The following is a 461,373-nucleotide window of genomic DNA, read 5'->3' as shown; positions in this document are numbered from 1 at the left end:
TGCCAAAGCCTTCTTGTAGTTAATGCCAGTTAATTGAAGGGTGATTACCTGCATCAGTAGCCCGCGGGCCTGCCGGCGGTAATCACACCCGATGTCAGCCTTTGAGCAACGCGTCGAGTTTGCCCGCGCGCTCCAGCGCATATAGTTCGTCGCTGCCGCCAACGTGAGTGCTGCCGATCCAGATCTGCGGCACCGACGTACGGCCAGCTTTCTTGGTCATTTCAGCGCGAACGCCCGGTTTGCCATCAACCTGTATTTCTTTGAAGTCTACGCCTTTACTGCTCAGCAATTGCTTGGCGCGCATGCAGAACGGGCAGTAGTCACTCGAATATATTACGACTTCAGACATATCACTTCACCACGGGAAGGTTATCACCACGCCAGCTAGCAATGCCGCCGGCAAGCTTGGCGGCAGTGAAGCCAGCCTTCATCAGCTCACGTGCAGAGGTGCCAGCATGCTGACCCATTGCATCGACCACGATAACGGTCTTGTCTTTGAACTTCTCAAGCTCGGCGATGCGCGACGTCAACTTTTCGTACGGGATGTGTACAGAACCAACAATATGACCTGCCGAGAAGTCTTTCTGATTACGGATATCCACAACCACACCCTGCTCGCTGTTAAGCAATGCAGTCAACTCGCGGCTGCTCAGGCTTTTGCCGCCTTTGCGCATTTCAGTAAACAGCAGCAACACCAGCAGTACGACGAAAATGCCACTCAGAATAAAGTGGTTTGTAACGAATTCGATTAGATGGGCAAGCATCAGAATATTCCAGGGCGATAAGTCGGAAGGAGCAGACCATTCCTGGCGTGCTCTCCCTCTGAGAACCGTGCGTGCAGCTCTAACCACAACCGGTTCAAGCCCACAAAAGCCAATCTTCCAGACTGGCAACACACGAAATTGCGCGTGACTTTACCACTATCAGTCACGATGAGGCAGCCCTACATGTTACTGGCTGTAGGCCTTTGCCTGGCGATTCAAGCCGCGCGACCTGATCGACTGGCACCGCGGCAGACCGCCAGCTTGCGCGTGCTTGAGCCACCCAATCAGCACACGTACCGACGAAAGCGCGCTGACCGCTGCCTTCTATACAAACAATCAACACACTTGCATCGAAGCAAACACCCCGCCCCCAGCGGCCCTATGTCGCGCAAAACGTCTGTGGCGGTGACGTAGACGCTCGCAGGGCTTAAAATGGCTGATCTTTCGCACAAAACGCAGAGTGAGCCAGCTTTATGAGCGCCACGCCAACCCCTTTGGTCCTGATTATCCTTGATGGCTTCGGCCATAGTGACAACCCGGAATTCAACGCTATCTACGCCGCAAACACCCCGGTTTACGATCACCTGCTGGCCACTCAGCCACACGGTTTGATCTCGGGCAGCGGCATGGATGTTGGCCTGCCAGATGGCCAGATGGGCAACTCGGAAGTCGGCCATATGAACCTCGGCGCCGGCCGCGTGGTGTATCAGGATTTCACCCGCGTGACCAAAGCCATTCAAGACGGCGACTTTTTCAACAACGCCGCGATTACCAGCGCGGTCGACAAGGCCGTTGGCGCTGGCAAAGCCGTGCACATCCTCGGCCTGCTCTCGGATGGCGGTGTACACAGCCATCAGGACCACATCGCGGCAATGATCGAACTGGCCGCTCAGCGTGGCGCAGAGAAAATCTACCTGCACGCCTTCCTTGATGGTCGCGATACACCGCCGAAAAGCGCTGAAGCGCCAATCGAGTTCATTGAAAACACCTTCGCCCGCGTTGGCAAAGGCCGTTTCGCCAGCCTGATCGGCCGCTACTTTGCGATGGACCGCGACAATCGCTGGGACCGCGTAGAGCAAGCCTATCAACTGATCGCCACCGGCCAGGGTCTGTTCAACGCCGAGTCCGCGCAAGCCGGCCTCGCCGCCGCCTACGCCCGCGAAGAGAACGACGAATTCGTCAAAGCCACCACCATCGGCGACGCTGTACGCGTTGAAGATGGCGACGCGGTGGTGTTCATGAACTTCCGCGCCGACCGTGCCCGCGAATTGACCCGCACCTTTGTCGAGCCGGACTTCAGCGAGTTCGAGCGTAGCTACGTGCCCAAGCTGGCTGACTTCGTGATGCTGACCCAGTACTCCGCCAGCATCAAAACCCCAAGCGCATTCAAGCCGGATGCCCTGAGCAACGTGCTCGGCGAATACCTGGCCAAGCAGGGCAAGACCCAGCTGCGCATTGCCGAGACAGAGAAGTACGCGCACGTAACCTTCTTCTTCTCCGGTGGCCGCGAGGAGCCGTTTGCAGGCGAGGAACGCATTCTGATCCCGTCGCCAAACGTTGCGACCTACGACCTGCAGCCGCAGATGAGCGCACCCGAAGTCACCGACAAGATTGTCGATGCGATTGAAAATCAGCGCTACGACGTGATTGTCGTCAACTACGCCAACGGCGACATGGTTGGCCACACCGGCGTGTTCTCGGCCGCCGTCGCCGCCGTTGAATGCCTCGACAGCTGTGTGGGTCGCATCGTGGCAGCCCTCGACAAAGTCGGCGGCGAAGCACTGATTACTGCCGACCACGGCAACGTCGAACAGATGGAAGACGTCTGCACCGGCCAGGCACATACCGCTCATACCTGCGAGCCGGTGCCTTTCATTTATGTCGGCAAGCGTAACGTTGGCCTGCGTGAAGGCGGCGTGCTAGCTGATGTGGCGCCGACCATGTTGACGTTGATGGGCCTCGAAGTGCCTGCCGAAATGACCGGCACCAGCATCGTCAGCCTGAAATAAGGCCTGCATCACAGCGCAAACCTGCCAGCCCGCACGGCTGGCAGACAAGCATGCAGCGGGTCGCCGATTTTTTAGGCATACTAGGTCGCGTGCGTTGTGTGGCTGGTCGTGCATTATCAAGCCGCCCCGATTACAGCTGGAGCAGGCCATTGGCGTTTGCTTCCGGCTGGTTTGGCCAGGTTTGAGTTGCCCACACCCGCGCTGAGTTATCCACAGTCCGACCCTTTATCCAGGTGCCGCCCGCCCCATGTATCGCGCTCTCATCTTCGTGCTTATGACCTGCCTGGTGTCTCCGGTATTTGCCGATGACAAAGCAGCCGCCGAACAACAGCTCAAAGCGGCGCAGAAGGATGTTGCCGAACTAAAAAAACTGCTGGATAACCTGCAGAAAGAAAAGTCCGGCGTGCAGAAGTCGCTGAAGCAGACTGAAACCGAGATGGGCCAGTTGGAGAAACAGGTCAACGACCTGCAAAAAGAACTGGAAAGCGGTGAAGAAGAAGCCAAACGGTTGGATGCAGAGAAAAAAAAACTCGAAGAAGCGCGCCTCGAACAGCAACGACTGATCGGCATTCAAGCCCGCGCGGCTTACCAGAGCGGCCGGCAGGAATACCTCAAGCTGCTGCTCAACCAGCAAAACCCGGAAAAATTCTCGCGCACCATGACGTATTACGACTACGTCAGTGAGGCGCGCATGGAACAGCTCAGCGCCTTCAACGAGACGCTCGAGCAACTGCGTAACGTTGAACAAGACATCATCGCCCAGCAAAACAAACTGCTGGAGCAGAAAAACGCACTGGACGACCGCACGGCCAAACTTGCCAAGGTGCGGGAAGAGCGAAAACTGGCACTGGCCAAGCTCGACAAGCAATATTCAGATCGTGACCGCAAGCTAAAATCCCGCCAGAAAGACCAGCAGCAACTCACCAACGTAATCAAAACCATCGAAGCCACCCTCGCCCGCCAGGCCCGCGAAGCCGAACTGGCGCGCCAACGGGCACTCGCCGAAGCTCGCAAACAACAACGCGAGCAGCAAAGCGCTACCCCAAACCGCCCAGCCAGCGGCCCGATTGTTACTTCTGGCGCGGTATACGGCGGCCCGTTCGCCAAGGCCAAGGGCAAATTGCCATGGCCGGTTAACGGGCGAATCGTCGCAAGCTTTGGCACCGCACGCGGCGAAGACACCCGCACCAAGTGGGACGGCGTACTCATCGGCGCGCAAGCCGGCAGCCAGGTTCATGCCGTACACGGTGGCCGCGTGGTGTTTGCCGACTGGTTACGCGGCGCCGGCCTGCTGGTGATTCTGGACCACGGCAACGGTTATCTGACGCTTTATGGCCATAATCAGAGCCTGTTGAAAGATGCCGGCGATATCGTCAAAGCCGGTGAGGCCATCGCGACTGTCGGCACCAGCGGCGGGCAGAGCACCCCGGCCCTGTACTTCGCCATTCGCCAGCAAGGCCGCCCCAGCAACCCGACGCAATGGTGTCGCTCGCAGGGTTGAACAACAACTTTCATGTGCACCGGCAACCACTTAATTAAAGGCAGATGCCAGTGCAGCGTTAAAACGTGATTTACTTACTGAACTTAAACATTTTGTAAACGGTCGTTACGCTAATGCGTTACACCGCCCGTTTTGCGCCACAAGATATGCGCCACCTCATCGTGTAGGAGTTTGTACGCTATGCCGCAATTGTTCCGCGCCACATCGCTCGCCCTGGCAGCAACACTGCTGGGCGGAGCCTCGTTGTTGCACGCTGCAGAGCCCACTGAGACTGTAGCCAGCAGCAAGGCGCCGCTGCCGCTCGATGAGCTGCGCACTTTTGCCGAGGTGATGGACCGGATCAAGACCGCCTACGTCGAACCGGTGAGCGACAAGACCCTGCTGGAAAACGCCATCAAAGGCATGCTCAGCAACCTCGACCCGCACTCGGCCTACCTTGAGCCAGATGACTTCGCTGAACTTCAGGAAAGCACCAGCGGTGAGTTTGGCGGCCTGGGGATTGAAGTCGGCATGGAAGACGGCTTCGTCAAAGTGATATCGCCCATCGACGACACCCCGGCCTCGGCGGCGGGCATCCAGCCGGGCGACCTGATCATCAAAATCGACGACCAGCCGACCAAAGGCCTGTCGATGATGGAAGCCGTCGACAAGATGCGCGGCAAAGCAGGCAGCAAGATCAAGCTGACCCTGGTACGCGATGGCGGCAAACCATTCGACGTGACCCTGACTCGCGCAGCGATCAAGGTCAAAAGCGTCAAGAGCGAACTGCTGGACGACGGCTACGGCTACCTGCGCATCACCCAGTTCCAGGTTAAAACCGGCGAAGAAGTCGGCAAGGCACTGGCCAAACTGCGCAAGGAAAACGCCAAGAAGCTCAGCGGTATCGTTCTCGACCTGCGCAACAACCCAGGCGGCGTTCTGCAGGCAGCGGTTGAAGTGACTGACCACTTCCTCAAGAAGGGCCTTATCGTCTACACCAAGGGCCGCATTCCCAATTCAGAACTGCGCTTCTCCGCCGACCCGGCCGACGCCAGCGAAGGCGTGCCATTGGTGGTACTTATCAACGGCGGCAGCGCCTCGGCTTCCGAGATCGTCGCCGGCGCCCTGCAAGACCACAAACGCGGCGTGCTGATGGGCACCGACAGCTTCGGTAAAGGCTCGGTCCAAACCGTATTGCCGCTGACCAACGACCGCGCCCTGAAACTCACCACGGCGTTGTACTACACGCCTAATGGCCGCTCGATTCAGGCGCAGGGCATCGTGCCAGACATCGAAGTCACCCGCGCCAAGGTCACCAAGCTACAAGCAGACTCCATCTACAAAGAAGCCGATCTGCAAGGCCACCTCGGTAACGGCAACGGCGGCAAAGACAAGCCAACCGGCAGCCAGGCCGCCAGCAAGAGCAAGCTGCAAGACGACGATTACCAACTGAGCCAGGCCCTGAACCTGCTCAAAGGCCTGAACGTAACCCGCAGCAACTAAGTGCCGATGACGGATTGCGTTGCTTCGCGCCGCTATCCATCCTCCGGATTTGTGCGGCGGCATATGTGGAGGATGGAATCCCCGTAGGGGCTTCCGTCATGACAATCCTGGATATGTATGCGGTTGAGCCATTGATCCGATGCGCGCCATTGACGGATTACGCAACGACGGATTGCGTTGCTGCGCTCCGCTATCCATCCTCCGATTTCGTGTACGGCGGATAACCTACGTGGAGGATGGAATCCCCAAAGGGGCTTCCGTCATGGCGATTTCGGATATGTACCCGGTTGGGCCATTGATCCGGTGTGCGTCGTGACGAATTACGCAATGACGGATTGCGTTGCTTCGCGCCGCTATCCATCCTCCGCCGTGTTCATCCTTCAATCGTATGCATCCGCCGGCCTATCCATTTTCCGGTTCATTGGCATTTCGGTGGCTGTGCTAACGGGCTCTTTTATCCCGACTATGCTTTGGCCGATGCAAGGGAGGGGCAAGGATGCCGAACTATCGACGTATTTATGTGCCTGGGGCGACTTGGTTCTTCACCGTGAACCTGTTGCATCGCGAAGACAACGACCTGTTAATCCAACATATCGGCTTGCTACGCGACGCGGTGCGGCGGGTTAAGACCCTGCACCCGTTCCAAATCGATGCGTGGGTCGTTCTTCCGGAGCATATCCATTGCGTATTAACGCTACCGGCTGGCGATAGCAATTATTCGCTTCGCTGGCGCCTGATCAAGTCCACTTTTAGCCAATCATTACCGCGCGGGGAATCACGCTCGAACGTGCGCATTCTTCGCGGTGAACGCGGCATTTGGCAACGTAGATTCTGGGAACGTTTGATTCGTGACGAGAAGGACTTCCGTGAGCACGTGGATTACGTACACGGAAATCCGCTCACTCATGGTTGGGTCTGCCGGGTGAAAGACTGGCCGTATTCCACCTTTCACCGGGATGTGCGCAACGGGATATATCCCATCGACTGGGGTGGTCCGGAATAATTGAGGTTGTGTGTCAATACGGATCGCGCAATGACGGATTGCGTTGCTTTGCGCCGCTATCCATCCTCCGGTCTTGTGTATGGCGGGCGGGCATGTTTGGAGGATGGAATCCCCGTAGGGGCTTCCGTCATGGCGGTTTCGGATATGGGCGCGGTTCGGCGCGCCCCTTGAAAAACGTCGGGGTACGGCTACAGGTAACTGTTGGTCATGTCGTCGACGAAGCCTTCTTTGCGCAGTTCATCGAGGGCTTTTTGCAGGCGTTCGACTACTTCGTCCGGGGTGTCTTTGTTGAGGGCGAGGTACAGTTCGGCTTCGTTGAAGCGCAGCACGGTGTTGAGGCCGGTAACGCCTTCCTGCTTGGCCAGGTAACGGCCGACCGGATCGGTGGTAGCCCACAGGTCGATCTTGCCGTCCATCAGCTTGGCGATGTTCTGCTGATCGCGCAGCGCGTTGATGGGCGACATGCCCTGCGACTCAAGATGCTGGCTCACGGCATCGTTTTTATAGGCGCCAATGGTGTATTGCGCGGCATCTTTCAGGGTGGCAACGCTGATGGTGTTGCCCGGCGCCGAGAGCAGAACCCAGCCGGTTTTAGCCAGCGGGCCGACCCATTTGAACAGCGGCTCGCGCTCTGGGGTGAAGGTCGTTGAGAACAGTGCGTAGTTGGGCTTTTCCAGCGTCAGCCGATACAGGCGATCCCACGGGAAGCGCAGAGTCAGCGAATATTTGATACCGGCACGCTTGAACATTTCCCGCACGATGTCGGCGCTGATGCCGTCAATGCCATCATCACGAGCGAAGTTCTTGTCATCGACAGCCATGTTGAATGGCGGAAAGTTTTCCGTCAGCAACACCACCTTGTAGTCTTCCGGCAGTTCTGCGCGTGCAGCGCACGCCGCCATGGCCAAGCCGAACAGCAAACCGATTTTCAGGGTTTTCAGCATTCGATGATTCGCTCTGTTGTGATTATTGTTAACGGCTGCGCCCGGCATCGGGCCGAGCGCAAAACCGAGCTTAGGTAAATGAAGGCTTACAGGTAGTTGTTGAGAATATCGTCAACAAATCCCTCTTTGCGCAGCGCATCCAGTTCGGATTGCAACTTCTGCACCACTTCATCCGGCACTTCATTGTTGAGCGCCAGATACAGCTGCGCAGTGTCGAAGCGCAAAACGGTCTTCAAGCCAGTGATACCGGCTTGCTTGGCCAGATAGCGGCCAGCCGGATCGCCCGTCGCCCACAAGTCGATCTCGCCGGACATTAGCTTTTGCGCGTTGGCCTGATCACGCAGCACGGTGATCGGTTGCAGACCCTTTTCGGTCAGATGCTGAGCAATCGCGTCACCTTTGTAGGCACCCACCTTGTAGTTTTTCGCCTCGTCGAGGTTTTTCAGGGTGATGGTGCTGTCGCTCCTGCCGAGCAATACCCAGTCATCCGGCCCGATCGGCCCGACCCATTTAAACTGGTCTTCACGCTCGGGCAGGCGCGCCGTAACAAACACGCCATAGTCGGGCTTGGTCATGGCCAGGTTGTAGATCCGGTCCCACGGGAAGCGCAGTGTCAGGTTGTATTTGATGCCTGCACGCTTGAACACTTCACGGACGATGTCCACGGCGATGCCATCGATATTGTCTTCTTGGGCGAAGTTTTTACCGTTGATGGCCATGTTGTATGGCGGGAAATTTTCGGTGAGCAATACCATGCGGTATTCAGGGTCGATTTCAGCACGCGCCATTGTTGAAATCATCACGAGCGCACAGGCACTCATCCAGCAGAAACGCTTCCACATAAGACAGCTCGCAACCTAGGTTTAGTCAATAAAACGAGGGGCCAGCTTAGCTGTGTTTGCCTGCGCGCAAAGGCAAAACTTGATCAAGTGAGACGCAGATCACACCCTGTCGGGAACTTTTGCGCGACCGCTCTATCTCGGCGCATGACTGCAATAAATGGGCAATTTTTGTGCTTGATACGCACAAAAAAGACGCTCAAAAGAGCGCCTTTTCGCGTTACGTGTAGCGGATCAGCGCACGACAATGCCGCGGCTGGCGAGGTAGGCCTTGGCTTCCGGTACGGTGTATTCGCCGAAGTGGAAAATACTTGCTGCCAGCACGGCCGAAGCCTTGCCTTGCAAGATGCCATCAGCGAGATGATCAAGGTTGCCAACGCCGCCGGAGGCGATCACCGGAATACCCACAGTTTCACTGATTGCGCGGGTAACGCCGAGGTCGAAACCGTTCTTCATGCCATCCTGATCCATGCTGGTCAGGAGGATTTCACCGGCGCCAAGGTCTTCCATTTTCTTCGCCCAGAGCACTGCGTCCAAACCAGTTGGTTTGCGCCCGCCGTGGGTGAAGATTTCCCAGCGCGGTACTTCGCCCGGCGCCGAAACGCACTTGGCATCGATGGCCACGACGATGCACTGCGAGCCGAAACGCTGCGCCGCTTCGCCGACGAATTCGGGATTGAATACCGCAGCAGTGTTGATCGAAACCTTGTCTGCACCGGCATTGAGCAGGTTGCGGATGTCTTGCACGGTGCGCACGCCGCCGCCAACTGTCAGCGGGATAAACACCTGGCTGGCCATACGCTCAACGGTATGCAGCGTGGTGTCACGGCCATCAACGCTGGCGGTGATGTCGAGAAAGGTAATTTCGTCAGCGCCCTGCTCGTCATAACGACGGGCGATTTCTACCGGATCACCGGCGTCGCGAATATTCTCGAATTTGACACCCTTGACCACGCGACCGTTGTCGACGTCGAGGCAAGGAATAATACGTTTAGCCAGGGTCATATCGCCGTCCTGTGTAGTGCGGGCAACGCTTGGGTCAGCCCGCCTTGCGCACGTTCAATCAGCCTTTGTAGCTGTCGCAGAAAGCCTGAGCTTCGGCCACATCCAGCGTGCCTTCGTAGATTGCACGGCCGGTGATTGCGCCGATGATTCCCGGCGCCTTGGCGTCGAGCAGGGTTTTGATGTCGCCCAGATTATGGATACCGCCAGAGGCGATTACCGGAATGCTGGTCGCCGCTGCCAGCGCCGCTGTGAACGGTACGTTGCAGCCCTGCATCATGCCGTCTTTGGCGATGTCGGTGTATACGATTGCCGAAACGCCATCCGCCTCAAAGCGCTTGGCCAGGTCGATGACCTGCACGGTGCTGACTTCTGCCCAACCATCGGTGGCGACAAAACCATCTTTGGCATCCAGACCCACAATCACTTTGCCCGGAAATGCCTTGCACGCTTCGGCAACGAACTCAGGCTCTTTAACCGCCTTGGTGCCAATGATCACGTAGCTGACGCCCGCTTTGACGTAATGCTCGATGGTTTCCAGCGAGCGAATGCCGCCGCCGATCTGGATCGGCAAATGCGGATAGCGCTTGGCAATCGCCGTGACCACTTCACCGTTGACCGGCTGGCCTTCGAATGCGCCGTTCAGGTCAACCAGATGCAAGCGGCGGCAACCACCCTCCACCCACTTGGCAGCCATGCTCACCGGATCATCGGAGAACACTGTGGAGTCTTCCATGCGGCCTTGACGCAGGCGCACGCAGGCGCCGTCTTTCAGATCGATAGCGGGAATAATCAGCATCGGTTGAACCTGTTCAAGTCTTATAAAATTTAAAGGTCAGCTCTTTTCGAGCGCCCACAAGTCGCTTTCGATGCTGACAAACCGGTCACTGAGAACGGCCTGCACATCGGCAATCGCCTTGTCGTAATAAAGCGGGGCAATTTCCCGGCTGAACATCTCGAGCACTTCATGCACTTCAAACGAGCCCAGCTCAAGCTCGAAACGCTGTTCGAGAAAACGCTTGAGCGCCTCGACAGCGACTTGTTCCTGAGCCGGCTCAAGTTTGAGTTGCGCAGTGATCTTGCTCCGGGCCATTACCAGCGGCCATCCCAGGCGGCGAAGTTCTGCAGCAACTGCAGGCCATGGGTATGGCTCTTCTCCGGATGGAACTGCACGGCAAAGCGCGAACCTTCGGCCAGCGCGGCGGCAAAATCCTTGCCGTAATGTCCGCGACCGACGACCTGCTTGGGGTTGCCGGCTTCGATGTAATAGCTGTGCACGAAGTAGAAGCGCGCCATGTCCGGAATGTTGTGCCACAGCGGGTGTTTGATCGTTTGCGCGACCTCGTTCCAGCCCATGTGCGGCACTTTCAGTGCTTCGCCGTCTTCGACCTGATCCTTGCCGAAGAAGCGAACTTGCCCTGGAAACATGCCAATGCAGTCAACGCCGGCGTTTTCTTCGCTGCTCTCCATAAGCGCCTGCATACCCACGCAGATACCCAGAAACGGACGATCCTGGCTCACTTCACGGACCAGCGTGTCGAAGCCCAGCCGGCGAATTTCAGCCATGCAGTCGCGAATAGCGCCAACACCCGGGAAAACCACGCGGTCTGCTTCGCGAATTACTTTCTCGTCACTGGTGACCAGCACCCGGCCAGCACCAACGTGCTCCAGCGCTTTGGACACCGAGTGCAAGTTGCCCATGCCGTAATCGATTACCGCGACTGTTTGCATCAGAGCACGCCCTTGGTCGAAGGCATCTGGCCCGCCATACGCGGGTCCAGCTCAGTGGCCATGCGCAATGCGCGGCCAAATGCCTTGTACACGGTTTCGATCTGGTGGTGGGTGTTGGTGCCACGCAGGTTATCGATGTGCAGGCTTACCAGCGCATGGTTGACGAAGCCCTGGAAGAACTCCTGGAACAAGTCCACGTCAAAACCGCCGACTACAGCGCGGGTAAACGGCACGTGCATTTGCAGGCCGGGACGTCCGGAGAAGTCGATAACTACGCGCGACAGCGCCTCATCCAGCGGGACGTAAGAGTGGCCATAACGGACCATGCCCTTCTTGTCGCCGACAGCCTTGCTGAAGGCCTGACCGAGGGTAATACCGACGTCTTCGACGGTGTGGTGATCATCGATATGCAGATCGCCCTTACACTCGATATCCAGGTCAATCAGACCGTGGCGTGCGATTTGATCGAGCATGTGCTCAAGAAACGGTACGCCAATGTCAAAACGGGCCTTACCGGTGCCGTCCAGGTTGATTGAAACCTTGATTTGGGTCTCAAGGGTGTTGCGCTCGACGCATGCCGTACGTTCGGCCATCACCTGCTCCACGAAATCATTGTGCAAAATGGGCAGGCATTATAGGCCCAATCGGGGTAAACCTTGAAGCAAGCGCCGATCAGAAGAACAATTCTGCCGAATAACTGCAATTGAGTAACCGGATGGACAGCATCGACACCCTCGTAATTGGCGGCGGCGCAGTGGGCCTGGCCTGCGCTGCACGCCTGGCCAACCCGCAACAGAGCCTGTTGATTGTGGAGGCCGAAAGCCTGATTGGCAGCCACACTTCCAGCCGTAACAGCGAGGTGATTCACGCCGGTATTTACTACGCGCCCGGCTCGCTCAAGGCGCAACTCTGCCTTGAAGGCCGTGAGCGTCTTTACAGTTGGTGCGCACAGCATCAGGTTGCGCACCGCAAAATCGGCAAATTACTGGTTGCGGTAACTGCCAATGAAATCAGCCGCCTCGACGCGCTGGCCAGCAATGCCATTGCATCGGGTGTCGAGCCGCTGCAAGAGATCAGTCGCGCGCAATTGCAGCAGCTCGAACCGGCGGTGAGCGCAGTGGCGGCGCTCTACTCACCGCACACCGGCATCATCGACAGCCACGAATTTATCCATTCGCTGCTCGGTGCTGCCGAACGCCAGGGCGCGCAACTGGTGCTCAACACCCGCGTGACCCAACTGCAGCGCACCCCGGATGGCTGGATTGTCAGTGGGATAAGTGCCGGCGAGCCATTCCAGATCAAAGCCCAGCAGGTCATCAATGCCGCCGGACTTTTTGCCCAGCAACTGGCGCAGCAAACCAGCGAGTTGCCCGGCGCGACCATTCCCAGGCTGCATCTGTGTCAGGGCCGCTATTTCAGTTACAGCGGCCGCTCGCCATTCAATCATCTGATCTACCCGATGCCGGAAGCTAACAACGCCGGGCTCGGCGTGCACGCCACTCTGGACATGGGCGGCCAGTTACGTTTCGGCCCTGACACTGAATACATCGAGCGCATTGACTACAACGTTGATGCACAGCTGCGCGACGCCTTTGCCGCCGCCATTAACCGCTACTTCCCCGCGCTCGACAGCGCCCGGCTCAGCCCGGCATACAGCGGCATCCGCCCTAAACTGAGTGGTGCAGGGGAACCGCCGGCCGACTTCATCATCCAAACATCAGCCATACATGGGCTGGAAGGCCTGATAAACCTGTACGGGATCGAATCGCCGGGGCTGACTGCCAGCCTGGCAATTGCCGATCGCGTGGCGCTTTATGCTAAATAGTCATCACATGGGCGCTATACTTCTTCGCTCTAAATAAAAGCCAATGCATACAAGGAATCGTCCATGAAATCGCTCGGCAAAATCCTGGGCCTGTTTTTCCTCGGACTGTTGCTGATCATCGTGGCGGCGGGTTTTATCCTGACGCACCTGTTCGATCCCAACGACTACAAAGACGAAATCCGCGATCTGGCACGCGAAAAAGCCAATATCGAGCTGACGCTAAACGGCGATATCGGCTGGAGCCTGTTCCCGTGGCTTGGCCTTGAGCTGACCGATGCGACTGTCGCCAGCGCTTCGACACCCGATCAGCCGTTCGCCGATTTGCGCCTGCTTGGCCTTTCCGTGCGGGTATTGCCGCTGCTGAGCAAGCAGATCCAGATGAGCGACATCCGCATCGACGGCCTCAACCTGAATCTGCAGCGTGACGAAAAAGGCCACGGCAACTGGGAAGACATCGGTCATCCGCAAAAAACCGCCGCTGCCGATGGCGAACCTGCAGCGCCAGCAGAACCTGAAAAAACCGCAGAGACGCCCGCCAAACGCTCCGAACCCATGAAGTTGGATATCGACAGCCTGATTGTTAACGGCGCCCGCGTGGAATACAGCGATGCGCAGAAAGGCCAGCAATTCAGCGCCGAGAGCATTCAGCTCACAACTGGCGCCATCAGCGAAGGGCAGGCTGTGCCTATCAAGCTGAGTGCATTCTTTGGCACCAACAAGCCGTTGATTCGTGCGCGCACCGAGCTGCAAGGCGACCTGCGCATTGACCGAAACAGCAAACGCTACCAATTGGAAAACGCCAGAATTTCAGGTGAAGCGTCCGGCGAGCCGCTCAACGGGCAAACCCTCACCTATTCCATGCAAGGCCAGATTCTGGTCGACCTGACCAAGCAAGTAGCCGAGTGGAGCAATCTCAAACTATCGGCCAACCAGCTGCGCGCACTCGGTGAAATCAAAGTCACCGAGCTTGACCAGAAAGCGCCCAAGCTGACCGGCGGGCTGTCGATTGCCGAGATCAATCTGCGCGAGTTCCTGAGCGGTATCGGCCACCAGCTTCCGCCGATGAACGACGATAAAACCCTGCGCAAGTTCGAACTGGTTACCCGCCTCAGTGGCAGCCCGGACAGCGTCCAGCTAGACGATCTCAAAGTACAACTCGACGACAGCAAGTTCACCGGCAACCTCGCCATTGCCAGCGTTACCAAGCAAGCGCTGCGCGCGCAGCTCAAGGGCGACCAGCTCGATCTCGACCGTTACCTGCTGGCGCCGGACGAGAAAACCAAAAGCAGCACCGTTGCGCGTAACGCCGAGGTCAAGGAAAGCATCGCCAAAGCGGGCAAGAACGGCACCAGCGATCTGCCCAACGCACCCACTCAGCAAGCCTGGAGCAATACTCCGGTGTTGCCGATTGAGCGCCTGCGCAAGCTCGATATGCAGGTGGATCTGAACATGGACAGCCTGACCGTTAAGCAACAAGCGATCAGCAACTTGGCAGTCAAAGCGAAAAGCGCCAACGGCCTGCTGACCCTTGAGAATGCCAGCGGCAACCTCGGTAGCGGCAGCTTCAGCGCCAATGCCAGAGTCGATGTACGCAAGGCCATTCCGCAACTGACTCTGCACAAGCAGATCAAGCGCATTCAGATAGAACCCTTTCTGAAAACGCCTGAACATGCCGCTCCGGTGAAAGGGCTTCTCGACCTGCAAGCCGATTTGACCACCACCGGCAACAGCCAGCGCGAGTGGGTGGCCGGGCTCAACGGGACCTCGAAATTCACCCTCAACGACGGCATGCTGGTTGATGCCAACGTTGAGCAACAGCTGTGCATCGGTATTGCCACACTGAACCGCAAAAACATTACCCGCGACTTCCCGAACAAGAGCACGCCGTTCGAGAAACTCCAGGGCAGCCTGACCTTCACCAACGGCGTGGCCAGCAACCCTGATCTGGCCGTGAGTATTCCCGGCCTCAGCGTTACCGGCCACGGTGATCTCGACCTGCGGGTTATGGGCCTCGACTACCGCGCCGGCATCACCCTCAAGGGCGACCAGCGCGAGATGCCAGACCCGGCGTGCCAGGTAAATGAACGTTACGTCGGCATCGAATGGCCACTGCGTTGCCGCGGCCCGCTAGAGCTGGGCGCCAAGGCTTGCCGCCTGGACAAAGCCGGCATGGGCAAGATAGCCGCGCAATTGGCAGGCGAGAAACTGACCGAGAAACTCGAAGAGAAGCTTGGCGACAAAGTCAGTCCAGACCTCAAGGACGCGCTCAAAGGTCTGTTCAAACGATGAGTCCCACGCAATTCTCCCAAGCTGTACTCGATTGGTACGACAGCCACGGCCGCAAAGATCTGCCCTGGCAGCAGGCAATCACGCCTTATCGGGTTTGGGTTTCCGAGATCATGCTGCAACAAACCCAAGTGAGCACCGTGCTTGGCTACTTCGACCGGTTCATGAGCGCCCTGCCGACCGTGCAGGCGCTGGCGGCCGCACCTGAAGATGAAGTGCTGCACCTGTGGACGGGCCTCGGGTATTACACCCGTGCGCGCAATTTGCAGAAAACCGCGCAGATCATCGTCAGTCAGCACGGCGGGGAGTTTCCACGCAGCGTCGAAGCGCTTACCGAGCTGCCCGGCATTGGTCGCTCGACTGCCGGCGCGATTGCCAGCCTGAGCATGGAGATCCGCGCACCAATCCTCGACGGCAACGTCAAACGCGTGCTAGCCCGCTACGTGGCGCAGGAAGGCTATCCGGGCGACCCCAAAGTGGCCAAACAACTCTGGGATGTTGCCGAACGTTTTACGCCCGAGCGCCGCGTGAACAACTACACGCAGGCGATGATGGATCTGGGTGCGACGCTGTGCACGCGCAGCAAACCCAGCTGCTTGCTGTGCCCGCTAAAGAGTGACTGTCAGGCGCATCTGCTGGGTCTGGAGATTCGTTACCCAATCCCCAAGCCGCGCAAGGAGCTGCCGCAAAAGCGCGCTCTGATGCCGATACTGGCCAACCGCGAACACGCCATTCTGCTTTACCGCAGACCGGCAAGCGGGCTTTGGGGCGGGCTTTGGAGCCTGCCAGAGCTTAACGACCTGCAAGCACTCGAGCCATTTGCCAACCAACACGCCCTTGAACTCGGCGAACGCAAGCCGTTGGCCGAGTTGATTCATACTTTCAGCCACTTCCAGTTAACGATCGAGCCGTGGCTGGTCGACGTCACCGCCGCCCCCACCAACGTGGCCGAGGCCGACTGGCTCTGGTATAACCTCGCCACACCACCGCGCCTCGGACTCGCCGCTCCAGTCAAAAAACTGTTGAAGCGCGCAGCCGATGCACTGAATGCAGGAGAATTGTCATGACCCGCACCGTAATGTGCCGCAAACACAAACAAGAGCTGCCAGGCCTTGATCGCCCACCATATCCGGGCCCAAAAGGTGAAGACCTGTATAACAACGTCTCCAAGCAAGCCTGGGATGAGTGGCAAAAACACCAGACTTTGCTGATCAACGAGCGTCGTCTGAACATGATGAACGCCGAAGACCGCAAATTCCTCCAGGCCGAGATGGATAAATTCCTTTCCGGCGAAGAGTACGCACAAGCCGAAGGTTACGTGCCGCCAAGCGAGTGAAACCCGGCAAAGGGCAAAAGCGATTATTTTTTGATCACTTTTGCCCCGATTCATCGTAAGAGCCCGTTTTCTTTAAATATTTTTCACAAACACGCTTGACATGCATCCGCCAAATCCGTCTAATACGCCCCGTTGCCCAGATAGCTCAGTCGGTAGAGCAGGGGATTGAAAATCCCCGTGTCGGCGGTTCGATTCCGTCTCTGGGCACCACTAATTCATTTCAGGTGGTGACAGCATCATCTGAAATACGAAAACCCGCCTAGTGCGGGTTTTTTATTGCCTGCGATAAAGACCCGCCCTTCTCACGAGCAAACCTAAGCCGACACTGCCTCTCTTGCTGCCGGCACGCGGCCTTACCCGCGCCGAGCACATCTCACTTCAATCACGGCCAAGCAGACAGTTTCTGAACCTGCAGCCGCACATCTTTTTCCTGCCCATAGCGCAACGTCCCAATTTAGAGCCCTGCCTGTATACAGCCTGGCCAACCCTGCTCTGGTCAAAAGCTTGCAGCATGCAACAGCAGGTGGGTTTCGAATCCATCGCCAAAGTGCTCTAGATCAAGCCTTACAGCACAGCGATTCGCCAAAATAGGTAGGCACTGAGGCTACAATAGCGGCTCAATCATCTATCAGGGACGATAAATGAAACACATCCAATTGCCCTTCAAAAATCCCGAGCAGTCAGATCCGCTCGTTCGTCAGCCATCCCCAAATGATCCTCTTCCTTCGTGGCGCGACGGCGCGACCAAGCAAGCCATCATTGCGTTTGTCGAGTCTGTTACCGACAGCACCTCGAAAGATTACGTGCCGGTGAGCGAACGCATTGCGACACTCGATAACGACGGCACGCTGTGGAGTGAAAAGCCGCTCTATTTTCAGGTGCTATTCGCCTTTGATGAGGTCAAGCGCAGGGCCTCGGACCATCCGGACTGGAAAGACCGACATGGATTCAAAGAACTGCTCGAAGGCGGTATAGACGCAGTAAAGGAAAACGATCACGAAGGCATCATGGCGATAGTTGAGGCGACCCACACCGGAATCAGCACCGACCAATTTACCGCCAACGTAAGAGCCTGGCTGGCCACAGCGCGCCACCCCGGCACTCATCGTCCGTATACCGAAATGGTTTTCCAGCCGATGCTGGAGTTGCTCAACTATCTGCGCGCCAATGACTTCCAGACCTACATCGTCTCTGGCGGCGAGGTCACCTTCATGCGCGCCTGGAGCGAAGATGTTTACGGCATTGGGCCTGAGCAGGTAATCGGCACCACGTTTATCAACCGCTATCACGACAACAACGGCGAGCCCGAAATCGTGCGCACCGTTATCATGGCGCACCACAACGACGGCCCGGGCAAGCCTGTGGGCATCGAGTCGATCATCGGCCGGCGGCCAATCATGGCAATAGGCAACGGCGATGGCGACTTAGAAATGCTGCAGTGGACCGCTGCCGGCGAAGGCCCGAGGTTTATGGGCGTGATCCACCATACAGACGCCAAGCGCGAATGGGCTTACGACCGCAAAGCGCTGATCGGCAAGCTGGATGAAACTCTTGATGAAGCCATTGCCAACAACTGGACGGTGGTTGATATGCAGCGCGACTGGGCGCGAATTTATCCCGAAAACAGCGATAAATAGCCGCAACAGGTGAACGCCAAGCTCTCAAGACAGGGACTTGGCGCACCTTGTTTCAGCCGCAACAACCTCTACTGGGTCACCCGACTTGTACGATGGCTGGCCAGTGGCGGACTGACTCGGCATAATCGCCTCCATTGAGTGACAGTCTCAACTTGCTGCATCTTTGCGGCTGATCGCAACCGAACTCGACAGCCTGAATCAAAAAACCGCTTTTTGTGCCTGCGCGACAGGCAACTGCGGTGATGCGACACACGACCCACTTCAAGCTTTTAAACCGCTCCCGCAGGCTTGGCCGTAATCGAAGCGCTATGCTAATTTGGCTGCGCCAGGATGGCTATATGATGGCTGGAGAGCACTCAGAGAATAAGAGGAATACCCATGGCTGAGGCTTCGCCTGCGCTAGAAATTCGCGATTTGCATAAACGCTATGGCGATCTTGAAGTACTTAAAGGTATCTCGCTGACCGCCCGTGATGGCGATGTCATCTCGATTCTCGGCTCGTCCGGCTCCGGAAAGTCGACCTTCCTGCGCTGCATCAATCTGCTTGAGAACCCGCACAAGGGTCAGATCATCGTCGCCGGTGAAGAGCTCAAGCTCAAAGCTGCCAAAAATGGTGAACTGGTTGCCGCAGATGGCAAGCAGATCAACCGCATGCGCAGCGAAATCGGCTTCGTGTTTCAGAACTTCAACCTTTGGCCACACATGAGCGTGCTCGATAACATCATCGAAGCGCCGCGCCGCGTGCTGGGTCAGAGCAAAGCCGAAGCCACTGAAATCGCGGAAGCATTACTGGCCAAGGTCGGTATTGCCGACAAACGTCACGTTTACCCCAACCAGCTTTCGGGTGGCCAGCAACAGCGCGCAGCGATTGCACGCACGCTGGCCATGCAACCCAAGGTCATCCTCTTTGACGAACCCACCTCGGCGCTAGACCCCGAGATGGTACAAGAAGTGCTTAACGTAATTCGTGCACTGGCCGAAGAGGGTCGCACCATGCTGCTCGTGACGCACGAAATGGGCTTCGCCCGCCAAGTGTCGAGTGAAGTGGTATTTTTGCATCAAGGCTTGGTTGAAGAACAAGGCTCGCCCGAGCAGGTTTTCGAGAACCCAAGCTCAGCACGCTGCAAACAATTCATGTCAGGCAATCGCTAACCAAGGAGCTGTATCGAATGCAAAACTACAAAAAAATTCTGCTAGCCGCTGCTGCAACACTGGCTTTCGGCACTAGCGCAGTCGCCGCCGACAAACTGAAAATTGGTACCGAGGGCGCATACCCTCCGTTCAACCTGATTGACGCAAGTGGCCAGGTGGGTGGCTTCGACGTCGAGATTGGCCAAGCACTTTGCGCCAAGATGAAGGTTGAGTGCGAAGTCGTTACTTCCGACTGGGACGGTATTATTCCGGCCTTGAACGCCAAGAAGTTCGACTTCCTGATCGCCTCCATGTCGATCACCGAAGAGCGCAAGCAAGCGGTCGACTTCACGGATCCGTACTACACCAACAAACTGCAGTTCATCGCGCCGAAGAGCAGCGATTTCAAAGCTGACAAAGACAGCCTGAAAGGCAAGGTCATTGGCGCTCAGCGTGCAACCATCGCCGGCACCTGGCTGGAAGACAACATGAAAGACGTTGTCGACATCAAGTTGTATGACACTCAGGAAAACGCCTACCTCGACCTGTCGTCTGGCCGTCTCGATGGCGTGCTGGCAGACACCTTCGTAAACTGGGAATGGCTCAAGAGCGACGCCGGCAAAAGCTTCGAATTCAAGGGTGACCCTGTATTCGATAACGACAAAATCGGTATCGCTGTGCGTAAAGGCGACGAGCTTCGCGTGAAACTCAACGCCGCCCTGAAAGAAATCGTTGCCGACGGCACTTACAAGCAGATCAACGACAAGTACTTCCCGTTCAGCATTTACTAAGCTGCCGGCACTGCGCCGCCCTCACCGGCGGCGCAGGCTACTGAGCCCACATGAACTTCGATCTCTATGGATTCGGCCCTGCCCTGGCAGCCGGCACCCTGATGACCATCAAGCTGGCGCTAAGCGCGCTATGCCTCGGTCTGGTGTTGGGCATGCTTGGTGCACTGGCTAAAACTTCTCCGTACAAGCCGCTGCAATGGCTTGGCGGCACTTATTCGACCATCGTGCGCGGCATCCCGGAATTGCTCTGGGTACTGCTGATCTACTTCGGCACCGTCAACCTGATGCGCACCCTGGCAGACTTTCTGCACATGGAAAGCCTGGAACTCAGCCCGTTCGCTGCCGGCACAATCGCCCTCGGCATCTGCTTCGGCGCATACGCAACGGAAGTATTTCGCGGGGCCATTCTGGCAATCCCCAAGGGCCACCGCGAAGCGGGTCAGGCACTGGGCATGTCCAAGCCACGCATTTTCTGGCGCCTGATTCTGCCGCAAATGTGGCGTATCGCCCTGCCCGGCCTTGGCAACCTGTTCATGATTTTGATGAAGGACACCGCGCTGGTTTCAGTGATCGGCCTGGAAGAAATCATGCGTCGCTCGCAAATCGCAGTGACCTCAAGCAAGCAAGCCTTCACCTTCTACATGGTCGCCGCCTTGATTTATCTCAGCCTCACCGTCATCGCCATGACCGGCATGTACCTGCTTGAAAAACGCGCAAGCCGTGGTTTTGTCAGGAGCAGCCAATGAACTGGGAAGTCATCATCAAGTGGCTGCCACGCCTTTCCGAAGGCGCAGTGCTTACATTAGAGCTGGTCGCCTTCGCGGTAATCGCCGGTCTCATTCTGGCCATTCCGATGGGCATCGCCCGCTCATCGCGGCATTGGTATATCCGCAGCCTGCCTTACGGCTACATCTTCTTCTTCCGTGGCACACCGCTGCTGGTTCAGCTGTTTCTGGTGTATTACGGCCTTGCGCAGTTCGAGTCCGTGCGCCAAGGGCCGCTCTGGCCTTACCTGCGTGACCCGTACTGGTGCGCCGTTCTCACCATGACGCTGCACACAGCCGCCTATATCGCCGAAATCCTGCGTGGCGCGATTCAGTCTGTTCCGCCAGGCGAGGTTGAGGCTGCACGCGCATTAGGCATGTCACGGTTCCAGACCATGGTGCACATTCTGCTGCCCCGTGCTGCACGCATCGGCCTGCCCGCTTACAGCAACGAAGTGATTCTGATGCTCAAGGCCAGCGCACTGGCGAGCACCATCACCTTACTTGAGCTCACCGGCATGGCGCGCACAATCATCGCCCGCACCTACTTGCCAGTGGAGATTTTCTTCGCCGCCGGGATGTTCTATCTGGTGATCGCCTTCGTTCTGGTTCGCGGCTTCAAGCTGCTGGAACGCTGGCTGCGCGTAGACGCCTGCCAAGGCCGTTAACAGTTGGGCCGGCAACGGCCCGACTGCATTTCCCTATGACAACCCCCGTCTCTCTTGCCCAGCGTTTTGCCGCACTCGACACCCTGCTCATAAAGCACCAGCACCTGTGGCGACCGCGCCCGTTTACCCAACTGCAGCTTGAGTGGGAACACGATCACCCTGAACTGGCCAACTGGCTGCGCGCACGAACGCTGGAACAGGCCGAGCTTGCCCACAACCAACCAGAGTTGCTCGACGCACCCGCCCCGTTCGGCGAGATCGCCAAGAGTGCGCAAACGCTTTGTTATGTTGATGGCGTATCAGTCGCGCCACACACACAGCTGAACGCGCGGCAAACGGCGGGTATTCCGGGGCGCAAGTTGCAGCAGATCGAGGCGTTCGCCCACAGCCTGCAGTTTGCCCAACCTGTCAGTCATTGGCTCGACTGGTGTGCTGGCAAGGGCCATCTTGGACGGGTACTGGCGCAAGACTCACAGCTACTGACCTGCCTTGAATACGATGCAGAACTGGTCGCAAGCGGGCAAAAGATCAGCGATCACTTAAAACGTCAGGCCCGGCATATCCAGCAAGACGTGCTCGCCGAGGATTGCCAACAACAGCTGCAACCCAGCCACACACCCGTGGCCCTGCATGCCTGCGGCGACCTGCATGTGCACCTTATGCAACTCGCCAGCAAGGCAGGTTGCCAGCAATTGGCGATTGCGCCCTGCTGCTACAACCGCACCCGCGATGAGCATTACCAGCCGTTATCCACGGCTGCAAAAGCCTCCAGCCTGCAACTATCCCGCGACGATCTCGGCCTGCCTGCCAGCGAAACCGTAACCGCTGGCGCCCGCGTGCGCAGACAACGCGACAACTCGATGGCACGACGCCTGGCATTTGATCAATTGCAGCGCCGGTTACGCGGCATCAATGAATACCTGCCCACGCCTTCTTTGCCAGCAGCCTGGCTGGATAAACCGTTCACCGACTACTGCAAAGACCTCGCCGCACTCAAAGACCTGCCCGCACCGCCCGCCGACGAAGACTGGGATGCACTGCAATCCCTCGGCTGGCAACGCCTTGCCGAAGTCCGCAATCTGGAACTGGTACGCGACCTGTTCCGCCGCCCGCTGGAAATGTGGCTGGTACTTGATCGCGCCCTGTATTTACAGGAGCACGGCTACAGCGTGACGCTAAAACGCTTCTGCCCACATGAAGTAACCCCAAGAAACCTGCTGTTACAGGCAGAACGCCTTTAACTTATCCACAAAAGCTGTGGATAAGTCAGTTGATAGTTTTTCGAAAAGGCGTCTAACACAGGCTGTACAGCCCGACAATGCGACTCAAGGTCTTTTTTAATAATTTAAAAATACTAATAAAAACAGACACTTATGAAATACCGAGGCGAGCATCACAAAAAATCTGCTGCTGCGGGCAAAATTTATCTCAGTTGTGCATAAAGAAATCCGGGCTCATTACATTTTTTATAAAATAGTTGCCAAAAGGGCCTTTACTCATCGCAACTTATCTATATAATGCGCCCCACAAATGCCGGTATAGCTCAGTTGGTAGAGCAACTGACTTGTAATCAGTAGGTCCCGAGTTCGACTCTTGGTGCCGGCACCATACAAGGTTCCAGAGAAGGCTTTCAAAATCTCTGGAACTCTCGAAAAACCCGCCTTTTGGCGGGTTTTTCGTTTTGGCGATCCATCGGCTTCCGTCAGAAACTGGAGGATTCCAACCGTTTTAAGGGTAGAGTCTGGGATACAGGTCACTTCGATAAAAGGGAGTACCCTTATGTCGCGCACCACAGCTCCGCTCTCCGACGCAGCTTGCCGCTTGGCAAAACCTACAGACCGCGCCTACGAGCTTTTTAACGGCGATGGCCTATACCTCCTAGTCCAACCCAGTGGCCGCAAAGGCTGGCGGCTCCGTTACGTCAAACCTGACGGACGGGAAGGACTGACCTCGTTCTGCAACTACCCCGTCATCGGCCTCGCCGATGCGCGCCGCAAGCGCTTGGAGGTCAAGCGAATGCTGGCGGATGGCATTGATCCCATAAAGACCAAGCACCAAGCCAAGGCGGAAGCCGTGATCAAAGGCAGAACCTTTAAAAGCGTTGCTCTAGACTGGCATACGGAAATGTCAGCCAACTGGGCACCAGGGCCACTCCAAGAGTGTGATGAGCCGCCTCAAAACCCACGTATTCCCGCTGATTGGCGCACGCGCCATTGTTGATCTCGACATCCATGACCTTATGCAGTCCTTGAAAGCGATCAAAAAGCGCGGAACGATCGACGTTGCTTTAAGGGTACAAAACTACCTGCAGAGTATCATGCGCGAGGCAAAGCGCCTCCGGCTTATCACCATAAACCTTGCTTACGATCTCGAAGGCTCGATCAAAGCCCCGCGGGTGGTATATCGCCCCGCTCTACCCTTATCGCGACTGCCGGAACTACAGGAGCGAATCGACACCTATAAAGGCCGCGCACTTACCCGGCTGACGGTCATGCTCTCGCTGCATGAGTTCGCCAACCAGATGGGGGGCGAATGTAACTCGGATGAAGGTGAAGCGGATCACTGATTGAGTCCACCCGCCCTTAGATCCCTGAGGCAATCCCGCTATGGGAGGATGCCTAAGACCTCAGGGGTCAAGATCTGAAGCCCAATCCCCGACAACAGACTTGTACCCAGCAAGAAGAGAGCTACTTTCATCAGCAAGCGAATACCACCGCCGCCTCCTTTATGACGCAACAAGTAACTGGCAACAATTTTCCGGTAAGCATCACCGTGGCTAAACGCATAGGCGATCGCTACCGCGAAGACAAACCATGCAGCGCGCTCAGGATGAGGCATTGTGATTATGGTCAACGCCAAACCGACACAAACAAAACCAATGCTATTCACTTTCTTGAAATAGCTCTTGGCGATGGCTTCATCTTCATCGTCCAGAAAGAAACTCGGTCTCATTGATATGCTCCTTTTGAGATCACAGTGCCTATCACCATGTCATCCAGTCACAGATTAAGAACTCTCCTTGACCGCTTCCCCCCGAAGCAGGCGCATTTCTCCCGCAAATCGACAGGAGCATGTCACTCCACACGAATTCGCGAACCAGACCGGAGCTAACGTCACTCGCCTAAAAGTAAAACGTGGCGCAACCGAGTAAGCGTTCGGTCTTCATATATCAGTGATCCGCTTGTCCACGCGGGTCCACTGCGGCAACTCATCCCCTCTCATAGCCGCACTGCAGCGACCTATCCGCTTGGCCATTTCACTGCGCCAACCTGCGCCCGTCTCTTTCTTCCGGAAAGAGACGGGCGCTTCTACCACTGCTGCAGCCCTGATCGCACATGGCTTTGCGGCAATCCCCTCGTGTCAATCGGCGTGACATACGCGGATGTCACCAGCAACAGCGCTGCAGATGATGGTGCCGCAGACCAGGGAAAGGACTGCACCAGACTGACAGTCAGGCATGCCCCGGTCATCGCATTGCTGCTTTCACCCGGCTCAGGATCTCGCGGCACTGGTCTCGTCAGCCAATGCAGCCTCCACCCGCCCACCGGTAACGATGCTCAGGGGGCCAGATCATGAGATGCCCTTGCTCCCGGACGTAAGGTGTCGCCAGTCCCGCGTTCGAGGACATCCCACAGGTCGCAGGGGCCTTGATCCCTGATAACACTCAGCATTCTTGGCGGGATGACGTGGGGCGAGGACTGGATAGCTGAGAATGTGGTAACCGACATGGCATTGGTGGGTAGACGCGATGGTCGTAATTTCGGCCACGGCAGGCAATTGAGCTACGCAGGGCCGCAGGCGCTGAAAGACATGTTCGGCGGCGGTCATTACGGCACGATCAAGGCGCACTGTGATCGGTGGCAGGAATTCGTCAAATGGTGCCGTTCCGAACAGGGGCCCGGTATCAATGATGCGCGGCAGATTGGTCGGGAGATGTTGGCGGATTAAGCAGCGTACCTGCGCGACCTAGTTGAGCGCGGTGATCTTGCTGTCAGCACCGCACAAAACCGGCTATCCAGTGTTAACAGGACCATGGCGGCGCTTCGCGGTGATCAGCACGTGAAGTTGCCGAGTCCGAGCAAGGCTTTGGACATGCAGCGCACCGGGGTTCGTCATTCAGTTCCACAAGGCCAGGATCGCGAGCAGGTTAAGCAGATCGTCGATGCGCTTTGCAGCCGTGACCAGAGACGGGCAGCAGTGATCGTTATGTTGGCGCGAGCCACCGGCATGCGCTTGCGAGAGGCCATCTTGGCTGACCTGCCGCGACTAAGCCGTGAGGCTAACGGCCTAGGCAGGATTAACATTCAGGATGGCACCAAAGGCGGCCGCGCCGGTGCCTCGGCGCCACGTTGGATTACAGTGGATGATCATGTTCGAGCCGCGCTTAGATTTGCACAGCAGATTTCGCCTGCGGGAAGTCGCAACCTGATTGCTCCGAGCGAAAGCTACCTGAGCATCCTGCAGGAAATCGACCGTCCTGCCCGCGACACCCTGCATGTACACAACCTCAAAGGCTTTCATGAACTCCGAGCGGCGTTCGCGTGTGAACGCTATGAGTGGATCACCCATCACCGCGGATCTATTAACGGTGGTCAATGCTGCCAGTTAGATCAACGTCTTGACCATCAAGCCCGACGGCAAATCAGTTATGAATTGGGGCACGGTCGGATCGACGTGGTCGCGGCCTACATTGGTGGGCTGGCATGAGTAAGCAATTCGATATGGAGTTGTTCTTGGCTGGAGTGCTAACCGGCGCGCACGTAACCCGAAAACGCCATGTGCGACAGGCAAAAATCATCCAGGCTGAAATTGCAGAGCGCTGGCAGCGAGAAACGCCATGGGCCTGGCAAAAAAGCATGTGGCTTGCATGAGCCACCGCAGTGATGCAACACGGTACTACTACCTGCTAACGGTCCGCCTGCTCGCTCGACGTCTAGATACGTCATGGGTTTTCAATCCCTGAGTGAGACCTGATCCTAATGGGACCATAGACACACCACCAAAGTTTACGTAGCCTCGGGCTAGGTCTTATCGCTACTTCCCCATTACTCATTGTCGCGTCTAGAACGTACTACTCAATGGGATCAAGGGATTATGCGTAGACAAGGAACGTTATGCGACACAGGTGGCGAAAAACATCACCTTATATGGTCGCCTTATAATTAGGCCTTTGAAACCAGAATGACAATCATAAACACCCACGACGGCTCGCAAATCTTGGCCTCATTTTTAGATAGCCAAGTAAATTTACTTGTAGAAAATGTAAGCCTCATAAGCCAGAGTAGTCAGTCGCGAATTTCAGACCTTTTTGCAATCTACTCTGCAATCATCGAAGACGCGATTTCAATAAGATTGCTGTGTGAGAATGGCCGTACTAACCAAGCCTACATTATCTCAAGAGCACTAATAGAACGGGTTACGAATTTCTGCTTTCTTCAGCTATGCACAGACGCGGAGTTTTCAGATTATCTTGATTACTCCTTGAACAAAGCTGGCCGAAGCCTAGATCAATCCATTGAAGTTAATGGGAAAGTTAAAGCACGCATTGCGCTCAACGGAGGAGACTTTGACCTCCCAGACGAAATCCGCGTAGCAATTGCAAAATTCACCAGTGAACGCGGAAGAGAAAAAACACGCTGGACAAATATTTCCGTCCCTGAAAGAGCTGCTTTGATCGAAGCAAAGCTAGGCAGTACTGGGTTATTCATGAGTCTACTGGCAATTTATGCCAATGCGTCAGAAGCGCTGCACGGAACCATTTACGGAGCCGTGTTTCACCTAGGAGCCTATGAGGCCAAGCCACCCCATGATCAAGAGAGCTTGGATTGCCACTTTCATCAAACGCTCTCGACCTTGTACTTAATGGCGGGAGCCAGTATAGACACGCTGTTCGGCCTTTTAGCATCACTCGGCAATGAATCCATCGATGCAGCAGCTCATACATCTAAAAATTCGTTCAAGGAGGCTGCAATTGCAACAGGGCTTGCGGTAGTCAAGGAGAATTAATATGCTTTTAGCATCAACCATATTTACTGCCAGCCTAACAACTCGCTCAAATCGTTCGCATCGCTCACTGGAACAGGCTAAAGCCCGTCCGTTAACCAAAGGTTACGCTGCACAAGGAAGCGCAACAAATTGAACCTAGAAGAAAAGCTTGAGAGCATAACCCCTCGAAGTTTACTCAAATGGATAGTTTGGATATTGGGGATCGCAACAGGCTTCTTCGGCTTTGTACTTACCTTATATCTCATGGAGTTCAACAACGGGTTCAGCAATGAAAATTCAGACTGGGGAACATTTGGAGATTTCCTCGGCGGCACATTAAATCCCATATTTGGCTTTTTAAGCCTGATTGCGCTTTTACTAACAATCGTATTACAAAGCAAAGAGCTTGAATCAACCAGAATAGAGCTTGAGCGATCCGCCTCTGCGCAAGAAAAAACCGAAGCAGCACTAAACAAACAATCTGACACACAATCAAAACAGCAGTTTGAAAATACCTTTTTCTCGTTGCTCGACCAACACAACAAAGCTCTCGAAAAAATATCCACACCAACTACAAAGTATACAAACGATCGATCAGACTTAGATATTGTTAGACTTGCCGTATTTTCGGAGAATCACTCCGATCTACAAGACGCGAAAAATGCGCTAGAAAAATATAATGGTATTTGCGGCCACTATTTTAGAGTCCTGTACCAAGTTCTGAAATTTATAGCCACAAACGTACCTGACGGAAGTATTGGCTCAGAATTTAGCCAAGAAACACTAGCCAATAGCAAGCTTGCACCAAGTGAGAAAATGTACAGCAACATCGTAAGGTCGTTTCTAAGCTATGACGCAACCCAACTACTAGCCATTAACTGCTTCTGCGCAGACAGCTCCAACACCTACTGGAACTTTAAGTTACTTATAGAGCGCTACTCATTTCTTGAGCATATGCCATTCAAAATCAAAGAAAGCGATCACGTGCTACTAGTTTCCACAAAGAATTTTTATGAAAAAAATGCATTCGGGCGAACCCAGTTCAAAACTAGTTCGGAAAAATTATAACTAGTTGCTCTCTGGCCCCGTAAAAGCTACGCTTTTGTTCGCCTGCTAGCTGAATTTTTAGGATCCAGGAGGTATCACAGTTAGGCAATGAGCGCTTCGTAAGGTGGCAAGGGCAAACTATTAGCCAACTCTCTACCGCCCTCTCTTGTTTTCTGGACTGTCAGTGGGGGGCCTAGGCTTTCTCTTTTCTCTTCTGCGTGATGCTTCATTCAAACCCACAGGGATATTGGCTTTACTATTTCTACTCGCCTTCCTATCGCTGCTTGTTGCATCTATTTCTGGCTCCGCAGCCGTGGTAACACGTCTGTTTGACTTCCGTCTTACCGCTCAAAATTGCGCAACACGAATAGTGAACCGTTAACACTATTTGGCACAGACTCCTCAGGATATGGCAAAGCCACATGGATACTATTCTGGGTCTTCTTAATGTTCTTCTCTATTGGTATATTACTAAGCAGCGTAGTAGTAGGAACCTTTTATTTCGCTGGTATGTTCTGCGCCATTGGCTCCTAACAACTCGCCAAACTCCCGCTAATTTATCCGATCGGATAGCCAGAAGTACGCTTTTGTCTACTCGTTAGCTTAATTATTATGCACAAAGGTGAACCTGTGCCACTCAGCCAAGAAGCGCATCAATTTCTGATAAATGAAATGTGCGTAGACATCCAAGATCTGACAGAGAAGATCGACAGTTTAGGTTGCGACAGTCATGTAGGCGATATTTACAGAATGATCGAGAGCTTCTTCATCTCTTTAAATAAAGAGGGTGCCGAAGAAGAGATTCAGAGAAATTTCTTAAATTACGAGCACCTCTTTGAAAATGAACATGCTTACGCAATCATCGATCCAATTCGACATGCATTTGCTGGATTTGCGTGCGACGGGCTTTACCAGCTCTTTACTAGACAAGAGAACGAAGCATGGTACCCAAGAGTACTTTTAACCAAAGAGCTAAAGCCTAACGACATCGCAACCCTTGCGGAAACTGTTGAAATCTACCGAGGTTGCGGCATAAAAGAACACATAATCCAAAAATATGGCCAGTCTTGGTCTACCTCTAAAAATGTAGCTGAGCAATTTGCATATGTGCACTACCAAAACCAACCATGGTTTAACATCCAAGACCGCGCAGTACTGCAGTCCACAATCTCCAAGACAGCTATTTTTTACTCGAAGCAAGAATGTGAGTTTGAAATTGTGGTAAACGTGAACTTACTAGGCGAAGTTCAAGCATGCCCATAACGATTCGCTCAACTATCGCTTGTTTCATTCGCTGCACATCAAAGAACTACGCTCTTGCCTGACCGATAGCAGCCTTTAAGCAACGGTAGCTGGGTCGTTTGCTGTTGCTTAGCATAGCTGGAGAGGCGCTCGTTTTTTACTCAAGCACGACATCCTGCCATGCCTCAAGGGCAATAGATCTTAGCTTGGCTTTGCCTGCGTATATGATCGAATGAATGCTAAAGGATAGTTTTAGAGATAGAGAACTTCAGCTCAAAAAAATAAATCATTATAAAAAATGTACTTATGTATACCTTCGACTCCTGGTGCCGCACCATACAAAAAAAAAGCCCACAGCGATGTGGGCCTTTTTTGTTGCCTGCGATTTATCACTGCCTGCTGCCAGTCAGGGTTGCTTGCTGTTCACGATGCCTGCCATGCTCGGCCACAATGCATTTTCAAATCCCAGAGGCGATATGAGCACGCAACAGGTAGTTATCGAAGACTGGAATGGCGACGGCGGTATCCGCATTCCGGATGCGGCACTTCAGGAATTGGGCGTTGATGTGGGCGATTCGTTGTATCTGATTGAAGAATTCGTTGGCACAACTCGTTGCCTGGTTCTTAGCAAAACACCGCGCATCCCTGATCGTATGGATGAATTGGTTGAGGCGTGGGACAAGGGGCAATAAGGCCTTGTGAGCCTGATATCAGCTAAAACGCTTAGGCACATCTGCAGACAGGCATCATCAAGCCGGCCGATACGCGTCAACTAAGCTCGCCATATCATCAGCGAGCGCTGCAATCTGAGCATTCGCTACTTTTCGCTCGGCGAATACCCGCAAACCGATGATTTGCGCTTGCAGGAGTCGCGCAAGCCTTGCGCAATCGACATCGGCGCGCAGCTCGCCAGCATCCTTTGCCCGCTCCAGCGCTTTACCAATACGTTGCTCGATTTGCGTCAGCACCGCATCCACTTTGTCGTGCAAGGCGGCGTCTTCAGGGTTTATTTCGAGCAGGGTTTTCACCAGCATGCATGCCTGCGCCGGCGGCTGCGTCTCGGTGTTGCAGGCCTGTGCGAACGAGCGCAAATAACACTTCAACCCTTCCAGCACTGCGGGGGCGGCGTCCAGCGTTTGCTGGAAGGTGTCGGCTGTGCGCGCGACATAGGCATCCAGCGCTTCGGCGAACAGGCCGCTCTTGCTGCCAAACGTGGCGTACAAGCTACCTGGCCGCATATCCAGCGCCAGCTCGATGTGCTTCATCGACGAGGCGTAATAGCCCCGCGACCAGAACAGTTCTACCGCCCGATCCAGAGCAACTTGACGATCAAAACGAGCAATACGCGGCATGGCTGTCTCTGCATAAAGGCTGTTGGGCAGCATCATTGATAATTGAGCGATCACTCAATTATAGCTTGATAGCGGTGAACTCCTCAATTAAGGTGAAGTCATATTTGAACGATCACTCAAAAAGGATCAGCACATGTCTACTTTCAAATTGCATGACCAAAACACAGCTCCTGAAGCCTCTAAACCTTTGCTGGAAAACTCGCAGAAAGCCTTTGGCATGGTTCCCGGCTTGCACGCGGTAATGGCCGAGTCGCCCGGCCTGCTGGAGGGTTATCAGGTTCTGCACAACCTGTTCCTCAACAGTAGCTTTACTGCAGAGGAGCAAACTGTTGTCTGGCAGAGCATCAACGTCGAGCACAATTGCCACTATTGCGTTCCGGCGCATACCGGCATCGCCAAGGCGATGAAGGTGTCTGACGAAATAAGCAATGCGTTGCGCGATGAAACGCCGCTACCAACGCCTAAGCTGGAAGCACTGCGCGACTTCACGCTGGCCATGGTTCGCCAGCGTGGTGAGCTGCAAACATCGCAGATTGAAGACTTCTACGCGGCAGGCTTCAGCCAGCAAAACGTATTGGAAGTGATTTTGGCGCTCAGCCAGAAGGTGATGAGCAACTACACCAACCACGTTGCCCAAACCCCAATTGATGCCGCTTTCAAAAGCTTCGCCTGGGAAAAGAAATAACCGCTACCGACAGTGTTAATCAATGATTGAAGCGCAGGAGCAACAGATGAGCGAGCCAACAGCCGCACCGATTATCGTGTTCGACGTAAACGAAACCCTGCTCGATATAGACACACTCGCGCCACTGTTCGAGCGGGTGTTTGGCGACGCAACGGTGTTACGCGAATGGTTCGCCCAGCTGATTCTCTACTCACAAACGCTGACCCTCAGCGGCCGTTACTGCCCGTTTGGCGAGCTCGGCGTTGGCACGCTGCACATGCTTGGCACCCAGCACGGCAAAACCATTAACGATGCCGACATTGCCGAACTGAAACAGCGCATGGGCAACATGCCCGCCCACGCCGATGCTTTACCTGCGCTGAAGATGCTGCGTGATGCGGGTTTTCGCCTGGTGACACTCACAAATTCGGCGAGCAGCGCATCGCCCACAGCACTTGAGCGAGCTGGGCTGGCGGAGTTCTTTGAGCAGACCTTCAGCGTCGAGTCGGTTAAAAAGTTTAAGCCCGCGCCCGAAACCTATGCCCATGTTGCGGATCAACTGCAGGTACCTGCTGCCAGTTTGACGCTGGTAGCCTGTCATTTATGGGACACCATCGGCGCGCAGTCTGCGGGCTGGCAGGGTGCGTTTATCACGCGGCTGCATAACACCCTGCTGCCGGCAGCCGAAGTACCAACGCCTAATTTTGTCGCGGCGGATTTAACCGAGCTTGCGAGCCAGTTGATTGACCGACTACGCGCTTGAATAGCGGACTAATCTGCGTTGTTTCAGCGTCACGACAATCAACTGCAACGCCCGGTTTATCTCGCTCTGCGCGATTAACGTATTGAAACTCTAACCTGTTAAAAATAGGTATCTGCAATGGACGATCAAACAACCTATACACCGCCCGCAGTCTGGAAGTGGGACAAACAGAACGGCGGTGCATTCTCCAGCATCAACCGGCCGATCTCCGGCCCCACGCACGACAAGGACCTGCCGATTGGCAAGCACCCGCTGCAACTCTATTCACTGGCTACGCCCAACGGCGTGAAAGTCACGGTGATGCTTGAAGAGTTGTTGGCACTGGGCCACAGCGGCGCCGAATACGACGCGTGGCTGATCAAGATTTCCGACGGCGATCAATTCTCCAGCGGCTTTGTCGAGGTCAATCCGAACTCGAAGATTCCGGCGATGATGGATCACAGCACAACGCCGCCGACCCGTCTTTTCGAGTCGGGCTCGATTCTGCTGTACCTGGCCGAGAAGTTTGATGCGCTGCTGTCGAAAGACCCCAAAGCCCGCGCTGAAACCATTAACTGGCTGTTCTGGCAGATGGGCAGCGCGCCGTATCTTGGCGGCGGTTTCGGTCATTTCTACGCGTACGCGCCGAGCAAAATCGAATACGCCATCGACCGTTTCACCATGGAGGTCAAACGCGAACTGGATGTACTCGACCGCCGCCTGGCCGACAATACTTACCTGGCGGGCGACGAATACAGCATTGCTGATGTCGCCATCTGGCCATGGTACGGCGTTCTAGCGCTTGGCGGTCTGTACGATGCCGCCACATTCCTCGATGTGAAAAGCTACAAGAACGTGCAGCGTTGGGCCAAGGCCATTGCCGAACGCCCCGCTGTGAAACGCGGCCGCATGGTTAACCGTACGTGGGGCGAGGCCAGCGAGCAGCTGCTGGAGCGCCACGCAGCCAGCGACTTCGACAACATTGGCGGATAACACTGGTAAATGACGGCGACCGTAAAGCGGGCGCCGTCACTCCATCACCCGCCTCCTGCCAAATTCCCCGCCCCTGTTCAGCCCTCTTCCTGCGCGCGCACGTCGCCATTGCGCTAAAAAATGCTCCCCGCGTACGCCTGCGCATTGACGCTCGATTTTACGACGCCCTAAAAAAACTGCTATAGACTCAAATTCTGAAAACCGACGCGGCCAATGCCAGCGGCTAACCTCGCTACAGCTGGGCTGGCGAGTGCGGCGTAATGGATTAATCGACAGAGAAGGGAGTCATATGAAAGCACTCAAACTGTTAGTGATTGGATTGGCATTGGCCTCTGGCTTCAGCCACGCCGATGAGAAAACCGGTGTCGGCAAGAACGGCGTAGCGCTCGCCTCAAGCCCGGCATTCACGGCTGAAGGCGGCGAGAAAGTGACGATGGAGAATGTCGTCCGCGCTGAAACCGCCAAATATTTCGCCGAAGAAACCATCAAGACCGGCCCCAACAAATTCCGCCATGAGCGCCAGGGTATCCAACTGGATAATCAAACCATCATTCGCTCAAATTTTGACCTGATCTATTCCTATGCAGTGTTCGACGCCTCCAAAGGACTGAGCGTGACCGTGCCGCCCTACGACCTGTATCAGTCCGTACAGATTTTCGACGGTAACTCGATCACGTTGGGCGTGGTTTATCCGGGCGAAACGATGAAAATCAGCCCGGACCAACTGACTGTTGGCGACCACGTGTACTTGTTTATGCGCACTCAACCGCCCTCACTCGACGAAGCCGGCATGAACAAGCTGCACGAGCGCCAAGACTCAGTCGTGGTCGAGGCTGGCTCGGCGGAACCGTACGTGCCCGAGGTTAAGTACGACCTGGCGTCGTTCAACACGCTGCGCGATGACTTGATCAAACGCGCACCGAAAGAAACCGTGATCTGGAAAGGCTTCGTCGAAAGCCTCGACGCCATTGAGTCGCCGTATTACCAGATGACCAACCTGGCCGGCTGGGCTGGCTTGCCGGCGACTCAGGCGCACTACTTCGTGGTATTGCCGGGCGACAAGGCAGCGGCTGATGGCAAGCCTTCGAGCATGACATTCAAGGCGCCAGATTTGCAGTACGACCGCAAAGGCTACTGGTCGTTGACTGTTTATGATGCCGACGGCTGGGTGGTCAGCAAACCGTTCAAGATCAGCTCGCTCGAAGCCGAACCCAATGCAGACGGCAGCTACACCCTGAACTTCAATGGTCCGGAAGGGACGCCGAACAATCTGCAGGTTCCGAAGAACTGGAATGCCTTGTTCCGTGCTTACCTGCCCAAGTCGCGCGACAGCATTCTCGCCTTCGAGAAAGACCTGACCGACAACCACAAACCCACAGCCGCAAAACCCTGAAAACAGTCGCCTCACGACAAATCAAGGCCCGCATTGACGCGGGTCTTGTATTTGGTCCGGCTGAAAATGCTAGCCTGAGCGTACCGATCACTGGCACTGGAAGCTTATGCGCGCGCACACAGAGCCCCTTAATTTCTGCAAATCTGCCCGGTTGCCAGCGCACTGGCTGGCCATGCTGTTTGCCCTGCTCACCGGCGGACTGGCAGGTTGCAGCTCATTGCCCAGTTTGACCACGCGGCCTGAGTCAATGGCTTTGGGCCAGGACGAAGCGCAAAACACCCGTCTGGGCAAGGCATTGCAACCACTTGTCAGCAGCCATCCGGGGGAGTCCGGGATTTACCCGCTGGACAATCCGCGTGACGCCTTCGCCGCACGCGTGCTGCTGGCAAACGCCGCCGAGCGCACGCTGGATGTGCAGTATTACATTTGGCGTGGCGACACCACCGGCACCTTGCTGATGCAGGCGCTGCTTGATGCCGCCGAGCGGGGTGTGCGCGTACGCCTGCTGCTGGACGATAACGGCACCAGCGGCATCGACCGCGAACTTGCCGCCCTCGACAGCCATGCCAACATCGAAGTGCGCCTGTTCAACCCGTTTCGCACCCGTTCGGCGAAGTGGACCGGATTTATCACCGACTTCAAGCGCTCCAACCGGCGCATGCACAATAAATCATTCACCGCCGATAACCGGGCCAGCATCATTGGCGGGCGCAACGTTGGTGATGCCTACTTTGGCGCAACCGACGGCGTTCTGTTTGCGGACCTGGATGTCATCTCGGTCGGGCCAGTGGTGAGCGATGTGTCCAGCAGCTTTGACCGCTACTGGGCCAGCGAGTCGGCCTATGCGGTGAACGACTTTCTGCCCAAGGCTGACGCGGCCGAGCGCGAAGCTATTGGCGCAGCGGCCACTTCCATCGAACACAATTCCAAGGCCAATGCCTACGTAACAGCCCTGAAAAACCTGCCCTTTATCAGCAAACTGCTCGATGGTGAACTGGAGTTGATTTGGGCCAGTACCCGCATGGTCAGTGACGATCCAGCCAAAGGATTAGGCAAGGCTGCGCCCGATGGATTGCTCATCAACAGAATCAGCAACATTCTGGTCGCCCCCACTCATCACGTAGAGTTGGTATCTCCTTACTTTGTCCCGACCAAAGTTGGGGTCGACGCGTTTAGCGAGCTGAGCCAAAGCGGGGTCAAAGTGCGCGTGCTAACTAACGCCTTCGAGGCCACCGATGTGCCCGCGGTGCATGCGGGCTACGCGAAATCGCGCAAAGACTTGCTCAACGCCGGCATCGAGATTTACGAAGTACGCAGGCTCGCTCCGACCAGCAAGCAGGCCAAAGGCCGCAACTCATTCGGCAGCAACGGCTCCAGCCTTCACGCAAAAACTTTCGCCGTGGACGGCTCGCGGGTATTTGTTGGCTCTTTCAACTTCGACCCACGCTCGGCCAACCTCAACACCGAACTCGGTTTCGTCATCGACAGCCCACATCTGGCGCAACGCATGCAAGTAGCTTTCGACCGTGACCTGCGCCAGTTCGCCTATCAGCTTAAGCTCGATGAGCAAGGCAATATCATCTGGCTCGAACAAGACGCCGATCGGCAAATTATCCACACCAAAGAGCCAGGCAGCAGCGTGTGGTCACGCAGCATGGTGGGTTTCCTGTCGATTCTGCCTATCGACTGGATGCTTTGAGGGCACGGCGCTCAGGCTGAAAATACGCTGCAAAAAGCCGGACACGAGCACACGCACAAGCGCTTTTCCGGCGCGCTGTGCATAATGCGCCTATGAGCCAAGCCCCGATCAAAACCACTGTTCCCCGTCGTCTTCGCTGGCGCAGCCTGCTGCTGCTCGGGGTATTGCTGGCACCGCTGTTATGGCCGCTGCAGGTCTCGATCGAGCGCTATTACGGCGCGCAGCTCAATGACCAGAAGCGCCAGATTCTCGATTTATACGTGGCCAACCTCCTCGGCACCCTGAGCCGCTACGAAGTGCTGCCGCCGATTTTTGGCCAGTTGCCGAGCCTGCGCCAATTGCTCAAAGGGCAAACCAATATTGCCCTGCAAGATCAGGTGAACCGGCAACTGGCGAGCTTGCGCAAGCAAACCGGCGCCGATGTGATCTACCTCATGGCGCCAAACGGTCAAACCCTCGCGGCCTCCAACTGGAACGACGAGGACTCATTTGTCGGCCGTAACTTCTCTTATCGCCCTTACTTTCGCGAAGCCTTGCAAGGCCGCCACGGGCGCTTCTTCGGGCTGGGCACAACGTCGCGCAAGCGCGGTTACTTCTTCGCCGATGCGGTGCGCGATGGCGACAACATACTCGGCGTGGTCGTGGTCAAAGTCGATCTCGATCACACCGAAACCCTGTGGGGCGATCGCCCTGAACGCTTGCTGGTGACCGATAACTACGGCGTGGTGATACTCACCTCGCATCCTGACTGGCGCTTTCGCTCGACGCGCCCGCTGGATAACGCCGAACGTGCGGTGATTGCCGACACCCAACCCTATCGCATTCAGTCACCTTCGCCCCTGCACCTCAATGAAAAAGCCTGGCTCAAGCAAAGCACGCATCTGGAAGATATCGACTGGACGGTGAGCATTCTGGCACCACGGCGCATGCTCGATGGCCCGGTGCGCACGGCAGTTGCGGTTGGCGGCGCATCGCTGATGATGCTGATATTGCTGCTCGGTCTGCTCATGCAGCGCCGGCGCCATTATCTCGAGCGCATCGCGCTCGACACACACGCCCGCCAAGTGCTGGAGCAACGCGTGCTGGAACGCACGCTCGACCTCGAACAACTCAACAGTCGCCTGCGCCAGGAAGTCCTGGAGCGCGAGCAAGCGCAACAGGAGTTGGTGCGCGCGCAGGACGAACTGGTACAGGCAAGCAAACTGACAGCGCTTGGCACCATGTCGGCCAGCATCAGCCACGAACTCAATCAGCCGCTCGCCGCCATTCGCAGCTATGCCGACAACGCCGGCGTATTGCTCGATCACCAACGCACCGACGATGCCCGCGCCAATCTCAAGCTCATCAGCCAACTCACCGAGCGCATGGCCTCAATCATCGCCCACCTGCGCGCTTTTGCCCGCCGCGATCGCCACGCACCGGAAACCGTCGCACTGCAATCCGCTCTGGACGATGCATTGGCATTGCTGGCCAAACGCCGCCGTGCGCTGGATGTCGAGCTGATCCGCGACCTGCCCGAAGCCACCTTGTGGGTGCAAGCCGGGGAAACCCGCCTGCGCCAAGTGCTCAGCAACCTGCTGGCCAATGCCCTTGATGCGCTCAGCGAGGTGCCGCCGCCACGGCGTTTGTGGTTGAGCAGCGTGGTCACTGCAGACGGCATTGAACTGCACATCCGCGACAACGCCACTGGCTTCTCGGCCGAGGCGCTGCAACGCGCCCGGGAGCCATTTTTCACCACCAAGACCAGCGCGCAGGGGCTCGGATTGGGACTGGCGATTTGCGACAGCCTGATGCGCGCATTCGGCGGCGAACTCAGCTTCGACAATCATCCGCAAGGCGGCGCTTTGTTGATCCTGCGCATGAAGGCCGGTGATAACAGCATGAGCCGGGTGAGTGATGACTTGGCCAATGAGACATGAAGCGTCGCGGCCGAGCTGGTTCGTAGCTTGCATACTGGCAGCAGTGCAACCTTGAACACCGTGCTAAACCGCCCCTATTTTTGTGCAGTCGCTTGCAAAGGAACCCTCACATGACCCGCCTCGACGCTAACACTCAGGTGCTGTTGATTGATGATGATCCACACCTGCGTCAGGCCCTGAGCCAAACCCTTGATCTGGCCGGATTGAAGGTCGTCACGCTCGCCGATGCGCGGGGTGTTGCCGAGCTGATTCAGCCGGACTGGCAAGGCGTGGTGGTCAGTGATATTCGCATGCCGGGCATTGATGGCCTGCAACTTCTGGCGCAACTGCATGAACAAGACCCGCAATTGCCTGTGCTGTTGATTACCGGCCACGGTGATGTGCCGTTGGCGGTGCAAGCCATGCGCAGCGGCGCCTATGACTTTCTTGAAAAGCCATTCGCCAGCGACGACTTGCTTGAGTCGGTGCGCCGCGCATTGGCGCTACGCCAGCTGGTTCTGGAGAACCGCAGCCTGCGCTTGGAGTTGGCGGACCGCAAGCAACTCGCTGCGCGCCTGGTTGGGCAATCGCCTGGCATGCAACGCTTGCGTGAGCAGATCGGCGCGGTGGCCGGGATCAATACCGATGTGCTGATTCTCGGTGAAACCGGCGCTGGCAAAGAGGTCGTGGCGCGTGCCCTGCACGATTTATCCAACCGCCGCGCTGGCCCGTTTGTGGCGATTAACGCGGGCGCACTGGCTGAGTCTGTGGTCGAGAGTGAGCTGTTTGGCCACGAAGCCGGCGCCTTTACCGGCGCGCAGAAACGCCGGATAGGCAAGTTCGAATTTGCCGCTGGCGGCACCCTGTTTCTCGATGAAATCGAAAGCATGAGCCTCGATGTGCAGGTCAAGTTACTGCGCCTGCTGCAGGAACGTGTGGTTGAGCGCTTGGGCGGCAACCAATTGATTCCTCTGGATATCCGCATCATCGCCGCGACCAAGGAAGACCTGCGCCAAGCGGCGGACCAGGGCCGCTTCCGCGCTGACCTGTATTACCGGCTGAACGTCGCGCCGCTGCGGATTCCACCACTGCGTGAGCGCGCCGACGATATTCTGCTGCTGTTCCAGCACTTCACCGAGACCGCCAGCACGCGCCACGGTCTGGCTGTGCGCGAACTCACTGCCGCGCAGCGCGCACAACTGCTGCGCCATCCCTGGCCCGGCAATGTGCGTGAACTGCACAACGCCGCTGAACGCTTTGCCTTGGGCCTTGATTTAGGGCTGGAAGCCGGCGCCGATGCATCGAACGCCACGGCTGAGTTCAGCGGCACACTCAGCGAGCAGGTCGAAGCTTTCGAGAAATCCCTGATCGCCAGTGAGCTTGCACGCTCGCACAGCTCATTGCGCAGCGTGGCCGAGGCGCTTGGCGTGCCCCGCAAAACCCTGCACGACAAACTGCGCAAACACGGCCTGAGTGGCGGAAGCTCGCCAGACGAAGCGGAGTAGTTGGCGGATTTCCGCCACATGTCCCGACCAAGTCTCTTCCTGTAACCGGCATTCGGTTTTTTTCGAGCGGCCTAAACCGCCGTGTCACGCATAACAGCGCTCATTTTATGGCGCTTGGCACAGGCTGGCATGCCGGTTGCTCTAGTGAAGTCCTGGCCCACAACGCAGTAAATTCGGTCTATTGCAGCCTTTGCCCGTCATTTTTTGACAGGCCGCCTAGACTTGCAGTTGTTGCCCAGTAATACGCGCTACCGCGATAACCACAAAAAGAGGAAGCATCGCATGTTCAAACTTTCTGCCAAGGCGCTCGCGTGCGCCCTGTCACTGAGCATCGCTGGTATGGCTCAAGCAGCCGACCCGATCGTCATCAAATTCTCCCACGTAGTGGCCGATAACACCCCGAAAGGCCAAGGTGCCAACCTGTTCAAGAAGCTCGCTGAAGAGCGTCTGCCGGGTAAAGTGAAGGTTGAGGTTTATCCGAACTCTTCGCTGTTTGGCGACGGCAAGGAAATGGAAGCGCTGCTGCTGGGCGACGTTCAGCTGATCGCGCCATCACTGGCCAAGTTTGAGCAATACACCAAGAAACTGCAGATTTTCGACCTGCCGTTCCTGTTCAACGATATCAGCGCAGTCGACAAGTTCCAGCAGAGCCCAGAAGGTCAGGAACTGCTGACTTCGATGGAGTCGAAGAACATCACCGGTCTCGGCTACTGGCACAACGGCATGAAGCAGTTGTCTGCCAACAAAGCCCTGTACGAGCCTAAAGACGCTCGCGGCCTGAAGTTCCGCGTACAGGCTTCTGCCGTACTCGAAGAGCAGTTCAAAGCCGTTCGCGCCAACCCGCGCAAAATGAGCTTCGCCGAGGTTTACCAAGGCCTGCAGACTGGCGTGGTTAACGGTGCGGAAAACCCGTACTCGAACATCTACAGCCAGAAGTTCAACGAAGTTCAGAAGTACATCACCGAGTCCAACCACGGTGTACTAGACTACATGCTGATCACCAACACCAAGTTCTGGAACGGCCTGCCGGATGATGTCCGCACTGAACTGGACAAGATCATCGTGGAAGTTACTGCTGAAGTGAACAAGCAGGCTGATGCCCTGAACGCCGGTGACAAGCAGCGCATCATCGACGCTAAAACCAGCGAAATCATCACCCTCACGCCAGAGCAGCGTGCTGAGTGGCGCGATGCCATGAAGCCGGTCTGGAAGAAGTTTGAAGGTGATATCGGTGCCGACCTGATCAAAGCAGCTGAGGCTGCCAACCAGTAAGGTGAGTTTGCCGTAAGGCACGACTCCCGGCAGCGGCCACGCCCGCTGCCGGCCATTACGGCTGGCCAGCTCCATGCCGGTTCTGGCCAGCAGTTCATACCTCTGGAGAATTTATCGATGAACGCCCTGCGGCGAGCCTGGGACCACTTCGAGGAAGGTTTTATTGCCTTTCTGTTGGGTGCCATGACTCTGGTTACCTTTACCTATGTAATCCTCAACAACCTGTACACCTTCTTCTACAGTTGGGCTGACAACTGGGAAGGCGCCAGCGAGTCCTTGCTGTGGATTGGCGACCATATCCTCGACATGGCTCAGTCCATGACCTGGAGTATTGCCCTGACCAAGGCGCTATTTGCCTGGTTGATCTTTTTCGGTCTGGCTTACGGTGTGCGCACCGCGGGCCATATCGGTGTTGATGCGCTGGTAAAACTGGCTTCACGCCCCGTACAACGCATCATCGGTCTTATCGCCTGCATCGCCTGCCTGACCTACGCCGGCATGATTGCAATTGGCAGCTTTGACTGGGTGAAAACCCTGTTCATCGCGGGCATCGGCGCAGAAGACCTCGGCCATTACGGCATCGCCCAATGGCATATCGCGGCCATCGTACCGTTTGGCTACGCGATGGTATTTATCCGCTTCTTTGAAATCTTCGTGCGAATTCTGCGTAACGAGCAGACTGGCCTCGGCTTGGCTGACGAAGCCGCCGATGCGCTGAAACTGAAAGAACACGAGGCGCAAAAATAATGACCATTCTGTTCCTCTTTGCCGCGCTGTTCGCGCTGATGTTCATCGGCGTGCCGATTGCGGTTTCGCTGGGCCTCGCCGGCTCGGTGACGATTATGTTGTTCAGCCCGGACTCGGTCCGCTCGCTGGCCATCAAGCTGTTTGAAACCTCCGAGCACTACACGCTGCTGGCGATTCCGTTCTTCCTGCTTTCCGGCGCGTTCATGACCACCGGCGGCGTGGCCAAGCGCCTGATCGACTTTGCCAACGCCTGCGTCGGTCATATCCGTGGCGGCCTGGCAATCTCGGCCGTTATGGCGTGCATGCTGTTTGCGGCGCTGTCTGGTTCATCGCCTGCCACCGTTGCCGCAGTCGGCTCGATTGCGATTGCCGGTATGGTGCGCTCGGGTTATCCACAGGCGTTCGGCGCCGGTATCGTGTGTAACGCCGGTACGCTGGGCATTCTGATTCCGCCGTCGATCGTGATGGTGGTCTACGCCGCTGCAACCGAGCAATCGGTCGGCAAGCTGTTCATGGCCGGTGTAATTCCAGGCCTGCTGCTGGGCTTGTCATTGATGGTCGCGATCTACATCGTCGCGCGCAAAATGAACCTACCGGCGCAGCCACGTGCCACCTTCCGCGAGTTTTTGAGTGCCGCGCGCAAAGCCATCTGGGGCTTGCTGCTGATGGTCATCATTCTCGGCGGTATCTACTCGGGCATGTTCACGCCAACTGAAGCCGCTGCGGTAGCCGCAGTCTACGCAGGCTTTGTGGCGCTGTTCGTGTACAAGGATCTGTCGATCCGCGAGTGCCCGAAAGTGCTGCTCGACTCCGGCAAGCTGACCATCATGCTGATGTTCATCATTGCCAACGCCATGCTGTTTGCGCACGTACTGACCACCGAGCAAATCCCGCAGACAATTACCGCATGGGTAATCGAAGCCGGCCTGCAACCGTGGCAATTCCTGCTGGTGGTGAACATCGTGCTGTTGGTCGCCGGTGCGTTCATGGAGCCTTCGGCGATCATCCTGATCCTGGCGCCGATCCTGTTCCCGATTGCCGTGCAACTGGGCATCGACCCGATCCATCTGGGCATCATCATGGTGGTGAACATGGAGATCGGATTGATAACCCCGCCGGTGGGCCTGAACCTGTTCGTGACCTCGGCAGTGACCGGTATGCCACTGACTCAGGTCATCCGCGCCGCCTGGCCCTGGCTGATGCTGTTGCTCGGCTTCCTGATGGTGATCACCTACATCCCGGCTGTTTCAATGGCGCTGCCGAACTGGCTGGGCATGAACTGACCGCTTGACAGCGCATGCTAATGCCCTGCTGGAAACCAACGGCAGGGCATTAGCTGAAAAAAGCAGAAAAGGATGCAGCTGTAAGAATTAGATTCAAATTTTAAGCCCCTGATTCATCTAAGAAAAACCCAAGCCCGGCCTCTGCGTCGGGCTTTTTCATGCCCGCAACTTGCGATTAGTCCTACAGCTTCTATCGTTTTCAACTCAGAAAACAAAAAAACAAACCACTGACCAAAGAACTAGTTGTTTAGTTGATTTGAACTGACTTAAGTCAACACGCTGTCATTAATCAGAGCGCCTAATAGTTGCAAGAAACATTTTGTCGCAGGGAGAACGATTATGTCAGAACCCACCCAAAAACTTCGCCTCGGCGCACTGATTGCGCTGGTTGTAGGCTCAATGATCGGGGGAGGAATCTTCTCTCTCCCGCAAAACATGGCGGCCAGTGCCGGCGCCGGTGCCGTTTTAATCGGCTGGGGCATTACCGCTGTCGGGATGCTAGCCCTGGCCTTTGTATTCCAGACGCTGGCTAACCGAAAGCCAGAACTCGATGCCGGGGTTTATGCCTACGCCAAAGCCGGCTTTGGCGACTACATGGGTTTCTCATCCGCCTGGGGTTACTGGATCAGTGCCTGGCTGGGAAACGTCAGTTACTTCGTTTTACTGTTCAGCACCCTCGGCTACTTCTTCCCGGTGTTCGGTGAAGGCAACACGGTTGCGGCGATCGTCGGCGCATCAGTGGTGCTCTGGGCCGTACACTTTTTGGTGCTTCGCGGCATCAAGGAAGCGGCTTTCATCAACTTGATCACTACCGTGGCCAAGGTCGTCCCGCTGATCATGTTTGTGGTGATCACCGCCGTAGCCTTCAAGATGGATATTTTCACATCCGACTTCTGGGGCCGTGGCAACACCGATCTGGGCACTGTGATGGATCAGGTGCGCAACATGATGCTGGTCACCGTGTGGGTGTTCATCGGTATTGAGGGCGCCAGCATTTATTCGGCCCGTGCCGAGAAGCGCTCAGATGTCGGTAAGGCCACCGTTATTGGCTTCATCGGTACATTGTTGCTGCTGGTGATGGTCAACGTACTGTCGATGGGCATCATGAGCCAGCCAGAACTGGCTGAGCTGAAAAACCCTTCAATGGCGTATGTGCTTGAGCACGTAGTAGGCCACTGGGGCGCCATCCTGATCAGTGTTGGTCTGGTGATTTCTCTGCTCGGTGCTCTGCTTTCCTGGGTGCTGTTGTGCGCTGAGATCATGCACGCTGCGGCGAGCGATCACACCATGCCCAACTTCCTCAAGAAGATGAGCTCCAAAGGTGTGCCAACCAATGCGCTGTGGCTGACCAACATCCTGGTCCAGGCGTTCCTGATAATCACCCTGTTTGCCGCCAGCACTTATACCAGCCTGCTGTACCTGGCAACTTCGATGATCCTTATCCCTTACTTCTGGTCGGCCGCCTACGCCGTGTTGATCGGGGTTAAAGGTGAAACCTACGAGCAAGATCCCGGCGCCCGCAAGAAGGATCTGATCATCGGCGGAATCGCGTTGATCTACGCCATCTGGTTGCTGTATGCCGGCGGCTTCAAATACATCCTGTTGTCTGCACTGCTGTATGCACCCGGTGCGCTGCTGTTCGCCAAAGCCAAGCGCGAACAGAACCTGCAAGTCTTTACCGCAATTGAAAAGGTCATTGTCGTTGCCACCGTATTTGGCGCTGCCTTTGCCGCTTACGGCCTCTACGACGGCTTCCTGACCCTTTAATAGCCTTTATAGCAAGGAGAAAAGACATGTCCAAAGTCAAATTAGGCGTTCACTCCGAAGTTGGTAAATTACACAAAGTGATGGTCTGCTCACCCGGTTTGGCGCACTTGCGCCTCACCCCAAACAACTGCGATGAGCTGCTTTTTGATGATGTGATCTGGGTAAGCCAGGCCAAGCGTGACCACTTCGACTTCGTCACCAAAATGCGTGAGCGCAACATCGAAGTGCTGGAAATGCACAACCTGCTGACCGAGACACTGAAGATCCCAGCCGCGATGGACTGGATTCTCGAACGCAAACTGACCGCCAACCAGATTGGCACCGGCCTGACCGATGAAGTTTCCAGCTGGATGCGCAGCCTTGATCCACGCGCACTGGCTGAGCATCTGATCGGCGGCGTATCAGTGACCGACCTGATCAACGCACTCGGCGCCAGCAAAGAACTGACCATGCTGGGCGATTTCATCGGCGAGTCGAGCTTCATCCTGCCGCCACTGCCCAACACCCAGTTCACCCGTGACACCACTTGCTGGATTTACGGCGGCGTTACGCTCAACCCAATGTATTGGCCAGCGCGCCGTCAGGAAACTCTGCTGACCAGCGCCATCTACAAGTTCCATCCAGACTTCACCAACGCGGAATTTGAAGTGTGGTACGGCGATCCAGATCTGGATCACGGTATGGCCACTCTCGAAGGCGGCGACGTCATGCCAATCGGCAACGGCGTAGTACTGGTCGGCATGGGTGAGCGCAGCTCGCGTCAGGCCATCGGCCAACTCGCACAGAACCTGTTCGCCAAAGGCGCTGCCGAGAAAGTAATCGTGGCCGGCTTGCCTAAATCACGCGCAGCCATGCACCTCGATACCGTGTTCAGCTTCTGCGACCGTGACCTTGTCACTATCTTCCCGGAAGTGGTTTCACAGATTGTGCCCTTCACCCTGCGCCCAGATGAAAGCAGCCCAACCGGCATGAACATCCGCCGCGAAGAGAAATCCTTCCTCGACGTGGTTGCCGACTCGCTGAACCTGAAGAAACTGCGCGTCGTACAAACCGGCGGCGACAGCTATGAAGCTGAACGCGAGCAGTGGGACGACGGCAATAACGTGGTCTGCCTCGAACCTGGCGTGGTGGTTGGCTACGACCGCAACACCTACACCAACACTCTTTTGCGCAAAGCCGGTGTTGAAGTTGTCACCATCAGCGCCAGTGAACTCGGCCGCGGCCGTGGCGGTGGCCACTGCATGACCTGCCCGATCCTGCGCGATCCGGTCGACTATTAAAAAGCAATGTTAGGCGCTTACGAGGCGCAACTCGCCAAACCAGCCACAAGCTGTACTGGTAGGCCTGAAATTCTTGAATTCATGGAGATTTAATCATGGCTTTTAACATGCACAACCGTAACCTGCTCAGCCTTGTTCATCACACTGAGCGTGAACTTCGCTATCTGCTCGACCTGTCTCGCGACCTTAAGCGTGCCAAATACACCGGCACCGAGCAGCAGCACCTGCAGCGTAAAAACATCGCGCTGATTTTTGAAAAGACCTCCACTCGCACACGCTGTGCGTTTGAAGTGGCCGCCTACGATCAAGGCGCAAATGTCACCTATATCGACCCGAACTCCTCGCAGATCGGTCACAAAGAAACCATGAAAGACACGGCGCGCGTTTTGGGCCGTATGTATGACGCCATCGAGTATCGCGGCTACAGTCAGGACATCGTAGAAGACCTGGCCCAGTACGCAGGCGTACCGGTATTCAACGGCCTCACCGATGAGTATCACCCAACCCAGATGCTGGCAGACGTGCTGACCATGCGCGAGAACTGTGACAAGCCTCTGCACGACATCAGCTATGCCTACCTGGGCGACGCCCGCAACAACATGGGTAACTCGCTGCTGCTGGTTGGCGCCAAGCTGGGGATGGATGTTCGCATCGCCGCGCCTAAAGAGCTGATGCCAGACCCTGAGTTTGTTGCGCAGTGCGAAGAGTTCGCCAAAGCCAGTGGCGCACGCATCACCCTCACCGAAGACCCGAAAGAAGCTGTCAAGGGCGTTGATTTCATCCACACCGACGTTTGGGTGTCGATGGGCGAGCCAGTTGAGGCTTGGGGCGAGCGCATCAAGCTGCTGCTGCCTTATCAGGTCAACAGCGACATGATGAAGGCCACCGGAACTCCACGGACCAAGTTCATGCACTGCTTGCCTGCGTTCCACAACACCGATACCAAAGTCGGCAAGCAGGTTGCCGAAAAGTATCCGCATCTGGCAGGCGGCATCGAAGTGACTGAAGAAGTTTTCGAGTCCCCTGCGTGCATCGCGTTTGAGCAAGCAGAAAACCGCATGCACACCATCAAAGCCATTCTGGTTTCAACTCTCGGCGACGTCTAAGCGCCCGCCTACAACGCCGTGCGTCCTGCACGGCGTTGTTGCTTCACTGAATCCCTTTTTGGAGGTATTAGCATGCGTATCGTCGTCGCTCTGGGCGGGAACGCCCTGCTCCGTCGTGGTGAACCCATGACGGCTGACAACCAACGTGAAAACATCCGTATCGCTACCGAACAAATCGCCAAAGTTGCCCCCGGCAATGAGCTGGTGATTGCCCACGGTAACGGCCCGCAAGTCGGCCTGCTGGCACTCCAAGGCGCTGCTTACAAAGCCACCAGCCCTTACCCGCTAGACGTGCTGGGCGCCGAAACAGAAGGCATGATCGGCTACATGATCGAACAGGAGCTGGGCAACCTGCTGCCGTTCGAAGTGCCATTCGCCACCCTGCTTACCCAAGTTGAAGTAGACCCGGAAGACCCGGCGTTCAAGAACCCGACCAAGCCAATAGGCCCGGTTTATTCGAAGGAAGAAGCCGAGGCGCTGGCGGCCGAAAAAGGCTGGAGCATTGCCCCCGATGGCGACAAGTTCCGCCGGGTTGTACCCAGCCCACGGCCTAAGCAGATTTTCGAAATCCGCCCGGCCAAATGGCTGCTCGAAAAAGGCGCAGTGGTGATCTGTGCAGGTGGCGGTGGCATTCCCACCATGTACGGTGAAGACGGCAAGCTACAAGGCGTTGAAGCGGTAATCGACAAAGACCTGTGCTCGGCATTGCTCGCCGAACAACTTGAAGCCGATTTGCTGGTCATCGCCACAGACGTGGAAGCAGCCTTTATTGACTGGGGCAAGCCCACGCAAAAAGCCATTGCCGAAGCCAGCCCGGATGAACTCGACAAGCTCGGCTTTGCTGCCGGCTCTATGGGGCCGAAAGTGTTGGCTGCCAGCGAGTTTGCCCGCAACACTGGCAAGACCGCAGTTATTGGTTCGCTGGCGCAGATTGACGCCATCGTTCAGGGCGTTGGTGGCACCCGGGTCAGCACCGATAGCAAGGAAGTGCGTTATCACTAAGCGCTCGGCATGAAGCCGGGTTCTAGTGTCAACCAACCAGCGCTGCGCGGCCTTCACCGCTCAGCGCTGGTTGCGTTTCAGGCCAGCGCTTTGGCCTGCTCGCGCAAGACGAATTTCTGCACCTTGCCGGTCGAGGTTTTCGGCAGTTCGCAGAACACTACTTTGCCAGGCACTTTGAAGCGCGCCATGTGATGCTGGCAAAACTTGATGACCGACTCCTCGGTCGACTCAGTGCCGGGCTTGAGCGTCACGAACGCACACGGCGTTTCACCCCAGCGCTCGCTGTGCATGGCCACCACGGCGGCTTCAAGAATGTACGGATGGCGATAGAGCACATCCTCGATCTCGATGGACGAGATATTTTCCCCGCCGGAAATGATGATGTCTTTCGAGCGGTCCTTGATCTCGACATAGCCATCGGCATGCCACACGGCCAGATCACCTGAATGAAACCAGCCACCGGCAAACGCTTCAGCCGTTGCGGTCGGGTTTTTCAGATAACCTTTCATCACCACGTTGCCGCGCATGAATATCTCGCCAATGGTTTCGCCATCACGCGGCACCGGCTGCAACGTTTGCGGGTCGGCGACCATCAACTCATCAAGCAATGGCGCACGCACGCCTTGGCGCGACTTGTAACGCGCACGCTGCTCGGGCGCTTCGCTGTCCCACTCATCCTGCCACTCGCACACCACACTCGGCCCGTAGGTTTCGGTAAGGCCGTAAACGTGGGTGACCTGAAAGCCTTGCGACTCCATCGCCTCGATCACCGCAGCCGGTGGCGGCGCTCCGGCGGTCATGACTTTCACCGGACGGGTTTTCAGCGCTTTAAGCTCAGGCGATGCGTTGGCCAGCATGTTCATGACAATCGGCGCACCACAAAAATGATCGACTGCATGCTCCGCCAGCGCCGGGAAAATCGCCTCGGCGCGCACGTGACGCAGGCACACATTGGTTCCCACATAGGCTGCCAGCGCCCAAGGGAAACACCAGCCGTTGCAGTGGAACATCGGCAGCGTCCACAAATACACCGGGAAGCGCGTCATGTCCCAGCACATGGCATTGGACAACGCATTGAGGTGCGCGCCACGGTGGTGATAAACCACGCCTTTGGGATTGCCGGTGGTGCCCGAGGTGTAATTCAGCGCGATGGCTTGCCATTCATCCGCCGGCAGCTGCCATGCATAGTCCGCATCGCCTTCGGCCAGAAAAGCTTCATAGTCGAGTTCGCCGATCAGCTGGCCTTCATCGTACTCAACATCGTCGATGCCAATAATCAGCGGGCGGTTGGGCATGTGACTGGTTGCCCGTTGAGCGACCTCGGCAAACTCCTTATCCACCATCAACACCTTGGCTTCGCCGTGCTGGAGAATAAAGCCGATGGCTTCGGCATCAAGGCGGGTGTTGATCGCGTTGATCACCGCGCCGCACATCGGCACACCAAAATGCGCTTCAAACATCGCAATACCATTGGGTGCGATCACCGCCACGGTATCGCCGAGGCCAATGCCGCGCTTGGCCAATGCTGAAGCCAGACGAACGCTGCGGGCGTATGTTTCGCCCCAGGTTTGCCGCTGGCGGCCATTAATCAGTGCAACTCGCTGTGGATAAATACTTGCCGCACGCTCCAGAAAACTCAGCGGGCTGAGTGCCTGAAAGTTCGCAGCTTCTCGCGGCATGCCGTATTCGTAAGGGTTGATGGCGTTCATTTTTATTCTCCTGCGCACCATTACGCTGAACTTATGGTCATAACCCTATCAGTTGCATGGCTTTATTTGATCCTCTACCTTGGTCGAAACAGTGACTTCCAAGTCATACTTCGCGTCAGCATAGGCATCCGAACGGTTAAACCGGCGTGAGTCTGTGTTAGTTACAGTCTTGCAGCTGCACCCCAGACGAGCTGAATCGCTTCATCTGCGCTCGCCTGGTGTACTTATTTGAGGAGTTACCGCGTGATGTCTCGCTTACCCGTTATTGTTGGTTTTGGTGGTTATAACGCAGCCGGCCGCAGTTCTTTTCACCACGGTTTCCGGCGTACGGTAATCGAGTCGCTCGACCTGGCCAGCCGTCAGGCCACCCTTGCAGGCCTCGCAGTGCTGATGAAACTGGTGCGCGTGGTAGACGGCCAGTATCAGACCCATGAAGGCACTGAACTGACATTGGCCGAGATCGATGAGCAATTCGCTCAAGTGATTCTGGCCTCGACACTGGTTCGCCGCATCGACAAGAAATACCTCGATGTTGATGCAGCCCACTGGCAAAAAAACATCACCATCGATGCCACCGCCGGCAACCCGCTGAGCTTCATCACCCTGCGCAAACAGTTGCCAGACCCGCTGCCCTCGGACTGGACAGTGGAAGACCTGAGCGCCAGCGAAGTGCGGGTTACTCTGTACGACAGCTGCGACTTCAAGATCGACAGCTACCGCGCTTTACCGGTGAAATCGGCCGGGCAATTGCCTACAGGTTTCGAGCCGAGTGAACTCTACAACGCCCGCTTCCACCCGCGCGGCCTGGCCATGACAGTCGTCGGCGCCACCGATGCGCTGCGCTCGACTGGCATCGACTGGCAAACCATCCTCAAGCACGTCGCGCCGGATGAAGTGGCGGTGTTCTCTGGCAGCATCATGAGCCAGCTGGACGAAAACGGTTACGGCGGCCTCATGCAATCTCGCCTCAAGGGCGGGCGCGTAACGGCCAAGCAGTTGCCGCTGGGCTTTAACAGCATGCCCACCGACTTCATCAACGCCTACGTGCTGGGCAGTGTCGGCACCACCGGCAGTATTACCGGCGCGTGCGCAACCTTCCTGTATAACCTGCAAAAAGGCATCGAGCACATTCAGTCTGGCAAGGCGCGCGTGGTGCTCGTGGGTAACAGCGAGGCGCCGATCACTCAGGAATGCATCGAAGGTTATGGCGCCATGGGCGCACTGGCGACCGAGGAAGGCTTGCGCCAGATTGAAGGCACCGACGACGTCAACTTCCAGCGCGCCAGTCGCCCGTTCGGCCATAACTGCGGTTTCACGCTGGCCGAGTCCTGCCAGTACGTGATGCTGATGGACGACGAGCTGGCCATGGAGCTGGGCGCAGACATTCACGGCGCTGTGCCGGATGTGTTTATCAACGCCGACGGCTTCAAGAAATCGATTTCGGCGCCTGGCCCGGGTAATTATCTGACCATGGCCAAGGCCGTAGCCAGCGCCACGCAGATCCTCGGCGCAGAAGCCGTGCGCACGCGCAGCTTCGTCCACGCCCACGGCTCCAGCACGCCGGCCAACCGCACCACCGAATCCGACCTGCTCAACCGGATCGCCGCCACCTTCGGTATCGAAAGCTGGCCAATCACCGCCGCCAAGGCATTCGTCGGCCACTCACTGGCAACCGCCAGTGGCGATCAGGTTATCTCGGCCCTCGGCACCTTCAAGTACGGCCTGCTGCCCGGCATCAAAACCATCGATAAAGTGGCCGATGATGTGCACCAGCAACACCTGAGCATTGCCATCAAAGACCGCCAGCTGGGCGAGCAGGCGATGGATGTGTGCTTCGTCAATTCCAAGGGCTTTGGCGGCAACAACGCCAGCGGCGTGATCCTCGCGCCACACGTTGCCGAACGCATGCTGCGCAAGCGCTACGGCGAAGCGGCATGGGGCAATTACGTTGAACGCCGCGAGCAGACCCGGCGCAATGCCGAAACCTATGAGCGCAATGCCCTGCTCGGCCAACTCGACATCATCTACAACTTCGGCAATGACATGATCGATGACAGCCACATCGAACTGGGCACCGAACAAATCAGCATCCCTGGTTTCAGCCAGCCGCTGGTGTTCAAGAAAGATGATCGCTACAAAGACATGCTCGACTGAGTGAAACGGGGCGGCCAGCCAACCTGCCGCCCCGCTCCCCTAAACACCGTCCCCTCGCCGCGCACGGCAATTCCAACCGATTGGTTGGTCACCGGGCTGTGCACGCTTTTATCCACAGGTTGGCTGGGCGCCAAGGCCCGTTGATCACGACTCATTGCCCGCGCACCTTGGAATCTGCAAATAAAACCCCACTATTTAACTCAGGCATGTTTTCCCGCGGCGCGGCACCCAAGTGTCGAACGCTTAGCGCAACCGAATAGGCAGGGCTCATGAGTGAATTAGCAAAGACCAAGATTTCAATCCTCGACCTCGCGCCGATTCGTGACGACGGCGGTCCGCAGCAGGCCCTGCAAAACTCACTGGCGCTGGCTCAACATGCCGAGCGGCTGGGTTACGAGCGATTCTGGGTGGCTGAACACCACAACATGGATGGCATCGCCAGTTCGGCCACGGCGGTACTGCTCGGGTATCTGGCGGCAGGCACTTCGACCATTCGCCTCGGTTCTGGCGGGGTGATGCTGCCCAACCATGCGCCGCTGGTGATCGCCGAACAATTCGGCACGCTCGCCACCTTATATCCAGGGCGCATTGAACTTGGCCTGGGCCGTGCGCCAGGCGCTGACCAGTACACCGCGCATGCACTGCGTCGTGAGCGTTCCGGCAGCGCCGATGATTTCCCGGCTGATGTCGAAGAGTTGCAAGGGTATCTCGGCCCACGCACGCGCAATCAGCGCGTCGTCGCCATGCCGGGCGCAGACACCAACGTGCCGATCTGGCTGCTCGGTTCGAGCCTGTTCAGTGCGCAACTGGCCGGCATGAAGGGTTTGCCTTACGCGTTCGCCTCGCACTTCGCCCCGCGCATGATGCACGAGGCGATCCGGGTTTATCGCAACCACTTCAAACCCTCCGCCACCCTCGACAAGCCTTACGTAATGCTCGGCGTGCCGCTGGTTGCCGCCGATACCGATGAGCAGGCAGATTATTTGGTGACCTCGGTTTATCAGCGCATTCTGGCGCTGATTCGCGGCCAGAGCCTGGTCCAGCGCCCGCCCGTCGACAGCATGGAAGGCCTGTGGCTGCCGCACGAACGCGCCGCTGTAGGAGATTTTCTGGGCATGGCAGTGGTTGGCGGTCCGGAGAAAGTGCGCGCCCGCCTTGATGTGCTGCTGGAGCAGACCGATGCTGACGAGCTGATATTTACCGGCGACCTGTACAACTTCGACGATCGCCTGCGCTCATTCGAAATTCTCGCGCAGCTACGCTAGGGTCTTTAAAGGCCTCGCCTTGTGCGAGGCCAGCCATTCGACGTGACCCAACCCAGTCAGGAGTCTGAGCATGGCAACCCTTTACCATCAGTTGATGATCAACGCGCCCGCCGCCAAGGTTTTCCAAGCCCTCTCAACCATAGAGGGTATTGGCAGTTGGTGGGACACGCCCAAAGCCGGCGAACACGAACAGCTGGCCGCATGGTTATTCGAGCCGGGCGCAGGCCACGACGTGCTGATAATGGCCGTCGATGAGTCTGTACCGAACAGCCGCATACTGTGGCGCTGCGTTAGCGAGCATGAACAATCGAGCCCGGCATCGGCCTGGTTTGGCACCGGAATTGTCTTTGAGCTGGCGGCCAACGCCGACAAAACCATGCTGGAGTTTCGCCACGCCGGCTGGGACGAATCGAATCGCTACCTCGGCTTCTGCAATTTCCAGTGGGCGATGTCACTCAAGGCGCTCAAGGACTACTGCGAACGCAGGTGAAACCCGGCCATGGAAAATACCCCCGGGCGTTGAGTGCGGCTAGAACGTCCCGCAACGCAGAACTTCGCCTCGGGCCAGCTCATTACGCTGCTCGTCATAAAGAAATGCCTGCGCGCTGCGCATGAGTGAACGCGCCTCCAGCCGGTAATGCTGGCCGGCGGCAAAGCTGTCGTAGCGCACACGAATTTCGCAGGTCACCTGAGTCGGCTCCGACATGTAACCACCGCCGCCATTGACCTCGAACTGAAAGCGCGAGATCAACTCATGGGCGCCGGGGCTGACCTCGAAATAGCGGCCATCGTCCCAGCGTTTACCGTCCAGCTTATCCGCCATCAAAAGCTCCCCGGCCACGGCAAAAGGCTCAACCCAGGCCTTGCCGGGATCAGGTGCGGGTAACGGTGAAGAACAACCGGCCAGAACCAGCAGGCCGGCGGCAATGGATATGCGGCGCATGGTCACGCCTCCTGAATAGAGAATCTCACTCAAGCATAGCTGGCTGCGCCCGGGTTATCCGCAACGACCTTCCTTGGCGCGGGCAAGCTCTTGGTTATGTTCATCATAAAGTTTGGCCCAGGCGCGGAATCCGGTATTTCCGGCTTCCAGACGGTAGCGCTCTCCCTTGGCAAAGTCGGCGTAGACCAATTTCACCTCGCAGCGCCGGCTCAAGGCGGAACTGCTGGAGCCAACATTGCTGCCATCGACCTTGAACAATACGCGCGCAACCAGTTCATGGCGGCCAGGCGTTACCTGAAAATATTCCCAGTCATCGACCGGCTTATCGTCGACTTTATAAGCAAACAGGCGATTATCGCGATTGGTGCTCAAATCGACCCAGGCCTGCTCGGAATCATAGGCCCACATATGGGCACAGCCACTCAGCAACAACACACCCGCAACCAGTAACGGACCACGCATACAGAGACTCCAGAGCAAAGTGCGTCAGGCTGGCGAAATCACCTGCGATTGCAGTAGTGTCGCGCCATGCCCAAATTCATATCACCCCTACTCGACCGCCTCTCACTGCGCTGGGTTCCCCTGCTCGGGGCTTTGGCGCTGAGCGGTTGCAGCAGCGTCGACTATTACGGCCAGCTTCTCGGCGGCCAGTACGCCTTGCTCAGCAGCCGCGAGCCGGTTGCCGAAATCGTCGCCAACCCGGCACAAAATCCGCAGTTACGTAAGCGCCTGGCCCTCTCACAGCAGGCCCGCGACTTCGCCAGCAGCGCACTGGCATTGCCGGACAACAACAGTTATCGCCTGTATGCCGATATAAAGCGGCCGTTTGTGGTGTGGAATGTATTCGCAACGCCCGAGTTCTCGCTGGAGCCCGAGCTGTATTGTTTCCCCATTGCCGGCTGCGTGGCGTATCGCGGTTTCTATGACCAGAATCGCGCCCGCGGCGCCAAAGCCCTGCTGCAACTGCAGGGGCTCGACACTTACATGGGCGGTGTCGAGGCCTACTCGACGCTGGGCTGGTTCGATGACCCGATTCTCAACACCATGCTGCGCTGGAGAGATCAGCGGCTGGTGGCGGTTATCTTCCATGAATTAACCCATCAAAAACTCTATGTGCCGGGCGACACTGCGTTCAATGAATCCTTCGCCACATTCGTCGAGCAACAAGGCTGGCGGCAGTGGCATCAAGCTCATCCGGATTCAGCTGCGCAGGCGCCCAATCAGCAAGTGTTAAAACAGCGCGCCGAATTTACCGAGTTGGTGCTGGCCAGCCGAGAACGCCTGAAAACGCTCTACGCCAGCGGCCAGACACCCGAACAGATGCGCACTGGGAAGCAGGCCGAGTTCGAGCAATTACGCCGCAACTACCGCGCGCTACGCGACAGCCAATGGGGCGGCACAGGCGCTTACGACAGCTGGATTGAAGCGCCGATGAACAACGCCAAACTGCTGCCCTTCGGCCTCTACGACCATTGGGTTACAGCCTTTGCCGTGTTGTTCGAGCAAGCCAATGGCGACTGGACCAAGTTCTACGCGCAAGCTGCAAAAATAGGCGCCCTGAACCCGGATGAACGCAAGGCGCGACTTGAGCAATTGCAACAAGCCGCAGCGCCGCAAAGCGCACATGACACCAAACATTGAGGGCCATAGGACTGCCGAGCGGATAGCTTCCGGCTTTATTTCGCGTCTTTATCGCTAAAAATTATTAAAGCCTGTGCATTTTTGCAGAGTGGGTGTGTTGTATTGCTAATTGCCCCCACCCTGACTTCTGCCTACTCTCGAACTGCTGACGCTGTCGACAACACAAGAATGACAGCCTGCCTCTAGCCCTGAGCTCAAACTCTCTCGAACATGTAGGAGTCGCACATGGTAGTGCCAATAATAACAATCAGCTTCACTCGCACACCGTATGACCTGCCCGCGCAGCAAAGCGCTGCCTATCCCTGGCTGCAATCGATCCCTATCAAAAGATAACAATCGGCCTCACATCTGATCGGCACTAACGCCCGGCTCGGGTTTTAACGCGCCGCATCACACAAAGCCTCAAACAAAACCTTATTTCAGCGGCACTTCCATGCGGCGTGGCTCTCTTTTGCTGCCATAAACCACTTCGCCCTGAATAAAGCGCAGCGCCGCCAAACAATAAATATAAAAACACAAGGAACAGCTAATGCTTACGCTAAGTTACATCGGCTTGATCGCTGGTTTAGGACTGCTGGTACTGCTCACCATGCGCGGTATCAACATCATCATCGCCGCACTGGTCTGCGCTGTTCTGGTGGCGCTCTCGAGCCAGATGAACCTGAGCGAAGCGATGCTGGTTTACTACATGAATGCGTTCACCAAGTTCTTTGCCACTTGGTTTCCAGCTATTTTGCTCGGTGCAATATTTGGCCGTTTGATGGATGACAGCGGCGCAGCTCTGGCGATTGCCCAGAAAGCCAAAAACACCCTCGGCGAATCACGTGCAATCCTCGCAGTAGTCGCAGCAGGGGCGATTTTGACCTACGGTGGCGTAAGTGTATTCGTTGTCGGCTTTACGCTTTACCCAATTGCCTTTGAGTTATTTCGCAGCGCCAATATTCCCCACAGAATGATCCCCGCAGCCATCATTTTTGGCTCCATCTCTTTCACGATGGTCTCCCCCGGATCACCTGAAATCCAGAATCTGATCCCCACAACCTACTTCGGAACTACTGCAACAGCAGGAGGGCTGATTGGCGTGATGATGGGGCTGCTGATCATGGTCGCTGGCGGTTTTGCCATGCGCTTTATGGTTCGCCGGGCACAAGCGGCCGGCGAAGGGTTTGACTTGCCTGCGGGGCATCCACAACAGGCAGACCAGCGGATTACGACTATCGGCTTTTTCAGTGCGCTGATCCCGTTAATCATCCTGGTGGGCGGGTTCAACTTGCTCTCTGAATTTATCCCGGTGATCGACTCACTGTTGCTGGCGATTTTGATGAGCCTGCTGGTTGGCTACCTACTCTATCGCCGATCAGTCCCGAGCCTGTCGAATATGCTCACGGTCGGCACTGAAAACGCCTTGGTTGCGATCGCCAACACCTGCGCTGTGGTTGGGTTCGGTGCAGTCGCCTCGAAGTCTCCGGCCTTTCAGAGCGTAGTTGCAGTGCTCACTGACATGCCGGGTATGGAGTACGCGGGGCTCGCGATTGCTGTAACTGTGATTGCCGGTATCACCGGCTCTGCATCGGGCGGTCTGGGCATTGCGCTACCCATTCTGGCACCCATCTACCAAGGCATGGGCTTGGACAATGGCGCAATGCACCGTATCTCCGCGCTGGCCTCTGGCGGTCTCGACTCGCTGCCACACAATGGCTACGTGGTGACGACAATTCGCGCAATTTGCCGCGAGACTCATGATCGCGCCTACCCAGCGGTATTTGTCGTGAGCGTACTCTTACCTCTACCGGTGTTGGCGCTGGCAGTGGTTCTCTACACCCTGTTCACCTGACATCAACCCACCAATGGCGGCAACCACTGTCGTCATTGGCATTTCACAGCTGCCTGCAAAACAAACCCCTGTGGATAAAACTAGTGGCTAATCGCCGTGTCCAAACAATATCAATCGATGTTTGCGAGGCAATTACCATGAAACGCGCGATGCAAAAATGCAGCGCTGTAATTCTCCTGACCCTGCTCAGCAGCGCAGCGCTGGCCGCAGGCGTGGCCAGCTACACGCTGGAAATCGTGCCTAACGATGAGGTCAGCGATGAGACGATGGTGGTGGGGAGCTGCGATGGCGGCACCCAGAAAATCATCTATCAGCGTAACGACTGACCAGCCGTCATCAGGCTAACCAGCAAACGCCTGGTGCAGCTGCATGACAGACTCAAAATGATAGTTCGGGGCTTGCGCCTCAAGCTCTTCACGGCTGCCGAATCCGTAGCCAACCGCCGCCACATCAAGGCCATTGCGCTGCCCGCCGATAAGGTCGTGCTTGCGGTCGCCAATCATCAGCGAACGTTCGGGCGCAATGCCTTCACACGCCAACAGATGGGCAATCAACTCGACCTTGTTGGTGCGGGTGCCGTCCAGCTCGCTGCCGTAGATCACCTTGAAGTGACGAGAGAAACCGAAGTGCTCGGCGATCTTGCTGGCAAACACTGTTGGTTTGCTGGTCGCGATGTACAGGGTTCGCTGCTGCGCCTCAAGCATATGCAAAAGCTCGCTGATACCGGCAAACACCTGATTCTCATAGAGCCCGACATCGGCAAACCGCTCCCGATAGAAGTTCACCGCCTGCCAGCCACGGGCCTCGTCCATCGCGTAGGTCTGCATAAAGCACTGCAGCAGCGGCGGGCCGATGAAGTGCTCAAGCGCCTGTAACTCTGGCTCATCAATTCCCAGTCGCGACAAGGCGAACTGCACCGAACGGGTGATGCCCTCACGCGGGTCGGTGAGTGTGCCATCGAGGTCAAACAGAATGTTCTGGTAATGCATAAGCCGCCCGCGCAAAGCCGAGAGTATGAAGTGGCGCCACCTTACAAAAAAGCGCGCGCCGATCAAACCGCCAACGCACATCTGGACCATAACCATTCAACTATCTGGCCGTTGTGCATGGCGCATCTGGTGGTCATTGTCAGACTGCAAAGTACAGCGCCCGATAGATTTCGCCGCTGCCAATGACAATAAAAACCAAGAGAGGCCGAGCATGTCGAAAGAGGTTAAGCCGACCGAACGTGGCATTCACGCGTTATATGCCGAAGATCCGTTGAAAGCAGAGAAGCTATTGTGGGACCGCGAACCTGAGTCTGATCGCCGCGGATTTCTCAAACGCAGCAGCTTGCTGGCGATGGCCTCCGCCTTGGGAGCAAGTATTCCTTTCGCCCGTTACTTGCCGCTGGGCATGATCCCCGCCGGGCTGGCACATGCTGAGGAGCCGTTCAGCATTGAGGGCAAAGATGGCCTCAAGGTGCTTAACGACCGACCGCTGAACGCCGAAACACCGGCCCACTTATTGGATGATGCAATCACCCCGGCACGGCATATGTTTGTCCGCAACAACGGTATTGTGCCGGCACCCAAAGAGCTGGATGCCGCCAACTGGACGCTGGAAATTGCTGGCGAGTCCTGCGTTACGCCGACCACCTTCTCAATTGCCGATTTACAGTCGCGCTTCAAGCACTACACCTATCAACTGGTGATTGAGTGCGGCGGCAACGGCCGCAGCGAGTTTGTGCCTGCTGCCAGCGGCAACCAATGGACAGTGGGCGCTGTCGGCTGCCCAACCTTCACCGGCGTGCGTTTGCGTGACGTGCTCGAAGCCTGCGGGATCAAGAAGGATGCGGTGTATATCGGCTATTACGGCGCCGATTTACACCCCAGTGGCGACCCGAGCAAACATGCCATATCGCGCGGCGTGCCCATGTCCAAGGCGTTGGAGGATGAAACCCTGATTGCCTGGGCCATGAACGATCAGGCGATTCCTTATCTCAACGGTCAGCCATTGCGACTGGTCTGCGGCGGCTGGCCTGCCTCGACATCGGGCAAGTGGCTGAAAAAGATTGTGGTGCGCAACAAGGTTCACGATGGCAACAAAATGGCAGCGCCGTCTTACAGCGTGCCGAAGTATCCGGTGGCGCCCGGCAGCGAAGTGCCACCTGAAGACATGCAGATTATTCACTCGATGCCGGTGAAGTCGCTGATCACCTTCCCCAAATCCGGAATCAGCCAGCCACTCGATAAAACGTTGCAAGTACGTGGTCACGCATGGGCGGGCGACCTTGAAGTGAGTGAAATGCATGTATCCACAGACTTCGGCGTAACCTGGCAAAAGGCCAAACTCGAAGCACCGGCGAATCGTCTGGCGTGGCAGCACTGGAGCGCCGACCTGAGCTTTGCCGAAAAGGGCTATTACGAAGTGTGGGCGCGGGCAGTCGACAGTGAGGGCAAATCGCAACCGATGCTGGTCCCCGGCTGGAACCCCAAGGGCTATTTGAATAACGCCTGCCATCGCATCGCGGTGCAAATTGTTTAGGAGAACCCATGGCCCACTCAATTACCTTAGGCCTGGTCATGCTCGGGTTGTTATCGGCACCCGTTCATGCAGCCGAAACCGATCCGGCAAGCGGCCTGATCATCGCTGAGGGCTGGGAAACCGTGCGCAATAACTGCACGGCGTGTCACTCGGCCAAACTGGTTACGCAGAACAGTGGCAGCCGCCAACATTGGCTCTCGCTGATTCGCTGGATGCAGGACAAACAAGGGCTTTGGCCCTTTGACCCGAAAACCGAGACGGTGATTCTCGACTACTTGAGTAGCGAGTATGGTGCCAAGGCCGAAACCCGGCGACCGGCGCTGCTGGCCGAGCAACTGCCGGATAATCCTCTGCGCAAACCCGCCGCTAAACCGGCGCAGTAAAGCCATGTGCCCGGCCCGCAGTGCGGGCCGGTTACGTATCAGTGCGAGTAGCCTTCCATCAGGTGCTGGTCTTTCAGGCGCACGTAATTGTCGGCGGTGTAGCGGAAGTAGCTGAGTTCCTTTTCGGTAAGCGCGCGGGCTTGTTTGGCCGGGCTACCGACATACAGATAACCACTTTGCAGGCGCTTGCCGGGCGGCACCAGGCTGCCGGCGCCGAGCACGACCTCATCCTCGATCACCACGCCGTCCATGACGATGCTGCCCATGCCGATCAGAATCCGGTTGCCAATGCTGCAACCGTGCAGCGTGACCTTGTGGCCCACCGTGACATCGTCGCCAATATTCAGCGGATAACCGGCCGGATTGAACGGCCCGGCATGGGTAATGTGCAGCACGCTGCCATCCTGAATACTGCTGCGCTGACCAATGCGAATGCTGTGCATGTCGCCGCGAATGACCACCAGCGGCCAGACCGAGCTGTCGTCACCGATCTCGACGTCGCCCAACACCACAGAAGTCGGGTCAACGAACACCCGCTCGCCAAGTTGCGGAGTGAATTGCTGAAAAGAACGAATGGACACGATAGTTTCCTCTTGGCTGCGATTCGTCTGAATTCTAATTATTATGGCTGCCATGTGGGTTGTTAATTCGCCATCGCGACCCAATTAACCTGTTATTACGGCTGAACTGCTGTGGATAAGTTCGCTCTTATCACGCTCGACAACCCCCAGCTCAGCCAAGCCATTCTCTGAACGCAAGGTGCCTGCCTGTGACCGCTAGCAATCCGCTACTCCAGAACTTCGATCTGCCGCCTTATTCAGCCATTCGCCCTGAGCACGTAGAGCCGGCGATTGATGCCATTCTTGCTGACAACCGCGCCGCGATGGCCAAGTTGCTTGACGAACAGGCGAGCACGCCGACGTGGGCAGGGCTGGTGTTGCCACTTGATGAGATGAATGAACGCCTGGGTCGTGCATGGAGCCCGGTGAGCCACTTGAATGCGGTGTGCAATAACGCCGAACTGCGTGGCGCTTATGAGGCATGCCTGCCGAAGCTGTCGGAATACTGGACCGAAATCGGCCAGAACCAGACGCTGTTCAAGGCTTATCAAGCGCTCGCCAACAGCCCGGAAGCGGCCGGCTACGACGTAGCCCAGAACACTATTTTGCAACACGCCCTGCGTGACTTCCGCTTGTCGGGTATCGACCTGCCAGAAGCCCAGCAGCAGCGTTACGGCGCCATCCAGATGAAACTCTCGGAGCTGGCCAGCCGTTTCTCCAACCAACTGCTGGACGCAACACAGGCCTGGAGCAAGCACATCACCGACGAGGCTGATCTTGCCGGCCTCACCGAGTCGGCAAAAATGCAGATGGCTCAGGCCGCACAAGCCAAAGGCCTTGAAGGCTGGCTGGTGACGCTGGAATTCCCAAGCTACTTCGCGGTGATCACCTATGCCGATGATCGCGCCCTGCGTGAAGAAATTTACGCCGCCTACTGTACCCGCGCCTCGGACCAAGGCCCGAACGCTGGCCAGAACGACAATACGCCGGTCATGGCCGAGATTCTCGAACTGCGCCAAGAACTGGCCAAGCTGCTCGGCTACGCCAACTTCTCCGAGTTGAGCCTTGCCAGCAAGATGGCCGAGAGCAACGAGCAGGTGCTCAACTTCCTGCGTGATCTGGCCGTGCGCAGCAAGCCGTTTGCCGCCCAGGACCTGGCTGAACTGCAAGCCTTTGCTGCCGAGCAGGGCTGTAACGACCTGCAGAGCTGGGACGTTGGCTACTACGGCGAAAAGCTGCGCGAGCAGCGTTACAGCATCTCGCAAGAAACCCTGCGCGCCTACTTCCCGGTCGACAAAGTACTCAGCGGCCTGTTCGCCATTGTCGAGAAGCTTTACGGCATCCAGATCAAGGAGCTGAGCGGCTTCGACAGCTGGCATGCGGATGTGCGTCTGTTCGAGATCAGCGAGAACGGCCAGCCGGTCGGACGCTTCTTCTTCGACCTTTACGCCCGCGCCAACAAGCGCGGCGGTGCCTGGATGGATGGTGCACGTGACAAGCGTCGCGCTGCCGATGGCACGCTGATCAGCCCGGTGGCGAATCTGGTGTGCAACTTCACTCCGGCGGTTGGCGGCAAGCCTGCGCTGCTGACCCACGATGAAGTCACCACGCTGTTCCACGAATTCGGTCACGGCCTACATCACCTGCTCACCCGCGTTGAACACGCCGGTGCCTCTGGCATCAACGGCGTGGCGTGGGATGCGGTCGAATTGCCAAGCCAGTTCATGGAAAACTGGTGCTGGGAGCCGGAAGGTCTGGCGCTGATTTCGTCCCATTACGACTCGGGCGAAGCCTTGCCTGAAGACTTGCTCGACAAGATGCTGGCGGCGAAAAACTTCCAGTCCGGCCTGATGATGGTGCGTCAGCTGGAGTTCTCGTTGTTCGACTTCGAACTGCATGCCACCCATGGCGATGGCCGCAGCGTGATGCAGGTGCTGGACAGCATCCGCGATGAAGTTTCAGTACTGCGTCCGCCCCAGTACAACCGCTTCCCCAACAGCTTTGCGCACATCTTCGCCGGCGGCTACGCAGCGGGTTACTACAGCTACAAGTGGGCTGAAGTGTTGTCTGCCGATGCCTTCTCGCGGTTCGAGGAAGAAGGCGTATTCAACAGTGAAACCGGCCGTGCATTCCGTGAAGCGATTCTGGCACGCGGTGGCTCGCAGGAGCCGATGGTGCTGTTCGTTGATTTCCGTGGCCGCGAGCCAAGCATCGACGCACTGCTGCGCCATCTGGGCCTGACTCAGGAGGCAGCATGAGCGACGCACCGCGTCAGGTGACGCCCAAGCGCTTTATCGCCGGCGCCGTATGCCCGGCGTGTAGCGCGCAGGACACGGTAAAAATGTGGGACGAAGACGGCGTGCCGCATCGCGAATGCGTGAGCTGCGGTTACATCGACACGCTCAACGCACAGGGCCAGTCGGTGCCGAAAGAACTCGGTACCCGGGTCAATAAGGCCGCGACCAAACCGGCGCAGCCGAAAGGCCAGACAGTGCAGTTCTTCCCCAACCCGAAACTGAAAAAGCCTGCCGAGTAATGTGGCATTTAACCTGTGGCGATTTGGCGGCCGAAAGCATCAAGCCCCTGCTTGATGAGCAAGCGGCCAAAACGCTGCGGGTTATGCGCGACGATCTGGCCGTTGGCCCGCTGCACGATGTGGATGCAGCACCTTGTGCTGCGCGGGCAGCTTTCTGGCAGAAGGTGTGGCCGCAAAGCGTGCAACCGCAACCCGATTTTTGCAGCACTTTAAGCGAAGATGCCAAGTGGCTGGCTGCGCTGAATCAGCAAACGCAAGCTGTGACCGTCTGGCATGGCGACAGCTGTTCAGAGCAACTGCTTCTGGCCCGCGTTGCTGCGGCGTTGGAACACTCTCAAGCTACGCTTTTCGAGGTGGCCTGTGGCAGCAGTGATAGCCGGGTGGCCACGCGCAAAGCCGTTTCGATGCGCGCGCCACAGGAGCTGGTCGCGCTGTATCAGCCGAAGCGCATTGCGGCCGATCGCCAACAGCAACTTGCTGCGCAGTGGCGCGCTGTACTCGCGGACTCATCCGGGGTCAGACGCTGGCAGCACGGCCAGTTCAGCGGCGAAGATTACACCGCGACAGACCAGCGTTTGCTGCACTTTGCCCAAGCACAGTGGCTGCCTTTAACGCGTGTCATGGCATGCGTAATGGCCGAGTGCGACGGCTTCTTTGCCACCGACTTTTTCCTCTGGTGGCGGGTGCGCGAACTCGCCGCGAACGGGCAACTGTTGCTTGCCTCGCCGCCAGAGCAAAACCTTGCTGAGCAACAGGTAAAGCGCGCATAACAGTCCCAATCGTGGCGGACGCTAACGAAAGAACTCGCCTGGCGTTGCACCGAAATGCTGGCGAAATGCGGCGATAAAAGCCGAAATCGAATCGTAACCACAGGCCAATGCCACATCAGTTACGCGCGCGCCCTGCTCCAGTGGCGTCAATGCGCCCAGCAGGCGTAAGCGCTGGCGCCATGCACGAAACGTAAGGCCGGTGTCCTGCACAAACAAACGGCTAAGGGTGCGCTCCGAGACGCCGAGAAGCTGGCTCCAGTCGGCCAGTGTGGCGTGCTGCTCGGGATTATCTTGCAGGCTCAGACACAGCTGTTGCAGCCGTGAATCGTGCGGCATTGGCAGCACCAGATCGACTTCCCGCGCCACCCGCAACTGATCCAGCAACACTTGCGCAAGCCGTCCGCCCTCGCCTGCCTCGTCGTATTCCGCTGGCAGTTCGCTGAATGCGCTGATCAGTTCGCGCAGTAACGGGCTCACCGCCAGCACCCGACAGCTATCCGCCGCCCAGCCAGTCACCGAGCAGTCGATATACAGGCTGCGCATTTCGGTGCGCGAGGAACTCGACACCTGATGCACCAGCCCGGCGGGCACCCAAACGGCACGCTGCGGCGGGGCGACATAACGGGCGTTTTCAGTTTGCACCTCAAGCACCCCGGCAATCGCATAAGACAATTGCACCCACGGATGACTGTGCCGAAATGTCAGTGCCCGGTTCGGCAACGACTCGACGCGGCCATAAAGCGGGCGCGGCAAGGCTTGCAGCTCGGGGAGCGAGCGGTGCACGGCGCTGTTTTGTCTGTTTGGCGACATTCGCTGGCTCTTTGGCGTTAGCCGGAAATTTGTCAACAGAGTAGTGTCTGTCTCAACCTGCCTGCAAGTACGAGATTTGAACATGTCACTCAAGCGTTTCCTGCCCGATAACTTCACCTGCGCACTGGTTGCAGTGGTTGCCATCGCCAGCCTGTTTCCCGCCAGCGGCCAAACTGCGGTGGCCTTCGGTTGGATCACCAACCTTGCCATCGGCCTGCTGTTTTTCCTGCACGGCGCCAAGCTCTCACGCCAGGCGATCATTGCCGGTGCCGGCCACTGGCGTCTGCATTTGCTGGTGTTCGCCTGCACCTTCATCCTGTTCCCATTGCTGGGGCTGGCGCTGAAACCCTTGCTGTCGCCGATGGTCGGCGATGAGTTGTATCTGGGCATGCTCTATCTCTGTGCCCTGCCCGCCACCGTGCAGTCGGCTATCGCCTTCACCTCACTGGCGCGCGGCAACATTCCAGCGGCTATTTGCAGCGCGGCGGCCTCCAGCTTGTTTGGCATTTTCCTGACGCCGATTCTGGTCGCACTGCTGCTGAACGTGCACGGTGAAGCCGGTTCTACGCTCGATGCGATTGGCAAGATCACCCTGCAATTACTCGTGCCCTTTGTCGCCGGCCAGATCGCCCGTCGCTGGATTGGCGAGTGGGTCGGCCGCAACAAGAACTGGCTGAAATTCGTCGATCAAAGCTCGATTCTGCTGGTGGTCTATACCGCCTTCAGCGCCGCAGTTATCGAAGGGCTGTGGCATCAAGTGCCGCTGCAAACACTTATCGGTCTGGTTGTGGCTTGCTGCATCCTGCTGGCGTTGGCGCTGCTGGCGACACACCTGCTGGGCAAGTGGCTGGGCTTCAATATTGAAGACCGTATTACCATTCTTTTCTGCGGTTCGAAGAAGAGCCTCGCCACCGGCGTGCCGATGGCTCAGGTGCTATTTGCCAGCAGCACCATCGGCCTGCTGATTCTGCCGCTGATGCTGTTCCACCAAATTCAATTGATGGTCTGCGCGGTCATCGCCCAGCGTTATGCGCAGCGCCCCGAAGGCATCAACATCACTGCAACCGACCAGCCAACCGGCTCCAAAGGCTGACACACAGGTCGACGCCCATCGTTAGAGAGGAGCCAGGGCAGGCGCGTTTGCTCAAGCTGAACGCAATCTTTATGCATCCGTTATGCGACCCATAACCGCTCGGCTGGCAGGCTGAAAATCGCCTTGCCAGTCGCCTGGTTCTGCGGTTGTCTGGCTGGGTGCAGCGCAGAACCACAAGGAGGTTTGCCATGCAATTTGGAATCAAGGGACAACCGGCTCCCGAACTGCGAATAACCGATTGGGTGGATCGACACGGCCAGCCCCTAGCGCCTTTCCGGCTCAGCGAGCATGCCGGCAAAGTGCGTGTTATCTACTGTTTCCAAGCATGGTGCCCGGGCTGCCACAGCCACGGTTTCCCGACTCTACAGAGCCTGATTACTGAATTCAAAGACCAACCTGTGGTGTTTGCCGTGGTGCAGAGCGTGTTCGAAGGGCACCGCGAAAACGGCCCCGAGAAACGCGCGGAAAACGCCGAGCTTTATCAGCTCGACCTGCCCTTCGGTCAGGACGACGGATTACCGCGTCCCACAATCATGAGTGACTACCGCACTGGGGGCACGCCGTGGTTTATCGTGATTGACCGCAATGGCGTGGTTGTCGCCAACAACTATCGCCCGGAAAATCTCGCCGCAACCATCAGCGCCGCACTCGACAGCACACCGGCCGAACCATCGCCAAGCCGGATCACGGTCAGCCACAATCCGGCGCATCAGCGCTTCGAGGTCGACTTTGGCGACGGCGCCAGCGGCCAGCTGATTTATCGCAAAGAGGGCCAAACCCTGTACCTGACGCACACCGAAGTCCCCGCCAATCGTCGTGGCGAGGGTTTGGGCGCGATTTTGATGGAGCACTGCCTGGAAGCTATCGAGAAGCTTGGCTACAAGGTGGTGCCGGTGTGCTCGTACACCCGCGTCTATCTGATCCGGGCTAAGCGATGGGCGCATCTGCTGGCGAAAGGTTAAACCGACAAACAGTTGTAAAGGCCTCGATTTTATACTGTATATTTAGCCAGTAAAATTCGAGGCTATTTTATGAACGCTCCCCTGCCACCCCGCGGGCGCGGCACTGCCAGCAACCCTGCCAACCGCTACGCACCGACGCAGATAATCGCCAGTGATGACGGCTGGTTTCAGGAAGTACCGCCTACGCAGGCGACCGAAGTGCGCCTCGAAACAGCCAAATCGATCATCACCCGCAATCAGTCGCCCGATTTACCGTTTGATCGCTCGATCAATCCGTACCGAGGCTGTGAGCACGGCTGCATCTACTGCTACGCAAGGCCCAGCCATGCGTACTGGGATCTGTCACCCGGCATCGATTTCGAGACCCGGCTCATAGCCAAACACAATGCCCCGGCCATGCTTGAACAGCAGTTGAGCAAGCCCGGTTACGTGTGCGCGCCGATTAACCTTGGCTCCAATACCGACCCGTATCAGCCTATCGAGCGCCAGCAACAATTGACCCGGCGCACCCTTGAAGTGCTGCTCAATTATCGTCATCCGCTGACCATCATCACCAAGGGCTCGCTGATCTTGCGCGACCTCGACCTGCTCACCGAGTTGGCCAAGCAGCGTTTGGTGGCGGTGATGATCAGCCTGACCACGCTGGACGATGAGCTTAAGCGTATCCTGGAGCCGCGCGCCGCTTCGCCATCCGCAAGGCTACGGGCGATTCGGGTGCTGCGCGAAAATCGTATTCCGGTGGGCGTGTTGTGTTCACCCATGATCCCGATGATCAACGACATGGAGCTTGAGCATCTGGTTGAGGCGGCTGCACAAGCGGGCGCGCAAAGTGCGTCTTACATGTTTTTGCGCTTGCCGCGTGAAGTGGCGCCACTGTTCGAGGAGTGGCTGCACGCGCATTATCCGCAGCGCGCCGAGCATGTCTTGAGTCTGGTGCGCCAAAGCCGTGGCGGCGAGCTTTACGACAGTCGCTTTGGCAAGCGTTTCAGCGGCGAAGGCGCATTTGCCGAGCTGCTCTCGCAACGCTTTAAGGTGGCGCTCAAACGCAATGGTCTGGCGCAGCGCGAGCGCTTCAATCTCGATTGCTCGGCGTTCTGTCCGCCCGGCGGTCAGCTGTCGCTGCTGTAGCCCTGCGCTTTGCCGAACAGGCCGGAACGGTAATAAACTTGGAGTTTATTACACGCAACTGTGACCCGAACTCCTTGTAATGTGTCCAGTCTTAACTGGGCTTGCCAGTAGCACGCTGTACTGGCGCCCGCCGATTTCAGCAGGTTGATAGAGGTTTGCAGCATGGGTAAATTTAATCCGTCTAATGCTCAGCACGCCGCAAGCGCCGAAGTTGCGCTGCAGCACATCACTGATGGCGTTCAGCGCTTTCGTGAGAATGTATTCCCTGAGCAACAAGCACTGTTCAAGAAACTCGCGCACCAGCAAACCCCGCACGCGATGTTTATCACATGCGCTGACTCGCGCATTGTTCCCGAACTGATTACTCAGAGCGATCCGGGCGACCTGTTCGTCACCCGTAACGTCGGTAACGTTGTGCCGCCTTACGGCCAGATGATGGGCGGCGTTTCGACCGCCATCGAATACGCGGTAATGGCGCTGGGCGTACACCACATCATCATCTGCGGCCACTCCGACTGCGGTGCGATGAAAGCAGTTCTTGACCCGCAAACCCTCGAACGCATGCCGACCGTCAAGGCCTGGCTGCGCCATGCCGAGGTGGCCAAGACCGTGGTAGCGGAAAACTGCGGCTGCGCGGATCACAGCACATTGGGCACGCTGACCGAAGAGAACGTCATCGCTCAGCTCGACCATCTGCGCACGCATCCGTCGGTCGCCGCGCGACTGGCCAGCGGGCAGTTGTTCATTCATGGCTGGATGTACGACATTGAAACCGGCGAAATTCGCGGCTACGACGCGGAGAGCGGCAACTTCAAGAAGATCGGTGACGGTCCTCTGCCGATGGCCACACCCCGCGCGCGTTATCTCAATTCGCAGTCTTCAGACAGCTGATTGAATATCCGCCTGCTGTAGCTCCAGCTCAACCCCGAGCTGGCGCGACAAGCATGGCCAGCGCTTCCAGGCAGCCTCGACCGTCGGGTCGTTGAGGCGCTCACGGTAAGCATGCACCGAGGCCTGATCAAAGGTTTCGCTGTCGAGCAAACCGTCCAGCGCCTGCTGCACTGCCTCATCCAACTGGTTGGCAAACGTCTCGCCAATCAGTTGATGAGCAATAAGATTGGCCACCGTGGTATCCAGCGGAATCAAGGGCTGGCCAAGGTGGGCGATATAGCGGTCGTTAACTTCCTCCACCAACCTGTGCGCCAGATAAGCCTCATCCAACAGGCAATCGAGCCCCTCATGCCCGGCCATGACTGGCGGCGGGTGCAGAAAGAACTCTTCGGCAACTTTCAGTACCGGTTTGATCTGCAACTCGATACCCGCTTCACGCGCCACCTGATTGGCTGCGTCGAGCATGTCGGGCACCTGCTCGATGTAAGCGTGCACAAACCGGCCAAGCACACCTGCGGTATCGGCTCCGGTAAGCCGGATAGCCGGATGCAGGGCATCAATGCTGGCAGACAATTGATCGGCGAGACGCGGCTGTTGCGCCTCCTGTTGCTGGGCGCGCTGAATCAGCGTGCGCAAAGCGGCAATATTCATGACTACTCCATAACCAGGACATGAACGACTACATTAGCTGGAGAATCTCCAGCGCTAAGATTTGATTGTCATAATTTATTAACGCTTATGCGACAGCGCTATATCTCGGTGCACAAAAAAACTTTCTCGCCCCAGACCCGCACTGCCTCTAAGACACGCTCGACAACGCCACGGAGTTTTTCGGTTTGGCATTGCGGGCCGACAAGTGGCGTCTATACTCGAATTCGAAAGGCAGTATCTGATGGAACCGGACGGGCTTTAGGCACGGATAGGTTTCGACAGTTGTCGCCAGTTCCTTGGCAGTCGATCCCTTAGCCGCAGGCTTCGCCGGCGGGATAACAAGAACCATAAGGGGAACCCGCAATGTCGCGACATCCACACGTTTGGATGGGTATCCTGCTGTGGTTGGTTTTCGGCACCGCTCAGGCCAGTTGGACCACCAACATGACCCCTGGCGCGACCGAAGTCAGCCGCTCGGTATTCGACCTGCACATGACCATTTTCTGGATCTGCGTCGTCATCGGCGTTGTGGTCTTTGGTGCCATGATCTGGTCGATGATTATCCATCGTCGCTCCACCGGCCAGGAGCCTGCACACTTCCATGAAAGCACCACTGTCGAGATTCTCTGGACGGTCGTGCCCCTGCTGATTCTGGTAGTCATGGCGGTGCCTGCAACCAAGACCCTGATCAATATCTATGACAGCTCGGAGTCGGATCTCGACATCCAGGTCACGGGTTATCAGTGGAAATGGCACTACAAGTATCTGGGCCAGGATGTTGAGTTCTTCAGCAACCTGACCACGCCGCAAGCCCAAATCAATAATCAGGAAGCCAAAGGCGAGAATTACCTGCGCGAGGTCGACAACCCGTTGGTGATTCCGGTGGACGCCAAAGTGCGCTTTTTGATCACGTCAGCAGACGTCATACATGCGTGGTGGGTGCCGGCGATGGCGGTGAAGAAAGACGCCATCCCCGGCTTCATCAACGAATCCTGGACACGCATGGACACGCCCGGCACCTATCGCGGCCAATGCGCCGAGCTGTGCGGCAAGGACCACGGCTTCATGCCGATTGTGGTCGAGGTCAAATCCAAGCCGGACTTCGAAGCCTGGCTGGCCAAGCGTAAGGAAGAAGCGCTGGCCGAGAAGGAACTGACCAGCAAGGAGTGGACGCTGGAAGAACTCAGCGCCCGCGGCGAAAAAGCCTATGCCACCAACTGCGCCTCATGCCATCAGGCCAACGGCGAAGGTTTACCGCCAATGTTCCCGGCGTTGAAAGGCTCATCAGTCGCAACCGGCCCGGCAGAGGAGCATATCCACACAGTGGTCGAGGGCCGTCCTGGCACTGCAATGGCCGCGTTCGGCAAGCAACTGTCGGAAGTCGATATCGCTGCAATCATCACTTACGAGCGCAATGCCTGGGGTAACAAAGTGGGCGACATGGTTACGCCTAAAGACATCCTCGATTTCAAAAAGGCTAAGGAGTAAGGGACATGAGTGCAGTGATCGATCACGGTCATGCCGGACATGACCATCACCACGGCCCGGCCAAGGGGCTGATGCGTTGGGTGTTGACCACCAACCACAAAGACATCGGCACCATGTACCTGTGGTTCAGCTTCGCCATGTTCCTTCTCGGCGGCAGCTTTGCCATGGTTATCCGCGCCGAACTGTTCCAGCCGGGCTTGCAGATTGTCCAGCCGGAATTCTTCAACCAGATGACCACCATGCACGGCCTGGTAATGGTGTTCGGTGCGGTAATGCCCGCGTTTGTCGGCCTGGCCAACTGGATGATTCCGCTGATGGTCGGCGCGCCGGACATGGCCCTGCCACGCATGAACAACTTCAGCTTCTGGTTGCTGCCCGCGGCGTTTGCGCTGTTGGTCAGCACCTTGTTCATGGAAGGCGGCGGACCAAACTTTGGCTGGACGTTCTACGCCCCGCTCTCAACCACTTACGCGCCCGCCAGCGTGACCTTTTTCATTTTCGCCATTCACCTGATGGGCTTCAGCTCGATCATGGGCGCGATCAACGTGATCGCCACCATCCTCAACCTGCGCGCCCCCGGCATGACGCTGATGAAAATGCCGTTGTTTGTCTGGACCTGGCTGATTACCGCCTTCCTGCTGATCGCAGTAATGCCGGTCTTGGCGGGCGTGGTGACCATGATGCTGATGGACATCCACTTCGGCACCAGCTTCTTCAGTGCGGCCGGCGGTGGTGATCCGGTGCTGTTCCAGCATGTGTTCTGGTTCTTCGGTCACCCCGAGGTGTACATCATGATCCTGCCTGCCTTCGGCGCAGTCAGCTCGATCATCCCGACCTTCGCCCGTAAACCGCTGTTCGGTTACACCTCGATGGTTTACGCGACCGCCTCGATTGCCCTGCTGTCGTTTCTGGTCTGGGCGCACCACATGTTCACCGTGGGCATTCCGCTCACCGGCGAGCTGTTCTTCATGTACGCGACCATGTTGATTGCTGTGCCTACCGGGGTGAAGGTATTCAACTGGGCCAGCACCATGTGGCAGGGTTCGATGACCTTCGAGGCGCCGATGCTGTTCTCGGTGGCCTTCGTGATTCTGTTCACCATCGGCGGGTTTTCCGGGCTGATGCTGGCCATCGCGCCGGCAGACTTCCAGTATCACGACACCTACTTTGTGGTTGCGCACTTCCACTATGTACTGGTGCCAGGCGCCATCTTCGGCATCTTCGCTTCGGCGTATTACTGGCTGCCAAAGTGGACCGGGCACATGTACGACGAAACCCTCGCCAAGCTGCATTTCTGGATGAGTTTCATCGGCATGAACATGGCGTTCTTCCCGATGCACTTTGTCGGGCTGGCAGGCATGCCGCGGCGTATTCCCGACTACAACATGATGTTCGCCAACTTCAACATGATCTCCAGCATTGGCGCATTCGCGTTCGGGGCCACGCAGCTGCTGTTCCTGTTCATCGTCATCAAGTGCATCCGTGGCGGCAAGCCAGCACCGGCAAAACCGTGGGACGGTGCCGATGGCCTAGAGTGGACTGTGCCTTCACCGGCGCCGTACCACACCTTCTCCACTCCGCCTGAAGTGAAGTAGCCATGTCGACCTCGACAGACATCTCACGCCTGATCAAACGCCTGGTCGTTGTGGTGGTGCTGATGTTCGCCTTCGGTTTTGCCCTGGTGCCGATTTACGACGTGATGTGCAAAGCGTTCGGCATCAATGGCAAACCCGATGGCACGGCCTACGAAGGCACACAGGTAATTGATGACAGCCGCGAAGTGCGGGTGCAGTTTCTGGCCACCAACAATGCCGACATGAGCTGGGATTTCTATCCGGAAGGTGACGAAATCACGGTCAATCCCGGCGGCGTCAACCAGATGCTGTTTGTCGCCCACAACCCGACCGACAAGCCCATGACGGCGCAGGCGATTCCCAGTATCGCGCCCTCCGAGGCTGCCGCTTACTTTCACAAGACCGAGTGTTTTTGCTTTAGCCAACAAGTGCTGCAACCCGGCGAAAGAGTCGAGATGCCAGTGCGTTTCATTGTTGATCGCGACATGCCCAAGGATGTGCGTCACCTGACGCTGTCCTACACCCTGTTTGATGTGACTGCGCGTAAACCACCTGTCGCACAGGTGAGCCAATAAGGAGAACAAAGATGGCCGGGGCAAAAACTCATGACCCGTATTACGTTCCCGCTCAAAGCAAATGGCCAATAATCGCCACTGTCGGCATGTTCGTCACCGTTTTCGGGGTCGGCACTTGGTTCAACGACATGAAGGCTGGGCATGAATCATCCCACGGCCCGCTGATTTTCTTTTGCGGCGGGTTGGTGCTGGCCTACATGCTGTTCGGCTGGTTCGGCGCGGTCATCAAAGAGAGCCGGGGCGGCTTGTACAGCCCTCAGATGGACCGTTCCTTCCGCTGGGGCATGAGCTGGTTCATCTTCTCCGAGGTGATGTTCTTTGCTGCCTTCTTTGGCGCCCTGTTCTATGTCCGGCATTTCGCCGGGCCGTGGCTGGGCGGCGAAGGCGACAAGGGCGTTGCCAACATGCTCTGGCCCGGTTTTGAATTTTCCTGGCCACTGCTGAATACGCCAGACCCGCAAAAATACCCGGCGCCGGAAGGCACCATCAGCCCTTGGGGCTTACCGCTGCTGAACACCATTTTGCTGGTGTCTTCCAGCGTGACCCTGACGCTGGCGCACCATGCCATGCGCAAAAACCATCGCACGCCGCTGAAGGTCTGGCTGGCGCTCACCATCATCCTGGGCCTGGCGTTTCTCGGCTTTCAGGCCGAGGAATATATCCACGCCTATAACGAACTGGGCCTGACACTCGGCTCAGGCATCTACGGCGCGACATTCTTCATGCTCACCGGCTTTCACGGGGCGCACGTAACGCTGGGTGTGCTGATGCTGTCGATCATGTTTATCCGCATCCTCAAAGGACACTTCAATGCCGACCAGCACTTCGGTTTCGAGGCCGCCAGTTGGTATTGGCACTTTGTGGATGTGGTGTGGATCGGCCTGTTCGTATTCGTCTACGTGTTGTGAGTCTGCCGGCGGGCTGCTTGCGGCCCGCTTTACCACGTGACATGCGAGGCCAGTTGGCCCGTGTAAAAACCCCAGGCAATCAGTGCCACAGTCAGAACCGCCAGAGAGACCCGAACAGTAAGCGCGTTAACCACCCGTGAGGTGCGGCCTTCGTCCTTGACCAGAAAGAACAGGCCGCTGAACAGACTGACCAGCGTGGCCAGTAACAGCAAAACGATCGCGGCTTTGAGCATTCATGGACTCCTTGGTGAGCAGTGAAGTGATAAGGGGAAATGATGCAATGCAGCTTCAGTATAGTCCGCCAGCAACAGCCAGCCGCGAGCGCGCCATGAGCCGCTTTCGCCCCGGCTGGCTGCCAACCTGCGTGGTCTTGCTGCTGATGCCGGTACTCATCGGGCTGGGCTTCTGGCAGCTCCAGCGCGCGCAGGAAAAACGCGAAATCATGGCGGCCAATGCCCTGCGGGAAATGGCCGCGCCCATCAGCCTGGTGCAAGCGCAAGCGCTGGCAAAACCGGCTTACACCCGGGTAAAGCTGGTCGGCCGTTTCGACGCGCAACACAGCCTGTATCTGGATAACAGCATTCGCGACGGGCATGTCGGCCTCGAAGTGCTGCAACCCTTTTTCGATCAGGCCAGCGGCCTTTGGGTGCTGCTCAATCGCGGTTGGCTGGCGTGGCCGGATCGTCGCGTGCAGCCGACTGTGAATACGCCGCAAGGCCCGCAAAGTGTTATCGCCGAAGTCTATGTACCGCTCGGTGGCGGGCTCAATCTGGCCAACAGCGAGGCGGACGCAGGCTGGCCGCAGTTAATCAGCAAAGTCATGCCAACAGACGTTTGGCAGCGCCTGCAGCGCGACGGCTACGCCTACGAAATGCGCCTCGAAAGTGGCGCCGGTGCTCTGCACACAGGCTGGCCAGTAGTCGCCATGTCGCCTGACACCCATACCGGTTATGCCGTGCAGTGGTTTGCCATGTCGGCGGCGCTGCTCGGCTTGTTTATTTACCTTGGTTTGCACAATGCGCGGGAGACTCGCCATGAACCCAGCAATCACCTTGCCTGAAGTGTCGCCGCAACGTCGCTGGCGCGGCCGTTTGCAGCTAATCCTGATTCTGACCATTGTGATTGGCCCGATGATTCTGGCCACGGCCATGTATCAGTGGCGCTTCTGGGTGCCCGATGCGCGCAATTATCACGGTGAACTGCTGGGCACCGGAACCGGCGTTGCCGATCTGGGCGTTGTCGGCGATCAGGACAAGCGCTGGCAGTTACTGGTCACCGCGCCCGACAGTTGCAATACCGATTGCAAGCAACTGGTGTATCTGGCCCGGCAGATCAATATCGGCCTGAACCGCGAAGCCACCCGCGCCACTCACGCCATTGCGCTGTCCCAGCCGTTGCAGGCCGACTATGACGCGCTGCTCAAGCGCGAATTCCCGCAGCTGTCGCGCTACACCCTCGAGCCGCAAGCCTATGCCGCCACTGTCAGCAAAACGGCCGGCAAGCTCGATGCGCCGCAACTGTGGATCGTCGACCCACACGGCAATCTGGTGCTGCGTTACGCCAACGGCACCAGCGGCAAGGCGATTTTGAAAGACCTGATTCTGCTGCTGAAGATTTCACGCATCGGTTAAAGGCAACGCTGAATACCTGACAAGAGGCGCCCTCGCGCTCAACAGTAAGGCGATAACCATGACCAAACCGGCTTATCGAATTGCCCTGCTCGCCACCCTTCTGGCATTGCTTGTCGTGATGCTCGGCGCCTACACGCGCCTCAGCCATGCCGGCCTCGGTTGCCCGGACTGGCCTGGCTGCTACGGATTTATCGGCGTGCCGATGAGCGAGCACAAGCAAGCGTTGGCCGAAACACGCTTCCCTGCTGCACCGGTTGAGGTCGCCAAGGGTTGGGCCGAGATGATTCACCGCTATTTTGCCGGCAGTCTGGGCCTGGTCATTCTGGGCTTGGCGATCCATGCGCTGCGCAATCGACACCTGCCTGACCAGCCACTGAAACTGCCGGTGTTTTTGCTCGGGCTGGTTATTGTGCAAGCCGCATTTGGTATGTGGACGGTCACGCTAAAGTTGTGGCCGCAAGTGGTAACCGCACATTTGCTCGGCGGTTTCTCGACGCTTTCCCTGTTGTTTTTGCTGACGCTGCGTCTCTCGGGAAAATTTGCCGTGTTGCCGGACATCAGCCAACGCACGCGGCGTCTGGCAATGCTCGGATTGGCGCTGGTAATCGGCCAGATAGCACTGGGCGGCTGGGTCAGCAGCAATTACGCCGCGGTGGCCTGCGTCGATCTGCCAACCTGTCACGGCCAATGGTGGCCGAACATGGACTTTGCCAACGGCTTTCACCTGACCCAGCACATCGGTCCCAATTATCTGGGCGGCCAACTCGACAGCGACGCCCGCACCGCCATCCACATGACCCATCGCATCGGCGCCGTGCTGGTGACGCTCACCCTGCTGACTCTTGCATGGCAATTGCGCGCGCAGGGTTTGCCAAAGCTTTCGTTACTGCTGGTTCTGGCTCTGCTGACTCAGGTCAGTCTGGGCATCAGCAATGTCCTGCTGCACCTGCCACTTGCCGTGGCGGTGGCGCACAACGCCTGCGGCGCGGGCTTGTTGCTGTGCCTGGTACTGATCAACTATCGGCTGCGCCCGGTTGCTCTGCCAGCGAGTTCACCCGCAAAACGCATAGCATCGCTGCCGATCAAGTCGCTGCGTACGGAATAACAATAACGACGAGGAGAGACCCAATGGCTACTCTACTGCGCGAACACACAGCCCGAGCCACTTGGCGCGACTACCTGGAGCTGACCAAGCCACGGGTGGTCGTGTTGATGCTGATCACTTCGCTGGTCGGCATGTTTCTCGCCACGCGCGCCGGTGTGCCGTGGCAGGTGCTGATTTTCGGCAACCTCGGCATCGGCTTGTGCGCAGGCGGCGCGGCGGCGGTGAATCACGTGGTCGACCGGCGAATCGACTCGGTCATGGCGCGCACCCATAAACGACCACTGGCGGAAGGCCGGGTCTCGCCGACAGCGGCGATTAGTTTTGCATTGCTGCTTTCGGTGGCGGGTTTGAGCGTGTTGCTGGCCTTCACCAATGAACTGGCCGCCTGGCTGACACTGGCATCACTGCTCGGTTATGCGGTTCTTTATACCGGCTTTCTCAAGCGGGCCACGCCGCAGAATATCGTGATCGGCGGCCTTGCTGGCGCCGCCCCACCGCTGCTCGGTTGGGTGGCAGTCACCGGCCATGTAGGTGCCGAGCCGTTGCTGCTGGTGTTGATTATCTTTGCCTGGACGCCACCGCATTTCTGGGCGCTGGCGATTCACCGCAAGGCCGAATACGCCAAGGCCAATATTCCGATGCTGCCGGTCACGCATGGCGAGCACTACACCAAGATCCACATCATCCTGTACACCTGCATCATGTTCGCCGTGACGCTGCTGCCTTTTGTTATCCACATGAGCGGCCTGCTGTATCTGGCCTGCGCTGTCGTTTTGGGCGGGCGCTTTATGTTCTGGGCTGTGGTGTTGTACCGTGACTCCCGGCCGCATGCCGCGATCAACACTTTCAAGTACAGTATCTGGTACTTGTTCCTGCTGTTTATCGCGCTGCTGCTCGACCACTATCTGCTGATCAACCTATAGAAAATTGGTGCTATGACCCGTACTCAGAAAACTGTATTTGTGCTCTTCGCCATTGTTGCTCTGGTACTGGGCCTCACCGTTAACAAGGTTCTCAACAGCAAGGGGCAGGCTGATCCGACCAAACTGCTCGATGCGGGAATTGTGCTGCTGCCGCAAAGCCGCAACCTGCCCGACCTTGAACTGACTGACCAGAATGGCCAGCCGTTCAAAGTCAGCCAGTTCAAGGATCAGTGGAGCCTGCTGTTCTTTGGCTACACCTTCTGCCCGGATATCTGCCCGGCCACGCTCGCCGAGCTGCGTCAGATTCGCGGCCAGCTGCCGGCCGAGACGCGTGACAAGTTGCGCATCGTCATGATCAGCGTCGACCCGAACCGCGATACCCCGGAGCAGCTAAAAAAGTACCTGAACTACTTCGATCCGCAGTTCATGGGCCTGACTGCGCCTGAGCCGGTCATCCAGAAACTCGCCAACGCGGTAAGCATCCCGTTCATTCCTGCCGACACCAGCAAGCCCAACTACACCGTCGATCACAGCGGTAATCTGGTAATCATTGGCCCAGACGGCACCCAGCGCGGCTTTATCCGCGCACCGCTGAACAATCAGAAGCTGGTTGAGCAATTACCCGAACTGGTTGCCGAGTAAGCCCAAAAGGCCGTTGAAAAACGGCCTTTTTACAGCGAGCGCGCCATCGCGATCAGCTCATCGCGCCACTGGGCGGCGGCAGGCAGCGCCAGAAACGAAGGGTTGAGCAGCGACTCACGCGCTTCATAGCGCAGCACCTCGCCATTCAGGCGCAGCACTTCACCGCCCGCGCCTTCGAGTACGCCTTGAGCGGCGGCTGTGTCCCACTGCGAAGTTGGCGCCAGCCGCGGATAGAAATCGGCTGTGCCTTGGGCCAACTGACAAAATTTCAGCGAACTGCCCACGCTCACGCAATCCAAATTACCAAAGCGCTGTGCCAACCCTTCGAGCAATTGTTCCTGCTCCGGGCTGGAATGACGGCGACTGGCAACCACGGTGAATGCTGCAACGGGCTGATTACGCACATTAATCGGACGCTCACGGCCATCGGCCTCGGTGAGCTTTGCACCCAGACCTGCACCGCCGGAATAACAGCGCCCGCTGACCGGCAGACCCACCACGCCAAACACCACGCGACCTTCTTCGATCAGCGCGACGTTAACGGTGAATTCGTCGCTGCCACTGATGAATTCCTTGGTGCCATCCAGCGGATCGACCAGCCACCAGCGCTGCCAACTGGCACGCTCACTCAGGGCGATGTCGGCATCTTCTTCAGACAACACGGCAATGCCCGGGTCCAGCGCCTTAAGCCCGTCCATCAGCACGTGGTGCGCGGCCAAGTCTGCGGCAGTCACTGGCGAGGCGTCGGCCTTTTCAGTCACGGCAACGTCCTCGCGCCAGAACGGCAAAATGGCTTTTCCCGCCTCGCGCACTAATTTCTCAACCGCCGGTATCAATGCATGGCTCATGCGCCGAACTCCCCGCGCTGGGTCAGAATATCGCGCGCCAGATACAGCGCCGCCAATGCCCGGCCTTCGCTGAACAGCGGGTTTTCAATCAGCGTTGAGAGTTGCTTGAGGCTGGTTTTCTCAACCCGCATTGGCTCCGGCTCATCGCCCGGCAAGCGCTCCTCATAAAGATCCTGCGCCAGCACCACGTGAATCTTCTGGCTCATATAGCCAGGCGAAAGGCTCAACTCGGCGAGCAATTGCAGCTTGTGCGCCCCGAAACCGGCCTCTTCTTTAAGCTCGCGATTGGCCGCCACCAAAACATCTTCACCCGGCTCGACCAGCCCTTTAGGCAAGGACATCTGATAATCGTCGGTGCCGCCGCAATATTCCTCAACCAGCAAGGCATGCTCGCTGTCGATCATCGCCACCACCATGACCGCGCCGTAACCCGAACCTTTACCGACCAGGCGTTCATAGGTGCGCTCAACGCCGTTACTGAAACGCAGCTGCAACTCTTCAACCCTGAACAAGCGGCTGCTGGCGACAATCTCGCGGGCGAGTACGGTGGGCTTCTGCGGCATGAGTGCGACTCCTTCGGGTGACCTGACGGGTTATCATACCGTGCCTTTGCACGATTCCCCGCTGCAGTTTAGCGGTGTGAGCAACCACTGGGGCAAATCGACCACGGGGCAAAGTTGTCGCAGCGCTCAGGCAAGTAGTTATCCACAGGGGCCAGCAAGTCGTCTTGCGCCGGGTGCTTATGCCTTTAAGCTATCCGGGTTTAATCCACACAGGCTAGGTAAGGCTGAACATGACACACCTGAACTGGAACACGATAGACACTGTTCTGCTGGACATGGACGGCACCCTGCTCGACCTGCATTTCGATAACCACTTCTGGCTCGAACACCTGCCGCAACGCTACGCCGAGCATCACGGTATCAGCCGCGCGCTGGCCGATGCCGAACTGATGCCGCTGTTTCGCGAGCACGCCGGCCAGCTCAACTGGTATTGCACCGATTTCTGGAGCCGCGAATTGCGCTTGTCGATCCCCGACCTCAAGCGTGAAGTTGCCGAACTGATTGCATTGCGCCCGGACGCAGATACCTTTCTGGGGGCGATCCGCAGCGCGGGCAAGCGGGTGATTCTGATCACCAATGCCCACCGCGACTCGTTGTCGCTGAAAATGGAACGCATTGAGCTGGCGCCCTACTTCGAGCGCATGATCAGCTCTCACGACTATGGATTTGCCAAGGAAAACCAGCAGTTCTGGTTTGCCCTGCAAGCCGAGGTCAACTTCGATCCGGCTCGCAGTCTGTTTATTGATGACAGCCTGGCCGTACTGCGCAGCGCCCGCACCTATGGCATCGGCCACTTGCTGGCCGTGCGCGAACCCGACAGCAAGGCGGGGCCGAAAGACACCGAAGAGTTTGCCGCCGTAGACGATTACCGGGAATTGCTCACCGGCCTGTGAGGCAGGCGCGAGCAGCAACTCAGCTAACCATCAGCCGACAGCCCCGCGCGGCGATCAGCCAGCGCGGAGCCTTGTGGATTACTCGGATGGAATACGCAGCACCTGCCCCGGATAAATCTTGTCCGGATGGCTGAGCATCGGCTTGTTAGCCTCGAAAATCTTCATGTAGGCATTAGCATTGCCCAGTTCGGCCTTGGCGATCGCGCTCAGCGTGTCGCCCTTCTTGACGGTAACGAAACGCGCTTCTGGCGCCGGCGTGGCCACGGTGATGTTGTCTTCTACTTCTGAAACGCCTTCGACGTTACCCAGCGCCAGCAGGATCTTCTCCTTCTCCTCCTGAGTCGCGACCTCGCCGCTGGCGGTCACCTTCTCGCCCTCGACGGACAGTTGAATGGCAGGATTGCCCAAACCGACCTTGGCGACGTGCGCTTGCAGTGATTCAGCCGCTTGAGCTTCCGAGCCAACCACTGACTCCCAGAGTTTTACGCCTGCCTCTTTCACGAAACTGAAAATACTCATCGCGATTCCTCTATGTCCTTGGGAAAATTCCGAGTAGCAATTACTCGGAACTCAAAGACTAGACGGTATACGGCGGCCTGCGGCTCCACTCGTCAAACTTTGCTGCATATCTTCTTGCTGATGCCGCTCTCCAGTACCTGCGGCCCCGCTCGGTCGCGATGCAGGCTAGAATCGGGGCGCCCCGGAGGAGCCGCGCATGGACATCAAACAACTCAAATTCCTTATTGCTCTGGATGAGACACGCCACTTTGGCCAGGCGGCGGCACGCTGCCACATCAGCCAGCCGACGCTGTCGATGCGCCTGCGCAACCTTGAGCAAGAGCTGGGTTTACAGTTGGTGCGCCGTGGCCAGCGTTTTGAAGGCTTCAGCGAAGAAGGCGAGCGGATTCTGGCCTGGGCGCGCAGCTTGATGGCCGCACACGATGGCCTGTACGCCGAAGCCGCCGCCTGCCGTGGCCAACTGGTCGGCACCCTGCGGCTTGGCATGGTGCCGTTGGCCGGTTTCGATCCGATGAGCCTGGTGGCCTTTTTCGGCAAAAAACATCCGGGCCTGCATTTTCAGTTGTTCTCGCTTAGCAGCGAGCAGATTCTCGAACGCCTCGGGCGTAACCAGATTGATCTGGGCTTGTCTTATCTCGACCGGCTGGACCGCGAGCATTACGACAGCCTGGAGCTGGCCGACACGCGCATGGGCTTGCTGCACGACAGCCGTCACTTTGCGTTCAGCAACGCGCAATTGAGCTGGGAAAACCTGATCGACCTGCCGCTGGGGTTGCTGTCGAGCGGCATGCATTTTCGCCAGTCTATAGACCACAACTTCCGCTCACGCGGCTTGCTGCCCAAGCCGAAACTGGAAACCGATGCGGTGCATCAGCTCCTGCAAGCGGTGAGTGCCGGCCTGTGTTGCGCCATCATGCCGCTGCGCAGTGGTCTCGCTGACTTTACCGAGCACCTGACACTCACGCCAATTGAAGACGCCCACACACTTGCGCCACTGGGTTTGATCATGCGTCGCAATGCGCCGCGCTCGGCACTGGCTGAAGCCTGCTTCGATGAGACCCGCAGTTTCCAGCCCGATGCCGTGGAGTAACGCAATCATAGACGGCATCTATCAATGGATCAGCCATAGCGATTAGACGCTGCCCCTTGATGCCACCTAAGCTAATGAGACATTAAGTCGCAGGCCTTACTGCTCATGTCTCGTAGCGCGCAGCTCAAAAGCTTTTTTCAGCCCATTCCGCAGCCCCAACCGGCAGCTGAGTACAGCTACGTCGAACTCGATTCGACAGGCCTTGCGGCGCGCGCACAGCTAGCAGAAGAAGTGGCAATCGCCATCAGTTATAACGGCATAAACCATGCCGTCATGATGGTTTCGCCCTCTTCAGCCGAGGATTTCATACGCGGCTTGAGCCTCAGCAACGGCGTGATCAACCGCGTCGATGAGATCTACGATATTCACCTCGAATACAGCGCCGCGTCGATCAGCGCCAATGTCAGCATCAGCAACCGCGCATTCTGGGCACTCAAACAACAGCGTCGCCAATTAGCCGGCACCAGTGGCTGCGGCCTTTGCGGTGTGGCCGCACTGGAGCAAGCCCTGCCCTCGCTGACGCCACTGCCGCCAAGCGCACTGCCGCCTGCCGCGCACCTTCACAATTTGCGTCCGCGCATCGCCACCGCGCAAAAAATGGCCCGACACAGTGGCGCGCTTCACGCCGCGTTATGGGTAAACGCGCAAGGAGAGGTGAATCTGTGCCGCGAAGACATTGGCCGCCATAACGCGCTCGACAAACTGGTCGGCGCCGCACTCGACGAAGGCCAAAATCTGGCGCAGGGATTTGTGGTGGTCACCAGCCGTTGCAGCCTTGAGCTGATTCACAAAGCAGTACGCAGTGGCATCGCCACGCTGGTCAGTTTGTCTGCGCCCACCGCCCTCACCGTGGAATGGGCGCGCCAGTACAACCTCAATCTGATCCATTTACCTCATCACAACGCGCCCCGGGTGTTCAGCCCGGCGCCGCGCCAAAGCGAGCCTTGCCAATGAGCCTGCAATCGGTAAACCCCCGGTATAAACCTTATAAAGGCGCCGCCGCCGGTTGGGGTGCATTGCGCAGCGTCACGCGCTTCTGGCTGGACAGCAAACAGCCTTTCAAGAACCTGCGCGCCCTGCTCAAGACCAATCAGAACGGCGGCTTCGATTGCCCCGGCTGCGCATGGGGCGACTCGCCGGAAGATGGCCACATCAAATTCTGCGAAAACGGCGCCAAGGCAGTGAACTGGGAAGCCACCAGCCGCCGGGTCGACAGTGCATTTTTTACCCGCTATAGCGTCAGCCAACTGCGTGAGCAGAGTGACTACTGGCTGGAATATCAGGGCCGCCTGACCGAACCGATGCGTTACGACGCTGCACAGGATCGCTACGTACCGGTGAGCTGGGATGACGCCTTTGCCCTGATTGCAGAACATTTACGCGCACTCGAAAACCCTAATCAGGCCGAGTTCTACACCTCGGGCCGGGCCAGCAACGAGGCGGCCTACCTGTATCAATTATTCGTGCGCGCCTTCGGCAGCAACAACTTCCCCGACTGCTCGAACATGTGCCACGAGGCCAGTGGCGTGAGCCTGGGTCAGAGCATTGGCATCGGCAAGGGCACGGTTACCTTCGCGGACTTTGATCATGCCGATGCAATTTTTGTCCTCGGGCAAAATCCGGGCACCAACCACCCGCGCATGCTCGAACCCCTGCGTGAGGCCGTAAAGCGCGGCGCACAAGTGGTGTGTTTCAACCCACTGAAAGAACGCGGGCTTGAGCGTTTTCAGCATCCGCAGCATCCAATCGAAATGCTCACCAACGGCAGCGAGGCGTTGAACACGGCATTCTTCCGCCCGGCTCTGGGCGGCGATATGGCGGCGATTCGGGCCATGGCCAAGTTTCTTCTGCAGTGGCAACGCGAGGCCAAAGCCAGCGGCCAGCCAGACATTTTCGATTACGCCTTTATCGATGAGCACACCGATGGCGTGGATGATTACCTGCGCCTGCTGGATGAAACTTCCTGGGACTCGCTGGTCGAGCAGTCTGGCTTGAGCCTTGAGCACCTGGAACAGGCGGCAAGCCTTTATCGCCAGGCCGAACGCGTGATCATGTGCTGGGCCATGGGCATTACCCAGCACCATCACTCGGTGGCGACCATTCAGGAAATCGTCAACCTGCAGTTGCTGCGCGGCAATCTCGGGCGTAAAGGCGCCGGTTTATGCCCGGTGCGCGGCCACAGCAATGTGCAGGGTGACCGCACCATGGGCATTAACGACCGGCCATCGCAGGAGTTTCTTGATCGCCTGCAGCAGCGTTTCCAGTTTGCCGTGCCACGGGACAGCGGCCACAACACCGTCGAGGCGATCAACGCCATGCTCGCGGGCGAGGCCAAAGTGTTTATCGGTCTGGGCGGCAACTTCGCCCAAGCCACACCCGACAGCCCGCTCAGCCACAAGGCGTTGGCCAATTGCGATTTGACTGTGCAGATCAGCACCAAGCTTAACCGCAGCCACCTGACTACCGGCAAAGACGCGCTGATTCTGCCGTGCCTTGGGCGCACCGACATCGACATGCAAGCCAACGGCCCGCAAGCGGTGACGGTTGAAGACTCGTTCAGCATGATCCACGCATCATTCGGGCAGTTGCAGCCAATCTCGGCAGAGATGCGCTCGGAGCCAGCGATTCTGGCGGGCATCGCGCACGCCACATTAGGTGATCATCCGGTGAACTGGCTGGAATTGATTGCCGACTACGACCGGATTCGCGAGCTGATCGCCGACACCATTCCGGGCTTTAGCGACTTCAATACCCGGGTCAAACATCCAGGCGGTTTTTATCTGGGTAACTCGGCGGCCGAACGGCGCTGGCTAACCCCGACCGGCAAGGCCAATTTCAAGGCAAACCCGTTACTGGCAGATCTGTTGCCGGCGCAGGTGCGCAACAGCGGCCAGAGCGCGGACTTGATCTTGCAAACTCTGCGCTCGCACGACCAGTACAACACCACCATTTATGGCCTGGATGACCGCTATCGCGGGGTTAAGGGGCAACGCAAAGTATTGTTTGCCAATGCAGCAGATATCGTCCGCCTCGGTTACAAGCCAGGCCAGGTTGTGGATATCTGTTCATTGTGGGATGACGACGTGGCGCGCAAGGTGCAAGGTTTCACCTTGCTGGCATTTGATATTCCGGCGGGTCAGGCCGCGGCGTATTACCCCGAAGCAAACCCGCTGGTGCCGCTGCAAAGTTATGGTGCTGGCAGCTTTACCCCAACCTCAAAATTCATCGCCATCAAGCTCGAGCGAGCGGCAGCAAACCAGCGCATTATCTGAGGTTAAAAGCGCATAAAACGGCCTGAAAACAGGCGAACTCAAATGCCCTAAACAGGTTTAAGACTGCCCGTTTTCACAAAAGTTCTTGTTTAAAAACAGATAGTTAAATTATGTGCGCAAACCCGACTATTCGTCGGGTTTTGCTTGCCTGACACAGCACACAAACATGAGGATCGGCGCGTGATATCCACTTGAGCGAGCTGATATGAAGTACTCATCAATTCTGTTACTGACCCTCGGCCTTAGTGCTGGACAAGCCTTTGCAGGCAACACCGAAGCAGGTGTTGGCGGTGCATTGGGTGGTGTTCTCGGCGCCGTTGTAGGCCAGCAGGTGGGGGGCAATACTGGCGCTACCATCGGTGCCGGTGTCGGCGGCGCAGCAGGCGGCATGGTTGGCGCAGATCGCCGCAGTCGCACAGAAGCGGCCATCGGTGGCGCTCTGGGTGGCGCGGGTGGTAACGCGATCGGCCGCAGTGTCGGCGGCACCAACGGCGGCCTGATCGGCGCAGCGCTGGGTGGCGGCGCAGGCGCAGCACTGGGTAATAACTACGGCGACGATGGCCATCGTGATGACCGCCGAGGCTATCGCGATGACCGTCATTACTACCGTGACGACCGTCATTATCACAAGCACCACAAACACAAAGGCAAGCACAAGGGCTGGCATCACGGCCACCGCCACTGATGTGCTGCGCGCTGCTGATTGACGCGGCGCAGTTGTAAGGTCATCCGACGATGATTGAATTATCTGCCTTAACCGGCGTCGAACCTATGACTGAACAATTAATCTGCATTGCTGCACGAGCACGATGCAGCCCCTGACAACTGAGGTATGACGATGCGAACTTTATTAACAGCTTTGCTTATGAGTGCGGCGGTGAGCCCTCTGGCATTTGCCGGCGATAATGGCAGCGTTGCAGTCGGCAGCGGTGTGGGTGGTGCATTGGGCAACGTGATCGGCTCGCAAGTCGGTGGCAGCACCGGCGCGACCATTGGCTCCGGCGTCGGTGGCGCAGTCGGTGGTGCAGCAACCGCACGTGACGGCAACAAGACCGAAGCAGCCCTCGGCGGTGGCTTGGGTGCTGCGGGCGGCTCAGCGATTGGTAATTCGCTGGGCGGCAGCACAGGGTCGCTGATTGGCGCAGGCGTTGGCGGAGCCGCCGGCGGCGCGTTGGCCAACGACATTGCCGACGACAACCGCCATGACGACAACCGCGGCCACAAGAAAAACAAGCACAAGAAACACAAACATCATTGATGCCTTGTGCTTGATGCTGGCCGGACGATTGTGATGACGGAAGCCGCGCCATGGATTCCATCCACCGGCATCTTTCATCATCACCTGTAAACACGATCGATCCCGGAGGATGGTTAACCCATCGGGTAAACCGTCATGGCTATTGCACGGCCAAAACCTGATCGCACCCGACCGAACGATTGCCATGACGGAAGCCGCGTTGCGGATTCCATCCTCCGCAGGTTTCATCACCTGTAAATGCGATCGATCACGGAGGATGGTTAACCCAACGGGTAAACCGTCATGGCCATTGCGCGGCCAAAACCCGATCGCATCCGACCGGATGATTGCAATGACGGAAGCCGCGTTGCGGATTCCATCCTCCGCAGGTTTCATCACCTGTAAATACAATCGATCCCGGAGGATGGTTAACCCAACGGGTAAACCGTCATGGCCATTGCGCGGCCAAAACCCGATCGCATCCGACCGGACGATTGCAATGACGGAAGCCGCGTTGCGGATTCCATCCTCCGCAGGTTTCATCACCTGTGAATGCAATCGATCACGGAGGATGGTTAACCCAACGGGTAAACCGTCATGGCCGTTGCACGATCAAAACCTGATCGCACCCGATCGAACGATTGCCATGACGGAAGCCGCGTTGCGGATTCCATCCTCCGCAGGTTTCATCATCACCTGTAAATGCAATCGATTCCGGAGGATGGTTAACCCAACGGGTAAACCGTCATGGCCATTGCCGGATCAAAACCTGATTGCGTCCGACCGGACGATTGCAATGACGGAAGCCGCGTTGCGGATTCCATCCGCAGGTTTCATCACCTGTAAACACGATCGATCACGGAGGATGGTTAACCCAACGGGTAAACCGTCATGGCCATTGCGCGGCCAAAACCCGATCGCATCCGACCGTACGATTGCAATGACGGAAGCCGCGTTGCGGATTCCATCCTCCGCAGGTTTCATCACCTGTAAATGCGATTGGTCATGGTCTAAACCAATATCGCCTCAAGGGCTGCCCTCAACTCTGCCGGGATTGGCACCGGGCGATTGCTTTCGCGGTCCACGAACACGTGAATAAAGCGCCCCGCTGCGCAGGCTTGTTCTTCGCCTTCCTTGAATACCGCCAACTCGTACTGCACTGAGCTGTTGCCCAGCTTGCCCACGCGCATGCCCAACTCGATGCGCTCGGGAAAGGCGATGGACGCGAAGTAATCGCAGCTTGAACTGACCACGAACCCGACTACATCCCCGCCATGAATATCCAAGCCGCCCTCTTCGATCAGGTAGCTGTTCACGGCGCTGTCGAAGTAGCTGTAATAGGTCACGTTATTCACATGGCCGTAGATGTCGTTGTCGTGCCAACGCGTGGTTATCGCCTGAAAACGTTTGTAGTCATCACGTAAATGTTGCGTCTGGCTCATGAACTGTTTCCGTGGTTATGAAGGGCGAGAAACTCGGCTCAATAAGCCGACTGGTAAATGGCCAGCGCGTGTTGTTCGGTCATCTCGCGCGGGTTATTCACCAGCAAACGCTGCTGCAACATCGCATCGGCTGCCAAGCGCGGGAGCATGTCTTGCGGCACTCCGGCTTCGCGCAGCCGCGTCGGCAGGCCGCAACGCTCGTTCAAATCTGCCAACTCCAGAATGAACTGCTCGGTCTGGTCCATCGCGCTGGCCGAACGCAGCCGGTCGCCGAGCACCAGCGGCGCCAGCTCTGCATACAAGGACGCAGCAGAGGCGGCGTTGAAGCCGAGAACATGCGGCAGCACCAGCGCGTTACTCAGGCCATGCGGGATGTGAAAGTGGCCGCCCAGCGGGTACGCCAGCGCATGCACCGCGGCCACAGGCGCATTAGCGAAGGCCTGACCGGCCAGGTTAGCGCCGAGCAACATGGCCTGGCGGGCGGCGAGATTGCTGCCGTTATGCACCACTTCATCGAGATTGGCCGCGAGCAAACGCAAGGCTTCACGCGCCAGCATGTCTGACAGCGGGTTCTTTTTCAGCTTACTGGTGTACGCCTCAATCGCGTGAACCATGGCATCAATGCCCGTCGCAGCGGTGATCGCCGGCGGCAGGCCGAGGGTCAGCTCAGCGTCGAGTAGCGCAATATCCGGGAGCAGCAGCGCCGAAACCACGCCCATCTTGGTGGTTTCACCGGTGGTAATAATGGCCACCGTGGTGACTTCCGAGCCGGTGCCGGCAGTGGTTGGCACCTGAATCAGCGGCAGACGCTGGCCTTTGGCGTTATCGACCCCAAAAATATCATCCAGCCGCTGGGTGCTCTGCGGATGGGCAAGTAATGCCACCAGTTTGGCAACATCCATCGAGCTGCCGCCACCAAAGCCGACCACTAATTGCGCATCAAGCGCTCTGGCCTGAGTGATCGCTTGCTCGACAATAGCTTGCGGCGGATCGGCGACGACCTGATCAAACACTTCAACCGCGACACCAGCCGCGCCGAATCCGGGCAGGATACTGTCGAGCAAGCCGAGTTTGGTGATGCCCGGATCGGTGACGATAAACACCCGGCCGACATTACGCTCCTTGCACAGCGCCGCCAGATTACGCGCAGCCCCCGATTCACAGATAATCCGGGCACTGGTGACAAAGTTGAATGGCTGCATGGCTCAGGCCTCTTTTTTATTGGCTATAGGCAACAGACTAGCGTGTTCAGCAGATGAGCACCCCACGCGGCGCGGCAATTGCGCCAACGCGGGGGCAAAGATCAGAACTTTTGGTGCTGCACGTCGGCGAATTTTTTCTGCGCCGCCGCCAGTTGGCTAATCAGCCGGGCGGGCTTCCAGTGATCGCCCAGACAGGCTTGCAAGCTCTGCAAACGCTGCTCGATTTCGGCCACGCCCTGCTCATCAGCCCAACTCATGGGGCCGCCGCGCTCGGCCGGGAAGCCATAACCATTAAGGTAGACCAAGTCGATGTCGCGGCTGTTGGCGGCGATGTCTTCCTCAAGGATTTTCGCGCCTTCATTTACCAGCGCCAGCAGGCAGCGCTCGAGAATTTCCTCGGCACCGATCTCGCGACGCTCGAAACCCAGAGACTCGGAAACCTCCTGCACCAGTGCATCGACCTCGGGATCATGCTCGGCCTGACGGCTGCCTTCGGCGTAGCGGTAGTAACCCATGCGTGCCTTCTGGCCAAACCGACCGAGTTCACACAGACGATTATCAACCTGCACCGCCGGATCATCCTGGCCCTTGCCAGCGAGTTCGCGTGCCCGCCACTCCAGATCAATACCGACCACGTCGTACATCCGAAACGGGCCCATGGCGAAGCCGAAACCCTGCAACGCCGCATCGATCTGATGCGGCCAGGCGCCCTCAAGCAACATCATCCGCGCCTCGCGGACATAAGTGTGGAGCATTCGGTTGCCGATAAAACCATGGCAATTGCCTGCCACCACACTGACTTTGCCAATGCGCTGTCCCAACGCGAGGGTGGCTTCCAGCACCGCCGGCGAGGTTTTCGCACCCCGCACGATTTCGAGTAGTTTCATGATGTGCGCAGGGCTGAAGAAATGCAGGCCCAACACCGATTCCGGGCGGCTGGTGGCGCCAGCGATGGCGTCGATATCCAGTGCCGAAGTATTGCTGGCCAGAATAGCGCCCGGCTTTAGCGTGGCGTCCAGCGTGCGGAAGATCTGCTGTTTGAGCTCGAGGTTTTCGTAGACCGCCTCGATCACCAGATCCACATCCGCCAGTGCCGCATACTCGCTGACCGGCGTGACGCAAGCCAGGCGCTCAGCGGACTGTTCGGCACTGATGCGTTCCAGCTTGACGTTGTGCGCGTTGGTTTGAGCAACCACGGCGAGCGCCTGCTCAAGCATCTGCGGATTATTGTCCAGCCACAGGACCTTGATGCCGGCGTTGGCCAAACTCATGACGATGCCCCGCCCCATGGTTCCGGCACCAATCACAGCGGCTTGCTGCACGTTATACGCATTGCTCATACACAGGCCTCATCTTCAGCGAGAGTGATTCGAGATCCTCCAACCATAAGCAAGACGCCGGACTTTTAGAAATTTAGTCGTGTGATGAGCCGCATTCAGCGGATGAATAAGCTCACGCAAGGCTTATAAAAATAAACCAACTGCCCGCCGCAGGCCGAGCTAGGCTGAAGTAAGACTCAACGGGTGGTAGGAATTTGTGCATGAAACCATTGAAAAATCTTTATCTGTATTTCCAGGATGGTCAGCGCCTGGCGCTTCGTTTCCCGCAACAAAGTGACGATCCGGTGGTAATCGCCCGCAGCCTGCGCAAACAACTGGAAACCCCGATGCTGAGTATTGAGGTCGATGGTGACTTGCTGATGATTCCACGCGAAAGCATCAAATATCTGCAGATATCCCCTGCTCCGCTTTCCCTGCCAGACCCGGTAATCAGAGGGGCCGAGGTGATTCAGTAGGCGCGATACAGCTATTGATAGGTTTTGCCCATATGCTGCAGCCAGCCGTCTTCATGGCGACCCCGAGGGTCGCGGTGCGTCCAGTGGATGACGCCGCCCTTATCGTTCCATTCGTATTCACCGGCAAAACCGACCGTATCGCCCTCGCGCAAACCGCTGACGCGCGGAGCCAGATCGATATTATGGGCGACCAGCACCACCGGCCCATTGCTGCCCACACGCATCAGAAAGCGCTGATGCTGCGAGCCCCGCGTGTCATCCTTGAGCACCTTGATCACCACTCCCTGGCCTTGCACCTGAACATCGCTGCGCTGATCGGCGTATGCCTGTGCAACAGCAGACTCGCCACCCGTAGGCGCGCTGCTCAGGCCGGGAATTTGTAGGCCTTGCTCTTGAGCAACAACAAAAGCCAGAGCGGCGACCGCAATCAGGTAAATAATTTTTTTCATAACGGCAGGGGCGCTTCCATGGCGGCTGGAGTGGGCACAAGCCCGGTTAAATATAGCCACAGTTTAACCCGGGCACGCTCAAACCAAACCAGCCATAATTTTCGGCTAGCTATTCCTATGCGGCATTAGGGAGGTAAGCTGTCTGTATGGCGACTAACCCGTACATCACGCTGCGCAACACCGATGGCACTGACGCCACACCAGACGTCAGCGAAACACTGTGTGTGGGCGGCGACTGGACGCTGGCCAATTACGCCGATCTTGAAGCGCAGGTGGACACCTTCAAGCATCAGCTCAAGGACGATGCACCGGTAGACTTGGGCGCACTTAGCGAGCTCGACACCGCCGGCGCGGCGGTGCTGGTCGAGTTGCTCGGCGAAAAACGTCTGGATGCACTGGAACAGGAATCGCCGAATCTGGCGCCGGAACGGCGTAGCCTCCTGCAAAACGTCGGCAAAGCCATCACCGAGTCACGCCGGACACCACCGCCGCCGCCACCCAACTCGCTGAAAGAGTTCTTGTCGCATATCGGTGTTGCCGTCGAAGACTTCGGCAACAAGGCCGTGCAGCTCATTGGTTTTTTTGGCCTGACGTTGTCGACAATGATCCATGTTTTGCTCCGGCCCAAGCGCTGGCGCATGACCTCACTGACCGCCAACATTGAGCAAATCGGCCTCAACGCGGTACCGATTGTGGCTCTGCTCACCTTTCTGGTGGGTGCGGTCGTGGCGTTTCTGGGCGCCACGATTCTCTCCGACTTCGGCGCCAGCATTTACACGGTGAATCTGGTGGCCTTCTCGTTTTTGCGCGAGTTTGGTGTGCTGCTGACGGCGATTCTGATTGCGGGGCGAACGGCCAGCGCCTTCACCGCACAAATTGGTTCGATGAAGGCCAACGAAGAGATCGACGCCCTGCGCACGCTGGGGCTCAGCCCAATCGAACTGCTGGTATTACCGCGGGTTTATGCACTGCTGATCACGCTACCGATTCTGACCTTTATTGCCATGATCTGCGGCATCGTCGGCGGCGCCGTGGTCTGCTCGCTGGCGCTGAATATCTCGGTGACCACTTACGTCACCATGCTGCATGAAAATATCGAGGTCCGGCACTTCTTCGTCGGCATGGTCAAAGCCCCGGTGTTTGCCATGCTGATTGCGGTCATCGGCTGTCTGGAAGGTTTCAAGGTTACCGGCAGCGCGCAATCTGTCGGTGAGCGCACCACCTCAAGCGTGGTCCAGTCGATTTTCGTGGTGATCCTTTTGGATGCAATATTTGCCCTGTTTTGCGTAGAGATGGGCTGGTAATGACTGAAGCCATCATTGAAGTCCGCGACCTGTGTAATCGCTTCGGCACGCAAACCGTGCACGAAGGCTTGCAGCTCGACCTGTATAAAGGTGAAGTGCTCGGTGTCGTTGGCGGCTCGGGCACCGGTAAGTCGGTATTGCTGCGCTCGATAGTCGGCCTGCGCGAGCCAACGGCCGGAAATATCCACGTATTTGGCAAAGAATTGCTGAGCCTTGACGCCACTGAGCGCTCTGCAATCGAGCGCCGCTTTGGGGTGCTGTATCAGCGCGGCGCATTGTTTTCATCGCTCACGGTGACCGAAAACATTGCCCTGCCATTAATCGAACACACCAAACTGAGCCGCGCCTCGGCTGAAAAGTTGGCGCGGGTCAAAATCGCGCTAGTCGGCCTGCCGTGTATAACCGGTGAGAAGTACCCGTCTGAATTGTCTGGCGGCATGGTTAAACGTGTGGCGCTGGCCCGTGCACTGGCTCTGGAACCGGACATACTGTTTCTTGATGAACCCACTGCCGGACTCGACCCGATTGGCGCCGCTGCGTTCGATCAACTGATTCTGACGCTGCGCAACGCACTGGGTTTGAGTGTGTTTCTGGTCACTCACGACCTCGACACGCTCTACACCATCTGCGATCGCGTTGCCGTGTTATCGCAAAAACGCGTTCTGGTGGCTGACAGCCTGGAGGTTGTCGCCGCTACCGACGATGCCTGGATACGCGAATACTTTCACGGCCCACGCGGACGCGCAGCCGAACAAGCCGCCAGCAAAGCATTTGGGAGCCTATAAATGGAACCGCGAGCCCACCACGTACTCATCGGGTTTTTTACGCTTGTCACCGTCGGTGCTGCCCTGATCTTCGCCTTGTGGCTGAGCAAGAGTTCAGCCGATCAGGAATATCACGAGTATGAAGTGATCTTCAAAGAGGCAGTTACCGGGCTGAGTAAAGGTAGCTCGGTGCAGTACAGCGGCATCAACGTTGGCGACGTGCTCAAGCTGAGCCTCGACCCGAAAGACCCACGCAAGGTACGCGCCCTGATTCGCGTTGCCAGCGACACCCCGGTTAAAGAGAACACCCGCGCCAAGCTCTCACTGACCGGCGTTACCGGCACTGCGGTGATACAGCTCAATGGCGGTACGCCGAGCAGCCCGTTACTGATTGGCAAAGGCGGCGACATCCCGACGATTGAGGCAGACCGTTCGCCACTGGCCAGTTTGCTGGCCAACGGCGAGGATGTGGTTTTCAACATCAATCATCTGATTACGCAGGCCAATCATTTATTCTCGGACGACAACATCGAGCGCGTCGGCAAGACCCTCGACAATATTGCCCAAGCCACCACTTCGATCTCGGACCAACGCGACCAGCTCAACATCACGCTCAAACACATTGGCGATGCCAGCGCCGAAGCTGTAAACCTGATGCGCACCACCAATCAGCTGATGGATGAACAAGGCCGCGAAGTGTTCGGCAACGTCGAGCGCATCACCGCATCGCTCGAAGAGAGCAGCGATACCATCGCCGCCATGCTTCAAACCAATCAGCAGGCGCTTAACAACGGCATGCAGGGCGTCAGCCAGCTAGGCCCGGCCATCAGCGAATTACGTGAAACCCTCAGTGTGCTGCGCTCGTTCTCCCGCAAACTGGAAGAAGATCCGAGCGGCTATTTGCTGCGCAGTGAATCCATCAAGGAATTTCAGCCATGACTCGCACGCCCGCCTTTATCGCCCTGCTGCTGACCACATTGCTCAGCGGTTGCTCGATCCTGCCCAAAAGCGAACCACTCAATGTCTATCGCCTGCCAGCGGCCCCGTTCGAGCGCTATACCGGCACCGGACAAACGGCCTGGACACTGCAAGTGGATCGTCCGCAAAGCTCGCAGACGCTCGACAGCACGCGCATTGCGGTACTGCCGCAGGGCAATGAAATAAGCGCCTATAAAGGCGCGCGCTGGAGCGACCGCGCACCGCAGTTGCTGCGCGACCGGATCATTGCCGGGATGCTTGATGATGGCCGCATACGTGCGGTGAGCAGCGATGACAACCGCCTGCAAACCGACCTGCAACTGAGCAGCGATTTGCGCGCATTTCAGAGCGAATATCACGCTGGCAAACCGCAAGCACATGTCGTTCTGGATGTGCGCCTGGTGCGTCGTGACAGCCAGACCATTCTCGAGCAAAAACGCTTTGAGGTGCGTGAAGATGCAGCAGACACCTCGGTTCCAGCGGTTGTCAGCGCGTTCGGTAAAGCCTCAGACCAGTTAACGCGGGAAGTCATGGCATGGAGCCTCAAGCAGGGCCAGAGCAAGGCATTGCGCCCATAGACTAATGCGCACTACCCGCTCTGTTGCACATGCCCAATCCATCTAACGCATGCCACGTTGATGGAGTACATTTGAGTCATGGAATTGTTCAAGGAGAAGGGTATGCAGTTATCTGGTTTTAGTGGTCGGTTACAAGAATCGATTCAGATCACCCACTAGGCGCAGCAGGCGGATTCTGTCCTTCAGGTTCTGGTCCACCGGAACATTTTTTCCTCACCGCCGTTGTGCATGCTTGATCGAGTTGCAAAATGTAAGTCGACCATCAACTGCGTTGAACCCATTGAGGTATTCGGGTTTAAGGCTGATCAGCTCCTTGCAGCGTTCGAGCCACACACAACCTACTGGCGGATGCCAGAAGCGCTACACGTGGAGGCTGGAAACTGTACAAGGATTTAGCGGCAGGCTTGAAGCGAGTAAAGCGATTCGTTCAACCAGTACAATGTGAAACTTATAGCCGTGAAGAGCGGCCCCAGCTTCATCCGGTTCAGCCGGTGTTACACAGCAAGTCAAAAAGGTGCCTACGTTACCGGTGTAGTTTGAACGGTTAATTCCTGGAATAGCTACGAGTTACACCACCGTCTAACACGCACAAAAAAACCGCCTACGGGCGGTTTTTCCGTTTCCGCGGCGGCATAAATGCATCGCTAGCGCCTGTCCACTCACGTTGAAACATGCCCGCTGCCTTGCCTGCGCAAATGTGCAGGCAGACGCCGTGTTGATTCGATCAATGCACCACTGAAACAGCGCCCACGAAAAAGCCGCCCGAAGGCGGCTTTTTCACAACCACTGGCGCTTAGAGTTGCGGGCCAGCGTTGCGGATGGCGTCAGAGACGTCGAACTTCTTGAAGTTCTCGACGAACTGCTTGGCCAGACCTTTTGCAGCCTCATCGTAAGCATTCTGGTCAGCCCAGGTGTTACGCGGGTTCAGCAGGTTGGTTTCAACGCCCGGTACTTCTTTCGGCACGCTCAGGTTGATAACCGGCAGGGACTCGGTTTCAACGCCAACCAGAGCACCGCTCTGGATAGCTGCAATAACACCACGGGTAGTCGGGATGTTGAAGCGCTTGCCAACGCCGTAGCCACCGCCAGTCCAGCCAGTGTTAACCAGGTAGACCTTGGAGCCGAAGCCGCGGATACGCTTGATCAGCAGTTCTGCGTATTCGCCAGCAGGACGCGGGAAGAACGGCGCACCGAAGCAAGTCGAGAAGGTCGACTTGATGCCGCCGCCAGAACCCATTTCAGTCGAACCAACCAGTGCGGTGTAGCCCGACAGGAAGTGGTAAGCCGCTTGCTCTTCGTTGAGGATCGAGACTGGCGGCAGAACGCCGGTCAGGTCGCAAGTCAGGAAGATAACTGCATTCGGCTCGCCGCCAAGGTTCTTCTCGGAACGCTTTTCAACGTGGGTCAGCGGGTAAGCTGCACGGCTGTTCTGAGTCAGGCTGTCGTCGGCGTAATCCGGCTGGCGGTTTTCGTCGAGCACGACGTTTTCGAGAACGGCGCCAAACTGGATAGCTTTCCAGATAACCGGCTCGTTCTTGGCCGACAGGTCGATGCACTTGGCGTAGCAGCCGCCTTCGATGTTGAAGACGATGCCTTCACCCCAGCCGTGCTCGTCGTCACCGATCAGGTAACGGCTTTCGTCAGCCGACAGCGTGGTTTTACCCGTGCCAGAAAGGCCGAAGAACAGAGTTACGTCGCCTTCTTCGCCGATGTTCGCCGCGCAGTGCATCGGCAGAACGTCTGCGTCCGGCAGCAGGAAGTTCTGCACCGAGAACATGGCTTTCTTCATTTCACCGGCGTAACGCATGCCAGCGATCAGAACTTTCTTGGCGGCGAAGTTAATGATCACGCAACCATCGGAGTTGGTGCCATCACGCTCAGGCACGCACTCGAAGTTGGCCACGTTGAGCACTTGCCACTCTTCGCGACCCGCCGGGTTGTACTGCTCAGGATTGATGAACAGGCAACGACCGAACAGGTTCTGCCAGGCGGTCTGCGTGGTCATTTTAACGGCCAGGTAATGCGCGTCGGAGGAGCCTACATGAACGTGCGAAACGAAGCTGTCCTGAGCATCGGAGAACGCTTGAACGCGGTCCCACAGAGCGTCGAACTTGTCAGCCGGGAATGGGCGGTTGATCGCGCCCCAGGCGATTTTCGATTCGCTGCCTGGCTCTTGCACGATGAAACGGTCAACCGGTGAACGGCCTGTGCGATGACCAGTGCGGACAACCAGTGAGCCGTTCGCGGCCAGCTCACCTTCACCGCGACGGAGAGCTTCTTCGACCAGTTGGGCGGCGCTGATGTCGGTATACACAGCGTTATTGGCTTGCGTCATGTGGGTCCCCATCGGCCAGTAGACCGAGTCTTACGAACGTTTTGTAGTAGCTTAACGAGCACTACTACACATAAAAAGGTGCCGAATTATGCCAGAAACATATGTCAGAAGTGCAGCCTCTGATCGATGGATTCTGGCGATTAACGACCGTTTTATCGGTTTTTGCTGCTAATAAGGCCACCAACACTGCAATTGGCGGCGGCTTTACCTAGCAGCTCCACCTAGCCAAACACCTTAATGATGCGTGGCTGAAGGCGCCTGACTACCGCCACCGGCAAACAGCTGCTGCACGTCGGCGGCATCGAAACCATAGCGCTGGTTACAGAACTGGCAGTCGATCACGACCTCACCGCCATGCTCCTGCAAAAGCTTCTCGGCATCTTCCTGGCCCAGGCTGATCAGGGCATTCGCCGAGCGCTCACGCGAGCAGCTGCAACGAAATACCAGCGCGCGCGGATCAAACAGGCGCAGGGCATCTTCATGGTAGAGCCGGTGCAGCAGCGTCTCGTTATCCAACCCCAGCAGCTCTTCGGTCTTCAGGGTGCTGGCCAATGTGATGACATGCTCCCAGCTGGCCTGACGCTCTTCTTCGTCAGGAATACGATCGGCTGGCAACTGCTGCAGCAGCAGGCCGCGCGCGCGAGTGCCATCGGCACACAGCCAGAAACGCGTCGGTAATTGCTCGGAGGTTGCAAAGTAGTTGGTCAGGCAGTCGGCGAGGGTCTGACCGTCCAAATCGACAATGCCCTGATAACGCTGGCCATTGGTTGGATCAATCGTCATGGCCAGCACGCCATCAGGCATCAGCTCTGGCAAACCCGCATCCGCCGCGATCTGCTCTTCATGATAGCGCGCGATGCCACGAAGTTCGCCGGCACTTGAGCACTCAACCATCAGCAACGGCAGCGCACCACTCGAGCGCGCTTGCAGAATCAGCAGGCCATCAAACTTGAGCGTGCCGATCAGCAGTGAGGCAGCCGCCATCATTTCGCCCAGAAGCTGAGCGACGGGCTGGGGGTAAGCGTGCTTAGCGAGCACATGCTGGTAGCTGTCATTCAAGCTGACCAGTTCTCCGCGAACATCGGAGTCATCAAACAGAAAGCGTTGGGTAAAGTCAGACATGCCTAATTCACTGGGGTAACCGGGCCAGCGATTTTAGGCGCAAATGCCTGTCTGACCAAGCGCCTCTTATCTATCGGCCCGTTATATAAACGCCTATCGGTGTCTAGTTGCCGGTTTTTAAAGGATTTTCCGCTGGTCGATCAATCGTCCTGATGGGTGCGGAATTGATGAATTTGCCGGCGTTGCTTCTTGGTCGGACGCCCATCGGTCTGCATGCCAAGTGCCCCGGCCTTGCGCTGGGCCACGGCCAATTCGCGCTTGGCCACACTCTCAGCGGTTTCCTGATACAGGGTTTGCGCCTCTGGTGCGCCGCGGCGAACACCCGAGAGCAGCAGAACCTGCACGGTGCGTTCATCGTCACCGCTGCGGATGACCAATTCATCGCCCACTTTCGGCTCTTTGCTGGGTTTGCAACGCTCACCCCGGCAATGCACCTTGCCACCTTCGATAGCCGCTTTGGCCAGCGCACGGGTTTTGAAGAAGCGCGCAGCCCATATCCATTTATCCAAACGTACTTTGCTGTCGTCTTTCTCGCTCATTGCCTACTCTTGAGTGGTTGAATCTGATTTATAGCGCGTGCCGTTGCCACTCCGGGCAGCGGTCCCGGCTGAAACTGCACAGATACTTATGCAGTTGTCATGAACCGCCCTTAGAATGCCGCAAAATTACCCCAGGCCAGACCCTTTTGAAGACATTTGACCAGCTCAGCGTGATCGGATTACGCGAATGGATCAACCTGCCAGAGCTTGGCATGGTTGGTCTGCGCGCGAAAATCGATACCGGCGCGAGCACCTCGACCTTGCATGCCAGCGATATTCAGCCGTTTCAACGTGACGGAGCGCAGTGGATACGCTTTACTGCGCACTTGGGCACGCTGGTACAAAGCCGCCACCGCTGCGAGGCGCCAGTGGTTTCGGTCAAGCGTATCAAGAGTTCCAACGGTCAGGCGCAAAGCCGGTATGTGATTCGCACGAATCTTGTACTCGGCGACCGTCAGTGGCCGGTAGAATTCACCCTGGCTTGCCGCAAAACCATGCGCTATCGCGTGCTGCTCGGCTCTAAAGCGCTGATTGCCGGCCAACTTGTAGTAAACCCCGCACTGACTTACGTGCAAAACAAACCTTCGCTTCCCTCGCCCTCTGGTGCTCAATGAAAATCGCTGTGCTGTCGCGCAATCCGCGCCTGTATTCAACTCGTCGCCTGGTAGAAGCGGGCACCGAGCGCGGTCACGAGATGGTGGTCATCGACACCTTGCGTGCTTACATGAACATCGCCAGCCACAAGCCGCAAATCCACTACCGGGGTCGTCCGCTGGAAGGCTTTGATGCGGTGATCCCGCGGATTGGCGCTTCGGTGACATTCTACGGCTGCGCGGTTTTGCGCCAATTTGAAATGATGGGCGTGTTCCCGCTCAACGAGTCGGTCGCCATCGCCCGCTCGCGCGATAAATTGCGCTCGCTGCAACTGCTGTCACGCCGTGGCATCGGCCTGCCGGTGACCGGCTTTGCCCACTCACCGGATGACATTCCCGACCTGATCCAGATGGTCAATGGCGCGCCGCTGGTGATCAAAGTGCTTGAGGGCACTCAGGGCATCGGCGTGGTGCTGTGCGAAACGGAGAAGGCTGCCGAATCCGTGATCGAAGCATTCATGAGCCTCAAGCAGGACATCATGGTGCAGGAATACATCAAGGAAGCCGGTGGCGCAGACATTCGCTGCTTCGTCGTCGGCGAGAAAGTGATTGCCGCCATGAAACGTCAGGCCAAGCCGGGCGAATTCCGCTCAAACCTGCACCGCGGCGGCTCTGCCAGCCTGATCAAGATCACCCCGGAAGAACGCATGACCGCCATTCGTGCGGCCAAGGTCATGGGCCTGCATGTGGCGGGTGTCGACCTGTTGCGCTCCAACCACGGCCCACTGGTGATGGAAGTCAACTCGTCGCCCGGCCTTGAGGGCATCGAAACCACTACCAACAAGGATGTCGCGAGCATCATCATCCAGTACCTGGAAAAGAACGGCGGCCCCAACCTCACCCGCACACGCGGCAAGGGTTAACGAGCATAAGTTGTGCGGTGGATGGATGAATTGGGGCGACACCATGTCGCGAAGGCTTGCGATACCCCCTGGAGGATGGATAAACCGCAGGTTAATCCGTCATGACGGCGTCATTGGCTCACACGATTTGGCCGTTGATTTGTAAACGGCGTATATCGTTCGCGATGGGTATTTGGCGTTGCGCATATTGTTATGACGGATTGCCCCGGCGGGGCTATCCATCCTCCGGCGTAATTCGACCCGATACCGTGGAGGATGGATAAACCGCAGGTTAATCCGTCATGACGGCATCATTGATACACAGGTTTGGCCGTTGATTGGTAAAAGGCATAAAGCGTTCGCGGGGGATATTTGGCGTTGCGTAGATCGCTATGACGGATTGCCCCGACGGGGCTATCCATCCTCCACATCCTCCGAATCCCCGGACGTAATCCGACTCGATAACGTACGGCCTGATTAAACCGCGTTACGCGGCAACAACAGGCCCAGCGGTAAGCAAACTCGGGCTTCCAGGCCGCCGCCGGAGCGATTGCGTAATTCGATACTGCCGCCGTGCAAGGCGGCGATGCGGGTTACGATCGCCAGCCCAAGCCCTGCGCCTTTGCCTCCACGCGCGCGGTCGCCACGGGTGAAGGGGTTGGTGATGCTGGCAAGCTCGGTCGGGTCGATGCCGACGCCACGATCAAGCACGCTGAGCACGATATACGGCGAATGGCTGTCACCTGTGACGTAGGCAGCCACCTCGACCGCATCCCCGCCGTAACGCAGCCCGTTCTCGATCAGGTTCACCAGCAATCGCTTTATCGACACGCGGCGCAGCAATACTTGCGGAACAGGCTCGAGGCACAGACGAACAACTTCTTGCTTCTGGTTATACGGCGCCACTACCTCGCGCACCAAATCCGGCAGGTCGATCTCTTCTTGCGGCTCATCACGGCCATCACGGATAAACGCCAGGAACTGATCGAGAATGTCGTCCATGTCCTCTATATCGCGGACCATGTCGTCGGTCAGTTCGGCATCATCGTTGAGCAATTCCAGGGCCAGACGCAGGCGCGTCAGCGGTGTGCGCAGGTCATGGGAGACACCGGCCAACATCAGTTCGCGTTCGCGGGCGGCCTGCTCGACATCTTCGGCCATCTGGTTGAATGCGCGATAGACTTCGGTCATCTCATTCGGCGTATCGCTTATCGGCAAGCGCACGCTGCGCCCTTCACCGATCTGCCGAGCAGCAAATACCAGGCGTTTTAATGGCGCATTAAGTTGGCGCACAAAAATCCAGGCCGCTGCGGTCGAAAGCAGACCAATACCCAGAAACCAGCCCAGCACGCTCCAGATCTGCTGACTGCGCAGCGGATGCGGATACAGCGGTACGCGAATCCAGTCCTCACCGAGTGTCGGGGCATGCACCCACAGCGCTGGCGGGCTCTTGGCGCGCACACGCACCTCGGTTTCCGGGCCTAGCTCGGTCTGCATCTGCCGTTGGAATATCTCACTGTAGGGCCAGTGTTCTTCGCTGGAGGGCACTGTCGAGCGTGGCACCCGCTTGAGGTCGGCGGCCTTGGCAATTATCTCGCGGTCTTCGGGGCGTGCGGCCCAATACGCGCGCAGGGTCAGTGCTGCACCGTGGCTGTACTGGCGGTCTACCAGCATGTCCTCGTGCATCATCAGATAAACCAGCGTCAGTGCTTTGGAAAACAGCACAACAACCAGCACCAGCAAAAGGGTGCGGCTAAAGAAGCTTTGAGGGAACCAGGCCGGCGTTTTCATTAATAACTACAGTATTGATCAGGCAGGTTGGGGCCGTGCGTGGCTCGGCAAGCTCATGGGCGCGCCCAAAGACGCGCCCCACCTACATTAGGTTTATTTGTTGCCGTCGGGCACAAACACATAGCCCACACCCCAGACGGTCTGGATGTAGCGCGGCTTGGAAGGGTCCGGCTCGATCAGGCGACGCAGACGCGAAATCTGTACGTCAATCGAACGCTCAAGTGCATCCCACTCACGGCCACGCGCCAGATTCATCAGCTTGTCACGCGTCAGCGGCTCACGTGCGTGCTGCACCAGTGCCTTGAGTACAGCAAATTCACCGGTGGTGAGCATGTGCACCTCACCGCCCTTCTTCAGTTCGCGCGTGGCCAGCGACAATTCGTACTCGCCAAAACTCACGCTTTGTTCTTCGCTGCCAGGCGCGCCGGGCACGACGGGTGCCTGACGACGCAATACAGCTTTGATCCGCGCCATCAATTCACGCGGGTTGAAGGGCTTGGCCAGATAATCATCTGCGCCGATCTCAAGCCCCTGAATACGGCTGGCTTCATCGCCTTTGGCGGTGAGCATGATGATCGGTACCTGGTTATTCGACTCTCGCAGCCGGCGGCAGGCAGACAAACCATCCTCACCCGGCAACATCAGGTCGAGCACGACCAGACTAAACAGTTCACGCGCGAGCAAGCGATCCATTTGCTCAACATTCTCGACAGCACGAACGCGAAAGCCCTGCTCTTCAAAGAAACGCTCAAGCAAGCGACGCAGACGTGCATCGTCATCGACTATAAGAATCTTCTCGCCTTCCACAGGGAGTGCATTGCTGCTCATTAAGTAGCTCCTCGGTATTGATTCCACAGAGGCTCAGGGCACTTTGTGGGCTCGAATCGGTCATTATGGCCTAGCCGCGGCCCCTAACCTATTAGGCATTGTTAGCAGATTTTTCCTCGAACGGTTCCCAGTGGGCTGCATGACGGTGTTTATAATGCCCGGCTTATGTGTCTGGCCCGTAGAAAGCGTGGCCGGTTTTTCGTTTTAGTGTGGGTAGATTTTTAATATGGATAGCATCAACAACCGCATCGCCGAAGAACTGGGCGTGCGCCCGCAGCAGGTTGCCGCAACTGTCGCCCTGTTGGATGAAGGCTCTACCGTGCCGTTCATCGCACGTTACCGTAAAGAAGTCACCGGCAACCTTGATGATACCCAACTGCGCCAACTTGAAGAGCGCCTGCGCTACATGCGCGAACTCGACGACCGCCGCGCCAGCATCCTTGCGAGCATTGAAGAGCAAGGCAAGCTGACCCCGGAACTGGCCCGCGAAATTAATCTCGCCGACACCAAGACCCGCCTCGAAGACCTTTACCTGCCGTACAAGCAAAAGCGCCGCACCAAGGGCCAGATCGCTCTGGAAGCAGGCCTTGGTGAACTGGCAGACGCTTTGTTCAACGACCCGACATTGGCCCCTGAAACCGAAGCTGCACGTTTTATCGACAGCGAAAAGGGCTTCGCCGACACCAAGGCTGTGCTCGAAGGTGCCAAGTACATTCTCATGGAGCGCTTTGCCGAAGACGCCACTCTGCTCAGCAGCCTGCGCAGCTTCATGACCGATCACGCAACGCTCAGCGCCCGCGTTGTCGCGGGTAAAGAAGCCGAAGGCGCCAAGTTCCGTGACTACTTCGAACACGACGAGAAATTCAAAGGCGCACCGTCGCACCGCGCACTGGCGATTTTCCGTGGCCGCAACGAAGGCATTCTCAGCTGCAGCCTCAAGGTTGGCGAAGAAGCGCTCGGCACCATGCACCCTTGCGAAGTAATGATTGCTGAACGTTTCGGCATCTCCAATCAGGGCCGCGCCGCCGACAAATGGCTGGCCGAAGTGGTGCGCTGGACCTGGAAGGTCAAACTTTACACCCACCTCGAAACCGATCTGTTCAGCGAGTTGCGTGAAAAAGCCGAAGACGAAGCTATTTCGGTATTCGCCCGCAACCTCAACGACCTGCTGCTTGCCGCACCGGCTGGCCCACGCGCCACACTCGGTCTCGATCCGGGCCTGCGCACCGGCTGCAAAGTGGCCGTGGTCGATGCCACCGGCAAAGTGCTCGACACCGCCACCGTGTACCCGCACGCCCCGAAAAACCAGTGGGATCAGACCATCGCTGTGCTGGCCGCCCTGTGCGCCAAGCACTCGGTTGACCTCATCGCCATCGGCAACGGCACTGCCAGCCGCGAGACCGACAAACTGGCTATCGAGCTGATCAAGAAATACCCAGCCCTGAAGATGACCAAAATCATGGTCTCCGAAGCCGGCGCCTCGGTGTACTCGGCCTCGGAACTGGCCGCCAAGGAATTCCCGGACCTCGATGTATCGCTGCGCGGCGCGGTGTCTATCGCACGTCGCCTGCAAGATCCGCTGGCAGAACTGGTGAAGATCGACCCGAAATCAATCGGTGTCGGCCAATACCAGCACGACGTTTCACAACTGAAACTGGCGCGCAGCCTCGACGCTGTAGTTGAGGATTGCGTAAACGCCGTTGGGGTCGACGTGAACACTGCATCCAGCGCCCTGCTCGCGCGTATTTCCGGCCTGAACAGCACACTGGCGCAAAACATCGTTACTCACCGTGATGCCAACGGCGCCTTCAAGACCCGCGACGAGCTGAAGAAGGTTTCGCGTCTGGGCGAGAAAACCTTCGAGCAAGCCGCAGGCTTCCTGCGCGTGATGAACGGTGACAATCCGCTGGATGCCTCGGCCGTTCACCCCGAGACTTATCCACTGGTTAAACGTATTGCGCAGGACACTCAGCGCGATATTCGCTCGCTGATTGGCGATGCCAGCTTCCTTAAGCGCCTCGATCCCAAGCAGTTCACCGACGAGAAATTCGGCCTGCTGACCATCAGTGACATCCTCCAAGAGCTTGAAAAGCCCGGTCGTGACCCGCGTCCGGAGTTCAAGACGGCCGAATTCCAGGAAGGCGTTGAAACCCTCAAGGATCTGGAACTGGGGATGATTCTTGAGGGCGTGGTCACCAACGTGACCAACTTCGGCGCGTTTGTGGATATCGGCGTGCATCAGGACGGTCTGGTGCATATCTCCGCACTGTCCGAGAAGTTCATCAAGGACCCGCACGAAGCGGTCAAAGCCGGTGAAGTGGTCAAGGTCAAAGTGATGGAAGTGGATATCCCGCGTAACCGCATTGCCCTGACCATGCGCATGAGCGACACGCCCGGCGAGAAAGTTGAAGGCCCACGCGGTGGCGGCAACCGTGGCAATGGCCAACGCCCTGCCGCGGCCAAGACGCACCAACCCGCAGCGGCGCCGAGCAACAACGCCATGGCTTCGTTGTTCGCCAATGCCAAGCAGTTGAAAAAGAAATGAGCCTGGATGCCGCGTTTGCCGCGAGCGCTTACAGCCGGCATCTGGGAATCGAGCCGCTGCACATCGAAAATGGCGAGGCGCGCGTGCGTCTCGCCCTCACCGACGAGCTGCGCAACCGCCATCAGAAACTTCACGGTGGCGCGTTGTTCTCGCTGGTCGACATAGCCATGGGGCTGGCGTGCTCCAGCTCGCATGGCTTCGATAACCAAAGCGTCACCATTGAATGCAAGATCAATTACATTCGCGCCGTGGCCGAAGGTGAGGTGATCTGCACCGCCAAGGTACTGCACGCCGGACGCCGGACTTTGGTCGTGGAGGCCGATGTAATGCAAGGCGAAAATCTTGTCGCCAAGGCACAAGGGACTTTCGCCTGCGTATAAGTTTGCTGAGCTAAACTCGGTTAAAACACGCTGGAACCGAAACAAATAACGCGACCCACAAGGCGTCAAAGCCAGTAACGCCGCAGGTGTCGCATATGCTTTCCAACCAAATGGCCATTGACGGCTACTCGCCCCTTGCAGACCCTGATGTCCACCCCCATATAGGGGCGAACGATGCGTGAAGGAATTTTACCTTGAGCGAACAGCTAACCAGCCGCATGGCACTGCTTGGCCAGCCAGCCAACCTTTCACTGCTTACTCAGTGCCTGCATGGCATCGAGCGCGAATGCTTGCGAGTAGACAGCGATGGCCAGTTGGCCCTGACGCCGCATCCGCGCGCGCTGGGCTCGGCGCTAACCAATGCACAGATCACCACCGACTATTCAGAGTCGTTGCTGGAGTTCATCACTCCGGCGCTGGCCGATCCGGCGCAAACTTTGGAAAACCTCGAGCTGACCCACCGTTTCGTCTACAGCAAACTGGCGGACGAATACCTGTGGAGCCCGTCGATGCCCTGCGCGTTGCCGGACGAGGAGCAGATTCCAATCGCCCGCTACGGCGACTCCAATATCGGCAAGCTCAAGTATGTGTATCGCAACGGTCTGGCCCTGCGTTATGGCAAGACCATGCAATGCATTGCCGGCATTCACTACAACTTCTCGTTGCCCGATGCGCTGTGGAAGTTGCTGCAGGCTGAAGAAGGCGATCAGCAAAGCGCGCTCGACTATCAGTCGGCCAGCTACATTGCGATGATCCGCAACTTCCGCCGCTACAGCTGGCTGCTGATGTATTTGTTCGGCGCCTCGCCGGCACTCGACGTCGGCTTTATGCGCGGCCGCCCGCACAAGCTGCAGATGCTCGACGAAAACACGCTGTATTTGCCCTACGCGACCAGCCTGCGGATGAGCGATCTGGGCTACCAGAGCAGCGCGCAATCCGAGCTGACGCCTTGCTACAACGACCTTGCCAGCTACATCGACAGCTTGCGCCAGGCCGTCGGCACGCCGTATCCGCCGTATGTCGAAATCGGCACACGCAAGGACGGTGAATGGCTGCAACTGAACAGCAATATCCTGCAAATCGAAAACGAGTACTACTCAAGCATTCGCCCCAAGCGCGTGACCGATTCGGGCGAGCGGCCAATTCAGGCCCTTAATTCGCGCGGTGTGCAGTACATCGAAGTGCGCTGCCTGGACATCAACCCGATGCTGCCTTTGGGCATCGACCTGACCGAGTCGCGTTTCCTCGACGCCTTCCTGTTGTTCTGCGCCCTGCAGGACAGCCCGCAGCTTGAGCGTGGCGAGTGCCATGCCAGCACCGAGAACTTCCTTAAGGTGGTCAAGGAAGGTCGCCGCCCGAACCTGCATCTGCAGCGTATCGACGGCCCGATCACCTTGCAGGCATGGGCCAGTGAATTGCTTGGCAAGATCCAGCAAAGTGCCGAGCTGCTCGACCGCAGCCACGGCGGCACCGCGCATGTGACGGCACTGCAAGCGCAGCAAGCAAAAGTTGACGACGTCAGCCTGACGCCATCGGCTCAGGTTCTGGCGCAATTGCAGAAAGGCGAAAGCTTCACCCAGTTCGCCCTGCGCCAAAGCAAACTGCACGCTGAATACTTCCGCAGCCAGCCACTGAGCGCCGAGCAGTTGAGTGAGATGGAAGCGTCAGCTACCCGCTCACTTGAGGAACAAGCCGCTATCGAGGCGCAGGACGAAGAAGACTTCGACACCTTCGTTGCCGCTTATCAGGCCAGCATCCTCGCGTCTGACAACTAACAGGCCCGCCATGCCCAACCCTGCTGGAATGCTTGATCTGGCAACTGATTCAAGCATTTCGGCGGGCCGTTACAACGACAACGCGCATGACCATTTGTCCTGTGGATAACTCCGCATATCGCTGAAATTTGTCGAAACAGTGGTGCCCATCACAATTGCACAAGTGCGTGCAGTTACGGGGCGAAATCACCGCTAGCATGCTCTGCAGAAGCACACCAAGAGCAGCCTCATGTCATCAGACAACCATTCAAAAAACACGCAGGACTGGAGCCTGGAAAGCCTCAATAAGGCTTACCAACAGGGCTACATGGCCGGGCTTGCATGCCGGCGCAATCCTGCCCAGATACCGACGGAGGAAGTTGTTCTGGCCGCGTGGGAAGCAGGCTGGGATGACGGCCAGACGCAGTATCAGTTAATCAAACAACGCACCGCCTGAGCCCTGGGTTCAGGCGACTGGATGACTGTGCAGATCCAGCTGGACGTACAAACTGTCGTAAATCTCTCGCGCCGCTTCCTGCCATTGCGGTGCAACGTAGCCATCCTCTAACGCCATCACCTGAAACACACCACGCCGCAGCAACTGCTCATCAAGCTCAGTGGTTGGCTTCATGGCAGTGCACAGAAAGCGCACCCACGAGGTCAGCACAATCCAGCTGTTGAGGGTCAGCGCCTCGATTTGCAGGGGAGTCATCAACAGAATCCCTGCATCGACAAAGCCCTGAAAAATCTGCATGGCATGGTGCAGACAACGTTTGGCAAATACCTGATAGCGCTCAGCCAGTTGCGCGTCACTCTCCAGCAAATGCTCGAGATCACGGTGCAAGAAACGGAACTGCCACATGGCCGCCAGCAGGCGCTCCATATAAACGGCCTTATCCTCGATAACCACCGGACGCTCTTCAGGCAGCCGCAAAAACTGGTCGACCTGCGCCTCATAACGCTGCATCAGCTCGGCAATTACCGCCTGCTTGTTGCGAAAGTGGTAATACAGATTGCCCGGCGAAATCCCCATATGCGCGGCGATATGGTTGGTGGTGACATTACGCTCGCCTTGGGTGTTGAACAGCTCAAGGCTGGCTTGAATGATCCGTTCGCGGGTTTTTACTTGAGGCGCCATACGCTGATCAGTCCAGATACAAAAAACACAGACGGGAAGAAGTCCGGGCCGGGGAAAATACACGCAGATAACCGGCTCGGGCTAGTACGGTGCCCATAAATCAGACTCATGGCAGGCCATAGCGCTTAACCATCCGGTCACAGAAAAAAGCCCGCCCATTGACACTTTAGAGTAATTGCTCTAAAAAATCATCAAGCCCTTTCCGAAGATCGACTGCCAAGTGCATGCCGGTCTTCACCGCTCACCGAGGATGAGTCAATGGTTGCCGATGTCGCTTATATCCAACAAAGCCAAGAACAGATAAACCAGCTTGAAGTCACCTTTGCGCAACAACGGCAGGCCTTCAATGGCCTGCCCATGCCATCCGCCGAGCAGCGTATTCAATGGCTTGGCGCCCTCAAGCAATTGATCCTCGATGAGCAGGACGCCCTTTGTGCGGCGATCAGCACCGACTTCAGCAATCGCTCAACCAGCGAGACCATGCTGGCCGAGATCATGCCAAGCCTGCATGGCATCACCTATGCCACCAAGCGCATCAAGAAGTGGATGAAGCCGTCCAAGCGCAGCGTCGGGATGCATTTCATGCCCGCCTCCGCCAAGGTGGTTTATCAGCCATTGGGTGTGGTCGGCGTGATCGTGCCGTGGAACTATCCGCTGTTTCTGGCGATTGGCCCGCTGGTTGGCGCGCTGTCGGCCGGTAACCGGGTCATGATCAAAATGAGCGAGTCGACCCCGGCCACCTCGCAGCTGGTCAAAGACCTGCTCGCGCGTATTTTCCCCGAAGATTTGGTCAGCGTGGCACTGGGCGAGGCCGAAGTCGGCATGGCTTTCTCCAAGCTGCCGTTCGATCATTTGCTGTTCACCGGCGCCACCAGCATCGGCAAACACGTAATGCGCGCAGCCGCTGAAAACCTGACTCCGGTAACCCTTGAGCTGGGCGGCAAGTCGCCTGCAATCGTTTCTGCCGATGTTCCTCTGAGCGACGCGGCCGAGCGCATCGCCTTCGGTAAAACCGTAAACGCCGGCCAGACCTGCGTGGCACCAGACTATGTGTTAGTGCCCAAGGATCGTGTCGATGGCTTCGTCGAGGCCTATCGCGCCGTGGTGCAGAAGTTCTACCCGAACCTCAAGGACAACCCCGACTACACCGCGATCATCAACGAGCGCCAGTTGCAGCGTCTGAATGGCTACGTGACCGACGCAGAAAGCAAAGGCGCCAAGGTTATTCCGCTTTATCCGGAAGGCCAGGGCCGCCGGATGCCGGCCACCGTGCTGCTCAATGTCAACGATGAAATGAAGGTCATGCAGGACGAAATCTTCGGCCCGCTGCTGCCTATCGTGCCGTACGATCGTCTCGAAGATGCGTTCAAATACATCAATGAGCGTCCGCGTCCGCTGGCGCTGTATTACTTCGGCTACGACAAGTCGGAGCAGGAGCGTGTGCTCGAGCAAACTCACTCTGGCGGCGCCTGCATCAACGACACGCTGCTGCACGTGGCGCAGGATGATATGCCGTTCGGCGGCATCGGCCCTTCCGGCATGGGCCATTACCATGCTCACGAAGGCTTCCTGACCTTCAGTAAGGCCAAGGGTGTGTTCATCAAGCAGCGCTTCAACGCGGCCAAGTTCATCTACCCGCCATACGGCACCGCCGTGCAGAAACTCATCCACAAAATGTTCGTTCGTTAAACGTAAAAACCCGCCCCGGCCAACATGTCGGGGCGGGCCAAGCGACTGCTACGGTGCTAATAAAAATGACAGACACCTCGAACACCCTGCCTGATCTTTCTCGACGTAATCTGCTCAAAGTCGGCGTGATGGGCTCAGCCTTTCTGGCCACGGCCGGCGTCACCGCAACGCTCAGCGGCTGCTCCGCCAGCAAGCCGGGCACGGGCATGCAAGCCCTGCGCGACACTGACCTGCCCATGCTCAGCGCGGTTATTCCGGCGATTCTTGCCGGCGCCGTAGCACCAGAAAAAATGCCCGCGGCGATCAAGGGCACACTGAGCAGCATTGACGCCTCCCTCGCTCATCTGTCTCCCGAACTGCTGAAAATGACCCTGCAACTGTTCGACCTGTTGAGCATGGGCATTACCCGTGGCCCGCTGACAGGCATCTGGGGCAGCTGGCAGAAGTCCTCGACTGAGGACGTAAACGCGTTCCTGCTGCGTTGGCAGAACAGCAGTCTGGCAATGCTCAACATGGGTTATGGCTCATTGGTGCAACTGGTACAAATGAGCTGGTATGGGCGCAAAGAGTCCTGGGCGCATTGCGGCTATCCGGGCCCCCCCACCGTATAACCGCCGAAACACGCACACTAAAAAACATAAGAATTTGCGGAGAGCTGTCTCTAATGCCTGTGCCAGATATTTTTGCCGAGGGCCTCGCCAGCGGCTGGAAAACCTACGACGGTTCGCGCCTGGAAAAAGACCTGACCCTTGAGGCCGACATTGCCATTGTTGGCTCCGGCGCAGGCGGCGGCACCAGCGCCGAAATCCTCAGCGCAGCCGGCTACAAGGTGTTGCTGATCGAAGAAGGCCCGCTGAAAACCAGCAGCGATTTCAAAATGAGCGAGCCCGAGGCTTACAGCACCTTGTATCAGGAAGGTGTCGGGCGCATGAGTAAAGACGGCGCAGTCATCATCATGCAAGGTCGGGCTGTGGGCGGCACGACGCTGGTCAACTGGACTTCAAGCTTCCGTACGCCGACGCCAACCCTCGAACACTGGGCCAAGGAGCACGGCGTCAAAGGCCACAGCGAAGCCGAAATGGCGCCTTGGTTCGAGCAGATGGAACAGCGCCTTGGGGTTGCGCCGTGGGCAGTCCCGCCGAACGCCAACAATGATGTGATTCGCCTTGGTTGCGACAAACTTGATTACCACTGGAAAGTCATCCCGCGAAACGTGCGCGGTTGCTGGAACCTCGGTTATTGCGGCATGGGCTGTCCGACCAATGCCAAGCAGTCGATGCTGGTCACCACCATTCCGGGCATGCTCAAAAATGGCGGCGAGTTGCTCTACCTGGCCCGTGCCGAACGCCTGACCTTCGACGGTGATGCGGTTTCCGGCATCGAATGCGTGGGCATGGATGAACGCTGCGTAGCGTCCAATGGCCGCAAAATTCGGGTCAAGGCCAAGCACTACATTCTTGCCGGTGGCGGCATCAACACGCCGGGGTTGCTGCTGCGCTCCAAGGCTCCAGACCCGCACTCCCGCACCGGCAAACGCACCTTCCTGCATGTGGTGAATTTCTCGGCAGCGCTGTTTGACCGAGTGATCAATCCGTTTTATGGCGCGCCGCAATCCATCTACTCCGATCACTTCCAATGGAATGACGGCGCCGCTGGTCAGCAGTCATACAAACTGGAAGTACCGCCCATGCAACCGGCGCTCACTGCGACGCTGCTGGGTGGCTTCGGCACTGAAAGCGCCGTGCGCATGGAAAGCTTGCCGCACACCAACCTGATGCTGGCGCTGATGCGCGACGGTTTCCATCCGCAGAGCGCCGAAGGCACGGTCGAGTTGCGCGACGACGGCAGCCCGACCGTTGACTACCGCATGACCAAATACACCTTCGACGGAATTCGCCGCGCGTATGAAGCCATGGCCGAAATTCAATTTGCGGCTGGCGCGCAAAGCGTGATGCCGGCGCACATCGATGCCCGCCACGTAAAAACCATGGCTGAGGCTAAAAGCATGATTGACGGCCTAAGCATGGAAATTTACCGGGCGAAGCTGGGTTCTGCTCACGTCATGGGTGGCTGCGCCATGGGCGAAGACCCGAAGCAAGCCGTCACTGACAGCCTGGGACGCCATCATCAGCTGACTAACTTGTCGATTCACGACGGCTCGCTATTTCCCACCAGCATTGGCGCCAACCCACAACTTTCGGTATACGGGCTCACCGCCAAACTCTCTACACTGCTGGCTCAGCGCCTGAAAAGGGCCTGATTTCACTCAAGTAGGCGGCAGTCAATTTACCCGCTGACTGCCGTCCGACTTGGCCGCTGCTTACTGCTGCGCTAACATCCGAGTCCCAAACGGACACCGCCAGGACGTCACGATGAATCGAGTGCTATACCCAGGCACGTTCGACCCTATCACCAAGGGCCATGGTGATCTGGTTGAGCGCGCGTCTCGCCTGTTCGACAGCGTGATTATCGCGGTCGCTGCAAGCCCCAAGAAGAACCCACTGTTCCCTCTGGAGCAACGCGTCGCGTTGGCGAAGGAAGTCACCAGCCATCTGCCCAATGTTGAAGTCGTAGGCTTCTCATCGTTGCTGGCCCACTTCGCCAAAGAACAGGGTGCCAATGTATTTTTGCGCGGTTTGCGTGCGGTGTCGGACTTCGAATACGAGTTCCAACTGGCCAACATGAACCGCCAGCTTGCACCGAACGTCGAGAGCCTGTTCCTCACACCGTCGGAAAAATACTCGTTTATCTCCTCAACGCTGGTGCGTGAAATTGCAGCCTTGGGCGGCGACATTTCCAAGTTTGTGCACCCGGCCGTGGCCGCTGCGCTGACCGAACGCTTCAAGCAATAAGCCGCGCACGTCCCCCAGTCTTGGCGCATCACGCGCCAAGTGCTGCGGTGCGCATGGCACTGTGCGCAACAATCCGGCACAATTCACCGATACTGGCTTGATTGTGCCGCGACGGATCGTCCCGGCAGGAGTGTTAACTGCATGTCCCTGATTATCACTGACGACTGCATCAACTGCGACGTCTGCGAACCTGAGTGTCCCAATGCTGCAATCTCTCAAGGCGAAGAGATTTATGTCATTGATCCCAACCTGTGCACCGAATGCGTCGGCCATTACGATGAGCCGCAGTGCCAGCAAGTGTGCCCGGTAGACTGCATCCCGCTCGACGAGAACAATGTCGAGAGCAAAGATGAGTTGATGGAAAAGTACCTGATCATCACTGGCAAAGCCTGACCGCTAAAGCGAATCGACTTCGCCTGCGGCGATCAAAGCCCAACATGTGGATGGTTTATTCTGACTAAACCCCACCCGAGATCAGGCTTTGGCCTAGTCTGAAACGGAGCGCGCCGCCCCCGGATGAAGACCATGAATCTGCAACGCCTGCTACCCGCCCTGCTGCTTTTCGCTGCTGCCTGCCTCTCGGCAGCCGAGCAACCCGGTCGTGCGGCAATAGCCAGCGCTCATCCTGCGGCTACAGTCGCCGGCGAAGAAACCCTGGCCCTTGGCGGCAACGCCTTTGACGCTGCCGTCGCCATCAGCGCCGCGCTGGCAGTGGCCGAGCCGTACAGCTCAGGTTTGGGCGGTGGCGGCTTCTACCTGCTACGCAAAGCAGGCGACAAGCCCGATTACCGGTTTATCGATGCACGCGAACGCGCGCCTATGGCAGCGAATATCGACCTGTATCGGCGCGACGGTAAAGTGCAGCCTGAACTCTCGCTGAATGGCGCGCTGGCTGCCGCAATTCCGGGCTTACCGGCCGCATTGGTGCACCTGGCCGAAAAGTACGGCCGCCTGCCACTGCGCGATTCACTGGCCCCAGCTATTCGGCTGGCGCGTGATGGCGTGTCCTACGACCGCGTATACCTTGAGCGGGCCGGATGGCGCCTTGCGGCCATGCGCGACGACCCCGAAACGGCGCGTATCTTCCTCGACAGAGGCAACCTGCCGCCGCAGCTGGGACTGCTCCGCCAACCCGACCTGGCGCTGACGCTTGAGCGATTGGCGCGCGACGGCAAAGCCGGGTTCTATTCCGGCGAGACCGCGCAACTGCTGGTCAATGGCGTGCGCAACGCAGGCGGCATCTGGACGCTGGGCGACCTAGCCAACTACAAAATCGTCGAGCGCCAACCGATCCACGTGATCCTCAACGATGGCCGTCACCTGATCAGCGCGCCACCGCCGTCAGCCGGCGGCATTGCCATCGCCCAAAGCCTGGGCATGCTCCAACAGCTGCCTTGGCGCGAAGCCGATCCGGTGCAGCGCACGCATTTTGTAGTCGAGGCGCTTCGCCGCGCGTATCACGATCGTAGCTTGCTCGGCGATCCGGACTTCATCAAAAATCCGGTTCGCGAACTGCTCGACCCTGCGTATCTGCATACGCTGACACAAAGCATAGACCCCCAGCGCGCCACCCCAAGCTCAAGCCTGCCGCCCGCCGGAAAACTGCATGAAGGCAACCACACCACCCACTTCTCGGTACTCGATGCCGAAGGCAACGCAGTGGCCGCCACGCTCTCGATCAACCTGCCCTTCGGCGCCGCATTCACGCCCAAAGGCAGCGGCGTCTTGCTCAATGATGAAATGGACGACTTCGCCGCCGACGTTCAAGGCTCAAACGCCTACGGCCTAACAGGCAGCAGCGCCAACGCCATCGCCGCCGGCAAACGCCCACTGTCGAGCATGAGCCCGACCTTCATCGAAAGCCCCGGCGAATTCGCCAGCTTCGGCACCCCGGGCGGCAGCCGAATCCCGAGCATGGTGCTGCTCTCGGTGCTGCAATACCTGGACGACCAACCCATCGAACGCTGGCCCAGCGTAGCGCGCTATCACCACCAATACCTGCCGGACGTGATCGAACACGAACCGAGCACATTCAGCCCCGCGCAAATCAGCGCCCTGCAAGCTCGCGGCTACCAACTCAAAGCCCTCACCCGCCAATACGGCAACCAACAAGTGCTCTACTGGAACAAAACCGACCACCGCGTAGAAGCCGCCAGCGACCCCCGCGGCGTTGGCACCTCAGCCGTCGGCTCAAAGTAACCCCCGCCATGACGGAAGCCGCGATGCGGATTCCATCCTCCGACGAAACGGTATCCCGAGACTCACACATAACCGGAGGATGGATAGCGGCGCAAAGCAACGCAATCCGTCAGGCAATGTACGCAACGCCATCAACGCCAGATTGATAAACAAGCCCACCATCAAGCAACCAGCACCAACATCCAAAGCCGATCACCAAAAGCCCAAAATCAACAATCCCCAACCAATCACATCCAGCCCAGACACCACCAAACGCCCCATTCCAGTAGGCCAAATGCAATCGTTGCGCAGTGGGTCGAGCCGCAGGGATGCGGCGAGAGTTGCGTTGGGCCAAGGACGGCCCATCACGACGTGCCCACGGAGCAACGATGAAATGCGGGAAGCCGAGCAAAGCGAGGCCCAATGGAGGGGCAAGTCTTTTTGGTTAGCTTGGGGGACGCGCGTAGCAGACGTATGCCAAAAGTAACTCGCCGTAAGGGCGAAAAGGTGACGCAAGAACAATACAAATTCAGGCTTAGCGCCAGCGTTCAAAAACCACAACCCAATCAAAAGCAGACCGCGCACAGCAGGCCATCCGCCATGTCGGAAGCCGCGATGCGGATTCCAACCTCCGCATTAACCGCGTGAGTCGAGGGAGATGGATTCGCCACATAAACTGCACGGGTCGTGGAGGATGGATTAGCCGCCGCGCGGCGTAATCCGTCATGGCGTTGCATTAGGGGAATACATAAACCGGAGCATGAAAAATAATCTGCCATCGATCAAAAGCAGACAGCGTCAGCGGGAAATAAGCCATGTCGGAAGCCGCGATGCGGATTCCAACCTCCGCATTAACCGCGTGAGTCGAGGGGGATGGGTTCGCCACATAAACTGCGCGGGTCGTGGAGGATGGATTAGCCGCCACGCGGCGTAATCCGTCATGGCGTTGCATTAGGGGAACACACAAACCGGAACATGAAAATAATCTGCCATCGATCAAAAGCAGACAGCGTCAGCGGGAAATAAGCCATGTCGGAAGCCGCGATGCGGATTCCAACCTCCGTATAAACCGCGTTAGTCGAGGGGATGGATTCGCCACATAAACCGCGTGAGTCGTGGAGGATGGATTAGCCGCCACGCGGCATAATCCGTCATGGAGGAAACCACGACGCGAATTTCATCCGCCAGCAGAAAGCCGTATACATCTGCCTAAATGCAATCCAACAAAAAACCCACAGCGCATAGCGCGGTGGGTTTTTTGTGCAGCCGGCTGATAATCAGTCGTTATCGTAACCTTTGTAACCAACAGTCGTGCAGCCCAGGCAACGCTGGAATGCAGCCTGACCCGGCTCTTGAATCAACGACTGAGCCGCCTCATCAATATTACCGCCCAGCGCACTAAACGGCAGAGTCACAACAAACACAGCTGCACCAACCACTGTTGCCGCGATCAGCAACGGACGAGCGATCAGCAGGTCGCCGATCATCGAATAACCTTTAGGCGCATTGGCGGTGTAGATCGGATCGCCACTGGCATTTTGCTGTTCCATTTCGGCCATCACCGGCATAGCCAGCATGCTTGCGATAAGGGCGAAAATAACAGCAGTTGAACGAAACAATTTCATGTGACGATCCTTCAGAGATGCGGGTCTGTTGCCTTAACTATAACAGCGCTGAGTGAATTGTCAGCGTGACAGACTTCAATCCCAGCGCAAATCATGACTGGCAACTGGCTATTAAAGCGCTACCAGCCCATTTAATGGCCAAAAAGCGCTGTCAGCTGCTAAGCGCGAGCCCTTCAGCGCTGGCAACGTGGGCAGTAAACACTCGCCCGCTGACCCAGTTTGATTTCGCGCAAGGTACTGCCACAGACCTTGCAGAACTCGCCGCCGCGACCATAAGCAAACAACTCCTGCTGGAAATAGCCAGGCTTGCCGTCGCCGCCAATAAAGTCGCGCAATGTGGTGCCGCCGCGCTCGATTGCATGGGCAAGGATGCGTTTAATCTCGATCGCGAGTTTGATGTAGCGCGCCTTGGAAATTGTCCCAGCCTCGCGCCGGGGATCAATTCCGGCGGCGAACAACGCCTCGGTTGCGTAAATATTGCCGACGCCGACCACCACCGCGTTATCCATGATGAACGGCTTAACCGCCATTGAACGTCCGCGAGACATCTCGTACAGGCGCTCGCCTGCAAACGTCTCGGTCAATGGTTCCGGGCCCAGCTTGCTGAGCAACACATGCTCATGCGGCGTATTGCTCCAGAGCAGTGCACCAAAACGCCGAGGGTCGGTGTACCGCAGCGCCATGCCCGATTCCAACTCAATGTCGACATGCTCATGCTTGGCCGCCGGAGTCCCGCAGGGCACCACCCGCAGGTTGCCAGACATGCCCAGATGGCTGATCAGGCTGCCGGTTTCGAGCTTGATCAACAGGTACTTGGCGCGTCGCTCAACGCTCTCGATAAGTTGCCCGGACACGACAATATCGAGGTCGTCGGGAATCGGCCAACGCAGTCGGCGGTCGCGCACAATCACACGCCTGATGCGCTGCCCTTCAAGGTGCGGAGCAATCCCGCGGCGGGTGGTTTCGACTTCAGGTAATTCGGGCATAGCACGCCAATCCGGTTAACAACTCAGCAGCGAATATTCACACTATCAGCCGCTGAAAACCATCCTTTGCAGACGCCGGACAGGATGCGGCCAATGCCGCAAACGACCATCCGTCCGGGCAACTTCTCGGCTTGCCCACAATCATTCGGCCTTTGACGCCTGTTTTTCGGCCTCTGCGGTCATGTTCAGGGCCTCCCGGCACGGGTCAAATCGTTGCCCACTGCGCTATAATCTCGCTCTTTTTCTGGAGAATCCCCAATGTCCCTGCCCAGCCTGCGCCTGAAAGCCAATGCCGACCGACGCCTGCGCGCCGGCCACCTTTGGGTTTACAGCAACGAGATCGATGTCGCCGCCACGCCGCTGAACGGTTTTTCCAGTGGTGATCAGGCCATTCTGGAAGCCGCCGGTGGCAAGCCGCTGGGGATTGTCGCGCTGAGCCCGAACAACCTCATCTGCGCTCGTTTGCTGTCGCGTGACGTCAAGCATGTGCTGGATAAGTCACTGCTGGTTCACCGCATCAATGTGGCCGCGAGCCTGCGTGACCGCCTGTTCGACAAGCCGTGCTATCGCCTGATTTACGGTGACTCCGACCTGTTGCCGGGCCTGGTTGTAGACCGTTTCTTCGACATTCTGGTCGTGCAACTGGCCTCCGCCACCATGGAGCGCCACAAGGACGACGTGATCGCCGCGCTGGTTCAGGTACTCAAACCTACAGGCATCCTGTTCAAGAACGATTCGGCTGCACGCGACGCCGAAGGCCTTGAGCGTTATGTCGACACCGTATTCGGCGTTGTGCCGGAGTGGGTCGCACTGGAAGAGAACGGCGTGAAGTTTGAAGCGCCCGTGATCGAAGGCCAGAAAACCGGCTGGTTCTACGACCACCGCATGAACCGCGCCCGTCTTGCACCTTATGTAAAAGGCAAGCGCGTACTCGACCTGTTCAGCTACATCGGCGGCTGGGGCGTGCAAGCGGCGGCTTTTGGCGCGAGCGAAGTCATGTGCGTGGACGCCTCGGCTTTCGCCCTCGACGGTGTTGAGCGCAACGCCACCCTTAACGGTCTGGCGGAAAAACTGGTATGCGTTGAAGGCGATGCCTTTGCCGCGCTGAAGGAACTGAAATCCGGTGAAGAGCGTTTCGATGTGGTGATTGTTGATCCGCCCGCATTCATCAAGCGCAAAAAAGACATGAAGAACGGTGAAGCCGCTTACCGTCGCCTTAACGAGCAAGCCATGCGCCTGCTCAACAAAGACGGCATTTTGGTCAGCGCTTCATGCTCCATGCACCTGCCGGAAGATGACCTGCAAAATATTCTGCTGACCAGCGCCCGCCACCTCGACCGCAACATCCAGTTGCTTGAGCGCGGCGCGCAAGGGCCGGATCATCCGGTGCATCCGGCGATTGCCGAAACGCGCTACATCAAGAGCCTGACCTGCCGCCTGCTGCCAAACAGCTAAGGCGCATCCCGCCTCACGGTTGTAGCTCTGAACAGGGGCTACAACCGCATTACATCCCCCCGCCTGCACCTGCGTTTCATGCACCAGCATTGAGCATTAACGACACTTTCCTCCCCCGTTAATGGCCCAAACTGTTACCTGTTTCTACATACATACTGGCGTTATGCCTCGTGCCGACTAGCCTTAACGGTAACGCAGCGCTCAAGACCGTTTACGCATTTGGCTTGGCGTAGTAATTGCACTGATCTAATTAATAACAGCAGATCGCAGGTCAGATGTCAGACCGCTTTGCGCTACTGCTGACGCCAATGTCAGGTCTTGGCCACAAGCCGGGATTTGCTTTTGCTTCAATGCTAGGGAGATGTATGGCTGATCCGGTTGGGGACAAACCGTTCCTGCAATTCACCAACGTTAAAAAGACCTATGACCACAAGTCGCTGGTGGTCAAAGACTTCAACCTAGATGTAGCCAAGGGCGAATTCATTACCCTGCTTGGCCCTTCCGGCTCGGGCAAGACCACCTGCCTGATGATGCTCGCCGGTTTCGAAGATGTAACCAGTGGCGAAATTCTCATCAACGGCCGCTCGGTCACCAGCATCGCACCGTACCAGCGCAACATCGGCATGGTGTTCCAGCAGTACGCTCTGTTCCCGCACATGACGCTACGCGAAAACCTTGCCTACCCGCTCAAGGTGCGCAAGATGGCCAAGGACGAAATCAACGCCAAGGTCGATGAATACCTCACGCTGGTTGAACTGCAGGCCTTTGGCAACCGGCATCCGGGTCAACTCTCCGGTGGTCAGCGCCAGCGTGTCGCACTGGCCCGCGCGCTGATATTTGCCCCCGACATCGTGCTGATGGACGAGCCGCTCGGCGCACTCGACAAAAAGCTTCGCGAGCAAATGCAGTTCGAGATCAAACGCCTGCACGACCAACTCGGCTTCACCGTCATCTACGTCACCCACGACCAGACCGAAGCGCTGACCATGTCGGACCGGATTGCCGTATTCAACAACGGCATCGTCCAGCAATGCGCCGCGCCGCACGTGCTCTATGAACGCCCGGCGAATCTGTTCGTGGCCGACTTCATCGGCGAGAGCAACAAGATCATGGGCACCATTGCCGAGGTCGGTGACGAGACCGTTACCGTGCGCCTGGCAGATGGGGCTGAGGTCAGCAGCCTCAAGGCCAACTGCACCGAGATTGGCGCGCCGACGACGATCTCGGTACGCCCGGAAAAGCTCACCTTCACCGACCGTCTTGGCGGCGCCTGTAATCAAATCAAGGCGCGTTTTGTGGCTCGCCACTATGTCGGTGAATACATTCGCTATCAGTTCGAAACCGCCGACGGTTCGGAGCTGGTGGTAAAGAACCTGAACGACAGTTCAGCCCCGCAATTCAGCGCCCAAGAAGAAGTCGCTCTGGCCTGGCTTGCGCAAGACAGTCAGGCGCTGGACCGGCCTGCACCGCAGAAAACCACTTGAGTTGAACAAGCAACCCGGTAATTCCTGACGCAGTATTTTCATGGATTACACACATAAAAATAGGCAATGGAGCACTGCAATGGCTAGATCACTGAGCACCAGCATATCCACTTTCGCCCTGACGGCGGCCTTGGGCCTGGCGTCGGTTGGCGCGCACGCCGAAGACAGTTTGACCGTAGTGTCTTGGGGCGGTGCATATGGCGCAGCTCAAAAGCTGCACATGATTGATCCGTTCCAGAAAGATACCGGCACCAAAGTGCTGTTCGAGGATTACTCGGGCGGCGTGGCTGAAATGAAGGCGCAGGTTGAGTCCGGCAATATCCAGTGGGATGTCGTCGACGTCGAGGTAATCGACCTTGAGCGCGCCTGCTCCGAAGGCCTGCTGGAAACGATCCCGCGTGACATTCTGCCCGCAGGCGTAGACGGCACCCCAGCCGAGCAAGACTTCATCCCGGATGCACTGTCGAGCGAGTGCGCGATCGGCAACATCGTCTGGTCCGTGGTGTATGCCTACAACGAAAAAACCATCGGCGACACCAAGGCTGCTGGCATTGGCGACTTCTTCGACACGGCCAAGATCCCGGGCAAACGCGCCATGCGCAAACGTCCGCAAGTAAACATGGAATGGGCACTGCTGGCTGACGGCGTAGCACCGAAAGAAGTCTACGAAGTGCTGGCCACGCCTGAAGGTCAGGAACGCGCGTTCAAGAAACTCGACACCATCAAGAAAGACATCGTCTGGTTCGACTCCTGGTCGCAGGCTCCACAGTTGCTCAACGATGGCGGCGCAGTTCTGGTGCAGTCGGCTAACGGTCGCTTCTACGATTCGATCCGTAAAGAAGGCAAGCCATTCGTGATCGTCTGGGACGGCCACGTTTATGACCTCGACGCCTGGGCTGTGCTGAAAGGCTCACCGAAGAAGGATCTGGCCTTCAAATTCATCGCCTACGCCACTCAGTCCAAGCCATTGGCTGGCATGAGCGATGTTGCCTACGGCCCGACCCGCAAGTCTTCTGCACCGATGATGGACCCGGCAGCAGCGCCGCACCTGCCAACTGCGCACCTCGACGCGGGCATCCGCGCAGGCTCGGAGTTCTGGGCGGACTACGGCGAGTCGCTGGGTGAAAAATTCAACGAATGGCTGCTCAAGTAACAGCCTGACCTGCAATCAGCCGGGCGCATTATCCGGCTGATTGCAGCACCCGCCGCTGTATCGACTCAACCGCCTTGCACCGTGTTTGGAAGCCGCTAAATGTCATCGTTATCCACCACCGAAGCCCGACAGGCCGCTAGCGCTCAGCGCAAGAAACGCATCACTGCGTTTATGTTCGTTGTGCCGCTGTTGGTGTTTATCCTGCTGACGTTTGTCGCGCCCATCGCCAGCATGCTCTGGCGCAGTGTGCATCACCCGACTGTCGCCGAACTGATTCCCGAAACCCTCGCGGCACTGGAAAACTGGGATGGCAAAGCCACTCCCGATCAGCAAACCCTGCAAATTTTTGCCGTTGAGCTCAACGGGCTGGCCAAAGAACGCCTGTCCGGCAAGCTGGCCGAAGAGTTCAACCGCGCGTATACCGGTATGTCCAGCGTGGTTAAGTCCACCGCGCGCAAGGTCGGCAAGCTCAAGGGCGACGACCTGACAACCAAGGGTGCGGCCACCGTGCTGGCCGCCAACCCCAAGTGGCAACGCACCGACCTCTGGTATGCGGTTAAACGTGCTGGCGCCGAATACACCTACGACTATTACCTCACCGCGCTGGACCTTGAGCTCAATCCCGAGAAAGGCATTCAGGTGCGTGAAGAGACGCAGATCTACCTGCAGCTCTACAGCAAGACGCTGACCATGGCGCTGGTGATTACCCTGCTCTGCGCCGCGCTCGGCTATCCGCTGTCGTATTACCTTGCCGGCCTCTCCGAGAACCGCGCCAACCTGCTTCTGGTGCTGGTATTGCTGCCGTTCTGGACTTCACTATTGGTGCGCACCACCGCGTGGATTGCACTGCTGCAAACCAACGGCGTGATCAACTCGTTCCTGATGGGCGTCGGGTTGACCAACGAGCCATTCGAGATGCTCTACACCTCGTTTGCCACAGTGGTGGCGATGACCCACATTCTGCTGCCGTTCATGATTCTGCCGCTGTACAGCGTGATGCGCGGCATCGACCCCAGCTATATGCGCGCCGCGATGTCGCTGGGTGACAAGCCGATTCCGGCGTTTGCGAAAATCTACTTCCCGATGACACTGCCCGGCCTCAGCGCTGGCGCCTTGCTGGTCTTCATCATCTCGGTGGGTTACTACATCACCCCGGCGCTGGTCGGCGGCACCGACGGCCAGATGATCAGCAACATCATCGCCTTCCACATGCAGCGCTCGAACAACTGGGAACTGGCCGCCGCACTGGGCTCGTTACTGCTCGCGCTGATTCTGTTGCTCTACTGGCTGTACGACCGTTTCGTCGGCGCCAGCAATATCAAGTTGGGTTAAACAATGGCCAAGGCTCCCGCGTATTTTGGTTTTTGGTATCGCCTCGGCACATGGCTGCTGAAGAGCACCTCGTGGTTGGTGCTGTTCTTTCTGATCATGCCGATTCTGGTGATTATTCCGCTGTCGTTTAACGTCGAACCGTTTTTCAGCTTCACCAAAGGCATGCTTACGTTTCAGCCAGAAGCCTATTCAATGCGCTGGTACAGCGCGATTTTCAGTGATCCAAAGTGGCTGCTGGCAATCAAGAACAGCTTCTTCATCGGCATCTGCGCCACCATTATCGCCACAGCATTGGGCACCTGCGCAGCCGTGGGACTGGCGCGTGATGACATGCCGGCGCGGCGCTTGATTACCGCGTTGCTGTTATCGCCGATGATCGTTCCGCTGATCATCACCGCCGCTGGCATGTTCTTCTTCTATTCAGATCTGGGCCTGGCCGGTAACTACCTCGGGGTGATTCTGGCCCACGCCGCCCTCGGCACACCGTTCGTGATCATCACGGTAACCGCCACGCTGGCTGGCTTTGACTACTCGCTGGTGCGCGCCGGGCTTAACCTTGGCGCACGGCCGGTGCGGGTGTTCTGGGACATCATCATGCCGCTGATTCGCCCCGGCGTTATTTCCGGCGCACTGTTTGCCTTTATCACTTCGTTCGATGAAGTGGTGGTGATTCTGTTCATGGCCGGGCCGCAACAACGCACCATTCCACGGCAGATGTTCTCGGGGCTGCGCGAACAGATCAATCCGAGCATTCTGGCGATTGCGACGCTGCTGATCATTCTCTCGATCATCATGCTGGTGACCATTGAACTGCTGCGCCGCCGCTCCGCGCGCTTGCGCGGAGTCGAGGCCTGATCAAGCGAGCTGTGCACCGGCAGAGCAATTTTGCCGGTGCGCAGCCGCCCGTAAGTCGCCACAACCCTTTCGCCCAACCGCCTGCTGGGATTAGAATCTGAGGTCTCCTGCCACACCTCGGCGGAGCTGGTCGTCACGCGCTCACCCTGCGCCACCCACGACCTCAGACCAACACCGGAAATTTCCGTTTGCTTTGGGCCTGAACCCGGCTCACCCTACGTATATGAGGGCGCTTGTAAAAACCACTGCGTTACCCGCAACAGTTGTTTTTACAGGCTCCCGCCAACCGATATTTGCTGCAGGAACCCGTCATGCCTGATTACCGCTCGAAAACCTCCACCCACGGCCGCAACATGGCTGGCGCCCGTGCCCTTTGGCGTGCCACTGGCATGAAGGACGAGGATTTCAAGAAGCCAATTATTGCCATCGCCAACTCGTTCACCCAGTTCGTGCCCGGCCACGTGCACCTCAAAGACATGGGCCAACTGGTCGCCCGCGAGATCGAAAAAGCCGGCGGCGTGGCGAAAGAATTCAACACCATCGCAGTCGATGACGGCATCGCCATGGGCCACGACGGCATGCTGTATTCGCTGCCGAGCCGCGAGATAATCGCCGACTCCGTGGAATACATGGTCAACGCTCACTGCGCCGACGCCATCGTGTGCATCTCCAACTGCGACAAGATCACCCCCGGCATGTTGATGGCTGCCTTGCGCCTGAACATCCCGGTGGTATTTGTTTCTGGCGGCCCAATGGAAGCCGGTAAAACCAAGCTGGCCAGCCACGGTCTCGACTTGGTCGACGCAATGGTCATCGCCGCTGACGAAAGTGCATCGGACGAGAAAGTGGCCGAATACGAGCGCAGCGCCTGCCCGACTTGCGGCAGCTGCTCGGGCATGTTCACCGCCAACTCGATGAACTGCCTGATGGAAGCGCTGGGTCTGGCCTTGCCGGGCAACGGCTCGACGCTGGCCACCCACGCCGACCGCGAACAACTGTTCCTGCGCGCTGGCCGCCTGGCTGTTGAGCTATGCCAGCGTTACTACGCAGAGAACGACGCCTCGGTACTGCCGCGCAACATCGCCAACTTCAAGGCGTTCGAGAACGCCATGAGTCTGGACATCGCCATGGGCGGTTCGACCAACACCATTCTGCACCTGCTGGCAGCGGCGCAAGAAGGCGAAGTGGCCTTCGACCTGCGCGACATCGATCGCCTGTCCCGCAAGATTCCGCAGCTGTGCAAAGTGGCGCCGAACATCCAGAAGTACCACATGGAAGACGTTCACCGTGCAGGCGGGATCTTCTCGATCCTCGGTTCGCTGGCCCGTGGCGGCTTGCTGCACACCGACGTATCGACCATCCACAGCCCGAGCATGGCTGAGGCGATTGCCGAGTGGGACATCACTCAGACTCAGGACGAAGCCGTACACACCTTCTTCCGCGCCGGCCCTGCCGGTATCCCGACGCAGACTGCATTCAGCCAGTCGACGCGCTGGGACACCGTCGATGACGACCGTGAAAACGGCTGCATCCGCAGCGTTGAACACGCATACTCGCAAGAAGGCGGCCTGGCCGTGCTTTACGGCAACATCGCCCTCGACGGCTGCGTGGTCAAAACCGCAGGCGTAGACGAGTCGATCCACGTGTTTGAAGGCAGCGCCAAGATTTTCGAAAGCCAGGACAGCGCCGTCAGGGGCATCCTCAATGACGAAATCAAAGAAGGCGATATCGTCATCATCCGCTACGAAGGCCCGAAAGGCGGCCCTGGTATGCAGGAAATGCTCTACCCAACCAGCTACCTGAAATCCAAAGGTCTGGGTAAAGCCTGCGCCTTGCTCACCGACGGTCGTTTCTCCGGCGGCACCTCCGGCCTGTCAATCGGCCACGCCTCGCCAGAGGCCGCTGCTGGCGGCGCCATTGGGCTGGTGCAGGAAGGCGACAAGATCCTCATCGATATCCACAAACGCAGCATCAACTTGCTGATCAGTGATGAAGAACTGGCTGCACGCCGTGTCGAGCAAGATAAAAAAGGCTGGAAGCCAGTCGAGCATCGCCCACGCAAAGTAACCACCGCGCTCAAGGCCTATGCCCTGCTCGCCACCAGCGCCGACAAAGGTGCGGTACGCGACAAAGCATTGCTGGAAAAACTGGTGCCGTAACAGCCCGCTGTAATGGGATTCCGTCCTCCAGTTAAGCTGGAGGACGGAACATCCAGCTTGCCGGGTTTCCCGTCATGGCAATCCCCCGCCTGACCTCCAGTCAGTGAAACATCGTCCGATCCCTGCCAGTTCTGTAGAATCGCCGCTTTTTTGCGGACGACAGCATGACTTCTCTGGCGAATCCCCCCTCTTCTGAATCGACTCAGAGCGAGTTGGTCTACGGCCCTGATGCCAAGCCCAAACCCTTCATTGCCCTGGTTGCCGCACTCCAGCATCTGCTCGCGATCATTGTGCCTATCGTCACGCCGGGCCTGTTGATCTGTCAGGCGCTGGGCGTCTCAGCCCGTGACACCAACCTGATCGTGTCGATGTCGCTGGTGATTTCCGGTATCGCCACCTTCGTTCAGTGCAAGCGCTTCGGCCCGTTCGGCGCCGGCTTGTTGATTGTGCAGGGCACCAGCTTCAACTTCGTCGGCCCGCTGATTGCCGGCGGCGCCTTGATGGTCAAGCAAGGCACACCGGTGGAAGCTGTGATGGCGGCGATTTTCGGCGTGGTCATTGCCGGCTCGTTTGTCGAGATGGGCGTGTCGCGCATCCTGCCGTTTGTGAAGCGCCTGATCACCCCGCTGGTCACCGGCATTGTGGTGCTGATGATCGGCCTGACGCTGATCAAAGTCGGCCTTATCAGCATGGGCGGTGGCTTCACGGCGATGGGCAACGGCACCTTCGCCAATGCCGAGAACCTGATGCTCTCCGGCACGGTGCTGGCGATCATCGTCGTGCTCAACCGCATCCCCGTGGTGTGGATGCGCAGTTGCGCAATTGTTATCGCCCTCGCCGTGGGTTACCTGATGGCCGCTTATTTGGGCCGCCTCGACTTCACCGGCATGCATCAAGCTGCCATATTCCAGGTACCGGTGCCGCTGCACTTCGGCCTCGGTTTCTCTTGGGCGCTGTTTATTCCAATGTTGGTGATTTATCTGGTGACCTCGCTGGAAGCCATTGGCGACATCACCGCCACCAGCAAAATCTCCGGCAAACCGGTCGATGGCCCCGAGTGGATGCAACGCATCAAGGGCGGCGTATTGGTCAATGGTGCCAACTCGTTACTGGCAGGTGTGTTCAACACCTTCCCCAGCTCGGTATTCGCCCAGAACAACGGCGTGATTCAACTGACCGGCGTGGCCAGCCGCCACGTAGGCTTGTGGATCGCGGCCATGCTGGTATTGCTCGGCCTGTTCCCCAGCGTTGCCGGAGTTATTCAGGCAGTGCCCGAACCGGTTCTGGGCGGTGCCGCGCTGGTGATGTTTGGTGCCGTTGCGGCATCGGGCATCAATATTCTCGCGAGCATCCAGCTCGACCGCCGCGCGCTGCTGATCATCTCGGTATCACTGGCGCTGGGCCTCGGCGTATCGCAAGTGCCTGAGTTCTTGGCGCACATGCCAGCGGCCCTGCGCAACGTTTTGGAGTCCGGCGTAGCCACTGGCGGCATCAGCGCCTTGCTACTCAACTGGTTTCTGCCCGAACAAAAACCGGAGGATGGATAGCCCCAACGGGGCAATCCGTCGGGAGATAATGGCCACACCGCAAAATCCCCCGCGAAGGATTTTCACCGTCACCACCGCGCAAAAAAACCAAACCCGCAAACGATTCGGCGTTGTATCCGGCAGACCGTCATGACGGATTAACCTGCGGTTTATCCATCCTCCGTTGAGAACACGCACCGGCTCACCACGCTCTCACGCCGAACAACACCCGGAGGATGGATAGCCCCTGCGGGGCAATCCGTCAGGCGATGCAGGCCACACCGCATAATTCCCCGCAACGGCTGTTCACCGTCACCACTGCACGAAAAATCAAACCCGCAAACGATTCGGCGTTGTATCCGGGAGACCGCCATGACGGATTAACCTGCGGTTTATCCATCCTCCGTTGAGAACACACACCGGCATCACCACGCTCTCACGCGTAACGAGATCCGGAGGATGGATAGCCCCTGCGGGGCAATCCGTCGGGCGATATTGGCCACCCCGCAAAATCCCCCGCAACGGGTTTGCACCGCCGCCACCGCTCGAAAAATCGAACCCGCAAACGATTCGGCGTTGTATCCGGTAGACCGCCATGACGGATTAACCTGCGGTTTATCCATCCTCCGTTGAGAACACGCGCCGGCATCACCACGCTCTCACGCCTGACGGAAACCGGAGGATGGATAGCCCCTGCGGGGCAATCCGTCAGGCGATGCAGGCCACCCCGCATAATCCCCCGTAACGGATTTTCATCGTCACCACCGCGCAAAAAATCAAACCCGCAAACGATTCGGCGTTGTATCCGGTAGACCGCCATGACGGATTAACCTGCGGTTTATCCATCCTCCGTTGAGAACACGCACCGGCATCACCATGTTCCCACGCCTTACGACATCCGGAGGATGGATAGCCCCTACGGGGCAATCCGTCGGGCGATGCGGGCCACACCGCATAATCCCCCGCGAGGGATTTTCACCGTCACCACCGCGCGAAAAATCAAACCCGTAAACGAGCCAGAATCGTATCCGCCAGACCGCAGAAACTCAGGTACGGCGCAGCCAGGTTTCAAAGGTGTGCGCCGGTGTAGCTTCACCGGCCTCATGCGCATCACTCGACGCCAGTTGCCAGTCGGCCTGATCCACTTGCGGGAACCATGCATCGCCTTCGGGGCTAAGCTGCACGCGCGTCAGGTAAAGGCGATCGGCCTGCTTTAAGGCTTGCTCATACAACTGCGCACCGCCAATCAGCATCAGCTCATCGACGCCCTTTTCACGCGCCCAGGCATCGGCCCGCACCAGTGCCTTGTTTAGCGAGGCGAACACTTCCGCGCCCTCCAACTGCAAGCCGCTCTGGCGACTGATCACCAGATTAAGCCGGCCCGGCAATGGGCGACCCAGCGAGTCCCAGGTTTTACGGCCCATGATGATCGGCTTACCGAGCGTCATCGCCTTGAAGTGTTTAAGGTCTGCCGGCAAGTGCCACGGCAGTTGATTGTCACGACCGATCACGCGGTTTTCCGCGAGTGCGGCGATCAGGCTGAGGGGGAGTAATTTATTCATCTGGCGAGCATATCAGAGGCATTAATAATCCGGCCATATTGCCCTGAAACGCGGGGTTAGCTTGTGATTTTTCGCGCGGGTCGGGGCGGCGATAATCCATCGCGGGGAATTATGTGGCGCGGCCAATATCGCCCGACGGATTGCCCCGTAGGGGCTATCCATCCTCCGGATGTCGTATGGCGTGGGAACGGGGTGATGGCTGCGTGGGTGGAGGATGGATAAACCGCAGGTTAATCCGTCATGGCGATCTGCGGGATGTGAATACGATCCTTATTGTTGGTATATCTCGCGGGTGTGGTAACACGTGAGTCCGGGTTGTCGAAAGCCTGGCTCCCAATCCATTGGGCTCATCAAGATTTAGCCCAACGCCGTATCAGGGGTTATGCTGAGGACATCATTCTGATTTGAGAAGCCGTGTGACTGACGCCTCAACGCCTCCAAACAAACTCAAACGCCTGTGGCTGACCGAGACTATCCGCCTGCGTGAAGAACACACTGGCCCGCTGGAAGACAGCGAGGCCAACCGACGGGTGCGCGCCGCTGGCGGTGACTTCACTGAGCGTTTGCACGCGCGCGCGCTGATACTCGCTGAGCGTGATGGCCAGTTGCGTGCGCTGGGGCATTGGATACAGGGCGCACGACTGGCGTTATTGGCCATGCTGTTGCTGGCGATTGTCAGCGGCGCGGGGCTGGCTGTGGCGGCGCTGGGCGATGGCAGCCGACCGGTTAACGTGTTCTGGGCACTTGGCAGCCTGCTTGGACTGAACTTGATAATGCTGCTCAGTTGGCTTCTCGGTTTGTTGTTTGCCGGTGGCGGCGGAGCACTGGGCCGCTTGTGGTTATGGCTGAGTGAGAAATTCGCCCGCGATGCCCAAGCCGCGCAACTGGCGCCAGCGCTGATGATTGTGCTGCAACGCCAGCGACTCAGCCGCTGGGCGCTGGGCATGCTGACCAATGGATTCTGGCTGGTTACCCTGTCCAGCGCCTTGCTCACACTGCTGCTGATGCTCGCCACCCGCCGCTTCGGCTTTGTCTGGGAAAGCACTATTCTGGGCGGCCAGACCTTCACTGCGCTGACCCAAGCAATCGGCGCGCTGCCAGCATTGTTTGGCTTCAGTCTGCCCGATGCCGAGCTGATCAGCGCCAGCGGCAACAGTGAATTGATCAGCGAATCGGCCCGGCAAATCTGGGCTGGCTGGCTGGTCGGCGTCGTGCTGGTCTACGGCATTATCCCGCGCCTGCTGCTCATACTCGGCTGCGCATGGCGCTGGTTCAGCGGCTGTAAAAACCTCGGGCTTGATACCGGCCTTCCCGCCTACAGCTTGCTGCGTGAGCGCCTGCAACCCAGCAGCGAGCGCATTGGCATCAATGACGCCGCGCCCGAACAACTGCATCAAAACCATGCGGGCAATGCGCTGAATACCAGCGATGAGGCCATTGTGCTGGCGATAGAACTCGACAGCCGTCGTCAGTGGCCGCCAAGTCGCCTGCCCAAAGGCGTTGTCGATGCGGGCATGATCGACACGCGCGAACAACGCCACCGCCTGCTCGAACAACTCAGTCGCTTCCCGCCCGCGCGTCTGGCCATCGCCTGCGATCCTCGCCGCTCGCCAGACCGGGGCAGCCTGGCATTGATTGGCGAACTGAGCCGCAGCGCCGGCGCCACGCGCATCTGGTTACTGCAACCGCCCGCAGGTGAAGCGCTCGACAGCGATCGCCTGAGCGACTGGCATAGCGCCCTCGATAAACTGCAATTGCCTCATGCCGATAGCGCACCGCTGAAATGGCTGGAGACAGGCCATGACTAACAAGCCGCTGACACTGGCATTGGTGGGCCACACCAATGTGGGCAAGACTTCGTTGCTGCGCACCCTGACCCGCGATGTTGGCTTTGGCGAAGTCTCGCATCGCCCCAGCACCACCCGCCACGTAGAAGGCGCACGCCTGTCGGTCGAAGGTGAGCCGCTGCTGGAGCTGTACGACACGCCTGGCCTTGAGGATGCAATTGCACTACTCGACTACCTTGAGCGTCTGGATCGACCCGGCGAACGTCTGGATGGTCCGGCGCGACTGGCGCGCTTTCTCGACAGCAGTGAAGCGCGCCAGCGTTTCGAGCAAGAGGCTAAAGTGCTGCGCCAGTTACAGGCCTCCGATGCCGGCCTTTATGTAATTGATGCACGCGAACCGGTGCTGGCCAAATACCGTGATGAATTAACTGTATTAGCCATGTGCGGCCGGCCGTTACTGCCGGTGCTCAACTTCGTCGCCAACGACGCCCACCGCGAGCCGGAATGGCGCGAGGCGCTGGCCCGCCTCGGCTTGCATGCACTGGTGCGGTTTGACAGCGTGGCGCCACCGGAAGATGGCGAGCAGCGGCTGTATGAGAGCCTGGCATTGTTGCTGGAAAAGGCCCGGCCCAAGTTGCAGCGCCTTGTTGATGATCACAACACTCAGCGTCAGGCCCGCCGCGAAGCGGGTATGCGCCTGATTGCTGAATTGTTGATTGATTGCGCGGCGTGTCGACGCAGCGTGCCGGCTGAGCCAGCCGCGGAAAAGGCTGCAATCGAGGGACTGCGCCAGAGTATTCGCTTGCGAGAGCAAAACTGCGTTGAGGCGCTCCTGCGGCTCTACGCATTTCGCCCGCAAGATGCCCATTCGCAAGACTTGCCACTGCTCGACGGACGCTGGGGAGACGATCTGTTTAACCCGCAAACACTCAAGCAGTTAGGGGTCAAGGTGGGCGGCGGCATGGCGGCAGGCGCAGCCACTGGCGCGGGCATAGATTTACTGCTCGGCGGCCTGACACTGGGCGCGGCGGCGGCACTTGGGGCCATCGTCGGCGGCAGCGCGCAAACCTTGCGCAACTATGGTTCGCGCCTCAAAGGCAAGCTGCGCGGCGAGCGCGAGCTGACCGTGGATGATGCGGTATTGCGCCTGCTCGCATTGCGTCAGCAGATGCTCCTCGACGCTCTGAATAGCCGGGGCCACGCGGCGGTCGATGCGGTGAAACTGGCCGCACCGCAAGACACCGCCTGGCGTGATGGCAAACTACCCGACGCCCTGAACAATGCCCGGGCGTATCCACAATGGTCGAGCATTGGCAACGCCAACTGGCGCGACACCGCAGAGCGGCGCGCCGAGGTTGATGATCTGGCCGCGCGCTTGCTCAAAGACGCGGCCAAACGCCAACCGGTTTAGCGTCCCAGATAAAGCTCCTGCATTCTCGGCCACTCATCGCTGTTGGTAATGCGCAGCACTTCCTGGCTGATCGGCTCGCGCAGTTTGCTGCCGCTGGCCACGGCAATAGCGTAGGCCTGATTTTCGAAGGTGCCGGGCAGAATGTTCAGCTCGCCTTTCTCAAGTTGGCGATTACGAAACTGCATGATCGGCAGGTCATAAACCATCGCATCGACCTCGCCGTCTTGCACCGCACGCATACCGCTGAGTACATCAGGGTAACGGCTGTTACGAATCCGCTGGCTGTCGAGATAACGCGCACTGATGGTTTTGTCGATGGTCGCGACGTGCGAGCGGCGTAAGTCATCGACACCTTGAATGCCGCTGTGCAGACCGCCCAGCGTCAGCGTGCTGGTCACGGCAGCGGTAAAGGTCGACACCATGATCAACGCCGCAAACATCCAGACAATCGCAATCAGGCGGCCACCCATGGTCACCGGCGCCTTGTCGCCATAACCCACCGTGGTCATGGTCACAGCAGCCCACCAGAAACTATTGCCAAGCCCTTGAGCCGGGTTACCACCGAATTGGTCCTTGTTGCGGCGGCGCTCAAACGCCCAGAGCAGTGCGCCCACCAACAACAGCAAACCTGCAAGGCCCAACACCAGGCTGAAGAACTGCCACGAGAACAAACCCTTGAGCGCGCTCCAGCCAGCCGAGTCTTCACCTTTAGGCACGGCAATGGCCAGGCCGGTTTGATAAAACGGGTGAGTGAAGTCGAGTTTCTCTTCGCGCTCGGCCGTCATGGTCAGCGCGCCGATCACCACATCCAGCTGATTGGCTTCGAGGCTGGGCAATAATTCGCCGAATTGCATGGGCACCAGCTCGAACTGATAGTCGAGCGACTTGGCAATATCCTGCCAAAGATCGACGCTGATCCCGCGCCAATTGCCATTTTCTTCGTGGATTACAAACGGTGGGACTTCGCTGATACCGACCCGTAATACCGGCTTTTCAGGCTCTGCGGCCCAGCTTGAAGTGCCCAACAGGCACAACAGAATTACGCTCAAAATCCTCAACACAAACCCGCTCCTTGCAGACTATCAAAGTCTCAGGGTAACAAATTTGTGCCAAGTGACCGGCCCGCTGATCATCGACGGCGCCGAAAAGGCGCCGACAACCCGTGCCTGAAAGCGCTGCGAATGCAGCGCTGGAGTGACTCAGACCGCGACTTCGGCCTTGATGTGCGGATACGCTTCGTAGCCTACCAATTCGAAATCTTCGAACTTGAAATCGAACAGGTTGGTGACCGCCGGATTTAGTTTCATCTGCGGCAATGGCAGCGGCTCACGCGTCAGCTGCAAGTCGGTCTGCTCGATGTGATTGGCGTACAGGTGGCAGTCGCCTCCGGTCCAGATGAAGTCACCCGGTTGCAGCCCGCAAACCTGCGCGACCATCAGCGTCAGCAGCGCGTAGCTGGCGATATTGAATGGCACACCGAGGAAAATATCCGCCGAACGCTGGTACAGCTGGCAGCTCAACTTGCCATCCGCTACGTAGAACTGGAACAGCGCATGGCACGGTGGCAGCGCCATTTGATCAACCAGCGCCGGGTTCCAGGCGGAGACGATCAGGCGACGCGAATCCGGGTTGGTCTTGATCATTTCGATCAGCTTGCTGATCTGATCAATCGACTGACCATTAGGCGCAGGCCAACTGCGCCACTGATAGCCATACACCGGGCCAAGATCACCGTTTTCATCGGCCCACTCGTCCCAGATGCGCACACCGTTTTCCTTGAGGTAACGGATGTTGGTGTCGCCCTGCAGGAACCACAGCAGCTCATGGATAATCGACTTGAGATGGCACTTCTTGGTGGTCACCAAGGGGAAGCCATCCGCCAGATTGAAGCGCATCTGATGGGCAAACACCGAGTAGGTGCCGGTGCCGGTGCGATCACTCTTGAACGTGCCGGTTTCGCGCACCAGACGCATCAGATCGAGATACTGTTTCATTACAACTCCGCAAACGTGCCATCGGCGCTGACCGACTGGGTCCAATCGGTCAGCACAAAAGTTTAATCGAGCATTTTACTTGAGCTTGAGCCTTCTCAGTGCGAGTTGGCGGCAGCGGGCGACTGACGGCGGTAAGCGTAGGCGATAAGGCCCAGACCGCCGAGAATCATCGGCAGCGACAATACCTGGCCCATGGTCAGCCAGCCCCACGCCAGATAGCCCAGCTGCGCATCCGGCACACGGACAAACTCGACGATAAAGCGGAAGATCCCGTAGCACATGGCAAACATGCCCGACACCGCCATGGTTGGCCGCGGCTTGCGCGAGTAGAACCAGAGAATGGTGAACAGTGCCACGCCCTCAAGGGCAAACTGATACAACTGCGACGGATGGCGCGCCAACTGCTGCGGGTCGGTCGGGAAGACCATAGCCCACGGCACGTCCGTTGCCTTGCCCCACAACTCAGCATTGATGAAGTTACCGATGCGCCCAGCGCCCAGACCAATCGGCACCAGCGGCGCGATAAAGTCCATCAGCTCGAAAAAGCTCTTGTTGTTGCGTTTGCCGAACAGCCAGGCCGCCAACATCACGCCGATAAAGCCACCGTGGAACGACATGCCGCCCTTCCACACTTCGAGAATCAGCAGCGGATTGGCGATGTAAGACGACAGGTCGTAAAACAGCACATACCCCAGACGGCCGCCCAAAATCACGCCCATCGCGCACCAGAACACCAGGTCGGAGAGCTTCTCCTTGCTCCAGGTCGGCGCAAAGTCATGCAACCGGCGCGACGCCAACAGCCAGGCACCACCAATGCCGATCAGGTACATCAGGCCGTACCAGTGAATCTTCAGGGGGCCGATGGCCAGAGCAACCGGATCAATCTGCGGGTAAGGCAGCATTCAAAACTCCTCAGTGCCTTCGCGAATCTCAGGCCAGGCAATAAATTAACGGTGCGCAGTTTACGCCAGAGTGACAGTAACTGGCGAAAACCATAAGCGCCAATCAAGCAGTTTCAGACCAGAATCACAGCAAGAAATTCACCCCCACCGAGAACAGCAGCAGCGCAAACAACCGCTTGAGCATCAGCGGTGACAACCGATGCGCCAGCCGCGCGCCAACACGGGCGAAAAACATGCTGCTGATGGCGATGCCCGCCAGCGCCGGCAGGTAAATAAAGCCTGCACTCCATTCGGGAAGCTGTGGGTTGTTCCAGCCATTCCACATAAAACCGATGGCGCCGGAAACGGCAATTGGCAGGCCACAGGCTGCCGAGGTGGCCACGGCTTTTTGCATCGGCACGCTGCGCCAGGTCAAAAATGGCACGGTCAGTGTGCCGCCACCAATACCAAATATTGCCGAGGCCCAGCCAATAACCACACCTGCGCCCGTCAACCCGACCTTGCCCGGCACGACGCGACTGGGATTGGGCCTGAGTTGCAGGCTCATCTGCACCGCAACCACAAGGGCGAAAACCCCGATAATCTTTTGCAGCATTTCACCGTTTAGCAACGCCGCGGTCATGCTCCCGAGCTGGCCTCCTAGGCAGATGCCCAGCAGCATCCAGACAAATAACGGCCAGAGCACTGCGCCTTTGCGGTGATGCTCAAGTACCGAGTTGATCGAGGTAAAAATGATCGTCGCCAGCGAGGTGCCAATCGCCAGATGCGTGAGAATCTCGGGGGCAAGACCCTGCGCTTTGAAACTTAAAACCAGCACCGGAACGATGATTATTCCGCCACCTACGCCAAACAGACCGGCCAGAACCCCGGCCGCCGCGCCCAGCGATAAATACATCAACAGTTCCATGCCCACCCCCGATAACGAAGACGCATGTTAACGGATGCACAGACGTGGCTCTAGTCGAACCCGCAAGTGCTCGAGGCTGATCAGGCAGAGCAATTGAATGCTGGACGCTGGGCGCTTGATGCACGTATTTTCAAATGAACAGGAACCCGGATAAGCGTGTCTGTCGATTGTGCTGGCGGAACGCATTGCCAAATTGACCCAAGGAGTTTGTTCATGTGCCTGATCGTTTTTGCCTGGCGGCCCGGCCACGCTCAACCCCTGATTGTCGCGGCCAACCGTGACGAATTTTATGCGCGCCCGAGCGCTGCGCTGGCGCAATGGCCAGAAGCGCCTGGCGTGTATGCCGGGCGTGATCTGGAAGCCGGTGGAACCTGGCTGGGTATTGGCCCAAATGGGCGCTTTGCGGCACTGACCAATATTCGCGACCTGACCCTGACGCCAGGGCTGCGCTCGCGTGGTGAATTGCCGGCGGCGTTTCTGCTCGGCCAGGCGAGCCCTGAAGACTACCTGACTGAACTGAGCCGCTCGGGTGAGAGCTATTCAGGTTTTAATCTGCTGGTCGCAGATCAACAGCAGATGTGTCATTTGAATTCGCAGACAGGCCAGTTCCGCGTATTGGAGGCAGGCGTCTATGGCCTCTCCAACGCAGACCTCGACAGCCCCTGGCCGAAGGTGCAACACGCTCGCCACGGGCTTGCCGAGCTACTGGATCAACCGCAACTCGAACCGCTGGCAGAGCTGATGCATGACAGCAGCCAACCCGATGACAGTCGCTTGCCGCACACAGGCGTAGGGATTGCGACCGAGCGACTGCTGTCGAGCATGTTTATCGCCAGCGCCAATTACGGCACCCGCGCCACCACCGTGCTGATCAGCCACGCCAATGGCCAGCGACAATTGCTTGAGCGCAGTTTTGGCCCACATGGGGCAAAGTTGGGTGAGGTGACACTGGGGTTGTAAGTCGGGCGGCGTTGCGCCCGACTTTTTCAAGCGCAGGGTTACGCCTGGATATCTGACGCCGGGTTGATCATGCGGCCGAGGCCAAGATTACGCAGCGCGAGTTGCAAGGTACTGTCGACCAAGTGCGGGTTGTCGATCTTCATCACCTTGCTCAACAAGTCCTGAGCCTTGGTCATGGTCACCTGACGCAACAGCCACTTGACCTTGGGCAGGTTGGTGGCGTTCATCGACAGGCTGTCAAAACCCATCGCGGTCAGCAGCACAGCCGCCGCCGGATCGCCGGCCATTTCGCCGCAAATGCTCACCGGCTTACCTTCTGCATGAGCATCTTCGACCACTTTCAACAACGCTTGCAGCACGGCCGGATGGTAGAAGTCGTAAAGGTCCGCTACGCGTGGATTGTTGCGGTCCACGGCCAGCAGGTATTGAGTCAGGTCGTTGGAGCCGACCGAGAGGAAGTCGACCTGACGCGCCAATTCACGAGTCTGGTAAACCGCCGCCGGGATTTCGATCATCACACCGATGGGCGGCAATGGCACATCGGTGCCTTCGTCACGCACCTCGCCCCACGCCCGGTGAATCAGGTGCAGGGCTTCTTCAAGCTCCTGAACGCCGGAAATCATCGGTAGCAGAATCCGCAGGTTGTTCAGCCCTTCGCTGGCCTTGAGCATGGCGCGGGTTTGCACCAGGAAGATTTCCGGGTGATCGAGGGTCACGCGAATGCCGCGCCAGCCCAAGAACGGGTTGTCTTCTTTAATCGGGAAATACGACAGCGCTTTGTCACCGCCGATGTCCAGGCTGCGCATGGTCACGGGCAGCGGATGGAAGGCCTGTAACTGCTCGCGGTAAATCGCCAGCTGTTCTTTTTCGCTGGGGAAGCGCTCATTGATCATAAACGGCACTTCGGTGCGGTACAAACCCACACCTTCGGCGCCACGCTCCTGCGCCCGGGCTACATCGGCAAGCAAGCCGGTATTGACCCACAACGGCATGCGGTGGCCATCGAGGGTTTCACACGGCAACGCACGCAGCGCATCGAGGCCCTGACTGAGTTGACGCTCTTCCTCAACCACATCGGCGTATTGCTTGCGCAGCAGCTCACTGGGGTTGGTGAATACTTCGCCGTGATAACCGTCGATAATCAGCTGAATGCCGTCGATCTTCGAATACGGCAGATCAACCGCACCCATCACCGTCGGAATACCCATGGCACGGGCAAAAATGGCCACGTGCGAGTTACCCGAACCAAGCACCGAAACCAGACCGACCAACTTGCCTTCCGGAACCTCGCCGAGCATCGACGGCGACAGTTCTTCACTGACCAGAATGGTGTTGTCGGGATAGGTAAGCGTCTGCTGGCGCGCCTGCTGCAGATAAGCCAGCAAGCGCCGCCCGAGATCTTTTACATCGGATGCACGCTCACGCAGGTAAGCGTCATCCATCAATTCAAAGCGGTTAACGTGCTCGCTCACAACCTGGCGCAATGCGCCTTGCGCCCACTGGCCGGTCTTGATGACCTTGACCACTTCATTACCGAGGGCGGCGTCTTCGAGCATCATCAGATAAACATCAAACAGTGCACGCTCTTCCTTGCGCAACTGCGTGGCCATTTTCGCAGAAAGTGCGCGCATATCACGGCGAACACCTTCTAATGCGGTCGAAAATAGCGCTAATTCAGCTTCAACGTCGTCAACATGTTTGTCCGGTACAACTTCCAGGTCTGCGGGAGGTAGCACAACTACAGCCGTGCCCACTGCCGCGCCTGGCGAACCCGGCACGCCGACGAACTTGGCCTCCTGAATCCCTTTACCCTGACGCCCCAGACCGCGAATCGAACCGGTGGCTTCAGCGTGAGCGATTACACCAGCAAGCTGCGCGCTCATCGTTACAAGGAAGGCTTCTTCACCCTCATCGAACTGGCGACGCTCTTTTTGCTGGATAACCAGAACACCCATCACCCGACGATGGTGGATGATCGGTGAACCGAGGAATGAGGCATAACGCTCCTCGCCGGTTTCAGCGAAGTAGCGATAACGCGGGTGAGCGGCGGCATCTTCGAGGTTGAGCGGCTCTTCGCGCGTACCAACCAAACCCACCAGACCCTCGTTCGGGGCCATGCTGACCTTGCCAATCGAGCGCTTGTTAAGGCCGTCGGTGGCCATCAGCACAAAGCGATTGGTTTCCGGGTCGAGCAAATAAACCGAGCAGACCTGGCTGCCCATGGCCTCTTTTACGCGCTGCACGATAATGCCCAACGCCGACTTGAGATCTTTGGCGGCGTTTACTTCCTGGACAATTTTGCGCAGCGTATTGAGCATGGCTCGGCTCTATCAGTTGGTTTCAGTCTCGCGCTAACAAGCGCGGAGCAAGTTCCTTAAGTGCACGACGATAAACTTCGCGCTTGAATGTAACCACTTGGCCTAACGGATACCAGTAACTAACCCATCGCCAGCCGTCAAATTCCGGCTTATTGGTCAGATCCATGCGCACCCGCTGCTCATCAGCGGTCAAACGCAGCAGAAACCATTTTTGCTTCTGGCCTATGCACAGCGGCTGGCTGTGCGTACGCACGAGACGCTGGGGTAGACGATACCTCAACCAGCCCCGCGTGCAGGCGAGAATTTTCACATCCTTCTGTTCCAGCCCTACCTCTTCATTCAATTCGCGGTAGAGCGCTTCTTCGGGGGTTTCGTTGTCATTGATTCCACCCTGAGGAAACTGCCACGCGTCTTGGTTTATCCGACGCGCCCAAAGCACTTGGCCAGCATCATTGGTCAGAATGATGCCGACATTGGGGCGAAAACCATCAAGATCGATCACGGCACACAACCCTGTAAACGCATGTTCCAGCATTGTTCCATAAAGGTTGTGAAAGCAGCAACGTGAGTGGCCCAAGAATTGCTCTGACTCTTAAAAGCGCAATTAAATCCCTGCCATTTACCAATTGAGGATTTTCCCTACACCCGCAAAAATCGGTATTCTGAGCGCCCTCGACGTGACAAACAGAAGGTGCCCCGTGCGTTTAGCTTTATTTGACCTCGATAACACATTGCTCGGCGGTGACAGCGATCACGCCTGGGGTGATTACCTGTGCGAGCGCGGGATACTCGATGGCGTAGCCTACAAGGCGCGGAACGACGAGTTTTATCAGGACTACCTGGCCGGCACCCTCAACCTGACCGACTACCTGAACTTCAGCCTTGAGATTCTTGGCCGCACCGAAATGGCCCAACTGCAAACCTGGCATCAGGAATTCATGCGCGACTGCGTCGAGCCGATCATTCTGGCCAAGGGCGAGGCCTTGCTGGCAGAGCACCGCGCCGCTGGCGACAAGATTCTGATCATCACCGCGACCAACCGCTTCGTCACCGCGCCAATCGCCAAACGCCTGGGCGTTGAAACCCTGCTGGCCACCGAATGCGAAATGCTCGACGGCCGCTACACCGGCCGCACCACAGACGTGCCGTGCTTCAAAGAAGGCAAAGTGACCCGCCTCCAGCGCTGGCTGCAAGAAAACAACATGACGCTGCAAGACAGCAGCTTCTACAGCGACTCGATGAACGACCTGCCCCTGCTCGAGCAAGTCACCCGCCCGGTGGCAGTAGACCCAGACCCGAAACTACGCGCCGAAGCCGAAAAACGCGGCTGGGAAATCATCTCCCTGCGCTAGCCCAAGTTGTCGCACAGGCATGGCAAATTGCGGCGCATGCGCCGCAATTTTAGTTTTGAACCAACGCAATACCACCAACCAAAAACAGCCAGCACCCAGCGGGAAGTCAGCCATGACGGAAGCCGCGTTGCGGATTCCATCCTCCGCATAAATCGCGTGTGTCGAGGAGGATGGATTAGCCGCCACGCGGCGTAATCCGTCATGGCATTGCGCCTGGGGAATACATACACCGGGACATGAAAAATAATCTGCCATCGATCAAATGCAGACCGCGCCCAGCGGGAAGTCCGTCATGACGGAAGCCGCGATGCGGATTCCATCCTCCGCATAATTCCGTGAGTCGAGGGGGATGGATTTGCCGCGGGCGGATTCCATCGTCCGCATTCAGCCCAAACGCCGACCATCCCCAGCCGATCACATCCAGCCCAGACACCGCAAAGCGCCCCATTCCAGCAGGCCAAATGTAATCGTTGCGCTGTGGGTCGAGCCGCAGGGATGCGGCGAGAGTTGCGTTGGGCCAAGGACGGCCCATCGCGACGTGCCCTCGGAGCAACGATGGAATGCGGGAAGCCGAGCAAAGTGAGGCCCAATGGAGGGGCAAGTCTTTTTGGTTAGCTTGGGGGACGCGCGTAGCAGACGTATGCCAAAAGTAACTCGCCGTAAGGGCGAAAAGGTGACGAGAGAACGCCCGAAATTCAGGCTTAGCGCCAGCGTTCAAAAACCAACAAACCAATCAAAAGCATACCGCGCCCCAGCAGGCCATCCGCCATGTCGGAAGCCGCGTTGCGGATTCCAACCTCCGTATAAATCGCGTAGGTCGAGGGGGATGGATTCGCCATATAAGCCGCGTGAGTCGCGGATGATGGATTCGCCACATAAACCGCGTGGACCGTGGAGGATGGATTAGCCGCCACGCGGTGTAATCCGTCATGACATTGCCTGGGCGCAATGCATAAACCATCGCCAGCATTGGCCCCAACAATCCCAAGCCGAGCACATCAAACCCAGCCTTCACCAAACGCACCTTACCAACAAGCCCAAAAAACTCGCTGCAAGACGCGCTTGTCGCTACTCCACTCACACAAAGGTTAAACCGGCTTGGCGCCCATCAACCCCATGATGGCCACCAACACAACCAAAATCAGCACCGCATAAACCAGACACAAACGCACCAGCCCAGTCGGCGCTGGCGTCTCACCGAGCGCCTGCCAAACCCGCAAACGCCCCGACAACAACAGCCCCAGAATCACCATCAGCGCAAACAAGCCACTGCTCGCCAGCAGCCACATCTGACTCAACGGCAATGCCGTTTTATCCACCATCCAGTAACCACTGAACGGCAGCGTCAGCGCCAGCAAACCCAACACTGGCAGACTGATCATGCGGGTGCGCTTGATCTTGCGCTGCAACACCGCAGCATCACCGCCACGCTTGGCTTTGAAAATCATGAAAAAGTGCGCCAGCAACCCAAGAAGCAGAAGTCCGGCAATTGCACTGTGGGCGATTTTGACCAGCTGATAATGTTCCATATGCGCCTAGTTAGTTATCCAAGAAAAAGGGTGTAGGCCGGATTATTACTTTCATCCCAATAGGGATAGCCGATTTCATCCAATGCTGCCGGCACCAGATGGCGCTCCTCGGCAGGCACTTGCAAGCCAGCCACTACACGGCCATCAGCCGCGCCGTGGTTACGGTAGTGGAACATCGAAATATTCCAGCGCCCGCCCAGCTTCTGCAAAAAGTTGAACAGTGCGCCCGGACGCTCCGGAAACTCGAAGCGCAGCACAATCTCGTCACTGACCTTGGCCGCATGGCCGCCGACCATATGGCGGATATGCAGTTTGGCCAGCTCGTTATCAGTCAGGTCGATCACCGGAAAACCCTGGCTGCTCAGGCTTTCGACCAAGGCAACGCGTGGGTCATTCTCGGGATGCGTCTGCACGCCGACAAAAATATGCGCTTCGCGGCCGGTGTGATAACGATAATTGAACTCGGTGATCTGGCGCTTGCCGATTGCCTCACAGAAGGTCTTGAAGCTGCCCGGCTGTTCGGGAATGGTGACCGCGATGATTGCCTCGCGGCCTTCACCCAACTCGGCGCGTTCAGCGACATGGCGCAGGCGATCGAAATTGACGTTGGCGCCTGAGTCAATGCCAACCAGCACCTGATCACTGCAACCGCGGGTTTCGACGTATTTTTTGATACCGGCCACACTCAGTGCGCCCGCAGGCTCGGTGATCGAGCGAGTATCGTCGTAGATATCCTTGATCGCCGCACAGATTTCATCGGTGCTGACGGTGATTACTTCATCGACATAATCTTTGCAGATATTGAAGGTATGCTCGCCAATCTGCGCCACGGCAACGCCATCCGCAAACAAGCCGACCTGGCTTAGCACCACACGCTCGCCCGCGGCCATCGCAGCCTGCAAGCAATTGGAGTCGTCCGGCTCAACGCCAATTACGCGAATTTCCGGGCGCAGATACTTCACATACGCAGCAATGCCGGCAATCAGACCGCCACCGCCTACCGGTACAAAAATCGCGTCGATCCGGCCCGGATGCTGACGCAGGATCTCCATTGCCACGGTGCCTTGGCCGGCAATCGTGTGCGGGTCATCGTAAGGGTGAACATAAATGTAGCCCTTCTCGTTGACCAGTTTCAGCGAGTGCGCGAGGGCCTCGGGGAAGCTGTCTCCGTGCAACACCACTTTGCCGCCGCGTGAGCGAACGCCATTGACCTTGATCTCGGGAGTGGTCTTGGGCATCACGATTGTGGCCTTGACCCCAAGCACTTTGGCCGCAAGCGCCAGTCCTTGCGCATGGTTACCGGCCGAAGCGGTGACCACGCCACGCGCCTGTTCCTCGGGGCTGAGCTGGGCCAGCTTGTTATACGCGCCGCGAATCTTGAAAGAGAACACCGGCTGCAGATCTTCGCGCTTGAGCAGAATCTGATTGTGCAGACGCTCGGAAAGCTGATTGGCAATTTGCAGGGGCGTTTCTACGGCTACATCGTAAACACGCGAGGTGAGGATCTTCTTGACGTACTGTTCGAGCATGGCGGGCATCGCAGGCGGCTAAATCAGGGAACCAACGAGTCTACCCCAGCCATCGGCTGTACGACCACACGAATACTGGGCTTTTAGTCCTCATTTCGCCGATCTTTGCCCATCGCCAGTCAACACACCGCAACCGCCGACGGGCCGAACAGCTATAATGCGCCCTCTCAGTTTCTTCTAAGTGGAACCCGGCATGACCCAGGATCAACTCAAGCAAGCAGTCGCTCAGGCTGCAGTCGACTTCATCCTTCCAAAACTCGACGCCAAAAGCGTAGTTGGGGTCGGCACCGGCTCCACCGCCAACTGCTTCATTGATGCATTGGCCAAGCACAAGACCGAGTTCGATGGCGCCGTTGCCAGCTCCGAAGCCACAGCCGAGCGTTTGAAAGGCCACGGTATTCCGGTGTACGAGCTGAACACCGTCAGCGACCTGGAGTTCTATGTCGACGGCGCCGACGAGAGCGATGATCGCCTTAACCTGATCAAGGGCGGCGGCGCAGCGCTGACCCGCGAGAAAATCGTCGCGGCAGTGGCAAAGACATTTATCTGCATCGCCGACGCCAGCAAGCTGGTTCCAGTTCTGGGCACTTTCCCGCTGCCTGTCGAAGTGATCCCAATGGCGCGCAGCCATGTGGCGCGTGAGCTGGTAAAGCTGGGCGGCGATCCGGTTTACCGCGAAGGCGTGATAACCGACAACGGCAACGTGATTCTCGATGTGTGGAACATGCAAATCGTTAATCCGGTCGAGCTGGAAGCCCAGATCAACGCCATCGTTGGCGTCGTCACCAACGGCCTGTTTGCTGCACGCTCAGCCGACTTGCTCTTGCTCGGTACGCCTGAGGGCGTCAAGCAACTGGTCAAATAGTGATGAGATGACCTGACCTCCTTGAAAATCCGGACTAGTCTTGGCTTGTCCCTACCACAAGGAGTGAGGTCATCCATGGCCAGCAAATTTCATCTGAAGAAAGCTAAAGACGGTCAGTTCCACTTCAACCTGCTCGCCGGCAATGGCGAAATCATCCTCACCAGCGAGATGTACAAAGCCAAGGACTCAGCCCTCAACGGGATCGAGTCAGTGCGCAAGAACTCGCAGCGTGAGGGTGCTTTTGAGGTTAAAGAGTCGAGCAACGCCAAGCACTACTTCGTACTGAAAGCGACCAATGGTCAGGTTGTTGGCCAAAGCCAGATGTACGCCAGTGCGTCGAGCTGCAAGGGTGGCGTTGAGTCGGTGCAGAAGAATGCACCAGAAGCCGTACTCAACGACGAAAGCTGAATTCACCCCAAGTAATCAAACGCCGAAGCCCAGGCTCTGAGCTTCGGCGTTTTGCTGTGCGCGATATTCAATCGCTGTTTTCAGTGCTTTTTTCGAAGACATAAAACAGATTCGGCTCACTGATCAGATACAGCACACCCTGGTCATCCATCGCCACGCCTTCGGCCTGCGGTACCGAACGCTTTAAACCATGCCGACCTGCCAGCAACGATAAGGTGCTCACCGGTTTTCCCTCAGAATTGAGCTCGATAATCAACCGAGACTCATCTGACAACGCCAGCAAATGGCGAGTCCGACTGTCAAATTGCAAGCTGGACAAATCCCGCACGAACAAACCTTTGTCGCGCTCAAGATTATCGGCAATGTTCACGGACATACCTGACTGCCCAGCCGTTTCGGCAAAGCCGGTTATCTCAATAATCCGCATGGGATCGCGTTCTTTGGCAACAAATAAACGCTTGCCGGCCCTGTCGTACGCCAGCCCCTCAAAGCCCTTGTTACCGTTGAGCCCGATGCCCAGTGACAATTGCGCCGCGTCCTGCGCATTCAATTGTGTGGTGATACCGGCGTCATCTATCTGCACTTTAAACAGCCGATGCTCACGCTCATCGGTAATCACGAACACGTTAGGGCTGATGTACTCCACGGCTTCCGGGTCGCCGAAACCCGTCAGCTGAATGCGCCGGAGCACTTCTCCGCCAAGCGACAACTCGATCAACTGAGGATTTTGATTGGTCACGGTAAACAGGCTGCGCCGGTCCGGGTCATAGGTCAGTGCCGAAATGTCCGCCTCAAGCCCCTCGATGGGCTGCGCCTCGACCTTCACGCGATAGTCCGTCAGCCAAATTGAGTTGGCCTCCTGCATCGCGGCGTCACGCCAAACATTCGAATTGAACCAGGCCCGTTGGACTAACCGGTGTTGCTGCGCCCAAACAGCCAATGCCAGGAGTACGACGACCACCAAGGCCGCCAGCACACGCTTTAAGGTCAAGAAAGAACGCATGCGTTATCTCAATAAGTAGAAATCCAGAGCCCGAGCAGAACCTGCCGCCCGGTAAGTTTATGCAGACAGTCAAACAAAGCGAAAACCCCGCTCACAACAGTGAGCAGGGTTGGCGTTCGGTTTACAGCGGGACTTACTTGACCAGTTCGACCCGGTCGACCTCAACATCACGGCGATCGTGATGAACGTCTACCTCGCCGGCCAGACGCACTGTGGCGGTTTCAGACACTTGCTGCTGCGGCCACTTATCATCATCGATTTCAACTTCGATGGTGCCGGAAGCATCTTTGAACAGGTACTGCTCATGCTTAAGGCGCTTGACGATTTGTCCCTGCAGCACAACCGGAGTGTCATCAGCTGCCGTCATTGCACCTGCGACATCCTTTATCTGTGGGGTATCGCTAGGGCCGGTGTAGCCGGCCGCCATGACCGCGCCAGAGAAAACAGGAGCAAGCAGCAAAGCCAATACAGTACGTTTCATATTCATATCCTCATGCGTTGAAGTGATGGGGAAAGAGTAGTTGCGCTAACTGAATTAACTCTTAAACAGGGCTTAAGCCAAACTTAATTCGGCTCAACCTCTTTGCGGAACACGTACATAAGGTCCGGTTCAGCAATCACATAGATAGTGCCGTCTGTACCAATTGCAACGCCCTCAGGTTGTTTGATGCCCAAGGAAAAACCACCCATACCCACACCCAGATTGATAAAGCCCAGTGGATAACCTTGCGCATCCAGTTCGACCAACATGCGTGATTCGTCGGACAACACCAGGATGTTCCCGGTGCGAGAGTCATAGCCCAACGAGGAAATGTCCCGAACGAATAGCCCGCCGCTCACCAGCTCTTGCAGGGTTACAGTTGTATTGGCTTCAGCCGGCAATTGAAAGCTGAATATGCCCAGCGGATCACGCTCTTTAGCCAGCAGCAAGCGCTGCTGATCTGGGTCCCAGGCCAACCCTTCAAAGCCTTTGTTTCCAGCATCGGCAAAGCCCAAGTCATAATTTTCAGCCGTGCTGGCATCGAGGCTTTGAGTGTGCTCATCAACTTGAAACACGCTCATGCGATGCATGCGCTCATCAACCACCGCAATGCGCCCGCCCGACAACACCTCAACCGCCTCAAGATTGGATACGCCATTGATGGGGATCTGCCGCAATACGTCGCCGGCAAGCGACAGCTCGATTAGAAAAGCCGTCTTGCCGGTTACGGTAAACAGGGTATTGCTGCTGGCGCTGTAACTCAGGCCCGAGGTTTCAAAAGCCTCGAGTCCGCTTAGCTTATGCGGCTTGCCGATTATTCGGTAATCGCCCAATCCGATGCTGGCCGCTCGCTCGGCGGGCGACAACATCAGCTCTTGTGCCCATAGAGTAGCGCGTGGAAATAGCTGAAGGTAAATCACCGCAGCAGTGATAAGACCAATGACAACGTACAACAGCACCTTACGTGCATAGCGTAGCCATGAAGCTGCAAGCATCTGTATATCTCTTGTAATTATTATCAATCATCACCTGCGCGGCGGACGCAGGTGAGCAGTGCAGAGATGCAATCAGCGTTTAGCAGACTTTACTGGTGAAGCTCGAATGGCCAACCAGTTCCAGTTCGACTTCGTCACCCTTGTTCAGCGGGCCAACGCCTACCGGCGTGCCCGTTAGAATGACATCGCCAGGCTGCAGGCTGAAGTGGCCGCAGATGTGCTGGATCATCGGAACAATCGGGTTGAGCATGTCGCTACTGTTACCGTCCTGACGCACAGCACCGTTAATAGTCAGACGAATGCCGATATCGGTCAGATCAGCGATCGCATCGCCCTGCACAAACGGTGCGAGCACGCAGGCGCCATCGAACGACTTGGCGATTTCCCACGGATAACCTTTCTCTTTGAGCTTGGCTTGCACGTCACGCAGAGTTAGATCCAATGCCGGTGCAAAGCCCGAAATCGCATCCAGCACTTCTTCTTCATTCGGCGTGCGCGACAGCGGCTTGCCAATCAAAACCGCAATTTCAGCTTCGTAATGCACCGAACCCCGGTCTTCAGGAATGCTGAAACCGTCATCCACAGCCACCACACAACTGCCCGGCTTGATGAACAGGATGGGCTCAGTCGGCACCGGGTTATTCAGCTCTTTGGCGTGTTCGGCGTAATTACGCCCGATGCACACAACTTTACCCAACTGAAAATGGATACGGGTGCCGTCAACATACTGATGCTGGTAACTCATAAATGCTCCTGGCAAAGGAAAACTGCCCAACAGGGGCTGCTGCAAGCAAACCGGCGAGGTCGGCAGTGCAAACCTCGCTGGCAGTAAGTGGCAGTCAGATTATTCAGCGAATATTTTGCCCGGGTTCATGATGCCGTTCGGGTCAAATACTGCCTTGATCGCCTTCATGTAGCCGATTTCAGCGGCGCTGCGGCTGTAATGCAAGTAGTCACGCTTGGTCATGCCGACGCCGTGCTCGGCCGAGATCGAGCCGTTGTACTTCTGCACGATCTCAAACACCCACTTATTAACAGTTGCGCATTTGGCGAAGAATTCGTCTTTAGTCAAAGACTCGGGCTTGAGGATGTTCAGGTGCAGATTGCCGTCGCCGATATGGCCGAACCAGACGATTTCAAAATCCGGGTAGTGTTTGCCGACGATCTCGTCAATATCGTGCAAAAAGGCCGGTACTTTCGACACGGTCACCGAAATATCGTTCTTGTACGGCGTCCAGTGCGAGATGGTTTCAGAGATGTACTCGCGCAGCTTCCACAGGTTCTGCAGTTGCTGTTCGCTCTGGCTCATAACGCCGTCCAGCACCCAGCCCTGCTCGACGCAGTGCTCAAAGGTTTCCAGTGCCGCGTTGGCGACTTCTTCTGTGCTGGCTTCAAACTCAAGCAGCGCATAGAACGGGCAGTCAGTCTCGAAAGCCGGCGGTACATCGCCGCGCGCCATGACTTTGGCCAGTGCCTTGTCGGAGAAGAATTCGAACGCGGTCAGGTCCAGTTTGTTCTGGAAGGCGTGGAGAACCGGCATGATCGAATCGAAGTCAGCGGCGCCCAGCACCATTGCCGTGAGATTCTGCGGCGCACGATCAAGGCGCATGGTGGCTTCAACCACAAAACCCAGCGTGCCTTCGGCACCGATGAACAGCTGGCGCATGTCGTAGCCGGTGGCATTCTTGATCAGGTCTTTGTTGAGTTCCAGCAACTCACCCGTACCGGTCACCACTTTCATGCCCGCGACCCAGTTACGGGTCATGCCATAACGGATCACCTTGATACCGCCAGCATTGGTGCCAATGTTGCCGCCAATCTGGCTGGAGCCCGCCGAGGCGAAGTCGACAGGGTAATAAAGGCCCTGCTCTTCGGCGAAGTTTTGCAACTGCTCGGTGACAACGCCCGGCTGGCAAACAACCGTACGATCAAATTCGTTGAAATCGAGAATCTGATTCATGTAATCGAACGAGACGACCACTTCGCCATTGGCCGCAACAGCGGCGGCGGAAAGACCAGTGCGGCCACCCGAAGGCACCAGCGCAACCTTATGCTCATTCGCCCAGCGAACAATGGCCTGAACCTGCTCGATGCTCTTCGGAAACACGATGGCTTGCGGGGCCGGGGCAAAATGCTTGGTCCAGTCCTTACCAAAAGCTTCCAGGGATTCGGCGTCGGTCAGCACTTTTCCAGGCTCAACCAGGGACTTTAGCGTTTCAATCAGGGCTGGGTCAGTCATCGATAGAACTCTCAAACGATTCATGGTCACCCTGAGCACGCTTCATCTGCCAGGGTAGGTGTTTCGCGGGGCTCGTATGCTAGCATATGCACCCTGCAAATCATGCTCCAGGCTGATCTGCGGGCCCGATCAGCAATGGCGCTGACTTCCGTGACACTTAATTGTGGGACAACAGGTACTCCGATGAGCAAGACCTCTCTCGACAAGAGCAAGATCAAGTTCCTTCTTCTCGAAGGCGTCCACCAAAATGCTGTGGACACTCTGACGGCTGCTGGCTACTCAAACATCGAGTACCTCACCGGCTCGCTGCCTGAAGCAGAACTGAAGGAAAAGATCGCCGAGGCGCATTTTATCGGCATTCGTTCACGCACCCAGCTCACCGCTGAGGTGTTTGACTGCGCCAACAAGCTGGTTGCAGTTGGCTGTTTCTGCATTGGCACCAACCAGGTTGATCTTGACGCTGCACGTGAGCGCGGCATCGCCGTTTTCAACGCACCGTACTCGAATACCCGTTCGGTTGCCGAACTGGTACTGGCTCAGGCCATCTTGCTGCTGCGCGGCATCCCTGAGAAGAATGCTTCCTGCCACCGTGGCGGCTGGATCAAAAGCGCGGCCAACTCCTTCGAAATCCGCGGTAAAAAGCTGGGTATCGTTGGTTATGGCTCCATTGGTACGCAGCTGTCGGTTCTCGCCGAATCGCTGGGCATGCAGGTGTTCTTCTACGACGTGATCACCAAGCTGCCGCTGGGTAACGCCACCCAGATCGGCAAGCTGCACGACCTGCTGGGTATGTGCGACATCGTCTCGCTGCACGTTCCGGAACTGCCATCGACTCAGTGGATGATTGGCGAAGCGGAAATCCGCGCCATGAAGAAGGGCGGCATCCTGATCAACGCGGCGCGTGGCACCGTGGTTGAGTTGGATCATCTGGCAGCGGCAATCAAAGACGAACACCTGATTGGCGCGGCCATCGACGTATTCCCAGTAGAGCCACGCTCTAACGCCGAAGAGTTCGAAAGCCCGCTGCGCGGCCTCGATCGCGTGATCCTGACTCCGCACATCGGTGGCTCGACTGCCGAGGCTCAGGCCAACATTGGTCTGGAAGTCGCCGAGAAGCTGGTCAAGTACAGCGACAACGGCACATCGGTGTCTTCGGTCAACTTCCCGGAAGTGGCACTGCCATCGCACCCGGGCAAGCACCGTCTGCTGCACATCCACGAAAACATTCCGGGTGTGATGAGCGAAATCAACCGTGTGTTCGCCGAAAACGGCATCAACATTTCGGGTCAGTTCCTGCAGACCAACGACAAAGTGGGTTACGTAGTAGTCGACGTCGACGCCGAATACTCGGACCTGGCGCTGGAAAAACTGCAGCACGTTAACGGCACCATCCGCAGCCGCGTACTGTTCTAATTCCGAGCAGTTGTAACGGCTAAAAAAGAAGAGGGAGGCTTAGGCCTCCCTCTTCTCGTTTCAGCGCAGCAAACGCCGTGGATTTACTTGACCGTGATAGTGATTTTGTCCGACAGCAGCGGCGGATCAAATGGCACGTGGCCTTTATCGCCCAGCAACAGTTGCAGGGTGTGCTGGCCCGGCTCGAGCGTCAGCTCAGTTTCGGTCTGGCCACCGCCATAGTGAATAATCTTATCGGTGGCGGGGATCACCTTGTCCATCGCCGGCAGTGTGTCCTGGTCGATCAAAAGATGGTGGTGCCCGGTATTGGGCGCATCCGTACCCGCTGGCGCGACGTTCATACCGCTGATACCGAACTTGACGGTGAACGTCTGGCTGACTGTCGCACCATCAGCTGGCTCAACGATATATACCCGTGCATCTTCCATGGCCTTGGCCCTTGGCGCTTCAGCCAAGGCAGGGCTACTGACGGCAAACAAAAGGGCGGCTAGCCCGAGAGTGGGCATGACTACTTTCATAACAGACTCCGTGTCTTTTGGTTGAGTACAATGGACGGTAAACCCCGCCAATCGTTCAGCGTAACTACGCTATCGCCAAGTGTAGGCGTCATCCAAAAGATACGCGCGGAATCGGCTGAAATACCTATTCCAGAGCAGATTCAAGCGCAGCCAACGCCAAACTGGCCTGCGCCAACTGGGTTTCATTGAAGACCTGCACACCCGCTCGCTGCAACAGCGCCGCGGTAACACCCTCGCCCGCCACCTTCACGCCGCTAAAACTGCCGTCGTAGTTTTCCAGGTTGCCGCACGACGGGCTGCGCGCTTTGAGTAGCGCCAAGCCAATCCCGTGTTGGCGAACCAGCTCCAGCGCCTGCTGCGCGCCACTGAGAAAGGCTTCGGTGCAATCTTCGCCATCAATGGTCAACACCCTGAGCAATCCGTCCAACACCTGCGCTCCTTGTCCGCCAGCAATCTCTGCCGGCGGGCGTGGCGTTGGCAAGCCGCCAGCCACTTCAGGGCACAGCGCGATGACCCGGCCTTCTGCCTGCCATTGCTGCAACAGATCGAACGGCCCATGCGCACCGCCGTCATAGCGCACGCGATGACCAAGCAGGCAACGACTGACCAAGATTTTTTGCACAGCAAGCTCCTGCATTTACTCGAATGGCAAAGCTATCAGAACGTATCGGCGCCGCGCCGACGGAACCAACCGGCTAACGACAGACGCTCACGGGTGGCCGGCAAGACTTCGTGGGGCATATCGGCCGACATGAACACCACCAGGCTGCCGGCCTCTGGCCGCACGTCGCGGGTCTCGCCATCCGGCAGGTACAGGCGCAGTTCGCCGCCAAATTCGTCCTGCCATTGTTCATTCAGATAGAGCACGACCGAGACCGTGCGCCGGTCGTCATCGCGAAAGCGGTCGAGGTGCTTTTTATAAAAAGCCCCTGCCGGATAGAAAGCGAAGTGGCTTTCATAGGAATCCAAACCGAGAAACAGCTGCTGATTAAGCGCGAGCCGCAAGCCGTCGATCAATTGCAGATACGCATTGGTGGGGGCCGACTGTCCCGGCTCCAGCCACTCGATCTGATCGCCGCGGATCGCCTCGCGGATCTCCTGCCCGGCACCGCGTCCCACTCTGGCGGGGCTCAGAGCGCCATTTTTTACCCGGGCACGGCACTCTTGGGCCAGTTCGGCTGTCAAAGTCTGACTAGCAAAACCGGGCAGCAGAGACCAGCCCTGCGTGGCAAGGTCATCAATAATTACTGCAAAGGGCATATCAGTGGTATCGATTGTCATGCGTATAATTCTATCAGTCTCGTTGCCGCGCCTCGATATGCTTCTCCGCCCTTGAAATCAGTGCCCGCCAGACAGGAGTCTTTAATGCGCGCGATCTTCACCGCTCTATTCATGCTACTGAGCTTGCCGGCTCTGGCCGATGTGCACACTGATCTTTATAAAGCCGCCGGCTGGGCGCAACAACGGGCCAATTTCAATGACGCGCTCACTGCCGCGCAGCAGCGCTATCGCCAAAGCCTGCCACCCGCGGTGTATGACGCACTGGTGAGCAACAGCAATCAGCGATTCGCACCGCAAGCGATGGATCAGCGCGCGCAGCAAAGCTTTCGCGAGAATCTGCACGAGCCGCAGTCGGCCCTGCAATTCTTCGAGTCACCGCTGGGCCGCAAGGTTGTCAGCGCCGAGCAACTGGCTACGCGCAAGGATCAACTGGCGAAATATGCCAACGGCCTGCCACGCGTTGATGCCAGCGACAGTCGCCGCTTGTTGATCAGCCATCTCGCGCAGGCCCTGCCCGCCAAGGAAGCCGGCGCCGAAGTGAGCTTGGCGTTGGCCGGCGTGGCCGCAGACAGCCTGAGCCAGATGATCCCCGGCTTGCTCGGCGGCGACACCGCGCAAAGCATGCTCAATAGCCAGCGCCAACGCCTGATGGGCCAGATTGGCACTGATCTGGACAACACCTTGCTGTTTGTTTATCGCGACTTGTCCGATCCTGAGCTGGATGAGTTCATCACTTTCGCCGAATCGCAGGCCGGTAAAGACTATTATCAGGCCGCACTCGCCGCCGTGCGCGCCGGCCTAGCCGTTGGCCAGAGCACATCCAGCCTGAATCAGGCACCACAAGGTATCTAACGTCTCAGCGATTGAGTTGTTCGGTGAGAAAACTGAAGTACTCAGCGCGAAACTCCGCCGACTCATTGGCCAGATGATGGCGCGCCTGCTTGATACGCAGCACACGCGGGCCGGCAAATTTGTCGGCCAGCACCTGCAGGTTATACGGCCAGTCTACCGTGCGGTCTTCCTCACCCTGTACCACCAACGGCCGCCGTGGACTGCGCGGCGCATTCTCGATACGCGGCACCCAGCGCCCCAGCGCACCGACCCAGGCAGTCGGCAAGTCGCGTGGCTGTAACGGGTCGCGATTGCGCAGGAAGTCGAGAAACACAGGGTCATGTGAGTTATCACTGAAACGCCGCTCTATCTTGCTCACAAACGACTTGAGCAGCAGATAACTGAGCTTCGACCAACCCCAGGCCCGCGGCCGGACCAACGGCGCCAGCAGAATGGTCTCACCGATATCACTCTGCGGATTTGCCGTCAGCAGGTAATCAATCAGGATCGCGCCGCCAGTGCTCTGGCCAAACAGGTGCAAAGGTGCCGGTAGCTGCAACTCACGAACCAGCTCAATCGCAGCCTCCAGCACGGCCTGATATTCGGCGAAGTCGTTAATACTGGCGCGGGTGCCGCTGGATAAACCATGCCCGGGCAAGTCGAGCGCCATGACGGCGAGGTTTTGCTCCAAAGCCCAACGCATGACATGGCCATACAAACCACTGTGGTCGTAATAGCCATGCAGCAAAATCAATGTCGCTTTGGGCTGCTCAGGCAGCCAGAGTTGCGCGGCAATGCGGTAACCACCCGCATCAAAGTAACCCATGCGCGCATGTGCTGCCGGTAATTGCTCAAGGCCGTAGAACGCCCGATAAGCCAACTCTTGCGGCAATGCCTGGGCGGGCGCGGACGTTAACGGGCGAAGACCTGCGACTAAACGCTCAGGCTTAAATTGCTCTAGCATGCAGCGATCCATAAATCAGGCGGGGTAAGCAGGCATCCAATGCACTACAACGAACTGCAGATATTCTGCTGCCAGACGCATCGTGGCAAGCTATGCACCCCAGAGATAGAACCTTGTCATGCCTCGATTCAGCCGTAAAACCTTACTGGCCTGCGTAATAGCAGGCGTATCAGTGATAGTGCTAATACTCGCCCTTAGCTGGTTCGAAGCCCGCTATGTGCGCTCATTCAGTGAACGTACGGCGATATTTTCCGGCGATCAATTGCAATTACCCGCCGAGTTAGCCGGCCCCGGGGCAATTCGCATGGTGCACTTCTGGGACCCGGCCTGCCCCTGCAACGTCGGCAACCAACAGCACCTTGCCGAGCTGGTGAAAAATTTCACACCGCTGGGCGTTGAGTTTTTTGCCGTGCAAAAGCCCGGCAGCCACGGCGAATTGCCCGCTGATCTCAAAGCGATCAAAGCCTTACCCGCTCTGCCGGGTTCAGCCGATTTGCCAGCCAGCCCGGCGGTAGCGATTTGGGACCGTGAAGGCAAGCTGGCCTATTTCGGTCCTTACAGTTCAGGCATTACCTGCAATTCGAGCAACAGCTTTATCGAGCCGATACTCAATGCGCTCAAGGACGGTCGCAAGGTACACGCCAGCAACAACATGGCAGTCGGCTGTTTCTGTGACTGGAAGCCGGCCGAGAAAGCCGAGCCATGAACATGACGTTCTAGCGCCAGCAAAGCTGTCTGGCTGCACGTAAAAGCCCCGGCAGAGCACTGAGTGCGCTGCCGGGGCTGAAGCTACTGACGCCCTACTGCTTGGTTTTTTCCGGCAGCGCGAAGGCCACCAGATAATCACCACGATCATTCGGGTTATGCGGCGCTCCGGCGGCGTTAACCACTATGAACTGGCGCCCTGACTTCTTATCGATGTAAGTGATCGGTGTCGCCTGACCGCCAGTCGGGATGGCGCCTTTCCACAGTTCCTTACCCGTTTCAACGTCATAGGCGCGCAGATAGTAGTCTTGCGTACCAGTCATAAACACCAGCCCGCCACTTGTGGTCACCGTGCCGCCCAAGGTCGGCAAACCCACTTTAATCGGCAACCTTGTCGCAATACCAAACGGCCCGACCTCTTCGGCAGTGCCTACCGGCCGCTGCCAGACCACCTTGCGCGTTGCCAGATCAATCGCCGTCAACGTGCCAAAAGGCGGCTGCACACAAGGCACGCCAATCGGCGACATGAACATGTTGAGCTTGAGCCCATAAGGCGTGCCGTATTGCGGGTTCCACTCGCCGTGAGGTTTAGCCCCGCCAAGGGACTTCATGACCTTGTCGATCTCGCCGCGCGGCATCAGGTTGGTGCGAATCGGCATGCGCAAATCATTGACGATCAGAAGATTACGCTCCTGATCAATGGATGCGCTGCCCCAATTGAAGCCACCATAATTACTCGGAAATTGAATAATCGGCTTCAGGCTCGGCGGCGTGAAATCGCCCTTGTAGATACTCTTCTTGAACATGATGCGGCAATAGAGCTGATCCACCGGCGTAATGCCCCAGGCATTGGTTTCGCTCAAGCCTGCTGCGCCAATCGCCGGCATGCCTACCGAATAAGGCTGAGTGGGCGAGTAGCGTTCACCTTTAACATCACCGGCAGGCACCGGGCGCTCTTCAATTTTGGTCAGCGGGGTTCCGTCACGCCGATCAAAGGTGAAAATCTGGCCGCGCTTGGTCAACAGAATCAGCCCCGGTACGGTTGTGCCGTCCGGCATGGGAAAGTCCACCAAGGATGGCTGTGACGGAATGTCGTAGTCCCAGAGGTCGTGATGCACTGTTTGAAACTTCCAGCGCTCCTTGCCCGTGCTCAGGTCAACGGCAACGATTGAGGAAGAGTAATCATCCATCGCCTTGGTGCGGAGGCCGCCGTAATAGTCTGGGGTCGCGTTACCGGTTGGCAGGTAAACCAAACCGAGATCCAAATCATAAGATATTGGCGCCCATATATTGGGCGTACCGCGGGTATAGGTTTCGCCTGGCGGTGGCAGCTTGTCGATTTTGGCATTGCCCAGGTCCCACGCCCAATCCAGCTCACCCGTGCCGGCATTGAAGGCGCGCACAACGCCGGAAGGCTCGCCAACCGACATGTTGTCTGCCACCCAGCCACTGAGCAAAATCTTGTCGCCCGCGACCATCGCCCCTGAAGTCTGCATGTAGAAACCGGGCTTGGCTTCGCCAATACCCTGCTGTAAGTTGACCGCGCCGTGGTCACCGAAGCTTTCGCAGAGTTCACCATCGCTGGTTTTGATGGCCAGTAAACGCATATCGATTGTGGCCATGACAATGCGCGTGCCGCAGGCGTCGGGCTTGGGCGGCTTGTACACGGCAACACTGCGGCAACGGTTCCAGAACGGCGCCTCGGCTTTCGGGTCAAACTGCCAGCGGGTTTTACCCGTGTCGCCATCCAGTGCGGTCAGGATGTTGCGCGGCGAACAGTGATAAACCACGCCATCGACATACAGCGGAGTGTTCTGATTTTCGTCGCCAAGTTCGGCAATATCGCCATGACGGGTAGTCCAGGCCACTTTTAACTGATCGACATTATCGACGTTGATCTGATCAAACGGCGCATAGCGCGTGCCTTCACCTGTGCGTCCGTAGTCGGTCCATTCGCCACCCGTGGCTGCTGTCAGATCTGTCACCTTGCCCGGCGTAAACGCTATGGAGTTCTGCACAATACCGTGCGGTACGAACATCCCGGCCAACGCCGCAATAAAAACGCCCAGCAGAGCAATGCCAGCAATCACTGCGCCTCGTTTGAGCGAAGCCGAAGCCGGCGAAAACAGCGGAACCAAGAGCAACGCAATGATTGCCAATACCAGATGCACGAGCGTGCGCGGCACCAATGCCCAAAAGTTAAATTGCACCTCGGATACTGCCCAGACCAGCGTGAACGCAAAGAGCGCCAAATAGCACCAGACGCCCCAAAGGCGTCCCTTGCTGATGGCAACGCCGGAATACGCCATCGCTGCGCCAGAAATCAGGTAATACCAGGAGCCCCCGAGAAAAATCAGATAGGCGCCGCCCAAGGCAAGCACAGCCCCCAACAACGCCATGAGCAGGCCAAAACAGCGCACGAGTGCACTGACAGGTTTATGCGAACCAATCGAAGTCATTAACAACATCCTTGTAATAAATCACTTGGTACGGAGGGCGGATTTACCTGAAACGACTGTACATAGAAAGTTACGCATTACCTGACGCCAACCGGCCACACGCCTCGGCAGAAAAGTTAATCGCCCAATAACCAGACGTAAGAACTGTGAACCCTTTACCAGGCAGGCAGACCAGCATGCTTGATAAGGCCATCAGCCATCATTCAGCATGCTGATAAGCCGTTAGCCGATTGACCTGTTATTTTCAGTCATGGTGTATTGCCAGGCTGCTAAGAACCAATCGCCCAATAATAAAAAGGACTTGCGATGAAGCGCACTCTGACTGCACTTGCCATCATCATTGGCGTGGCCGCTGCTGGCGGCGCCTGGTACGTCACCAGCAAACAACCAACCCGCGATGGCAGCGTCGACCTTGCTCACCTGCAAGCCCCCGTCAGCGTTGCCTATGATGAGCGCGGTGTGCCGCATATTCAGGCCCAGAACGAAGCCGACATGTACCGCGCATTCGGCTTTGTGCATGCGCAGGATAGGCTGTTCCAGATGGAATTGATGCGCCGCCTCGCGCGCGGCGAACTGGCCGCGGTTCTGGGTGACAAACTGGTGGAAACGGATCGCTTGTTTCGCACCCTCGGCATCCGCCAGCATGCAGATGCCTACGCTCAGGCGATGGATACCAGCCAGCCCTCATACAAAGCCTTGCAAGCCTATCTGGATGGCATCAACCAATATCAGGACAGCCATCCAGCGCCCGTGGAATTCGACCTGCTGGGCATAGAGAAGCGCCCGTTCACCGTCGCCGACACCATCAGCGTGGCCGGCTACATGGCCTACAGCTTTGCCGCTGCATTTCGCACCGAGCCGGTACTGAGTTTTGTGCGCGACCAGCTCGGCGCCGATTATCTCAAGGTCTTCGACCTCGCCTGGCATCCACAAGGGGTAATGGGCCAGCCGCTGGCCAGCAGCGACTGGCAGGATCTCAACAGCATCGCCCAATTGAGCAATGACGCACTCGCTGAGGCGGGTTTGCCACAATTCGAAGGCAGCAACGCGTGGGCGGTTTCGGGCAGCCGCACTGCCAGCGGCAAGCCATTGCTGGCGGGCGATCCGCACATTCGCTTTTCAGTACCGGCGGTTTGGTACGAGGCCCAACTGAGTTATCCCGGCTTCGACTTGTACGGTCACCATCAGGCCCTCAACCCGGTTGCATCGCTCGGCCATAACAAGGACTTCGCCTGGAGCATTACCATGTTCCAGAATGACGACCTCGACCTGATCGCCGAGAAGGTCAATCCGCAAAACCCCAATCAGGTCTGGTATCAGGGTGAATGGACCGACCTGCAAACACGCAGCGAAACCATCGAAGTCAAAAACGCCGAGCCAGTCCAACTGACGCTGCGCAGCTCGAAGCACGGCCCGATCATCAACGATGCGCTGGGTAACACAGTCGGCAAAACCCCGATCGCCATGTGGTGGGCATTTCTCGAAACCGACAACCCGATTCTCGATGGTTTCTACAAACTCAACCGTGCAGAAACGCTGAGCAAAGCCCGCAGCGCGGTTGAAAACATCGAAGCGCCGGGGCTTAACGTCATCTGGGCCAATGCCACGGGCGATATCGGTTGGTGGGCTGCGGCCAAACTGCCTCGCCGACCTGCCGGGGTGAACCCGAGCTTTATTCTCGACGGCGCCAGCAGCGAGTCGGACAAGCTCGGCTTCTACCCGTTCAGTGACAACCCACAAGAAGAAAACCCTGCACGCGGCTACATCGTCTCAGCCAACTTTCAGACCGTATCGCCGACAGATATAGAAATTCCGGGCTATTACAACCTTCCCGACCGTGGCCAGCGCATCAATCAACACCTGGCCGATAGCAGCGTGAAATGGGATCAGAACAACAGCCGCGCCTTGCAACTCGAGACAGGAACGGGCTACCCCGCTCGACTGCTGAAACCGATTATCGACGACCTGAAAGCCGCCGCTGCAGATGATCAGGAACGCGCATTGGTCGAGCAGCTCGCCCAATGGGACGGCGACCATACGCTCGAATCGGTGGCAGCGACTGTATTCAATCAACTGGTCTACGAAATCGCCCGCCACGGCATGGCTGACGAACTCGGCGAAGCCTTCTTCAACAACCTGATCGCCACCCGTGCGCTGGATATCGCGCTGCCGCGACTCACGGCAGACGAGCAATCGGCCTGGTGGGATAACCGCAACACCGATGCGGTGGAAAACCGCGCCAGCACAATCAAGGCCGCCTGGCAGGCGAGCATGCAGCACCTCAGGCAAACGCTGGGCGACATCCCTGCCGACTGGCAGTGGGGTAAAACTCACACCCTCACCCACAACCATCCACTGGGCCAGAAAAAGCCGCTGGATCGCCTGTTCAATATCGGCCCGTTTGCCGCCCCCGGTGGTCATGAGACCCCGAACAACTACGCCCACAAAATCGGCCCCGCGCCCTGGGATGTTAGCTACGGCCCATCAACCCGGCGCCTGGTCGACATGGCAGACGCCAGCAAGGCCATCGGCATCAATCCAGTTGGGCAAAGTGGCGTGCCATTCGATAAACACTTCAGCGATCAGGCCGAACGCTACATGCGCGGTGAATACGTTCCCATGCACCTGAGCCAAGACGATGTCGCCGCGCACACCGAAAGCACCCTTAAGTTAAAGCCGGTCGAGTAACGACTGTACTGATGCGCAACTACCGACGCCCGGGTGGAGCGAATGCGAAACCCGGGATGTTTTTGAGTGCAGCCAATAACGACGCCGGCCACAGCAAAATCTCGTACCTGATTACGGATCTAATTGGTCGGACTGCAATCAAAAGGAAATATCTGCGCCCTACAGTACAGCCTCGATTTTAGGAGTAGCCCTCTCGTGAGCCGCACAACTCGAAATATCTGCAGAACCCTTGATCAGGTTGCCTCTAACAACGAGGACGCCGCTGTGGCGATGATGCGTGCTGCCGAGCGGATCAGTGACGAGGTGCTTAAGCAGCAACTGTTCAACCTGATCCACCGGCTTAATCTCGATGCATCACAACTGCGCTTCACCCGCGAAGAAATAGCCGACCAAGGGCTTAAGCGCGCCTGATATTGCCGGAGACTCAAGAACGGCTGGTGCGCAATCCGCAGCCGATGCCCAGTAAGTCTCGAAGGCCAAGCCCGGCAAGGGCTGGCCTTCAGGCGCTGAATTTATTGCAGGCGCAAGCTTGAGCTGAACTGGCTGATAGCATCCACAACATGCTGCGAGCCTTGCTGGATTTCCAGAATCACCTCGCCCGCCTCGTTCGCCAGCTCAACTCCTACACTGGTGCGACTCAGGCTGGACTGCATGCTCTCTACAGCTGAGCGTGAGAGTTCATTGTTCTGCCGCACCACTTCTACGATTTCCAGCGTCGCCTGACTGGTGCGCGCAGCAAGACTGCGCACCTCGTCTGCAACCACCGCAAAACCGCGCCCATGTTCGCCGGCCCGCGCCGCTTCGATCGCCGCGTTAAGGGCCAGCAGGTTGGTCTGGTCGGCAATCCCGCGAATAGTCTGCACGATGCTGCCGATCACTTCGGACTGTTTGTTCACCGCATCGATACTGCGCGCGGCCTGATTAAGATTGCTGGAAATCTCTTCGATCACCTCAACTGTCTGGCGCACCACAGCCGAGCCCTTCTTGGCGCACGCATCGGTCTGTACCGACGTGGCATGGGCGGTGTCTGCAGCCGTTTGCTGAGAGGTCATTTGCTCGGTGATATCACTGGCGAATTTGACGACCTTGTATAACCGCCCCTTGGCATCAAAAATCGGGTTATACGAGGCCTCAAGGAATACCTGACGACCATGGCTGTCGACGCGCGAGAAGCGCCCGCTGAAGTACTCCCCGCGATTCAATGCCGCCCAGAACGCTTTGTAGCCAGGGGATTCGCGCTCTTCGCGCGAGCAGAACATGCTGTGGTGCTGGCCAATCACGTCGGCCGGCTTGTAGTGCAGGGTGTTGCAGAAGTTCTCGTTGGCCTTGATCACCCGGCCATCCGGACTGAACTCGATGACCGCCATCGACCGACCGATAGCTTTCAGCAAACCTTCGCCTTCACGCTCACGGTGAACCCGCTCGGTGATGTTGGAAGCCACTTTGATCACACTGGTGACCTGACTTTGGGCGTTTTTAACCGGCATATAGCTGGCTTCGAGCCAGATTTCCCGGCCACTCTTGTCCAGCCGCATGAAGGTACCACTGATCGGCTTGCCCGCCGCCAGATCGAGCCAGAATTGAGCGTATTCAGGGCTGCGATACTGCGACTCCTCGCAAAATACCCGGTGATGCTTGCCGCATACCTCATCAGCGCCGTAGCCCATCACTGCGCAAAAATTGTCGTTGGCACTCAACACAATGCCATCTGGGCTGAATTCGATCATTGCCATTGAGGTGCTGATCGCGGCCAACTTGGCGTTGAGTTCACAAACCGTCGCGTTGTAGCGCTCGCATTCGTTTTGGTAGTGCTTGCGTGCTGAGTTGAACATCCAATCATCCTCATAGCTGAAAGCAAATAAATGCATGACCAGGCGGTTTTTATAGGCCAGCTCCGGCGCTGCACTCCTGCAACACGGGGACTGACACCTGTTCTTACCGGGTAAATCAATTAATAACTGAACACGCTATCGCGCCGGCTTTTTTGCCCATCGGCGCAGACAGACGACAGAACTTGATCTGTCTGCCGGCGACTGGGGAACAAAGGCGCCATGACTAACGATTTCGACCGAAAAATGTATTTCTTTATGTATCTCGTCGGTAAATGCAGCGTACTAGCCATCAAATAGATGTCAAATAGCCATCATGTGAACCAATGCGCATTTTGGTACGTACGTACTTATATTAGAAGCCATTTTTTCGGCGTCAATTTTAATCAGGCACAAAACTGGACACCCCGCGCCCCAGCCGTTAGCGTGACTGCCCGTCCGAAAACCAAACGCCTCGCCTACCCGAACCGTTCGGTTTTCATCGAATACACGATGACCCTGAAGGGAACAGACAATCATGAGCTTGAACGTATTTTTATCCGGCGAGATCCACACCGACTGGCGCCAGCAGATCATGCAGGGCGCACGCGAACTGGGCCTCGACATTACCTTCAGCTCGGCAGTGACCGACCACGACAGCAGTGATGCGGCGGGAGATGTGCTGGGCGCAGAAAGCAATCCGTTCTGGCGCGACCACAAGTCGGCCAAGGTCAACGCGATTCGCTGCAAGACCCTGATCGAACAATGCGATGTGGCAATCATTCGCTTCGGTGACAAGTACAAGCAGTGGAACGCCGCATTTGATGCAGGCTACTGCGCAGCGCTCGGCAAGCCGTACATTACCCTGCATGGCGAAGACATCATTCACCCGCTGAAGGAAGTGGATGGCGCTGCAATGGCTTGGGCGCAAACGCCCGATCAAGTTGTCGAGCTGTTGCAATACATCACCCGCAACGCCTGATTACTGCGGGCTGAAATGCTGCTTGCCGACTGAATGGCAGGCAAAAAAAACGGGCCGTGAAAACGGCCCGTTTTTTTTGTGTGAAAACCCTTAACCAGCGGCTTTCGCTTCAGGTTTATCCTGCTGCCAAGTGGCTGCAGCACCTTCTTCAATCGCTTGCTGAACGGCCTTGCGGCGTTTTTCTTCAGCGCGACGGGAGATGATCCAAACCAGGAATGTCGCCGCCGATACCGCCAGCAGAATCAAACTGGCAATCGCGTTGATTTCCGGCTTAACCCCCAGACGTACCGCCGAGAACACTTCCATCGGCAGGGTTGTTGAACCCGGCCCGGAAACGAAGCTGGCCAGTACCAGATCATCCAACGACAGTGCAAAGGACATCATGGCACCGGCTGCCAAGGAAGGCGCGATCATAGGGATGGTGATCAAAAAGAACACCTTCAATGGCTTGGCGCCAAGGTCCATGGCCGCTTCTTCGATCGACATGTCCAGCTCACGCAAGCGTGAAGACACAACCACCGCCACGTAGGCTGTACAGAACGTGGTGTGCGCGATCCAGATGGTCACGATACCGCGCTCCTGCGGCCAGCCGAGAATCTGCGCCATGGCCACGAAAAGCAGCAGCAGCGACAGACCGGTGATCACCTCCGGCATAACCAGCGGTGCAGTGACCAGGCCGCCGAACATGGTGCGGCCCTTGAAGCGCGTCACGCGGGTCAGCACGAAGGCTGCCAGTGTGCCGAGAATCACTGCCGAGATCGCCGTGTAAAAGGCGATCTCCAGCGAGCGCAGGACCGCGCCGATCAGCTGACGGTTATCGAGCAGGCCGACATACCACTTGACCGACCAGCCACCCCATACCGTTACCAGGCGCGAGCCGTTGAACGAGTAGATGACCAGAATCAGCATAGGCAGGTAGATGAACAGGAAACCGACCCAGAGCATCATGTTGGAGAAACTGAAACGCTTCATGCGCGGCCCTCCATTTCTTTGGCCTGGTTACGGTTGAACAGAATGATCGGCACGATCAGCAATGCCAGCATCACTACTGCCAATGCGGAAGCTACCGGCCAGTCACGGTTGTTGAAGAACTCTTGCCAGAGGATCTTACCGATCATCAGGGTTTCCGGACCGCCAAGCAGCTCAGGAATAACAAACTCACCCACTGCCGGAATGAATACCAGCATGCAGCCGGCAATGATGCCGTTCTTCGACAGTGGCACGGTGATCTTCCAGAAGCTGTTGAACGTGCTGGAGCCCAGATCTGCGGCAGCTTCAAGCAAGCTCTGATCATGCTTGACCAGGTTGGCATAGAGCGGCAGCACCATGAACGGCAGATACGAATAAACAATGCCGATGTAGACCGCGAAGTTGGTATTGAGGATCTGCAGCGGTTCGCTGATCAAGCCCAGGCTCATCAACGCACTGTTGAGCAGACCGTTGTTGCTGAGAATTCCCATCCAGGCGTAAACGCGAATCAGAATCGCTGTCCAGGTCGGCATCATGATCAGCAGCAGGAACACTGTCTGCATCTCAGGCTTGGCGCGCGCAATGGCGTAGGCCATCGGATAACCAATCAACAGGCAGATCAGGGTGCTGAAGAACGCCATCTTCAGGGAGCCGAGATAAGCAGCCAGATACAGCTCATCTTCGGTCAGGAAGATGTAGTTACCCAGGTTGAGAATGATCGACAACTGGCCTTCAGCCCAGGTGTAAATCTCGGTGTACGGCGGAATGGCAACGTCGGCTTCGGCAAAGCTGATTTTCATCACAATGATGAAAGGCAGCAGGAAGAACAGGAAGAGCCACAGGAATGGCACACCTATTACAAAATGCCGGCCTTTGGGCATTCGCCGGCTAATGCTTCGGGAAATGTTCATGAGCGCAACGCCACCCCGCTATCGTCCTCCCACCAGACGAAGACCTGGTCGTCCCAGGTAGGTCGTGCGCCGCGTCGCTCAGCGTTAGCAACGAAGGACTGAACAATCTTGCCGCTTGGCAACTGGACGTAGAACACCGAGTGACCGCCCAGATAGGCGATATCGTGAACAACGCCACGCGACCAGTTGTATTCGAAGGCCGGCTGCTCGGTGGTAACCAACAGTTTCTCGGGACGAATCGCATAGGTGATGGTCTTGTCCTGCACCGAGGTGCTCACACCGTGGCCCACGTAAATGTTGCGCTCGAGGTCCGGGCTGTCGATCAACGCGTAGGCTTCGGAGTCATCAACCACCACGCCGTCAAACAGGTTGACGTTACCGATGAATTCACAAACCAGGCGACTGGTTGGCGTTTCATAAATATCAATCGGGCTGCCGATCTGGGCAATCCAGCCCAAGTGCATGATCGCAATCCGCTGGGCCATGGTCATGGCCTCTTCCTGATCGTGGGTCACCATCACGCAGGTTACGCCGACGCGCTCGATGATTTCGACCAGTTCGAGTTGCATCTGCGAACGCAGTTTTTTGTCCAGTGCGCCCATAGGCTCGTCGAGCAACAGCAGCTTCGGGCTTTTAGCCAGCGAGCGCGCCAGTGCCACACGCTGACGCTGACCACCTGAAAGTTGATGCGGCTTTCGCTTGGCGTACTGCGACATCTGTACCAGTTTGAGCATCTCGGCGACGCGCGCCTCAATGTCGGCTTTGGGCATTTTGTCCTGACGCAGACCGAAGGCAATGTTTTCCGCCACAGTCATGTGCGGGAACAAGGCGTAGGACTGGAACATCATGTTGATCGGGCGCTCGTAGGGCGGCAGATCAGTGATGTCTTCGCCGTCGAGGTAAATGCGACCCTCAGTCGGCCGTTCGAAACCGGCCAGCATACGCAGCAGCGTTGACTTACCCGAGCCGGAGCCACCCAACAGGGCGAAGATTTCGCCCTTGTTGATGGTCAGGGAGACATCATCGACAGCGATGGTCTCGTCAAATTTCTTGGTTACTCGATCAATCTTGACCAGCACTTCTTTCGGTTGCTGATCTCCCTCGAGTACCTTTTTATAGGTGCTTGAAGCCACTGCCATTACGAAACTCCCGGAAAACGCGCCCTCACCTTCGAGGAGGGGCGCTTAATAATTATTTGCCCGACTTGATCTTGGTCCAGCTGCGTGTCATTACGCGCTGAATCTTGCGCGGCATCTCAGCCTGAATGAACAGTCTGTCCAGGACTGCTTGCGGTGGATAAACCGCTGGATTCTCACTGACTTCTTTATCCATGAACTCCCGGGATTTCAAATTCGGGTTGGCGTAGCCAACGTAGTTACTTACCTGCGCGATTACTTCCGGCTGGAGCAAGTAGTTGATAAATGCGTGGGCTTCCTTGACGTTCTTGGCGTCTGCCGGAATCGCCATCATGTCGAACCACAGGTTGGCGCCTTCTTTCGGAATGGCGTAGGCGATTTCGATACCCTTGCCAGCCTCATCAGCGCGGTCAGCCGCCTGAATCACGTCACCGGAGAAACCAGCCGCCACACAGATGTTGCCATTGGCCAGGTCACTGATGAACTTGGACGAGTGGAAGTAAGTCACGTACGGGCGCACTTCCAACAGCTTGGCTTCGGCTTTCTTGTAGTCGTCCGGGTTCTTGCTGTTCGGGTCGAGTCCCATGTAGTTGAGCACGGCCGGGATCATTTCATCCGGCGAGTCGAGGAACGAGACGCCGCAAGTGGTGAGCTTCTTCATGTTCTCGGGCTCGAACAGCACCGCCCATGAATCGATATGGTCCACGCCCAGCACTTCCTTGACCTTGGCCACGTTGTAGCCGATGCCGTTGGTGCCCCACAGATAAGGCACTGCGTACTGGTTGCCCGGGTCATTGGTGTTCAGCTGCTTGAGCAGACGCGGGTCAAGATTGTCCCAGTTGCTCAGCTGACTGCGATCAAGTTTCTGGAACGCGCCAGCCTTGATCTGCTTGCCGAGGAAGTTGTTCGACGGCACCACAATGTCGTAGCCGGTGTTGCCCGACAGGAGCTTGCCTTCAAGGGTTTCGTTGGAGTCGAAAACGTCATAGCCAGGCTTGATGCCCGTGGCTTTTTCGAAGTCGGCCAGCGTGGTCTCGCCGATGTAGTCGCTCCAGTTATAGATATGCACAGAAGACTCGGCTTGAGCTCCGGCGATCAGGCCGAGTGTCAGCGCAGTTACGGTAAACGTCTTGCTGAAGGGAATCTGCATATTTAAGTCCTTTTGTACGTACCGGTTGGCTCGGCCGCACTTGATTCGTCTTGGATTTATGGTGTCCATAACAGCGGCCTGTTGGCCGATCATTGGTAATCGAACGCCACCCTTTGTGGATGCTCCAGAACTGCGACTTAGCCCATCACAGTTACTTTATCGGACCGTTGGCTTGCGTGTATTGCAAACCTCAACGGCTGGCTCAGCACTCGATAACCGACAACCACTGGGCGCCGCACAGGCGCCGCCCAGTAACTGCATTGCCTATTAACGACCTGACTTGACCTTGGTCCAGCTGCGAGTCATTGCACGCTGAACTTTCGGGCTCAACTCGGAGAAGGTGTACAGCTTCTTGGAAGCCTCTTCAGTCGGGTAGATGCCAGGGTTGTTACGGATTTCTTCGGATACCAGCGGCGTAGCAGCGCTGTTGCCGTTCGGGTATGCCACGTAGTCAGAGATCGGCGCGATCACTTCAGGCTTCATGATGTAGTTCAGGAAGGTGTAAGCCTCCTCTGGATTCTTGGCATCTGCCGGAATCGCCATCATGTCGAAGAACGCAGCCGCACCTTCTTTAGGAATGGTGTAGGAAACTGGTACACCGTTCTTGGCTTCTTCAGCGCGCGCTTCAGCCTGGAAAACGTCGCCAGACCAACCCAACGCCACGCAGATGTTGCCGTTAGCCAGGTCGGAGATGTACTTGGACGAGTGGAAGTAGGTGATGTTCGGACGAATTTTCAGCAGCAGCTCTTCGGCCTTTTTCACGTCTTCAACGCTTTGCGCGATCGGGTTCAGACCCAGATAGTGCAACGTTGCAGCGTAAACTTCTTCCGGAGCGTCGAGCATCGACACGCCGCAAGACTTCAGCTTCTGCATGCTTTCTGGATTGAACAGCACTTCCCACGAGTCGATTTTGTCGGTGCCCAGAGCGGCTTTGACCTTCTCAGGGTTATAGCCGATACCGGTAGTGCCCCACAGGTAAGGGAACGCGTACTGGTTGCCCGGATCAGCGGCTTCCAGCGCCTTGAGCAGGTCTGGGTTGAGGTTTTTCCAGTTTGGCAGCTTGGATTTATCCAGCTTCTGGAATACGCCCGCCTTGATCTGTTTAGCCAAGAACTGGTTCGAAGGTACAACGACGTCGTAGCCGGAGTTACCCGAAAGCAGCTTGGCTTCCAGCGTCTCGTTACTGTCGAAAACGTCGTACACAACTTTGATGCCGGACTCTTTCTGGAAGTTGTCCAGGGTGTCTTCAGCGATGTAGTCAGACCAGTTGTAGACGTGCAGCACTTTATCTTCAGCCTGCGCTGCACCCGCTACAGCCCCAGCCAGCGAAAGTGCGAGAAGAGTTTTGCCGAATAATGTCATGCGTACAGCTCCTGTTGTTTTATAAGTTATTCCAGAAGGCGGCGCAGCCTGTCTGCACCACCCCTGGTGAGCCTGGCCAACGCACTGGCGCAGTCTTGCAAGTTCGAGGGGCTTTTTACAACACTCAGATACACATTGAGTGTTGTAACCCCGCGTACTTAACCTGCTATCTCAGCCAACGTCAGATCCAAGCACTGACGGGCCTTGCTAACCAGTTCGTCGATCTCGGCGTTGCTGATAACCAACGGTGGCGAAATAATCATCGTGTCGCCTACAGCTCGCATAATCAGACCATTGGCAAAGCAATGGGTACGGCAAATCATGCCCACACCCTGATCGCTTGAATAACGCTCACGGGTTGCCTTGTTCTTCACCAACTCAATGGCGCCGAGCATGCCAACACCGCGAACTTCACCCACCAATGGATGATCAGCCAGCTCACGTAAACGTTTCTGCAAATACGGTGCCGTCTCGGCTTTTACCCGCTCAATAATTTTTTCTTCGCGCAGGATTCGCAGGTTTTCCAAACCAACAGCAGCCGCAACCGGGTGCCCGGAATAGGTGAAGCCGTGGTTGAAATCGCCGCCCTGATTAAGCACTTCGACAATCTCGTCACGGACGATCAGGCCACCCATCGGGATGTAACCGGAAGTCAGGCCCTTGGCGATGGTCATCATGTCCGGCGTGTTGCCGAAGAAGTCGCTGCCGAACCATTCGCCGGTACGGCCGAAACCGCAGATAACTTCGTCCGCTACAAACAGAATTTCGTACTTGGCGAGGATTTCACGCACCTTCGGCCAGTAGGTATCTGGCGGAATGATTACGCCGCCCGCGCCTTGAATGGGCTCGGCGATGAATGCGCCGACGTTTTCTTCGCCGACTTCGAGAATCTTCTTCTCCAGTTGCTCGGCCGCCCAGATGCCGAACTCGTCCGGCGTCATGTCACCGCCCTCGGCAAACCAGTATGGCTGCGGGATGTGAACGATGCCCGGGATTGGCAGGTCGCCCTGCTCGTGCATGTAGGTCATGCCGCCCAGGCTCGCGCCCGCAACGGTTGAACCGTGATAGCCATTGACCCGGCTGATGATAACTTTCTTGTTCGGCTTGCCCTTGATCGCCCAGTAATGACGAACCATGCGCAGCATGGTGTCGTTACCTTCCGAGCCGGAGCCGGTGAAGAACACATGATTCATGCCTTCCGGCGCAACAGCGGCAATCTCTTTCGCCAGCTCAAGCGCTGGCGGAGTCGCTGTCATGAAGAACATGTTGTAGTACGGCAGCTCCTGCATCTGCTTATAAGCAGCTTCGGCCAGTTCCTTGCGGCCATAACCGATGGCAACACACCACAGGCCGGCCATGGCATCAAGAATCTTGCTGCCTTCGCTGTCCCACAGATAAACGCCTTCGGCCTTGGTAATAATCCGCGGTCCGACCTCAGCAAGCTGTTTGAAGTCGCTGAACGGAGCCAGGTGATGGTCACGGCTCATGGCCTGCCATTCAGCGGTTTTCGGGTTGTTCACTTGGTTGGTCATATCCACCTCAAAAAAATAATCAGGATGGGTGCCGGCCGCAGCCAGCACCCCGCCCCTCAAACAGACAGCAGCAGGAATTCACGCTCCCAGGAGCTGATTACCCGCTTGAAGTTCTCATGCTCGGCGCGTTTTACCGCGACGTAGCCACTGATGAACTTGCTGCCTAAATACTGCTCTGCAAGTTTGCAGTTTTCCATGCGTTCCAATGCCGCTTCCAATGTCAGCGGCAGGCGCAGGTTACGGCGCTCGTAGCCGCGACCAACAACTGGCGCGCTTGGCTCAATTTTTTCAACCATACCGATGTAGCCACACAGCAGGCTCGCCGCCAAGGCCAGATACGGGTTGGCGTCAGCACCGGCCAAACGGTTTTCTACACGACGGTTCTGCGGGTCGGCATCCGGCACGCGCAGGCCCACGGTGCGGTTCTCTTCGCCCCACTCAACGTTTACCGGTGCCGAGGTGTCCGGAAGGAAACGACGGAACGAGTTAACGTTAGGCGCGAACAGCGGCAGCAGCTCAGGAATCAGCTTCTGCAGGCCACCGATGTGGTGCATGAACAGCTCACTCATTGAACCGTCTTCATTAGAGAAGAGGTTCTTGCCAGTGGCCTTGTCAATGATGCTCTGGTGCACGTGCATTGCACTGCCCGGCTGATCGGTGATCGGCTTGGCCATGAAGGTTGCGGTAACATCGTGCTTGAGCGCGGCTTCACGCATGGTGCGCTTGAATACCAACACCTGATCCGCCAGGTGCAACGGCTCGCCATGACGGAAGTTGATTTCCATCTGCGCCGGGCCTTCTTCGTGGATCAGCGTATCGAGGTCCAGCCCCTGGATTTCACACCAGTCATACATGTCTTCAAACAGCGGGTCGAATTCGTTCGCCGCATCAATCGAGAACGACTGACGACCAGTTTCCGGACGACCCGAGCGGCCCAAAGGCGCTTCCAGCGGGAAGTCAGGGTCGCTGTTGCGCTTGGTCAGGTAGAACTCCATTTCTGGCGCCATGATCGGCTGCCAGCCTTTATCGGAGTAAAGCTTAAGCACTTTCTTGAGAATATTGCGCGGCGACAATTCAATCGGATTGCCTTGCTTGTCGTACGTGTCGTGGATCACCTGTGCGGTGGGCTCAATGGCCCAAGGCACCAGGAACACTGCGCTCTCGTCGGGACGGCAGACCATATCAATGTCAGCCGCGTCGAGCAGGTCGTAATAGATGTCGTCTTCGACATAGTCGCCCGTCACAGTCTGCAGCAGCACACTCTCGGGGAGGCGCATGCCTTTTTCTGCAATGAACTTGTTTGTCGGCGAAATCTTGCCCCGGGCGATGCCGGTAAGATCGCTGACCAGACACTCAACTTCGGTGATTTTGCGTTCTTTCAGCCAGCTGGATAGCTGGTCTAGTTTGGTGCTCATAGAGACCTCAGGGTTTGAGAGACGGCTTTAATAGTCGTCTCAGCGTTGCCCCGCCCTCTTCCTGCAAGCCTCACCAAAGGCCTGGAAGATGGCGAGATAATTCGGATTAGATCGTACTTGCCACTCAGGATGCCACTGCACCCCTAATGCAAAACTCGTAGCACCTTCGACGGAGAAGGATTCGATCAATCCGTCGGGCGCCAATGCTTCTACTCGAAGGCCAGGCGCCAGACGCTCAACGCCCTGACCATGAATGGAGTTAACAGTGATTTGTGTCGGTAAACCGATGGCAGCCAGCACACCGTCTGGCTGTACAGCGACGTCATGACGCGGCGAGAACTGCTGTTCAACCGGTGAGTCTTGCGGCTCACGATGATCCATCAATCCTTCAACTTCATGAACCTTTTGATGCAGTGTGCCACCAAATACCACATTCATTTCCTGAAACCCGCGGCAAATGCCCAGCACAGGAATCCCGGCGGCAATAGCGGCTTTCAGAAGAGGCAAGGTGGTGCTGTCACGCGCAGGATCGTGCAAAGTGCCGGGATCGCTGGCGGGGCCGCTATAATGATGGGGTTCTACGTTGGACGGCGAGCCGGTAAATAGCAGGCCGTCGATACTGTCGAGCAAGGCAGGCTGATCCAGCAGCTCACCCAGCGACGGTATGATCAGAGGCAAAGCCTGAGCCCCCAGAACTACGGCGCGGACATATTTGTCACCAGCAGCGTAATAGTTGTGAGAACCGATCAGCTTTGTATCAGAAGTTACGCCGATTATCGGCAGGCGCGACATGGGACACCCTTTATTTTTTGCTGTTTTGGGTTTGAGCCGAGCTTAGCCTTGTTCATTTTATTTCACAATAGGCATGTAAAAAATTGAACACACCCCACTGAGCACCCTGTCGGCAAAGGCTTTGCGCACCGCTGCAGGGGCCTAAAACGCCCCATTAAGGGCCGCGAGGCACCATAAGGGTGCACAAAAAGCCCAGCTTGACAGGCGAAGGGGTTTAAGATTGACTCACACCCGTGCATTCGCATGATTGATATTTTTAACAAAATAGGTGTTGCATCATGTCGGTACCCCCGCGTGCCGTTCAGCTTAATGAAGCGAACGCGTTCCTTAAGGAACATCCTGAGGTCCAGTTCGTCGACCTTCTTATTGCAGATATGAATGGTGTGGTGCGCGGCAAGCGCATCGAACGCGCCAGTCTTCATAAGGTGTACGAGAAAGGTATTAATCTTCCCGCTTCCCTTTTCGCACTCGATATCAACGGCTCCACGGTGGAAAGCACCGGCCTGGGTCTGGATATCGGTGACGCAGACCGTATCTGTTTTCCAATCCCTGACACACTGTGCAACGAGCCTTGGCAAAAGCGCCCTACCGCGCAATTGCTGATGACCATGCACGAGCTGGACGGCACGCCATTCTTTGCCGACCCGCGTGAAGTGTTGCGCCAGGTGATCCAGAAGTTCGACGAACTAGGCCTGACTATCTGCGCCGCTTTCGAACTCGAGTTCTATTTGATTGACCAGGAGAACGTCAACGGCCGTCCGCAGCCGCCGCGTTCGCCGATCTCGGGCAAGCGTCCACACTCGACTCAGGTTTACCTGATCGACGACCTCGACGAATACGTCGACTGCCTGCAAGACATGCTCGAAGCTGCAAAAGAGCAGGATCTGCCAGCAGACGCCATCGTCAAGGAAAGTGCTCCGGCGCAATTCGAAGTCAACCTTCACCACACCAAAGATGCGCTCAAGGCCTGCGATTACGCCTTGCTGCTAAAGCGTCTGATCAAGAACATTGCCTACGACCACGAAATGGACTCGACCTTCATGGCCAAGCCGTATCCGGGTCAGGCAGGTAATGGTCTGCACGTGCACATCTCCTTGCTCGACAAGAAGACTGGCGAGAACATCTTCACCTCGGAAGATCCGATCACCAACGATGCACTGCGCCACTCGATCGGCGGGATCCTCGAAACCATGCCGGCTTCGATGGCGTTCCTGTGCCCGAACGTCAATTCGTACCGTCGTTTTGGCGCACAGTTCTACGTGCCAAACGCGCCGAGCTGGGGGCTGGACAACCGTACCGTAGCCGTGCGCGTGCCAACTGGCAGCCCGGACTCCGTGCGTATCGAGCAGCGCGTCGCCGGTGCCGATGCCAACCCGTACCTGATGATGGCGTCGATTCTGGCCGGTATTCACCACGGCCTGACCAACAAGATCGAGCCGGGCGAGCCAATCGAAGGCAACTCTTACGAGCAGCTGGAGCAAAGCCTGCCGAACAACCTGCGTGATGCCCTGCGCGAGTTGGATGACAGCGAGATCATGGCCAAGTACATCGACCCGAAATACATCGACATCTTTGTCGCCTGTAAAGAGAGTGAGCTGGCTGAATTCGAACACTCGATTTCAGACCTCGAGTACAACTGGTACTTGCACACAGTTTGACGCTGCACCCGACGCCGGCCATTGAGCCGGCGTCTTTTTATCCAGTAGGATCTGCCCAGTACTGATTATTTTGCCGCCCTTGCAAGCGCGGCCTGGAGCGTTTCTGTGCGCGCCAAGACCTGACATTAATTGCCACGCCAACTGGCGAGGAAGCACCTGATCAAAGGAAGATACTCATGCACCATAAGCTCGCCGCTGTATTGCTTGCCTTCAGTCCCTTGCTGGCCTTCGCTGAAGACAAGATAGTGGTGTACAACTGGAACGACTACATCGCCCCGCAGGTCCTTGAAGACTTCACCGCAGATACCGGTATCGCGGTCGATTATCACACCTTCAGCACAGCCGACGAATTGGCCAAGATCATGGCCAGCGGCGCGTCGATCGATGTTGCCGTGCCGTCTAACGACACCATTCCCGAGCTTATAAAAACCGGCGCCATCCTCCCGCTCGACATGCGTCAGTTGCCGAACCACAAGCATCTCGACAAACAAATTCTGAGCAAACTGGCCGCCGTCGACCCGCGTAACAAATATGCCGTGCCCTATCTGTGGGGCGCCGTTGGCCTGGCCATCAACACCCAGCAAGCCCAGGCCGCATTCGGCGGGCCACTGCCGGAGAGCTGGAGCGTATTGTTCGACCCCGAGCAAAGCGCACGCCTGAGCAATTGCGGGATCAGCGTGCTTGATGCGCCCGACGAGACCTTATCGCTGTTGCTCAATTATCAGGGCCGGGATTTCTCACGCAGCCCGCCAAGCCGGATCAAGCGCACCGGCGATGCGCTGGCGACGTTGCGGCCATTGGTGCGTTACGTAGACAGCGAGCGCTATATCGAAGACCTGCAAAACGGCAATCTGTGCATGGCCATGGCCTGGGTCGGCGATGCACTCGCGGCCAAACAGGCGGGGCAGCCGGTGGAGTTCATGGTTCCGAGCGAAGGCACGGTACTGTTCATCGACAACCTGGTGATCCCGAAAACGGCCAGCCGCGCGGATCTGGCGCTGCGTTTTATCGATTACATGATGCAACCCAAAGTTGCCGCCGAGATCACCACAGAAACCCTCTACCCCAACGCCAACGCAGACTCCAAAGAATTCCTCACCGCTGAGCTGCAGGCCATGCCAGACCTTTACCCGAGCCTGGATATCAAGCGGCGGTTCTACACCCTGAAAACCATATCGCCGGAGCAGAAGGCCGCGCGTGACGAGGTCTGGAGCCAGTTCACCGCCGCGCCGTAATCCGTGCCAGCACTTGCCGCCTGCCCGACACCAACTAACGTTATGTCTGCAGGCTGGCGCAAATGCCGCTACCCTGAGTGCGAGCTGGAGGCTCACAACGCGCCAACTTTGGCTGGCGCGAGCCTCATGACTACGATCCCACCTCAATGGAGCGCCCATGAAAACTGTCCACTTTCTGTTATTGCTGTTGCTTGGCGCCAGCCTCACTGGCTGCGGCTACAACGATATGCAACGCCAGGACGAAGCAGTCAAAGCGGCGTGGTCGGAAGTCATCAACCAGTATCAGCGCCGCGCTGATCTGGTACCCAACCTGGTCAATACCGTGAAGGGCTACGCCCAGCATGAAGAAAAGGTCTTCATCGAAGTCACCGAGGCCCGCGCCAAGGTCGGCAGCATGCAGATCAACACCGACAGCCTCGACGACCCGCAAAAAATTCAGCAGTTTCAAGCCGCGCAGGGCGAGCTTTCCAGCGCGCTGTCACGCTTGATGGTGGTGAGCGAGAACTACCCGCAGCTCAAGGCTGATGGCCTGTTCCAGAACCTGCAGGCGCAGCTTGAAGGCACTGAGAACCGGGTGACGGTGGCACGTAACCGCTATGTGCAATCGGTGCAGGCGTACAACAGCATGATCCGCACCTTCCCCAACAACCTTACGGCCATGGCGATGGGCTATTCGGTGAAACCGAATTTCAGCGTCGAGAACGAGAAAGAAATCTCCACCGCGCCGACCGTAGACTTCGGTAACGCCGAACCTGCCAAGCAATAACATGATGACGGCTATCGCGTGGCGTTCGCGCCTGTTGCTGTGCGCTGCCCTGCTGATGCTCTGCCTGCCGTTTAACGGCGCGCAAGCAGCAGAGGTACCCATTCTCAAACGCCATGTCACCGACCAGACCGGCACCCTCACGGCTGAGCAGATCGCCGAGCTGGACAGCCAACTGGTCGCATTGGAACAGCGCAAGGGCGCGCAGCTGGTGGTGTTGATGGTCAGCAGCACCCGGCCGCAAGACATCGAAAGCTATTCGCTGGCGGTGGCCGAAGCCAACAAGATTGGCCGCAAGGGCACCGACGACGGCATTTTGCTGCTGGTGGCCAAGGATGACCGGCGTGACCGCATCGAGGTCGGCTATGGCCTTGAAGGCGCCGTGCCCGACGCAGCCGCTGCACGCATCCAGCGCGAGTACATCGAGTCACGCTTCAAGCAGGGCGATTTCTATGGCGGCATCCGCGACGGCATTGGCGCACTGACCAAACTGATCGACGGCGAACCACTGCCTGCGCCCAGCCGGGCCTCATCGTCGCCACAACCGACGGACTTCCTGGACATCGGCTTCATTGGCCTGGCCATTGCCTTTGTGCTGCGCGGCCTGGCCCGCGGTTTCCCGCTGATCCTGCGCATGGGCTTTGGTGCACTGATCAGCTCGATCTTTATCGGCTTTCTGCTCGGCAGCCTCACGGCAGCGCTTATTGGCGGGGCCATTGGCGCGTTCATCATGCTGCTGCCGTATGGCGGCGTCGCTGTAGGCGGCGGACGCGGGGGCGGCTTTGGTGGCGGAGGATTCGGCGGCGGTGGCGGCGGTTTCGGGGGTGGCGGCGGCTTTAGCGGCGGCGGTGGTGGTTTTGGAGGCGGCGGTTCGTCGGGAAGCTGGTAATGATCGAATTCAAACGCATATTCAGTAACGTGTTTGGCGGCTGGTTCCAGCTCAAGCGCTGCTTCCCCAAGCCTCTGCTTACGGAGATCGGCGATGCTATTGGCGCGGGCGAGGCGAAACACATTGGTGAAGTTCGCTTTGCCATAGAGTCACGCTTGTCCTTCGCCGAGGTACTGGCCGGGGTCAATTCGCGGGGTCGGGCTGAACAGATTTTTGCACAGCAAGGTGTTTGGGATACTGAACACAACAGCGGCATTCTGTTCTACCTGCTGTTGTCTGAACATCGTATCGAAATCGTCGCCGATCGCGGCGTCTCACGTTACGTCGAGCAAGCCCGCTGGGATGCAATCTGCCAGCGCATGTGCAGCCAGTTTGCTCTGGGTAATTGGCGCGAAGGCAGCCTCGCCGGTATTGCCGAGGCTCACGAAATACTTGGCGAGTACCTTTCTGATCCGAATGTGCCCAACCCGAATGAGCTGCCCAACAAGCCGATTATTCTCTAAGCCGATCAGCCCTCAGCTGAACTTGCCTTAGCCCTTGGATTAACGTCCAATGGGCTTTTTGCCCAGAGCCGATCATGCCGCGCCCCACGACGACTGTCCGCAAACCCCGCGCCAGCAGCCAGGCCCGTATTGCTGCCATTCTTACCGTCGCCCGTGACCTGATGGCCGAACAAGGCGTTGCCAGCCTGTCGATCTACAACGTTGCCGAACGCGCCGCCATTCCGCCTTCCTCGGTGTACCACTTCTTCGCCAGCGTGCCGGCCTTGCTCGAAGCGCTCACCGCAGACATTCACGCGGCCTTTCGCGCCTGCCTGCAAGAACCTGTCGAACATACCCAACTGCGCGACTGGCGCGACCTTTCGGCGATTGTCGAGCAGCGCATGCTGGCCATTTATGCCCGCGACCCTGCCGCCCGCCAACTGATTCTGGCGCAACATGGCCTCAGTGAAATCACTCAGGCTGACCGCCAGCACGACATCGAACTCGGCGCGCAAATGCGCAACCTGTTTGCACGCCACTTCATGCTGCCGCCCTTGCCGGATGATATCGATGTATTCGCCCTCGCCATGGAGTTGGGCGACCGCGTGTATGCACGCTCAGTGCAACTGCACGGCACCATCAGCCCTCGCCTCGCAGAAGAAGGTATGCGCGTGTTTGACGCATATTTGAGCCTGTACCTGCCCCCACTGCTGCCAAAGCGCCCAGAGCCGCTCTAAAGCCCGTCCCAAAGCCTGTTCCTGACCTGTGGCCGATCTGATTCGGCCATGCACGAAGAATTTTGCCTATCAAATTTAAACCGATATTTATCGGCATATTTATCAATTAACATCTTCTAATAGATAATAATCGCTTCTAAAGCAGATTTTTATCGACTATAAAGACTGCACTTTCCCTCCACCAAGCCAAAAATCGGATTTCGCTGAGGCTTGTCCGGGGCTTATCGATCTGCCCAAAAACTAATAAGAGGTGCTTCATGTCACGCAACGTAACCGTCGCCGCCACCCAGATGGCCTGTACTTGGGACCGCGGAGCGAATATCGCCAAAGCCGAACAACTGGTGCGTGAAGCCGCCGCCAAGGGTGCGCAGATCATCCTGATTCAGGAGCTGTTCGAAACACCGTACTTCTGCCAGAAGCCCAACCCGGACTATCTGCAACTGGCCACAACGGTCGAGACCAATGAGGCCATTGCGCATTTTCAGAATGTCGCCAAAGAGTTGCAGGTGGTCTTGCCGATCAGCTTCTTTGAGCGTTCGGGACGGGCGCGTTTCAACAGCATTGCCATCATCGATGCCGACGGCAGCAACCTTGGCGTGTATCGCAAGAGCCATATTCCGGACGGCCCCGGCTACCACGAAAAGTATTACTTCAATCCGGGCGATACCGGCTTCAAGGTCTGGGATACCCGCTACGCCAAAATCGGTGTGGGCATTTGCTGGGACCAGTGGTTTCCCGAGTGCGCGCGCAGCATGGCATTGCTCGGCGCCGAAATTCTGTTCTACCCGACCGCCATCGGCAGTGAGCCGCACGACCCCAACATCACCTCGCGCGATCACTGGCAGCGTGTGCAGCAAGGCCATGCCGGCGCGAACCTGATGCCACTGGTGGCGAGCAATCGCATCGGCCGTGAAGAGCAAGGCGACTATGACATCACCTTCTACGGCTCATCGTTTATCGCCGACCCATTCGGCGCCAAGGTTGCGGAGCTCAACGAGACCGAAGAAGGTATTTTGGTGCACAGCTTCGATCTCGATAAACTTGAGCACACCCGAAGCGCATGGGGATCGTTCCGCGACCGCCGCCCGAATCTCTATGACCCGCTGAAGACTCTCGACGGCCACCTGACGTCAGAGTAACTTGCGCAATAATTCGCGCCCCGCACGCTGCGGCGGGGCGCATTTCTTTTCGCTTTAATGTGTTGGTGACGCTATGACCACCCTGACTTCTACTCCACGTGCCGACGGTTTCCACATGCCAGCCGAGTGGGCGCCCCACAGCCAAACCTGGATGGTCTGGCCGCAACGTCCGGATAACTGGCGCCTGGGCGGCAAACCTGCACAGCTCGCATTCAGCGCGGTGGCCAAAGCCATTGCCGAGTTCGAACTGGTAACAGTGTGCGTCTCGGCCGAACAGTATGAAAACGCCCGCGCCCGCCTCGACCACGCCAATATCCGCCTGGTCGAAATCAGCACGGACGACGCCTGGGTGCGCGATACCGGCCCAACATTCGTCACTAATGGCCAGGGTGAAGTGCGCGGCGTCGACTGGGCATTCAATGCCTGGGGCGGCTTCGATGGCGGTCTGTATTCGCCGTGGAACCGCGATGATCAGGTGGCCAGCAAGATCCTCGAAATCGAGCGCAGCAAGCGTTATCGCACTGAAGGTTTTGTGCTTGAAGGCGGCTCGATTCACGTTGACGGTGAAGGCACGCTGATCACCACCGAAGAATGCCTGCTCAACCGCAATCGCAACCCGCACCTGAGCCGCGAAGAAATCGAAGCTGTACTCAGCCAGCATCTGGCTGTGGATAAAGTTATCTGGCTGCCGGACGGCTTGTTCAACGATGAAACCGATGGCCATGTGGATAACTTCTGCTGCTACGTGCGTCCGGGCGAAGTGTTGCTGGCATGGACGGATGACGAGAGCAATCCCAACTATGTGCGCTGCCAGGCAGCCATGCGCGTACTGCAAGCGACCAAGGATGCCAAAGGCCGCGAGCTGATCGTGCACAAGATGCCAATTCCCGGCCCGCTGCACGCCACCGAAGAAGAGTGCGCAGGCGTTGATCTGGTGGCAGGTTCGCAAGAGCGCAGCCCGGAAGTCCGCCTTGCCGGTTCTTACGTCAACTTCCTGATTGTGAACGGCGGCATTATCGCCCCGCGCTTCGACGACCCGATGGACGCCGAGGCCGAAGCAATCCTCAGCCGGGTATTCCCCGAGCACCGCGTAGTCATGGTGCCAGGGCGCGAAATTCTGCTTGGCGGTGGCAACATCCACTGCATCACCCAGCAGCAACCGGCCGGCTAAGTCGTCCAAATCGCAGGCAACAAAAAACCCAGCAGATGCTGGGTTTTTTGCATCTGATTGCCGGCTTACATCAACGGCAGGGTGTAGCTGACGATCAGACGGTTTTCGTCGATGTCTTTCGCGAAGTTCGAGCGCACAGTCGCGTTGCGCCAGCGCACGCCAAGGTTCTTCAGCGCGCCGTCCTGGAAGATGTACATCAGCTCGGTGTTGCGCTCCCACTCTTTGCCTTCGGCAGCGTTGGCAACGCCAGTATCAACGCTGTCACCGTTGAGGTAACGGGTCATGAACGTCAGACCCGGCACGCCGACAGAGGCGAAGTTGAAGTCGTAACGCGCCTGCCAGGACTTCTCGTCCTTGTTGGCGAAGTCACTGATCTGAACATAGTTGACCAGGAACGGGTCAGTGTTGCCGACGTAGGCAAAGCCGCTGTCGCCAGTCATGCTCTGGTAGCCCAGGCCGAAGCTGTGGCCGCTGAGACCGTAGGTCAACATGATGCCGTACGCATCGTTGTCGATGGTGCTACGTCCGTCATCAGTCGAGTGTGCATAACGCAGATCTGTCTTCAGGCTCTGATTGGCAGCAATCGCCCAGGCGTGAGTCAGGTTGAAAGAGTGCTGTTTGTAGAAGTCTTCCAGATTGGAATAGTAGTAACCGGCAGCCAGTTCTTTGTTGATCGCGTACTTACCGCCAACATAGTCGAACGAGTCGGTGGTGGCGCCGCCCGTGACGGTGATCCCACGGCTCTTGCCGTTGGTGACAGTGATGTCTTCGTAGTCATTCGAGTTGCGGTTGTTCACTTCGCGAATGTGCGCTGCATCGAGGGTCAGGCCGTCGATTTCCTGAGAAACCAACTGACCGCCGCTGAATACCTGAGGCAACAAACGGCCATCGCTCGAAGCAATCGCCTGGTTCTTGTACTGCAGGCTACCGATCTTCAGCACGCTCTTGGAAATCTTGGCTTTACCGGCTACTGCCAGGCCAGAGAAGTTGTCCTGCGAGCCTCCAGACGAGCCATCCGGAACCAGCAAGCCGCTGCCCGCTGTGCCGTCACCCGAATCCAGCTTGAAGCCGAACATGCCGATTGCATCAGCACCAAAGCCTACGGTGCCTTCGGTGTAGCCCGAATCCGCACGCAGGATGAAGCCCTGAGCCCACTCTTCCGACTTCGACTGGCTGGCGCCTTCGTCACGGAAATCGCGGTTGAAATAGAAGTTACGCGCCTCGATCGAGGCTTTGCTGTCTTTAAAAAACTCAGCGTGGGCAGTTTGACTCAAGGCCAGACCCAAGGAGGCCGCAGTAACGGCCAGCGCCAGGGAGGTCTTCTTCATTTATTGTTCTCCAGTAGTAAGGTTTTAATGCCAGACAAAGGACAGCTGGCTTTTACCAGGCACACACGCACTCGCCGCTTCAAAGCCGGTAAAGGCCCGTCGGTAAGTTGCTTGTGAGGTCAGTAAACGGGGTACGGCACTGAGCGCGCGGGCAAGTAGCCAGGCACGTGAAATACGTGAGGACAGCAGTAAGAACAGGCAATAGTCATCGGAAAAATGTCTCTTGATCTTATTGTTTGCCGGCCGCTCGGCGGCTTATTTATGACAAACACATGGCAGATTGCGTGCCAAGACCAGAACTTTCGACAGTTGCTCAATGTTTCTGCGCATTACAACCAGAGCCGGCGTGCTAGAGCGCCGCGAGACGGCTTTGTCATCGGCGGATTCTCGCCTACAAAACAACCCAAACCGGCGAAAATCCGCCAATTCGCGTTTGCCAACGCATAAAAAACCCGGCACGTGGCCGGGTCTTCAACACGCGCTGGATCAGGCAGCCGTTGCCGGACGCAGCGAGTAGGTTTTCAGCTGCTCGGCGAATTCACGCAGCGAATGAATACCGCTGGCTTCTGCATCATGAATCCAATGCTTGATCGCTTCGAGCATGTCGTGGCCGTTGGTGCTGGTTTTGGCCCAGATCATTTGCAGCGCCAGGCGCTTCTCATAGATCACCTTGAGCGCATGGCTGTGCTCGAGCATGCGGTCGATGCGCGCTTGTTGCTGGTCCTTGAGCAAACTTGGCTCACGCGACAACAGGCGCTTGGCGCGGTAGAAGTGGTCACGCACCGACGCATCGGCCTTGGCCAATTCCTGCTTCACCAACGGCCCGATCACCAGCTTGCGGTACTGCGCCATGATCTGGAAACGGTTGTTGAGAATGGCCATCGCGGTGTCCATGTCCATGCTGCCTTTACCCGCGACACGGTGGGCAATTGGCGCGACACGCTGGACTTTGGCCAGCCCGAAGAAGCTCAGCAGCTTGATCCAGGCCCAGCCCATATCGAACTCCCAGCTCTTGACCGAAAGCTTGGCCGAGTTCGGGTAGGTGTGATGGTTGTTATGCAGTTCTTCACCGCCAATCAAAATGCCCCACGGCACCAGATTGGTCGCGGCATCACGGCATTCGAAGTTACGATAACCGACAGCATGACCCAGGCCATTGATAACGCCCGCAGCCCAGACCGGAATCCACATCATCTGCACGGCCCAGACGGTGATACCGATTACGCCGAACAGCGCCAAATCGATAAACCCCATCAGCGCCACACCGCCGAGCGGGAAACGTGAGTAGAGATTGCGCTCGATCCAGTCTTCCGGGCAGTTCTTGCCGTAAATGCGCAGGGTCTCGCTGTTTTGTGCCTCTTCGGCATACAACTCAGCGCCTTTGCGCAAAACTGTACCCAGGCCTTTGATGACCGGACTGTGCGGATCATCTGCTGTTTCACACTTGGCGTGATGTTTGCGATGGATTGCCGTCCACTCGCGGGTGTTTTGCGCAGTGGTCAACCACAGCCAAAACCGGAAGAAGTGCTTGAGCGCCGGATGCAACTCCAGAGCGCGGTGAGCTGAATAGCGATGCAAATAGATAGTGACGCTCACAATGGTGACATGCGTCATTACCAAAGTAGCCGCTACCAACTGCCAGACCGAAAGGTCGAGAATACCGTTGTACCACATGGGCTGTGTGCCTCTTTTGAATAAGTACGCGGCAGAGCCCAAAGCGCTGTCCGCGGTGCATTATCTCTAACCTGCACAATAAAACCAGTTGGTCTTTTGAATCAGGCTGTTACAAAACTAACCATCAGCAAAACCGTCTTTAAATGCCGACAGTGAGCCCGCTGGAATGAGATTGCGCTTTACCCCCACATCAATAACCCTGAGTTACCTGATTTTTGCCAGCGCGTGGGTTCTGATGAGCGACAACCTGCTGGGCAGCCTGCATCTCTCCGCCGGGCACATTGAACTGCTGCAGTCAGCCAAGGGACTGGTTTTCGTATTGCTCAGCAGCCTTTTGCTGGGAGTGATGCTGCACGCTTACAACGCCCAGCACCGCAGAATCCGGCGCACGCTCAGAGGCAGCCAACAACGTCTTAAACTGGCGCTTGAGGCGGCAGAGTTCGGTCACTGGGGCTGGCATCTGGGCAATCAGGAGGCGTTTTTTTCGACGCGCTATTGTCACTTGCTTGGCGTGGACGAACTTACCTCGAACACCTGGATTGAGCGAATCCACCCCGACGACCTGCCCGCATTTCGTCGAGATCTCAGACAAGCGGCAGATCATCAGAACGAAGTGCAATTTCATTCGGCTTACCGCTTGCGCCATGCCGATGGCCAATATCGCTGGATCGAGTCATTCGGCAAATTACTGCATGACGACAATAACCAGCCCGAGCGCCTGATCGGGATTGCCAGTGATGTCACCCAGCGACGCAACGACGAACACATGCTGCGACAAGCCGCAGCCGTATTTGAGGCCACACAAGAAGGCGTACTGGTGACCAATGCGGCCCTTGAGATTGTGCATATCAACCCGACCTTCTCGCGAATCACCGGCTATGACGCCGCCGAAGTGCTCGGCAAAAGCCCGACAGTACTCAAGTCGGGGCGTCATGATGCGGCGTTCTATGAGGCCCTTTGGCAAGACCTTAGCCAGAAAGGCAGCTGGAGTGGAGAGATCTGGAACCGGCGTAAGAGTGGTGAAGTTTATCCACAGTGGCAGAGCATCCGCAGCATCCATGACGCCCATGGCCAGCTAACCCATTACGTAGCGGTTTTTTCGGATATTTCGCTGCTGCATCGCTCGCAAATCGAGCGCGATCATCTGGCCCACTTTGACCCGCTAACCGAGCTGCCCAATCGGTTACTGTTCAGCGAGCGTGTGCAGCATGCGTTGACCCGCGCCAAGCGCCTGCAACGTGGCGGCGCGGTACTGATCGTCAACATCGACCACTTCAAATTGATCAATGAAGGCCTCGGTCACAACACGGGAGACGCCTTGCTCAAAGCGGTCGCTAAACGCTTTCTGGATCAATTGGAAAGCGGCGTCACGCTGGCGCGCCTCGGCAGTGACGAATTCGGCCTGGTGCTTGAAGGCAGTGAATTCGATGGCTTGGCGGTAGATCTGGCAGACAAACTGTTGCGCAGCCTGGATACGCCCTTCGCCCTCGCCGACCAGACGCTGTATATCAACGCCAGCATCGGAATTTATGAGTTTTGCGAAACCAGCTGCCTCGAGCAAGTCATGCGCAATGCCAATTCGGCGTTACACAAAGCCAAAAGCAATGGACGCCAGTGCGTTGCCGTTTACAGCCGCGAATTGACCGACTCGGCGCAACAACGCTTCGAGTTGGCCCACGCACTGCGACATGCCATCCGGAACAACCAACTAGTCGTGCATTACCAACCCCTGCACAGCTTAAATACCGGCCAACTGATCGGCGCCGAGGCGCTGGTGCGCTGGCAGCACCCGGAGCGCGGCTTGTTAGCGCCCGGCGTATTCATCCCGATTGCCGAAGAGACCGGTCTGATCGGCGAAATCGATGCCTGGGTACTGAATCAAGCCAGCCTGCAATTGGCTGAGTGGAGTAATGCAGGCCTTGAGTTACCGCGCATGGCAGTCAATGTGTCGAGCCGCCTGCTTTATCGCCCGGAACTACACACTAAAATTGCCGCATTGCTGGAAAGCACCCGGTTGGACCCTGCACGCCTTGAGCTTGAGGTAACCGAAAGTGCCGTGATGCAGGACCCGGCGCTTGCACAGGAGCATCTGCACAAACTGCGCGCCTTGGGCGTTAATCTGTCGATCGATGATTTCGGTACAGGCTACAGCTCACTGGCGCGGCTAAAAAGGCTGCCAGTGAACAAACTGAAACTTGATCGCAGTTTTGTTCAAGGCCTGCCGCACGACAAAGACGACCAGGCCATCGCCCGCGCGGTTATTGGCCTCGGGCACAGCCTGGGCATGCAGGTTCTGGCCGAGGGAATCGAGCATCTGGAGCAGGCTGAGTTCCTCAAAGCCTGCGGCTGTGACAGTGCGCAAGGCTATTTATTCGGTAGGCCGATGCCGGCACCAGCCTTCGCCGCACAACTGAGCAACCTCAAGCGTGAGCAGACGTGAAGTAATTACAGCGATTGCCCGCGCCACGCCACAAAAAGCACAAACAGCACTGCCCAAAGCGCGCCCGAGCAGGCATGATTCCAGACAAATAAAGCCATTGCCGGACACCAGGCAGGGCTGCTAAAAGTTTGAGAATGCGGCTGCGGCATTGGCATTCGCATTACAGCTCAAACGTGCACTGGGGAAGTTGCAGTATGCGGTCAACCACCACAGAACGTCCCACCACAACCCGGCGCATCGTCGGTCTTGGTAGCCTGGCCCTGGCGTTACTATTCAGTGTGCTTGGCTGGCATGCCCTGCAAGAACGCGAAGCCCTGTGGCAGCTACAGATTGCCAAACAGGGCGAGTTGCAAAAGCTTGCCCTGCAAAGCGCACAAACCGCGCAACAGCAACAGGCACAAATACTCGCGCAAACCATCGCCGCCGACTCATGGGTAACCGAGCTGGTGCGACAGGCCCACTCGCTGCGCCAAGGCGAGTTCAACCAGCGCTACCTCGACAGCATTCGCAACCAGCTCAAGACTCGACTCACCCCACGCTGGCGCGGCATGCAGCAATACCAGCAGTTTCAATTGCTGATATTCCTGGCGCCCCAGGGCGAGATGTTCCTGCAGATTCCAGCGCAGTCTGGTGGCGAGCAGATTACCCATAAACAAATGCTCAGCGATGCACTGACCAGCCAACGCAGCGTGGCCGGCCTTAACCTGACTGAACACCAATTTGCCATCAGCGCCATCACGCCGCTGCATGTGCCGAACCTCAAAGTTGAAACCACGGTCGGCGCCGTCGAAGTGCAACTCGGCTTGCAAGCCAATATCAAGCAACTGGATCAGGAGTTGGATGCCGGCGTGGCCTTGCTCGGTAATCTGCCAGGCACCAGCGGCTCGCCAGAAACACAGTGGAAAATCATCAGCCACTCACGTGATCAGGTTTTGAACTGGCAACAGCGCGCAGCATTGCCAAAACCTTCCGCAGACAACACGTTGAAGCTGCTTGAAGACGATGGCCGCACCTACTTGCTCAATCAGGTACCGCTGTCCGGCTATTCGACCAGCGCTCTCGCTCCGGCGCCCATCAGCGCCTATGCCTTGGTGTGGCGCGACATCAGCGACCTGTATGCACTGCACATCAGTGATAACCAGTGGCTGGTCGGCAAATGGATTTTTGCCTGGCTGGGGGCTGAAGCGCTGTTATTGCTGCTACTTCTGGCAACCCGCAACAGTACCCGCTCAATGATGCTCAGCCACCAGCATGCGCTGCAACAGAAGCACCAGCAAAGCGAGTACTCACGCGAGCTGCTGACCATCATCACCGAAGCACAGTCAGCCTACATCGACACCCAAAACCAAGAAACCGCCTTCACCGAATTGCTGCAACGCATCATCGGCTTGACCAGAAGCCAGGCCGGCATGATTGGCGAAGTCCTCAAGCCTGACCACGGTTCGACGACTTTGCGCACCCTTGCGCGCCACGACAGCCGCTTGGGCGAAACCGAGAACTGCTACTGGCTCAAGGACGCTGAGCATCCACAACAGCGCACGCTGGAGCAACTGCTGGAGCCGGCTATCCGCGGCGGCCAGTTACGCGTTAATCAACCTGAGCAATTGGTGAGCGATGAGCCGCAGGCAATCAGCTCATTGATCAGCCTGCCGATCCAGCATCAGGGTGAGATCATCGGTCTGCTGGGGCTGGTCAACCGCGCTGCGGGCTATTCAAATGAGCTGATCGAGCAGCTACAACCGCTGTTATCGACCCTGGCGCAATTGCTCGCCGCCTTGCAGCGCGACATTCAACGTGAGCATGCCAACCTGCGCATGCAGCGCCAGCAACAAGCCTTGCACGCACTCAATGAAATCGCCGCGTTATCGGGTAATGGTACTCAGCACCAACTGCGCAAAGCCTTGCAACTGGGCGCGAGTTTTTACCGGATGCCACTGGCAATCATCAGCCAGATCGAGGACCAGAACTACACGATAAAGGTGCAGGTTTCGCCCAATAATGAGCTGTACGACGGCCAGCATTTTGCCCTCGGCGAGACCTATTGCAGCCTGACGTTGCAACAAGACAGCGTGCTCGCAATCGAGGCCATGCAGGTGTCTGCTTATGCAACGCATCCCTGCTACGAACTGTTCGCACTGGAAAGCTACATTGGCTCGACTATCTGGGTGAACGGCCAGCGTTACGGCACACTCAACTTCTCCTGCAGCGAGCCACACCCCACTTCATTCGACGAATCCGACCGCGAGTTCATGCGCCTGTTTGCCCGCTGGGTGGGCAGTACGCTGGAGCGCCAGCAGCAGGAGCAAGCCAAACAAACCTTATTGGCGCGACTTGATGAGGCTCAGCAACTGGCCAAGCTGGGGCATTGGGAAGCCGATCTCGAAACCAGAGAGCTGTTCTGGTCGGGCATGATTTACCAAATTCTGGGTATCGCTCCCGGGCAGTACAAACCGAGCATGGACGATGCCTTGGTGCACGTGCATCCGGAAGACCGCGTGCGTGTAGACAAGAGCAACGAGCGGGCGCGTGCGGGCGAACCCGTGGCGATCAGTTACCGGATTATCTGCGCCAATCAGCAAGTGCGCTGGGTGCATTGCACCACCAAGCTACAAGCCAACCCGCAAGGTGAAATGCTCAAACTGACAGGCACCGTGCAAGACATCACTGAGCGGATGGAAACCGAAGCCATCAGCAAAGTTCAAAGCCAAAGACTGGCGAACGTGATCGAAGGCACCCAACTTGGCACCTGGCAGTGGAATGTGCAGACCGGCGAAACCGTCATCAATGAACGCTGGGCGAGTATTCTCGGCTACTCGCTGGATGAGCTTGAGCCGGTAACGATCAACACCTGGCTCAACTTGAATCACCCGGATGATTGCCGCCACGCGCAAGCCTTGCTTGAGCAACATTTCAGCGGGCAAACGGCTTACTACAGCGTGCAATGCAGAATGCTCCACAAGGCGGGTCATTGGGTGTGGGTGCAATCGAGCGGGCGCCTCGAAAGCTCAACCGCCGATGGCCAGCCGTTGATGATGTACGGGACGCATACGGACATCAGCGAGCAAAAGATTCGTGAGCAGGAAACCCAACAAGCCCGCCGCTATTTACAGACCGTACTCGACTCGGCCATTGGTGTTTCAGTCATTGCCACCGACGCCGAGGGTTTGATCACCCTGTTCAACACCGGCGCTGAACGCCTGCTCGGCTATCAGGCTGACGACGTCATCGGCGTGCACACGCCCATGCTGTTTCACCTCAAAAGCGAAATTGACCAACGCGCCCGCGAGCTGAACGCTGAGTCCGGCATTGCTGTCGAGGGCTTTGAGGTGTTGACTCACCTGCCGCGTGCCGGCGAATCCGAAACACGCCAATGGACCTACCAACACAAAAGCGGACAGGCGCTGATCATCAACTTGACGGTCAGCGCAATCACCGATAGCGCCGGGCATGTCACTGGTTTTCTGGGAGTCGGGAGCGATATCAGCGCACTGCATTTCACCACCCATGCCCTGCAAAAAAGCGAGCAGCGCTTTCGCAGCATGGTCGCCAACCTGCCAGGTGTTATTTATCGCTGTGACAACGACGCGCAATGGACGATGCGTTACATCGGTGGCGAAATTGAAACCATCAGCGGCTATCCGGCCAGCGACCTAATCGACAACCATAAGCGTAGTTTTTCCAGCCTGATTCATCCGGATGACATGGAAACAACGCGTAATGCAGTCGAGTCGATCGCCCAGCACAAAGCATTCGAACTGACCTACCGCCTCGTGCATGCCGATGGCCATGCCGTGTGGGTGCGCGAAAAGGGTCGGGGTGAGTACGACAGCGAGGGCAACCTGCTGTGGATCAACGGATTCATCTGGGACATCAGCACCCGCAAGGCGGTAGAAGACGAACTGCAGGTTAGCCAGCAACGCTTCAGCAGTGCATTCAGCACCGCACCGCAAGGCATGGCTCTGGTTTCAATCAGCGGTGAGCTGATCGAGGTGAATGACGAGCTTTGCCGCATTCTTAAGTATGATCGTGAGACCTTGCTCACTACCTCGGTTGCGCAGATTACCCATCCGCAAGACAGAACCAGCGACACACAAAATATTCGCGATTTGCTTGCCGGGCGATCAAACGCCTACCAGATAGAAAAGCGCTATCTCGACAGCCAGGGCAAAACGCTATGGATATTGCTCAGCGTCTCACTGGTGCGCAACAGTCAGGGGCAAGCCTTGCACTTCGTTTCGCAAATCCAGGATTTCACCCAGCGGGTCGCCGACGAAATGGCCATTCGCGAGCGTGAGCATTACTTGCGCACGCTGCTCAACAACGTCGTCGATGCCATTATCACGCTGGACAATCAGGGCATTGTTGAAACCTTCAACCGGGCTGCCGAGTACATTTTCGGCTACAGTCCGGCGGCCATTATCGGCCAACCTTTCAGCACGCTCATGCCGCCTGTACGGGACAACGATGCCCCCACAAAACCAGCGATAGAACTGCTTGCTGAGCTCTCTGAGCTGACCGGAAACACCCGCGAACATATCGGGCTCAAGTGCAGCGGTGAAGTGTTCGTGATGGAAGTTGCAGTATCTGAAATTCACCATCAGGGCGAACGACGGTTGATTGCGGTGATTCGGGATATCAGTGAGCGCAAACGCATCGAACAGATGAAGACCGAGTTCGTCTCGACCGTCAGCCACGAACTGCGCACCCCACTGACGGCCATTGCCGGCTCTTTAGGATTGATTAACGGCGGTGCACTCGGTGAAGTCCCGCAGACTATGCAATCAATGCTGCAAATTGCCGCCGACAACAGCGCGCGCCTGGGCATGCTGATCAACGACTTGCTCGACATGGAAAAACTGGTCGCCGGGAAAATGAGTTTTAACTTTCAGTCCCAGGCGTTGCAGCCACTGATTGAAAAAAGCATTGCGCTCAACCAGCCCTACGCGCAGCAATACAAAGTGCAGCTGGTTCAGGTTGAGCAATGCGCCAATGACTGGGTATCGATAGATGCGCAGCGACTGCTGCAAGTACTGGCTAATCTATTATCGAATGCAGCTAAATTTTCACACCCCGACAGCATTGTCGAAGTTCATGTCACTCAAGCCGAACAATCCGTTCGCGTTGCGGTGCGCGATCACGGCAGCGGAATTCCGCTGGCATTCCAGTCGCGGATCTTCAGTAAATTCTCGCAGGCAGATTCGACCAGCACCCGTCAGAAAGGCGGGACCGGGCTGGGTCTGGCAATCAGCAAGGAACTCATCGAACAAATGAATGGCCGCATCGGTTTCGAGTCAGTCGAAGAACAAGGCAGTACATTCTGGTTTACCTTGCCTCTACAGGAGCGATCAGTGTGATGAGATTATCGGATCGCTTCAGCAGCACTTTTGGCAGGCTGTTCAGTCGTCGCAACATGACGGCCTGGGTCACGCTGATTCTGAGTCTGTGCATCGTGTTCTTCATGGTCTACAAACTCCTGAGCAACCAGCACGAGGCCGCTGAACAGCAGTTCGATCTGCTCACGGAACAACTGAGCAGGCAAATCCACACCCGCATGGTCGACCATGAAAAGATCCTGTTGGCCGCCGCCGGGCTGATGGACGCCAGCAACAAGGTCACCCGCCAGGACTGGAAGCGCTTTACTGATCGCCTGCAACTCAGCGACCGTTATCCGGGCATTCAAGGCGTAGGGTTCAGCCAGATACTGCGCCCTGATGAAATTACCGAGCTGGAAGTCCAAATTCGCAACGAAGGCTTCTCCGATTTTAAGGTTCACCCGCAAGATGAGCGCCAATGGCGCAGCGCGATCATCTACTTGGAACCTTTCAGCGGGCGCAATTTGGCGGCATTTGGCTTCGACATGTTTTCCGAGGCACGGCGCAGCAAGGCCATGCTGGCAGCGGCCACCAGCGGTGAAAGCCGGCTGACGGACCGACTCACTCTGGTTCAGGAAACCGAAGGCAAAGTGCAGGCTGGCCTGCTCATGTATGTCCCGGTGTACCAACACGGCATGCAGATATCTAACCCGCAGGAACGCCTCAAGGCACTGCGCGGATTCGTCTACAGCCCGTACCGCATGAATGACCTGATGACCGGGATTCTCGGCAGCGCGTTGCGATCTCAGGACTTTGAAATTTATGCGGGCGAGCAAGTCGATCCCGAGCGCTTGCTTTTTAACAGCCACGAAAGCTTGCCGCAGCATTCGGAGCCGACCGATCGCAGCTTGCAGTTAGACCTTTACGGGCAGACCTGGACGCTGGTGTTTCATCGTGACCCGGCATTTACCGCAAGTTTTGAGCAGGGCCATAACCTGCTGCTCTGGCTGGGCATTTGTATCAGCCTGCTGTTGTTCTTTCTGGTCAGCAGCCTGAGCCAGCGCGGCGAACAAGCACGCTCAATCGCCAGACAAATGACCGAGCAATTGCGGCAAAAGAAAGAGGCCTTGCGGCGCAGTGAAGAGCGCCTTGAGCTTGCCATAAAAGGCAGTAACGATGGGCTCTGGGACCTTGATCTGGAAACCGACAAACTGTTCGCCTCACCACGCGCCACGGAAATGCTTGGCTACAGCAAAAATGCTCCTGCGCCGGACAACTGGCATGCGCTGATTCACCCGGACAGCCTGCAAAATACATTAGCGGCCATAGAGCAACTGCTTAAGAGCCGCAGAACTCATATCAATGCCGAGTGTCTGCTGTTACACCGCCAGGGATTTTCCGTGCCGGTATTGCTGCGCGGTTATATTTTGCGCAACGAACACGGTGAGGCGACGCGTATCAGTGGCACCAGCATGGACCTGACCGAACGCAAACGGGTTGATCGCATGAAGGTCGAATTCGTCTCGACCGTCAGCCATGAACTGCGCACCCCGCTAACGTCGATTGCCGGTGCACTGGGCCTGGTCAACGGCGGCGCATTGGGCGAAGTGCCTGCCACTATGAAGCAGATGTTAGACATCGCACATCAAAACAGCCTGCGCCTGTCACATCTGATCAACGACCTGCTGGACATGGACAAGCTGGTTGCAGGCAAGATGAACTTCAACCTGCAGAATATCGACCTCAGCAAGCAGATAGATGATGCCATCTCCAGCAATCAGTCGTATGCCGACCAACACGATGTGCGGCTAAGCAAACAAACCTGTGAGCCAATCGCGGTGCGTGCCGACGAAATGCGCGTGCAGCAAGTGCTGGCCAACTTCTTGTCCAACGCCATCAAGTTCTCGCCCGCAGGCAGTCAGGTGGACGTGAGCTGTGAACGCCGGGATCAGCGGATGCGCATCAGCGTGACTGACTCGGGTTGCGGTATCGACCCTAAATTTCATGAACAGATATTCCAGAAATTTTCCCAGGCCGACTCCACCGATAGCCGCCAGAAAGGCGGCACCGGGCTGGGTCTGGCGATAAGCAAAGAGTTGGTTGAGCGCATGCACGGCAGTATCGGCTTCGACTCGATACCGGGCGCTGGGTCTACGTTCTGGTGTGAACTGCCAATCGCTCAGGCTTTTAGAGAGGATGATCAAGACTCTGATCAGCACACGCCGCTGTTGCTGGTGGTAGAAGACGAGCCGGACATTGCCTTGTTGCTCGAGCAGATGCTCACCTCAGCCCAGTACAACGTGCGCATTGCGAGCAGCCTGGAAGAAGCCCGCGAACTGCTGCGCACGCATAAATTTGATGCACTCACCCTGGACTTGCGCCTGCCCGATGGTAGCGGCCTCGAACTGCTGCGCGAGTTGCGTCAGTGCGCCGCCACGCAAGCGTTGCCAGTGGTCGTGGTCACGGCAACCGAGCATCAGGGTCAACTCGATTTCGGCCTCAGCTTCGAGGCGATTGACTGGCTCGGCAAACCGATTGATCAGCAACACCTGTTAAACAGCCTCAGCCACGCCTTGCGCAGCATGCCCAGCCGGCCACGAGTATTACACGTGGAAGATGACGCTGATTTGCGGGCCGTGGTGGCTGAGCAAGGTCGCGATTTGGCCGAATTCTATTTTGCCGGCAGCCTGGCGCAGGCCCGCAAATCTTTGGCCAGAGAGCATTTCGATATGGTCCTGCTAGATATTTCGTTACCTGATGGCAGCGGTCTTGAGTTGCTTGATGAACTGCATGCTCAGTATCCTCAACTGCCCGTGGTGGTGCTCTCTGCAAACGAATTACCGGCGGCACGCCTGGGCCAGGTACATAGCGTGCTGGCCAAATCGCGTACCGACTCCAATCACTTCCTCGGCTTGCTTTCGCGCCTGCTGACCGCCAAAGAGAATCAAGATGTCTGAACTACGCCGTATTCTCCATGTAGAAGATGACCCCTCTATTCAGGCGGTGGCCAAGGTCGCGCTGGAGGCCGTTGGCGGCTTCACCGTGCTTACGTGCGCAAGCGGCCAGGACGCGCTGGACCAGATACAGGGTTTTGCCCCCGACTTTATTCTGCTGGATGTCATGATGCCCGACATGGATGGCCCGCAGACTCTGAAGAATCTGCGCTCCATTGTCGATCTCTCGCAGGTTGCCGTGGCCTTCATGACCGCCAAGGTTCAGCCGGATGAAATCGAGTACTACCGCACGTTGGGTGCGTTGGATGTAATTATCAAACCTTTCGACCCCATGCAGTTGGCAGCGCAAGTTCGCCGTATTTGGAGTCAGGCTTATGGATGAGAAAACCCCGCCGCTCAGCGAGTTGCAGCAACACCTGCAACTATTGAGCGCTAAATTTTCCGAGCGTTTGAAACACGAACTGCCCGAACTCAGAGGCATGGCCCAAACGCTGCGCAATACGCAGGATCCCGAAGATCGCAAACAACTGCTGACTCGCGTGCGTGAACAGCTGCACAAGCTTTCCGGCAGTGCCGGCACGTTCGGCTTCGGCACGCTCGGCAAGCAAGCCCGCGAACTGGAGTTACAGGCTGTCGAATGGCTGGAGCATCTGGTCAAACAGGAACAGGGCCATAGCGCCTTCCTCGACCGGCTTGAAGAAATGACCCAGCAGAACTTCGTCATGGAGCTCAATGCGGCCAGTGGGCAAACCGTCACGGCAGTGAGCCAGGCGGCGCTTGATCAGCGGCGCATTTATATCCTTGAACATGAAGTGGAGCTGGGCGAGAACCTGCGTCAAACGCTGAACAATTTCGGCTATATCGCCAGCCACTATGCCAGTGTCGAAGCGCTGGATGAGGCAATCCGGGAGCACATGCCCGATGCCTTGATTATTGAGTCACAGGAATTGGAATACGCCGCAAAACTGCAGGCTCAACGCAACGACGCCCTGTCGCTGCTGGTAGTTGCACCGCAAGACGACTTCAGCACGCAACTGCAGGCAGTGCGCGCCGGGGCAATGGGTTTCTTCTGCAAGCCGCTGAATTTCTCCCAACTGGAAAACCGCCTTGAGCGTTGCTTTGCACAGCAACAAGGCGACCCCTACCGCGTATTGATTGTCGATGACGACCTTGAACTGGCTGCGCGCTACAGCCTGGTTCTGCGCGGCGCAAACATGCAGGTAGAGATCATCAATGACCCGGCGATGATCTTCGCCCACATGCGCGACTTCAATCCGGAAGTGGTGCTGCTCGACGTCAACATGCCAACCTGCAAAGGCCCCGAGCTGGCGCAAATTATTCGCTTCAATGACGACTGGCTGCGCATACCGATCATCTATCTGTCCGCCGAAACCGACATCGTCCGGCAGATGAGCGCGCTGCTCAAAGCCGGTGATGACTTCGTCACCAAACCGATCTCGGATAACGCCCTGATTGCCACAGTGTTTGCCCGTGCCCAGCGCGCACGCCTGCTGAGTAATGCCCTGTCGCGCGACAGCCTGACCGGTTTGCTCAAACATGCCGATATCAAGGATCAGCTCGCGGTAGAACTAGAGCGCACTCAGCGTAAGTCTTCGATTGCCAGCGTGGTGATGCTCGACATCGATCACTTCAAACAGGTTAACGATAACCATGGCCACAGCGCCGGTGACAACGTCATCCGCTCGCTCGCCAACCTGCTGCGCCAACGCCTGCGCCGCGTTGACTGCCTCGGTCGTTACGGTGGCGAAGAGTTTCTGGCGGTATTACCCGACTGCGACGCTGAACAAGCGCTGCGCGTTCTCGACGAGATCCGCCAACGCTTCTCCGAACTGTGTTTTCTGAGTAAAGACGGCCAGTTTTCAGTCACGCTGAGCGCAGGCATTGCCATGACGCGCAGCGCCGACACGGCCGGCGAGTTACTTGAGCGCGCTGACAGAGCCCTGTATGCGGCAAAGCATAACGGCCGCAATCAGGTTCAACTCGGCGGCTGACCCAACCAGCCGGTCAGGCCAGCACGCCGGCGATTAACGCGCTGCCAATGACCACCAACCACGCTGGCAGCTTGAAGTACATCAAGGCCAGCAGCGCAGCAGCCGCCAGCAGAATATCGGCCGGCTGCTCGATTGCGCTGGTCCAGACCGGCTGATACAGCGCTGCCAGCAACAGGCCGACCACTGCCGCATTCACGCCGGCAAGCGCGGCCTGTGCGCGCACGTTGCTGCGCACCTGTTGCCAGAACGGCAACGCCGCTGCCACCAGCAAGAATGACGGAAGAAAAATCGCCAGCAACGCAATAAGCCCGCCAAGCCAACCGGTCGGCGAACTGTTCATGGATGCGCCGAGAAATGCACTGAAGGTAAACAACGGACCAGGCACGGCCTGCGCTGCACCGTAGCCCGCGACAAATACATCATTGGAGACCCAGCCGGGGCCGACGACTTCGGCCTGCAACAGCGGCAACACCACGTGGCCACCGCCGAACACCAGCGCGCCTGCGCGATAGAAACTGTCAATCATTGCCAGCGCCTGCCCGCTCACGCTGTAAGCAAGCACAGGTAAACCCAGCAACAAGACCAGAAAAAGCGCAAAACACAGCACGCCCACACGCGGGCTGACGCTCACTGATAACTCATCGCTACTGTCTTTTGCCGTCGGATGCAGCCATAACAGCCCGGCCACAGCGCCCAGCAAAATAACGGCGAGCGGGCTCCACGCAGAGGGCACCAGCAACACCCAAGCAGCCGCCAGCACAGCCAACAACTTACGCGGCCAATCCGGACACAGGCTCTTACCCATCCCCCAAACGGCTTGCGCCACAACCGCCACGGCAACAACTTTGAGGCCATGCAACACACCGCCTGAAACCAGCTCGCCGTATTCGCTGATACCCAGCGCAAACAGAATCAGCACGATGGCCGATGGCAGCGTGAAGCCTGCCCAGGCCGACAGCGCCCCGGCATAACCTGCACGCGACAAACCCAGCGCCATCCCGACCTGACTGCTGGCCGGCCCCGGCAAGAACTGACACAAGGCAACAAGGTCGGCGTAACTGTGTTCGCTGAGCCAACGCCGGCGGCTGACGAACTCCTCGCGAAAGTAGCCGAGGTGCGCCACCGGCCCGCCGAATGAGGTGAGTCCCAGCTTGAGAAATATCAGGAAAACCGACCAGCAACCCCGGTCGTGATTAATACTGTCGCGCATGCCCTGCCCTGTTAAAGCCCGCTACCGATTCCGCCAACATAGCGGAGTCGGTAACAGCGGTATATCGTTCGATGACGTTGCGTGCAGCTTAAAAGAACCTGCAACAACGCAACCTAACCTACGCCGTTGGCGTTAACAGATGATGAATGCAATTCAGTCAGGTGAGTTTCTGGGCATCCGCCACTGACCTTGACCAACGCCAACTGAACAATACTGCCGCCCCTTTGGCGCCTTGGTACGCGTTGAGAGTTAGCGCGGTTGAATCCCGAGAGTCTACAAGTCTTAACCCGCCGCACATTACCTGCCGCACCAGCACTGAGTTACGATAATCAGACATCCACGCCCGTCAGGCTTATTTCGCATGCCGCTCACCCCGCAACAACTGGCCCTCATCAGCGCCTCGACCATCGGCCATTACGAAAGCCGCGCCGAAGCGTTTCGCGATGGCACACGTGACCATGACGTGAGCCAGAATATTGCGGCCCTGCTGCGCCACATCGACGCGCCAGCGCCGCTGCAAATTCTCGATTTAGGCTGCGGACCGGGCCGTGACCTGCGTACATTTCGCGCACTCGGTCATCACCCGGTTGGCCTGGATGGCTCGGCAAGCTTTGTTGAAATGGCGCGCACCGAGAGCCAATGCGAAGCCTGGCAGCAAGATTTTCTCGCGTTGCAACTTCCCGCCGAGCGCTTTGACGGCGTGTTTGCCAATGCAGTGTTGTTCCACATTCCCAGCGAAGCCCTGCCGCGTGTTTTGAGCCAACTGCATGCCACGCTGAAACCCGGTGGCGTGCTATTCAGCTCCAACCCACGCGGTGACAATCAGGAAGGATGGAACGCTGAGCGCTACGGCGCGTATTACGACCTGACGCACTGGCGTGAGCTGATGCAGGCGGCGCACTTCAGTGAGCTTGAGCATTACTATCGCCCTGCCGGGTTACCCCGCGAGCAACAACCCTGGCTCGCAAGCGTGTGGCGCAAAGCCAACGCCTGAGCCCAGGCAAAACGTCCACAGCCTACCCGTGTCGATGCGTAAGTAATAAATCAACAAATCGCTATATACAAAAGTAGATAGCGCTACTTAGAATCCAGTCCTACTCTCTGTCGCAGCAACAGACTCGGAACAAGGACCCGGCAATGCAAAAAACTCTACTCAGCGTTATCGGCTTGCTGCTCTCCGGCACGGCGTTGGCCGACCAGGTTCAGGTTGCAGTCGCAGCCAACTTCACCGCGCCGATGCAAGCCATTGCCGAGCAATTCAGCCACGACACCGGCCATCAGGTGGTTGCTGCTTACGGCGCTACCGGCCAGTTGTATGCGCAAATCAACAACGGCGCGCCGTTCGAAGTGTTCCTCTCGGCAGATGACAGCACCCCGAAAAAACTTGAAGACGCAGGGGCCACGGTTGCCGGCTCGCGCTTCACTTACGCCACCGGTACGTTGGTGTTGTGGTCGGCCAAAGCCGATCAGATAGACGCTGCAGGTGATGTACTCACACGTGGCCAGTTCGATCATCTGGCCATCGCCAACCCGCAAACGGCCCCTTACGGCCTTGCTGCAACACAGACCCTGGCCAAACTTGGCTTGAGCGAACAGCTGGCAAACAAACTGGTGGTCGGCCAGAGCATCAGCCAAACCCTGCAATTCGTCTCGACCGGCAATGCCGAACTGGGCTTTGTCGCGTTGTCGCAGGTTTCCAAAGACGGCAAGCTGACGCAAGGTTCGGCCTGGACAGTACCTGAGTCTTATTACCAGCCCATCAAGCAAGACGCCGTGCTGCTCAACAAAGGCGCTGCCAACCCGGCCGCCAAGGCCTTGCTCGAATACCTCAAAGGCCCGCAAGCCGCCAAGGTGATCAAGGCTTACGGTTATAAAATATGAGCATGAGACGCTAACCCATGCCCCTCGGCAAAGATGACCTCAGCGCGATTCTCCTGACGCTGGAGCTGGCCTCGCTGACCACCGTGCTGCTGCTGTTACTGGGCACGCCAATCGCCTGGTGGTTAGCGCGCACCCGCTCGTGGCTGAAAAAACCAATCGGCGCCATCGTCGCCCTGCCCTTGGTATTGCCACCGACGGTAATCGGTTTTTATCTGCTGATCAGCATGGGCCCGAACGGTTTTTTCGGGCAGCTCACCGAGAGCCTTGGCCTTGGAATATTGACCTTCACGTTTAGCGGACTGGTGATTGGCTCGGTGTTTTATTCATTACCCTTTGTCGTGCAACCGCTGCAGAACGCCTTCGAGGCTATCGGCAATGCTCCGCTTGAGGCGGCGGCTACTTTACGTGCCAGCCCGCGCGACTGTTTTTTCAGCGTGGTCGTACCGCTCGCCCGCCCCGGCTTTATCACCGCAGCGATTCTTGGCTTTGCCCATACCGTTGGCGAGTTTGGTGTGGTGTTGATGATTGGCGGCAATATTCCGGGCAAAACCCAGGTGGTTTCGGTGCAGATCTACAACCACGTCGAGTCGCTGCAATACGCGCAAGCACATTGGCTGGCAGGCGGCATGCTGCTGTTCTCGTTTGTGATATTGCTGGCGCTTTACTCCAGCCGCCGCACACAGCAGGGCTGGCAATGAGTGCGGCGAACGGACAAATAAAGGCGCGCTTCAAGCTGGGTTACAGCGCTTTCAGCCTTGATGTAGACCTTGATCTACCCGGTCAGGGAATTACTGGCCTGTTCGGAGATTCGGGCTCGGGAAAAACCAGCTGCCTGCGCTGTGTTGCCGGGCTTGAACAAGCCGATGCAGGCTTGCTGGTAGTCAACGGAGAATGCTGGCAGGACAGCAGCCGGGGAATATTTCTGCCCACGCACAAACGCCCAATTGGCTATGTCTTTCAGGATGCCAATCTGTTTGCCCACCTGTCTGTCGAGGCCAATCTGCAATACGGGCTCAAGCGCATAGCCAAAGCACAGCGCGAAGTGCCGCTGGCGCAAGCCGTCGAGTTGCTGGGTATCGGCCATCTGCTCTCGCGTATGCCGGCCAAGCTTTCCGGTGGTGAGCGCCAGCGCGTGGCAATCGCCCGCGCCCTGCTGACCAGCCCCAAATTATTGCTGATGGATGAACCGCTGGCGGCGCTCGACTTGAAGCGCAAAGCCGAGGTGCTGCCTTATCTTGAACGCTTGCACCTGGAGCTGCGCATCCCCATTTTGTATGTCAGCCACGCACCCGATGAGGTCGCCCGGCTGGCTGACCATTTGGTGGTGTTGCAAGACGGGCGCGTTGCAAGCAGCGGGCCGCTCAAGGAGAGCCTGCTCAACGCCAACTTGCCCTTTATGCATGACGACGATGCACAGTCGGTTGTCGATGGCGTGGTAAAGCATTACGACAGCGAATACCAGTTGCTGCATATCCAACTGGAAAATAGCCCGGTCATGCTGCAAATAACTCACGCCCCACTGGCCTCCGCAAGCGCGGTGAGGGTTAAGCTTAAAGCCCGCGACATCAGCCTCAGCCTGAGCCGTGCCGAGGACAGCAGCGTGCTCAACCTGTTGCCTGCAACGGTTGCAGGCTGGGTAATGCTTGAGGATCAGGCGCAGGTTCTGGTCACTTTGACCGTCGGCAGTCAGCAAATTCTTGCGCGTATCACCCGCTACTCGTTCAACCTGCTGGGCATTCAGTTACACCAGCAGGTGTGGGCACAAATCAAGTCGGTTTCACTGCTCGCCAATCAATAGCGCCTGCCTTCGAATGATGCAGTTTGTGACGTGGCTCTCGCTGTGCCGACAATTGGCGGCCCTTAGCCACTGCATAAGTTTGCCTGTATTCCCAAGCAGCGGCACAATGCGGGTCACAGATCCGGCCCGCAGAAGTCGGTTATGAAACAAGGGATGTTGTGCATGGGCGCTCGTTGGGGGTTGCGCAGCAAGTCGGCGGTTGCACTGCTGTTGGCTTGCGTAGTGGCATTGATACCGGCATTACTGTTCGGCTGGGGGGCGATGAAAGATATCCGCGATCATTCTGCGGAAGCCTACGCACGCAATCTGACCCAGCTCAACCGCCAACATATTGCTGCGCCAATCAGCCGCGAATTGGCGCTGTCACAGCGTCTTGCCCATTCGCTGGGCACCCGCCAATGGCTGCAAGATGAAAGCAGCTCACTTAAACGCACGCGTTTTTTTGATGAAGCCGAAGGCTTTCGCAGCGAATTTCTCGACAAGAGTTACTTCGTTGTAGTCGACGCGACGCGCAATTATTACTCGAACACCCCCGACAGCCCGGTCAGCCAAATCCGCCGCTACAAGCTGGGGCCGGAAAGTGCCGCCGACGCCTGGTACTTCAAGGCCCGCAACATTTCCGACGATTATCAGTTGCTGGTCTCGCAGAACGAGCGCGATCAAACCCTGCAAGTGCGCTTCAACGTGCTGGTACGTGACGCGCAGAACAATTTACTGGGCATGACCGGTAGCGATCTCAACCTGCAACCGTTCATCAAGGCCATTCTCAGCGATCTGGAGCCGGGCGTGGAGCCGATGCTGATCAACAGCAACGGCATTATCCAGGTCAGCAGCGATGCACACCCGGCTTACACGCAGCTGTACGACCTGCTAACCGACGAAACCGACCGCCCGGCACTGCGTAAAGCCATGGCCGAGGCCCAGCGCGAGCCAACGCGAGTGCAAACCCTGCACGCCGAGATTCAGGGCCAGCCGCGCTTGTTGGCGCTCAGCTATATCGAACCACTGCAGTGGTATGTTCTGACATCAGTCAACCTTAACGCCGCCCACCTCATCGACCAACGCTGGTTGTGGTTGCTGATAATCAGCTTGGCCGCGTTGATGTGTGTGCTGCTGCTGGGCTTTGGCTATGCGGTAGAAGGCCTGGTAATTCGCCCGCTGAAAGACCTCCAGCAAAGCGCCAAAGCGATAGCGGGCGGTAATTACGACGCACCGATTACGTCTCAGCGCGAAGATGAAATCGGTGAGCTGTCGAAAGCCTTTGCGAGCATGAGTGATCAGGTGCGTCGCCACACCGGCGAGCTGGAAGGCAAGGTGCTGGAGCGCACTCAGGAACTCGAAAAAGCCAACCGCGAAATGATCGCGGCGCACAAGAAGATCGATGACTCGATCGATTACGCCAGCCTGATACAGCGCGCCATTCTGCCGGACCGCCAACTCGGCGCTTCACTGGGCGATGAGCACTTTGTGCTGTGGAAGCCGCGCGACATTGTCGGCGGCGACTTCTATGTGTACCGGCAGAATCAGGATGGCTATTTGCTGGGCATTTTCGACTGCGCAGGCCACGGCGTGCCCGGCGCGTTGATGACCATGCTTGCACGCGCCGCAATCGACCACGCAATTGATGTGGCGGGCGAACAGGACCCGGCGGCGATCTTGCGTGAAACTGACCTCGCGCTGCGCGGCATGCTCGGGGATGCCGTGCTGTCACGGGCGCTGGCGACCAATACCGACGCAGGGTTGGTGTGGCTTGACCGTTCGCGCAGCCGATTGCTGTTTAGTGGCGCAAAGATTGCTTTATATGCGAGCGACGGCGAAACCGTCGAAGAGCTGCATGGCGGTCGTCGGGCGCTTGGCGACAAACGTCAGGGCGAGTATCAGAATCACCAACTGACATTGCATCCGGGCTGGACGTACTACATGTGCACCGATGGCTTTCTCGATCAGGCAGGCGGCGAACAGGGCTTTGGCTTTGGCAACCGGCGCTTTACCGAGATGCTGCGCGAACATGCTCGGCTGCCGTTAAAAGAACAATATGCAGTATTCGCCAGCCGGCTGGCTGAGTATCAGGGCGAGCTGCCACAACGCGACGATATTACCGTGCTGTCTTTTCGCTTTGATCCAGAGCAGTGATCGGGTGAGAGGCTTTGAGCCGAATGGCTCACCAACCAAGGGGCTCCTATGGAATCGTTAGACCTGTTAGCAATGCGCGAAGCCTACAACCGGCAGCGCGTCATGCTCTGCTTCAACGGTCCGATCTCGCGCAGCTTGATCGAGGAAATCGGCACTGCATTGCGTAACTATCTGCAAGCCGACCAGGCCAAGCCATCAGCGGCCATGGATGTGTTTGGGGTCTACATCGAAATGACTCAAAACATCAGGCACTATGCCACCCAGCAAGGCTTTAACGAACAGGACGCCTCGGCAACCGTGGCCATCGCCCGTGACGAAGACAACCATTACGTTGTCTCATCCGGCAATCTGGTCATGCTGGAGGATGGGCGCAAGTTGGTCGCGTTCGTCGAAACCCTGGCCAGCATGGACAAAGCCCAACTCAAGGCGGCCTACAAAGAACAACTGCGCAAGCCGCGCACTGAAGGTGCCGCCAGTGGCGCCGGCCTCGGCTTGCTGGACATAGCGCGTAAATCTAGTGCCTGCTTGCGGGCCAGCCTGCACGAGCAAACGGATGGCAAAGCCTTCTTTAGCCTCAGTGCAGTGATCTGACAGGGAGTTGAAGGACATGAACACCAGTGAATTGAACATTCCCAGTACCCAGTCGACCCCTGCGATTCAGGGCGATTGGCAAACTGGCATCTTGGCGATGCAGGGTGATTCCTACCCTGAAAACTCGTTCGAGTTGTTTGATCAGGTCATCCAGTGGGTTGAACGCTATCTCAATGACGAAGCGCGCCCGCTCAAGCTTGAACTGACCTTGCTGTATCTCAACACCAGCTCGATCAAAGCCATGATGGACATTTTCGACCTGCTCGAAGATGCCCACCAGCAAGGCCGCAGTGTCAGCGTCAACTGGCACTACGACAACCGCAACGAGCGCGTGGCGGAACTGGCTGAAGAATTCCGCGAAGACTGCACCTTCGACTTCTCCATTCTGGCATTCGAAGAGTAAACCCATGAGCCGCGAACGCGAACTGGACCAAATGATCGAAAAACTGCTGGCTGAACCTGAGTATCAGGGTCATCCGCTGCACGCCGCACTTGAGCGCCTGCACCAGCAGAATATAGAACGCCTCGATCGTCTGGAACGCATCGCGCGAATCTCGGATGGTTACCAGTCGCTGGCACGCGAGCAAAACCTGTCGCTGTCGGAACGTTACCAAAAGCAACTGCGTAAGCTGGAGAAGGTAGCACGCATATCTGACCGCTATCAGCAGATGATGCGCGATCTCAATTTGGCGCTGCAGGAAGCCTCCAACCGTGACCCGCTGACCTCGCTGGCCAACCGGCGCATGCTGATTGAGCGACTCAAGGAAGAAGTGGGCCGTGCGGTACGGCTCAAGCAGCCGTTTGTTCTGGCGATGGTTGATGTTGACCACTTCAAACAGGTTAACGACACCTGGGGCCATGATATCGGCGACCGCATGCTCGAAGAAATCGCCCGGGTTTTACAGGCCGAGATCCGCGCCTATGACCTGTGCGGACGCTGGGGCGGCGAAGAGTTTCTGATTTTGCTGCCAGACACACACTTGTCAGATGTCGCACCCGTTATCGAGCGTGTGCGCTGCGGCCTGGAATCCCTCTCCGTGCGCGTCAGCACTGAAACCCTGAGCGTCTCGGCAAGCTTTGGAGTTGCCGAACACCGCCCGGGAGAAAGCTACTCGCAAACCCTCAACCGCGCCGATGCCGCCCTGCTGGACGCCAAGCGTGCAGGCCGCAACCGCTGTGTATTCGCCAGCGAACCGGCCGAGCCCGAGCTCAGCCCAATCCGCGCCGCGGACTGAGCAATCCCGCGCCAATCGTGGCCGCCAGGCACAACCGGTAACACAGTAAAACCGCCCACTTTGCACAACAGCTGCGATGAGGTTGGCGTTTTTCGCCGTGCCGATTGCAATAAACTGCCTAAAATCACTCTTTGGAGTAATTCTACCCGCGCGGCCACAAGGTACCCTTGAGGCTGGGTAACGTGTTACACCCGATACATCCGCAATGCTCACAAAAATAATAAGGAGCACCCCCGGAATGCGCTTAACCTCGTTTTACCGAAAGCTATTGATAGCAATTGTCGGCTTCATCGCCTGGCTGCCCCCGCAAACATTTGCCGCTGAGATCATTCCCCAGGAGCAAATTCAGATCTATGCCTCTCGGGCCACCAGCAGCTTGCTTCTGCTGCGTGGAGAAGGCTTTCAAGAAGTACACAAACAACGCCTTGATAGCGACCTCGCCGCGCTGGCAGCAGCCATGAATCAGGTCGAGCAGCCCAGTGCTGAACTCACAGCCAGCCATGCAGCGCTGGTGACGCAGCTGCAAAATGGCGTGAGCTACGGGCCGGGCGACGAAAACGTTCCGTGGCGCTACCCGGAAGACCTGAGCAAATCGCTGCGCGAGTTTCTGCACGCCGCGCGCCAGCAACCAAGCGAGGCGCACAGCGAACTCCCCGCAAAGATCGAATACCTCAGCGTGCAGTACCTGAGCCGCTCATACATGGGGACTTTCGAGATCGCGCGCGAGCAACCGGACACCTACCTCGGTCAGGATGAACGCCAACTGGTGCCGGATATCGACCAGGAATTGGCCAAACTGGCCAAGACCGACACCCCTGCTGCGCTGAAACTGCACGCGCGCTGGGAGTATTTGAAAGCGGCGTTGACTGATATGAACAGCAAGAGCAACACCTTGCAAAGCGTCTCAGGCCGACCTTTCGCGCCGATCACCGTAGATCGTCACAGCCGTGTTCTCACGCAAAACTGGATGGCCATGCAGTAAAACTGTGCGGGCCGGTTGGCGCCGGCCCGCGGCTTGATCAGGCTTTACGAATGCAGGTCGGCCCGGCGCTGGCAACCACCGAGCGCTCAAGATCCTTGCACAGCCCCAGCAGAAACGCGGCCTCGGCCACGACAAACAGCGGGCCAACTGCCAAACCCATGATGTCGTCGACAAAGGCCGGTTTACGCCCCTCAAAGTAATGCCCGACAAATTGAATCACCCAGCCGACCACGAACAAACCCAGCCCCCAACCCAACCACTGCGCAGTGGATTGTTGCGCCAGTGCCGCGCCCGTATACACGCAAAGGCCGAGCAGCAAGGTCATTAAAACACCCAGCGCAATATCCAGCCGCAAGTAGAACAGGCTTGCCGCACAGGCGACGACCAGCGCAGGCGAATACCACAATCCCGCCCACTCAAAGCCGGGGCGCGAAAGCACAATAGCCACGGCCAGAACGATCAGTGGAATACCAATAAAGTGGCTGATGATGTTACGACGATCACGGTGATAAGCCGCGTATTGGGCGAGGTGTTGTTCGAGCGTTTTCATGGCAAAAAACCTGCTGCATTATTAGAGGTGCACGATCGCACACCTCCAAATAAACCACCTACGCGGATGGATTGCAGCAGATTTCGCAGTTTTAGCGCAGTTTTTCCAGCATTTGGTAGTACCACATGCCGACCGCGAGCATTGGGTTGCCGAACACATCGCCCATTGGCACTTTGATGTGCGAGCAACCGGCGAAGGTATCGAACTTCTCCAGCGTGCCAGTCAGGGCGTTAGCCATGATTTCACCCATGATATGGGTGGTCGCAATACCGTGGCCCGAGTAACCCTGACAGAACCAGACGTTATCCGAGAGCTTGCCCAATTGCGGGATACGGTTGATCACGATGCCCATCGCGCAACTCCACTGGAAGTCGATGGCAACCCCCTTGAGCTGTGGAAAAGTGGCCTCAATGCCGGGGCGCAGCTCGGCGGCGATATCGCGAGAATCACGCCCCGAATAGTTGGCGCCACCGCCGAACAGCAAGCGCTTGTCGGCCGTTAGCCGGTAGTAGTCGAGGACGAAGCGGCAATCGTAAACCGCCAGATCATGCGGATTGATCTGATCAGCCAACTCGCCCAGTGGCGCGGTGGTAACAATGCCGCCCATGGCCGGGAAAATCATGCCCTTGAGCTTCTTCTTTTCCAGCTTGTGGTACACATCGCCCGCTAACAGCACCTGCTTGGCATCAATCCGGCCCTGCGCCGTGATCACCGCAGGGTTAGCGCCATGAACAATTTCCAGCACCTCGGAGTGCTCGAAAATCAACGCACCCAGGCTCTCTGCCGCCTTGGCTTCACCAATGCACAGATTAAGCGGGTGCAGGTGCATGTTGCGGGTGTTCTTGATCGCGCCCTGATACAGGTCGGTTTGCAGCTGGCCGCGGACACCTTCGCGGTCAAGCAGGGTCACATCGGCGCCCATACCGCGACGCACTGCTTCTTCGTAATCGGCCTGCAGAACCGTCATATGGCTCGGCTTGAAAGCAGCATGCAGGTGGCCATGCTTGAGATCGCAATTAATCGAATACTTCTCGACCCGCTGCTTGATGATCTCATGGCCGCGCCAGCGCAGATTCCAGACAAAATCATCAACCTCATCGCCCAGCTTCTTGCGCATCTGCTTACGCATTGCACCGTCACCTGAAAGGCTGCCCGTCACCTGCCCGCCATTACGCCCGGTCGCGCCCCAGCCAATTTTATTGGCCTCGACAATCGCCACCTTGAGCCCGCGCTCAGCCAACTCGACAGCACTGGCAACACCGGTAAAGCCACCGCCAATAATCACCACATCAACACTGACCTGACCCTGCAGCGTCGGATAATCAGTCTCCTGATTAAGCGTCGCGGTGTAATACGACTTACAGCGCTCCGCCGCCGGAATCACGCCATTAACTTGAGCATTCATAAAAACCCCTCACAAAAAATTCAGCCAGCCCTCAGGCCCAGCCTCAAAACTCTCAAAAAAATCCCGCCGAAGCCCAAAAGCCACCCAAACGCCCTCGCTCTTACCCTTGCTCCCGCCCTTGCCCTTACCCCCGCTTCCGCTTTCGCTCTCGCCTTTGCTCTCGCTCTCGCCCCCAACCACGATTCCCGCTGGAGCCTCTGAAAACGTAGCGAGCGACGGGAGTGCAAGGCAAAAACGGACTTTGAAGCGGAGTTTACAAACGTAAATGAGCATTCAAAGTCCGTTTTTAACGCCGCAATCCCTAAGCGCAGTAGTTTTCAGTGTCTCCACACCCACCCGGTTAGGTGGTGGTTAGATACCACCGCCAGTCTTGCTCGCTGACTTCGGCCGCGAACTGGCGATACTCCTCACGCTTAACCGCCAAATAAACCCGCAAAAACTCTGGCCCGAATGCATCCCGTGCCCAACCCGACTGCTCCAGTGCACGCAGCGACGCCAGCCAGTCAGTTGGCAACTTTTCGCCGGCCTGTGCATAACCATTGCCGGTGACCGGTTCGCCCGGATCTATCGATTCGCGAATACCGCGATGCATAGCCGCCAGAATCGCAGCCGCCGCCAGATAAGGGTTGGCATCGGCGCCGCAGATACGGTGTTCGATGTGGCGTGTATTGGCCGGGCCGCCGGGTATACGCAAACTCACGGTACGGTTATCCACACCCCAGGTTGGCGCCAGCGGTGCATAACTGTTGGCCTGAAAGCGTCGGTAAGAGTTGGCGTTGGGGCAAAAGAACAGCAGCGTGTCGAGCAGCGAAGCAAGCATGCCGCCAACGGTTTCGCGCAGCAGCGGTGTGCCGGCCGGATCTTCACTGGCGAACAGGTTATTACCCTGCGCGTCGGCCAGGCTCACGTGCATGTGCATGCCGGTGCCCGCCATCTTGCCGTAAGGCTTGGCCATGAAGCAGGCCTGCATGCCGTGCTTGGTCGCAACGCCTTTGACCAGACGTTTGTAGCGCACCGCCTGATCCATCGCCTCCAGCGCACCGCCGTGTTCGAGGGTGATTTCAACCTGTCCCGGCGCATATTCAGAGATCGCCGTGCGCGCCGGAATGCCCTGTTCGCGGCAGCCTGCATAAAGGTCCGCCAGAAACGGCTCAATCTGCTCCAGCTCGTGCAAACCATAAACCTGGGTGGTACGAGGACGCTCGCCGTTGCGGTCCAGTGCGGGCTGCGGGTGGCCGTTGCTGTCGCGTTTCTGATCGAGCAGATAAAACTCCAGCTCGCAGGCCATGACCGGATAGTAGCCATCGGCTTTGAGCTGATCGATTATCTTGACCAGCAAGTGGCGGGGGTCGGCAACGGTTGCCGGCATACCTTCTTGCGGGTGCATGCAGACCTGCACCGCCGCCGTGGGAATCTGCCGCCACGGCATGCGCTGCAAACTCCCGGATAACGGATAGGCGCGGCAGTCGATATCACCCACATCCCAGACCAGCCCGGTGCCCTCAACATCCTCACCATTGATGCTCAGGCCCAGAATGGTGCTCGGCAGCGGTCGGCCACCGGCGTATACCGCGAGCAATTCGTCGCGGTGCAACAGCTTGCCGCGCGGGACGCCGTTGGCATCAAGGATGAACAGCTCGAACATTTCAATATCGGGATTACTGGCGAGAAACGCCTGGGCTTCTGCGATGGGCGCAAAGTGCATGTGACTCTCTTTATTATCAGAATAATGGGTACAGGCATCACCCAGCCGCTCTTTGGGAGTGACGGGTAGCCAAAACAGGGGCAATTAGCGCCAGGTCGCGGGTGCAACCGGGCTAAGACTAGGCGGTGAGAGAGTCTGGTGGGCGCGCATGGCGGCAATGCCAAAGCGCCCAGAATGCGAGGATTTGCGGCAGCAGCGGATTAACCCGGTCGGCAACCAGACAGCTCCACGCGCACAAGGGCGAGGGAAATGGCTGCACGCGGTAAAAATCTGCAATCGAGTTCATGGCCATCAGGCTCGCACAGGCAGATACGCAAGTTAAATAGAAGTTACTGCACGTTTAGTTAGCTTAAGACTAAACAATATCGCGCAGGCTTACGTTTCAGCCCTGCCACTGGTGGCGCCGGATAAAACCGTAATCGAGATAATCCTTCAAGCGCCCGAATATTTGTCCACCGGCACTCCAGTTGCGCCAGCCGAGCAGCGCGCCGCCATCGCCCGTGGCCAGCAAAGCCAAGCTCTGCCGTTGCGGCCGGTAACGGCGCAACGGCGTGCCGTGAAGCACCGCTGCCAGATTATTCGCCAGTACCTGGCCCTGACGCACGGCATAAACGCCGCTGCGCATTGCGCCGGGCAGCGCTGAACAATCACCGACGGCAAACACATGCGGGTGCGAGAAACTTTGCAGCGTTGGCGCGATGTTGACGAAGCCGCGCGCATCACACTCAAGCCCACTCTGTGCCAGCCACGGCAATGCCGCCGCGCCGCTGGCCAACAACACTCTGGCGCCCTGCCAAACCGCTTGCTGCTCACTGAATAACTGATCGTTTTCGATATGGCTGATCGGGCAATATTCGCGAACATTAACCCGTCGTTGACGCAGGTGGCCGAGCGCGCGCAAGTGCAGGCCCGCGTTGTGACCACTGAGCAAACGCCCGGAGCAAAACAGTGCAAGATGCGGCACGTGGCGGGCCATGGCCAACGCCAGCTCCACACCGGCCGCGCCGCCGCCAATGATTGCCGTTGGCGCGGGATCGTCCTTCCAACGCTGCCAGCCTTGCAGAAACGACTCGAATGGTTTGACCGCAAGGCACTCGATTGCAGTGCCCGATTGCGTGGGCTGACTCAGCGCGCCACCAACGTTCAGCGACAACCATTTGCCCTGCAAACAGGCGCCGCTGGCGAGTTGTACCTGACGCGTATCCGCTTGCAGCGCCGCGACTTGATCGACGATCAACTCGACTTTGGCGCCACGGCACAGTGGCGCCAGCTCTACACGGCAATCATCCGCTGCATGCTGGCCGCTAATCAGGCCGGGCAACATCCCCGAATACCAGGCGTGGTGACCAACGCTGACCAGCGCAATACGCCCCTGCGGCCGCTCAAACATGGCCCAGCGGCGGAGTACGCCAAGGTGCGCATGACCAGCGCCAAGCAGTATCAGATCGTATTGCGTCATGAAAGCATTCCATCGCGTTGCTCAAACGCCAGGCGTTTCAGCGTTTGAATATCCGGGGCACAGGGGTTAGACACGTTATTGCGCTGTACGCGGCCGAGCATAGCTGATGCCGCGCAGTCTCAGGGCGCCGAGTTCTGCAGCACTGGTTTGGCAAAATAGCTCACCAGCGACTCGCCGGTATTATCGCTGTCTGCGGCAAATACCACGCCGAGAATCTTGCTTGGCGCCGAGCCAAAAGCGGCAATTGCGTCGGCGCGCAGATCGCGCTGCTCCTCTTGCCACTGTTGCACCGCAGTTTCAGGCCCGCGCAGCACGCGCATCTCAACTTGCTCGGTATACGCACTGCGCGCATGAGTGCCCGGTTTTTCGCGGTTATCCCAAACGTAGCTGAGTGTCGCAACTGGCAAGTTGGAATCGTAAAAGGTCCGCGCCAGACGAATCTTTTGCCGTGTCAGAAACGGCAAGGTATCGAGCGGATAGTCCAGCAGCACGTAAACCCGCGCCGCGTAATCATCGCCCTCGCGGGTGGCAAATCGCGCAGCCTTGAGGGTTTTATCAATGCGCCATTGCCAGCTCAGCTGCCAGGCTTTATCGCCGGGTAAATCCAACGGAAACAACAGCCCGCCAGCGGCCGAATCGGCGCGAATCTGCAAGGCATTGCGCCCATCGATATCAACTACAGAACGCTGCGGCGGTTGCAGTTTAGGAATATCGGCAACCCGCCACGGCGTCGTCCAGCTGCTCTCGCCGGCACTTCCCGCCCACGGTGTAATCATGTTCTGTGCCTGCGCCAATGGCGCCAGCAGCAACAGCGACAAGAGCAGCTTTTGCATTAACTTCTCCGCCAAGTATGAAACCGTTCAACCCAACGCAACACGCCTTGCGGCGCATGCGCACGCTTCCACTCACCAGCAGCGTATTTGTTCGCCTCGCTCATGGTCGGATACGTGTGAGTGGTGCCAAGAATCTTGTTCATGCCCAGATTGTGCTTCATCGCCAACACATACTCGGCAAGCAATTCACCGGCATGTTCGCCGGCAATGCACACGCCGAGAATGCGATCTTTGCCGGGCTCGGTAAGCACTTTGACATAGCCATGCGCGGCATCGTCGGCAATGGCCCGATCAAGGTCGTCGATGCCGTAACGCGTCACCTCAAATTCGATACCTTGCTGACGGGCTTCGTTCTCAGACAAACCAACCCGGGCGATTTCTGGTGAGGTGAAGGTGCAATAGGGGATAACGCGATAATCAACCTTGAAGCGCTTGAAGCCGCCGAACAAGGAGTTCACCGCCGCGTACCAGGCCTGATGCGCCGCGACATGAGTGAACTGATACGGCCCGGTTACATCGCCAACCGCATACACGTTGGGAAAGCGTGTGGCCATGTATTCGTCGGTTTCCAGCGTGCCATTCTTGCGTACCACCAGATCGAGATCTTCGGCGCCATAACCCGTCACATTGGCCACACGGCCCAGCGCCAGCAGCAGACAGTCGAAGGCAATAATCACCTCTTCGCCGGTATCCTGATGCCGGGCGATCATGCGTTGTTCGCCATCCACACACTCGAAACGCTCGGCCTTGTGGCGCAGGCGCAAGTCGACGCCATCTGCACGCATGCTGGCCATCAACAATTCACTGGCATCGATGTCTTCGCGTGGCAGCAAACGCTCATCCAGCTCAACCTGAATCACCTGACTGCCGAGGCGCTGAAAGGCTTGCGCCAGCTCACAACCGATCGGCCCGCCGCCCAGCACCAGCATCCAGCGCGGCTGCTCACGCAGGCTCCAGATGGTATCCGAGGTGTAGGCACGAACCTGATCGAGACCGGGAATGTTCGGCACCAGCGGGCGCGCACCCGCCGCAATGATCAGGCTGCGGCTGCTGATGGTTTTGCCATTGACTTCAACTGTCCACGGCGAGGTGATTTTTGCCTCGCCGGTGATCACCTCAACGCCGAGACCGTTGTAACGCTCGACCGAGTCGTGCGGCTCGATGTCTGTAATCACGCGCTGTACGCGCTCCATCACGGCGGCAAAATCCACCCGCCCGCTGACGTCACTGAAACCCAGCGCAGCGCCCTTGTTCAGCTCATTGGCCAACTTGGCCGAACGCAACAATGCCTTGGACGGCACGCAGCCGGTATTCAGGCAATCGCCGCCCATCTTGTGCTTCTCGATCAGGCTGACCTTGGCCTTTACCGCCGCGCCAATATACGCGCTGACCAAACCGCCTGAGCCTGCGCCAATTACCAGCAGGTTGCGCTCAAAGGTGTCCGGCCGCGCCCAACCCGAATACACACGACGCGCCTTGATCATGCTGAGCAACTTGCGCGCAATCAGCGGAAATATGCCCAGCAGCACAAATGCGCCCAATACGTCTGGCGAGAGAATACCGCTGAGCGAATCGAGCTGGCCCAGTTCGCGCCCCGCATTCACATAAACCAAGGTGCCCGGCAACATCCCCAGTTGGCTAACCCACCAGAATGTGCGGGTTGGCAGACGCGTCAGGCCCATTGCCAGATTGATCAGGAAAAAGGGAAAGATCGGCACCAGACGCAGGGCAAACAGGTAGAACGCGCCTTCTCGCTCAATGCCCTGATCGATACTCGCAAGGCGTTTGCCGAATCGGGATTGCACCCAGTCCCGCAACAGAAAGCGACTGCTGAGCATGGCCAGTGTGGCGCCCAGCACCGAAGCAAATGAAACCAGCACAAAGCCTTCGAGCAAGCCGAACAACGCGCCGCCGAGCAGGGTCATCAAGGCTGCGCCCGGCAACGACAAAGCGGTAACAGCTACGTACGCCGCAAAAAATACACCGGCCGCTACCAAGGGCTCAGCGCTGACCTGTGCATTCAGTGCTGCTTGTTGGGCCTTGATGGCGTCGAGGCTCAGATACTGGCCCAGATCGAAAACGAAGAAACTGCCAATAAGCGCCAGAATCACACCCATCAGAACTAATTTACGGCTATTCATGATTCCAGCGCCTCCAGTGCGCATAGGGTCTGGCACAGGCTGAAGCCTGCCAGCAGCGCGGACTGAGGAGTATCTTCAGTCGCGCCAAGTACTCGTGCTCGGTAGGACAACGCGCCCGGGCTTGCGTGCGGCCATTGCCGGTCGAAATCGGCCAGAAATGCGTCATGGTCATAATTCAGTGACAGCGCCTCGATAAACAAGCCGTCACGCTCGGCCCGGTACAACGCCGCCGGATGTGGATGCGTGGCAATGCGGCTGATCACGCCGTAGCGGCCATTATTGAAATTGGGCAAGCCACTGGCGCCGTTATTGATCAACGCGCCGTGTTGCAGGTTGAGCGCCACCGCCGAGCAGGTGTGACTGGTCGCCAGCACCTCTATATTGTGCGTCTCGAACCACTGATCAAGCTGTTCTCTGCGCGCTTCGCTGGCCAATGCTTCACGCGAGCAACTCCAGCCTGCCAGCGACTGCTCATCGCCATGACTGATCGCCACGCGGCGACCGCCCACCGTCACCAGCGCAGTTGCGGGGCGCGCCGCCAATCTGGCCGCCATGCCGCTGATGCCCTGCACGGTGTTGTTGAGTTCGGCCTGGATCGCATTCGAGCGGTTCACCACGGCGTCGTCCACGCTGGCCGGATAAGCGCAGCCACAACCTGCACCACTGGCAGAGTCGCGACCCAACTCGGTTTCGACATTGCCACGCAGGGCGAGATGCGCCTGCAGGCCTTGTTCGATGGCCATGAAAATCTCGGGATCGCGATCAAACCAATGTGCATCGCCATTGAACACAACCCGCGCTGCTGGCTCGGCTTGCAGACGCTGCTGTAACGCGGCCAACGCCTGACGATTGCCGTACAGCCCGCCGACCACGTACAACACATCGGTCGCAAGGCTGGCGGAACTGCTGAATACCTGCGGCGGCAGGCGATAGTCCAACGGGCAATCACGCCCCGCACGCAGGTTCATGCTCAGGCTTCTCCGCGCGCCGGGTAGTCGTTGTTGATGACGTATTCGATGGCACCGAGAATCTCGTCGAAATGCGGCCGCGCAAACGGCATGGTGTTCACCGCCGACATATACAAGGTGCCGTCTGGGCGCACCAGAAAGACCCCCGGCTCGCCAAACAACGCCGGCTCTTTTTCGCCCTTGCCGGTCGAGACAAACAAGCCCCAGTTACGTGCCTCTTCAATGCTCACGCCATAACCCAGCGGCACTTTGCCGATAGTCCAGGTTTGTTGAGTTTTTTCCGCACGCTCATGGCTGTCGGTAGACAACGCCAGCACGGACACACCTAACGCGTTGAAACGTTCGATCAGCCCATTGAGTTCCTGCAAGGATTTACGGCACAGCGGGCAGTGCAGACCGCGATAAAACACCAGCAGAGTGAAGTGCTCGGGGGCCGGAGAATTCAGCTGCCACTGGCCCTCGGGCATCAGCGAGACATTGAGTTCAGGCACAGGTTGACGCGGGATCAGAGTAGTCATGAAAGCATCCTTGATTGAGTGGAAGGTGCGCACCAGCCGGCGATCACATAGCCCAGCGTGCAGAGGATTAATCCGTACAGATTGACGCCCAGTAACAGCGCGTACTTACCATCGCCAATCGCCCAGCTTTGCGGCACCCAGCCCAGACTCAGGCCCACACCTAAAACGATGCCGCACCAGAAACTCAGATGAAAACCAAGGCGCGTCGGTTTAACCCAACCATGCAACAAGAACACAGGCGCCAAACCAATCACCATGGTGCCACTGATAGTGGTGGCCTTGAGAATATCGGTGCCCGCGATCATCGGCAGATTGCCCAACACGGCAAACACCATCATTACGGCCATGCCGACGCCGATGGCTTTCTGGCCGAGATCGCGGCCTGCCATTTGCGGCAATTCACGGCCCACCAGCTTGGCCAGGCTGGAAAATGTCGAGTCGAGGGTCGAGCCCGCCGCCGACACCATCACCACGGTCATGACCATCAAGGCGCCCACACCGAGGGTTTTCGCCAATGCCGCCGGCACGTTATCGGAGGCTGGCAAACCGGTGAGCTGTGCATGCACGCCGATCAGGCTGAACGCCAGAATTGCGAAGAAACCCAACACGCCGGCAATCAGGAACGAGCGGCGCATGGTTTTCTCTTCGCTGATAAAACCGCGATCGGTCAGCACCGGGTCGTGAAAGCCATAGCTGAATATCTGCAAGCCCGCGACCAGCAACAGATCGACGCCGCTGTCGAGCGCCCAGTGGCTGGTGCTCGCCAACTCGCGCGGGGTATGCGCAGGCAGCACCAGCCCGAGCACCCAGATCAGTGCGACAACAAAAATAGCCGCTTGCGCTGCGTCGGTGAGGATCGAGCTGCGCAACCCGCCACGCAGGCTGTAGGCAAGCGTGACGGCGGTGAACAGCAAGGCCGCCACGATGAACTCGGTACTGCCGGAGTCGCCGTAATAGCCGCCGACCACCGCCGTGTTGCTCCAAACTTCATTGAACAGACGAATCAAGATCGCCGCCGAGAAAGCCAGCGCCGCACCACGCCCGTAGTTGCTGCTGAGAAAACTCACCAGACCGGTCGCAGCAAAGCGCCGCCGCAGACGATAAATGACAAACCCGGCCAGCGGAATCGACAGCCAGTAAGTGGCGTACGCCAGACCGCCAATCAGGCCGTAACTGGCACCCAGATTGGCCGCATTGGTGACCGACTTGGCAAAGATCCAGCTGATGAAAATGCTCGACGTCAGTAACCACGGCGCCGCACTGCGTCCCTGATTGTCCTCACCGTTGAAGAAGCCGCCGACGGTCACCGCGCGGGGCGACAACACGATCATCAGCACGCCGTAGACCAACAAAAATCCCCAGAAAAACAGCCCAATAGCCGAGTTGGGTTGCATAGCGATGATCCTTAAGAGTTGAGAGCGCCAGCACAACTGGAACCTTGCCCGGCGGTGCAGGCAAAGCAGTGATCACGGGTAACGATGGCATTTCCGGACAGCGAGGTATTGAGCAGGTCCCGCAAGTGCGGGCGTTGGCGGGCAATAACCTGCCCGCCAATTTCCAACGGCAGGTCAAGCATCTGGTTGAAGTCGCAATCGTATAAATAACCTTGCCAATCGACACTGACCAGCGAGCGGCACATCACGTTAGGCAGATTCTCGGCCCTGTAGCTGTCACGCAACAACTGCATATAGTCGTTGAACTGCCCCTTGCTCACGAGAGTGCTGCCGAACCGTGCAATAGGTTGGTTGGTGATGGTCAGCAGGTGATTGAAAACGATGCCGAAATCTTCCGCCAGATGGCTTTTGTAATCGGCTTCCAGCGCCACTTGCGGGGGCGGCAAGCTGGCACCTTGCGGGTTATACACAAGGTTGAGAATGAGGCCGCTGCCGGGTTGGCCGTAGCCTAGCGCATTGAGTTTTTGCAGGCCGATGATGCTGGCGTCGAACACGCCGTCACCGCGTTGCTTGTCTACGTTGTCGCGCGAATAGCAGGGCAGCGAAGCAGTAACCTCAACCTGCAGCTCGGCCAGAAATTGCGCAAGGTCTTCATAGCCGGGCTCGCTGAGAATGGTCAGGTTGCAGCGATCAATGACGCGCAAACCTTCGCGGCGCGCGTGCGTGACGATTTCGCGAAAGCGCGGGTGCATCTCGGGCGCGCCGCCAGTCAAATCCAGGGTATGTACAGGATGCGCGTCGATCACCTGATGCAGCAGTTGCAGGCTGTCGTCAGTCATCGCCTCTGTGCGCGTTGGCCCGGCATTCACATGGCAATGCAAGCAGCGCTGATTACACAGGTAGGTTAAATTGATCTGCAGGGCTTCAAGCGCACCACGAGTAATCGGCGGGAAAGCCAGATCATCCAGCAAAGGTAGCATTGCGCGCACAGTAAACTCCAAAAATTAATCTAGGCAATAGAGCTGTAAAAGCTGAATTAATTACAAGCGCAGACAATTATTTTCAGCATAACTGCTATACAAAACTATGCGCTCACAACCAAGCAATGAGGTTTCCGATGTTACGCCTATGCCTGTTCTTCGTTGCCGGATTTCTTGCGGTAATTTTCTTTCATCAGCCGATTTTAGGGCTTCTGCATGGTGCCGGAATTGTTCCGGTCGCCCCTTTCAATATGGCGCAAACCGCACCTTTGGGTGTGCCGTCGATACTTTCTGCGGCCTTTTGGGGTGGCGTCTGGGGCATAGTCATGCTCTCGGTTTTCCGCTGGCAGGCAGACCAGCCGCAGCCATGGCTAAAAGGCCTGTTTTTTGGCGGCATTGCGTTGACATTAGTAGCGCTAATTGTTGTTTTCCCGCTTAAAGGAATGGGCTTTAATTTAAGCCAATTGCCTGGACGTTTTTTTATCGGTTTTCTGGTAAATAGTGCCTGGGGAGTGGGCACTCTGATATTCGCCCGCACCCTACTCGGCAAATAAAAAAGCCACGCGCTCAGGCGACTGGCGAACTTGCAGCACTTTCAAGCTCTCGGTCACCCTGCTAGCGGCAGCGGTGACCCAGGCAAGAGAGCCGAGTTACCCCGAATATTCTTGCGGACGCCTACTTTGCCATTTATCAATCTGCTGCTTTCACTGCTACTGCTGGCCTTCAGCGTCGCCGTTCCCGCGGCAACGCTGCCAATGCAGACAATGACTGCCGAGCAATTGGTTAATCCGGTAGATATCAAACAAGTACTCGTACTCGAAGACCGCAACTCGGCGCTCACCGCCAACGAGGCGCTCAATCAAATTCGCAGCCAGGGTAAGTTAGTCGCCGGCACTCCGCGCCTGGGTTACTCCGACAGTGCCTGGTGGGTGGCATTCGAGCTGAATGCGCCGCCTGCCATGCAGCTGGAGATGATCATTGATCAAGCCTTCACCGATGACATTGAACTGTGGCTGTACGACCGCGACCGTTTAATCGCACCGATTTACAGCGGCGATCACCTGCCATTCCTGCAGCGGGGCGTGCCGTTTCCACGCTTTATGCTGACCCTGCCAAGGCTCGGCGTAGGCCCGCATACTCTGCTGCTGCGGGTTCATAGCGCCTCGGCCGTGAGCCTGCCAATGCAGTTGGTGAGCAGTGAAAAAAACACCCTGTTGGTGGCCGTAAACTGGCTACTCGGTGGCCTGCTGATTGGCGGTTTGATGAGCCTGGCCGTTTTTTACATGCTCAAATTCCGCGCGCTGCGTGAACAACAACTGGGCTACTTCTGCATTACCGCGCTGGCCTTGTGTGCTTACAGTGCCAGCTTGCATGGCGTAATTGATCTGCTGTTCAGTCAATGGCCGTGGCTTTCCAAGCGCTTGGTGCAGGTTGCCAACCCGCTGATGCTGATCTTCAGCACCTTGTTCATCATCAGCGCGCTGCGCCTGAAACTCGGCACTGTGCTGCGACTGGCACTGAATGTGTTGATCGCCATCATCGTGCTGGTGAGCTTATGGAACGCGCTGTACAGCGACGATTACCGCGGTTACCAGGCCTTTAACCTGGTCCTGTTGCTGGTCGGCCTGTTCCAGGCATTGGTGGTCACACTCAGCTTGATCAAAGGGCTGCCTTATTCGCGCGGCTATTTCCTCTGCTGGATCAGTGCGCTGGTGATGATGACCGTGCTTCCGCTGGGACGTCTGGGCATTATCAACCTGCCTTCAGATGCCTATGCCCTGCAGACCTTTTTGCCGCTGCTGAGCATGCTGCTCTTCAGCGCGGTACTCGACCGCCAGCTTGAAAACGTGCGCAAGGCATTGCTCAGCAGCCAGTCGCAAGCCATCGATAACCTTGAGCAATACCGCGCCTTGTTCAATAGCGCCCGCGAAGGCATTTTCCGCTGCACGCTCAACGGCACCCTGCTGGAAGCCAACCCCAGCCTGATCCGCTTTCTCGGCTCAACGCCGGGAGACGGAAGCTGGCAAGCACTGCCCGTGCAGAAACTGTTGGGTACAACGCAATGGACCAAGCTGGTGGCAAAACTGGACGCCGCACACCCGTCGGTGAGCCAGGAATGTCAGCTGCGCGACCTTAATGGCAAGCGTCATTGGGTCTACCTTTCGTTGCATCTGCGCTCAGCCCATACCTGTATTGAAGGCATCATTTTCGACCTCAGTGACCGTCGCCAGCTCGAAGACCGCCTCAAGCATCAGGCAGCACATGACTCACTGACTGGCTTGCTCAATCGCCGGGAACTCGAGCGCCTGCTCCAGCTGAGCCTGCTAAGCAACGACACCAGCCGTTTCAGCCACTTGCTGTACATCGACCTCGATCAGTTCAAGCAGGTGAACGACCTGTGCGGCCATTCGGCGGGCGATCAGTTGCTCAAACAATTGTCCGCACATATGCAAAACATGCTGCCGAAGAGTGCGCAGTTGGCGCGCATTGGTGGCGATGAGTTTGTCGTACTGCTGCGCGAACAAGATCACTTCGTCGCGCTGGGACAGGCCGAGCGTTTGCGCCGCAGTGTCGAGCAATTCGTTTTCATCTGGGAAAACACCCCGTTCCGCCTGCATGCGAGCATCGGCGTGCTCACCCTCAGCCAGGATATTTGTGACTGGGAAACCGCTCTGCGCTGGGCCGACAGCGCCAGCCAGCAGGCCAAGGTGCTGGGCCGCAACCGGGTTCAACAGTTCAACCCGACTGACGGCGCATTGCAGGAACAACAACGCCAGTTGCAATGGATCACCCGCCTGCAAGAAGCCATGCGCAGCAATCATTTCGTGCTGTTTTACCAGCCGGTCATGCCCCTGCAAACGGTGCACGACGAACTGCATTATGAGTTGCTGCTGCGTTATTGCGACCCGGCGACTGGCGAGTTCATCAGCCCCGAGCGCTTCATGCGCGCGGCTGAACGCTACAGCCTGCTGGTCGATATCGACCGCTGGGTGGTGCGCAACCTGTGCCAATGGCTGAGCAATAACCCGGAGCACCTGCAGCAGCTTGGCCAGGTCAATCTCAACCTCAGCACGCATTCGTTGCTTGATGCCAGCTTCCACATCTTCTTGTCGCAGGAGTTGATGAGCAAAGGAATTCCGCCACACAAAGTGTGTATCGAAGTTACCGAAATGGTCGCACTGGGTGAGCTTGCGGTGTCCACCAAATGGCTGAAAAGCCTGCGCAGTCAGGGCTTCAAAGTGGCGCTGGACGACTTCGGCAGCGGCTTTGCGTCCTACGCTTACCTGCGTCATTTGCCGTTGGATATTCTCAAGATCGACGGCAGCTTTATCCGCGGCATCGAGCACGATCGCATCAATCAGGCGATGGTTGGCTCCATGCAGCAGATTGCCAAGCAACTTGGCCTGCAAACAGTCGCTGAATTCGTCGAGACCCAAGAGTCGCTCGAATGCCTGCGCGCGCTGGGTATCGACTATGGACAAGGCTACTGGATTGCCGAACCGGCGCCACTGAGCAGCCTGACCAAACCTCTGCCCACCGCCTCCGCCCGTTTCGGCCTTTAACTCAGCCTGAATTGCAGGCAAAAAAAGACCCGCCAACGCTTAACGCTGGCGGGTCTTTTTAGCAACTAGCCTCAGGCCAGTTCGTCAAAGCACTCAGCGATAATCGCCAGGCCCTGATCAAGCTGTGCGTCAGGTGCAGTCACCGGCACCAGCACGCGCAGAACGTTGCCGTATGTACCGCACGACAGCAGGATCAGACCCTTTTCGCGTGCCTTGGCAACAACCTGACCTACCAGAGCAGCAGCTGGCTTGTGGTGGTCGCCATCTTCAAACAGCTCAACAGCGATCATCGAACCCAGTGCGCGCACGTCACCGATCGACTTGTGCTTGGCCTGAATAGCCTTGAGGCCAGTGACCAGACGCTCGCCGACAGCCTTGCTGCGATCCAGCAGGCTCTCTTCTTCAAACACTTCCATGACCGCCAGAGCAGCCGCACAAGCAATCGGGCTACCGGCATAAGTGCCGCCCAAACCGCCCGGCGCGATCGCGTCCATGTATTCGGCCTTGCCGCACACGCCCGCCAACGGGAAGCCACCAGCAATCGACTTAGCGAAAGTGGTCAGGTCAGGAGTAACGCCCATCTGCTCCATCGCGAAGAAGGTGCCGGTACGGCCAGCGCCAGTCTGTACTTCGTCAGCGACCAGCAGGATGCCGTGCTGGTCGCACAGGGCGCGCAGACGCTTCATGAAGTCTTTCGGTGCCACGTAGAAACCACCTTCGCCCTGAACCGGCTCGATGATGATCGCAGCGATGTCTTTAGGCTCGGCGTCGTTCTTGAAAATGCGCTCGATGCTGGCAATCGCGTCGTCAGTGCTGACGCCGTGCATTTCACACGGATACTGCGCACGGAACACGCCGCCCGGCATCAGGCCCATGCCTGCCGAATACGGAACAACCTTGCCAGTCAGACCGAGGGTCATCATGGTACGGCCGTGGTAGCCGCCGGTGAACGCGATTACGCCGGCACGGCCAGTGGCAGCGCGGGCGATTTTAACGGCGTTCTCAACAGCTTCAGAACCAGTAGTGACCAGCAGAGTTTTCTTGTCGAAATCGCCTGGCACTTTGGCGTTGATCTTTTCGCACACTTCAACGTACGGCTCGTAAGCCAATACCTGGAAGCAGGTGTGGCTCAGCTTGGTCAGTTGTTCCTGCACGGCAGCAATAACTTTCGGGTGCAGGTGACCGGTGTTGAGCACGGCGATGCCGCCGGCGAAGTCGATAAACTCACGACCTTCAACGTCCGTTACGGTTGCGTTCAGCGCTTTTTCAGCGAAGATCGGGTGGATCTGACCTACACCGCGTGGAACGGCAGCAGTACGGCGTTGCATCAAGGATTCGTTGGTCTTGCTCATGACTTCCTCATTCGCCACTCATCGTGTGGCGTGGTTCAAGGACAAAGCAGCTCGACAACCTGCGACGCATGCATTCGATGATCGACTGCGTCGCCGTTGCCCGGCTACAGGGGTGGTTTAAAACTTGCCGGCGCCACGCTAATCGGGCGTCCGGCAAGACGGTGGCCGGTAAGGGCGTCCAGTTGGCTCTTGCCAGTGAACAACCCTCACCCACTCACCCGCGCAATATCACTATTGCACGCAGGTAATCAGATGCTCAGGCAGAGGTATTTGATTTCCAGGTAGTCTTCGATGCCGTACTTGGAACCTTCACGGCCCAGGCCCGAAGCCTTGATGCCGCCGAAAGGAGCGACTTCGTTGGAGATCAAACCGGTGTTAACACCGACCATACCGTATTCCAGCGCTTCTGCAACACGGAACACACGGCCCATGTCACGCGCATAGAAGTAAGACGCCAGACCGAACTCGGTGTCGTTGGACATGGCGATAACATCAGCCTCGTCCTTGAAGCGGAACAGCGGCGCCAGCGGGCCGAATGTCTCTTCTTTAGCCACCGCAGCGTTGCGCGGAACGTCGACCAGAATAGTCGGCTCGAAGAAGCTGCCACCCAGGCTGTGCTGCTTACCGCCAGTCAGTACCTTGGCGCCTTTGCCAACGGCGTCTTCGATGTGTTCCTGGACCTTGGCGACGGCTTTGTCGTCGATCAGCGGGCCAGTGGTCACACCGTCTTCCATACCGTTACCGATATTCAGCTTGGCCACTGCAGCCTTGAGCTTCTCGGCGAAGGCATCGTAAACGCCATCCTGAATGTACAGACGGTTGGCGCAAACACAGGTCTGACCGTTGTTGCGATACTTGGAAATCAGCGCGCCTTCAACAGCGGCGTCCAGATCGGCGTCGTCAAAAACGATAAATGGCGCGTTACCACCCAACTCCAGCGACACTTTCTTGATGTCTTGGGCACATTCGGCCATCAACTGGCGACCAATTTCAGTCGAGCCAGTGAACGACAGCTTACGTACGGTTGGGTTGCTGGTCAGCTCGCCGCCAACATCGCCAGCGCTACCAGTGATGACACTCAGCACGCCTTTCGGAATGCCGGCACGCTCAGCCAGAACAACCAACGCCAGTGCCGAGAACGGAGTCTGCGAGGCAGGCTTGATGACCATGGTGCAGCCCGCTGCCAGAGCAGGACCGGCTTTACGGGTGATCATCGCAGCCGGGAAGTTCCACGGCGTAATCGCGGCGGTCACACCGATTGGCTGCTTCATCACGATCAGGCGCTTGTCGGGCTGGTGGCCAGGAATCACGTCGCCATAAATACGCTTGGCTTCTTCTGCGAACCACTCGATAAACGAGGCCGCGTAAGCAATTTCGCCCTTGGCTTCAGCCAGCGGCTTGCCCTGCTCAAGAGTCATCAGGCGACCCAGGTCGTCCTGGTTTTCAATCAGCAATTCGTACCAACGGCGCAGCTTGTTCGCGCGCTCTTTGGCAGTCAGTGCGCGCCAAGCCGGCAGTGCGCGGTCCGCTGCTTCAATAGCGCGGCGGGTTTCGGCAGCGCCCATCTTCGGCACAGTGCCGATGATCTCACCCGTGGCCGGGTTGTTGACCTTGATAGTCTGACCGTTGTCCGCATCAAGCCAGGTACCATCAATGTATGCCTGCTGACGGAACAGCTGGGTGTCTTTTAATTGCATGACAGTCTCCTCTTCCCGACACCAGCGTCGGATGGTTAATGGTGGCGCCGGGGGTAAAAACCCATTGAATAAATGCAAAATAAAACGCTAACGCTTCATCCCGCTTATAGAATTCGAAAGGACTCTGTCGCAGGAGTTCCGGATAGTCGCAGCAGGAGCGTTTGAAATCTCAAACGAATCCTAGGGTCGCAAGGGGTAAAGGGCAATAGTCTGTGCAAAAAAATGTACAAAAATAAGCGGTTTTTTATTGTTTACCGATAAACGAAACCACAAAACGCTATTTATGTGCAGAATCACGAACAATGCGCAGGCATGGACTCAAACGCCATAGATGCGTATCATTGCGCCCGCACTGCAAGCGCTCCCGCGCCCCTCGCCACTGCTGAAGCCAATGGTTTTACAGCAGCCGATTGCAGTCTAGGGCCAACGGCCTGCTTCATTACGCACCAGTAGCTCAGCTGGATAGAGTACTGCCCTCCGAAGGCAATACTCCTCGAGTTGAGAAGGGTGACAGCTAGTGGTCAAATAGGCCGCCGCAACAATTACGCACCAGTAGCTCAGCTGGATAGAGTACCGCCCTCCGAAGGCGGGGGTCGTGGGTTCGAATCCCGCCTGGTGCGCCATATCTATTTGATTTATTGGGCTTTTTTACAGAAGCCCGATCCATCACTCCGCACCAACCAATCCTAGCGCCGAAGCTAATTCTGGCGACGTTCGCAGCAGGCAATGAGTACTGCCCAAACAGACCTTTTGAGGTTGGTTTTCGGGCTGTGCCAATTCTGTGCCTAAACCGTGCCACACGGCCTGTTCACATCCCGCGCCTCTGCGGCTGCGCGAGTACTAGCTCGTCGCCCACCAGCCGCATAGCAGCATCGGTCATCGCCACCCAACCAAAAACCTGTTTATGCAGTGGCTGGCTGCAGCATCAAGCAGTGCTCTGGTGTTACATTTTGCGGAGTACCTCACGGAAGGCTTTAGCAGACAAAGGAGTAGCCGTGGCGCGTCCCCTTCGCAAGATCAAACTTGATGGAACCTTGTATCAGCGGCGTCCGGCCGTCGAAGCCGAAATTCATGATTTGACGGCCGTTAGCCCCTCCGAACTTGAGCGCAGAGCGTCCATTTGCTCCCGCACCTCCCCCGGCTTTGTCTCACCGGAAGTGTTGGTGCACTTTGTCCGGAACGTGGGAGCCGGAATGCATCGCGAAAGGCTAACTGAGCTTCTACTCCAGCGCGTTTACCTTCTCCTGCCTCGCGCCGAGAATGCAGGCGAGGCCACAGCCTCACTTACCAAGACAAACATCCGAGATGATGTCGTCGACCATTTCGTTGACCTGCTGCTCAGCGATCGAGCGTCCTATGACGACCGCTTGGATTACTACGAGATAAACTTTAACTCGGCCATCGCCAAAGACCGGAAGGATGCCAGTGATCGCCATTGGAAGCGTGATAGCCAGAGTGAAGAGCTGGGCACGGATGAGGATGGTGCTTACAACGCCCTGGACGAGGCAATTGGTGGCTACGACCCTTTTGACCCCCGCGAGCTCGACGAAAAATTTTACCGGCTACGGCTCGACGAAGAGATTGATAGTCTGCCTGAACTCCAAAGAAGAATCGTCGAAATGTGGCGCCAAGAGATTCCCATCGACTCGCAAGACCCCTCTGTCGTGACCATAAGCAAAGCACTGGGCAAGAGCGAGAAAACCATCCGTACGCACCGCGACAAGGCCTTTGCGACTCTGCGACTGCGTCTTGAACGCAAGGGGGGACTGTGATGACTAAGCGTTCGCCAATTTCTAGCGAAGACGTCATGAACGCTTTCGCGATGGATTTCGAGCCAGGGTCCGAGGTCCTCAAAAAGTATCTTGCCGACTATCCCCAGTTCGCTGCCGACCTTGTCGATCTCGCCAGAGAGCTTTCCCGGCAAGTCGACGAGGACCTTCCGCTCAGCGCCCAAGAGCTCGCCGCCGTGAGCGCTAAAATGGGCCGGCTCCGCGAGTCCGTAGTCACGGTGGAAATCCTGCAGGCCGCCTCGCCAAGGACCTTCGCTTTAGCAGCCAAAGCTCTCGGATTACCCATGCAGGTCGGCGTCGCCATTCGCGAGCGACGAATAGATGTTGCGACGTTGCCAAGCCGGTTCCTCGAGCGCTTAGCTAACGCGCTACAAACATCAGTCTCTGTTGTTCAGTCGTTTCTCCTCTTGCCTGCGCAGGCATCAGCGCTTCGTGCAAACAAGTCGGATGACAAGCCAGCCCCGGCCGAAAAAGTCCCGTTTGAACGCCTTTTAAGAGAGGCGGGGATGGATGAGGAGCGCATTTCACGGCTGCTCCACGGCGATGACTGACCATGGACCAACTAGAACTCGCTCGACAGCACGCGAAGCGCTTGCATTATGAAGCAGTCGAACACGGCAGCGATCCATGGTCTCCTTATCAGTTCGCCGAAGACATAGCGGAGACGCTGGGCATCACGGTTGAAAGGTGCCTCCCTGGCGCTTCAATCCTGGACGGGGCGCGCGCAACGTTTGATGCCGCCTTGCCGCTGATTGTTCATGAGGACTTAGGAACACCATTCGAGCAAGCCTTTCTCGTCGCGCATGAAATCGGGCACGCCGTGCTAGGCGACGGTGAGGAAGAGGAGGAGTCAGCATTTCAAATCGATCCAGCGCGAACCTCTGAGGTCGCGCCAGTTGGCATGGAGCGCGTGGTCGATTACAGCCGACGGCAGCGCCGAGAAGTCCAGATGGACCTCTTCGCGAGAGAGTTGCTGCTGCCACGGTCGAGAGTCTTTGACTTGCACGTCACTCAAGGCCAGACCTGCTCGGAGATTGCAAACCGGTTGGGTGCACCCTTCGAGGTCGTCGCACAGCAGATGCTTGATGCGCTTTTGCTCCCCCCTGTGCCAGTAGTTGCTGCAGAAGCGCCTGTCGAAATTCCACTCAACGAGAAGCAACAAACGGCAGCCTGTTGGCGCTGATGGAAAATTGACCCACCCTGCCGATTGAAATTTGACCCAGAGCGGATTGCTGATTTTGTTACCAGCAACTGTGGATAAGTCTACCAGCGCAGCTGCTTTTGAACCCACTCCTTCGTTAGCCCAGTTCAGCTGTTGAAGACCTGCCACATGCAGCCATGCAGCAGGCCATCGTCACCATGAAATCAGAACGGCTCATCGTCCTCCGGTTCCTGGCCGCCCTTACGCTTTCGCTCCCGTGATTTGATCTTGGCCTGGGCCGCCAAGCTGCTGTGTTGCAGGCGATAGGACTCGTTACCGGTTTCGACGATGTGGCAGTGGTGCGTAAGCCGATCCAGCAAGGCTGTGGTCATCTTGGCGTCGCCGAACACGCTCGACCATTCGGCAAAGCTCAGGTTGGTGGTGATCACCACGCTGGTGTGCTCGTACAGCTTGGACAGCAGGTGAAATAACAGCGCGCCACCGGCCTGACTGAAGGGCAGATACCCCAGCTCGTCGAGGATGACCAGATCCATGCGTAGCAGTGCCTGGGCGATCCGCCCGGCTTTGCCGTCGTGTTTTTCGCGCTCCAGAAGATTGACCAGATCGACCGTGGAGTAGAAGCGCACGCGCTTGCCATGCCGGGTGATGCCGGACACGGCCAGTGCGGTGGCCAGGTGGGTTTTGCCGGTGCCTGGGCCGCCGATCAGCACCACGTTCTGCGCGGTGTCGGTAAAGCTCAGATTGGCCAGCTCGCTGATCAAGCGAGCGTCGGCGCTGGAGGCGCTGAAGTCGAAGCCGGCCAGATCGCGGTGCATCGGCAGCTTGGCCATGTTCATCTGGTGGCTCACCGAGCGCATGGCGCGATCTGTGTGCTCTTGTTCCAGCAGGTGTTCGAGCAGCCACTTGGACGAGGCTGTGTTCGACTCACCCTGTGCAGTTAACTCCGCCCAGGCCGTGGCCATGCCGTGCAGGCGCAGCTCCTTGAGTTCCGCCATCAAATCACGCATGACCGACCTCCTCGGCCTGGCCACGCAGGCGGTCGTAGCGCGCCGTGTTAGCGACGGGGGCTTCCTTGAGCGACAAGTGGGTTTCGACGCTGGGTGGTGGTTCGGATGCTGTCAGCCGTGCCACGACATTGAGGATGTGTTCGGCGCTCAGGCTGCCGCTCTCCAGTACCAGCTCAACGGCTACCAGCACGGCATCGAGTCCGGCGACCGGTACGGCAGCCAGGACTTGCGCCATGATCCGGTCACCGCCGGCATGACGCCCCAGACCGTGCTTAAGCTGACGCAGCGGTGCTGGCAGATCAGCAAAGGGCGCTCCGTTGCGCAGCGCACCGGGCTTGCGTTCGATCAGCGGGAGGTAGTGCTGCCAGTCATAGCTGACCTGGTCGCGATCCAGCAAGCGGACATGGCTGGCAATCAGCGCATCATCGGCCACCACCTCGATTCGCGTCGGATACAAACGGCTGCTGACCCACTTACCCGCGTACTCACATGGCACCGAGTAGCGGTTGCGCCCGACGCTGACCAGGCAGGTGCTGGAGACCCGCGCAGGCCGCTCGACGTAACCGTCGAATGGCGCTGGCACAGGCATCAGTTCAGCGCGCTCCAACTCCAGCACTTCGGCTACACTCAGCCCGCTGTATTGAGGGTGCGTCAGCTCGTTCCAAAGCGCGCGGCAGCGCTGGCCCAGCCAGGCATTGAGTTCCTCGAAGGAGTGAAAATGACAGTCCTGGGCGTCTAGCCAGATGCGCCTACGGCTGTCTTGCACGTTCTTTTCAACGATGCCCTTTTCCCAACCAGCGGCGACGTTGCAGAAGTCCGGATCGAACAGGTAATGCGCGCACATCACCGCAAAGCGCGCATTCACCGTCCGGCCTTTGCCCTTATTGACCTTGTCGACGGCCGTCTTCATGTTGTCGTAGATGCCCCGGCGCGGCACGCCGCCCAAGGAGCCGAACGAGCGTGTATGGGCGTCAAATAACATCTCATGGCCCTGGCTCGGATACGCCACAAGCCAGAACGCACGGCTGGCACACAGCTTCAGATGTGCCACCTGCATACGCCGGTAAATGCCGCCGACCAGCAAGCCTTCCTCGCTCCAGTCAAACTGAAACGCCTCGCCAAGAGCAAAGGTCAGCGGCACAAAGGCCTGCGACGCCTTGCCCTGTCCCCCTCGCCAGGCACGGATAAACGCGGTGAGCTGGCTGTAGCCACCGTCATAACCTTCGGCTTTGATTTGCGCCAACAGCGCCTTGGCACTGCGCCGCTGTTGCTTGGGCCGCAGCGAATCGGCTTTTAGCGCCTGCTCCAGCGTGGCGTGAAAAGGGCTGAGTTTGTTGAAGATCGCGCGGCGTTGGTAGACCGGCGGCTTGGCCTCAGGTGCTCTGACCCACTTGCGAATCGTGTTGCGCGCCAACCCGGTGCGCTTGGCTATCTCATGCAGCGACAGCTTGTCGCGGAAATACATCCGGCGGATTTTGCCCATCATTTCCATACTGATCACCCTGTGTTCTCCTGCTCAAAAATTGAGCAGAAGCAGTTGAACACCTGGGTCAGTTTTCAGTCGGCAGAACAGCCTCTACTGGGTCAGTTTTCGGTCAGCGGCAACACTCGGCTTCAACTGCCCCAACCCGTCCGGTTTGGCGCTTTTTCAAGCGCTTTGGCCTAACGGAGTCCACACAAGGCCTGACTTCAGGCCTTTTTGACAGGTTTCAGCACCACGTTCACGCCTTTCGGCGTTTTTGGGGCGTAACTCGCCCTATACATGCGATCCTCGCCACCAACCCGACAGGCTACCCAGTCGGATCAGGTTGTAGACCGAGAAACCCAGCAATAACTGAGCACTCAGCTTGGCGCGACCGATCAGCTTGGTCTTGCGCAGGCCGCCAACCGTCTTCAGCCAGCCAAAACCTTCTTCGATCCGCTTGCGGATCTTCTGGCTGGCGGCATACCCCGGATGCCGCGTGGTGCGCCCATCGATGGCGCTGCCCTTGCGCTTCTGCGCCACATGCGGTGTCACTTTCAGCTCGCGCGCCCTCTGCACGAAACGCTTCTGGTCGTAATTCTTGTCTGCACCTACCGTGCTGCCCGGCTTGGCCGTGCGCTCCAGCATCTCCAGCGCCGCCTCTACCTCGGCACGTCCATTGAACTCGGTGCATTCCACATCCACGATCAGACCGTTGCGGTGCTCCATCATCGTGTGGGCCATGTGCGCCAGACGACTGGCATCGCCATTGCTCTTGCGCGCCAGCCGGGCCTCGGGATCGCTGGTCGATTGGTGGGTCGCGTTGCTGCGCTTCTCGCCCTTGAAGTCGGCATCGGGGTTGCGCGTGCCATCCTCCGGTGGGTCGCCGCCATCCTTCTTGATAAAGGACTTGTGCGAGGCCCAGGCGTCGATCAGCGTGCCATCGACGCTGAAATGCTCGTTGCTGGCGTACTCGGACCATGCGGCCAGCGACTTGATGCGCTGGAAGAACAGCCGCGCTACATCCTGGTTGAACAAGCGGTCACGGTTCTGGCTGAAGGTCGAGTGATCCCACATGCGCTCGTCCATCGACAAGCCGACGAACCAGCGAAACAGCAGGTTGAAATCAATCTGCTCGACCAACTGCCGCTCGGAGCGAATGGTGTAAATCACCTGCAGCAACGAGGCGCGCAGCAGCCGCTCCGGCGCAATCGAGGCCCGTCCCAGGGTGGAGTACAGCCCGTCGAAGTCCCGATCCATCGAAGCCAGAACGGTATCGACCAGGCCTCGCAGGGGACGCAGCGGGTGATCGTTCGGGATGCGCTGCTCCAGCGTCGTATAACTGAACAGCTCGTTTTGTTTGAGGTCGAGTCCACGCATCGGCTTGGGCTGGCTTCGGCAGAAGAGGATGGCCGCCATTTTGCCAGAGCCACGCGGGCTCTGGCTTTTTTCAACGGCCTGATAGGCCTCGAAGCTCTTCTTCGGCCCACGGGTGTGATTGAGCAGACGATAGGTGTGACCCTTGTCGGTGCCACGGCGCACCACTTCCAGGCCTTCGCCGCCTTTCACCAGCAGGGCGCTGCCACCTTGCTGGTCATACTGGCTGAACAGTTTCGACATGGGCATGCCGAGCACATCGCAGAGACGGCTCAGGGTGTCGAGGCTGGTGGAGACCTGGGCGTTTTCGATCTTGCTCAGCATGCCCTGGCTGATGCCGGCGATGCGTGCCACATCGGCGATCTTCAGTTCCTGCGCCTGCCGCTGGCGGCGGATCTGCATGCCCAGGTATTGCTCGAGCTTGAGACGGGGAGGGATTTCTGTAGAAGTCGTCATGCGTGCTTTTATCTTCTTGTGAATAAAAAATTCGCACTGAGAATGTGCGGGATGCCTTTCTTCGGTGCATTTTCACGGTTTTAATTTCCTCCTATGAAAGCATCTTTCCTTCACGGATAGAAGAATGACGGGCTTTCAGGGGATTTCGAACAGGTAGGGAGAGGTTGGCAAGCTGCTTGCATTTCTTTTGGGGAAATTAAAATTCCCCAGCGGAATAATGGCGACGCCACCGGAGGCCCCAACCATGTTGCCCAGCGAAACCCAGAAAATCATCGACCAGCACGGCATCAAGTACGTGCTGGCTCAGTTCGTCGATATCCACGGCGCGGCCAAGACCAAGTCGGTGCCGGTCTCGGGCCTCAAGGCGGTGGCCGAGGAGGGCGCCGGCTCATGCTTTCTCTGTAAGAACAAAAAGTTCTCCAGGGGAATTTTCTCTGGAGCAAACCGACCATCGCCTTGCTCTCACCCGGAGGGTTTCCGATGACAGCATCCAGTGCCGAACCCATGTTCAGTACCCCACGTTATGCCACCGAGGTGTCCCGACATACGGCCAGTCGCCGTATCGTGGTGGCGCAGCAGGCGAGCCTGGCCACCAGGCTGCTCCACCACCCTGCGCCGACTCTGCTGCTGTGCCTGGGCGAGACGTTGCCGGGCAGTGTCGAGCAGGAGAGCCTGCCCAGCAGCGAAGCGCTGTACCTGCGCTTGCAGATGCTGCTGGAGCAGGCCCAGGCCGGCACCCGCTTGTACGTCTGTGGCGATGAAAGCTTTCTCTGGCACGTTCATCGCCTGGCGCGGCAGGCCGGCCTGCTCGGCGACGAGATCGAACTGTTCAAGCAGGGCGCGCGACGCCGCCTGTACTGCGTGCACTGCGGGCATATTCAGGACATCGGCAGCGAAGGCGAGTGCACCTGTGGCCAGTGCCGGGTGAAGTTATTCGTCCGTGAGCATTTCTCCCAGCGCCTCGGCGCCTACATGGGCGTCTGCATCGACCCGGACAGCCCCTATGCGCCGGAGGTGCGGTCATGAGCGCGATGATCGAGGTGCAGGTCACCGACGTGCGTCAACTGACCCCGGTGGTGCGCGAGTTCAGCTTCCGCGCGATCGACGGCACGCTGCCGGGCTTTTCCTGCGGCAGTCACGTGCAGGTGATTTTGCCCACCGAGGGGCGCACGCTGCGCAACGCCTATTCGCTGCTGGGCGACCCGCGCGACACTGGTGCGTACCGCATCGCCGTGCGCCTGCAGGAGGCCTCGCGCGGCGGTTCGCGTTACCTGCACGAGCAGGTGCGGGTCGGCGACCGTCTGCAGATCGGTGCGCCGAGCAACCTCTTCGCCCTGCATTCGCAGGCCCGTCACCACATTCTGGTGGCCGGTGGCATCGGCATCACACCCTTCATGGCCTATCTGGCTGAGCTCGGCGCGCAAGGTGCTTCGTTCGAACTGCACTACGCCTACCGCAGCGGCCTGACCGACGCCTACGCCGGCGAGCTGCGCGAACGCCTGGGCGAGCGCTTTCATGGCTACGACGCCGCTGCCGGCCAGCGCCTGGACTGCACCAGCCTGTTCGCCGGCAAGCCGCTTGGCAGTCACCTTTACGTCTGCGGCCCGCAGCGCCTGCTCGATGAACTCAAGACTTTGGCTGGCGCCCACGGCTGGTCGGACGGGCGCCTGCACTGGGAGGCCTTCGCCGCACCCGAGCCGGGCCAGCCCTTCACCGTCGAGTTGGCGCGCAGTGGCCAGCGTCTGCAGGTGCCGGGCGACCACAGCCTGCTCGAAGCGCTGGAGGCGGCCGGTGTCGAGGTGCCCAACCTGTGCCGGGGCGGGGTATGCGGGCAATGCACCACGCGCTACCTGAGCGGCGAGGTGGAGCACCGCGATCACTACCTGGATGAGCAGCAGCGCGGTGAGGCGCTGATGCCCTGCGTTTCCCGTGGCGGCTGCCGCGGCACGCTGCTGCTCGATTTGTAGGGTGCGCCGTGCGCACCACAACGATTGTGACCGGTGCACTCAGCGCACCCTTCAGGAGAGAGTCATGCCCGTCGTAATGAAACCCGTGGAAACCTATCGCGACGATTTCACCTTCAGCAACAGCCCGCAGGCCATTGCCCGCTTTCCCTTTCCGTTTCCCGAGGACAGCTACATGTACTCGGTCAATATCGAGCCGGCCACGCCGCGTGAGCCGGGTTCGGTGTTCGAGCACTGGTTCGACATCGACGAGCACTACGTCTCGGAGATGGCCGAGCGCGCCCGCGTGCTGGAGCGCGACCCGCAGCGCTGCCTGATGATGCCGCACATGGCCCAGGCCGCCTGGGACACCCTGGAAATGTTGATGGAGCACCTGGCCGCCGACTACCCCGAGCATTTCGCCCTGCAGCGCGAGGGCGATCGATGGCTGTGGATCAACCGCCCGCTGGGCATCGAGCAGCGCTTCACCTTCGGCGATGCCAGCACCTTGCCCTACGAGCCGCTGGAGTACATCACGCGCCAGGCGCAGGGCGATTTCGCCGTGCTCGATCAGCGCGACGGCGACCTGTTCATGGACGCCGGCATGGTCACCTTCGCGCCGAACTGGTCGATCAAGTTCGACGCCGGCATGAGCTTCAAGCAGTGGCATGCCCCGGTACCGGGCGTGGCGCACCAGCTCGGCGTGTTCGACCGTGCGTTGAAGTACCTGCTCAACATCCAGGTCGGCCAGCCGGTGCGTCGCCTGAGCTGGACCATGACCATCAACCCGCGCCTGGACATCTCCTCGGAGACCTTCCACGAGTGGGGCCATGAGCTCGGTCTGGTGACGCCGGAGAACGTCGCGCGCCTGGTGCACCTGCACGTCGAGCTGCAGTTCATGCCGCGCCTGCCGCGCAGCAATGCGCTGCTGTTCGGCTTCCGCCACTATCTGATCAGCCTCGAGGAGCTGGCAACCAATCCGGCCTGGGCCTGCCGCCTGCACCGCGTATTGCGCGACCTGCCGGACGAGATCGCCGACTACAAGGGCCTGACCCGCTATCGCCAGACTGTGGTGGATTGGCTGCGCCAGTTCGACCCGCAGGCCCAGGCCGCCTGAATCCATTTCCTGCATGCGCAGGCCAACAGGAGACACAGACATGGCCAATTCCTGGCGTATTTCCGCCCTTGCCGAGCGTCACCGCGCACTGGGTTCCAAGCTCGAGGACTGGAGCGGCATGGGGACCGCCTGGACCTATGCCCAGCGACCTGGCCGACGAGCACGAGGCGATCCGCACTCGCGCCGGCCTGATGGACGTATCCGGGCTGAAGAAGGTGCACTACGTCGGCCCGCATGCCGAAAGCCTCTTGGAATACGCCACCAGCCGCGACATTTCCAAGGTCTACCCGGGCAAGAGCGTCTACGCCACCATGCTCAACGAAGCCGGCAAGTTCGTCGACGACTGCGTGATCTACCGCACCGGTCCCAATGCCTTCATGGTGGTGCACGGCTCCGGCAGCGGCCACGTGTTGGCGCTGATGGAAAATTGACCCACCCTGCCGATTGAAATTTGACCCAGAGCGGATTGCTGATTTTGTTACCAGCAACTGTGGATAAGTCTACCAGCGCAGCTGCTTTTGAACCCACTCCTTCGTTAGCCCAGTTCAGCTGTTGAAGACCTGCCACATGCAGCCATGCAGCAGGCCATCGTCACCATGAAATCAGAACGGCTCATCGTCCTCCGGTTCCTGGCCGCCCTTACGCTTTCGCTCCCGTGATTTGATCTTGGCCTGGGCCGCCAAGCTGCTGTGTTGCAGGCGATAGGACTCGTTACCGGTTTCGACGATGTGGCAGTGGTGCGTAAGCCGATCCAGCAAGGCTGTGGTCATCTTGGCGTCGCCGAACACGCTCGACCATTCGGCAAAGCTCAGGTTGGTGGTGATCACCACGCTGGTGTGCTCGTACAGCTTGGACAGCAGGTGAAATAACAGCGCGCCACCGGCCTGACTGAAGGGCAGATACCCCAGCTCGTCGAGGATGACCAGATCCATGCGTAGCAGTGCCTGGGCGATCCGCCCGGCTTTGCCGTCGTGTTTTTCGCGCTCCAGAAGATTGACCAGATCGACCGTGGAGTAGAAGCGCACGCGCTTGCCATGCCGGGTGATGCCGGACACGGCCAGTGCGGTGGCCAGGTGGGTTTTGCCGGTGCCTGGGCCGCCGATCAGCACCACGTTCTGCGCGGTGTCGGTAAAGCTCAGATTGGCCAGCTCGCTGATCAAGCGAGCGTCGGCGCTGGAGGCGCTGAAGTCGAAGCCGGCCAGATCGCGGTGCATCGGCAGCTTGGCCATGTTCATCTGGTGGCTCACCGAGCGCATGGCGCGATCTGTGTGCTCTTGTTCCAGCAGGTGTTCGAGCAGCCACTTGGACGAGGCTGTGTTCGACTCACCCTGTGCAGTTAACTCCGCCCAGGCCGTGGCCATGCCGTGCAGGCGCAGCTCCTTGAGTTCCGCCATCAAATCACGCATGACCGACCTCCTCGGCCTGGCCACGCAGGCGGTCGTAGCGCGCCGTGTTAGCGACGGGGGCTTCCTTGAGCGACAAGTGGGTTTCGACGCTGGGTGGTGGTTCGGATGCTGTCAGCCGTGCCACGACATTGAGGATGTGTTCGGCGCTCAGGCTGCCGCTCTCCAGTACCAGCTCAACGGCTACCAGCACGGCATCGAGTCCGGCGACCGGTACGGCAGCCAGGACTTGCGCCATGATCCGGTCACCGCCGGCATGACGCCCCAGACCGTGCTTAAGCTGACGCAGCGGTGCTGGCAGATCAGCAAAGGGCGCTCCGTTGCGCAGCGCACCGGGCTTGCGTTCGATCAGCGGGAGGTAGTGCTGCCAGTCATAGCTGACCTGGTCGCGATCCAGCAAGCGGACATGGCTGGCGATCAGCGCGTCGTCAGCCACCACCTCGATTCGCGTCGGATACAAACGGCTGCTGACCCACTTACCCGCGTACTCACACGGCACCGAGTAGCGGTTGCGCCCGACGCTGACCAAGCAGGTGCTGGAGACCCGCGCAGGCCGCTCGACGTAACCGTCGAATGGCGCTGGCACAGGCATCAGTTCAGCGCGCTCCAACTCCAGCACTTCGGCTACACTCAGCCCGCTGTATTGAGGGTGCGTCAGCTCGTTCCAAAGCGCGCGGCAGCGCTGGCCCAGCCAGGCATTGAGTTCCTCGAAGGAGTGAAACTGGCAGTCCTGGGCGTCTAGCCAGATACGCCTGCGGCTGTCTTGCACGTTCTTTTCAACGATGCCCTTTTCCCAACCAGCGGCGACGTTGCAGAAGTCCGGATCGAACAGGTAATGCGCGCACATCACCGCAAAGCGCGCATTCACCGTCCGGCCTTTGCCCTTATTGACCTTGTCGACGGCCGTCTTCATGTTGTCGTAGATGCCCCGGCGCGGCACGCCGCCCAAGGAGCCGAACGAGCGTGTATGGGCGTCAAATAACATCTCATGGCCCTGGCTCGGATACGCCACAAGCCAGAACGCACGGCTGGCACACAGCTTCAGATGTGCCACCTGCATACGCCGGTAAATGCCGCCGACCAGCAAGCCTTCCTCGCTCCAGTCAAACTGAAACGCCTCGCCAAGAGCAAAGGTCAGCGGCACAAAGGCCTGCGACGCCTTGCCCTGTCCCCCTCGCCAGGCACGGATAAACGCGGTGAGCTGGCTGTAGCCACCGTCATAACCTTCGGCTTTGATTTGCGCCAACAGCGCCTTGGCACTGCGCCGCTGTTGCTTGGGCCGCAGCGAATCGGCTTTTAGCGCCTGCTCCAGCGTGGCGTGAAAAGGGCTGAGTTTGTTGAAGATCGCGCGGCGTTGGTAGACCGGCGGCTTGGCCTCAGGTGCTCTGACCCACTTGCGAATCGTGTTGCGCGCCAACCCGGTGCGCTTGGCTATCTCATGCAGCGACAGCTTGTCGCGGAAATACATCCGGCGGATTTTGCCCATCATTTCCATACTGATCACCCTGTGTTCTCCTGCTCAAAAATTGAGCAGAAGCAGTTGAACACCTGGGTCAGTTTTCAGTCGGCAGAACAGCCTCTACTGGGTCAGTTTTCGGTCAGCGGCAACACGCCGCCGCTTACGAGGCGCGACTGCCGTTCTTCAATCAGGTGAAGGTCGGTGAAGGTCTGCTCGACCTGGCCAGCAATGCGCCGGATCGCGACATCGTCACCCTCTCTCCAGTCGCTACCCTGGTGGTCAACGACGACTTCAACCCTGGCCTGGTACCGCTGTTTCTCGAAGCCAGCCGTGAAGTGATGCGCAGCGGCACCCTGCTCGACGCCGCCGGCACCTTCCCCAGCGCAGAGCCGCGCACCTTCGAGCTGCACAAGGATGCCGGGCATTACTACGCCAAGGGGCTGCCGATTTTGCAGCGCTACCTGCCGTTTCGCATCGCCTCGCTGGCCGACCGCTACATCATCCTGCTGATCCCGCTGATCGTGGTGATGATCCCGCTGTTCAAGGCTGTCGGCCCGATTTACCAGTGGCGTATCCGCGCGCGCATCTACCGCTGGTACAAGTACCTGCGCGAGATCGACCGCAAGCTGCACGCAGGTTCCCTCCCGGATGCGCTCGGCAGCGAAATCGAGCGTCTGGAGAAACTGGAAGACGAACTCGCCGCGGTGGAAGTGCCGCTGTCGTATTCCAATGAGCTGTACGAGCTGCACATGCATGTGCGCTATGTGATCGAGCGCTTGCGCGAGTTGCAGCGGCGGCGGCAGCCGTAGGGTGGACATCGTTTTTTCATGTCCACCGATGCGCAGCGGATGGAAAAAGCGTCTCCACCCTGAGTAAAAGTAAAAGTGAAGTAGCCGTTTCTGACGAGTAGGAGCCGCGCCTCGCGGCGAATGGTTCAGGCAACCTCGATCATGAATTGAACCCACCATTCGCCCCGGGGCGGGGCTCCTACAGTTAGTGGACAACGCGAAGTTTGTCCATCGCTTGGGCTGACGCAATGGTGGGCAGCGTCATCCACTCTACGTAAGGGTGGAGTAGCCGGTTCTGACGGGTAGGAGCCGCGCCTCGCGGCGAATGGTTCAGGCAACCTCGATCATGAGTTGAACCCACCATTCGCCCCGGGGCGGGGCTCCTACAGTTCGTGGACAACACGAAGTTTGTCCATCGCTTGGACTGAGCCCGCGACGACTTCTGTGGGCTTTAGCCGCGAGCGGCTGCATAGCGTTAACCGATGCATGCGCACCAGAATCCATGACCCGCTTCGGGTAAACTTCGCCTCTTGTTTCATTTGCCCACGAGACCGCCATGCCGATCCGCCACTGCATCGTCCACCTGATCGACAAGAAGCCCGACGGCAGCCCTGCCGTGCTGCACGCCCGCGACAGCGAGCTGGCCACGTCGCAAGCCATGGAGAACCTGCTGGCCGACCTCAACGAGAGCTACAACGCCAAGCAGGGCAAGGCCTGGGGGCTGTTCCACGAGGAATCCGGCGCCTACCCGTTCAGCGGCTGGCTCAAGGCCTATCTCGATGGCGAGCAGGACTTCACCGCCTTCAGCCGCCAGGCCGTCGAGCACCTGCAGAAGCTGATGGAAGAATCCAACCTGTCCACCGGCGGCCATGTGCTCTTCGCTCACTACCAGCAAGGCATGACCGACTACCTGGCCATCGCCCTGCTGCACCACAGCGAAGGCGTGGCGGTGACCGACGCGCTGGACGTAACGCCGGCCAAACATCTGGATCTGGGCCAGTTGCACCTGGCCGCGCGCATCAACATCAGCGAGTGGCAGAACAACAAGCAGTCCAAGCAGTACATCTCCTTCATCAAGGGCAAGAACGGCAAGAAGGTGTCGGACTACTTCCGTGACTTCATCGGCTGCCAGGAAGGCGTCGACGGCCCCGGCGAGACGCGCACCCTGCTCAAGGCCTTCAGCGACTTCGTCGAGAGCGAAGACCTGCCCGAAGAACAGGCCCGCGAGAAGACCAAGACCCTGGTCGGCTACGCCAGCGGCCAGGCCAAACTGGGTGAACCGATTACCCTGGAAGAACTCTCCGGGCTGATCGACGAGGAACGCCCCAAGGCCTTCTACGAGCACATCCGCAACAAGGACTACGGCATGGCGCCGGAATTTCCGGCGGACAAACGCACCTTGAGCCAGTTCCAGCGTTTTACCGGGCGGGCCGAAGGGCTGTCGATCAGCTTCGAGGCGCACCTGCTGGGCTCGAAGATCGAATACGACGAGGGCCGCGACATGTTGATCATTCGTCAGTTGCCGACCCAGTTGAAGGATCAGCTCAAGCGGCGGCAGGATTGATGCATTCGTAGGGCGGGCCGGGCGGCGATCCGCTTTAGCAGGCCGTTGAAAAACGTAGGCGAGGCAGCCAATGCAAGGCAAAAACAGGCGAAAAAGCGGAGTTTACGAGCTGTAAATGAGCATTTTGATCGGACTCGCGCACGAGCCTGTTTTTAACGCAGCAGTGGCAACGCAGATAGTTTTTCAACAGCCTGTTAGCCCACCAAAGCAGTCCAAGTCAGCACCCGAGCTACCTTAGGAAGCTGAGATCGTTGTTGGTGGGCTGAAGCCCACCCTACGGGCCTGACATGACCGCGCTATCGCACAAGGACGCGCAACCATGAAGACGATTGTGCTGCTGCTCGCCGCGCTGGCTCTGTGGCAGAACTGGGACAAGATCGACCGCTGGCTAAACCCGCCACAGGCCGGCAATGCCAGCGGCGAGATCGTGCTCTACGCGACGCAGTGGTGCGGTTACTGCGCCAAGACCCGCGAGTTATTCGCCGAGGATGGCATTGTCTATCGCGAAGTGGATATCGAGAACGATGCGGCTGGCCGCGCCCAGTACCAGGCGCTGGGTGGCCAAGGCGTGCCGGTGATCGACTTGCGCGGCCAAGTGATTCACGGCTACGACGTGCGCGCCATCCGCGCCGCCTACTGACCTCAACTCAGCGAACTATCCTCACGCCGCCACTGCCGTGGGCTGACGCCGAACCAGCGGCGGAAGGCGCGCGAGAAGGCGCTGGTTTCCGAATAACCGAGCAACGGCGCCAGCTGCGAGATGGGTAGCTGCGGCTGGCGCAGGTAACGGTTGGCCAGTTCGCGGCGCACGTTGTCCACCAGTTGCGAGAAGCTCAGCCCCTGCTCACGCAGGCGCCGCTGCAGCGACCAACTGGCCATACCGAGCATTTCCGCGACATCTTCCAGCGCCGGCTCGCCGTACAGCAGGCGCTGGCGAATCTGCTCGCGCACATCGTTGACCATATCCCGCTCACCACGCCCGCACAGGGCGCTGATCTGGTTCAGCGAGTCCTGCATGAGCATCAGCAGTACCGGATCACTGTCCGGCATGGCGCGGTCGAGGCCGCGCTTGGGAATCAGCAGGGAATTGCACGGCTGCTCGAAATACACCGGCGCATCGAACACCTTACAGTGCTCGTGCCAATGCTCCGGCCGTGGGTGTTCAAAGTGCACCGCGCGCGGCGCCCACTGCGGGCCAAGCACATGACGCACCAGGTTGAGGGCCATGCCCAGGGTCAACTCGGCATCCTGGCGGCGGCTGAGAATGGCGCCATGGCGTACCTGATAGTCGAAGCGGTAGCACTCGCCCTCATCGACCAGGCGGATCAGGCTGTTGCGCTGATGTAGCGGGAAGGCACGGGCGAAGTTGATCAGCGCCTGTTCCAGGGTCGCCGAACACAGCCCGATATAACCAAGCAGGCCAAGCGCCTGCGGCTTGAACTGCTGGCCGTAGTACAGACCGAAGTTATCGCAGCCAGACTGATGCGCGGCTTCTTCCAGCACCTGGCAGTAATTGGGCAGCGCCAAGCTCAGGGTCGGATGGCGCAGGCACTCGGGGTCGATGCCGGAGACCCCGAGGATACGATCCGGGTCACCGCCCTGCTTTTCGATGAAGCCGCACAGGCCACTCGCAGCAGCCGCCAGCACACCCGCATTAGCCGGCGCACCGGACAACAGCGAAGCGCCGAACGAACCACCCGCCTGGGAGAAAAAGGCACTCATCGGGGCCTCCTTGGTAACAATGCGTTTCGGCAAGCAAGAAATACGCCTGCACTGTCGCACCGCAAAACCACGGTTCAAACGCCACCTCCGTGCCCCGCCCTGCCGGGCGAGTGAGTCATTTTGAAACATCCGCACCAAAACGCAGCGGACGACTTGACCCATTACGACACAGGCAGCGTCGGCGCCTGCAAAGTTGACTTTGCACGACAGCAAGCCCCCTGTGCAGTCAAGTTGCGCCCATGAAATCGGCTCATGATCGACCCAGGTTGAACGTCAGCTCACCTGCTACGTACAACAACATCGTTTCGGAGAACGCTCATGATTTATGCCAAGCCTGGAACCAGCGGCGCCCTCGTCACCCTCAAGCCGCGTTACGGCAACTACATCGGTGGCGAGTTCGTCGCCCCGCTCAGCGGCCAGTATTTCAGCAATACCAGCCCGGTCGATGGCTCGGTGATCGGCGAATTCCCCCGCTCCAACGCCGCCGATATCGACAAGGCGCTGGACGCCGCCCACGCCGCCGCCGACGCCTGGGGCCGCACCAGCGTGCAGGAGCGTTCGCACATCCTGCTGAAGATCGCCGACCGCATCGAAGCCAACCGCGAACTGCTCGCCGTGGCCGAAACCTGGGACAACGGCAAGCCGGTGCGTGAGACGCTGAACGCCGACGTGCCGCTGGCCGCCGACCACTTCCGTTACTTCGCCGGCTGCATCCGTGCCCAGGAAGGCAGCACCGCCGAGATCAACGACGGCACCGTGGCCTATCACTTCCACGAGCCGCTGGGCGTGGTCGGGCAGATCATCCCGTGGAACTTCCCGCTGCTGATGGCTGCCTGGAAACTGGCTCCGGCCCTGGCCGCCGGCAACGCCATCGTGCTCAAACCGGCCGAGCAGACGCCGCTGTCGATCACCTTGCTGGTGGAAATCATCGGCGACCTGCTGCCGCCGGGCGTGCTCAACATCGTTCAGGGCTTCGGCCGTGAGGCCGGTGAGGCGCTGGCCACCAGCAAGCGCATCGCCAAGATCGCCTTCACCGGCTCCACCCCGGTCGGTTCGCACATCATGAAATGCGCTGCCGAGAACATCATCCCGAGCACCGTCGAGCTGGGTGGCAAATCGCCGAACATCTTCTTCGCCGACATCATGAACGCCGAGCCGGCCTTTATCGAGAAAGCCGCCGAAGGCCTGGTGCTGGGCTTCTTCAACCAGGGTGAAGTGTGCACCTGCCCGTCGCGCGCGCTGGTGCAGGAGTCGATCTACGACGCCTTCATGGTCGAGGTGATGAAGAAGGTCAAGCAGATCAAGCGCGGCAACCCGCTGGACACCGAGACCATGGTCGGCGCCCAGGCCTCGCAACAGCAGTTCGACAAGATCTTGAGCTACCTGGAGATCGCCCAGCAGGAAGGCGCGCAGGTGCTGACCGGCGGCGCAGCGGAAAAACTCGAAGGCGACCTGGCCAGCGGCTATTACATCCAGCCGACCCTGCTCAAGGGTCACAACAAGATGCGCGTGTTCCAGGAAGAGATCTTCGGCCCGGTGATCGGCGTGACCACCTTCAAGGACGAAGCCGAAGCGCTGGCGATTGCCAACGACACCGAGTTCGGCCTCGGCGCCGGTGTATGGAGCCGCGACATCAATACCGCGTACCGCATGGGCCGCGGGATCAAGGCTGGTCGCGTGTGGACCAACTGCTATCACCTGTACCCGGCGCATGCCGCCTTCGGCGGCTACAAGAAGTCCGGGGTCGGGCGTGAAACCCACAAGATGATGCTCGATCACTACCAGCAGACCAAGAACCTGCTGGTCAGCTACGACATCAATCCGCTGGGGTTCTTTTAATCCACCGTTGTTTACGGTCTGCCATGCACAAGACGCGGCTCACGCCCGTTCGGATCGTCCGCAAGCCGGCCCTGCTGCCTCTGCGCAGAGGGCTCGGCCAAGGCAGTGTTCGAGCGGGCCAATACCGCACCGTCACTCAATAAAGACAGTCAGGGCACAGCAATGGATCAGATAGGTAATTACGTTCTCTACATCATCATGGCCTGCGCCGTTGCAGGGGCGTTCGCGGCCATCTACGACAGCGAGAAGGGCCTGGGCAAGGAGTTCATGGAGGGCATCCACGCCACCGGCTACATCTTCGTACCGGCGGCCGGCATCATGGCCTCCATCCCGTATCTCACGGTGATCATCGAGAAGGCCTGCGGGCCGTTTTTCAACGCCCTCGGCGCCGACCCGGCACTGGCCGCGACCATGATCATCGCCTCGGACATGGGCGGCTATCACCTGGCATCGGCGCTGGCGTCGAGCAAGGAAGCGCTGGTCATGGCGCTGATCACCGGTTTCATGGGGGGTGCCACCATCCTCTTCTCCATCCCCATGGGGCTGGCGATGCTCGATAAGCGTGACCACAAATACATGGCACTGGGCATCATGTCCGGCATCCTGACCATTCCGCTCGGCGTACTGATTGCCAGCGTATTGCTGGTAGCGAGCGACCCGATGATCCGCGAAGTGGTCGCCACCAATGGCGAGGCGACCTATCAGCTGGCCATGGGCCTGGGCAGCATCTTCGCCAACCTGCTGCCGATCATCGTCTTCGTCGTCGCCCTGGCTGCCGGCCTGCGTTTTCTGCCGGATCTGATGATCAAGGGCTTCATCGGTTTCGGCCGTGGCCTGAACGCGATGATCAAACTGGTGCTGGTATTCTCCATCGTCGAGTACTTCACCGGGGTGTTCACCATCGTCTTTGGTGGCTGGGGCTTCGACCCGATCATCGCGGACGCCGAAGACCAGACCCGCGCCCTGGAAATCGCCGGCTACACCGGCATCATGCTGGCGGGCGCCTTCCCCATGGTCTACCTGCTGCGCAAATACTTCGGCGGTCCGCTGGAACACCTGGGCAGCAAGGTCGGCCTGAGCGCCGTGGGCAGCGCCGGCATGCTCGCGACCATCGCCAATATCCTGGCCATGTTCCGCCTGGTGCGCTTCATGCCACCGAAGGACAAGGTGATCAACATCGCCTTCGCCGTCTGCGCGGCCTTCCTGCTGGGTGACCACTTGTCCTTTACGGCCAACTTCCAGCCCACCATCATCCTGCCAGTGCTGATCGGCAAGCTGATCGCAGGTTTTGCCGCCATCGGCCTGGCCTATTGGCTATCGGTGCCCAAGGCGCTGGAACTGGAGCAACAGGATCGCGCTGCCGGCATCATCGAACAGGATGAGTACCCGGTCGCAGGCAAGCCGCAGGTCAGCCCGGCCTGATAACCGCCGCAACGCCTGACGCCTGCCAAGCAGACGCCGGGCGTTGCCCGACGGCGAACGAGAGAGACTGGTTGAGGACAGATACATGGCAAGCTACTCCCACAGCATGGCCGGCCAGACCTGGCGCTTCGACAGCCTGCGCGAACTGATGGCCAAGGCTACGCCGGCACGCTCCGGCGACTACCTGGCTGGGGTCGCGGCCGGCAGCGATGCCGAGCGCGCCGCCGCGCAGATGACGCTGGCCAATGTGCCACTGAAGACCTTTCTGCAGGAGGCGCTGATTCCCTATGAGAGCGACGAAGTCACCCGCCTGATCATCGACACTCATGATGCCCAGGCCTTCGCCCCGGTCAGCCACCTCACGGTGGGTGGGTTTCGTGACTGGTTGCTCTGCGACGACGCCGACGAAGCCAGCCTCACGGCGCTGGCCCCTGGGCTGACGCCGGAGATGGTCGCAGCGGTGTCGAAGATCATGCGCATTCAGGATCTGGTCCTGGTGGCGCAGAAGACCCGTGTGGTCACCCGCTTTCGCAACACCCAGGGGCTGCGCGGGCGCATGTCCACCCGCCTGCAACCGAACCACCCGACCGACGATCCGGCCGGTATCGCCGCCAGCGTGGTCGACGGCCTGCTCTACGGCAACGGCGATGCCATGATCGGCATCAACCCGGCCACCGACAGCATGAGCGCCGTATGCACCCTGCTGGAGATGCTCGACGCGGTGATCCAGCGCTACGAGATTCCCACCCAATCCTGCGTGCTGACCCACGTCACCAGCTCCATCGCTGCCATCGAGCGCGGCGCGCCGCTGGATCTGGTATTCCAGTCCATCGCCGGCACCGAGGCGGCCAATGCCAGCTTCGGCGTCAGCCTCAAGGTGCTGCAGGAAGGCTACGAAGCCGGCCTGAGTCTCAAGCGCGGCACCCTCGGCAACAACCTGATGTACTTCGAGACCGGCCAGGGCAGCGCGCTGTCGGCCAACGCCAACCATGGCGTCGACCAGCAGACCTGCGAAACCCGCGCCTACGCCGTGGCCCGCCACTTCAACCCGTTTCTGGTCAATACCGTGGTCGGCTTCATCGGCCCGGAGTACCTGTACAACGGCAAGCAGATCATCCGCGCCGGCCTGGAGGATCACTTCTGCGGCAAGCTGCTCGGCGTGCCCATGGGCTGCGACATCTGCTACACCAACCATGCCGAAGCCGACCAGGACGACATGGACATGCTGCTGACCCTGCTCGGCACGGCTGGCATCAACTTCATCATGGGCATTCCCGGCTCGGATGACGTGATGCTCAACTACCAGACCACCTCCTTCCACGATGCCCTGTATGCACGCAAGGTGCTCGGCCTGCACGCCGCGCCGGAGTTCGAGGCCTGGCTGGCACGCATGGGGATTTTCCAGCAACAGGGTGGCCGCCTGCGCATGGGCGATGAGCTGCCCCCGGCATTTCGCCAGGCGTTGGCGCAGTTGTCCTGATCAATCGAGGCCGTCATGAGCGAAAAGTCCCCCGCCACCGCAAACCCCTGGCAGCAACTGCGCCAATTGACACCGGCACGCATCGCCCTGGGCCGCGCCGGCACCAGCCTGCCGACCGCTGCGCAACTGGATTTCCAGTTCGCCCACGCCCAGGCGCGTGACGCCGTGCATTTGCCGTTCGACCACACTGCCCTGCGCGAAGCGCTGCATGATCGCCAGTTACCCACGCTGCTGCTGCACAGTGCCGCCGCCGACCGCCACACCTACCTGCAACGCCCGGATCTGGGCCGGCGCCTGCACGAGGATGCCGCACGCCTGCTCGATGACTACGCCGCCGAGCACGGCCGTGGTTATGACCTGGCCATCGTCATCGCCGACGGCCTGTCATCGCTGGCGGTGCACAAGCACAGCCTGCCCTTTCTCGACCGCTTGCTGGAACAGGTGCTGGAGGAAGGTTGGTCACTGGCGCCGATTACCCTGGTGGAGCAGGGCCGGGTTGCAGTGGCCGACGAAGTGGGGCAGCGCCTGGGGGCGAAGATGACGGTGATCCTGATTGGCGAGCGCCCCGGCCTGAGTTCGCCGGACAGCCTGGGCCTGTACTTCACCTACGCGCCGCGCGTTGGCCTCAACGACGCCTACCGCAACTGCATCTCCAACGTGCGCCTGGAGGGTCTGAGCTATGGCATGGCCACCTTCCGCCTGATGTACCTGATGCGCGAGGCCTGCCGCCGCCAGCTCTCGGGCGTCGATCTCAAGGACGAAGCCGAAGTGCCGACGCTGGACAGCGCCGGGCCGGGTAATTTTCTGCTGCCGGATCAGCGTTGAGATGCTGTCGCGGCTAAAGCCCCTCCCACCCAGCCGCTCACAAAGCCCTTCTCACAGGAGGTAAGCCTTGTGGGAGGGGCTTCAGCCGCGATCTTTACGACCGATCAGCACGCCTCGATACGGAAGCCCAGGCGCGGGAAGTGCACGTGTACGATGCCGGCACGCTCGTCCTCGCGGCGCAGGATCAGCTCCTCGCGCCCGGAGAACAGCAACTCACCCTCCACCGGATCGACCCCGTAGTCCACCGCTGCGATGCGTACCGCCTGGCCAGGCTGGAAGCCATTGGCATCGATAAAATCCTCGTCCGGGAGTGCTGCCGGCGTTGCCTCGCGCGCCACGGCGATAGCCTCTTCGCCGCTCATCTCGCTCAGTGAGCCATGCCCAAAGCCCAGCACCCGCGCCAGCCAGGCGGCGACTTCCGGATAATCGTCCACCAGGGGTGCCGTGATCGGTGTGGCGCGCAGGAACCACAACGGATGCGCGACGGCGAAGTCGGCAATCGAGGGCTGGCCAAACAGGAAGTCGCCACCGCCCTGCTGCAACTGCTGCTGCAAACGCCCCATCAGCGCCGGCCACTGGTGACGCGCCTGCTCCAACGGCAAACGGCTGGCCGTGCCGCCGGAAAACAGCGCGGCACGATCAGCCGCGAAAGCCTTGGCGAACTCCGGTGGCACCTTGGCAAAGCGCACCGCCATGGACTCGGGGGCGAAGACCAGTGACACCGCATGCTGGAACAACACCGCGTCGGCCCATTGGGCGAGGGTCGCGACATTGAAGCCCTGCCCTTCCGGGAACAGTGCCGGGGTGGCTTTCTCGGCTTCCAGACGGCGAGCGATCAGCGCGGTATCGCAGTAGATGTCGGCACCGATCTGCAACACCGGCGTCTTGCGGTAGCCGCCGGTCAGCGCTGTGAGATCCGGCTTGGGCATCACCGGCGGGATCATCACCGAGCGCCAGGACAGTTGCTTGAAGCCCAGTAGCAAGCGAGCCTTCTCGGCAAACGGCGAGGTCGGGTAATGGTGAAGGATCAACTCGTGCATGGCGCGCTCCGCGACGGTTCGAAAGCACCCAGCTTACCCGCGCAACCTAGTCACGCACACCGCCTACGGCTGATGAAGCGCCATCAACGCTCAGAATGAGCACCTCCTTGGCCGCTTTGCTCAGGCGCTTGATGGCCCGCTCACGGCGCAGGGCATCGCCCTTGCCAGCACAGGCTTCGACATAGGCCAGTGCCTGCGCCGGGCTGGTATGGAAGAAGCGCGCGCCCTTGCCGCTCTGATGCTGGGCGAAACGCCGCTGCGGGTCATCGCTGATGCCGCAATACAGCGCGCCGTTGGCAGCACGCACCAGGTAGACGAACCAGGGCTTATCGACGGCCGCCGTCATCCGCGCGCCGGAAACCACTCGCGCGCCGAGCGCCACAGGCACATGCCGACGAAGTAGGCCGAGGCCAGCCACCACAACGCCAGCAGCCAGGGCTGGCTGACGGGGTACTGCAGAATCAGCAGCGCGCTGGAGAGCATCCAGACGAAGGTCACGAGGATGTTCAGCGGCATGAACTGACGCACGCGGAACGGGTGCAGGAACTTCATCTTGGTCAGGGTCAGGCCGGCCAGCAGGACGATAATGGCCAGGGTGATCCAGGGGTGCACATCGAGGATGTAGAAATACAGCACGACCACGTTCCACGCCGCCGGGAAGCCGACGAAGTAGTTGTCCTTGCTCTTCATGTTCAGGTTGCAGAAGCAGAACAGCGAAGACAGCAGAATCAGGCCCACGGCGAACAGCGGCGTGTAATCCGGCAGGGGGATGAAGCGGTAAAGAAAGATGGCGGGGATGAATACGTAGGTCAGGTAATCGATCACCAGGTCGAGGGTCGAGCCGTCGAAATGCGGCAGCACAACCTTGACGTCATAGCGGCGCGCCAGCGAACCATCCAGCCCATCGACCAGCAGCGCCAGGCCGAGCCACAACAGGCATTGCTTGGGCTGGCCGTCGAGTACGGCCAGCAATGCCAGCAGGGCGAGGATCACACCGCTGGCGGTAACGGCATGGACCCCCCAGGCTTTGGCCTGTTTTACGGCAACGATCAGTTCGGTCACGGCAGGTCTCTTGGCAGTGGAGGTGCGGCACCCCATGTGCGCACTCTCATTATTGAAGGCTAAGACCGGCTAGCACGCGCCCTACCCCAGATTCGGCTTTGAGCCCAGAGGCTCGCCACTCAGGGAGTGTTCTGGCCTCGGCCCGCCAACAGAGTTCAAGCGGGCCGTCTGAATTGCCCGCCCCGGACGATGACTGGCCAAGCTTTGAAGGACTATCGCTGAATGACCTCCCAGATACGCCGGAATGAAATGGCGTCCAACCCACGCAAGGCGCGCCAATTCGGCCCACAAGGCGATGTTCAGGTGGACGTTGCGCCCGACCTCCCCTTTCTCGGGGTTGGTCGCTGGAAGACCGCTGACACCTATGCCAAGCGAAGGATTTTCCCCATCAAGGATGACGGGAGCCTGGTTGGCTACCGGGCGATGATCCAGCAAGGGCGTGGTGTAAACCGACAGACCCACTCCGAGGTTTTCAGAATCACTCCATTGGTGAATGAGGCGATGGCAATGGCTATGGCCCAGCGCTGGAGAGATAAGAAAGAGGCGGAGCTTGGAATACTCTCAGGCCGAGTAAGCTCGAAGTCGGCTTCGCGCTTCGTTCCGGGTATCAGTCTCGTTGTCTCAAGCTCTGGTCCTTGCAGAGCAAGCTGGAGGTGGTCTTCTCCCGGTCGCCCCACCGTGACTAAGTACATCGGCAAGAAGCTTGGGTATGCCTCTGCGTACAAGGCTCTAGTCCTCCGCATATGCAATATTCTTGATTGCCCTGTACCCCAAGACCTCCCAGTGCCAATGCCCAACCCTGTGCAGTACCTCCGATTGCAGTCAGGGGGTATCAGCGAGTTACCTGAGCGTCGAGCCAAGCCACGCTAGCTCGGATATTCCTCCTTAGTGGAAGACTGCTCAGAGTTGAGTGGCAGAGCGGCAGCCTCAACTCATACCCTTGGCCAAGCACATTCATGGGGCCAAGTCTTGAATCTAAAGCGCGTTCTCTCATCTTTCATATTCGCAACGGCGTTTACGTCATTCGTTTCTGCGGCAGAGCCTTCGATCCAGGCCGTGACCTTTAAGCATCCAGATGGTCGGTCGGCTCCCGCCGAAATCTACATCGACGGAGAGATCACCCCTGCGCTCCCGCGCCAACTTGCCACAGCATTGGGCGCCAACCAGATAGAGCGAGCCACGATCTACATCAACAGCGTTGGTGGCGATCTTCAAGCCGGCCTGGAGCTGGGCGAGTTCATTCGCAAGCTGGGCTTTAACACAGCTATTGGCAAGCGAGGTCACGCTCAGGGCAAGCCAGTCCCTGGCTCCTGCCAGAGTGCTTGTCTTTTGGTTTTCGCTGGCGGCGTGTATCGCTTCGCCGACAGCACAGCTTATTTCGGTATCCACCGTTTCTTCTCTCGGCAATCCGGGCCACAAGACCTTGCCCTCGGGCAGGTTCTTTCAGCTGCGATTACCGGCTACCTGATCAAGATGGATGTGTCACCCAAGCTGTTTCAGCGCATGGTCGGCGCTGGGGCTGTACTCCAGAAGTGTTGCCGCTGACCGAAAACTGACCCAGTAGAGGCTGTTCTGCCGACTGAAAACTGACCCAGGTGTTCAACTGCTTCTGCTCAATTTTTGAGCAGGAGAACACAGGGTGATCAGTATGGAAATGATGGGCAAAATCCGCCGGATGTATTTCCGCGACAAGCTGTCGCTGCATGAGATAGCCAAGCGCACCGGGTTGGCGCGCAACACGATTCGCAAGTGGGTCAGAGCACCTGAGGCCAAGCCGCCGGTCTACCAACGCCGCGCGATCTTCAACAAACTCAGCCCTTTTCACGCCACGCTGGAGCAGGCGCTAAAAGCCGATTCGCTGCGGCCCAAGCAACAGCGGCGCAGTGCCAAGGCGCTGTTGGCGCAAATCAAAGCCGAAGGTTATGACGGTGGCTACAGCCAGCTCACCGCGTTTATCCGTGCCTGGCGAGGGGGACAGGGCAAGGCGTCGCAGGCCTTTGTGCCGCTGACCTTTGCTCTTGGCGAGGCGTTTCAGTTTGACTGGAGCGAGGAAGGCTTGCTGGTCGGCGGCATTTACCGGCGTATGCAGGTGGCACATCTGAAGCTGTGTGCCAGCCGTGCGTTCTGGCTTGTGGCGTATCCGAGCCAGGGCCATGAGATGTTATTTGACGCCCATACACGCTCGTTCGGCTCCTTGGGCGGCGTGCCGCGCCGGGGCATCTACGACAACATGAAGACGGCCGTCGACAAGGTCAATAAGGGCAAAGGCCGGACGGTGAATGCGCGCTTTGCGGTGATGTGCGCGCATTACCTGTTCGATCCGGACTTCTGCAACGTCGCCGCTGGTTGGGAAAAGGGCATCGTTGAAAAGAACGTGCAAGACAGCCGTAGGCGCATCTGGCTAGACGCCCAGGACTGTCATTTTCACTCCTTCGAGGAACTCAATGCCTGGCTGGGCCAGCGCTGCCGCGCGCTTTGGAACGAGCTGACGCACCCTCAATACAGCGGGCTGAGTGTAGCCGAAGTGCTGGAGTTGGAGCGCGCTGAACTGATGCCTGTGCCAGCGCCATTCGACGGTTACGTCGAGCGGCCTGCGCGGGTCTCCAGCACCTGCCTGGTCAGCGTCGGGCGCAACCGCTACTCGGTGCCATGTGAGTACGCGGGTAAGTGGGTCAGCAGCCGTTTGTATCCGACGCGAATCGAGGTGGTGGCCGATGATGCGCTGATTGCCAGCCATGTCCGCTTGCTGGATCGCGACCAGGTCAGCTATGACTGGCAGCACTACCTCCCGCTGATCGAACGCAAGCCCGGTGCGCTGCGCAACGGAGCGCCCTTTGCTGATCTGCCAGCACCGCTGCGTCAGCTTAAGCACGGTCTGGGGCGTCATGCCGGCGGTGACCGGATCATGGCGCAAGTCCTGGCTGCCGTACCGGTCGCCGGACTCGATGCCGTGCTGGTAGCCGTTGAGCTGGTACTGGAGAGCGGCAGCCTGAGCGCCGAACACATCCTCAATGTCGTGGCACGGCTGACAGCATCCGAACCACCACCCAGCGTCGAAACCCACTTGTCGCTCAAGGAAGCCCCCGTCGCTAACACGGCGCGCTACGACCGCCTGCGTGGCCAGGCCGAGGAGGTCGGTCATGCGTGATTTGATGGCGGAACTCAAGGAGCTGCGCCTGCACGGCATGGCCACGGCCTGGGCGGAGTTAACTGCACAGGGTGAGTCGAACACAGCCTCGTCCAAGTGGCTGCTCGAACACCTGCTGGAACAAGAGCACACAGATCGCGCCATGCGCTCGGTGAGCCACCAGATGAACATGGCCAAGCTGCCGATGCACCGCGATCTGGCCGGCTTCGACTTCAGCGCCTCCAGCGCCGACGCTCGCTTGATCAGCGAGCTGGCCAATCTGAGCTTTTACCGACACCGCGCAGAACGTGGTGCTGATCGGCGGCCCAGGCACCGGCAAAACCCACCTGGCCACCGCACTGGCCGTGTCCGGCATCACCCGGCATGGCAAGCGCGTGCGCTTCTACTCCACGGTCGATCTGGTCAATCTTCTGGAGCGCGAAAAACACGACGGCAAAGCCGGGCGGATCGCCCAGGCACTGCTACGCATGGATCTGGTCATCCTCGACGAGCTGGGGTATCTGCCCTTCAGTCAGGCCGGTGGCGCGCTGTTATTTCACCTGCTGTCCAAGCTGTACGAGCACACCAGCGTGGTGATCACCACCAACCTGAGCTTTGCCGAATGGTCGAGCGTGTTCGGCGACGCCAAGATGACCACAGCCTTGCTGGATCGGCTTACGCACCACTGCCACATCGTCGAAACCGGTAACGAGTCCTATCGCCTGCAACACAGCAGCTTGGCGGCCCAGGCCAAGATCAAATCACGGGAGCGAAAGCGTAAGGGCGGCCAGGAACCGGAGGACGATGAGCCGTTCTGATTTCATGGTGACGATGGCCTGCTGCATGGCTGCATGTGGCAGGTCTTCAACAGCTGAACTGGGCTAACGAAGGAGTGGGTTCAAAAGCAGCTGCGCTGGTAGACTTATCCACAGTTGCTGGTAACAAAATCAGCAATCCGCTCTGGGTCAAATTTCAATCGGCAGGGTGGGTCAATTTTCCATCAGCGCCAACACCCATGGGGGCCTCCCTGTAGATACACAATCACCATAACGGCTCGATTCCCAGAATCCGCATCAGCGACAAAAAATGTTCAGTCGAATGGAGGTAACTGCACGCGGTTCAGTGGATTCGGTAGAGGCGGTCGTTATTCTGGGTTGTCGATCACCCTCCGCTCGGAAGGTCAACAATCGAACCTCAGAGGTAGCTATGAACGTGGAACAACTGCTGGCGCAGAGCGCTGACGAATACATGAATGCCGATCAACTCGAATTCTTCCGCCAGAAGCTCGCCGAGAAAGCAGCGATGCTGCGTGAGCGGATCGAGAAGAACCAGGCGCTCTGCAAGATCGAGCGCCAGCCGGACGAGGCTGACTCGGCAAGTGCTGAGGAAGATCGCTCCACGGCGACTCGCCTGATCGAAATGGACCTCCAGACGCTCAAACACATCGATGCAGCGTTCAAAGCTATCGATGCCGGCGAATACGGTTACTGTGCCGATACCGGGGAACCGATCACCCTCCAACGCCTCTTGGTGATTCCTGAGTCCCTGCTCAGTGTCGAGGCGATGCAGGCCCGCGAGGCGCGTGGTCGGCACCAGCGTGCAGCATAGTCATCACCTGCAATGAGTAAGGGCGCCACTAGGCGCCCTTTTTATTGGCTATTCGGATTTTGGTGTGAAAACCTGTCTGGGCATCAACAAGCAAAAACCGGATTACTGTGTGTAATCCGGTCGTAGTTTTCCTACTCACTTGAGCCGGGTTCATCGGGACTAGGCTTTTCCTTAAACAGCACGCGATCAAGGATGAATCCAGAGAGGCAAACAAAAATGCCAAGCCCGGCCCATGGCATCAGCTGGAGCACATCATCCCCTTTGGAGTGCCATACCCCCGCCGCGTCAGGATAGTTGTCGTGTGAGTTGATTCGATGAGTCTTGGTCGGTGGGCGGAAGTGAGAGCCGTGTGGCGCGTTATTCGATAGAGCATCGGGAGTGGGTGGTGCGGCAGATGATGCCGCCCTTGAACCGGACGGTGCCGGAGCTGGTGGAAGCGACAGGCATTACTGATGCCACCCTGTATGCTTGGCGCAAACAGGCCAGAGCAGCGGGAGCAGTGGTGCCGGGAGATGGACAGCAGGCCGACCAGTGGTCGAGCCAGGACAAGTTTCGGGTGGTGCTGGAAAGCGCCAGCCTCAATGCGGCTGAGCTGGCGGAGTACTGCCGGCGCAAAGGCCTGTATGTCGAGCAGATCAACGCCTGGCGCGAAGCCTGCGAGCAGGCCAACAGCCTGGCTCAGCCGATCAAGACCCGGCGCGAACGCGAAGAGGAAAAGGCCGCGAAGAAGCGCATCAAGCAGCTGGAGCGTGAACTGCGGCGCAAGGATGCGGCGCTGGCAGAAACCGCGGCTCTGCTGGTGTTGCGAAAAAAAGCCGAGGCGCTCTGGGGGAAGGACGAGGACGAATGATCAGCGCCCCGGATCGCCGTGAAACGCTGCAGTTGATCGAGGACGCCGTGGCGGCGGGAGCGCGGCGGGCGCAGGCCTGCGCCGAACTGGGCCTGTCGCTGCGCAGCCTGCAGCGCTGGCAGCACTGCCCGGAGGATCGGCGTCCTTCGGCACAGCGAGCTGAGCCGGCCAACAAGCTGACCCCGCAAGAGCGCCGCCGCGTGCTGGAGGTCGCCAACCAGCCCGAGTTTGCCAGCCTGCCGCCGCAGCAGATCGTGGCGCGGCTGGCCGATCAGGGCACCTGGCTGGCCTCGGAGTCGACCTTTTACCGGTTGCTGAAGGACGCCGAACAGCAGCATCCGCGCGGCCGTAGCCGCCCACCGGTGAAACGAGCGCTGACGACCCATGTGGCCGACGGCCCGAACCAGCTGTGGTGCTGGGACATCACCTGGCTGCCGACCACGGTCAAGGGCCGTTACTTCTACTGGTACATGATCAAGGACGTCTACAGCCGGAAGCTGGTGGCCAACGAGGTGCATGAAAGTGAAAGCGCCGAGCAGGCCGCCCAGCTGCTACGCCAGGCCTGCCTACGTGAACAGCGAGCAGGCCAGCCGCTGGTACTGCACTCGGACAACGGCAGCGCGATGAAGGGCTCGACCATGCTGGCGGCCATGCAGAACCTGGGTGTGATGCCCTCGTTCAGCCGCCCGCGGGTGAGCAATGACAACGCCTATGCCGAGGCCTTGTTCCGCACGGCGAAGTACTGCCCGCTGTGGCCGGAGCGGCCCTTCGACACGCTGGAGCAGGCCAGGAACTGGGTGAACAGCTTCGTGGCCTGGTACAACCATGAACATCGCCACAGCGCCCTGAAGTTCGTGACCCCGGCGCAGCGACATACTGGCCAGGCGGAAGAGTTGCTGCGCAAGCGTATCGAGCTGTACGAGGCGGCGCGTGCACGGCACCCGGAGCGCTGGAGCGGCAACATCAGGAACTGGGTGCTGGCACCAATCGTGTGCCTGAACCCGGAGCGGGAAGCGGTACTGCAGCAAACATCAAAGGCAGCGTGACACGCTCACGCGACAACTACCTTGAAAATCGCCGACCGGCAACATGGCTTGACCCGCCGCCTGGCCAAAATCGTTCCCGATCGGCGTGATCCTGGGCGTGTCCAGCACGGACTGCAGACACTGCTCGCCCAGCGTATCTATGCACTGGCCGCCGGCTACGAGGATCTCAACGATCATGACGGCCTGCGCCATGACTACGCGCTGCAGACTGCGGTCAACCGCCTGCAACCGCTGGCCGGCAAATCCACTCTGGGGCGCCTGGAACAGCAAGCCGATCGCGAAACGGTGGTGCAAGCCCATCGCCTGCTGTGGGAGCACTTCATCGCCCAGCATGACCAGGCGCCGGCTGAGATCGTGCTCGACTTCGATGCGACCGATGTGCCGGTGCATGGTGATCAGGAAGGGCGCTTCTTCCATGGCTATTACGACCATTACTGCTTCCTGCCGCTCTATGTGTTCTGTGGTCGCCATCTGCTGGTGAGCTATTTGCGCCCGAGCAACATCGATGGCGCCCGACACAGTTGGGCCATCCTGGCACTGCTGGTCAAGTTCATTCGCCGCTTCTGGCCAGAGACCCGCATCGTGTTCCGCGGTGACGGCGGTTTTTGCCGACATCGCATGCTCGACTGGTGTGACCGCAAGCAGGTGGATTATGTGGTGGGTCTGGCCCGCAACACCCGCCTGCAGCGGATGGCGGCGCCGGCCATGCAAGCTGTCGCCGAGGCCTACCAAGAAACCGGGCAGAAGATGTCCGGCGTGTATCGCTTCCTCTATCAGGCCGGTAGTTGGCGTAGGCGCCGCCTGGTCGTGTCGCGCCTGGAACATGGCGAGCAGGGTGCCAATCCACGCTTCATCGTCGTGTCCCGCTTTGCCGAGGATGCTGCCCAGCAGTACTACGAAGACTACTGCGGCCGTGGCGACATGGAGAATCGGATCAAGGACCAACAGTTGGATCTGTTCGCCGACCGCACCTCCAGCCCACGCTGGTGGACCAACCAGTGGCGGCTGATGCTGTCGGCCTTTGCCTATGTGCTGTTCGAACGGCTACGCGATCATCTCCAGGGCACCGCATTGGCGCGCATGAGCATCCATAACCTGCGCTTGAAACTGCTCAAGATCGGTGCGGTGATCATTCGCAACAGCCGGCGCATCCGCGTGCTGATCAGCGAGGCCTATCCGCATCAGGAACTCTTTGCGGGGCTGGTTGCCCGCCTCAAGCCGACCTGAACAGGCGGGCGCCCCCGGCCCGGCTCAATGGGGGAAAGGGGGCAGTGCGCCCCATACGCGGGAATTGAATAAAAAACGATCAATTTTTAGCGGTGGAAGGCAGGTTGTTGATACACCGAGGCTTCACCGGCCACGCCTGCCGGCCTCATGAGAAATCCGGGTTAAAAACAATTAACTCTTGATTGAAAAATTATTTTCTCGGATAAAACACCCTGTGGATAATTACCGTGCTTTATACGAGGGCTTTTTCGCACTTGCGTGCACCCGTATTGTTCATTTAGTAGCCAAGATCGGGTAGGAGGCGGCCTCACGGCCGCCGTCCTCCCACACCACCGTGCGTACGGTTCCGTACACGGCGGTTCAGGCCATGCGGTTAAGCCGATTGATCGTATCCAGTATCGAGACCAGTCCAAGTCTGTCCCATAGCTTCTTCGGCAGCGCCTGATTCATATGCGGCGCTCCTGAGTTCCACCACGGGCCTCGGCCATTGACGGCCGACTTGCAGGCACGCTCCTCGCTCAATCCCAGGCGCATCAGGTTGCGCGCCCTCGTAGAGGGCTGCTTCCATTGCCGCCAGATGACACAGCGAAGTTTGTGCCTGACCCAGCCATCCAGCTCTTCCAGTGGACGCTTGCTCTGGCTGAGCTTGAAGTAGCCTGCCCAGCCTCGCAGCACCGGGTTTACCCGCTCGATGACATTCGCCATCTTGTGGCCCCGCACCCCTCGCAGCAGTTCCCTGAGACGGTCGCGCACACGGCGCAGGCTCATGGTTGCCACTCGCAGTCTAGGCTGCGAGTGCCAACTCATCCCATACCCCAGGTAGTCGCATTTCCACGACCCAGCCACGCGACTCTTGTCCCGATTCAGTCTCAGTTTCAGACGGTGATTCAGGAACCGCTCGACACTGGCCAGCACTCGTTCGCCAGCACGCGGACTACGGACATAAATGTTCGCGTCATCGGCATAGCGCACGAAGCGATGGCCTCGCCGCTCCAACTCACGGTCGAGTTCATCGAGCAGGATGTTCGACAGCAGCGGCGAAAGCGGGCCGCCTTGCGGCGCCCCCTCCTGCCGATGGCTGACAACCCCGCCCGACATGACGCCCGCTTCGAGGTAACGGCGGATGAGTCTGAGCACCTGTTTGTCTTCGACATGGCGCTCAACACAGAACATCAGGATGTCGTGGTTGACCCGATCAAAGAACTTCTCCAGATCGAGTTCCACGCAACACCTATGACCCGCCGCCACATGGGTGCGGGCCATCTCGACAGCCTGGTGAGCGCTTCTGCCCGGACGGAAGCCGTAGCTATAGTCCGAGAACAGCGGATCGAAGATCGGCGTGAGCTGTTGCAGCAGGGCTTGCTGGATCAGGCGATCCACGACACTGGGAATGCCCAGTTGCCGCATACCGCCCTGCGGTTTGGGAATTTCGACCGCCCGAACTGCCTGGGGATGGTATTCACCTGCCAGCAGCCTGACCTTCAGGATGGGCCAATACTGTTTCACGTAGCCTGCCAAGTCGGCGACCGTCATGCCATCGGCACCCGGCGCCCCCTTGTTGCTGACCACGCGCTGATACGCACGCTTGAGATTCGCCGGTGCAAGCACCCGCTCCATCAGCGTGTCCGGCTCCGCGTTCGTCCACGTCACCGACGCCGTCGATACCTCTGCGCTGTCAGGCGTCATCCTCGGCCTCTGGCCGGGACTCGGGGTGACAGTCTTCTCTTGGAGAAATTTCTGCATTTCGGTTATCGACGAGACGCTGACGCCTACTGGCGGCATGACCTGTTCGGCCCTTGATGGCGTGGTTGACCGCCACTTACTACGGCCTCGGCTGACTTCTGCACGCCCATCCCGTCGCCTCTCGACAATCGGTAGCACAATGGCAAGCGTACAGATCTCCCAGGGTAATTCGCGCGACCTTCCTGCTTATGCCTGTCGGATCTACGTCGCAGCGTTCCGTGCAAGTATCGGGCTTTGGCGATTATGGCCACCTCACCCCGCTGCGCCGCCTCATCCGCTTCCTGTTCGTCAGGCCAGCATTTTGCCTCGGGCTTCCTTCAGATTCGCAGTCACCCGCGACACCCTTGCCTCTGGCTAACACTTCCCCTTGCCGGGTGTGTAGAGGACTTTCACCTCCAAGTCGCCAGGCTCACCACCACAGTGAACCCGACAGCGCCAGTCACGGCGCTACGCGCCATGCCTGGCGCACCACAAAAAAAGCGCCCACAAAGGGCGCTTTCATGAAAGGTATTTTCAGGGGTATCAGCTTCTCACTTTGATCCGCTCCGGATCATGGAAAGGCAGTGCCTGAACCTGAGCCGGCAACCGCTTCTGCAGTCCGTCCAGCTGACCCACTTCCAGTCGGGTACCCGGTTCAGACCAGGCAGGCTGAACGCGACAGAGTGCGATCATTTTGCCCAGCAAGGGCGAGGCCGTTGCGCTGGTTACCTGACCAACCGGCATGCGCCCGTCGTACACCAGATCACCGTGGTGAACAGGCTCATTGCCATCCAGCACCAGCCCCACCAGCTTCTGTCTGCTCTCAGGCGACTGCCGCTGCAGCGCCGCTCGCCCGCTGAAATCTTCTTCCTTGGTTTTCATCGGCACGGTGAAGCCGATGCCGGCCTCGTAGGGGTTGGTCTGGTTGCAGAATTCGTGCTCCGCAAAGATCAAGCCCGCCTCGATTCGCAGCATGTCCAACGCGGCAAACCCCAGTGGCGCCAGACCATGGGGCTGGCCAGCCTGCCAAATCGCATCCCATACCGCTGCGCCGTCATCAGGATGACACCACACTTCAAACCCTAACTCACCGGTGTAGCCGGTTCGCGAAACCATCAGCGGTATGCCTTCCGGCCCGCCCAAACGGCCAATGGTGAAGTGGAACCACTTCAATTCGCTCACCGGTGTCCGGTTTTCCGGCTGCCAAACCAGCTCCGACAGCAGCGCTCGGCTGTTGGGACCCTGCACAGCCAGGTTGTGCAGCTGGTCAGTCGACTCACGAATACTGACCCGATCACCGCGCTGTGCTGCCAACTCTCGCAGCCAGGTGCCAGACCAGGGATCGCCACATACCCAGCGGAAGGCCTGCTCCCCCATGCGGAACAATGTGCCATCATCGACCATGCCGCCGGTCTCGAAACAGGCGGCCGAGTAGACAATTTCACCCACCGCAAGCCGGCGCACATTACGGGTCAGGGCATACTGCAACAGCGCTTCGGCATCGGGGCCAACCACTTCGAACTTGCGCAACGGCGACAGATCCATGACAGCGACGGACTCACGACAGGCCAGATATTCGGCACGCGCGCCCCAACCTTCAAATTCAGTCGGCACCCAATAGCCGCGGTATTCATCAAAGTGCTTGGTGAGTTTCGAAGTACGGCTGTGAAACGCGGTCTGTTTGGTCATGCGCGGCAACTCCTCAGGCACCACGCGATGGGCAATGGCGCGCTCGAACTGGTTTTCCGCGCCATAGACGCGGACATGGATATCGGTGGGTATCCAGCCATTGGCCGGATCAATGTCATCAGGGCAGGCTGAAGACGCGCATATCAGGTCCCGATTCGCGCGCAGCAGGACGTAGTCACCGGGACGCGACCAGGGCTCATCCACGCCAACCGTGCCGCAGGGCTCGATCAGCGTGTTGAAGAAAAAATTAATGGCGGGCCAGCCAGCGCGGGGCGCCACGCCATATTCCCTCAATGCACGGTTGAAATTGTCCGTACAGCTGACATGACCGAAGTAGCCACTGTCCTCGTAATACTTGGGCGTGCAGGCCAGCAGGAAGCTGTCGTGACGACCGACCGTGTCCTGTACCAGCTCCAGCATCGGCTGCAGGCGGTTGTCGGCAAATCGTGAGTACAGCCCCGGCTGGGGCAAGGCGTGTCCCGCCAGGGTCCGTGTCGCCACCGCATCCAGCGTAATCTCTTCGCCTCTTTCCAGCGCCTCGGCATCGAAGGCGATGAAGTCGGAGCATTGCTTGCCCGCCACATCAATAATCTGAATCCACTCACCCGCCTTGACGCGGTATACACGTGCGCTGCTGTGTGGGACATGCACCTCCTGCACCGGCTCACTCAGCGGATCGGGCAGCTCAGTCATCTCGCCCGGCAAACGCCAGAAGGCAACATTCAACTCTGTCGCAGTCGTTTGCTCCTGAGGCATCATGTCAGCCCCCGGCGCAGCCAGCACCAGATGGATGGCCCCTGTACGCTCCGTGGCTTCAATCATGCACGGCAACTGCTCCGCATCCAGATGAAGCCCGCGTTGCAGATGGGATTCCTTAACGCCCCATGCCAGCAATCTTTGCCGCAGCCTGTCACCCGAAGGGCGCGACTGTTGCAGCTGCGCCTGCACCTCAGGCATACCGGAAGTGGCCTGTCCCAACTCCAGACGCTCACGCGCCGAGCCGGGGCCGTCATCAAGCATGAACAGCTCACAGCACTGCCCTTCGTCCGGGCTGTCAATCTGCAACCGCTCGCCCGGCAACAGTTTCACTCGCATTGCCTGTTGCGCCACAATGCGTTTGCGGCTCGTAGCCGGCGGCTCACCCGTGATCAAATGATCATGAAATTGCGTGTTCATACCTTCACCCCTGGCCACTCACATTCACATGGCCTGCGCCACCATTCGGTGCACAGGCCGGCGCCATGCCCTGTTGTGTGGCTCTTTTCCCACCAGAACAACGGCGCCGGCCACATCAACCATGGGTAAAAATTCTTTACCTGTAGTGATTTTCGGGCAATTCATCAAAGGAGCTACCTCTGTAGGGGTAGACCTGAATATGCTGGCATGATCCGTGCATTTTCACTCACGTTTAGACCCATGTGGCCGCTCTGATCCCGACAACAGGATTCTGTGGAGATAACCATGAAGAAACGCGTAGCCATTATTACCGTACAGAGGACTCTGACATGAGCAACACCCCCGTTACCCGTTTGCCCAACCGCCAGGCCAAGTCGATCACAGACCCCTTGCCGGACTGGACCGCCGTGGCCGGCGACCCCAGCATGACCACCTGGATCGAATACACCGCCGATGACGGCAGCATGATCAGCGGCTGGTGGGAAGCCACCCCCGGCACCTGGCATGCCAAATATGAGAGCTGGGAATTCATTCACCTGATGGAAGGTTCGGCGATCATCACGCCAGAAGGCGGCGAGCCCGTGGAAGTGGGCCCCGGCGACGCCTTCGTCATTGAAAAGGATTTTGTTGGCACCTGGGAAATTACCGCCCCGATCGTGAAGCACTTTGCGATCAAGCTGAAATAAGCGCTCACCTGTTAAAGCCCGACCGCCCGGCAGCAGGACCACACACCTCTGCCGGGCACCCTTACACTTCGTTGTTCTTCTCTTGCATGCCGCTTGGCTGAAAGCCCTGTGCCTCTAATTCTGATCCAATACGACCACACACTGGTTATTGGCAAAAGCCCCCTTTGCACTGAGGGTTCAACGGGTCATTGCAACACTCCGCACCTTGCGGACGGTAGCGGGAATTGGCCAGTCATTCCGAGTACGGGGTTTGGGGAGCAATGGAACCAAAAACCAACGTAAGCCCTACCAACGCTTTTCGGTGTCTTCTTCCCAGGCGCCCATCTCGACAAAACAGTTGCGCATGTCGGCCTCCTGGCTGATCTCGGTCAGCAGGTCATGCACGCTCTTGTCCAGCTCATCGTCGCTCCGATACGGAATGGTCAACTCATAGTGGCCGGCATCCAGCCGCTTCATGCCATAGGGCTCCAGGCAGTAGCGCTCAATGTTCTCCGTGGCCCGCTTCCGGCCGCGCACGAACTTGCTGTTATTCACCACCGCGAGGCGCAGGGTGACGGTGGCCACCCGCTCGGCGGCGGGCGGCTCTGCCGGCGACGCGGCCGAAGGCTGCTGGTCGCGTGACCTGGCGCTCTTCTGGTACGCGCCGATCTCGACACCACGGTGGCGCAGGTAGCTGTACAGCGTGCTCTTGGAGATGTGCAGCTTCTCGCCGATCGCGCTGACGCTCAGGCGACCTTCGCGGTAGAGGGTTTCGGCCGCCATGGCGGTGGCCTCAGCCTTGGCTGGCAGGCCCTTGGGACGGCCACCGATCCGGCCACGCGCCCGTGCGGCCGACAGACCCGCCTGAGTCCGCTCGCGGATCAGCTCGCGCTCGAACTCCGCCAGCGAGGCGAACAGGTTGAACACCAGGCGGCCTTGGGCGTGGGTGGTGTCGATGGGGTCATTCAGGCTCTGTAAGCCGACCTTGCGCTCTGCCAGCTCGCCGACCAACTCGACCAGGTGCTTGAGGGAACGCCCAAGGCGATCCAGCTTCCAGATCACCACGGCATCACCCGGCCGCACGTTGGCCAGCAGTTTGTCCAACTCCGGCCGGGCGCTTTTCGCGCCGCTGGCGATGTCTTGGTAGATGCGTTCGCACCCGGCCTGTTTCAGGGCATCGACTTGTAGGTCGGCTTTCTGATCCCGAGTGCTCACTCGCGCATAACCGATCTTCATCAAAAGTACTGTTTACTCGACTACGTTAGTAATAGTTGAACTTTGATTAAGCGTACCAGTTATTTGAACCGTAGCGCGGGGAGCTTAACGAACCGAGCCATTCCTCGATAGAGTTCGGCAAAACCTTCGTTTTGTCGAACCATTGCATCGCCCTTTGTGATTGGCGTATAAACACACAAACACCTATTAGCGGAGAACGCTATGAATACCATTCGCTGGAATGTCGCCGTCTCGGCCGACACCGACCAGTCGCTTCGGATGTTTCTGGCCAGCCAGGGCGGCGGCCGTAAGGGCGACCTGTCGCGCTTCATCGAAGAAGCGGTACGGGCACACATCCTGGAGCTGAGCGCTGAGCAGGCCAAGGCCGCTAACGCCCATCTGAGTGAGGCAGAATTGACCAACGCGGTTGACGAAGCGCTCGACTGGGCACGTAAGCGCTGATGCGGGTCGTGTTGGATACCAACATCCTGTTCAGCGCCCTGATCTCGCCACATGGCGCGCCCGATGCGATCTACCGTGCCTGGCGGGCGGCGCGTTTCGAGGTGGTGACCTCGCGGATGCAACTCGATGAAATTCGTCGAGCCAGCCGCTATCCCAAGCTTCAGGCCATCCTACAGCCCGCCAAGGTGGGCGCCATGATCAATAACCTGCAACGGGCTGTGGTACTGGAGCGCCTGACCATCGAGGTCGAAGCCGATGATCCGGATGACTCGTTTTTGCTGGCCATGGCCATGGCCTTGGCGGGCGATGCGGACTACCTGGTAACCGGTGATCGCCGCGCCGGCCTGCTGCAACGCGGGCACATCGAACGCACGCGGATCGTCACGCCCGCCGTGTTCTGCGTCGAGGTGCTGTGATCAATGCCGGTCGGTTTTCTGACTCAAGAGCAACGCGACGGTTTTGGCCGCTATGTTGATTCGCCCAGCCGTGAAGAGCTGGAACGTTACTTCCACCTGAGCGATGAAGACCGTGAAGCCATCCAGGTGCTGCGGGGTAACCATAACCGTCTGGGTTATGCCGTTCTGCTGACCACCGTCCGCTTCGTTGGCGTTCTGCCGGACAAGCCCGCCGCCGTGCCGGTGGAAGTCCTGCAGGTGCTTTGCCGACAACTGGCGATTCCAGACCCCGACTGCCTCCAGCGCTATAGCGATCATCGCCGCTGGATACATGCCACCGATATTCAGAACCGCTTTGGCTATCGTCATTTCACCGATCCGGGCATCGGCTTTCGCTTGAGCCGCTGGCTGTATGCCCTCTGCTGGACGGGCACCGACCGGCCGGGAGTGCTGTTTGAGCGAGCCACCTCGTGGCTGTTCACACAGAAAGTCCTCCTGCCTGGTGTGTCTCAACTAGAGCGCTTTATCGCCCAGTTGCGCAGTCGGGTCGAAGAACGCCTCTGGTTTACGCTGGGCCGCAGCGTGACTGAGGAACAGCGATTGCAACTGCAAGACTTGCTGACGGTGGCCGAAGGCAACCGCAGCTCCCGGCTGGATCAATTGCGCTCCGGCCCGGTCATGGTCAGTGGCCCCGCGTTGATTCGGGCACTGCGCCGGCTCGATGACGTGCGCGGCATCGGCATCACCTTGCCGGCGGCGGCGCACATCCCTCCCAGCCGTATCGCCGCCCTGGCCCGCTTCGCCAACACGGCCAAGGTCACCGCGATTAATCGGCTGCCGGCGTCGCGGCGGATGGCGACACTGGTGGCCTTCGCACTCTGCCTGGAGGCGACTGCGCACGACGACGCACTGGAAGTCCTGGAGGCCTTGCTGCGCGACCTGTTCAGCAACGCGGAGAAGGCCGACAAGAAAGCCCGCATGCGCAGCCTGAAAGACCTGGATCGGTCGGCCGCGACGCTCGCCGCCGCGTGCAAGGTCGTGCTGGACAGCTCGATCAGCGATGACAACGTGCGCGCCCGGCTGTTCAACGACCTGCCGAGGACCACCCTGGAAAAGGCCCTGGAAGAGGTCAACGCGCTGATCCGCCCGGTAGATGACGTCTATTTTCTTGCATTGGAAGCGCGCTACCGCAGCGTGCGCCGCTTCCTGCCCGACCTGCTCAAGCACATCCGCTTCGGCTTCAGCCCGGCCGGCAAGGGCGTGGCGGCTAGTCTGGAGTGGCTGCAACTGAACCTGCCGCGCCGGAAGCCAGAGGATGACGCGCCGCAGGAGATCGTGGCCAAGGCTTGGCAGAAGCACATCACCCGCGAAGATGGCTCCCTCGACATGGGTGCCTATGTGTTCTGCACGCTCGATGCGCTGCGCACGGCCCTGCGCCGCCGCGATGTCTTCGTCTCGCCCAGTTGGCGCTATGCCGACCCGCGCCTTGGCCTGCTCGACGGTGCCGAATGGCTGGCGGCGCGACCGATCATCTGCCGGTCACTGGGCCTGACCATCGACGCCAAAACCACCCTGGACGCCTTGTCCGTCGAGCTGGATGCAACCTGGCTGGCAGTAGCCGCGCGCCTGCCCGACAACCCGGCGATTCAACTGAGCGAGAACACCGAGGGCAAGACCGAACTGTCGCTCGGGGCGCTGGACAAGCTGGACGAGCCCTGCTCGTTGCTGCAACTGCGGGCGGCCGTGTCTGACCTGATGCCGCGTGTCGATCTGCCGGAAATCCTCTTGGAAATCGCCGCCCGCACTGGCTTTTCCGAGGCCTTCACCCATGTCTCCGAACGCAATGCACGCGCCGACAACCTGGTCACCAGCCTCTGCGCGGTGCTGTTGGGCGGGGCCTGCAACACCGGCCTGGAGCCCTTGATCCGCACCGACAACCCGGCGCTGCGCCGTGACCGGCTGTCCTGGGTCAGCCAGAATTATATCCGCGACGACACCCTGTCAGCGGCTAACGCCATCCTGGTCGGAGCGCAAAGCCAACTGGAACTGGCCCAAGTCTGGGGTGGCGGCGAGGTCGCCTCCGCCGATGGCATGCGCTTCGTCGTACCGGTGCGCACCGTGCATGCCGGCCCCAATCCGAAGTATTTCGGCACCGGCCGGGGTGTCACCTGGTACAACCTGATTTCCGACCAATTCTCCGGCCTCAACGCCATCACCGTGCCCGGCACGCTGCGCGACAGCCTGGTGTTGCTGGCGGTCGTGCTGGAACAGCAGACCGAGTTGCAGCCGACGCAAATCATGACCGACACCGGGGCCTACAGCGATGTGGTGTTCGGGCTCTTCCGCCTACTTGGCTACCACTTCAGTCCGCGGCTGGCCGATGTCGGCGGTACCCGCTTCTGGCGCACGCGCCCGGACCCGGACTACGGCAAGCTCAACGGGCTGGCCCGCCAGTCGGTCAAACTCGACCTGATCGCCGAGCACTGGGACGACCTGCTGCGCCTGGCCGGCTCGCTCAAACTCGGCCGGGTGCCGGCGACTGGCATCATGCGCACGCTGCAAACGGGAGATAGACCCACCCGGCTGGCCCAGGCGCTGGCCGAATTCGGGCGGATCGAAAAGACTCTGCACACGTTGACCTATATCGACGACGAGTCCAAGCGCCGCGCCACCCTGACCCAGTTGAACCGAGGCGAAGGCCGGCACAGCCTGGCCCGCGCCGTGTTCCACGGCAAACGCGGCGAGCTCCGCCAGCGCTACCGCGAAGGCCAGGAAGACCAGCTCGGTGCTCTGGGCCTGGTGGTGAACATCATCGTGCTGTGGAACACCCTCTACATGACGGCGGCCGTGGAACGGCTCAAGCAGCACGGCTATCCAGTGCTGGAAGAGGATTTGGCCCGGCTATCGCCGCTGATCTACGAGCACATCAACATGCTCGGGCGGTATTCCTTTGCGGTACCGGAAGAAGTTGCGCGCGGCGAGCTGCGGCCACTGCGTAATCCAGACGACGACCTGTGATCCCCCTAAACGCTATGAGCAACACCCAAGCTGCTGCTGGATCGGCGGGCACTTCACCGAGCCGAACGAACAGAAAACGCAGCAATCCCCTGGGTTGGGGCGCAGCAGCGCCTTGCAGTTGCTGCACTCGTAATAGAACTGGCAGGCGTCCGTGGGCATGGTTTCCGGCTTGGCGAAGCCGCAGCGCGGGCAAGTCAGCACGGACTCAAGGACAATGGCGCTCATCGTGACCTCACTTCTGCACTGTGGAGGGGTATCCCGCGTTCGCGGTCGCCTCAGTCAGTGCCTCGGGCTGGGCCTTATCGGGATCGTAGGTGACGGTCGCCGTCTTCTGGTCGAAATTGACCTGGACGTCACTCACGCCGGACACCTTCTCCAGCGACTTCTTGACCGTGATCGGACAGAGTCCGCACGTCATGTTCTGCACGTCGAGCGTGACGGTTTTCGGGGGAGCCGCCAGCGCCACGAAGGGCAAGGCGAAAAGCACGGCGATCAGCAGTTTGCGCATGGTTAATCTCCTTCAGTAGAACAGCGGGGCGAGCCACGGCACGGCCAATAGGCCGAGCAGCAGCACGCTGACGATCCAGAACACGAGTCGCTGTCGCACGAGCGTGCGCGGATCGGCGCAGGGTGTACCTGGCGTACAAACCTGTGGCACCAGGTAGAGCTTGCGGAATGCCAATCCCAGGAACAGTAGAGTCAACCCGATGAAGAGGGGGCGTAGTGGCTCCATCATGGTCAGAGCGCCCACCCACGTACCGCCGACACCGAGTGCCAACAGCACCAGTGGCCCGACACAGCACACCGACGCACCGATGGCGGTCAGCGAACTCGCGACCAGCGAGCCTTTCCCGGTGAGTTGCATCCCCATTCCCATCTCCTGAGCCTGATTGCCTAGGTGCTATTCTAAACTCCGTACCAAAGTACGGAATCAAGGAGAAAGTGATGGCCACAGAGCTGACCATTGGCAAGCTGGCAGACGCCGCCGGGGTGAACGTCGAGACGATCCGCTACTACCAGCGACGCGGGCTGCTGGATGAACCAGCCAAACCCTTGGGTGGCCATCGGCGCTATCCGGTGGACATGGTGAAGCGACTGCGTTTCATCAAGCGGGCTCAGGCGCTGGGTTTCACGCTCTCGGAAGTCGGTGGACTGCTGACGCTGGATGAGTCGTGCGCCTGTGCCGAAACGCGAGCACGGGCTGCACGCAAGCTCGCGTTGATCGAGCAGAAGATGGCCGACTTGGTCGTCATGCAGCAACTGTTAGGCGAACTGGTGCAGCAATGTGATGCGGGAGACGGCGGAACGATCTGCCCGATCATCGAGGCACTGATCAGAGAGTAATGCCTGGCGGGTGAGCTGGAGATCGGAAAGCCCCTTTACGGTGGGATTCAGAGCTTACGTTGGTTTTTGGTTCCATTGCTCCCCAAACCCCTGCCACCGCCACGCACCCACCGGCACCGCTACTTTGGTGTGCTGGCACCAAACTCGCCGCTGAGAGCGGCGGTAACGGCGCTGGCTCAGCCTGCTGCGTCGCAACCAGCCACGGTGGAGACTGCACAACCTGGCGCGGGCGTACCTGGGGTGGCGGCGCCGGGCAACGCGGCCACACCCACACCCGAACCTGAAGCACGCCCGAAGCGAGCGGCGCATTACTTGTGGGCGGTGCTGATTGCCCGCATCTACGAGGCATTTCCGCTGCTGTGCCCCATGTGCGGTGGGCAGATGCGCATCATTGCCTTCATCACCCACAGCGCCGAAATCCGCCACATCCTGAACCACATCGGGGTGGAGTCTGCCCCCCCGCACATCACCCCGGCACGCGGGCCACCGCTGTGGGAGGGCTGCGACGCGCCGGTGGATGATGGTGCGCAAGGCGAGCCGGATTGGGATCTGGCAGCTCAACCCGACGAGGTAGACCAGCGCGTCAATTGGTGACCCAGTGAAGCGGCGGTATCCATCGCTGCGGGGAAGCAGCTGCGCGCGCGCCAGGCCCAAATGCATACTGCCTCCCAAGCTCTTGCCATTGAGCGGCAAGCGAGCGCTCAACCTTCCTTGGCCGAACGTGTTTCGAGGCCCAAAACTCGTGCCATACTTGGCCTCATGCGGTTGAATTTCCTATCCGTCGTGCCCAAGAAGACCGATGCCCCACCCACCCCCGAAGAACTTGCCGCACTGGAGGCGATGTTCAAGGGAGCGGATGCCTATTTCAGCGAAAGCGGCGAGCGCCGCCGCTTCATGCAGACGGCCAACGGCCTGAACGACAGCGACCAGCACCTGCTGCAGGCCGTGTTGAAAGGCAGGCTCACGCACGAAGCCGCGCTGGCGGGTGCCGCCACCGCGCACAGCCCCCTGCGCATCGCCAACGCGCTGCTGGAGCTGGAAACCAAGGTCAAGAAAAGCAAGGACCGCATCCTGCTGGACTTCATCTTCGCCTTGCTCCAGTCCAAACGCGTGGCCGAAGGCCTGAGCCGCGTGTGGTTCTTCCCCTGGGAGCTGTCGCTGGTGCTGAACAAGCAGCTCACGGCAGAGCAAGTGCGCTTCATCTGGCACAGCCGCAAGGACCACTATGCCAAGGAGCTGGTGCCCGACTCCGCCCGCGTGCTCGCCAGACACCCCCAGTGCCCGCCCGACGTGCTCGAAGCCCTGCTGCCCGTGGACGATGCCATGCTGCGCAAGATCCTCGCCATGCATGCCAATACCTCGGCAGCAATCACCCGGTTCTTCCTCAACAGCCCGCGCAAGCCCGAGCGCCTGAACCTGGCGATGTCGCGCCATGCCGACAGCGACGTGCTGCTCGCCCTGCTGCGCGACAAGCACGACGAAGTGAGCCGCGCCGCAAAAAAGAACCTTGCGCAGCGCTTCCCGGCGCTGCAGGTCACCGAAGCGGCCATCCAGGCCGCCATCGAACAACACATCGCCAAGCCCTACACCAAGCCGGTTGCCCCCAAGGCTGCGTTCGACCCCAGGGCCGCCACCCAGGCCGGCCCCGAAAGCGTGCTGGCGCTCGACAGTGCCCAGCGCAAGCGTGTGGCAGAGACGAGCACCGACCCCGAACTGCTGCGCCTGCTTGCGGCCGACAGCAGCAAGGCCGTGCGCCGGGCGGTGGCCAAGAGAAACAGCCCTGCGCCGGATGTGCTCCAGGCGCTGGCGCGGGACCCCGATACCGAAACGTCGAACAACGCACTGCGGGCTATTGTTGGGTCATCGCCCGACGCCACGGCCGAGGATCTGCTCGACCCCGAAGCCCTGGACGCCGCACACCGTGAGCTTGCCCGGCATGTCGCACAGAACAGCCGCCAGTCCGGCTACGAAGAGGCGTTCAGCCCCCTGCAGAAGCAAGACTTCGCCCGAGCACTGTTCGTGGCCGAACACACCCGCAACCCGCTGATCCAGCTGATGCTGGTCAAGGACCTGGAGGCGATTCCGCCCGTGCACACCGTGCGGTGGGACCTGCTCAAAGCCCTGTCCGGCAACCGCCACCTGAGCGAGGCCGTGTGCCGCAAGATCGTGGTGGGGCTGGGGTTTGGCGGGTTCGATCCCATCCAGCGCTGCAACAGCGCAGCCTTGCTGCGGGAGTGGCTGGCGCCGGGGACGGTGCCGGCGCATTACCGGTCGACGGTGGAGACGCGGCTGGCGGAGTTGGAGGTGAAGTCCCTGTCTGCATAGTGCGCTGAACAACATGTTTGGACTCTGTCACCAACGCAACTTGGCAGCCGTTCTTTACATGCGATAGCTACCCCTCCCTCTCCATACTCTGGATGACTTGCATCATCAATAACTATGGAGGCAAAATGTCGGCATCCCGTTATCGTCAGCAGCGTTCACTCTTTTTCGGAGCAATCCTCACAGCCGTTGCAGTAGCCAGCCCTGTCGCTCGCGGAGGCAGCGATGAAGACGCTGCGCTTTCTCCAGGAAATGAACCTGGTTCGAGCAAACAGGAGGTATTGATTTCAAGGGATAAAATGGGCGTGCCGTTTGTTCAGGGCGCAACGGCCGAAGCTGTCCTGTATGGAGCGGGGTATGCGTCGGCTCAGGATCGGCTTTTTCAGATCGAGTTCCTTCGCCGTACAGCCAATGGATCACTCGCCGAGCTGTTGGGTCCATCCGTCTTGGAAATGGACAAGGAAGCCCGGATTGACGGCTTCACAGACTCTGAAATTAGAGCTCAGATTGATGCTCTGCCCGAAGAGCACAAAAAGCTTTTCAAAGCAATGGTGAAGGGTGCCAACGCTTATATCGCGAAGGCCATCGAAGAGCCCAAGGTGTACATGCCGCTCGAATTCGAGAAATACGGCATTTCCCTCAAGCCAATTACCGAGGAGGATGCGGCTCGCATAACTCAGCTGACGGTTCGCACCTATGGCGGCAACGGGGGGAATGAGTTGAACAATCTGGCGTTTCTCGCGGAAATGCAGAAGCGCCACGGTTCTGCCAAGGCGCAGAAAATCTTTGATGACATTGTGGTGCTGGACGATCCCGATGCAGACACCGTGGTGCGGCGCAATGCATCCACTGCGGTAGCCATGGCGCGCAAGGCAGTGGTGATTCCCAGGAAAATCCCGGCTTCCACAATCGAGGTTGCTCAAAAGCTGCGCGAAACGCGGGTGGCGAGGGCTGAATTGATGGAACGAATAGGCTTCAAACGTGGTGCAAGCCGTTCACTGATAGTTGGCCCTCAGCGCAGCGCGGATGGCAAGGTCATGATGATGCAATCCACAGCGGATGGCTATGACATGTCGATCTCAGGCGGCGGTTTGAACGCATCGGGGCTGACCATCGGCCTCGGGGTTCCGGTGATGGGTCGCGGTTTCCAGCACGGATGGCTCATCACCACTGGCGAAAGCGACACCATCGACGTGATGGAGCATGACATCAACCCCAGCAATCCTGGCCAGTACCGGTACAACGGCGCTTGGAAGAACTTTGAATCGCGCGAAGAGACGATCAATGTTCGCGGCAGCAGCCCCGTCAAAATCAAGGTCCTGCGCTCCGTCCAGGGCCCTATCTTCCAGATGGACGAACAAGCGGGCAAGGCTTATGCCCGTCGCAACGCCGTGTGGGGCAGGGAACTGCAGGGGTTCGTGTCCAGCATCGAATTTGGCCGGGCGAAGTCCCTTGCTGAATTTCGCCAAGCTGCCAGTGCGGTGGTGCAGAACTTCAACCTGAGCTATGGGGGCGAAGACGGTCACATCGAAATCTGGCACAGCGGCCTGCAACCTGTTCGACCGGCAGGCGTCGATCCACGCCTGCCGGCCAAGGGTGATGGTAGCCAGGATTGGCAAGGGTTCGTTCCGTTTGATCGGTGGGTGAACGAGGCCAACCCGAAGGACGGCTACTTCTTTGCGTGGAACAACAAGGCATCCAAGGAAAGCACCTATGGCGATACCTCGCGCTATGGTGAAACCTTTCGTACCTGGATGGCGCACGACCTGATGGCTGCAAAGCCCAAGGTTACGATGGCCGACATGAAGAATTTCAACTATTCGCTGGCCCATGGTTTCGGGGGCGTTGATCTATCTTCCACGTCGCCGAAATTCTTCCAGCCCTATCTGGAAAAGGCCGTTCGCGAAGACGCAGACCCACGGCGCAGGCGCGCTGTCGAACTGATGGTCGGCTGGAATGCGCTGCGCGAAGACAAGAATGGCGACGACAAGTACGACAGCGCAGGGCAGACAATCTTTGAAAACTGGCGCGCACTGGCTCTCAAAGAAGTGTTCAATGACGTGATCGGTGATTGGGCCGAAAAGCTTGACGCTCCGCTTTACGTAAAGTACCGCACCAGCTTGCTGCTGCGAGCTCTGAAGGGTAAAGCTGCCGGCAAGCCATTTTCGGTGGACTATCTCAACGGGCGCGATATCGACGCGGTGGTTCGTAAGACGCTCGACACGACCCTGGCCGAGATGGAGAAGAAATTCGGCACTGCCGACATGAATGCCTGGCTGACTCCGGTGGCCTACAAAACTTTCAGCAGTTCGAGCTTGATGGGGAGTCTTGCCGTTGACCTGGGCAAGATTCCAGCCAAGATCAAGGACAACGGCAACGAGAACTGGAACGCGATCATGAAAATTGACGCATCCCGTTTGCCCATCGAGACCTTGATTCCGACAGGCGGTCAGAGTTGGTTTATCAATACCAGTGGCACTGCCAGCCCGCATATTTCCGACCAGGTTGAACGCCATCGGGATCTGGACTTCAAGTCGGTCGCTACGTCCGACAAAGACGCTGCAGTTGCGGCTGTGGGCACTCCAATCAAATTGACATTCGCGCCTTGAATGCTTAGATGATGGGTGACGAAACGGGGTGCTTGTATGTGGCACGCGACTGGCTTCTGTATGTGTCGGAGTGTCAGTCGTATTCAGGGCTCAAGAACAATGCCCCCGCGTTGTCGATCAGCCCGCGCGGCACGTGGACGGTGACGCACGGGAGTAGCGAGACAACGGGACGGGTCTTTCTGCACCCCCCCAATGTCGAACGCTCTGGTCACGGGTTTGGGGTCATTGCGCTGTGGCCCCTGCCTTGCACACCTTTATCGATGGCGCTTTATGCGGCAACGAAGAATAGCGTTGCTTCAATTTCCAGCCCAGAGCTTCTGGACTGCAAAGCGGTCCAGAAGCTCATTGCGCTGTTTCCTGACCTGTTGAAAGGACATCAGCAAGATTGGCTCGCTGAGGCGATTGGAAGCATCGAAGTGCATGTCACGGCAATCACAAAAGACTTGCGCCCGCCTGATACCCGTGCCATGGGGCTGGCCACTTTGTTGCGCAGGAACTTCCCCTCTCAGGGAAACCTCGGTGACCATGCGCAGAAGTTGGGCTTGTCGAAAGAAAGGCTTCGCCACGTATTTGTCCACAGCTTCAATTTGCGCATCTCGCAGTACATCGCATGGCTCAAGCTCCATGCGACACTGACATACGCCTGTTCCTCACTATCCAAGCTCACGGTGACGGAGGCGGCGCTGGCGGGAGAGTTTTTCGATGCGGCTCATCTCGCAAACGCTTCCTCACGCATGTTCGCGACACGCCCCTCCGAGACGCTGGCGGAAACCTTCCACTTCGTCGCTGTTCCCGACGTGGGTTGATTCGTCCCGTCTTTGCCAGGCACAGAGGCTTCAAGCAGCATCCGCAATGGTCACATACGCAGGCGCGGACAAAGAAAGCGGCCAATTCAGTTGGGCCAGGAGTGCAGTACTGACCACGACGGTACTGGTGTCGCAATCCGAGCCGGCTGCGTCACTCTGTTGATTGGATTGAGCCCGCCTTCCTCCTCGGCGGCCCATGGCAGGTCAATCAGTGCCCTGCCGGCCCGTGCGCCGTCCACCCCTTGGCCACGCACTCCGCATCGAACTGCCGGGCCAGATCCGCCAGCGCAATCGACCCCAGCCGCGCGATCAGCAGCGCCTCCGCCTGGCGCAGCGCATCGTCCAGCGCCGCATTGACCACGCGCTCCACCGCGCACTCGGGGTTGTCGCTGCCGTTGCCTATGGCAAACAGGTGCGGCCCGCCCACGGCGTGGTGGATGTCGAGCAGCGTGACCTGCGCCAGATCGCACGCAATCGTCCAGCCGCCGCCGTGGCCTTTTTCCGAACGCACATAGCCCGCATCGCGCAGGCCTGCCATCGTGCGGCGCACCACCACGGGGTTGGTGCCCAGCATGGTGGCGATCTGCTCGGAGGTGAAGGGCGCATCGTGCCGCGCCATGTGCAGCAGCACGTGGAGCATGCGAGACAAACGGCTGTCGCTTCTCATGAAACTCTGATTCTGGTGCGAAATTGCACTCGTTTGACCATCCCGTTGCGCTCAACTTGATCAGTCAATTGCACGAGCACTGCACACCCAATTGCATGCGTGCTGACCATGACACATGGCGCTACCACACGATCTGCCCTGCAGGCACTCAACGAAATCCTTAGCAACCACCAACCTTGGACAGGCACTGTGCAGCTTGTGAGCATTTTTCCGGCTGCTGACAAAAATGGTCGGTAGCGTCATGCCCGCCTACGAGCCGAAGTTGACTACCAGCCCCCTTAAGGATGTGAACGGTCATTCATCACACTTTAATCTGGATGGGATTGCAGTTCAGGCAGTTCTGACTAAAATTTCGCCGCTTTGATATTGAAGTGCCAGCTTTTCTTGCCAGGGATTGGTCGCGATGCGTCAGCAGCAGTTCGCCACGCTTTTTGCATTTATTTGCCTTTTTTCTGCCTCTGCGGTCGCCCAGCAGCCTCTGCCTGCTGATCGTGATCTGATTCGTGATCGCCAGGAGCGCCTGCTCGAAGAGCAGCGCAAGCGCATCGAGGAGCTCCAGCAACTTCCGGGGCGAGAGGCTTCTGCCGAACATGCGCAGCCAGCTCAGGACGAGCGCTGCTTCGAGATCAAATCCATCAAGCTGCAGGGCGTGAGCCTGCTGTCCGAATCCACGCAGCAGGAACTGCTCAAGCCATTCCTCAATCGCTGCCTGGGCGCCAACCAGCTCAATGAGCTACTCAAGGCCATTACCCAGCACTACATTGACCAGGGCTACGTCACTTCGCGCGCCTACCTGCCGCAGCAGGATCTGAGCGATGGCGAGCTGGAAGTGTTGGTGGTGGAAGGGCGAGTAGAGGGGCTGGACAGCTCCGCTATCGCCACCGAGCGCGAACTCGCCATGGGCTTTCCCGGTGAACCAGGGGAGCCGCTGAATCTGCGGGAGATGGAGCAGCTGGTCGATCAGCTCAATCGTTTGCCCTCACGCCCTGCGCAGCTAGAGCTACTTCCGGGCAAGGAGGTTGGTGGCAGTCGTGTGCAGCTAAAGGGCGAGCCAACCAAGCCTTGGCGGGTTGGCCTCAACCGACACAACGATGGCGACGCCAGTACCGGTGAGCAACAGTGGGGTGCCAGCTTGGACTGGGACAGCCCGCTCGGCTTGGCCGACCAGCTCAGTTTACGTGGCGGTGGCGATGCGGTGAGTGATCAGTGGCGTCACTCTGCCAACCAGAGCTTGTACTACAGCTTGCCCTATGGCTGGTGGACGTTCAGCTACAGCTACAGCCAGAGCTACTACCGCACCCGCAACGAAGGGGCCGGGTTCGCTTTCGAGACCGACGGAGAGAGCAAGAACCAGCAACTGCGCGGCGAGCGCGTACTGCATCGCGACAGTGTGAGCAAGACCGCCGCGAGCCTCGGCATCAGCCAGGTGCACACCCGCAACTACATCGAAGACAACCTGATCGATGTGTCCAGCCAGCGGCTCACCGAAAGCCAACTTGGCTTCAACCATGGTCGACGTATCGGCAACGCTTTCGTCAACCTGGATCTCGGCTGGCAGCGTGGCACCGGCGCCCTGGATGCCCAGCGCGACGACCATCCCCAAGGCGGTCAACCGGTCGCTCGATACAACAAATACAGCCTCACGGCCAGCTACCTGCAGCCACTCCAGTTGTGGGGTGAATCCCTCAGCTTCGACAGCCTACTCAATGCCCAACGCAGCGAGGACGTGCTCTACGGCCCTCAGCGCATCAGCATCGGTGGACTCAGCTCGGTGCGTGGTTTCAAGGAGCAATCACTGTCCGGCGATAGTGGCGGCTACTGGCGCAACCAGCTGCGCTGGCGTCGCCCCGTCACCTGGGAGGCATTGCGCCCCTTCGTGCACGAGTACGGCATGGCCTTCGCCTACGACATGGGCTTGATTCATGGCGGGCGCTACAACCCCGAGTTGCGTGGACGCCTGAGCGGCAATGCCATCGAGCTCAACGCCCGCGGTCAGTATCTGGCGGCCTCGGTCACCTTCGCCCGCTCGCTGGAGCGACCGGACGCCATCGAGCGGCAGGAACATCCGGTCTATTTCCGCTTCGATCTTTTCTTCTGATTTTCCGGCTCTGAGCAGGAGTACTGTACATGGACGTTCGTAGCACCTTCTTCCAGAACATTGCCTGCATCCTGATGGGCGTGATGTTCCTCAATCCTATCGTCAGCGCTGCGGCGGAAGTGACCGTCGATGCCGCTGCAGGCGGAAACACTCAACTGGGCAGCGCCAACAACGGCGTACCGGTGATCAACATCGCCACGCCCAACGGCAACGGCCTGTCGCACAACAAGTTCACTGACTACAACGTCGGTCAGCAGGGGCTGATCCTCAACAACTCCACCAATAGCCTGCAGAGCACCCAGCTGGGTGGCTATATCCTCGGCAACTCCAACCTCAATGGCCGTGCCGCCAGTGTCATCCTCAACGAGGTGAACGGCGGCAGCCCCAGCCAGCTCAAGGGCTACACCGAGGTGGCCGGGCAATCTGCCCACGTCATCGTGGCCAACCCCAACGGCATCACCTGTAATGGCTGCGGCTTCATCAACACCCCGCGCGCCACCCTGACCACTGGCAAGCCGGTGGTGGAGAACGGCCAGCTGCAACGTTACGACGTCGATGGTGGCCAGATCGCCATCGAGGGTGTCGGCCTCAATGCCGGCAACGTTGGCCAGTTCGAGCTGATCACCCGCGCCGCCGCGATCAATGCCGAGATACAGGCGCAGCAGCTGGCCATCGTCGCCGGTCGTAACGAGGTGGATGCACAGACCCTGACTGCCACGGCCAAGGCCGATGATGGCAGTGCCAAACCGAGCGTGGCCATCGACAGCTCGGCGTTGGGCGGGATGTATGCGGGAGCCATCCGCCTGGTCGGCACCGAGGCCGGCGTGGGCGTGAAACTGGCCGGCGACATGGCCGCCAGCGGTGGTGATATTCAGATCGATGCCAACGGCCAATTGAGCCTGGCGCGTACGGCAGCAGCGGGCAATATAGCCATCAAGGCTCAGGATGTGGCGCTGACTGAAAGTGCCTACGCCAGCGGCAACGCAACAGTCACCGCCACCGGTGCGGCAGGCCAGGTGCAGCTGGTCCAAGGCAAAAGCCTGGCCGCTGGTGGTGATTTGAAGGTAGAGGCGGCCCGCATTGACAACCAGGGCAGCCTGGAAGCCGGCGTGCGTAGCGATGGCAGCGGCAATGCTTCCGCCACACTGGCGCTGGAAGGTGGCGAGCTGGTCAATCGAGGCCAGATCCAGTCCCAGGGGGCGTTGTCCGCCGATCTGAGCAGGCTGGACAACCGGGATGGCCAGATAGTCGCCGTCGGCTCTGCCACTGTCGCAGCACAAACCATCGACAACCAGCGCGGCACGCTGCTCGCCCAGCAGGATATGACCGTCCAGGGGCACGACCTGGACAACCGCGCTGGCACCCTGGCCAGCAACAAGGCCCTGAGCATCGAAGCCAGCGGCACGCTGCGCAACGGCGATGACGGCCTGATCCTGAGTAAGGAGCAAGGACTCACCGTCGAGGCCGGCGTCCTGGATAACCAGAACGGCACGCTCCAGGCCAACAGCGGCGACCTTAAGGCAACGGCCACCACGACCCTCGACAACAGCAACGGGAAGATTCTGGCCGGCAACGGCAAGGTAACGCTAGAGGCCAAGGATCTGCTCAACCATGCAGGCGTACTGCAGACCGACAACGGCGCTATCGAAACCAGCAGCGAGACCTTCGACAACAGCCAGGGACGCACCCAGGCCAATAGCCTCCTGATCACCACCCGCCAGCGCCTGGATAACAGCAACGGCCACCTGGTAGCCACGCACGGAGATGTGCGAGTTGAGTCGGATGTCGCCGGCAGAAGTGAAGTGATCAACGATGGCGGCCGCATTGTTGCTACCCAGAACGTATCGATAGATGCCGCCAGCCTGTCCAACAAGGGCGGTAGCGTCGGTGCAGAACAGATCGAGCTGAACCTCGACAGTCACCTGGACAATGACAGCGGCCTGATTGAGGCTGGTGAAACGCTGAGCCTGACGGCCGACTCAGCCAGCAATGCTGGCGGCAAGTTGCGCGCCCTGGGCTCCACCGGGGAAAGCGTATTCGGCCTCGGCGGCCTGTTCAGCAACGACAGCGGCCTGGTCGAAATTGGCAATGCGCGCTTCAGCCTTACCAGCGGCTCCCTGAGCAACCAGCAGGGCACCCTGCGCCATGTCGGCGACCAGGGCTTCAGAGTAAGCCTGGCCCGCGCCGGGCAGGCTGGCGGCAACTTCATCACCAACGGCGTCTTTGCGCTGGATGTGGGTAGCTGGGTCAACACCAGCGTGCTGCAGGCTCAGCGCATCGACCTCAAGGTCGGCGCTTTCACCCAGACCGCCACCGGCAAACTGCTGTCGGTGGAGGACATCGTGGCCACCGGCGACACCTGGGTGAATGACGGCAGCATCGAGACTGATGGTGAGCTGAGCTTAATCCTGACCGGCAAGTACAGTGGCAGTGGTGCGCTGAAGAGCCAGGGGGACATGACTCTGAGGGCGGCTAGCGCCGAACTGCTACAGGGTGCCCAACTGCGTGCAGGTGGCCAGGGCGACATTCAGGTGAGTGGCGATCTGACAAACATTGGCCAGCTCAGTGCGGCAGGCGATCTCCGCCTGAAGTCCGCCAGTTTGGCCAATCTGGGCACCTTGGGAGCGGCCCAGGCACTGCGCGTCGAGGCACCTGGCATAGTCAACTGGGGTGGCCTGATCTTCAGCGGCGCGGAGATGGAGCTGCGTGGTGACAGCCTGACCAACCTCAATGGCGACATCTTCAGCCTAGATAGTCTCAGCATCGCTAAGGATGACACGCTGGCTCAGATGAGTCTGTTGGAGAACCGCTCCGGCAGCATCGAGTCTGGCAGCGACATGACCCTGCGCGCGGCCAGCCTGATCAATCGCAAGGAAGCCTTCACGTTAGGCCGAACACAAACCTCGGGGCATATCAGCGTAGTCTGCTATGACTGTGGCGGTGACCATCACAATGTCGATTACGTAGCAACGGAGAGCTTCGAGACCCAGGTCAGCGAAGACTCCGCTGCATCACGCATCCACAGCGGCGGCAACCTCAACATCCGCGGCGGGGCGATTGCCAACCGTTACAGCAGCCTGAGCGCGACGGGTAACATCGATATCGTAGGTGCCTCCCTGGAAAATACCGGGGCGGCCAGTGGCATCATCGAGCGAGTGCGTCGTTTCAACACCGGGCGCATCACAGACGGCACCGATGAGCGCTTCCGTGATGCGCACATCTACCCTTATAACGCGCAACCGCTTCCCAAGGAGATGCCCAGTGCGCTCTATCGTTGGAATCTAACCAGCGACATTGAGACCCTGACGCCGACGGGCGTGGGTGCGGCTGCCGTCATCCAGGCCGGCGGCAATGTCTCCATCAATGCCACCCAATCGATCACCAACGCCTCCGTGCTGATGTACCAGGCGCCGCAGGCGGGCAACGCACAGACGCTGGACACCGATGTGGGGCTGACCAGCCAGCCGCTGGTCGTGCGACTCAATGCCCAGCTGCCTCCTGATACACAGCAACAGGCCGTCAACCCGTTGGCCCTACCAGGCTTCAGTCTGCCCCAGGGGCAGAATGGTCTGTTCCGGGTCAGTACCGATCCCAGCCATCCCTACCTGATCGAGACGAACCCACTGTTCGCCAGCCTCAAGGGCTTTCTCAACTCGGACTACCTGCTTAGTCGGATTGGTTTCAGCAGCGAGCAAACCCAGCGTCGCCTGGGTGACGGACTCTACGAACAACGCCTCATCGAGCAGGCTGTCGTCGCCCGTACCGGCAAGCGCTTCCTCGATGGTTTGACCTCCAACGAGGCGCAGTTCCGCTACCTGATGGACAACGCCATCGCCAGCAAAGAGGCACTTAACCTGGCACCCGGTGTAGCCCTGACGGCAGAGCAGGTAGCCGCCCTGACCCATGACATCGTGTGGATGCAGGAGCAGGAGGTGAATGGGCAGAAGGTACTGGTGCCGGTGCTGTATCTGGCTCAGGCCAATGATCGTCTTGCACCGTCTGGCGCCCTGATTCAAGGGCACGATGTGGCCTTGTTCAGTGGTGGCAACCTGAACAATAGCGGCACCCTGCGTGCCAGCCATAACCTGAGTCTTACCGCCAGCAATATTGGCAACAGCGGGTTGATGCAGGCGAGCGAGCGCGTCTCGCTGCTGGCCACCGGCAGTATCCGCAATACGCAGGGTGGTCTTATCAATGGCAAGGATGTCAGCGCCATTGCCCTGACGGGCGATATCATCAACGAGCGCAGCATCACCCAAGAGGCACGCAGCGGACGTGGATTCAGTCAGCTCACCAGCGTGGTCGACAAGTCCGCGGGAATCGAAGCCAGCAACAATCTGACCCTCTCTGCTGGCCGCGACATCCAGAATATCGGCGGCAGCCTCAAGGCGGGTGGCGACGCCACGCTGAGTGCAGAGCGCGATCTGGTTATCGCCTCAGCTGCCGCAGAGAACGGCAGCATGCGCAAGGACAAACGCCACTTCTGGGAAAAGACCAGCACCGCTCAATACGGCAGTGATGTGCAGGTGGGTGGCGACCTCGATGTTAAAGCGAGCAACGACATTACGGTTGTCGCCAGCACGATAAAAGCCGGAGGCGACATAGATTTTGAGGCGGGTAACGACGTCACCATTGCCTCTGCCGCGAACGGATCCAGCAGCGAGTATCGGTACAAAGGCAACGGCAAAAAAATCAACAAGGAAGACAGCACTGTCCGTCAGCAGGCCAGCATTATCGAGGCCCGCGGTGATCTCGATATAACCGCAGACAACAACCTGATCGTCAGTGCCAGCCAGCTGAAAGCCGGCGACGAAGCCTATCTCTATGCCGGCGATCAACTCGCCCTGCTGTCCGCCGAGAACAGCGACTACAGCCTCTATGACAAGAAGAAAAAAGGCTCGTGGGGCAGCAAGGAAGCCAAGCGCGATGAAGTCACCGATGTGCGCAATCTCGGCAGCACCATCACTACTGGCGGCGATCTGACCCTGGAAAGTGGCGGTGACCAGCTGTACCGCAAAGCAGGCCTGGACAGCGGTGGTGATCTGACCCTCGATAGCGGCGGAGCCATTACCTTCGAAGCCGTTAAGGACATGCACCAAGAGAGTCACGACGAGAGCAGCAGTAGCTGGGTCTGGACCAGCATGGACAGCAAAGGCAAGGTCGACGAAACCTTGCGGCAGAGCCAGCTCACGGCCAAAGGCGAAATCCTGATCAGTGCCGTTGACGGCCTGCACATCGATGTCAAACAGGTCAACCAACAAACTGTTAGCCAATCGATCGATGCCATGGTGCAAGCCGACCCGAGCATGGCCTGGTTGAAGGAAGTTGAAGCACGCGGTGATGTGGACTGGCGCCAGGTTAAAGAAGTGCACGACAAGTGGAGCGACAGCCACTCCGGATTGGGCGGCCCAGCGATGATTATCATCGCGATCATCGTCACTTACTTCACGGCAGGGGCAGCCTCCGGCTTGGTTGGTTCTGCAGCCGGCGCAACTGCTGGTTCGGGCACTGCATTCGCAGCAGGCACTGCGGCTACTGCTGCCACCACGACGACAGCCGCTACGGCGGCCACTGCAGCTGGCTGGGCGAACGTTGCCGCAACAGCCGTACTGACCTCTGCCGCCAGCACCGCCACTATCAGCACCATCAACAACAAGGGTGATGTCGGCGCCGCGCTGAAGGAAACCTTCAACAGCGACAACCTGAAGAACTACGTCGTAGCGGGTACAACTGCTGGCTTAACCGCTGGGCTGTACAACGAATGGACGGGCACCCAGACCGGCGGCAGTACTGCGCTGACCGACTCCACCAGTGGCGCATTGGCCAACGGCGGAAAAGTTGCAGTGTCGAACCCCAGCGGTTTGAGTAGCTGGCAGGGCGTTGGCCAGTTCGCTGCGAACCAGGCACTGCAGAACACCACCTCGGCGGTGCTCAACAAAGCGCTGGGACGTGATGGCAGCCTGGGGGATGCCCTGCAAACCAGCTTGGCCAATACCTTTGCAGCCTTTGGCTTCAATCTCGTTGGTGACATAGGGCAGGCAAATAACCTGCAAGAAGGCGGCCTCACCAAAATTGGTCTGCACGCCGTAATGGGCGGCGATTTTCAAGGTAGTTGTCGCGTGAGCGTGTCACGCTGCCTTTGATGTTTGCTGCAGTACCGCTTCCCGCTCCGGGTTCAGGCACACGATTGGTGCCAGCACCCAGTTCCTGATGTTGCCGCTCCAGCGCTCCGGGTGCCGTGCACGCGCCGCCTCGTACAGCTCGATACGCTTGCGCAGCAACTCTTCCGCCTGGCCAGTATGTCGCTGCGCCGGGGTCACGAACTTCAGGGCGCTGTGGCGATGTTCATGGTTGTACCAAGCCACGAAGCTGTTCACCCAGTTCCTGGCCTGCTCCAGCGTGTCGAAGGGCCGCTCCGGCCACAGCGGGCAGTACTTCGCCGTGCGGAACAAGGCCTCGGCATAGGCGTTGTCATTGCTCACCCGCGGGCGGCTGAACGAGGGCATCACACCCAGGTTCTGCATGGCCGCCAGCATGGTCGAGCCCTTCATCGCGCTGCCATTGTCCGAGTGCAGTACCAGCGGCTGGCCTGCTCGCTGTTCACGTAAGCAGGCCTGGCGTAGCAGCTGGGCGGCCTGATCGGCGCTTTCACTTTCATGCACCTCGTTGGCCACCAGCTTCCGGCTGTAGACGTCCTTGATCATGTACCAGTAGAAGTAACGGCCCTTGACCGTGGTCGGCAGCCAGGTGATGTCCCAGCACCACAGCTGGTTCGGGCCGTCGGCCACATGGGTCGTCAGCGCTCGTTTCACCGGTGGGCGGCTACGGCCGCGCGGATGCTGCTGTTCGGCGTCCTTCAGCAACCGGTAAAAGGTCGACTCCGAGGCCAGCCAGGTGCCCTGATCGGCCAGCCGCGCCACGATCTGCTGCGGCGGTAGGCTGGCAAACTCGGGCTGGTTGGCGACCTCCAGCACGCGGCGGCGCTCTTGCGGGGTCAGCTTGTTGGCCGGCTCAGCTCGCTGTGCCGAAGGACGCCGATCCTCCGGGCAGTGCTGCCAGCGCTGCAGGCTGCGCAGCGACAGGCCCAGTTCGGCGCAGGCCTGCGCCCGCCGCGCTCCCGCCGCCACGGCGTCCTCGATCAACTGCAGCGTTTCACGGCGATCCGGGGCGCTGATCATTCGTCCTCGTCCTTCCCCCAGAGCGCCTCGGCTTTTTTTCGCAACACCAGCAGAGCCGCGGTTTCTGCCAGCGCCGCATCCTTGCGCCGCAGTTCACGCTCCAGCTGCTTGATGCGCTTCTTCGCGGCCTTTTCCTCTTCGCGTTCGCGCCGGGTCTTGCTCGGCTGAGCCAGGCTGTTGGCCTGCTCGCAGGCTTCGCGCCAGGCGTTGATCTGCTCGACATACAGGCCTTTGCGCCGGCAGTACTCCGCCAGCTCAGCCGCATTGAGGCTGGCGCTTTCCAGCACCACCCGAAACTTGTCCTGGCTCGACCACTGGTCGGCCTGCTGTCCATCTCCCGGCACCACTGCTCCCGCTGCTCTGGCCTGTTTGCGCCAAGCATACAGGGTGGCATCAGTAATGCCTGTCGCTTCCACCAGCTCCGGCACCGTCCGGTTCAAGGGCGGCATCATCTGCCGCACCACCCACTCCCGATGCTCTATCGAATAACGCGCCACACGGCTCTCACTTCCGCCCACCGACCAAGACTCATCGAATCAACTCACACGACAACTATCCTGACGCGGCGGGCCCGCTCGGCCCCGACGCCCGCAGGACAAGTCCTTGGCCGAGATTGGTGTGCAGATCGTGCAGCGCTGGGTATTGGCGCGGTTGCGCCACCACACCTTCTTTTCGTTGGCGGAACTGAATGAGCGCCTCGACTACTGGATGGGCCGCCTGAATGAGCGCACCACCCGAACCTATCCGAAGAGCCGACTGGTTCGCTTTCAGGAGCTGGATGCTCCAGAGCTCCAGGATCTTCCGGCGGAGCCGTATGCCTACAGCCAGTGGCGCTACCAAATCCGGGTGGCCAGCGACTATCACCTGGAGCACAACGGTCACCACTACTCGGTACCGTTCCAATACATCCACCTGCTGGTGGATATCCGGGTCAACAGCGATCGCTTGATGGTGTTTCATCAGCGGCGCCAGATTGCCAGTCATGCCCTGGCTCAAGGAGTTGGCGTCACCACGGTACCGGAGCACCTGCCACCCCAGCATCGGCATCAGCGGGATACCCAGCCAGAAGCCTTGCTGGCTTGGGCCGAGTCCATCGGTCCCGCCACGCATGCCTATGCCCGGCGCAACCTGGAAGAACGTCCGGACTTCGCCAATGGATTGAAGGCGGTGATTGCCCTGCAGCGTGATACCCGCAAGGAACAGCTGCATGACCGCCTGGAGTCTGCCTGCGCTTACGCACTGGAACTGAACTGCCTGGGCTACGGCCGCTTGAGGTCAATTCTGCGCAGCGGCGCAGATCGCACCCGGCCAGCAGCAGCGGATAGCCCTGTGATTGAGCACGCCAACCTGCGCGGTGCGACCTATTACATTACCCAATCTGGAGAAACTGCATGACTGCCGCAAATACCACTCAACGGCTGGTCGAATTGGGGTTGCGTGGCATGGCCATGGCCTACGAGCGTCAGCGCGATCAGCCGGCTATCCAGACCCAAGCTTTCGACGTGCGATTGGGCAACCTGCTGGATGTCGAAGCCGCGGAGCGCGACAGCCGCAAGATCGAGCGTTACCTCAAAGCGGCCAAGTTGCGCTTCAGCCAGGCAGCCCTTGAGGATATTGAATACAGGAGCGACAGAGGACTGGATCGTAGCCAGGTCATGGCCTTGGCGGAAGGTGAGTGGATTCGGCGCAAGCAGAATCTGATCCTTACGGGGGCCACCGGCACTGGCAAGAGCTGGCTCGCTTGTGCTTTTGGCAACCAGGCTTGCCGCCAAGGCCTCACCACCTACTACTGCACCTCGACGCGGCTGTTTGAAGATATCAGCCGGTCGCATGCCGACGGCTCTCTGCCCAAGTTGCGCCGACAACTCATCAGGACGCAGTTGCTAATCATCGATGATCTGGGCATCGGCGGAATCGAGAAGCACCTCGGGCCTGTGCTACTGGAAATCATCGATCAGCAATCGATGAATGGGGCATTGCTGTTGACCAGTCAGTTCCCGACGGAGAAATGGTACGACCTGTTTGGCGACCCAACCATCGCAGATGCCATTCTGGATCGCATCGTTCATCGGGCACATATGCTGCCGCTGAGTGGAGAGTCGATGCGTAAGCGTAAAGGCAAGAAGCTCTGACGCCTCCTACCGCTTGCAACCCCAAAGCCGGTCACCAGTGACCGGCTTTTTCATTTAGACCAGAAATGGCCACGGCATGCGTGCAAGTCATGCAATCGCTGTTCAGGTTAAATGCAACTGCCGTTCAGCTGCTATGCAATTGGGTGCTCGGAGGGAATGCAATTCGCTGTGCAGATCAATGCTTTTCCCCACCACCCGGTGCGCCCGGACGCGTACATGGAAATCTCCAACTTCTACACCTTGACCATCTACGAGAAGGGTTCGGAAGTGCTGCGCATGATCCACACCCTGCTCGGCCCGGAGCTATTCCGCAAGGGCTCGGACCTGTACTTCGAGCGTCACGACGGCCAGGCCGTGACCTGCGACGATTTCGTCAAGGCCATGGAAGATGCCAGTGGCATCGACCTGACTCAGTTCAAGCGCTGGTACACCCAGGCCGGCACGCCGCGTCTGGAAGTCAGCGAAGCCTATGACGAGGCGGCGCAGACCTATAGCCTGACCTTCCGCCAGAGCTGCCCGGCGACGCCGGGGCAGAGCGAAAAGCTGCCGTTCGTGATTCCCGTGGCGCTCGGCCTGCTCGATACCCAAGGCATTGAGCTGCCGCTGCGCCTGCAGGGCGAAAGCGTGGCGCAGGGAACCAGTCGCGTTTTGTCGGTGACTGAAGCCGAGCAGACCTTCACCTTTGAAGCCGTCGCCGAGAAGCCGCTGCCCTCCTTGCTGCGCGGCTTCAGTGCGCCGGTCAAGCTGCACTTCCCCTACAGCCGTGACCAACTGATGTTCCTCATGCAGCACGACAGCGACGGCTTCAACCGCTGGGAAGCCGGCCAGCAGCTTTCTGTGCAGGTACTGCAGGAATTGATTGGCCAGCACCAGCGTGGCGAAGCCCTGGTGCTGGATCAGCGTCTGGTCACCGCGCTGCGCACCCTGCTTGAAGACGAGTCGCTGGATCAGGCCATGGTCGCCGAGATGCTCTCGCTGCCGGGCGAGGCCTATCTCACCGAGATCAGTGAGGTGGCGGATGTCGAGGCCATCCACGCCGCGCGCGAGTTCGCTCGCAAGGCGCTGGCCGACGCGCTGTTCGCTCCACTGTGGGCGCGCTACCAGGCCAACCGTGAAGTCTCCAAGGCCACGCCTTACGTGGCCGAGGCAGCGCACTTCGCTCGCCGCAGCCTGCAGAACATCGCGCTGTCCTATCTGATGCTCAGCGAGAAGCCCGAGGTGCTGGCGGCCTGCGTTGACCAGTTCGACAACGCCGACAACATGACCGAGCGCCTTGCGGCGCTGGCCGTGCTGGTCAACTCGCCGTTCCAGGAAGAGCAGGGCAAGGCCCTGGCGATGTTCGCCGACTTCTTCAAGGACAACCCGCTGGTCATGGATCAATGGTTCAGCGTGCAGGCCGGCTGCCCGCTGCCGGGAGGCCTGGAGCGTGTGCACGCGCTGATGCAGCACGAAGCCTTCACCCTGAAGAATCCGAACAAGGTGCGTGCGCTGATCGGAGCCTTCGCCAACCAGAACCTGATCAACTTTCACCGCGCCGACGGGGCGGGCTACCGTTTTCTCGCCGACCAGGTGATCACCCTCAATGAGCTCAACCCGCAGATCGCTTCGCGCCTGCTGGCGCCGCTGACCCGCTGGCGCAAATACGGTTCGGCGCGTCAGGCACTGATGAAGGCCGAGCTGGAGCGCATCCTCGCCTCCGGTGAGCTGTCCAGCGATGTCTATGAAGTGGTGAGCAAGAGCCTGGCCTAAGGCTGATGCCGCTTAGGCAAGGCTGCGGAAGCTGTGTTTCGTAGGAGCCCCGCCCCGGGGCGAAGCTTTTCAGGTTCGCGGCGAGGCGCCGCTCCTACACACTCGGTACGTCGACGCTTGACTGGTTGGCTTTAGGCCTGAAACGGGTTTTGCTCCACAAAAAAGTGTTACCGACCTCTGGTTGGTAACACTTTTTTGTTACCCAATGAAATATGCATGCGGTCCGTTATGCCTTTGCACACTTAAGTTCGGGCTTCGTCGCTTGACAGCGAGGTGATCTTCATCCCACTGCTGCGCCGCAAGGCGCGTGGTAAGTGGCTGATCAGTCACGAAAAGAAACTGGCCAACAGCTCTTCCAAGCCTGTTTGCGCTGATACAACTGTTTGAATTGGCACAATGGTTGCAGTACTGAGCAGGACTTGACCGCGTGCAAGCTCTCGCTGGTCGTTGGAACATGTCGCTAAAAAATAAAAACACAAGCCGTCGTCAGTACGGCAATTCGCGACCCGGCTACGGGATCGCCCAAAAGAATGATCTGTCCACGGAGTGAGTCTCGATGGAAATTAAGTCCCGCAAGCCCGTTCTACGTTTTGCCCCGGCCAAGGCCGGCTTTGCGTTCGCTGGCGTTCTGCCGTTGCTGGTCGCCGGCCAGGCTCAAGCGGTGGAGTTCAGCTTCGCCGATAACGAAATCACCGGTTCCATCGATACCACTGTCTCCTATGGCCAGCTGTGGCGCGTACAGGGCCAGGACAAGAGCAACAACGACATCAACACCAACGACGGTAATCGCAACTTCGATACCGGCCTGGTTTCCGAAGTGTTCAAAATTACCTCGGATCTCGAGGCGTCTTACCGTAACTACGGCGTCTTTATCCGTGGTACCGCGTTCTATGACACCCAGATTATGGATAAACGCAATGATTTTCTCGGTGCCGGTGCCTATGAGCTGAGCCAGAATTATCCGCGTGACAACAGCTTTACGCGCGAAACGCGACACAAGGCTGGGCGTGATGCGCAGATTCTCGATGCTTACGTCTATGGCAACTGGGATGTGGCCGAGATGCCGGTCACGGCTCGCTTCGGCAAGCAGGTATTCAACTGGGGCGAAGGGATTTTTTATCACGGCGGTATCAACACCACCAACCCGCTGAATGCTGCGCAGTTCCGCCTGCCAGGCTCTGAATTGAAAGAAGTGCTGGTGCCTGTCGAGGCGCTTAGCTTCAGCATCGGTCTGACCGATAACCTCTCGATGGAGACCTTCTATCAGTTCAACTGGAAAGAGACTGCGATTGATCCAGTTGGTACTTATTTCTCGGAGACCGACTTGTTCGCTGATGGCGGCCATACCGCTTATAGCGAAAGTGGTGCGCTAGCTGGGGCCCTGACACCTAACCCGCTGCTCGGTGGTCTTTCGCTTTATCAAGCCTCCGTATTGAACCCTGCTTATGGGCTGAATGGGAGTTCATTTGCCACGTCTGACGCTTACAAGGTCGCCTCTATCAAGAGCGACCTTAACGCCAAGAATGATGGGCAATTTGGTGTGGCGTTTCGTTATATAGCGGAAGAGCTGAATTCGACGGAATTTGGTTTTTATTTTGTCAACTACCATGCCAAAGAGCCTGCGATCTACGCTCAGCTTGATGGGGCTTATGCTGGGCTAACTCCTGCGCAGTTTGGTGATTTGGTCGCCAGTGCTCCGGTGCAGGGGGCGGCTGGCGGTGATCCTGCACTTGCGCAGCAGATTGCTGGCGGTTTGGTCTCGGTTGACGTAGCTAATCAGATCCAGGCAAGCCGTCAGTACGCTGAAGACATTCGAATGATGGGTCTGAGCTTCAACACCACCGTGGGCAATGCGTCGGTATTCGGCGAATTTTCCTATCGTCCCAACCTGCCAATCGGTATCGCGACGACCAATGATCTCTTGGAGCAAGTGCTTAAGCAGGCCCCTGAGATTGCTCAGGGGCAGCAGGTTCAGGTAGGTGGGCAGACATTCAGTTTGGCTAATCGCTCTATCAGTAACTATGAGCGTGTCGAGGCCTTTAATACGTCTTTGGGTACGATCTATAACTTCGGGCCCTCTTTGGGTTTCGATTCGCTGTTTGGGATCGCCGAGTTGGCTTCTGAGCATATTCGTGGCAGCAGCCTGAAATACACGGACTTCCAGGGTAATACGCGTTACTACTCTGGCCGTCGGGACGGGTCCTACGCCTCCGGTTACGACCGCGACGACCAGATCAACAAGAACGCTTACGGCTACACCCTGATGATGTCGGGCACCTGGAACGACGTTTACGCTGGCGTAAACCTGTCGCCCTTCGCCGTGTTCAAGCACGACTTCGAAGGCAACTCGCACCAGACCGGCAACTTCATCGAAGGTCGCAAGGCCTACACCGTCGGTATGCGCGCCAGCTACCTGAATAGCCTGGAAGCCGAGATTCAGTACACCGAGTTCTATGGCGCTGGCCAGAACAACGTTGCGCGTGATCGCGACAACATCGGTCTGAACGTCAAGTACTCCTTCTAATAACCAAAATCGGAAAGAACGCCGGGCGCTTGCGGGCGCCCGTCACGACTCTTCATGGAGAATTACCCATGCTGAACAAGCACAGGCTGATGGCCGTAGCCGTTGCGCTGGCATTTTCCGCCGGCTCCGCGCTGGCTGCCGTTTCCCCGCAGGAAGCCGCAAAACTTGGCGATACCCTGACCCCCTTCGGCGCCGAAAAAGCCGGCAACGCTGCCGGCACCATTCCGGCCTGGACCGGCGGCATCACCCAGGCGCCGGCTGGCTACACCCGTTCGGGCCAGCACCACGTCAATCCGTTCCCGGACGACAAGCCGCTGTTCACCATCACCGCGGCCAACCTGAGCCAGTACGAGGCCAATCTGACGCCGGGTCAGATCGCCATGTTCAAGGCTTATCCGGAAACCTATCAGATGCCGGTCTACCAGACCCGCCGCTCCGGCTCCGCGCCGCAGTGGGTCTATGACAACAGCATCAAGAACGCCACCAGCGCCAAGCTGGCCGATGGTGGTAACGGCTTTATCGACGCTTACGGCGGTATTCCGTTCCCGATTCCGCAGAGCGGTGTCGAGGCGCTGTGGAACCACATCGCCCGTTACCGTGGCACCTACATCGTGCGCCGTCCCTCGGAAGTGGCAGTACAGCGCAATGGCGCCTATTCGCTGGTGACCTCGCAGCAGGAAATGCTGTTCAAGTACTACCTGCAGAACGGCTCCTTCGCCGACCTGAACAACATCATGTTCTACTACCTGGCCTTCACCACCAGCCCGGCGCGTCTGGCCGGCGGTGCGGTACTGGTTCACGAGACCCTGGATCAGGTCAAGGAGCCCCGTCAGGCCTGGGATTACAACGCCGGCCAGCGCCGCGTGCGTCGTGCGCCGAACCTGGCCTACGATACCCCGATCGCCGAGGCCGATGGCCTGCGTACCGCCGACGACACCGACATGTTCAACGGTGCCCCGGATCGCTATGACTGGAAACTGGTAGGCAAGAAGGAAATCTACATCCCGTACAACAACTACCAGGTCACCAGCCCTGAGGTTAAGTACAAGGATCTGCTGCAGGTTGGTCACCTCAATCCGGCGCTGACCCGCAACGAGCTGCACCGCGTCTGGGTGGTGGAAGGTACGCTGAAATCCGGCGCCCGCCATATCTACTCCAAGCGTACCCTGTTCCTCGATGAGGACAGCTGGCAGGCTGCGGTAGTGGATCAGTACGACGGTCGTGGTGAGCTGTGGCGCGTGTCCATCGCCTATCTGAAGAACTACTACGACCTGCCGACCACCTGGTCTGCGCTCGACGTGTTCCACGATCTGCAGGCGCGTCGTTACCACGTGCAGAACCTGGATAACGAAGAGAGCAACACCATCGACTTCACCCAGGCGGTTCCGGACGACGGTTATTTCAAGCCGGCTGCCCTGCGTCGCCGCGGCACTCGATAATAGTCGTGTAGCCTCACGCGAAGGCCGCTACGGTAGTAGCGGCCTTTTCGTATCAGCTTGGCGAATAGGCTTCTATAACGCGGGTTCTGCCTTAACAAAACATAACGTCGCGCCAATTGTCAGGGCTTTCCGAAGCTCGCTAGGATGAGCGGCCTGCTAATCAGCAGTACCGCCTATAACAAGAAAGGGGGAAGGTATATGAGTGAGCCCGTCATGCGGCGCACCCAGTCCGGTTTGGCGCCCAACCTGGCGCGCAAATCGGCGCTCCGTGTCCATTCGCCGCTGGCTAAAGCGCTCTCGCTGTGCAGTGTGCTTTCCATTCTGGCTTTCGCTGCCGCACCCTTGCAGGCTGAGACCTCGGCTGCGGCTGACGCCGGTTACGCCATCGAGTCGCCCAAGGCCGTACACAGCCTGCTGCTTGATGTGGTCAACACTGGCGAGCGTCTGGTCGCCGTGGGCGACCGCGGCCACATTCTCTATTCCAACGATCAGGGGCAAAGCTGGCAGCAGGCCAAGGTGCCGACCCGGCAGATGCTGACCTCCCTGTTTTTCGTCGATGCCAAGCATGGCTGGGTCGTCGGTCACGATGCGCAGATTCTTGCCACCACCGACGGCGGCCTGACCTGGACCAAACAGTTCGAAGATCTGGAGCGCGAAGCGCCGCTGCTGGATATCTGGTTCAAGGATCTCGAGACCGGTTACGCCGTGGGTGCCTATGGTGCGCTGCTGGAAACCACCGACGGCGGTGAGAACTGGGAAGACGTCAGTGATCGTCTCGATAATGAAGATGCCTATCATCTCAATGCCATCACCGCGGTGAAGGATGCTGGTCTGTTCATTGTCGGCGAGCTGGGTGGCATGTTCCGTTCGCGCGACTGGGGTGAAACCTGGGAGACCGTCGAAAATAAACCCTACGAGGGTTCGTTGTTCGGCGCGCTGGGCACCGACGAAGCCGGCACGCTGCTGGTTTACGGCCTGCGGGGTCATCTATTCCGTTCCGCCGATTTCGGAGACAGCTGGCAGCAGATCACCCTCCACACGCCAAATAATGGCCCGCTGGAATTTGGCCTTGCCGATGGCACCTTGCTGCGCGACGGCAGCATCGCGGTCGTGGGGCATGGCGGTACCGTGCTGCGCAGCACTGATCACGGCCAGACGTTCAGTCTCATCAACCGCCCTGACCGTCTTTCGCTGGCCGGTGTAACTGCACTGGATAACGGCAACCTGATCCTGGTGGGGCAGGGCGGCGTTCACCTCGCCGCCTCGACTGGCGCCGATCTGGGCCAACAATAACAAGCCGGGAGCCTTTGCATGAGCAAGCACCAACAACAGCCTGCCTCCTTCCTTGAGCGGCTGATTTTCAACAACCGCCCGGCGGTAATCCTGATCTGCCTGCTGATCAGCATCTTCCTGTTCTATCAGGCTGCGCAGGTACGCCCGCAGACCAGCTTCGAGAAAATGATTCCGCTGGGCCACCCCTACATCCAGAAGATGCTCGAGCACCGTAACGACCTGGCCAACCTGGGTAATACCGTGCGGATCGCGGTGGAGGCCACCGATGGCGACATCTTCAGCAAGGAGTACATGGAGACCCTGCGTCAGATCCACGACGAGGTGTTCTACATTCCCGGCGTCGACCGTTCCGGTCTCAAGTCGCTATGGAGCCCCAGCGTACGCTGGACCGAAGTGACCGAAGAAGGTTTCGCCGGTGGCGAGGTGATCCCGCAGACCTACGACGGTTCTGCCGACAGCCTCGAAGACCTGCGCAGCAATATCCTCAAGTCGGGCCAGATCGGTCGCCTGGTGGCGAACAACTTCAAGTCCAGCATCGTCGATGTGCCATTGCTGGAGTCCTATCCGGATCCAAATGATCAGAGCAAGCTGATCAAGCTGGATTACCAGAGCTTCTCTCACGAACTGGAAGAGAAGATTCGCGAGAAGTACGAGGCGCAGAATCCCAACGTCAAGGTGCACATCATCGGCTTCGCCAAGAAGGTCGGCGACCTGATCGATGGCCTGGTTGGCGTGGCGCTGTTCTTCGCTGTCGCCATCGGCATCACCTTCGTTCTGCTGCTGTGGTTCACCCACTGCTTCAAGAGCACCCTGGTCGTGGTGATCACCACCCTGATCGCGGTGATCTGGCAGCTCGGCCTGCTGCATACCCTGGGTTTCGGTCTCGATCCCTACTCGATGCTGGTGCCGTTCCTGGTGTTCGCCATCGGTATCTCGCATGGGGTGCAGAAGATCAACGGCATCGCCATGGCCTCGGGTGAGGCGACCGACGCGCTCTCCGCTGCGCGCATGGCCTTCCGTCAGCTGTTCATTCCCGGCCTGGTGGCGCTGCTGTCCGACGCAGTGGGTTTCGTCACCCTGCTGCTGATCGATATCGGTGTGATCCGCGAACTGGCCATCGGTGCGTCCATGGGCGTGGCGGTGATCATCCTGACCAACCTGATCCTGCTGCCGGTACTGATTTCCTACATCGGCATCGGCAAGCGTGCGGTGAAGAAGAGCCGTGAGGAAGCCGCCAAGGATCACCCGATCTGGCGCGCAATTTCCAACTTCGCTCACCCGATGGTTGCGCCGATTTCCGTGGTCATCGCCGTGGTGGCACTGGCCGGCGGCGTCTGGTACGGGCAGAACCTGAAGATCGGCGACCTCGACCAGGGCGCGCCGGAACTGCATCCAGATTCGCGCTACAACCTGGACAACGACTTCGTCATCCGCAATTACTCGACCAGCTCCGATGTGCTGGTGGTGATGATCAAGACGCCTAGCGAGGGTTGCTCCACCTATGAAGCACTGTCCGCCATGGACGAGCTGATGTGGAAGATGGAGAACACTGAGGGTGTGCAGTCCGCCATCTCCATGGTCACCGTGTCCAAGCAGATGATCAAGGGCATGAACGAGGGCAACCTGAAATGGGAAACGCTGTCGCGTAACCAGGACGTGCTGAACAACTCCATCGCCCGTGCCGAAGGTCTGTACAACGCCAACTGTTCGGTAGCGCCGGTGCTGATCTTCCTCGAGGACCACAAGGCCGAGACCCTGTCGCGTGCCGTGGCTGCCGCCGAAGAGTTCGCCGCGCAGCACAACACCGACGAGCTGCAGGTGGTGCTGGCTGCCGGTAACGCGGGTATCGAAGCGGCCACCAACGAGGTGATCGCGGCGTCCGAGACCACCATGCTGATCGCGGTCTACGCGGCGGTGAGCATCATGTGCCTGCTGACCTTCCGTTCGCTGGCTGCGACCCTGTGCGTGATCCTGCCGCTGGTGCTGACCTCGGTGCTGGGTAACGCGCTGATGGCCTTCATGGGCATCGGCGTCAAGGTGGCCACCCTGCCGGTGATCGCCCTGGGTGTGGGTATCGGTGTCGACTATGGCATCTACATCTACAGCCGTCTGGAGACCTACCTGCGTCAGGGGCTGTCGCTGCAGGACGCCTACTACGAGACGCTCAAGTCCACCGGCAAGGCGGTGCTGTTCACCGGCGTCTGCCTGGCCATCGGCGTGGCGACCTGGATCTTCTCGGCGATCAAGTTCCAGGCCGATATGGGCTTGATGCTGACCTTCATGTTCCTGTGGAACATGATCGGTGCGATCTGGCTGCTGCCGGCCCTGGCCCGCTTCCTGATCAACCCGGAGAAGCTGCGCGCCAAGGGCTGATAGCCTTTGCGCAGAACGAAAAAACGCGGCCCTCGGGCTAATGCCAGTCAGTTAAGCTGACTGGCATTTTTATTTCTGGTCGGATACTTGGACGGCTTGGGTTTGACCGCTCGCGGATAACTGCGATCCTCACGGCGATGAGGTAGGACGTAGTGCATGGCCGAGGCCTGTAGTTCGGCCAGGTAGCGAGGGATGTTGCCTGGATGATTCAAAGAGACCCCGTTCAAGAAGCCCAGAATCGCCCAGGTGCAAGCGGTAAAACTCATTTCGCAGGGGTAGATGCCAGGGCAGTGGCGACTCATTTCCAACATTTGATAACGCAGCAGGTTGTACCCCAGTAGTACGCCCCACAGTTCTTGTTCAATCATCTCCGGCGTTTTACTACGCAGTGTGTAGTGCCCCGCGAGCATGCCTTGCTTCATTTCTCGATAGCCCAGCTCGATTTCCCAACGCTGGCTGTACAGATCCACGATTTCGTCTGGAGGGAAGCGCAGAGGATCGATCATTGAGGTCAGTACCTGCCGCACTTTGCCCTTGATGGTCTTGCTTAATAACCGAGCCTGTAGCGTGTCTGGCAGGTCGGGCCATTGTTTACGCGCCTGCGGCGAGGTCTTTAGCGAGACGATGGCATCGTGGCGCCCTAACTTACGCAGCACCTCGTATTGAGCATCCTTGCGCAGCGGCAGTAACCAATGGCGCTGAGTGCCTGTCTGTTGCCAGCGATAAAGTAACCCCAGTGAATAGAAGCCACGGTCGAACAAGGTCAGCGAGTGATCGGGTGTACTGTCGATCAGTTGTTCGGCCAGTTTCATCTCGTTGCTGTGGTAGCCGGCAAAAGCACTATTCACCAGCATGTGGCTGGTCAGCTCCATCTGGCAGACCATGCGAACCTGGGGATAGCCGGTATCGCCATGCTGATTACTGGCGCTGCCATAGTGCTTGCGGTTGTCGTCCGTATCCGGCGTGCGCCAGACCACGCCATCGACACTGAGCAGGCGCAAACCGGCCCAAGTGGGGTGATTGGCGCTGGCATGCCAGCGTTGTTGAGTCAGGGAAAAGACTTCTCGCACCGCAGCGCTGCCCAAACGCTGGCGACCTTGCACGATTGCACTGGGTGCTACCAATGGCTTCTGCCCAGGCAGCATGATGCCCATACGGCTCGCGGCATCCCAGGCCGACATCCGGCGAAACAACGCCATGGCGATCACGCACCAGATCATGGCTTCAAGAGGGAGACGTCGCTTACGCAGGGTCGCCACTCCCGCCGTTTCCAGTGCGGTGCTAACTAGGTCTGGATCAAGCAGCGCCCCCAGCTCGTCAAGGGAGTGGGTGGCAGAAGCCGCTTCGTGAGTCAGTGCCAAGGCGCGGGAAAGTCGCATAAAAAATCCGATGCTCAAAACAAGCATCGGATTTTCGTTTCAGCACGCAGAAGGTCAAGCTGTAGCGCTTAACTGACTGGCATTAGCCGCGAGGCCCCTTAGTGGTTGGTTGAAAGTCAGTAGTTGGCGACCGGATCAGACTCAGCGCCTGAGTCATCAACACCTACAAGCGTGATGACCGGCTCACCGTTCGGGTAGCGCCACATCGGCACGGATATCGAGCTGGACGTGATCGCCTGCTGAACACCGTCGATGAACCACAGGTGGCGAACCACTCGGCCGTCCTCATCGGAACAGCCCGAGCGTGCCAGCCAACTCGTGCGGCCCTCAGTGACCTCTATGGTGCAAACCGGCGCCGTGTTCTCCTCGACTTGGATTGCTACCTCACCATAGGCCGTGTGCCCCATCTGCGAAGCAATATCCAGGCGTACAGTGTGCTCGCCTTTGTCGAGTACGGCACGGCCGTAGTCACCGGAGTTGGCCAACGGCTCTCCGTTTAGGCTGTACGTCCGGGTTTCGATACGGTCCTTAGGATGCCCGCCTGTAATAGTCGGCCGGATCAGCACGCCCAGCGGAGCACGCAATGCAGGATTGTCGCCGCTCCAGGACAGGGTTACGTCATACGGGATCGGCTCCATGAAGGTCAGCTCAGTCTCTGCATAGCTGTAGTTGCCCCGCGCATCACTGACATGCACCCCGAATGTGTAAGTGCCCGCCTCGGTAATGCGCAGAATCCGGGAGTTTTGCGCCGTGTCCTTGACGATCTCCATCCCTGAATACGGCGGGATATCCCAATCCATGGTCAAGCCTTCAAACTCACGGAACAGCCCAAGCGAGCGGGTCTGCATGGTCAGGTCGGCCGGCGAATAAACCGCTGAGGTTTTCGCCTGGATCGACCATTCCGGCCAGTCATACGACCAGAACAGCAAGCGGTGCTGGGTCAGGCCCTTGCCGCCCTTGTCCTCATACCCGTTGATCCACGCCTCAAAACCGATGTAGCTCTTCTCCTCGGTGAAATCATCCATGGTCGGCGTGTAAGCCACTTCCCGCTCATGAATCTCTTCACCGTTTGGCAGGATGAAGTAGCCATCCATGGTCAGATCCATTTTCGGATAAGGCATCATCATGTTCGCCTTCCAGATAGCCTCCTTGCCGACCTCAGGACGACGCGGGCCAATCAGCTGCACACGCGGCGGGCGTACATCGCGGAATGCAACACCAGCACGCAGATTGCGATACACGCGCTTATCATCCGGCGAATCCGCAAACTTCACGCGAGCCATCAGGTACACACGCTCAGCAGCATCTCGGGTTACTTCATAAGTACCCGTGCCTTCCACCCAGGTTTTCCCCCGGTCTTCTGACCACTCAACGACCATACCTGTGGTATCGAGGTCGTTGCCTGCCATATCGGTCAGGACAAAACGCCCTGTGTCCGTAATGAAGACGTTGGCCGGGCCTTTCAGCCTGGCAGCAGGGACTTCGTATGCGATCACCTCGATGTTCGGGGTGAACGACTTCTCGCCGGAGTGGCGGTTGGTCATTTCGGCCCGCAGCAAGTAAGTGCCCTTGGCAAATACCATGGTCAGGCGCTGGGAGAGCTGACCTGTGTTTTCGACTGTCTCCCAGGTTCCACCACCGTCCTTGCTCATTTCCCAGCGCACATCGCCCAGATCACTGGTCTCGAAGCGGTTGACCGTCATGGCGTAGAAGGTGCTGCGCAGCGGGGCCGGACCAATTACGCGCAGCGCCTGAATCATGCCGTCCAACGGTTCACCGTTGAGCACTGTCAGGGACATCGGGAAGCTCGACTTGCGGATGGACTCGTAGCCCGGAACCGGAGACCGCACACGGGCCTCGGCTACCACACGCACCATCTTGTTGGTCAGCAACGCCAGATCCATTTCGAAGCTGGCAAGGCCATCTTCGCTGATCGGCTCCCAATCGCTGATCGGCTCGTAAGTAACACCCGCTGTACTCATCAGCAGGCGCACGTCCCAGTCACCCATTTTCGAGAGGTTGTAGCCGTCCTCAGGGAAACGAGTGTCCAGAATTTGAACGTTCACCGGCAGCGAAGTGGTATCAATCACGCGGCGCTCATCATTCATGATGACCGGCAGGATCTTCTCGTGCGGCACCGCCAGCAGCGTCATTTCCTTGGATGTCTCCAAAGCAGGAAGCTTGGCGTAACGCGCAGTGAAGCGATACGGCGTTTCACTCCAAAGCGGACGCTCATCACCTTCCACGTAACGGCTTATGCGCTGAGTGCGGCCGTAGCTTGGGATCGTGCGGTTTTCGATTTCGTTGTTGTCGCGACTCACCGACAGATCGATGTCAGCCGCCAGAGCATTCAACGTCACATTGCCAACGTAGCCGCCCAGCTGCGATACCGAGTAGATATCTTCGCCAACACGGTTAGTCGTAGGCAGCTCAATCTCGATTGCCGGTGGCTCGATCACCTCAAGCTCATGCGAACCAATCGACAAATCGACCTCATCACCTGCAGGCGTAAACACCGAGGCCTTCCACGAAATCGACTGAGAACCCAGAACAGTCGGCGCACCTACAGCCTGCGGAACATGCCAGGAACGGGATTGCTCCATACCTTCCGGCATGCTCGTCCAGCGGATGAAGCACATGGGCTTATTTGGCCACTGCTTGGCCGCGTTCTGAGCAATGGTCTGGGTGGTAGTCAGGTCGCAAGCAGTGCCGCCGCTCTGCCGCAAAACCAGCGCCAGATTCTGCACAGACTGATATGTCTGTGCGGGGGCCGGCTGGAGGCCGAAAGCGAAAGTATCTGCTGCAGATGTCACTGTCAGATTGTGATCGAAATCAGCAATCCAATGCTTGCCACCCTGAGGGTCAAACACAAAGGCGCTTGCCTTCACTGGATGAAGGCCAACAGTCTTGCCCATGGCTTCCATCGACAGCAACGTGCTATTGCCAGTGTTGCGCCACTCTTCAGGATGGGCAGACCACTCAATCAAGCAGGTAGGTTCTTGAAGCACGTTTTTGGGTTTGACCAGGCTTTCGGAAGTCAAAATCGAGCACGCATTACCGCCTGATTCGAACCGGATTGCAGCCTTGTCGACACCCTGACGGATCTCCCATGCAGTTGACTGAAGAGAGCCTTTAGGTGCCCAGGTTCTCACTGGCACTGAATAAACCGGCCCCTGCATATCTGCACGGGACAGATAGAGTTGGGCAACACCATCCACACCGACATTAAGACCGGCAAGACGAGCCTCAAGCGCTGCAGAAGTGAGCTTGGATGGCGTCAAACGCATACCAATCTCAGGCGAGAGCTCACGGTGTGTTGGCGCTGATGGAAAATTGACCCACCCTGCCGATTGAAATTTGACCCAGGGCGGATTGCTGATTTTGTTACCAGCAACTGTGGATAAGTCTACCAGCGCAGCTGCTTTTGAACCCACTCCTTCGTTAGCCCAGTTCAGCTGTTGAAGACCTGCCACATGCAGCCATGCAGCAGGCCATCGTCACCATGAAATCAGAACGGCTCATCGTCCTCCGGTTCCTGGCCGCCCTTACGCTTTCGCTCCCGTGATTTGATCTTGGCCTGGGCCGCCAAGCTGCTGTGTTGCAGGCGATAGGACTCGTTACCGGTTTCGACGATGTGGCAGTGGTGCGTAAGCCGATCCAGCAAGGCTGTGGTCATCTTGGCGTCGCCGAACACGCTCGACCATTCGGCAAAGCTCAGGTTGGTGGTGATCACCACGCTGGTGTGCTCGTACAGCTTGGACAGCAGGTGAAATAACAGCGCGCCACCGGCCTGACTGAAGGGCAGATACCCCAGCTCGTCGAGGATGACCAGATCCATGCGTAGCAGTGCCTGGGCGATCCGCCCGGCTTTGCCGTCGTGTTTTTCGCGCTCCAGAAGATTGACCAGATCGACCGTGGAGTAGAAGCGCACGCGCTTGCCATGCCGGGTGATGCCGGACACGGCCAGTGCGGTGGCCAGGTGGGTTTTGCCGGTGCCTGGGCCGCCGATCAGCACCACGTTCTGCGCGGTGTCGGTAAAGCTCAGATTGGCCAGCTCGCTGATCAAGCGAGCGTCGGCGCTGGAGGCGCTGAAGTCGAAGCCGGCCAGATCGCGGTGCATCGGCAGCTTGGCCATGTTCATCTGGTGGCTCACCGAGCGCATGGCGCGATCTGTGTGCTCTTGTTCCAGCAGGTGTTCGAGCAGCCACTTGGACGAGGCTGTGTTCGACTCACCCTGTGCAGTTAACTCCGCCCAGGCCGTGGCCATGCCGTGCAGGCGCAGCTCCTGAGTTCCGCCATCAAATCACGCATGACCGACCTCCTCGGCCTGGCCACGCAGGCGGTCGTAGCGCGCCGTGTTAGCGACGGGGGCTTCCTTGAGCGACAAGTGGGTTTCGACGCTGGGTGGTGGTTCGGATGCTGTCAGCCGTGCCACGACATTGAGGATGTGTTCGGCGCTCAGGCTGCCGCTCTCCAGTACCAGCTCAACGGCTACCAGCACGGCATCGAGTCCGGCGACCGGTACGGCAGCCAGGACTTGCGCCATGATCCGGTCACCGCCGGCATGACGCCCCAGACCGTGCTTAAGCTGACGCAGCGGTGCTGGCAGATCAGCAAAGGGCGCTCCGTTGCGCAGCGCACCGGGCTTGCGTTCGATCAGCGGGAGGTAGTGCTGCCAGTCATAGCTGACCTGGTCGCGATCCAGCAAGCGGACATGGCTGGCAATCAGCGCATCATCGGCCACCACCTCGATTCGCGTCGGATACAAACGGCTGCTGACCCACTTACCCGCGTACTCACATGGCACCGAGTAGCGGTTGCGCCCGACGCTGACCAGGCAGGTGCTGGAGACCCGCGCAGGCCGCTCGACGTAACCGTCGAATGGCGCTGGCACAGGCATCAGTTCAGCGCGCTCCAACTCCAGCACTTCGGCTACACTCAGCCCGCTGTATTGAGGGTGCGTCAGCTCGTTCCAAAGCGCGCGGCAGCGCTGGCCCAGCCAGGCATTGAGTTCCTCGAAGGAGTGAAAATGACAGTCCTGGGCGTCTAGCCAGATGCGCCTACGGCTGTCTTGCACGTTCTTTTCAACGATGCCCTTTTCCCAACCAGCGGCGACGTTGCAGAAGTCCGGATCGAACAGGTAATGCGCGCACATCACCGCAAAGCGCGCATTCACCGTCCGGCCTTTGCCCTTATTGACCTTGTCGACGGCCGTCTTCATGTTGTCGTAGATGCCCTGGCGCGGCACGCCGCCCAAGGAGCCGAACGAGCGTGTATGGGCGTCAAATAACATCTCATGGCCCTGGCTCGGATACGCCACAAGCCAGAACGCACGGCTGGCACACAGCTTCAGATGTGCCACCTGCATACGCCGGTAAATGCCGCCGACCAGCAAGCCTTCCTCGCTCCAGTCAAACTGAAACGCCTCGCCAAGAGCAAAGGTCAGCGGCACAAAGGCCTGCGACGCCTTGCCCTGTCCCCCTCGCCAGGCACGGATAAACGCGGTGAGCTGGCTGTAGCCACCGTCATAACCTTCGGCTTTGATTTGCGCCAACAGCGCCTTGGCACTGCGCCGCTGTTGCTTGGGCCGCAGCGAATCGGCTTTTAGCGCCTGCTCCAGCGTGGCGTGAAAAGGGCTGAGTTTGTTGAAGATCGCGCGGCGTTGGTAGACCGGCGGCTTGGCCTCAGGTGCTCTGACCCACTTGCGAATCGTGTTGCGCGCCAACCCGGTGCGCTTGGCTATCTCATGCAGCGACAGCTTGTCGCGGAAATACATCCGGCGGATTTTGCCCATCATTTCCATACTGATCACCCTGTGTTCTCCTGCTCAAAAATTGAGCAGAAGCAGTTGAACACCTGGGTCAGTTTTCAGTCGGCAGAACAGCCTCTACTGGGTCAGTTTTCGGTCAGCGGCAACAGCTAATGAAACAAACCTAGAAAAGTTCCGCATAAAATCCTTTACGGTAAATCACATAATCAATGACGTACGACTAGACTGACGACTGTGGGAAAGCTAATCAGCCGCATTGCCCTGCTATTAATCGAATCTTAATGCTGTAGTCCATATGGCGTTCAGTTTCATGTAGATCCTTTGGCTTAAAGTCTCGTCGAGAAAAATTAACAATCTCCGAATCAGTGAACCCATACTCCTGCATTCTTTCCAACGTGCACGAACAGAGCGCAGGTGAGGACCCACGAGCCTTGGAAGCAGCCTCGCATCTTTTAACAAGTTGCTGAACTCCAGTTTCGCCAGCGAAGGCTACTGATTGCAAAAAAAATGCAAATGACACATAAGCAGCTATGCCAATAATCCTCATATACTTTTAACATCCTTCTATTTAACTGCTTATTTATCGGAAATTAATCGTTTGCACTGAGTTACAGCCGATTACGAAGACGGCATGTAGGAAGGCAGCCCTGCAATTCGCTGGGGTGACGTCATGCCATGAGGTCACGTTTTACCAAATTCACAATATACTGTGAAGACCAGAGATGACGCCGCCCAGATAGTCCTCCCTTTTGGGGAGTCATCTGTGGAAGTCGGATTGGCGTTCGGAAAGGTCCTGCGCAGACGGCGTGTCGAAGCAGGATTCACCCAGGAGCAATTGGCCCATGAGGCGGAATTGCAGCGTAACTACGTCAGCCTGATGGAACGGGGCATCAACCAGCCAACGATCACCACCCTGATCAAGCTAGCTAACCCCCTGGGCTGCACCGCAGCTGAGATCGTCGACGAGGTGGAAAGACTCGTTGCAGACTAACGCTGAAAACCGGCCGCCTAAAGCGATCAACGTTGGAAATGTCAGAGAAGGCATATCTGAAGACTTTGGTTTAAGGGTAGGCGGTCTCAGGATTACAGGGCTATTGAGCCCACCGCCAGCCGCTCTATACAGGGATCTTTCGAGCCCACTGCTCGATAGCGCGCTCAACTTGTTCCTTTGGCAGGTACTCCTGCTCAAGTCGTCCTCGTTCTTGCACCAGCAGATACCGATAGAAGTCCGCTTCGTCAGCCAGCAAACCAGGTGGGGCCGACTCCTGAGCTTTGGTCGGCTCGACGACTGCGCTCACCGGTGAGTGCTGTTCAAACAGCTCTTGCTCCATCAATAGTGCTTCGACTGCTGGTTGATGGAGTCTCGCTCGCCCAAGCATCAGCAGGCCCCAGGTATCCATGTCGCCCCAGTATGCGATCTGTTTCCCGGTCAGTTGCGCAGACGCCAACCACTGCAGATCGAGCCCTGAGCCCAGTACAGCCAAGGTGTCCGGTAAGGTTTCAGGCAGCAAGTGAATGCATTGCTCATTTTCCACCACGAGCAATCGTGAACCGGGAAGTGCGGTCTCGGCCAGTTCCGCAGTAGTGAGCCTAAGCCGCTTGAAGGGCAACAGCTCAGGCTGAAGAGGAACGACCAGAACCCAGTGACTGGTTTCTTCAAAGGCGTCCAGAAAAGTTGTCAGGCCTTGCTCGGACGCCGCGCCTTCGAAGCGCTCATCGAGCAGTTTGGTCAGCAAGCTGGCGTTGCGCTCAAAAAACTTGGTGTCTACGCCGTGCTCTGCAAGCAGGCGCAGTGGACGGCCTCGGGCACAGCCTGACGACAACCGGGTGGCGAGTTGCGCCGTGGCTACGACTTCTTCAGACGGCTTCGCCAGCCACAGACTGCGTTGCGCTACCAGCAGCGCATGGAAGGTACTGTCGACCTGCTCGACCAGATACTCGAGTTGAGCGTATTCCTCGCAGATCCTCGGATCATTGGTCGCGGCAATCCATTCGGAGGGGGTGCGCAGATGCCAGCGCGTCGGCAGGGGAATGGGGTCCAGCCCAGCTCGGTAGCTGACAGGTTCCCAGTCGACCTTACCCACCTTCACGCTCCGCCAGTTCTCCACATGGCGGAGCACTGCCTGAATGTTGTCAGCGAACAGGCGTGCCGAAGGCTTGCCGATGTTGAGGCTTTGCGGCCAGCTATCGGGATTGAGCAAGCGCGCCAGGCGGACGCTGGAGCGCTGCCACTGCCTGGCCAGGTTGCGGCCGATTTCAGTGGGCGACTTCATACATGGCCTTGATGCGCTGTTGATGATGCTCATCCAACGCCTCCCAGCTCAGGGAAACCAGACTGGATTCCACGCCGCGCCGATGAACGACGACTGCCGAACGCGTATGATGGCGCAACAGGCGCATTTCCTTGTTGGGCGTGATGAAGACAGCGTGCAGGCCGAACTCCCTCAGCGCCGCTATGATCCGACCGGCAACCGCATGGGAGCTGCGCGAAAACGCCTCGTCGAGCACGATGGTGCCGAATAACGGCCGGCTGCTGCCGTCGGGACAGAGCGCATAGCTGAGGGACGCGGTCAGCACATAGGAGGCGATGATCTCCTTCTCGCCACCACTACCGCCCTGAGAACCTGTTCGGGTCTCGATGACATTCCTGCTTTCGCGATCAATCACCGATACCGCGAACTCCAGGCGGAAGCGCGGATCCAGAAGTGCCTTGGCTCCCTGATTTCTGCTGTGTTCGCAGGCGTCTTTAAGCAGCCCAACGAGCTCCTGCAATGCCTTGTAATGGCTCTCGCCTTCATCATCGATGAAACGCGCCGAGTTCAATTGGCGCTGAGCGTGTTGCAAGGTGCGAAGGCTTTCATGGATGACCTTTTTCGCGACCAAGCGCAGATAGCGTCCGGGCTGAAAGTCGACACGCTGCATCGTACTGTTCAGGTCATCCAGGCGCTCCTCAATCATCGAGACTTCATGGTCGATATAGCTGAGCAACTGGGTGACGCCGTCATCCGAGGAACGATTGAGGTATTCCAGGAAGCGCTTGAGTTTCTCGGGCAGGGCTTCCTCGGTCAGCACGCGAAGACGTTCCAGATACCTGGGTACGTCCACCAGTTCTCGCCCGACCTCCGCAAGCGCCCCGGTGTCCACCTTCAGAGCGTCGGACATACGTTTGGCTAGCTCTGTTTTCTGATCGCCGAGTTTATCGCCGAGCGCTTTGAGCTGCCCTTGCAGCTCACGCGTATGCTGGCGCTCCAGCTCGACAATATCGCCGAGGTCATCTGCCGTCAGGGTCGGGAAATGCGTTTGCGCCAGTTCACGCTGCGTATCGTTCAGCCCTTTTTCGGCACCACGATAGGCCTTACGGGTAGCGGATGCGGCCTGCTCGAACTGAGTTCTCAACTGCACGCACTGCTCGATCAGTCGTTGCAACTGTTGATCCTGAGAGTCCAGCAGCGCCTCGGCTTGATCCAGTTCGGCCTTGATCATGGCAAGGTCGGAGTCGGGGCGCGTCAGGGTGTCTAGCTGTGTACGCAGCGACTGCAGCTGACGCTCGGCGCCCGGCAGATCAATATCCTCGAATTGCAGCTCTTCGACGCGTTGCAGCAGCGAAGCTTGATTCTCCAACTGACGTACATCGCCTTGGGCAGAATCCAGGGCCAGCTTGGCAGGCGCGAGCTGTTCATTGACCTCGCGAATCTGCTCAGCCAAGAAGGCCAGACGGTCGCGGTTATCGAAGCCGGTAAGCCAGTCCTCATCCAGGCGCTTCTGGTCCTGCTTGTCGAAGAAGCGTTCTTTACCCGACATCAGCCCCTGGGCTGTCATGGCGTGAGGGGTATGACGCAATTGCTCCGTGCTTTCGACGCAGTGGCGGTCATTGTCCGCCAGTAGTGCCTTTACAGCTTCTCGGTACGGATGCTCCTTAAAGCTCAGCTTGCGGGTAAACCCATCGTCGAAGAACACAGGGCGCGACGACGTCTCCTTTACCTCCAACAAGCGCACATGCAAGCGGTTATGCCGTTGGTTCACCCAACGCAGTGCGTTCTGGGATGAGCCCTGCGGCACCAGGATACGGAGCCGGTGGCTACCGATTGCCCGCTCGATGGCACCCCGCCAGGTCAGTTCCTCGGGCTTGACCTGCACCAGCTCGGCAACGAAAGGCAAGGCCAACTCATCGACGCCAAGCTCCTGCGCCAGATCACCTCGAAAAGCATGAAAATGCCCGGGCAGGTTCGAGCCTGGCCGTCTCTCAACCTCAGCACGATCCTGCTGTAAGAGCTGCAGGCGGCCATTGAGTTCCTGCTGAACGAGACCTGCATCGAACGCCTTTTGACGCGTGTCAGTAATTTGCTGGGTCAGTATTTCCAGGCGTGCCGCGATCTGCTGCTGATTCTCCTTGAGAGCAGCGGCCGATAACTCATCCGCTAGTCCAAGCCCCTTGGCCAAGCGTTGGTATTGCTCGGCTTTCAGGCGTCGCTTATCGCATTCGCGGACCCAATCAGCAATGCGCCCGCGTAATTGATCTATCCCTGCGCCACCTACTCGCAGGTAGCTCTGGCGATGTTGATCGACCACACCCTTTTGGATCTCAAGCTGACTCCTGCATTGCTCCTGATCCAGTTCGGCCTGTTTGTACTCCGTCTCAAGCCTGTTGGTTTCAGCCAACCATAGGCGATACCCCTGCTCGGCGAACCAGACTGGAAGGATGCCTTCGAGGGCTTGTTTATCTTGCAGCTGTTCTTGCAAGGCCCTGTAACGCTCCCAGCCATCGGCGACCGGTTGCAATGAGCGCTGCTGCTTTCTAGCGGTTTCCAGCTCTCGGTGGATGTCAGTTAGATCATCGAAGCTACTGGCGACCTCGGCAGCCCGCTCGAAGGCGGAGCGGTCATCCAGCACCAACTCGCGAAAGATCTCATCAATACTGTTGAGCTGCTTCAGGCCGGCAGCGCGGTTGAGCAAAGTGAAGGCGTTTTCACCGACCTCGAAGTAATCCCTGAGCCTGGCCAAGAAAGCTTTCTTGCTCGGATAAGGCCAGATACCAGTCCCATCCTTCTCCATCTGACGCAGAGCCCGCATGCCGCCTGAGTGATGCTGGCTGAGCCAATACTCCAGAGTCTGCTCGGGGGACTCGCTTAACAGCCAAAGTTTTTTCAGATCGGACGCCGAGGAGCTTGTGCCCTCGAACCAGAGCACAGCGCCCAGCCGAACCTGCGTACCGTCACGCTCGAGCGTGGCTGCAATGGCGGTTACCGTCCTACCCTGGCGAGCGACATGAGATTGCTCTACACCTCCGTCCCCAGGGCCGGTGACGCCGCGCACATAGGACACCAGATCCCGGTCACTTTCATGTCCACCCGTGGAGGCCAGGTTGTAGCGCGGGTTGGCGCACAGCAAGGTCATCAGAGCATCCACCAGCGTCGTTTTACCGCTCCCCGTCGGGCCGATCACGGCGGTGCCGGAAGGATCGATCTCGGCACGGTGATAGCCCTGAAAGCCGCCCCAGTTATAGAGTTCGATGCTGCTGAGAATGAAGGTCTCGCTGTCACGCCAGAGTAGTGCTTGCTTCACGCCTCGTCCTCCTCAGCACCGGCAGCCGGCGTAGCCGCGCCCTCCACCTGCTCGCGCAGCCAAGCCACGAGTGCCTGCAGGTTCTCCGGGTTGGCCAAGTGGGTAATGATGGGGCGGATGATGACGCGATCATGAGCGTCCAGAGCCGACACCAGACCATGCCCCTTGAGCTGATCCAGCAGTGTGATGATGCGGTTGCGCTCCTTCGCCTCGCTGCCCAGTTCGCCCAGGTAAACCTGCAATTGGGGAATCAGCTCATCAACCGCTACCAGTGCCTGACTGGCGCCCGTACCGCTCTCCTGTTCGTACGCAATGAAATGCTGTCGCAGAATGGCTATCAGCAGGGACTGCTCCAGATTCAGCCTTTGCCGACGCACAAGGGGGTGCGACCAGTCATCCTGCTCGGCTACCTCGCCCTGGCGAACGGTAACAAACACCAGCCCCCGAACCTCGTCGACCCCCATGACAAGGTCGAGGGGTTCCAGAATTCTGTCGACCGCCTCGATATTGGAAAGCGCTGAGCGATACAGGTTGGGCTTGTGACTTTCTTCCAGCAGCCCGTACTTGAGCATTTCCTGTACGGCCTCACGTACCCGTTGCGGCGTCCGGCGCTCATCGACCTGAACAGCGGCGCTCATGAGAGGCTGTTCATCATCCATGCCGTCATCCAACGCCATGGGCTCCACCGTCAGCTCCGTTTCGTCGGTGCCAGAGGCGCCTGCAATTCGATCGAAGATCCCTGCCATGCTCACAACTCCCAATCGATGTCCTTGAGTGCCTCGTGGTCGAGTCCGACATAAGGCAGATTGAAGCGCCAGCGTTGCTCATCCTCGTCAACTAGCTCCACGAGCTGACGCTCCTCTGTCAGCACCTCGATACCTGCCTCGCGCGCCATCGCCAGCCAGAGCGCAAAGGTTTCCAGGTCGTGAACAGGTGGAAGCAAAGACGCAAGCTCCACGAGACTCACGGGGCGACCCTGCTCCACCAGCACAGCCAGGGTGTCATGAATCAGCGCTTCACGATCCAGCCCGTCGAAGGCATCCCAGAAGTCATCATCAATCTGCTCCAACCCCGCAGGCTTCAAACTCAGATCCAGCTCGCCCGTATCATCGTCATCCAGAGTCTTGAAGCGGAGACGCTCGATTGCTGGGACACCGGTAATGGCTACGCCAACTGGTGGTAAACATGCAGGCTTACGGCGTTCTGACTGGCGTTGCCAGTCGACGCTGAGCGCTAGATTGAAGAAGTCGTTGAGTAACTGTCCGACGCGATGATGCTCGGCGGCCAGCCCCGTCTTCATGAAGCCACGAACATCGCGCTCGCTTCGGGCGCGCGCTTGGAGCACAGCCTGCGACTCCCGAACCAGGCGTAACGCCAGCCAGCGCAGCTCACGTTGCTGGGGACGATTCAGCGCCTTTGGAACCGCTGGATGACGAAGGATGGTGCGCAAGCGCTCACGCATGGTTTCCAGCTCAGCGGACTGCCTCAGTTGCTGCTGGAAACTTTCGAAGACACGCCCCTCCGGAGTGTTGAGTAGAGCATCTTGCCCGTCCAACAACCGATCGACGATTTCTCCACGGTGAGACTGCTCGCTGATGATGGAGTGTCGAAGGGCGCGATCCGCCTCGCGCCAAGAGTCTTCAACTCGTCGAAAGTCTGCGCGCAGGCTGGTGGCCAGGTTATATACCTCGCGTATGCCCTCTATCGCCTGCGCTTCATCCAGCACGACGACGTGGCCAGCTTCTACCTGCGCTAGCTCGTGCTCCAAATCCTGGATTCGGCGGCGCAGGCTGGCAATACGGCCAGTTGGGCTGGGGTTCAGACCCGTTTCCAGGTTTTCGATCTCGCGCTGAACCACCGAAAGGCGAGATGCCGTGGAAGTCATGATCCGACTATCCAGCGAATCGACGAACTGGATGGCGGACTCCAACGCGTCGGTTGCATAGATACGACCCTCTCGTTCTACGACCAGACGCCGCTTGATCCATTCACGAAGTTCACGACCTGCTTGGAGATGCGTTGCATCCGGGTCGATTTCGTAAAGCTCCTGGCTGGCATAAGCAGCCAGCATTTCGGACAGCGCTTGCAGCGCATCCTCCATGGGGATCCCATCATGCGCCCGCTCGAACAGCGTGCGCAGGCAGCCCAATACGAGCGGAGCACGCCGCGAGGCAAGCAAAAGCCACGCGGGGTGCTGGCTGCGGGCGGATACATAGCGTTCTGAACGCTGTTGCGCGCTTTCTTCCATGACGGCCACATCGACAAAGGTTGTCTGAGAGCGAGCTTACCAAGCTAACCCGCTGCCTCATGATACGTATTTGTCCTGGCGGGTGGGCTCCGTTTAATGGTCCGCAGGGGCGGTGTCATTTGAATAGAGTGAGTGAAAGGCCAGGCCAGTCGAGGTTTAACGATTTATTCCGGGGGCGCATGTTGGATATTGGCGATTTGGTGGAGGGTTCTGTCGTCACGAGGGTGTATTTGGCTAGTTCGGCGAAGGTGTCCCAGTGAGCGCTTGTGGCGGCTCAGTGGTTTTTGCAGGACTGCCACCGACATTCTGCGGTAATCGAGTGCAGCCACGGTGGCTACAGAGCGAAGTCTCGATAACCTATCAGTGAGCTGCTGGTGGATTAGCTGAGTGTGGCATGGGGATAGTGAATTTCCCCGGTGGTATTGCGGGATTTTCAGCTCAACAACGGCGGTGGTAGCTGGCAGGCCTGGGGCGAGTTCAAATGTCAGAAGCTGCGGCTAGAGATGACAGGCGGCGTCGTTACAGCGCTTTGAGCCCAGGAGCTTTTTGCTATTCTGTCGGCCTGTGCCGCGGGACTTCGCTGGCAACGGCTCGCCGTTGCTTCCCCCTGCGGACACCCATTCAACCGTTTCCTGGGGTCACGATGCGGAATCATGTAGTGATTGAGGACTGGGAAGGCGACGGTGCTATTCGCCTACCCGACGACGTTCTGCAGGAGATGGGCGTCGACGTTGGGGACACGCTCTACCTCCTTGAGGAGTACGTGGGTACAACCCGCTGTCTGGTGCTCAGTAAGTCACCGCGCATTCCTGATCGCGTGGATGAGCTGGTTGGCCACTGGGAGTCGTTTGGCAAGGTCTCCGCCGAGATAAACGCCAAGGACGAGTGAGCTAGCTGCCGCACTAACCTCGACGCATCTTGCACGGCCTTGGCCCCTGCGAGGGTAGAGTCTTCCACCAGAAAAGCATCGCTAACGTTGGGGCCTGCGCACTCCTGGGTTGCTTATATGTAAAAGCAACAGCAGAGGGCAACAAAACGGGTTTGTGTGGACGCGGGGGAAGCCCAAAGCGGCAGGCCTTACTGATGGTGTTAATACCTATGACCATGCTGGGCTAAGTCGCTGCCCGTAGGCCGCCAGCCGCTTGTCGAAATTCAGGTTCGGTGAGAAGGCGGCAGGACGAGCTAGGGGCTGGCTAGGTGTCAAAATCGCTGGGGCCCATTTCGTTTTTTGTGCCCGAGATAACCACCCTTAGATACCGCTAAGAGCTATAAACTGCAGGCAGCGAGATAAGGCCAAAGCCTTGCAGGACGGTACTTAGAGGCATTTTTGAACCTTTGCCGCCAACCTAAATACCTGTACCGCATTGGCCTCCGAAGGCAGGGGTCGTGGGTTCGAATCCCGCCTGGTGCGCCATATTAAAAGGCTCGGTTGAATACCGGGCCTTTTTATTGCCTGCTCCTTATTGAGTCACGGTGCCATCTCCGGCTCAGTAGCAATAGACTATTGCTTGGTTCAACTGCGCCACCCTCCGAAGACCCTCAGTTCCCGCTCGGCTATGCTTGGTTTAGATGTCGAAATAACAATGGCAGCCGCAATTCCACACAAACAATTTAATCGTGCGCGGCGGCTCCTGCCTTTTCTTGTCCGGTGGTACCTATTTTGCGTTTATCCACATGCTGGTCTCTGCTATCCCTGAGTTGGCTTCTGGCAGGCTGCAGCAGCCCAACACCGCTTTCGTTGATGAGCACGCCGGTTATTTATCTGGACGGTGCCATAGATCCATTCGCGCATTTGCAGGACAGTGCCCGGCAGCCACCGATAGACGTTTTCTTTGCCACCAACCGCGCCCCCGAAGGAGAAGACCGTTACGGTAATGAGGTCGCAAACAGCCTCTACGTAGGCCAGGCTGTTGTGCGCCTGGGGTCGGACCAGGACTCATGGGACGAACTTTATCTGGCCTCGCGAACAGATAGGCGTGCCAGCGACATCCCGCTGCAACTCAAGGAGGTAGTAACGCAGGGGGAAATGGCGTTGGACGCGCCGCCGCCAGCGCCACTGCCTCCCGCATTGCAGGCCTACGCCGACGCGATCAATCTGGAATTGGAAAAAGCGCAGGACAAGGAAATCATCGTTTACGTGCACGGCACCAAAGTCGATTTTGCCAATGCCTGTGAGCTGATCGCAGAGGTGGATCACTTTGCCGGCAGGGATTTCGTCGGCCTTGCGTTTTCGTGGCCAAGCCATCAGAACATCGCCAGTTACTTGTTGGGCATTGATGTAGACCGGGCGAGGCAGTCGAGCACGGCCTTGGCACGGTTGATTCAGTTTTTGGGAATTCACACGGCCGCTGAACGCATCAATCTGATCGGCTACAGCGCTGGGGGCCGCGTGCTCTCAAAGGCGCTTTATGAGTTGCAGCAGGACTATCCGGGCCTGGACCACGCCCAACTGCAAACCCGTTTTCGCATCGGCGCCACTGTGTTTGCCGCTGCCGACGTGCCAGAAGAAACCTTCGAAGAGCGCCTGCCCAGCGTCAGCCTGATGGCCGAGCAGGTGCTGATCACCACCAGCGACAATGACGATGCACTGCGTTACGCCCACTGGCTGATGCCGGGTGGTGTGCGTGTGGGTACAGACAGCGCGAGCCAGCCACTCTACAACTTCACTCACAGCCACCATCTGAACAACGTCAACGTGCTGGACTTGTCCTACGACCACCAGCGCCGTGGCTTCGACATCAGCGGCCACCACTATTGGTACCGGCACGCCTGGGCGAGCAGTGACGTGATTTTGCTGATGCGCACCGATATGCCACCGGCGCGGCGCGGACTATCAGCCACCAGCCATCCCGCTGTCTGGTACATGAGCAGCGATTATCCAAGCAGCGTGCGCGATGCCACCCACCGCGAACTAGATGGCCAGTGGTGACCTCTTAATCACACATATGCGCCGTGCGTGCACAGCAACGGAGATCATCCTGCGCCTGTAGCAACGCGCACACCCAATACCCTGCAACGCAGGATCGAGTGAAACTGAGCATTCGACAGCATGACAGGGAGGCTTAACGTCCTTGTGCGACGATCCATAAAGCTCGGTCGTACGAAGTACGATCAACACCACTCGCACCTCTCACTTCACACCTAGTTGACGCCTGTATTTTGGCGTTTTCTTGAAATTTCCGCGCTTTTTGTGTAATGTGAACTGCTTCACATTTTTCTGCATGGAGGGTATTCACGCGTGAAAAGACTTACGCGGAATGGCTTCACCCTGCTTGAACTCGTTATCAGCATTGCAATCATCGGAATCTTGGCAGCTATCGCGCTTCCTGCGTATGACTCCTACATCACCAAGAGCAAGGCTAACGCCGCTCAATCCGATCTTGCCGCCCTGGCCTTGAATTTCGAAAACGCCTTTCAACGCCAATTGGCCTACCCGGTAGCTACAACAACCAGCACCGCACAAACCAAAGCGTTGTTCACAGGATGGGCGCCAGCTCAGAGTGATTTCACTTACACAAGCGAGTCGACAACCACGACCTATACGCTGACCGCCACAGGTAAGTCAGGCAATCTCAGTAGTTGTGTGATGTCACTCGACAATCAAAATGTTCGCACGGTCAGCGGCTGCCCCGGAGTGACATCATGGTAAAAGTACGCGGCTTTACCTTGGTAGAGCTGATGGTGACGGTTACTGTCATGTCGGTCATTCTGCTCGCCGCTGTGCCACTCACAATGGGTTGGAGCAGCAGCGCACGCCAGCTTGAAACCGCCAACCTACTCAAACAGGGCGTGTCACGGGCTAAGGCAACGGCCCTCAGAAATCCGGGTGGTGTCGGCCTTGAAAGCCCCGCCGCCGCACTGTGCCTGAGCAACGACACGCTCTCGCTGGTCCGCCAGGACAAGGCCGGCACATTCAGTTGCTCACCCAGCAACAGCTCGTACTCAATCTGGTCGGCGAAAGTCCCTGAAGGTGTTGCCGTGCAGGTTGGCGGGGCGGATTTCCAATGCCTGGCCATGGATAACCGCGGCCTTGCGGTCAATCAGTCTGGCTGCGCTACGGCGGCAGCCAATTCCATCACGGTCTCTACGGGAGGTCAGGATGCTATCGAGGTCCCGATCATTTAAGGCAGCTCGCCATATCCCACAATCACGCCAACGCGGTGATGTTTTACTTGAAGCCCTGATTGGCGCCTTGCTGATGGGCATCGTGGGATTAGGCTTGGTCTATTCCGCCAGCAAAGTCGAAGTCAGCCACAGCCAAGCGAATGCCGGCAATTTGGCAATCAGCCAAATGCGCAGCCTGCTTCAGCGTTACGGGCCTTCCCTGTGCGACGTTGAAGCCAGTAAGGCAGTTGTCCTGCTACCGCCAAATGAGACCAATGTGGCGCTGGACGTACAGTGCTCAAACACCACGGTCACCGTACAAGGTGTCGCCATCGCCAATCCGCCCAAAGCGGTAGTTTTGGCCACTCCACCGAGCGCCAACAACTACTTCGGTGGTGTGTTGAAGGTAGGCGAATAACATGCGTCGCTCAGCTGGTTTTACCCTGATAAGCATGATGGTCGGGCTGCTGATCTCATCCATCGCCATTTTAGGGATGATGTCGCTGTATAAAACTCTGGTCCACAACGCGGCGGACTCCATTGTGCGCTCCACGCTGGATGGCCAGGTTTCGTCGGCATTGCTGACAGCCGAGATGGAGCTGCAAGGTGCTGGCTTTGCGATTCCAGGCGCAACTGCCAATAACGACTTGGTGATTCTGACCAATGCTTCTCTTACTGCTGACGGCAATCTGAACGGCAACAAACTGACCATCACCAGCGCCAGCCCAGGCTCCGAGGGCAACGCCATTATCTGGGGCGCTGACATCTCCGGCGCGGGTTACCGATGCTCTGGTCTACTCGCCCAAAATGGCGGCCTGACCTTGCTCCAACCGACTCCATGCAGCGCTGCCAGCGCCTATTCAGGCGCCGCATGGAATGGCGTTCAGCTGATCGCTGAAAACACGCTCAATGACGAGCAAGCCGTTGCCATGAGTGCCGCGCTTGCCACCTGTTGGCCGTATGGAAAAAGCACCAGCGCCAGTGCGGTTCTGGTTTCTCTGAGCGCCGGAACCAGCACCTTTGCTGACTCCGCCGAAACCAAGCACGCACGCCAGATTGCCGATATTTGCTTACCCGGAATTTCACAGTCTCAGGTTGTTAAATGAACAGTTTTTCGCGTGATCACTCAAGCCTGAAACGTCAGCGCGGCGTGGCGACTATTTTGCTGATGCTGCTGACCGGGCTGGCGCTGACCGTGGTTGTGGCCAGCGTGATGTACAGCGTTCGCGGTGCACAGGACAAAACTCTCGCCGTGCATGCCTCGACGCAAGCTCAGCAGCGCGCGTGGGGCGGTGTTGAATATATTCGCAGTTATCTGGCAGGGCTGGATGGCGAAACACTGGCAACACTCGGCGGCGAGCTGGCCATTACTGGCGTCGACAATCTGCAGGCCGAGATTGCCGGCCCGGTAATCGAAAACGCCGGTGCATACCAGATCCCCGTTTCTATTACCGGTATCGCTGCCAGCGGCAGCGCGGCGCAAACCACATCGACATTAGTGGTCACCTTCGAAGTAGAACCTGGCAGCTCAGGCTCTCAAGCGCTGCTGGGTGACATCAATATCTACAGCGACCTGAATGTCAGCGGCAACATCACCGTCAAAGGTGGCGAAAACGTTGTCATGAATGTCGACGGCGAGGTGAACCTGAGCGGTTCGGTCAGCGGCGTACAGACTATTCAGGCCACCGGCGATATCAATATAAGCTCCGGCATCAGCGTTGAGCGTATCCATTCAAATGGCAATGTCACCTTGTCAGGCTCAGCCAATGTCGACGTGATTACCGCCATGGGCGATGTCACGCTGAGCGGCGGAACCAAGGCGGGAACCATTCGCGCCAATGGTGATGTTCTACTTTCCGGTGGCAGCAGTTCAGCGACGTCCATAGAGAGCCAAGGCAATGTCACACTCTCTGGCGGCAGCGCCCGCGCCGACACGGTATTGGCCGAAGGCTATGTGAGCTGGACCAGCTCGGCGAGTGCCAGTGAGATCAAGAGCAATGCCTGGGTGCAATACAACGGCGGCCCAAATGCGGCGATCTACGCGCTGAGCGATGTCACGATGACCGGCGCAGGCGCTGGCAGCGTCACCTCACAAGGTAATGTCTCAATCACCTACGGCACGCTCTCACGGGTGGATGCCAGCGGCAGCCTGACGTCGACTGGCGGCAATGTCAGCGCAGGCACCATCGGCGGTAGCAAAAGCTGCCCAAGCTGGAATAACTGCCCAGGTGTGAAAGTCGTCAGCGGCCATACCGCTGAAATATCACCAATCACAGTAACTGCGGTGACCGAGTACAGCTCTGAGCAGCCGACTGTGGATGCATACGCACTTAAATCACAGGCCAATCTGATTTTTGAAATCAACCAGGACGGCCTTCGCACAGTCACGGTAAAAAACTATAACGGTATCGCGCCCGGTACCTACTTTCTCGGCGATTATAAAAACGGCGGTTACAAGGATTACCTGTGCACTGAAGTCACCGCGGGCAAAAACAACACCGCAACCTGCACTGCGCCGGCAACGCCCTACAAGACTATCTGCAAGGGATACTCAACCTACAACGGCTGCATTTCCTACAGTTCAAAGGACAGCAAATGGACCTTGGCCGGCGTCGGCTTCGCGCCCGGTGTGCTGTGGTTTGAAGGCAGCCTGGCTGTAACCAACGGCACCTATTTCAATACCATGGTCGCTACCGGGAACATCAATACTTCAGGCTCCACCACGCTGTATGCCGTGAACTATGCCGGACAAAGCCCCATCTGCAACAACCAGTTCGAAGGCACGACTATTAGCAGTCTGTTTGCTGATTACTCTCCGCAAGCATTCTGCAGCAACGGGGTATTTACCAGTCAGCCGATTGGTAATGTGGCGCTCATGGCAGGCAGCTACAGCGGCAGTGATTACGTCGGCGGAGATATCAATCTGGGCGCATCCAACGATGTCTACGGCAGCGTTGTTGCCGGCAACCTGTTAACCACCGGGGGCAGCACCAAAGTGCATGGCAGCGTCACAGTCGCCGCCTTGCGCACACCCGGCAGTACAGTGTGGTCCGGCAGCACCCTTCTGGACTTCACCAACCTGCCCGAAGGTTACGACCCCGATCAGATGCCGTGCACAGATGACTGCGAAGCGAGCGAGAGCACGGTTAAATATCTCTGGGGGCGTTATGACTGACGCCTGATAGGCAAGCTCAACTAGAGCACACGGCGTTACCTGTATAAGATCAGTCGAATCAGCCTGATGCCTTCAAGGTATTACTCATGCGCATTGATCTACGCCACTTAAGGGCCTTTGAGGCCGTTGCCGAAGAGCTGCATTTTCGTCGCGCAGCTGAACGACTGAATCTTGCGCAACCTGCACTGAGCAGAACCATCCAGCAGCTTGAAGATACAGTGGGCGAGGTGTTGTTGTTGCGCAGCAATCGCCGGGTTGAGCTTACTGAAGCCGGACGAGTTTTCCTGGCGGGCAGCAGGACAATCTTCGAACAACTCGCGAACACGGTGGAGCAGGCACGCAAGGCCGGCGCCGGGCAAATCGGGCAACTGCGTATCGGTTATACCGACTTTGCCGTATCGGGAAAGCTCCCCTCAATCCTCGACGGCTTTCATCGCCGTCATCCCGAGATCAAGGCCGAGCTGATCTTCGGCTCAACTCAACACCAGCTCGAACACTTGAAAGAAGGCGCGATTGAGTTTGCCTTCATCACTGGCCCCTTGTCTGAGCCAAACATTGATAGTTTGGAGGTACAAAGCGATCGCTTTGTGGCCGCACTCTCTGAGCGTCATCCACTTGCCGGCCGATCGCAAATCGCCCTTTCCGAGCTGGCTAAAGAGCCTTTTATTTTAGGCGGCATGAGCCATTGGTCATTCTATCGGCGCCACCTCGATGCACTTTGCATCAAGGCTGGATTCTTGCCACAAGTCGCCCAGGAAGCATTCAACAGCGAGGGTATATTTGGCTTTGTGGCAGCCAATATTGGCGTCACCATCCACCTCGAAACCGCCAGTAACTACAACCGCAAAGGCGTCGTACTGATTCCGCTGCAGGATGTGGATACCCGAATAAGTACCCTCGCGGCGTGGATTAATACCGACATCACGCCGGTTCAGGAAAAATTCATTGAGTATCTCAGACAGTATTCTGCAGCCGCGCAGCTGGACGTGCCCCCCCCTGTTGGGAGCTAGCCAGATGAGACTGCTGCTCGCCAGAGATCAGGACTCCATCGAGTTGTGCCAAAGCCGAGGCCAGCGCCTCGAAACGCGTGCCCTTGATACCAATACAAACTAACTGATTCGCTGCGGGCGCACGCCGCGCAGGTAGCCAACAAGCAACGCCGCCGCTGAGCTGGAATACCTGCAACACAGGTCGGTCAGTCCTCTTCAGAATGCCCTTGGCACGCATTACGACATCAGCGTACTCAGACAGTAATTGCTCGAGCCGATCGCCATCAATTGCGTTGCTGTAACTGAGGCTCACAGAGTCCCATAGCCCCGCGGTCTGCTGAGTGTTTGCCACCGAAAAAAGTGGTCTGGCAGGCGCTGACGGTATCTCTCGGTCGTTGATATGCGATTCAGTGCCGTTAAACGTGGCGTGCGGATTAAGGCGTTTGAGCACACTGAAAACCTGCTCATATTCAGCCGACTGCGCTGGCGGCATACGATTAACCAGCAGCTGATCGGCCCCAACAACCTGCGCCTGCCACACATCCGCAGTGTAACGATTACTGGCATGGCGAGTGACCTGGCTGGCATCAACCAGACAGACCACTGAGGCCAAGCGCAGATGACAAGACACCCGGGCGATATCGGCAATACGTGCCGGCTCCGCAACTCCACTGGCCTCCACGTAGATAGCCGCGGGGCGCGGCTGAAAACGCACGGCCTGTGCCAGTTGCTCGGCAAGCGTTCCGCCCAGCGTGCAACAGATGCAGCCATTGCCTAACTGCAAAATGCGCTCATCACGATACTCGATCAACTCGGCATCAATGTTAATACTGCCGAAATCGTTCACCACAATAAGGCTGTCGCGGGGTAAACCCTCGCGGATCAGGTTATTCAGATACGTGGTTTTACCGGCCCCGAGGAAGCCGGTTATCACTGTAAAGGGAACAGGCTCAGGTGTCTGCATTAACCTTGCCTCCAAGCACTGTGGCGAGTACCCGAACGTTACGCAACTGCGCTGGGTCTATCGCCAGCGGATCTTGTTCAAGCACCACCATGTCGGCGAATTTACCAACCTCCAAACTGCCAACCTTATGATCGAGTCGTAAGGTATAGGCAGCGCCCAGCGTTATCATTTCAAGCGCCTCGGCAACGCTGACCCGCTCCTGCTCGCCGAGCACCGCGCCTGAAGCACTTTCGCGCATGACTGCGCACCACGCGGTGAATAACGGCCCTAGCGGGGTAACGGGGGCATCACTGTGTACGGCAGTAGGAATACCCAGGCGACGGGCTGAGGCTAGAGGTTCAAGCCTGCGGCTGCGCTCAAAGCCAAGCGTGCGTTGGCGGTGAATATCTCCCCAGTAATACAAGTGGTTGGCAAACATGTTCAGGCACAAACCGAGTTTGGCTGTGCGTCGCAACTGCGCGTGATCAATCACCTGACAGTGCTGCAGAGTGTGCCGGTGATCGGCACGCGGCCACATATCCACAGCCGCCTCGAGCGCATCCAGCATCAACTCAACGGCTTCATCGCCATTGGTATGAATATGTAGCTGCATGCCCGCCTGATGATAAACCTGCACCATTTTCTGCAGCGCTTCCGGGGGCGCGTTCCATATGCCATTGGGGTGACCATCGTGATAGTAGGGCCACTTCATGCGCGCGGTGTAACCCTGAATGGAGCCATCGGTCATCATTTTCACCAAGCCGAAATGTAGCTTGTCGTGATTCAACTCGATGCAGTTGCTGAGCCTTTCAACACCCTGTTCCGGAGTCCACGCCAGTGCACTCATCGCCGGCACCAAGCGCACCGGAAAATCATCAGCAGAGGTCACTTCCTGCAACGCCGCGATACCTTCATCGGTCAGCGGGTTATACAGATCCGTGATTGTTGTGACCCCGGCATTTCGTGCGACCTTGCCATAACGATGCAAGGTGCTGGGTGCAGACACGGCTTCGAACAAGTTGACGCCCAGGGTTTCAAACACGGCGTGCATTGCTGCCATTTCTTGCAGCTCGCCATTGGGTACACCCGCAGCGTCGAGCATGATGCCTTCGACACCCGCATGCTGATGCAGGCTGGACAACTCAAGCATCTGTGTATTCACCGACATCACATGCAAACTGGCATGCATGACCACTACCGGACGATCACTCACCGCCGCATCAAGCACCCGTCGATCGAGCCGCTCACCTTCGAAGTACACCGGGTCAAAACCCCACGCAATAAGAGGCTCGCCAGCAGGCAACTCAGCAGCGCCCTCACGTAACCGTTGCTGCATGGCTGCAATGCTATTGGCACCCGACCACTTCACGCCCTCAGGATCGACCCGGTCAAAATAGCCAAGATACAGATAACTCCAGATGGCCCCCTCAAGCGCATGGCTATGACCCTCAACAAAGCCCGGCAAAATTATGTTTTCGGCGAAGCGTTGATCCAGGGTGTACTCACCTAACTCACTCATTGACTCCAGCGGGCCAACGCTCAGAACCCGACCATCGCGCACTGCAATATGCGTGGCTTCAGGCTGGGACGGATTCATCGTCAAAATGCGTTTGGCAGCAAAGACCGTGATACTCATGACAGGGACTCCTTAACCCGTAGTGATGGTGTGATAGCTGCAGCCGAGCGGCGCATCATTAGCAGAGGAATGCCCGCAAGGAAGACCAGCGCCGTACCGCCGAAGACCAGCATGTACATCGAGCCACCTAAAGAGGGCACCAAAGGCGCAAAGAAAAACAGGATGTGGAAATTGGTAAAGACGATGGCCAGATTGAAAAACGCCAGTTCCTTGGGCACAGAAGTGCTGAAGTCAGCATCCATCATGCGTAGCAGCAGCAAACCGGTCCCGGTTGAACCACAGCAGCAGCCAAATGCGGTAAGTGCACGCTCTCGACCGAGAGCACCACTGAGCCGGCCCAGCAGCAAGCAACCAATAAGAGTGGCAATGGTCACCACCACCGTGACAAGCATGATTGGCGTCAACAGCTCATAAAGCACGGCGAACTGAATGCTCATCAGCGTTCCGACTACCATGAAGTCGACCGAGGAGCCGGTGATCCGCTTGAGCGTTTCATCATCCACCCGATGCGATAAACCCAGACGGTCGATAACCATGCGCATCAATACGCAGACCCCGAGGCCGTGCACAAAGAACATATTGAAGCTAAACAGCACCGAAAGATTGATGCCGCCGAACGCTATTCCCTCGACCTGAGTCTGGATAAAGCTCAGCCAAACGTAGGTGATCAGGTACGCAATCCCCAGCAGACCGATGTGGTAACCAAGCGAGTCGAGATTGGCAGGGTGCGAAACCATTGTCCCGCATGTCGGGGCCGGCTCGTCTTTATAGAAGCCCGACTTGAAATCTTCACCGATGTTTGAAGCCTTGTTGGCATTGAGGCCGCTGCGAATGAATTTTTTCGCCACCGGCACGCCGATCAGGAATGCCACCAAGAAGCCAAGAGATGCGTAGATCATGCCCACCTGGGCAGCATTCTCAATGCCATACTGCTGCTCCCAGATGCCGCCGTACGTCAGCGCCTGACCTGGCCCTTGGGTAAAGCCATGCGTAACAATCGCCCCTAGCCACGCGCTGACATCAGAGCCGGTCACAGCATCGTAGCCAACAATGACCAAGTAGCCGATCACGCCCTGCAGGCCAAGACTGATGGTCCAGATGAATGTAAGCCATAGCCCGCCACGCACCACACTGCCACCAGATAGCGAGGCATTCTTGCTCTTACCCGTGAGGCAAAGCGACATGAAACTGAGCGTGAAAAAGTGAAAGGTCAGCGCCTGAAAGTCATCGGCCGTAAAGCCTGGGATCAAGCCCAGCGATAACAAGATGAAACCAAGCAAACCACCAATGATGCTCGCTGGAGCAAGAGAGCTGCGGAACAAAGCAATACGATTGCGCAAGATACTGCCTAGCAGCAGCATGCTGGCGAGCAAGGCAAACGCCATTACTCCATGGAATGTACTTTCCATTTTTAGTCCTCTACATATGCTTATTTTTTGAATGGCAGATAGACGTTTTTTGCAAATTGTTGAACGCAAGTCTTGGAGCAATTGTTGTTATACAGACCACGTGTTTGAGCGAGCGCAATGGTGACCTTTAAGGCCTCCACGCACATCACTGCACACAGGACAATGCAACGTTAGAACGTTGAATATGATCTGTATAATATCAATTTGGCAATTAATGATGCCTTACAGGCATCGTAGGATATTGCTTGATCTGGGCAAAAATCACAGACAAAACACCTCTTGTCGCCGCCGGTCAACGGCAACGCAGATCTGGATGTTCGCGGGTATCGGGAGTGAAACTACAGCGCCGGCTTGCTCAGACTCCCAGCCAAAACTGCCAGCACAGTATTTTGTAGGGGCGGCTGCAAGCGCAGCAGAGTTTGCAAAGACTCAACCAGGTAATTTGTGTTCCCGATTGATGCTTTGCGTCCAGCCGGGAGATTATCGGCCCGCTAAATTCGGCTTCTGGCTCGTTAGCTGAGCGCGCACCAAAGCGGGGTCGTTGCCGTACATATCCGGCAAGTAGCGCAACACACCATCATCGCCGACTTCTGCTGTCCAATAGGCGATTACCAGCGGCAACGACTCAGGCAAGCGATACTGGCTGGTTCGGCCCTTGGCAATTCGCGCCTGAACAGTATCGTAGTGATCGCTATCGAGGATCTTGCTGAGCAAGGTCTGGATGGCCTCGACGCGTACGCATCCGGAACTGAACACCCGTGGAGATTTATTGAAGAGGCTCTGGCTGGGGGTGTCGTGTAGATACACAGCAAATGGATTGTCGAAACGCAGCACCACACGCCCTAATGGATTGTTGACCCCGGCTTCCTGGCGCAACATCACCCCGCCCGGCGAAGACCAGTCAATGCTGTAGGGATCAAGCCGATTACCCTGCCGATCGTAAACGTTCATCTGATGGCGGGCGAGGTAGCCGATGTCATTACGAATCGCTGGCAGCTTGTCCTCTCGCCAGATCGTCGGAGGCACCGTCCATGTGGGGTTGAGTGTCAGGCGGTTGATGCGCGAAACCAGCAGCGGTGTCTTGCGCGATTCGCGTCCAACCTGAGTACGGCTGCGCCACACTTCGCTGCCATCCTGCATGATCATCACTTCAGCACCGGCCACATTGATGGCGACGACCGCATGCTCGAGGTCATATGCCAGCCAACGCAGACGCTCCAGGTTGATGCGTAACTGGTCGCGCCGGGTCAGTGCCGAGACGTTCAGCTCATTGATACTCGCCGGGCCCAGTACACCATCATCCTGCAAGCCGTGGCGGCTCTGAAAAATCTGCAGCGCCGAAACAGTACCGGGATCAAACTGGTTTGCCGTCTCGGCAAGTTCGCCGGTGGTGTAACCCTCTGCATTCAACCGCTCGCGCAACGCCGGCACGCGCGGGTCAAAAGCTCCAGGACGCAGTAGCGGCCCGCCGGGAATAGGCTGCCATTGCGCCAATGGTTGAGTGCGCTGCGCCGCATAGGCAACTCGCAAGCGCTGATATTGTTCAAGCTGAGGCCGTGCGGCGCTGAACGCGTGTTCCGGCTGCTCGGTGTTAGCCAAAGCTATCGGCAGTATTGTGACCTCTGCCGCGGGCCTCATGTTGACCTCTGGCGCGCGCCATAGCGGCTCGAGTTGCCGGCTGTATAAGCGCCCGTAGCGTAAATCCTGCAAAGCACGAAGATAGGCATGACTGGTGAGTAAGTCCGCGCAGTCACGCAGGTTGACGCTCGCGTTCAGCGGAACGCTCGGCAACGGATAATCGGTAGGTTGCAGGCCGTCATCGGCAAGCTGGTTCATCTGCTGCTGTAATGCCTGCGTACTGGCCTCATTCGACCACGCGGGCTGCCCCTGGCGGCGCTCATAGAACATTGTGAGCAGATTTATTGCAGATTCGTCTAAGCTCTTAGGCAAAGGGGCGCAGCTAGAAGCTAGCGTCTGGATCATGGGCCGCAAATCAGCGCCGTCTATCGGCGGAAGCGTCACAGCATGACTGACCAATGGCAAGGGCATCAGCGCCACAATCAGGTAAAGTGTGCGTTTTTTGATCAACATGCGCTCCATCCTTAGCCGTACGAATCAATCTCGGCAGAGACCGAGTTAATAAGTATAAGCGAGTCATCAGAAGATGAAGGACAGGATGTCCGGGAGTAAATGCGTTTAGAGGTAAATGGTCTATGGCTGTATGGCTGAGTCGGCTCTGTTTGGCAGGGCTGCTGGTATTTTGCGGGCCGCTGTTAGCGGCAAATACTAATAAGAACCAGGCAACACTGGTTAATTCACTGGTCAAAGCTGCCCCCGGTATAAACCGTGAAGCAGTCAGACACGCCATTGCAGCCATGCAATGCGCAGTGAATAACGGTGCAGACCCGGCGCGGCGTCTGGCCGTAATCGATTTTTCCAAACCCTCGGCGGCGAAACGCCTGTGGATTTTCGATCTCAACAAAAACAGATTGCTGCTCAATGACTACGTGGCTCACGGCCGTTTGTCGGGTGAAGGCACGGCAAGCACCTTCTCCAATCGGGTGGGCAGCTATCAGAGCAGCCTCGGCCTGTTCCGCACAGCTGAGAGCTATAAAGGCAAACACGGGCTTTCGCTACGCATGGACGGCCTCGAACCCGGCCTTAATGACTCTGCGCGTGAGCGAGCCATCGTGATCCATGGTGCCAGCTATGTAGACCCAGCTTTGGTACGCAGCCAGGGCCGGATTGGCCGTAGCCTCGGTTGCCCGGCTGTACGCCCTGAGGTGGCGCGCATGGTCGTTGATCAACTCCAAGGCGGGCAGTTTCTCTTTGCCTGGCACCCGAGTGAGCGTTGGGCCAAAAACTCCGCCTATTTCAATTGCAAGCCACGCCAAGTGGCGAATATCCTCGCCCGTCAATTAGCTGCTCGCAGCTGATACCTCTATGCGTACATGGCCGTGTTGATTACGTTTCAAACCGGCCATGTCGCCCTGATTATTCGCCGCCGCTGATAGCTCTGCTACGCACCTGTGGATAACATCCGCTATCCCTTCTCGCGTCAGTACTTACTGCATTTCGAAGCCGCACTCCTGAGCAGCTGATACGCGATTTCACATAGACATTACTGTCTAGAGTCCGCCGGCTTCTTAAGAAAGCTGCAAGCTGCAGCCAGCGCTACACCTTCCACGAACCTCCGAGCAGCCCATCCGATATATTGAGCTATTTCGCCTGGTTTATCCGCCAGTCGCGGCGTCCTGTCAGTAGCCTATCCAGAGCACGCTTCTCGTATATCAGCTGTGGTGAGCGGATAGTGACGCCATGAATATCGACCAGTGCCTGACGTAAAGCATCGCTCATGTGCCGGGCTACTGCATGCGGTTTCTTGAAGGATTGAGATGGAGAACTCAAGCTCATCTAGGTGTTAAATGCTGAACACTGTGTGATGGCCCAGAGGCTTACACGCGATGTAAATGAAGGGGGCACCAACTGCTGAGCTCTTGGGACTGCCGAGTAGTTATCCACAAGGCACTAAATACGAGTATCGCCGATTTCGCTGTACCAGCGCCGAGGGCGCTTCTATGTCGGCCAGACAGAGCAACCTAGGAGTTCGAGGTTTATCTACAGGTCGTGCTTGCTACGCAATAAATCAACATCAAGCCCATTCTGGACTGCGCTGTTTAGCACCGCGCAACGGGGCTAAACAACCTGCGATAGTAGTGGCGCCGCGAAGCTGCCTGTTGCCCGCCGCTTCCGAACACCCGGGCATTTTCCAGCGCACAAAGTAAAACCCCAGACCGTTTACACGATCTGGGGTTTTGGTATAGGCGCTTGACGATGACCTACTCTCACATGGGGAAACCCCACACTACCATCGGCGATGAATCGTTTCACTTCTGAGTTCGGGATGGGATCAGGTGGTTCCAATTCTCTATGGTCGTCAAGCAATTTGTTGAAGCCTCGTCAGGGACGCTGCTTCGAATCGGGTATGTGATGTTTTGTAGTTTCGCAAACTTTCGGTGTTTCTACTTCCAGAGACACACAAACATCAAATTGTTTGGGTGTTATATGGTCAAGCCTCACGGGCAATTAGTATGGGTTAGCTCAACGCCTCACAGCGCTTACACACCCCACCTATCAACGTCGTAGTCTTCGACGGCCCTTTAGGGAACTCAAGGTTCCAGTGAGATCTCATCTTAAGGCAAGTTTCCCGCTTAGATGCTTTCAGCGGTTATCTTTTCCGAACATAGCTACCCGGCAATGCCACTGGCGTGACAACCGGAACACCAGAGGTTCGTCCACTCCGGTCCTCTCGTACTAGGAGCAGCCCTCTCAAATCTCAAACGTCCACGGCAGATAGGGACCGAACTGTCTCACGACGTTCTAAACCCAGCTCGCGTACCACTTTAAATGGCGAACAGCCATACCCTTGGGACCGGCTTCAGCCCCAGGATGTGATGAGCCGACATCGAGGTGCCAAACACCGCCGTCGATATGAACTCTTGGGCGGTATCAGCCTGTTATCCCCGGAGTACCTTTTATCCGTTGAGCGATGGCCCTTCCATACAGAACCACCGGATCACTAAGACCTACTTTCGTACCTGCTCGACGTGTCTGTCTCGCAGTCAAGCGCGCTTTTGCCTTTATACTCTACGACCGATTTCCGACCGGTCTGAGCGCACCTTCGTACTCCTCCGTTACTCTTTAGGAGGAGACCGCCCCAGTCAAACTACCCACCATACACTGTCCTCGATCCGGATGACGGACCAGAGTTAGAACCTCAAGGTTACCAGGGTGGTATTTCAAGGATGGCTCCACGCGAACTGGCGTCCACGCTTCAAAGCCTCCCACCTATCCTACACAAGTAAACTCAAAGTCCAGTGCAAAGCTATAGTAAAGGTTCACGGGGTCTTTCCGTCTAGCCGCGGATACACTGCATCTTCACAGCGATTTCAATTTCACTGAGTCTCGGGTGGAGACAGCGCCGCCATCGTTACGCCATTCGTGCAGGTCGGAACTTACCCGACAAGGAATTTCGCTACCTTAGGACCGTTATAGTTACGGCCGCCGTTTACCGGGGCTTCGATCAAGAGCTTCGCGTTAGCTAACCCCATCAATTAACCTTCCGGCACCGGGCAGGCGTCACACCCTATACGTCCACTTTCGTGTTTGCAGAGTGCTGTGTTTTTAATAAACAGTCGCAGCGGCCTGGTATCTTCGACCGGCATGTGCTTACGGGGTAAACCCTTCACACTCACCGGCGCACCTTCTCCCGAAGTTACGGTGCCATTTTGCCTAGTTCCTTCACCCGAGTTCTCTCAAGCGCCTTGGTATTCTCTACCTAACCACCTGTGTCGGTTTGGGGTACGGTTCCTAATTACCTGAAGCTTAGAAGCTTTTCCTGGAAGCATGGCATCAACCACTTCGTCGTCTAAAAGACAACTCGTCATCAGTTCTCGGCCTTAAGATCCCGGATTTACCTAAGATCTCAGCCTACTACCTTAAACACGGACAACCAACGCCGTGCTGGCCTAGCCTTCTCCGTCCCTCCATCGCAGTAATTAGAAGTACGGGAATATTAACCCGTTTCCCATCGATTACGCATTTCTGCCTCACCTTAGGGGCCGACTCACCCTGCGTCGATTAACGTTGCGCAGGAAACCTTGGTCTTTCGGCGTGCGAGTTTTTCACTCGCATTGTCGTTACTCATGTCAGCATTCGCACTTCTGATACCTCCAGCAAGCTTCTCAACTCACCTTCACAGGCTTACAGAACGCTCCTCTACCGCTCATCCAAAGGATGAACCCGTAGCTTCGGTGTATGGTTTGAGCCCCGTTACATCTTCCGCGCAGGCCGACTCGACTAGTGAGCTATTACGCTTTCTTTAAAGGGTGGCTGCTTCTAAGCCAACCTCCTAGCTGTCTAAGCCTTCCCACATCGTTTCCCACTTAACCATAACTTTGGGACCTTAGCTGACGGTCTGGGTTGTTTCCCTTTTCACGACGGACGTTAGCACCCGCCGTGTGTCTCCCGTGCTGACACTTGCTGGTATTCGGAGTTTGCATCGGTTTTGGTAAGTCGGGATGACCCCTAGCCGAAACAGTGCTCTACCCCAGCAGTGATACACGAGGCGCTACCTAAATAGCTTTCGAGGAGAACCAGCTATCTCCGAGCTTGATTAGCCTTTCACTCCGATCCACAGGTCATCCGCTAACTTTTCAACGGTAGTCGGTTCGGTCCTCCAGTCAGTGTTACCTAACCTTCAACCTGCCCATGGATAGATCGCCCGGTTTCGGGTCTATTCCCAGCGACTAAACGCCCTATTAAGACTCGCTTTCGCTACGCCTCCCCTATTCGGTTAAGCTTGCCACTGAAAATAAGTCGCTGACCCATTATACAAAAGGTACGCAGTCACAGAACAAAGTCTGCTCCCACTGCTTGTACGCATACGGTTTCAGGATCTATTTCACTCCCCTCTCCGGGGTTCTTTTCGCCTTTCCCTCACGGTACTAGTTCACTATCGGTCAGTCAGTAGTATTTAGCCTTGGAGGATGGTCCCCCCATATTCAGACAAAGTTTCTCGTGCTCCGTCCTACTCGATTTCACTTCTAAGATCCTTTCGCGTACAGGGCTATCACCCACTATGGCCGCACTTTCCAGAGCGTTCCGCTAAAATCAAAGAAGCTTAAGGGCTAGTCCCCGTTCGCTCGCCACTACTAAGGGAATCTCGGTTGATTTCTATTCCTCAGGGTACTTAGATGTTTCAGTTCCCCTGGTTCGCCTCTTACACCTATGTATTCAGTGCAAGATACCTAACTTATGCTAGGTGGGTTCCCCCATTCAGACATCTCCGGATCAAAGGTTATTTGCCACCTCCCCGAAGCTTTTCGCAGGCTATCACGTCTTTCATCGCCTCTGACTGCCAAGGCATCCACCGTATGCGCTTCTTCACTTGACCATATAACCCCAAGCAATCTGGTTATTGTCTCTAACGTGAAGTAGACATTCGCCGAAAATTTGCAATTGAGAACTACAAATTTTACCTTGACCAAATTAATTACCAGTGAAAGTAATCAATTAGTCACTTCTATCACATACCCAAATTTTTAAAGAACGATTTTTTCTAGTCAAAGACCAGAAATCAACATTCAGCTACTTAATGTAGGAATGCTCATTTCTGAACACTAACGAGACGCGGATCAAGCAATTACATAATGGTGGAGCCAAGCGGGATCGAACCGCTGACCTCCTGCGTGCAAGGCAGGCGCTCTCCCAGCTGAGCTATGGCCCCATGATACGGATTTTATTCAGAACAAGGCACTTGGTTGCGCCGTGTAGTACAACTACACAAGTAACCAAGTAACGCTGTGCTGGATAAAATTGGTGGGTCTGGGCAGATTCGAACTGCCGACCTCACCCTTATCAGGGGTGCGCTCTAACCAACTGAGCTACAGACCCAGAATCTGGGTTGCTGCAAGCCGACCTCACCCTGCTCTTTACCTACAAAGCATGGGGCGCGCTCTAACCAACTGAGCACTCATCGACATGAGGCTTTTCACCTAATCGTCTTCTTCAATGAATCAAGCAATTCGTGTGGGAGCTTATAAGGAAGCTGATGTCGTCGATTAAGGAGGTGATCCAGCCGCAGGTTCCCCTACGGCTACCTTGTTACGACTTCACCCCAGTCATGAATCACACCGTGGTAACCGTCCCCCTTGCGGTTAGACTAGCTACTTCTGGTGCAACCCACTCCCATGGTGTGACGGGCGGTGTGTACAAGGCCCGGGAACGTATTCACCGTGACATTCTGATTCACGATTACTAGCGATTCCGACTTCACGCAGTCGAGTTGCAGACTGCGATCCGGACTACGATCGGTTTTATGGGATTAGCTCCACCTCGCGGCTAGCAACCCTTTGTACCGACCATTGTAGCACGTGTGTAGCCCTGGCCGTAAGGGCCATGATGACTTGACGTCATCCCCACCTTCCTCCGGTTTGTCACCGGCAGTCTCCTTAGAGTTCCCACCATAACGTGCTGGTAACTAAGGACAAGGGTTGCGCTCGTTACGGGACTTAACCCAACATCTCACGACACGAGCTGACGACAGCCATGCAGCACCTGTGTCTGAGTTCCCGAAGGCACCAATCCATCTCTGGAAAGTTCTCAGCATGTCAAGGCCAGGTAAGGTTCTTCGCGTTGCTTCGAATTAAACCACATGCTCCACCGCTTGTGCGGGCCCCGTCAATTCATTTGAGTTTTAACCTTGCGGTCGTACTCCCCAGGCGGACAACTTAAAGCGTTAGCTGCGCCACTGAATTCTCAAGGAATCCAACGGCTAGTTGACATCGTTTACGGCGTGGACTACCAGGGTATCTAATCCTGTTTGCTCCCCACGCTTTCGCACCTCAGCGTCAGTATCAGTCCAGGTGGTCGCCTTCGCCACTGGTGTTCCTTCCTATATCTACGCATTTCACCGCTACACAGGAAATTCCACCACCCTCTACTGTACTCTAGCTTGCCAGTTTTGGATGCAGTTCCCAGGTTGAGCCCGGGGCTTTCACATCCAACTTAACAAACCGCCTACGCGCGCTTTACGCCCAGTAATTCCGAACAACGCTTGCACCCTCCGTATTACCGCGGCTGCTGGCACGAAGTTAGCCGGTGCTTATTCTGTTGGTAACGTCAAAACCGCAGGATATTAGCCTACAGCCCTTCCTCCCAACTTAAAGTGCTTTACAATCCGAAGACCTTCTTCACACACGCGGCATGGCTGGATCAGGCTTTCGCCCATTGTCCAATATTCCCCACTGCTGCCTCCCGTAGGAGTCTGGACCGTGTCTCAGTTCCAGTGTGACTGATCATCCTCTCAGACCAGTTACGGATCGTCGCCTTGGTGAGCCATTACCTCACCAACTAGCTAATCCGACCTAGGCTCATCTGATAGCGCAAGGCCCGAAGGTCCCCTGCTTTCTCCCGTAGGACGTACGCGGTATTAGCGTTCCTTTCGGAACGTTATCCCCCACTACCAGGCAGATTCCTAGGCATTACTCACCCGTCCGCCGCTGAATCCAGGAGCAAGCTCCCTTCATCCGCTCGACTTGCATGTGTTAGGCCTGCCGCCAGCGTTCAATCTGAGCCATGATCAAACTCTTCAGTTCAATACTGCTTGGGTTTTGAGAAAACCCTAAACTTGGCTCAGCAATCGCAAAACTTACAAATTAATGTAAGGTAACTCTCGAATTAACGAGTGTTGCTTTGTGATGCTGATAATCTGTTGACTATCAGTCTTACCTCACAAGCACCCACACGAATTGCTTGATTCAGTTGTTAAAGAGTGGTTGGTTAAGTCTTTCGTCTCAACCGAGGCGCGCATTCTACAGCAGCCTCATTTACTGTCAAGCTGTTTTTCGAAGAATTTCTTCAATCTACTCAACCACTTGCGCTTCCGATCAAACCAGCTTCTCGTCAGCGGGAGGCGCATTCTACAGCGTTCAAACTCGCTGTCAACACCTCGTTTTCTACCGCTTTCGATCACCGTGACGATCACTCTAAAAGGCTTTAAAGCCACCCTCCAGAGCTCGGCGCATTCTACACAGCTTTCGCTGCTTTGCAACCCCTCTTTTTAAGCTAACTTCTTGTTTTCTAAGAAGTTTTCCGAGAGGTCGACGCCGGAAGAGGTGCGCATTATAGGCACCTCAGTTTTGCCGTCAAGGGTTTATTGCGGATTTGTTTCAAATAGTGGTTACACCAGGTGCAACCCACCTAACGGCTAAGCATGAAGGTTTCATACTCAAGGTCGTCCAACGAGCTCGATAGCCGCCCCAGCGCCAGCAGTACGCATACCAGCAGCGACAAGGTAAAGCCGTAACCGAAGAAGCTTGGGCCCATATAGATGCTTAACAATGTCAGTGCTGCGTTCATCACCACGAACAGGATGCACAGCTCAAGCACGATCGCGCGCTTGTCCAGGTAGAAGAAGACGTTAAGCAGCGCCATGAACACCACCTGAATACTCACACCCACCACGTCGACGTAAAACAGCGGCAAATAGTGGCTGGACATGCCCAGCCACTCGAGCAGCTGTGGCGCCAACAGGAACAACAGCGTAATGGTCACGCCTTGTACCTTGCAGATTTCGAGCAGGCCCTGACGGATAGACAAGACCATCTGCTCTTTTAACTGAGCCACGTGTTGCAGGGTTTCACCCCCACGAATCGCCGAGTACAGGCGCTCGTTCCATTCGGCAAAATCGGTTTCGATACGCACCAGGAACACGGCCATGCCCGGAATGATGGCCAGGTAGGCCAGGAAGATTGGCAAGTCATATAAGAGAGAGGCACGCATAGGTCCAATGACCTGGCTGGACGTGCTGGGCGTGTACCAGAAGATGAACTTGTCGATCCACACACCGAGGTTGTAGCAGAAGCCGGTAATGAAGAGGCTATAGAACACCCGTCCGCGTTTAACGAAGTCGAAGGCAACCAGCTGCTTGGACGGATACTCGCGAAGAATGTCGAACAGGTACATGAACAACAAACTGGCGTGACCAATAAGGAACGCCAACAACAGGCCTTCAGTTTTCAGAAAGCGCAGCAGTACAGCGCACACCAGCATTAACGAATAACCCAGCACCATGACCATCAGGATGCGGTTATAAGCCTTCATGCCCGAGAGGAAGGTAATAACCAACCACAGATTGCACAGCACCACGAAAATCGAGACGACCAGCAAGCGATAGGTGAACGAAGCATCGAATAGCGTTGCCATCAGCACAAAGGCCAGCAGCCCTGCAATGACAGTAGTCACCAACAACATGCCCACCAGATTGGGCAAGATCGTGTCATTGGCTTTCTTGAACAACTGATCCGATATAAAGCGGGTAAACATCAACTGGATGCCGCCGGTAATAATCAGCGAGCTAGCCATCAAGTAGGTGACGGTGATCAGGAACTGGCGAATGAGCAGCTCCGGCACAACGATGCCAATACTCAACACGCCGATCATCATCACACTGAGAATCGACAACACCCAGGGGCCGGAGCCGATCAGCCCGGCGTATACATAGGCGCGTAAGGTCGAGGTGTAGGAGTCGCGCGAAAGAATCTTGCGCAGTTCAAAGCCAATGCCAGCCATCTTATTGTGCCTCCTTGGCAATAGCTTCAAGGTAAAGGTTGCGATAGCGCTGCAGCATCAAGGTCTCGGTGTAATAGGTGTTAACCCGCTTGAGGCCGACGGCTTGCGCTGCATGCCAACGTTGAGAGTCGCTCAACAGGCCGACAATGGCCTGCGATGTCGCTTGAGGATCGGCAATGGCGACCACTTCCCCCGCAAAACCAAGCGCCCGGTCTTCCCCCGCAGCACCTTCGATCAACTCGCGACACGAGCCCACATCGCTGCTCACCACCGGCGTGCCTGCCGCCCACGCCTCAAGAATCACCAGCGGCTGCGCTTCACTAATAGAGGTCAGCACCATCATGCCGAGATTGGGTAACAGCTCGCGGATGTTCTGGTAGCCGAGAAACTTGACCTTGTCTTGCAGCCCCAGACTCACCACGAGGCTGTGGCATTCGCTGGCGTAATCAGGATCTTCTTCCTCAGGGCCGACAATCCAGCCTTCGGCTTCAGGGATCGCACTGATAACACCGCGCATGGCGCGGATAAAGGTTTTTACGTCCTTGATGGGCACAACACGGCCAACCAAGCCCACCGTCAAGGGAATACCGGCAGGGCGTTGCTCGATCGAGCTGGCCCAAACGTCCATGGCAATCCCATTGGGGATTACCAGCGTGCGCGCAAAGTCCGCACCATCGGCAACCTGACGCTGACGGTTACCGTCATACAAGGCCGTTATTGGATTCGCCGAACGGTAGGCCAACAAACCAATGCGCTCAAAGAAGCGAATCCACAAGCGCCGGACATAGTTCACATCCGAATTGATGCCGGTTTTCAGCGCTTCATCAGGACTTTCGGAGATCCAGTTGGCCTGCGCCAGATCGATCTTGCGCTCCTTGGTGTAGATGCCGTGCTCACTCAGTAAATAGGCGCAGTTCCAGCGGGCCTGCAGAATGCTCCCCAGCAAACCGGCATATCCGGTTGAGATCGAGTGCAAGGCACGCGCACGCGGCATGCGCATGGCGGCCTCGCAGAGCATCATCAACGGCGCCTGCATGGTGCGCACGGTCCAGAAGTAATTGACGAAAGAGGGGTCGCTGCAGTGATGGGTATAACCATCGGTCACAGCGTCCCAACTGGCGCGGCTGTGCAGAACGTCATCGAGTGTCACGCTGCCTGCAGCGAGGATATCCAGCACGCGCGCACCGTCTTCAGGCAATGGCGTGCCGGGATGATGGAAGAACTCGTGCAGTGCATTGATCTCATCCCTGGGCCCTTCACGCTTGGCCGACATAACGGCTCGCCCAGCGGTCCATGAGCTCTCAAGGAAGTGTTCTTCGATGTGCACAACATTGGGCGGGATCGCATATTGTCGCTTGGGATAGGCACTTTTCTGCCCGCCAATGAAGAAAACCGAGAACGTCATCTCGGGAAGCCCGAGGATCAGTTGATTAACCCAGCTGGAAACACCGCCGCGAACATAAGGCCAGGTCCCTTCCAGCAACAGGCAAACATCAGCAATCGGCGCGGTGTCTTGCGCTTTGAACTTCATAACCAGTATCTCGCCAGCTCGGCAAACGGTGGACGCTTCAGGGTTTCGGCCGAAAGCTGGGAAAGGTACATCGGAATATCGGTGTAGCGACCTTGCTGAAACGCAATCTCTGCCTTGAACGGTGCAATCTTTTCCTGCGCCAGACCCGCTGCCTTGGCTGTCAGCAAATGACTGACCGCCTCATCCAGAAAACCCTGCTCCATGGCTATACGGGCCGCCAACAGATGCGCGTCATCACCCACTCCCTGAGCCAAGGCCAACTCCACATGCTCACGCGCTTGGCTCAGTACGTGCTCCAGTACACTGCCCTGCGCCAGTCCCATATAGGCGAGTTCCCAGTACCAGCGAGCCAGCGTCGAATGTAATGGACCATGTTGCTGCTCGGGCGCCGCTTGCAGTTGCGCAAGGGTCTTCTCGATTCGCTGGTTGATCTGGCTTTCCTGCTGATCAAGCATCGAATAGGCCAGCAAACGCACATCATCAGATGGATCGCGCAGGGCCAGTTTGAGAATCGGGATGGAGTCTTTGCCATTCATTCGCCGTGTCGCCATCAGCGCCATGGTGCGGCGCTCAGGGTTCGGCGCGTGACGCAGTACATCCTGCAAGCCGCCATCGTTGAACATCAACTCGCCGCTTGCCTCCTGAGCCCGGAATGGCAAATCCGGCACACCCATTGAGCGCCATACCGACTCTTTTTGCCGACGCGGCAGGTACAGAGCCGGGAACACCGCCAGCACTACGCCCAGCGTTCCGAGAATCGGCATAAAGAAAGACAAGCTGAAGAGCACCAGCGGGCTCCACGGCAATGGAAATTTGTAGCGGGTGGGCAACAACAACCAGACACCGGCGCTCAGCAGCGCGCTGGCCGCTCCATGCGCTGAGATATACAGCAGGGTGGCCTCAACTATTGATAACTTATCGAGGAAAGCGGCAAAGCTGCTGACCTCAAATAATACCGCCCCGCTAAATAGCCACTTGCTGATCATTGATCGCACACTCGTTGAACAGGAAACGCCGCAAACTCTCGCGACCACCTTGGCCGCTGATATCGAACTCGCGGATGTTTATACCTAGCGACTCGAAACTCTGATCCAGACCAAAACGCTCGTGAATGATGCCGTTGAGACGCGTCAGATAACCCTGCCCGCCATCAGCCGAAGTCAGCGGCAACAGCACCAAGACACAGGGATTGCCGCGCTCGTTATCCACCCGCAATTGCACATCGAGGCCACGGCGACTGTCTTCGACCAGACGTAGCAAAGCATCACGGTGCTCACCGGGGCTGGCCTCTATGGCGAACATGTGCGCTTCCAGATCATGCTCGACTGCATCATTGAGAGAACGCTTGAGCTGTTTGCTGAAATCCTGCGCATCCATGTCAGCCAGTTGCAGAGTCTGCTGATCGGTCTGCAGCAAGTCGGCAATGTGCCCGCACAGAATCATCAGCAGGCTCAATACCCGCTGCGTGAAGGCGAAGAACGGCATCTGCTCGACCGCCAACAGGGCGACAATCCGATCTTCGGTGTCTTTCAGCGGTACACACACCTGGTATTGGGAAAACTTGCGATTCTCGCCGCGCTCCATCAGCTCCTCGCGGACACTGACCAGCTGTCCTTGTTTCAGGCACTGGCGCACCAGCAAATCATCTGCCGGCATCGGGCGCACTTCGCCCATGCTGCTCAAAGGCTCAAGCACCACTGAGTGATCAGCGTTGACCTTATGCAGGCTGGCGACCCGGAATGAGCCATATTGCGCGAGTAGCGTAAGAATCGACTCGGAGAGCACCGAAATAGCGGCTTCACCACGAGGCAAATCGCGCATCTTGGCGCGCAAACCCAGCAAGGAACTGCGCAAACTCTGATCGTTGCCCGCAACGCGTTTTTCGAGACGGTCATGGGAAATGCGCAGGATATAGTGCGCCCGCGTGAACTCATCAAGGCGCAGCTGACGGTATTCGTTAGCCAGATCGAGACGCTCTACGCGCCGCTCCCAAATGTCACGAAACTCACCAATCAGCATCGTGCTGATCATCACGCCCACCACAAATGACGCCGGCAGCTCGGCATACAGGCCCAAGCCACTGGCCCGGTATGCAAACAGCGCAGCCACCAGAATCAGCGCACTAATCAACCCGCGCATGAAGCCGTAGCGCACCGCCAGCAGCAATGGGGCAAGAATCAGCCATGGGAACGTGCCGTAAACCAGCAGCGGATCGGCGGGTGACAACCAATAGCCCAGCGCGATAACGACCACGCTGAGCAAAATGGTTTCAATCCAGGAGACCTGACCACTGGCGCGTGGCGCCAGGACAAAGTCCTTGTGAGCAGACTCAGTTGCCATTATTCAACCTGCAATTCGCCGACCAATTCGCGGAGTACTTTCTGCGTGGTACCGGACAGACTTTCGCGTGACCAACCCGCGCGAGCGCCACTGTTGCTCCAGAGCACACGCCCTGTTGCCGGCTCCAACACCTGCAGGCTCAGCCCGACCGCTGGCTCGCCGTCCAGGCCGCTCTTGTACTGCCATTCTTCAACGCTGCCGCTGATGACATAATCCAGGCCTTCTTTACGTGCCCAGTTGAGGGCTTCGTCCAGTCGGGCGCGGTCATCCAACAGCGGCAGCTCGCTTTGCACACCTGCCGGATAAAGGCGCGGATGCAAGCCCTCTTCCGACAGCACGCTGAGCAAAATTTGCTCACTGCGCTGACCGGCTTGCGGAGTCTGCGAATAGTTGACCATTGGCAGCACGCCCCACTGAGCCGCGCGCGGGAACACCTGACCATCTGGGCTGGTGAAACTCGAACAGCCCGAGACAGCTACAACCACAGCCAACAAAGCCAGCTTACGAATACTCAACATTGTCAGTTCCTCCATTTAAATCGTTGTTCAGCGCCCAAAGCGGGAGCTGTAAGTAATTGCTGCCGTACCGCCCGGCTCGCCATTGCCGTTTTGCGGTGCCGACTGATAGCCCATGGAAAATGCCAGCTCATCATCGCCCAGCACTTCCACACCGACGCCGGTGCTAACGGCGTAGTTGATGTCTTGCTCGACCCACTGCCAACCGGCCTGCAGATCAACAAACCAGGTGAATTGCGGGTGGCTGCGGTTCAATGAACCGGGCAAGCCCCGCTGCCAGCTAGTCCCCAGATAGAGTTGGCCATAACGTTCTTCCAGTAAGGTCTCCGGCGTTGCGTCATCAACCGCCAAAGCGCCGCCAAGCGGAATGAAGAAGTCATCACCGTTGTCGTTGACCACCTCTTTGCGCACCAGCAGATCATCCGGCAGGCTGTCTTCCAGATTGTTGCGTTGATACGTCACGCCGCCACGAACAAACCAGGCTGGCCCCTCGAAGAACAACGCATGGTTCAATTCAAGGTTGTAGTTCTGGCCGCGGCCGATGTCATCGCCCTGACGGGTCTGATAATGCTGCTGGCCAATCGACCAGGAGAGCTGGTCACGCGGCGTAAGGCTGTGCTGGCCGCCAATGGTCAGACCATCACGCATGCCCAGCGCCCGGAGCAGCCCTGTTTCATCCGCTTCGCGGTGATAATCGAGATCGACGCGCAGCACATCACGCGATGTCAGCTGCAGGGTGCGAAATAGTCCAAAACCGAAGCGGTCTTCGTCATCACGCCAGCTGTTGTCGGAGGTGATACCCAGCAAACCATCACGCAGCGTGCGCTGTAGCGACAATTCAGCGTTGCGCTCAGTACCGATCACACTGGAATCGAGGCTTGAAGAGTCATAACGCCCCTCTGCCATATCCAGCCGCGCGTACCAGTCATCATTGAGATTGCGAGCAATGGCGCCGCGCGCGCCCTCAAATTTCAACCCACCGAAGTCCTCGCTTTTCCAGCCCAGTTGTGCGCCCTGCGGCGTGCGCTCCAGCATGCTGGTCGCTGTAGCCCTGAGCTGATGACTGATATCTTGCGGGTATACATCAGAGATATGGCTGAGCGCGAATGCATTAGCCCGGCCTTCTTCGCCTAGCGCTGCGAGGACTTCAACCTGCTGTAATGGGTCGAGCCCGCCCTTGTCCAGCTCGGTCTGCAACATTGGACGATTAACCGTACGCAGCGCTTGTGCCAATTGCTCATAACGCTCGATCTGCAAGCCCTGGCCCCGCGCCCAGCCGGCCCAGTTCGAAGCGATATCGGCCTGGCCGTTAGCACTCAGCTGTGCGGTGAAGTACTCGTACCAGATTTGCAGCATGGCTTTTGAGTCGCCGCGCCCTTGAGCCGCCTGCAGACTGGCAGCACCCGGAGACTGGGAACTGCTCAGCAGGCGAAGATAGGTGCGCAGGGTTTCCGGTTCAGCCGGCAGAGGCTGCTCCTGCAGTTGCTTGAGCAAGCGGGTGCGCAATCGCAGCGATGCGTCCTTATAACCCGCCGAATCAAGGGCATCGGCGTAGGTGGCATTTGCCAGAAGGTCGTTCGGATTACCTTGCAGGTACAGCTTCAACCAACCCAGCGCCCGCTCGTTACGGTTGAGCATCAGGTTGGCACTGGCGAATGGCAGCCACATGATGCCATCGGCGCGGGCAATCATTTGCCACTTGGCCAACGACTGCTGAATGTCTTCGCGCCGGCCCTGCTCGATGTAGAGCCACATCAGTTGCTCACGGTAAATGTTTTGTTCCGGGAAACGACTTAGCGCCTGCGCGTAGATACGCTCTGCAGCAGCAATATCGCCTGCACGCATAGCTAGCACCGCCCGTGCGTTCCAGAGAACCGGCAACTTCTCGGTGCCCGGAACTTTCTGTGCGCCTTCAACCAACGCCGCGTATTGTTCCCAGTCACCCAGCTTTTCAGCCAGATCCAGCGCACTGACCAGACGATCCGGTTTGTGCCGGGCATTCCAGAATTCAACCAGCAATGCCAAAGCCTTTTGCGGGTTCGAGGTCTGATAAATGGTCAGCAGTTGTTCGCGGTCAGAGCTGTAGAGTGGCGAACCCAATGCCAGCAGACGCTCGTAAGAATCCTGGGTGTCCTGATCGTTTTCGGTAATCCAGGCAAGCTCCGCCCGAACACGCCAGTACTCGGGATCAGTGATCTTCTCGGCATTCGCGTTTTTGGCAGCCATCACGCGCCAGGCGGCATCTTCGTCAAACAGCTTCCAGTGTGTTTGCGCCCAGCTAACACGGTCGGCCGGGGACAAACCAAAGCGCTTGTCGAGTTGCGCCCACGCCTCGGTTTCGGCCTTGAATTGCTGAGTACGCTCAAGCAATTGCTGCAAACGCACCCATGCCAACTGCTGATTCGGCTGCGCCTTGAGGTAGCTGCGCAGCCATTGTTCTTCTTCTTCGGGCTCACCCAGCGACTCGTAGCTATAGACGAGAGCGTCCAACTCTTCCGTCGTCAGTTGACGCATCTCGCTGAGCGTCACCAGCAAGGGGATGGCCCGTTCAAACTCGAACAACTGCGCCGCCAGACGCCAAGAGTGCTCGCGAATGGCCGGATCTTCTTCCAGAGCGAGCAAGCGCTCCCAATAGTCCAGCGCCTCGACTGATTGACCAACCCATTCACCCAGCATGCCCATGGTGCGCAGCAGCTCCGGATTTTCCGGGTCGTTATCCACCAGCATATTGCCTAACGGCCACGCCGCCACAATATCGCCCGAGGCCATGCGCAGATCGAACTCGGCCTTGATGGCTTGCATGTCTTGCGGTTGTTGCTCGCGCCAGAGCTGAACAAACTTCTCGGCCAGATCGTAACGATTGCTGCCCAGCGCGGCATGGAAGCCCTCATCCAGCAGGATCGAGTCATCGCCGCTGAGCTCAGACAAATGCTCAGCCAGAAACTCCGCTGCCTGACTTTCCCGACCCGCTCCGCGCAGGGCCATAACCGCTTGCTGAATCAAATCGAGACGCTTTTCGGCAACCTGCTCATCTGCCAGCAATTGTTGATAGATCAGCGCAGCACGCTCGGACTCAGACGCCGCCATGTGCCACTTCGCCGCCTCGGTCAGCCACTCGGTCTTTTTCTCGGGCTCACGCGCGGCCAAGACTTCATATATCGGCGCGGCAACAACCGGCGCGCCGAGCGCGAGGGCATATGTAGCTTCACGCCGGAGTTGCTCTGGGGTAAGGCTGTCGAGCGACAGCGCCTGCATGCGTGCAACCAGTTCGGCGCCGGTCTTGGCCGGAACACCGCCGCTCAAAGACAACGCTTGCAACGTGTCGAGCTCAAGCGCGAGGAAATCTTTAAGGCCATCACTGGACTGCGGCAACTCTTGAATATGCCGGCGTGCAGCGTCGTAATTACCAAGCTCGATCAGTTGGCCGATGAGCTTTTCGCGAAGCGCCTGATTGGTCGGATCAGCCTTTAGCAACAGTTCGGCGTAGTTCACCGAAACAGCGTCGGGCTTGCCGTCATCGGGCAAGAAGGCATCTTTACCGGAAAAACTGACGACCAATAACGCGCCGACTACGACGACAATCAGTAGCAGAATCCATGGGCTCAGCAACCGGGTCTTATTAGCGACAGGTGAGTTGCGCATCTTTCACCTGTTTTTGATCGAGATTGAACTGCCAAAGGCCATTAACTGACTTGGCTGCGTGCTTTTTGCCCGCGACATCCAGTGTACAAGCGCCCTTGGCGCGGACGCTGAACTGCAAGGGGAATTCGCCAGAAAAGGAAATGCGTACGCGCTGATCGTCCTGGTAAGTCCAGCCGGTCAACGGAATATTCGCCTCTTCAAGGGAGGGGCGCGGGTCACGCTTATCACGCAGCGCCAGCAGCGGAAATTCGCTGCTGAAATGCACATAACGCCCCTGCGGCAGATCCCGCACGCCCGCTACACCCTTGGAGCGCGTGAGATCTGGCCAGCCCATTGAGGGATCAATGCGCACGGTGCGCAATTTATCCAGCCCACGAAATTGCCAACTGCCATCGGCGCGCTGCGCCATGCTGGCTTCATACAGGCCATGCATGCGCGGAATGTAATCACTCATCCACAGCGAAATCGGATGTTCGTCCTGCATCGAGCGATAAATCTTATTCATCACTTTAATCGAGGCCTGCTTGGTGCCTGAATAGAAGTGGTAATACAGATGCAGGCCGCGCAAGCGACGTGGCTTATCAGTTAACGCATAAGTCTGTAGCACATCGCGGAAACCGTAATAAGGACCGTGCCAGAGATTGGTATAGATATTTTCGTTGATTACCGGCGCGTAGTACTGCACGCCGCCCGCACTTGGCTTGATCAGCGGCGACAAGTTGGTCAGCGAAGGGAAGGCATTGGTCAGCGCCGTGTTGCCGCCGTTCACGTTGGCCAGTCCTTTGTCGTAGGCCAGCTTGACGGTGGCGGCATCGGGGATTGCATCGCCCGACCAGAAAATCATTTTCACCGGTTTATCAGGCGTAGTCAGGCGCTCGTTGATGTAGTCGGTAGAGCCGATTACCTCGCGCTTGAAGTCAATTTTCTTGTAGCCGGGAATGGCCATCATGAAGCCGTATTCAGGATCGAATTTTTCGCTGTTGCGCGCATCATCCGGCCGCCAGAAAAACGGGTGACTAAAGGTGTGAGTGGCGACCTCGACTTTGTCTTCGGCAAAAATCTTGCGCGCAATCGGCTCTAATTGGGCAGACAAGAACGGGTACATGCCTTTCGGGCCGACTTCCCCTTCAATGACCGAAACCGAGGTCAAAAATGGATGAGGCTGAATAAACGACTTGAGCACTTCCTCACCGGAATACGGGCTGCCCGGCACCTCTGCACGCGAGACGAAACCATCGCCGTCGATATGCACGGTCGCCACGCGACGACCGTTCTCGGTGGTCACATCAGGGCGCGGCAGGGTTTGCAGCTTCAAGGTGCGCTGGACGAATTTGAAAGGATCAATAATCCAACGCTTCTGATCCGGAATCGCCTCGAATACAAAGGGGCTCAGTGCAATGCCGCCCCAATCGCCGAGAGCGACCGGGTTGTATTGATTGTCCTGGTCGTGAACGGTCAACGCTGGCTTGGGGCCATCCTCCAGAACACTGATTGAAGCCAATTCACGCGTGCGCATTTTCACCGGCGCTTCGAAGCTGCCAAGCAAGGTTTTGTCATAACTGCCAAGCGTCGCGCTCTTGCTGATAACCTCGTTGCTTAACTGCAAACCCAGACGACGCAAAAGCTGCGGGTCGCCAATGGGCAAACCCTGCATAAAAGCCAACGGCACATGTTCATCAAGGCGCTGATTGATCCACTTGTTGAATACGCTGGAGTTCACCGGTGGCCCGGTATTCATCCAGGTAATAACGCCGGCGTAGAGGCCGGCGGCAGGCACTTCAGGCAACTCATCGGCCGGGATGTAGTCAACCCGGTAGCCCATGTATTCAAGGAGGCCGCCGAGAATGTTGAACCCGGTCGACTGATAGAGCATGCCTTCGCGCAAGTCGTAAATCAGGGCGATACGCCTGGGTGTCACCTCAATCGAACTGATGCCCAGGTAATTCAGGTCCGGCATTGTCACGAACGGAATAAAGCCTTCACGCTGCAACTTGGCTGCCAGCTTGCGCGCCTCATCGCGGCGCTCGGCAGGTAGATAATCGATCGCTACAAGCGGGATGCCTTGCTCACGCAGCGGCTTGAGATGCCCCTCCAACCATTCACGGTCACTGGCCGGCACTTCACGGTAAGTGCGTTTGTCCGGGTTCCAGCCAGCATGGATCGATTCGACCGCTACAGCGGCTGCAACACCCGGCAACTCCGGCAAGACTTCGAAGCCGCGGTTGAAGAACAATTTGAGATCGGGCTCTTGCCTGGCCAACTGCTTGAGGAAGTCGCGCAAGGCAATACGCTCAGCTTCTTGTTGATCTTTGGGCAGCAACTGGAAGCTATCGAGGGTGTCGAGGAACAGACCGCTGTAACCCTGTGCTTTTAAGGCCTTGGCCCGGGCCAACAGGTGGCGCTGCCAAACATCAGAGCTGAGCCGCATAACCTGGCTTTGCCACGCCTCGTTGCGCGTCGGGCTGGCGCCATTTTGCAGCCCTTGATTTTCTGGCTCATCGAGGTCGCCATCGAATTCGCCAACAGAAAGGTAAGCAAAAGGCTGCGAGCCTTGGTCGCGCAAATATTTGACGTTGGCGCTGGTCAAGTGTGCCGGCTCGACTACGCTCCAATCGAACTGAGCGAGTTCGGCCAGTGGCGGCGAGTCGGCGTACCAGAACACCACGCTCTTCGGTGCCTGCGGCTGAGCCAGCGCACTACCGGTAAAAAGCACGCAGCAGCATGCCAAAAGGTGCCGTCTCTTACTGATTAAAGTAAGCGGGATTTGGACCAATGAGGAGAGAAATGAAGCGGTGAAGATCACGAAGGACCGAATACAGCAATACCTAAACATCCACAGCCCTGTAGGATTATTCTGACGACCAAGTAGTCAGAATAGTAAGTATTTGCGTAGGCGTGAAATTAAATTATTAATAATTATCTGGATATCTCGAATATTCATAGGCGCCATTAATTTGGCATCAGGTAATTTATCTGACACCTCCGAAAACGCGCGCCATAAAGCCGCTCGTATTTGAGTTAGAGCACCCGCGCCTCGCGTAACTCGGCAATTTCTTCAGCGCTCAGGCTTAACCAGTTTTGCAGCACTTCATCCGTATGCTCGCCCAATAAAGGCGGCGCATTGCGATACTGCACCGGGCTTGCAGACAGCCGAATCGGGCTGGCTACGGATGGCGCAGTGCCGCCCAAGGAGTGCGCAATATCCACGCGCAAGCCGCGGGCAACCACTTGCTCATCCGCAAACACCTGCTGCAAATCATTGATTGGCCCGCAAGGCACACCCGCCTGCTCCAACTCGGCAATCCATTGCGCCGTGGTTTTGAACACCGTGGCTTGGCGGATTAACGGAATCAGCACCGCACGGTTGGCAACGCGCGCCTGATTGCTGATAAAACGCGGATCGTCGGCCCACTCCCGAAAGCCGGCGACCTCGCAAAACTTGCGAAATTGACTGTCATTACCCACGGTCAGAATAAAGTCGCCATCTGCGGTCGGAAAATCCTGATACGGAACAATATTCGGGTGCGCATTACCGAGGCGACGAGGCGCATTGCCCGTGGTCAGATAGTTCATGGCCTGATTCGCCAGGCAGGCCACTTGAACATCAAGCAGCGCCATGTCGATGTATTGCCCTTCACCGCTCTGATCACGGTGCGCCAGCGCTGCAAGAATAGCGGATGAGCTATACAGACCGGTCATGATGTCAGTGAGCGCAACGCCCACTTTCACCGGGCCTGCGCCCTCTTCGCCTTCGGCTCGCCCGGTCAGGCTCATGAGCCCGCCCAAGCCTTGAATCATGAAGTCATAACCGGCGCGTTTAGCATACGGGCCGGTCTGGCCGAAGCCGGTAATCGAGCAATAGATCAACCGTGGGTTGAGCGCTCGCAGCGACTCGTAATCCAGCCCATAAGCGGCCAGACCACCAACCTTGAAATTCTCGATAAGAATGTCGGACTTGGCAGCCAACTCGCGCACCAGTTTCTGCCCGGCCGCCTGAGTGAAGTCGATGGTCACCGATTGCTTGTTACGGTTGGCACTCAAGAAATAGGCCGACTCGCGAGTGTTCTCGCCCTGCGCATCGCGGAGAAACGGCGGGCCCCAGTGACGCGTGTCATCACCCACCGAAGGGCGCTCCACCTTTATCACCTCTGCACCCAGATCCGCCAGGATCTGCCCGGCCCATGGACCGGCCAGCACACGAGAAAGATCAAGCACACGCAGATGAGACAGAGCGCCAGACATCGCAATGACTTCCTTATTAACGAGAGAGGGATTTTTTTACCGCGAAGCAACCTGAGCGGGTGACGAATCAATGATTCGCCACCCGCCACGAAGACTTAGAAGAACGCCTGAATACCGGTTTGTGCGCGGCCGAGGATCAGCGCATGGACGTCATGCGTACCTTCGTAGGTATTCACCACTTCCAGATTGACCAAGTGGCGGGCCACCCCGAACTCGTCCGAAATACCATTGCCGCCGAGCATGTCACGGGCGACGCGGGCAATGTCCAGCGCCTTACCGCAGCTGTTGCGCTTCATGATCGAGGTAATCTCAACGGCCGCAGTCCCTTCATCCTTCATACGACCCAGGCGCAGGCAACCCTGCAGAGCCATGGTGATTTCTGTCTGCATGTCTGCGAGCTTTTTCTGTACCAGCTGAGTTGCCGCCAGCGGGCGACCAAACTGCTGACGATCCAGCGTGTACTGGCGGGCGGTGTGCCAGCAGAATTCGGCTGCGCCCAGCGCACCCCAGCTGATGCCATAGCGCGCAGAGTTGAGGCAGGTGAAGGGGCCCTTGAGGCCACGCACGTCCGGGAAGGCGTTAATTTCCGGTACGAACACGTTGTCCATGACGATTTCGCCGGTGATCGAGGCGCGCAAGCCTACTTTGCCGTGAATCGCCGGCGTGCTCAGGCCTTCCCAACCTTTCTCAAGAACGAAACCGCGGATTTCGCCGGCATCATCTTTGGCCCAGACCACAAATACATCCGCAATCGGGCTGTTGGTGATCCACATTTTGCTGCCGGTCAGGCGGTAGCCACCGTCAACTGCACGCGCCCGGGTAACCATCGCGCCAGGGTCGGAGCCGTGGTTGGGTTCAGTGAGACCAAAGCAGCCGATGTATTCGCCACTGGCCAGTTTAGGCAGGTATTTCTGACGGGTTTCTTCGTTGCCGAACTCGTAGATCGGCACCATGACCAGCGACGACTGCACACTCATCATCGAGCGATAACCGGAGTCGATACGCTCAACTTCCCGCGCAATCAGGCCATAGCTCACGTAGTTCAGGCCACTGCCGCCGTAGGCTTCGGGAATAGTCGCGCCGAGCAGGCCGGTTTCACCCATCTCGCGGAAAATCGCCGGGTCAGTCTGCTCGTTACGGAAGGCTTCAAGAACACGTGGGGCCAACTTGTCATTGGCAAACTGCTGGGCGCTGTCACGCACCATGCGCTCTTCTTCAGTCAATTGCTGATCGAGCAGCAGGGGATCAATCCAGTTAAAGCTTGCCTTGGCCATTGCGAAATCCTCAGTTGAGCAAGGGAGCAACAGGCCAGCGCCCGTGCTCCACGTATTAATCTTGTGGAGTGATCCTAGGCGCGCAGACAGGTTGAAGCAAACGAGTATTTCGCACTAACTTGTGCGAAATACTCACTCCGAAAGATTAAGGCGGCTGATTCACGAGTTGGCTGGCAACGCCTCTGGTGTTGCTTCGCGCGAAGCCACGGGGACTTCATCGGCGCCCAACGGTGGCTGCTGCAAAGCCTCGCGACCATAGAACGCCAGCGCGGTCAGCAGCATAGAGAACCACACGACAACGCCCGACCAGAAAGTATGGGACATGTAATGCCAGCCCTGGAAAACCCGGGTTGTGCCAAAGATGAAGCCGAGCAGCATGATCGCACCGAGTAACTTGTACGCATGCTGCCAGCGATAGCGGCGCGCCACAAAGTACAGCGCGAGCATGGTGAAGCCGCCCGATGCATGGCCGCCCGGCCAGCAGCGACCGTCACCCGCCTTGTTCAGCAGCGTGAAGTTTTCATACCACTCCATTTTTGCCTGCAAGCCGCCATACAGCGTGGTCTCGACAGGGCAATAAATACTCGTGTGGCTTTTGAAGTAATGGATAAAACCTGTCGTGATGGCAAATGACACAACAATGAACAGCAGGTCGCGGCGGTGCTCGGCAAACCAGCGCAGAGGCCCGGCCAGCTTGAAACGCTGCAAGGTGCCAAGCATTTTGGGGTGCTGGCCCTTGCTCAACAGTGGCCAAACGAACGAAAGCAGGCTGCCGATAATCGCGAACTCACCGGTCCAGTTCGGGATAATCCGCGGCCATTTATGCGTGGCCTTTTCAAACAACACACTGTGCTGCAACACAAATGAGTGAGTTGCCGGGTCGTAAAACCAGTTGCTGATGGCCACGTCTATGTTGGTCATGTCGAAGATGACGAAAATGGCCACAGCGCAAAGCAGCGGCAGCCAGACATTGAACAGATAGAAGGTGCGCGATGACGAAGTGGGCATGAATAAACCTGTCGTGAGTCAATGCGGGCAGAGGGGCTCTGCCGGATTAATTAGCCAGTACTTTTGACCATTGCTGCTCGTTGACCGAGCCAAGAATATGGGCAGCACCATCCACTTCCCCGGACGCAATCATCAATGCCGTGCCGTAAGCCGGAGTTAGCGGGGAATGCACACCCAGTTCTTTTTCCATCTGGTCAAAACACTCACTGTGAGTCACCAGAACCAGATTGCGTTGGCGCACCTTATGCTTCAGCGCATTCTCGAGCATGCCGTTGCGGCACTCCGCCAGCCAGCTCTGGCTGGCCACGGCCTTGTTGAACATGAAGCCGGCTGTTTGCTCGGTGCGGGTTCGCGGGCTGGTGTAGATGTCCGAGTTAGTCACGCCGAGGCGCACAAAACTCTGGCCAATCGATTGGGCAACCTCTTTAGCTCGCGCGGTAATGCCGTCGGCACGATCGAGACAAGGCGCGCTCGAATGATCACAACGCTCAACATGACGAACTAACACAATCACGTGACCCTGCCTCCACTGCGCCAGCATATCGGCAGTCGTTTGCGCACCCGCACTGGCCAACTCAGGCACCTGCGGCACCTTGAGCATTGCGTAAACCGCGAAAAATGCGGCGATAAATAGCGCCACAATTGCCGCGAGCCGAAGCTGACGCGGTAGCTTCAGCTTCGCAGGTGTTGCATAGGCATCTACTTTCAACATCGGCCCACTCCAGAGCGCCTGAGCACTCATCAATCGCTGCCAAGTCACTCGGCCTAACCGGTTTGCTCACCGAAAAGACCAGGCGACTCGAAGCTGGTAACGCCTTATCAACTGCAAAAACCTGACTTAAGGCTGGCCTTACAGCGTTACTCGGATGAATTAATGCAGCGCATCTTGTCTGGGCCGACATGAATAACTTGTGAAAAATACGTCCAAAAATTGCGTCAAGCCCCGTGAACAGCTGTATCGGGCCTGTTTCCAGCAATGCCGTAGATGCGCACACAACAGCCTCAAACTGGATAATCGTGCATCCGTCACGCATAGCGGCAGGAATGTGCCAAGCACGCCGACACACGAGCGCTGCAACCTGTGCAAGAAAGGAATAACTGGCCAAAGCACCGCGACGCCTTGATCATAGTCAGCAGGTAGCCAACCAAGACACAGCCCACCATGCGCCGAAAAATACCCAGTACCACTGCCCTGATCGCCTTCGAATCGGCTGCGCGCCACCAAAGTTTCACCAAAGCGGCAGAAGAACTCGCACTGACCCAGAGCGCCATCTGCAGGCAGATCGCCGGGCTGGAAGAGTTTCTTAATGTCGAACTGTTCCGCCGCTCGCGCCGTGGCGTTGTGCTCACCGAAGCGGGAGTGTCCTACTCACGCCGGATTGCCAGCCAACTGGATGCCGTCGAGCGCGACACACTGGCGATTATCGGACAACAGGGCGCCATGACTATCGAGCTGGCGGTTGTCCCGACGTTCGGCACACAGTGGCTACTGCCACGCCTCAAGGATTTCCAGAACCTGCACCCGCAAGTCACGGTAAACCTGACCAACCGCACCCGGCCATTCCTGTTTGCCGACACCGACTTCGATGCAGCCGTCTACTTTGGCGATGGCGTGTGGTCTGGCACCAGTGCACATGCATTGATGCGCGAGAACCCGATGCCGGTGTGCAGCCCGGCCCTGCTCGCCGGCGCAGCGCAACTGACCCCGCAAGCCGTGGCCGAGTTGCCATTGCTCCAGCAAACCACGCGCCCCTACGGCTGGCGCCAGTGGTTTAACGCACAAGGCCTGAACATTGCGCGCGACATGAGCGGCCCACGCTACGAGCTATTTTCGATGCTCGCTCAAGCGGCCATGCACCAGATGGGCATCGCCCTGATTCCGCCTTTTTTAATTGAGCGCGAATTGAGCGAAGGTCGTCTGGTCATTGCATCACCGCACGGTTACCGGAGTGACAAGGCCTATCATCTGATGATCCCTGAGCGCCGGGTCGAATCATCAGCGCTGCTGGCCTTTCGCGACTGGTTAATCCGGGAAGCGGAGCTCTATGCCGACGCCAATGGGCTAAAATAAATGACACCCTGCAAACTAACTCGATCTGCCGGCGCTGAAAAGCAGCAGAGACGAATCGCCTGTTTCCATTATAAATAAAGGCTTAGCGCTTATTGCTGACCCCGTAGTCAGAATTATAAATCGCTACAAAGCGCTACCTTCCAGCCCAAAGAACTGTTTAATTTATTGAACACTCAAGTGCATCGGAAGGCCACAGGCCGCCATCTCCACGCCTACTCTGTTGTTTATGCGACATTATTTTTCCTAAACATTTTCACCCCCGGGAAAACACTCGACAAAAACCTCTAAACCCGTATAAACCCCAATTTTTTCAATAGCTTAACCAAAAGTTATAAGCTTATAGTCACACTGTGACTTGTAGTTATCGCAATGTTTTACTCCAGAAATTGTTGATGCCCTCGCGCTTCACCTGCAAAATGCCGCCCCCGCCTTAATAACAGCACTGCTGTTGCGGGAGTGTGCTGATCCCCCTCTGCCAACACGCCACCCGTAGTGTGTCGGTTCACAAAAAAAGATCACGCAGGAGATTTGAAGTGCACATCGGTGTTCCTCTCGAAACCCATGACGGCGAGACGCGCGTTGCGGCGACTCCCGAAACCATCAAGAAGCTGGTTGGCCAAGGCCATCAGGTGACAGTTGAAAGCGGTGCCGGCATTACAGCCAGCATTACCGACGAGGCGTTTGCAGCAGCAGGCGCGACTATTGGCAGCGCCAGCGCTGCATTTGGTGCCGAACTGGTGCTCAAGGTCGTCGCTCCGTCTGAAGCAGAATTAGCGCAGATGAATTCCGGCGCTGTACTGGTTGGCATGCTCAACCCGTTCAGCAACGAAACCATTGCCCTGATGAACGCTCGCGGCATTACCGCTTTCGCACTCGAAGCTGCCCCGCGCACCTCGCGCGCGCAGAGCCTCGACGTGCTCTCCTCGCAAGCCAACATTGCCGGCTATAAAGCTGTGCTGCTGGCTGCTCACCATTATCCACGCTTCATGCCGATGCTGATGACTGCTGCGGGGACCGTTAAGGCCGCGCGTATTCTGATTCTCGGTGCTGGTGTTGCTGGCCTGCAGGCCATTGCGACCGCCAAGCGTCTGGGTGCGGTGATTGAAGCTTCCGATGTGCGCCCTGCCGTTAAGGAGCAGATCGAGTCGCTGGGGGCCAAGTTCGTCGACGTGCCGTTCGAGACTGATGAAGAGCGCGACGCGGCTCAAGGCGTTGGCGGTTACGCCCGCCCGATGCCGGCATCGTGGATGGAACGTCAGGCCAAGGCTGTGCACGAAAAAGCCAAACTGGCAGACATCGTCATCACCACCGCACTGATTCCGGGCCGCAAGGCACCTACGCTGCTGCACGAAGCGACCGTGCAGGAAATGAAGCCGGGCTCCGTGGTCATCGACCTGGCAGCTGCTCAGGGCGGCAACTGCCCGCTGACTGAAGCCGAAAAGGTTGTGGTCAAGCATGGCGTGACCATCGTCGGCCACAGCAATCTGGCGGCACTGGTGCCAGCTGATGCTTCGGCCCTGTATGCGCGCAACCTGCTCGATTTCCTCAAGCTTGTCATCGACAAAGATGGCCAGTTCAACGTCAACCTCGAAGACGATATCGTCGCCGCGTGCCTGATGTGCCGCGACGGTGAAGTTGTCCGCAGCAACGGCTAAAGGAGTAGAGACATGGATATGATTTCCGACGGTATCTACAACCTGATCATCTTTGTACTGGCAATTTATGTCGGTTACCACGTGGTCTGGAACGTCACCCCGGCCCTGCACACGCCGCTGATGGCTGTAACCAACGCCATTTCGGCGATCGTGATTGTCGGCGCCATGCTCGCAGCAGCACTGACCGTCACCACGTTCGGCAAGATCATGGGCACACTGGCCGTTGCACTGGCAGCGGTTAACGTTTTCGGTGGCTTTTTGGTCACCCGACGCATGCTCGAAATGTTCAAGAAGAAGGCGCCTAAAGCAGCGCCGACGGAGAAGCACTGATCATGAGCATGAACCTCATCACTGTTCTCTACTTAGTGGCCTCGATCTGCTTCATTCAGGCCCTTAAAGGCCTGTCGCACCCAACCACTTCACGCCGTGGCAACCTGTTCGGCATGATCGGTATGGGTCTGGCCATCGTCACCACCATCGGCCTGATGTACAAACTCAGCGCCGAAGCCACATCGCCAGGCATTGGCTGGGTAATCCTTGGCTTGCTGGCTGGCGGTACTGCCGGCTCGATCATGGCCAAGCGCGTTGAAATGACCAAGATGCCTGAGCTGGTTGCCTTCATGCACAGCATGATCGGTCTGGCCGCGGTATTCATCGCTATCGCCGCTGTCGCCGAGCCGCAGTCACTGGGCATCGTGGCGGCACTGGGTGACGCGATTCCGGCGGGCAACCGTCTGGAGCTGTTCCTCGGCGCGGCGATTGGTGCTGTGACCTTCTCTGGTTCGGTCATCGCCTTCGGCAAGCTGTCGGGCAAGTACAAGTTCCGCCTGTTCCAGGGCGCGCCTGTATCGTTCGCCGGTCAGCACAAGATCAACCTCGCTGTGGGTATCGCGATTCTGGTGCTGGGCCTGTACTTCACCTTCACCGGTAGCATCACCGCGTTCACCCTGCTGCTGATCCTCGCATTCGTCATCGGCGTGCTGATCATCATCCCAATCGGCGGTGCAGACATGCCGGTTGTGGTGTCGATGCTTAACAGCTATTCCGGTTGGGCGGCTGCAGGTATCGGTTTCTCGCTGAACAACTCGATGCTGATCATCGCCGGTTCGCTGGTGGGTTCGAGCGGTGCGATTCTGTCTTACATCATGTGCAAGGCGATGAACCGTTCGTTCTTCAACGTGATCCTCGGTGGCTTCGGCGCCGAAGCAGATGCCGGCCCTGCCACGGGCAGCAAAGAACAGCGTCCGGTTAAATCAGGTTCCAGCGACGATGCCGCCTTCCTGCTGACCAACGCCGACACCGTGGTTATCGTGCCCGGTTACGGTCTGGCTGTAGCCCGTGCCCAGCACGCACTGATGGAACTGGCCGAGAAGCTGACGCATCGCGGTGTTACCGTTAAGTACGCGATTCACCCGGTTGCCGGTCGTATGCCTGGCCACATGAACGTATTGCTGGCTGAGGCCGAAGTGCCTTACGAGCAAGTGTTCGAGATGGAAGACATCAACTCCGAGTTCGGTCAGACCGACGTGGTGCTGGTACTGGGCGCGAACGACGTGGTTAACCCGGCCGCGAAGAACGATCCCAAGTCGCCAATCGCGGGCATGCCGATTCTTGAGGCTTACAAAGCCAAGACCGTCATCGTCAACAAGCGCTCGATGGCCAGCGGCTATGCCGGCCTCGACAATGAACTGTTCTACCTCGACAAGACCATGATGGTCTTCGGCGATGCCAAGAAAGTCATTGAAGACATGGTTAAAGCTGTCGAGTAATCGCAGCCAGGCCAAATAAAAATGCCCAGCCCGAGTGATCGGGCTGGGCATTTTTTTATCGCGTGCGTGGCGCGATTGATTACTTGGCGGTCAGCGTTGGATACGCTTCTGTGTAGACCCAGTCATTCTTCTTGGCGGGTACGTGGCAGCCAAGGCAATCCTTCTTGTAGTCGGTTGCAACGTTCTTGGCATTATCGCCTTTGAACAAAGCCCAACCCCAGCCTTCGCCCCACATCGGGTTCTTCTCAGCAAAGCGATTGGTGCTGTCCTTGACCATCACAAACGTCTGCTTGACGTCACCTGCGTACTTCACACCCTTACCGGTGGTGTAGTCGCCTTCTTTGCCATGGCGCAACTCTTTGATCATGACCGCGCCATCCGGGAACTTGCCGGTCTTGCGGAAAGCACCCACGGCATCCGGTTCCAGATAAACATCATGGAAGCCACTGGCGCCGCCTTCCGGCACATACCAAGAGCCGAGATGGACCATGGTTGCGCGGAAATCAGCCGGCAAACTGATATTGCCCTTGGCGTCGACGCTATTCGAGAAACCCGTTTCAGCTTGGGCCGCCAGAGGCAAAGCTGCACATGAGGCGATGATCAAAGCACTTGTCAGCGTATTTGTAATTTTCACGGTTATCACTCCTTAATAAATGACGCGTCCTGCTGGGATTGCACCCGCAACACGCCATGGCACGTGGCCTAGCTCCCTGATACCAGCCGCAACGCAGTGAACAATCCGCCGGGCGGACCCGAGCATCTGGCGCGGCCAAATACAGCGTTACCCATCCCGCCGTACGAGGCTTTTGGGCTCCCGCAGCCTATAGGAATTACTGACTCAGAGTGGCTATAGAGCCCGTCCATGGCAATTCATTACAGCAAGACCAACCTTTCGCTTGGCACAAAATTCTGCTGCCAAACCGGGCGTGGACAAGTGGCGAATCGAAGGCAAAAAGTTGAATTACCGGTCAAGTTACAATCTCGATCAATTTGCAACTGTACCTATATCAAGTCACTACCAACTTGCTAAGTAGCAGTGATAAATCTCGCTAATTTAGAAATAAACAGACCTTTAACTTACTGTCAGTACAGTTGAGTCAAAAATGGCAGATACAGTTACAAAGCAAGCTAGCTATCTAAATAGTAATTGAGCGCAGCTGTGACTACTGCGTACCACTGTATTTGGCGATAATAAATTCACCCTAATAGTCACTCCAACGCCGCCACAAGCGGAAGGATATCAACATGGAACGTACCCTTAGTTCCGATCTGGTTTTTGCTGAGTCTTCATCTAAAGCTACTGCATCGCTGCCGCTACGCCTGGCATCGACTCTGGTTCTCTGGCAGCGCCGTATGGCCAGCCGCCGTCAACTGGCTCACCTTGACTCCCGCCTGCTGGCAGACGCTGGTATCAGCGAAGCGCAGCGCATGAGCGAGCTGAGCAAGCCGTTCTGGCGTTAAGCTGAACGCCGAATCGACAGGCCCAATAGCCACTAGATTCGCATGACAAAAAAGCCCCGCCAGTGCCAAGCACAACGGGGCTTTTGCATTTCAGGGCCGGCGAACCCGTACAGTTTCAGCGCATCATCCCAATCCACCTGAGCGCGGTCTGCTGCCTGCACGCTCAGTGGCGACGCTTTAGCCAATCATCCGGCTCATCACTCAAGCGTCGCGACCGTAATCGTCGTCGTAGCGAACAATGTCGTCCTCTTCCAGATAATCACCGCTCTGCACCTCGATCAGCACCAGATCCGACTCCCCCGGATTAGCCAGACGATGGCGCTGGCCGGCGGCAATATAGGTCGACTGATTCCGCTCCAGCACGCATTCGGTATCCCCGCTGATTACCCGCGCCTGCCCTTGCACCACAACCCAATGCTCACTGCGTAACCGGTGCGACTGCAGCGAAAGAGCCGCGCCGGGGCGCACCACCACCCGCTTGATCTTGAAGCCCTGGTCCTGCTCAAGCACCGTGTAATTACCCCACGGCCGCTGCACCGTGCGGTGGATCAGGTGCGCTTCATGCGCCGTGGCCTTGAGCTGATCGACCAACACCCGCACATCCTGTGCTCGGTTTGCATGCGCGACCAGCACAGCATCGGCGGTGTCGACAATAAGCAGGTCCTCAACGCCCAGCGTGGCGATCAGCCTCGAATCACCATGCACCAGATTGCGCTGGCTATCGACCAGCAGCACATCACCGAGTACCCGATTATTGGCGCTATCGGGCGGCATCAATGCCGCCACCGCCGGCCAAGAGCCGATATCACTCCAGTCAAAACTGGCACGCACCACCGCGACTTTTGTGCTGTGTTCAAGCAAGGCGTAATCAATCGAGATATCTGCACACTGGCTAAAATGCGCGCCGTTCAGCTCTTGCTGCACCAGCGCAGGAGCGGCCAATGTGGGGCTCAGGTCTACACAACGCTTAACTTCAGCCAGCAGTTCTGGCGCATGCACTTGCAGCTCGCTTAGCAGGGTGCTGGCTGTGGCGCAGAAAATGCCGCAGTTCCACAGGTATTCCCCGCTGCTGACAAACGCCTGAGCGGTGTCACGGTCGGGTTTTTCAACAAACCGGCGAACCATCGCCCAACCCTGCCCAGCCAACCCGGCTGCGGCCTGAATGTAGCCAAAGCCGGTTTCGGCGGATTGCGGCTCAAGGCCAAAGGTCACCAGATACCCCTGTTCAGCCAGATTGCAGGCCTGGGTTACCGCCTGCTCAAACGCCGCCGCGTCCGCGATCAGGTGATCGGCGGGCATAATCAAAACAATGGACTGATCACCGTGGCGCGAAGCAATGGCCAACGCCGCCGCAGCAATCGCGGGAGCGGTGTTGCGTGAGCAGGGTTCAAGAATGAAATGCGCTGGTTGCCCGGTGCCCACGGCCGCATGCCAATGGTCGCGGCTCTGAAAATAGTAATCGCGATGCGTCACCGTCACGATCTCGCCGCTTCCCGCCAGCCCAGCTGCGCGGCGGTAAGTCTTTTGCAACAGCGACTCGCCATCCGGCAAGGTCATGAACGGCTTGGGCTGGCCCGCTCTGGACACTGGCCATAAACGCGTACCAGCGCCACCGGAAAGCACAACTGGGACCAACATCTAAACTCTCCTCGCAGCCAGTATTGGTTAATCAACACGCACAGTCAGCCCGTCTTGGCCAGCACTCAAACCGCATGATGAAGACGCGGCGCAACTTTTGTCACATTTTCCAGACTAATCCCAGTCGCCGGCTGAAATTTTATGTGTAGAGTTATCGCCGTGCGTCTCGGCGCAGCTGAGCTAATCTATTATTCGACAAGCATGCAAAATGGCGTGCTTTTATAAACCCTCTGGAGCTTTCAGGATGAATCCTATCCGCAGTCTTAGCTTTCTCGCCTTGTTTGCACTTGCAACCAGCGCTTCGGCTACCAGCTTTGTGGTAACCACCGACGCAACCGTAGGCGCACTTGGCGCCACAACCGATGCGACATCAGATGTCAGCTCCTCATTCAAAGACGACAAAGTTGTGCTCGCCGCCCGCGATGACGCCGCCAGCTTCGTTGCCAGCGAAGGTTCCATCCGTGGCGCCCATCTGGAAGCCGCTCTGGTCCACGTGCGTCAGGTCGCACCAAGCCTGCAAGCCAATGACATGCAACTGGCTCAGGCCATCCTCAGCCTGTAACAGCTTAAGCCAGCCCCAGCGCTATCACGCCATGGGGCTGGCTGATTATTTGATAGCCACGCGGGCTTTAATGCAGCCAATCGCGTCAAGGCTATTGCGCCCCAAGCAGCTCCCCGCTGTAATGCGCACGCTGTACCCAAACCAATTTCTGCTTATCGGATATCGTCCATGTATCGTCCGCTCCTCGCTGTTGTTGCCGCCACCGCATTGATTACCGGCACTGCCCAGGCTCAAACCATCATTGCCACCAGCAATGTGCTGATTCGGGCACTTGATCGCTCGTTGGACTTTACCTCGGACACGACCACGTCGATCCGCGACTCGAAAATTGTTCAGTTGGCGCATGAAGACGCCGCCAGCTTTGTCGCCAGCCAAGGCGAAATTCGCGGCGCCAACCTCGAAGCCGCGCTCACGACCATTCGCGCTCAGGTGCCTGAAGCGCAAAATGCTTCAGACCAGGAACTCGCAGAAGCCATTCTTTCTCTGTGAGCTTGCTGTGCAAAAGCCTGCTGCTGATCATGCTGCTGGCCAGCTCCGGCAGCTATGCAGCTCTCAAACTGGAACTGGCAGACAGCACGCTCGATGACGCGCAAAAACAAGCCAGCCAGCAACTGATCAAGCAGGCCTTTGCCGCACTCCCCCCGAAATTTATCCAACAACTCGATCGCAGCGTTGCTATTGAATGGCAGCCGCTGCCGAGCGAAATCTACGGTCAGGCTGGACGTTTCTCGGGGATCACCCTTAATCAGCGGTTACTGCCTGCACTGGTCGATGGCAGCGCAGCGACGCAAACCACCCAGCGCCCGCACGGCACCGTGCGCAAAGAGCTGCTGGCAACCCTGATTCACGAACTCACGCATCTTTACGACCGCGAACGCTTGTGGTCTGTCACGGAGCGCCAGCAGTTCCGCCACTGCCAGCAACGCGCACACAGCAGCGGCCTGGTCGGTTTGCCCGATGGCTGCCGCGGCCAGACCGAACGCCGCTTCACCCTCAGTGACGACCCACGCCTGCTGGATTTGGCCGGCTGGCAGCAATATGTCGGGCGCCGCGGTGAGCGTGAAGATGAAAACCATCAGAATGTCCGCAGCCCTGACGAATACGAGCTGACCAATCCGCTCGAGTTCGTGGCCGTGAACATGGAGTACTACCTACTCGACCCGACTTATGCCTGCCGCCGACCTTCACTCGCTGCGTACTTCAATCAGCATTTCAACTGGACGCCCAGCACGCAGACTGCTTGCGGCAACGAACTGGCTTATCTGAATGCCGGCAGTGACTTTGCCCGCGAACCGCTCGGCATGCTCGATCCGGAGCGAGTCTACGAAGTCGATTACCTGCTTGCCGAAGCCAACGACGCACTCGCCAGCCGCTGGGGCCACAGCATGCTGCGCTTGGTTATCTGTGCGCCGGGCCGCCCACGCGGGCCGGCCTGCCGGCTTGATCTGGACCAGCATCTGGTGCTGTCGTATCGCGCCTTTCTCGGCGATGTTCAGCTCTCCAGTTGGGGCGCACTGGTTGGCCAGTATCCGTCGCGGTTGTTTGTCTTGCCGCTGGCGCAGGTAATCGATGAATACACCAAGACCGAATTACGCAGCCTGGCCTCAGTGCCGCTGAAACTCGATCGTCAGGAGATCAACGACCTGGTAACCCGTTCGCTCGAACTGCACTGGAGTTATGACGGTGACTACTTCTTCCTGTCGAACAACTGTGCGGTCGAAACGCTCAAGCTGATTCGTACCGGCGGCAATCAGGCACCAATGCAATCGCTGGACAGCATCATGCCCAACGGCTTGCTCGAAGTACTCGATGCACACAATCTGGCCGACAACACAGTGCTCGATGACCGCCGTGAAGCCATGCGCCTCGGTTACTGGTTTGACTCTTACCGCGACCGTTACCAGAAAATGTTCGAGGTGCTTCACGAGCGCTTGAACATCCCGCAAAAAGCCGTTGAAGACTGGCTGACACTGCCGGCAACCGAGCGCCGGGCCTGGTTCGAGAAAGCCGACATGCGCGCCAGCGCGGCCATGTTATTGCTGGAGAAAGCAGCGCAGCGCAAACAACTGCTGCTGGCTCAGGACGAACTCAAACAACGCTATCTGAGCGGTAACGACAGCAACGACCCAAGCCTTGAGAAGGCGGGCAATGCGCTGGAACAGCTCTTGGCCAACTCAGGTTTTCTCAGCCGTCCGGCAGAGCTGCTCAGCAGCGGCTACGGCCTGCCGCAGCCGAGCGAACTCGACGACCTGCGCGACTCCAGCAGCAGCCGCCAACAGCTGATGTTGCGCTTCAGCGAAGAGCTCAATCAGGAGGTTCGCAACTTGCTGGACCCCGAGCGTTTGGCTGAAATGGAAGCCATCGGGGTTAACCTCAAGCAACTCGCCAATCACCTGCACGAGGTGCATAAAGCCAACGGCGGGCTGATGTTGCCCTGAGCGTTCTAGATCAGTGGATCAATGTCTTCTTCATGCTCTTCGGGCAGATGCGTATCGAGCTGCAACCACGGCAACCGGTTCTGCACCCAGATATGCCGGTCTGCCGGGGCCAGTTCAGGCGTATCCAGTGTCGCCACCGTTACATCCAGCGTGTTCGGGCTAAGCGTGGTGAACAACGCCAACTGGGCGCCGCAATCCGCGCAGAAACTGCGCACGCAACTGGACGATGAAGCAAAGGTTCTTGGCGTGCCCTGCAACCACTGAAAACGCTCCAGCGGCACCGTGATCCAGGTCGTGACAATACCGCCACTGCTGCGCCGGCAAGTGGCGCAATGACAATGTGCGATATCGTGCAACGGCGCGTCGAATTGATAACGCAACGCGCCGCACTGACAACCACCGGTGTGTAAATCGCTCATAAATTCTCCTCTATAAACGCTCTGATCAAGCCTCTTTACTTGCTTTGCACGCTGGCGCTGATCAAGATAGCTCCCTAACTACTTGGGAGGTGATCGTGCTTGATCTGCTGTTGGCGCTGTGGCCACTTTTTGCCCTGATCATCGCGGGTTTCTATCTGCGCCGCTGGAACTTCCCCAATGAAGAATTCTGGCCAGGCGCTGAACGCCTCAACTATTTCATACTCTTCCCGGCACTGCTGTTCAGCAGTTTAGCGCGTGCACCGCTGAATAATCCTGCGCTGCCACGTCTGGGTCTTGCGGTCATGCTCGCCCTCGCTATCGGCTGGGTCGCATTGCTTGTCATTCGTCGTATACGCGGTTGGCCAGCGGCACGTTTCGGCGTATTTACCCAAGGCGTTTTGCGTTTCAACACCTACTTGGGGCTTGCCGCCGTTGGCAGTCTGTTCGGCCAGCAGGGTTTGACCCTTGCCGCAATAATGCTGGCCTTGATGGTGCCGACGGTCAACGTCTTGTCAGTTTGGTCGCTAACCGCCGAGCGTGGCGTCAGTGCGCGGAGCCTGCTGTTGCCGATTGCCAAAAACCCGCTGATTCTGGCCTGTCTTGCCGGTGCTTTGATCAATTTTAGCGGGATTGGCCTGCCGTTTGGCAGTGACCGTCTGCTCAGCCTGCTTGCCGCTGCCAGCTTGCCGCTGGGTCTGCTCTGTGTGGGCGCAGCACTGCGGCCCGAGCAGCTGGGCGGCGAAATTCCGGCCCTCGGCTGGAACAGCCTCGCTCGCCTGTTGGCGATGCCCCTGATGGCTTGGCTGGTGGCTTATGCGCTGCACTTACCTGCAATGGAAAGCACCGTGCTGGTGTTGTTCTTCGCCTTGCCGACTGCACCGACCGCGTATGTGCTGACGCGGCACCTCGGTGGTGACAGCCAGTTGATGGCCGGCGTGATTACCCTGCAAACGCTGCTGGCAGCGGCCAGCCTGCCGATTATTCTAACCCTGCTGAGTTAGGCCACTGCGGGCCTGACTCAGCAGCGGCTCAGAACAGATCGAGTTGATTGCCGGCGGGCGTTGCAGCGGGGGTTTGCACCGGCGCAGCCGGCGCTTGCACGCCGTTCTGCAGGCGCTCGGCCAGCCCCGCCGCACGTTCGGCGCGAGTACTTACCGCCTCGGCCAGACGCACCGGCAGCCCCCAGATCTCCACCTTGTTCTTGGCCCGGGTAATGCCGGTATAGAACAGGCTGCGGGTGAGCAAAGGGCTCGGCTGTTCGGGCAGCGCCAGCAACACCTGATTAAACTCGGAGCCCTGGCTCTTGTGCACCGTCATGGCGAAGGCACTGTCATGGCTGGGCAATCGTGCCGGGGCAAACGGGCGGAAACCCTGCTCGGCCTCGAACACCACGCGCAGCCCGTGCTCGGTCATGAGGCAAATGCCGATATCGCCGTTGAACAATCCCAGCGCGTAGTCATTCTGGCGCACCATCACCGCCCGCCCGGCGTACCAGCGCTCACGGCTGGCAACCTGCAGACGCCGTTTAAAGCGCGCTTCCAGTGCCTCGTTGATCCCGGAGACGCCCCACGGGCCCTCGCGCTGCGCCGTCAGCGCCCGAAAGGTATTGAACGCCGCAAAGGCTGCCGCTGGATCAACGCTTTTAGCCGCCTGCAAAAAGCCCGCATAACCTTGCTCCAACCGCACCAGCAGATCATTAGGCGTCGGCGTCTCAATCCAGGCTAAATCCTCGCGTCCTTCCCTGAGCACTTTCAAAGTGCCGGGCACATCGCCGCCATTGATCCGCCGGGCCAGTTCGCCAATACCGCTGTCACCGGCAAAGCGATGGCTGTGAGTAAGCAGAACCACCGCATCCCCGAGCTTTGAGCGCGGCTGTTCAACTGCCACCTGCTGGCCGGTAATACGCTGCAAGTCGGCCGCTGCCTGGGCATTAAAACCGCGCCCCTCGCAAAGCTCGGCAAACACTGCACCCGCTTCCACAGCCGCCAACTGGTCCTTGTCACCCAGCAGAATCAACCGCGCACTGGGCGCCAGCGCATCCACCAGTTTGGCCATCAGCGCCAGATCGACCATCGACGCTTCGTCCACCACCAACACATCCAGCGGTAACGGATTGGCGGCGTTATGCCGAACCTGCGGACTGTCACCCCGGCTGCCGAGTAAACGGTGCAACGTACGCGCCTCTTCCGGCAGCGCCGCTTTAACCGCATCACTCACCGGCAATTGCGCCTTGGCGTTGCGAATGGCTTCGGCCATGCGTGCCGCCGCCTTGCCTGTCGGCGCTGCCAAACCGATAGCCAGATGCCCGGAATCAGGTTGCTCCAACAAAGCCGCGAGCAAGCGCACCACCGTGGTGGTTTTGCCCGTGCCGGGGCCGCCGGAAATAACCGCCAACTTGCGCCGCACCGCTTGCGCCGCCGCTAAACGCTGCCAGTCCGGCTGCTGGCTGTTAAACGCAAACAGGCGGGTCAGGCTAGCACTGAGAACGGCTTCATCCACCGGCGGAATATCACTGCAACGCGCCAGCAACTGCTCCGCCAACTGTTGCTCGTAGGCCTGATACCGCGCCAGATACAGCCGCTCGCCAACCATAATCAGCGGCGTGAACGAACCCGCCGGGCCCACCAGCTGCGATGCGTTCAGCGCGTCTAGTAATTCGTGCAGCCCCGGCAGGCTGAACGGCTGATCAGCCCAGGGTCGCAGTCCGGCGATACGCCGCAGCGGCAGGCACACATCGCCTTTTTCCAGCGCACTGCACAGCAATGCGGCGCAGGCCAGCAGGACTGGGCTGGCATCCGGATCAAGGCGCTGCAGGCTGTTGACCAGTGCGCGCTCCAGCGGGCCGAGATCGATCTTGTCGAGAGTCATACGCCTGCCTCACCCGCAAATAACTGATCCAATGCATCCAGCAACGCGTCACTGGGCCGCGCAAAATACACCCCTGCGCCCGGCATACCGCGCAGGAACAGGTAATACGCGCCGCCCAGTTGTTGATCCTCAAAATCACTCAGGCGCTGGCGCAGGAAGCGCCGCAAGGCGACCAGATAAATCAGGTACTGCAGATAGTAATGCTCTGCCGCGAGCGCCTGAATAAGGCGCTCGCCACCGTAGTAACTGGCATCTGGCCCAAGCCAGTTGGATTTGTAGTCGGCGATATACCAGCGCCCCTGATACTCGAAAGTCAGGTCGATAAAACCTTTGAGAAAGCCCTTGAGGCTGTCGAATTCCAAACGTGAAGCGGCGTCGCGCATCGGCTCGTCCAGACCATACGCCGGGTCACAGAGAATCTTGCGCAGGCGCTGCACATCCAGCCCGCCAACCGGGAAGGTAAAGCCCAACTCAGGCAAGCGGCGCGCGGCTTGCAGCGTTGCCAGCGTCAGGCCGTTGCCGTCCAGATCAGTGTCCACCACTAACTGCAAATGCGCCTGCGCCACGGCAGTCCAGTCAGTATCAATACCGTGGCCTGCCAGCGCTGGTTCGACCAAGTCAGCCAGCGGCGCCTTGTTCATGGCCCAGTCTTCGAGAATCGCGTGCAAGCAAGTACCGGCGCGCGCGCCTCGCGGGAAGGCGTAGAAACCGCTGCCGGGTTCGCTGGCATCGGGAATCACCAATCCATCGCGGTCCGGCGCTTCCATGTGCATGCCTGCCGCCAAACCGGAGAAGCTGCCAATTCGCCAGGCGCTGTGCAAGGAACGCGGCAAATGCGCCAGTTGCTCGGGGGCCGGAGCGCGTTGCTCACCGGCGCTGTGCGTTTCATCCTGCGCCAGCGCGAGCACGCTGAACTGGCCGTTACTGCTACTCACCAGTTGCTCCAGCTCTGCCAGCAAACCCTGGGCAGACAAGGTGCGCATGTGCTCGGCCAGCTCACTCAGCGCATCCTCGCCCGCCAAGTCACGACCGTGCAGTAGCCACGCCATCGCGCTGCTGTGCAGGCCCTCTTCACTCAGCGTGCCGTCCTTTTTCGGCTTGCTGTCAACCGGCCCCCAATGCAGCCACAAACGGTCGCGCGCGCGGGTAAGCGCCACATAAACCAGACGCAGCCGTTCAGCGAAACGCTCACGACGGGCACGTTCGCGGTGGTGATCGAGCTGTTCGCCGCCAAGGTCGAGCAGCGGCGTGCCGTCATCGGCGTGACAGGTGATGTCTTCCTGTTTACGCAGCAACGCGCCGTCCCATAAATACGGGCAAAACACCAACGGGTACTCAAGCCCTTTGGAGGTATGGATGGTGACGATCTGCACCCGCTCGGCATCGCTTTCCAGCCGCAACAAGGCATCTTCGCCGTGGTTATCCACTTCGCGCTGGGCATTGAACCAGCTGAGCAATTGCTCCTGACCGGGACGGCTCAGGCTCTCGGTTTGCAGCAGTTCGGCCAGATGCAGCAGATTGGTCAGCCGCCGTTCGCCGTCATCCATCGCCAGCAAGCGCTGGGCCACCTGTTGCTCATCCAGCCACGCGCGAAACGCGCGCATGAAACCCTGCTGCTGCCAGAGTTGGTGGTAGCGCTCGGCAGCCTCGCGTTCTTCATCCCACGCGCGGGCATCGTCCTGGGTTGCCGCAAGATCGCGGGCATTACGGCCGAGCAAGCGAGTGGCCAGGGCAAAGCGCAGCGCGCCTTCGCGGCCCGGTTCGATATAGGCCGCCAGAACGGCGGCCAATGCCGTGGCCTCTTCGCTGTGCCACACGCTTTCCTTGCCACGACGCACACTCGGCACACCGCGCGCGGTCAGCTCGCTGGCCACTTCACTGGCCTGACGATGGCTCGACACCAACACCGCAATATCGGCACCAGCCAAAGGCCTGCGCTGGCCTTCCTGCTCGAAGTAAGCCTCGCCACGCGCGCTCGCCGCCAGCAATCCGGCAATTCTCCGCGCGGTGTCGGTGGCGACCAAACCACCCGCCTCACCCTTGCCCAGCGGCTCATCACCCAGCCAGACCAGCCCGACGGCCGCCTCATCCTGCCCGGTCAGCACCAGTTGTTCACGCGAGCGGGTGCTGGCCGCGACCGGTGGATAACTCAGGTCGTGTTCGGCAAATGGCCGCGCGCGGGCAAACAGCAGGTTCAAGGCGTCGATCAATTGCGCCGTGGAGCGGTGATTGGTGCCCAGGTTGTATTCACGATCCGCTTCGCTGCGCGCCTGCATGTAGGTCGCCAGATCGGCCCCGCGAAAGGCATAGATCGCTTGTTTGGGGTCGCCGACAAAACACAGATCAGCGGACTCAGTGCTGCTCGACGCAGGCGCATCGGCGGCATAAATGGTGCTGAAAATCTGATACTGAATCGGGTCGGTGTCCTGAAATTCGTCGATCAGGGCCACCGGATATTGTTCGCGCAAGGTTCTGGCCAGATGCTCGCCGCCTTCGCCATAGAGCGCCTGCTGCAAACGATTGAGCAGGTCGTCAAATGCCAGCATGCGCTGCGCCGCCTTACGCGCCGGTAGTTGCTCATTGAGCTGGGCGATAAGCCGCACTTGCAGGTCAATCAGGCGCATCTCTGCTTCGGGCTGCGCGGCATCAAGTGCATCACATAAACCTTGCAGCGCATCGGCCACGGCCTCAAGCGGCGGTTCAAAACCCTTGTTGGTGCCTTTGATCAGTGCTTCGCGGGATAAGCGCTTGAGCCCGTCGACCTTACTGAACAGCGCCGCCGGATCACAGAAGTAGCCGTCCAGCTCGACCTGCCACAGGGCAAACTTGGCAGCATCGTAGCTGCGCTTATTGAAGCCGCTGAATGCGCTTAGCTCGGCGATCCAGCCGGCGCTCTGACGCTGCCAGAAATCCCGTGCATGCTGCCAGGCACATTGCAGATCGGCCATATCGCCCGGCTCGCCCGGCTGCGGCTCAACGCGTATGTAAGGCTTGCCCAAATGATTGCGCAAACGCTGGCGTAAACTCTGCGGGGTGATCTTTTTCTGTACCAGAAACGCCGCCCACTCGGGCTCGGCAGCAGCCAGTTCATGGCGCCACAAGTCCGCCAGCAGTGCATCAAGAATCTCGCGGTCATCCTGCGTCAGCTCGTTATCAAAATCGCCGCCCGCCTCGAAGGCTGCATCTTGCAACGCGCGCTGACAGAAACCGTGAATGGTGAAGATCGCCGCTTCATCAAAACCGTGCACCGCCAGCAACAAGCGCCGGTGGCTGGCCGGGTCCGGGTATTGCGCATACAACTCGTTGAGCAACGCATCGTTGCCGGGGCCGCTGTTATATACCTCAAGCAATTCAGCGAGGCGTTTGCGGATGCGCTCGCGCAATTCAGCCGTGGCGGCGGTGGTGTAAGTCACCACCAGAATCTGCGAAACGGTCAGTTGCTTTTCCAGCAGCAAGCGGGCGAACAGCGCTGTGAGAGTCCAGGTTTTGCCGGTGCCGGCACTGGCTTCGATGAGTGAGCGACCGCTGAAGGAGTCGTGCAATAAGTTCAGTGGCTGGCTGCTCATTGGTCATCCTCCGCGCCGAGTGCATCCATGGCCGGGCCGTATAATTCGTTGGCCAGCGCTTCAAATGTTTCATCCAGCGGATCACGCCCGCGAAAGGCCAACTCGTTCCACGGGTCTTCGCCTTCACCGGTCATGAAATCGTTGCCTTGCCACATGGTTCGCGCCTCGCTGCGCGCCGCATCAATCGGCTCCTTGCGGCCCGGATTGCGCATTTTATGAGCAAAGCCGTAACTACATTTGGCGAACACCGGTAGCGGCTCGCAGATAGCCTGCCGGTAGGCACGCAACCACGGCTCCAGCAATTGCAAAGGATTGCTCAGCGGCCCCAGCTGCCAGTCCTTTTTCGGCGACAGCAGGCGGCTCTGGCGAGTGATACCGGGAGTGGCCGCGCTGTTGAGCATCAAGTGGCGTAACCACAGTGGCGCCAGCTCCCACGCGCCGAGATCACGCAGGCGGTAATCAAACAAACCATCCGCTGTGACACCATCGAGCCAGCCGTGAATGCGCACGCCAGCCAGCTGGATGTCCACCAGCAGCGGCTGCGCGGGATCTTGCGGGCGCTGCTCAAACAGCGTCGGCGCAAAGGCGCGGATCGGCCCGCGAATCTGCCCCCAGTACGCCTGCCCCAGTTCACCGACCGGCAACCAGCCAGACGCGGCGGCAACACTGCGTTCCTGCTGCTCACTCCAGCCCTGTTCGACCGCTTGCAGCGCCAGCTTGCGCAGCCCGTGCAAGGCCGTCCACTCCACGCTGAAGGGCTCGTCTCCGGCCAACGCCTCTTCACTTTGCGCCAGCCGCAAACCCAGCCGCTGTTCGAGCAGGAACCGCGCCGGGTGCTTGAAGCAGCTGATCAACTGGCTCGGCTCGAGGGTTAGCCAGTCTTCGTTCGGTTCGCCCAGTGCTTCTGCAAATACCGGTGCCTGCGCCAGCACAGGCTCGGCAAGGCGCTGGGCCGCGCGGAACCAGGGCGCAGCAAAGCCGACATGGCGGGCGCTGCTGAAATTACCCGGAGCGAATGGCTGCAGCGGATGATCAAGGCAAATGTATTCGCTGGCTGGCGCACCATCGCTGCACACGGCCGTGAGATCGACCACGTCGAGCAATTCGCTGATCAGCACCGAAGGCGGCAACACCGCGTTGCTGCGCGGGTCGCGGCCGACATAACTGAGGTACAGACCGCTGCGCGCCGAGAGCAGGGTTTCGAGCAGCAGATAACGGTCATCCAGCCGGCGGGCACGATCACCACGACGAGGCTTTTGGCTGATCAGGTCGAAACCGGCGGCGGGGGTGCGCCGCGGCAACGCGCCATCATCAAGACCAAGCAGGCAGACCTGACGGAATGGCAGGCTGCGCATCGGCACCATCGTGCAAAAGGTCACGGCGCCAGTGAGAAAGCCCGACGCGCTGTTACCCTGATCCAGCGCAGCGCTCAACTGCTGACGAATCAAAGCCATCTCGATGGGTCGCTCGATACCGGCCGCTTCTGCTTGCTCGTTCAGCGCCGCGCACGCTTTGGAAAGCAGCAATAAGGTGTCGCCCGCTTCGCGTTCATCAAACAACTCATCAATCATTTTTTGCAGGGTTTCAGCCCAGGTCGCTAATGGCCTTGGGCGCTGCATGTCTTCGGCAATACGCGCCAGCCGCTCGACAAAGCCCGCCAAGCGCCCGAGCAGTTGCGCACGCGCGCCTTCCAGTGCGTCCAACGGCCAGCTATCGCCCAGCAACGGTGCGGCCAGACCGGCCAATTGCGGCGGCGCGGCAAAGCCCAGCAACAGCCGGTCGAGCCCCTGACGCCAGGTAAACGCCGAGTCCGCCGGCAGGCCCAGCTCCGCACGGTGTTGCGCATCGCGGCCCCAACGGATTCCGGCATCACGCAGCCAGTCGCGCAGCAGCGGCAAGTCTTCCGCTTCAATCCCGGCGCGGCGGGCGATGGCGGGCTGTTCAAGCCAACTGAGAATGTCTTCGCCGGTAAAACGGCTGTCCGCCAGCCCCAAGAGACTGATAAACGCTTCAATCAGCGGAATTTCCGCGCGCATGCTGCGATCCGCGAGGCTGAACGGAATCCGCGGCACGCCTTCACGCGGCGCGAATACGGCTTCGATATAGGGTGCATAACGCTCGATATCCGGAGTCAGCACGACCACCTGATCCGGCGTCAGCTCGGCGTCGCTGGCAAAGCGCGCAAGCAATTGATCATGCAGAATTTCCACTTCGCGCAGCGGCGAGTGCGCAACGTGAATCTCCAGCGAACGGTCGCCGCTGTCGAGCACCAGACGCTCCTCAGGCGCACGGGTGTGCAGGCGCAAAATGTCGTTTTGCAGGGCGTGCAGCAGGCTGTTGTCAGCCAGGTCACTGTCTTCCGAATAAATTCCGATTTCCTGACTGCCCTCACTCGACGCCAGCGACAGCAAGCTGTCGAAGAAATCACGGCCCTGCTTGCCGAGGCTCGCCAACAGCGGATGGCCGACATCCAGATACCACTCATCCGGGCTCAGCTCGGGCTGACGCGCCAGTTCGCGAATGTCACGAATCTCGCCCCAGGCTTCACGGCACGGGTTGAGGGCAAAAATGACCACCTCGGTGTGCCGCGCCAAACCGTCGAGCACGCGCATATGGTGCGGCGGCAAGCTGCTGATGCCAAACACCAGCAAGCGCTCGGGCAAGCCGGCAATCGGTTCATCGGCATACAGATGGCGCAGCAGGTCATCCAGCAACCGTGCACGGTGCGGGTGGCCGTCTTTGGTCAACTCACGCCAGAGCAAGGCTTGCCAGCCTTCATCCGGGCCCAGATCGAGCAGCTCACCGCGCTCCCACGCAGCCAGCCAATCGTCGCGATAAAGCAGGTATTGGTCAAAAACGTCGGATATTTTCGCCGAAAGCGATAAACGCCGACGCTCGTCGCCGCCATCCAGATAATGCGCAAGACGCGGGGTTTGCGCCAAATGCCCGGGCTCGCACAGCCAGTCGTAAATCCGCCAGCTCAGGGTGGTCGGAGAGAATGCCGAGTTTTCCGGCAGATCGCCCAGCACGGTGCGCGACAGCGCCCAGATAAAGCTCGCCGGCAGCTGCACGTCGAGTTGCATCGCAATGCCCTGCTTGCGCGCCAGCTGCAACGTCAGCCAGCGGCCCATGCCCTGGCTGGGAACCACGACGTGCGCGGGCGCAAACGGGTCGCTTAAGGGTTGCGCGAGCAGCGTGGTGGCCAACTCGCCAAGCGTTTCCAGATCGGGGGCATGATAAAGACTGAGCATCGACGATTCGCATCCTTTGAATATCGCTAGGTTACCAGCCTCCCACACCCAAGCGACATTTGCTGTCGCAACAGATTACCTACGGAGTGTCGCCTCACTGCCAACTGCCGGGCCGCTTAACGCCATGTAATTGGCCAACAGCCAACTATGCTTGCTGTAACAGTGTTACGACAACCGCAAGGAATGGTCATGACGGAAGAACAGGGAAGCCCGGCGCTGGATATTGCTGCATTTCTGCACTTCATGCAGCGCCACAAAGGTTCGGACTTCTTTTTCAGTGTCGGCGCGCCACCGCACCTGAAAATCGAGGGCCACAGCCAGCCCGTGGGCCAGCGCAAGCTGCAGGCGGGCGATGTGCAGAAGCTGGCGTACCAGCTGATGAACCCCAAGCAGATCGCCGAATTCGAGCGCAATCTGGAACTGAACATAGCCGTCAGCCAGAAACAGGCCGGCCGCTTTCGGGTGAATGTTTACTATCAGCGCGGCGAGGTGGCGATGGTTATCCGCCTGATTCAAAGCCACATCACCCACCTTGAAGACCTTGGCCTGCCGCCTTCTGTTGCCGCGTTGGCGCTGGAGGATCGCGGCCTGATTCTGGTCACAGGCCCGGCCGGCTCCGGTAAATCGACCACGCTGGCCTCGATGCTCGACCATCGCAGCCGCAACAAGAGCGGGCATATTGTCTGCATTGAAGACCCGATCGAGTTTCTTCACACCCATCAGAAGTCGATTATCGATCAGCGCGAAGTCGGTCTCGACACGCACAGTTTTGAAGACGCCCTGCGCAATGTTCTGCGCGAAGCGCCCGACGTGATCATGCTCGGCGAGATCCGCGACGAGAGCACCATGCGCCAGGCTTTGCACTATGCTGAATCTGGGCACTTGTGTTTAGCCACGCTGCACGCGACCTCCAGCAGCCACGCGGTTGAGCGGCTGGTGCGGTTCTTTGATGACAGTGCACGCTCGCAAGCACTGGCCGATGCCGCGAACAACCTGCTTGCAGTGGTCTGCCAGCGTTTGGTGCCGGGCCTGCAAAACAAGCGCGTGCTGGCGGCCGAGGTGATGATATCCACACCCTATATTCGCGACCTGATCCAGCGCGATGAACTGCACACCCTGCGGGCGGCCATTGGCGAGGCAATGGAGCAAGGCCTGCAAACCTTCGACCAGCATTTACTGACGTTGGTCGAGCAGGGTCTGATCAGCGAGCAAGAGGCTTTGCAACACGCCGACTCGCGCACCGACCTGTCGCTGAAAATGAAATTCGGCGGTAACTATGAAGACAACTTCGACAGCAGCGGGGGATAACAACCAGTAATCCCTGCCTGCGCCCATACGGACAGACGGCGCCGCGATAAAACAACAGCGTGGTCACCACGCGTTTGACGATTCAACACACGCCGGGTCCAGTCATAATTTACCGGCTTGGTTTGGGGTACGTATTTATGTTGACCCTACTCAACTTGCTTTCCGCCATCGCCCTGCTGGTGTGGGGCACGCACATTGTAAGAACCGGCATTCTGCGCGTATTCGGCTCGCAGTTGCGCAACGTCCTCAGTAACAACATGGGCCGCATACCCGTGGCTTTCGTGGCCGGTATTGGCGTGACCGCAATGGTCCAGAGCAGCAACGCGACGGCCTTGCTGGTCACCTCGTTTGTCAGCCAGGGCTTGATGAGCCTCGCTCCGGCGCTGGCGATCATGCTCGGCGCCGATGTGGGCACCGCGGTAATGGCGCGCGTGCTGACCTTCGATCTGAGCTGGTTGTCGCCGTTGTTGATTTTTCTCGGCGTGATCTTCTTTCTCTCGCGCCGACAGACCCGCGCCGGCCAGCTTGGCCGTGTCGGCATCGGCTTGGGCCTGATTCTGCTGGCGCTGGACTTGATTGTTCACGCGGCCGCGCCCATCACGCAGGCACATGGCATCAAGGTGCTGTTCTCATCGCTGACCGGCGACATTTTGCTCGACGCCCTGCTCGGCGCCCTGTTCGCCCTGATCACCTATTCCAGCCTGGCCGCCGTATTGCTGACGGCAACACTGGCCGGTGCCGGGCTGATCAGCCTGCCCGTGGCCATTGGCCTGGTGATTGGCGCCAATATCGGCAGCGGCTTGCTCGCGTTCCTCACCTCCAGCCTGCAAACCCCGGCCGGCCGGCGAGTCGCGCTGGGCAGCCTGCTGTACAAGATTATCGGGTTGTTGCTGGTGATTCCGATACTCAACCATGTAGCCAGCTGGCTCGACAGCCTCGATTTGAGTCCGCAGGGAGTGGTGATCAGTTTTCACCTGCTTTACAACACCCTGCGTTGCCTGATCATGCTGCCAACCGTGCGCTGGATGGCGAACCTGTGCAACTGGCTGATGCCCGACAAAATGGAGCAGGAAGGTATTGCCCGGCCGCGCCACCTCGACCGCACAGCCCTGACCACACCCAGCCTGGCACTGGCCAATGCGGTGCGCGAAACCCTGCGCATCGGCGATTTGGTCGAGACCATGCTTAATCATCTGCTGGAGGTGCTGCACAGCAACGGCGCGGGGCTGAGCAAGGAGTTGCGCCGGTTGGAAGATGATGTCGATACGCTCTACAGCGCGGTGAAGCTGTATCTGGCGCAGGTTCCGCGAGATGCACTGGGGCCGAAAGACAGCCAGCGCTGGGCAGAGATTTTCGAATTGGCGGTCAATCTTCAGCAGGCGGCAAGCATCATCGAGCGCATGCTCGGCAAGGTCCAGAATCAGAAGACCGCGCAGCGCCACGACTTCTCCGAAAGCGGCTTGCAGGAGCTAAGCGACCTGCACGCCCAACTCACCCGCAACTTGCGTCTGGGCCTTTCAGTGTTTGTCTCGGGGGATCGCGAAAGTGCCCAGCAATTGCTCCGCGAGAAACGCCGTTTCCGCGCGCAGGAGCGGCGTCTGGCGCACTCGCACGTGGCGCGTCTGCATAAACAGGTGGTGCAGAGTATTGAAACCAGCTCGTTGCACCTGACCCTGATCAGCGACATGAAACGCCTCAACTCGCTGTTTTGCAGCAGCGCCTATGCGGTGCTGGAAGAACATGAAAGCGGCGCCTTACGCGTCGAAATCATGGGCGGCGAGTAGCTCAAAGAACCCTGGCAGCGCACTCGGCAGGCAATAAAAAGGGCCTCAAATATGAGGCCCTTTCTGGCTAGTTGCTGAGCATCAGGGCGTGGCCCCAATGCGTTGCATCAAGCGGAGGTTGCGCGAGGAAACTCGCTGCCCGACTGCGCAGGCCTGCGTCGGCGCTGCATCCAGATAACCAGCAGGAACAGCAGAATGCCCGGTATCCACATCAGCTCCTTCGGCCAGCCCTGAGTGGGCGCACGCACCAGCATGATCTGCTGATCGAACTCGATACCGGCCTCGGCAGCCGGGCTGCCAAAGGTCACGCTATCAACCAGCACCTTGTCACCGTCGACATAGGTCATCAGGCCGAGTTTCTCCATGCGCTCGTCACCGCTGGCCCCTTCCGGCACCGGCAACAGGATGGAGAATTCGCGGGCATCACCCACCGCATCTTCACCCTTGATGCGCATGCGCAGCTTGCTGCCTGGCTCAACATCACCGAGGGTTTGCGCCAGCTCAGCCGGGGCAATGTTGCGATACGGATCGTGGACGATATCCATCCAGAAACCCGGACGGAACAGCGTGAACGCAATCAGCAACAGCAGCACGCTTTCGTACCAGCGGCTCTTCACCAGGAAGTAGCCCTGAGTGCCGGCGGCAAAGATCAGCATCGCCCCCGTAGCGACAATGAATATCAGCACCCCGTGCCAGAAGTCGACATTGATCAGCAGCAGATCGGTGTTGAAGATGAACAGGAACGGCAATGCTGCCGTGCGCAGGCTGTAGTAGAACGCGGTGATCCCGGTCTTGATCGGGTCACCTTTGGACACCGCCGCCGCCGCGAACGAGGCCAGACCCACAGGTGGCGTTACGTCAGCCATGATGCCGAAGTAGAACACGAACATGTGCACGGCAATCAGCGGCACGATCAGGCCATTCTGTTGGCCCAGCGTGACCACAACCGGCGCCAGCAAGCTCGATACCACGATGTAGTTGGCGGTAGTCGGCAGGCCCATGCCCAGAATCAGGCTGAACACCGCTGTAAGCACCAGCATCAGCAGCAGATTGCCCATCGACAGCAGTTCAACCAGATCGGCCAGCACCAGCCCGACGCCCGTTTGCGACACCGCGCCGACAATGATGCCCGCAGCGGCCGTGGCAATACCGATGCCGATCATGTTGCGCGCACCGGCAATCATGCCTTCGCGCAGGTCAATGCAACCGTCGAGGAAGGTGCCGTGATCATGCGAACCATCGGTGCGCATCCAGCTCAGCAGCGGGCGCTGGGTGAGCAGAATGATCACCAGCATCATGCTGCCCCAGAATGCCGACAAACCGGGCGACAGCCGCTCGATCATCAGGCACCAGACCAACACCACAACCGGCAGCAGGAAGTGCAGACCGCTGAGCAGCACTGCGCGGGTTTGCGGCAATGTTTCCAGTGGCGCATCCGGGTCTTCCGGCGGCAGCGGTGCAACGCTGGCCGCCACCTTGAGCAGCGCCAGATAGATCACCGCCAACAGCACGGCAATCACCGGCAGAGCATTTTCACCCAGCGCCGGCTTGAGCCAGCCAAGGCCGTAATACACCGCCAGCGACAAGCCGCTGATCAGCGCGGCGCCAAAGGCAAAGCCGGTCAGACGACGCAGCCAGGGCTTGGGCTTGTGCCCGGCAATCGGCTGCAGGCCCAGCTTGAGGGACTCAAGGTGAACGATGTAAAGCAGGGCGATATACGAAATGGCCGCCGGCAAAAAGGCGTGCTTGATGATTTCGACATAGGACATGCCGATGTATTCGACCATCAGGAACGCCGCAGCGCCCATGACGGGCGGCATGATTTGACCATTCACCGAAGAGGCCACTTCCACCGCGCCGGCCTTTTCAGCCGAGAAGCCGGTGCGCTTCATCATCGGGATGGTGAACGTACCGGTGGTGACCACGTTGGCAATCGACGAACCGGAAATCATGCCGGTCAGACCGGAGGCGACAACGGCCGCTTTTGCCGGGCCGCCGCGCAGGTGACCGAGCATGCTGAACGCCAGCTGGATGAAGTAATGCCCGGCACCAGCACGTTCCAGCAGCGCACCGAACAGCACGAAGAGGAACACGAAGCTGGTCGATACACCCAACGCGATACCAAACACACCTTCAGTGGTGATCCACTGGTGGTTGGCCATCGCCGTGAAGCTTACCCCGCGGTGTGCCAGCAGACCTGGCATGTAGGGACCGGCAAGGCTGTAGATCAAAAATATCAGGGCAATAATCGCCAGCGGCGGGCCAAGCGCACGGCGCGTGGCTTCCAGCAACAGCGGAATACCAATACAGGCGGTCACCAGATCAGCCGTTGTCAGGCTGCCGGGACGCATCGCCAGGTCTTGGTAAAAAATAAACAGGTAAGCAGCACTCGCTGCGGCGACGAGCCCGAGGGCAATGTCGATCAGCGGCACACGATCTCGCGGCGAGCTTTTGAACGCGGGATACGCCAGAAACGCCAGCAACAAGGCAAACGCCAAGTGAATAGCGCGGGTTTCGGTGTTGTTAAGCACACCGAAATGAAAAATAAACGGCAGTGGAGAAGCAATCCACAGCTGGAACAACGACCACAACAGGGCCAGTCCGGCAATCGCTTGCGCCATCAATCCAGTGGGCAGGCGCGCGCCAACATCCTGGGCAATCAATTCTTCAGTGGTAAGTTGTTTGTCTACCATCGGCTGGAACCTGATTTCGAGTAATCAAAGACGACAACGCCCGTAATTTGTTTTACGAGCAGGCTTAACCGTTAAGGCTAGTCGAGCGCATTGCGCTTGGAGGGTTTTAGCCAAAGAAAAGGCCCAGCCAACCATTAGCTGGCTGGGCCGCACGGAGAATTACATCCAGCCGCGTTCTTTGTAGTAACGCACCGCACCTTCGTGCAGTGGAGCGGTCAGGCCGACCTTGATCATGTCTTCAGCCTTGAGGTCTTTAAACGCCGGGTGCAGGCGCTTGAAGCGATCAAGGTTTTCAAACACGGATTTAACCAGCTGGTAGACCACTTCCGGATCTGCCTTGGCGGTTGTCGAGAGCACCGCTTTACCACCGATAGACGGGGTAGCTGCGTCGTTGCCCTTGTACATGCCACCTGGGATTTCAGCCTTGGTGTAGTAAGTCTTGTCAGCCAGCAGCTTGTCGATGTCAGCGCCAGTTACCGGTACCAATACTGCGTCGGTAGTGGTGGTAGCTTCCTGGATCGCGCCATTTGGATGGCCGACAAAGTAGGTCATCGCGTCGATGTTGTTGTCGCCCAGAGCAGAGGCTTGCTCAGCTGGCTTCAACTCTGCAGACAGGGCGAATACCGACTTGTCCCAGCCTTTGACGCGCATGATTTCTTCCAGCGTGTCACGCTGACCGGAACCCGGGTTACCGACGTTTACGCGCTTGCCTTTGAGGTCATCAAAGCTGGTGATGTTGGCATCGCGGCGAGCAAGAATGGTGAACACTTCGCTCTGCAAGGAGAACACTGCACGCAGGTCATCCATTGCGCCTTCGGCTTCGAATGGTGCCAAGCCCTTGAGCGCTTTGAACTGGTGGTCGGACTGCATGATGCCGAAGGTGAACTCACCGGTACGCAGACCATTTACGTTGGCAACACCGCCGCCACTGGCAGGCGCGTTACATTTGATGTTGGTCTCGTTGCTGGTGCGATTGGCAAAACGGCAGATCGACTGACCCGCTACGTAATACACACCCGTCTGGCCACCAGTGCCAATGGTGATGAAGTTTTCTGCGGCCTGTGCCGTGCCACCCAGAGTAATGCCTGAGAGAGCTGCGGACAGAACCCATGCCAAGGATTTGCCTTTCATGGGAGTGCTCCTTTTGTGGTTGTTTGAAACATCGGTACCTTTTGAGCCCGATGAGGCAGGAAAGTGTAACCGCTCAGGCGCAAGTTGCACGGATATTCAGCGGCCTGAAACACTTGAAAATGCGTCATCAAGACGTTTAGAGCATAACTTACTGGTGCGTCGGGCTATCCTCGGCCTTAAGCTTTGGGCAAAATCAGGCCATGCAAAATTCAACTTCCAGCACGTCACAAGCCACGGTTAGTGCCAGCCTCACTCAAGCCATCCTGCACGCGGCGACGCGTCTTGGGCTCGACCGCGCCAGCCTGCTCAAGCACAGTGATCTTAGCGAAGAACAGCTGCTGGACCCCGATGCACGCGTGCCGTTTTCGAGCCAGCTGCAGCTGTGGCAAACCCTCTCCCGCCTGCCGCTGCCAGAGCCCGGCCTTGAAATTGGCAGCAATCTGGCACCTGGACCGTTTAGCGTACTGGGCTACCTGCTGCAAAGCAGCACAACGTTAGGCGAGGCCCTGCAAGCTGCTTTGCGTTATCAGCGCCTGGTCGGCGAAGGCGGCGAAGTTCTGCTGCGTGAACGCAAAGACGCCATCGAACTGTTCTACCGGCCGCTGCATCCGCAATTGCCAGTCACCCGCATCCGCGTGCTGTCACTTATGGCGTGCTGGGTGCAGATGGTTGATCCGTTGCTGGAAAATTTCCGCCTGAGCAAAGCCCGGTTTGTGCATCAGCAGCCTGACGATATCAGCCCGTATGAACGCATTTTTGCCTGCCCGCTCGAGTTTGGCACCAGCGAATACGCCATTCTTATCCCGCGGGAGCTTCTCGACGCGCCCCTGATTCAAGCCAATCGACCGTTGCAACAGGTGCTCCGCCAGCACGCCGAAGCACTGCTCGCGCGCCTGCCCAGTGAAAGTTTGAGCGTGCGCGTGGTGGCGATTCTGGGCGAGCAGCTGGCGCATGGTGAACCCGACCGCAGTGAATTGGCGCGGGCACTGAACATCAGTGAGCGGACCTTGCAGCGTCGCCTTGCCGATGAGGGTTGCAGCTACCAGTCGCTGCTCAATGACACACGTCGACAACTGGCCGAGCGTCATCTCAGCAGTGGCAATCTGCCTGCGGCTGAAATCGCGCTGCTGCTGGGCTACTCGGAACCCAGCGTGTTTTTTCGCGCATTTCGCCAATGGACAGGGCTCACGCCCGGCGAATATCGCAGTCAGCACAAAGCCGAAGCCTGATTCCCGCGCCGTTTAGCGATTAGCTGTTGCCCTGCGCACGAAGGAATTCCTCAAACGCTTGCAGGCTGGTATAGCGTGGCGTGTAGCCGAATTCCTGCTTGAGGCGCTGATTACTCAACACCGGCCGGTAACGCAGAAAGTCCAGCTGTTCCGGCCCGTATTGGCTCAAACCCAACGGCTGCATGATGCGCAGGCCAAGCTTGATCAGGCTCGACGGGATCGGCCGATAAGGTTTGTGCAACAAGCCGGCGATTTCCTTCAGCGACAACGCGCCGTCCCCGGCCAAGTTGAAAATCCCCTCAACCTGTCGCGCCACACCCTGACAGATGACGTTGACCACATCCTTGTCCCAGATGAACACAAAACGGCTGTCGTAACCCCAAACACCGAGCACTGAGCGTTTTTTGAACAGCTCGGTAATCTGATTGTTGACCTGCTTGCCGAGAACCGTGCCGGGTCGTAGTACAAGTTGCTTGAGCTGCGGATGCTCCACCCGCGCGTTGGCCAGCAATTGCTCAACCTCGCGCTTATGCTTGGCATAGGCAAAGGTGTCGTGACCCCGCAGCGGCTGGTCTTCGCTGATCCACTCGGCGTTGTCCGGGTGATAGCCGTAGGCCGCGCCAGAGCTGGTGAACACCAATTGCTCGACGCCTTCGGCAGCTGCGGCCGCGATCACCGAACGGGTGCCGCCAACGTCGATGGCGTGCAGGCGTTTTTCAGTCATGTCACGCGGTGGTGTGACAACTGACGCCATATGAATAATCACCTGCGGTTTCCAGCTGGCGATGCACACCTTCACTTCCCGGGACTTGCTGATGTCGAGCTGAATAGGCTCAACATTGGCCCGTAAGCCGTGCGTACTGATCGGCTGAATATCGGCGGCGATCAGGCTCCACTGCGGATACTGCACAGCCAATTGTTCAAGCACCTGGCGCCCGATAAAACCGGCAGCCCCAGTAATCAAAACACGCATAACACTCTCCGAGCCCGCATTAGCGAGGTATTACAGCTGATGTAACAAAAACAGACTGACCCACAGTAACCTAGCAACTCAATCGGCTTTGCGCTGTGATATGCGCGGACAATACACATGATCAATCGCGACAACCCACACCAACAGGTATGCTTCGTTGAGGACTGTCAGGAAGACCTTCATGCGCCAATTGCTTCTGCCACTCGTGTTGGTGGCCCTTAGTTGCCTGAGCACCACGCCCAAGGCAGAAAGCCTGTACCGAGTGGAAGGCTATCAGCTGGAAAATGGCTTACAGGTGCTGCTTAAAGCAGTACCGGGCACTGGCCATGTGGCCATTCGACTGGTGGTTGGCGTCGGCTTTGACCAGTACAACTGCGCCGAGAAGGAACTGCCGCACCTGTTCGAACACCTGCTTTTCAGCGGCACAGACGACTCTGGCGAGGCGGGTGTAGAGGCGCGCATGCAGGCCCTTGGCGGCGTCTGGAATGCCTATACCCGCGACACCGACACCACGGTCACTGTCGAGGCGCCCGCACGCAATCAGCGCGCAGTGCTTGATCTGATGCTGGCGAACCTGACCCAAAGCGAGCCAGACTCACGCAAACTGGCCGCAGCCAAGCTAGCAGTCGAGCATGAAAGCGGGGTCAACGACTCGCCGCTGCAACACGTGCTGCTGGAACACAACATTGGCCGCGAAGCCCATCAGCAAATCGCCCAGGAACTGGGTTTGGCCTGCGCCCAGCCTGCCACAGCCGCTGATCTCACACTGGAGCAGGTAAATGGTTTGCGGACCGACTGGTACGTGGCCAATAACATGACCTTGATCGTAGTCGGCGATCTCGACTCGCGCCTGCCGGCCTACATTGATCGCCAATACGGCTCGCTACCCGCTGCTGAACTCCCCGCCCCACGCCAACAACCCGAGCCCAACAGCAATGCCCAGCAACGGCGCCAGCTAATCAGCCGCCTTTACGGCGAGGATGGCAGCATAGCCTGGATGTTTTCTGAGCCGTGGCTCGACCACCATGACTTTGAAACATGGGAGTTGCTGCGTGACTACATCGACTGGCAGCTCTACCAGCAACTGCGCATCAAGCACAGCCTGACCTATGCCCCGTTCACCGAGCGAGAAGTGTTCAGCAGTTCGAGTTTTTTCAGCCTGAACGCCAAGGTGCAGAGCAAAGACTTGCCGAAGGCCGAGAAGGTCATGCGTGAATTGCTCGCCGATCTGCGCAAGAACGGCGTCGATGCCGAGGTATTCAAGCGCTTGCAGAGCGCCGCAGTCGCAGAGCAATCGTGGGCGGTACAAGGCGCCAGCGACATGGCCGATTACTACTGGGGCGCGCTCGCCGACTATGATGGCAGCCACTTCGCAGACAGCCGCAAAAGCTTGCAGTCGGTTACCGTCGAGGACGCCAACAAGGCGTTGTCCAAGCTGCTGGATCAGCCAGGGTATTTGCGCATCAGCAAACCTCTGCTCAACACCTACGGCGTTTACTGGCTGTCTACCGCACTCCTGCTGCTTATTCTGATTCTGCTTGGACTGGCCATCTGGCGCCGCCGCTGAGAATGCTTACACGGTCACGTGAATAGCCCGATGCTCCCGCGTTTTCCCGCTAAACTTAAGGCCTGCGCAGGACAGGCCAAGTGGCGCAGCCTCCAAACTTTTCTGCGTGACCCTAAATGACCACCCTGAAAGACCGCATCACCCCGTTCATCGCATTCGCTCAGCGTCATCCGTGGTTGATCGCCACGTTTGGCTTTTGCTCCGGCTTAGCGAGCTTCTTGCTGGTCAAACGCCAAGCCGAACTGGCGCAAGTGCTGGCATTGGTGATGCTTCTCAGCTGGCTGTGGCTGGCGCTTGAGAACCTGTTGCGCGAGCAAATCTCGAAGCGCTTTGGTTTCGAGTTGCCCAAGCCCTTGCTACGTTATGCGACCCAGATGATCCACCAGGAAAGTCTGTTCTTCGTGCTGCCGTTCTTTCTCATCACCACTACCTGGAACAGTGGTCAGGCGCTATTCAGCGGCGTGCTTATCGCCGCAGCACTGGTGTCGATCATCGACCCGCTCTACTACAAGCATCTGGCAGCGCGGCGCTGGGTGTACCTGATGTACCACTCGCTGACCCTGTTCGCCCTGACGCTGACGGCATTGCCGATCATCTTCAAACTCACCACGACCCAGAGTTACCAGTTGGCGCTGGCGATTGCTGCACTGCTGTCTTTCCCCAGCCTGCTCGGGATTATCACGGTGCAACGCTGGTGGCGCAGCTTGTTACTCATCGCTGCGACGCTGGTATTGGCAGGTGCCGGCTGGATGGCACGGATCTGGGTACCGCCCGCCACTTTATGGATGACAGAAGTCGCGGTCAGCACAGAACTTAACAGCAAGGAGCGTGAGCCCGGCAAGCGCATCAAGCAGCTGTCGGTCGCCGAGCTTGGCGCTCAGGGTTTGTATGCCTACACCGCAATAAACGCCCCGCGCGGCCTGAACGAGCGGATTTATCACGTGTGGCGCCTCAACGGCAAAGAGGTTGAGCGTATCGCGCTGGACATCAAGGGCGGGCGCAAACAGGGTTATCGGGCCTGGAGCCATAAGCGCAACTACCCCAAAGACTCGGTCGGTCGCTGGCAGATTCAGGTACTCACCGAAGGCGGCCAGATGATCGGGGTTCTGCGCTTCAAGGTGACACCTTAACCAGCAGGCCTTGGTGCACACACGAGCATCAAAGGACTGACGACTGAATGGCTCAATTTACCCGAATCAATGAGCCGCTCAGTCGCGCCTTAATCCTGAAACTTCGGCTTAACCGAAGAACCAGTAACACACACTAATGGCCGCGACCACGCCGGCAAACTCGGCCAGCAGCGCGCAACCAACAGCGTGGCGGACACGCTGAATACCCACCGCGCCAAAATACACCGCGAGCACGTAAAAAGTGGTTTCAGTACTGCCCTGCACTGTGGCTGCAACCAACGCCGGGAAGCTATCCACACCCTGACTTTGCATGGTCTCGATCAACATGGCGCGCGCGGCACTGCCGGAGAAAGGCTTGACCATCGCGGTGGGCAACGCCTCAACAAAACGCGTGTCCCAGCCCAGCAGATCGAGCAGCCAGCGAATGCCGTCGAGGCCGAAATCCAGGGCGCCCGAGGCGCGCAGCACACCAATCGCACAGAGCATCGCCACCAGATACGGCAGCAGACTCTTGGCCACGTCAAAGCCCTCTTTGGCGCCTTCGATAAACTCTTCATAGATCGGCACCTTTTTCAGCGCACCGAGCAGCAGAAACAGCACGATGATGCCGAACAAGGTCAGATTGCCCGTCAGCGAAGACAAAGCGCCCAGCGCGGTAGCCGACATGGTGCCCAGCACCGCCATGAACAACCCGAGCAGCGCCGCACCGGGCAGCAGGTACGCCAGCACCACCGGGTCCCAGAGACGCAGACGCTGCATGAAGGCGACCGATAACAGGCCGACCAGACTCGACGCACTGGTGGCCAGCAGAATCGGCAAAAATACCAGCGTCGGGTCTTCCGCCCCTTGTTGCGCGCGGTACATGAAAATGGTCACGGGCAGCAGTGTCAGGGACGAGGCGTTGAGCACCAGAAACAGGATTTGCGCGTTGCTCGCGGTGGTGCTGCTCGGGTTGAGCTCTTGCAGCGCGCGCATGGCCTTGAGGCCGATCGGCGTGGCGGCGTTGTCGAGCCCGAGGCCATTGGCCGCGAAGTTCATGGTAATCAGGCCCAGTGCCGGATGCCCCCGCGGCACTTCCGGCATCAGCCGCGCAAACAGCGGGCCGAGCAGACGTGCCAGCGCTTCGACCAGACCGGCCTTTTCCGCAATGCGCAGCAGGCCCAGCCAGAGGGTGAGCGTGCCGAACAGCAGGATCATCACATCGACTGACAACTTGGCCATCGCGAACAGGCTTTCAACCATGGCCGCGAATACCGCCGGATCATCGCCAATCAGCCAGCGCGACAAACCTGCCACCGCCGCTACCATAAAAAAGCTCAGCCACAAGCCGTTGAGCATGTTCCATCCCCCCAATCAATGGCGCAGATGATAACGCGCCAGGGCTTGCGCGGGGGCAGCTTATCGAGTCGTGAGGGAAGTGTGCGGGCTGAAAAGGCTTCAGCTCCTGGCCACTGGCGCCTGGAACGGCGCCATGACCTGATCGTCGCGGGGAGCGACAAAGTGCAACTTAGTACCAGTTAGGGTCTTTCTTGAGTTGCTCGTGCAACAGCTTCTGCATGCCCTCGTCGGGCTCGCCCAGCCATTTCTCGGTCGCGTAATTGCTGGGTGCCTTGCCTTTAGGCAGTGCATCCGGCACTTGCACATAAAGCGCGTAAGCTTCTTCCTTGTCCCAGCTGAAAGCCACATAAATGCGCTGATTGAAACAGTTACTGGCCTGACATAATTCGCCAACCAGATACTTGTCATCATCCTCCAGCATGGCCTCCATCGGCGGCGCAACACCGTCGAGGTTGATCAACCATTCAGGCATCCGTTCCTGCTCTTCGAGCACATCATTCCAGGCTTCCTGATACTGGGGATCGCTCTTGAGTACATCGTTAAGGCGAACATCAGTCACTGTGTCAGCGGCCAAGGCCGCTCCACTGCCGCTAATCATCAGGGCGGCAGTGAGCGTCTTGAGAACGTTCATAGGGGCTCCTTAGTTAATGTGAATGGTTGCTCAATGTGACCCATCAGGGTCAACCTCGTGGGCGACGGCCCATGATGAGCGACACGACAAACAGCACCAAGAACACGAGGAACAGGATCTTGGCGATACCGGTTGCGGTGCCTGCGATACCACCGAAGCCCAGTACTGCAGCGACAATGGCGATAATCAGAAAAGTAATTGCCCAGCTCAACATGGCGTATCTCCTTGGTTTTTAGAAAGTCCTGCGGTGTATCAGCTTGAATTCGTTTGTGTGCCTGCCCGAAAAGGCGCAACCACGGTCAATCTCAGATGTTCTGGCCCGGCGCCCGACGTGGCGACTGCCCGGTGAACGTGTTTGGCACCGCGCCGCGCTGGGCAAACAAACCCTGCGCCTGTGGCTTTGCGGCTTGTACCGCCAACGCAGCAGCATTGGCCGTAGCCTTGTGCACAGGTTGCGCCGTATTAATCAGGCTGCCTTCGCCAATCATCACCAGCAGCAGGGCTGCACTGCTAAGCAGATACTTGATGCATGAACTGGGGCTGGGAATCTGACGGCTCATCTGTTTGCTCCTGCAAAGCAACCTTCAGGGTTGCTCGTTTATGTTCGTTAACCTTGTAATTGCAGTGGTTGTGCCAGTTTTGCTAAAAATAAAAAATCAATAAAAACAGTTACTTAGAAATAAAATAAAACGATTGAAGCTTGCATCCTGCACGGTCTGGCGGTTTCATCAGGCGTTTTGCACGACTCCCTGAGAGTCCGCAGTGAAAGCGGGGCATCCTTGCCCCGCATACAGGCTTACTGCATGGACTGCTTGAGGTTGCGCATGCGGTCATGGCAAGCGCGCACCTTCGGCATTTCCACACCCAGCAGGGCCTTCACATCCGGATCAGCACTTTCCAGCGCATCTTCAAATGCGTGCAGGATGCGGTCTTCGGCTTCTTCGAGCTGGGCGACGTAAGTCGCTTCCTCGTCGCTGGACAGAGTTGCCCGCGCATCGGCATAGACTTCGCGCATTTTGCCGACCATGGTGCCGCCAGATGCTGGCGAGTCCTGGTTGGCGGCGACCTTCACGGCCAGCGCTTCGATGATTTGAGTTTTCACGGTTGAGAGATCACGGAACATGGTCTGCAAACGGACATCTTTCACTTCAGTGATCGCGTGGTCGTAGAAACGCTTACCGTCACGGGTAATTTCGATCAGTTCGTTCAGTTGCTCTGTTTTATTGCTCATGATGTTTCTCCTTCAGATTGGACGCGGCCAACTGGCAACGCCTGAAGCTGGGTGACACTCGGGTTCTAAACAATCAGTCACTTTTTGCCTTCCCTGGCACATAAGATCCTTAACTCTCTACGCGCAGGGCATCACCATCGACGCCCCGGACACCGCGGATATCGCGGGCGGTTTCGACCGCCAGATTCTTCGCTGCACTGCTCAATACCGTGCCGCTCAACTTGACTACACCGTCGTGCGTTTCAACGCTGATGGCGAACGCATCCAGGTTGCGGGTGTAGACGAAACTCGATTTCACCTTGCTGGTGATCCAGGCATCGCTGATCGCGGCACTGGCATCATCGGCGGCGGCTTGCGCCTCGGCAGCAGTGCTGTCGGCCTTGCTGATGCTCAGGTGGTTGAATACTTCACGCACACCCTCGGTGTTGGAAGCCAGGCTACCGGCCAACTCCTTGGCCGCCGGGGTACGTGCATTACCGGTGAGCGTCACGGCGCCCTCTTCGGTTTTAACGCTGATGTCGAGGCCTTCGGTGTTGCTGTTCCAGAGCAACTTGGACTTCACCGTGGCGGTGATGCTGGCATCATCCAGACGATTGGCCAGAGACTTCGAATCGTTAGTCTTGCGCTCAACCTTGCTGTCGACCTTGAGCTGGTTATCAACCTTGTTGATACCTTCGATGCTCAACGCTACCTGCTCGGCAAGGTCACGCTCGACACTGCTCTCGACTGTACCGGTGAGGACGGCGGTACCGTTGTCGACTTCACTGTCGATGCTGAAAGGATTGAGATGACGGTTGAGCGCAATTGCAGTCCAGATCGAGCCTTCCTGGCGCGCTTCACTCAACTGCTGGCTCATGTCACCTTCTGCTGCGTTGGCCGCCAAAGGGGTCAGAGCAAACATGCCGACCGACGCTGTGGCCAATACCAGAGTTTTCAACTTATGCATGTTGTCCTCCTGTCTCTGTGCATAAACAATCCGCGTTTAGCGGGATATGCAGTAGATATCGCAAGCGTTGTGCCAGCTTTTTGATAAATATTTTTACCAATAAAATCAGATACTTACGACATAAAAAGACAGGGTGCCAGCATGCAGCCTGCAAGATAAGGTCATACTCGCCGTGCAACTTGCACGATTTCTTGTGGACTAATCTCTGCACACATCAATTGGAGCCTGAAATGGATGCGGTAGAACCTAAAAGCGGACGTATTTTGCTGGTCGATGACGAGTCGGCGATCCTGCGTACCTTCCGCTACTGCCTCGAAGACGAGGGCTACACCGTGGCGACCGCCAACAGCGCGGCGCAGGCCGAAAGCCTGATGCAACGCCAGGTATTTGATGTGTGCTTTCTTGACCTGCGCCTCGGCGATGACAACGGCCTCGACGTGCTCGCCGAGATGCGCGTACAAGCGCCTTGGATGCGCGTGGTGATAGTGACCGCACACTCAGCCATCGATACCGCCGTGGACGCCATGCAGGCTGGCGCGGCCGATTATCTGGTGAAACCCTGCAGCCCCGAACAACTGCGTCTGGCCGCCAGCAAACAGCTCGAAGCACGGCAACTGGAAGCGCGCCTGGAAACTCTGGAAGGTCAGGTGCGCCAGCGCAAGAACGACCTCGACTCCAGCAGCCCGTCGATGATGGCGGTGCTGGAAACCGCCCGCCAGGTGGCGGTAACCGACGCCAACATCCTTATTCTCGGCGAATCCGGCACCGGTAAAGGCGAACTGGCCCGCGCCATTCACCACTGGAGCCGCCGCGCGAAGAAGAATTCAGTCACCATCAACTGCCCGTCACTGACCGCAGAGCTGATGGAAAGCGAATTGTTCGGTCACACCAAAGGCGCGTTTACCGGCGCCAGCGAAAGCACCCTCGGTCGGGTCAGTCAAGCCGACGGCGGTACGCTGTTTCTCGACGAAATCGGCGATTTCCCGCTCAGCCTGCAACCGAAACTGCTGCGCTTTATTCAGGATAAGGAATACGAGCGCGTCGGTGATCCGGTGACCCGTCAGGCCGATGTGCGCATCGTCGCCGCGACCAACCTCAATCTTGACGAGATGGTTCGTCAGGGGCGTTTCCGCGAGGACCTCTTGTATCGCCTCAATGTGATCACTCTGAAACTGCCGGCGCTGCGCGAACGCACTGAAGACGTGCTGACACTGGCCGAGCGCTTCCTGGCCCGCTTCGTCAAGGATTACGCCCGCCCCGCGCGCGGCTTCAGCGATGAGGCATTGAGCGTTCTGGCGAATTACTCCTGGCCGGGCAATATCCGCGAACTGCGCAACGTGATCGAACGGGCGAGCATCATCTGCCAGGAAGAAATGGTTCAGGTGATTCATCTGGGCCTGACCGAATCAACCAGTAATCAGGCGCCACGCGTGGGCGGCGCACTGAGTCTTGAAGAGCTGGAAAAAAGTCATATCGCCGCCGTCATGGCCAGCAGCGAAACCCTCGATCAAGCTGCCAAGGCACTGGGTATCGACGCTTCGACCCTGTATCGCAAACGCAAACAGTACGACCTATGAAGTTAAGAACCCGGCTGTTCGTCAGCGGCAGTGCGCTGCTAACCGTGGCGCTGATCGGCCTGATACTGGGCATGGTCAGCGTGTGGCAGATCACCCGCGTACAAAACCAGGCCATGAGTCGCAACCTCGACATCATTGATGCGACCATCGGCTTTCGTCAGGAAATGGGCACGCAGGTGATCCTGCTGCTGGAGGATAGCTTCGACCCACTGGCGTTGAAGGAATCCGATGTGCGCTTTCGCACGTGGCTGACTCAAGCACTTGAAAGCAGCACCGAAGAGGCCGATCGCCAGGCTATTAGCGAAATCGCCCGCTCTTATGAACTGTTCGGCAAACTGCTCGACTCACCGGTGCAAATACGCCGCGATCTGCTGCATAACGACGCGTTCACGCGCGCCTTGCAAGCGCTGCGCGACCGCATCAATGCCGTGCAAATGCGCTACGTCGAAGCCGTGCAGAATGCCCAGCAAAACTCCCGCGAACGCGCGACCATCGTCAGCACCCTGCTGGGTTTGATCGGTCTGGCGCTGCTGCTGATCGGCTTTCTTACCGCGCACAACATCGCCAAACGCGTCGCCCGCCCAATCGAGGCACTGGCCAGTGCCGCCGACCAGATTGGCAAGGGTAACTTGCAGATATCCCTGCCCACCTCGCCAGTGGCTGAACTATCGGCGCTGAGCCGGCGCTTTGGCCTCATGGCGCAATCGCTGCAACAATTCAAGGACAGCAATATCGAAGCCCTGATGGCCGAACAGCAACGCCTGCAAGCGGTACTCGACAGCATTGATGACGGCCTGCTGATGTTCGACCGCAACGGCTTGCTGCAACACTTCAATCCGGTTGCCGGACGTCAGCTTGGTTGGGGCCTGGAACACATTGGTGAACGCCTTGATCAGGCATTACACAAAGAAGGCCTCGATGAACAGATCAGCCGCGTTTTGCAGGGCAAAACCCTGGAATCGGCGATTGCCGACCTTGAGATAGACGCCCATGGCGAACATCGCCTGCTGAGCTACAGTCTGACGCCCGTAAGCCAAGGTGGCGGGAATATTCAAGGTGCGGTGATGGTGCTGCGCGATGTGACCAAACAGCGGGCTTTCGAGCGAGTGCGCAGCGAGTTCGTGCTGCGTGCCTCGCATGAGCTGCGCACGCCAGTCACCGGCATGCACATGGCCTTTGCCCTGCTTCAGGAACGGCTCAAGTTTGCACCGGATTCACGCGAGGCAGATCTGACCCAGACGGTTGACGAGCAAATGCAGCGACTGGTTGATCTGATCACCGACCTGCTGAATTTCTCGCGTTATCAAAGCGGCTTGCAGAAGCTTGATCTGGCGCCATGCGACCTTGCGGACCTGATCAATCAGACCGGCCAACGCTTCGCCAATGAGGCCGCCGAGAAAGGCATTACCCTGCGCTGTGAACCGGATGATGACCTGCCATTGTTGCCCATCGACCGCGCTCAGATTGAACGCGTGCTCGACAACCTGCTGGTCAACGCTTTACGCCACACGCCGGCAGGCGGCGATATTCTGCTGAATGCGCAGTACCAAAACAACGAGATCATCATCTGCGTCAAGGATAACGGCGACGGGGTGGTGTTCAGCCAACAGTCACGGATATTTGAACCGTTCGTACAAGTCGGCAAACGTAAAGGCGGGGTTGGGTTGGGCTTGGCGCTCTGCCAGGAGATCATTCAGTTGCACGGTGGCCACATCACCCTTGAATCACGCCCGGGTGAAGGCGCGCTGTTCTGCATCAACTTGCCGATGCGCAGCTTGAGCTAACGCTCAGAGAGGTTTGGACGGGTGCTGCCTTAACGCAGCACCGGGTCAAACTTGATCCGCCGGCCCAAAGCCAGCGCAACAATTGATGCACCCAATGTCAGGCCAAACAGACCCTTGATGACCGCTGAACTGGACACGCCGGTGATCGCGTCCGTTGCCAGTACAGCCCCGAGCACAACGCTCAGTAACAATAATCCCAGCCCTGCTTTCGACATATTCTCCTCCAGTGTGCACGCAGATAAATCGGTTGGCGCACGGTAAAATCCGCGCTGAACCTAAAGCCCTTGAACGATCAGAAAACCCAACGCTGATTAGCCTCGCGATCCAGCTCAAACTGCAGCGGCTGGCTGTCGACCAGACTGTCAGCAGAAGAATTAGCTGAAGAATCACTGACCGAAGGTATGAAGGACGCTGTGCGCGCCGCCGAATTAGCCGGCAACTGGGTCGGCAAAGTAGGCTGGGTATGAATAATCACCTGAGCGCTTTGTGGCGCGGTGCTTTCGATGGTCGGCGCTGTGGATGCAACCGTTCCGGTGACCACAACTGCTGCAGCACTTAGCAAGTTCAGTACAGTATTCATCGGCGCGACACCCTTCTTAAATTTTGATAATGCAGGGTGTTTTGCAGGCAGCGTGCCAATCAATATTGAAAAATAAATCCTTATAAATCAATAACTTAAAAAATTAAAATCGTGCAGACAGTTGCATCCTGCACGATAGCATTTTGCATGCATTGCAAAATGCACGACCGAATACCCGCTAGCTTATTGCGCAGCCGCTACCGGCTCAGAGCTCTCAGCCTGCTTGAGCGGCAAGATCACCTCGAAGGTTGAGCCCGCGCCCAATTCACTGTGCAACTTGATCGTGCCGTTATGCGCGGTGACGATTTGCTCGGTGATAAACAAGCCAAGCCCCAACCCTTGCGCCGAATGGTTGGCATTGACCCGCTCAAACTGCTCGAAAATCCGCGCCTGATCCTCAACCGAAATGCCCACACCGTTATCACGCACCTGCACATGCGCCTGATCATTATCGGCAAACACCCGCACCGCCACCGGCTGCTTGGCGCCATAACGCATGGCGTTGGTGAGTAGGTTAATCACCACCTGTTCGATCCGGAAAGCGTCCCAGTAACCCACAACGCCTTCGCTGATATCGCGCTCCAGCGTGCAACCCGCCTCTGCGAGTTGGGCGCTGTAACTATCGAGCACATGCTCGACCAGCACACCGAGATCCACCTCGGCGGGGCGAATCGACAGTTTGCCGGTGCGAATCCGCGAAACATCGAGAATATCTTCGATAAGGCGAATAAGACTGTTGATCTGGCGCTCATCGCGCGTGGTCATGATTTCCAGTCGCTCTGGGGTAAAGGCCTGCAGATTGCCGTTTTGCAGGTGCAGTTTGCGCAACTGGGTTTCCAGAATCAGACCGTTAAGCGGGGTGCGCAGCTCGTGCGAGACTATCGACATGAAGTCATCGCGCATGCGCACCGCCAACTTGAGTTCTTCCTGCGCGCAGCGCAGTTCGCTCAACAGCGCTTCCTGTTCCCGGCGGCTCTGCTCAAGTGCCTGCACCTGGATTTTAATGGCCTGACGCTGGCGATAGAGATCGACAAATACCGCAACCTTGCTCATCACCGCCTGCACATCCAGCGGCTTCTGCAGAAAGTCCACGGCGCCGGTTTCGTAGCCCTTGAAGGCGTAGTTCAGCTCGCGGCCGGCGGCACTGACAAAGACAATCGGAATATTCTTGGTTTTCTCGGTGCCGCGCATCAGCTCGGCCAACTCAAAGCCGTTCATGCCCGGCATCTGCACATCGAGAATCGCCAGCGCGAACTCATGCTGAAGCAATAGCCCGAGTGCCTCTTCACCGCTGCTGGCGTGATAGATGATGCGATCCTTACCCCGAATCAGTGCATCCAGTGCAACCAGATTTTCGGGGGTGTCATCGACGATCAACAGTTTTGTTTCGATCTTGCTCAGCATGTTCGAGTAGCTTCCAGTTCGGCGAGCAATGCTCGGATTTCGACCAGCCCGGCGATAACATCCGGCTGCTGCAAAGCCAGTGCGGCCATAGGCATGGTCGGTACATGTGCCTCGTTCGGGTCTTGCACGACGGTAAAACCGCCCTGTTGCTTGATGGCGGCCAGCCCGGCAGCGCCATCCTGATTCGCTCCGGTCAGGAGAAAACCCGCCAGCGCGGGGCCATAAACGTCCGCTGCTGATTCAAAAAGAAAATCAATCGCAGGCCGCGAGTAATACACCGGCTCTTCCCGGCTGAACGACAAACTGCGATCAGCCTCCACCGACAGGTGATAGCCAGGCGCTGCAAAATAGATCATGCCCGGCTGCAACTGCTCGCCGCTGTCCGCCTCTTTGGCCGGCAGCCCGAGCCGCCGCCCAAGCACCTCGGCCAGGCTGCTGCGGTGATTGTCCGGCAGGTGCAACACCACCACGATGGGCACGCCAAAGCCCGGCTGCAGGCCGGCAAAAATCGCCAGCAACGCATTCACGCCGCCCGCCGAGGCGCCCACCACCAGCGCTTCGATTGCTGCCGGATGCGCCGCCAGTGCGGCCCGCCATGCCTGCTGGCTCATAACTTGCGGAAAATCCGCTCGGGTCGGCAGAGCGTCTCAAAACTGCGTGCGTAGCTGGAAAAGTCGATGCTTTCCTTACCGCCCAGACCGAGAAAACCTCGGTGGCAAAGCGACTCGTGAAACAGGCCGAACGCACGATCCTGCAGCGGCTTGTTGAAATAGATAAGCACGTTGCGACACGACACCAGATGGGTCTCGGCGAACACCGTATCCGTGGCCAGGCTGTGGTCGGCAAAGGTCACGTTGGCGCGCAGGCTTTTGTCGAAGATAACCCCGTCGTAGGCTGCGGTGTAATAGTCGGACAATGCCTGACGGCCACCCGCTGCCTGGTAGTTCTCGGTGTAGGCTCGCATATTGTCCTGAGCAAAAATCCCGCGTTCGGCGCGCTCCAGCGACACCGGATTGATGTCCGTGGCATAGATGATCGAACGTTCCAGCAGGCCTTCTTCCTTGAGCAGGATGGCCATCGAATAGACCTCTTCGCCGGTGCTGCAACCGGCAATCCAGATCCTCAGCGATGGATAGGTGTGCAGCACCGGCATGACCTGTTGGCGTAACGCGAGAAAGTAATCGGGGTCGCGAAACATCTCGCTCACCGGAATGGTCAGGTATTGCAGCAGCTGCATGAACGCGCCCGCATCGTAGAGAATTTTCTCTTGCAGGGCTGAAATGCTCTGGCATTCAAGCTGCACCAGCGCATGGCGCACACGGCGCTTGAGCGAAGCCCCGGAGTAGTCGCGAAAGTCATAGTTGTACTTGAGGTAGATCGCCTCGATCAGCAGGCGCAACTCAATATCGCGAGTTCTCTCGGGTGCCATCAGATCCGTTCCAGTTTGGGCATCCATACCCGTATCAATGAAAACAGCCGGTCGAGATCGATTGGCTTGGCCAGATAATCATTGGCGCCGGCCTTGAGGCAGCGGTCCTGATCGTCCTTCATCGCCTTGGCGGTCACCGCAATGATCGGCAGCTTGCGCCAGCGCGGGTCTTTGCGAATGATCTGAGTGGCTTCGTAGCCATCCATTTCGGGCATCATGATGTCCATCAACACCAGGTCAATATCGTCGATCTGATTCAGCTTTTCGATCGCCTCACGGCCATTACACCCAACCTCGACCACCGCGCCCTTCTGTTCCAGCGCGCTGGTGAGGGCGAAGATGTTTCGTACATCGTCATCAACCAGCAGAATGCGCCGGCCTTCAAATACCTTGTCGCGACTACGGGCAGACTTGAGCATGGTCTGGCGTTCAGTAGACAACTGCGACTCAACTTTGTGCAGGAACAGCGTGACCTCGTCGAGCAGGCGCTCCGGGGAACGCGCGCCCTTGATGATGATCGACTTGGAGTACTTCATCAGGTCGGCTTCTTCATCACGCGTGAGGTTACGACCGGTATAGACGATCACCGGCGGGAACGCGCAAATATCTTCACCGGCCATGCGCTTGAGCAGCTGATTGCCCTGCATATCCGGCAGTTTGAGGTCGATGATCATGCAATCGAAAATGGTCGTGCGCAGCAACTCCAGCGCCTCTTCACCGAACTCGACGGCGGTGATTTCGATGTCGTCATCACCAATCAGGCGGGCAATGCTGTCACGCTGCAAGGCGTCGTCTTCAACCAGCAGGACGCGTTTAACTTGCTGCGACAGCTTGGCTTCGAGCTTGGCAAATACCGCTTTCAGATGTTCGCGCGTGGTCGGTTTGACCGCGTATCCGATGGCCCCCAACTGCAACGCGGCTTCCATGCGGTCTTCAACCGAGATCACGTGCACCGGAATGTGCCGGGTCAGCGGATTGTTCTTCAGGCGCTGCAAGACAGTCAGGCCGGAAGCATCCGGCAGGCGCATGTCGAGCAGAATGCCTTGTGGCAGCAACCGTCCGGCCAGCTCGACGCCTTCATCGGCGCCATGCGCAACCAGACAGCTGTATTCCAGCTCGTGGGCCAGATCAAAGAGGATTTGCGCAAATTTCGGTTCATCCTCGATCACCAGCACGCAGCGACCGGCTGCTGGCAAGCGCTCGCGATCATCCGCAAAGGTCGGCAACGCAGCCGACAGCGCCGGGACCGGCTCATGCGCGGCGACAGTCTGCAACTTGGGCGACTCGATTGCGCGAACCGGCTCACTGGCGGGCTCCGCAGACGGCGACTCTTCGAAGGTTTCCGGCAATACCAGAGTGAAGGTACTGCCCTCGCCCGGCGTGCTCTGCAAGCTGATAGAGCCGCCGAGCAATGCCGCCAGATCACGTGAAATCGACAGCCCCAGGCCGGTGCCGCCGTAGCGACGGTTAATCGCGCCATCCGCCTGACGGAAAGCCTCGAACACCGTCTCGTGTTGTTCATCGCTGATGCCAATACCCGAGTCCTGCACGGCAAAGGCAACGCCTGCGCCCGGCTGACGGCCAACAGTGAGCGTGACCTGGCCTTTCTCGGTAAATTTGATCGCGTTCGACAGCAGATTCTTGAGGATCTGCTCGACCCGCTGCTGGTCACTGAACAGGGCGTCCGGCACACCGGCAAGCAGTTCGATGGAGAAACTCAGTTGCTTGTCGTTGGCCAGCGGTTCGAAGACGTTACGCAGCCCTTCGACCAGGCGCTCGACTCTGAATTCGTGCGGGCGGACTTCAAGCTTGCCGGCCTCTACTTTGGAGATGTCCAGAATGTCGTTGATCAGTGTCAACAGGTCATTACCGGCGGCGTAAATCGACTCGGCAAACTTGATCTGCTCGGCACTCAGATTGCCCTGCGGGTTATCCGCCAGCAACTTGGCCAGAATCAGCGAGCTGTTGAGCGGCGTGCGTAGCTCGTGCGACATGTTGGCGAGGAATTCAGACTTGTACAGGCTGGCGCGTTGCAACTCTTGCGCGCGCTCCTCCAGCAATACCTGCACACGGCTCAGCGAGGCATTGCGTTCATCCAGCGCATCACGCTGGTCGGCCAATACCTGCGCCTGATCCGCTAACTGCTCGTTGGTTTGCTCAAGCTCGGCCTGCTGGGTTTCGAGGTACGCCTGCGACTCCTTGAGCACCCGCGACTGTTCTTCAAGCTCTTCATTGGCGGTGCGCAATTCTTCTTGCTGCACCTGCAACTCTTCGTTGAGCTGCTGGGTTTCAGAGAGCATCTCCTGCAGACGTTGACGATTACGCACTGCATCGATCGAAGTTCCCAGCGCATCGCTGATCAGTTCGAGAAACTCGCTGACTTGCGCTGGAATCGGCTGCAAAAATGCCAATTCGACTACGCCGTTAACCGAATAGCCATTGCTGATAGGCAACAGCACAATGCTCACCGGGTTGGTGCTGCCCAGACCGGAATTTACTTTCAGGTAGCTGTTGGGCAAGTTATCGAGTTGCAGCAGTTTGCGCTCACTCGCCGCCTGCCCGACCAACGATTCCGTGCTGCCAAAATTCTGCTCGGCCTCTTCCATCTCCTTCGAGAAACCGTAACTGGCCACCCGGCTGATATCGCCCTGCTCCGAACGCACATAGAACGCGCCCACAGAAACCTGCAAATAGCCCGCCAGGCAATTCAGTACACTGCGCCCGAGCGCCGGCAAACTGGGTTGTCCAAGCACCTGCTCGGCCAACAGGCTCTGACCGCTACGCAGCCAGGCCTTTTGCTCGATAAGCGCTGTGCTCTGCTGCTGACTGTCGAAAATTTCACGGTACTCGGCCGCCAGTGTCATCAAGTCGCGGCGGCCAAAATAGGCCAGCAGACAACTCAGCGTCAGGCTGCCCAAAACATAAAGGGCGACATACAGGGTCACCGAATCGTTGGTTTTCTGGTTACGCGCCTGGCGCTGCTGCTGCTCAATCTGAATAAAGTTGTCGTACTCTTCCCGCGCATTGTCGGTGATTCGTTTGCCGCGTCCGGCGCGCACCGCACTCTGAAAATCGGCGTTGTCACGACGCAGCGCGATCATCGTTTTGGCGTAGTCGTCCCATTCCTCGTGCAGCGCCTGAATCCGACGCAAGCGAGCACTCTGGTCCGGGTTTTCTTCAACCAACTTGGCAAGATCGGCCAGCTCGACCTTGATCAGGGGCTTGGCCTCTTCATACGGTTCCAGAAAACTGTCATCACCGGTAATCAGAAAACCGCGCAGCGAGGTTTCCAGATCAACCGTCAGCTTGATCGAGTGATTGGCGCTGCTGATGATCTCATCAGTTCGCTCCACCCACTTCTGCACACTCATCAGATAGAAGATCAGGCCAATGAAAAAAACGGCGCTGACCAGCCCGATAGCAAGCGGCAAAGTGATGTTGCGGCGAACAAGCTGGCGAAAGCTTTGCTCACTCTTGGTGGCTGCGATGGTCATGGTCTGCCCCGAGCTAAAAGTTTGGATTTTGCAGGAAAAAGTTCAAATAATCATACTTAAGCGCTGCGACAGATGAGAAAATGCAAAATAAACATCTGTTTCGTCGAGTCAACGATACTCATGTCACACGCCAGCCGCAGAACAATCTATAACCTTATTGAGCCGCATTTGGTGGCTGTAATGGGCAGATTGCGAGACGCAAGTGCTCAACTCTGTCACCATTAACAGCTATTTTTTTGAAGGCCTGCCCATGCATAACCCGTCTGACAACACACAAAGGACAAGTGCTCAAACCATCTTGCTGGTTGAGGACGATGCCGTGGTCAGAACGCTCACCCTGGAAGTACTTGAAGCCTTTGGCTACAACGTTTTTGGCGCAGAAGATGCCGACTCTGCTCTGACAATCCTGCGCAGCGAGCAAGCCCTCAGCCTGCTCATGACCGACATCGGCCTGCCGGACATCAGTGGCCTGGAGCTGGCCGAACAGGCGCAGGCATTACGCCCGGACATTCCCATACTGCTCGCCAGTGGTTACGACGCACAGCCACACCAAAGCCTGCAAAATGGCGGCAGTAATGGCCTGATCGCGACCATCACCAAACCATTCCAGCTCGACCAGTTGCGCAACACGCTGCAAAGCTTGCTCGCCATCTGAGTCAAACGCCGCTGCGCTGTACCCCAGTCGAATTATCAGGCAAATCAATGAGCCTTGACCCGCACTGGGAGTCAGGCACTCTCGGGCAGATGATCACTCAATGGAATACTGCCATGCCGAGCCTCAATCCCAGCCGCGAACAGCTTGCCGAGTTTGCCGAACGGATGCCCGCCAACACACCGATCCTGATGCTCAATCTGCTGCGCTTCAATTCGCAGGCGGCCTACCCGGCAGATAGTCCGCACAGCCCCTGCAGCGGCCAACAGGCTTACGCGCGCTATAGCCGCGTTGCGCTGAAAAAGGTGCAAGGTGTGGGTGGGTCGGTCGAAGTGCTGGCCAATGCGCATGTGGCGCTGATTGCCCCGGCGGATGAGCAATGGGATCAAGTGTTGCTGGTGCGTTATCCGTCCAAGCAGGCATTTCTGAGCATGATCAGCGACCCTGAATATCAGGCGGAAACCGGACACCGCACAGCGGCGCTGGCCGATTCCAGACTGATCGGCACAACGCCAGCGGCAAACTGAAACGCTCAGCGCATGCTGTTAAGCACCAGCAAAATTGCCGCGGTTTCGGTGTCTGGCTCGCCATCATAGCGGGCCTGACGGTATTTTATCTGGAAGGCGGCAATCACGTTGCGTGTGGCCTTATCCAGCTCGCCAGTCTGCTCCACGGTGTAACCCTGGCGCTTCAACTGCTGCTGAAACCAGCTGGCGCTGGGTACTTGTCCGGCCATTTGGCGTTGAGTCAGCAGCACCCGATTGGCGTCTGGCCAAGGCACCAACCCGGCATCGGCTAAACGCTTCCAGGGGAACAGCGGGCCTGGATCAACCTTGCGCTGCGGCGCGGCATCGCTGTGGCCGATAATGCTGCCAGGCTTGAGATTGTGACGCTGCATGATGTCTTTGAGCAGCACGATCAGGGTGTCGATCTGCTCCTCGTTAAACGGCACCCACTGGCGGCCATTCGGCGTGTCGCGGTAACCCTGATTGACCAATTCGATGCCAATCGTGGTGCTATTCAGCCAGGTGCGGCCCTGCCACTCACTGACCCCGACATGCCAGGCGCGGCGATTTTCATCGACCAGCCGGTAGATGGTCGCCGGGCTGTCGCCAATCAGGTAATTGGCGCTTACATCGGTCTGGGTCAGCAGTTGCAATGAGCGCGGCAGATCCGCAGCGGTGTAATGCAGCACGATGTATTGCACGCGGCTGCCCTGCCCGGTTGCCGTGTAGCTGGTGTCGATACTCGGCCCGCTGCTGCAACCGGCCAGCACTGCGAAAAATAAAGCAAAAACAAAAAATCTCATGGCGTTATGTGCAACACACTTTGCAGGTTATCGAGCAACATATCGACGCTGAGCATGATCAACAACATGCCCATCAGCCGTTCAACCGCTGTTAACCCGCGAGGACCCAAGAAACGCTGCAGGAGCGATGCCTGCAACAATATGAAAGCAGTCGCTGCCCACGCCAGAATCAGCGCCAGGTAAAGCTCCCACAACTCGCCCTGATGAGTATTGCGCAGGGTCATCAACACTGCCAACGCAGAGGGACCAGCCACCGCCGGAGTCGCCAGCGGCACCAGCATCGGCTCGCCATCCGGAACATCGCCAAGCACACCTTGCGGGCTCGGAAAAATCAGGCGCATGGCAATCACGAACAAGATGATACCGCCGGCAATCGCTGTTGCTTCACGCGACAGGCCCAGGCCACTGAGAACTTTGTCACCAAAGGTAAGAAACAACAGCAACAAGGCCAACGCGAACAGCAACTCACGAGCGGCAACTTTAAGCCGGCGCTTGGGTTCGACGTTTTTCAGGGCAGCAATAAAGATGGCGATATTGCCAAAGGGGTCGGTAACCAAAAAAATCAGCACCGCGATACTCAGTATTTCCATGCACCACTCTCCAGACTATGCGCATAGTCTAGAGGGGTTCGCGCCTCACGTCTGTTGGCGAAGCGCTGCAAGTTCCTGATTGGCAGGTGGAAACGTACGAATCAGGCGCGCGAATCAGCCTTGACCACGCGGTTGCGCCCTGCTCTTTTCGCCCGGTACAACGCCTGATCGGCCCGCTCGAAAACCTGATCGGCCTGATCGCCCGGACTGAACGCACTGATACCGGCTGACAGCGTGATGGTCACACGCTCGCCTTTAAAGTGGAACGGACAGGCTTCGACCGAGGTGCGCAGCAGATTGACCAGACGAATGCCGCTGTCGAGCGATGTAGCAGGCATCAGCACCACGAATTCTTCGCCGCCGTAACGGGCCATGAAATCGGTCTGGCGCAGCCGCTTGTTGAGTATCTTGGCGATGATCTTCAGCACCCGATCACCGGCCAGGTGGCCGTAGTCATCGTTGATGCGCTTGAACAGGTCGATATCAATCACCGCCAACAGCAATTCGCCGCCGTAGCGCTGCCAGCGGGCAACCTCAAGCTCAAGGCGCTCGTTCCAGGCGGCACGGTTGGGAATTCCGGTGAGCGTATCGAGCAACGAACGCTGGCGCTGCTTCTCGATATGTTCCTGAAAGCCGAGGGCCTCCTGCTCCATCTTGGCGACGCGCTCGACCAGTGTGCGCAAGTGCTCGGCAATTCCACGGTCACGGTCTTCACGTTTCTGCTGATGTTCGCTCAGGGTGCCCAGCAAGCCATTGAGGCGTGAGTCGACCACTTCCTTGAGTGAGCGCAGATCGGTCGCCTCTTGCACGCTGGTATTAAGCCCGCTGACTTGCTCGCGCAGCTCGGTATCCAGATCGCGCGCGGCGCTGGAGGCGTCATCATGGCCTTCCTGCGCCTCTTGCAGGCTGCCCTGAAAACTTTCGAGACGCTCGTTGAGCTGCTTGAGATAGCCTTCGAATTCGTGCTGACTAACATCAGCAATGGCCAGCATGAGCACGGCCAGATCCTCAAGGATCGGCACCAGTTCATACATGTTGAGCCCGACCAGAATGCGCTCACGCATCATTTCGGCCTGCTGCTGATGCTGCTCCGGCAGGGGCAGATCAGTCAGCAATTTGAGCAGCGTGTGCTCAACATGATTGGCGATCAGACTGTAGACCTGCTCGGGCTCCGGTTCAGGTGTCGCCGGTTGGGCATCGGCGGTTTCGGCTTGTTCCGGGCTTGCTTCGTCGTCTGACGACTCGACCGCCGGCAGCGCAGTGGGCGCAACCATCAGGCTGTCGGCAGGCATGGGCAAACTGTCGAGCGCGCCGTTTGCTGGCACGGCGGCAATCTCGGCCTGGACACTCTCTGCGCTGCCGGCGACAGGCTCTGCAGTGGCGTCGGCTTGAACCAGCGGCGCACTGTCTTGCGGGCTGACCAGCGGCGCACTCTGACGGCCACCAAACAAACGAGCCAGCAGTGGCTGCCGCGCTGGCTCACTGGCGCTGCTGGTCTGCGCTGCCAGCGTCTGGTTCTGCAAATGACTCAGCTCGGCAAGCAGCCCGGGCAATTCACTCGAATGACCCTGGCGCTTTTCCAGCCGCCGGGAAAAGTCCTTGAGAGATTTTCGCAAATCGCGCGGCAATTCAAGTTCGAGCAATTGACTGGCCAGGCGCAGCAACGCCGAGTCGATTTTCTCGATATTCAGATGGCGATTTTTTTCCGAGTCCAGCACGGCTTTCTCAAGCCGTGGGATCAGGCCTGAAAGGCCTTTATCGATGTCGTCCTGACGCAGCACTTCGCGCAGCGAGTGCATGCACTGATCCACAGCCGCATCGGCGCCTTCAGCAGCCAGGCTGCTGCGCACCAGACCTCTGCGCATGAGATCGAGTCTTGCTTGCCAACGGGCGTCAATTGCTTCTTGTTGTTCTAGACCGGCCAGATATTTTTCTTTCCAGCGATCGGCGTTGTCGCTCATTCAATACTTCCGGTTGATGGCGTATCGAACGCCATTAACTGGCCGCTACTCAACGCTTGGGGCAAACGAATTTCCATGGCCACTGGCAGGTGATCCGAAATCGGCAGGGCCAACACGTCAACCCGCTCCAACGCCAGTTCCGAGCTCAATAATATATGATCGAGACAGCGTTGCGGACGCCAGCTGGGGAACGTTGCCGCGACCTGTGGGGCCAGCAATTGCAAGTCTCGCAGCGGTGAGTTCTGCAGCAGATCTGTGGCGTGGGTATTCATGTCACCCATCAGAATCTGGTGCTTGTAGCCGCCAATCAGCTCGCGAATATACGCCAACTGGCGGTTACGGGCGCGTGATCCAAGCGACAAATGCATCATCACGACTGCAATTGCGTCAGCGCCCTCGCCCAAACGCAGCAATAACGCGCCACGGCCGGGCGGGCCGGGCAACGGATGGTCTTCCAGCAGGGCCGGACGCACACGACTGAGCACACCATTACTATGCTGGGCAAAGCGTCCGAGATTACGGTTGAGTTGCTGATACCAGAAGGGAAATGCGCCCAGGCGAGCCAGGTGCTCGACCTGATTGATATTGCCGCTGCGGACACTGCCGCCATCGACTTCCTGCAAGGCCACCAGATCGTAATCGGACAGCATCTCGCCAATGCGCTGCAGATTGCCTGCGCGCCCGGCATGCGGCAGCAAATGCTGCCAACTGCGAGTCAGGTAATGGTGATAACGCTCGGTGCTGATACCCACCTGAACGTTGAAACTGAGCAGGCGCAACCGGCCATTTTCCGGCAAGTGGCTACTCGCTGGACACTCAGAGTTGACCTGTGGAGTACACAGGCCAACCTTACGGCTTGTTGTCCAGCGACGCAGCATGCGCGAGCTCCGCGCCTCGGATCGCGGCTTATTTGGCGGCGCGTTCCTTGGCGATCAGTTGATCAGCAACATCCAGTGCCTGGGTCGGGCCACCAGCGCTGGTGATATCAAAGCGATACTTGCCATTGACGATCAATGTCGGTACGCCGCTGATCTGGTAAGCCATCGCCAGCTTCTTGTCTTTCTCGATCTGGCTCTTCACGCCAAACGAGTTGTAAGTTTTCAGGAAGGTGTCTTTGTCGACGCCCAGAGTGGCGAGAAACTCAGCCATTTCTTCTGGTGTCGCCAGCTTCTTGCCTTCTTTGTGGATGGCTGCGAACACGGCGCTGTGCACCTGATCTTCAACCTTCATGCTCTCCAGCGTGACGAACAGCTGGCCATGCACGTTCCACAAACCGCCAAACATAGCTGGAATACGGATGAAGTTAACGTCATCCGGCAGCTGCTTGATCCACGGGTTGATGGTCGACTCGAACTGATAGCAATGCGGGCAGCCGTACCAGAACAACTCGACGACTTCGATTTTGCCCGGTTTAGAAACCGGCACCGGATTGGCCAGTTCAACATATTGCTTGCCTGCCTCAATCGGCTCGGCCTGAACAGCCATGCCAAATACGCTGGCGGCAACCAGTGCGGCACCCAGAATCAATTTACGCATGCAGTACTCCTTAGCAAATAAGCATCGCCCAGCGGCAGAATATTTTCGACCCGTTAGCTGGGCTCAGGTTCAAGCTATTGTAGCGACGAACTCAACAAAAAAGGGTGGCCACTGCCACCCTTTCTCGATCACATCATTACCAGCGGTTACGCGATCAGTGCAGACCCTGCACGTAGCTCGAAACGGCGGCGATGTCTTTGTTGCTCAGCTTGGCAGCAATCATACGCATGATTTTAGCGTCGCCGTCGTTGGTGCGGTTGCCTTCGCGGAAGTCAGTCAGCTGCTTGGCAATGTAAGTCGCGTGCTGGCCGCCCAGGTGCGGGAAGCCTGCAGCCGCAATACCTGCGCCATTCGGCGAGTGGCAACCGGTGCATGCAGGCATGCCGTCTTCGAGCTTACCGCCACGGAACAGTTCTTCACCGCGCTTGACCAGTGCCGGGTCAGCTGCGCCAACGCTCATTTTCTGGCTGGCGAAATACGCCGCGATGTCGGCAATATCCTGCTCAGACATGTTGTCGAGAATACCGGTCATTTCCAGAACGGTACGGCGACCTTCCTTGATGTCGTGGATCTGCTTTTGCAGATAACGCTCACCCTGACCGGCCAGTTTAGGGAAGTTCGGTGCAGCACTGTTGCCATCAGGACCATGACAGGCGCCACACACAGCAGCTTTGCTCTGACCAGCAGTGGCGTCGCCAGCGGCATGGGCCAGGCCGGTGATCCCCAGGGTCAACAGCAGACTCACGAGTATTTTGTTCATCAGCTAATCCAACTACGGCTAAGAGAAAATAAGTTATGGACCGGGCTTACTCGCTCATCAACTTGATGACAGCTTGGTAATCCTCGGCCGTGCAGTCCATGCACAAGCCGCCGGGCGGCATGGCATTAAGACCATTGGTAACGCTCTGCACCAGTACATCAGTACCCTTGGCCAGACGCGGTTCCCAGGCAGCCTTGTCGCCTCGTTTTGGCGCGGTAGGTAAGTTACCACTATGACATGCAGAACAAGCCTTGGCATAAACCGCCTCAGGATCTTGCGCAGCCTGCAGGTTCAAAGATAACAACAGCGCACCAGCACCTAACAGCAACTTCTTCACATGATCTACCTCATCTGGGGGGAACGGTCTGCGTTCTACGCGCAGAAGATGTTAGTCGTTCCCGTGGACACTTACCTGAATCAGGACAAAGCGCACACAAAATCGCCGGCATTATATACTGACGACACTGAAACTTAAACGACGCCGCTTGCCGTGCTAACCAGCAGAGGGCAGGATGCGCGCAATTGTCGCAAGTGCCGCACCGCAGTCAGTATAAGCTGAGCTGTAGTTAAGCCCGCCCTCACCGGATGTCCTATGCAAGCTAAAAACCCCATCATCGGCCTGTGCCAGCAATCGAGCTTCTTGATCAGTGCCGCCAAGGTTGATCAATGCCCTGACGATACTGGCCATGAAGTGGCCTTTGCCGGGCGCTCCAATGCCGGCAAGTCCAGCGCACTCAACACGCTGACTCACGCCAACCTCGCGCGTACCTCGAAAACCCCCGGCCGCACTCAGCTGCTCAACTTTTTCCGCCTGGACGAAGAACGACGCCTGGTCGACTTGCCGGGCTATGGCTATGCCAAGGTACCGATTCCGCTGAAACTGCACTGGCAGAAACACCTTGAAGCGTATTTGGGCAGCCGCGAGAGCCTGCGCGGATTGGTATTGATGATGGATATTCGTCATCCACTGACCGAGTTCGACCAGTTGATGCTGGATTGGACCCAGGCCAGCGACATGCCGATGCATATTTTGCTGACCAAAGCGGACAAACTGACCTTTGGTGCGGCCAAGAACACATTGCTCAAAGTGCAGCAGGAAATCCGCCAGCGCTGGGGTGATCACGTGAGCATCCAGTTGTTCTCGGCGCCAAAGCGCATGGGCATCGAAGAAGCGCACGCGGTATTGGCCGACTGGCTGCAACTGACCCCGTCTGACGAGGCGCAATAAGCCGCAAGGTGGATATCCCCAGCAAGAGGGCAATCCGCCAGACCGCCATGACGGTTTACCCTACGGGTTAACCATCCTCCAGTCGTGACCGGGCAGTTCGATGGAGGATGGAATCCGCAACGCGGCTTCCATCATGGCGGCCTTCCGACAGGCGAGATTTTGCGTCGAATGTTCAATCGTTATGACGGTTTACCCTGCGGGTTAACCATCCTCCGTGCGTAACCGGGCTGTTGGTGGAGGATGGAATCCGCAACGCGGCTTCCGTCATGACGGCCTCCCGACAGGCGCGGCTTTTGCGTCGAATGTTCAATTGTCATGACGGTTTACCCTTCGGGTTAACCATCCTCCGTGCCTGACCGGGCTGTTGATGGAGGATGGAATCCGCAACGCGGCTTCCGTCATGACGGCCTCCCGACATGCGCGGCTTTTGCCGTTGAATGTTCGATCGCAATGACGGTTTACCCTGCGGGTTAACCATCCTCCGTGCGTGACCGGACTGTTGGTGGAGGATGGAATCCGCAACGCGGCTTCCGTCATGACGGCCTCGCGACAGGCGCGGCTTTTGCGTTGAATGTTCAATCGTTATGACGGTTTACCCTGCGGGTTAACCATCCTCCGTGCGGGACCGGACTGTTGATGGAGGATGGAATCCGCACCGCGGCTTCCGTCATGGCGGCCTTCCGACAGGCGCGGCCATTGCGTCGAATGTTTAATCGTTATGACGGTTTACCCCGCGGGTTAACCATCCTCCGTGCGTGATCGAACTGTTGGTGGAGGATGGAATCCGCATCGCGGCTTCCGTCATGGCGGCCTTTCGACTGGCGCTGCTTTTGCGTCGAATGTTCAATCGTTATGACGGTTTACCCTGCGGGTTAACCATCCTCCGCCAGCCCGTTCCGGTCGATGGCGACGGGATCATTATTTGGCCTGCCTGAACTTTTCTTCAGGCAAAAAAAACCCCGAGTCTCGTATGGGGAGGGAGAGGCCCGGGGTTTAAGGTCTGAACCGCTAGGGCGGGGTCCAGATGTCTGCCAACACTTAACACAACAAAGGAGCAATGAAGGGCTTTATAGGCCGTTCACAATCTCTGACTGTGCGTGTTCAGACAAAGTTCAGGGTTTTTTCAAAACGTTTTGCGATTAAATAAATAACCTTAATAATTCAATGGCTTATGTTGCACAAGCGGTCGAATAAAATCTTCCGACCGCTCTATCTAGGGCGTATCAGTGCGCCTCGTCCCAGTTGTTGCCCACGCCAACCTCGACCAATAAAGGCACATCCAGCTCGGCGGCAGCCGCCATTTTCTGCTTGATCTGCTCGGTGACCTGTTCGACCAGATCTTCGCGTACCTCAAGCACCAATTCATCGTGAACCTGCAGAATAACCCGCGCATCAAGCCCGGACTCGACGAGCCAGTTATCCACAGCAATCATTGCCCGCTTGATGATGTCTGCCGCCGTGCCCTGCATCGGCGCATTGATAGCGGTGCGCTCCGCGCCTTTGCGCAAAGCGCCGTTCTTGGCGTTGATTTCCGGCAGGTACAGGCGACGGCCAAACAGGGTTTCGACATAACCTTGCTCACCCGCCTGCTCACGCGTGCGCTCCATGTAGGCCAACACACCCGGATAACGCGCGAAATAACGGTCGATATAGGCTTGCGACTGTTTACGGTCCACGCCGATCTGTTTCGCCAGGCCAAACGCACTCATGCCGTAAATCAGGCCGAAGTTGATCGCCTTGGCGCTGCGGCGCTGATCCGTGCTGACCTGATCAAGCTCAACCCCGAATACCTCGGCCGCCGTTGCGCGGTGCACGTCGAGGTCGTGGCGGAAGGCGTCGAGCAGGCCCGCGTCCTGCGCGAGATGGGCCATGATTCGCAGTTCGATTTGCGAATAGTCGGCTGCCAATAGCTTGTAGCCCTTGGGCGCGACGAAAGCCTGACGAATACGCCGGCCTTCGGCGCTGCGAATCGGAATGTTCTGCAGGTTCGGGTCAGATGACGACAAGCGCCCGGTCGCCGCCACAGCCTGATGGTAGCTGGTGTGGATGCGCCCTGTACGCGGGTTGATCTGCTCCGGCAAACGGTCGGTGTAGGTGCTTTTCAGCTTGCTCAGGCTACGGTATTGCATCAGCACTTTCGGCAGTTCGTAATCCTGCTCAGCCAGCTCGGCAAGTACCGCTTCGGCCGTGGAAGCCTGGCCCTTGGCGGTCTTGCTGATAATGGGATAACCCAGCTTTTCGTACAAAATCACCCCCAATTGCTTGGGCGAGGCCAGATTGAACTCCTCGCCGGCAATCGCAAACGCTTCACGCTCAAGCGCCACCAGCTTCTCGCCCAACTCCTGACTCTGTTCGCCGAGCAGCTTGGCATCGACATACGCGCCCTGACGCTCAATACGAGCGAGCACCGGCACCAGCGGAATCTCGATTTCCTGCAGCACCTTGGCCACACTCGGCACAGCCTCAAGCTTTTGCCACAGCGTGTTGTGCAGGCGCAGGGTTACGTCGGCATCTTCCGCGGCATACGGGCCGGCTTGCTCGAGGGAGATCTGATCAAATGTCAGCTGTTTCGCGCCTTTGCCGGCGATGTCTTCGAAACGGATATTGCTGTGGCCGAGGTATTTCAGCGCCAGGCTGTCCATGTCGTGACGGGTCGCGGTGGAGTCGAGCACGTAGGATTCGAGCATGGTGTCGAATGCCACGCCTTGCACGCTGATCGGCGTTGAGGCGTTGGCCAGAATGTTGATGTCATATTTGGCGTTCTGGCCGACCTTGGCTTTTTTCGGGTCTTCAAGAATCGGCTTGAGGGCCTTGAGCACTTTGTCGCGGTCGAGTTGAGTCGGCACGCCCATGTACGAGTGCGCCACCGGAATGTAAGCGGCTTCACCGGCTTTAACCGCAAACGACAGGCCCACCAGTTGCGCCTGCTGAGCATCGACGCTGGTGGTTTCGGTGTCAAAGGCGATGAGGTCGGCTTTATTAAGCTTTTCCAGCCAACGGTCGAAGTCGGCCTGCTCAAGAATAATCTGATAGTCGCCCGCAGGTGCTTCATCAGCGGTTACATCGGCGTCTGCAGCAACGGTCTCAGCCGGCGCAGACTGCTCATAAGCAACACCTGTCAGCGGTGCAGTGGCGGGCGCATCGGAGAACAGGTCCACGACCGAGTCTGCAGGTGCTGCCTTGGCTGCCGGTGCTTTGTTCTTGCGCTGCACGGCATCCAGCCAGCTCTTGAACTCCAGCATGGCGTAAAGCTCGGCCAGTGCCGGCAAGTCTTCTTCACCGGGATGCAGATCGTCTATTTCGACACTCAGCTCAACATCGAGCTTGATCGTCGCCAGCTTGTAAGACAAATACGCCATGTCACGGTGCTCTTCGAGCTTGGCGGGCAGGGTCTTGGCCCCGCGAATTGGCAAACTCGGAACCTTGTCGAGATTGGCGTAGATCACATCGAGGCCGCCGCCAACACCCACCAACAAACCCAGTGCGGTTTTTTCACCGACGCCGGGCACACCCGGAATGTTGTCGACCTTGTCGCCCATCAGCGCCAGATAATCGATGATCAATTCCGGGCCGACGCCAAACTTCTCGATAACCCCGGCAATGTCATACACGCTGCCGGTCATGGTGTTGACCAGCGTTACGTGCTCGCACACCAGCTGCGCCATGTCCTTGTCGCCGGTAGAGATCACCACATCACGGCCTTCGGCAGCGGCTTTGCGGGCGAGGGTACCGATAACGTCATCGGCCTCGACGCCTTCAACGCACAACAGCGGAAAGCCCAGCGCCTTGACGCTGGCATGCAACGGCTCGACCTGCACGCGCAGATCATCCGGCATGGACGGGCGATTGGCTTTGTATTCGGCGAACATCTCATCACGGAAGGTGCCGCCCTTGGCGTCGAAAATCACCGCAAAGGGGCTGTCCGGGTATTGCTTGCGCAAACTTTTGAGCATGTTCAACACGCCCTTGACCGCGCCCGTAGGCACACCTTTCGAGGTGGTCATCGGGGGCAGGGCATGGAAGGCGCGGTACAGGTACGAGGAACCGTCGACCAGTACGAGAGGGGTTTGGCTCATGAGCAGATTCAACCTTTGCGACGGAGGCAGATTCACCAACAGGACGCGGCAGACAACTGAAGCGGACAATCACCCGCTAAATTGCTACAGGTCATGAATTTGCCCTCATGTACCTGCGCATTAAGCGCGTCTGGCCCTCAGTAGTTTGCCAATAGCCTGTTAGAATAGCCTTATCGTTGACGACAAAAGAGCAAGGTTACCATGCGCACAATAAATCGCCTTTTGCTTGCTGGTTTACTCGCCACTGCCGCACTCACAGCTCACGCCGAAGAACCGGTGTCGGGCGAGCCGGATGTCACCATTCGCCAGGAAGGTGACCGTACCGTTTCCGAATACCGGGTTAACGGTTTTCTCTATGCGATCAAAATCACCCCGAAGAACGGCCCGCCCTATTTCCTCGTGCGTTCTGACGGCAGCGACGGCAATTTCGTCCGTTCAGATGACCCGGACATGCTGATCCCGGCATGGAAAATTTTCGAATGGTAAGGCACGCCTGACATGTCGGTTTTTACCCCTGTGCAACGCCCCGAGCTTGAGACGTTCCTTGAACCTTATCGGCTGGGGCAGCTGCGCGACTTCCAGGGCATTGCCGCTGGCAGTGAGAACAGCAACTTCTTTGTCAGCATGGAGCAGGGCGAGTTTGTCCTGACCCTGATTGAGCGCGGCCCAAGTGATGACTTGCCGTTCTTTATCGAGCTGCTCGATGTGCTGCATAACGCAGGCCTGCCGGTGCCATATGCACTGCGCACTGAAAGTGGCGATGCCTTGCGGCGCCTCTGCGAAAAACCTGCGCTGCTGCAGCCGCGCTTGAGCGGCAAGCATGTGCGCGACGCCAATGCGCATCACTGTCAGGAAGTGGGTGCGCTGCTCGCACGCATTCACCTGGCAACCCGTGACGCGATTATTGAGCGCAAGAGTGACCGCGGTCTCGACTGGATGCTGCTCGAAGGGCCGGGGCTGGCGTTGAACCTGCCCGACAGCCAACAGCCGATGGTTCAGGCCGCACTGGCTGAAATCGCCGAGCTGAAACCGAGCATTCTTGATCTGCCGCGCGCCAACTTGCACGCCGATCTGTTCCGCGACAATGTGCTGTTCGACGGCAATCACCTGACCGGCGTTATCGACTTCTACAACGCCTGCTCGGGGCCGATGCTGTATGACTTGGCGATCACCCTGAACGACTGGTGCTCCGACGCCGACGGCCAGCTCAATGCGCCGCGTGCCCGGGCATTGCTGGCAGCCTATGCAGCGCAGCGCTCGTTCACCCCCCGTGAAGCTGAGTTGTGGCCAGCGATGCTGCGCGTGGCCTGCCTGCGTTTCTGGCTGTCACGCTTTATCGCTGCCGAGTCGCATGCCGGACAGGAAGTGCTGATTCACGACCCAGCTGAGTTCTTGCACCGCTTGGAGCAACGTCAGCAAGTGCACTTGCCGCTGCCGATGGCGCTTTAAACCGCACGCCTGAAGCTGCTCGATCAGTGCTGCGCAAGCCGTGGCAGCACTGATCGGGCGCTGCACTTACAAGCCGCCAAGGCAACCGCTGAGATTCCTGCCCAGATTGGCGAGCAAGGTCGTATAGCCCTGCGCATTAACTGCCAAACCGTTACCCATCGGGTCCAGTTCCATTACCTTGACCGGCAAGCCTTCAGTCAGGGTGTCGGCAAGGCGAGGGCGCAACGGCGGCTCGGTAAACACGCACGTCGGTCCCGCCTGTTCAAGTTGCTTGCGCATGGCGGCGACATGTCGTGCGCCCGGCTGAACTTCGCTCAACGCGCTGAACACGCCGGCATGCTTAATCCCGTATGCGGCCTCGAAATAGTCGTAGCCTTCATGGAACACGAAGTAGGGCGCGTGCTTGATCGGCTCGATCTGGCCGCGCAGGGTCACATCCAACGCCTCGACCGAAACCTTGAAGGCCTGCAGATTAGCGGCATATTTATCGCCATTGGCCGGGTCCAGCGCCGTCAGATCAGCCGCCATGCGCGCGGCAATCACCTCAGCGTTGGCTGGTAATAACCACAAATGAGCATCCAGGCTGCCGGGACGATGATCATGGTCGTGATGCTCGTGCTCATGCTCATGCTCGTGCTCATCCTCATGCGCGTGGGCATGTTCGTCTTCGTGCGCATGCGCTGCCTCTTCACCTTCGCCAAAGTAGCGCAACTGCATACCCGGCAAGTCTTTCACCGCAACGCTGGGTAATTTGCGATCGGCCAGTACGCGCGGCAAGAAGGTCTCAAGCTCAGGGCCGACCCAATAAAACAGATCGGCATTGCCGACTCGGCGAATATCCGAGGGCCGCAGCGCGTACTGATGCGGCGTAGCGCCGGGCGGGAGCAAAACGTCAGGCGTGCCGACGCCGTCCTGCACCGCGGCAGCAATTAACTGGAGAGGTTTGATACTGGTCAGCAACTGCACATCGGCGCGTGCCAGCGCACTGCCCAGTAAAGTCGCCAGAGATAACGCGCCAGCGGCAAAAATACGCAGCACAGGAAATACCCAATTGAATAGAAGATGTAATATCATAACGTCTCTTTTGCAAAACGTCGCCGCTCATGACTCAGACACCGCTCGCCTCAAGGCCTCACGACCACTCGCACTGCGTCAGCCACGCGCTGGCAGAAGCAGAAAGCATTTGTGCGCGTCAGGGTTTGCGCCTGACCACGCTGCGCAAGCGCGTGCTTGAACTGGTCTGGCAGAGCCACAAGCCGTTGGGCGCTTACGACATTCTCGCGGTGCTGAGCGAAGAAGACGGCCGCCGCGCCGCGCCGCCGACGGTTTACCGGGCGCTGGATTTTCTCCTCGAAAACGGCCTCGTGCACCGCATTGCCTCGCTCAACGCCTTTGTCGGCTGCAACCAGCCGGAGCTTGCGCATCAGGGCCAGTTCCTGATCTGCCGGACGTGCCACGCCGCCATCGAACTTGAGCAGGCCGCCATCAGCGACGCGATTATCCAGTGCGCCCAGACCGTCGGCTTCACCGTCGAAAGCCAGACCGTCGAAGTGGTTGGCCTGTGTGCTGGCTGCCGGGAGTCGGCATGAGCGAGGCACTGATTCGCCTGGACGGCATTACCGTCAACTTTGCCGACCAACCGGTGCTGCAAAATGTTCAGCTGAGCGTTAAGCGCGGCGAAATCGTCACACTTATCGGCCCCAATGGCGCCGGTAAAACCACCTTGGTACGCGCGGTATTGGGCCTGCTCAAAGCCGACAGTGGCGAGGTGTGGCGCAAGCCCAAATTGCGCGTGGGCTACATGCCGCAAAAGCTGCATGTAGACGCCACACTGCCGCTCAATGTGCTGCGGTTCCTGCGCTTGGTGCCAGGAGTCGATCGCGCCAGCGCACTGGCCGCACTCAGTGAAGTGGGCGCCGAACACGTGCTGGAGAGCCCGCTGCAGACTGTTTCGGGCGGCGAGTTGCAGCGCGTGCTGCTGGCCCGCGCCCTGCTGCGCAAACCCGAATTGCTGGTGCTCGACGAGCCGGTACAAGGCGTTGATGTTGCCGGTCAGGCCGAGCTTTACCGGCTGATTACCAAACTGCGCGACCGTCACAATTGCGGCGTGCTGATGGTGTCCCACGATCTGCATCTGGTCATGAGTACCACCGATCAGGTGGTCTGCCTCAATCGACACGTTTGCTGCTCCGGCCACCCGGCGCAGGTCAGCGGCGATCCGGCGTTCGTCGAACTGTTTGGTCAGGATGCCCGCAGCCTGGCGATTTATCACCACCATCACGACCACGCGCATGATCTGCACGGCGCTGTAGTCACCAACCCACCTCATGTACACGGGCCGGATTGCAAGCATGGCTGATTTTCTTGTTAACGCCTTGCTCGCAGGTCTCGCGCTTGCAGTAGTTGCCGGCCCACTGGGCTCGTTCGTGGTGTGGCGGCGCATGGCCTATTTCGGCGACACGCTCTCACACGCCGCGTTGCTCGGCGTGGCGCTGGGCCTGATGCTGGATGTGAGCCCGACCTTCGCCGTTACCGTTGGCTGCCTGTTGCTGGCCGCCTTGCTGGTCACCCTGCAAAGCCGGCAGCCGCTGGCCTCCGACACGCTGCTGGGAATTCTCGCGCACAGTACCTTGTCGCTGGGTCTGGTGGTGCTGAGCTTCATGCGCGATGTGCGCATAGACTTGATGGCCTACCTGTTTGGCGACCTGCTCGCCGTCGGCCCCACCGACCTCGCCTGGATACTTGGCGGCAGCACGATTGTGCTGATCCTGCTGGCAATCTTGTGGCGGCCATTGCTGGCCATCACCGTGCACGAGGAACTGGCCAAGGTTGAAGGCCTGCCCGTCGCGGCTATTCGCCTGAGCCTGATGCTGCTGATTGCCGTGGTGATTGCCGTGGCGATGAAAATTGTCGGCGTATTGCTGATCACCTCGCTGCTGATCATCCCGGCTGCCGCGGCCCAGCGCCACGCCAGAACGCCCGAGCAAATGGCCTTTGGCGCCAGCCTGCTGGGGATTGTCGCGGTATGCGGCGGGCTCAGCCTGTCGTGGTTCAAAGACACACCGGCCGGGCCATCCATTGTGGTGTGCGCCGCCGGGCTGTTCTTGCTCAGCTTCGCGTTGCCCCGGCGCAATGGCCGTTAAACCAACACGGCAAAAGGCCACACGCCGGGGCAATCTGCTGCAGGCAGCGTGATCTGAGGTCTATGCTGATCATCGCAGGCAGTAATCTGCGCCAGTCAGCCACATTTTTAATGCAATCCAGCTATAACCATAGGTCTACAAAGATTTTTGCGACCTAACCAGCGCCGGTTAAACTAAGCGGCTTTTGTGCCTATCCGGCAGCTCGACAAACCCAAAAGGTTTTAAGCGTGATCAATTTTCAACAGGTTCATAAGGCCTATCGCGTCAATGGCGAAGAGATTCCGGCGTTACAGCCAACGGATCTGCACATTGATCGCGGCCAGGTGTTCGGCATCATCGGCCATTCAGGCGCGGGGAAAAGTACCCTCATGCGCCTGATTAATCGCCTTGAAGAGCCGTCTGGCGGACGTATCGATATCGACGGTGAAGATGTCACCGCACTCGACGCCAACGGTCTGCGGCGTTTTCGCCAGCAAGTCGGCATGATCTTCCAGCACTTCAACCTGCTGTCGTCGAAAACCGTCGCCAATAACGTCGCCATGCCCCTGCAACTGGCCGGCGACATGTCGGGCAGCCAGATTGCCCAGCGCGTCAGCGAACTGCTGGATCGCGTTGGCCTTACCGAACACGCCGATAAGTATCCGGCGCAGCTCTCCGGCGGCCAAAAGCAGCGTGTCGGCATCGCTCGTGCGCTGGCTACCCGCCCGAAAATCCTGCTCTGCGACGAAGCGACCAGCGCCCTTGATCCGCAGACCACGGCGTCGGTCTTGCAGTTGCTGGCCGAGATCAACCGCGAACTGAACCTGACTATCGTGCTGATTACCCACGAGATGGATGTTATCCGCCGTGTGTGTGACCGCGTGGCGGTGATGGACGCCGGTATTGTGGTCGAGCAGGGCGCGGTTGCCGATGTGTTCCTGCACCCGCAGCACCCGACCACCAAGCGCTTTGTGCAGGAGTCGGAGCAGATTGACGAAAACGAGCAGCGCGATGATTTTGCCCATGTTCAGGGCTGCATTCTGCGTCTGACATTCCAGGGCGAGGCCACGTATGCGCCGCTGCTGGGCACCGTTGCCCGCGAAACCGGCGTGGACTACAGCATTCTCGCGGGGCGCATTGATCGCATCAAAGACACCCCGTACGGCCAACTGACGCTGGCCCTCACCGGCGGTGATCTGGCGGCCGCGCTGGAACGCTTCAAAGCGGCAGATGTTCACCTGGAGGTACTGCGCTAATGACCAGTCTGTTCCCTAACGTCGACTGGCTGGAAATCTGGCAGGCCACCCTCGACACGCTGAGCATGCTCGGCGGTTCGCTGCTGTTTACCATCGTGCTCGGCTTGCCACTGGGCGTGCTGCTGTTCCTCACCAGCCCACGGCAGATGTTCGAACAGAAAGCCTTTTACGGCTTCCTTTCGCTGCTGGTTAACGTGTTGCGCTCGGTGCCATTCGTGATCCTGCTGATCTTGATGATCCCGCTCACCGTGATGGTCACCGGCACCTCGCTGGGCGTTGCCGGTGCGATTCCACCGCTGGTAGTGGGCGCCACGCCATTCTTCGCACGCTTGGTTGAAACCGCGCTGCGCGAAGTTGATCGCGGCATCATCGAAGCCACGCAGGCGATGGGCGCAACCACTCGCCAGATCGTAATCAATGCCTTGCTGCCGGAAGCGCTGCCGGGGATTTTTGCCGCCATCACCGTTACCGCCATCACCCTGGTTTCGTACACCGCAATGTCCGGCCTGATTGGCGGCGGCGGTTTGGGCGACCTGGCTGTGCGCTACGGTTATCAGCGCTATCAGCCGGACGTAATGATCGTCACCGTGGTGCTGCTGCTGATTCTGGTGCAAGTGCTGCAAACCGTCGGCGACAAGCTGGTGATCCACTTCTCGCGTAAATGAAATTCTAACAAGCGGCCAACAGCCGCAGTGGTGGCGCTGACCCAGGCTAAACAGCTGGCCAGCGCCACCCGCCAACCCATCCCACAAGGAGTTGAACATGAAAAAACTGCTGACCGCTTTTGCTGCCGCTGCAGCCTTCACCGCTGTTGCCGCACAAGCCGAAACCCTGACCGTTGCAGCCACTGCTGTGCCGCACGCCGAAATCCTCGAATTCGTTAAGCCGACGCTGGCCAAAGAAGGCGTCGACCTGCAAGTGAAGGTTTTCACCGACTACGTACAACCGAACATCCAGGTTGCCGAGAAGCGCATCGACGCCAACTTCTTCCAGCACCAGCCGTACCTCGACGAGTTCAACAAGAGCCGTGGCGCTGATCTGGTCAGCGTTGTTGGCGTTCACGTAGAACCGTTCGGCGCTTACTCCAGCACCATCAAAGACCTCGCTGACCTGCCGCAAGGCGCCAACGTGGTGATTCCGAACGATGCAACCAACGGTGGCCGCGCGCTGCTGCTGCTGCAAAAAGCCGGCGTGATCAAGCTTAAAGACAGCAGCAACATCACTGCGACCCCGAAAGACATCGTCGAGAACCCGAAGAAGATCAAAGTGCGTGAGCTCGAAGCCGCCACTCTGGCGCGCGTTCTGACTCAAGTCGATCTGGCCCTGATCAACACCAACTACGCACTCGAAGCCAAGCTGAACCCGACCAAGGATGCACTGGTCATCGAAGGCAGCGAGTCGCCATACGTCAACGTGCTGGTTGCCCGCCCGGACAACAAAGACAGCGCCGCCATGCAGAAGCTGGCCAAAGCATTGACCAGCCCTGAAACCAAGGCATTCATCCTTGAGAAGTACCAGGGCGCAGTGGTTCCGGCGTTCTGATCATTCAGCGCTAATTGCTTTACCCGACAAGCCCGCTTCATGCGGGCTTTGTTTTGCCCGTTAAGCAGCCAAGCAAGCACTCCACGGCAGGCTGACGCTGGGCGCGACGCATGACGGCGACCAGTTCGCGCTGAAAACCCAAAGCGCCCAACTCGATAACCCGCAGTTGCGTGGGGCGTTGCAGCCAGAGCCCGGCATAGGGAATAAGCGAAACGCCAAGCCCGCATTCAACCATACGCACAATTGCTTCCAGCTCATCCAGCTCCAGCGCCTCCTGTACTTCAATTCGCTGCTCGCACAAGAAATCGCTCACTAACCGGCCACCAAACGAGCGCCGGTCGTAACGCACAAAAGGCTCGCGGGCGAGTAACTGCAATGGATCATTGCCTGCGACATCCTGCGGAGCGATCAACACAAAGCGCTCATGCGCCAGGCTGATGACCTCAAGCTCCTTGGGCAGCGCGAAGGGCGGCTTGATCATCAGTGCCAGGTCCAGCTCACCGGCATCTATCTGGCTCAGCAACTGCAGTGAGACTCCGGGCACCAGTTGCAGCTCAACCTTGGGCGCCAACGCCTTAAAGCGCGGCAGCGCCTCGGGCAGCCAACTGGTTTGCACGGTCGCGATAGCGCCGATCTTGAGTTCACCTTGCCATTCAGCCAGCGAGCCGGGGAGGGCCATTTGCGCCGCCAGCGCGAGCATTTGCTCGGCCAAAGGCAGTGCGTGCCGACCCGCAGCATTGAGCTGCGCGGTACGCCCGCTGCGATCGAACAAGCGCACACCGAGGGTTTGCTCCAGCGTGCGCATTTGCGCACTGACAGCCGACTGAGTAAGCCCGACATGGCGTCCGGCGGCCGCAAATGTGCCATGACGGACGACCATCACAAAGGTTTTCAGCTCGCGCAGCATGGCACTCTCATTGATCAATTTTATTTGTGCTTGGCAGCAAGGATATTCGCTTTTAATCAATTTTATAGCTAATAAAATCAGTTAACCGCTGATCAACCGAGGATTCAATCAATGGCACTCGCGCCCTTTCATTTGGCTATTCCCGTCCACGACCTCGCCGCCGCACGGCACTTTTACGGCCAGGTATTTGGTTGCGACGAAGGCCGCAGCAGTGATCATTGGGTCGACTTCGATTTCTTTGGCCACCAATTGGTAATTCACCAGGCGCCACAAATGCCTCATCAAGCCGAAGCCCACAGCAACGCCGTAGACGGCCACGATGTGCCGGTGCCGCACTTCGGCGTGGTGCTGGCGTGGGAAGATTGGGAAGCGTTGGCCGAGCGCCTGCAGTCATTGAAAACCCGATTCGTGATCGAACCGTATGTACGGTTCAAAGGGCAGGTGGGCGAGCAGGCCACAATGTTCTTGTTTGATCCGTGCGGAAACGCCCTCGAATTCAAGGCGTTCAAAGACATCTCGCAGATGTTTGCCAAATAAGGAAGGTTTAGGTTTGACCGGACGATGCGGAGGATGGATAGCCACCAAAGGTGGCAATCCGTCGAGCGATTTACGCCCCGCAACACACCCCGCGCCGGGCCATCAATCGTCCGACCACAGACCGCAATGCGGCAGCCGATGGCCGCCATGAATTTTGTGGCGACACGGCCGCAAGCCGTACACATGACGGAGGATGGATAGCCACCAAAGGTGGCAATCCGTCGAGCGATTCACGCCCCGCAACACACGCCACGCCGGGCCATCAACCATCCGACCACAAACCGCAACGCGACAGCCGATGGCCGCCATGAATTTTGTGGTGATACGGTCGCAAGCCATGCACATGACGGAGGATGGATAGCCACCGAAGGTGGCAATCCGTCGAGCGATTCACGCCCCGCAACACAACCCCCGCCGGGCCGTCAATCATCCGACCACAGACTGCAACGCGGCAGCCGACGTACGACGTAAGTTTTGTAGCGACACGGCCACAAGCCATAAACATGACGGAGGATGGATAGCCACCAAAGGTGGCAATCCGTCGAGCGATTTACGCCCCGCAACACACCCCGCGCCGGGCCATCAACCATCCGACCACAGACCGCAACGCGGCGGCCGATGGCCGCCATGACGGATTAACCTGCGGTTTATCCATCCTCCGTACGACACAAGTTTTGGGGCGATGCGGCCGTGCCTGGGCTAGCTGGCTTAGCTGTCGCTTAAGCGAAAGCCGACTTTGAGGGTCACCTGAAAATGCGCAACCTTGCCGCCTTCAATGTGTCCGCGGGTGTTCACCACCTCAAACCAATCGAGATGGCGAATTGATTTCGCGCACTCGGCAATTGCATTGTTAATAGCGTCATCGGTGCCAACTTTCGATGTTCCAACCACTTCCACGACTTTATAGGTGTGATGATCTGACATGAGTTTCTCCCTGACTGTTGTTTAAAAACGCAACTCGTTGCTGTCTTCACAACAGTCGACAGGGTCAGCCGGCCTAAAGTTCTATCAGGACGGCTGCAACTCATTGCGCAACCACTGCGCCAACAACTGCGCACGCTTGTCGAGCAATCGCGAAGGCACCCACAGCGCCAGCCGCGCCGGGGTTTCGACAAAACCCCAAGGCGCGACCAAACGCCCCGCGGCCAAATCATCAGCCACCAGTTGTTGCGGTGCGATAGCCACACCCAACCCGGCCGCCGCCGCTTCCAGCAAGTAATACAGATGCTCAAAGCCTTGGCCCAATTGCAGATCGGCAGGATTCAGCGCATTGCTTTGCGCCCAACTTGGCCATGCCTGCGGACGCGAGATGGTATGCAACAACGGCTCACCCAGCAGGCTTGCCGCTGGCGCGCCATGCAATTGTGGGTAGCGCGAATAACGCGGGCTCATCACCGGGCCGATGCATTCGGTCGCCAGTTCAAACACCTGCATATCGGCTGGCCACGGCGGCTCGGCGAACCATAAGGTGGCATCCACGCCACTGCGTCGTGGATCAAGCTCGCCTTCGCTGGCAGATAATTGCAGGCGCAGCTCCGGCAACTCCCGATTCAGCCGGTCGAGGCGCGGGATAAACCAGCGGGCCAACAAACTGCCGGGACAGGCCAATACGAAAGGGGCGTTGGCCTGACCTTGTTGCAGCTCCGCACAGACGCTACGCAAACGAGCGAAAACCTCACTGCTGGTATCGCGCAAACGCACGCCTGCATCTGTGAGTTTAAGGCCGCGACCATCCTTGACGAACAAGGCCAACCCCAAATGCTCTTCAAGTGCACGAACCTGCCGGCTCACTGCACCGTGAGTGACATGCAGCTCGTCAGCGGCCAAGCTCAGGTTGCCCAGCCGGGCGGCAGCTTCAAACGCACGAAGGGCATTAAGGGGGGGAAGCTCGCGACTCATATGTGAGTTTTCCTGACAGGTCGAGTCAATCTTATCGCTTTTGTCCGATCCGCCACAGCATTATCCTGTGTTCATTGTCCCAAATCGCCCCGGTGCGCCTTGGCAGACCCACAGTTCCAGCTTCAGGAGAACACCATGACTTCATTTCGCAGCGGCCCAGACGCCACAGGCCTGTTCGGCTCGTTTGGCGGCCAGTATGTCGCCGAAACCCTGATGCCATTGATCCACGATCTGGCAGACGAATACGAGAAGGCCAAGCAGGACCCCGAGTTCGCCAAAGAACTGGCCTACTTCCAGCGCGATTATGTGGGTCGCCCGAGCCCGCTGTACTTCGCCGAGCGCCTGACCGAACACTGCGGCGGGGCGAAGATTTACCTCAAGCGCGAAGAGCTCAACCACACCGGCGCGCACAAGATTAACAACTGCATCGGCCAGATTTTGCTGGCCCGGCGCATGGGTAAAAAACGCATCATCGCCGAGACTGGCGCGGGCATGCACGGCGTTGCAACCGCCACCGTAGCCGCACGTTTTGGCCTGGATTGCGTGATTTATATGGGCACCACTGACATCGACCGTCAGCAGGCCAACGTATTCCGTATGAAGCTGCTGGGCGCTACCGTGATTCCGGTTACCGCCGGCACCGGCACCCTGAAAGATGCCATGAACGAGGCGCTGCGTGATTGGGTGACCAACGTCGACAGCACCTTCTACCTGATTGGCACCGTGGCTGGCCCACACCCGTATCCGGCAATGGTGCGTGATTTCCAGGCCGTTATCGGCAAGGAAACCCGTGACCAGTTGCAGGATCAGGAAGGCCGTCTGCCCGACAGCCTGGTTGCCTGCATCGGTGGCGGCTCCAACGCCATGGGCTTGTTCCACCCCTTCCTCGACGACAAATCTGTCGAGATTATCGGCGTCGAAGCAGCCGGTTACGGCATTGAAACCGGCAAGCACGCGGCCAGCCTGAACGGCGGTGTTCCCGGCGTATTGCACGGCAATCGCACCTTTTTGCTCCAGGATGACGATGGTCAGATCATCGACGCCCACTCGATTTCGGCTGGCCTCGACTATCCCGGCATCGGCCCTGAGCACGCCTGGTTGCATGATATCGGCCGCGTTCAGTACACCTCGGTAACAGACGACGAAGCGTTGGAAGCCTTCCACAGCTGCTGCCGCCTCGAAGGCATTATCCCGGCACTGGAAAGCGCCCACGCACTGGCTGAAGTATTCAAGCGCGCGCCAAGCCTGCCCAAGGATCACCTGATGGTGGTCAACCTGTCCGGCCGTGGCGACAAAGACATGCAAACCGTCATGCACCACATGGCAGAGACCGTAAACCAGCAGGAGAAAACTGCATGAGCCGCCTGCAAACCCGCTTTGCCGAGCTGAAACAACAGAACCGCGCTGCACTGGTGACCTTCGTTACCGCAGGCGACCCCGGCTATGACGCCTCACTGGCGATCCTCAAGGGTCTGCCGAAAGCCGGTGCCGATGTGATCGAGCTGGGCATGCCTTTCACCGACCCAATGGCTGATGGCCCGGCGATTCAGCTGGCCAACATCCGCGCGCTGGCCGCCAAACAGGATCTGCGCAAAACCCTGCAAATGGTCCGCGAGTTCCGCCAAGACGACCAAAGCACGCCGCTGGTGCTGATGGGCTACTTCAACCCGATTCATAAATTCGGTGTGGATAACTTTATCGCCGAAGCCAAGGAAGCCGGTGTTGATGGCCTGATCGTGGTCGATCTGCCGCCAGAGCATAACGTCGACCTGTGTGATCCGGCGCAAGCGGCGGGCATCGACTTCATCCGCCTGACCACTCCGACCACCGACGACAAGCGTCTGCCCAAAGTGCTTAACGGCAGCTCCGGCTTCGTTTACTACGTCTCGGTTGCCGGTGTTACCGGTGCAGGCTCGGCCACGCTGGAACACGTAGAAGCCGCCGTAGCGCGCTTGCGTCGCCACACTGACCTGCCGATCAGCATCGGTTTCGGTATCCGCACGCCAGAGCACGCCGCAACGATTGCACGACTGGCTGACGGTGTTGTGGTGGGTTCGGCACTGATCGACCAGATCGAGAAAGCCGACAACAGCGAAGACGCTGTTAACGGTGTACTGCAACTGTGCAGTGAACTCGCTGAAGGCGTTCGCAGCGCCCGCCGCTAAGCAACAACTGCGCTAAGCAAAAGCCGCTGCCCGATCAGGCAGCGGCTTTTTCATATCTACTCCACTACAGCGCCCGGCTGCTGACCAGCCGCAGCACATCGAAGTAACTCGGTGGCGTCGGCACATGGCCGCGCTCAAGCAGCATCTGATGCATCTGCGGCAGACGGAAGTAGGGCACCGACGCCATCAGATGATGCTCGATGTGATAATTCACCCGAATCGGCGCCACAAACGCGCGCGCCACAAAGCCTGCGCGAGTCGTACGGGTGTTGCGCAAGGTGTTGCGGCTGCTGCCCAGACACGCGTGCTCGGCCATCGAGCGGATGCGGATAAACAGCGGGAACGGGGTGATGTACGCCACCACCCAAACACCATACAGCCAGGCATTGCCTGTGGCTGCCAACGCGGCAAACAAAATGCCATTGGTTATCAACATTCCAGCCGCGTTGCGCAAGAAGGCTTGTGGATAACTCCACCATTTGCGCCCGTCCTGCGGCAGCGGCTGAACATCGTTGGCCACCGTCCACTTGATAACTTCGGCGTCCATCAGCACCCGGCCGAGCACAAACTTGAAGCCGGTAATGCCAAAGGTGTCGCGGGCGAGCTTGCGCAGCAGCGAGCGCCGCGTGGTGGGAAAACCGGCGACCAGACTCAGATCGGGATCATCTTCGGTCGAGGTCTTGGCGTGGTGCACCAGATGGTACGGACGATACTTGTGCAGCTCATTCCACACTGGCCGCGCGCATAACCAATCGCTGAGAACATCATTGCCCCACTTGCTCTTGAACAAGGTGCCATGCGCGGCGTCGTGCTGAAGAATCGCCAGGCACAACTGGCGGCCAGCGATCACCGCCATGCCGACGACCAACGCTGCAATGAACGCCCACAACGGCACATGGCTCTGGGCATAAGCCAGCAGCGCAAACGTCAGCCCGATCACAGCCCAGGTCGAGCCTACCGCCCAAGCCCCATAGGCATCCGAGCGGGCAGTGAGTTGCTTTATTTCGTCGCGGCTGAATATCTCGGTTATTTTTATTCTTTCGTTCATCAGGTTTTTCCGGGAGTGTTATTCCATCAATGCAAGGGGTGTTGAGTGCTGCAAGCAGGCTCGACAGGGACAGGCGACAAGCCATTGGCAAACAGCTCCAGCCAGATGCGCCGGCCCTCAGCGACAAAGTGCTGGGCACATTCGACAAACGTGTGGCGCACCTGCGCGTCGACAAAAGGCTCGGGCAGCAGCGGGTCGAAGAGCACCTGACGAATTGCCGCGCTGCCCAACACAAAGACCTCGCGTGCACGAACCTCAGGCTCAAGATCAACGGCACTGGCAAGCCACTCATTGAGCTGGTGGGTCAGTTGCTGGTAACGCTGGGTCAGGGCTGCGCCGTCCCAAAGTGTGCGAATGCGCGCCAGTTCTTCGTCAGTAAAACCATTGCCGGTGAACACCAGCGCCTGTGGCTCCAGCCCCAGCGCCAGAAGCCGCTGACGGACCGCGGCAATGTCGTCTTCGATGTTATTCGGGCGGATATACAGGCCTTTCTGCAGCTCGCAAAAGCCGAGCATCTGCAAGGCACGCTCACGCTGGCGCAACGCCGTGCGGTCGGTGCGGCCCAAGGCAGCGGCGTATACCAGCAAGTAATCACCCGCCCACGGCCTCATGCGCTGTTCAGCCTGCTGCCAGGCCGCCCGCTCTGCCGACAACTGCAAGGCATTTGGCCCCAACTTGTAGCTGCCGCGACCGGCGCCCTTAATCAGCGACTCAGCGGAAAGACGCGCCAGAGTAACCCGCACGCTGTTTTCGCTGATCCCAAACAGGGCACACGCCGCCACCGCCTCACGCGCCAGCAAAGGCTTGTCGCCAGCGGCAACCAGTAGATCGAGAATCATGCTTTTGGCGGTGTTTTTCATCGCGACTGAGTGCGCCTTATTCTGGGCTTTAATTACATTATTTATCCTTATATTTAAGATTATGTAATATTGCAAGGCGCAGCTGAACGCGGGACGCCGCCAATTGCAAAACCCGCAGACACAAAAAAGCCGCTGCCTGATTGCTGTGGCAGCGGCTCTTCGGTTCGCGTTAGCGCGTTACTCGACTTGCGCCTGCAACTGACGCTGCGCTTGTTTCTGTTGGCGATAGCTGATTGCAGCCGCTGGCACTGGGGTAATCGCGCCCGTTTCCATCCACTTCTTCAGGCGGTTGGCGTCGGCCATGTGGGTGTATTTGCCAAAGGCATCAAGCACCACGAACGCCACCGGACGATTTTTCATCACGGTGCGCATAACCAGACAATGCCCGGCTTCATTGGTGAAGCCGGTTTTGGTCAACTGCACGCTCCAGTTGTCCTTGCGCACCAGGCCGTTGGTGTTACGAAAACCCAGGGTGTAATTGGGTTTGCGAAACGCCACGGTCTTGTCGTCGCTGGTGCTCAATTCGCTGAGCATCGGGTACTTCTCAGTGGCCTTGAGCAGCTTGACCAGATCCGTCGCCGTCGAGACGTTATGCGGCGACAAACCCGTAGGCTCAACATAGTGTGTATGGCTCATGCCGAGCGCACGCGCCTTGGCATTCATGGCCGCAATAAAGGCCACCTGACCGCCCGGATAATGGTGCGCCAGACTGGCCGCCGCACGGTTTTCAGACGACATCAGCGCCAGCAGCAGCATGGTACGGCGGCTGACTTCACTGCCCACCCGAACCCGCGAATAAACCCCACGCATTTCCTTGGTATCGGCGATGTTGATGTCGAGCATCTCATCCATCGGCAGCTTGGCATCCAAGGTGACCAGAGCAGTCATCAACTTGGTGACCGAGGCAATCGGCAGCACCATATTGGGATTGCTCGAATACAGTACTTCATTGGTTTTCAGGTCGACCAACAGGGCGCTGCCTGCCGCCAATTCCTGTCGCGCCGGCGCCTTGCTGGTGGCGTTGGCGTGCGTTGCAACTACAACACTGCTGCAAACCAGCAGCAAGCTGACTAACGTCTGACGAATTTTCACGTGGAGATTCACTAGGTTAAATGGGGTGGGTCTGAACCATCGATCCAGAGCGCGCAGTATACGGAATAAGCCCAGCAGCTTTGGAGCCCCCTGCCACAACTGTGTTCCTACCTTTCGTCTGGTGTTACGACTACTCTTAGAATACCTGCGCAACCAAACACACTGTTTAAGCGCCAGTGTGGCTGCATTAAAGTTATCCACAAACGCTGTACTGTGCAAATACGGCCCTTCACTCAGGCCCGCTAACGCGCCATCATGGCTCACACAACCAACCAGGCAGACAACCAACCCTGATGCGATTACCTACCCGTCAGTCTTTATTGCCGTTTCTGCGCTGGCTGCCCTCGGTTAACCGCAAGAAGCTGAGCAACGATGCATTGGTCGGGCTGACGGGTGCGATTCTGGCGCTGCCGCAATCGATCGCCTATGCGCTGATCGCCGGCCTGCCCGCCGAGTATGGGTTGTACGCGGCGATTGTGCCGGTGATTATCGCGGCGCTGTGGGGCTCATCCTGGCACCTGATTTGCGGGCCTACAGCGGCGCTTTCAATCGTCTTGTTTACCAGCGTAAGCCCCATGGCCACGCCGGGTAGCGATACCTATATCGGCCTGATTTTGCTGCTGAGTTTCATGGCCGGAATCTTTCAATGGCTGCTTGGTTTGCTGCGCTTCGGCGCACTGGTCAACTTCGTTTCGCACTCGGTGGTTCTGGGGTTTACCCTGGGTGCAGCGCTGGTGATTGCCTTGGGCCAACTGCCCAACCTGCTCGGAATTGAAATCGCCAGCCAGCCAACAGCGCTGGCGACGGTGCTTAACCTGGGCCAACACCTGAGCGAAATCGACTGGCCAACCTTTGCCGTGGCGGGCTTTACGCTGGTGATCAGCGTGTTGATAAAGCTGCTGTTGCCGCGCTGGCCAGCGCTTCTTATCGGTCTTTTGGCCGGCAGCCTGCTGGTGCTGTTTATGCCCAAGCAATTTGCTCATGTCGGGCTGGTAGCAGCCTTTGAGGGCAGCCTGCCGCCGCTGCATATTCTCGACTTCAACCTGAATGACATCACCCGCCTGCTGCCCGCAGCAATTGCCTGCGGCATGCTGGGGCTGGTTACAAGTTTGTCGATTGCCCGTTCGCTGGCAACCAAGTCGCGGCAGTTTCTCGATGCCAACCAGGAGGTTCGCGCGCAGGGTTTTTCCAACATGGTCGGGCCGTGGTTTTCGGCCTACGCCTCCGCCGGCTCGTTCACCCGCTCGGCGCTGAACCTGCAAGCCGGCGCGAAAACTCCATTGGCCGGGGTGTTTTCAGCAATTCTGGTCGCGCTGTTTGCGCTGTTCGGCACCCAACTGATCGAGCATATTCCGTTGCCCAGCATGGCCGCTGGCATCCTGATTATCTGCTGGGGTTTGCTCGACTTTGCCGGGGTCAAATCGCTCTACCGGGTGAGTCGCTCAGAGTTTCTGGTGATGCTGCTAACGCTCGGCGCAACCTTACTGATGGAGCTGCAAACGGCGATTTATGCCGGGGTTCTGGCATCGCTGTTCTTCTACCTCAAGCGCACCTCGCAGCCACGCGTGCGCTTCTGGCAGGAAGATGAAGAAGCGCTGCTGCGCATTGAGGGCTCAATCTTCTTTGGCGCCTGCCATTACGTGCAGCAGATTCTCCAGCGCAGCCAGGGTGAGCGGGTCATCATCGATGCCCATCACGTTAACTTTATTGATTACGCTGGCGTCGAAATGCTCCATCAGGAGGCCCGCCGCCTTGGCAGCCTGAAACGCCAGTTAGTGATGCGCCGCGCACGGCAACAGGTGATCGACGAGATCCAGAAGCTTGAAGGCGCCGAAGCGTGCCCGATTGTGTTTGAGGATTGATCTCTGGGCAGCGTCGGTGCCGCCACCCAGTCTAAGGCCGCTAACTAACGGCGGCGGTTTGCAAGGCCAGCTCTCAGCCCAACAACCGGCGCAATTCGGCTAACACCGGCGCAGTATCAGGGCGCACGCCGCGCCACAGATAAAAAGCCTCTGCCGCCTGCTCGGCCAACATGCCCAGGCCATCCAGCGTACGCGCTGCACCGTGCTCACCAGCCCAGCGATTGAACGCGGTGGGCTCCTTGCTGTACATCATGTCGTAGCACAGGGTGTGGCCCGGTTTGATCAGACCGGGCGCAATTGGCGGCAGCTCGCCGGCAAGGCTTGCCGAGGTACCGTTGATGATCAGATCGACCGGCGCGTCGATCCAGTCAAAGCCGCTGGCCACCACCGGGCCCAGGTCGGCGAACAACTGCGCCAGCAACTCGGCTTTGGCGACTGTGCGGTTGGCGATAACCAGCGAGGCGGGTTGCTGCTGCAAAATCGGCTCGAGCACACCGCGCACCGCGCCGCCTGCACCCAGCAGCAGGATGCGTTTATCGCGCAAAGAGAAACCGGCGTTTTCCTGCAGATCACGCACCAGCCCGGCGCCGTCGGTGTTGTCACCGAGCAGGCTGCCATCGTCTGTGCGCATCAAGGTATTTACTGCACCCGCACGTTCGGCGCGTGCAGTGAGGCTGTCGGCCAACTGATACGCCTGCTCCTTGAATGGCACCGTGACGTTGGCGCCTTTGCCTTCTGCAAAGAAGGTTTTGGCAAATTCGGCAAAGCCATCCAGCGGCGCCAATAGCGCCTCATAAGTGAGCTGTTGGCCGGTCTGTTCGGCGAACATTTTATGGATCAATGGCGACTTGCTGTGGCCAATGGGGTTGCCGAAGACGCCGTAACGGTCCATGAGCGAAATCCTTGATCAAGCTGAAAACGATGGCGCCATCATAGCCAAAGTACCACCGCATGGCCTGCGAAAAATCACCTCTGCGATCGACCAAACGCGGCTAGAACGGCCACCAGCTGCGGTTGTCTTCCAGCTCTTCGCGGCATTGCTTGAGTTGCCAGCCATAGTTTTTGGCCTGCGTTTCAACCTTGCGTGCAACCTGCAACAGCCAGGGCTTGGCGTTGTGCGAACCGCGGCTAAACCCACCTCGACCCTCGTGATACGCGAGGTATTGCTTGTAGGCATCCCACTTGGAAACCCCGAGCTGGCGCTGAGTGCCGTCGGTGTACCAGCCGATAAACATGATCGCGTCGTCGAAGTTGTCTCGCGAGCCACCGTTACCGGTCTGGTCTTTGTATTCGCCCCACACCGGATCTTGCGCCTGTGCATAACCGTAAGCCGAGCTGACCCGGCCCCACGGAATTATCCACAGCAGGTAATCGCGCGGCGGCAACGCGTCACTGACGTAGCTGCTCTCCTGCTTCATGATCGCCATCGCCACATTCATCGGCGTGCCGTAGGCTTTTTCCATGTCGAGCGAATCTTCATACCAGTCCGGATACTGGCGATAGATATTGCACAGGTTGGTTTGATCGCGGGGCGGCGCCGTTGAGCAGCCCGCAAGGACTGCCAACGCGCTGAGCAGAATCAGCAAACGAGCCATTGGCTGCAAACTCAATCTGCTGCCAGCCAGTCGCGGTCGGTCAGGAAGTACTCGGTGAGACGAGCCTCTTCACTGCCCGGCTCTGCTTTCCAGTCATAGCCCCAACGCACGTGCGGCGGCAGGGACATGAGGATCGATTCGGTGCGCCCGCCAGACTGCAAGCCAAAGAGGGTGCCGCGGTCATAAACCAGGTTGAACTCGACGTAACGCCCGCGCCGGTAAGCCTGAAACTCGCGCTGCTGCTCGGTGTACGGCAACGCTTTGCGGCGCTGCACAATCGGCAAGTAGGCTTCTAGATAAGCGTCACCGATGGCGCGCAGGAAGGCGAAGCTGGTGTCGAAGTCCCACTCGTTGAGGTCGTCGAAAAACAAACCGCCAATGCCACGCGGCTCGTTGCGATGCTTGATGTGGAAATAACGGTCGCACCACTCTTTGTAGCGCGGATACACATCGGCGCCGAAGGGATCGCACGCCGCTTTTGCTACGCGATGCCAGTGGGCGCAGTCTTCTTCGTTGGCATAATAGGGAGTCAGGTCGAAACCACCGCCGAACCACCACACAGCTTCTTCGCCTTCTTTTTCGGCAATGAAAAAGCGCACGTTGGCGTGCGAAGTCGGGATGTGCGGGTTGGTCGGGTGAATCACCAACGACACACCCATTGCCTCGAATCCGCGACCGGCCAGCTCTGGGCGATGGGCGCTGGCAGACGGCGGCAAGCCGGTACCGAATACGTGAGAGAAGTTGACCCCGCCTTTTTCAATCAGGCCGCCGTTTTCCATGACACGCGTACGACCGCCGCCACCTGCCGGGCGCTCCCAGGCGTCTTCGAAGAACTGCGCGGCGCCATCTTCGGCTTCCAGAGCAGCGCAAATTCGGTCTTGCAGGTCGAGCAGGTAAGCCTTCACGGCTTGGGAACGATCACTCATAGCGGCACCTTAAAACGGGTCGTGCCTGACAGCATACAAGCTGACAGGCGAAATCTGGCGCAAGCATAACATTCCCGCCAGTGCGCCCGCAGTTGACTGGTATCAAACCTAGGGTCAGTAATGCGCCTGAGCAACTTTGTGCCATTAACCGGCAAGACAGACGATAGGAGTAATGCCCGCCGCGCAAATTAGCGGCATTATGGGCGTCTACTGGCGTTAAATCGCAGCGTCCCTTTCACCATCAGCAAGGAGTCTGGCATGGCCAAGCGCATTCAATTCAGCAGTCACGGCGGCCCGGAAGTACTCGAATTCACCGACTATCAGCCCGCGGCTCCCGGCCCTAAAGAAGTCCGCGTGCAGAACCACGCTATCGGCCTGAACTTCATCGACACCTATTTCCGCAGCGGCCTGTATCAGCCGCCAGCACTGCCTTCGAGCCTGGGCACAGAAGGCGCTGGCGTGGTTGAAGCGGTCGGCAGCGAAGTTTCATCGTTCAAGGTGGGTGATCGCGTCGCCTACGCCACCGGCCCGCTGGGCGCGTATAGCGAACTGCATGTGCTGCCGGCCGAGCGACTGGTAAAACTGCCCGATGAGATCAGCTTTGAGCAGGCCGCTGCGGTAATGCTCAAGGGTTTAACCGTGCAGTACCTGTTCCGCCAGACTTACCAATTGCAGGGCGGCGAGACGATTTTGTTCCACGCCGCAGCGGGTGGTGTTGGCTCGTTTGCGTGCCAGTGGGCCAAGGCGCTCGGGGTTAACCTGATCGGCACCGTCAGCTCCGCGGCCAAGGCCGAGCGCGCGATGCAGCAGGGCGCATGGGCAACTATCGACTACAGCCACGAAGACGTTGCCAAGCGCGTGTTTGAGCTCACCGACGGCAAGAAGTGCCCGGTGGTTTATGACGGTGTGGGTAAAGACACGTGGGAAACCTCGCTCGACTGCACCGCGCCGCGCGGCCTTGTCGTCAGCTTTGGTAATGCATCTGGCGCAGTAAGCGGGGTCAACCTCGGCATTCTGGCGCAGAAAGGCGCGTTGTTCGTGACCCGGCCAACCCTGATGGGCTACGCCGATACGCCGCAGCGCCTGCAAAGCATGGCTGATGAGCTGTTCGCCATGATCAGCAGCGGCAAGCTCAACGTCGAAATCAGCCAGCGTTACGCTTTGGCCGATGCCGCAAAAGCACAGATCGCACTGAGCGGCCGCCAGACCACCGGCTCAACAATCCTGCTGCCGTAAGGTTGCGCAGCGCAATGACGGAACACCCGTCATTGCGCCAACCCGGCTTCAATCCGATCACGCCCGCCACATCGCCAAAATCAAACGCGAAACCGCGTACCCACCACAGATGGCTATGACGGATTAACCTGCGGTTTATCCATCCTCCATTGGGGATGTTGTTGTGAGGCTCGGTTGCACGCCGTACCACGATCCGGAGGATGGATAGCCCCGAAGGCGGCAATCCGTCATGGCGATTGGTGCGGCGCGGCATTACGCATGACATGCCCGCCATACCGCCAAAATCAAAGGCGAAACCGCGTACACACCACAGATGGCCATGACGGATTAACCTGCGGTTTATCCATCCTCCATTGGGGAGTGTTGTTGTGAGGCCAATCGTGCGGCTCGGTTTTGCTCCGCCTCATGAAGGTCGAACAACATCCCCGCTGATCAGGTCGCGGATCAGGCTGGGGTTTTTGCGTCCGCCCAATTTACCGTTGAGAACCTTGTCCAACTGGCGTGGGAAGTATTGTTCTACGCGCAACCGCGTGCGTGCGGACGGGCGGCCTGCCGGGTTTGCCGAGGTTGAAACAATCGGGCCGGTGAGGGCGCACAGTTCGCGCACCAGCGGATGATCGCTGACGCGGATCGCCACGCTGTTGTGCTCGCCCGTAATCCACTTGGGCAAACGGTCCTGATGCGGCACCAGCCACGTGGTTGGGCCCGGCCATGTGCTGGCGACGCGGTCCTGCCAAATCTCGGGCAGGTCTTCGAGCAGGAAGTCGAACTGATGAATGCTGTCGGCGACCAGAATCAGGCCTTTGTGCATCGGCCGACTTTTCAGCGCGAGCAAGCGCTCAACGGCCAGCTCATCAAACGGATCACAGCCCAGCCCCCATACGGCTTCGGTCGGATAGGCGATCACGCCGCCCTGAAGTACAACACTTGCTGCCTGCCGAACTTGCCAACTGCTGACCATTAACTGCGCTCCATGAATGCATGCCGGGCAAGTGTATCCAAACGACGTGGACGAGGGGAAACCCAGTGCGCAGCGATGCGCAGGCGTCAATCGTTGAGCCGCTGCTTGCGTTCCGAATTTCGCAAGACCTTTCCCAGGCTACGAATTCTGTATGGCCCGGGCGTGCCACAGACCGTTTTCGCTGGCGACGCGACCGTCTATTTCAAGTTCGGTCATTGTCGATAACACCTTGGGTAATGGCCAGCCGCTGGCGAACGCCAACGCTTCACTTGTTTGTGGGGCGGCGAACAGCAGCGCGAGCAACGGGTGCGATTCTTTGCGCGCCGGTTCCGCAGGCGGCGCGGGTTGATTCTGCCAGCCGCGCAGCGCTTGCAAAACATCATCAATGCATTCAACCAGCGCGGCGCCATCGCGAATCAGCTGATGACAGCCACGCGCACCCGGATGATGGATTGAACCGGGAATCGCATACACCTCGCGGCCTTGTTCGGCTGCCAGTTTGGCGGTGATTAGCGAGCCACTGGACGGACTGGCTTCGACCACTAATACGCCGACCGACAGACCACTGATAAGCCGGTTACGCCGTGGGAAATTACCGGCCAGAGGGGCGCAATCCAGAGGCAACTCACTGACCAGTGCCCCGCCTTGCGCGACGATATCCACAGCCAACTGGCGATGCCTTGGCGGATATACACATTGCAAGCCAGTGCCCAACACGGCGATGGTTTTGCCGGTTGCAGCCAGCGCGCCACGGTGCGCGGCGCCATCAATGCCCAGCGCCAGCCCACTGGTGATAACGAACCCTGCCGCCGCCAGACTCCGGGCGAAAGCATGGGCGGTATCGAGCCCCGGCTTGGAGGCGCGGCGACTGCCGACTATCGCCAGTTGCGGCTGCTCGAGCAAAGCCCGGTCACCCGCCACAAACAGCAACGGCGGCGCATCGTTGAGTTCGGCGAGCAGTGCAGGGTAGTCCGCGTCATCCCACATCAACAGGTGATGCTGCTCTGCCTCAAGCCATTGCAGTGCGGCTCGGGCTCGCTCGCGCACCTCGCTGCAGCGACGTGACGCTGCACAAGTCGCGGGCAAACCCAGAGAACGCCAGACACTGGCGGGCGCACTGATGGCGGACGAGGCATCGGCGAAGGCACGGAACAGGGTATGCAAGCGGCGCGGGCCGAGTTGCGGTAAACAATGCAGACGGAGGCGGGCTTCGATTTCAGCCGGAGAATGGCTGGGCAGGCGTTGCGACATATTGATCATCCTTGATCTGTCGCGCCGCGCAGGCGGCTAAAGCAGCAAACCCCGCGCCCGAATCCGGGCGGCGGGGTTTTCGGGTGTTACGGGTTACGCACTTTGTCCATGACTGCGAGTTGGCGCGTGGCACCCAAAATCAAACCATAGCTGAGTTTGTCGTAGGTGCGGAACACCATCAGCAAACCTGCACGTTCGTCAGGGATTTTTACCTGTTCGCCGGTCACACGATCACGCACGGTCTCGCCGGTCTTGTAGACCGCCAGCACGTTGCCTTCAGCCAAGCCATCGCGCAAGCCCTTGTTCAGGGTCACAACATCGAACTGGCCGATCTGCGAAACACCACGCGGCACATCGAGGATCAAACCATCAATTGGACCGGCTGGCTCGCTCGGCATGAATGTCGAGTTGATCGCACGCTCCTCGGTCGGGAACAGGCGGTCGCCGTTGCGCACTTCCTGATTGGCGTGGCTGAGCATCATGGTGCCGATATCGCCTTCTTCGGCAACAATCTCGCCGCCGCCGATCGAGTCGGCGTTAATGCCGAGAAACTCTTTGGTGATCGGGTCGTTGTAGGTTTTACCCTGACGGAAGATGCCGTAAACCGGTGCAGACGGATCAAAGCTGCCGCGTGCGTACACACGGTCACCCGCGCCACTGACAACACGCTCGGCATTACCGGCAACAATATACGGCGCAGCGTTGAAGTCTTTGTCGGACTCAACGATGCGGTTTCTCAGCAAAAAGCTGTTGATGGCTTCGAGCGGAATTGTCGGAATGGCTTCTGCCATTGGCGTGGTGCGAACTTTAGGCGACAGCTTGATGGTGCCGCGTGAAGCACCGCGGTTGAGCATCAGCCGAGGCTGGCCGTCGATATAGACCAGCGACAATTGGTCGCCCGGATAGATCAAGTGCGGGTTTTTCACCTGAGGATTTGCATGCCAAATTTCTGGCCATTTCCAGGGCTCGCTCAGGAAACGCCCGGAAATATCCCAGAGCGTATCGCCGCGGACCACTGTATAAGTGTCCGGGTGCCCCTCTTTAAGCTGAACTGCAGCCTGGGCCAAGCCACCCGCGGCGAGCAGTAGCAGGGCGAGTAGTGATTTCCTCATTCGGTGAATCCCTTTATTATGTGTCTTCTGTGAAGCGCCCTAGCGCCGCGTCGTGACATCAATCGCGCCACGATGTGAAGCCTTTTTCATGCTGTTCATCATCTTAGCAGCGCTTTTTGACTTTATTCCATAAGTGCATCACAAACATATATGGCTATCTTAAACATCCTAGAATTTCCAGATCCTCGACTACGTACCATTGCTAAGCCTGTGGACGTCGTTGATGACGAATTACGCCAGTTGATAGACGACATGTTTGAAACCATGTACGAAGCCCCTGGCATTGGTCTGGCTGCAACACAGGTCAATGTGCATAAGCGCATTGTGGTCATGGACATCTCCGAAGACCGCTCCGAACCTCTGGTTTTCATTAACCCGGAGTTCGAGTCGCTGACTGACGAGGTTGATCAGTATCAGGAAGGCTGCCTTTCGGTGCCGGGCTTCTATGAAAACGTCGACCGCCCGCAGAAGGTCAAGGTCAAGGCTTTGGACCGTGATGGCAAGCCTTACGAGCTAATCGCCGAAGGCCTGCTGGCCGTGTGCGTTCAGCACGAGTGCGATCACCTCAATGGCAAGCTGTTCGTTGATTACCTGTCTACGCTGAAGCGTGACCGGATCAAGAAAAAGCTGGAAAAACAGCACCGCCTGCGCGATTAAGCGCTGACTTATCCACAGGCTTGGCGCCTCTCAACTCCGCGCGCAAGCCCGGCCAGTGCGTGCAAGCCTTGTCCATCTAGCGAGCCCACATGACTGAAGCACTGCGTATTGTCTTTGCCGGTACTCCGGAATTCGCCGCCGAGCATCTGAAAGCCCTGCTTGGCACATCTCATCGGATTGTTGCGGTTTACACCCAGCCAGATCGCCCGGCTGGCCGCGGGCAGAAGCTTATGCCGAGCCCGGTCAAACAGCTGGCGCTTGAACACGACATTCCGGTCTATCAGCCACAAACCCTGCGCGATGCGGATGCTCAGGCCGAGCTGGCCAGCTTGCAGGCCGACTTGATGGTGGTGGTCGCTTACGGGCTGATCCTGCCGCAAGTAGTGCTCGATACGCCGCGTTTGGGCTGTATCAACAGTCATGCCTCGTTGCTGCCACGCTGGCGTGGGGCTGCGCCGATCCAGCGCGCGATTGAGGCCGGTGACAGCGAGTCCGGGGTTACTGTGATGCAGATGGAAGCGGGCCTCGATACTGGCCCGATGCTGCTCAAGACACATACCCCGATCAGCGCCGAAGACACCGGCGGCAGCCTGCATGACCGGCTTGCCAGCCTTGGCCCGGCTGCCGTGATCGAAGCGATTGCAGGCCTCGCGGCAGGCACGCTGAAAGGCGAAGTGCAAAATGATGCGCTGGCCACCTATGCGCACAAGCTTAATAAGGAACAGGCACAGCTCGACTGGTCGCGTCCGGCCGTTGAGCTGGAACTGTTGATCCGTGCATTCAACCCTTGGCCGATCTGCCAGAGCAGCCTCAATGGCGCAGCGCTCAAAGTGCATGCCGCCAAACTAGGCGAGGGCAGTGGCAAGCCAGGTGAAATTCTCGCCGCCAGTAAAGAAGGCCTGACGGTCGCTTGCGGCAGCGGCGCGCTGTTGCTGACCCGACTGCAATTGCCCGGCGGCAAGGCGCTGAACTTCGCCGACTTGTACAACAGCCGTCGTGACCAATTCGCCATCGGCACGGTGCTCGCATGAATCCGCGTCTGGCTGCAGCCCGCGCCCTGAGTGCGGTTCTATCCGGCAAAGCTTCGCTGGGCAGCAGCCTGCCGCCACAACTCGACAAGGTTGAACCACGCGATCGCGGCCTGACTCAAGAGCTGGCATTCGGCACGGCGCGCTGGGAGCCAAGGCTTTCGGCGCTGGCCGAGAAGCTTTTGCAGAAACCGTTCAAGGCCGCCGACAAGGACGTCGAGGCCTTGTTGCTGGTCGGCCTGTATCAGTTGCTCTACACACGCATTCCCGCGCACGCCGCCTTGGGTGAAACCGTGGGTTGCGCCGACAAACTGAAAAAGCCCTGGGCCAAGGGTTTGCTCAACGCCGTGTTGCGCCGTGCCCAACGTGAAGCCGAGCCACTGCTGGCGGAAATGGAACGCGACCCGATGGTGCGCACCGCGCATCCGCGCTGGCTGCAAAAGGCCCTCAAAGCCCATTGGCCCGAGCACTGGGAAGCGATTTGCGCGGCCAACAATGCGCATCCTCCGCTGATGCTGCGGGTTAATCGCCGCCACGGCAGCCGCGATGACTATCTGCAACAACTGCAAGCAGCCGGTATCGAAGCAACCGCCTGCACTTTCAGCCGCGATGGCATTCGTCTGATTCAAGCCTGCGATGTCACCACCCTGCCCGGGTTTGCCGAAGGCCACGTCAGCGTGCAGGACGAAGCCGCGCAACTGGCGGCAGACTTGCTCGATCTGGCGCCGGGGCAACGCGTACTCGACGCCTGCTGCGCTCCGGGCGGAAAAACCTGCCATATCCTCGAAGCCGAGCCCGAGCTGGCTGGCGTGGTGGCGATAGACCTCGAAGCCAAGCGGCTGGTGCGCGTTCGCGAAAACCTCGCGCGCCTCAAGCTCGACGCCGAATTGATCGCCGCCGACGGCCGTGATGTCAGCAAATGGTGGGACGGCAAGCCGTTCCAGCGGATTCTGCTCGACGCGCCCTGTTCGGCCACCGGCGTGATTCGTCGCCATCCGGACATCAAACTGGCGCGCAAAGCCGAAGACATTGCCCCGCTGGCGCATCTTCAGGGCGAGTTGCTTGACGCACTGTGGCCAACGCTGGCGGTTGGCGGCATCATGCTCTACGCCACATGCTCGACCCTGCCGACCGAGAACAGCGAAACCATCGCGGCCTTCCTTGAACGCACGCCGGGTGCACGCGAACTGGATATTGCCGGGCCATTTGGCCTGCAGCAGCCACACGGTCGACAATTGTTGGCGCAAATGGACGGCCACGACGGCTTCTACTATGCCAAGCTGATCAAAATCGCCGCGACTCCTCGCGGCTGAGGAAAGGAAACGGATGAAAATCATCATTCTCGGCGCCGGTCAGGTTGGCGGCACACTGGCAGAGCATCTGGCCAGTGAAGCCAATGACATTACCGTTGTGGACACCGATGGCGACCGCTTGCGCGACCTCGGTGATCGTCTGGATATTCGTACCGTACAAGGCCGTGGCTCATTCCCGACCGTGCTGCGTCAGGCTGGCGCGGATGATGCCGACATGTTGGTGGCCGTGACCAACAGTGACGAGATCAACATGATCGCCTGTCAGGTGGCCTACACCCTTTTCCACACCCCGACCAAGATTGCCCGTGTCCGCGAAGCGGCTTATCTGAGCCGCAGCGGGCTGTTCGATAACGAGGCGATCCCGGTCGATGTACTGATCAGCCCCGAGCAAGTGGTGACCAACTACATCAAGCGCCTGATTGAACATCCGGGCGCGTTGCAGGTGATCGACTTCGCCGAAGGCAAGGCGCAGTTGGTGGCAGTCAAAGCGTATTACGGTGGCCCGCTGGTGGGTCAGCAACTGCGTCAGCTGCGCGAGCACATGCCCAATGTCGACACCCGCGTTGCCGCTATTTTCCGCCGCAACCGGCCGATCATTCCGAAGGGCGACACGGTCATCGAGGCTGACGACGAGGTGTTCTTCATCGCCGCCCGTGCCCACATTCGTGCGGTCATGAGCGAAATGCGTCGTCTTGAAGACAGCTACAAGAAGATTGTGATCGCCGGTGGTGGCCACATTGGCGAACGTCTGGCCGAGGCCATCGAAAGCCGCTATCAGGTCAAAATCATCGAGATGAATCCGGCGCGTTGCCGCTATTTGTCAGAGACGCTGGATAACACCATTGTCCTGCAGGGCAGTGCCTCCGACCGCGACCTGCTGGTTGAAGAGAACATCAACGACGCGGATATCTTCCTGGCGCTGACCAACGACGACGAAGCCAACATCATGTCGTCCTTGCTGGCCAAGCGCATGGGCGCGCGCAAGGTGATGACACTTATCAACAACCCGGCCTATGTGGATCTGGTGCAAGGCGGCGATATCGACATCGCCATCAGCCCGCAGCTGGCAACCATCGGCACCTTGCTGACCCACGTGCGCCGTGGCGACATCGAAAGCGTGCACTCGCTGCGCCGGGGTGCGGCCGAGGCCATCGAGGCAATTGCTCACGGCGACGCCAAATCGAGCAAGGTTATTGGCCGGGCCATTCGCGACATTACCCTGCCGCCCGGCACCACCATCGGCGCGATTATCCGTGAAGATGAAGTGTTGATCGCCCACGACATTACCGTGATCGAAAGCGGCGACCACATCATCCTGTTCCTCGTCGACAAGAAGTACATCCGTGATGTTGAAAGCCTGTTCCAGGTGGGTTTGACGTTCTTCTAAGGCGATGCCGGTTGTGGTGTGTGAGGTGTGACGCCTCGATCGCCATGACGGATTGCCTCCTGCGGGGCTATCCATCCTCCAATTTGTGGGTCGCGTCTGTTGGGGGGGTGGATAAATCGCGGGTTGCTCCGTCGTGTTGTGGATAATCTCTTCGACGATGGCATCTGCACTTTTCGAATTGTTGGATTAATCGCCATGACGGATTGCCGCCTTTGGGGGCTATCCATCCTCCGGTTTGTGGGTTGCGCCTGATCGGGGATGGATAAATCGCGGGTTAATTCGGCGTGTTGTGGATAAATCTCATCGGCGATGGCATCGGCATTTTCGTATCGTTGGGATAATCGCCATGGCGGATTGCCGCCTTCGGCGGCTATCCATCCTCCGGTTTGTGGGCCGCGCCGTCTGGAGGATGGATAAACCGCAGGTTAATCCGTCGTGTTGTGGATAACTTTCTCCGACGATGGCATGTGCATTTTTGAATCGTTGGATTAATCGTCATGACGGATTGCCGCCTTCGGCAGCTATCCATCCTCCAATTTTGGGGTCGTGTCGGTCCGGAGGATGGATAAACCGCAGGTTAATCCGTCATGCTGTGGATAACGCTCACGACTGTTGGAGTTTGCATGCTCGAATCTCTTGAAAAGATGCTCGATAAAGGCGTCGATAATGCGTTGCTGCGCTTTGGGCTGGGCAAGGGTTATCTGGATGCCGGCGATTGCGCACGGGCGATTGAACACCTGCAACGCTGCGTAGCATTTGATCCCAACTACTCCGCCGCCTGGAAGCTACTGGGCAAGGCGCTGCAAGCCGACGGCCAGACCGACGCGGCGCGAAAGGCGTGGGAGCAGGGTGTGGCGGCCGCTCAGGCACATGGCGACAAGCAGGCTGAGAAGGAAATGAGTGTGTTTATGCGCAAGCTGGATAAAGCCAACAACCTGTCTTGAAGCGCAGCCCGCATCGTCCATAAAGCAAAAAGCCCGGCCGAGGTAACTCAGGCCGGGCTTTTTCTTGGCTGATCGACTCAGGTCGCCGGGACGGTTCTTCCGGCCAGCAACTTGGCAATCGCGCCGAGCAAAATGCCGTATAGCGGCAAGAACAGCACCAGGCTCACGGTGAGCTTGATGGCGTAATCGACACTGGCGATCTCCACCCAATGCTCGGCCATAAACGGATCGCTGCTCTGCCAGAAGGCGATAGAGAAGAATATGAAGGTGTCGAGCAGGTTACCCAGAATGGTCGAGGCGGTTGGCGCAACCCACCACTGACGCAGGCGACGCATGCGGTCGAACACCTGAATATCGAGCAACTGGCCGAACACATAGGCGCAGAAACTGGCCAACGCGATGCGACCGACAAATACGTTGAACTCCTGCAGCGCTGCAAAGCCTGCGAATGCAGCGTTCTGGAACAGCACGGAAACCACGTATGAGGCCACCAACGCCGGCAGCATAACGCGGGCAATCACCTTGCGCGCCGGGCCTTTGCCGAGCAGGCGAACGGTGAGGTCGGTTGCCAGAAAGATAAACGGAAAGCTGAACGCGCCCCACGTGGTGTGCCAGCCGAAAATGGTAATCGGCAACTGCACCAGGTAGTTACTGGCGATGATGATAAGAATATGAAACGCGATTAACGCGACCAACGCGGGGCGTCGGATCGTACTCAACGAAGTCTGCATGTCAGGCCTTTTTGGATGTTATGGGGTGAGGGAACCCATTGCGCTCGGGCTGGTTAGCCAAACGAGCGCGGCATTCTAGCCAATTCCTGACCTTGAGGATAGCTTTCGTACAATAAACGGATAATTGGTCACGTCAGGATGAAACGTAACCCGGCGCCTTCTGCATCGATGCGGATGACTTCCATCTCCAGGATCGGCGCTTCGACAGGCATATCCTGCACCTGCCCAGTGACCCGGTCACCTTTGTTGAGCCCCGCCATCTCCGGATGCTTGATGTAAACACCGGCATCTGAAAGGTCACGCGTCTGGGCGATCAGCTCGCCAAAACTCGGATGGCAGATTTTGATACGGCAGTTCATCGCCGTGCGAGGGTGCTGGCGTTGGTTAGACATAGCGGGTCCGTGCTCAAGGTGAACCTATTTAATAACCGAAAGCGTCATTTATGCACAGTATTAGCTATAAAAAAGGCGCCTGATTCGGCGCCTTTTGACTAACAGCTCAAATTTTTCCGCTCAATACCAGCGCGCCTCACCTTCGGGGCGTTTCTTGAAGCGCTTCATGGTCCACATGTACTGGCTTGGATAAGCCCGAACATAGCGGCCAATCACCTCGCTCATGGCCGCCACGCTAACGGCGATGTCGTCGCTGTACATGCCTTCTGGCGCGGCTTCGAGAATCACTTTATAGCCGCTGCCATCTTCAAGGCGCAGTGCATGCAGGAACACGCCAACGGCTTTGCCGCCGGTCAGCATGCTCGGTACAAATTTGCTGGTAAGTGCAACGGTGCCCAGAAACGGCACGAACACACCGCTGGACAAGCTCGGCTCGGGATCGGCAGGAATGCCCACAGAGCCACCTTTGCGCACCTCTTTAATCACACTGAGGATGCCTTCCTTGGTTGAGGCGGCTACACGGTTGCCCATCTGCACGCGCTGCTTTTGCAGCAACTCGTCCACCGCCTTGAGCTTTGGCGGACGGTAAAAAATGATCGGTTTGCACTGCGCGCAGTAGAAGTGATTGAGCACTTCCCAGTTGCCCAGATGGCTGGTGATGCCGACCACGCCTTTACCGGATGCCAGCGCTTGCTCCAACACCTCAAGGCCTTCGACTTCGCGGATCAGACCAAGCGACTTCTTCGCCGGCCAGATCCATGCGCAAGCGCTCTCGGTCAGGGTTTTGCTGATGCCAACAAGCGTCTCGCCGAGCAGTTTTTCCTGCGCAGCGGCGTCCAGTTCGGGGAAGCACTTTTGCAGGTTGACGCGGGCAACCTCGCGCGAGCCGTTAGGTATTTTCAGCATCAGCCAGCCGATTGCAGCGCCGGTCGCTTGCACTGCGCGCCAGGGCAACAATGCAAACAGGCGCAGAAAGCCCACCACGAGCGCACCTTTGAACTTCTCCACAGATCACTCCAACAGGGTCAAAAGGTCTATTGTAACGCCCCGCGCCCCAAGCCGCTCAGGTGCGACTCACGCTTTGGCCAACTGTGGATAACGAAAGCAGTCGGTGGTGTGATCCATCACCATGCCGCTGGCCTGCATGAAGGCGTAGCAGATGGTTGGCCCGACAAAGTTGAACCCGGCCTTCTTCAACGCTTTGCTCATGGCCTCGGCAGGCGGTGTGATCGCCGGAACATCACCGCGCCCGGCAAAGTGATTGATCACCGGCTTGCCGCCGACAAACGACCACAGGTAACTCACCGGGTCTTCCAGCCTGAGCCAGGCCTGAGCGTTTTGCCGAACGGCCTTGAGCTTGAGGCGATTTCGCACAATGCCGGGGTCTTGCATCAGCACCTCGATTTCATCGTCGGTGAGTTGCGCCAGACGCTGAACATCAAAGCCATGCAGCACTTCGCGATAGCGCTCACGCTTTTTCAAAACAGTTATCCACGAAAGCCCCGCCTGAAACCCCTCAAGCAGAAGCAACTCGAAGAGCTTATCGGGGTCTGTTAAGGGCACACCCCATTCTTCATCGTGGTAAGCCATGTACAGCGGATCATCCGAACACCAAAAACAACGAGTCATAAGGCCTTCCCGGGCAAGTCCTGGCTACGTAGATTGCGCTATACTGCCGCCCTTTCTGTCGCAGCCAAAACAGGTGAATTTTTCGTGAGCCAGACTACGCCTGCCGTGCGCACCTTCCAAGATTTGATTCTCGCCCTGCAAAAATATTGGGCAGAGCAGGGCTGTGTTGTCTTGCAGCCCTACGATATGGAAGTCGGTGCTGGCACTTTCCACACCGCTACATTCTTGCGCGCTATTGGTCCTGAGACCTGGAACGCCGCCTATGTTCAGCCTAGCCGTCGCCCTGGCGATGGTCGTTATGGCGAAAACCCGAACCGTTTGCAGCACTACTACCAGTTTCAGGTGGTATTGAAGCCTAATCCGGAAAACTTCCAGGAACTTTATCTGGGCTCGTTGCAGGCCATTGGTATTGATCCGCTGGTGCACGACATTCGCTTCGTTGAAGACAACTGGGAATCGCCAACACTGGGCGCCTGGGGTCTGGGCTGGGAAATCTGGCTGAACGGCATGGAAGTCACCCAGTTCACCTACTTCCAGCAAGTCGGTGGCATCGAGTGCTATCCGGTGACCGGCGAGATCACTTACGGTCTTGAGCGTCTGGCCATGTACATTCAGGGCGTCGACTCGGTATATGACCTGGTGTGGGCGGACGGCCCGTTCGGCAAAGTGACTTACGGCGATGTGTTTCACCAGAACGAGGTAGAGCAGTCGACCTATAACTTCGAGCACGCCAACGTCGAAAAACTCTTCGAGCTGTTCGACTTCTATGAGTCCGAAGCCAACCGCCTGATCGAACTCGAGCTGCCGCTGCCGACCTATGAAATGGTGCTCAAGGCCTCGCACACGTTCAACCTGCTGGATGCACGCCGGGCGATCTCGGTTACCGCGCGTCAGCAGTACATTCTGCGCGTCCGGGCACTGGCTCGCGCCGTCGCCCAGAGTTATCTGCAAGCCCGCGCCAAACTTGGCTTCCCGCTGGCAACCGATGAGCTGCGTGACGAAGTACTGGCCAAGATGATGGAAGCAGGTCTCCTGCAAGATGAAGCACAGAGCAACACCGCGGAGGCTGCAGAATGAGTGCACAAGATTTTCTGGTTGAACTGGGCACCGAAGAGCTGCCACCCAAAGCCCTGAAAACCCTGGGTCAGGCGTTTCTGGCCGGCGTTGAAAAAGGCCTCAAGGCTGCCGGCCTGAACTACACCGCCTCTCGCTACTACGCCGCACCACGCCGCCTGGCCGTTCTGGTAAGCCAGCTCGATACCCATCAGCCAGACCGCGTGATGAATCTCGACGGCCCGCCAATGCAGGCTGCGTTCGATGCCAATGGCAACCCGACTGCCGCTGCGCTGGGCTTCGCCAAGAAGTGCTGCGTGGACCTGTCTGAAATCGACACCAGCGGCCCCAAGCTGCGCTATAGCCAGTCGATTGCCGGTAAAACCGCCGCCAGTTTGCTGCCGGAAATCGTTGAGACTTCGCTCAATGAATTGCCGATCCCCAAGCGCATGCGCTGGGGTGCACGCCGCACAGAATTCGTCCGCCCGACTCAGTGGCTGGTAATGCTGTTTGGTGATGACGTGCTCGACTGCGAAATCCTCACGCAGACAGCCGGACGCGTTTCGCGCGGCCATCGCTTCCACCACAATCAAGACGTGACCATCAACGCGCCGGCCAGCTACGCCGAAGACCTGCGCAATGCACGGGTTATCGCCGACTTTGACGAGCGTCGCGAGCAAATCAGCAAGCGCATCGAACAACTCGCCAGCGAGCAGAATGGCACTGCCATCGTGCCGCCGGCCTTGCTCGACGAAGTCAGTGCGCTGGTCGAGTGGCCGGTGCCGCTGGTGTGCTCGTTCGAGGAACGCTTCCTGGAAGTGCCACAAGAAGCCCTGATTACCACCATGCAGGACAACCAGAAGTATTTCTGCCTGCTGGATGCTGAAGGCAAGTTGCTGCCTCGCTTTATCACCGTGGCCAACGTCGAAAGCACAGACCCTGCGCAAATCATCTCGGGTAACGAGAAAGTTGTGCGTCCGCGCCTCACCGACGCCGAGTTCTTCTTCAAGCAAGACAAGAAGCAGAAGCTCGAAACCTTCAACCAGCGCCTCGCCAACGTGGTATTCCAGGCCCAGCTCGGCTCGGTCTACGACAAAGCTCAGCGCGTCTCGGTTCTGGCTGGTTACATTGCCGAGCGTATCGGCAGTAACGCGGCGTGGGCGGCACGTGCCGGCCTGCTCTCGAAGTGCGATTTGGCCAGCGAGATGGTCGGCGAATTCCCTGAAATGCAAGGCATCGCCGGTTACTACTACGCCAAGCACGACGGCGAGCCGGGTGATGTGGCTGTCGCGCTGAACGAGCAATACATGCCTCGCGGTGCGGGCGCAGAGCTGCCGGCCACCCTCACCGGTGCAGCCGTTGCGCTGGCAGACAAGCTCGACACACTGGTCGGTATTTTCGGTATCGGCATGCTGCCAACCGGCAGCAAAGATCCGTACGCACTGCGTCGTGCGGCGCTTGGCGTGCTGCGTATCCTGATCGAGAAGGACCTGGAGCTGAATCTGGTCGAGGCGATTGCGTTCTCCATCAAGCAGTTCGGCGGCAAGATCAAGGCAGACGGTCTGGCTGCTCAGGTTCAGGACTTCATCTTCGACCGCCTGCGTGCGCGCTACGAAGACGAAGGCGTGGAAGTGGCGGTGTATCAAGCGGTACGTGCGGTCAATCCGGTGTCTCCGCTGGACTTCGACCAACGCGTACAAGCGGTGCAGTCGTTCCGCAAGTTGCCGGAGGCCGAAGCACTGGCTGCCGCCAACAAGCGGGTATCGAACATTTTGAGCAAAGCCGACGGCCAAATTGCCCCAAGCATTGCCGCTCATTACTTCGACACCCCGAGCGAGTTCACCCTCAACGCGGCTATCCAGCAAGCCGAACAGGCGGTGCTGCCACTGGCGAAAAACCGTCAGTACAGCGAAGCACTGGCCAAGTTGGCAAGCCTGCGCGGGCCTGTGGATAACTTCTTCGAGACTGTTCTGGTCAACGCCGAAGATGCAAGCGTACGTGCCAACCGCTACGCATTGCTGGCCAAGTTGCGCGGCTTGTTCCTCGGTGTCGCGGATATCTCCGTCCTGGGCTAAGCCTTAATTGCGTCCGTCATCGCTGTTCCCGGCGAGGGCGGACACAATGCTGTGTGAGCACGTGCATGAAACTACTGATTCTCGATCGTGACGGCGTCATCAACCATGACTCCGACGACTATATAAAATGCCTTGAAGAGTGGATCCCAATCGAAAGCTCGATTGAGGCCATTGCTCGCCTGTCCAAAGCTGGCTGGACCGTGGCTGTCGCTACCAACCAGTCAGGTATTGCCCGTGGCTATTATGGCCTCGATGCGCTCGAAGCCATGCATGGCCGGCTGAATGAGCTGGTGGCAGAGCAGGGCGGCGAAGTCGGGCTTATTGTTTACTGCCCGCATGGCCCGAACGACGGTTGCGATTGCCGCAAACCCAAACCGGGCATGCTCCAGCAGATTGCAGAGCACTACGACACCCGCCTCGAAGGCATCTGGTTTGTAGGGGATAGCAGTGGTGACCTGGAAGCGGCAAAGGCCGTCGACTGTCAGCCAGTGTTGGTAAAAACCGGCAAAGGTCTACGCACGCTGGCAAAAGGATTGCCAGCAGGAACCTTGATCTTCGATGACCTGGCAGCAGTTGCTGCCCAGCTCCTCAACTCATAAAGCAGGCTCTGCCTGCGACGGTAAAAGCTCTTATGTCGATACTGCGGGCCATACAAATATTTCTGTTCTACTTCCTTCTGGCTACCACCTCGTTCATATGGTGCACCATCAGCGTTTTCGTCGCGCCGTTCCTGCCGTTCCGTCAACGCTATCGTTTCGTTAACCAAGCCTGGTGCACAGTGGCTGTGTGGCTCGCCAAAGTCGTAGTTGGCATCAACTATGAAGTCAAAGGCATGGAAAATATCCCGGACAAGCCCTGCGTAATCCTTTCCCGCCACCAGAGCACATGGGAAACCTTCTTCCTCTCGGCCCTGTTCGAACCCCTCAGCCAGGTACTAAAACGCGAACTGTTGTACGTACCGTTTTTCGGCTGGGCCATGGCCATGCTCAAGCCTATCGCCATCGACCGCAGCAACCCCAAAGCCGCACTCAAGCAGCTCGCCAAACAAGGCCACGAACGCTTGGAGCAGGGCTGCTGGGTTCTGGTTTTCCCTGAAGGCACACGGATTCCATCCGGGCAGATCGGCAAATTCTCACGCGGCGGCGCCTCATTGGCGGTGAACGCCAACCTGCCGGTTCTGCCAATCGCGCATGACGCCGGCAAGTACTGGCCAAAACAAGGCTGGGATAAAAATCCTGGCACCGTACAAGTGGTGATTGGCCCGCTGATGCACGCCGAAGGCACCGGCCCTCGCGCCATCGCCGAGCTCAACGACCGGGCATTCGCCTGGGTGTGTCAGGCGCAAAAAGACATCGGTTGCCTGCCAGCAGACGCCACGGCCACAACAGCAGCCCCAGAAAAAGGCTAAACGCCGTTCCAATCCTCAGCGCAGAGCAACTCTGTGCTGAGCGCAAAACCCCCTCACACTCAAAACGCCAAAGCCTGGGCAGAGCATCTCCAAACCCAGATCAGCAAACACTGCCTGCACGCTTCTTATCTGGCTATCAGCGTGCGCCGATACGTCGCGCTTGGGCGTGGAGTCATGTGGCGCGGCTGTTACCTCGCCATACACCACTATTGTGACCGATCTGTTACCTCGGCCAATTCAGGCGTAACCGATTCGGGTGGGAAGGGAACACTATTGCTAAATATTCGTTCAACCAAATCAGGCATGATTACGTAAACCCTTGTTTTTAAAGGTATTACAAAAACTGGCACGGCAAATGCTTTGTTAGTGGTACAACAACAATAAGATCAGCAACAAAAAACCTAACGAATCTGACATAAAAACAACAACAGGCCAGATGAGTAGCAAACAGATTTTTTTGGAAAGGGTTAGCTTTTTCCGGGTAACACGGCAATCAGATCGAAAATAATAAAACTACCTGAAGGTAGCTGGACTGATTGGATCAACCCAGATTCTGGAGCGACAAGAGTAATACCAGCATCCAAAAAAATACGTTTTCCTTGGATCCAGATGGATCAACGAACAGTTAGGCAACAGCGATCAAAATAAAAACAATAGATCGAAATAATAAAAACAGCGCTAAAGCATTATTTGAAGGGAGCCTCGGCTCCCTTCATTGCTTTCAGAACCCCGTAAAACTCCCCCCCGCCTCAGATCCTCTCTAGCTGCAATTTAATGCTGCCTAACAATATCTGACGCCCGCAGATACGCATCTCAGATAGCTTGTAATGCGCGTTACATAAAAAAGCGAACCTCTGCTCGGTCAAGGCGTTATCGCCTCATACGCCCCAGCCTGAAGGTCGTGTGATGTGCCGCTGACAATTAGGTTTTAGAGCGGCTCACATATGGGGTGATTGAATCGCGGGAATAACAAACACCCTCTGATTCTTGATTGCTAAATTCTAGAGCAATAACGCCTGACGCATATCTCCTTGGCAGTTCTATACACCTTCAAATGGGCAAAGAAAACCTGCCGACGAATGGTTATGGTGGCCTTTTGATATATCCCGTTGTAAATTCCCCACCTCAATAAGCGTCAAATAGCCAACGCCAATATTTAGATCGGCAAGGAGCCGTCATGCAAAAAACGTTTCGCCTTACAGCGCTGAGTTGCGCTTTCCTCACTGCAGCAGGTTGCTCCAGCCAGCAGGTTCAAAGCCTTAAAGACTCTGCAAATACATTAGGCAAGGATTACGGAATGGCCGTACTTTGCGGAGTTGGCATTGTGGGTGGGGCCGCTGCGGGTTTCGCGATCAATGGGGAAAAAGGTGCAATAGCTGGCGGCGCCGTTGGTGCTGCTCTAGGTTGTGCCCTTGGTTATGTCTGGCAGTCACGCCTGAAAGAACTTGACCGCATTGCCAAGGAAGAAAACTTGAAAATCACTACAGAGCAACTGACTGTTGCTTCAAGTGCAGTAGTGACTTCGGTGCCTAAAGACGCAGGTTTGGTAACTCAGATCGAAGACAATGGCATGTTTTCCTCAGGTTCTGATCAACTCACTACAGATGGCCAGCGAGCGGTTACTAAGCTGGCAAATATGTATTCCAAAGCTAAATCTTCCAACCAGCAATCCGCCGCAAAAGAACTTCAAGAGAGGCGCTTGCTGGTGGTTGGTCATAGCGATGCAACCGGCAGCAGCGAATTTAACCAAAAGCTATCTGAGCGACGCGCCAAAACCGTTGGAAGGTTGCTTATGCAGGCCGGCATTCCTGCAAGCTCTATTTACTACCAGGGTGCGGGATCTTCACGCCCGATTGCAGATAACAGCGACCCTTTCACGCGAGGCCAGAACCGCCGGGTTGAGATTGTCGAGCTAGCCAATGAGCAGGCTCTGGTGATGCGAGCACAGTCTGAAGCTGGAAATACAAAGTACCTGCAATACGGAACATCTACAGCCAAACCTAAACTGGCAACTGCGCATCAAGCTACAAAGCCTAAAGCTGAGAATTCACCGAAAATTGTTCAGAAATCCAGTACTGAACCCGCGACTACCGCACCTTCCACTTCTGCTCTTCCAATAAATAAGCCGAAACCCGCAGTCGACTTCGCAGGCCAACCTGCCGATGCGTACAGCTGGTCCATGGCGCAGAACATCAAGCCTAAGCAGAGTGGCTTTGAATTGATCGGTACCGCGCACGCAAGCGATATGCCTATGGCCAGCTGTGAGGCCGATATGCCACGTAATGCCGGTGAAGTACTGAGTTTGGCAGACGGCACACCGCTAAAGCGTCACGCAACCAAAGATTACTTACCGGGATACAACAACCGTGTTTGGGCCAACACAGTTAACGGACATCTGGTAACAGTGTCACCGGTCTCTATCCTGCGCGAAAACGCACAAGTTGATCGCCAGCCAATCCTGCAAGTAGTTGAAAACTACGACAAAAATACTAAAAACAAAGCTCAAACGATTAAAGCGCTGGCAAACACCTACGAAGGTGAAAGCCAAGTGCTCTATCGAGTGTTCGCCACTGACACAAAAGCATCAGTTTCCTGCATGGACCTCGTGTTCAGTAAAGGCAACGCCACAGTGACCGAGGGCGCGCTGTTCTATGCAGCAGGCTCCGAAGCTTATGTCACGTCCTACATGCCAATTCCTGCCACCAAATAAACAAAGTCACGGAAGTCCGAAATGGAAGACTTATCCTTAGCTGCACTTAAATCACTGATTCTCGCTCATCAAATGCTCACAACAGGCATCCTAACGTTGCTTGCGAGCGCCGTTCTGGTCTGGAAATACTGGGAGCAAGTGTCCTATTTCCTGCTTCGCATTTGGCACAGTTTCCCCCTGATTGGCACCGTCGCCCGCCTTTCACGCAAGCCTTCATCCGTTGATAGCGATGGATGGATTAACCATGAAGTTAAGCTTGCCGGTGATTACTACCAAGAATTTAAGAAGTACATGAAAGGCCCTAATGCCTATAACGCCTCACTCGACTATCTTGCCAAGGCCGGTGAAGCTGGCCGTTCGCCTCGACCAGCCTGGGTTCTGTTTCTGGTTGTGGGTCTGGTGCTGATCGAGGCGATGGGTTTCGCCTATGTGCTTGCCGGCTGGATGAACATGGATGCGTCTACCAATGATCGTCATTTGCTGACGGCTGGTACGGCCATTTTGCTGGCTGTTGCCTCTGCAATTTTCGCCGAAGCGGCAGGCCATACCGTGCACCACAACACCTTGATTTCTCGAGCACGCCACTGGTGGCAGGGAGAAGAGACAAGCAAACGCTCGCGCAGCCTAAAAGCAAGCCGAGCAATCAATCTGGAAGACTCGCTATCTGATAGCAACAGTCCTGACTATGAACAGCTGCTGACACGTGTAAAAGATGTTAACTCCAACGTTTCACGCAAGTTTCTCTGGCTCATTGTCTGTGGTGTTTTCGTCGCATGTATGGCCATTGGCGCCTTTGTCGTGCGCTCCGCCACACTCGACAGCATCGAGACAGAGATGGTCAACAGCATGCGTGTAGAAGCTTCTGCACAAAATGACAGCAGCTTCGGCTCGCCATTCGATCTTCCAGAAGAATCGCAGGCCATCAACGACGAAGCTCAGGAAGCGACTATCGAAGACAAAATGGCAGCCATTCGCCAGGCCAGTTTGACGACATACATTATGTTGTCGTTGATTTATATCGCTATTCAAGGGATCAGTATCTGGCTGGCCAGTCGGTATTACTTTGCCGGCACACACTCGTACACGGCATGGCGCCTGACACATAAGTACGCAACGGCAGAAGAAATGATGGACGCCATGGAGCAAAAGCGTATTGCCATCGCCAGCCATGCGGACGACAAGCTGCGTCGGTTACAGACTCTGCTATCTAGCCGCGACCAAACCAGCTCAAGTGTGCTCAGCGCGTTGGATGGCACGGAGACGTCACACCGTAATTTCCTTGCCTATGTGAAGTACAAAGCGGACAAGGTTACGCAAAAAACTGTAAGTTCTGAGGCTCTAACTCCGACTAAAGCGCCTGTCGAAACAGTCACCGTGATCGAGGCTGAGGCGCCTGTAGTGGCCAAGACTGAACCCGCTGTCGCGATGAACTCTGCTGAGCTGCCTGATGTAACGAGTCTCTCAGAAGAAAGCCTGACAACCGGCAGTCCTATACAAGCTGAACCGATTGCCCTGGCGCCGGAACAAACTCAAATACCTGCCGGCACAGCCACTGTGGTCGATGTCCAAGCGCCTTTGGTCGCGAAAACTGAACCCAATGCAACGATTAAAGCCTCTGATTTCCCTGATGTAACAGGTGTCTCAGATGAGAGCCTGGCAGTCACCAGTCGTGCGCTGGATATCTCAGAGGAACAACTGCGTGAATATCGCGAGCAGCAGCTAGCTCTTAAAGCGCTGGGCCTTTTTCCTGCCAAGAAAGAGGAAGCAATGTCGTGAAAACTGCCAAGGCATTGATCCTTGCACTAGCGCTGCCTTGTGCAGCGTTAGCGGCTGAACGCAACGATCTGCAAAGCTGCTATACGCGCAGTGGTCTAACCGAATTAAAACCCGCGAGTAGCGGTCGCGAGCTGGTAGTCATCATCGACCAAACAATTCCGATGCCAGAGGACTTGCAGCGTAACAGCTGGGGACAAATTGATCGCTTCGTGAAGGCCGGTGATCGCGTCAAGCTCTACACTTTTTCGGCATTTCTACCAGGTGAATATTTACGCCTAGCCTATGCCGGTGAGCTTGATATGCCGCTTGAAGGAGAGGTACGTGATGACGTGAATATGCGTAAGTTACGCAGCCTCGATCTGTGTCTCAGCACTCAGAAAAAAGCCTTCCAGAGTGGCTTTGGCCAGCAGTTTGTCAAAGGTCTTCGTGACGCTCGGCAAGATATTCCTAAAAGCGAAATCATGAACTCACTGCACAAAGTGGGTGAGGACATGCAACGCGAGCAAGGCGTACATGAGCGTGTAGTCCTGCTGATCTCGGACATGCTTGAACACTCTGAATACACCAGCTTTTACGCAGCTAATCAGATCAAGCAGCTCAATGTCAGTAAAGAGCTCCAACTTGCTCAAAGCAAAGGGCTATTCGCTGACCTGCAAGGTTCTCGTGTTTACGTCTCTGGCGCGGGCCTGGTCACAGACTCGGTTAAGCACGCTTACAGGTCTGGTAAGACTATGGATGCGCTTAACAGTTTCTGGTCTCAGTATCTAAGTGCATCTAATGCAACTTTATCTGGATTCGGAACCCCCAGTTTGAGCACAGACCTTCGCTGAAGCCGGTATTGCGCTCATACCTCATTCGGACAGCATGACTCCAACGTTCGAGGTATGAGCATCCATCGCAGCTCATCACGGCGAGATGCCTGAAAGGTACCTGGCTGTTGATACAACAGCCGCAGCGCATGCTTTTTACAGGTGAAGTTGCAATCAGTGCACATGGCGAGTGTGGACCCATCGTTGAGCGTCAACATGAACACACTCTCCAACAGCACATTTTCTACCCTATCAAATTTGGCGGTACACGCTCTGAATCCTCCCAAAATGGGCGACAGGCGATTATCCCTGTACAGGCCAAATCATAAGATTCAACATCTAAGAGGTTTTCATGGAAGTAATACGTAATTCATTTCAAGCAGGCCTTATCACAGTAGCGGCTCTACTTGCGGGGTGCGGCGGCGGGGCCCCTAGCGTTGAAGACGCTCAAGCGGCTCTGATGGCTGATATCAATGATTCTATGGCTGCAGCAAAGAGTATGGGGCTTAAGATCAATCTCACCGACATGATCAAAGTTAAAGATGTAAAGAACTGCGAAGAGTCACGCGATGACGTTTTCCAGTGCAGCGTTGAAGCCACAGCCAAAATGTTTGGAGTAGAAAAGACGTCGGTATCAACCATCAGCTTTACAAAGAACAGTGAGGGCGAGTGGCGAGCTGTCCAATAACCCTTCAGCAAGATTCTGTTATGTACAGCTCGCCCACGGTCATAGCACTTCGAATTGCTTTGGGTGAGCGGTGTTACTGGTTAATCCCAAGTTAACTAGCTATAGCTGCCATCCTACGCTGCATAAAAAACCCAGACGCCTCTCGGCAATCTGGGTTTTTTATTTATAGGGGGAGGCAATTAACTCTGCCCACCTACATACATCATCAAACGTCCAGGTTAGAAACCGCCAGAGCGTTGGTCTCGATGAAGTCACGGCGTGGTTCTACTTCGTCGCCCATCAGGGTGTTGAAGATCTGATCCGCGGCAATGGCGTCTTCGATGCGCACTTTGAGCATGCGGCGTACGTCTGGGTCCATTGTGGTTTCCCAGAGTTGGTCCGGGTTCATTTCGCCGAGACCTTTGTAGCGCTGGATGCTATGGCGTTTGGTGCTTTCAGTCATCAACCAGTTCAGGGCTTCCTTGAAGGTGGTTACCGGCTTCTTGCGCTCGCCACGCTGCACGTAGGCACCTTCTTCGAGCAGGCTGTTGATCTGATCGCCAAGGCTGGTGACAGTCTTGTAATCGTTGCTGGCGAAGAAGTCGCGGTTGAACACGATGTAGCTGGAGTTACCGTGCGAGATCAGCTCGATCTCCGGCAGCCACAGGTGACGCTCAGTGTCCTCATGCAGGCGTGTCTTATAAACCAGGCCCGACTTCTCCATGGTTTTGAGACGAGCTTCAAACTGGCTGAGCCAGATTTCCATCATGCCTTTATCTGCCAGTTGCTCAACGCTAACGCCAGACAGATAGACGAAGTGCTCGGTCAGCTCCATAGGGTACAGGCGCGACAAACGCTTGAGGGTCTTCATCACCAGGCGGTAATCGTTAACCAGACGCTCCAGCGCTTCACCAGCAAGGCCAGGGGCGCCTTCGTTCACGTGCAGGCTGGCGTCTTCAAGAGCCGACTGAGTCATGTATTCTTCCATGGCCTCGTCGTCTTTGATGTACTGCTCCTGCTTACCGCGCTTCACTTTATACAACGGTGGTTGAGCAATGTAGATGTAGCCGCGCTCAACCAGCTCCGGCAACTGACGGAAGAAGAATGTCAGGAGCAGGGTACGAATGTGCGAACCGTCGACGTCAGCATCGGTCATGATGATGATGTTGTGATAACGCAGTTTGTCGATGTTGTATTCCTCACGGCCGATACCACAGCCGAGAGCGGTGATCAGCGTGCCGACTTCTTGCGATGAGATCATCTTGTCGAAGCGCGCTTTCTCGACGTTGAGGATCTTACCCTTCAACGGCAGGATCGCTTGAGTCTTGCGGTTACGGCCCTGCTTAGCAGAACCGCCCGCGGAGTCCCCTTCCACTATGTAGAGTTCAGAGAGGGCAGGGTCCTTCTCTTGGCAGTCGGCCAGTTTGCCCGGCAAACCTGCGATATCCAGCGCACCTTTACGGCGGGTCATTTCGCGGGCTTTACGCGCCGCTTCACGGGCACGCGCAGCGTCGATCATCTTGCCGACGACGGCTTTGGCTTCGTTGGGGTTTTCCAACAGGAAGTCAGAGAAGTACTTGCCCATCTCTTGTTCAACTGCAGTCTTAACCTCGGACGATACCAGCTTGTCTTTGGTCTGCGAGCTGAACTTGGGGTCCGGTACTTTTACCGAAATGATTGCGGTCAGGCCTTCACGGGCGTCATCGCCAGTGGTTGCGATTTTGTGTTTCTTGGCCAGGCCTTCCTGCTCAATGTAAGCATTGAGGTTACGGGTGAGGGCAGAACGGAAACCCGCGAGGTGCGTACCACCGTCGCGCTGTGGAATGTTGTTGGTGAAGCACAACAGGTTCTCATTGAAGCTGTCGTTCCACTGCAGGGCGACTTCTACGCCCACGCCATCGTCACGCTGAACGGTGAAGTGGAATACTTGGTTGACTGCGGTCTTGTTCTGGTTTAGGTACTCAACGAACGCGCGCAGACCACCTTCATACTTGAACAGCTCTTCCTTACCGCTGCGTTCGTCTTTGAGGACGATACCCACACCCGAGTTAAGGAACGACAGTTCGCGCAGACGTTTAGCCAGAATGTCCCAGCTGAAGTGGATGTTGGCGAAGGTATCTTCAGATGGCTTGAAGTGGATCTGCGTGCCGCTGGTATCGGTATCGCCTACTGCTGCAATGGGCGCCTGTGGCACGCCATGGAAATAGGTCTGCTCCCAGATCTTGCCGGCACGGCGAATGGTCATCACCAGCTCTTTGGAGAGTGCGTTTACTACCGAAACACCCACACCGTGCAAGCCACCCGACACCTTGTAGCTGTTGTCGTCGAACTTACCGCCGGCGTGCAACACGGTCATGATGACCTCAGCTGCAGAGACGCCTTCTTCCTTATGGATGTCCACCGGAATGCCGCGACCGTTGTCGCGAACAGTGATCGACTCGTCCGGATGGATGGTGATAGTGATCTCGCTGCAATGGCCAGCCAACGCTTCGTCGATCGAGTTATCCACCACCTCGAACACCATGTGGTGCAGACCGCTGCCATCGTCGGTGTCACCGATGTACATACCAGGTCGCTTGCGTACGGCATCCAGGCCTTTTAGGACCTTGATGTTATTGGAGTCGTACGTTTGGTTTTCGCTCATGCCTTCACTCCTGGTGGTCGTGGGTCTGGGTGATGCTGCCGTGTTCCACGTGGAACATGGCAACTGGCGTTTCCGTGCGCCAGCCTTCCCGCAACAATTCATGGTCTACACAGGTGATAAACACCTGGCAGTTCAAGTCTTCTAACAAACGGCACAAAGCGCGGCGATGGTGCTCATCCAGTTCTGACGGTAAGTCATCCACCAGATAGATACATTGGCCACGCTTGGCCTTTTCAACTAAGTGGCCTTGCGCAATACGCAACGCACAAACAACTAATTTTTGCTGGCCTCGTGAGAGGATGTCAGCGGCGTTATGTGCGCCTAAACGCAATCTCAAATCGGCGCGCTGTGGACCAGATTGAGTATGTCCCATCTGCTGGTCACGAGGCAGTGAAGTAGCCAGTACTTCCTGTAGCTCGCGATCCTTGTCCCAACCCCGGTAATAACTCAGCGTCAAACCTTCCAGCTCGACCAACTCACTCAGGGTCTTTTCAAACACCGGTTTCAGCGCTTGAATATAGGCGCGCCTATACGTGTCTATCTCGTCGCTGGCGAGGCACAGTTCCCTGTCCCAGGCCGCTTGTGACGCGGCGTCAAGTGTACCATGCCGGAGCCATGAGTTCCGCTGTCTGAGGGCCTTCTGCAAGCGTTGCCATGCAGACATGAATCGAGGTTCCACGTGGAACACTCCCCAATCGAGAAACTGCCGACGAATCTTTGGCGCGCCTTCGAGCAAGCGGAAACTATCCGGATTAATCAATTGCAGCGGCAACGTCTCAGCAAGCTGGGCGGCGCTGCGTGCATTCTGACCGTCGATACGAATTTGAAACTCGCCCTGGCGCTCGCGTGAAACTCCCAGACTGCTTAAACGACCATCGGCCAACTGCACTTGGCCGAACACTGTGCACACAGGCTGTTCGTATTGGATAACCGGGAGCAGGCGTGCGCTGCGAAATGACCGCGCTAAACCGAGAAGATGAATGGCTTCAAGCAGGCTGGTTTTACCGCTGCCGTTGGCGCCATGAAGGATGTTGATTCGCGGGGAGGGGGAGATTGTCACCGGGTGCAGATTACGCACCGCGGTGACAGTGACGCGGCTTAAGGACATTGAGTGGTTACAGGCGCATCGGCATAACGACGTAAGCAGAGTCGTCGTTGTCTGCCTCTTGCACCAATGCGCTGCTGTTCGAGTCGGACAGAATCAAACGCACCTGATCGGTTGTCATCACGCCCAGCACATCAAGCAAGTAGCTGACATTGAAACCGATCTCCAACGAGCTGCCGTTGTAATCAACTGCAATCTCTTCTTCAGCTTCTTCTTGCTCAGGGTTGTTGGCCTGAATTTTTAGCTGGCCTTCTGCAAGCTGCAGGCGGATACCGCGATACTTTTCATTCGACAAAATAGCGGTACGGCTGAACGCTTCACGCAGACCCTGACGATCTGCAACCACCAGCTTATCGCCACCGCGTGGTAATACGCGCTCGTAATCCGGGAATTTGCCGTCAACCAGCTTGGAAGTGAAGGTGAACTCACCGGTGGTTGCACGGATGTGATGCTGACCCAGAACGATGCTGACCATGCCATCTTGCTCGGTGAGCAAACGCGCGAGTTCGAGGATACCTTTGCGCGGCACAATCACTTGGTGGCGATCCGCCTGACCAATCTCAGCCTGCATCGAGCACATCGCCAGACGGTGGCCGTCGGTTGCTACAGCGCGCAGCACACCGCTTTGTACTTCTAGCAGCATGCCGTTGAGGTAGTAGCGAACATCTTGCTGAGCCATTGCGAAGCTGGTGCGTTCAATCAGGCGGCGCAATTTGCTCTGCACCAGATTGAACGTCAGTGAGCCTGGGCCTTCCTCGACAGTCGGGAAGTCGTTGGCAGGCAAGGTCGACAGACTGAAACGACTGCGCCCGGCTTTAACCAGCAGCTTCTGATCTTCCACGCGGATATCGATCAGGGCATCGCTCGGCAAGCTCTTGCAGATATCCATCAGCTTGCGCGCAGGCACGGTGATTTCACCTGGCTCTGCAGCGTCTTCGAGCGCTACGCGGCCCACCAGTTCGACCTCAAGGTCAGTACCGGTCAGCGACAGCTGCTGGTCTTCAACGACCAACAGTACGTTAGAGAGAACCGGCAAGGTCTGACGGCGTTCAACTACGCCGGCGACTAGTTGCAGGGGTTTCAACAGGGCTTCGCGTTGAATTGTAAAATGCATGGTCTAGTCCCTTGCCTCGTGAAATTGCGATACGAATTCTAAGAGTCTGTTGTAGGCCTACTGCGTTACTTGCGCCAGTAACGGGCCAGGCAACAGCCTTGGTTAAGTAGTCAGTGTTCGCAGTAGATTCTTGTAGTCTTCGCGGATGTCCGCGTCGGATTCCCTAAGTTCAGCAATCTTGCGGCAAGCATGCAACACCGTTGTGTGGTCACGACCGCCAAACGCATCACCAATCTCCGGCAAACTGTGGTTCGTGAGTTCTTTCGACAACGCCATCGCCACCTGACGAGGCCGTGCAATCGAACGTGAACGACGCTTGGACAGCAAGTCGGAGATCTTAATCTTGTAATACTCAGCAGCCGTACGCTGAATATTATCAATGCTAACCAGCTTATCTTGAAGTGCCAGAAGGTCCTTTAGCGACTCACGAATCAACTCAATCGTAATATCACGGCCCATGAAGTGGGAGTGCGCAATAACACGTTTGAGTGCACCTTCAAGTTCACGCACGTTGGAGCGGATGCGTTGTGCAATAAAGAAGGCAGCATCGTGCGGCAGATCAACTTTTGCCTGATCAGCTTTCTTCATCAGAATCGCAACACGGGTTTCAAGCTCGGGCGGCTCGACCGCAACGGTCAGGCCCCAACCGAAACGCGATTTCAGACGCTCTTCAAGCCCTTCAATTTCTTTCGGATAACGGTCACTGGTAAGAATGACCTGCTGACCGCCTTCAAGCAGGGCGTTGAACGTGTGGAAAAACTCTTCCTGTGAACGCTCTTTCTTGGCAAAGAATTGAATATCGTCGATCAGCAACGCGTCCACCGAGCGGTAGAAGCGCTTGAATTCGTTGATAGCGTTGAGCTGCAACGCCTTGACCATGTCCGCAACAAAACGCTCCGAGTGCAGGTAAACAACCTTGGCGTTCGGATTCTTCTGCAGCAAATGGTTACCCACAGCGTGCATAAGGTGGGTTTTACCCAAGCCGACGCCGCCGTAAAGGAACAGCGGGTTGTAGCCGTGCTTTGGATTATCGGCAACCTGCCAGGCTGCAGCGCGGGCCAATTGGTTGGATTTACCCTCAACGAAGTTGTCGAAGGTAAAGGTGCGATTGAGGTAGCTGGTGTGCTTCAGCGCACCCTCAACCTGTACCGAGCGTTCATGGCGCTGCGGCTGCTGAGCCGGAGGCTGAGTCCCACCGCCCTGTGCCATGGTGTCGAACCGCGAACGTGACGGGTCCGACTCTTGTGGCTCGTTATACACAGGCTCCTGGCGTTCGGGCTGAACCGGCTCAGGTGCTTTTGGCTGCGGAGCAGGTGGTTGCTGCACGGGCGCCTGAGGAGCCAGACGCGGAGCAGGGCTGCGGCGGCTGCCTATTAATAAGGAAAGAGCAGGCGCATGGCCGTCCGAGCGCTCGTTCAACAACTCGAGTAAGCGGCCTACATACTTTTCATTGACCCAGTCGAGCACAAAACGGTTCGGTGCATAGACACGAAGCTCGTCGCCTTGGGCTTCAACTTGTAATGGACGTATCCAGGTGTTGAATTGCTGAGCAGGCAGTTCATCGCGCAGAAGCTCTACGCACTGCTGCCAAAGTTCCACAGACACTGATATCCCCTAAATCGTATG

378 protein-coding genes, 5 tRNA genes, 3 rRNA genes and 14 pseudogenes (1 of these 400 only partly in view) are annotated in these 461,373 nt (G+C 58.0%); 224 read left to right on the top strand and 176 right to left on the bottom strand.

Annotated features, from left to right (window positions below; translation table 11 throughout):
- The 3 genes from secB to PMYSY11_RS01975 form a co-directional block, all read right to left on the bottom strand.
- Position 1, bottom strand: a 1-nt sliver of a protein-coding gene (secB, locus tag PMYSY11_RS01985; protein ID WP_069902421.1) for a protein-export chaperone SecB. Its footprint begins 485 nt before the window's first position; just 1 of its 486 coding nucleotides falls inside the window; only part of the start codon is in view: it crosses the left edge, with 1 base visible at position 1; the stop codon falls past the left edge of the window.
- 93 nt (positions 2-94) lie between these two features.
- Positions 95-349, bottom strand: a complete 255-nt coding sequence (grxC, locus tag PMYSY11_RS01980) for a glutaredoxin 3 (RefSeq protein WP_069902420.1) — start codon at positions 347-349, stop codon at positions 95-97.
- Between the two features lies 1 nt (position 350).
- Positions 351-764 carry a rhodanese-like domain-containing protein gene (locus PMYSY11_RS01975; protein WP_069902419.1) on the bottom strand — a complete coding sequence of 138 codons (414 nt, stop codon included), beginning with the start codon at positions 762-764 and terminating at the stop codon, positions 351-353.
- Positions 765-1,237: 473 nt separating this feature from the next.
- Here PMYSY11_RS01975 and gpmI point away from each other — a divergent pair, with 473 nt between their 5' ends.
- The 4 genes from gpmI (at position 1,238) to PMYSY11_RS01955 (ending at position 6,759) form a co-directional block, all read left to right on the top strand.
- Positions 1,238-2,773 (top strand): 2,3-bisphosphoglycerate-independent phosphoglycerate mutase, encoded by a 1,536-nt coding sequence (gene gpmI / locus PMYSY11_RS01970; protein WP_150548175.1) that lies wholly within the window; start codon positions 1,238-1,240, stop codon positions 2,771-2,773.
- Positions 2,774-3,020: 247 nt separating this feature from the next.
- Entirely contained in the window at positions 3,021-4,274 is a 1,254-nt protein-coding gene (locus PMYSY11_RS01965) for a murein hydrolase activator EnvC family protein (RefSeq protein WP_150548174.1), read from the top strand.
- Between the two features lie 180 nt (positions 4,275-4,454).
- Complete coding sequence (locus PMYSY11_RS01960; RefSeq protein ID WP_150548173.1) at positions 4,455-5,756, top strand: S41 family peptidase; 1,302 nt, start codon at positions 4,455-4,457, stop codon at positions 5,754-5,756.
- 496 nt (positions 5,757-6,252) lie between these two features.
- On the top strand, positions 6,253-6,759 hold the full coding sequence (locus PMYSY11_RS01955; RefSeq protein ID WP_090513867.1) for an REP-associated tyrosine transposase: 507 nt from the start codon (positions 6,253-6,255) through the stop codon (positions 6,757-6,759).
- 188 nt (positions 6,760-6,947) lie between these two features.
- On the opposite strand, the gene PMYSY11_RS01950 is transcribed toward PMYSY11_RS01955, so the two are convergent.
- The 7 genes from PMYSY11_RS01950 to hisB all read right to left on the bottom strand — a co-directional run bounded on the left by PMYSY11_RS01950 (position 6,948) and on the right by hisB (position 11,868).
- Complete coding sequence (locus PMYSY11_RS01950) at positions 6,948-7,703, bottom strand: substrate-binding periplasmic protein (protein ID WP_069902414.1); 756 nt, start codon at positions 7,701-7,703, stop codon at positions 6,948-6,950.
- 86 nt (positions 7,704-7,789) lie between these two features.
- Positions 7,790-8,524 (bottom strand): substrate-binding periplasmic protein, encoded by a 735-nt coding sequence (locus PMYSY11_RS01945; protein ID WP_139134767.1) that lies wholly within the window; start codon positions 8,522-8,524, stop codon positions 7,790-7,792.
- A gap of 252 nt (positions 8,525-8,776) precedes the next feature.
- Positions 8,777-9,547 (bottom strand): imidazole glycerol phosphate synthase subunit HisF, encoded by a 771-nt coding sequence (gene hisF / locus PMYSY11_RS01940; protein ID WP_150548172.1) that lies wholly within the window; start codon positions 9,545-9,547, stop codon positions 8,777-8,779.
- 58 nt (positions 9,548-9,605) lie between these two features.
- Positions 9,606-10,343: a 1-(5-phosphoribosyl)-5-[(5-phosphoribosylamino)methylideneamino]imidazole-4-carboxamide isomerase gene (gene hisA / locus PMYSY11_RS01935; protein WP_150548171.1), complete on the bottom strand. Its 738-nt coding sequence runs from the start codon at positions 10,341-10,343 to the stop codon at positions 9,606-9,608.
- 36 nt (positions 10,344-10,379) lie between these two features.
- Positions 10,380-10,637, bottom strand: coding sequence for a DUF2164 domain-containing protein (locus PMYSY11_RS01930; RefSeq protein WP_069902410.1), 258 nt, complete (start codon positions 10,635-10,637; stop codon positions 10,380-10,382).
- A complete protein-coding gene (hisH, locus tag PMYSY11_RS01925) occupies positions 10,637-11,275 on the bottom strand; it encodes an imidazole glycerol phosphate synthase subunit HisH (protein ID WP_069902409.1) in 639 nt (212 codons plus the stop codon). Before hisH ends, PMYSY11_RS01930 begins: the two co-directional genes overlap by 1 nt.
- Positions 11,275-11,868, bottom strand: coding sequence for an imidazoleglycerol-phosphate dehydratase HisB (hisB, locus tag PMYSY11_RS01920; protein WP_069902408.1), 594 nt, complete (start codon positions 11,866-11,868; stop codon positions 11,275-11,277). The genes hisH and hisB overlap by 1 nt, the downstream gene beginning before the upstream one ends.
- A 122-nt stretch (positions 11,869-11,990) precedes the next feature.
- Here hisB and PMYSY11_RS01915 point away from each other — a divergent pair, with 122 nt between their 5' ends.
- The 13 genes and pseudogenes from PMYSY11_RS01915 to PMYSY11_RS01855 form a co-directional block, all read left to right on the top strand.
- On the top strand, positions 11,991-13,100 hold the full coding sequence (locus PMYSY11_RS01915; protein ID WP_150548170.1) for an NAD(P)/FAD-dependent oxidoreductase: 1,110 nt from the start codon (positions 11,991-11,993) through the stop codon (positions 13,098-13,100).
- Between the two features lie 63 nt (positions 13,101-13,163).
- A complete protein-coding gene (locus PMYSY11_RS01910) occupies positions 13,164-15,389 on the top strand; it encodes an AsmA family protein (RefSeq protein WP_150548169.1) in 2,226 nt (741 codons plus the stop codon).
- Positions 15,386-16,453 (top strand): A/G-specific adenine glycosylase, encoded by a 1,068-nt coding sequence (gene mutY / locus PMYSY11_RS01905; RefSeq protein ID WP_150548168.1) that lies wholly within the window; start codon positions 15,386-15,388, stop codon positions 16,451-16,453. The genes PMYSY11_RS01910 and mutY overlap by 4 nt, the downstream gene beginning before the upstream one ends.
- The gene (locus tag PMYSY11_RS01900) at positions 16,450-16,722 is read left to right on the top strand and encodes an oxidative damage protection protein (protein ID WP_069902404.1); all 273 of its coding nucleotides are present in this window, start codon (positions 16,450-16,452) and stop codon (positions 16,720-16,722) included. Before mutY ends, PMYSY11_RS01900 begins: the two co-directional genes overlap by 4 nt.
- A gap of 134 nt (positions 16,723-16,856) precedes the next feature.
- A tRNA-Phe gene (locus tag PMYSY11_RS01895) sits at positions 16,857-16,932 on the top strand.
- Between the two features lie 431 nt (positions 16,933-17,363).
- Complete coding sequence (locus tag PMYSY11_RS01890; RefSeq protein ID WP_150548167.1) at positions 17,364-18,359, top strand: HAD family hydrolase; 996 nt, start codon at positions 17,364-17,366, stop codon at positions 18,357-18,359.
- A gap of 378 nt (positions 18,360-18,737) precedes the next feature.
- The gene (locus PMYSY11_RS01885) at positions 18,738-19,511 is read left to right on the top strand and encodes an ABC transporter ATP-binding protein (RefSeq protein ID WP_069902400.1); all 774 of its coding nucleotides are present in this window, start codon (positions 18,738-18,740) and stop codon (positions 19,509-19,511) included.
- 17 nt (positions 19,512-19,528) lie between these two features.
- On the top strand, positions 19,529-20,281 hold the full coding sequence (locus tag PMYSY11_RS01880; RefSeq protein ID WP_069902399.1) for an ABC transporter substrate-binding protein: 753 nt from the start codon (positions 19,529-19,531) through the stop codon (positions 20,279-20,281).
- Between the two features lie 50 nt (positions 20,282-20,331).
- The gene (locus PMYSY11_RS01875; protein ID WP_150548166.1) at positions 20,332-21,027 is read left to right on the top strand and encodes an ABC transporter permease; all 696 of its coding nucleotides are present in this window, start codon (positions 20,332-20,334) and stop codon (positions 21,025-21,027) included.
- On the top strand, positions 21,024-21,713 hold the full coding sequence (locus tag PMYSY11_RS01870) for an ABC transporter permease (protein WP_069902397.1): 690 nt from the start codon (positions 21,024-21,026) through the stop codon (positions 21,711-21,713). The genes PMYSY11_RS01875 and PMYSY11_RS01870 overlap by 4 nt, the downstream gene beginning before the upstream one ends.
- Positions 21,714-21,748: 35 nt before the next feature.
- On the top strand, positions 21,749-22,954 hold the full coding sequence (locus tag PMYSY11_RS01865) for a methyltransferase (RefSeq protein ID WP_150548165.1): 1,206 nt from the start codon (positions 21,749-21,751) through the stop codon (positions 22,952-22,954).
- A gap of 291 nt (positions 22,955-23,245) precedes the next feature.
- A tRNA-Thr gene (locus tag PMYSY11_RS01860) sits at positions 23,246-23,321 on the top strand.
- A gap of 171 nt (positions 23,322-23,492) precedes the next feature.
- Positions 23,493-24,226 (top strand): annotated as a pseudogene (locus PMYSY11_RS01855) (tyrosine-type recombinase/integrase); the annotation flags it as partial.
- A gap of 91 nt (positions 24,227-24,317) precedes the next feature.
- Here PMYSY11_RS01855 and PMYSY11_RS01850 read toward each other — a convergent pair.
- Positions 24,318-24,665, bottom strand: coding sequence for a hypothetical protein (locus tag PMYSY11_RS01850; RefSeq protein WP_150548164.1), 348 nt, complete (start codon positions 24,663-24,665; stop codon positions 24,318-24,320).
- A gap of 774 nt (positions 24,666-25,439) precedes the next feature.
- Between PMYSY11_RS01850 and PMYSY11_RS01845 the strand changes: the two are divergent.
- From PMYSY11_RS01845 to PMYSY11_RS01820, 6 genes and pseudogenes are all read left to right on the top strand, one after another.
- Positions 25,440-26,420: pseudogene (locus PMYSY11_RS01845) on the top strand (integrase domain-containing protein).
- Positions 26,417-26,676 (top strand): annotated as a pseudogene (locus tag PMYSY11_RS01840) (hypothetical protein). Before PMYSY11_RS01845 ends, PMYSY11_RS01840 begins: the two co-directional pseudogenes overlap by 4 nt.
- 218 nt (positions 26,677-26,894) lie before the next feature.
- The gene (locus PMYSY11_RS01835; protein ID WP_150548163.1) at positions 26,895-27,719 is read left to right on the top strand and encodes a DUF5677 domain-containing protein; all 825 of its coding nucleotides are present in this window, start codon (positions 26,895-26,897) and stop codon (positions 27,717-27,719) included.
- Positions 27,720-27,848: 129 nt separating this feature from the next.
- Positions 27,849-28,766 (top strand): putative phage abortive infection protein, encoded by a 918-nt coding sequence (locus tag PMYSY11_RS01830; protein ID WP_150548162.1) that lies wholly within the window; start codon positions 27,849-27,851, stop codon positions 28,764-28,766.
- Between the two features lie 591 nt (positions 28,767-29,357).
- Positions 29,358-30,008 carry a hypothetical protein gene (locus PMYSY11_RS01825; RefSeq protein ID WP_150548161.1) on the top strand — a complete coding sequence of 217 codons (651 nt, stop codon included), beginning with the start codon at positions 29,358-29,360 and terminating at the stop codon, positions 30,006-30,008.
- Positions 30,009-30,463: 455 nt separating this feature from the next.
- Positions 30,464-30,679 (top strand): AbrB/MazE/SpoVT family DNA-binding domain-containing protein, encoded by a 216-nt coding sequence (locus PMYSY11_RS01820; RefSeq protein ID WP_090515921.1) that lies wholly within the window; start codon positions 30,464-30,466, stop codon positions 30,677-30,679.
- Between the two features lie 57 nt (positions 30,680-30,736).
- Here the strand turns inward: PMYSY11_RS01820 and PMYSY11_RS01815 are convergent, their stop codons facing one another.
- Positions 30,737-31,339, bottom strand: a complete 603-nt coding sequence (locus tag PMYSY11_RS01815; protein ID WP_150548160.1) for a TetR/AcrR family transcriptional regulator — start codon at positions 31,337-31,339, stop codon at positions 30,737-30,739.
- Between the two features lie 133 nt (positions 31,340-31,472).
- On the opposite strand from PMYSY11_RS01815, the gene PMYSY11_RS01810 reads away from it, so the two are divergent.
- The 14 genes from PMYSY11_RS01810 (at position 31,473) to arcC (ending at position 48,690) form a co-directional block, all read left to right on the top strand.
- Complete coding sequence (locus tag PMYSY11_RS01810) at positions 31,473-32,024, top strand: carboxymuconolactone decarboxylase family protein (protein WP_069902395.1); 552 nt, start codon at positions 31,473-31,475, stop codon at positions 32,022-32,024.
- Between the two features lie 46 nt (positions 32,025-32,070).
- Positions 32,071-32,766 (top strand): haloacid dehalogenase type II, encoded by a 696-nt coding sequence (locus tag PMYSY11_RS01805; RefSeq protein ID WP_150548159.1) that lies wholly within the window; start codon positions 32,071-32,073, stop codon positions 32,764-32,766.
- A 117-nt stretch (positions 32,767-32,883) separates the two neighbouring features.
- Positions 32,884-33,738: a glutathione-dependent disulfide-bond oxidoreductase gene (gene yghU / locus PMYSY11_RS01800; protein ID WP_150548158.1), complete on the top strand. Its 855-nt coding sequence runs from the start codon at positions 32,884-32,886 to the stop codon at positions 33,736-33,738.
- Between the two features lie 289 nt (positions 33,739-34,027).
- Complete coding sequence (locus tag PMYSY11_RS01795; RefSeq protein WP_150548157.1) at positions 34,028-35,131, top strand: DUF1254 domain-containing protein; 1,104 nt, start codon at positions 34,028-34,030, stop codon at positions 35,129-35,131.
- A gap of 106 nt (positions 35,132-35,237) precedes the next feature.
- On the top strand, positions 35,238-36,830 hold the full coding sequence (locus PMYSY11_RS01790) for a phospholipase D family protein (RefSeq protein ID WP_150548156.1): 1,593 nt from the start codon (positions 35,238-35,240) through the stop codon (positions 36,828-36,830).
- A gap of 92 nt (positions 36,831-36,922) precedes the next feature.
- Positions 36,923-38,749 (top strand): sensor histidine kinase, encoded by a 1,827-nt coding sequence (locus PMYSY11_RS01785; RefSeq protein WP_150548155.1) that lies wholly within the window; start codon positions 36,923-36,925, stop codon positions 38,747-38,749.
- A gap of 110 nt (positions 38,750-38,859) precedes the next feature.
- Complete coding sequence (locus tag PMYSY11_RS01780; protein ID WP_150548154.1) at positions 38,860-40,233, top strand: sigma-54-dependent transcriptional regulator; 1,374 nt, start codon at positions 38,860-38,862, stop codon at positions 40,231-40,233.
- 282 nt (positions 40,234-40,515) lie between these two features.
- The gene (gene dctP, locus PMYSY11_RS01775; protein ID WP_150548153.1) at positions 40,516-41,505 is read left to right on the top strand and encodes a C4-dicarboxylate TRAP substrate-binding protein DctP; all 990 of its coding nucleotides are present in this window, start codon (positions 40,516-40,518) and stop codon (positions 41,503-41,505) included.
- A 117-nt stretch (positions 41,506-41,622) separates the two neighbouring features.
- Complete coding sequence (locus tag PMYSY11_RS01770; RefSeq protein WP_090515919.1) at positions 41,623-42,252, top strand: TRAP transporter small permease; 630 nt, start codon at positions 41,623-41,625, stop codon at positions 42,250-42,252.
- On the top strand, positions 42,252-43,535 hold the full coding sequence (dctM, locus tag PMYSY11_RS01765; protein ID WP_150548152.1) for a C4-dicarboxylate TRAP transporter large permease protein DctM: 1,284 nt from the start codon (positions 42,252-42,254) through the stop codon (positions 43,533-43,535). The genes PMYSY11_RS01770 and dctM overlap by 1 nt, the downstream gene beginning before the upstream one ends.
- A 339-nt stretch (positions 43,536-43,874) precedes the next feature.
- On the top strand, positions 43,875-45,302 hold the full coding sequence (arcD, locus tag PMYSY11_RS01760; RefSeq protein WP_150548151.1) for an arginine-ornithine antiporter: 1,428 nt from the start codon (positions 43,875-43,877) through the stop codon (positions 45,300-45,302).
- Positions 45,303-45,328: 26 nt separating this feature from the next.
- Positions 45,329-46,582 (top strand): arginine deiminase, encoded by a 1,254-nt coding sequence (gene arcA / locus PMYSY11_RS01755; RefSeq protein WP_069902386.1) that lies wholly within the window; start codon positions 45,329-45,331, stop codon positions 46,580-46,582.
- Between the two features lie 95 nt (positions 46,583-46,677).
- Positions 46,678-47,688, top strand: coding sequence for an ornithine carbamoyltransferase (locus PMYSY11_RS01750; RefSeq protein ID WP_150548150.1), 1,011 nt, complete (start codon positions 46,678-46,680; stop codon positions 47,686-47,688).
- Between the two features lie 72 nt (positions 47,689-47,760).
- Positions 47,761-48,690, top strand: coding sequence for a carbamate kinase (gene arcC / locus PMYSY11_RS01745; RefSeq protein ID WP_150548149.1), 930 nt, complete (start codon positions 47,761-47,763; stop codon positions 48,688-48,690).
- Positions 48,691-48,767: 77 nt separating this feature from the next.
- Here arcC and PMYSY11_RS01740 read toward each other — a convergent pair whose 3' ends face one another.
- Positions 48,768-50,390: an acyl-CoA synthetase gene (locus tag PMYSY11_RS01740; RefSeq protein WP_420830076.1), complete on the bottom strand. Its 1,623-nt coding sequence runs from the start codon at positions 50,388-50,390 to the stop codon at positions 48,768-48,770.
- 255 nt (positions 50,391-50,645) lie between these two features.
- On the opposite strand from PMYSY11_RS01740, the gene PMYSY11_RS01735 reads away from it, so the two are divergent.
- The 3 genes from PMYSY11_RS01735 (at position 50,646) to PMYSY11_RS01725 (ending at position 54,308) form a co-directional block, all read left to right on the top strand.
- Entirely contained in the window at positions 50,646-52,553 is a 1,908-nt protein-coding gene (locus tag PMYSY11_RS01735) for a beta-ketoacyl synthase (RefSeq protein ID WP_069902382.1), read from the top strand.
- A 269-nt stretch (positions 52,554-52,822) separates the two neighbouring features.
- A complete protein-coding gene (locus PMYSY11_RS01730; protein ID WP_150548147.1) occupies positions 52,823-53,818 on the top strand; it encodes an LLM class flavin-dependent oxidoreductase in 996 nt (331 codons plus the stop codon).
- Positions 53,819-53,888: 70 nt separating this feature from the next.
- A complete protein-coding gene (locus PMYSY11_RS01725) occupies positions 53,889-54,308 on the top strand; it encodes an SRPBCC family protein (protein ID WP_150548146.1) in 420 nt (139 codons plus the stop codon).
- 39 nt (positions 54,309-54,347) lie between these two features.
- Here the strand turns inward: PMYSY11_RS01725 and PMYSY11_RS01720 are convergent, their stop codons facing one another.
- Positions 54,348-54,761, bottom strand: a complete 414-nt coding sequence (locus tag PMYSY11_RS01720; protein WP_069902379.1) for a PA0061/PA0062 family lipoprotein — start codon at positions 54,759-54,761, stop codon at positions 54,348-54,350.
- 54 nt (positions 54,762-54,815) lie between these two features.
- Positions 54,816-55,223 carry a PA0061/PA0062 family lipoprotein gene (locus tag PMYSY11_RS01715; RefSeq protein WP_090515595.1) on the bottom strand — a complete coding sequence of 136 codons (408 nt, stop codon included), beginning with the start codon at positions 55,221-55,223 and terminating at the stop codon, positions 54,816-54,818.
- A 66-nt stretch (positions 55,224-55,289) separates the two neighbouring features.
- On the opposite strand from PMYSY11_RS01715, the gene PMYSY11_RS01710 reads away from it, so the two are divergent.
- The 3 genes from PMYSY11_RS01710 to PMYSY11_RS01700 all read left to right on the top strand — a co-directional run bounded on the left by PMYSY11_RS01710 (position 55,290) and on the right by PMYSY11_RS01700 (position 58,562).
- Complete coding sequence (locus tag PMYSY11_RS01710) at positions 55,290-56,402, top strand: aminopeptidase (protein ID WP_150548145.1); 1,113 nt, start codon at positions 55,290-55,292, stop codon at positions 56,400-56,402.
- 529 nt (positions 56,403-56,931) lie between these two features.
- On the top strand, positions 56,932-58,236 hold the full coding sequence (locus PMYSY11_RS01705) for a GntP family permease (protein WP_150548144.1): 1,305 nt from the start codon (positions 56,932-56,934) through the stop codon (positions 58,234-58,236).
- A gap of 149 nt (positions 58,237-58,385) precedes the next feature.
- Positions 58,386-58,562 (top strand): DUF1161 domain-containing protein, encoded by a 177-nt coding sequence (locus tag PMYSY11_RS01700; RefSeq protein ID WP_150549636.1) that lies wholly within the window; start codon positions 58,386-58,388, stop codon positions 58,560-58,562.
- Positions 58,563-58,577: 15 nt separating this feature from the next.
- On the opposite strand, the gene PMYSY11_RS01695 is transcribed toward PMYSY11_RS01700, so the two are convergent.
- Positions 58,578-59,225 (bottom strand): HAD family hydrolase, encoded by a 648-nt coding sequence (locus tag PMYSY11_RS01695; RefSeq protein ID WP_150548143.1) that lies wholly within the window; start codon positions 59,223-59,225, stop codon positions 58,578-58,580.
- 211 nt (positions 59,226-59,436) lie between these two features.
- Here PMYSY11_RS01695 and PMYSY11_RS01690 point away from each other — a divergent pair, with 211 nt between their 5' ends.
- Positions 59,437-60,762, top strand: a complete 1,326-nt coding sequence (locus PMYSY11_RS01690) for a sulfite oxidase (protein WP_090515602.1) — start codon at positions 59,437-59,439, stop codon at positions 60,760-60,762.
- An 8-nt stretch (positions 60,763-60,770) separates the two neighbouring features.
- Entirely contained in the window at positions 60,771-61,145 is a 375-nt protein-coding gene (locus PMYSY11_RS01685) for a hypothetical protein (protein WP_069902374.1), read from the top strand.
- 38 nt (positions 61,146-61,183) lie between these two features.
- On the opposite strand, the gene PMYSY11_RS01680 is transcribed toward PMYSY11_RS01685, so the two are convergent.
- The gene (locus PMYSY11_RS01680) at positions 61,184-61,726 is read right to left on the bottom strand and encodes a gamma carbonic anhydrase family protein (RefSeq protein WP_069902373.1); all 543 of its coding nucleotides are present in this window, start codon (positions 61,724-61,726) and stop codon (positions 61,184-61,186) included.
- Positions 61,727-61,914: 188 nt separating this feature from the next.
- Here PMYSY11_RS01680 and prlC point away from each other — a divergent pair, with 188 nt between their 5' ends.
- The 3 genes from prlC to PMYSY11_RS01665 are packed head-to-tail and all read left to right on the top strand — an operon-like array spanning position 61,915 to position 65,011.
- Complete coding sequence (prlC, locus tag PMYSY11_RS01675) at positions 61,915-63,963, top strand: oligopeptidase A (RefSeq protein WP_150548142.1); 2,049 nt, start codon at positions 61,915-61,917, stop codon at positions 63,961-63,963.
- A complete protein-coding gene (locus PMYSY11_RS01670) occupies positions 63,960-64,241 on the top strand; it encodes a YheV family putative zinc ribbon protein (RefSeq protein WP_150548141.1) in 282 nt (93 codons plus the stop codon). The genes prlC and PMYSY11_RS01670 overlap by 4 nt, the downstream gene beginning before the upstream one ends.
- Entirely contained in the window at positions 64,241-65,011 is a 771-nt protein-coding gene (locus PMYSY11_RS01665) for a DUF1835 domain-containing protein (protein ID WP_150548140.1), read from the top strand. Before PMYSY11_RS01670 ends, PMYSY11_RS01665 begins: the two co-directional genes overlap by 1 nt.
- Positions 65,012-65,032: 21 nt before the next feature.
- Here the strand turns inward: PMYSY11_RS01665 and PMYSY11_RS01660 are convergent, their stop codons facing one another.
- Positions 65,033-65,821 carry an AraC family transcriptional regulator gene (locus PMYSY11_RS01660; protein ID WP_150548139.1) on the bottom strand — a complete coding sequence of 263 codons (789 nt, stop codon included), beginning with the start codon at positions 65,819-65,821 and terminating at the stop codon, positions 65,033-65,035.
- 82 nt (positions 65,822-65,903) lie between these two features.
- Between PMYSY11_RS01660 and PMYSY11_RS01655 the strand changes: the two genes are divergently transcribed.
- The 4 genes from PMYSY11_RS01655 (at position 65,904) to PMYSY11_RS01640 (ending at position 69,895) form a co-directional block, all read left to right on the top strand.
- Entirely contained in the window at positions 65,904-66,914 is a 1,011-nt protein-coding gene (locus tag PMYSY11_RS01655) for a bile acid:sodium symporter family protein (protein ID WP_069902368.1), read from the top strand.
- A gap of 188 nt (positions 66,915-67,102) precedes the next feature.
- Entirely contained in the window at positions 67,103-67,876 is a 774-nt protein-coding gene (locus PMYSY11_RS01650) for an N-acetyltransferase (RefSeq protein WP_150548138.1), read from the top strand.
- Positions 67,877-67,945: 69 nt separating this feature from the next.
- Entirely contained in the window at positions 67,946-69,004 is a 1,059-nt protein-coding gene (locus PMYSY11_RS01645; RefSeq protein ID WP_150548137.1) for a PA0069 family radical SAM protein, read from the top strand.
- 162 nt (positions 69,005-69,166) lie between these two features.
- Positions 69,167-69,895, top strand: coding sequence for a carbonic anhydrase (locus PMYSY11_RS01640; protein ID WP_069902364.1), 729 nt, complete (start codon positions 69,167-69,169; stop codon positions 69,893-69,895).
- Here PMYSY11_RS01640 and PMYSY11_RS01635 read toward each other — a convergent pair.
- Entirely contained in the window at positions 69,884-70,546 is a 663-nt protein-coding gene (locus PMYSY11_RS01635; protein WP_069902363.1) for a hypothetical protein, read from the bottom strand. The two genes, PMYSY11_RS01640 and PMYSY11_RS01635, sit on opposite strands and share 12 nt — an antisense overlap.
- A gap of 363 nt (positions 70,547-70,909) precedes the next feature.
- Here PMYSY11_RS01635 and coxB point away from each other — a divergent pair, with 363 nt between their 5' ends.
- The 4 genes from coxB to PMYSY11_RS01615 are packed head-to-tail and all read left to right on the top strand — an operon-like array spanning position 70,910 to position 75,091.
- Entirely contained in the window at positions 70,910-72,034 is a 1,125-nt protein-coding gene (gene coxB, locus PMYSY11_RS01630) for a cytochrome c oxidase subunit II (protein ID WP_075723414.1), read from the top strand.
- A gap of 5 nt (positions 72,035-72,039) precedes the next feature.
- Positions 72,040-73,629: a cytochrome c oxidase subunit I gene (ctaD, locus tag PMYSY11_RS01625; protein WP_069902361.1), complete on the top strand. Its 1,590-nt coding sequence runs from the start codon at positions 72,040-72,042 to the stop codon at positions 73,627-73,629.
- Positions 73,630-73,631: 2 nt separating this feature from the next.
- Positions 73,632-74,183 carry a cytochrome c oxidase assembly protein gene (locus tag PMYSY11_RS01620; RefSeq protein WP_069902360.1) on the top strand — a complete coding sequence of 184 codons (552 nt, stop codon included), beginning with the start codon at positions 73,632-73,634 and terminating at the stop codon, positions 74,181-74,183.
- An 11-nt stretch (positions 74,184-74,194) separates the two neighbouring features.
- Complete coding sequence (locus PMYSY11_RS01615; RefSeq protein WP_150548136.1) at positions 74,195-75,091, top strand: cytochrome c oxidase subunit 3; 897 nt, start codon at positions 74,195-74,197, stop codon at positions 75,089-75,091.
- A gap of 29 nt (positions 75,092-75,120) precedes the next feature.
- Here PMYSY11_RS01615 and PMYSY11_RS01610 read toward each other — a convergent pair whose 3' ends face one another.
- Entirely contained in the window at positions 75,121-75,324 is a 204-nt protein-coding gene (locus PMYSY11_RS01610; RefSeq protein WP_069902358.1) for a twin transmembrane helix small protein, read from the bottom strand.
- A gap of 95 nt (positions 75,325-75,419) precedes the next feature.
- Between PMYSY11_RS01610 and PMYSY11_RS01605 the strand changes: the two genes are divergently transcribed.
- The 5 genes from PMYSY11_RS01605 to PMYSY11_RS01585 are packed head-to-tail and all read left to right on the top strand — an operon-like array spanning position 75,420 to position 79,392.
- Entirely contained in the window at positions 75,420-76,151 is a 732-nt protein-coding gene (locus PMYSY11_RS01605; protein ID WP_150548135.1) for an SURF1 family protein, read from the top strand.
- Entirely contained in the window at positions 76,126-76,722 is a 597-nt protein-coding gene (locus PMYSY11_RS01600) for a hypothetical protein (protein ID WP_150548134.1), read from the top strand. The genes PMYSY11_RS01605 and PMYSY11_RS01600 overlap by 26 nt, the downstream gene beginning before the upstream one ends.
- 58 nt (positions 76,723-76,780) lie before the next feature.
- Positions 76,781-77,827, top strand: a complete 1,047-nt coding sequence (locus PMYSY11_RS01595) for a COX15/CtaA family protein (protein WP_150548133.1) — start codon at positions 76,781-76,783, stop codon at positions 77,825-77,827.
- Positions 77,828-77,850: 23 nt separating this feature from the next.
- Positions 77,851-78,750, top strand: a complete 900-nt coding sequence (cyoE, locus tag PMYSY11_RS01590) for a heme o synthase (RefSeq protein ID WP_069902354.1) — start codon at positions 77,851-77,853, stop codon at positions 78,748-78,750.
- Between the two features lie 12 nt (positions 78,751-78,762).
- Entirely contained in the window at positions 78,763-79,392 is a 630-nt protein-coding gene (locus PMYSY11_RS01585) for an SCO family protein (RefSeq protein ID WP_150548132.1), read from the top strand.
- Positions 79,393-79,421: 29 nt separating this feature from the next.
- Here the strand turns inward: PMYSY11_RS01585 and cysQ are convergent, their stop codons facing one another.
- Positions 79,422-80,240, bottom strand: coding sequence for a 3'(2'),5'-bisphosphate nucleotidase CysQ (cysQ, locus tag PMYSY11_RS01580; RefSeq protein ID WP_150548131.1), 819 nt, complete (start codon positions 80,238-80,240; stop codon positions 79,422-79,424).
- Positions 80,237-80,803: an ADP compounds hydrolase NudE gene (nudE, locus tag PMYSY11_RS01575; protein WP_069902351.1), complete on the bottom strand. Its 567-nt coding sequence runs from the start codon at positions 80,801-80,803 to the stop codon at positions 80,237-80,239. The genes cysQ and nudE overlap by 4 nt, the downstream gene beginning before the upstream one ends.
- Before the next feature lie 230 nt (positions 80,804-81,033).
- Here nudE and yrfG point away from each other — a divergent pair, with 230 nt between their 5' ends.
- Entirely contained in the window at positions 81,034-81,696 is a 663-nt protein-coding gene (gene yrfG / locus PMYSY11_RS01570) for a GMP/IMP nucleotidase (RefSeq protein ID WP_069902350.1), read from the top strand.
- A gap of 78 nt (positions 81,697-81,774) precedes the next feature.
- On the opposite strand, the gene lysM is transcribed toward yrfG, so the two are convergent.
- Positions 81,775-82,215, bottom strand: a complete 441-nt coding sequence (gene lysM / locus PMYSY11_RS01565; RefSeq protein ID WP_069902349.1) for a peptidoglycan-binding protein LysM — start codon at positions 82,213-82,215, stop codon at positions 81,775-81,777.
- Positions 82,216-82,411: 196 nt separating this feature from the next.
- Here lysM and PMYSY11_RS01560 point away from each other — a divergent pair, with 196 nt between their 5' ends.
- The 5 genes from PMYSY11_RS01560 to PMYSY11_RS01540 all read left to right on the top strand — a co-directional run bounded on the left by PMYSY11_RS01560 (position 82,412) and on the right by PMYSY11_RS01540 (position 87,835).
- Positions 82,412-83,305 carry a LysR family transcriptional regulator gene (locus PMYSY11_RS01560; RefSeq protein WP_150548130.1) on the top strand — a complete coding sequence of 298 codons (894 nt, stop codon included), beginning with the start codon at positions 82,412-82,414 and terminating at the stop codon, positions 83,303-83,305.
- A gap of 105 nt (positions 83,306-83,410) precedes the next feature.
- A complete protein-coding gene (fdhD, locus tag PMYSY11_RS01555) occupies positions 83,411-84,259 on the top strand; it encodes a formate dehydrogenase accessory sulfurtransferase FdhD (protein ID WP_150548129.1) in 849 nt (282 codons plus the stop codon).
- Positions 84,256-86,577: an FdhF/YdeP family oxidoreductase gene (locus PMYSY11_RS01550; protein ID WP_150548128.1), complete on the top strand. Its 2,322-nt coding sequence runs from the start codon at positions 84,256-84,258 to the stop codon at positions 86,575-86,577. Before fdhD ends, PMYSY11_RS01550 begins: the two co-directional genes overlap by 4 nt.
- Before the next feature lie 205 nt (positions 86,578-86,782).
- Entirely contained in the window at positions 86,783-87,262 is a 480-nt protein-coding gene (locus tag PMYSY11_RS01545) for a glycine zipper domain-containing protein (RefSeq protein WP_150548127.1), read from the top strand.
- Positions 87,263-87,415: 153 nt separating this feature from the next.
- Complete coding sequence (locus PMYSY11_RS01540) at positions 87,416-87,835, top strand: glycine zipper domain-containing protein (RefSeq protein ID WP_069902344.1); 420 nt, start codon at positions 87,416-87,418, stop codon at positions 87,833-87,835.
- A 989-nt stretch (positions 87,836-88,824) separates the two neighbouring features.
- Here PMYSY11_RS01540 and PMYSY11_RS01535 read toward each other — a convergent pair.
- The 3 genes from PMYSY11_RS01535 to PMYSY11_RS01525 all read right to left on the bottom strand — a co-directional run bounded on the left by PMYSY11_RS01535 (position 88,825) and on the right by PMYSY11_RS01525 (position 91,798).
- Positions 88,825-89,256, bottom strand: coding sequence for an acyl-CoA thioesterase (locus PMYSY11_RS01535; protein WP_150548126.1), 432 nt, complete (start codon positions 89,254-89,256; stop codon positions 88,825-88,827).
- Between the two features lie 38 nt (positions 89,257-89,294).
- Positions 89,295-90,458, bottom strand: coding sequence for an iron-containing alcohol dehydrogenase (locus PMYSY11_RS01530; protein ID WP_150548125.1), 1,164 nt, complete (start codon positions 90,456-90,458; stop codon positions 89,295-89,297).
- A gap of 101 nt (positions 90,459-90,559) precedes the next feature.
- The gene (locus tag PMYSY11_RS01525; protein WP_150548124.1) at positions 90,560-91,798 is read right to left on the bottom strand and encodes a 3-hydroxyacyl-CoA dehydrogenase; all 1,239 of its coding nucleotides are present in this window, start codon (positions 91,796-91,798) and stop codon (positions 90,560-90,562) included.
- Positions 91,799-91,998: 200 nt separating this feature from the next.
- Between PMYSY11_RS01525 and PMYSY11_RS01520 the strand changes: the two genes are divergently transcribed.
- Positions 91,999-92,253: a hypothetical protein gene (locus PMYSY11_RS01520; protein ID WP_069902339.1), complete on the top strand. Its 255-nt coding sequence runs from the start codon at positions 91,999-92,001 to the stop codon at positions 92,251-92,253.
- A gap of 11 nt (positions 92,254-92,264) precedes the next feature.
- On the opposite strand, the gene PMYSY11_RS01515 is transcribed toward PMYSY11_RS01520, so the two are convergent.
- Positions 92,265-92,702, bottom strand: coding sequence for a DUF3465 domain-containing protein (locus PMYSY11_RS01515; RefSeq protein ID WP_150548123.1), 438 nt, complete (start codon positions 92,700-92,702; stop codon positions 92,265-92,267).
- A gap of 146 nt (positions 92,703-92,848) precedes the next feature.
- On the opposite strand from PMYSY11_RS01515, the gene PMYSY11_RS01510 reads away from it, so the two are divergent.
- Genes PMYSY11_RS01510 through PMYSY11_RS01495 form a run of 4 tightly spaced genes read left to right on the top strand, consistent with a single transcriptional unit; the run spans position 92,849 to position 96,326 of the window.
- A complete protein-coding gene (locus tag PMYSY11_RS01510; protein WP_150548122.1) occupies positions 92,849-94,006 on the top strand; it encodes an ABC transporter permease in 1,158 nt (385 codons plus the stop codon).
- A complete protein-coding gene (locus tag PMYSY11_RS01505; RefSeq protein WP_069902336.1) occupies positions 94,006-94,791 on the top strand; it encodes an ABC transporter ATP-binding protein in 786 nt (261 codons plus the stop codon). The genes PMYSY11_RS01510 and PMYSY11_RS01505 overlap by 1 nt, the downstream gene beginning before the upstream one ends.
- Complete coding sequence (locus tag PMYSY11_RS01500) at positions 94,792-95,709, top strand: MlaD family protein (RefSeq protein ID WP_150548121.1); 918 nt, start codon at positions 94,792-94,794, stop codon at positions 95,707-95,709. It begins immediately after the preceding gene.
- Positions 95,706-96,326: an ABC-type transport auxiliary lipoprotein family protein gene (locus PMYSY11_RS01495; protein ID WP_069902334.1), complete on the top strand. Its 621-nt coding sequence runs from the start codon at positions 95,706-95,708 to the stop codon at positions 96,324-96,326. The genes PMYSY11_RS01500 and PMYSY11_RS01495 overlap by 4 nt, the downstream gene beginning before the upstream one ends.
- A 793-nt stretch (positions 96,327-97,119) precedes the next feature.
- Here PMYSY11_RS01495 and PMYSY11_RS01490 read toward each other — a convergent pair.
- From PMYSY11_RS01490 to PMYSY11_RS01480, 3 genes are all read right to left on the bottom strand, one after another.
- Positions 97,120-98,661 carry a phosphoenolpyruvate carboxykinase gene (locus PMYSY11_RS01490; protein WP_090515666.1) on the bottom strand — a complete coding sequence of 514 codons (1,542 nt, stop codon included), beginning with the start codon at positions 98,659-98,661 and terminating at the stop codon, positions 97,120-97,122.
- A gap of 234 nt (positions 98,662-98,895) precedes the next feature.
- On the bottom strand, positions 98,896-99,783 hold the full coding sequence (gene hslO, locus PMYSY11_RS01485) for an Hsp33 family molecular chaperone HslO (protein WP_069902332.1): 888 nt from the start codon (positions 99,781-99,783) through the stop codon (positions 98,896-98,898).
- A gap of 140 nt (positions 99,784-99,923) precedes the next feature.
- Complete coding sequence (locus tag PMYSY11_RS01480; protein WP_150548120.1) at positions 99,924-100,322, bottom strand: RNA-binding S4 domain-containing protein; 399 nt, start codon at positions 100,320-100,322, stop codon at positions 99,924-99,926.
- Between the two features lie 146 nt (positions 100,323-100,468).
- On the opposite strand from PMYSY11_RS01480, the gene rimB reads away from it, so the two are divergent.
- Both rimB and rimK read left to right on the top strand, forming a co-directional pair.
- Positions 100,469-100,936, top strand: a complete 468-nt coding sequence (gene rimB, locus PMYSY11_RS01475; RefSeq protein WP_069902330.1) for a retropepsin-like aspartic endopeptidase RimB — start codon at positions 100,469-100,471, stop codon at positions 100,934-100,936.
- The gene (gene rimK / locus PMYSY11_RS01470) at positions 100,933-101,838 is read left to right on the top strand and encodes a 30S ribosomal protein S6--L-glutamate ligase (protein WP_069902329.1); all 906 of its coding nucleotides are present in this window, start codon (positions 100,933-100,935) and stop codon (positions 101,836-101,838) included. Before rimB ends, rimK begins: the two co-directional genes overlap by 4 nt.
- 456 nt (positions 101,839-102,294) lie before the next feature.
- Here rimK and PMYSY11_RS01465 read toward each other — a convergent pair whose 3' ends face one another.
- Positions 102,295-103,608 (bottom strand): ATP-binding protein, encoded by a 1,314-nt coding sequence (locus tag PMYSY11_RS01465; RefSeq protein WP_069902328.1) that lies wholly within the window; start codon positions 103,606-103,608, stop codon positions 102,295-102,297.
- Between the two features lie 93 nt (positions 103,609-103,701).
- Complete coding sequence (ompR, locus tag PMYSY11_RS01460; RefSeq protein WP_069902327.1) at positions 103,702-104,436, bottom strand: osmolarity response regulator transcription factor OmpR; 735 nt, start codon at positions 104,434-104,436, stop codon at positions 103,702-103,704.
- Between the two features lie 226 nt (positions 104,437-104,662).
- On the opposite strand from ompR, the gene PMYSY11_RS01455 reads away from it, so the two are divergent.
- The 4 genes from PMYSY11_RS01455 to rmf all read left to right on the top strand — a co-directional run bounded on the left by PMYSY11_RS01455 (position 104,663) and on the right by rmf (position 109,572).
- Positions 104,663-106,981 (top strand): Tex family protein, encoded by a 2,319-nt coding sequence (locus PMYSY11_RS01455; RefSeq protein WP_069902326.1) that lies wholly within the window; start codon positions 104,663-104,665, stop codon positions 106,979-106,981.
- The gene (locus PMYSY11_RS01450; protein ID WP_069902325.1) at positions 106,978-107,361 is read left to right on the top strand and encodes a PaaI family thioesterase; all 384 of its coding nucleotides are present in this window, start codon (positions 106,978-106,980) and stop codon (positions 107,359-107,361) included. Before PMYSY11_RS01455 ends, PMYSY11_RS01450 begins: the two co-directional genes overlap by 4 nt.
- 218 nt (positions 107,362-107,579) lie before the next feature.
- Complete coding sequence (gene gshA, locus PMYSY11_RS01445; protein ID WP_420830075.1) at positions 107,580-109,136, top strand: glutamate--cysteine ligase; 1,557 nt, start codon at positions 107,580-107,582, stop codon at positions 109,134-109,136.
- Between the two features lie 229 nt (positions 109,137-109,365).
- Positions 109,366-109,572: a ribosome modulation factor gene (gene rmf / locus PMYSY11_RS01440; RefSeq protein WP_069902323.1), complete on the top strand. Its 207-nt coding sequence runs from the start codon at positions 109,366-109,368 to the stop codon at positions 109,570-109,572.
- A 9-nt stretch (positions 109,573-109,581) separates the two neighbouring features.
- On the opposite strand, the gene PMYSY11_RS01435 is transcribed toward rmf, so the two are convergent.
- On the bottom strand, positions 109,582-110,253 hold the full coding sequence (locus PMYSY11_RS01435; RefSeq protein ID WP_090515673.1) for a TetR/AcrR family transcriptional regulator: 672 nt from the start codon (positions 110,251-110,253) through the stop codon (positions 109,582-109,584).
- A 258-nt stretch (positions 110,254-110,511) separates the two neighbouring features.
- Between PMYSY11_RS01435 and PMYSY11_RS01430 the strand changes: the two genes are divergently transcribed.
- The 6 genes from PMYSY11_RS01430 to ggt all read left to right on the top strand — a co-directional run bounded on the left by PMYSY11_RS01430 (position 110,512) and on the right by ggt (position 116,993).
- Positions 110,512-111,942 carry a coniferyl aldehyde dehydrogenase gene (locus tag PMYSY11_RS01430; protein ID WP_069902321.1) on the top strand — a complete coding sequence of 477 codons (1,431 nt, stop codon included), beginning with the start codon at positions 110,512-110,514 and terminating at the stop codon, positions 111,940-111,942.
- Positions 111,943-112,007: 65 nt separating this feature from the next.
- Positions 112,008-112,553 carry a twin-arginine translocation pathway signal protein gene (locus PMYSY11_RS01425; RefSeq protein WP_150548118.1) on the top strand — a complete coding sequence of 182 codons (546 nt, stop codon included), beginning with the start codon at positions 112,008-112,010 and terminating at the stop codon, positions 112,551-112,553.
- Positions 112,554-112,606: 53 nt separating this feature from the next.
- Entirely contained in the window at positions 112,607-114,202 is a 1,596-nt protein-coding gene (locus tag PMYSY11_RS01420) for a GMC family oxidoreductase (protein ID WP_150548117.1), read from the top strand.
- A 112-nt stretch (positions 114,203-114,314) separates the two neighbouring features.
- Positions 114,315-114,794, top strand: coding sequence for a pantetheine-phosphate adenylyltransferase (gene coaD, locus PMYSY11_RS01415; RefSeq protein WP_069902318.1), 480 nt, complete (start codon positions 114,315-114,317; stop codon positions 114,792-114,794).
- Positions 114,795-114,935: 141 nt separating this feature from the next.
- Positions 114,936-115,187, top strand: a complete 252-nt coding sequence (locus tag PMYSY11_RS01410; protein WP_090515678.1) for a YfhL family 4Fe-4S dicluster ferredoxin — start codon at positions 114,936-114,938, stop codon at positions 115,185-115,187.
- A gap of 132 nt (positions 115,188-115,319) precedes the next feature.
- Positions 115,320-116,993, top strand: coding sequence for a gamma-glutamyltransferase (gene ggt / locus PMYSY11_RS01405; protein ID WP_239655522.1), 1,674 nt, complete (start codon positions 115,320-115,322; stop codon positions 116,991-116,993).
- A 1,256-nt stretch (positions 116,994-118,249) separates the two neighbouring features.
- Here ggt and PMYSY11_RS01400 read toward each other — a convergent pair.
- Together PMYSY11_RS01400 and mutM are read right to left on the bottom strand one after the other, a co-directional pair.
- Complete coding sequence (locus tag PMYSY11_RS01400; protein ID WP_069902314.1) at positions 118,250-118,597, bottom strand: multidrug transporter; 348 nt, start codon at positions 118,595-118,597, stop codon at positions 118,250-118,252.
- Between the two features lie 173 nt (positions 118,598-118,770).
- A complete protein-coding gene (mutM, locus tag PMYSY11_RS01395) occupies positions 118,771-119,583 on the bottom strand; it encodes a bifunctional DNA-formamidopyrimidine glycosylase/DNA-(apurinic or apyrimidinic site) lyase (RefSeq protein ID WP_150548115.1) in 813 nt (270 codons plus the stop codon).
- A gap of 258 nt (positions 119,584-119,841) precedes the next feature.
- Between mutM and PMYSY11_RS01390 the strand changes: the two genes are divergently transcribed.
- From PMYSY11_RS01390 to PMYSY11_RS01360, 7 genes are all read left to right on the top strand, one after another.
- Positions 119,842-121,038 (top strand): class I SAM-dependent rRNA methyltransferase, encoded by a 1,197-nt coding sequence (locus PMYSY11_RS01390; protein ID WP_090514230.1) that lies wholly within the window; start codon positions 119,842-119,844, stop codon positions 121,036-121,038.
- Between the two features lie 365 nt (positions 121,039-121,403).
- On the top strand, positions 121,404-122,522 hold the full coding sequence (locus PMYSY11_RS01385; protein ID WP_069902311.1) for an ABC transporter ATP-binding protein: 1,119 nt from the start codon (positions 121,404-121,406) through the stop codon (positions 122,520-122,522).
- Positions 122,523-122,601: 79 nt separating this feature from the next.
- Positions 122,602-123,675: an ABC transporter substrate-binding protein gene (locus PMYSY11_RS01380; RefSeq protein ID WP_090514236.1), complete on the top strand. Its 1,074-nt coding sequence runs from the start codon at positions 122,602-122,604 to the stop codon at positions 123,673-123,675.
- Between the two features lie 99 nt (positions 123,676-123,774).
- Positions 123,775-125,007, top strand: coding sequence for an ABC transporter permease (locus PMYSY11_RS01375; RefSeq protein WP_069902309.1), 1,233 nt, complete (start codon positions 123,775-123,777; stop codon positions 125,005-125,007).
- Between the two features lie 3 nt (positions 125,008-125,010).
- Complete coding sequence (locus PMYSY11_RS01370; protein WP_150548114.1) at positions 125,011-125,862, top strand: ABC transporter permease; 852 nt, start codon at positions 125,011-125,013, stop codon at positions 125,860-125,862.
- Between the two features lie 311 nt (positions 125,863-126,173).
- The gene (gene ilvD / locus PMYSY11_RS01365; protein WP_069902307.1) at positions 126,174-128,021 is read left to right on the top strand and encodes a dihydroxy-acid dehydratase; all 1,848 of its coding nucleotides are present in this window, start codon (positions 126,174-126,176) and stop codon (positions 128,019-128,021) included.
- Between the two features lie 164 nt (positions 128,022-128,185).
- The gene (locus PMYSY11_RS01360; protein WP_150548113.1) at positions 128,186-129,568 is read left to right on the top strand and encodes a nucleobase:cation symporter-2 family protein; all 1,383 of its coding nucleotides are present in this window, start codon (positions 128,186-128,188) and stop codon (positions 129,566-129,568) included.
- Positions 129,569-130,593: 1,025 nt separating this feature from the next.
- On the opposite strand, the gene PMYSY11_RS01355 is transcribed toward PMYSY11_RS01360, so the two are convergent.
- Positions 130,594-131,109 (bottom strand): dihydrofolate reductase, encoded by a 516-nt coding sequence (locus PMYSY11_RS01355; protein ID WP_150548112.1) that lies wholly within the window; start codon positions 131,107-131,109, stop codon positions 130,594-130,596.
- Positions 131,110-131,525: 416 nt separating this feature from the next.
- Between PMYSY11_RS01355 and PMYSY11_RS01350 the strand changes: the two genes are divergently transcribed.
- Both PMYSY11_RS01350 and PMYSY11_RS01345 read left to right on the top strand, forming a co-directional pair.
- Positions 131,526-132,917, top strand: coding sequence for a DUF2868 domain-containing protein (locus PMYSY11_RS01350; protein WP_150548111.1), 1,392 nt, complete (start codon positions 131,526-131,528; stop codon positions 132,915-132,917).
- Positions 132,910-134,307: a GTPase/DUF3482 domain-containing protein gene (locus tag PMYSY11_RS01345; protein ID WP_069902303.1), complete on the top strand. Its 1,398-nt coding sequence runs from the start codon at positions 132,910-132,912 to the stop codon at positions 134,305-134,307. Before PMYSY11_RS01350 ends, PMYSY11_RS01345 begins: the two co-directional genes overlap by 8 nt.
- Here the strand turns inward: PMYSY11_RS01345 and PMYSY11_RS01340 are convergent.
- The 4 genes from PMYSY11_RS01340 to PMYSY11_RS01325 form a co-directional block, all read right to left on the bottom strand.
- Entirely contained in the window at positions 134,304-135,368 is a 1,065-nt protein-coding gene (locus PMYSY11_RS01340) for a transporter substrate-binding domain-containing protein (protein WP_150548110.1), read from the bottom strand. The genes PMYSY11_RS01345 and PMYSY11_RS01340 overlap by 4 nt on opposite strands.
- A 138-nt stretch (positions 135,369-135,506) precedes the next feature.
- Complete coding sequence (locus PMYSY11_RS01335) at positions 135,507-136,301, bottom strand: thymidylate synthase (protein ID WP_150548109.1); 795 nt, start codon at positions 136,299-136,301, stop codon at positions 135,507-135,509.
- A 95-nt stretch (positions 136,302-136,396) separates the two neighbouring features.
- Positions 136,397-137,203, bottom strand: a complete 807-nt coding sequence (gene lgt, locus PMYSY11_RS01330) for a prolipoprotein diacylglyceryl transferase (protein ID WP_150548108.1) — start codon at positions 137,201-137,203, stop codon at positions 136,397-136,399.
- A gap of 124 nt (positions 137,204-137,327) precedes the next feature.
- Positions 137,328-138,110 (bottom strand): sulfite exporter TauE/SafE family protein, encoded by a 783-nt coding sequence (locus PMYSY11_RS01325; protein ID WP_150548107.1) that lies wholly within the window; start codon positions 138,108-138,110, stop codon positions 137,328-137,330.
- 213 nt (positions 138,111-138,323) lie between these two features.
- Between PMYSY11_RS01325 and PMYSY11_RS01320 the strand changes: the two genes are divergently transcribed.
- A complete protein-coding gene (locus PMYSY11_RS01320) occupies positions 138,324-139,070 on the top strand; it encodes an NRDE family protein (RefSeq protein WP_150548106.1) in 747 nt (248 codons plus the stop codon).
- A 38-nt stretch (positions 139,071-139,108) separates the two neighbouring features.
- On the opposite strand, the gene ptsP is transcribed toward PMYSY11_RS01320, so the two are convergent.
- Both ptsP and PMYSY11_RS01310 read right to left on the bottom strand, forming a co-directional pair.
- Positions 139,109-141,388, bottom strand: a complete 2,280-nt coding sequence (gene ptsP, locus PMYSY11_RS01315; RefSeq protein WP_150548105.1) for a phosphoenolpyruvate--protein phosphotransferase — start codon at positions 141,386-141,388, stop codon at positions 139,109-139,111.
- Positions 141,389-141,410: 22 nt separating this feature from the next.
- Positions 141,411-141,890, bottom strand: coding sequence for an RNA pyrophosphohydrolase (locus PMYSY11_RS01310; protein WP_069902651.1), 480 nt, complete (start codon positions 141,888-141,890; stop codon positions 141,411-141,413).
- Between the two features lie 196 nt (positions 141,891-142,086).
- On the opposite strand from PMYSY11_RS01310, the gene PMYSY11_RS01305 reads away from it, so the two are divergent.
- A complete protein-coding gene (locus PMYSY11_RS01305; RefSeq protein ID WP_069902297.1) occupies positions 142,087-142,740 on the top strand; it encodes a histidinol-phosphatase in 654 nt (217 codons plus the stop codon).
- A 701-nt stretch (positions 142,741-143,441) separates the two neighbouring features.
- On the opposite strand, the gene PMYSY11_RS01300 is transcribed toward PMYSY11_RS01305, so the two are convergent.
- The 3 genes from PMYSY11_RS01300 to ilvA form a co-directional block, all read right to left on the bottom strand.
- The gene (locus tag PMYSY11_RS01300) at positions 143,442-143,579 is read right to left on the bottom strand and encodes a hypothetical protein (RefSeq protein ID WP_172970652.1); all 138 of its coding nucleotides are present in this window, start codon (positions 143,577-143,579) and stop codon (positions 143,442-143,444) included.
- Positions 143,580-143,828: 249 nt separating this feature from the next.
- The gene (locus PMYSY11_RS01295; protein WP_090514264.1) at positions 143,829-144,269 is read right to left on the bottom strand and encodes a DUF2269 family protein; all 441 of its coding nucleotides are present in this window, start codon (positions 144,267-144,269) and stop codon (positions 143,829-143,831) included.
- 14 nt (positions 144,270-144,283) lie between these two features.
- Entirely contained in the window at positions 144,284-145,798 is a 1,515-nt protein-coding gene (gene ilvA, locus PMYSY11_RS01290; protein WP_069902650.1) for a threonine ammonia-lyase, biosynthetic, read from the bottom strand.
- A gap of 193 nt (positions 145,799-145,991) precedes the next feature.
- Here ilvA and rpiA point away from each other — a divergent pair, with 193 nt between their 5' ends.
- Both rpiA and PMYSY11_RS01280 read left to right on the top strand, forming a co-directional pair.
- Complete coding sequence (gene rpiA, locus PMYSY11_RS01285; RefSeq protein ID WP_150548104.1) at positions 145,992-146,663, top strand: ribose-5-phosphate isomerase RpiA; 672 nt, start codon at positions 145,992-145,994, stop codon at positions 146,661-146,663.
- A 75-nt stretch (positions 146,664-146,738) separates the two neighbouring features.
- Positions 146,739-147,071: a YegP family protein gene (locus tag PMYSY11_RS01280; protein ID WP_069902294.1), complete on the top strand. Its 333-nt coding sequence runs from the start codon at positions 146,739-146,741 to the stop codon at positions 147,069-147,071.
- Positions 147,072-147,138: 67 nt separating this feature from the next.
- On the opposite strand, the gene PMYSY11_RS01275 is transcribed toward PMYSY11_RS01280, so the two are convergent.
- The 5 genes from PMYSY11_RS01275 to PMYSY11_RS01255 all read right to left on the bottom strand — a co-directional run bounded on the left by PMYSY11_RS01275 (position 147,139) and on the right by PMYSY11_RS01255 (position 151,789).
- Entirely contained in the window at positions 147,139-148,074 is a 936-nt protein-coding gene (locus PMYSY11_RS01275; RefSeq protein ID WP_150548103.1) for an SdiA-regulated domain-containing protein, read from the bottom strand.
- Between the two features lie 133 nt (positions 148,075-148,207).
- Entirely contained in the window at positions 148,208-148,555 is a 348-nt protein-coding gene (locus tag PMYSY11_RS01270) for a NirD/YgiW/YdeI family stress tolerance protein (RefSeq protein ID WP_150548102.1), read from the bottom strand.
- An 83-nt stretch (positions 148,556-148,638) separates the two neighbouring features.
- Positions 148,639-149,550, bottom strand: coding sequence for an SdiA-regulated domain-containing protein (locus PMYSY11_RS01265; protein WP_150548101.1), 912 nt, complete (start codon positions 149,548-149,550; stop codon positions 148,639-148,641).
- 79 nt (positions 149,551-149,629) lie between these two features.
- A complete protein-coding gene (locus tag PMYSY11_RS01260; RefSeq protein WP_150548100.1) occupies positions 149,630-150,295 on the bottom strand; it encodes a fumarylacetoacetate hydrolase family protein in 666 nt (221 codons plus the stop codon).
- 99 nt (positions 150,296-150,394) lie between these two features.
- Positions 150,395-151,789, bottom strand: a complete 1,395-nt coding sequence (locus tag PMYSY11_RS01255; protein WP_150548099.1) for an FAD-binding oxidoreductase — start codon at positions 151,787-151,789, stop codon at positions 150,395-150,397.
- A 183-nt stretch (positions 151,790-151,972) separates the two neighbouring features.
- Between PMYSY11_RS01255 and serA the strand changes: the two genes are divergently transcribed.
- The gene (serA, locus tag PMYSY11_RS01250; RefSeq protein ID WP_150548098.1) at positions 151,973-153,202 is read left to right on the top strand and encodes a phosphoglycerate dehydrogenase; all 1,230 of its coding nucleotides are present in this window, start codon (positions 151,973-151,975) and stop codon (positions 153,200-153,202) included.
- Positions 153,203-153,285: 83 nt separating this feature from the next.
- Here the strand turns inward: serA and PMYSY11_RS01245 are convergent, their stop codons facing one another.
- The 3 genes from PMYSY11_RS01245 to PMYSY11_RS01235 all read right to left on the bottom strand — a co-directional run bounded on the left by PMYSY11_RS01245 (position 153,286) and on the right by PMYSY11_RS01235 (position 155,001).
- Positions 153,286-153,720, bottom strand: a complete 435-nt coding sequence (locus PMYSY11_RS01245) for a DUF4399 domain-containing protein (protein WP_069902287.1) — start codon at positions 153,718-153,720, stop codon at positions 153,286-153,288.
- A 124-nt stretch (positions 153,721-153,844) separates the two neighbouring features.
- Entirely contained in the window at positions 153,845-154,342 is a 498-nt protein-coding gene (locus tag PMYSY11_RS01240) for a 2-thiouracil desulfurase family protein (RefSeq protein WP_150548097.1), read from the bottom strand.
- Between the two features lie 35 nt (positions 154,343-154,377).
- Positions 154,378-155,001 carry a 2OG-Fe(II) oxygenase gene (locus tag PMYSY11_RS01235; protein WP_150548096.1) on the bottom strand — a complete coding sequence of 208 codons (624 nt, stop codon included), beginning with the start codon at positions 154,999-155,001 and terminating at the stop codon, positions 154,378-154,380.
- Positions 155,002-155,085: 84 nt separating this feature from the next.
- On the opposite strand from PMYSY11_RS01235, the gene PMYSY11_RS01230 reads away from it, so the two are divergent.
- Complete coding sequence (locus tag PMYSY11_RS01230) at positions 155,086-155,853, top strand: DUF2059 domain-containing protein (RefSeq protein WP_150548095.1); 768 nt, start codon at positions 155,086-155,088, stop codon at positions 155,851-155,853.
- Between the two features lie 4 nt (positions 155,854-155,857).
- Here the strand turns inward: PMYSY11_RS01230 and bipL are convergent, their stop codons facing one another.
- The gene (bipL, locus tag PMYSY11_RS01225; protein WP_150548094.1) at positions 155,858-156,796 is read right to left on the bottom strand and encodes a phospholipase BipL; all 939 of its coding nucleotides are present in this window, start codon (positions 156,794-156,796) and stop codon (positions 155,858-155,860) included.
- 118 nt (positions 156,797-156,914) lie between these two features.
- Here bipL and PMYSY11_RS01220 point away from each other — a divergent pair, with 118 nt between their 5' ends.
- Positions 156,915-157,502 (top strand): DUF6436 domain-containing protein, encoded by a 588-nt coding sequence (locus PMYSY11_RS01220; protein WP_150548093.1) that lies wholly within the window; start codon positions 156,915-156,917, stop codon positions 157,500-157,502.
- A gap of 94 nt (positions 157,503-157,596) precedes the next feature.
- Here PMYSY11_RS01220 and PMYSY11_RS01215 read toward each other — a convergent pair whose 3' ends face one another.
- Positions 157,597-159,960, bottom strand: coding sequence for a membrane-bound PQQ-dependent dehydrogenase, glucose/quinate/shikimate family (locus PMYSY11_RS01215; protein ID WP_150548092.1), 2,364 nt, complete (start codon positions 159,958-159,960; stop codon positions 157,597-157,599).
- 306 nt (positions 159,961-160,266) lie between these two features.
- Between PMYSY11_RS01215 and PMYSY11_RS01210 the strand changes: the two genes are divergently transcribed.
- On the top strand, positions 160,267-162,648 hold the full coding sequence (locus PMYSY11_RS01210) for a penicillin acylase family protein (protein WP_150548091.1): 2,382 nt from the start codon (positions 160,267-160,269) through the stop codon (positions 162,646-162,648).
- Between the two features lie 195 nt (positions 162,649-162,843).
- Complete coding sequence (locus PMYSY11_RS01205; RefSeq protein WP_069902279.1) at positions 162,844-163,059, top strand: hypothetical protein; 216 nt, start codon at positions 162,844-162,846, stop codon at positions 163,057-163,059.
- 101 nt (positions 163,060-163,160) lie between these two features.
- Here the strand turns inward: PMYSY11_RS01205 and PMYSY11_RS22045 are convergent.
- Both PMYSY11_RS22045 and PMYSY11_RS22040 read right to left on the bottom strand, forming a co-directional pair.
- Positions 163,161-163,532 (bottom strand): annotated as a pseudogene (locus PMYSY11_RS22045) (methyl-accepting chemotaxis protein); the annotation flags it as partial.
- 165 nt (positions 163,533-163,697) lie between these two features.
- Positions 163,698-164,381, bottom strand: a pseudogene (locus PMYSY11_RS22040) (PAS domain-containing protein); the annotation flags it as partial.
- Positions 164,382-164,994: 613 nt separating this feature from the next.
- Between PMYSY11_RS22040 and PMYSY11_RS01195 the strand changes: the two are divergent.
- Positions 164,995-165,438, top strand: a complete 444-nt coding sequence (locus PMYSY11_RS01195; RefSeq protein WP_150548089.1) for a YtoQ family protein — start codon at positions 164,995-164,997, stop codon at positions 165,436-165,438.
- Positions 165,439-165,528: 90 nt separating this feature from the next.
- On the opposite strand, the gene PMYSY11_RS01190 is transcribed toward PMYSY11_RS01195, so the two are convergent.
- The 8 genes from PMYSY11_RS01190 to PMYSY11_RS01155 form a co-directional block, all read right to left on the bottom strand.
- Positions 165,529-166,410, bottom strand: coding sequence for an ABC transporter permease subunit (locus PMYSY11_RS01190; protein ID WP_069902277.1), 882 nt, complete (start codon positions 166,408-166,410; stop codon positions 165,529-165,531).
- The gene (locus PMYSY11_RS01185) at positions 166,407-167,288 is read right to left on the bottom strand and encodes an ABC transporter permease subunit (RefSeq protein WP_170827809.1); all 882 of its coding nucleotides are present in this window, start codon (positions 167,286-167,288) and stop codon (positions 166,407-166,409) included. The genes PMYSY11_RS01190 and PMYSY11_RS01185 overlap by 4 nt, the downstream gene beginning before the upstream one ends.
- A 26-nt stretch (positions 167,289-167,314) precedes the next feature.
- The gene (potA, locus tag PMYSY11_RS01180) at positions 167,315-168,457 is read right to left on the bottom strand and encodes a polyamine ABC transporter ATP-binding protein (RefSeq protein ID WP_069902275.1); all 1,143 of its coding nucleotides are present in this window, start codon (positions 168,455-168,457) and stop codon (positions 167,315-167,317) included.
- A gap of 52 nt (positions 168,458-168,509) precedes the next feature.
- On the bottom strand, positions 168,510-169,604 hold the full coding sequence (locus tag PMYSY11_RS01175; RefSeq protein ID WP_079235656.1) for a polyamine ABC transporter substrate-binding protein: 1,095 nt from the start codon (positions 169,602-169,604) through the stop codon (positions 168,510-168,512).
- A 267-nt stretch (positions 169,605-169,871) separates the two neighbouring features.
- Positions 169,872-170,966 (bottom strand): polyamine ABC transporter substrate-binding protein, encoded by a 1,095-nt coding sequence (locus tag PMYSY11_RS01170; protein WP_090514307.1) that lies wholly within the window; start codon positions 170,964-170,966, stop codon positions 169,872-169,874.
- A gap of 158 nt (positions 170,967-171,124) precedes the next feature.
- Positions 171,125-172,498, bottom strand: coding sequence for an aspartate aminotransferase family protein (locus PMYSY11_RS01165; protein WP_090514490.1), 1,374 nt, complete (start codon positions 172,496-172,498; stop codon positions 171,125-171,127).
- A gap of 56 nt (positions 172,499-172,554) precedes the next feature.
- The gene (locus PMYSY11_RS01160) at positions 172,555-173,913 is read right to left on the bottom strand and encodes a glutamine synthetase family protein (RefSeq protein WP_069902273.1); all 1,359 of its coding nucleotides are present in this window, start codon (positions 173,911-173,913) and stop codon (positions 172,555-172,557) included.
- A gap of 39 nt (positions 173,914-173,952) precedes the next feature.
- Complete coding sequence (locus tag PMYSY11_RS01155) at positions 173,953-174,705, bottom strand: gamma-glutamyl-gamma-aminobutyrate hydrolase family protein (protein ID WP_090514310.1); 753 nt, start codon at positions 174,703-174,705, stop codon at positions 173,953-173,955.
- A 278-nt stretch (positions 174,706-174,983) separates the two neighbouring features.
- On the opposite strand from PMYSY11_RS01155, the gene PMYSY11_RS01150 reads away from it, so the two are divergent.
- From PMYSY11_RS01150 to aguA, 8 genes are all read left to right on the top strand, one after another.
- A complete protein-coding gene (locus PMYSY11_RS01150; protein WP_069902271.1) occupies positions 174,984-176,363 on the top strand; it encodes a glutamine synthetase family protein in 1,380 nt (459 codons plus the stop codon).
- Between the two features lie 176 nt (positions 176,364-176,539).
- Entirely contained in the window at positions 176,540-177,598 is a 1,059-nt protein-coding gene (locus PMYSY11_RS01145; protein WP_150548088.1) for an extracellular solute-binding protein, read from the top strand.
- Between the two features lie 157 nt (positions 177,599-177,755).
- The gene (locus tag PMYSY11_RS01140) at positions 177,756-178,364 is read left to right on the top strand and encodes a LemA family protein (RefSeq protein WP_069902269.1); all 609 of its coding nucleotides are present in this window, start codon (positions 177,756-177,758) and stop codon (positions 178,362-178,364) included.
- Between the two features lies 1 nt (position 178,365).
- Positions 178,366-179,250 (top strand): TPM domain-containing protein, encoded by an 885-nt coding sequence (locus PMYSY11_RS01135; RefSeq protein WP_197737963.1) that lies wholly within the window; start codon positions 178,366-178,368, stop codon positions 179,248-179,250.
- A complete protein-coding gene (locus PMYSY11_RS01130) occupies positions 179,250-179,753 on the top strand; it encodes a TPM domain-containing protein (protein ID WP_090514316.1) in 504 nt (167 codons plus the stop codon). The genes PMYSY11_RS01135 and PMYSY11_RS01130 overlap by 1 nt, the downstream gene beginning before the upstream one ends.
- A 74-nt stretch (positions 179,754-179,827) precedes the next feature.
- Positions 179,828-180,469 (top strand): TetR/AcrR family transcriptional regulator, encoded by a 642-nt coding sequence (locus tag PMYSY11_RS01125; RefSeq protein WP_069902267.1) that lies wholly within the window; start codon positions 179,828-179,830, stop codon positions 180,467-180,469.
- A 257-nt stretch (positions 180,470-180,726) separates the two neighbouring features.
- Complete coding sequence (gene aguB, locus PMYSY11_RS01120; protein ID WP_150548087.1) at positions 180,727-181,608, top strand: N-carbamoylputrescine amidase; 882 nt, start codon at positions 180,727-180,729, stop codon at positions 181,606-181,608.
- A gap of 73 nt (positions 181,609-181,681) precedes the next feature.
- Positions 181,682-182,779, top strand: coding sequence for an agmatine deiminase (aguA, locus tag PMYSY11_RS01115; protein WP_150548086.1), 1,098 nt, complete (start codon positions 181,682-181,684; stop codon positions 182,777-182,779).
- A gap of 65 nt (positions 182,780-182,844) precedes the next feature.
- Here aguA and PMYSY11_RS01110 read toward each other — a convergent pair whose 3' ends face one another.
- Positions 182,845-184,107, bottom strand: a complete 1,263-nt coding sequence (locus PMYSY11_RS01110) for an OprD family porin (protein ID WP_150548085.1) — start codon at positions 184,105-184,107, stop codon at positions 182,845-182,847.
- A 486-nt stretch (positions 184,108-184,593) separates the two neighbouring features.
- A complete protein-coding gene (desA, locus tag PMYSY11_RS01105; RefSeq protein WP_090514328.1) occupies positions 184,594-185,781 on the bottom strand; it encodes a delta-9 fatty acid desaturase DesA in 1,188 nt (395 codons plus the stop codon).
- 166 nt (positions 185,782-185,947) lie between these two features.
- Between desA and PMYSY11_RS01100 the strand changes: the two genes are divergently transcribed.
- From PMYSY11_RS01100 to PMYSY11_RS01080, 5 genes are all read left to right on the top strand, one after another.
- Positions 185,948-188,221, top strand: a complete 2,274-nt coding sequence (locus PMYSY11_RS01100; RefSeq protein ID WP_150548084.1) for a putative bifunctional diguanylate cyclase/phosphodiesterase — start codon at positions 185,948-185,950, stop codon at positions 188,219-188,221.
- Between the two features lie 194 nt (positions 188,222-188,415).
- Complete coding sequence (locus PMYSY11_RS01095; RefSeq protein ID WP_239655521.1) at positions 188,416-193,575, top strand: PAS domain S-box protein; 5,160 nt, start codon at positions 188,416-188,418, stop codon at positions 193,573-193,575.
- Positions 193,575-196,490 (top strand): CHASE domain-containing protein, encoded by a 2,916-nt coding sequence (locus PMYSY11_RS01090; RefSeq protein WP_150548082.1) that lies wholly within the window; start codon positions 193,575-193,577, stop codon positions 196,488-196,490. The genes PMYSY11_RS01095 and PMYSY11_RS01090 overlap by 1 nt, the downstream gene beginning before the upstream one ends.
- Entirely contained in the window at positions 196,483-196,869 is a 387-nt protein-coding gene (locus PMYSY11_RS01085; protein WP_150548081.1) for a response regulator, read from the top strand. The genes PMYSY11_RS01090 and PMYSY11_RS01085 overlap by 8 nt, the downstream gene beginning before the upstream one ends.
- A complete protein-coding gene (locus tag PMYSY11_RS01080; protein ID WP_150548080.1) occupies positions 196,862-198,499 on the top strand; it encodes a diguanylate cyclase in 1,638 nt (545 codons plus the stop codon). Before PMYSY11_RS01085 ends, PMYSY11_RS01080 begins: the two co-directional genes overlap by 8 nt.
- A gap of 13 nt (positions 198,500-198,512) precedes the next feature.
- On the opposite strand, the gene chrA is transcribed toward PMYSY11_RS01080, so the two are convergent.
- Positions 198,513-199,709 carry a chromate efflux transporter gene (gene chrA, locus PMYSY11_RS01075; RefSeq protein ID WP_150548079.1) on the bottom strand — a complete coding sequence of 399 codons (1,197 nt, stop codon included), beginning with the start codon at positions 199,707-199,709 and terminating at the stop codon, positions 198,513-198,515.
- Between the two features lie 361 nt (positions 199,710-200,070).
- On the opposite strand from chrA, the gene PMYSY11_RS01070 reads away from it, so the two are divergent.
- The 9 genes from PMYSY11_RS01070 (at position 200,071) to PMYSY11_RS01030 (ending at position 208,329) form a co-directional block, all read left to right on the top strand.
- The gene (locus tag PMYSY11_RS01070; protein WP_150548078.1) at positions 200,071-200,703 is read left to right on the top strand and encodes a class I SAM-dependent methyltransferase; all 633 of its coding nucleotides are present in this window, start codon (positions 200,071-200,073) and stop codon (positions 200,701-200,703) included.
- Between the two features lie 143 nt (positions 200,704-200,846).
- Positions 200,847-201,590 carry a molybdate ABC transporter substrate-binding protein gene (gene modA / locus PMYSY11_RS01065; RefSeq protein WP_150548077.1) on the top strand — a complete coding sequence of 248 codons (744 nt, stop codon included), beginning with the start codon at positions 200,847-200,849 and terminating at the stop codon, positions 201,588-201,590.
- Positions 201,591-201,607: 17 nt separating this feature from the next.
- Positions 201,608-202,288, top strand: coding sequence for a molybdate ABC transporter permease subunit (gene modB / locus PMYSY11_RS01060; protein ID WP_069902252.1), 681 nt, complete (start codon positions 201,608-201,610; stop codon positions 202,286-202,288).
- Positions 202,285-203,388 carry a molybdenum ABC transporter ATP-binding protein gene (modC, locus tag PMYSY11_RS01055; RefSeq protein ID WP_150548076.1) on the top strand — a complete coding sequence of 368 codons (1,104 nt, stop codon included), beginning with the start codon at positions 202,285-202,287 and terminating at the stop codon, positions 203,386-203,388. Before modB ends, modC begins: the two co-directional genes overlap by 4 nt.
- A 162-nt stretch (positions 203,389-203,550) precedes the next feature.
- The gene (siaA, locus tag PMYSY11_RS01050) at positions 203,551-205,521 is read left to right on the top strand and encodes a biofilm regulation protein phosphatase SiaA (protein WP_150548075.1); all 1,971 of its coding nucleotides are present in this window, start codon (positions 203,551-203,553) and stop codon (positions 205,519-205,521) included.
- Between the two features lie 48 nt (positions 205,522-205,569).
- Complete coding sequence (siaB, locus tag PMYSY11_RS01045; protein WP_069902250.1) at positions 205,570-206,112, top strand: biofilm regulation protein kinase SiaB; 543 nt, start codon at positions 205,570-205,572, stop codon at positions 206,110-206,112.
- Positions 206,113-206,128: 16 nt separating this feature from the next.
- On the top strand, positions 206,129-206,515 hold the full coding sequence (gene siaC / locus PMYSY11_RS01040; RefSeq protein WP_069902249.1) for a biofilm regulation phosphoprotein SiaC: 387 nt from the start codon (positions 206,129-206,131) through the stop codon (positions 206,513-206,515).
- Between the two features lie 4 nt (positions 206,516-206,519).
- Positions 206,520-207,347, top strand: coding sequence for a biofilm regulation diguanylate cyclase SiaD (gene siaD / locus PMYSY11_RS01035; RefSeq protein ID WP_204881719.1), 828 nt, complete (start codon positions 206,520-206,522; stop codon positions 207,345-207,347).
- Positions 207,348-207,585: 238 nt separating this feature from the next.
- Positions 207,586-208,329 carry a hypothetical protein gene (locus tag PMYSY11_RS01030; RefSeq protein ID WP_150548074.1) on the top strand — a complete coding sequence of 248 codons (744 nt, stop codon included), beginning with the start codon at positions 207,586-207,588 and terminating at the stop codon, positions 208,327-208,329.
- Positions 208,330-208,366: 37 nt separating this feature from the next.
- On the opposite strand, the gene PMYSY11_RS01025 is transcribed toward PMYSY11_RS01030, so the two are convergent.
- The 10 genes from PMYSY11_RS01025 to arsS all read right to left on the bottom strand — a co-directional run bounded on the left by PMYSY11_RS01025 (position 208,367) and on the right by arsS (position 220,282).
- Positions 208,367-208,879 (bottom strand): Mpo1 family 2-hydroxy fatty acid dioxygenase, encoded by a 513-nt coding sequence (locus PMYSY11_RS01025; protein ID WP_150548073.1) that lies wholly within the window; start codon positions 208,877-208,879, stop codon positions 208,367-208,369.
- 91 nt (positions 208,880-208,970) lie between these two features.
- Positions 208,971-210,284, bottom strand: a complete 1,314-nt coding sequence (locus PMYSY11_RS01020; RefSeq protein WP_150548072.1) for an NAD(P)/FAD-dependent oxidoreductase — start codon at positions 210,282-210,284, stop codon at positions 208,971-208,973.
- 340 nt (positions 210,285-210,624) lie between these two features.
- The gene (locus PMYSY11_RS01015; RefSeq protein WP_150548071.1) at positions 210,625-211,989 is read right to left on the bottom strand and encodes a glutamine synthetase family protein; all 1,365 of its coding nucleotides are present in this window, start codon (positions 211,987-211,989) and stop codon (positions 210,625-210,627) included.
- A gap of 382 nt (positions 211,990-212,371) precedes the next feature.
- The gene (locus PMYSY11_RS01010; protein WP_150548070.1) at positions 212,372-213,448 is read right to left on the bottom strand and encodes an FAD-dependent oxidoreductase; all 1,077 of its coding nucleotides are present in this window, start codon (positions 213,446-213,448) and stop codon (positions 212,372-212,374) included.
- Between the two features lie 119 nt (positions 213,449-213,567).
- Positions 213,568-214,281 (bottom strand): DUF3047 domain-containing protein, encoded by a 714-nt coding sequence (locus tag PMYSY11_RS01005; protein WP_090514376.1) that lies wholly within the window; start codon positions 214,279-214,281, stop codon positions 213,568-213,570.
- Positions 214,281-216,422 (bottom strand): FAD-dependent oxidoreductase, encoded by a 2,142-nt coding sequence (locus PMYSY11_RS01000; RefSeq protein ID WP_150548069.1) that lies wholly within the window; start codon positions 216,420-216,422, stop codon positions 214,281-214,283. The genes PMYSY11_RS01005 and PMYSY11_RS01000 overlap by 1 nt, the downstream gene beginning before the upstream one ends.
- Positions 216,419-217,390: a hypothetical protein gene (locus PMYSY11_RS00995; protein ID WP_150548068.1), complete on the bottom strand. Its 972-nt coding sequence runs from the start codon at positions 217,388-217,390 to the stop codon at positions 216,419-216,421. Before PMYSY11_RS00995 ends, PMYSY11_RS01000 begins: the two co-directional genes overlap by 4 nt.
- A gap of 2 nt (positions 217,391-217,392) precedes the next feature.
- The gene (locus tag PMYSY11_RS00990) at positions 217,393-217,908 is read right to left on the bottom strand and encodes a redoxin domain-containing protein (protein ID WP_150548067.1); all 516 of its coding nucleotides are present in this window, start codon (positions 217,906-217,908) and stop codon (positions 217,393-217,395) included.
- Positions 217,905-219,302 (bottom strand): SLC5/6 family protein, encoded by a 1,398-nt coding sequence (locus PMYSY11_RS00985; protein ID WP_069902237.1) that lies wholly within the window; start codon positions 219,300-219,302, stop codon positions 217,905-217,907. Before PMYSY11_RS00985 ends, PMYSY11_RS00990 begins: the two co-directional genes overlap by 4 nt.
- A gap of 11 nt (positions 219,303-219,313) precedes the next feature.
- On the bottom strand, positions 219,314-220,282 hold the full coding sequence (gene arsS, locus PMYSY11_RS00980; protein ID WP_197737985.1) for an arsenosugar biosynthesis radical SAM (seleno)protein ArsS: 969 nt from the start codon (positions 220,280-220,282) through the stop codon (positions 219,314-219,316).
- A 137-nt stretch (positions 220,283-220,419) separates the two neighbouring features.
- On the opposite strand from arsS, the gene PMYSY11_RS00975 reads away from it, so the two are divergent.
- Both PMYSY11_RS00975 and PMYSY11_RS00970 read left to right on the top strand, forming a co-directional pair.
- Positions 220,420-220,836, top strand: a complete 417-nt coding sequence (locus PMYSY11_RS00975) for a hypothetical protein (protein ID WP_069902235.1) — start codon at positions 220,420-220,422, stop codon at positions 220,834-220,836.
- A 126-nt stretch (positions 220,837-220,962) separates the two neighbouring features.
- Positions 220,963-223,845, top strand: a complete 2,883-nt coding sequence (locus tag PMYSY11_RS00970; RefSeq protein WP_239655520.1) for an EAL domain-containing protein — start codon at positions 220,963-220,965, stop codon at positions 223,843-223,845.
- Positions 223,846-223,916: 71 nt separating this feature from the next.
- Here PMYSY11_RS00970 and gabT read toward each other — a convergent pair whose 3' ends face one another.
- Together gabT and gabD are read right to left on the bottom strand one after the other, a co-directional pair.
- The gene (gene gabT, locus PMYSY11_RS00965) at positions 223,917-225,197 is read right to left on the bottom strand and encodes a 4-aminobutyrate--2-oxoglutarate transaminase (protein ID WP_150548065.1); all 1,281 of its coding nucleotides are present in this window, start codon (positions 225,195-225,197) and stop codon (positions 223,917-223,919) included.
- Between the two features lie 248 nt (positions 225,198-225,445).
- A complete protein-coding gene (gene gabD, locus PMYSY11_RS00960) occupies positions 225,446-226,894 on the bottom strand; it encodes an NADP-dependent succinate-semialdehyde dehydrogenase (RefSeq protein WP_090514399.1) in 1,449 nt (482 codons plus the stop codon).
- A 546-nt stretch (positions 226,895-227,440) separates the two neighbouring features.
- On the opposite strand from gabD, the gene PMYSY11_RS00955 reads away from it, so the two are divergent.
- The 4 genes from PMYSY11_RS00955 to PMYSY11_RS00940 all read left to right on the top strand — a co-directional run bounded on the left by PMYSY11_RS00955 (position 227,441) and on the right by PMYSY11_RS00940 (position 229,867).
- Positions 227,441-227,517, top strand: a tRNA-Arg gene (locus PMYSY11_RS00955).
- A gap of 372 nt (positions 227,518-227,889) precedes the next feature.
- Positions 227,890-228,666, top strand: coding sequence for an RNA polymerase sigma factor (locus PMYSY11_RS00950; protein ID WP_034021837.1), 777 nt, complete (start codon positions 227,890-227,892; stop codon positions 228,664-228,666).
- Positions 228,666-229,235, top strand: a complete 570-nt coding sequence (locus PMYSY11_RS00945) for a hypothetical protein (protein WP_150548064.1) — start codon at positions 228,666-228,668, stop codon at positions 229,233-229,235. The genes PMYSY11_RS00950 and PMYSY11_RS00945 overlap by 1 nt, the downstream gene beginning before the upstream one ends.
- A 2-nt stretch (positions 229,236-229,237) precedes the next feature.
- Complete coding sequence (locus tag PMYSY11_RS00940; protein ID WP_239655519.1) at positions 229,238-229,867, top strand: ImmA/IrrE family metallo-endopeptidase; 630 nt, start codon at positions 229,238-229,240, stop codon at positions 229,865-229,867.
- A 182-nt stretch (positions 229,868-230,049) separates the two neighbouring features.
- Here the strand turns inward: PMYSY11_RS00940 and istB (PMYSY11_RS00935) are convergent, their stop codons facing one another.
- The 4 genes and pseudogenes from istB (PMYSY11_RS00935) to PMYSY11_RS00920 all read right to left on the bottom strand — a co-directional run.
- Positions 230,050-230,853 carry an IS21-like element ISPst3 family helper ATPase IstB gene (gene istB / locus PMYSY11_RS00935; protein ID WP_003459721.1) on the bottom strand — a complete coding sequence of 268 codons (804 nt, stop codon included), beginning with the start codon at positions 230,851-230,853 and terminating at the stop codon, positions 230,050-230,052.
- Positions 230,846-232,345 carry an IS21-like element ISPst3 family transposase gene (istA, locus tag PMYSY11_RS00930; RefSeq protein WP_121256897.1) on the bottom strand — a complete coding sequence of 500 codons (1,500 nt, stop codon included), beginning with the start codon at positions 232,343-232,345 and terminating at the stop codon, positions 230,846-230,848. Before istA (PMYSY11_RS00930) ends, istB (PMYSY11_RS00935) begins: the two co-directional genes overlap by 8 nt.
- Positions 232,346-232,609: 264 nt before the next feature.
- Entirely contained in the window at positions 232,610-233,695 is a 1,086-nt protein-coding gene (locus PMYSY11_RS00925; protein WP_011913346.1) for an IS5-like element ISPst12 family transposase, read from the bottom strand.
- A gap of 81 nt (positions 233,696-233,776) precedes the next feature.
- A pseudogene (locus PMYSY11_RS00920) lies at positions 233,777-234,148 on the bottom strand (helix-turn-helix domain-containing protein); the annotation flags it as partial.
- Positions 234,149-234,392: 244 nt separating this feature from the next.
- Here PMYSY11_RS00920 and PMYSY11_RS00915 point away from each other — a divergent pair.
- From PMYSY11_RS00915 to PMYSY11_RS00895, 5 genes and pseudogenes are all read left to right on the top strand, one after another.
- Positions 234,393-234,536: pseudogene (locus tag PMYSY11_RS00915) on the top strand (type III glutamate--ammonia ligase); the annotation flags it as partial.
- Between the two features lie 92 nt (positions 234,537-234,628).
- Positions 234,629-235,174 (top strand): dimethylamine monooxygenase subunit DmmA family protein, encoded by a 546-nt coding sequence (locus PMYSY11_RS00910; RefSeq protein WP_073675588.1) that lies wholly within the window; start codon positions 234,629-234,631, stop codon positions 235,172-235,174.
- A complete protein-coding gene (locus PMYSY11_RS00905; protein WP_042921414.1) occupies positions 235,171-236,115 on the top strand; it encodes a PDR/VanB family oxidoreductase in 945 nt (314 codons plus the stop codon). Before PMYSY11_RS00910 ends, PMYSY11_RS00905 begins: the two co-directional genes overlap by 4 nt.
- Positions 236,116-236,179: 64 nt before the next feature.
- Positions 236,180-237,208 carry a heme-dependent oxidative N-demethylase family protein gene (locus tag PMYSY11_RS00900; protein WP_073675587.1) on the top strand — a complete coding sequence of 343 codons (1,029 nt, stop codon included), beginning with the start codon at positions 236,180-236,182 and terminating at the stop codon, positions 237,206-237,208.
- Complete coding sequence (locus tag PMYSY11_RS00895) at positions 237,169-237,639, top strand: hypothetical protein (protein WP_476705412.1); 471 nt, start codon at positions 237,169-237,171, stop codon at positions 237,637-237,639. Before PMYSY11_RS00900 ends, PMYSY11_RS00895 begins: the two co-directional genes overlap by 40 nt.
- 171 nt (positions 237,640-237,810) lie before the next feature.
- On the opposite strand, the gene istB (PMYSY11_RS00890) is transcribed toward PMYSY11_RS00895, so the two are convergent.
- Positions 237,811-238,614 (bottom strand): IS21-like element ISPst3 family helper ATPase IstB, encoded by an 804-nt coding sequence (gene istB / locus PMYSY11_RS00890; protein ID WP_003459721.1) that lies wholly within the window; start codon positions 238,612-238,614, stop codon positions 237,811-237,813.
- Entirely contained in the window at positions 238,607-240,106 is a 1,500-nt protein-coding gene (istA, locus tag PMYSY11_RS00885) for an IS21-like element ISPst3 family transposase (protein ID WP_150549633.1), read from the bottom strand. The genes istB (PMYSY11_RS00890) and istA (PMYSY11_RS00885) overlap by 8 nt, the downstream gene beginning before the upstream one ends.
- Before the next feature lie 110 nt (positions 240,107-240,216).
- Between istA (PMYSY11_RS00885) and PMYSY11_RS00880 the strand changes: the two are divergent.
- The 3 genes and pseudogenes from PMYSY11_RS00880 to PMYSY11_RS00870 form a co-directional block, all read left to right on the top strand.
- Positions 240,217-240,879, top strand: a pseudogene (locus PMYSY11_RS00880) (TAXI family TRAP transporter solute-binding subunit); the annotation flags it as partial.
- Between the two features lie 535 nt (positions 240,880-241,414).
- Entirely contained in the window at positions 241,415-242,422 is a 1,008-nt protein-coding gene (gene yejK / locus PMYSY11_RS00875; RefSeq protein WP_004424187.1) for a nucleoid-associated protein YejK, read from the top strand.
- A gap of 319 nt (positions 242,423-242,741) precedes the next feature.
- Positions 242,742-243,062: a glutaredoxin family protein gene (locus PMYSY11_RS00870; RefSeq protein WP_042920397.1), complete on the top strand. Its 321-nt coding sequence runs from the start codon at positions 242,742-242,744 to the stop codon at positions 243,060-243,062.
- 2 nt (positions 243,063-243,064) lie between these two features.
- Here the strand turns inward: PMYSY11_RS00870 and qhpR are convergent, their stop codons facing one another.
- Positions 243,065-244,144, bottom strand: coding sequence for an AraC-like transcriptional regulator QhpR (gene qhpR, locus PMYSY11_RS00865; protein ID WP_042920399.1), 1,080 nt, complete (start codon positions 244,142-244,144; stop codon positions 243,065-243,067).
- Between the two features lie 318 nt (positions 244,145-244,462).
- Here qhpR and exaC point away from each other — a divergent pair, with 318 nt between their 5' ends.
- The 4 genes from exaC to eutC all read left to right on the top strand — a co-directional run bounded on the left by exaC (position 244,463) and on the right by eutC (position 249,710).
- Positions 244,463-245,983 (top strand): acetaldehyde dehydrogenase ExaC, encoded by a 1,521-nt coding sequence (gene exaC / locus PMYSY11_RS00860; protein ID WP_150548063.1) that lies wholly within the window; start codon positions 244,463-244,465, stop codon positions 245,981-245,983.
- Positions 245,984-246,145: 162 nt separating this feature from the next.
- Entirely contained in the window at positions 246,146-247,405 is a 1,260-nt protein-coding gene (eutH, locus tag PMYSY11_RS00855) for an ethanolamine utilization protein EutH (RefSeq protein ID WP_150548062.1), read from the top strand.
- 85 nt (positions 247,406-247,490) lie between these two features.
- Positions 247,491-248,885, top strand: coding sequence for an ethanolamine ammonia-lyase subunit EutB (locus tag PMYSY11_RS00850; RefSeq protein WP_004424195.1), 1,395 nt, complete (start codon positions 247,491-247,493; stop codon positions 248,883-248,885).
- A 15-nt stretch (positions 248,886-248,900) separates the two neighbouring features.
- Positions 248,901-249,710, top strand: coding sequence for an ethanolamine ammonia-lyase subunit EutC (eutC, locus tag PMYSY11_RS00845; RefSeq protein ID WP_150548061.1), 810 nt, complete (start codon positions 248,901-248,903; stop codon positions 249,708-249,710).
- A gap of 104 nt (positions 249,711-249,814) precedes the next feature.
- Here eutC and PMYSY11_RS00840 read toward each other — a convergent pair whose 3' ends face one another.
- From PMYSY11_RS00840 to pcsA, 3 genes are read right to left on the bottom strand one after another with little or no spacing between them, the layout of a single operon-like run.
- On the bottom strand, positions 249,815-250,750 hold the full coding sequence (locus PMYSY11_RS00840) for a glutathione S-transferase family protein (RefSeq protein ID WP_004424199.1): 936 nt from the start codon (positions 250,748-250,750) through the stop codon (positions 249,815-249,817).
- 46 nt (positions 250,751-250,796) lie between these two features.
- Positions 250,797-251,096, bottom strand: coding sequence for a GIY-YIG nuclease family protein (locus PMYSY11_RS00835; protein ID WP_042920409.1), 300 nt, complete (start codon positions 251,094-251,096; stop codon positions 250,797-250,799).
- Entirely contained in the window at positions 251,093-251,848 is a 756-nt protein-coding gene (gene pcsA, locus PMYSY11_RS00830) for a phosphatidylcholine synthase (RefSeq protein ID WP_306811998.1), read from the bottom strand. The genes PMYSY11_RS00835 and pcsA overlap by 4 nt, the downstream gene beginning before the upstream one ends.
- A gap of 1,020 nt (positions 251,849-252,868) precedes the next feature.
- Between pcsA and PMYSY11_RS00825 the strand changes: the two genes are divergently transcribed.
- From PMYSY11_RS00825 to PMYSY11_RS00800, 6 genes and pseudogenes are all read left to right on the top strand, one after another.
- Positions 252,869-253,357 carry a COG3904 family protein gene (locus PMYSY11_RS00825; RefSeq protein WP_172970651.1) on the top strand — a complete coding sequence of 163 codons (489 nt, stop codon included), beginning with the start codon at positions 252,869-252,871 and terminating at the stop codon, positions 253,355-253,357.
- A gap of 103 nt (positions 253,358-253,460) precedes the next feature.
- Positions 253,461-254,960: an IS21-like element ISPst3 family transposase gene (gene istA, locus PMYSY11_RS00820; protein WP_121256897.1), complete on the top strand. Its 1,500-nt coding sequence runs from the start codon at positions 253,461-253,463 to the stop codon at positions 254,958-254,960.
- Positions 254,953-255,757: pseudogene (gene istB / locus PMYSY11_RS00815) on the top strand (IS21-like element ISPst3 family helper ATPase IstB). The gene istA (PMYSY11_RS00820) and the pseudogene istB (PMYSY11_RS00815) overlap by 8 nt, the downstream one beginning before the upstream one ends.
- 388 nt (positions 255,758-256,145) lie before the next feature.
- On the top strand, positions 256,146-256,547 hold the full coding sequence (locus PMYSY11_RS00810; protein WP_042920011.1) for a TraR/DksA family transcriptional regulator: 402 nt from the start codon (positions 256,146-256,148) through the stop codon (positions 256,545-256,547).
- A gap of 349 nt (positions 256,548-256,896) precedes the next feature.
- A protein-coding gene (locus PMYSY11_RS00805) for an IS3 family transposase (RefSeq protein WP_086937305.1) occupies positions 256,897-258,443 on the top strand; the annotation gives its coding sequence in 2 pieces (ribosomal slippage) (positions 256,897-257,383 and positions 257,383-258,443; 1,548 coding nt in all).
- Positions 258,444-258,464: 21 nt separating this feature from the next.
- Positions 258,465-259,670, top strand: a pseudogene (locus tag PMYSY11_RS00800) (IS1380-like element ISPa33 family transposase); the annotation flags it as partial.
- Between the two features lie 360 nt (positions 259,671-260,030).
- Here PMYSY11_RS00800 and ltrA read toward each other — a convergent pair.
- Positions 260,031-261,452: a group II intron reverse transcriptase/maturase gene (ltrA, locus tag PMYSY11_RS00795; protein ID WP_150548058.1), complete on the bottom strand. Its 1,422-nt coding sequence runs from the start codon at positions 261,450-261,452 to the stop codon at positions 260,031-260,033.
- 483 nt (positions 261,453-261,935) lie between these two features.
- A complete protein-coding gene (locus PMYSY11_RS00790) occupies positions 261,936-264,257 on the bottom strand; it encodes a DUF1989 domain-containing protein (RefSeq protein WP_134310428.1) in 2,322 nt (773 codons plus the stop codon).
- Positions 264,258-264,586: 329 nt separating this feature from the next.
- Between PMYSY11_RS00790 and PMYSY11_RS00785 the strand changes: the two genes are divergently transcribed.
- Positions 264,587-264,943, top strand: a complete 357-nt coding sequence (locus PMYSY11_RS00785; protein ID WP_031639052.1) for a cupin domain-containing protein — start codon at positions 264,587-264,589, stop codon at positions 264,941-264,943.
- Positions 264,944-265,228: 285 nt separating this feature from the next.
- Here PMYSY11_RS00785 and PMYSY11_RS00780 read toward each other — a convergent pair whose 3' ends face one another.
- Entirely contained in the window at positions 265,229-266,158 is a 930-nt protein-coding gene (locus PMYSY11_RS00780) for a recombinase family protein (RefSeq protein WP_003150544.1), read from the bottom strand.
- A gap of 201 nt (positions 266,159-266,359) precedes the next feature.
- Here PMYSY11_RS00780 and PMYSY11_RS00775 point away from each other — a divergent pair, with 201 nt between their 5' ends.
- The 3 genes from PMYSY11_RS00775 to PMYSY11_RS00765 are packed head-to-tail and all read left to right on the top strand — an operon-like array spanning position 266,360 to position 270,012.
- Positions 266,360-266,599, top strand: a complete 240-nt coding sequence (locus tag PMYSY11_RS00775; protein WP_003089107.1) for a ribbon-helix-helix domain-containing protein — start codon at positions 266,360-266,362, stop codon at positions 266,597-266,599.
- Entirely contained in the window at positions 266,599-267,015 is a 417-nt protein-coding gene (locus tag PMYSY11_RS00770) for a putative toxin-antitoxin system toxin component, PIN family (protein ID WP_150548056.1), read from the top strand. Before PMYSY11_RS00775 ends, PMYSY11_RS00770 begins: the two co-directional genes overlap by 1 nt.
- A gap of 3 nt (positions 267,016-267,018) precedes the next feature.
- Positions 267,019-270,012 (top strand): Tn3 family transposase, encoded by a 2,994-nt coding sequence (locus tag PMYSY11_RS00765; RefSeq protein ID WP_150548055.1) that lies wholly within the window; start codon positions 267,019-267,021, stop codon positions 270,010-270,012.
- A gap of 12 nt (positions 270,013-270,024) precedes the next feature.
- Here the strand turns inward: PMYSY11_RS00765 and PMYSY11_RS21845 are convergent, their stop codons facing one another.
- The 3 genes from PMYSY11_RS21845 to PMYSY11_RS00755 are packed head-to-tail and all read right to left on the bottom strand — an operon-like array spanning position 270,025 to position 270,883.
- Positions 270,025-270,237 carry a GDCCVxC domain-containing (seleno)protein gene (locus PMYSY11_RS21845; protein WP_003089113.1) on the bottom strand — a complete coding sequence of 71 codons (213 nt, stop codon included), beginning with the start codon at positions 270,235-270,237 and terminating at the stop codon, positions 270,025-270,027.
- A gap of 7 nt (positions 270,238-270,244) precedes the next feature.
- Entirely contained in the window at positions 270,245-270,520 is a 276-nt protein-coding gene (gene merP, locus PMYSY11_RS00760) for a mercury resistance system periplasmic binding protein MerP (protein WP_003150552.1), read from the bottom strand.
- A gap of 12 nt (positions 270,521-270,532) precedes the next feature.
- Positions 270,533-270,883, bottom strand: coding sequence for a mercuric transporter MerT family protein (locus PMYSY11_RS00755; protein WP_003089115.1), 351 nt, complete (start codon positions 270,881-270,883; stop codon positions 270,533-270,535).
- A 74-nt stretch (positions 270,884-270,957) separates the two neighbouring features.
- Here PMYSY11_RS00755 and merR point away from each other — a divergent pair, with 74 nt between their 5' ends.
- From merR to PMYSY11_RS00730, 5 genes and pseudogenes are all read left to right on the top strand, one after another.
- Entirely contained in the window at positions 270,958-271,356 is a 399-nt protein-coding gene (merR, locus tag PMYSY11_RS00750; protein ID WP_003089120.1) for an Hg(II)-responsive transcriptional regulator, read from the top strand.
- A 90-nt stretch (positions 271,357-271,446) separates the two neighbouring features.
- Positions 271,447-271,950 (top strand): annotated as a pseudogene (locus PMYSY11_RS00745) (IS91 family transposase); the annotation flags it as partial.
- A gap of 165 nt (positions 271,951-272,115) precedes the next feature.
- Complete coding sequence (locus PMYSY11_RS00740) at positions 272,116-273,681, top strand: hypothetical protein (protein ID WP_172970616.1); 1,566 nt, start codon at positions 272,116-272,118, stop codon at positions 273,679-273,681.
- Between the two features lie 125 nt (positions 273,682-273,806).
- Complete coding sequence (locus PMYSY11_RS00735) at positions 273,807-276,287, top strand: penicillin acylase family protein (protein WP_172970650.1); 2,481 nt, start codon at positions 273,807-273,809, stop codon at positions 276,285-276,287.
- A gap of 8 nt (positions 276,288-276,295) precedes the next feature.
- A complete protein-coding gene (locus PMYSY11_RS00730; RefSeq protein WP_150548052.1) occupies positions 276,296-277,093 on the top strand; it encodes a helix-turn-helix domain-containing protein in 798 nt (265 codons plus the stop codon).
- Between the two features lie 208 nt (positions 277,094-277,301).
- Here PMYSY11_RS00730 and PMYSY11_RS00725 read toward each other — a convergent pair whose 3' ends face one another.
- The gene (locus PMYSY11_RS00725; RefSeq protein WP_023124876.1) at positions 277,302-277,760 is read right to left on the bottom strand and encodes an Rrf2 family transcriptional regulator; all 459 of its coding nucleotides are present in this window, start codon (positions 277,758-277,760) and stop codon (positions 277,302-277,304) included.
- Positions 277,761-278,163: 403 nt separating this feature from the next.
- Between PMYSY11_RS00725 and PMYSY11_RS00720 the strand changes: the two genes are divergently transcribed.
- The 3 genes and pseudogenes from PMYSY11_RS00720 (at position 278,164) to PMYSY11_RS00715 (ending at position 286,001) form a co-directional block, all read left to right on the top strand.
- On the top strand, positions 278,164-279,858 hold the full coding sequence (locus PMYSY11_RS00720; protein ID WP_150548051.1) for a ShlB/FhaC/HecB family hemolysin secretion/activation protein: 1,695 nt from the start codon (positions 278,164-278,166) through the stop codon (positions 279,856-279,858).
- A gap of 29 nt (positions 279,859-279,887) precedes the next feature.
- A pseudogene (locus PMYSY11_RS22035) lies at positions 279,888-281,585 on the top strand (filamentous hemagglutinin N-terminal domain-containing protein); the annotation flags it as partial.
- A gap of 39 nt (positions 281,586-281,624) precedes the next feature.
- Positions 281,625-286,001: a DUF637 domain-containing protein gene (locus PMYSY11_RS00715; protein ID WP_420830074.1), complete on the top strand. Its 4,377-nt coding sequence runs from the start codon at positions 281,625-281,627 to the stop codon at positions 285,999-286,001.
- Here the strand turns inward: PMYSY11_RS00715 and PMYSY11_RS00710 are convergent.
- Positions 285,987-287,533 (bottom strand): IS3 family transposase gene (locus PMYSY11_RS00710; protein ID WP_239655517.1). Its coding sequence is split into 2 segments (ribosomal slippage): positions 285,987-287,047 and positions 287,047-287,533, totalling 1,548 coding nucleotides; the frame shifts between segments, so codons are not numbered across the junction. The two genes, PMYSY11_RS00715 and PMYSY11_RS00710, sit on opposite strands and share 15 nt — an antisense overlap.
- 106 nt (positions 287,534-287,639) lie before the next feature.
- On the opposite strand from PMYSY11_RS00710, the gene PMYSY11_RS00705 reads away from it, so the two are divergent.
- The 7 genes and pseudogenes from PMYSY11_RS00705 to PMYSY11_RS00675 all read left to right on the top strand — a co-directional run bounded on the left by PMYSY11_RS00705 (position 287,640) and on the right by PMYSY11_RS00675 (position 298,546).
- Positions 287,640-288,431: a Mu transposase domain-containing protein gene (locus tag PMYSY11_RS00705; RefSeq protein WP_150548049.1), complete on the top strand. Its 792-nt coding sequence runs from the start codon at positions 287,640-287,642 to the stop codon at positions 288,429-288,431.
- Positions 288,428-289,168: an IS21-like element helper ATPase IstB gene (gene istB / locus PMYSY11_RS00700; protein ID WP_021702885.1), complete on the top strand. Its 741-nt coding sequence runs from the start codon at positions 288,428-288,430 to the stop codon at positions 289,166-289,168. Before PMYSY11_RS00705 ends, istB (PMYSY11_RS00700) begins: the two co-directional genes overlap by 4 nt.
- A gap of 192 nt (positions 289,169-289,360) precedes the next feature.
- Positions 289,361-290,917: pseudogene (locus PMYSY11_RS00695) on the top strand (DUF3458 domain-containing protein); the annotation flags it as partial.
- A 556-nt stretch (positions 290,918-291,473) separates the two neighbouring features.
- Positions 291,474-293,441: a DUF1302 domain-containing protein gene (locus PMYSY11_RS00690; RefSeq protein ID WP_150548048.1), complete on the top strand. Its 1,968-nt coding sequence runs from the start codon at positions 291,474-291,476 to the stop codon at positions 293,439-293,441.
- Positions 293,442-293,509: 68 nt separating this feature from the next.
- A complete protein-coding gene (locus PMYSY11_RS00685) occupies positions 293,510-294,880 on the top strand; it encodes a DUF1329 domain-containing protein (RefSeq protein WP_150548047.1) in 1,371 nt (456 codons plus the stop codon).
- Positions 294,881-295,078: 198 nt separating this feature from the next.
- Positions 295,079-296,173 carry a WD40/YVTN/BNR-like repeat-containing protein gene (locus PMYSY11_RS00680; protein ID WP_239655516.1) on the top strand — a complete coding sequence of 365 codons (1,095 nt, stop codon included), beginning with the start codon at positions 295,079-295,081 and terminating at the stop codon, positions 296,171-296,173.
- Between the two features lie 18 nt (positions 296,174-296,191).
- Positions 296,192-298,546 (top strand): efflux RND transporter permease subunit, encoded by a 2,355-nt coding sequence (locus tag PMYSY11_RS00675; RefSeq protein WP_150548046.1) that lies wholly within the window; start codon positions 296,192-296,194, stop codon positions 298,544-298,546.
- 47 nt (positions 298,547-298,593) lie between these two features.
- On the opposite strand, the gene PMYSY11_RS00670 is transcribed toward PMYSY11_RS00675, so the two are convergent.
- The 4 genes and pseudogenes from PMYSY11_RS00670 to istA (PMYSY11_RS00655) form a co-directional block, all read right to left on the bottom strand.
- Positions 298,594-299,925 (bottom strand): IS4 family transposase, encoded by a 1,332-nt coding sequence (locus PMYSY11_RS00670; protein WP_150547251.1) that lies wholly within the window; start codon positions 299,923-299,925, stop codon positions 298,594-298,596.
- Between the two features lie 116 nt (positions 299,926-300,041).
- A complete protein-coding gene (locus PMYSY11_RS00665) occupies positions 300,042-303,212 on the bottom strand; it encodes a hypothetical protein (protein ID WP_172970649.1) in 3,171 nt (1,056 codons plus the stop codon).
- A 221-nt stretch (positions 303,213-303,433) separates the two neighbouring features.
- A pseudogene (gene istB, locus PMYSY11_RS00660) lies at positions 303,434-304,236 on the bottom strand (IS21-like element ISPst3 family helper ATPase IstB).
- Positions 304,229-305,728 carry an IS21 family transposase gene (gene istA / locus PMYSY11_RS00655; protein WP_204881723.1) on the bottom strand — a complete coding sequence of 500 codons (1,500 nt, stop codon included), beginning with the start codon at positions 305,726-305,728 and terminating at the stop codon, positions 304,229-304,231. The pseudogene istB (PMYSY11_RS00660) and the gene istA (PMYSY11_RS00655) overlap by 8 nt, the downstream one beginning before the upstream one ends.
- Before the next feature lie 730 nt (positions 305,729-306,458).
- On the opposite strand from istA (PMYSY11_RS00655), the gene PMYSY11_RS00650 reads away from it, so the two are divergent.
- Complete coding sequence (locus PMYSY11_RS00650; protein ID WP_023131004.1) at positions 306,459-306,686, top strand: helix-turn-helix domain-containing protein; 228 nt, start codon at positions 306,459-306,461, stop codon at positions 306,684-306,686.
- Positions 306,687-306,810: 124 nt separating this feature from the next.
- Here the strand turns inward: PMYSY11_RS00650 and PMYSY11_RS00645 are convergent, their stop codons facing one another.
- The 4 genes from PMYSY11_RS00645 to PMYSY11_RS00630 are packed head-to-tail and all read right to left on the bottom strand — an operon-like array spanning position 306,811 to position 313,505.
- Positions 306,811-307,968 carry a Wadjet anti-phage system protein JetD domain-containing protein gene (locus PMYSY11_RS00645; RefSeq protein ID WP_049247716.1) on the bottom strand — a complete coding sequence of 386 codons (1,158 nt, stop codon included), beginning with the start codon at positions 307,966-307,968 and terminating at the stop codon, positions 306,811-306,813.
- Complete coding sequence (locus PMYSY11_RS00640) at positions 307,952-311,257, bottom strand: ATP-binding protein (RefSeq protein WP_150548045.1); 3,306 nt, start codon at positions 311,255-311,257, stop codon at positions 307,952-307,954. The genes PMYSY11_RS00645 and PMYSY11_RS00640 overlap by 17 nt, the downstream gene beginning before the upstream one ends.
- Positions 311,254-312,003: a DUF4194 domain-containing protein gene (locus PMYSY11_RS00635; protein ID WP_172970648.1), complete on the bottom strand. Its 750-nt coding sequence runs from the start codon at positions 312,001-312,003 to the stop codon at positions 311,254-311,256. The genes PMYSY11_RS00640 and PMYSY11_RS00635 overlap by 4 nt, the downstream gene beginning before the upstream one ends.
- Before the next feature lie 2 nt (positions 312,004-312,005).
- Positions 312,006-313,505, bottom strand: a complete 1,500-nt coding sequence (locus tag PMYSY11_RS00630; RefSeq protein ID WP_150548044.1) for a DUF3375 domain-containing protein — start codon at positions 313,503-313,505, stop codon at positions 312,006-312,008.
- 643 nt (positions 313,506-314,148) lie between these two features.
- Between PMYSY11_RS00630 and PMYSY11_RS00625 the strand changes: the two genes are divergently transcribed.
- From PMYSY11_RS00625 to PMYSY11_RS00590, 8 genes are all read left to right on the top strand, one after another.
- Positions 314,149-314,394 (top strand): hypothetical protein, encoded by a 246-nt coding sequence (locus PMYSY11_RS00625; protein ID WP_023103838.1) that lies wholly within the window; start codon positions 314,149-314,151, stop codon positions 314,392-314,394.
- Between the two features lie 852 nt (positions 314,395-315,246).
- Entirely contained in the window at positions 315,247-316,434 is a 1,188-nt protein-coding gene (locus PMYSY11_RS00620; protein ID WP_150548043.1) for an alpha/beta hydrolase, read from the top strand.
- Between the two features lie 309 nt (positions 316,435-316,743).
- Positions 316,744-317,154, top strand: a complete 411-nt coding sequence (locus PMYSY11_RS00615; protein ID WP_090514457.1) for a type IV pilin protein — start codon at positions 316,744-316,746, stop codon at positions 317,152-317,154.
- Entirely contained in the window at positions 317,148-317,630 is a 483-nt protein-coding gene (locus PMYSY11_RS00610; RefSeq protein WP_069902220.1) for a pilus assembly FimT family protein, read from the top strand. Before PMYSY11_RS00615 ends, PMYSY11_RS00610 begins: the two co-directional genes overlap by 7 nt.
- Complete coding sequence (locus PMYSY11_RS00605) at positions 317,605-318,027, top strand: type II secretion system protein (protein WP_150548042.1); 423 nt, start codon at positions 317,605-317,607, stop codon at positions 318,025-318,027. The genes PMYSY11_RS00610 and PMYSY11_RS00605 overlap by 26 nt, the downstream gene beginning before the upstream one ends.
- Before the next feature lies 1 nt (position 318,028).
- The gene (locus tag PMYSY11_RS00600) at positions 318,029-318,715 is read left to right on the top strand and encodes a PilW family protein (protein WP_150548041.1); all 687 of its coding nucleotides are present in this window, start codon (positions 318,029-318,031) and stop codon (positions 318,713-318,715) included.
- The gene (locus PMYSY11_RS00595; RefSeq protein ID WP_150548040.1) at positions 318,712-320,784 is read left to right on the top strand and encodes a DUF342 domain-containing protein; all 2,073 of its coding nucleotides are present in this window, start codon (positions 318,712-318,714) and stop codon (positions 320,782-320,784) included. The genes PMYSY11_RS00600 and PMYSY11_RS00595 overlap by 4 nt, the downstream gene beginning before the upstream one ends.
- Positions 320,785-320,870: 86 nt before the next feature.
- Positions 320,871-321,794, top strand: coding sequence for a LysR family transcriptional regulator (locus PMYSY11_RS00590; RefSeq protein WP_150548039.1), 924 nt, complete (start codon positions 320,871-320,873; stop codon positions 321,792-321,794).
- On the opposite strand, the gene PMYSY11_RS00585 is transcribed toward PMYSY11_RS00590, so the two are convergent.
- The 4 genes from PMYSY11_RS00585 to PMYSY11_RS00570 all read right to left on the bottom strand — a co-directional run bounded on the left by PMYSY11_RS00585 (position 321,739) and on the right by PMYSY11_RS00570 (position 327,852).
- Positions 321,739-322,737: a CobW family GTP-binding protein gene (locus PMYSY11_RS00585; RefSeq protein ID WP_150548038.1), complete on the bottom strand. Its 999-nt coding sequence runs from the start codon at positions 322,735-322,737 to the stop codon at positions 321,739-321,741. The genes PMYSY11_RS00590 and PMYSY11_RS00585 overlap by 56 nt on opposite strands.
- A complete protein-coding gene (locus PMYSY11_RS00580) occupies positions 322,724-324,352 on the bottom strand; it encodes an amidohydrolase (RefSeq protein ID WP_150548037.1) in 1,629 nt (542 codons plus the stop codon). Before PMYSY11_RS00580 ends, PMYSY11_RS00585 begins: the two co-directional genes overlap by 14 nt.
- Positions 324,349-325,830 (bottom strand): sodium/glutamate symporter, encoded by a 1,482-nt coding sequence (locus PMYSY11_RS00575; RefSeq protein ID WP_239655515.1) that lies wholly within the window; start codon positions 325,828-325,830, stop codon positions 324,349-324,351. Before PMYSY11_RS00575 ends, PMYSY11_RS00580 begins: the two co-directional genes overlap by 4 nt.
- Positions 325,831-326,241: 411 nt before the next feature.
- On the bottom strand, positions 326,242-327,852 hold the full coding sequence (locus PMYSY11_RS00570; protein WP_239655514.1) for a L,D-transpeptidase family protein: 1,611 nt from the start codon (positions 327,850-327,852) through the stop codon (positions 326,242-326,244).
- Positions 327,853-327,974: 122 nt separating this feature from the next.
- Between PMYSY11_RS00570 and PMYSY11_RS00565 the strand changes: the two genes are divergently transcribed.
- Complete coding sequence (locus PMYSY11_RS00565; protein ID WP_150548036.1) at positions 327,975-328,697, top strand: murein L,D-transpeptidase catalytic domain family protein; 723 nt, start codon at positions 327,975-327,977, stop codon at positions 328,695-328,697.
- Between the two features lie 890 nt (positions 328,698-329,587).
- On the opposite strand, the gene rrf is transcribed toward PMYSY11_RS00565, so the two are convergent.
- The 16 genes from rrf to pmrG form a co-directional block, all read right to left on the bottom strand.
- Positions 329,588-329,703 (bottom strand): 5S ribosomal RNA (gene rrf / locus PMYSY11_RS00560).
- A gap of 123 nt (positions 329,704-329,826) precedes the next feature.
- A 23S ribosomal RNA gene (locus tag PMYSY11_RS00555) occupies positions 329,827-332,716 on the bottom strand.
- Positions 332,717-332,973: 257 nt separating this feature from the next.
- Positions 332,974-333,049 (bottom strand) — tRNA-Ala (locus tag PMYSY11_RS00550).
- Between the two features lie 90 nt (positions 333,050-333,139).
- Positions 333,140-333,216 (bottom strand) — tRNA-Ile (locus PMYSY11_RS00545).
- A gap of 168 nt (positions 333,217-333,384) precedes the next feature.
- A 16S ribosomal RNA gene (locus tag PMYSY11_RS00540) occupies positions 333,385-334,919 on the bottom strand.
- The 16S, 23S and 5S rRNA genes sit together here with 2 tRNA genes alongside, the layout of an rRNA operon.
- 604 nt (positions 334,920-335,523) lie before the next feature.
- The gene (pelG, locus tag PMYSY11_RS00535) at positions 335,524-336,894 is read right to left on the bottom strand and encodes an exopolysaccharide Pel transporter PelG (protein ID WP_150548035.1); all 1,371 of its coding nucleotides are present in this window, start codon (positions 336,892-336,894) and stop codon (positions 335,524-335,526) included.
- Between the two features lies 1 nt (position 336,895).
- On the bottom strand, positions 336,896-338,425 hold the full coding sequence (gene pelF / locus PMYSY11_RS00530) for a GT4 family glycosyltransferase PelF (RefSeq protein WP_090512695.1): 1,530 nt from the start codon (positions 338,423-338,425) through the stop codon (positions 336,896-336,898).
- Entirely contained in the window at positions 338,422-339,411 is a 990-nt protein-coding gene (locus PMYSY11_RS00525) for a HEAT repeat domain-containing protein (protein ID WP_150548034.1), read from the bottom strand. The genes pelF and PMYSY11_RS00525 overlap by 4 nt, the downstream gene beginning before the upstream one ends.
- Positions 339,389-340,765: a PelD GGDEF domain-containing protein gene (locus PMYSY11_RS00520; protein ID WP_172970647.1), complete on the bottom strand. Its 1,377-nt coding sequence runs from the start codon at positions 340,763-340,765 to the stop codon at positions 339,389-339,391. The genes PMYSY11_RS00525 and PMYSY11_RS00520 overlap by 23 nt, the downstream gene beginning before the upstream one ends.
- Positions 340,765-341,283, bottom strand: coding sequence for a penicillin-binding protein activator LpoB (locus PMYSY11_RS00515; RefSeq protein ID WP_069900805.1), 519 nt, complete (start codon positions 341,281-341,283; stop codon positions 340,765-340,767). Before PMYSY11_RS00515 ends, PMYSY11_RS00520 begins: the two co-directional genes overlap by 1 nt.
- A 27-nt stretch (positions 341,284-341,310) precedes the next feature.
- Entirely contained in the window at positions 341,311-344,922 is a 3,612-nt protein-coding gene (locus PMYSY11_RS00510) for a tetratricopeptide repeat protein (RefSeq protein ID WP_150548032.1), read from the bottom strand.
- On the bottom strand, positions 344,900-347,635 hold the full coding sequence (locus tag PMYSY11_RS00505) for a bifunctional glycoside hydrolase/polysaccharide deacetylase family protein (protein WP_420830068.1): 2,736 nt from the start codon (positions 347,633-347,635) through the stop codon (positions 344,900-344,902). Before PMYSY11_RS00505 ends, PMYSY11_RS00510 begins: the two co-directional genes overlap by 23 nt.
- A 305-nt stretch (positions 347,636-347,940) precedes the next feature.
- Complete coding sequence (locus PMYSY11_RS00500; RefSeq protein WP_150548030.1) at positions 347,941-349,164, bottom strand: CaiB/BaiF CoA transferase family protein; 1,224 nt, start codon at positions 349,162-349,164, stop codon at positions 347,941-347,943.
- A gap of 95 nt (positions 349,165-349,259) precedes the next feature.
- A complete protein-coding gene (locus PMYSY11_RS00495) occupies positions 349,260-350,438 on the bottom strand; it encodes an acyl-CoA dehydrogenase (RefSeq protein WP_069900811.1) in 1,179 nt (392 codons plus the stop codon).
- A gap of 159 nt (positions 350,439-350,597) precedes the next feature.
- Positions 350,598-351,446 (bottom strand): phosphatase PAP2 family protein, encoded by an 849-nt coding sequence (locus PMYSY11_RS00490; protein ID WP_150548029.1) that lies wholly within the window; start codon positions 351,444-351,446, stop codon positions 350,598-350,600.
- Positions 351,447-351,492: 46 nt separating this feature from the next.
- Positions 351,493-352,158 (bottom strand): lipopolysaccharide core heptose(II)-phosphate phosphatase PmrG, encoded by a 666-nt coding sequence (gene pmrG / locus PMYSY11_RS00485; RefSeq protein ID WP_150548028.1) that lies wholly within the window; start codon positions 352,156-352,158, stop codon positions 351,493-351,495.
- Between the two features lie 450 nt (positions 352,159-352,608).
- On the opposite strand from pmrG, the gene PMYSY11_RS00480 reads away from it, so the two are divergent.
- The 4 genes from PMYSY11_RS00480 to PMYSY11_RS00465 all read left to right on the top strand — a co-directional run bounded on the left by PMYSY11_RS00480 (position 352,609) and on the right by PMYSY11_RS00465 (position 356,941).
- Positions 352,609-353,517, top strand: a complete 909-nt coding sequence (locus PMYSY11_RS00480; RefSeq protein ID WP_150548027.1) for a LysR family transcriptional regulator — start codon at positions 352,609-352,611, stop codon at positions 353,515-353,517.
- Positions 353,518-354,050: 533 nt separating this feature from the next.
- Positions 354,051-355,172 carry a Re/Si-specific NAD(P)(+) transhydrogenase subunit alpha gene (locus PMYSY11_RS00475; RefSeq protein ID WP_069900819.1) on the top strand — a complete coding sequence of 374 codons (1,122 nt, stop codon included), beginning with the start codon at positions 354,051-354,053 and terminating at the stop codon, positions 355,170-355,172.
- 12 nt (positions 355,173-355,184) lie between these two features.
- A complete protein-coding gene (locus tag PMYSY11_RS00470) occupies positions 355,185-355,502 on the top strand; it encodes an NAD(P) transhydrogenase subunit alpha part 2 (protein ID WP_069900821.1) in 318 nt (105 codons plus the stop codon).
- A gap of 2 nt (positions 355,503-355,504) precedes the next feature.
- Entirely contained in the window at positions 355,505-356,941 is a 1,437-nt protein-coding gene (locus PMYSY11_RS00465) for an NAD(P)(+) transhydrogenase (Re/Si-specific) subunit beta (RefSeq protein WP_090512675.1), read from the top strand.
- Between the two features lie 79 nt (positions 356,942-357,020).
- Here the strand turns inward: PMYSY11_RS00465 and PMYSY11_RS00460 are convergent, their stop codons facing one another.
- The gene (locus PMYSY11_RS00460) at positions 357,021-357,575 is read right to left on the bottom strand and encodes a cytochrome P460 family protein (RefSeq protein ID WP_069900825.1); all 555 of its coding nucleotides are present in this window, start codon (positions 357,573-357,575) and stop codon (positions 357,021-357,023) included.
- A 611-nt stretch (positions 357,576-358,186) separates the two neighbouring features.
- On the opposite strand from PMYSY11_RS00460, the gene PMYSY11_RS00455 reads away from it, so the two are divergent.
- A complete protein-coding gene (locus tag PMYSY11_RS00455; protein WP_150548026.1) occupies positions 358,187-358,402 on the top strand; it encodes a DUF1127 domain-containing protein in 216 nt (71 codons plus the stop codon).
- A 201-nt stretch (positions 358,403-358,603) separates the two neighbouring features.
- On the opposite strand, the gene PMYSY11_RS00450 is transcribed toward PMYSY11_RS00455, so the two are convergent.
- Entirely contained in the window at positions 358,604-360,040 is a 1,437-nt protein-coding gene (locus PMYSY11_RS00450; RefSeq protein ID WP_150548025.1) for a mannose-1-phosphate guanylyltransferase/mannose-6-phosphate isomerase, read from the bottom strand.
- Positions 360,041-360,284: 244 nt separating this feature from the next.
- On the opposite strand from PMYSY11_RS00450, the gene PMYSY11_RS00445 reads away from it, so the two are divergent.
- The 3 genes from PMYSY11_RS00445 to PMYSY11_RS00435 all read left to right on the top strand — a co-directional run bounded on the left by PMYSY11_RS00445 (position 360,285) and on the right by PMYSY11_RS00435 (position 363,040).
- The gene (locus tag PMYSY11_RS00445) at positions 360,285-360,602 is read left to right on the top strand and encodes a DUF2388 domain-containing protein (RefSeq protein WP_069900831.1); all 318 of its coding nucleotides are present in this window, start codon (positions 360,285-360,287) and stop codon (positions 360,600-360,602) included.
- A 168-nt stretch (positions 360,603-360,770) separates the two neighbouring features.
- Positions 360,771-361,091, top strand: coding sequence for a DUF2388 domain-containing protein (locus PMYSY11_RS00440; protein ID WP_069900833.1), 321 nt, complete (start codon positions 360,771-360,773; stop codon positions 361,089-361,091).
- A gap of 29 nt (positions 361,092-361,120) precedes the next feature.
- Complete coding sequence (locus PMYSY11_RS00435; RefSeq protein WP_150549627.1) at positions 361,121-363,040, top strand: DUF7844 domain-containing protein; 1,920 nt, start codon at positions 361,121-361,123, stop codon at positions 363,038-363,040.
- A gap of 5 nt (positions 363,041-363,045) precedes the next feature.
- On the opposite strand, the gene PMYSY11_RS00430 is transcribed toward PMYSY11_RS00435, so the two are convergent.
- A complete protein-coding gene (locus PMYSY11_RS00430) occupies positions 363,046-363,459 on the bottom strand; it encodes a GFA family protein (RefSeq protein ID WP_069900835.1) in 414 nt (137 codons plus the stop codon).
- Between the two features lie 95 nt (positions 363,460-363,554).
- On the opposite strand from PMYSY11_RS00430, the gene PMYSY11_RS00425 reads away from it, so the two are divergent.
- Positions 363,555-364,460, top strand: coding sequence for an AEC family transporter (locus PMYSY11_RS00425; protein ID WP_150548024.1), 906 nt, complete (start codon positions 363,555-363,557; stop codon positions 364,458-364,460).
- A 28-nt stretch (positions 364,461-364,488) separates the two neighbouring features.
- Here PMYSY11_RS00425 and recD read toward each other — a convergent pair whose 3' ends face one another.
- The 3 genes from recD to recC are packed head-to-tail and all read right to left on the bottom strand — an operon-like array spanning position 364,489 to position 373,144.
- The gene (gene recD / locus PMYSY11_RS00420; RefSeq protein ID WP_150548023.1) at positions 364,489-366,327 is read right to left on the bottom strand and encodes an exodeoxyribonuclease V subunit alpha; all 1,839 of its coding nucleotides are present in this window, start codon (positions 366,325-366,327) and stop codon (positions 364,489-364,491) included.
- A complete protein-coding gene (gene recB / locus PMYSY11_RS00415; RefSeq protein WP_150548022.1) occupies positions 366,324-369,893 on the bottom strand; it encodes an exodeoxyribonuclease V subunit beta in 3,570 nt (1,189 codons plus the stop codon). The genes recD and recB overlap by 4 nt, the downstream gene beginning before the upstream one ends.
- Positions 369,890-373,144, bottom strand: a complete 3,255-nt coding sequence (gene recC / locus PMYSY11_RS00410) for an exodeoxyribonuclease V subunit gamma (RefSeq protein ID WP_150548021.1) — start codon at positions 373,142-373,144, stop codon at positions 369,890-369,892. The genes recB and recC overlap by 4 nt, the downstream gene beginning before the upstream one ends.
- A gap of 189 nt (positions 373,145-373,333) precedes the next feature.
- Here recC and PMYSY11_RS00405 point away from each other — a divergent pair, with 189 nt between their 5' ends.
- Both PMYSY11_RS00405 and PMYSY11_RS00400 read left to right on the top strand, forming a co-directional pair.
- The gene (locus PMYSY11_RS00405; RefSeq protein ID WP_150548020.1) at positions 373,334-374,452 is read left to right on the top strand and encodes a PilT/PilU family type 4a pilus ATPase; all 1,119 of its coding nucleotides are present in this window, start codon (positions 373,334-373,336) and stop codon (positions 374,450-374,452) included.
- Positions 374,453-374,589: 137 nt separating this feature from the next.
- Positions 374,590-376,236, top strand: a complete 1,647-nt coding sequence (locus PMYSY11_RS00400) for a Na/Pi cotransporter family protein (RefSeq protein WP_150548019.1) — start codon at positions 374,590-374,592, stop codon at positions 376,234-376,236.
- Between the two features lie 107 nt (positions 376,237-376,343).
- Here the strand turns inward: PMYSY11_RS00400 and PMYSY11_RS00395 are convergent, their stop codons facing one another.
- Together PMYSY11_RS00395 and PMYSY11_RS00390 are read right to left on the bottom strand one after the other, a co-directional pair.
- Positions 376,344-378,929: a TRAP transporter permease gene (locus tag PMYSY11_RS00395; protein ID WP_150548018.1), complete on the bottom strand. Its 2,586-nt coding sequence runs from the start codon at positions 378,927-378,929 to the stop codon at positions 376,344-376,346.
- Between the two features lie 159 nt (positions 378,930-379,088).
- A complete protein-coding gene (locus PMYSY11_RS00390; protein ID WP_069900849.1) occupies positions 379,089-380,060 on the bottom strand; it encodes a TAXI family TRAP transporter solute-binding subunit in 972 nt (323 codons plus the stop codon).
- Positions 380,061-380,260: 200 nt separating this feature from the next.
- Here PMYSY11_RS00390 and PMYSY11_RS00385 point away from each other — a divergent pair, with 200 nt between their 5' ends.
- On the top strand, positions 380,261-381,289 hold the full coding sequence (locus PMYSY11_RS00385; RefSeq protein WP_150548017.1) for an AraC family transcriptional regulator: 1,029 nt from the start codon (positions 380,261-380,263) through the stop codon (positions 381,287-381,289).
- Between the two features lie 19 nt (positions 381,290-381,308).
- Here the strand turns inward: PMYSY11_RS00385 and PMYSY11_RS00380 are convergent, their stop codons facing one another.
- Entirely contained in the window at positions 381,309-382,262 is a 954-nt protein-coding gene (locus PMYSY11_RS00380; RefSeq protein WP_150548016.1) for an SDR family oxidoreductase, read from the bottom strand.
- A gap of 181 nt (positions 382,263-382,443) precedes the next feature.
- Between PMYSY11_RS00380 and PMYSY11_RS00375 the strand changes: the two genes are divergently transcribed.
- Positions 382,444-383,829, top strand: coding sequence for a M16 family metallopeptidase (locus tag PMYSY11_RS00375; protein ID WP_150548015.1), 1,386 nt, complete (start codon positions 382,444-382,446; stop codon positions 383,827-383,829).
- A 116-nt stretch (positions 383,830-383,945) separates the two neighbouring features.
- Entirely contained in the window at positions 383,946-384,959 is a 1,014-nt protein-coding gene (locus tag PMYSY11_RS00370) for a DUF5924 family protein (protein ID WP_150548014.1), read from the top strand.
- A 108-nt stretch (positions 384,960-385,067) separates the two neighbouring features.
- Here PMYSY11_RS00370 and PMYSY11_RS00365 read toward each other — a convergent pair whose 3' ends face one another.
- From PMYSY11_RS00365 to PMYSY11_RS00340, 6 genes are all read right to left on the bottom strand, one after another.
- Entirely contained in the window at positions 385,068-386,297 is a 1,230-nt protein-coding gene (locus PMYSY11_RS00365) for a nucleoside recognition domain-containing protein (protein ID WP_150548013.1), read from the bottom strand.
- 169 nt (positions 386,298-386,466) lie between these two features.
- Complete coding sequence (locus tag PMYSY11_RS00360; protein WP_069900860.1) at positions 386,467-386,928, bottom strand: inhibitor of vertebrate lysozyme family protein; 462 nt, start codon at positions 386,926-386,928, stop codon at positions 386,467-386,469.
- 49 nt (positions 386,929-386,977) lie between these two features.
- Positions 386,978-387,142: a DUF1328 domain-containing protein gene (locus PMYSY11_RS00355; RefSeq protein WP_069900861.1), complete on the bottom strand. Its 165-nt coding sequence runs from the start codon at positions 387,140-387,142 to the stop codon at positions 386,978-386,980.
- 91 nt (positions 387,143-387,233) lie between these two features.
- A complete protein-coding gene (locus PMYSY11_RS00350; protein ID WP_069900863.1) occupies positions 387,234-387,488 on the bottom strand; it encodes a hypothetical protein in 255 nt (84 codons plus the stop codon).
- 236 nt (positions 387,489-387,724) lie between these two features.
- Entirely contained in the window at positions 387,725-388,159 is a 435-nt protein-coding gene (locus tag PMYSY11_RS00345; protein WP_069900865.1) for a ferritin-like domain-containing protein, read from the bottom strand.
- Positions 388,160-388,268: 109 nt separating this feature from the next.
- A complete protein-coding gene (locus tag PMYSY11_RS00340) occupies positions 388,269-389,105 on the bottom strand; it encodes a BON domain-containing protein (RefSeq protein WP_069900867.1) in 837 nt (278 codons plus the stop codon).
- 230 nt (positions 389,106-389,335) lie between these two features.
- Between PMYSY11_RS00340 and algB the strand changes: the two genes are divergently transcribed.
- Complete coding sequence (algB, locus tag PMYSY11_RS00335) at positions 389,336-390,682, top strand: sigma-54-dependent response regulator transcription factor AlgB (protein WP_150548012.1); 1,347 nt, start codon at positions 389,336-389,338, stop codon at positions 390,680-390,682.
- Positions 390,679-392,466, top strand: coding sequence for a KinB sensor domain-containing domain (locus PMYSY11_RS00330; protein ID WP_150548011.1), 1,788 nt, complete (start codon positions 390,679-390,681; stop codon positions 392,464-392,466). Before algB ends, PMYSY11_RS00330 begins: the two co-directional genes overlap by 4 nt.
- A gap of 29 nt (positions 392,467-392,495) precedes the next feature.
- Here PMYSY11_RS00330 and PMYSY11_RS00325 read toward each other — a convergent pair whose 3' ends face one another.
- The 6 genes from PMYSY11_RS00325 to PMYSY11_RS00300 form a co-directional block, all read right to left on the bottom strand.
- Positions 392,496-392,681, bottom strand: a complete 186-nt coding sequence (locus PMYSY11_RS00325) for a PA3371 family protein (RefSeq protein WP_069900877.1) — start codon at positions 392,679-392,681, stop codon at positions 392,496-392,498.
- A 77-nt stretch (positions 392,682-392,758) separates the two neighbouring features.
- Positions 392,759-393,046: a hypothetical protein gene (locus PMYSY11_RS00320; RefSeq protein WP_069900879.1), complete on the bottom strand. Its 288-nt coding sequence runs from the start codon at positions 393,044-393,046 to the stop codon at positions 392,759-392,761.
- Positions 393,047-393,229: 183 nt separating this feature from the next.
- On the bottom strand, positions 393,230-394,450 hold the full coding sequence (locus tag PMYSY11_RS00315) for a hybrid sensor histidine kinase/response regulator (RefSeq protein ID WP_150548010.1): 1,221 nt from the start codon (positions 394,448-394,450) through the stop codon (positions 393,230-393,232).
- Positions 394,444-395,061, bottom strand: a complete 618-nt coding sequence (locus PMYSY11_RS00310) for a chemotaxis protein CheB (RefSeq protein ID WP_069900882.1) — start codon at positions 395,059-395,061, stop codon at positions 394,444-394,446. Before PMYSY11_RS00310 ends, PMYSY11_RS00315 begins: the two co-directional genes overlap by 7 nt.
- On the bottom strand, positions 395,058-395,879 hold the full coding sequence (locus PMYSY11_RS00305) for a CheR family methyltransferase (RefSeq protein WP_150548009.1): 822 nt from the start codon (positions 395,877-395,879) through the stop codon (positions 395,058-395,060). Before PMYSY11_RS00305 ends, PMYSY11_RS00310 begins: the two co-directional genes overlap by 4 nt.
- Positions 395,879-399,373 carry a response regulator gene (locus tag PMYSY11_RS00300; protein ID WP_150548008.1) on the bottom strand — a complete coding sequence of 1,165 codons (3,495 nt, stop codon included), beginning with the start codon at positions 399,371-399,373 and terminating at the stop codon, positions 395,879-395,881. The genes PMYSY11_RS00305 and PMYSY11_RS00300 overlap by 1 nt, the downstream gene beginning before the upstream one ends.
- A gap of 250 nt (positions 399,374-399,623) precedes the next feature.
- On the opposite strand from PMYSY11_RS00300, the gene PMYSY11_RS00295 reads away from it, so the two are divergent.
- Together PMYSY11_RS00295 and PMYSY11_RS00290 are read left to right on the top strand one after the other, a co-directional pair.
- The gene (locus tag PMYSY11_RS00295; RefSeq protein ID WP_150548007.1) at positions 399,624-400,028 is read left to right on the top strand and encodes a response regulator; all 405 of its coding nucleotides are present in this window, start codon (positions 399,624-399,626) and stop codon (positions 400,026-400,028) included.
- Between the two features lie 113 nt (positions 400,029-400,141).
- Positions 400,142-400,552, top strand: coding sequence for a DUF1330 domain-containing protein (locus PMYSY11_RS00290; RefSeq protein WP_069900888.1), 411 nt, complete (start codon positions 400,142-400,144; stop codon positions 400,550-400,552).
- 5 nt (positions 400,553-400,557) lie between these two features.
- Here the strand turns inward: PMYSY11_RS00290 and PMYSY11_RS00285 are convergent, their stop codons facing one another.
- From PMYSY11_RS00285 to PMYSY11_RS00255, 7 genes are all read right to left on the bottom strand, one after another.
- On the bottom strand, positions 400,558-401,334 hold the full coding sequence (locus PMYSY11_RS00285) for an N-acetylmuramoyl-L-alanine amidase (protein WP_150548006.1): 777 nt from the start codon (positions 401,332-401,334) through the stop codon (positions 400,558-400,560).
- A complete protein-coding gene (locus PMYSY11_RS00280; protein WP_069900892.1) occupies positions 401,331-401,924 on the bottom strand; it encodes a MarC family protein in 594 nt (197 codons plus the stop codon). Before PMYSY11_RS00280 ends, PMYSY11_RS00285 begins: the two co-directional genes overlap by 4 nt.
- A 101-nt stretch (positions 401,925-402,025) precedes the next feature.
- Positions 402,026-403,885 carry a GGDEF domain-containing protein gene (locus PMYSY11_RS00275; protein WP_150548005.1) on the bottom strand — a complete coding sequence of 620 codons (1,860 nt, stop codon included), beginning with the start codon at positions 403,883-403,885 and terminating at the stop codon, positions 402,026-402,028.
- Positions 403,882-404,763, bottom strand: a complete 882-nt coding sequence (locus PMYSY11_RS00270; RefSeq protein ID WP_150548004.1) for an endonuclease/exonuclease/phosphatase family protein — start codon at positions 404,761-404,763, stop codon at positions 403,882-403,884. The genes PMYSY11_RS00275 and PMYSY11_RS00270 overlap by 4 nt, the downstream gene beginning before the upstream one ends.
- 28 nt (positions 404,764-404,791) lie before the next feature.
- Positions 404,792-405,421 (bottom strand): thiol:disulfide interchange protein DsbA/DsbL, encoded by a 630-nt coding sequence (locus PMYSY11_RS00265; RefSeq protein ID WP_069900898.1) that lies wholly within the window; start codon positions 405,419-405,421, stop codon positions 404,792-404,794.
- 154 nt (positions 405,422-405,575) lie between these two features.
- A complete protein-coding gene (locus tag PMYSY11_RS00260) occupies positions 405,576-406,181 on the bottom strand; it encodes a c-type cytochrome (RefSeq protein ID WP_090512597.1) in 606 nt (201 codons plus the stop codon).
- Positions 406,182-406,227: 46 nt separating this feature from the next.
- Positions 406,228-406,518 carry a c-type cytochrome gene (locus tag PMYSY11_RS00255; protein ID WP_069900902.1) on the bottom strand — a complete coding sequence of 97 codons (291 nt, stop codon included), beginning with the start codon at positions 406,516-406,518 and terminating at the stop codon, positions 406,228-406,230.
- Between the two features lie 255 nt (positions 406,519-406,773).
- Between PMYSY11_RS00255 and yihA the strand changes: the two genes are divergently transcribed.
- Both yihA and PMYSY11_RS00245 read left to right on the top strand, forming a co-directional pair.
- Positions 406,774-407,409 carry a ribosome biogenesis GTP-binding protein YihA/YsxC gene (yihA, locus tag PMYSY11_RS00250; protein WP_150548003.1) on the top strand — a complete coding sequence of 212 codons (636 nt, stop codon included), beginning with the start codon at positions 406,774-406,776 and terminating at the stop codon, positions 407,407-407,409.
- A gap of 755 nt (positions 407,410-408,164) precedes the next feature.
- Positions 408,165-408,344, top strand: coding sequence for a hypothetical protein (locus PMYSY11_RS00245; protein ID WP_150548002.1), 180 nt, complete (start codon positions 408,165-408,167; stop codon positions 408,342-408,344).
- A gap of 288 nt (positions 408,345-408,632) precedes the next feature.
- Here PMYSY11_RS00245 and polA read toward each other — a convergent pair whose 3' ends face one another.
- On the bottom strand, positions 408,633-411,485 hold the full coding sequence (gene polA, locus PMYSY11_RS00240) for a DNA polymerase I (RefSeq protein ID WP_150548001.1): 2,853 nt from the start codon (positions 411,483-411,485) through the stop codon (positions 408,633-408,635).
- Positions 411,486-411,686: 201 nt separating this feature from the next.
- Here polA and PMYSY11_RS00235 point away from each other — a divergent pair, with 201 nt between their 5' ends.
- On the top strand, positions 411,687-411,971 hold the full coding sequence (locus PMYSY11_RS00235; protein WP_150548000.1) for a DUF2782 domain-containing protein: 285 nt from the start codon (positions 411,687-411,689) through the stop codon (positions 411,969-411,971).
- Between the two features lie 12 nt (positions 411,972-411,983).
- Entirely contained in the window at positions 411,984-412,934 is a 951-nt protein-coding gene (locus tag PMYSY11_RS00230) for a homoserine kinase (protein WP_150547999.1), read from the top strand.
- Between the two features lie 66 nt (positions 412,935-413,000).
- On the opposite strand, the gene znuA is transcribed toward PMYSY11_RS00230, so the two are convergent.
- Positions 413,001-414,008, bottom strand: coding sequence for a zinc ABC transporter substrate-binding protein ZnuA (znuA, locus tag PMYSY11_RS00225; protein WP_150547998.1), 1,008 nt, complete (start codon positions 414,006-414,008; stop codon positions 413,001-413,003).
- A gap of 29 nt (positions 414,009-414,037) precedes the next feature.
- On the opposite strand from znuA, the gene zur reads away from it, so the two are divergent.
- From zur to PMYSY11_RS00195, 6 genes are all read left to right on the top strand, one after another.
- A complete protein-coding gene (gene zur, locus PMYSY11_RS00220) occupies positions 414,038-414,523 on the top strand; it encodes a zinc uptake transcriptional repressor Zur (RefSeq protein ID WP_150547997.1) in 486 nt (161 codons plus the stop codon).
- Entirely contained in the window at positions 414,520-415,293 is a 774-nt protein-coding gene (znuC, locus tag PMYSY11_RS00215) for a zinc ABC transporter ATP-binding protein ZnuC (RefSeq protein WP_069900914.1), read from the top strand. The genes zur and znuC overlap by 4 nt, the downstream gene beginning before the upstream one ends.
- Positions 415,286-416,077, top strand: coding sequence for a zinc ABC transporter permease subunit ZnuB (gene znuB / locus PMYSY11_RS00210; protein ID WP_150547996.1), 792 nt, complete (start codon positions 415,286-415,288; stop codon positions 416,075-416,077). Before znuC ends, znuB begins: the two co-directional genes overlap by 8 nt.
- Before the next feature lie 227 nt (positions 416,078-416,304).
- On the top strand, positions 416,305-417,312 hold the full coding sequence (locus PMYSY11_RS00205) for a methionine ABC transporter ATP-binding protein (protein ID WP_150547995.1): 1,008 nt from the start codon (positions 416,305-416,307) through the stop codon (positions 417,310-417,312).
- Positions 417,312-417,977, top strand: a complete 666-nt coding sequence (locus tag PMYSY11_RS00200; RefSeq protein ID WP_069900920.1) for a methionine ABC transporter permease — start codon at positions 417,312-417,314, stop codon at positions 417,975-417,977. Before PMYSY11_RS00205 ends, PMYSY11_RS00200 begins: the two co-directional genes overlap by 1 nt.
- Before the next feature lie 97 nt (positions 417,978-418,074).
- Positions 418,075-418,854: a MetQ/NlpA family ABC transporter substrate-binding protein gene (locus PMYSY11_RS00195; RefSeq protein WP_090512587.1), complete on the top strand. Its 780-nt coding sequence runs from the start codon at positions 418,075-418,077 to the stop codon at positions 418,852-418,854.
- Positions 418,855-418,891: 37 nt separating this feature from the next.
- On the opposite strand, the gene PMYSY11_RS00190 is transcribed toward PMYSY11_RS00195, so the two are convergent.
- Complete coding sequence (locus PMYSY11_RS00190; protein WP_150547994.1) at positions 418,892-419,761, bottom strand: LysR family transcriptional regulator; 870 nt, start codon at positions 419,759-419,761, stop codon at positions 418,892-418,894.
- 111 nt (positions 419,762-419,872) lie between these two features.
- Here PMYSY11_RS00190 and PMYSY11_RS00185 point away from each other — a divergent pair, with 111 nt between their 5' ends.
- Positions 419,873-420,298, top strand: coding sequence for a VOC family protein (locus PMYSY11_RS00185; protein ID WP_090512581.1), 426 nt, complete (start codon positions 419,873-419,875; stop codon positions 420,296-420,298).
- 708 nt (positions 420,299-421,006) lie between these two features.
- Here PMYSY11_RS00185 and PMYSY11_RS00180 read toward each other — a convergent pair.
- Together PMYSY11_RS00180 and PMYSY11_RS00175 are read right to left on the bottom strand one after the other, a co-directional pair.
- The gene (locus PMYSY11_RS00180; RefSeq protein WP_090512578.1) at positions 421,007-421,222 is read right to left on the bottom strand and encodes a dodecin; all 216 of its coding nucleotides are present in this window, start codon (positions 421,220-421,222) and stop codon (positions 421,007-421,009) included.
- Positions 421,223-421,306: 84 nt separating this feature from the next.
- Positions 421,307-422,197, bottom strand: a complete 891-nt coding sequence (locus PMYSY11_RS00175) for a LysR family transcriptional regulator (RefSeq protein WP_069900087.1) — start codon at positions 422,195-422,197, stop codon at positions 421,307-421,309.
- 135 nt (positions 422,198-422,332) lie between these two features.
- Here PMYSY11_RS00175 and trpB point away from each other — a divergent pair, with 135 nt between their 5' ends.
- Together trpB and trpA are read left to right on the top strand one after the other, a co-directional pair.
- The gene (gene trpB / locus PMYSY11_RS00170; RefSeq protein ID WP_069900086.1) at positions 422,333-423,556 is read left to right on the top strand and encodes a tryptophan synthase subunit beta; all 1,224 of its coding nucleotides are present in this window, start codon (positions 422,333-422,335) and stop codon (positions 423,554-423,556) included.
- On the top strand, positions 423,553-424,362 hold the full coding sequence (trpA, locus tag PMYSY11_RS00165) for a tryptophan synthase subunit alpha (protein WP_150547993.1): 810 nt from the start codon (positions 423,553-423,555) through the stop codon (positions 424,360-424,362). Before trpB ends, trpA begins: the two co-directional genes overlap by 4 nt.
- 64 nt (positions 424,363-424,426) lie before the next feature.
- On the opposite strand, the gene PMYSY11_RS00160 is transcribed toward trpA, so the two are convergent.
- The 3 genes from PMYSY11_RS00160 to pbpG all read right to left on the bottom strand — a co-directional run bounded on the left by PMYSY11_RS00160 (position 424,427) and on the right by pbpG (position 427,362).
- The gene (locus PMYSY11_RS00160) at positions 424,427-425,410 is read right to left on the bottom strand and encodes a fatty acid desaturase family protein (protein WP_150547992.1); all 984 of its coding nucleotides are present in this window, start codon (positions 425,408-425,410) and stop codon (positions 424,427-424,429) included.
- Positions 425,411-425,436: 26 nt separating this feature from the next.
- Complete coding sequence (locus tag PMYSY11_RS00155; RefSeq protein WP_150547991.1) at positions 425,437-426,270, bottom strand: PaaX family transcriptional regulator C-terminal domain-containing protein; 834 nt, start codon at positions 426,268-426,270, stop codon at positions 425,437-425,439.
- Positions 426,271-426,447: 177 nt separating this feature from the next.
- Positions 426,448-427,362 (bottom strand): D-alanyl-D-alanine endopeptidase, encoded by a 915-nt coding sequence (gene pbpG, locus PMYSY11_RS00150; RefSeq protein WP_069900082.1) that lies wholly within the window; start codon positions 427,360-427,362, stop codon positions 426,448-426,450.
- A 293-nt stretch (positions 427,363-427,655) separates the two neighbouring features.
- Here pbpG and PMYSY11_RS00145 point away from each other — a divergent pair, with 293 nt between their 5' ends.
- Positions 427,656-429,224 carry a SulP family inorganic anion transporter gene (locus PMYSY11_RS00145; protein WP_150547990.1) on the top strand — a complete coding sequence of 523 codons (1,569 nt, stop codon included), beginning with the start codon at positions 427,656-427,658 and terminating at the stop codon, positions 429,222-429,224.
- A gap of 73 nt (positions 429,225-429,297) precedes the next feature.
- Here the strand turns inward: PMYSY11_RS00145 and aroE are convergent, their stop codons facing one another.
- From aroE to hemF, 3 genes are all read right to left on the bottom strand, one after another.
- Positions 429,298-430,116: a shikimate dehydrogenase gene (gene aroE, locus PMYSY11_RS00140; RefSeq protein ID WP_150547989.1), complete on the bottom strand. Its 819-nt coding sequence runs from the start codon at positions 430,114-430,116 to the stop codon at positions 429,298-429,300.
- A gap of 100 nt (positions 430,117-430,216) precedes the next feature.
- On the bottom strand, positions 430,217-430,819 hold the full coding sequence (locus PMYSY11_RS00135; RefSeq protein WP_069900079.1) for a transglycosylase SLT domain-containing protein: 603 nt from the start codon (positions 430,817-430,819) through the stop codon (positions 430,217-430,219).
- An 11-nt stretch (positions 430,820-430,830) separates the two neighbouring features.
- A complete protein-coding gene (hemF, locus tag PMYSY11_RS00130) occupies positions 430,831-431,745 on the bottom strand; it encodes an oxygen-dependent coproporphyrinogen oxidase (protein ID WP_150547988.1) in 915 nt (304 codons plus the stop codon).
- 258 nt (positions 431,746-432,003) lie between these two features.
- Between hemF and PMYSY11_RS00125 the strand changes: the two genes are divergently transcribed.
- Positions 432,004-432,981 carry an NADPH:quinone reductase gene (locus PMYSY11_RS00125; RefSeq protein WP_150547987.1) on the top strand — a complete coding sequence of 326 codons (978 nt, stop codon included), beginning with the start codon at positions 432,004-432,006 and terminating at the stop codon, positions 432,979-432,981.
- A 403-nt stretch (positions 432,982-433,384) separates the two neighbouring features.
- Here PMYSY11_RS00125 and tsaC read toward each other — a convergent pair whose 3' ends face one another.
- The 3 genes from tsaC to PMYSY11_RS00110 all read right to left on the bottom strand — a co-directional run bounded on the left by tsaC (position 433,385) and on the right by PMYSY11_RS00110 (position 436,305).
- Entirely contained in the window at positions 433,385-433,942 is a 558-nt protein-coding gene (gene tsaC, locus PMYSY11_RS00120; RefSeq protein WP_069900076.1) for an L-threonylcarbamoyladenylate synthase type 1 TsaC, read from the bottom strand.
- 138 nt (positions 433,943-434,080) lie between these two features.
- Complete coding sequence (gene dprA, locus PMYSY11_RS00115; RefSeq protein ID WP_239655513.1) at positions 434,081-435,193, bottom strand: DNA-processing protein DprA; 1,113 nt, start codon at positions 435,191-435,193, stop codon at positions 434,081-434,083.
- A gap of 86 nt (positions 435,194-435,279) precedes the next feature.
- A complete protein-coding gene (locus PMYSY11_RS00110) occupies positions 435,280-436,305 on the bottom strand; it encodes a LysM peptidoglycan-binding domain-containing protein (RefSeq protein ID WP_069900075.1) in 1,026 nt (341 codons plus the stop codon).
- A gap of 150 nt (positions 436,306-436,455) precedes the next feature.
- On the opposite strand from PMYSY11_RS00110, the gene def reads away from it, so the two are divergent.
- The 5 genes from def to PMYSY11_RS00085 all read left to right on the top strand — a co-directional run bounded on the left by def (position 436,456) and on the right by PMYSY11_RS00085 (position 441,634).
- Entirely contained in the window at positions 436,456-436,962 is a 507-nt protein-coding gene (gene def / locus PMYSY11_RS00105; RefSeq protein WP_069900074.1) for a peptide deformylase, read from the top strand.
- 89 nt (positions 436,963-437,051) lie between these two features.
- Positions 437,052-437,993: a methionyl-tRNA formyltransferase gene (gene fmt / locus PMYSY11_RS00100; protein WP_150547986.1), complete on the top strand. Its 942-nt coding sequence runs from the start codon at positions 437,052-437,054 to the stop codon at positions 437,991-437,993.
- The gene (gene rsmB / locus PMYSY11_RS00095) at positions 437,990-439,303 is read left to right on the top strand and encodes a 16S rRNA (cytosine(967)-C(5))-methyltransferase RsmB (protein ID WP_150547985.1); all 1,314 of its coding nucleotides are present in this window, start codon (positions 437,990-437,992) and stop codon (positions 439,301-439,303) included. The genes fmt and rsmB overlap by 4 nt, the downstream gene beginning before the upstream one ends.
- Positions 439,304-439,316: 13 nt before the next feature.
- Positions 439,317-440,690 (top strand): Trk system potassium transporter TrkA, encoded by a 1,374-nt coding sequence (gene trkA, locus PMYSY11_RS00090; RefSeq protein ID WP_069900071.1) that lies wholly within the window; start codon positions 439,317-439,319, stop codon positions 440,688-440,690.
- 623 nt (positions 440,691-441,313) lie between these two features.
- Positions 441,314-441,634 carry a tetratricopeptide repeat protein gene (locus PMYSY11_RS00085; RefSeq protein WP_150547984.1) on the top strand — a complete coding sequence of 107 codons (321 nt, stop codon included), beginning with the start codon at positions 441,314-441,316 and terminating at the stop codon, positions 441,632-441,634.
- 77 nt (positions 441,635-441,711) lie between these two features.
- On the opposite strand, the gene PMYSY11_RS00080 is transcribed toward PMYSY11_RS00085, so the two are convergent.
- The 4 genes from PMYSY11_RS00080 to PMYSY11_RS00065 form a co-directional block, all read right to left on the bottom strand.
- Positions 441,712-442,365 (bottom strand): 7-cyano-7-deazaguanine/7-aminomethyl-7-deazaguanine transporter, encoded by a 654-nt coding sequence (locus tag PMYSY11_RS00080; RefSeq protein WP_150547983.1) that lies wholly within the window; start codon positions 442,363-442,365, stop codon positions 441,712-441,714.
- A gap of 128 nt (positions 442,366-442,493) precedes the next feature.
- Positions 442,494-442,757, bottom strand: coding sequence for a PilZ domain-containing protein (locus tag PMYSY11_RS00075; RefSeq protein ID WP_090512541.1), 264 nt, complete (start codon positions 442,755-442,757; stop codon positions 442,494-442,496).
- Positions 442,758-442,877: 120 nt separating this feature from the next.
- Positions 442,878-443,765 (bottom strand): lysophospholipid acyltransferase, encoded by an 888-nt coding sequence (locus PMYSY11_RS00070; RefSeq protein WP_069900067.1) that lies wholly within the window; start codon positions 443,763-443,765, stop codon positions 442,878-442,880.
- Between the two features lie 66 nt (positions 443,766-443,831).
- A complete protein-coding gene (locus tag PMYSY11_RS00065) occupies positions 443,832-444,386 on the bottom strand; it encodes a DNA-3-methyladenine glycosylase I (protein WP_150547982.1) in 555 nt (184 codons plus the stop codon).
- 84 nt (positions 444,387-444,470) lie between these two features.
- Here PMYSY11_RS00065 and glyQ point away from each other — a divergent pair, with 84 nt between their 5' ends.
- From glyQ to PMYSY11_RS00025, 8 genes are all read left to right on the top strand, one after another.
- Positions 444,471-445,463, top strand: coding sequence for a glycine--tRNA ligase subunit alpha (glyQ, locus tag PMYSY11_RS00060; protein WP_069900122.1), 993 nt, complete (start codon positions 444,471-444,473; stop codon positions 445,461-445,463).
- A complete protein-coding gene (gene glyS, locus PMYSY11_RS00055; protein WP_150547981.1) occupies positions 445,460-447,514 on the top strand; it encodes a glycine--tRNA ligase subunit beta in 2,055 nt (684 codons plus the stop codon). Before glyQ ends, glyS begins: the two co-directional genes overlap by 4 nt.
- Before the next feature lie 65 nt (positions 447,515-447,579).
- A complete protein-coding gene (gene gmhB / locus PMYSY11_RS00050; RefSeq protein WP_090512535.1) occupies positions 447,580-448,113 on the top strand; it encodes a D-glycero-beta-D-manno-heptose 1,7-bisphosphate 7-phosphatase in 534 nt (177 codons plus the stop codon).
- A 32-nt stretch (positions 448,114-448,145) separates the two neighbouring features.
- A complete protein-coding gene (locus PMYSY11_RS00045; protein WP_090512532.1) occupies positions 448,146-448,922 on the top strand; it encodes a lysophospholipid acyltransferase family protein in 777 nt (258 codons plus the stop codon).
- Positions 448,923-450,099: 1,177 nt separating this feature from the next.
- Positions 450,100-451,632, top strand: a complete 1,533-nt coding sequence (locus PMYSY11_RS00040) for an OmpA family protein (protein ID WP_150547980.1) — start codon at positions 450,100-450,102, stop codon at positions 451,630-451,632.
- A gap of 21 nt (positions 451,633-451,653) precedes the next feature.
- A complete protein-coding gene (locus tag PMYSY11_RS00035; RefSeq protein ID WP_239655512.1) occupies positions 451,654-453,408 on the top strand; it encodes a hypothetical protein in 1,755 nt (584 codons plus the stop codon).
- On the top strand, positions 453,405-454,238 hold the full coding sequence (locus PMYSY11_RS00030; RefSeq protein WP_150547979.1) for a hypothetical protein: 834 nt from the start codon (positions 453,405-453,407) through the stop codon (positions 454,236-454,238). The genes PMYSY11_RS00035 and PMYSY11_RS00030 overlap by 4 nt, the downstream gene beginning before the upstream one ends.
- 331 nt (positions 454,239-454,569) lie before the next feature.
- Positions 454,570-454,905, top strand: a complete 336-nt coding sequence (locus PMYSY11_RS00025) for a hypothetical protein (RefSeq protein WP_150547978.1) — start codon at positions 454,570-454,572, stop codon at positions 454,903-454,905.
- A 205-nt stretch (positions 454,906-455,110) separates the two neighbouring features.
- On the opposite strand, the gene gyrB is transcribed toward PMYSY11_RS00025, so the two are convergent.
- The 4 genes from gyrB to dnaA all read right to left on the bottom strand — a co-directional run bounded on the left by gyrB (position 455,111) and on the right by dnaA (position 461,352).
- The gene (gyrB, locus tag PMYSY11_RS00020) at positions 455,111-457,528 is read right to left on the bottom strand and encodes a DNA topoisomerase (ATP-hydrolyzing) subunit B (protein ID WP_069900054.1); all 2,418 of its coding nucleotides are present in this window, start codon (positions 457,526-457,528) and stop codon (positions 455,111-455,113) included.
- 4 nt (positions 457,529-457,532) lie between these two features.
- Complete coding sequence (gene recF / locus PMYSY11_RS00015; protein ID WP_090512528.1) at positions 457,533-458,636, bottom strand: DNA replication/repair protein RecF; 1,104 nt, start codon at positions 458,634-458,636, stop codon at positions 457,533-457,535.
- A 7-nt stretch (positions 458,637-458,643) separates the two neighbouring features.
- Positions 458,644-459,747, bottom strand: coding sequence for a DNA polymerase III subunit beta (gene dnaN, locus PMYSY11_RS00010; RefSeq protein WP_069900052.1), 1,104 nt, complete (start codon positions 459,745-459,747; stop codon positions 458,644-458,646).
- 102 nt (positions 459,748-459,849) lie between these two features.
- Positions 459,850-461,352, bottom strand: coding sequence for a chromosomal replication initiator protein DnaA (gene dnaA, locus PMYSY11_RS00005; RefSeq protein WP_090512526.1), 1,503 nt, complete (start codon positions 461,350-461,352; stop codon positions 459,850-459,852).
- Positions 461,353-461,373 lie beyond the last annotated feature (21 nt).

Origin of the sequence: Pseudomonas marincola, assembly GCF_900682675.2 — a bacterium.
Lineage (GTDB): Bacteria > Pseudomonadota > Gammaproteobacteria > Pseudomonadales > Pseudomonadaceae > Aquipseudomonas > Aquipseudomonas marincola.
Note: the sequence above shows the minus strand (reverse complement) of the source record. Positions and strands in the feature narration are given on the sequence as shown.

Coding starts and splice junctions, on each gene's coding strand:
- grxC (WP_069902420.1), bottom strand. CDS start 349: ATGTCTGAAGTCGTAATATATTCGAGTGACTACTGCCCGTTCTGCATG.
- PMYSY11_RS01975 (WP_069902419.1), bottom strand. CDS start 764: ATGCTTGCCCATCTAATCGAATTCGTTACAAACCACTTTATTCTGAGT.
- gpmI (WP_150548175.1), top strand. CDS start 1,238: ATGAGCGCCACGCCAACCCCTTTGGTCCTGATTATCCTTGATGGCTTC.
- PMYSY11_RS01965 (WP_150548174.1), top strand. CDS start 3,021: ATGTATCGCGCTCTCATCTTCGTGCTTATGACCTGCCTGGTGTCTCCG.
- PMYSY11_RS01960 (WP_150548173.1), top strand. CDS start 4,455: ATGCCGCAATTGTTCCGCGCCACATCGCTCGCCCTGGCAGCAACACTG.
- PMYSY11_RS01955 (WP_090513867.1), top strand. CDS start 6,253: ATGCCGAACTATCGACGTATTTATGTGCCTGGGGCGACTTGGTTCTTC.
- PMYSY11_RS01950 (WP_069902414.1), bottom strand. CDS start 7,703: ATGCTGAAAACCCTGAAAATCGGTTTGCTGTTCGGCTTGGCCATGGCG.
- PMYSY11_RS01945 (WP_139134767.1), bottom strand. CDS start 8,524: ATGAGTGCCTGTGCGCTCGTGATGATTTCAACAATGGCGCGTGCTGAA.
- hisF (WP_150548172.1), bottom strand. CDS start 9,547: ATGACCCTGGCTAAACGTATTATTCCTTGCCTCGACGTCGACAACGGT.
- hisA (WP_150548171.1), bottom strand. CDS start 10,343: ATGCTGATTATTCCCGCTATCGATCTGAAAGACGGCGCCTGCGTGCGC.
- PMYSY11_RS01930 (WP_069902410.1), bottom strand. CDS start 10,637: ATGGCCCGGAGCAAGATCACTGCGCAACTCAAACTTGAGCCGGCTCAG.
- hisH (WP_069902409.1), bottom strand. CDS start 11,275: ATGCAAACAGTCGCGGTAATCGATTACGGCATGGGCAACTTGCACTCG.
- hisB (WP_069902408.1), bottom strand. CDS start 11,868: ATGGCCGAACGTACGGCATGCGTCGAGCGCAACACCCTTGAGACCCAA.
- PMYSY11_RS01915 (WP_150548170.1), top strand. CDS start 11,991: ATGGACAGCATCGACACCCTCGTAATTGGCGGCGGCGCAGTGGGCCTG.
- PMYSY11_RS01910 (WP_150548169.1), top strand. CDS start 13,164: ATGAAATCGCTCGGCAAAATCCTGGGCCTGTTTTTCCTCGGACTGTTG.
- mutY (WP_150548168.1), top strand. CDS start 15,386: ATGAGTCCCACGCAATTCTCCCAAGCTGTACTCGATTGGTACGACAGC.
- PMYSY11_RS01900 (WP_069902404.1), top strand. CDS start 16,450: ATGACCCGCACCGTAATGTGCCGCAAACACAAACAAGAGCTGCCAGGC.
- PMYSY11_RS01890 (WP_150548167.1), top strand. CDS start 17,364: ATGAAACACATCCAATTGCCCTTCAAAAATCCCGAGCAGTCAGATCCG.
- PMYSY11_RS01885 (WP_069902400.1), top strand. CDS start 18,738: ATGGCTGAGGCTTCGCCTGCGCTAGAAATTCGCGATTTGCATAAACGC.
- PMYSY11_RS01880 (WP_069902399.1), top strand. CDS start 19,529: ATGCAAAACTACAAAAAAATTCTGCTAGCCGCTGCTGCAACACTGGCT.
- PMYSY11_RS01875 (WP_150548166.1), top strand. CDS start 20,332: ATGAACTTCGATCTCTATGGATTCGGCCCTGCCCTGGCAGCCGGCACC.
- PMYSY11_RS01870 (WP_069902397.1), top strand. CDS start 21,024: ATGAACTGGGAAGTCATCATCAAGTGGCTGCCACGCCTTTCCGAAGGC.
- PMYSY11_RS01865 (WP_150548165.1), top strand. CDS start 21,749: ATGACAACCCCCGTCTCTCTTGCCCAGCGTTTTGCCGCACTCGACACC.
- PMYSY11_RS01850 (WP_150548164.1), bottom strand. CDS start 24,665: ATGAGACCGAGTTTCTTTCTGGACGATGAAGATGAAGCCATCGCCAAG.
- PMYSY11_RS01835 (WP_150548163.1), top strand. CDS start 26,895: ATGACAATCATAAACACCCACGACGGCTCGCAAATCTTGGCCTCATTT.
- PMYSY11_RS01825 (WP_150548161.1), top strand. CDS start 29,358: ATGCACAAAGGTGAACCTGTGCCACTCAGCCAAGAAGCGCATCAATTT.
- PMYSY11_RS01820 (WP_090515921.1), top strand. CDS start 30,464: ATGAGCACGCAACAGGTAGTTATCGAAGACTGGAATGGCGACGGCGGT.
- PMYSY11_RS01815 (WP_150548160.1), bottom strand. CDS start 31,339: ATGCCGCGTATTGCTCGTTTTGATCGTCAAGTTGCTCTGGATCGGGCG.
- PMYSY11_RS01810 (WP_069902395.1), top strand. CDS start 31,473: ATGTCTACTTTCAAATTGCATGACCAAAACACAGCTCCTGAAGCCTCT.
- PMYSY11_RS01805 (WP_150548159.1), top strand. CDS start 32,071: ATGAGCGAGCCAACAGCCGCACCGATTATCGTGTTCGACGTAAACGAA.
- yghU (WP_150548158.1), top strand. CDS start 32,884: ATGGACGATCAAACAACCTATACACCGCCCGCAGTCTGGAAGTGGGAC.
- PMYSY11_RS01795 (WP_150548157.1), top strand. CDS start 34,028: ATGAAAGCACTCAAACTGTTAGTGATTGGATTGGCATTGGCCTCTGGC.
- PMYSY11_RS01790 (WP_150548156.1), top strand. CDS start 35,238: ATGCGCGCGCACACAGAGCCCCTTAATTTCTGCAAATCTGCCCGGTTG.
- PMYSY11_RS01785 (WP_150548155.1), top strand. CDS start 36,923: ATGAGCCAAGCCCCGATCAAAACCACTGTTCCCCGTCGTCTTCGCTGG.
- PMYSY11_RS01780 (WP_150548154.1), top strand. CDS start 38,860: ATGACCCGCCTCGACGCTAACACTCAGGTGCTGTTGATTGATGATGAT.
- dctP (WP_150548153.1), top strand. CDS start 40,516: ATGTTCAAACTTTCTGCCAAGGCGCTCGCGTGCGCCCTGTCACTGAGC.
- PMYSY11_RS01770 (WP_090515919.1), top strand. CDS start 41,623: ATGAACGCCCTGCGGCGAGCCTGGGACCACTTCGAGGAAGGTTTTATT.
- dctM (WP_150548152.1), top strand. CDS start 42,252: ATGACCATTCTGTTCCTCTTTGCCGCGCTGTTCGCGCTGATGTTCATC.
- arcD (WP_150548151.1), top strand. CDS start 43,875: ATGTCAGAACCCACCCAAAAACTTCGCCTCGGCGCACTGATTGCGCTG.
- arcA (WP_069902386.1), top strand. CDS start 45,329: ATGTCCAAAGTCAAATTAGGCGTTCACTCCGAAGTTGGTAAATTACAC.
- PMYSY11_RS01750 (WP_150548150.1), top strand. CDS start 46,678: ATGGCTTTTAACATGCACAACCGTAACCTGCTCAGCCTTGTTCATCAC.
- arcC (WP_150548149.1), top strand. CDS start 47,761: ATGCGTATCGTCGTCGCTCTGGGCGGGAACGCCCTGCTCCGTCGTGGT.
- PMYSY11_RS01735 (WP_069902382.1), top strand. CDS start 50,646: ATGTCTCGCTTACCCGTTATTGTTGGTTTTGGTGGTTATAACGCAGCC.
- PMYSY11_RS01730 (WP_150548147.1), top strand. CDS start 52,823: ATGAGTGAATTAGCAAAGACCAAGATTTCAATCCTCGACCTCGCGCCG.
- PMYSY11_RS01725 (WP_150548146.1), top strand. CDS start 53,889: ATGGCAACCCTTTACCATCAGTTGATGATCAACGCGCCCGCCGCCAAG.
- PMYSY11_RS01720 (WP_069902379.1), bottom strand. CDS start 54,761: ATGCGCCGCATATCCATTGCCGCCGGCCTGCTGGTTCTGGCCGGTTGT.
- PMYSY11_RS01715 (WP_090515595.1), bottom strand. CDS start 55,223: ATGCGTGGTCCGTTACTGGTTGCGGGTGTGTTGTTGCTGAGTGGCTGT.
- PMYSY11_RS01710 (WP_150548145.1), top strand. CDS start 55,290: ATGCCCAAATTCATATCACCCCTACTCGACCGCCTCTCACTGCGCTGG.
- PMYSY11_RS01705 (WP_150548144.1), top strand. CDS start 56,932: ATGCTTACGCTAAGTTACATCGGCTTGATCGCTGGTTTAGGACTGCTG.
- PMYSY11_RS01700 (WP_150549636.1), top strand. CDS start 58,386: ATGCAAAAATGCAGCGCTGTAATTCTCCTGACCCTGCTCAGCAGCGCA.
- PMYSY11_RS01695 (WP_150548143.1), bottom strand. CDS start 59,225: ATGCATTACCAGAACATTCTGTTTGACCTCGATGGCACACTCACCGAC.
- PMYSY11_RS01690 (WP_090515602.1), top strand. CDS start 59,437: ATGTCGAAAGAGGTTAAGCCGACCGAACGTGGCATTCACGCGTTATAT.
- PMYSY11_RS01685 (WP_069902374.1), top strand. CDS start 60,771: ATGGCCCACTCAATTACCTTAGGCCTGGTCATGCTCGGGTTGTTATCG.
- PMYSY11_RS01670 (WP_150548141.1), top strand. CDS start 63,960: ATGAGCGACGCACCGCGTCAGGTGACGCCCAAGCGCTTTATCGCCGGC.
- PMYSY11_RS01665 (WP_150548140.1), top strand. CDS start 64,241: ATGTGGCATTTAACCTGTGGCGATTTGGCGGCCGAAAGCATCAAGCCC.
- PMYSY11_RS01660 (WP_150548139.1), bottom strand. CDS start 65,821: ATGTCGCCAAACAGACAAAACAGCGCCGTGCACCGCTCGCTCCCCGAG.
- PMYSY11_RS01655 (WP_069902368.1), top strand. CDS start 65,904: ATGTCACTCAAGCGTTTCCTGCCCGATAACTTCACCTGCGCACTGGTT.
- PMYSY11_RS01650 (WP_150548138.1), top strand. CDS start 67,103: ATGCAATTTGGAATCAAGGGACAACCGGCTCCCGAACTGCGAATAACC.
- PMYSY11_RS01645 (WP_150548137.1), top strand. CDS start 67,946: ATGAACGCTCCCCTGCCACCCCGCGGGCGCGGCACTGCCAGCAACCCT.
- PMYSY11_RS01640 (WP_069902364.1), top strand. CDS start 69,167: ATGGGTAAATTTAATCCGTCTAATGCTCAGCACGCCGCAAGCGCCGAA.
- PMYSY11_RS01635 (WP_069902363.1), bottom strand. CDS start 70,546: ATGAATATTGCCGCTTTGCGCACGCTGATTCAGCGCGCCCAGCAACAG.
- coxB (WP_075723414.1), top strand. CDS start 70,910: ATGTCGCGACATCCACACGTTTGGATGGGTATCCTGCTGTGGTTGGTT.
- ctaD (WP_069902361.1), top strand. CDS start 72,040: ATGAGTGCAGTGATCGATCACGGTCATGCCGGACATGACCATCACCAC.
- PMYSY11_RS01620 (WP_069902360.1), top strand. CDS start 73,632: ATGTCGACCTCGACAGACATCTCACGCCTGATCAAACGCCTGGTCGTT.
- PMYSY11_RS01615 (WP_150548136.1), top strand. CDS start 74,195: ATGGCCGGGGCAAAAACTCATGACCCGTATTACGTTCCCGCTCAAAGC.
- PMYSY11_RS01610 (WP_069902358.1), bottom strand. CDS start 75,324: ATGCTCAAAGCCGCGATCGTTTTGCTGTTACTGGCCACGCTGGTCAGT.
- PMYSY11_RS01605 (WP_150548135.1), top strand. CDS start 75,420: ATGAGCCGCTTTCGCCCCGGCTGGCTGCCAACCTGCGTGGTCTTGCTG.
- PMYSY11_RS01600 (WP_150548134.1), top strand. CDS start 76,126: ATGAACCCAGCAATCACCTTGCCTGAAGTGTCGCCGCAACGTCGCTGG.
- PMYSY11_RS01595 (WP_150548133.1), top strand. CDS start 76,781: ATGACCAAACCGGCTTATCGAATTGCCCTGCTCGCCACCCTTCTGGCA.
- cyoE (WP_069902354.1), top strand. CDS start 77,851: ATGGCTACTCTACTGCGCGAACACACAGCCCGAGCCACTTGGCGCGAC.
- PMYSY11_RS01585 (WP_150548132.1), top strand. CDS start 78,763: ATGACCCGTACTCAGAAAACTGTATTTGTGCTCTTCGCCATTGTTGCT.
- cysQ (WP_150548131.1), bottom strand. CDS start 80,240: ATGAGCCATGCATTGATACCGGCGGTTGAGAAATTAGTGCGCGAGGCG.
- nudE (WP_069902351.1), bottom strand. CDS start 80,803: ATGCCGCAGAAGCCCACCGTACTCGCCCGCGAGATTGTCGCCAGCAGC.
- yrfG (WP_069902350.1), top strand. CDS start 81,034: ATGACACACCTGAACTGGAACACGATAGACACTGTTCTGCTGGACATG.
- lysM (WP_069902349.1), bottom strand. CDS start 82,215: ATGAGTATTTTCAGTTTCGTGAAAGAGGCAGGCGTAAAACTCTGGGAG.
- PMYSY11_RS01560 (WP_150548130.1), top strand. CDS start 82,412: ATGGACATCAAACAACTCAAATTCCTTATTGCTCTGGATGAGACACGC.
- fdhD (WP_150548129.1), top strand. CDS start 83,411: ATGTCTCGTAGCGCGCAGCTCAAAAGCTTTTTTCAGCCCATTCCGCAG.
- PMYSY11_RS01550 (WP_150548128.1), top strand. CDS start 84,256: ATGAGCCTGCAATCGGTAAACCCCCGGTATAAACCTTATAAAGGCGCC.
- PMYSY11_RS01545 (WP_150548127.1), top strand. CDS start 86,783: ATGAAGTACTCATCAATTCTGTTACTGACCCTCGGCCTTAGTGCTGGA.
- PMYSY11_RS01540 (WP_069902344.1), top strand. CDS start 87,416: ATGCGAACTTTATTAACAGCTTTGCTTATGAGTGCGGCGGTGAGCCCT.
- PMYSY11_RS01535 (WP_150548126.1), bottom strand. CDS start 89,256: ATGAGCCAGACGCAACATTTACGTGATGACTACAAACGTTTTCAGGCG.
- PMYSY11_RS01530 (WP_150548125.1), bottom strand. CDS start 90,458: ATGCAGCCATTCAACTTTGTCACCAGTGCCCGGATTATCTGTGAATCG.
- PMYSY11_RS01525 (WP_150548124.1), bottom strand. CDS start 91,798: ATGAGCAATGCGTATAACGTGCAGCAAGCCGCTGTGATTGGTGCCGGA.
- PMYSY11_RS01520 (WP_069902339.1), top strand. CDS start 91,999: ATGAAACCATTGAAAAATCTTTATCTGTATTTCCAGGATGGTCAGCGC.
- PMYSY11_RS01515 (WP_150548123.1), bottom strand. CDS start 92,702: ATGAAAAAAATTATTTACCTGATTGCGGTCGCCGCTCTGGCTTTTGTT.
- PMYSY11_RS01510 (WP_150548122.1), top strand. CDS start 92,849: ATGGCGACTAACCCGTACATCACGCTGCGCAACACCGATGGCACTGAC.
- PMYSY11_RS01505 (WP_069902336.1), top strand. CDS start 94,006: ATGACTGAAGCCATCATTGAAGTCCGCGACCTGTGTAATCGCTTCGGC.
- PMYSY11_RS01500 (WP_150548121.1), top strand. CDS start 94,792: ATGGAACCGCGAGCCCACCACGTACTCATCGGGTTTTTTACGCTTGTC.
- PMYSY11_RS01495 (WP_069902334.1), top strand. CDS start 95,706: ATGACTCGCACGCCCGCCTTTATCGCCCTGCTGCTGACCACATTGCTC.
- PMYSY11_RS01490 (WP_090515666.1), bottom strand. CDS start 98,661: ATGACGCAAGCCAATAACGCTGTGTATACCGACATCAGCGCCGCCCAA.
- hslO (WP_069902332.1), bottom strand. CDS start 99,783: ATGTCTGACTTTACCCAACGCTTTCTGTTTGATGACTCCGATGTTCGC.
- PMYSY11_RS01480 (WP_150548120.1), bottom strand. CDS start 100,322: ATGAGCGAGAAAGACGACAGCAAAGTACGTTTGGATAAATGGATATGG.
- rimK (WP_069902329.1), top strand. CDS start 100,933: ATGAAAATCGCTGTGCTGTCGCGCAATCCGCGCCTGTATTCAACTCGT.
- PMYSY11_RS01465 (WP_069902328.1), bottom strand. CDS start 103,608: ATGAAAACGCCGGCCTGGTTCCCTCAAAGCTTCTTTAGCCGCACCCTT.
- ompR (WP_069902327.1), bottom strand. CDS start 104,436: ATGAGCAGCAATGCACTCCCTGTGGAAGGCGAGAAGATTCTTATAGTC.
- PMYSY11_RS01455 (WP_069902326.1), top strand. CDS start 104,663: ATGGATAGCATCAACAACCGCATCGCCGAAGAACTGGGCGTGCGCCCG.
- PMYSY11_RS01450 (WP_069902325.1), top strand. CDS start 106,978: ATGAGCCTGGATGCCGCGTTTGCCGCGAGCGCTTACAGCCGGCATCTG.
- gshA (WP_420830075.1), top strand. CDS start 107,580: ATGGCACTGCTTGGCCAGCCAGCCAACCTTTCACTGCTTACTCAGTGC.
- rmf (WP_069902323.1), top strand. CDS start 109,366: ATGTCATCAGACAACCATTCAAAAAACACGCAGGACTGGAGCCTGGAA.
- PMYSY11_RS01435 (WP_090515673.1), bottom strand. CDS start 110,253: ATGGCGCCTCAAGTAAAAACCCGCGAACGGATCATTCAAGCCAGCCTT.
- PMYSY11_RS01430 (WP_069902321.1), top strand. CDS start 110,512: ATGGTTGCCGATGTCGCTTATATCCAACAAAGCCAAGAACAGATAAAC.
- PMYSY11_RS01425 (WP_150548118.1), top strand. CDS start 112,008: ATGACAGACACCTCGAACACCCTGCCTGATCTTTCTCGACGTAATCTG.
- PMYSY11_RS01420 (WP_150548117.1), top strand. CDS start 112,607: ATGCCTGTGCCAGATATTTTTGCCGAGGGCCTCGCCAGCGGCTGGAAA.
- coaD (WP_069902318.1), top strand. CDS start 114,315: ATGAATCGAGTGCTATACCCAGGCACGTTCGACCCTATCACCAAGGGC.
- PMYSY11_RS01410 (WP_090515678.1), top strand. CDS start 114,936: ATGTCCCTGATTATCACTGACGACTGCATCAACTGCGACGTCTGCGAA.
- ggt (WP_239655522.1), top strand. CDS start 115,320: ATGAATCTGCAACGCCTGCTACCCGCCCTGCTGCTTTTCGCTGCTGCC.
- PMYSY11_RS01400 (WP_069902314.1), bottom strand. CDS start 118,597: ATGAAATTGTTTCGTTCAACTGCTGTTATTTTCGCCCTTATCGCAAGC.
- mutM (WP_150548115.1), bottom strand. CDS start 119,583: ATGCCCGAATTACCTGAAGTCGAAACCACCCGCCGCGGGATTGCTCCG.
- PMYSY11_RS01390 (WP_090514230.1), top strand. CDS start 119,842: ATGTCCCTGCCCAGCCTGCGCCTGAAAGCCAATGCCGACCGACGCCTG.
- PMYSY11_RS01385 (WP_069902311.1), top strand. CDS start 121,404: ATGGCTGATCCGGTTGGGGACAAACCGTTCCTGCAATTCACCAACGTT.
- PMYSY11_RS01380 (WP_090514236.1), top strand. CDS start 122,602: ATGGCTAGATCACTGAGCACCAGCATATCCACTTTCGCCCTGACGGCG.
- PMYSY11_RS01375 (WP_069902309.1), top strand. CDS start 123,775: ATGTCATCGTTATCCACCACCGAAGCCCGACAGGCCGCTAGCGCTCAG.
- PMYSY11_RS01370 (WP_150548114.1), top strand. CDS start 125,011: ATGGCCAAGGCTCCCGCGTATTTTGGTTTTTGGTATCGCCTCGGCACA.
- ilvD (WP_069902307.1), top strand. CDS start 126,174: ATGCCTGATTACCGCTCGAAAACCTCCACCCACGGCCGCAACATGGCT.
- PMYSY11_RS01360 (WP_150548113.1), top strand. CDS start 128,186: ATGACTTCTCTGGCGAATCCCCCCTCTTCTGAATCGACTCAGAGCGAG.
- PMYSY11_RS01355 (WP_150548112.1), bottom strand. CDS start 131,109: ATGAATAAATTACTCCCCCTCAGCCTGATCGCCGCACTCGCGGAAAAC.
- PMYSY11_RS01345 (WP_069902303.1), top strand. CDS start 132,910: ATGACTAACAAGCCGCTGACACTGGCATTGGTGGGCCACACCAATGTG.
- PMYSY11_RS01335 (WP_150548109.1), bottom strand. CDS start 136,301: ATGAAACAGTATCTCGATCTGATGCGTCTGGTGCGCGAAACCGGCACG.
- lgt (WP_150548108.1), bottom strand. CDS start 137,203: ATGCTGCCTTACCCGCAGATTGATCCGGTTGCTCTGGCCATCGGCCCC.
- PMYSY11_RS01325 (WP_150548107.1), bottom strand. CDS start 138,110: ATGGAACTGTTGATGTATTTATCGCTGGGCGCGGCGGCCGGGGTTCTG.
- PMYSY11_RS01320 (WP_150548106.1), top strand. CDS start 138,324: ATGTGCCTGATCGTTTTTGCCTGGCGGCCCGGCCACGCTCAACCCCTG.
- ptsP (WP_150548105.1), bottom strand. CDS start 141,388: ATGCTCAATACGCTGCGCAAAATTGTCCAGGAAGTAAACGCCGCCAAA.
- PMYSY11_RS01300 (WP_172970652.1), bottom strand. CDS start 143,579: ATGGCGAATCCATCCCCCTCGACCTACGCGATTTATACGGAGGTTGGA.
- PMYSY11_RS01295 (WP_090514264.1), bottom strand. CDS start 144,269: ATGGAACATTATCAGCTGGTCAAAATCGCCCACAGTGCAATTGCCGGA.
- ilvA (WP_069902650.1), bottom strand. CDS start 145,798: ATGCTCGAACAGTACGTCAAGAAGATCCTCACCTCGCGTGTTTACGAT.
- rpiA (WP_150548104.1), top strand. CDS start 145,992: ATGACCCAGGATCAACTCAAGCAAGCAGTCGCTCAGGCTGCAGTCGAC.
- PMYSY11_RS01280 (WP_069902294.1), top strand. CDS start 146,739: ATGGCCAGCAAATTTCATCTGAAGAAAGCTAAAGACGGTCAGTTCCAC.
- PMYSY11_RS01275 (WP_150548103.1), bottom strand. CDS start 148,074: ATGCGTTCTTTCTTGACCTTAAAGCGTGTGCTGGCGGCCTTGGTGGTC.
- PMYSY11_RS01270 (WP_150548102.1), bottom strand. CDS start 148,555: ATGAAACGTACTGTATTGGCTTTGCTGCTTGCTCCTGTTTTCTCTGGC.
- PMYSY11_RS01265 (WP_150548101.1), bottom strand. CDS start 149,550: ATGCTTGCAGCTTCATGGCTACGCTATGCACGTAAGGTGCTGTTGTAC.
- PMYSY11_RS01260 (WP_150548100.1), bottom strand. CDS start 150,295: ATGAGTTACCAGCATCAGTATGTTGACGGCACCCGTATCCATTTTCAG.
- PMYSY11_RS01255 (WP_150548099.1), bottom strand. CDS start 151,789: ATGACTGACCCAGCCCTGATTGAAACGCTAAAGTCCCTGGTTGAGCCT.
- serA (WP_150548098.1), top strand. CDS start 151,973: ATGAGCAAGACCTCTCTCGACAAGAGCAAGATCAAGTTCCTTCTTCTC.
- PMYSY11_RS01245 (WP_069902287.1), bottom strand. CDS start 153,720: ATGAAAGTAGTCATGCCCACTCTCGGGCTAGCCGCCCTTTTGTTTGCC.
- PMYSY11_RS01235 (WP_150548096.1), bottom strand. CDS start 155,001: ATGACAATCGATACCACTGATATGCCCTTTGCAGTAATTATTGATGAC.
- PMYSY11_RS01230 (WP_150548095.1), top strand. CDS start 155,086: ATGCGCGCGATCTTCACCGCTCTATTCATGCTACTGAGCTTGCCGGCT.
- bipL (WP_150548094.1), bottom strand. CDS start 156,796: ATGCTAGAGCAATTTAAGCCTGAGCGTTTAGTCGCAGGTCTTCGCCCG.
- PMYSY11_RS01220 (WP_150548093.1), top strand. CDS start 156,915: ATGCCTCGATTCAGCCGTAAAACCTTACTGGCCTGCGTAATAGCAGGC.
- PMYSY11_RS01215 (WP_150548092.1), bottom strand. CDS start 159,960: ATGACTTCGATTGGTTCGCATAAACCTGTCAGTGCACTCGTGCGCTGT.
- PMYSY11_RS01210 (WP_150548091.1), top strand. CDS start 160,267: ATGAAGCGCACTCTGACTGCACTTGCCATCATCATTGGCGTGGCCGCT.
- PMYSY11_RS01195 (WP_150548089.1), top strand. CDS start 164,995: ATGAGCTTGAACGTATTTTTATCCGGCGAGATCCACACCGACTGGCGC.
- PMYSY11_RS01190 (WP_069902277.1), bottom strand. CDS start 166,410: ATGAAGCGTTTCAGTTTCTCCAACATGATGCTCTGGGTCGGTTTCCTG.
- PMYSY11_RS01185 (WP_170827809.1), bottom strand. CDS start 167,288: ATGCCCAAAGGCCGGCATTTTGTAATAGGTGTGCCATTCCTGTGGCTC.
- potA (WP_069902275.1), bottom strand. CDS start 168,457: ATGGCAGTGGCTTCAAGCACCTATAAAAAGGTACTCGAGGGAGATCAG.
- PMYSY11_RS01175 (WP_079235656.1), bottom strand. CDS start 169,604: ATGCAGATTCCCTTCAGCAAGACGTTTACCGTAACTGCGCTGACACTC.
- PMYSY11_RS01170 (WP_090514307.1), bottom strand. CDS start 170,966: ATGACATTATTCGGCAAAACTCTTCTCGCACTTTCGCTGGCTGGGGCT.
- PMYSY11_RS01165 (WP_090514490.1), bottom strand. CDS start 172,498: ATGACCAACCAAGTGAACAACCCGAAAACCGCTGAATGGCAGGCCATG.
- PMYSY11_RS01160 (WP_069902273.1), bottom strand. CDS start 173,913: ATGAGCACCAAACTAGACCAGCTATCCAGCTGGCTGAAAGAACGCAAA.
- PMYSY11_RS01155 (WP_090514310.1), bottom strand. CDS start 174,705: ATGTCGCGCCTGCCGATAATCGGCGTAACTTCTGATACAAAGCTGATC.
- PMYSY11_RS01150 (WP_069902271.1), top strand. CDS start 174,984: ATGTCGGTACCCCCGCGTGCCGTTCAGCTTAATGAAGCGAACGCGTTC.
- PMYSY11_RS01145 (WP_150548088.1), top strand. CDS start 176,540: ATGCACCATAAGCTCGCCGCTGTATTGCTTGCCTTCAGTCCCTTGCTG.
- PMYSY11_RS01140 (WP_069902269.1), top strand. CDS start 177,756: ATGAAAACTGTCCACTTTCTGTTATTGCTGTTGCTTGGCGCCAGCCTC.
- PMYSY11_RS01135 (WP_197737963.1), top strand. CDS start 178,366: ATGATGACGGCTATCGCGTGGCGTTCGCGCCTGTTGCTGTGCGCTGCC.
- PMYSY11_RS01130 (WP_090514316.1), top strand. CDS start 179,250: ATGATCGAATTCAAACGCATATTCAGTAACGTGTTTGGCGGCTGGTTC.
- PMYSY11_RS01125 (WP_069902267.1), top strand. CDS start 179,828: ATGCCGCGCCCCACGACGACTGTCCGCAAACCCCGCGCCAGCAGCCAG.
- aguB (WP_150548087.1), top strand. CDS start 180,727: ATGTCACGCAACGTAACCGTCGCCGCCACCCAGATGGCCTGTACTTGG.
- aguA (WP_150548086.1), top strand. CDS start 181,682: ATGACCACCCTGACTTCTACTCCACGTGCCGACGGTTTCCACATGCCA.
- PMYSY11_RS01110 (WP_150548085.1), bottom strand. CDS start 184,107: ATGAAGAAGACCTCCCTGGCGCTGGCCGTTACTGCGGCCTCCTTGGGT.
- desA (WP_090514328.1), bottom strand. CDS start 185,781: ATGTGGTACAACGGTATTCTCGACCTTTCGGTCTGGCAGTTGGTAGCG.
- PMYSY11_RS01100 (WP_150548084.1), top strand. CDS start 185,948: ATGAGATTGCGCTTTACCCCCACATCAATAACCCTGAGTTACCTGATT.
- PMYSY11_RS01095 (WP_239655521.1), top strand. CDS start 188,416: ATGCGGTCAACCACCACAGAACGTCCCACCACAACCCGGCGCATCGTC.
- PMYSY11_RS01090 (WP_150548082.1), top strand. CDS start 193,575: ATGAGATTATCGGATCGCTTCAGCAGCACTTTTGGCAGGCTGTTCAGT.
- PMYSY11_RS01085 (WP_150548081.1), top strand. CDS start 196,483: ATGTCTGAACTACGCCGTATTCTCCATGTAGAAGATGACCCCTCTATT.
- PMYSY11_RS01080 (WP_150548080.1), top strand. CDS start 196,862: ATGGATGAGAAAACCCCGCCGCTCAGCGAGTTGCAGCAACACCTGCAA.
- chrA (WP_150548079.1), bottom strand. CDS start 199,709: ATGCGCGACAGTATTAATCACGACCGGGGTTGCTGGTCGGTTTTCCTG.
- PMYSY11_RS01070 (WP_150548078.1), top strand. CDS start 200,071: ATGCCGCTCACCCCGCAACAACTGGCCCTCATCAGCGCCTCGACCATC.
- modA (WP_150548077.1), top strand. CDS start 200,847: ATGCAAAAAACTCTACTCAGCGTTATCGGCTTGCTGCTCTCCGGCACG.
- modB (WP_069902252.1), top strand. CDS start 201,608: ATGCCCCTCGGCAAAGATGACCTCAGCGCGATTCTCCTGACGCTGGAG.
- modC (WP_150548076.1), top strand. CDS start 202,285: ATGAGTGCGGCGAACGGACAAATAAAGGCGCGCTTCAAGCTGGGTTAC.
- siaA (WP_150548075.1), top strand. CDS start 203,551: ATGGGCGCTCGTTGGGGGTTGCGCAGCAAGTCGGCGGTTGCACTGCTG.
- siaB (WP_069902250.1), top strand. CDS start 205,570: ATGGAATCGTTAGACCTGTTAGCAATGCGCGAAGCCTACAACCGGCAG.
- siaC (WP_069902249.1), top strand. CDS start 206,129: ATGAACACCAGTGAATTGAACATTCCCAGTACCCAGTCGACCCCTGCG.
- siaD (WP_204881719.1), top strand. CDS start 206,520: ATGAGCCGCGAACGCGAACTGGACCAAATGATCGAAAAACTGCTGGCT.
- PMYSY11_RS01030 (WP_150548074.1), top strand. CDS start 207,586: ATGCGCTTAACCTCGTTTTACCGAAAGCTATTGATAGCAATTGTCGGC.
- PMYSY11_RS01025 (WP_150548073.1), bottom strand. CDS start 208,879: ATGAAAACGCTCGAACAACACCTCGCCCAATACGCGGCTTATCACCGT.
- PMYSY11_RS01020 (WP_150548072.1), bottom strand. CDS start 210,284: ATGAATGCTCAAGTTAATGGCGTGATTCCGGCGGCGGAGCGCTGTAAG.
- PMYSY11_RS01015 (WP_150548071.1), bottom strand. CDS start 211,989: ATGCACTTTGCGCCCATCGCAGAAGCCCAGGCGTTTCTCGCCAGTAAT.
- PMYSY11_RS01010 (WP_150548070.1), bottom strand. CDS start 213,448: ATGACGCAATACGATCTGATACTGCTTGGCGCTGGTCATGCGCACCTT.
- PMYSY11_RS01005 (WP_090514376.1), bottom strand. CDS start 214,281: ATGCAAAAGCTGCTCTTGTCGCTGTTGCTGCTGGCGCCATTGGCGCAG.
- PMYSY11_RS01000 (WP_150548069.1), bottom strand. CDS start 216,422: ATGAATAGCCGTAAATTAGTTCTGATGGGTGTGATTCTGGCGCTTATT.
- PMYSY11_RS00995 (WP_150548068.1), bottom strand. CDS start 217,390: ATGAACCTGCGTGCGGGGCGTGATTGCCCGTTGGACTATCGCCTGCCG.
- PMYSY11_RS00990 (WP_150548067.1), bottom strand. CDS start 217,908: ATGACTACTCTGATCCCGCGTCAACCTGTGCCTGAACTCAATGTCTCG.
- PMYSY11_RS00985 (WP_069902237.1), bottom strand. CDS start 219,302: ATGCAACCCAACTCGGCTATTGGGCTGTTTTTCTGGGGATTTTTGTTG.
- arsS (WP_197737985.1), bottom strand. CDS start 220,282: ATGCTACCTTTGCTGGATGATCTGGCTTTCCCGCCGATTACTCGTGGT.
- PMYSY11_RS00975 (WP_069902235.1), top strand. CDS start 220,420: ATGTTACGCCTATGCCTGTTCTTCGTTGCCGGATTTCTTGCGGTAATT.
- gabT (WP_150548065.1), bottom strand. CDS start 225,197: ATGAGCAAGACCAACGAATCCTTGATGCAACGCCGTACTGCTGCCGTT.
- gabD (WP_090514399.1), bottom strand. CDS start 226,894: ATGCAATTAAAAGACACCCAGCTGTTCCGTCAGCAGGCATACATTGAT.
- PMYSY11_RS00945 (WP_150548064.1), top strand. CDS start 228,666: ATGACTAAGCGTTCGCCAATTTCTAGCGAAGACGTCATGAACGCTTTC.
- PMYSY11_RS00940 (WP_239655519.1), top strand. CDS start 229,238: ATGGACCAACTAGAACTCGCTCGACAGCACGCGAAGCGCTTGCATTAT.
- istB (WP_003459721.1), bottom strand. CDS start 230,853: ATGCGTGATTTGATGGCGGAACTCAAGGAGCTGCGCCTGCACGGCATG.
- istA (WP_121256897.1), bottom strand. CDS start 232,345: ATGGAAATGATGGGCAAAATCCGCCGGATGTATTTCCGCGACAAGCTG.
- PMYSY11_RS00925 (WP_011913346.1), bottom strand. CDS start 233,695: ATGCGTGGACTCGACCTCAAACAAAACGAGCTGTTCAGTTATACGACG.
- PMYSY11_RS00910 (WP_073675588.1), top strand. CDS start 234,629: ATGACAGCATCCAGTGCCGAACCCATGTTCAGTACCCCACGTTATGCC.
- PMYSY11_RS00905 (WP_042921414.1), top strand. CDS start 235,171: ATGAGCGCGATGATCGAGGTGCAGGTCACCGACGTGCGTCAACTGACC.
- PMYSY11_RS00900 (WP_073675587.1), top strand. CDS start 236,180: ATGCCCGTCGTAATGAAACCCGTGGAAACCTATCGCGACGATTTCACC.
- istB (WP_003459721.1), bottom strand. CDS start 238,614: ATGCGTGATTTGATGGCGGAACTCAAGGAGCTGCGCCTGCACGGCATG.
- istA (WP_150549633.1), bottom strand. CDS start 240,106: ATGGAAATGATGGGCAAAATCCGCCGGATGTATTTCCGCGACAAGCTG.
- yejK (WP_004424187.1), top strand. CDS start 241,415: ATGCCGATCCGCCACTGCATCGTCCACCTGATCGACAAGAAGCCCGAC.
- PMYSY11_RS00870 (WP_042920397.1), top strand. CDS start 242,742: ATGAAGACGATTGTGCTGCTGCTCGCCGCGCTGGCTCTGTGGCAGAAC.
- qhpR (WP_042920399.1), bottom strand. CDS start 244,144: ATGAGTGCCTTTTTCTCCCAGGCGGGTGGTTCGTTCGGCGCTTCGCTG.
- exaC (WP_150548063.1), top strand. CDS start 244,463: ATGATTTATGCCAAGCCTGGAACCAGCGGCGCCCTCGTCACCCTCAAG.
- eutH (WP_150548062.1), top strand. CDS start 246,146: ATGGATCAGATAGGTAATTACGTTCTCTACATCATCATGGCCTGCGCC.
- PMYSY11_RS00850 (WP_004424195.1), top strand. CDS start 247,491: ATGGCAAGCTACTCCCACAGCATGGCCGGCCAGACCTGGCGCTTCGAC.
- eutC (WP_150548061.1), top strand. CDS start 248,901: ATGAGCGAAAAGTCCCCCGCCACCGCAAACCCCTGGCAGCAACTGCGC.
- PMYSY11_RS00840 (WP_004424199.1), bottom strand. CDS start 250,750: ATGCACGAGTTGATCCTTCACCATTACCCGACCTCGCCGTTTGCCGAG.
- PMYSY11_RS00835 (WP_042920409.1), bottom strand. CDS start 251,096: ATGACGGCGGCCGTCGATAAGCCCTGGTTCGTCTACCTGGTGCGTGCT.
- pcsA (WP_306811998.1), bottom strand. CDS start 251,848: ATGGGGTGCCGCACCTCCACTGCCAAGAGACCTGCCGTGACCGAACTG.
- istA (WP_121256897.1), top strand. CDS start 253,461: ATGGAAATGATGGGCAAAATCCGCCGGATGTATTTCCGCGACAAGCTG.
- PMYSY11_RS00810 (WP_042920011.1), top strand. CDS start 256,146: ATGAACGTGGAACAACTGCTGGCGCAGAGCGCTGACGAATACATGAAT.
- ltrA (WP_150548058.1), bottom strand. CDS start 261,452: ATGCCGCCAGTAGGCGTCAGCGTCTCGTCGATAACCGAAATGCAGAAA.
- PMYSY11_RS00790 (WP_134310428.1), bottom strand. CDS start 264,257: ATGAACACGCAATTTCATGATCATTTGATCACGGGTGAGCCGCCGGCT.
- PMYSY11_RS00785 (WP_031639052.1), top strand. CDS start 264,587: ATGAGCAACACCCCCGTTACCCGTTTGCCCAACCGCCAGGCCAAGTCG.
- PMYSY11_RS00780 (WP_003150544.1), bottom strand. CDS start 266,158: ATGAAGATCGGTTATGCGCGAGTGAGCACTCGGGATCAGAAAGCCGAC.
- PMYSY11_RS00775 (WP_003089107.1), top strand. CDS start 266,360: ATGAATACCATTCGCTGGAATGTCGCCGTCTCGGCCGACACCGACCAG.
- PMYSY11_RS00770 (WP_150548056.1), top strand. CDS start 266,599: ATGCGGGTCGTGTTGGATACCAACATCCTGTTCAGCGCCCTGATCTCG.
- PMYSY11_RS00765 (WP_150548055.1), top strand. CDS start 267,019: ATGCCGGTCGGTTTTCTGACTCAAGAGCAACGCGACGGTTTTGGCCGC.
- PMYSY11_RS21845 (WP_003089113.1), bottom strand. CDS start 270,237: ATGAGCGCCATTGTCCTTGAGTCCGTGCTGACTTGCCCGCGCTGCGGC.
- merP (WP_003150552.1), bottom strand. CDS start 270,520: ATGCGCAAACTGCTGATCGCCGTGCTTTTCGCCTTGCCCTTCGTGGCG.
- PMYSY11_RS00755 (WP_003089115.1), bottom strand. CDS start 270,883: ATGGGGATGCAACTCACCGGGAAAGGCTCGCTGGTCGCGAGTTCGCTG.
- merR (WP_003089120.1), top strand. CDS start 270,958: ATGGCCACAGAGCTGACCATTGGCAAGCTGGCAGACGCCGCCGGGGTG.
- PMYSY11_RS00740 (WP_172970616.1), top strand. CDS start 272,116: ATGCGGTTGAATTTCCTATCCGTCGTGCCCAAGAAGACCGATGCCCCA.
- PMYSY11_RS00735 (WP_172970650.1), top strand. CDS start 273,807: ATGTCGGCATCCCGTTATCGTCAGCAGCGTTCACTCTTTTTCGGAGCA.
- PMYSY11_RS00730 (WP_150548052.1), top strand. CDS start 276,296: ATGATGGGTGACGAAACGGGGTGCTTGTATGTGGCACGCGACTGGCTT.
- PMYSY11_RS00725 (WP_023124876.1), bottom strand. CDS start 277,760: ATGAGAAGCGACAGCCGTTTGTCTCGCATGCTCCACGTGCTGCTGCAC.
- PMYSY11_RS00720 (WP_150548051.1), top strand. CDS start 278,164: ATGCGTCAGCAGCAGTTCGCCACGCTTTTTGCATTTATTTGCCTTTTT.
- istB (WP_021702885.1), top strand. CDS start 288,428: ATGACTGCCGCAAATACCACTCAACGGCTGGTCGAATTGGGGTTGCGT.
- PMYSY11_RS00690 (WP_150548048.1), top strand. CDS start 291,474: ATGGAAATTAAGTCCCGCAAGCCCGTTCTACGTTTTGCCCCGGCCAAG.
- PMYSY11_RS00685 (WP_150548047.1), top strand. CDS start 293,510: ATGCTGAACAAGCACAGGCTGATGGCCGTAGCCGTTGCGCTGGCATTT.
- PMYSY11_RS00680 (WP_239655516.1), top strand. CDS start 295,079: ATGAGTGAGCCCGTCATGCGGCGCACCCAGTCCGGTTTGGCGCCCAAC.
- PMYSY11_RS00675 (WP_150548046.1), top strand. CDS start 296,192: ATGAGCAAGCACCAACAACAGCCTGCCTCCTTCCTTGAGCGGCTGATT.
- PMYSY11_RS00670 (WP_150547251.1), bottom strand. CDS start 299,925: ATGCGACTTTCCCGCGCCTTGGCACTGACTCACGAAGCGGCTTCTGCC.
- PMYSY11_RS00665 (WP_172970649.1), bottom strand. CDS start 303,212: ATGCGTTTGACGCCATCCAAGCTCACTTCTGCAGCGCTTGAGGCTCGT.
- istA (WP_204881723.1), bottom strand. CDS start 305,728: ATGGAAATGATGGGCAAAATCCGCCGGATGTATTTCCGCGACAAGCTG.
- PMYSY11_RS00645 (WP_049247716.1), bottom strand. CDS start 307,968: ATGAAGTCGCCCACTGAAATCGGCCGCAACCTGGCCAGGCAGTGGCAG.
- PMYSY11_RS00635 (WP_172970648.1), bottom strand. CDS start 312,003: ATGGCAGGGATCTTCGATCGAATTGCAGGCGCCTCTGGCACCGACGAA.
- PMYSY11_RS00630 (WP_150548044.1), bottom strand. CDS start 313,505: ATGGAAGAAAGCGCGCAACAGCGTTCAGAACGCTATGTATCCGCCCGC.
- PMYSY11_RS00625 (WP_023103838.1), top strand. CDS start 314,149: ATGCGGAATCATGTAGTGATTGAGGACTGGGAAGGCGACGGTGCTATT.
- PMYSY11_RS00620 (WP_150548043.1), top strand. CDS start 315,247: ATGAGCACGCCGGTTATTTATCTGGACGGTGCCATAGATCCATTCGCG.
- PMYSY11_RS00610 (WP_069902220.1), top strand. CDS start 317,148: ATGGTAAAAGTACGCGGCTTTACCTTGGTAGAGCTGATGGTGACGGTT.
- PMYSY11_RS00605 (WP_150548042.1), top strand. CDS start 317,605: ATGCTATCGAGGTCCCGATCATTTAAGGCAGCTCGCCATATCCCACAA.
- PMYSY11_RS00600 (WP_150548041.1), top strand. CDS start 318,029: ATGCGTCGCTCAGCTGGTTTTACCCTGATAAGCATGATGGTCGGGCTG.
- PMYSY11_RS00595 (WP_150548040.1), top strand. CDS start 318,712: ATGAACAGTTTTTCGCGTGATCACTCAAGCCTGAAACGTCAGCGCGGC.
- PMYSY11_RS00590 (WP_150548039.1), top strand. CDS start 320,871: ATGCGCATTGATCTACGCCACTTAAGGGCCTTTGAGGCCGTTGCCGAA.
- PMYSY11_RS00585 (WP_150548038.1), bottom strand. CDS start 322,737: ATGCAGACACCTGAGCCTGTTCCCTTTACAGTGATAACCGGCTTCCTC.
- PMYSY11_RS00580 (WP_150548037.1), bottom strand. CDS start 324,352: ATGAGTATCACGGTCTTTGCTGCCAAACGCATTTTGACGATGAATCCG.
- PMYSY11_RS00570 (WP_239655514.1), bottom strand. CDS start 327,852: ATGTTGATCAAAAAACGCACACTTTACCTGATTGTGGCGCTGATGCCC.
- PMYSY11_RS00565 (WP_150548036.1), top strand. CDS start 327,975: ATGGCTGTATGGCTGAGTCGGCTCTGTTTGGCAGGGCTGCTGGTATTT.
- pelG (WP_150548035.1), bottom strand. CDS start 336,894: ATGGCTGGCATTGGCTTTGAACTGCGCAAGATTCTTTCGCGCGACTCC.
- pelF (WP_090512695.1), bottom strand. CDS start 338,425: ATGAAGTTCAAAGCGCAAGACACCGCGCCGATTGCTGATGTTTGCCTG.
- PMYSY11_RS00525 (WP_150548034.1), bottom strand. CDS start 339,411: ATGATCAGCAAGTGGCTATTTAGCGGGGCGGTATTATTTGAGGTCAGC.
- PMYSY11_RS00520 (WP_172970647.1), bottom strand. CDS start 340,765: ATGGCAACTGAGTCTGCTCACAAGGACTTTGTCCTGGCGCCACGCGCC.
- PMYSY11_RS00515 (WP_069900805.1), bottom strand. CDS start 341,283: ATGTTGAGTATTCGTAAGCTGGCTTTGTTGGCTGTGGTTGTAGCTGTC.
- PMYSY11_RS00510 (WP_150548032.1), bottom strand. CDS start 344,922: ATGCGCAACTCACCTGTCGCTAATAAGACCCGGTTGCTGAGCCCATGG.
- PMYSY11_RS00500 (WP_150548030.1), bottom strand. CDS start 349,164: ATGTCTGGCGCTCTGTCTCATCTGCGTGTGCTTGATCTTTCTCGTGTG.
- PMYSY11_RS00495 (WP_069900811.1), bottom strand. CDS start 350,438: ATGGCCAAGGCAAGCTTTAACTGGATTGATCCCCTGCTGCTCGATCAG.
- PMYSY11_RS00490 (WP_150548029.1), bottom strand. CDS start 351,446: ATGCCCACTTCGTCATCGCGCACCTTCTATCTGTTCAATGTCTGGCTG.
- pmrG (WP_150548028.1), bottom strand. CDS start 352,158: ATGTTGAAAGTAGATGCCTATGCAACACCTGCGAAGCTGAAGCTACCG.
- PMYSY11_RS00480 (WP_150548027.1), top strand. CDS start 352,609: ATGCGCCGAAAAATACCCAGTACCACTGCCCTGATCGCCTTCGAATCG.
- PMYSY11_RS00470 (WP_069900821.1), top strand. CDS start 355,185: ATGGATATGATTTCCGACGGTATCTACAACCTGATCATCTTTGTACTG.
- PMYSY11_RS00465 (WP_090512675.1), top strand. CDS start 355,505: ATGAGCATGAACCTCATCACTGTTCTCTACTTAGTGGCCTCGATCTGC.
- PMYSY11_RS00455 (WP_150548026.1), top strand. CDS start 358,187: ATGGAACGTACCCTTAGTTCCGATCTGGTTTTTGCTGAGTCTTCATCT.
- PMYSY11_RS00450 (WP_150548025.1), bottom strand. CDS start 360,040: ATGTTGGTCCCAGTTGTGCTTTCCGGTGGCGCTGGTACGCGTTTATGG.
- PMYSY11_RS00445 (WP_069900831.1), top strand. CDS start 360,285: ATGAATCCTATCCGCAGTCTTAGCTTTCTCGCCTTGTTTGCACTTGCA.
- PMYSY11_RS00440 (WP_069900833.1), top strand. CDS start 360,771: ATGTATCGTCCGCTCCTCGCTGTTGTTGCCGCCACCGCATTGATTACC.
- PMYSY11_RS00435 (WP_150549627.1), top strand. CDS start 361,121: ATGCTGCTGGCCAGCTCCGGCAGCTATGCAGCTCTCAAACTGGAACTG.
- PMYSY11_RS00430 (WP_069900835.1), bottom strand. CDS start 363,459: ATGAGCGATTTACACACCGGTGGTTGTCAGTGCGGCGCGTTGCGTTAT.
- recD (WP_150548023.1), bottom strand. CDS start 366,327: ATGACTCTCGACAAGATCGATCTCGGCCCGCTGGAGCGCGCACTGGTC.
- recB (WP_150548022.1), bottom strand. CDS start 369,893: ATGAGCAGCCAGCCACTGAACTTATTGCACGACTCCTTCAGCGGTCGC.
- recC (WP_150548021.1), bottom strand. CDS start 373,144: ATGCTCAGTCTTTATCATGCCCCCGATCTGGAAACGCTTGGCGAGTTG.
- PMYSY11_RS00405 (WP_150548020.1), top strand. CDS start 373,334: ATGACGGAAGAACAGGGAAGCCCGGCGCTGGATATTGCTGCATTTCTG.
- PMYSY11_RS00400 (WP_150548019.1), top strand. CDS start 374,590: ATGTTGACCCTACTCAACTTGCTTTCCGCCATCGCCCTGCTGGTGTGG.
- PMYSY11_RS00395 (WP_150548018.1), bottom strand. CDS start 378,929: ATGGTAGACAAACAACTTACCACTGAAGAATTGATTGCCCAGGATGTT.
- PMYSY11_RS00390 (WP_069900849.1), bottom strand. CDS start 380,060: ATGAAAGGCAAATCCTTGGCATGGGTTCTGTCCGCAGCTCTCTCAGGC.
- PMYSY11_RS00385 (WP_150548017.1), top strand. CDS start 380,261: ATGCAAAATTCAACTTCCAGCACGTCACAAGCCACGGTTAGTGCCAGC.
- PMYSY11_RS00380 (WP_150548016.1), bottom strand. CDS start 382,262: ATGCGTGTTTTGATTACTGGGGCTGCCGGTTTTATCGGGCGCCAGGTG.
- PMYSY11_RS00375 (WP_150548015.1), top strand. CDS start 382,444: ATGCGCCAATTGCTTCTGCCACTCGTGTTGGTGGCCCTTAGTTGCCTG.
- PMYSY11_RS00370 (WP_150548014.1), top strand. CDS start 383,946: ATGACCACCCTGAAAGACCGCATCACCCCGTTCATCGCATTCGCTCAG.
- PMYSY11_RS00365 (WP_150548013.1), bottom strand. CDS start 386,297: ATGCTCAACGGCTTGTGGCTGAGCTTTTTTATGGTAGCGGCGGTGGCA.
- PMYSY11_RS00360 (WP_069900860.1), bottom strand. CDS start 386,928: ATGAACGTTCTCAAGACGCTCACTGCCGCCCTGATGATTAGCGGCAGT.
- PMYSY11_RS00355 (WP_069900861.1), bottom strand. CDS start 387,142: ATGTTGAGCTGGGCAATTACTTTTCTGATTATCGCCATTGTCGCTGCA.
- PMYSY11_RS00350 (WP_069900863.1), bottom strand. CDS start 387,488: ATGAGCCGTCAGATTCCCAGCCCCAGTTCATGCATCAAGTATCTGCTT.
- PMYSY11_RS00345 (WP_069900865.1), bottom strand. CDS start 388,159: ATGAGCAATAAAACAGAGCAACTGAACGAACTGATCGAAATTACCCGT.
- PMYSY11_RS00340 (WP_069900867.1), bottom strand. CDS start 389,105: ATGCATAAGTTGAAAACTCTGGTATTGGCCACAGCGTCGGTCGGCATG.
- algB (WP_150548012.1), top strand. CDS start 389,336: ATGGATGCGGTAGAACCTAAAAGCGGACGTATTTTGCTGGTCGATGAC.
- PMYSY11_RS00330 (WP_150548011.1), top strand. CDS start 390,679: ATGAAGTTAAGAACCCGGCTGTTCGTCAGCGGCAGTGCGCTGCTAACC.
- PMYSY11_RS00325 (WP_069900877.1), bottom strand. CDS start 392,681: ATGTCGAAAGCAGGGCTGGGATTATTGTTACTGAGCGTTGTGCTCGGG.
- PMYSY11_RS00320 (WP_069900879.1), bottom strand. CDS start 393,046: ATGAATACTGTACTGAACTTGCTAAGTGCTGCAGCAGTTGTGGTCACC.
- PMYSY11_RS00315 (WP_150548010.1), bottom strand. CDS start 394,450: ATGCTGAGCAAGATCGAAACAAAACTGTTGATCGTCGATGACACCCCC.
- PMYSY11_RS00310 (WP_069900882.1), bottom strand. CDS start 395,061: ATGAGCCAGCAGGCATGGCGGGCCGCACTGGCGGCGCATCCGGCAGCA.
- PMYSY11_RS00305 (WP_150548009.1), bottom strand. CDS start 395,879: ATGGCACCCGAGAGAACTCGCGATATTGAGTTGCGCCTGCTGATCGAG.
- PMYSY11_RS00300 (WP_150548008.1), bottom strand. CDS start 399,373: ATGACCATCGCAGCCACCAAGAGTGAGCAAAGCTTTCGCCAGCTTGTT.
- PMYSY11_RS00295 (WP_150548007.1), top strand. CDS start 399,624: ATGCATAACCCGTCTGACAACACACAAAGGACAAGTGCTCAAACCATC.
- PMYSY11_RS00290 (WP_069900888.1), top strand. CDS start 400,142: ATGCCGAGCCTCAATCCCAGCCGCGAACAGCTTGCCGAGTTTGCCGAA.
- PMYSY11_RS00285 (WP_150548006.1), bottom strand. CDS start 401,334: ATGAGATTTTTTGTTTTTGCTTTATTTTTCGCAGTGCTGGCCGGTTGC.
- PMYSY11_RS00280 (WP_069900892.1), bottom strand. CDS start 401,924: ATGGAAATACTGAGTATCGCGGTGCTGATTTTTTTGGTTACCGACCCC.
- PMYSY11_RS00275 (WP_150548005.1), bottom strand. CDS start 403,885: ATGAGCGACAACGCCGATCGCTGGAAAGAAAAATATCTGGCCGGTCTA.
- PMYSY11_RS00270 (WP_150548004.1), bottom strand. CDS start 404,763: ATGCTGCGTCGCTGGACAACAAGCCGTAAGGTTGGCCTGTGTACTCCA.
- PMYSY11_RS00265 (WP_069900898.1), bottom strand. CDS start 405,421: ATGCGTAAATTGATTCTGGGTGCCGCACTGGTTGCCGCCAGCGTATTT.
- PMYSY11_RS00260 (WP_090512597.1), bottom strand. CDS start 406,181: ATGAACAAAATACTCGTGAGTCTGCTGTTGACCCTGGGGATCACCGGC.
- yihA (WP_150548003.1), top strand. CDS start 406,774: ATGCAAGCTAAAAACCCCATCATCGGCCTGTGCCAGCAATCGAGCTTC.
- polA (WP_150548001.1), bottom strand. CDS start 411,485: ATGAGCCAAACCCCTCTCGTACTGGTCGACGGTTCCTCGTACCTGTAC.
- PMYSY11_RS00235 (WP_150548000.1), top strand. CDS start 411,687: ATGCGCACAATAAATCGCCTTTTGCTTGCTGGTTTACTCGCCACTGCC.
- PMYSY11_RS00230 (WP_150547999.1), top strand. CDS start 411,984: ATGTCGGTTTTTACCCCTGTGCAACGCCCCGAGCTTGAGACGTTCCTT.
- znuA (WP_150547998.1), bottom strand. CDS start 414,008: ATGATATTACATCTTCTATTCAATTGGGTATTTCCTGTGCTGCGTATT.
- zur (WP_150547997.1), top strand. CDS start 414,038: ATGACTCAGACACCGCTCGCCTCAAGGCCTCACGACCACTCGCACTGC.
- znuC (WP_069900914.1), top strand. CDS start 414,520: ATGAGCGAGGCACTGATTCGCCTGGACGGCATTACCGTCAACTTTGCC.
- znuB (WP_150547996.1), top strand. CDS start 415,286: ATGGCTGATTTTCTTGTTAACGCCTTGCTCGCAGGTCTCGCGCTTGCA.
- PMYSY11_RS00200 (WP_069900920.1), top strand. CDS start 417,312: ATGACCAGTCTGTTCCCTAACGTCGACTGGCTGGAAATCTGGCAGGCC.
- PMYSY11_RS00195 (WP_090512587.1), top strand. CDS start 418,075: ATGAAAAAACTGCTGACCGCTTTTGCTGCCGCTGCAGCCTTCACCGCT.
- PMYSY11_RS00190 (WP_150547994.1), bottom strand. CDS start 419,761: ATGCTGCGCGAGCTGAAAACCTTTGTGATGGTCGTCCGTCATGGCACA.
- PMYSY11_RS00185 (WP_090512581.1), top strand. CDS start 419,873: ATGGCACTCGCGCCCTTTCATTTGGCTATTCCCGTCCACGACCTCGCC.
- PMYSY11_RS00180 (WP_090512578.1), bottom strand. CDS start 421,222: ATGTCAGATCATCACACCTATAAAGTCGTGGAAGTGGTTGGAACATCG.
- PMYSY11_RS00175 (WP_069900087.1), bottom strand. CDS start 422,197: ATGAGTCGCGAGCTTCCCCCCCTTAATGCCCTTCGTGCGTTTGAAGCT.
- trpB (WP_069900086.1), top strand. CDS start 422,333: ATGACTTCATTTCGCAGCGGCCCAGACGCCACAGGCCTGTTCGGCTCG.
- trpA (WP_150547993.1), top strand. CDS start 423,553: ATGAGCCGCCTGCAAACCCGCTTTGCCGAGCTGAAACAACAGAACCGC.
- PMYSY11_RS00160 (WP_150547992.1), bottom strand. CDS start 425,410: ATGAACGAAAGAATAAAAATAACCGAGATATTCAGCCGCGACGAAATA.
- PMYSY11_RS00155 (WP_150547991.1), bottom strand. CDS start 426,270: ATGAAAAACACCGCCAAAAGCATGATTCTCGATCTACTGGTTGCCGCT.
- PMYSY11_RS00145 (WP_150547990.1), top strand. CDS start 427,656: ATGCGATTACCTACCCGTCAGTCTTTATTGCCGTTTCTGCGCTGGCTG.
- aroE (WP_150547989.1), bottom strand. CDS start 430,116: ATGGACCGTTACGGCGTCTTCGGCAACCCCATTGGCCACAGCAAGTCG.
- PMYSY11_RS00135 (WP_069900079.1), bottom strand. CDS start 430,819: ATGGCTCGTTTGCTGATTCTGCTCAGCGCGTTGGCAGTCCTTGCGGGC.
- hemF (WP_150547988.1), bottom strand. CDS start 431,745: ATGAGTGATCGTTCCCAAGCCGTGAAGGCTTACCTGCTCGACCTGCAA.
- PMYSY11_RS00125 (WP_150547987.1), top strand. CDS start 432,004: ATGGCCAAGCGCATTCAATTCAGCAGTCACGGCGGCCCGGAAGTACTC.
- tsaC (WP_069900076.1), bottom strand. CDS start 433,942: ATGGTCAGCAGTTGGCAAGTTCGGCAGGCAGCAAGTGTTGTACTTCAG.
- dprA (WP_239655513.1), bottom strand. CDS start 435,193: ATGTCGCAACGCCTGCCCAGCCATTCTCCGGCTGAAATCGAAGCCCGC.
- PMYSY11_RS00110 (WP_069900075.1), bottom strand. CDS start 436,305: ATGAGGAAATCACTACTCGCCCTGCTACTGCTCGCCGCGGGTGGCTTG.
- def (WP_069900074.1), top strand. CDS start 436,456: ATGGCTATCTTAAACATCCTAGAATTTCCAGATCCTCGACTACGTACC.
- fmt (WP_150547986.1), top strand. CDS start 437,052: ATGACTGAAGCACTGCGTATTGTCTTTGCCGGTACTCCGGAATTCGCC.
- rsmB (WP_150547985.1), top strand. CDS start 437,990: ATGAATCCGCGTCTGGCTGCAGCCCGCGCCCTGAGTGCGGTTCTATCC.
- trkA (WP_069900071.1), top strand. CDS start 439,317: ATGAAAATCATCATTCTCGGCGCCGGTCAGGTTGGCGGCACACTGGCA.
- PMYSY11_RS00085 (WP_150547984.1), top strand. CDS start 441,314: ATGCTCGAATCTCTTGAAAAGATGCTCGATAAAGGCGTCGATAATGCG.
- PMYSY11_RS00080 (WP_150547983.1), bottom strand. CDS start 442,365: ATGCAGACTTCGTTGAGTACGATCCGACGCCCCGCGTTGGTCGCGTTA.
- PMYSY11_RS00075 (WP_090512541.1), bottom strand. CDS start 442,757: ATGTCTAACCAACGCCAGCACCCTCGCACGGCGATGAACTGCCGTATC.
- PMYSY11_RS00065 (WP_150547982.1), bottom strand. CDS start 444,386: ATGACTCGTTGTTTTTGGTGTTCGGATGATCCGCTGTACATGGCTTAC.
- glyS (WP_150547981.1), top strand. CDS start 445,460: ATGAGTGCACAAGATTTTCTGGTTGAACTGGGCACCGAAGAGCTGCCA.
- gmhB (WP_090512535.1), top strand. CDS start 447,580: ATGAAACTACTGATTCTCGATCGTGACGGCGTCATCAACCATGACTCC.
- PMYSY11_RS00045 (WP_090512532.1), top strand. CDS start 448,146: ATGTCGATACTGCGGGCCATACAAATATTTCTGTTCTACTTCCTTCTG.
- PMYSY11_RS00040 (WP_150547980.1), top strand. CDS start 450,100: ATGCAAAAAACGTTTCGCCTTACAGCGCTGAGTTGCGCTTTCCTCACT.
- PMYSY11_RS00035 (WP_239655512.1), top strand. CDS start 451,654: ATGGAAGACTTATCCTTAGCTGCACTTAAATCACTGATTCTCGCTCAT.
- PMYSY11_RS00025 (WP_150547978.1), top strand. CDS start 454,570: ATGGAAGTAATACGTAATTCATTTCAAGCAGGCCTTATCACAGTAGCG.
- gyrB (WP_069900054.1), bottom strand. CDS start 457,528: ATGAGCGAAAACCAAACGTACGACTCCAATAACATCAAGGTCCTAAAA.
- recF (WP_090512528.1), bottom strand. CDS start 458,636: ATGTCCTTAAGCCGCGTCACTGTCACCGCGGTGCGTAATCTGCACCCG.
- dnaN (WP_069900052.1), bottom strand. CDS start 459,747: ATGCATTTTACAATTCAACGCGAAGCCCTGTTGAAACCCCTGCAACTA.